The sequence below is a fragment of the Mycobacterium sp. H4Y genome (assembly GCF_000364405.1).
In the GTDB taxonomy this organism is placed as follows: domain Bacteria; phylum Actinomycetota; class Actinomycetes; order Mycobacteriales; family Mycobacteriaceae; genus Mycobacterium; species Mycobacterium intracellulare.
This window is the reverse complement of the sequence record NZ_AKIG01000001.1, coordinates 1-461373: the sequence shown is the minus strand read 5'-3', so window position 1 is coordinate 461373 and position 461373 is coordinate 1. Positions and strand designations below refer to the sequence as shown.

The following is a 461373-nucleotide window of genomic DNA, read 5'->3' as shown; positions in this document are numbered from 1 at the left end:
GTCCTCCAACTCCATCGGAAGGAACATGTGGTGCGTGAATCCGGCCTGGTAGGCGCCGGGCCCGCCCACGTGGACGCCGCCGCGCTCACCGCTGGCCACCGACGTCCCGTCGGGCAGCGTCACCGCGGTGTGGCCACCGTTCCATCCGATGACCAAGGCGTTGGGCGCGGTCCCGTATTGGAACCCACGCGCCAGCAACGCGGCTTCTTCGTTTCCGGTATTAAATCGATCCCCAAAAACTGGCCTATCGGTTGCGGCATTCGCAATCCACGAAGCGAGTCCCGAACAATCGGTCCCGGCGGGAGAATCTCCGCCCGCGATATACGGCGTGCCGGAGACCTGATTGATCAACGACATCAATGTAGCAATAACGACCATGGGCAGCGAGGCTAGCAATAACATATATTGCCAACCAAAATTTGTGGCGCACGTCATTCGCTAAACCAACAATGACCTGTGCCGCAGCTAAAGCACATTTATTACACACGGGTATATTTTTGGCGGCAAATTGCCCGCATTAAGGCGATTCTGTTCAGGGCGATACCCGCGGTCGCGTCGCCCATCAGGCGGGGTCGGGGCCCCGTTCGCTTTGCGCAATCTCGCGGTCAACGTCGGCCTGGTCCCGCTTCGCGCGCGCCTGTGCGCGCTGCACCCCTTCATCGGCGCGCCGCAATCGCGCGCGTTCCTGCTCTTCGCTCGTGCCCTCGCGTTCGTCCGCGCGCTGCTCACGTTCGTCCGCCACCCGCTCGCGCTCGTCGGCAATCTGGTCGCGCTGATCGGCGACCCGGTCCCTTCTGCCGGCCAGAAATTCGCGCTTTCGGAGCTCAGCCTCCCGCCGGACCAGGGCCCTTTCGCGCTCCTCGAGCGCGTCGGCCCCGCATTCCGGCTCCTCGGGCGGATCGGCGCGGTCGTCTGCGGCCACAGTTCACCCTAACGCCGGGAGTGCCGACCGTTGGCGCCGCCAAACGCGCCTGATCAAAGCGGGCCTGGCCCGCGACGGTGCCTGCTCAGATGGGCGTCCATATCCCGTTGTTCCACAGGCCCCAATCGGCGTCAGTCGGGTTCCACATCAGTTGAGCCCCCGGCGCCCACGCGGGTTGAGGTGGCTGCGGCGGCGCCCACGCCGGCGGGGGGCCCCAGGGGCCCCAGCCCGACGGGGCGGTCGGGCCGCCCGGATGTTGCCACTCGTGGCAGCGATTCCAGTCCCAGTCCAAGACGTTGCCCCAGGCCGGGTTCCATGGCTCGCCCGGGCACCAGTGGTCGGTGGGCGCCGGTGCCGCCTGCGCGGCCGGGCCGCCGGCCAGCCCCAACGCGGACAATGCCAACCCGCTGCTCACCAGCACGCGCGCAGCCCGCCGCGGCCACGGTCCCGTTCGCTTGACAGTCGTCATCTCCCCAGGATTTCCCTGGACCGGGATCCGGGCAAGCGATTGGTCGGATTGGCTGAAGTCTTGGAACTCGATCAAACCCCGAACTTGGCGCGTGCCTGGTCGGTGACCGGCGTGAACAAGTTGACGAGGTTTCCGTCGGGATCTCGGAACAGCAGTGCGCGGTTGCCCCAGGGCATGGTCGTCGGGACCGTCACGATCTCGGTGACTCGCTCGCGCAGCCGCTCGTATTCGGCGTCGACGTTCTCGACGAGGAATTCCACGATGGCGCTCCGGTTCGCCGCCGGCTCGGCCGATCCCGCCCCGAACAGCGGCACCGTCTTGTCGCTACCGATGGCCAGCGTGCCGGCCGGGGTCGGAATCTCCGCGAATAACTCGTTGACCCACACGGCCGCGATCTGGGTGACCATCTCGTAGAAACCCACCAGCCGCTTGACGTCGGCGGTGATGATGCGGGTCGATACGAACTTCATGCGGTCCTCCTGCGGGCCCATAGCGTGTGGGTGTCGTGCGCGAAGGATGCTAATCGCCGCCCCCGACAACGACGGCGATCATCGGGTCGGCAGGGTTCTCCTCGCCTGCAATGAAACGCCTGGCACCGTGTTCGCCAGGTCCGGTCGACTCTTTGAGAATGCACGAATTGCCCAGTAGAACGACCAGAGTTGGCGCGGCGTAGGAACTTTCGGCACCCAGGCCAACTCCCAGTGAATCCCATTGATCGGGTCGTCGAAGAACACCGCGTAGTAGCCGGGCCAGTACTGCGGGTACTCCTTCGGCTCGTCGGTGACGGGGATGGCACGTTCGACCAAAAATTCCCGATGGAAGCGGTCGACCTCTGCTCGACTGCGCGCCCACAACGCGATGTGGTTGATGCCGACCGCCTGGTCGGAGTGCGTCAACTTTCCACCGGTGCGGGCGGGCTGGATGCCGATGTAGCTGTGCGGGTTGACATTACGCGTCATGTAATACGTCGACTCGTATTCCATGTTGAGCGACGAGAAGCTGCTGTAGCCGAGCCAGCCGAACAACGCGTCGTAGAACGCGATCGAATCGTCATAGTCCAACACCGCGAACTCGACGTGACAGACGCCTCGCCACCGCATAGTGCCTCCTCGTGGTTGCCGTTCAAGGGGAACTCGACGAAGTCGCCTTACCGACAAACGTCACGGTGATGCGCGACGTGGATGCCACGGACGAGGGGCGGCCGATGCCTTCGAGTCAGTTCCGCCGAGCGCTGCCAGCCGCCGAGCGCTCTCGACACGAATCAGCGTCTCCAATCCGTGATGCAGGAGCGCCACGCTCTCCGTCACGCCGGTCAGTTCGGCCGCCCGGGCTAGCAAGGCATCGTCAAGGGTCACTGTTGTCCTCATCGAGCACCTCCCTGCGCATCATTCGATGCGTGCAATGCGGCCCCAATTCAACCGCGCCTCGGGGCGCAATCGAGCTAATAACCCGTGACACAAGGAGTCGCTCCGGCTGGGATCTCATTTTAGGTTGCGCCTAGACGTTGAACCGGAACTCCACCAAATGACTCACCGATAAACGTCTCGCCTGTGACGCACGTCGACAATCCGAATCACGACCTTGTCGTCGTGGATTTCGTAGATCACCCTGAAATCCCCGCGCCGGGCGGAGAACCTGCCCGCGAGGTCAGCCCGCAGCGCCTTTCCAACCCGTAACGGATTGTGCGCCAGTACGTTCGTGATGAATTCCCAACAGGCAGCCGCTACCTCTTCGGGCAGTTCCTCAGACAGGCTTCTGCGAGCGCGGCGAGTCAGCTCGATCCGGTACGCCGCTATTTCACGATCCCCTTCGCGCGGAGTTCCGCCTCAACCTGGTCGGCGGGGTAGAGCCGCCCAGCGGCGATGTCGGCGTCCGCCTCCCGCAGTGCAGCCATGGCAGCCGCGTCGCCGAGGATGTCCAACGTCTCCATGATCGAGTCGTAGTCGTCGGCACTCAGAAGAACTGCCGCTCGACGTCCTTGCCGGGTGACTTCGACCCGCTGATGCGTGCGCACGGCCTCGTCGACCAACTTTGAGAGGTTGGCTCGAACTTCCGCCAACGGAAGAGTCTCCATGTACAGAATTCTAGCGTTCCTAGATGATCACTGCCGTTCTATCGCGAGTCCTACAACGGCTGACATCAGTCCAAGCTCCCTTCCCATATCGACGCGTGGGCGCTGAGACAGGGCTGACGGCCGCCTTGGCTACTGGTTCGCTTGCCGCTACACGTTGAACCGGAACTCCACCACGTCACCGTCGGCCATGACGTAGTCCTTGCCCTCCATGCGGACCTTGCCGGCCGCCTTGGCCGCCGCCATCGAACCCGCGGCGATCAGGTCGTCGTAGGACACGATCTCGGCCTTGATGAAGCCTTTTTCGAAGTCGGTATGGATCACCCCGGCGGCCTTGGGAGCGGTGTCGCCCTGGTGAATCACCCAGGCGCGCGCCTCTTTTGGGCCCGCCGTCAGGTAGGTCTGCAGCTTGAGTGTGTGAAAACCGGCCCGCGCCAACGCATCCAGCCCCCGCTCGGTTTGCCCGATGGACTCGAGCAGCTCGGCGGCGGACTCGTCGTCGAGCTCCTGCAGCTCGGCCTCGATCTTCGCGTCCAGAAACACCGCGTCGGCGGGGGCGACCATCGCGGACAGCTCGGCCTTGCGGGCATCGTCGGTCAGCACCGACTCGTCGGCGTTGAACACGTACAGAAACGGCTTGGTGGTCATCAGGTTCAGCTCGCGCAGCAGGGACGCGTCGACGCCGGCCGCGAACAGCGTCTTGCCCGAGTTCAGCACCGCCTCCGCGGCGACGGCCGCCTCGTGCACGGGCTTGCGCTCCTTGTTGTTGCGGGCTTCCTTTTCCAGCCGCGGCACGGCCTTTTCCAGGGTCTGCATGTCGGCGAGGATCAGCTCGGTCTCGATCACCTCGATGTCGGAGCGCGGATCGACCTTGCCGTCGACGTGTACGACGTCGTCGTCGGCGAACACCCGCACCACCTGACAGATCGCGTCACACTCGCGGATGTTGGCCAGGAACTTGTTGCCCAGCCCGGCGCCCTCGGACGCGCCCTTCACAATCCCGGCGATGTCGACGAATGTGACCGGCGCCGGCACGATTTTCTCGGAATCGAACATCTCCGCCAGCTTGTCCAGCCGCGGATCGGGCAACGGAACGACGCCCTCGTTGGGTTCGATCGTCGCGAACGGGTAGTTGGCCGCCACCACGTTGTTCCGGGTCAGCGCATTGAACAAAGTGGACTTGCCGACGTTCGGCAGGCCGACTATTCCCAGGCTCAGGCTCACAGGGAGCCAAGTCTAGGGGCACGGCGGCGCGGGCCTCACGCGGCCGATGGTGCGCGAGAATGGGGCACGCCACAGGATCGCTACGAGGTATTTACGAGCCTTTCGGTCCATTCCCGGTACGGTCTACATGTGTCAGCACAGCGGGCTAGTGCGACGGTGGATAGTGCTCACCGTTCGGTCCACCCCAACATCCCAGGCGCTCCCTGGTATGCGGCCCTGCTTATCGCCGTGACCGCGACGGCTATCGGCTACGGAATCGACGCTGGTCACAAGGAACTGACCCACGTCTTCGCGGGCTTCTATATAGCGGGTTGCGTGGCGGCGGTGCTCGCGGTGCGCCAAGACGGCATTTTCACCACCATCATCCAGCCGCCGCTGATCCTGTTCTGCGCGGTGCCCGGTGCCTACTGGCTTTTCCACGACGCCAAGGTCGGCCGCCTCAAAGACCTGCTGATCAATTGCGGCTATCCACTCATCGAGCGCTTCCCGCTCATGCTGGGCACCGCCGGCGCCGTCCTGGCGATCGGGCTGGCCCGCTGGTATTTCGGAAACGCCCAGGGCGCGAAGGCGGCGAGCACCGCGGCCGATTCCGCCGGCGCCACCGGCGTCGACGTCAAGTCCTTCTTCAACAGCATCGGCGCCAAACTGCAGTCGGCGCTGCAGCCCGATGCCGACGACACCAACGAGGCCACCGAGTCGCGCCGCGGCCGCACGTCGGGCTCGTCGGCCAGGACCCGCCGAACGGCGCGTGACGGTCGCTCCGCCACGCGTTCCACGCGCGCCCGCTCCCGCCATGCGCGACCGCCCCTCGACGACGAATCGGTCGAGCGGCCCGAGCGCCCAAGGCGCAGCACCCGTCGGTCGGCCCGCGACTACGACGCCGAACCGCCCCGTCGGTCACGGCGCCGGCCCAGGCCGGAGGGCGACCCGGACTTGCGCGGCCAAGCCCCCCGGGAGCCGCGCCGCGAGCCGCGCACCCGCCGCAATCCCTACGAGCGCCCCTACGACCGGCCCGCGCCCCGCGGCAGCCGTTTCGACGGCTTTGAGCCCTACGGCGACAGGTACGAGGAGAGCCGCGAGCCCTACGAGCCGCGGCGCCGGCGGCCGCCGTCGACCGGGAGCGGCGGCACGCATCACCCCATCTCGCAGGTCCGCTACCGTGGCGGCACCCAGGACCAACCGCGGGAGCCGCACACCGAGCGCCGGAGTCGCTCACGCACACCGGGTCGCGCGCACGGACGGCCCGCGGCGGAATCCTGGGAGTACGACGTCTAACGGCGCGGCCCGGCGTAGCGGGTCACCGCCAGCGGTCCAAGCCCCGTCAGCGGGCTGAGCGGATCTCGCGCGGCAGCGCGAACACGAGGGTCTCCTGCGCGGTGGTGACCGGTTGCACCAGGTCAAAGCCGCACTCGGCGAGCCGCTCGAGCACCCCTTGCACCAAGACCTCGGGAACGGACGCCCCGGACGTGACGCCGACGGTGGTGACGCCCTCGAGCCAGGCCGGGTCGATGTCGTCGGCCCAGTCGACCAGGTGGGCCGCGGCGGCCCCGCCGCCCAACGCCACTTCCACCAGGCGCACCGAGTTCGACGAATTGCGCGACCCGACGACGATCACCAGCTCGCACTCCGGCGCCATCGCCTTGACCGCAACCTGCCGGTTTTGGGTGGCATAGCAGATGTCGTCGCTCGGCGGGTCCTGCAGCTTGGGGAATCGTTGCCGCAGCCGTTCGACGATTTCCATGGTCTCGTCGACCGACAGCGTGGTCTGGGAGAGCCACACCACCTTGTCCTCGTCGCGGACCGTCACGTTGTCCACGGCGGCGACCCCGTCGACCAGCTGCACATGGTCGGGCGCCTCCCCGGCGGTGCCGACGACCTCCTCGTGGCCCTCGTGGCCGATGAGCAGGATGTCGTAGTCGTTGCGGGCGAATCGCCGGGCCTCGTTGTGCACCTTGGTGACCAGGGGGCAGGTGGCGTCGATGGTGTGCAGGTTGCGTTCGGCGGCCGCCGAGTGCACCGAGGGGGCGACGCCGTGCGCGGAGAACACCACGATGGCGCCTTCGGGCACCTCGTCGGTCTCCTCGACGAACACCGCACCGGCCTTTTCCAGCGTGCTGACCACGTGCCGGTTGTGCACGATCTCGTGACGCACATAGACCGGCGGCCCGTGCTTTTCCAGCGCACGCTCCACGGTCTCGACGGCCCTGTCCACGCCCGCGCAGTAACCGCGCGGCTCCGCCAGGAGCACGCGCTTGCGGGTCGGGGGGACGGCGACCGAGCTGGCTGCGCCGGGAATCCCCATGTCGACGGTCGAGGGCATGTCCCCCAGGGTACGTTCTGCCGACACGGGGCTGCCAGCTCGCGGCGGCGGGCTTGGAGTTAGCCGCCGCTTAAGGCAATCTTGGACCCATGGCTACTGCACCGTATGGGGTTCGGCTGCTGGTCGGCGCGGCGACGGTCGCCGTTGAGGAGACCATCAGGCTGCCGAAAACCATCCTGATGTACCCGATGACACTGGCCAGTCAGGCGGCGCACATCGTGATGCGCTTCCAGCAAAACCTCGCCGAGCTGGTGATCAAGGGGGACAGCACCCTCGAGTCGATTTTCCCGCCCAAGGACGAGAAGCCGGAATGGGCGACGTTCGACGAGGACGTGGCCGACGCGATCGACGGGGCTTATGCCACGGTGACCGACGGCGGCGAGGGCGAACGCCGGGCCGAGGGACGGTTCGCGCTGTACTCGGTGGCCGACGCGCACGAAGATGCCAGCGCGCTGACCAAACCCGCCCGCCCATCGAAGAAGCCGGCGGCCGGCGCGTCGGTCTCGCAGCCGGCGGTGGCCACCGAGCTGGACTACTCGGCGCTGACGTTGGCCCAGCTGCGGGCCCGTCTGCAATCGCTGAGCGTGGATGAACTCGAAGACCTGCTGGCCTACGAGCAGGCGACCAAGGGCCGCGCCCCGTTCCAGACGTTGCTCGCCAACAGGATCACCCGCGCGAACGCGAAGTGACCCGAGCCAATACGTCCGAACCGAATTCCGCGGAAAACCCTTTTCCGGTGCGCGCGGTGGCGATCCGGGTGGCCGGCTGGATCGACAAGCTGGGCACCGTCTGGGTGGAGGGTCAGCTCGCCCAGGTCTCGATGCGGCCCGATTCCAAGACCGTGTTCATGGTGCTGCGTGACCCCGCCGCCGACATGTCGCTGAGCGTGACGTGCCCGCGCGACCTGGTGCTGAATGCGCCGGTGAAATTGGCCGAGGGTACGCAGGTGGTGGTGTGCGGCAAGCCCTCGTTCTACACCGGTCGCGGCACATTTTCGTTGCGGCTCAGCGAGATTCGCGCGGTGGGGGTCGGAGAGCTGCTGGCACGCATCGATCGGCTGCGCAGGCTGTTGGACGCCGAAGGGCTCTTCGATCCGCGGCTCAAGCGCCCAATCCCCTTCCTGCCCAACATGATCGGCCTGATCACCGGCCGGGCGAGCGCGGCCGAGCGCGACGTGAGAACGGTGGCGGCGGCCCGCTGGCCTGCGGTGCGTTTCGCGGTGCGCAACACGGCGGTCCAGGGGCCCAGCGCGGTTGCGCAGATCGTCGACGCCCTACGTGAGCTCGACCGCGACGCCGACGTCGACGTCATCGTCCTCGCCCGCGGCGGCGGCAGCGTCGAGGACCTGTTGCCGTTTTCCGACGAGACGCTGTGCCGCGCGATCGCGGCGTGCCGCACCCCGGTGATCAGCGCCGTCGGCCACGAACCCGACAACCCGCTGTGCGATCTGGTCGCCGATCTGCGTGCGGCCACCCCGACAGACGCGGCCAAAAAGGTGGTTCCCGACACCGCGGCCGAACAGCGGCTGATCGACGACCTGCGCCGGCGCAGCGCACAGGCGTTGCGCAACTGGGTATCTCGCGAGCAACGTGACCTGGCCCAGATACGCAGCCGCCCGGTGCTCGCCGAGCCACTGACGGCGCTGAAGGCACGCGCGGAGGAGATTCACCGCGCCCGGTCGGCGATTCGCCGCGACATCACCCGGCTGGCCGCCACTGAAACCGAACGGATCGGCCATCTGAGCGCGCGGCTGGCGACGCTGGGCCCGGCGGCCACATTGGCGCGCGGCTATGCGGTCGTGCAATCGGTCGGTCCCGCCGAGAGCCGGGTGCTGCGTTCGGTCGACGACGCGCCGGCGGGCACCCGCTTGCGGGTGCGGGTGGCCGACGGCGCCGTGGCCGCCGTCAGCGAGGGGCCGGCCGATGGCCCGTAAGAATGACGCCGGGGAGGGCCCCGCCGAGCCGGAGGGGACCGAATCCATTACACCTATTAGTCAGCTGGGCTACGAAGCGTGCCGGGACGAACTGATCGAGGTCGTGCGGCTGCTGGAGCAGGGCGGGCTGGACCTCGATGCGTCGCTGCAGCTATGGGAACGAGGCGAACAGCTGGCCAAACGCTGCGAGGAACATTTAGCTGGCGCCCGCAAGCGGATCGAGGACGCGCTCGCCTCCGGCGACGCCGACGACGCCTGAGACCCGCAACATCGGAGGGCTGCGTTGAAAGATTTTTTCCGAACTGGAACACGTTTCAGTTATGATTTCGCGCATGGGTGATGCATCTCTGACGGCCGAGCTCGGCCGCGTCCTGGTCACCGGGGGGTCCGGATTCGTCGGCGCCAACCTGGTGACCACCCTGCTCGACCGCGGGCATCAGGTCCGCTCGTTTGACCGCGCCCCTTCGCCGCTACCGGAGCATCCCCAGTTGGAGGTGCTGCAGGGAGACATCACCGACACGGCCGTGTGCGCCCGAGCGGTCGACGGCATCGACACGGTGTTTCACACCGCGGCGATCATCGACCTGATGGGCGGCGTGTCGGTGACCGAGGAGTACCGCCAGCGCAGCTTCGGGGTCAACGTCGGGGGCACCGAGAACCTGGTCCGCGCCGGGCAGGCCGCCGGGGTGCAGCGCTTCGTCTACACCTCGTCGAACAGCGTCGTGATGGGTGGCCAGAACATCGCGGGCGGCGACGAGACGCTGCCCTACACCGACCGGTTCAACGATCTGTACACCGAGACCAAAGTGATCGCCGAGCGATTTGTATTGGGCCAGAACAACGTTGACGGCCTCCTGACGTGTGCGATTCGGCCCAGCGGCATCTGGGGCCGCGGCGACCAGACCATGTTCCGCAAGCTGTTCGAGAGCGTGATCGCCGGTCACGTCAAGGTGTTGATCGGCCGCAAATCGGCCCGGTTGGACAACTCCTACGTGCACAACCTGATTCACGGTTTCATCCTGGCGGCCCAGCATCTGGTACCCGGCGGCACCGCACCCGGTCAGGCGTACTTCATCAACGACGCCGAGCCGATCAACATGTTCGAGTTCGCGCGGCCGGTGATCGAGGCCTGCGGCGAGAATTGGCCCCGCGTCCGGGTGAACGGCCTCGTGGTGCGCGCGGCGATGACGGGTTGGCAACGGCTGCATTTCCGGTTTGGGATACCCGCGCCGCTGCTCGAGCCACTGGCCGTCGAGCGGCTGTACCTGGACAACTTCTTCTCGATCGCCAAAGCGTCTCGCGACCTCGGCTATCAACCGCTGTTCACCACGGAGCAGGCGCTGTCGGAATGCCTGCCATACTACGTGGGCATGTTCGAGCAGATGAAGCGAGACGCGTTGACGGCCAAGGCATCCGGTTAGCGAAAGCTCACCATCTCGCTGCCCCAGGCGGCGCGGATGTTCGCGTCGACGTCATGGGCGAGGGTGTCCTTCTTGCCGATGAGCAGGCAGGCACGATCGGTCGCCCGGTAGCGCGGCCATTCCGGCTCACCGGCGGTTCCCGCGGGCGCGCCGTGCGCGGCGAAGTTGATCCATCGGGTGCGCACCCTCTTGGAGACCGCCTTGGCGGTTCTGGTGCCGCCGAGCTTCAGCGTGGGATCCTTGGGCGCACCGAGAGTCCCCCAGACGTAAGGCAATTCGGTGGCGTGCGCGGCCCTGACCGTCAGCAGCTTCAACAACGGGGTGGAGTAGTCGAACCGGTACAGGTAGACCGGTGCCGCGTGGGCGTGTCCCTCGGCCAGCCACACCGAGGGCATCCTGAAGCCGACGTCGGTGGCGATGCTCAAACTCCGCGCCTTGCGCCGCAATCGCGAATACGCCGAGCCGATCTCCTCCTCGGTGGGCAACTGCAAATCGGGTTGCTCGGCGGCGATCTGGTTGAACATCGAGGTGATCGCGCTCGGGGTGATCGGCATCAGCGGCGAGCGCATCAGCCGGAAGAGTGCCGCCTCGTGTTTGTTGGTGCCGATGATCAGCGGGACCGGGTGGGTGCGGCCCTCCTGCGCCAGCTTGACCGGGTAATCGCCCAGCACGTCGCCATCGACGATCGGCACGAACGCCAGCGTTCCCGGGTTGCGCGCCGGCACTTCGTCGAACACCTCTTGCGACGCGGCCAGGATCGCCGCCATCGGCATGTCGACCAACCGCTGCACCTCCGACGGGGCGATGCCCAGTTTGCCGAGGAAGGCTTGGGTGACCCGGTGCGCGCGGTCGCGGTCGTACACCGAGGTGGCCGGCGAGCTTTGCGCGATCGCGCCGGCGAACAGGCCGTCGGCTGCCGGGCTGGCCAGCAGCGTCGTGACGATGCCCGCCCCGGCGGATTCACCGAACAGCGTGACCCGGTGCGGATCGCCGCCGAAGGCGGCGACGTTGTCGCGCACCCACTCCAGCGCCGCGAGCGCGTCGCGCAGCCCGACGTTCGAGTCGAACCGTCGCCCCGCGGTGTCCAACGACGTCAGGTCGAGGAAGCCGAGCACGCCGAGCCGATAGTTGACCGTCACCACGACGACGTCGCCGTGGCTGACCAACCTGCTGCCGTCATAGAGCGTCTGGCTGCTCGATCCCAGGACGTAGGCGCCGCCGTGCAGCCACACCAGGACCGGTTTGGCGTCCCCGGGCCGGGTCTCAGAGGATGCCCAGACGTTGAGCCGCAGGCAGTCCTCGCCCTGCGGTGCGCCCAGATCCAGCGGCATGTTGGGAAAGACCGGCTGCGGGCAGGCCGGCCCGAACACGGTGGCGTCGGCGATCTCGGTCCAGCGCTCGGGCGGTTGCGGCGCCCGAAAACGTAAGTCGCCCACCGGCGCCGCCGCGTAGCGGATGCCCTTCCACGCCTTGACGCGGCCGTCGTCGACGCCGCGGACCGGGCCGTTGCTGGTTTCGACCACCAGGTCGTCGATCGCCATGCGCGTGCACAATCTCCCGAGTGAGCTCAACAGGGTCGTTCGCCATTATCGTCGACGATCAGGCCGACGGTGCCGGCTCACCGCCGCCACCGTGCCGCACATGCGCGCAGATGCCGGTCAGTGCCTCGAACAACAGCCGGTTCAGCCGCTGGATCTGTTCCTCGTCCAGTGCCGAGGGTGCCCACGTCCATGTCGTGTGCAGGCGCTGGCCGGTACCGGTATCCAGGAGGGCGGCGTTGAATTCCACGGTGTGGCCGAGCGGCGTGGGTATCGCCGACGCCGCGGGGATGGTCGCCATGGCGTCCTCGTCGACCCGCCAGAGATGTTCGGACAGAACGGCCGCATCGGCGTCAAACCGCCCGAGGTAGTTGAATTCGATGGTCGGCTCCGAACCAGCCAGTCCCACTTCGGGATTCAAATAGCGCAGGAGACCGTAGGTCAGACCGTCAGGCATGGCGCGAAGCCGTTGCAAAGCGGCCGCGATCAACGGCCCCAGCGCGGCCCCGCCGGCGGCTACGTGCGCCCACGGCAATTCACCCACCGTCAGCGCCACCGGGTACTTACTGGTGAACCATCCCACGGTGCGCGACAGGTCGACGTCGCGCCGCAGTTCTTCGGCGCGGCCGTGACCTTTGACGCTGATACCGATCGGTGCGCCGGCGGCGCCGAGGAATTCGTTCCAGGCCAACCCGAACGCGATCAACAGAACGTCTTGCACCCCAGCGTGAAACGCGACCGACACCTCGCCCAGCAACTGGTGAGTGGTCTCGATATCCAGCGTCGCCAACAGGTGACCAGCGCGGGCGTAGGTGTCGACCGCCGGTCGCACCGCGGGCAACGCGGCGGGCGTCGCCAGCAATTGGCGCCATGCGTCGGCCAGATCCACGACCGCCGGGCTGCGCGCGTGCTCACTCAGTATCGCCGCCCACCGCGCGAACGATGTTCCACCAGTGGGCAATTCGACCGGCTGCCCGTGGTGATGTTGCGCCCATGCAATGTTCAAGTCTTCGAACAGGATTCGCCACGACGGCACATCCACGGACAGGTGGTGAATCATCAACGCCAACTGGCCCGTGTTCGGCACCCACAACGCGGTGAACATCGCCCCGGTCGCCGGATTCAACCGTGACCGCGCGGCCACGAGCGCCTCGTCGGACAGCGCATCCACCGACTGCAGGCAGGCGCGGGCGTCCACGGCCCCTACCTCGGGTACCCACAGCGACCAATCCCCGTTCCCGGTGTCCGCGGCGCGCAGCCGCAGCATGGCGTGGCGGTCCAGCAGGGCTTGCAGCACGACGACGACGTCGGCCTCGGTCACTCCGGCGGGAGCTTGCAGCACCACCGTCTGGTTGTACTCATCGACCGGACCGTCAAAATCGTGTAGCCAGCGCATGATTGGGGTGGCCACCACCGCACCGACGCCCTCGTCGACCTCCGCCGCCTCGCCATCGAGCAAGACGGCCACCTGCGCAAGCCGGGCCACCGTCTGCTCGACGAAGACATCGCGCTGTCGACACGCCACACCGGCCGCGCGCGCCCGGGCCACCACCTGCATCGACAACACGCTGTCCCCGCCCAGGTCGAAGAACGAGTCGTCCACGCCGACCCGATCGACACCGAGGACCTGGGCATAGATGTCGGCCAGGACCTGCTCGACCGCGTCTCCCGGCGCGCGGTAACGGTCGGCGTCCCGGTACTCCGGTGCCGGCAGGGCGCGTGTGTCGAGTTTGCCGTTGACCGTCAGCGGCAGAGCCTGCAGCCCCACGACCGCGGCCGGCACCATATATTCCGGCAATCGATCCGCCAGTTGCGCGCGCACCTTGACCGGATCGGCGGTCCCGGTGACGTAGCCGACCAGGCGCTTGTCGCCGGGACGGTCCTCACGGGCGATCACGGCCGCCTGCTCGACGCCGTCCAGCGCGCCGAGTGCCGCCCTGACCTCGCCCAGCTCGATGCGATATCCGCGGATTTTCACCTGCTCATCCGCGCGGCCCACATACTGCAGCTCACCGTCAGCGTCCCAGCGCACCAGATCGCCCGTGCGATACATACGTTGACCGGGCGCCTGGGCATCGCCGAACGGGCACGCCACGAACCGCGACGCCGTCAACCCGGACCGGCCCCAGTATCCGGAGGCCACTCCCGCACCGGCCACATACAGCTCACCGACGGCGCCCGCCGACACCCGACGCAGGAACTTATCGAGCACGAAGAAGGCGAGATGCTCCAATGGCACGCCGATCGGGCTGACGCTGTTCTCGACGTCGCGGACGGCGAGCTCCCGGAACGAGGCGTGCACCGTCGTCTCGGTGATGCCGTACATGTTGATCATCCGTGGCGACCCCGGATGATTACGGAACCACGACGCAAGGCGTTGCGGTTCAAGCGCTTCGCCGCCGAAGACCACCGTCTGGAGGTTCAGCTGCCCCATCTCGGAGTGCAGCGCGTCGGCGGTCTGCAGCGCGTGGAACGCCGACGGGGTCTGGCTCAAGACGCTGACCTGTTCGCGCACGAGCAGTGCGTGGAATTCTTCCGACGAACGCACGACACCGTCGGGCACGATCAGCAGCCGAGCGCCGTACAGAAGCGGAGCCCAGATTTCCCAGACGGAGTAGTCGAAGGCCAGGGAATGGCATTGCGTCCACACCTGTCCCCGCGCCAGTTCGGCGTCGAGTGACTCGAGGAGCCGGGTCACATTGCGGTGCGTGACGGCCACGCCCTTGGGCATGCCGGTGGTGCCCGAGGTGTAGACGATGTAGGCGAGGTTGTCGGCGGTGGGGGCCGGCAACGCGGCAGCAACTCCGGCGTCGATCGCGGGGTCGTTGATGTCGATGACGGGCACGTCCGAGGTGTCCACCCGCAGACGCAGGTCCGCGGTGGTGATCACGGCGATCGGGGCAGCGTCACCGAGGACCATCCCGAGGCGCGCGTCGGGGTGCGCCGGATCCATCGGCACGTAGGCCGCCCTGGTCTTGATCACGGCCAGGACCGCCACGATCGCCTCGGCGCAGCGCGGCAGCAGCATCGCCACACGCTCGCCGGGGGCGGCGCCGCGGTCAACGAGCAGGTGCGCCAATCGATTAGATGCCGCGTTCAGCTCGCCGTAGGTCATCGAGCGGCTCCCGCACGTGATCGCTACCGCCTCCGCGTCGCGGGCCACCTGCGCCGCGAACAATTGCGGAATCGAGACCGGCGTGCGGGCCGGCTGTGCGAGCACCGCTCGGTTGCCCCATTCGTCGAGCTGGCTGTGTTCATCGGCATCGAGTAGGTCGATCGACAATAACCTCTTGGCCGGTTCGGCCGCCGCGGCCGCCGGTAACGCGCCGCCATCAGATTCCATTTTTACCGTTCACACGCCGAGAGAGCTGCCATAGAGTGCAGCGATATTAGGCACACTGATTTCCTCAGCCCCCTGGACGACATCGTGAAATGGTCCGAATTGTACTCAGAGATAACGTGACCCGTCCCGGTTTCACTCGATTGAAAGTTTGAGATCCGTCATGAGATTTGCGCTGGCAAGCTATGGAACTCGAGGCGATATCGAGCCTGCTGTTGTTATCGGCCGCGAACTGCAGCGCAGAGGGCATGATGTGTGCATCGCAGTCCCGCCCGATTTGGTCGGCTTCGCGCAATCGGCCGGCCTGTCCGCGGTGCCCTACGGGGCGGAGACGAACGCCTGGATGGACGCGTTTCGCACCTTCACCACGACGCTGTTCAGCAGGTTCTGGAGGGTTCGGGACATATCGCGGTCTGGGCTCGAAATCAAGAAGGTCACCGACCAGTCTTGGGCGCACATGAACGAGACATTGAAGTCGTTGGCGGAGGGGGCCGACGTGGTACTCGCCGGGCAGACCTATCAGGAAATCGCCGCCAATGTGGCTGAATACCATGGTCTTCCGTTGGTTACCCTGCACCATGTTCCGATGCGTCCCAACGGCCAGGTTGTGGCGATCTTGCCGGCACCGGCCTCTCGCTTCGCGGTGCGGGCGTTCGACTGGCTGACGTGGCGCCTGAGCAAAAAGCTCGAGGACGCGCAGCGCGGCGAACTCGGCCTGCCGAAGACAACGTCTTCCTCACCGCGACGAATTGCCGCATTGAGAGCCTTGGAAATTCAGGCATACGACGAGGTTGCCTTCCCGGGATTGGCGGCCGAATGGGCGAAATGGCGGCGCCAACGGCCCTTCGTGGGCGCGCTGACGATGGAGTTGGCGACGGGCGCCGACGACGAGGCCGCATCGTGGATTGCCGCGGGAACACCGCCGATTTTCTTCGGCTTCGGCAGCATGCCGGTGGAATCTCCGTCCGACACGATCGAGATGATCAGCGGGGCGTGCGCGCAGTTGGGCGAGCGGGCGTTGATTTGCGCCGGCTGGAGCGACTTCGACGACGTCCCGCATTCCGATCACGTCAAGGTGGTCGGCGCGCTGAATTACGCGTCCATCTTTCCCCTGTGCCGGGCCGCCGTGCACCACGGCGGATCGGGCACCACCGCCGCAAGTCTGCGTGCCGGAATTCCCACCCTGGTCCTGTCCGTGGACGGCAATCAGATCATCTGGGGAGCCCAGGTGAAACGCCGCCTCAAGGTGGGCACCCACCGCCGCCTATCCGCCACCACCCGGGAATCGCTCGTCGCAGACCTGCGCCGAATCTTGGCGCCGGAGTACGCAATCCGAGCTCGCGACCTTGCCGCCCGGATGACGACACCCGCCGAAAGCGTCGCCAAGGCAGCAGATCTCGCCGAGAATTTCGCCAGTTCGAGGCGGTCGGCCTAGCGGACCGCTAGGTGAGCCGCTCGGTGAGGAATTGGACCACGCGTTTACGGGCCTCGTAGGCGGGGTGTCCGTCGATTTCACGGACCTCATCGGTCAGCACCGAATGCGCCGCCTTGCCGAAGCCGTGCTGGTTGGTCGGGCCCGAATCGATGTCGATCACCTCGAACGCGTCCCCGAGGCGCTCCTTGAGCGTCGCGAACCGCTCGCCCGGCGACAGTTTGTCCTCGCTGAATCGTAATCCCATGGCGCACAAGCCGTCGGTGGCGCAGCGGTCGGCCACGGTGGTCAGCTCGGACTCGCTCAGGCCGGGGTCGCGGCGCCGAGCGGCGCCGAGCGGGAACGGCACCGACGGCTGCGACAGTACCGGGGCCAGCACGCTGTCGTCGACCGCGGCGGCCAATGCGAATCCCCCGGTGAAACATTGGCCGATCACGCCGACGCCCTTGCCGGGAGTCGAAGCGTTGAGGTCGCGCGCCAGCGCGCGCAGGAACGCCGACACCGGCCGCTGCTTGTTCAGCGCCAACGCCGCGAATTCCCTTGCCACACAGGCTCGCCCGATGGCGCCGACGAGGTAACCGGCCGTCTTGGCACGGCCCGGCTCGCCGAACAGCGACGGGATGGCGACGGTGAAACCGTTGTCCACCAGGTGATTACCCAAGCCCAGCACGCCGGGATGTATTCCGGGCAGCTCAGGGATCAGCACCACACCGGGGCCGGCGCCCTTGCGGTAGACGTCGTGAGTGTAGCCGCCACCGCTGAACGGCGCCGCCGACCACCCGGACAGATCGGCCTCCGGTGCACCCATGCGAGTCCCCTTCTATCGGCTCGTCGGCAGCGGCGGCTGCGATTGCGTCGCCGAGGCCAGCGTACGAAACTGATCGCTGCTTCCGGCGCCGGTTATCGCGATCTGCGTCGCGCCGCCCGGGCCGCTTAGCCGGGTCGTCCACACGGCTTCGGCGTCCGCGCCGCTTTCGCCGGACCCCTGATAGACGACCCAGTTGGTCCCGCTGACGTCGACCGCCCCGGTGGGATACGCCGACGGATGGATCGAGTTGATCAGCTTGTCCTCGTCGGCGTTGCTCTGGGTCAGGCTCAGATACATGCCGCTCGGGCTGATGTATCCGACCACCGAGATGGGCGCGTTCACGCGTTGACCCGTCGCGGGGTCGGATCGCCCGTTGGGGATGCCGCCGCGGTGCCCGGAGTTGGCCTGCCAGCCGCCGGGCAACTGCGGTTGGCGGATGGGAAAGCCGAGCGTCGCCGCGTCCGCCCGCAGGGCCGCCGCGGCGTCATAGGACGGGATGGGGCCCCTGCGGCTGTCGAGCTGAAACGAACACATGCCCAGCAGCCCGGCCAGCACCACGCAGCCAATGACCAGCGGAATCAGGGACCAGAACATGTCCCGGCCGTCCTGCAGCAGCCGAGGCTTCGCCGGCCTGGGCGCGGGCCCGGCGGCCGGGGCCGGCTCGTCGGCCACAGAGCCGTCCGAGCTGGCATTCAGCGGCGGCTTCTCGGTCATCCCCCGAGTATCCCAGTTCCAGCGGACCGATCCGCTTCTGGGACAATCAGCAACCATGACAGTTGAGGGCGACCGCTCGTCCACCGCCAATGGCCGAGCTCCAGCGCAAGCGCGGCCGCGCGGTGAGGCTCCAGACCGCAACCTGGCCTTGGAACTGGTCCGGGTCACCGAGGCCGGCGCCATGGCGGCCGGACGCTGGGTAGGCCGCGGCGACAAAGAGGGCGGTGACGGCGCGGCCGTCGACGCGATGCGCGAGCTGGTCAACTCGGTGTCGATGCGCGGCGTGGTCGTGATCGGCGAGGGTGAGAAGGACCACGCGCCGATGCTCTACAACGGCGAAGAGGTCGGCAACGGGGACGGCGCGGAGTGCGACTTCGCCGTCGATCCGATCGACGGCACCACACTGATGAGTAAGGGCATGCCCAACGCCATCTCCGTGCTGGCGGTGGCCGACCGCGGCGCGATGTTCGACCCGTCGGCGGTCTTCTACATGAACAAGATCGCCGTCGGCCCCGAGGCGGCGCACGTGCTCGACATCACCGCGCCGATCGCCGAGAACATCAAGGCCGTCGCGAAGGTGAAGGCGTTGTCGGTGCGCGACATGACCGTATGCATTCTCGACCGGCCGCGGCACGCCCAGCTGATCGAGGACGTCCGGGCCACCGGGGCCCGCATCCGGCTGATCACCGACGGCGACGTCGCGGGCGCGATCTCGGCCTGCCGGCCGCACTCGGGCACCGACATGCTGGCCGGGATCGGCGGTACGCCGGAAGGCATCATCGCGGCCGCCGCGATCCGGTGCATGGGTGGCGCCATCCAGGCGCAGCTGGCCCCCACCGACGACGAGGAACGCCAAAAGGCCATCGACGCCGGCTATGACCTCGATCAGATCTTGACCACCGAGGACCTCGTGTCCGGCGAGAACGTCTTCTTCTGCGCCACCGGGGTCACCAACGGCGACCTGCTCAAGGGCGTGCAGTACTACCCCGGCGGCTGCACCACCCAGTCGATCGTCATGCGGTCGAAATCGGGCACCGTCCGCATGATCGAGGCCTACCACCGGCTTTCGAAGCTCAACGAATACTCCGCCATCGACTTCACCGGCGACAGTTCTGCCGCCTATCCCCTGCCCTGACCGCCAGATCGAAGAACGAGGAAGCCAGCACTCTATGGCCACGGATGACACCGAGTACCGCATCGAGCACGACACCATGGGCGAGGTCCGCGTCCCCGCAAAAGCGTTGTGGCGCGCGCAAACCCAGCGCGCGGTCGAGAACTTTCCGATCTCGGGCCGCGGGCTGGAGCGCACCCAGATCCGCGCCCTGGGCCTGCTGAAGGGCGCGTGCGCGCAGGTCAACAAGGACCTCGGGCTGCTGGCCCCGGAGAAGGCCGACGCGATCATCGCCGCGGCCGCCGAAATCGCCGACGGCCGCCACGACGACCAGTTTCCGATCGACGTCTTCCAGACCGGTTCGGGCACCAGCTCCAACATGAACACCAACGAGGTGATCGCCAGCATCGCCGCGGCCAACGGCGTCACGGTGCACCCGAACGACGACGTCAACATGTCGCAGTCGTCGAATGACACCTTCCCCACCGCGACCCACATCGCGGCCACCGAAGCCGCCGTGCGCCACCTCATCCCGGCGCTCGAGGTGCTGCATGACGCGCTGGCGAGCAAGGCCCGCGAATGGCACACTGTGGTCAAGTCGGGCCGCACCCACCTGATGGACGCCGTGCCCGTGACGCTCGGCCAGGAATTCAGCGGGTACGCCCGCCAGATCGAGGCCGGCATCGAGCGGGTGCGCGCCACGCTGCCGCGGCTCGGTGAGTTGGCGATCGGCGGCACCGCGGTGGGCACCGGCCTCAACGCTCCCGACGGCTTCGGCGCCAAGGTCGTCGAAACGTTGGTTGCCTCCACCGGCCTGAGCGAATTGCGCACGGCGGCAAACTCCTTCGAGGCCCAGGCCGCGCGCGACGGCCTCGTCGAGGCGTCCGGTGCGCTGCGCACCATCGCCGTGTCGCTGACCAAGATCGCCAACGACGTCCGCTGGATGGGCTCGGGCCCGCTGACCGGCCTGGCCGAGATTCAGCTGCCCGACCTGCAACCGGGTAGCTCGATCATGCCCGGCAAGGTGAATCCCGTTCTCCCCGAAGCAGTTACGCAGGTGGCCGCGCAGGTGATCGGCAACGACGCCGCGGTCGCGTGGGGCGGCGGCAACGGTGCGTTCGAGCTCAACGTGTACATCCCGATGATGGCCCGCAACATCCTCGAGTCGTTCAAGCTGCTGACCAACGTCTCGAAGCTGTTCGCGGAGCGCTGCATCACCGGCCTGGCGGCCAACGTCGAGCACCTGCGCGAGCTCGCCGAGTCGTCGCCGTCCATCGTGACGCCGCTGAACTCGGCGATCGGATACGAGGAGGCCGCCGCGGTCGCCAAGCAGGCCCTCAAGGAGCGCAAGACGATTCGCCAGACCGTGATCGACCGCGGCCTGATCGGCGACAAGCTGTCGATCGAGGAGCTCGACCGCCGGCTCGACGTGCTGGCCATGGCGAAGGTCAAGCCGGAAGACTAGGCCCGACCGTCACGCGGCGACGGTGTCGATGAGTGTAAGGGTGGTTTTTCCATGACGGCTCCTCCCGGCGGCGGCCCCTACGGCCCTGGGCCTTACGGAAGCAACCCCTATGGGCAGGAACCGAATTGGGGTGGCCAGCCGCCGGCCGGCGGCGCTTACCCGCAGGGTCCTTACCCGCAGGGGGGTCCGTACGGCTACCCGCCGGGCGGTCAGTACCCGTATCCGCCGCCGGGTGGTCCCGCCGTCAATCCGTACCAGGCACCGCAGTATCCCCCGCCGGGACAACCATTTCCGCCCGGCGGGCCCTACCCGCCCGGCCCTCCCCCAGGCGGCTCGAAGCTGCCCTGGCTGATCGTCGCCGGCCTGGTCGCGCTGGCCGTGATCGCGCTGGTGGCCACCCTCGTGGTGATGAAGGGCGGCCACGGCAACAAGCGATCGAGCGCCGCGCCGCCGTCGACGAGCACGTCGGTCTCGCAACCGAAGAATTCGGCACAGAACGCCACGGATTGCACCCCGAACGTGTCCGGCGGTGAGATGCCCCGGGGCGACTCGATCACCGCCGGAAAGCTGTCGTTCCCGGCCAGTGCGGCGCCGTCCGGGTGGACGGTGTTCTCCGATGACCAGGGCCCCAACCTGATCGGCGGACTCGGCGTCGCCCAGGACGTGCCCGGGGCCAATCAGTGGATGATGACGGCCGAGGTCGGCGTCACCAATTTCGTTGCCAGCATGGACCTCACGGCGCAAGCCACCAAACTGATGCAGTGCGTGGTCAACGGGCCCGGCTATGCCAACGCGACACCCACGCTGGGACCGGTCAAGACGTCGTCGATCACCGTGGACGGGACCAAGGCGGTGCGGGCCGACGCCGACGTCACGATCGCCGATCCCACCCGCAACGTCAAGGGCGACTCGGTCAGCATCATCGCGGTCGACACCAAGCCGGTCACCGTGTTCATCGGCAGCACACCCATCGGTGACACCGCGTCGGCGGACCTCGTCGGCAAGATCATCGCCGCGCTGAAGGTCGCGAAATCCTGACGCGGCCCTGGTCCTAGGTGGTCGGCGCCGAGACGTGGGTCGTCTCGGATCGCCCACGCAATACGGTGGAATAGCATTCGGCCCAGTGCCCGCGTTCGGCCTCACCGGCCGCATCGATGGCGGCCGCCGAACACAGGATTCGCCGATCGGACGTCTTGGCGAGGTCGGCCAGCCGCGCGGCCTCGTTGACGGCGTCGCCGATCACGGTGTATTCGTACCGGTTCTCGGCGCCGACGTTGCCGGCGAACACGCGCCCCGCGGAGACGCCGACGCCGAAATCGACTGGCAGCCGGCGCAGTTGAGTGGCCAGCGCCCGGGCCGTCGCCAGCGCTGCGGACGCCGGCTCGCTGGTCGGCAATGGCACCCCGAAGACGGCCAGCGCGGCGTCTCCGGCGAATTTGTTGATCAATCCGTGGTGTTCGTCGACGGCGTTGACGACGATCCGGAAGAAGTCGTTGAGCACCTCGGCGACTTCTTGCGGCGGGCGGCTTTCCGCGAGCTGCGTGGAACCCACCAGGTCGATGAAGAGCACCGCCGCTTCGACCACGTCGCCGGACAGGGAGGCTCCCTCTTCGACGGCGCGCTGCGCGACGTCGGCGCCGACGTGGCGACCGAACAGGTCACGCAGCCGGTCGCGCTCGGCGAGCCCGGCCACCATACGGTTGAAACCCGTTTGCAGCCGCCCGATCTGGGAACGTTCGTAGGCGCCGACGTAGGTTTCCATGCGGCCATGTTCAACCTCCGCCATGGCGTCGACGACCTCCCCGATCGGGTCCGAGATGGACCGCGAGGTCAGGATCATCGTCGGCAGTCCCAACACCAGCGCCGCCAACGACACCACCAGGATCGGCACGTCCAACGATGCCGACTTCTCGATCAGCCACCCGTAGGAGCGCAGAACGACCAGGGACGCGATGACCGCGATGGGAAACGCGCTGCAGAGGAACCACAGCAGAACCAGTCGCGCGTACACGCTCGGCACGGCCAGCCGTGGCTCGGCGCCCAGTGTGGCGGCACGCATGATGGGGCGCAGGGTGCGTTGCGCGAGCAGCATCCCCGTGCCGGCGGCGGCCGACCCGCCGAGCAGCACGCCGAGCACGATGGGTAGCAGAAGCCGGGCCCCGCCACCAAGATTCAGCAGGATGAAGGTCCCGCCGCTCAGCGCCCAGGCCGTCACCAGGATCGCCGACTGGCGCCCGGCGAGCTTCATCACGGCCTCGCGTTGCTGTGGTGTCGGTTCGTCGCCCGGCACGAACCAGCGCAGTGTGGGCGCCAGGCTCAAGGCGCCGGCCACCGAGACGCCGATGATGCCCAGCACGACGAGCAGCGCCACCGGCCCCGTGCTGTGCCGCGCGAAGTCGGCGTTGGCCCCGACGGACGTGTGGCCGCGCAACGGGATCAAGATGGCGGCCGCTTCGACGACCGCCAGCACATACGACAGACTCAAGTCGAGGCCGTAGTGAAACATCCACCGTCGAGCGGACTTTCGTCCTTTCGTCGCGGGCCCGCTCGTCGCGCTAGGCACCGTTGTTCGGCCCGCCGGAATTCTGCCCGGGGATGTCGGTGATCGGGAAGTTGGGCATCGGCTTGGGTGAGGGCGTGTTGGGCAGCGTGGGGATGTCACTGGCGGGAATGTCGCGCAGACCGTTGACGGGTGGCCCGTTCTCCCGGCCACCATAACTGCTGCCGGGCGCGCGTGGTCCCAGCAGTTCGCTGACCGTCACCATCCGGTAGCCGTTAGCCTTGAGCACCGGGATGAACTGATAGACCAGATCGACGGTGCTCGAGTAGGTGTTATGGAACAGCACCACCGAGCCCGGTTTGATGTAGGTCATCAGCATCGATCGCGTCGCCGCCGTGTTCGAGTCGTTGGCCCAATCGAAAGGGATGACGTCCCACAGGATTTCGGCCAGCCCGAATTGACCGGCGGTCTGGCGCACCACCGGGTCGGACAAGCCGCCCGCGGGCCGGTACAACGTCGGCGTGTGGCCGGTCGCGGCGGTGATCGCGTCATTCGCCTTGGAGAACTGCGCGGCGATGTCCTCCCGCGGGATGGTGGTCATGTTGGGGTGTTCCCAGGTGTGGCTGCCGATTTCCATCCCCGCGTCGGCGATGCGTTTGGCCCCCGCCGGGTTGGCGGCCACCTTGTTGCCGATCAGAAAGAAGGTGGCCTTCGCGTCGTTGCCCTTGAGGATCTGCAGCAGCCGCTCGTCGAAGGGACCGGGGCCGTCATCGAAGGTCAACGCGACGCATTTGACGACCGAGCAGGACAGGTCGTCGGCGCGCGTCACGTGACCGGTCAGCCCGCCGATCACCAGCACCGCGACGGCGGCGACGACACCGGCCAGCGTGCGCCCGTAGCGCCAGGCCAAGGTGTCGGGTCGTTTCGCCACGGTAAAAGCGTACTCACCGCGAGACTGCAACCAGCGACACATATCGCGAGTGGAGCTGTCGTGGAATACAGCTTCGCGGCGAAACCGCTCAGTGCGGCCCGGCGATCTCCTCGAGCATCTCGGTGACCAGCGCGGCGATCGGCGAGCGCTCGCTGCGCAACAGGGTGATGTGGGCGAACAGCGGGTGGCCCTTGAGCTTCTCGATCACCGCCGCGACCCCGTCGTGGCGGCCCACCCGCAGGTTGTCGCGCTGGGCGATGTCGTGGGTCAGGACCACCCGCGACCCGGTGCCCAGCCTGGACAGCACGGTCAGCAACACGTTGCGCTCCAGCGACTGCGCCTCGTCGACGATGACGAACGAGTCGTGCAGCGAACGTCCCCGGATGTGGGTCAGCGGCAGCACTTCGAGCATGCCGCGGGACAGCACTTCCTCGAGCACCGCCGGGCTGGCCAGCCCCTCGAGGGTGTCGAACACTGCCTGCGCCCACGGGCCCATCTTTTCGCTCTCGCTGCCGGGCAGGTATCCCAGCTCCTGGCCGCCGACGGCGTACAGCGGACGGAAGACCACCACCTTGCGCTGGGTCCGCCGCTCCAGCACGGCCTCCAGCCCGGCGCACAGCGCCAGCGCCGACTTGCCGGTGCCGGCCTTGCCGCCCAGCGACACGATGCCGACCGACTCGTCGAGCAGCAAGTCCAGCGCGACCCGCTGTTCGGCGGACCGCCCACGCAATCCGAACACCTCGCGATCACCGCGGACCAGCTGAACGCGCTTGTCCGCGTTGACCCTGCCCAGCGCGTGAGAGCTGCCACCGAGCAGCCGAATGCCGGTGTGGCAGGGCAGGTCTCGGGCTTCCGCCAGATCGATCTCGCCGTCGCTGAACAGGGCGTCGATATCCTCGGTGGCGGTTTCGATCTCGCGCATGCCCGACCAGCCGGAGGCCACGACGTCTTGGGCGTGGTATTCGTCGGCGGCCAGCCCTACCGCGGCGGCCTTGACCCGAAGCGGAATGTCCTTGCTGACCAACGTGACTCGTTTGCCTTCGGCGGCCAGGTTGGCGGCGCAACTCAGGATCCGGCAGTCGTTGTTGTCGTTGCGGAAGCCGGCGGGCAGCACCGCCGGGTCGGTGTGGTTGAGTTCGACGTGGAGCGTACCGCCTTGTGTCCCAACGGGAATGGGTTGATCCAGGCGCCCGTGCACAAGCCGAAGATCGTCGAACAGGCGCAACGCCTGGCGGGCGAACCATCCCAGCTCGTGATGGTGGCGTTTGGCCTCCAGCTCGCTGATCACCACCAACGGAACAACCACCTCGTGTTCGGCGAACCGGCTGCACGCCCACGGGTCGGACAGCAGCACGGAAGTGTCGATCACGTAGGTCCGGATATCGGTCACGTAGCGCTCCTCGAGCGGGATGAGCCCGCGCGGACCCGCACAGGCATGTCGACGGGAACCGCAGCACCAGGACCGGGGCCGGTCCTTCCGTTGTGATGACGGGAGGTGCCGCCCTGGCAGCAGAGCATGACGCTGACCATCGGGAACGACGCTACTCCCGTGGCCGCGTGCCCGCTGTGCAGGCGCGCCGACATGACGAGCCGCGACGACGCCCCAAAGGGATCGGCGCGGAGGGGGCCGCGGCTCAGCCGACGATGAATTGCCGCAGCGCGGGCTCGTCCGCGAGCCCCCATGCGGCGATGCGGTCGGAGATCGCCTGACGCAGCTGCTCCGGACCGAAAATGCCTGCCTTTTCGACGTTCTGCACCTTGTCGCGGTACGCGTCGATGTCGGCGCCGGGCACATCCAGGTCGGCGGCACGGGCGGCGATCGCCGCGATCGTCTCGTCGCGGGTGTATCCCAGGCAGTGCTCGACGAGGTTGGAGAAGAACAGTTCGTGCCGCCGCTCGTCGCGGGCGATCCGGTCGATCAGGCCGGCCAGGATGGGCTCCTCGAGCTTGGCGGCCAGGTTCTCGCAGAACACGGCGTGGGTGCGTTCGACGAACGCCATGTGCACCAGGGTCTCCACCTGCGAGTAGGTGTCGGCGCGGTAGCCCTTCATGACGTACTGGACGCGGGCCTCTTCGTTGGCGGTCGGGTCGACCTCACGGGTCACCACCAGGTACTCGCGCAACGCGATGGCGTGCAGGTGCTCCTCGGCGGTCCACCGGCCCAGCCAGCGGCCCCAGTAGTCCTCGAGGATGAAGTGCTCGACCAGCTCGCGGTGGTGCGCGGCCAGGTTGTCCTTGAGCAGCAGCATGATCTCGCAGGCGTCGGTCAGCGGTCTCGGCAACGTCATTGACGACGGGTCCCAGTCGCGCCCACCGAGGAATGCGAAGTTCTCGCCCCGATCGAACGGCACGTAATCGTGGGCGAACCAGAGCTCTTCGGTGGACAGGTGGCGGTCGACGTTCGCTTCGACGACCGGCTCGAGTTCCAGGGTCAGCGCGTTAGCGACGGGTCTTTCGGCCATGAGATAACTGTAACCCGCGTACACAGGTTCATGAAATCGGCGGGGTCGTGTCGGAGCAAGTGGTGATTTTGGTCCTCGAGCCCGACCAGACGGGCGTCAGCGGCCGACCAGCGCCCAGTCTTCGAGGCCGTCGTACAGCGGGAACTCCTGCGCCAGCCGTGTCACGCGCTGGCGCAGCCCCGCCACGTCGGCCGAGCTGCCCGCGGCCAGGGCGGTGGCGATGACGTCGGCGACCTCGCTGAACTCGGCGTCGCCGAAGCCGCGGGTGGCCAGGGCGGGCGTGCCGATCCGCAGCCCCGACGTGACCATCGGCGGCCGCGGGTCGTTGGGCACGGCGTTGCGGTTGACGGTGATGCCGACCTCGTGCAGCAGGTCCTCGGCGGCTTGGCCGTCGAGCGGGGAGTTGCGCAGATCCACCAGCACCAGGTGCACGTCGGTGCCGCCGCTGACCACCGATACGCCGGCCTTGGCGACGTCGGCGGCCAACAGCCGGTCGGCGAGGATGCGCGCGCCCGACAGGGTGCGCTGCTGCCGCTCGACGAATTCGGGGGTGCTCGCGATCTTCAGCGCGACGGCCTTGCCCGCGATGACGTGCATGAGCGGTCCGCCCTGCTGGCCGGGGAACACCGCCGAGTTGATCGCCTTGGCGTACTCCTGCTTGCCGAGGATCATGCCCGAGCGGCCGCCGCCGAGCGTCTTGTGAATGGTCGTCGACACGATGTCGGCGTGCGGCACCGGCGAGGGGTGCAGGCCGGCCGCGACCAAGCCCGCGAAGTGCGCCATGTCCACCCAGAGCTTGGCGTCCACCTCGTCGGCGATCGAGGCGAACGCCGCGAAGTCGAGGATCCGCGGGTAGGCCGACCAACCGGCGATGATGACCTTGGGGCGAAATTCCAGCGCCTTGGCGCGCACCGCGTCCATGTCGACGAGATGCGTCGTCGGGTCGACACCGTAGAAACCGTTCTCGTAGAGCTTGCCGGAGAAGTTCAGCTTCATGCCGTGCGTCAGGTGGCCGCCGTTGGCCAGGTCCAGACCCAGCAGCCGCTCCCCCGGCGTCATCAGCGCGTGCAGGACGGCGGCGTTGGCCTGGGCGCCCGAATGCGGCTGCACATTGGCGAAGTCGGCGCCGAAGAGGGCCTTGGCCCGGTCGCGGGCGATGTTCTCCACGACGTCGACGTACTCGCAGCCGCCGTAGTAGCGGCGCCCCGGCAAGCCCTCGGCGTACTTGTTGGTCAGCACGCTGCCCTGGGCCTGCAGCACCGCGCGCGGGACGAAGTTCTCCGACGCGATCATCTCCAGCATGTCGCGCTGGCGGCCCAGCTCCTGGCCCAGCAGCCCGGCGATGTCGGGATCGACCTCGGCGAGCGGGGCGGACATCACGGAGGTCGTGGCGCGGGCGTCAGGTGCAGCAGTCACGGCGCCAGTCTATCCAGCGCCGACTTTTCGCCAGCCCAGCCGTCGGGCTTTTCGGCGCTCCTGCAACACTTGCACTATGCCGCGGCTTAGCGAGCCGAGCCCTTATGTGGAGTTCGACCGAAAGCAATGGCGTGCGCTTCGTATGTCGACGCCGCTGGCCCTCACCGAGGAGGAACTGGTCGGCCTGCGCGGTCTGGGTGAACAGATCGACTTGCTCGAAGTCGAAGAGGTTTACCTGCCGCTGGCCCGGCTGATTCACCTGCAGGTCGCGGCGCGCCAGCGGTTGTTCGCCGCCACCGCCGAGTTCCTGGGTGAACCTCAGCAAAACCCGGACCGGCCGGTGCCGTTCATCATCGGGGTCGCCGGCAGCGTGGCGGTCGGCAAGTCGACGACCGCCCGTGTGCTGCAGGCGCTCTTGGCGCGCTGGGACCATCATCCCCGGGTGGACCTGGTGACCACCGACGGATTCCTGTACCCCAATGCCGAGCTGGACCGGCGAAACCTGATGCATCGCAAGGGGTTTCCGGAAAGCTACAACCGTCGGGCGCTGATGCGGTTCGTTACGTCGGTCAAGTCGGGCTCGGACTACGCGTGCGCGCCGGTGTATTCGCATTTGAAATACGATGTGATCCCCGGGGCCAAGCACGTGGTGCGGCATCCCGACATCCTGATCCTCGAGGGCCTCAACGTTTTGCAGACCGGTCCGACCCTGATGGTGTCGGACCTGTTCGACTTCGGCGTCTATGTGGACGCGCGGATCGAGGACATCGAGCAGTGGTACATCTCGCGGTTTTTGGCCATGCGCAGCACGGCCTTCGCCGATCCCGAGTCGCACTTCCACCACTACGCGGCGCTCAACGACACCAAGGCCGTCGCCGCCGCCCGCGAGATCTGGCGCTCCATCAACCGGCCCAACCTGGTCGAGAACATCCTGCCCACCCGGCCGCGCGCCACGCTGGTGCTGCGCAAGGACGCCGACCACTCGATCAATCGGCTGCGGCTGCGCAAGCTCTAGGCGCCACTATGCCGTCTCGAGGCGCCGCACTCCCAGGTATTGGAGCGCGGCGAACGCGGCCGCGTAGGCGCCGCTGGCCAGCGTCAGCGCGGCCCCGGTGACGGTCAGCGGCAATGCTTCGGTTGCCACGATCGAGGACAGCGTGAAAAAGATGTTGGCCACGATCACGCCGATGCCGACACCGCGCACGTCCGGCATCGCCCCGAGGCTGAACACCACGAGGCCGTAGATCACGAAGAAGGCCCCCATGGCGTAATTCTCGAAGGACGTCAGGCCGGTCAGCGACGAGAGCGGGTCGGCGAGGAAGGCGATGACCAAGCCGAAGAGTCCCGTCAGGGTGGCGTCGGCGCGCACGGCGAAGCGCAACAGCGAGTCGGTCGCGTCGTAGAGCGGCCGCGTGGTGAGGCCGGATACACCAGAAACAAGCAACATGTGATTACTCCTCGCGATGGCGGTGTTGGCTATTGCCACGGATACAACGACGAGGAGGTTCACCCGGCTATTCCCGTTATCGGGTAAATATTTGACACGCGCCAGTCGGGCGGGATCAGCCGCCCCACGAGTCACAGGCGCAGCGGATTTACTTCCCGTAGCGGCGATGGCGCTGGCTGTAGTCGCGCAGCGCGCGCAGGAAGTCGACGCGGCGGAAGGCGGGCCAGTGCGCCTCGGTGAACCACATCTCCGAGTACGCGCTTTGCCACAGCAGGAAGCCGGAGAGCCGTTGCTCGCCCGAGGTGCGGATCACCAGGTCGGGATCGGGCTGACCGGAGGTGTAGAGATTTTCCGAGATCGCATCGACGGTGACGGTGTCGATCAGCTCTTCGGCGGTCGCGCCGTTGGCGAGTTCCTTGCTCAGCAGCGAACGCACCGCGTCGACGATCTCGCGGCGACCGCCGTAGCCGACGGCGACGTTGACGTGGAAGGGCGCCACGACCGGGGTGGACTCCACCGCCCCGCGCAGCCGGCGGGCCGGTTGCTCGCCGAGCAGCTCGAGGTCGCCGACGGTGCGCACGCTCCAGCGGTTGGCCGGCGCGCAGATCTCCTCGACGACGTCGGTGATGATCTCGATGAGCCCGGCCAGCTCGTCGGGATCGCGCTGCAGGTTCTCCGTGGAAAGCAGGTACACGGTGGTCATCTCGATGCCGGCTTCCTGACACCAGCGCAGCATCTCCGCGATCTTGGCCGCGCCCATCCGGTAGCCGTAGCTCACGTCGTCGTATCCCGCGTCGCGCGCCCACCGGCGGTTCCCGTCGCACAGCACCGCGATGTGGCGGGGCAGTTCCGACTTGGAAGCGGTCAGGCCCTGCCGCAGCCGCATCTCGTAGATCCGATACAGCGGCTCTTTGAGTCGCCGCGGGATGATTTCCACGAACACACACCCTACTGCCAGGCGCAATGGATTCCGGGTTGCGATTTCGGCCGGTCATCCGAGCAGCCGGCCGAGAAGTCGACACTGCGCCGTAACCATCTCTGGCTACTCTGGCTCTTACACCCGCCCATGGCACCGTGGCCACCGGCGTCCCCCGTTGCAGCGACATTCCACAGGAGACATGAGCAGCCAGACCAGCACCGTCCCGCATCCTGAGCGCGAACCCGAGCCGATCGCCCCGGGCAACACCGTCGAGCGACTCGCCGAAGGGGCCGCCAATGTTTTGGGCAAACCCCGGATGCGCGGCTGGATCCACTTCTACTCGGCGTGGCTGGCGATCATCGCCGGCGCCACGCTGGTGTCGGTGTCGTGGGCGGCGTCCTCGCCCCGCGCCGGGCATTCGACGCTGATCTACGCCGCGTGCACGGTGGCGTTGTTCGCGGTCAGCGCGACCTATCACCGGGTGCACTGGAAGTCGGACCTGGCCCGGATTCGCATGAAGCGGCTCGATCATTCGATGATCTTCATCTTCATCGCCGGCAGCTACACGCCGTTCGCGCGGCTGGTCATGCCGCAGGACACCGGCGTGGTGGTGCTGTGCATCGTGTGGGGCGGCGCGCTCGCGGGCATCGCGCTGAAGGTGTGCTGGCCGACGGCGCCGCGCTGGCTGGGCGTACCGCTCTATCTGCTGTTGGGCTGGGTAGCGATCTGGTACGCGCCGACGATCCTGCACCAGGCCGGGGTGGCCGCGATGGTGCTGCTGGCCGTCGGCGGTGTGTTCTACAGCGTCGGTGGCATTTTCTACGGTCTACGCTGGCCCGACCTGTGGCCGCGGACGTTCGGCTATCACGAGTTCTTCCACGCCTTCACCGCGATCGCGGCGATCCTGCATTACATCGCCATGTGGTTCGCCGTGTTCTACACGGAAGAACACGCGTGGCTGCTGGGAGCCTGATGGCCCGGCTAACCCTGGTCGACGTCGTCGTCGGGTGACCAGTACGCCTTCATCGCCGCGATCTTCCCGCTGCCGTCGAAGACCATGACATCGATCGGCTCGATCACCATCCGGTGCTCGCCGGCGGTCACGGTCAACCGGAACTGGAAGGCCGCCTCGTTGCCGGCCACGCGCAGCGTCTTCAGTTCGCATTCGCGCTGCAGGTTGTCGACCGCGGAGTAGAAGCCGTGGATCGCTTGGCGCCCGATGTGCACCTCGCCGCCGACGGGGTCCTCGACCGTGGCGTCGTCGGCGTACAGCTCGACCAAGTCGTCGGCGCTGCCCTTGGCGACCAGCTCGATGTAGCGGTGGACCGTGCTTCTGATCGCTTCGGTCTTGGCGGCATTCGGCATGGGAGGCAGGGTAACCCGGCTTCAGTGGTGATCGCCAGCGCGGCGCAGCCGGGCGCAGCGGGTCACCACCATCGGCTTCAGTGGTGATCGCCAGCGCGGCGCAGCCGGGCGCAGCGGGTCACCACCATCGGCTCAGTGGTGATCGCCAGCGCGGCGCAGCCGGGCGCAGCGGGTCACCACCATCGGCTCAGTGGTGATCGCCAGCGCGGCGCAGCCGGGCGCAGCGGGTCACCACCATCGGCTCAGTGGTGATCGCCAGCGCGGCGCAGCCGGGCGCAGCGGGTCACCACCATCGACCCAGCGGCTGGAAGGCTCAGCGGCTGGAAACAGCCAGGGCGGCGGCCAGTTCGGCCGCGGTGGTCACCGGCAGGTCGCAGACTTGGCCGCGACACACGTAGGCGGCGTCGGCGCCGGCCACTCGGTCGCGGCCCGCCAGCAGCGCAGAGGAATCCACGTCCCCGCCCACGACGACCGCCCCGCCGGGCGCCAGCCGTCGCGCCTCGGCCAGCAGCGGCGACCACGACGGGTCGCAGGCCACCGCGATCTGCAGCGGCCCGCGGACCGCGGCCTCCGCGACGGCCAGCCAATGCCCGGCCGAGCGCGGCGCGCGCTCCAGCAGCACCGAGTGCGCGCGCAGCGCGTCGTCCGCCGCCCGCAGGTACCGCTCGGCGCGCTCCCCGTCGACCACGTGCGCCGCGGTCAGCAGGGCCTCGGTGATCGACGACGCTCCCGACGGGGTCGCCCCGTCCAGCGGGTCGGCGGGCCGCAGCATCAACCGCTCGGCATCGTCGGCGGTGTCGAACCAGCGGCCGGGCTGCTCACGATCGGCGAAGTGCGCCAACGCGGTGTCCAACAGATCGGTCGCCCTTGTCAGCCAGGCCGCCTCGCCCGTCAGCTGGTAGAGCGCCAGCAGCCCGGTGGACAGCATCGCGTGGTCCTCGAGGATGGCGGCGCTGTCACCGACCACGCCGCCGAGACTGGCGCGCCGCAGCCTGCCGTCGACCACGTGCAGGTCGAGCAGCGCCCGCGCGCAGCGGCTTGCGGCGTGGACGAACTCGGGCTCGTCCAACGCCACGCCGGCCTCGGCCAAGGCGGTGATCGCCAGCCCGTTCCAGGACGTGACGATCTTGTCGTCGCGGCCGGGCTGGACCCGGGCGCGCCGGGCGTTCAACAACGCGACCCGCACGCGTTCGGCCCGCTGCGCATCCTCCGGATCGGCGGGGAGCTGCAGCACCGAGGCGCCGTGCTCGAAGGTGCCGGCCGGGGTGACCGCGAAAACCTGTGCGGCCCAAGGACCGTCGTCGGGCCCGAGCGCGTCGTTCAGCTGTTCCGGCGTCCACACATAGGTCGATCCCTCGCGGCCGTCGGCGTCGGCGTCCAGCGATGAGGTGAACATGGCACCGTCGGCGAGGTCGTCGAGCAGGAACCGGGCGGTCTGGTCGGCGATTCGGCGCGCCAGCGGATCGCCGGTACGCCGGGCCCAGTGCGCGTAGGCGCGCAGCAGCAGCGCGTTGTCGTACAGCATCTTCTCGAAATGCGGTACCACCCAAGCGTTGTCGACGCTGTACCGGGCGAAGCCGCCGCCGAGCTGATCGTAGATGCCGCCGCGGGCCATCGCGCTGCCCGCGCGCGACACCGCGTCGAGCGCCGCCGGCGATCCCGTGCGCTCGTAGTTGCGCAGCAGCGCCTCGAGCAGCGCCGAGGGCGGGAATTTGGGCGCACCGCCGAACCCGCCGTGCACGGTGTCCTCGTCGGCGAGCAGCGCGGCGACGGCGTGGTCACACAGGTCGGCCGCCACCGCGGGGCCGCCACGCGCTACACCGGAAGCCATCTTGCGCAGCTCGCCGGCGATGTGGTCGGACGCCTCCTCCACCTCGCCGCGACGCTCCCGCCATGTGGCCGAGACGGCCGAAAGAAGTTGCAGGAAGCTATTTTTCGGATAGTAGGTGCCGCAGAAGAAGGGCCGTCCGTCCGGCGTGAGGAAACAGGTCATCGGCCAGCCGCCCTGCCCGGTGAGGGCCACCGTGGCGTTCATGTACACCGCGTCGATGTCGGGCCGTTCCTCGCGGTCGACCTTGATGCAGACGAATCCCGCGTTCATCGCGGCGGCGACGTCGGCGTCCTCGAACGACTCGTGCGCCATGACGTGACACCAGTGACAGGCCGCGTAGCCGACCGACAGCAGGATCGGCACGTCGCGGGCGGCGGCGTCGGCCAGCGCCTCCGGTGTCCACTGCTGCCAGTGCACCGGATTGTCGGCGTGCTGACGCAGATACGGGCTGGTCGCCAGCCCCAGGGTGTTCGCGGCGGACGAGTCAGCCTGGCTCATCGCCGGATCCCGGGGGTCGCGGCGACCCGTCCGCCTGATCCGGGGCCTGGCCGGCGCCCGGGTCGACCGCGTCGGTGCCCTCGTCCGCGGCCTGGTCCGGCTCGGGATGCTTGGGGTCGAACGACTCCGGCACCTTCTTCAGCTGCCGGTTCATCGAGCGCAGCAAAAACAGCGTGCTGATCAACAACAACACGACGATCAGCAGCCCGACCGGGCTGGCCTTGCCGAAGTCGGGCCCGGTGTGCTGCGGCGCGTTGTCGGCCTGCCAGCCGGGGGCGCTCGCGAGGAGGACGAGGTGATTCACGCGTCCGTCTCGATCCCGGCGAACAGGTCGTCCTCGGGCAGCCGGGCCGGGACCCGCGAGCGGGCCAACTCGAATTCCTCTGTGGGCCAAAGCCGTTGCTGCCATTCGATGGGGGCCGCGAAGAAGTCGTGGTCGGGGTCGATCTGCGTGGTGTGCGCCCGCAGCGCGTCGTCGCGCTGGCTGAAATAGGCCGAGCACTCGACGCGCGTCGTCACCCGGGATTCGAACGGGTCGTGCGCGGCGTCCCAGTGCTCGAGCCACTTCTTGAACGGCGGTTCGTGACCGTGCTTGAGGGCCTCGTCGTGCAACAACTGCATCCGGGCCCGCAGGAAGCCGTGGTTGTAGTACAGCTTGGACACCGTCCACGGTTCGCCGGCGTCCGGGAAGCGCCGATAATCCCCGGCCGCCTCGAAGGCGCCGACCGAAACCTGGTGGCAGCGAATGTGATCGGGATGGGGATAGCCGCCGTTCTCGTCGTACGTCGTCATCACGTGCGGGCGGAACTCGCGTACGACGCGCACCAGCGCCTCGATCGACTCCTCCAGCGGCACCAGCGCGAAACACCCCTCGGGCAGCGGGGGCGGCGGGTCGCCCTTGGGCAGTCCGGAGTCGACGAAGCCGAGCCAGGTGTGCTCCACCCCGAGGATCTCGGCGGCCTTGGCCATCTCGTCGCGGCGGATTTCGGCGATGTGCCCGTGCACCTCGGGCAGATCCATCGCGGGGTTGAGGATGTCGCCGCGCTCACCGCCGGTCAACGTCACCACCAGCACCCGATGCCCCTCGTCGGCGTAGCGGGCCAGGGTGGCCGCGCCCTTGCTGGACTCGTCGTCGGGGTGGGCGTGCACCGCCATCAACCGCAATTCGCTCACGTGCTCCCTTGTCACCTCGGGTGGTCACCCGGTCTGACCCTATAATTCCAGTTCCACATCGTTGCATGCTGTCGGCAGGTGCCCGGCAGCCGACAACCAGGCATAACCAGCCATGACCGATACCCCCACTCCGCGTCCTGAGGCCCGCTACGGGCGTTCCCGGCTGTCGCGCATCCCCCGGCGATGGGTGATCGTCGCGCTGGGTGTGCTGGTCGTCGCGGCCGGCCTGGCCGTGGCCGCCGTCGGCTACCACCGCTTCGGCACCAGTGACGTCAAGGGGACGCTGGCCGGGTACCGGGTGATCGACGAGCAGACGGCGTCGATAACGATCAACGTGACCCGATCGGATCCGTCGCGCCCGGTGGACTGCATCGTGCGGGTCCGCTCCGCCGACGGGAGCGAGACGGGACGACGTGAGCTGCTGGTCCCGCCATCCGACGCGGCCACGGTGCAGGTGACGACGACGGTCAAATCCTCTCAGCCGCCGGCGGTGGCCGACATCTATGGCTGCGGCACCGACGTGCCCGCCTACCTGCGCCCGTCCTGACCGTCGCCATCGACGCCGAACAGCGAAGATGGAGTCATCAGTTGTTCGCGCGGTGGTAACATGGGTGAATGCACGGTTCCGATTGGGACCGTGTTGCTGCATTAGCGGCCGTCAGCAGATCGGCGCCGCAGCACACGGGGATGGAGCCGCACGCTTTCGACGGCGGAGTTAACAGGACTTACGCGAACTCGCGGAACAACATACGAGGAGCACGACGAGATGACGGACACTTCGGTGACCTGGCTGACCCAGGAGTCGCATGACCGACTCAAGGCCGAGCTCGACCAGTTGATCGCGAATCGTCCGGTCATCGCCGCGGAGATCAACGACCGCCGCGAGGAGGGCGACCTGCGCGAAAACGGCGGCTACCACGCCGCCCGCGAAGAGCAGGGCCAGCAGGAGGCCCGGATTCGCCAGCTGCAGGATCTGCTCAACAACGCCAAGGTCGGCGAAGCGCCCAAGCAGTCCGGCGTCGCGCTGCCCGGTTCGGTGGTGAAGGTCTACTACAACGGCGACAAGTCCGACACCGAGACGTTCCTCATCGCCACCCGCCAGGAGGGCGTCAACGACGGCAAGCTCGAGGTGTACTCGCCGAATTCACCGCTGGGCGGCGCCCTGATCGACGCCAAGGTGGGCGAGACCCGCAGCTACGTGGTGCCCAACGGCAACACCGTCGAGGTCACCCTGGTCAGCGCGGAGCCGTACCACTCCTAGCCAGCCGCGTTTAGGCGAGCGCCCGGCCAGCCGGGCGCGATAGCACGTGCGCCCGGCTAGCAGGGCATTCGCGCTCGCGATCGCCACTAGCCCAGGGCCTGCTCCAGATCGGCCAGCAGGTCGGCGACGTCCTCGATGCCGACCGACAGGCGCACCAGATCGTCGGGGACTTCCAATTGCGACCCGGCCGTCGACGCATGCGTCATCGCGCTGGGGTGCTCGATCAGCGACTCGACCCCGCCGAGCGATTCGGCCAGGATGAACACCTTGGTGTTGGCGCACAGATCCCGGGCGGCGTCCCGTCCGCCTTTCATGCGCACCGAGACCATGCCGCCGAACCCGCGCATCTGCCGCGCGGCGACCTCGTGCCCGGGGTGGCTGGGCAGCCCGGGGTACAGCACCGCGCTCACCGCGCGATGGCCCGCGAGGAATTCCGCTACGGCCATGGCGTTTTCGCTGTGCCGCTGCATGCGCAGAACCAGGGTCTTCAGTCCGCGCATCGTCAGGTAGGCGTCGAACGGGCCGGGGACCGCGCCGGCCCCGTTCTGCAGGAAGCCGAACGCGTCGTCGAGTTCCTGGTCGTTGGTGACCAGCGCGCCGCCCACCACGTCGGAATGGCCGCCGATGTATTTGGTGGTGGAGTGCAGCACGATGTCCGCCCCCAGCGTCAGCGGCTGCTGAAGCGCGGGTGAGGCAAAGGTGTTGTCCACCAACACTTTCGCTCGATTTTTTGCGGCCTGCCCGGCCGCTAGCTCGGCAATGGCGGCGATATCGGCGACCGACAGCAACGGGTTGGTCGGGGTTTCCACCCAGATCATCCGGGTGCGCGGCGTGATCGCGGCGGCGACGGCGTCCACCTCGTGCAGCGCGACGGGCGTGTAGTCGACGTTCCACTGGGTGAAGACCTTGTCGATCAGCCGGAACGTGCCGCCGTAGGCGTCATTCGGGATCACGACGTGATCACCCGGCCGCAGCACCGCGCGCAGGGCGCAGTCGGTGGCGGCCATTCCCGAGGCGAAGGCCCGCCCGTAGCTGCCCTCCTCGACGGCGGCCAGCGCGGCCTCCAGCGCGGCGCGGGTCGGGTTGCCGGTGCGCGCGTATTCGAATCCGCCCCGCAATGCGCCGACGCCGTCCTGGGCGAAGGTGCTGCTGGCGTAGATCGGGGCGTTGACCGCTCCGGTCGCCGGGTCCGGCCGGTAGCCGGCGTGAATCGCTTTGGTGGCCAGCCCGGTGAACTCGGGGTGTGGGTTGCCGTCGTCGCTCATCGACGATCAGCCTAGGTGACCGGCGGCCTTTCGGTCCCGTCGATCGGCAGGCACACGGTCGTCATGATCTTGTCCGCCAGCGTCTGACGCTTCGAATCCCACAGCGGGAAAAGGAAACCGATGAAGCAGATGATCGCGTCGACGAAGTGCGCCAGCGCCCGCACCACGGACAGGCCGAAGCCCAGGGGTTGGCCGGTGACCTCGCTGACCACTTTGAATTTCATCACCGATTTGCCGACGCTCGACCCGGTCGTGCCCTGCTGGTAGCCGTAATTCCAGATCAGGTAGAACAGCCCGACGATCGACGCCAACCACTGCGCCACCATGCCCAGGGTCGAATTCTGGGTGGCGCAGTACTGGTTGACGGCGTACTGGGTGACGTCGGTGATGCAGGCCGTCTGCTGCGTGGCGAGCAGGATCGCGGTGCCGATGCCGTGCACGACGACGTACGGGAGGATGTCGATGACGAACGCCAGCGCGCGGGTGAGCCACGGCGTGTACTCCTGCGTCGGCAGGGTCCGGATCGCCGGTCCCGGCGGCGGCGGCGCGTAGCCCCCGGACGACGGCGGCGGTGGCGGGTAGGACCCGCCGGGCGGCGGTGGCGGCGGGGGGTAGGAACCGCCGCCGGGCGCCGACGGAGGCGGCGGGAACTCCTGACCGCCGGACGGCGGCTGTTGCCCACCGGATGGGCCGGGCGACGAGGGGGGCGGCGGGTAGGCGCCGCCGGGCGGCGGTTGATCGGTCATGGGCAACCTTCCACTGCGGAACAGCCGGACATCTCGCTGGATTAGCCGAATTACCGTACCTGAGCGTTTCACGGACGGGCGAGACGCGCATCACCCGCCGAGCGCGGCGAACTACCGGCGTCCGCTCAGTCCACGGGGCGCCTCGGAGAGGAAGCCCAGCAGGTCATAACGGGTGATCACGCCGACCGGTTTGCCCTCTTCGACCACCATCAACGCGTCCCAGTCCCGCAACGCCGTGCCCGCCGCGCTGATCAGCTCGCCCGCGCCGATCATCGGCAGCGGCGGGCTCATGTGCTGGGCGACCGCGTCGGCCAGTTTCGCCCGGCCCTCGAACACCGCCGACAGCAATTCGCGTTCGGAGACGCTGCCGGCGACCTCCCCCGCCATCACCGGCGGCTCGGCGCCGACCACCGGCATCTGGGACACCCCGTACTCGCGCAGGATGCCGATGGCGTCGCGCACCGTCTCCGACGGGTGGGTGTGCACCAGGTCGGGCAGCGCACCGGACTTGCGGCGCAACACGTCGCCGACCCTGGACTGCTCGGTGGACCCGTCGAGCCGGCCGCGCAGGAACCCGTACGACGACATCCAGGCGTCGTTGAAGATCTTCGACATGTAGCCCCGGCCCCCGTCGGGCAGCAGGACCACGACGAGCGCGTCGGGTCCGGCTTGCTCGGCGACGCGCAGCGCGGCGACCACCGCCATCCCGCACGACCCGCCGACCAGCATCGCCTCCTCGCGGGCCAGGCGCCGGGTCATGTCGAACGAGTCGGAGTCGGACACCGCGATGATCTCGTCGGGCACCGTGCGGTCATAGGCCTGCGGCCAGAAGTCCTCGCCGACGCCCTCCACCAGATAGGGCCGGCCGGTGCCGCCCGAATACACCGAGCCCTCGGGGTCGGCGCCGATGATGCGCACGGCCCCGTTCGATATCTGCTTGAGGTAGCGGCCCGCGCCGGTGATCGTGCCGCCGGTGCCGATGCCGGCGACGAAGTGGGTGACCTTGCCGTCGGTGTCGGCCCAGATTTCCGGGCCGGTGGTGGCGTAGTGGCTGGCCGGGCCTTCCGGGTTGGCGTACTGGTCCGGTTTCCACGCGCCCTCGATTTCGGTGACCAGCCGGTCGGAGACGCTGTAGTAGCTGTCCGGGTGGTCGGGGGGCACGGCCGTCGGGCACACGACCACCTCGGCGCCGTACGCGATCAGCACGTTGCGCTTGTCCTCGCTGACCTTGTCCGGGCAGACGAACACACACTTGTACCCGCGGTGCTGGGCGACCAACGCCAGCCCGACGCCGGTGTTGCCCGACGTGGGTTCGACGATCGTGCCGCCGGGCCGCAGCGCTCCGCTGGCTTCGGCGGCGTCGATCATCTTGACCGCGATCCGGTCCTTCGAGCTGCCGCCGGGGTTGAGGTATTCGACCTTGGCCGCCACGATGCCGGCACCGTCGGGAACGACGGAGTTCAGGCGCACCAGCGGCGTGCCGCCGATGAGGTCACTGATGTGCTGCGCGATCCGCATGCGTCACATCGTCTCAGGCGGTTTCGCGCGGCGCGCTACTCGGTGGCCTCGCGGATGTAGTCGCCGATCTGGCGCAGCGAGCGCACGGCCTCCGGCACCATCGGCGCGGCCAGCTGGAAGTCGTGGATCTGGCCGGGCCACACCCGCACCTCGGCCGGGGTGCCGACGGCGGCCAGCCGGCTCGCCGCCAACCGCGCGTCGTGCAGCAACACCTCGGAGCCCGAGACGTGAATCAGCGTGCGCGGCAGGCCCGGCTTGATGTGGTCCAGCGGCTCGTAGATCTCCTCGGCTTTGCCGTCGACCTTGTTCTTTCCGGCCGCGGCGGCAACGAGCTCGGCGAGGGCATCGAAGGCCCCGGCGGAGAACATCGCGTCGGTGTCGATGTTGGGGTGGGCCTGCTTGGGTTCCTTCGCCAGCTGCAGCAGCGGCGAGATCGCCACCAGCGCCGCGGGCTCCTCGCCTTCCTCCTGCAGGCGTTGTGCGAGCGTGAGCGCCAGGTACCCGCCCGCGGAATCGCCCGCCAGCACGATCTGGTCGGCTTGGTAGCCGCGCAGCCGCAGCCATCGGTAGGCGTCGTGGCAATCCTCGATCGCCATGCCCACCGAATTCTTGGGCAGCAGACGGTAATTGACCACCAAGATGGGCGCGTCGGCGAACTTGGAGAGGGCTTCGACGAGCCGGCCGTGCGAGTTTGCCCCGCAGGTCAAAAACGCGCCGCCGTGGAGGTAGACGACCACGCGGCGGCTGCCGTCGGCGGGAAGCACGCCGGGCGCGCGCACCAGTTGCGCCGAGGCGTGCGGCAACTTCACCGTCTCGCGGACGGTGGCCGACGCCGGGATCAGCACCCGGGCGGTGAGGTCGATGAGGCCCCACGGCCACGGCAGGTTGGGGACGTGGCTGCCGACGGTCAGAATCGGTCGGATCGTCAGCCGTGACGTCAGGTTGGCCAATCGCGCAGCAACGCTGGGGCCGGATTCGAGGACCTCGACGGGCGCGCCGTCGCTGATCGCGAACTTGCGCGTCCGGGCGCGACGGGCTTTGAGGACATCATGGGCACGAACGGTGGCCTGAGGCGACCCCGATACCTTGCTAGGTGCGGTCATGCTCAACACTTCCTACGCCGTTGTAGTGCGATACAGCATGTGACGAGGCTGTTGAGCGTCTGGTTCGACCGTTTGCCAAAGCGCTCAGCCATCCCCTTGTTCTCAGCTTGACAGCCATCGCTTAGTGCAACGTATGAAATCTCTGAGTTGATACCAGTTTTGCTTCGCACCGTGATCAGTTCGTTTTTTCGCACCGGCCGCGCAAACTCCGCAGCGGCCCTAAACTTGAGTGCGTGACCATTCGGGTGCCACGCCGGTCGGCGATCGCCCTGGCCACAGCGGGCGCGCTGGCCTCGACAGGAACCGCCTACCTGGGGGCACGCAGTCTGTTGGTCGGCCAGGCGTCCCACGCGCGCACCGTCATCCCCAAGGCGTGGGACATCCCGCCCCGCGCCGACGGCGTGTACACGCGCGGCGGTGGGCCCGTGGAGCGGTGGCGCCGCGGGATGGCGGCCGACCTGCACCTGATGATCTTCGGCGATTCGACCGCCGCCGGATACGGATGCATGAGTGCCGACGAGGTGCCGGGGGTGCGGATCGCGCGCGGCCTGGCCGAGCAGACCGGCAGGCGAATCCGGCTGAGCACCAAGGCCATTGTGGGCGCCACCTCGAAGGGCTTGTGCGGCCAAGTCGACGCCATGTTCGTGGCCGGCCCCCCGCCGGACGTGGCGGTGATCATGGTCGGCGCCAACGACGTCACCGCGCTCAACGGGGTGAGCCAGTCGGCGCAACGGCTGGGGTTGGTCGTCCGCAAGCTGCGCGCCCGGGGCGCCGTGGTGATCGTCGGCACCTGCCCGGATCTGGGCTTCATCAGCGCGATTCCGCAGCCGCTGCGGTCGCTCGCGCACGAGCGTTGCCTGCAACTCGCCCGCGCCCAGACCGCGGCGGTCCGCTCGGCCAGCGGCGTGCCGGTGCCGCTGGCGCAGCTGATGGCGCCGCAGTTCCGGGCCACGCCCGACGCGATGTTCTCCGCCGACGGCTACCACCCGTCGGCGCCCGCCTATGCGCTGGCCGCCGACGCGCTGCTGCTGGCCCTGTGCGACGCGCTCGGCGAGAAGGTGGAGCGCCCGCCGCTGAGTCCGCCGGTGCCGCCGGCGGAGCCGGTCCTGGGGCAGCGCCACACGCGGGCGAGCGTGATGTCGCGGCTGTGGCGGCGCCCGGCACCCGGACCTGCCCCGTCTTCGTGCCCCGAGGTCGGCAGCGACTAGATTTGTCTTCGCCCGTCGGCGTGGGCCCACCGCCCGATGATGAAGCGAGCCAGCCCCATCTGTGGGATCTGCAGGGATCTGAAGGGAACCACCATGCCTGAAGCCGTCATTGTCTCAACTGCTCGCTCGCCGATCGGCCGCGCGATGAAGGGGTCGTTGGTCAACATGCGCCCCGACGACCTGACCGTCCAGATCGTGAAGGCCGCGCTGGACAAGGTCCCCGCCCTGAACCCGCACCAGATCGACGACCTGATCCTGGGCTGCGGGCAGCCCGCCGGTGAATCCGGATACAACCTGGCGCGAGTCATCGCCGTCGAGCTCGGCTTCGACTTCCTGCCGGGCACCACCGTCAACCGGTACTGCTCGTCGTCGCTGCAGACCTCCCGGATGGCGTTCCACGCGATCAAGGCCGGTGAGGGCGACGCGTTCATCTCGGCGGGTGTGGAAACCGTGTCGCGGTTCGCCAAGGGCAGCGCCGACTCGTGGCCGGACACCAAGAACTCGCTGTTCGCCGAGGCCCAGGAGCGCTCGGCCGCCGCGGCCGAAGGTGCCGAGGAGTGGCACGATCCCCGCGCCGACGGCAACCTGCCCGACGTGTACATCGCGATGGGGCAGACCGCCGAGAACGTCGCCTTGCTGACCGGCATCAGCCGCGAAGACCAGGACCACTGGGGAGTGCGCAGCCAGAACCGCGCCGAGGAGGCGATCAAGAGCGGGTTCTTCGAGCGGGAGATCACCCCGGTGACCCTGCCCGACGGCACCACGGTGAGCACCGACGATGGCCCCCGCCCCGGCACCACCTACGAGAAGATCAGCCAGCTCAAGCCGGTGTTCCGGCCCAACGGCACGGTGACCGCGGGCAACGCCTGCCCGCTGAACGACGGCGCGGCCGCGGTGGTGATCACCAGCGACACCAAGGCCAAGGAGCTCGGCCTGACGCCGCTGGCGCGGATCGTGTCCACCGGGGTCAGCGGCCTCTCCCCGGAGATCATGGGCCTGGGCCCGATCGAGGCGACCAAGAAGGCGCTGGCGCGGGCCAAGCTGTCGGTCAGCGACATCGACCTGTTCGAGATCAACGAGGCGTTCGCCGTCCAGGTGCTGGGCTCGGCCCGCGAGCTGGGCATCGACGAGGACAAGCTGAACGTGTCCGGCGGGGCGATCGCGCTGGGCCACCCGTTCGGCATGACCGGTGCCCGCATCGCCACCACGCTGCTCAACAACCTGCAGACGCACGACAAGACGTTCGGCCTGGAGACCATGTGCGTCGGCGGCGGGCAGGGCATGGCGATGGTGATCGAGCGGCTCAGCTGAGCCGCTCGTCGTTGGGTGCGTCCCGGCTTTGCGTGTGAAACCCGGGCTTTGAGTGTGAAGCCTGGGCGGCGACACGCCGAGCCAGCGCACCGCTGGTTCACTCTCGACGCCGGCGCTTCACACTCAACGGCAGTGCACGAGGACCGCAGACAAAAAACCGGCACGCCCATCGGCGTGCCGGTTTTCGTGTGGCAGAGCTAATCGTTTTGTAGATAGCTGAGCAGGCGCAGGATCTCGATGTACAGCCAGACCAGCGTCACGGTCAGGCCCAGCGCGATGCCCCATGCCGCCTTCTCCGGCGCACCGGCGCGGACCATCTGGTCGGCCGCGTCGAAGTCGATCAGGAAGCTGAACGCCGCGATGCCGATGCACACCAGCGAGAAGATGATCGCGAGTGGGCCGCCGCTGCGCAGGCCCAGGCCCGCGCCGCCGCCGACACCGAACATGGCCAGCACGAAGTTGCCGAGCATCAGGGCCAGCACGCCGAACAGGGCGGCGACCACCATGCGGGTGAACTTGGGCGTGACCCGGATGGCGCCGGTCTTGTAGACGACCAGCATGCCGAAGAACACCCCGAAGGTGCCCATGACGGCCTCCCCGATCAACACGCCGGCGTTGGCGTTCGACACCGAGAAGTGGGCGAAGACGAACGAAAGCGCTCCCAGGAACAGACCCTCGAGTACGGCGTAGCTGAGCACGATCGCCGGGCTGTCCTGCTTGCGACCGAAGGTCGCGACCAGCACCAGGCCCAGGCCGCCGAGCGCGCCGATCAGGGTCAGCGGCATCGCCAGCGCGAGGTTCGAGACCACCAAGAAGTAGGAGACGACGGCGGAGGCCGCCAGCACGGCCAGCGTGATGCCGGTCTTGGTGACGACGTCGTCGATGGTCAGGGGGCGCGAAGGCCGGGCCTCCTGGTACGGGGCCTGGTAGGGAGCCGCATAGGGGTCGGCCTGGTAGCCCTGCATCGGGGCCGCGCCAGTGCCGAATTGCGCGTATCCGCCCCTCTGCTTAGGCAGCGAACGAAATACCGGGTTGCTTGTCTCCCGCACCGTCGGATCCTCTCTTATTGGCTTCGAGCTGTGCGAACACCATCTCAACGATCAGCGGTCCACCCAGGTTCCCAGCCGAGCTGGGCATTTTGCGGAGTTCTCGAGCCTTGGAAGGCTTAAGCCGTTGTCGTCGCGTTAAACATAACCCTTACCCGCGCATACCGCGCCGGTCGTGACGATCTAGATTTCTTCCTCGAGGCTGGACCGGCGCGAGGGAGGCTAAGGCGTGACCGACGGATCCGATGAGGTTCTCACCGAGGTTGACGGAAGCGTCGGCTTGATCACGCTCAACCGGCCCAAGGCGATCAACTCGCTGAACCAACGGATGGTGGACGATCTGACCGCCATCCTCACCCGCTGGGCCGGCGACGTGGCGGTGCGCGCGGTGGTGCTCTCCGGCGCCGGTGAACGCGGACTGTGCGCGGGCGGCGACGTGGTCTCGATCTACCACAGCGCGCGCAAGGACGGGGCGGAGGCGCGACGCTTCTGGCGCGACGAATATCTGCTCAACGCCCAGATCGCCGACTTCGCCAAGCCATACGTCGCGGTGATGGACGGCATCGTGATGGGTGGCGGTGTGGGCGTCAGCGCGCACGCGAACACCCGGGTGGTGACCGACACCTCCAAGATCGCCATGCCCGAGGTCGGAATCGGCTTCATCCCCGACGTCGGCGGGGTTTACCTGCTGTCGCGCGCGCCCGGCGGCCTGGGCCTGCACGCCGCGCTGACCGGGGCGCCGTTCTCGGGAGCCGACGCCATCGCCATGGGCTTCGCCGACCACTACGTGCCGCACGCCGACATCGAGGCGTTCCGTCGGGCGATCGTCGGGGACGGCGTCGAGAACGCGCTCGCCAAATACACCGTCGAACCGCCACCGAGTGAACTTGCCGCACAACGCGATTGGATCGACGACTGCTTCGCGCGCGACACGGTCGAGGACATCGTCGCGGCCCTCGCGGGCCACGGCGCGGGCCCGGCGAACGACGCCGCCAACCTGATCGCCACCCGCTCCCCCATCGCGTTATCGGTGACGCTGGAGGCGGTACGCCGCGCGGCCGAACTGGAAACGCTCAAAGACGTTCTCGTTCAGGACTATCGGGTGTCCTCGGCGTCGCTGCGCTCACACGACCTGGTCGAGGGAATTCGCGCGCAGCTGATCGACAAGGATCGCGATCCCAAGTGGTCGCCGGCGCAGCTGGCCGCCGTCACGGCGGCCGATGTCGAGGCGTATTTCACCCCGGTCGACGACGACCTGAGTTTCTAGAAAGGCGGCCCAGATGACAGACACGCAGTACGAGACCATCCTCGTCGAGCGCGAGGAGCGCGTCGGCATCATCACGCTGAACCGGCCGAAGGCCCTCAACGCGCTGAACACCCAGGTGATGAACGAGGTCACCAGTGCGGCAGCGGATTTCGACGACGACCCCGGCATCGGCGCGATCATCATCACCGGCTCGGCCAAAGCGTTCGCCGCCGGCGCCGACATCAAGGAGATGGCCGAGCTGACGTTCGCCGACGCCTTCGGCGCCGACTTCTTCGCCCCCTGGGGCAGACTCGCCGAGGTCCGCACCCCGACGATCGCCGCGGTGGCCGGGCACGCGCTCGGTGGCGGCTGCGAGCTGGCCATGATGTGCGACGTGCTGATCGCCGCCGACACAGCGAAATTCGGCCAGCCCGAGATCAAACTCGGTGTGCTGCCCGGCATGGGCGGCTCGCAGCGCCTGACCCGCGCCATCGGCAAGGCCAAGGCAATGGACCTCATCCTGACCGGGCGCACCATCGACGCCGCGGAGGCCGAACGGAGCGGGCTGGTTTCGCGCGTGGTGCCCGCCGACGACCTACTGACCGAGGCGAAGAAAGTCGCGACCACCATTTCGCAGATGTCGCGGTCGGCGTCGCGGATGGCCAAAGAGGCCGTCAACCGCGCGTTCGAATCCACGCTGGCCGAGGGGCTGCTCTACGAACGCCGACTGTTTCACTCCACTTTCGCGACCGAGGACCAATCCGAGGGGATGGCGGCCTTCGTCGAGAAGCGCGCGCCGAACTTCACCCACCGCTAGGACGCACCATGAGCGAACCCGGCTCCGCGACCAACGTCGACACCGGCGACAAGCCGGCGGACGACGTCGAGGAATCCGCGGTCGCCGTTTCACAGGCCCCGCCCGCCCCGCGGGCCGGGCGCGCCGCCCCCACCCTGCCGTGGACCGAAAAGCCTTGGTGGGTGCGGCATTACACATTCACCGGTACCACGGTCGGCCTGGTCTTCATCTGGCTTTCGCTGACGCCCTCGCTGCTGCCGCGCGGCCCGTTGTTCCAGGGACTCGTCAGCGGGCTCTCCGGCGCCATCGGCTATGGGCTGGGCGTCTTTTCGGTCTGGTTGGTGCGGTTCATGCGGGAAAAGGATCACAGCCCGCCGCCGGCACGCTGGGCCTGGAAGGTGCTGATCCCGATCGGTGTGGTCGGCCAGGTACTGATGGCGATCTGGTTCCACGTGTGGCAGGACGACGTGCGCGACCTGATGGGCGTGCCACATTTGGAGTGGTACGACTACCCGCTGTCGGGAGTCCTCTCGCTGGTGGTGCTGTTCACGGTGGTCGAAATCGGCCAGTTCACCCGCTGGTTGGTCCGCTTCCTGGTCGGTCAGGTCGACCGGTTCGTGCCGTTTCGGCTCTCGGCGACCATCGTGGTCGTCACGCTGGCGGTCCTGACCGTCACCGTGCTCAACGGCGTCGTGCTCAAGTTCGCCATGCGCACCATGAACGACACCTTCGCCTCGGCCAACAACGAGATGAACCCCGACAGCGCGCCGCCGAAGACCGCGCTGCGCTCCGGCGGACCGGAGTCGCTGGTGTCGTGGGAATCCCTTGGCCACCAAGGGCGCGTCTTCGTCGAGGGCGGTCCCAAGGTCGGCGATCTGACCGCGTTCAACGACGCCCCGGCGACCGAACCGATCCGGGCGTATGCGGGCCTGAACTCCGCCGACGGCATCACCGCGACCGCCGAACTCGCCGCGCGCGAGCTGCAGCGCACGGGCGGGCTGCGGCGCGCGGTCGTCGCGGTCGCGACCACCACCGGCACCGGCTGGATCAACGAGGCGGAGGCCACCGCGCTCGAGTACATGTACAACGGCAACACCGCGATCGTCAGCATGCAGTATTCGTTCCTGCCGAGCTGGCTGTCGTTTTTGGTGGACAAGGAGAACGCCCGGCACGCCGGCCAGGCGCTGTTCGAGGCCGTCGACCGGCTGATCCGCCAGATGCCGGAAGCCCAACGCCCCAAGCTGGTCGTGTTCGGTGAGAGCCTCGGCTCGTTCGGCGGCGAGGCGTCGTTCATGAGCCTGAACAACGTGCTCGCCCGCACCGACGGCGCCCTGTTCAGCGGGCCGACGTTCCAGAACACCATCTGGACCGACCTCACCACGACACGCGACCCCGGGTCCCCCGAATGGCTGCCGATCTACGACGACGGCCGCTACGTCCGCTTCGTGGCCCGCGCGGGCAACCTGGCGCGCCCGAAGGATCCGTGGGATCACCCGCGGGTGGTCTATCTGCAGCACGCCTCGGACCCGATCGCCTGGTGGACCCCGGACCTGGTGTTCAGCAAGCCCGACTGGTTGCGGGAGCGGCGCGGCTATGACGTGTTGCCGCAGACGCGCTGGATCCCGGTCGTCACCTTCCTTCAGGTGTCGGCGGACATGGCCGTCGCGGTGGACGTCCCCGACGGGCACGGTCACCGTTACGTCGCCGACGTCGCCGACGGCTGGGCGGCGGTGATGTCGCCGCCCGGGTGGACACCGGAGAAGACGGCCCGGCTGCGGCCGCTCCTGCACGCCGAAGGCTAGCCGGGTGGGCCGGGAACCGGTGTCCGGGATTCAGAAGCGGCGCGGTAGACGCCAGGGCGAGCCGGTATCGCGCGACGCGGTCCTTCGCGCGGCGAAGCGGCAGTTCGCCGCCCATGGCTACGACAAGACGACGCTGCGCGCGATCGCCGACGATGCGCGAGTTGATCCTTCGATGGTTCTCTATCTCTTCGGCTCGAAGGCGGCATTGTTTCGCGAATCGCTGAAGCTGGTGCTGCCCGCTGACCTGCTGACGACCGAGATCGCACGCAACGACGACGATCTGGGCTGCCGCGTAGTGCGGGCCTACCTGGGTATCTGGGAGCAGCCCGACACGGCCTCGAGCATGGCGTCGATGGTGCGGTCGGCGACGTCGAACGGCGACGCCAACGACGCGTTTCGCGGATTCCTGCACGACTACCTGCTCACCGCGGTGTCCAGCGCTTTGGGCGGTGGAGATGAGGCGCGGCTGCGCGCAACGCTGGCCGCGACCAACCTCGTCGGCACCGGAATGCTGCGCTACGTCATGCGGGTGCCTCCGCTGTCGTCGCTCGGGGTCGACGAGGTGGTCGGGTTGGTGGGGCCGGCGGTGCATCGGTTCTTGACCGCACCCGCCGACGAGCTGGGGCTGGACCCGACGTCGCAATCAGCCGACGGTTAGCGATTAATTCAATCGTTATTGAAATTTGCTCGTAGGCCCGCTAGAGTTCTGCGCCGGGGGGCCGACGAACGGAGTCCTCATGTCACGTCTAGCCGCGAAACTCGTCGTTGCGGCGGTCCTCGCACTCACCGCCGTCACCGCGGCCGCGTGCGTTCCCAGTGCCGAATCACCCGTCGGGGTTGCAGTTAACTAGCGGCTAGATCCAGCGGCGGGCGCCGGCGGCCGTGTCGGCCAACGGGGCGTCGGACGCACCGCCGGCCAGCTGGGTGAGCACGCCCGCGCCGGCCAACGCGTGATACCCGCCGATGACGTCGGTGGCGCGGTGCAGGCCGATGTCCAGCAGCGCGGCCGCAGCCAGGCTGGACGTGTAGCCCTCCGAGCACAGGATCACCCATTCGACGTCGTCACCGACGGCTTCGGGCAGTTTGGCGTCGCTGGTGGGGTCGCAGCGCCACTCCAGGACGTTGCGTTCGATCACCAGCGCCCCGGGCACCTCCCCCTCGCGGAACCGCTGGGCCTGGGGCCGGATGTCGACGAGCACCGCGCCGCGCCGCAGCGCGTCGGGCACTTCGGTGGCGGGCAGGCGGCGATACCGGCGCCGGGCGGACCTCAAGACGACGTCGATGCGGCTCACGGCGATCCTTCCGGCTGGTCGGTCAGTTCGGTGCGTTGCCGGCGCAACGTGTTGCGGTCGGTGATGTCGTAGTACGACATGGCGGTCAGGGGCGGCGAGTACGCGTGCACGCTCAGGGTCGGCTGCGCCGGCCCGGCGCTCGCACCCGGCAACCCCGTGACCGGCACGGTGACCGGCCGCGGCGCCCAGACCACGTCGTGCACCCAGCCCAGCGGGAACCCGGCCTGGTCGCCGGCGTCGAGCCGACGGCGCCGCAAAGCCCTTCCGTCCCAACGGTATTCATTGAGCGAGCCGGAAACGACGGTCAACGCACCCAGCGAGCCGCCGTGGTCGTGCAGCTCGGTCGGATGGCCGGGCACCCAGCTGATCAGCCAGACGTCGAGTTCCTCGTCGCCGTGGATGCGGGTGAACCAGCGCTGCGACTCCGGGATGCCGCCCTCGGGCAGCAGGTGGTCGCAGCGCCCGCTGAGCACGTCGTCGGCGGCCTGGTCGGTCGCGTGCAACAGGTCGGGCACCCGCAGCGGGGTCGGGCCCGCGGACGGGGACGAGAGGGTTCGTGGGCGCGTGACCGCGGCGGTGACGGGCGCTGCCCCGGCAAGGGACAAAGTCATGGGGGGAACTCCAGAGCGAAAGAGGATCGAACGGGCGGCGGCGTGTTACGGCCGACAACACTCGCAAAATCCGAAGCGCTCCATCACGGCAGCCAGTGTTGCATAGATTGAGACCGTGCGCTGGCGCGGTGGTCGACCCCGGCGGCGGGGCGCGGCGGTTGCCGCGGCCCCTGTAGTGGGCGTCCTGCTGGCGGTCGCGGGCTGCTCGCAGGGCGGCCAGCACGGCCCACCGGCCCCCTCGTCGGCGCCGCAATCGGACAGCGCCGGCGGCCCGGGCTCGGTGCCGGCGGGCGCCATCGGCGTGTCCCCCGGCGGCGTGACCACCAGGGTCGACGTCCCCGCACACTCGACCGAGGAGGAGTACTACCAGGCCTGTCACGCCGCAAAAGTGTGGATGGATGGCCAGCCCAGGACCGGCGCGTCGCTGTTCGAGCCCTATCTGGCCATGCTGCAGGCGTCGCCGTCGGGCACCGCGGGCAGCTGGAACGCCCCCTGGTCGAAGCTGACCCCGGCCCGGCAGGCCGCCGTGATCGTCGCCGCGCGGGCGGCGGCCAACGACGAGTGCGGGTAGCGCCGCGCGCGGGCGCCCTCCCCCGCGGAGTAATTACGATCACGGCTGAAAAAAGTCCGCGCGCGGCCCGCTGAGGACCCCCCCCCGCGCAAAATGGTGGGGTGCCTGACGAACTTTCGCGTCGCTCGGCACCGACTCGGGTGGCACTGGCGCTCGGCAGCGGTGGCGCCCGCGGCTACGCGCACATCGGGGTGATCGAGGCGCTGCGCGAACGCGGTTATGACGTCGTCGGCGTCTCCGGCTCGTCGATGGGCGCGCTGGTCGGCGGCCTGCACGCGGCCGGGCGGCTCGACGAGTTCTCCGAGTGGGCGAAGTCCCTGACCCAGCGCACCATCCTGCGGCTGCTGGACCCGTCGATCAGCGCGGCCGGCGTGATGCGAGCCGGAAAGATCCTGGACGCGGTGCGCGACATCCTGGGCCCGGTCGCCATCGAAGACCTGCGGATCCCGTACACCGCGGTGGCGACCGACCTGCTGGCGGGAAAGTCGGTGTGGTTTCAGCGCGGCCCCCTCGACGAGGCGATCCGGGCGTCGATCGCCATCCCGGGGGTGATCGCGCCGCACGCGGTCGACGGGAGGCTGTTGGCCGACGGCGGCATCCTGGACCCGCTGCCGATGGCCCCGCTGTCGGCCGTCAACGCCGACCTGACCATCGCGGTGAACCTGTCCGGCAGCGAGGCGATCACCACCCGGGAAGCGGAGCCGGGGGCCACCGCCGAATGGTTGACCCGCATGCTGCGCAGCACCTCCGCGCTGCTCGACACGGCCGCCGCCCGCTCGTTGCTCGACCGGCCGACCGCCCGGGCGGTACTGAGCAGGCTGGGCGGGCCGGGCGGCGAGCCGGATGACTGGTCGGACAACCCCGACGAAGAGCCGTCACCGGCCGACGCTGTCGCCGGCGAGCTGGCCGCCGCGGTGTCCGACGTGCCGAAGTTGGGCAGCTTCGAGGTGATGAACCGGACGATCGACATCGCGCAGGCCGCCCTGGCGCGTCACACGCTGGCGGTCTACCCGCCCGACCTGCTCATCGAGGTTCCGCGGTCGACGTGTCGGGCCCTGGAATTTCACCGGGCGGTGGAGGTGATCGCCACCGGCCGAGCGCTCGCGGATGACGCCCTGGACACGCTGGAAGCCGGGCGCGACGACGCCGCCCCGCCCGCGATCGATCGCTAAAGGTTTTGTGCGGCAACCAAATCCGTCACAAGCCCAGGAACCGGGCGAGGGCCGCGGCTTCGCGGCGACCCTGCTCGCGCCCGGCCAGGGCCGAGGGGATGCGGCAGCCCGGATCCAAGGCGTTGGGCCCGAAGGCGGCCAGCGAATCGGCGTCGGCGAACACCGCGAACGCCGCGCCGGGAAACGATGAGACCTCGGCGGCGGGCCCGGCGCCGAACGGCGACGGCACGTCGATGCCCGAGGGCACCAGCACCACCGCGACGTCACAGTCGGCGGCCACCACGAGGTTGACCGAGCTGGCCACCCCGCCGTCCATGTAGTGGCGGTCCGCGATCGCCACCGGCGGCCACGCCCCGGGCACCGCGCAGCTGGCCGCCACGGCATCGACGAGGTCGACGCCCGATTCGCGGTCGAAGACGGTCAGTTCTCCGGTGGCGACGTCGATGGCGGTGAGCCGCACCGCGCGCTCGGGCCACTCGTGCGACGGCAGGCGCTGCGCGATCACCTGGCGGCGCACCGGCGCGGGAACGGTTTCGGTCGCCAGGGCCACGGCCCCGATCCGCTGCATTTGTTGGCGGGTCTTGTCCAGCGGCTCCTCGTACGGCGCGGCCAGGGCGGTCAGGAACAGTTCGGTGATGGTGTCGACGTCGACGCCGGAGTCGATTTCGGCCGACGACTCGGAGACTTGCCGGTCGAACAGCTCGTCCAGCGTGTGGCCGCTGCCGAGCTGCGCGGCGACGGCCGAGCCCGCCGACGTCCCCACCAGCACGTCCGATTCGATCAACAGCCGGGCCGCGGCCGGCGACTCGTCGGCGATGCCCCGCAGAACACCTGTCTCCCAGGCGATTCCCGCGATCCCGCCACCCGCCAGCACCAGGGCGCGTTTGTTCGTCACGCTCACCAACTCTGCCAAACGTCCTCAGACCAGCCGCCGGGTGCTCGGCAGGGCGTGTTGCGAGTCCTCCACCGGCGTGCGCAGGTCCTCGCGGCGCAACAGCTGGTTGGGCGGGTCGGGCAGCACCAGGCTGCGGGTGAAGCGCAACCCGGCGTCGACGTGAATCAGCTCGCCGGGCTCGAGAAGGCGCCAGCGCGGGTCGGCGTCCATGCGTTCGGTGGCGAACACCACCGACGGCCGCGTGCACAGGTGCTCGGAGCGCGCGTGAATTCGTATGGTGTGCAAGTCGAATTCGGGGTCTTGGGACGCCACACCGTCGGATCGATCCAAGACGTAGAGCTCGTGGGTTTGCGGGTAACGCAGCGCCCACATGTCGGTGGCCGTGCTCAGCAGCACGTTGACCGCGTAGATCGGAACGTGCTCGGCGAGCCATCGCATGGCGTCGACGAGCCCCGCGGTGATGTCGCCGCCGCGGGCCCGGATCGAGCCGGTGATCAAGCCGAACACGCGCTCGGAGTCGGTGTCGCCCAATACCAAATCGGCGGTACCGATCTCGCGCAGCCGCTCGTCGATGATGTCCAGCCCTTCGAGGACGCCGTTGTGCGCGAAGATCCGGTCGTCCTGCATAAACGGGTGGGTGTTGCGGATGTCGAGCGAGCCGGTGGTGGCGTAGCGGACGTGGGCGATGACGGTGGTGCCGGTCAACCGGTGCGCCTCGGTCGCGAATGCGGCGTCCTGCCAGGCCGCTATCGGCTCCTTGTAGAGGTGCGGCGCGGCGTGCTCGTCGAAGATGCCCAGGCCGGTGCCGTCCGGGTTTCGCCGGCTCTGTTCGGACAGGCTGTCCGGCGCGTCCAGCAGCCAGAAGGTCGCGGTGCACGCGTGCGTCCCGGCGTGCAGGCCAAAGAGTCGGCACATGCCTTCACACCGTAACGGTTCGCGGCTCTCACTTCGTCAGCAAGCCCGACAGGTTGGCCAGCGCGCGCCGCGCGTAGCCCTTCCACATCCTGCCCAGCAGCGGGACCGCCCAGGCCGTGCGCGGCGACTTCGGGTGGATGTCCCAGCGCCAGGTGATCTCGGTTCCGGCGGCCGCCGGTGTGAAAATCCATTCGCCCACAACGTGATCGACCAGCAACGCCATCGGGCCGGTGACCTCGCAGAGCCGATAGCCGAACGAGCGCGGCGGGTCGACACTGGTCAGCTCCTCGCGCATGGTGGCGCCGCCGGCCAGGTGCACGATGCGGGTCTGCCCCGCCGCGTCCCAGGCGCCGGTCTGCTCGCGCACGTCGCGGATCGGCGGGAACGGGCCGTACCAGCGGTTGAACAGCGTGGGCAGTGGCATCGGCAGCGTCCGGCCGAACGCGTCGTGCACCGCGACCGGTGTGACGACGGATTGGTCGACGACGAGTGAATGTGTCACTGCCTCAAGCCTTTCCGGTCTCGTTGCGGCGTCGATCAGTCGCGGGCTTCGGCCACCTGGTAGCCGTCTTCGGCGTAGCGCGAGCGAATGGCTTTCTTGTCGTACTTGCCGACGCTGGTGCGGGGGATCTCGTCGACGAACGTCCACCGTTCGGGCAGCCACCACCGAGCGACCTTGTCCGCGAGGAAGTTTCGCAGCTGCCCCGGGCTGACCGACGCGCCCTCCTTGGCCACGATCACCGCGAGTGGGCGTTCCTCCCAGCGTTCGTCGGGGACGCCGACCACCGCGGCCTCGACCACCTCGGGGTGGCCGATGAGGACGTTCTCCAGCTCCACCGAGGAGATCCATTCCCCGCCGGATTTGATGACGTCCTTGGCCCGGTCGGTCAGCGTGACGAAACCGCGGCCGTCGATGCGGCCCACGTCGCCGGTGCGCAGCCAGCCGGAGTCGAACTTCGACTCGTCGTGGCCCAGGTAGTAGGAGCCGGCGATCCACGGGCCGCGGACCTCCACCTCCCCCACGGCGACGCCGTCGTTGGGCAGCACCTGGCCGTCGTCGTCGACGATCCGCATCTCCACCCCGCAGACCGGTTGGCCCTGGGTTCCGCGGAAGGCCCAGTGCTGGTCCTCGGGGGTGCCCGGCGGTGGCCAGGCCATGGTCGCCAGCGGCGACGTCTCCGTCATGCCCCACAGCTGCCGGATCTGCACGTCGTGCTTTTCCTCGAAGGTGCGCATCAGCGAGACCGGGACGGCCGAGCCGCCGCAGACCACCAGCCGCAGCGACGACAGGTCGTGGTCGGGGTCGTCCTCGAGGTGGTGCAGGACGGCGTTCCAGATCGTCGGCACCGCGCCGGTCACGGTGGGGCGCAGGTCTTCTACCATGCCGACCACCGATGCCGGGTCGAGGTGGCGATCCGGCAGCACCAAGTCGGCGCCGGCCATCAGCGCCGCGTACGGCAGTCCCCAGGCGTTGGCGTGGAACATCGGCACGATCGCCAGCACGCTGTCGACGGCCCCGACGCCGATGCCGTTCGTGGTGCACGCCGCCATGGTGTGCAGGTAACTCGAACGATGGCTGTACACCACGCCTTTCGGGTTGCCGGTGGTCCCGCTGGTGTAGCACATCGCCGCCGCGGATTTCTCGTCGATGTGCGGCCAGTCGAATTCGGTCGGCTCCGCGGCGATGGCGTCGGCGTAGTCCAGCACGGTCTTGCCCGATTCCCGCAGCGGTTCGGTGTCGCCCTCGCCGACGGCGATCACGGTGTGCACGGTCTCGAGGCGGGGCAGCACCGGGGCGAGCACGTTGATCAGGGAGGCGTCGACCAGCACCACCTGGTCTTCGGCTTCGTTGGCGACGTAGGCGATCTGTTCGGGGAACAGGCGGATGTTGAGGGTGTGCAGTACGGCGCCCATCGAGGGCACCGCCAGGTACGCCGTCAGGTGCTCGGAGTTGTTCCACATGAACGTCGCGACCCGTTGGTCACCGGTCACCCCGAGCCGGCGCAACGCATTCGCCAGCTGGGCGGCCCGGCAGCCCAGTTCCCGATAGCTCGTCGTGCGGTAGCCGTCCCCGGTGGCGGTGGTGACGGTGCGATCCCCGTGAACGCGGCAGCCATGGCGCATGATCGCGGTGATCGTCAACGGATAGTCCTGCATCGTGCCGTCCATCGATGTACCGCCTCACTCTCCGCGCGGCACCGTCCGTGCCAAGCCGCCGACCGCTTCCCACCCTAAGCCCGAATTCGGCGATCGTGGCAGACATCACCCGAGCCGGTGGCCGGGGACGTGGATCCCGTTCGGCCGGTACGGCTTTGGGGTGGCTCCTTCCGCGTCCTGGGCGGTTTCCGACGCCCGCCTCCATTGAGTGTGCGTCCCGGGATTTGAGGGTGAACGCTGGGCGGCGACACGCCGACGATCCCCGGCCCAGGATTCACACTCGAGGGCGAGGATTCACACACTCCGGGCGCCGCGCCGTCCCGCAATGCAGCCGGCTAGGCCAGCGCCGGCTCCCACTGGGGCACATCGAACAGCCAGCCCGCGGTCGCGTCCGGGTGATCCGCGTCGCCGCTGTGTGGCGTCTGGCCCGAGTCGATGCGCGCCGCGGTGAGCACTCCGGAGTAGTCGGCGACGTACAGGTGGCTGCCGTCGGGGCTTTCCAGCACGCAGGACGGGTTCTTGGTCACCGTGACCTCGCCGAGGACGTCGAGCGCGCGCATGCCCAGCACCGTGACGCGGTCGTCGCTGACCAGGTAGGCCCGCTCGCCGTCGCGGCTAAGCGTCATCCGCGCCAGCGGCCCGGTGATCTCGTTGATCTTGTGCGTCTTGACGAGTTTGTTCGCGCGGGTGTCGATGACGTCGAGCACCGAGCCCACGACCGGGCCGCAACTGGCGACGTATGCCGTGGCGCCGTCGCTGCTCAGCGCCACATCGCGGACGGGCAGACCGAGCTCGATCGTGCCGACCACGCGCGAGCGGCCGCCCACCCGGCCGCCATCGGATCGGGTGCGGGTTTCGACGACGGCAAGGCTGCCGCCGTTCGGCCCGTTGACCCCGACGTAGAGGCGCCGGCCGTCGGCGCTGGCCCGCACGCATGCGGTGGTCGTGCCGGGTGCGGTGGCCAGTTCGATCACCTCGAGTTCGCCCGTGGTGGTGTCCAGGACCGTCACGTCGGCGCCGCGAACGGCGTTTCGGCTCGCGTACAGGTGCTTTCCGTCGGCGCTCACCGTCAGGTCGCTCACGCTGTGCGCGATCGGGTGCGTCGCGATCCGCCAGTTCGTGACGACGTCGATGACTTCGATGGCGTCGTAGGCGGCGGTGGCGGTGCTGACGTAGGCGTAGTTCGCGTCCGCGCTGCTCATGGCGACGGCGGACGGTTCGCTGAGGCCGGCGAGGGTGCTCGAGACCCGAAGGGTGTGGGCGTCGATGACCGTTACCGCGTCGCGGGCATAGTTCGTGACGAGCAGCCGGCGACCGTCGCCGCTGAGGTCCATGTCGCTGATCGGGCCGTGGTGCACCGGGACTCGAACCACCGCGGTGTCGTCGACCGAGAACCCGGCCGCCGTTGGGTCGTATGCATCACTCACGCTGGTACCGCCTTTGCTGTGTTCGTCGGCCCTGGTGGCCAAGTGGCGCCGCCGCACACACGCGACGATTTGGCCTCCGGATCCACCGGCTTTCAGCACCGAAAGGCGCTGACGAGACTGGTTTTCGGTAGTCTACTGACCAAAATTCGCCTTAAAGCAGTTCAAAATGCTCGACGTTAGCTACGTCACTCCGCGCACTCAGGTTCTGCTCAGACTTTCAATCACGCTGTATCGCAATCGCTTACCCGTAGCGAAACGCATGCAAACCCTCTTCCGGCGGATTTTGCCTACACCGCTAACGATTCGCGTTTCCGCTCGACCGAGGCTTTAGTAAGGAATTCTCAGGATTTGCCGTCAGCGAGGCGAATATCACATCGCCGCCATTCGGCCGCCGCCGCTAGCTGAACTGCGTCTGCGGCCGCGCCAATGGGGCCCCGTCGACGACGATGTCGACCTTTTCGTTGTAGAAGGCGATCAGGCCGGCGATCTGACCGACCGCAGGCAGCGGATAGTGGTAGGTCCACGCCAGGTCCTCGTGCACGATGTCACCCACTCGCACCGACCAATATCCCGACGTCGTTCCCTTGTACGGGCACAACGTCTGCGTGATGCTGGGTTGCAGATGCTCGAAGACGACGTCGGTGGGGTCGATGTAATACCTTGTGGGCAAGCCTGTTTCGAACAGCAACACGGGACATTTGGTGTCCGCCAAGGTGATTCCGTCGAGCTCCACCCGGACATGGCGGTGCGAGCGCAGGGCGTCGACACGCGAATAGGGGTTGCGCGGGTGACCGTAGATCGGCTCGTCCTCTTCGAACCACCGCAATGGATTCCATTCGAACCGCACGGTGCCCGCCAGCGGGCTGTCGCTGTCGGCGTCGAATACCCGCGCGGCGGACGCATGCGTCTGGCCGCCGGCCACCAGGGTGTGCAGCCGCGATGGGCCGAATTGCACTGTCTGCGCGTGGTTCTCGTCGCGCAGGAACTCGGTGCGGACGTCGGCCAGCGGAATGTAGTACTGCGGGTAATAGGGGACCTCCCACACGTAGCGGGCGGCGGTGGTGTCGAAGACCAGCGCGTCGCCGAGAAAGCCACGGACCCGCCGGGGTGCGGGCTCGATCCTGCCCCGGGCGGCGGCCATTTGCGGATAGTCGGTCATGGTCGGTCGTATCCGGGCGTGTGGTGAATCCACACGATGCCCTCCGTCGGGCTGGGCGCGTTCATCACGACTCCTTGTGGGGTTCAGTGCCGCTTGTCGCGCACCTTGTACGTCGACGGCCACGACTTGCGGGACTCGTCTCCGGTCAACGGGGTTCCCATCCCGCCGACCTTGACGGCGTAGGCCTCCTTGCCCGGGCCCACCTCTCGGTTGGCGTGTTCCTGGGCGAGGAAGTACAGCTCGTCGATCGTGGCCTCGTCGTAGGCGACGAAGGAGGTTTCCCGCGCCACATCGTCGATCCCGACCAGCATCCGGTCGGGCAGCAGCCGCGAGGCCACCGCGGCCAGGCCCAGCAGCCCGAAGGGGATGATCCAGTAGCAGAGGAAGGACAGCGGGGTCTTGGTGTCCAGGATCAGGGCGTTCGTCGCGGGTCGTTGCACGATCGACGGGATCGCCGAGGACACCGTCATGGCGGCGAACGTCGCGACCCAGACCCAGCCGAGGACCTGGACGACGCGGCCGAACAGCTCGGTTTTGGCGACGTCGGGCGCGTGCTCCGCGGCGGCGAACTCGGCCACGAACGGCTTGCCGACCAGCATCCCGACCAGCGTCACCACCAAGATCCCGGCGTTGCTCAGCGTCAGTAGCCACCGCTCGAGGAACGACTGACTAAGCGTGAAAGTCAGCACGGCGAGGATCAAAAGCGCTGCGACAGAAGCGAAGTCAAAGAACTGCCACCGCCTGCCCGTCGCGCCGCCCAGGCCCAGGCCGGCGGCGGCGACCGCCAGCGCGACCAGTACCGCAGCGGCGAAGGGAACGTTTCCGACAAGGACCCAATACACGATCCACGGCGCGAGACCGAACAGCATGCCCATGCTGGGTCAGTGTATGAGTGACGGTTCGCTCCGGCGTGGGCAGGCCCAAAACGTTGGTCCGACGCTGAACCACGTCGACCGGGTGCTAATCCGACGACGTGTGCAGCGCCATCGCCAGGAAATCGAGGCGCCACAGCGACTGGAACAGCTGGTGCCCGAACTCGCGCACCCGCGTGCCGTCCTCCCGGCTGCCCTGGGCCACCGCATCGACGATTTCCCGTATGGTGCGCCGCCCGTCGACGTGCCGGACAAAGGGCAACTGGGCCGCGGTGAGTGTCAGCTTCGCGCCGGGTAGGTGAATCTCGTCGCCAGACAGCAGGCATGCCGTCCGCGGCAGGGGGACGTAATCGAGGGACGACGCCGTCGAGAAGTCGATCGCATAGTCCCGTGTCGAACGTTCGGGGCGGCAGGCGAGGAAGAAGTGGGTGGCATTGGCCGGCTGCAGGCGTTCCATCACCGACCACAGCGTGGCGTCGGGCAACCGGTTCAACAGCGACTGAAACGGACCCGTCTGCGCAGAGAGGCCGTCGTGGGGGTAATACGGCGAATTGCGCAGCCAACCCTGGAACGTCAGCCCGGCGGCGCCGACCAACTCCAGGCATTCCTCGACGGTGTAGCTGCGTTGGCGGGCGTGCAAGAAGGTGTCGACCAGCGCGCCGTCGGACATCAGGTCACGCGCGCCGTGCAGGTAGGGACGGACGGGATGGTCGGGCGGCAGCGCCGCAACCGCCTCCTTGACCAGCTGAACCGACGCGTCGTCCTGCGACAGGCCGAGGTCGCGAAACGCCGATTCGAGCAGCTCCACGCCGAACCGGCCGTATTTGGCGTAGAGCATGACCCCCAGGGCGCCGTCTCTGCGCAGGCATCCACCGAGCGCGCTGAGCCCGGCCAACGGATCCGCCAGGTGGTGCAAGACGCCGGTGGAGACGATGAGGTCGAAGTCGCGGGACAGCGCCGAGACCTCTTCGATGGCCAGCAAATGCAGTTCCAGGTTGGTCAGCTGATGCTTGTCCTTCAGGTACCGCTGGTGATCCAACGCGGCCCGGCTGACGTCGATCGCGACGACCCTGGCGGCGCGGTTCATGAAGGCGAAAACGGCCGCCTGGAACGTGCCGCAACCCGCGATGAGGATGTCGAGGTCCGGCTTGTATGCGCGGTTCGGCCACAACACGCGATGCGCATAGAAGGGATCGAACCAATCCCAATGGTTCTTGGTCCACGCCTCGAGATCGGTTACCGGGGGCGGATATTCCCACCGATCGTATTGGCGGGAGACGCCGTCAGCCCGCGGATCCTCGGACACCTTCGCGCTGGCTCCTTCGCGGTGGCGGCTCGCACAACGGTCTCGAGCAACTTACCGCGAGTGGGCTGTTCAGGGGCGGGTCGCCGTTGCGTCCCAGCCCTCGAGGTACGTGGACACGTCCTCGATGTCGTCGGCGCTTCTGCCGAGAATGCTTTTGACGGCCTTGCCGTGCACGTAGATCGTCACGGCCTGCGCGCTGGCCTTGTCGTCCTTGTTGAAGCGACTGACCAGCCACCGTTTGATGCTGTCGGAGATATCGGCCAGCAACAGCGACAGGAATTGGGTTGTGACGCCGGCGAGGATGTAAATGCTGACCGACTCCGGCGTGTGAACGGCGAACTTGCCGGGATCGGGCATTCGGAGGGTGACGTTGCGCCCTTCGCTGGCCAGCTCACTGCGCAGTGCGTCAACGTCTTGCCGGGAGCCCGGATCGAAAGCCGTACGAATCGTTGGTCTGAGCAATACCGCCGGCTGTCCATCCATCCCTGGACACTAGCGGTAAACCCGCACCGGCGCCGCGAGGCGGTGAATGCGGGCGTGGCGTCCACACGCGCGTGCGTGTTCGGACGCGTTTCGCGGTGCCCCCAGTCGGACTCGAACCGACACTTGACGGATTTTAAGTCCGCTGCCTCTGCCAATTGGGCTATGGGGGCCCGGCGGCGAATCTAGCGCGTGAAACCCGAACACGGGGCATCGCATCCCGGCCGGTATTTGCCAGACGTCCAACATGCGGGGGCCGTGTCCATCGATTAGGATCCGCGCGCCGCGCGCGATTTCTCCCTTTTCGCGCCCGCGATCAGATGACGTCCCGATGTCGTCCGACAGGGTCTTGTTAAAACTGCCGCCCTTGTCGTTAAGAAGCCGTAAACGACTGTAACCCCAGCTCATTGGGTGGGGAATGTGGAGTTGTGGCTCGCTAGCGTTACGCCAACGCACAGCGGCCGTTACGTGAACACACAGCGATCCACACCGGGGGTCGGCTCGTTCAGCATAGGAGCAACAGATGTCGTTTCTGACAACACAGACCGAGGAAATGCTAGCCGCGGAGACGTTGCTGTCCGGAATCAACAGCAACCTGGCGGCGCAAAACGCGGGCGCCGCGTCGGCGACGACCGTCATCGCTCCCGCCGCCGCCGACCCGGTGTCGGCCCAGCAGGCGGCGATCTTCTCGGCGTACGGCACCCAGTACCAGGCGATCGCCGCCGAGGCGCAGGCGCAGCTGGAAAAGTACTCGCAGACCCTGGGCATCAGCTCCAACAGTTACGGCGACACCGAGGCGGTCAACGCCAGCCAGGCCGCCGTTCAGGCTTTGGACGCCGCGGATTCCGGCACCGGCGCTGCCACGGGTTCCAACCCGATCGACATCCTTGCCTGGCTCCTGGGCTTCAACGGCCAGTCCAGCGGCGGCCTCGGCGGCATGTTCGGCCTGTCGAGCAACGGCGCCAACATCGGAAACATCGGCTTCGGAAACTGGGCGTCGGCCACGTCGAACCTCCTCGGCCTCGCCGGTGGCGGCCTGCTGGACACGTCCGGCGACGCCGCCGGTGCGGCCGCCGCGGCGGACCTGGCCACCTCGACCACGCCGGCCGGCGCCGGGGTGAGCGGCGTGGCGGGCGTGGGCGCGATGCCCGCCGCCGCGATGGGCCAGGCGACCATGGTCAACAAGCTCTCGGTGCCGCCGAGCTGGGCCGGTTCCACCCCGGTGGCCGGCTCGAGCGCCGCGCCGCTGCAGACCGTCGGCTGGACCGCCGCCGCGCCGCAGACCGGTGCCGGCACGGTGGTGCCCGGCATGCCCGGAGTGGGTGCGATGGGGCGCAACAGCGCCGGCTTCGGCGCGCCGCGCTACGGCGTCAAGCCGATCGTCATGCCGAAACCGGCGGCCGTCTAGGCGATCACGGCCACTCGTCAGACATCGAATCCGAACAGACAAGGAGCGGGAAACCCAGATGGTTCTTGACTTTTCAGCGATGCCCCCGGAGATCACCTCCTCGCTCATGTACGCGGGTGCGGGCTCGGCTCCGCTCATGGCCGCCGCGACGGCGTACGCCAACCTGGCCGCCGAGGTGAGCGCCACCGCCACGCAGTGGGAGTCGATCATCTCGCTTTTGACCACCGAACAGTGGACCGGCGGTGGGTCGGCCGCGGCGGCGGCCGCCGCCCAGCCCATCGTGTCCTACCTGACGGAGACGGCGACCACCCTCGAGCAGGCGAGCGCGCAGGCCACCGCGTCGGCGGCTGCCTACGAGGCGGCGTTCGCCGCGACGGTGCCCCCGCCGGTGATCGCGGCCAATCGGACGTTGCTGGCCACACTCGTCGCGACGAACTTCCTGGGCGTCAATTCGGCCGCGATCGCCGCGACCGAAGCGCAGTACGCCGAGATGTGGGTGCAAGACGCCACCATGATGGCCACCTATCAGGCCGCCTCGGCGGCAGCCGGGGTCCTCACCCCGGTGACGCCGCTGACGTCGACCACCGACCCGGCGCGAGCCGCGGCCGTGGACAACGGCGCGGTCGCCTTCGACGCGGCGAACAGCACGTCGCAGACGGCCGGCCTGGACCTGTCGTCGCTCATCACGTCGCCAACGAGCAGTGGCGGCCTGCTGCAGTCCATCGACAACTTGATGGGCACCCCGTCCTTCCTCAACGCCACCAACGGCGCCGTCAACACCGCGGCCTGGTGGGTGTGTGCCACGATCCCGAACGCGGTGTCGCTGGGGCACACGCTGGGATCGGTGCCGTCGATTCCGTTCTCGCTGGCCGACTCCGTCGCGCCGGCGGCGGGGGCGGCCGCCATCACGCCCGGCACGACGGTGGGCTCGGTGTCGGGCGCGGGCGCATCGGCGGCGCTGGGCGAGGCCTCCACCGTGGGCCGCCTCTCGGTGCCGGCCGGCTGGAACGCGGCCGCCCCGGCGTCGTCGTTGGCGTCGGCCACCGCTCCGCTCGAGGGTTCGGGCTGGACGGCCGCGGCCGAAGCGGAGGGCGTCACCGCGATGCCCGGCATGCCGGGCATGGCGGCGGCGGCCAAGGGCGCCGGCGCCTACGGCACCGGACCCCGGTACGGCTTCAAGCCGATCGTCATGCCCAAGCAGGTTGTCGTCTGAGGAGGGACGCTGATACGGGAATCAAGGGGGTACATGTCGCCCGTTTGAGGCGAACAATTAACCGGCAGGCCGTAATCTAGTTGAACCGCGGCCACCGCCGCATCAATTTCCATTGTTAAGACTTCGGCCGACTGAAGCTATCAAGATAGGAGACAGCCGAGATGGCAACACGTTTTATGACCGACCCGCACGAGATGCGGGCGATGGCGGGCCGTTTCGAGGTCCACGCCCAGACCGTCGAGGACGAGGCTCGCAAGATGTGGGCGTCGTCGATGAACATCGCGGGCGCGGGCTGGAGCGGCCAGGCGCAGGCGACGTCGTATGACACCATGGGCCAGGTCAACCAGGCCTTCCGCAACATCGTCAACATGCTCCACGGAGTGCGCGACGGGCTGATCCGCGACGCGAACAACTACGAGCAGCAAGAGCAGGCCTCGCAGCAGATCCTCAGCAGCTAGCCCAGAACTGCTGCTGCCCAACACTTTTAAGGAGCCATGTAATGAGCATTAACTACCAGTTCGGCGACGTAGACGCCCACGGCGCCCTGATCCGCGCCCAGGCCGCGTCCTTGGAGGCCGAGCACCAGGCCATCATTCGCGATGTGCTTGCTGCCGGCGACTTTTGGGGCGGTGCCGGTTCGGTCGCGTGCCAGGAGTTCATCACCCAGTTGGGTCGTAACTTCCAGGTGATCTACGAGCAGGCCAACTCCCACGGACAGAAGGTTCAGTCCGCGGGCAACAACATGGCCAGCACCGACAGCGCCGTCGGGTCCAGCTGGGCCTGACGCCTCGTCTCTTGAAAACGGGGCCGCGCACCGACCGGTGCGCGGCCCCGTTTCGCGTCTTCCGTCCACTCGACGAAACCCGCTCGGGCGCCGTCGTTTTGGAAGACCAACGCCCGTAACGCCGCAATGCACAGCGCCTTTCGAAAGCGTCGTAAGGCGCGCCTACATTTGAGAATTCTATGAACTCCGTGACAATCCGGTGTGTGACCGGCCAGAATTGAAGGAATATGACCGCAACGGCCGGATACTCAGGCTCGCAGCGGCCCCGCCAAGCCATCCTGGGGCAGCTGCCGCGGATCAACCGTGCCGATGGCTCACCGATCAGGGTTTTGCTGGTCGACGACGAGCCGGCGCTGACCAATCTGGTGAAGATGGCCCTGCACTACGAGGGCTGGGTGGTCGATATCGCCCACAACGGGCGCGAGGCCATGGCCAAGTTCGAGAGGGTCAGCCCCGACGTGCTCGTCCTCGACATCATGCTTCCCGACGTCGACGGGTTGCGGATCCTCGAACGGGTGCGCCAATCCGACGTCTACACCCCGACGCTTTTCCTGACCGCGCGCGACTCGGTCATGGACCGGGTGACCGGCCTGACCGCGGGCGCCGACGACTACATGACCAAACCGTTCAGCCTGGAGGAATTGGTCGCCCGGCTGCGCGGGTTGCTCCGCCGCTCCGGCCAGCCGCCCACGCCGACGGCCGAAACCCTCATCGTCGGCGACCTGCGGGTCGACACCGCCAGCCGGGAAGTCACCCGCGGTGACACCGCGGTGTCGCTTTCCTCCACCGAGTTCGAGTTGCTGCGCTTCCTCATGCGCAACCCGCGGCGCGCGCTGAGCCGCACCGAGATCCTGGACCGGGTGTGGAACTACGACTTCGCGGGGCGCACCAGCATCGTGGATCTCTACATCTCGTACCTGAGGAAAAAGATCGACTCCGGCCGGGAGCCGATGATTCACACGGTCCGCGGCGTGGGGTACATGCTCCGGCCGGCGGAATGACCGAAGACAAGGCCGCGACATCCGGGATCTTTCCCCGGTGGTTTCCCTCGTCGCTGCGCCGCCAGCTGCTGTTGGGCGTGCTGGCCGTGGTCAGCGTGGTGCTGGTGACCGTCGGCATCGTTTCCGTGCTCAGCCTGCGCGGCTATGTCAACGCCATGAGCGACGCCGACATCGCCGAGTCCCTTGACGCGTTCAGCCACCAGTACACGAAATACCGCAACGGCGAACACACTTCGACGCATCCGGGCACACCGCCGATCGGACAGGCGATGCTGGAATTCACCGGACAGACGCCGGGCAACCTGATCGCCGTGCTGCGCAACGGCGTGGTGATCGGGTCGGCGGTCTTCTCCGAAGGCGAACCGAAACCCGCGCCCGCCGACGTCATCAGCGCGCTGGAAGGGCAGACGTGGTCCGGCGGCCCACCCCGGACCGAAATACTGGGCAGGCTCGGGTCTTATCGCCTCGACAGCACCGTGGACGGCTCCGACGTGCTCGTGGTCGGGATGTCGCAGAACCTCGCCGACCGGATCATCGCGCGCAAGCAGATCACCACGATCGCGCTGACCGCCGGGGCGCTGGCCCTTACCGCGGCTCTGACCGGGTGGGTCGTCGGGTACACGCTTCGCCCGCTGCGCCGGCTCGGCGCGATCGCGGCCAACGTCGCCGCCATGCCGCTCGCCGACGACGACCACCGCATCAGCATCCGGGTCCAACCGCAGGACACCGACCCGCAAAACGAGGTCGGGATCGTCGGCCACACGCTGAACCGCTTGCTGGACAACGTCGACGGCGCGCTGGCGCATCGGGTCGAATCCGATTTGCGGATGCGGCAATTCATCAGCGACGCCAGCCACGAGCTGCGCACACCTTTGGCGGCGATTCAGGGCTACGCCGAACTCACCCGCCAGGACAGTTCGGAGCTGCCGCCGACCACCGAATACGCGCTGGCCCGCATCGAATCCGAGGCCCGGCGGATGGCGTTGCTCGTCGACGAGTTGCTGCTGCTTTCCCGGCTGGGTGAAGGGCAAGATCTGCAGTCCGAGGACGTCGACCTGGCCGCGGTGGCCAACAACGCGGTCAACGACGCGACGGTGGCAGCGCTGACCCGCCACTGGGTCAAAGACCTGCCCGACCATCCGGTCTGGGTGCGGGGCGACCACGCCCGGCTGCACCAGTTGGTCAGCAACCTGCTGGGCAACGCCCGGGTGCACACACCGCCCGGGGTGACGGTGACGACCGGAATCACCTGCCACCGTGACGGTCCCGAACCGCCGTTCGTGGAATTGACCGTCACCGACGACGGGCCCGGCATCGATGAAGAGCTGCTGCCCAGGCTGTTCGAACGGTTCGTCCGCGCAGACAAATCGAGATCCGACGGCTCGGGTCACGGACTGGGCCTGCCGATCGTCAGTTCGATCGTCAAGGCCCATCATGGTTCGGTCACCGTCGAATCCACGGAGGACGAGACGGTTTTCCGGGTAAAGCTCCCCCTGATCGACGGGCCGCCACGGGGCGTTAATAAACCGTAAAGGTGCACGGTAGCCCCGTTAGGAAACCGTCAACCACACACCCTCACCGCACGCCACCCGGTTAGTTTCAATCGGACGTTGGCCCGCGGCTGTCGCGCGACGGTGGGGCTACTCGGGGTCCCTTGCGTATGCGCGTGATTGGCGCGGAACGGAGACGAGATGGGCGTGGCGGTGTACGTCGTGCTGACCGTGGCGGTGTTCGCCGCACTCGGCGTGGCTCAGAAGCTGGTCGAGCGGCTATGAACTACCAAAACACGGTCGGCTTGGTGCTTTCCGTCCTCGTTGCGCTCTACGTCGGGGGCGCCCTGCTGTTCCCCGAGAGGTTCTGAGTGAGCACGACAACGGCCGGGATCGTTTTCCTCGTTGTCCTCGTCGCGGCGGTGGCGGTTGTCCACGTGCCCTTCGGGGACTACATGTTTCGCGTGTACGCCGCGGAGAAGGATTCGTCTGTCGAGCGGATGATCTATCGGCTGATCGGCGTCGACGCGCGCTCGGAACAGACCTGGGGGGCCTATGCCCGAAGCGTACTGGCGTTCTCGTCGATCAGCATTCTGTTCTTGTTCGTCTTCCAACTCGTCCAGGGCAAGTTGCCGCTGCACCTGCATGACCCGGCCACCAAGCTGACGCCCTCGCTGGCGTGGAACACCGCGGTCAGCTTCGTCACCAACACCAACTGGCAGGCCTACTCCGGCGAGACGACACAGGGACATCTCGTGCAGATGGCCGGCCTGGCGGTGCAGAACTTCGTGTCCGCCGCCGTCGGGATGGCGGTCGCCGTGGCGCTGGTGCGCGGGTTCGCCCGCACCCGCACCGGCGAGCTCGGCAACTTCTGGGTCGACCTGGTGCGCGGGACGCTGCGGATCCTGTTGCCCGTCGCCATCGTCAGCGCGATCCTGCTGATCGCCGGTGGGGCGATCCAGAACTTCCACCTGCACGACCAGGTGGTCACCACCGTCGGCGGCGCCCAGCAGACCATCACCGGCGGACCGGTGGCCAGCCAGGAGGTCATCAAGGAACTCGGCACCAACGGTGGCGGCTTCTACAACGCGAATTCCGCGCACCCGTTTGAGAACCCGACCGGCTGGACCAACTGGCTGGAGATCTTCCTCATCCTGGTGATCGGGTTCTCACTGCCCCGCACGTTCGGGCGCATGGTCGGTAACACCAAGCAGGGCTACGCGATTGCGGCCGTGATGGCGACGCTGTACATGATCAGCACCACCTTCATGCTGTGGTTCCAGACGCAGCACCACGGCACGGTGCCGACGGCCGTCGGCGCGGCGACGGAGGGGGTCGAGCAGCGCTTCGGCGTCGCCGACTCGGGGGTGTTCGCCGCTGCGACAACGCTCACGTCCACCGGCGCAGTCGATTCCGCGCACGACTCGCTGACCAGCCTGGGCGGCATGATCACGATGTTCAACATGCAGCTGGGTGAGGTCGCGCCCGGCGGCACCGGCTCCGGCCTGTACGGCATTCTGGTGCTGGCGGTGATCACGGTGTTCGTCGCCGGCCTGATGGTCGGACGCACCCCCGAATACCTCGGCAAGAAGATCACCCCGCGCGAGATCAAGCTTGCCGCAAGCTATTTCCTCGTCACTCCGCTGATTGTCCTGACCGGCACCGCGATCGCGATGGCGTTGCCCGGCCAACGCGCCGGCATGCTCAATAGCGGACCGCACGGACTCTCCGAAATCCTCTACGCGTTCACCTCGGCGGCCAACAACAACGGGTCGGCCTTCGCCGGGCTGAGCGCCAACACCGACTGGTACAACACCGCTCTCGGCCTGGCCATGGCCTTCGGCCGGTTCCTGCCCATCGTGCTCGTGCTGGCGCTGGCCGGATCGCTGGCCCGGCAAGGCAGCACACCGGTCTCGGCGGGCACCTTGCCCACGCACCGGCCGCAGTTCGTGGGCATGGTCGCGGGCGTCACGTTGATCATCGTTGCCCTGACGTTCTTGCCCATGCTCGCGCTCGGGCCCCTCGCCGAAGGGATTCACTGATGACCGCCACCGCGATCCAGCCGGCCGAGCAGACGCGACCGGCGGCGTCCACCGGCAGAAAACGGGTGCAGGGCGGCCTGCTCGACCCGAGGATGCTGTGGCGCTCGACCCCGGACGCGCTGCGAAAACTCAACCCCCGCACCCTGTGGCGCAACCCGGTGATGTTCATCGTCGAAATCGGCGCCGCCTGGAGCACCGTCCTGGCGGTCGCCGCGCCGAGCTGGTTCGCGTGGCTGGCCGTGATCTGGTTGTGGCTGACCGTGCTGTTCGCCAATCTCGCCGAAGCGGTCGCCGAGGGGCGGGGCAAGGCCCAGGCCGAAACGCTGCGCCGAGCCAAAACGCAAACCGTCGCCCGGCGGCTCAAGGACTGGGTACCGGGGGCCGCCGCGGTCGAGGAAGCCGTCGCCGCGGCGCAACTGCGGCAGGGCGACATCGTCGTGGTCGAGGCCGGCCAGGCGATCCCCGGCGACGGTGACGTGGTGGAAGGCATTGCCTCCGTGGACGAATCGGCCATCACGGGCGAGTCGGCGCCGGTGATCCGGGAGTCCGGCGGCGACCGATCGGCGGTCACCGGCGGCACCACCGTGCTGAGCGACCGGATCGTCGTCAAGATCACCCAGAAGCCCGGCGAGAGCTTCATCGACCGGATGATCGCGCTCGTCGAGGGCGCCAACCGGCAGAAGACCCCGAACGAGATCGCGCTGAACATCCTGCTGGCCGCGTTGACGATCATCTTCGTCTTCGCCGTCGTGACCTTGCAGCCGCTGGCCATCTACTCCAAGGCGAACAACCCCGGCGTCCCGGATAGCCAGGCGCTGGACGCCGGCGGCGTGACCGGGATCGTGATGGTGTCGCTGCTGGTGTGCCTGATCCCGACCACCATCGGCGCGCTGCTGTCGGCCATCGGCATCGCCGGCATGGACCGGCTGGTGCAGCGCAACGTGCTCGCCATGTCCGGGCGGGCGGTGGAGGCCGCCGGCGACGTCAACACCCTGCTGCTGGACAAGACGGGCACCATCACGCTGGGCAACCGGCAGGCCGCCGCCTTCATCCCCCTCGACGGAGTGTCGCCCGAACAACTGGCCGACGCCGCGCAATTGTCCAGCCTCGCCGACGAAACACCCGAGGGCCGTTCGGTTGTCGTGTTCGCCAAGCAGCACTTCGGACTGCGTGCCCGCACACCGGGCGAGCTGGCACAGGCCCACTGGGTCGCCTTCTCCGCCACCACCCGGATGTCGGGCGCCGATCTCGATGGGGTCGACGGCACCCAGCTGCGCAAGGGCGCCGCCAGCTCGGTCGCGGAATGGGTGCGCGGCCACGGGGGCGACGTCCCCGCGCAGCTCGGCGAGATCGTCGACGGCGTCTCCGCCGGCGGTGGCACGCCGTTGGTCGTCGGGGAATGCGTCGACGGGCACGCGAGGGTGCTCGGTGTCATCCACCTCAAAGACGTCGTCAAGCAGGGCATGCGGGATCGGTTCGACGAGATGCGCCGGATGGGCATCCGGACGGTGATGATCACCGGCGATAACCCGTTGACCGCCAAGGCGATTGCCGACGAGGCCGGGGTCGACGACTTCCTGGCCGAGGCCACCCCGGAGGACAAGCTCGCGTTGATCAAGCGCGAGCAGGCCGGCGGCAAACTGGTGGCGATGACCGGCGACGGCACCAACGACGCGCCCGCCTTGGCGCAGGCCGACGTGGGCGTGGCGATGAACACCGGCACGTCGGCCGCCAAAGAGGCCGGCAACATGGTCGACCTCGACTCCGATCCCACCAAGCTCATCGAGATCGTGGAGATCGGCAAGCAGCTGCTGATCACCCGCGGGGCGCTGACGACCTTTTCGATCGCCAACGACATCGCGAAGTACTTCGCGATCATCCCGGCGATGTTCGTCGCGCTGTTCCCCGGCCTGGACCTGATCAACGTGATGCGGCTGCACAGCCCGCAATCGGCGATCCTGTCCGCGGTCGTCTTCAACGCGATCGTCATCGTGTTGCTGATCCCGCTCTCGCTGCGCGGTGTGCGGTACACGCCGAGCAGCGCGTCAAAACTGTTGAGCCGCAACCTGTATGTCTACGGTCTGGGCGGCATCGTCGCCCCGTTCGCCGGAATCAAGGCGATCGACCTGATCGTCCAATTCATCCCCGGGATGTCCTGATATGACGAATTTCGTCCGCCTGCACTGGGCGGCACTGCGTGCGCTGCTGGTGCTGACCGCGATCACCGGTCTGGCCTATCCCCTGTTCGTCTGGGCCGTCGCGCAGCTTCCGGGATTGCGGGAGCACGCCGAGGGGTCCATCCTCACCGCGGACGGTAAGCCGGTGGGCAGCAGGTTGATCGGCCAGTCCTTCACCGACTCCGGCGGCAACCCGTTGCCGCAATACTTCCAGAGCCGACCCTCGGCGGCCGGCGCCGGTTACGACCCGACCTCGTCGGGCGGCAGCAACCTGGGGCCGGAAAGCATCGTCGACGCGCCCGGCAAGCCGAGCCTGCTGACGCAGGTGTGTGCGCGCAGTGCCGCGCTGGGCAGGCTGGAGGGTGTCGACGGGTCGCGGCCGTTCTGCACCGGCGGCGGTGTGGGTGCGGTGCTGTCGGTGATCGGCCCGCGCGACGCGCGTGGAAACGTCATGCACCCGACCCGGGTGGTCAGCGTCAACGAGCCGTGCGGCTCGACGCCGGCGCCGTTCCTGACCCTCTACCAGGAGGTGCGCGTCGAATGCGCCCAAACCGGAGAGGACTACTCGATCGGACAGACCGTGCCCGTTCGCGGCGCCGCGCCCGCCAGCCCGGCCGTGCCGGCCGACGCGGTCACCGCCGGCGGCAGCGGCCTCGATCCGAACATCTCGACGGCCTACGCCGACATCCAAGTGGCGCGGGTCGCCCACGCCCGCCGTGTCAGCCCGGAACAGATCCGTGCGGTGGTGGCGGAGAACCGGAGCGGCCGCGCGCTGGGGTTTTTCGGTGAGCCGTGCGTCAATGTGCTGCAACTCAACCTGCAACTCGACCACCGGTATCCCGTCACGAGTTAGCGCCAAGGGGGATGATGGTTGGCGTGAGTGACGTCAACCTCCACGGCCGCCAACCCAGGCGGGGGGAGCTACGCATCTACCTCGGTGCCGCTCCGGGCGTGGGTAAGACGTATTCGATGCTGGGCGAGGCGCATCGGCGGCTGGAGCGGGGCACCGATCTGGTGGCGGGCGTGGTGGAAACCCATGGGCGTGCGAAAACCGCTGAGCTGCTTGAGGGCATCGAGATCATTCCGCCGCGCTATATCGAGTATCGCGGCGGCCGCTTCCCCGAGCTTGACGTGCCGGCCGTGCTGGCGCGCCGCCCGCAGGTCGTCCTCGTCGACGAACTCGCGCACACCAACGCGCCGGGCAGCAAGAACCCCAAGCGATGGCAGGACGTCGAGGAGTTGCTCGACGCCGGGATCACGGTGATCTCCACGGTCAACGTGCAGCACCTGGAAAGCCTCAACGACGTCGTCGCCCAGATCACCGGGATCGAGCAGAAGGAGACCGTCCCGGACCTGATCGTGCGGCAGGCCGCACAGGTCGAACTCATCGATATCACGCCAGAGGCGTTGCGGCGCAGGTTGTCTCATGGAAATGTTTACGCTCCCGATCGCATCGATGCGGCGTTGTCGAACTACTTTCGTCGCGGAAACCTCACCGCGCTAAGGGAACTGGCGCTGCTATGGCTCGCCGACCAGGTCGATACGGCGCTGGCAAAATACCGGGCCGAGAACAAGATCACCGACATGTGGGAGGCCCGCGAGCGGGTTGTCGTCGCGGTCACCGGTGGGCCCGAATCCGAGACGTTGGTGCGACGGGCGTCCCGGATCGCGTCGAAGTCCACCGCCGAGCTCATGGTGGTCCACGTCGTCCGCGGCGACGGCCTGGCCGGCCTGTCGGAATCCCGGATGGCCAAGATCCGCGAGTTGGCGACCAGCCTGGACGCTTCGCTGCACACCGTCGTCGGCGACGACGTGCCCACCGCCCTACTCGAGTTCGCGCGCGAGATGAACGCCACGCAGCTGGTGATCGGCACCTCGCGGCGGTCGCGCTGGGCGCGCCTGTTCGAGGAGGGCATCGGCCCGAGGATCGTCGAGCTGTCCGGCAAGATCGACGTGCATCTGGTCACCCACGAGGAGGCCAAGCGCGGATTTCGCACGGCCTCGCTCGCGCCGCGCGAACGAAGGGTGACGTCGTGGCTGGCGGCGCTCATCGTGCCGTCGATCATCTGCGCGATCACCGTCACGGCGCTGGATCCCTACCTGGACACCGGCGGCGAGAGCGCCTTGTTCTTTGTGGGGGTGCTGCTGGTCGGGTTGTTCGGAGGCGTTGCGCCCGCGGCGCTTTCGGCGATGCTGTCCGGGCTGCTGCTCAACTACTTTTTGATTGCCCCGCGGCACAGCTTCACCATCGCCGAACCCAACAGCGCCATCACCGAATTGGTGCTGCTGCTGATCGCGGTCGCGGTGGCGGTGCTGGTCGATTTCGCGGCCAAACGCACCCGGGAAGCCCGCCGCGCGTCGCAGGAGGCCGAGCTGCTGACCCTGTTCGCCGGTTCGGTGCTGCGCGGCGCCGACCTCGAAACGCTGCTCGAACGGGTGCGTGAGACGTACGCCCAGCGCGCGGTCGCGATGTTGCGCGGGGCCGGCGAGGAAGCGCGCGGCGGCACCACGAGCGACGTCGTCGCCTGTGTGGGCAGGGATCCCTGCGTCACCGTCGATTCCGCGGACACCGCGATCGAGGTCGGTGACGACGAATTCTGGATGCTGCTGGCGGGCCGAAAGCTCTCGGCGCGGGACCGGCGGGTGCTGTCCGCGGTGGCCAGGCAGGCGGCCGGTTTGATCAGGCAGCGCGAACTCGCCGAGGAGGCCAGCCGAACCGAGGCGGTCGTGCGGGCCGACGAACTGCGGCGCTCGCTGCTGTCCGCGGTCAGCCATGACCTGCGCACGCCGCTGGCGGCGGCCAAGGTCGCGGTGTCCAGCCTGCGCGCCGAGGACGTCGCCTTCTCCGCCACCGACACCGCGGAGTTGCTGGCGACGATCGAGGAGTCCATCGACCAACTCACCGCGCTGGTCGGCAACCTGCTCGATTCCTCGCGGCTGGCCGCTGGGGTGATCCACCCCGAGCTGAGCCGGGTGTACCTCGAGGAAACCGTGCAACGCGCGCTGGTCAGCATCGGCAAGGGCGCCACCGGCTATTTCCGGTCCGCCATCGACCGCGTCAAGGTGGACGTGGGCGACGCCATGGTGATGGCCGACGCCGGGCTGCTGGAGCGCGTGCTGGCCAACCTGATCGACAACGCGCTGCGCTACGCGCCCCACTGCCTGGTCCGGGTCAACGCCGGGCGGGTGGGCGATCGGGTGCTGATCAACGTCATCGACGAGGGCCCCGGAATCCCCCACGGGGCCGAGGAACAGATCTTCGAAGCGTTTCAGCGGCTCGGCGATCACGACAACACCACCGGCGTCGGTCTGGGGATGTCGGTGGCGCGGGGCTTCGTCGAGGCGATGGGCGGGACCATAACGGCCACCGACACTCCGGGAGGCGGGCTGACCGTGATCGTGGAAATGGCTGCGCCGTGACGCGCGCCGGCGACGATGCAGAGCGCAGCGATGAGGAGGAGCGGCGCATATGACCCGCGTATTGGTGATCGACGACGAGCCGCATATCCTGCGCGCGCTGCGCATCAACCTGTCCGTGCGGGGCTATGAGGTGGTCACCGCGTCGAGCGGCGCGGGCGCGCTGCGCGCCGCCGCCGAGCACAAGCCCGACGTAGTGATCCTCGACCTCGGCCTGCCCGACATCTCCGGGATCGACGTCCTGGCGGGTCTGCGCGGGTGGCTCACCGCACCGGTGATCGTGTTGTCCGCGCGCACCGACTCGTCGGACAAAGTGGAGGCGCTCGACGCCGGCGCCGACGACTATGTCACCAAACCCTTTGGGATGGACGAGTTCCTGGCCCGGCTGCGCGCGGCGGTCCGCCGTAACACCGCAGCATCCGAAGTCGAGCAGCCGGTGATCGAAACAGAGTCGTTCACGGTCGATTTGGCCGCCAAGAAGGTCAGCAAGAACGGCGGCGAGGTCCACCTCACCCCCACCGAGTGGGGAATGCTCGAGGTACTCGTGCGCAATCGCGGCAAGTTGGTCGGCCGCGAGGAGCTCCTCAAGGAGGTGTGGGGCCCGGCGTATGCCACCGAAACCCATTACCTACGGGTGTATCTCGCGCAGCTGCGCCGCAAGCTCGAAGACGACCCGTCGAACCCCAAACACCTGCTGACCGAGTCGGGCATGGGCTACCGCTTCGAGGTATGACGCCCGCGGTCGTCGACATAGTCCCATCCGCCACACGCGTCCCTCCGGAGCAGGACATGTCAATTGCCCACCTCCGAGCGACAACCCGCGGCCTCGCGCAACGCCAGCACGCGCTGATGAATTCGATGCTCGGTGCTGCGCGGCAGGTAGCCGGGGCCGTACCTTCCTCGCCCTAGTCGCCGTACCCGCCCACGACCGATCTCCCACCGCAGCGCGTCCGAAATCGCCTTCGACGGCCTGCCGTGCACCGAGAAGCGGTGCCAGTTCAAGGCTTCGATCAATTCGTCGATGGTTGCCGGCCCGTGAACGGCCAGCTGCATCGTGAGCACGTAACGCAGCTCGATGCCTTTGAGTGCATGGTTCATTCCGGGACGGTCGCACAGGGGTACGACACCGCCGAAGTTGTCGCTCGGAGGTGGGCAATTGACATGTCCTCCTCCGGAGGGGCGCATGTGGCGGGTGTGACTAAACCCGGCCTATTCGGCGATCGACAGCACGATGCCGTCCAAAATGTCGTGCTCGCTCACCGTCAACTCCTCGATACCCGCACGGGCGCGCAACTCGCGGGCCAACTCCTCCACCACAATCGCACCACCGCCGATCACGTCGGCCCGCCCCTCGTGCATCGGCGGCAGCGCAGCGCGCTCGGAGCGCGTCATCCCGATCAGCCGTTCACACACCGCCAACAGATCCGCACCGGCGACGCGTGAAAGATGAATGGCCGCAGAGTCATACGCCGGCAAGTCGTGCGCCAGCGCGGACAGGGTGGTCATCGTCCCGGCCAATCCGACCCACGTCCGCGCGCCCTCGACGGGCACCACGCCCAGCGCGACCTCGAGCCGCTCGCGCACCACCTGCCGGGCCGCCGCCACTTCCGCGGGCGTCGGCGGGTCCGAATGCAGGCAACGCTCGGTCAGCCGGACGCAGCCGATGTCGGCCGAGTAGCTGGCCACCACCGCCTCGCCCCCCCCGACGATTTCGGTGGAGCCCCCACCGAGGTCGACGACGACGAAAGGTCCGGCCCCACCGTCCAATTCGCCGACCGCGCCGCGGAACGACAGCTCGGCCTCCTCGGCGCCGCTGATGACCTCGGCCACCGCACCGGGCAGCACCGCGCCCAACACGTCGGCCGTCATCGCGAAGAAGTCGTCGCGGTTGGCGACATCGCGGGCCGCCGAGGTCGCCACCATCCGCACGCGCTCCACCCCATGCGTTTTCAGCAGCGCGGCGTAGTCCGCCAACGCGGCCCGGGTGCGGGCTATGGCCTCGGCCGCGAACTCGCCGGTCGCGTCGACACCCTGGCCGAGCCGCACGATCCGCGTCTCCCGATGCACGTCACGCAGCCGCCCCGACCCTTCAACATCGGCGATCAACAAGCGAATTGAGTTGGTACCGCAGTCGATTCCCGCGAGCCTGCCGTTCACCATTGGCCCTCCACCAAGATGCCCGCCATCGCGGGCTCGCCGGCCAGCATCGCCAGCGCCTCGTCGCCGAACGGATTCACGCCCGGCCCCTTGGCCAGCGAATGCGCGATCAGCACGTGCAGACACTTGACCCGGTCGGGCATCCCGCCGCCGGTGAAGGTCGTCCCCAACGATTCGATCGCGTCACGCTCGGCCAGATAGGACTCGTGCGCGCGCCGGTACGCGGCCGCCAGGTCCTCGTCGCGGCCCAGCCGCTCGGTCATCTCGCGCATCAATCCCGTCGTCTCGAGCCTGCTCGCCGCCGCCGTCAGCGCCGGATGTGTCAGGTAGTACAGCGTCGGAAACGGCGTTCCGTCAGGCAATTTCGGCGCGGTCTTCACCACGCCGGGTTCGCCGTTGGGACACCGGTAGGCGATTTCGAGCACCCCGCGCGGCTCCCGCCCGAGCTGGCGGGCCACCGCGTCCAGGTCGGCACGATCAACCACCGGGACCGGGGGAATTCGGCGCGGACGGACCCGGTTCGGCCGGCGGGGCCGGGGCTTCGGCGGGCGGCGGCGCGGGAGGCGGCGCGGCCGGCGGCAGGTGCGGGGCGTCGGCGATGGTGTGCCACAGCGACGTGTACCACGGGTCGTTGTTGACCGGTTTCGCCGACGGGGACCCCGGCTGGGTCGGCTCGGCCGCCGACGGGGGAAGCTGAACCTGGAACGGGATGTCGCCGGGCTTTACGAAGCCGAGCCGCTCGCGGGCCTGCGCCGCAATGTAGGCCGGGTCACCGAGTTTGGTCTTTCGCTGCTCCAAATCCGCGATCTGACGGCGCAGCGCCGCCTCGCTGGCGGCCAGCTGATTCATCTCGGTGCGCTGCGCGAAATAGGTGCGCACCGGTCCGGCGATCGTCAGCGTCAGCACGCAGATCACCGCGGCCAGCACCGCCGCGCGTCGCGCGGTGAAACCGAGCCGTTGCTCGGAGCGCTGCTCAACCGATTCGGCGGCCTGCCGGGCGATGGGTTCGACGACATGCTCTTGCTGCGCGGTGTTGCGGCCGCCGTGGTTGGCCGTGGGCGATGTCCGCGCGGACGGCTTCGACGACGGCTTGGCCGACCGAGGGCGCCGAACCGAAGCGCCGGCCTTCCCCGGACGCGATGCCGGGGAACGCCGCTTCGGATCCGGCTTGCTGGGCAAGCTATTTGGCCTCCGGCGGCGTATACCGCGGGAAGGCGAGATCGCCGGCGTAGCGGGCGGCATCGCCGAGCGCCTCCTCGATCCGCAGCAGCTGGTTGTATTTGGCGACGCGCTCGCTGCGGGCGGGCGCACCGGTCTTGATCTGCCCGCTGCCGACGGCCACCGCCAGGTCGGCGATCGTGGTGTCCTCGGTCTCGCCGCTGCGATGGCTCATCATCGTGCGGTAGCCGCTGTGATGGGCCAGCGCGACGGCGTCGAGCGTCTCGGTCAGCGTGCCGATCTGATTCACCTTGACCAGCAACGCGTTTGCCACACCCTTGTCGATACCCTCTTCCAGGCGTTCGGGATTGGTGACGAAGATGTCGTCGCCGACGATCTGCAGCCGGTCACCGATGGCCGCGGTCAGGGTCGCCCAGCCATCCCAATCGTCTTCCGACAGTGGGTCTTCGATGGACACCAGCGGATAAGACCCGAGCAGCCCGGCGTAGAACTCCGTCATCTGCTCCGCGGTGCGGGTGCTGCCCTCGAATTTGTAACCCGTCCCGTCGGTGAAGAACTCGGTGGCCGCCGCGTCGAGGGCCAGCGCCACGTCGGCGCCGAGTTTGAAGCCGGCCGAGTCGATGGCCCGGCTGATCAGGTCCAGTGCCGCGGTGGTGCCCGCCACGTCGGGGGCGAAGCCGCCCTCGTCGCCCAGGCCCGTGCTCAAGCCCTCCTTCTTGAGCACCGATTTCAGCGAGTGATACACCTCGGCGCCCCAGCGCAGCGCCTCGGCGAAGCTGGGCGCGCCGATCGGCGCCACCATGAACTCCTGGATGTCGACGGCGGTGTCGGCGTGCGCGCCGCCGTTGAGAATGTTCATCATCGGCACCGGCAGGATGTGCGCGTTCGGGCCGCCGAGGTAGCGGAAAAGCGGCAACTCGGCGGAATCGGCGGCCGCCTTGGCCACGGCCAGCGACACACCCAGGATCGCGTTGCCGCCCAGCCTCGACTTGTCGGGCGTGCCGTCCAGGTCCAGCAGCGCCTGGTCGACCAGCCGCTGATCGTCGGCGTTGAGGCCGATCACCGCCGGGCCGATCTCGTCCAGCACGGCCTGCACGGCCTTCTGCACACCCTTGCCGGCGTAGCGCTCGCCACCGTCGCGCAACTCGACGGCCTCGTGCTCACCCGTCGACGCGCCCGACGGCACCGCCGCGCGGGCAAAGGTCCCGTCGATCAGGGCAATCTCGACCTCGACTGTCGGGTTGCCGCGGGAATCGAGGATCTCGCGGGCCCCGACCTGCTCGATAATCGGCACTGGGGTTCTCCTTGTTCGCGTAAGGCCTGGGTCAGCGATACATCCTGCTATAGCGGGTGACCTTTCGCGTAAGCGGTCGCCCAATCCCGGACCGCCCGGGCGTAGACCCCGGAATTGTTGTAGGCCCGCAGCGCGGTGATCCAGCCCCGCGGCGTCGCGAGATCCTTTCCGCGCCAACACAGGTAGCCCGCCGCGGCGAGCGCCGCGTCGTCGATGTTGTCGGGGCTGACGCGGCCGTCGTTGTGAGCGTCGACACCATAGAGCCGCCACGTCTCGGGGATGAACTGCATCGGCCCCATGGCACGCGTCACGCCGTCGCCGTCGGTGAGGTCCTCGTCGGTGTCGACGATGCGCAGCGTCCCGCCGCTGCCGTCGAGCCGGACACCGCGGATCGGCGGGCTGACGTCCCCGTTGGGGGCCAGCGTGGCGCCGCGGTAGGTGCCGTGGTGGCTCTCGACCTGTCCGATGCCCGCCAGCGTGGTCCAGGCGATGTGGCACTTCGGGTTCTCGACTTCGGCGACCCGGGCCGCGTACGCGTAGGCCTCGAGCGCGATCAGCGGGATCTCCAAGGCCGCCGACCGTGGTTGGGCCCAGTCGCGCAACTGTTCCGCGGGCCGACCGCTGGCGTGCGTGTCCACCGGCGGCACCGGGTCGCCCGCGGGGGGCGGCACGCCGTCGGGGATGAACAGGCTGAGTTGCCACGTGCAACTGGAGGCCAGAACGATCGCGGTCGCGCCGATCACGGCGGCCGCGCGCATCCAACGCCTCGGCGACACCATGCTTTCCTGAGCTCCCCTAAACTCGCCTGCACCAACTTCCGCCACACCATCGTCCCATGCGTTCGGGGACTGCTCGGTCGCGTCGGGCCTCGGCGCACCGGCGTCGTGCCGGGTTCAGCTAATTACCGATTAGCTGCTGGCCGCCTTGGCTAGCGCGGTCAGACCAACGCCGACCACGGGGATTCGCAACCTCATCCGCGATATTACCGACGGGCCGAGGACAAATCCGGCAAACACCGCGGCGATCGCTCTCTCCGATGACGGCGGGCGGGAAATATCCGTGGCGCGCCCGCCCGCGAGGCGTCGTCGCGCGCTCAGGCCTCGTCGGCAACGGCGTCGGTGGCGGCCTCCTTGGGGGCCGAGTCACCCGTCGGCCAGTGCTCGCGCCACTCCTTTTCGGAGACTTCACCGAGCGGGGCCACGTCGAACTCGTCGGGGACGTCTCCCCCGCGGCGCGCCGTGGCGATCGCCCGTTCCGCACCACGAACCGTGTCGACGAAGTCCAGAACCGCTGTGCGCAGAGCGCTTTCGGCATCGACATCGGCCGACACGCGGATCGAGGTGATTTCGTCGGGGATCAGGTCGGCGGGCACACCGGCTTTGCCGGCGCGCTGAATCACCTTCTGGGCGAGCGCCAGCGCGGGCTGCCCCGTGTGCACATCGTCCATCACCGATTTGCGCGGCTTTTCGGACGCCTTGCGCTCTTCCCACTGGGCCAACTGCTCTTCGAGCGAAATCGATTGCCCGGCAAGCACTCCCGGGACCCGATTGCCCAGTTTGCGCATCAGGGCGCCGGCGACGTCATCGATGGTGAAGGCGGACTGCGGCGCCTCCTCGGCGATGCGGGCGTGGAAGAGGACTTGCAGCAGCACGTCGCCGAGCTCGTCGCGCAGCGCATCGGCGTTGCCGCTGCCCACCGCGTCCAGCAGCTCGTAGGTTTCCTCCAACAAAAACCTGCGCAGCGAATCGTGGGTTTGCTCACTCTCCCAGGGCCCGGCGGTGCGCAGTTTGTCCATCATGGCCACGGCGTCGACCAGCCGTTCGCCGCGCGGCGTCTCGGGCGCCGAGATCAGCCGGGCCCCGGCCGCCAGGCGGGCGGTCACGGCCGGGTGGTCGGGGTCGGACGACAGCAGCACCGGCGCGTCCGCACCGGAGTGCACCGGACGCGCCGCCGACAACGACCAGGGCACCGCGACGGGCATCTCCTCGGTGTACTGCACCTCACCGGCGAGATGCTCGATGGCTTCGATGGGGACCAGCGACGGGCGGCGGGGGTCGAACAACACGACGATCATTACCGCCCCTCACTCGTCATCGATGCAGGCAGTTCACTCGTTATACCAATATCCGTCTGAGCTTTGCCCTGCAGTGCGGTCACCAGGTTTGCCACCATCTGCACCAGCTCGACGTCGCGCAGCCGCGGCGCGCCCACCCCGCCGGCGCGCGGGATGGGGACCTGCACGGTGGAGGTCGTGGCGCGGTAACTCGCCGCCGGATACATCCGCTTGAGCCGCACCTGCGCCGAATCCGGCAGCGTCATCGGCGAGAGCCGCACGGTGGCCGCCGACGGCGCCGACACCTCGGTGATGCCCGCGGCGCGGCACAGCAGCCGCAGCCGGGCCACCGCCACCAGCCGCAGGGCCGGCTCGGGCAGCGCTCCGTAACGGTCGACGAGTTCCTCCACGACCGCGTCGATCTCGCCGTCGGAGGCCGCCGCGGCCAGCCGGCGGTACGCCTCGAGCCGCAGCCGGTCGCTGGCGATGTAGTCCGGCGGCAGGTGCGCATCGACCGGCAGGTCGATGCGCACGTCCTTCGGCTCCTCGGCCGTCGTGACGGTGTGGCCGTCGGCGGCCGCGCGGTAGGCCTCCACGGCCTCGCCCACCAGGCGGACGTACAGGTCGAAGCCGACGCCGGCGACGTGCCCGGACTGCTCGACGCCCAACACGTTTCCGGCGCCGCGGATCTCGAGGTCCTTCATCGCGACCGCCATGCCAGCGCCGAGCTCGTTGTTCTGCGCGATGGTGGCCAGCCGGTCGTAGGCGGTCTCCGTCAGCGGCGCATGCGGCGGATACAGGAAGTAGGCGTAGCCGCGCTCCCGGCTGCGGCCGACCCGGCCGCGCAGCTGGTGCAGCTGCGACAGGCCGAAGGTGTCGGCGCGCTCGACAATCAGCGTGTTGGCGTTGGAGATGTCCAGCCCGGTCTCCACGATCGTGGTGCACACCAGGATGTCGTATTCGCGGTTCCAGAACCCCTGCACCGTGCGTTCCAGCCGTTCTTCGGGCATCTGCCCGTGCGCGACGACCACCCGCGCCTCGGGCACCAGCTCCCGGATCTTCGCCGCCGTCCGGTCGATGGAGCTGACCCGGTTGTGCACGTAGAAGACCTGCCCGTCGCGCAGCAGCTCGCGCCGCAAGGCGGCCGCGACCTGCTTGTCGTCGTGCGGGCCGACGTAGGTCAGCACCGGGTAGCGCTCCTCGGGCGGGGTCAGGATCGTCGACATCTCGCGGATCCCGGCCAGGCTCATCTCCAGCGTGCGCGGGATCGGGGTGGCGCTCATGGTCAGCACGTCGACGTGGGTGCGCAGCGACTTGATGTGCTCCTTGTGCTCGACGCCGAACCGCTGCTCCTCGTCGACGACCACGAGGCCGAGGTCCTTCCAGCGCACCCCCGTCTGCAACAGCCGGTGCGTGCCGATCACCACGTCCACCGACCCGTCGGCCAGGCCCTCGATCACGGCCTTGGACTCGGCGGGGTCGGTGAACCGGGACAGGCCCTTGACGGTCACCGGGAACCCGGTCATCCGGTCGGTGAAGGTCTGCAGGTGCTGGTCTGCCAGCAGCGTGGTGGGCACCAGCACGGCCACCTGCTTGCCGTCCTGGACCGCCTTGAACGCCGCCCGCACCGCGATCTCGGTCTTGCCGTAGCCCACGTCGCCACAGATCACCCGGTCCATGGGGATCGGCTTTTCCATGTCCCCCTTGACCTCGGTGATCGCGGTCAGCTGGTCGACCGTCTCGGTGTACCCGAACGCGTCTTCCATCTCGGCCTGCCACGGGGTGTCCGGGCCGAACGCGTGCCCGGGGCTGGCCTGTCGCTTGGCGTACAGGGACACCAGCTCGCCGGCGATCTCGCGCACCGCGCGGCGCGCCTTGGTCTTGGTGTTGACCCAGTCGCTGCCCCCGAGCTTGCTCAGCGCCGGCGCCTGCCCGCCGACGTACCGCGACAGCTGATCCAGCGAATCCATTGGGACATAAAGCTTGTCTGTATTTTTGGCCGCGCCACCACGGTTCTTGCTGGACGCGTACTCCAGCACCAAATACTCGCGCCGGGCGCCGCCGACGGTGCGCTCGACCATCTCCACGAACCGGCCGATGCCGTGCTGATCGTGCACGACGAGATCACCGGCGGTCAGCGCCAACGGGTCAACGGTGTTGCGCCGCTTGGCCGCCAGGCGCTTGCCCTCGACGGCGGCGACCCGGCTGCCGGTGAGGTCGGTCTCGGTGATCACCACCAGCGTGGCGCCGGGGATGATGACGCCGTCGTGCAGCGGGCCCTTGAGCACGCCGACTATCCCCTTTTTCGGCCGAACTTGGCCTGCGGCCCCGGATTCCAGCATGGCGGCGGGCGTGTCGCATTCGGCCAGCCGTTCCACCACGCGGTGCGCGGTGCCGGCGCCCGGGGCGACGACGACGGCGTAGCCGCCGGTGCTGACGTGCGCGCGCAGCATCGCGAAGATGCCGTCGATGTCGTGCTGATGGCCGCGCGCCGAGGGCGCCGCCCGGATGTCCAGCTCGACGGCCGACTCGTCGGACAACTGGCTCAACGTCCACCACGGATGCCCGCCCTTGGCGGCCGCGGCCCGCACGTCGTCCAGCTCGGCGAATCCCGATCCGCCGAATTGCGCGACGTCGACGGGGGCGTCCGTGCCCATGGCGGCCGCCGACCACGAGGCTTCGAGGAATTCGCTGCCGGTCTTGATCAGGTCGGCGGCGCGGGTGCGGATCTTCTCGGGGTCGCACAACAGGATCGGGGTGCCCTGCGCCAGTTGGTCGGTCAGCAGCACGTGCTCGCCGGGCCGCAGCACGGGCAGCAGGGCCTCCATGCCGTCGACCGCGATGCCCTCGGCGAGCTTGGCCAGCATGTCGGTGACGCTGCCGGTGATCGCGGGCTCGGTCGCCGGGTGCCGCGCGGACAGCTCGGCGGCCCGTTGCCGCACCTCCACCGTGAGCAGCAGCTCGCGGCAGGGCACCGCGATCAGGGTGTCGACCTCGATCTCCGGGATCGAACGCTGATCGGCGACGGAGAACATCCGCATCTCGCTGACCTCGTCACCCCAGAACTCGATGCGCACCGGGTGCTCGGCCGTCGGCGGGAAGACGTCGAGAATCCCGCCGCGCACGGCGAACTCGCCGCGCCGGCCCACCATGTCGACCCGGGTGTAGGCCAGCTCGACCAGCCGGGCGATCACGTCCTCGAATTCGACTTCCGCACCGACGCTCAACGTGACCGGCTCGATCAGGCCGAGCTGCGGTGTCATCGGCTGCAGCAGCGAGCGGGCCGCGGTGACCACGACCTGAAGGGGAGGGCCCAGCCGCGCGTCGTCGGGGTGGGCCAGGCGGCGCAGCACGGTCAGCCGGGCGCCGACGGTGTCGACGCCCGGCGAGAGGCGCTCGTGCGGCAGCGTCTCCCAGGACGGGAAGACCGCGACGGCATCGCCGAAGACGCCGCGCAGTTCAGCGGTCAGGTCGTCGGCTTCGCGCCCGGTCGCGGTGACTACCAGCAAAGGACCCAACCGCGCCAGCGCGCTGGCCACGAACAACCGTGCGCTGGCTGGACCCACCAGGTGCAGCTCGGCCGGCGACGCGGCCGCGCTGTCGATCAGCTGCTGGAAGGTCGGCGCGGTGAGCGCCAATTCAACGAGCCCCGCGATCGGGGTTTCTGGGCGAGCAGCCCCCGGTGCGGTCATGATGGATTCCATTCTAGGGCGGCTTGCCCGGCTCCTTCCTCCCGCCGACGCGGCGCTCGCCGTCGCCGGGCGGGGGGACCGCCGGACACGCCGATCCGCGTCAATATCGGGCTCGGCGTCGTCAAGGGATCGTCAAGAAAGCTCTACGCGTGCGCCCGCGGGCGCACGTTGGATTCATGACATTGCTGGACATTCTGCCGTCGCTCGGCCACGCGGCTCCGCCGCGCTTCGACCCGGCGATCTGGCCGCTGACCGCCCATCCCGACGAGGAGGGCAGGCTGTGCGTCGGCGGTGTGGCGCTGGCCGATATCGCCGACGAATTCAACACCCCGGCCTACGTGATCGACGAAGCCGACTTCCGGCATCGCGCCCGCCGCTATCGCAAGACGCTAGGCGGCGCTGGGAACACAGTGGTCGTCTACGCCGGCAAGTCGCTGCTGACCACCGCGGTGGCCCGCTGGGCCCGCGACGAGGGCCTCGGCGTCGACGTCTGCTCGGCCGGTGAACTGGCCACGGCCCTGGCCGGCGGCGTGGACCCGGCCCGCATCGTCATGCACGGCAACGCGAAATCGCCCGACGAGCTGCGCGACGCCGTGGGCGCCGGGGTGGGGCGCATCGTGGTGGACTCCTGCATGGAGATCGCCTACCTCGCCGGGCTGGCGCGGCGGCGCCAGCGGGTGCTCATCCGGGTGACGCCCGACATAGACATCCACGGGCACCGCGCCGTCACCACCGGCGTCAGCGACCAGAAGTTCGGCTTCACGCTCGCCGGCGACCACGCCGCCGACGCCGTGGCCCGCGTGCTGGCGCACCCCATGCTCGACCTGGTCGGCCTGCACTGCCACATCGGCTCGCAGGTCAGCGACGCCGCCCTGTACGGCGAGGCCATTCGGCGGATGATCGCCGCAATGGCCGACATCCGGGCCCGGCACGGCGTCATCCTCACCGAGCTGAACATCGGTGGCGGACATGCGATCCCATACGTCCCCGGCGACCGCGAGCTGGATCTCGACGAGCTGGCCGCGGCGATCGAGGACGCCCTCGACGAGGCCTGCGCCGCCGAGCAGTTCCCCCGCCCGCAGATCGTGGTGGAACCGGGCCGGGCCATCAGCGGCCGCGCCGGCGTGACCCTGTATCGGGTGCGCTCGGTGAAGACGCAATGCGGCGGTCGCACCTTCGTCGCCGTCGACGGCGGCATGAGCGACAACCCGCGGGTGGCGCTGTACGGCGCGCAGTACGCCGTCGCGCTGGCCAACCGGCATCCGCTGGGGCTCAAGCAAACCGTCACCGTGGCCGGCCGGCACTGTGAATCGGGCGACGAGATCGCCCGCGACATCGAGTTGCCGGCGGATCTGCGCCCCGGCGACCTGCTGGCCGTGGCGTGCACCGGCGCCTACCACCACAGCATGGCGTCCAACTACAACATGGTCGGCAGGCCGTCGCTGGTGGCCGTCAAGGATGGCCGGGCCCGCGAACTGGTTCGCCGCGAGACCGTCGCCGACCTGATGGCGCGTGACTGCGGGTAGCCCGTCGCGGTCTACTCGTCGGGCGTAACGCCACGGCGAAAATTCCGACCGATTATCGCCGTGCCGTTACGCGCGCGAAGCGGTCTACTCGTCCTGCAGGCGGGGGTCGGCCTCCAGCCCGATCAGCCCGTTCCACATGAGGTTGACCAGGTGCGCGGCCACCACTTCCTTCTTGGGCTCGCGGGTGTCGAGCCACCACTGCGCGGTCATGGACACCGAGCCCACCAGCGCCTGGGCGTAGAGAGGAGCCAGGCCCGGATCCAGGCCGCGACGGGAGAAATCACCGGCCAGGATGGAGCTGACCTGGTTGACGGCGTCGTTGAGCAGGCTCGAGTAGGTGCCCGAGCTGATCGCGGCCGGCGAGTCGCGGATCATGATCCGGAAGCCGTCGGTGCGCTCTTCGACGTAGGTGAGCAGGGCAAGGGCGACCCGCTCGACCCGCACCCGGGAGCGGTTGTTGGTCAGCGACGAGGTGATGCCGTCCAGCAGCGCCGACATCTCCCGGTCGACGACCACGGCATAGAGGCCCTCTTTGCCCCCGAAATGCTCGTAGACGACCGGCTTGGACACGTTGGCCCGCAGCGCGATCTCCTCGATCGAGGTGCCTTCATACCCGCGCTCGGCGAACAGCGAACGCGCGATGCCGATGAGTTGTTGGCGGCGTTCGGTGCCGGTCATCCGCGCGCGCGGCGCCCGCACCTCTTTGTCGGGTCCTTTTTGCGTTTGGGGGTCCAGCACGGCCACGTCAATCAGCGTATCGGGCGGTGGGCGGTTCGGTGGGCCGCAAGCGCCCCGCATCGTCATCCGACTAAGCCGACTAAAGTCTTCTTGGCGATCCGTCGTGGTGTAATCGGCAGCACCTCTGATTTTGGTTCAGATAGTTCAGGTTCGAGTCCTGGCGACGGAGCTTCCTCCGAATCGGGCGCGGGTCTCCCGCGGCTCGATTTTTTGCCTTCACCGCAGATGAGGTGACACGCTTGACGGCGTGTCGGCGCTTCCGCGCGCAGCCCGCGCGGGACGAACCCGAAAAGGAGGGTTGATGTCGTCTCCTGGTGATACCGCGGTCGTGGTGCTCGCGGCCGGGCCCGGCACCCGGATGCGGTCGGACACCCCGAAGGTGCTGCACACCATCGGCGGGCGCAGCATGCTGTCCCACCTCCTGCACGCGATCGCCAAGGTGGCGCCGCAGCACCTGGCCGTGGTGCTGGGCCACGATCACGAGCGCATCGCCCCGCTCGTCGCCGACTGGGCCGACGCCCTCGGACGCCCCATCGACGTGGCCCTGCAGGACCGGCCGCGGGGCACCGGCGACGCCGTCCTGTGCGGCCTGTCCGCGCTGCCCGAGGACTACGCCGGGGTGGTCGTCGTCACCTCGGGCGACACCCCGCTGCTGGACGCCGACACCCTCGCCGACCTCATCGCCGCCCATAGCGCGGCGCCGGCCGCGGCCACGGTGCTGACCACGACGTTGAGCGACCCCAGCGGCTACGGCCGCATCCTGCGCACCCAGGACAACCAGGTCACGGCGATCGTGGAGCACGCCGACGCCACCGAATCCCAGCGCGAGATCCGCGAGGTCAACGCCGGCGTCTACGCCTTCGACATCGCGGCGTTGCGCTCGGCGCTGAACCGGTTGAGCTCCAACAACGCCCAGCAGGAGCTGTATCTGACCGACGTCATCGCCATCCTGCGCGGCGACGGCCTGGCGATCCACGCCCGCCACGTCGACGACAGCGCGCTGGTGGCCGGCGTCAACAACCGGGTCCAGCTCGCGCAGCTGGGCGCCGAGCTCAACCGGCGCATCGTCGCCGCCCACCAGATGGCCGGCGTCACCATCGTCGACCCGGCCACCACCTGGATCGACGTCGACGTGACGATCGGCCGCGACACCGTGATCCACCCCGGGACTCAGCTGCTGGGCCGCACCCAGGTCGGCGGGCACTGCGTCGTTGGCCCGGACACCACCCTGACCGACGTCAGCGTCGGCGACGGCGCCTCGGTGGTGCGGACCCACGGCACCTCGTCGTCCATCGGCGCCGGGGCCACCGTCGGCCCGTTCACCTACCTGCGGCCCGGCACCGTGCTGGGCGACGACGGCAAGCTGGGCGCGTTCGTCGAGACCAAGAACTCCACCATCGGCACCGGCTCCAAAGTGCCGCACCTGACCTATGTCGGGGACGCCGACATCGGCGAGCACAGCAACATCGGCGCGTCCAGCGTGTTCGTCAACTACGACGGCGAATCCAAGCGGCGGACCACCATCGGTTCGCACGTCCGCACCGGGTCGGACACCATGTTCGTGGCTCCGGTGACGGTCGGCGACGGCGCCTACACCGGCGCGGGCACCGTGGTGCGCAACGACGTCCCGCCGGGAACGCTGGCGGTCTCCGCAGGTCCGCAACGCAACATCGAGGGCTGGGTGCACCGCAAGCGCCCCGGCAGCGCCGCCGCGCAAGCGGCCGAGGCCGCCGAAAAGGCCACCGGCCAGCCGCCCGCCGCAGAAACCGAACAGACATCGTGACGTCGGTAGCTGGCAACCCGGCCACATTTCCGTACGATTCGCTTCGTACGATGGGCACTTCCATTGGGATCCGAACGGCAAGGGCAGCACGGTGAGCCACGACTGGACCGATAACCGCAAAAATTTGATGCTCTTCTCCGGTCGGGCGCACCCCGAGCTGGCCGAGCAGGTGGCCAAGGAGCTCGACGTCCACGTCACCGCGCAGACCGCGCGCGAGTTCGCCAACGGCGAGATCTTCGTCCGGTTCCACGAATCGGTCCGCGGGTGCGACGCCTTCGTGTTGCAGTCGGCGCCGGCGCCGGTGAACAACTGGCTGATGGAACAGCTCATCATGATCGACGCGCTCAAGCGGGGCAGCGCCAAGCGGATCACCGCCGTCATGCCGTTCTACCCCTACGCCCGCCAAGACAAGAAGCACCGCGGCCGCGAACCGATCTCGGCGCGCCTGGTCGCCGACCTGCTCAAGACCGCCGGCGCCGACCGGATCGTGACCGTCGACCTGCACACCGATCAGATCCAGGGCTTCTTCGACGGGCCCGTCGATCACATGCGCGGGCAGAACCTGCTCACCGGCTACATCCGGGACAACTACCCCGACGGCAACATGGTGGTCGTCTCCCCCGACTCCGGCCGGGTGCGCATCGCCGAAAAATGGGCCGACGCCCTGGGCGGTGTCCCGCTGGCGTTCATCCACAAGACCCGCGACCCGCGGGTGCCCAACCAGGTGGTGTCCAACCGCGTCGTCGGTGAGGTGGCGGGACGCACCTGCGTTTTGATCGACGACATGATCGACACGGGTGGCACCATCGCCGGCGCGGTCAAGCTGCTGCACGACGACGGCGCGGCCGACGTGGTGATCGCCGCGACGCACGGTGTGCTCTCCGACCCGGCGGCCGAGCGGCTGGCCGGCTGCGGCGCCCGGGAGGTGATCGTGACGAACACCTTGCCGATCGGTGAGGAGAAGCGTTTCCCGCAGCTGACGGTCCTGTCCATCGCGCCACTGCTGGCCAGCACCATCCGTGCTGTGTTCGAAAACGGCTCGGTCACAGGGCTGTTCGACGGGGACGCCTAAATGGCCGACACCGTCATCTACCACAACCCCCGCTGCAGCACCTCCCGCAAGACACTGGACCTGTTGCGCGACAGCGGCCTTGAGCCCGAAGTCGTCGAGTACCTGAAGAACCCACCGTCGCGTGCCGAGCTGGTGAAGATGATTCGCGACGCCGGCATCGACGTGCGTACGGCGGTGCGCAAGCGTGAATCGCTGTATGAGGAGCTCAATCTCGCCGACGCGACCGATGAACAATTGCTCGACGCCATGGTCGAACACCCGATCCTGATCGAACGGCCCTTCGTCGTCACGACGAAGGGCACTCGGCTGGCCCGCCCGATCGACGCGGTCCGCGAGATTCTGTGAATCGGTTCGGCAGCTGCGCGGCCGGTGCCGCGATAGTTGCACTGGCCGTGTCGGCCGCCGGGTGCGCCCCGAAAGCTCCTGACTATCAATCGATCTTGTCGAAGACGCCGACGACCTCTACCACCACCCCGACGGCAAAGCCGGTCCCCCTGTCGCAGTATCTGCAAAGCATCGGGGTTACCGGCCAACCCGTGGCACCGGGATCCGTTCCCGGCCTGACGATCTCGATCCCGACGCCGCAGGGCTGGGCGCCGTTCACCAGTCCCAACATCACACCGCAAACCTTGATCATCTCCAAGGGCGGTAAATTTCCGACGGCGCGGCTGGTGGTCTTCCAGCTGAACGGGGATTTCGACCCGGCCGAAGTCATCAAGCACGGCAACGACGATGCGCACCTATTCGAGAACTTCAAGCAGCTGGACGCCTCGGGCGCGCCGTACAACGGCTTCCCGTCGTCGATGATCCAGGGCAGCTACGACCTCGACGGTATGCGGCTACACAGCTGGAACCGAATCGTCATCCCCACCGGGCCGCCGCCGGACCGCAAGCGCTACCTGGTGCAGCTGACCATCACCAGCATGGCCAACCAGGCCGCCGCGGAGTCGACGGACATCGACGCGATCATCCGCGGATTCGTCGTCGCGGCGAAATAGATTCAGGAGCGACGGCCCGCTTCCTGCACCAACTGGACCCGGGATGTCAGGCCGAGCTTCGAGTAGACGTGGGTGAGGTGCGTCTGAACGGTGCGCGGCGAGATGAAAAGCCGCGCGCCGATGTCCTTGTTGCCCAGTCCTTCACGGACCAGGCGTACAACATCGTTTTCCATGGGCGTCAGCGATTCCCAGCCGCTACTCGGGCGTTTGCGTTCGCCATGCCCGCGTTGCGCGTAGGCGATCGCCTCTTTGGTGGACAGTGCGGCGCCCTCGTCCCATGCGGCGTCAAAGACATTCTGCCCCAATCCTTCTCGTATGGCCGCTACCGCCGAGTCGTAGCCCTCCTGATACAACGCAAAGCGGGCATGACCCATGCGCTCGCGGATCGCGGCGGACGCGCCGAGCAGGCGGGCCCCGTATGAATGGGTGCCGACGTCGGCCGCCAATCGGACGAGGCATTCCAACGCGTCGGCCACCCGCAGATATCCCTGGGTGCGGGCGGCGATCACGAGGGCTTCGTGTGCGTCGCGCTCGGCCTGGTCGAGATCGCCCTGGGCTAACGCGATGTGCGCCCGCACCGTTCGCGCACCCATTTGGTGCCAACCCGGGACCACCGCGACGGTGTCATCGACCCAACGGCGGGCGGCGGCGACGTCACCGCATGCCAGCGCGGCCTCAGCCATCGGATTGAAACACCTCGCGTAGAGCTCGCGCGCCGGAACCGTATGCCGCCACGCCTCTTCGGCGGCCTGCCGTGCGCCCGCGGCATCGCCGGTAATCAGGGCCGCATACGCAAACATCGCATACATGGTGTCTCCGTAGAGTCCACCCATGGCCTCGGCGGCATTGAGTGCGGATTGCGCAGACGTTAGCAGGGTGGCCGCCCGCCCCTGGAAGGCGAGCACCTGTCCATAGCCCACTTGACCGAAGACCGTCATCGGGAGATCGCGGGCAGCCTCTGCTTCCTCGGCCAACGCATGCAGGACCTCTTGCGCCTCGGTGAGATTGCCCTGCATGCACAGCGCCAGGCCCAACCACGTCCGACAGTTCCGGGAGAAGAACCGATCGCCGAGCGCGTCAGCAAGGTCACGTCCTTCTTCCGCCGCCGCCCGCATCGGAATAGGTTCACCTGCATAGCAATTCGTCACCGCCAGATAGGCAAGAGTCTGACACAGACTCCACCGATCATCGATCGCACGAACCAGGTCGATGGCCTCGTCAACGTAGGATTCGAGTTTGTCGACCTCGTAGAGTGCCAACGCGCCCCGCCCCACCAGGGCCAGGGCGAGCAACGCCGGGACGTCGAGCTCACGAGCGATCGCCAACGCCTCGCGGGAACGGTCCACATCCCCGCGGGCCCCCGCCCACGCGCACAGCACACCGTGATAGGCGACCCCGCGCACCCAGGCCGCGGGCGTGACGTGCGATCGCGTTTCGTCGGTCAATAGCGCGTCGAACCCCGCCAGTCCTTCCCGGAACCGCCCGCAGCGGATCCAGACCTGCTGTACCGCGGACACCAGCTCCAGCGCAATCTCCGGCTCGGATTTCTCCAGGCTCCAGCTGTAGGCGGCTCGCAGGTTGTCGATTTCGCTTTGCGCCCAATTCAACAGCGCCTCAAGGCCGCTCAACCCATGTGACTCTAAGTCAATGGCCCTGGCCGTGTAGTAGTCGCGGTGGCGCGTGCGAACCTCGTCGGCCTCACCGGACTCACCAAGCTTTTCCTGGGCGTACTGGCGCACCGTCTCCAGCAAGCGGTAGCGCATCCCGTCGGCGGTGTCGTCGGCGACGACGAGAGATTTGTCGACCAGCAAGCTCAATTGATCCAGCAGCTGGTAGCTTTCGACATCGCTGTCGGCGCCGACGGCTTGGGCAGCATCCAGGTCGAAACCGCCGGCGAACGCGGCCAGCCGCCGAAACAGCACCTGCTCCGGTTCCGTCAGTAGCGCGTGCGACCAATCCACCGAGGCTCGCAGCGTCTGCTGGCGGCGCACCGCGGTGCGCGCACCCCCGGTGAGCAACCGGAACCGGTCATGCAGGCTGTCCACGATCTGATGCAACGACAGCGCCCGAACCCGCGCGGCGGCGAGCTCGATCGCCAATGGCATGCCGTCCAGACGCTCGCAGATCTGCTCGAGCAGTGCCCGGTTTTCCTCTGTCACAACGAATTCGGGGCGAGCACGCCGCGCCCGGTCGATGAACAATTCGATGGCCTCGTCGGCAAGGGACAACGACGGAACCCGCCAGCTCAACTCCCCGGGCAAGCCCAGCGGCTCGCGGCTGGTGGCCAGGATCGTCAATCGTGGGCAGGCCGCCAGCAATTCGACGACCATCGCGCCGCACGCGTCAAGCAGGTGCTCACAATTGTCGAGCAACAGCAATACCTTCTTGTCGCCGAAGAACCGAACGAGCAGATCCATGGTGGAGCGGCCCGGTTGATCGGGCAGTCCGAGCGTGCGGGCCACGGTCACCGGCGCCACTTCGGGGATGGTGATCGGCGCGAGGTCGACGTACCAGACCCCATCGGAGAAGTCCGCGGCCACTCGTGCGCCGCTTTCGACGGCCAGCCTGGTCTTTCCCGCGCCGCCGGCTCCGGTCAGCGTCACCAGCCGGTTGGCGGTGACGATGTCCCGCAACTCGCCCAGTTGCGCTTGGCGGCCGACAAAGCTCGTCAACTGGGCGGGAAGGTTCTGCGCCACAACAGCTGTGCGGACGCGCAGCGGCGGGAACTCGTTGCGCAGATCGGGATGACACACCTGCACGACCCGTTCGGGACGCGGGAGGTCTCGCAAGGGATGGCTGCCCAGATCGGCCAGCCAGACGTCCTCGGGAAGGCGGTCGACGACCAGCGATTCGGTCACCCCCGACAACACCGTCTGACCACCATGCGCCAAGTCGCGTAGCCGCGCGGTGCGATTGATCGTCGGGCCGGCGTAGTTGGCGTCGTCGCGCAGCTGGATCTCGCCGGTGTGGATTCCGATGCGCAGCCGGATCGGGGCCAGCGGGGCCCGCTGCAACTCCACCGCACAGGCCACCGCGTCGGACGCCCGCGCGAAGGCGGCCACAAAGCTGTCGCCCTCACCCTGTTCGAGCGGGCGCACCCCGTCGTGCGAGGCGATCGCCTCGTTCACCGTCTTGTTCAGCTGGACCAGCGCGGCCGTCATCTCCTCGGGCCGCGTTTCCCACAGCCGCGTCGAGCCCTCGACATCGGCCAGCAGCAACGTCACCGTTCCGGTCGGCAGCAACTCGACCACGCCCAAATCGTCCCAGGTTAGCGACGGTATTTCCGCATGTTGGCTCATGTTAGTCAGCATCGCCTCCGCCGACTAGGCAAAACATCGGCCAATACGCGCAGATCGCCTTCGCGCGGCGCGCGGATCTACGACCCTCGGGCCGTAGATCTACGCGCCAGGGCGGATGGTCTCGGCCGCGCGGCGCCGGATAGTCGACTGCCATGACCACTCTCATCAGCGGATGCCCGAACGTTTTCGACGCCGGCCTTCCCGTCATCGCCTACGACCACCTCACCGACCCCGACGCGGCGCACCGCGTCATCGACGACGCCCGCGAGCTCTCCCCGATCGCGGTCGGCCCCCACGGACCGGAGGTGTTGAGTTACGAGCTGGTCCGGACGGTGTTGCGTGACAGCCGATTCGTCACCGCGCACGGCCTCGGGCTCGGCCTGCAAGGCGTTACCTCCGGCCCGCTGTGGGACAGGGCCATCAGCAACATCCTCGGACTCGACGGCGCCGCGCATCACCGGCTGCGCCGCCTGGTGTCGAAGGCCTTCGCACCGCGGGGCGCGGAGCGGCTGCGCGCCCTCGTCATCGAGATCATCGACGGCCTGGTCGACCCGCTCACCAACGCGGGGCACTGCGACGTCGTCGCCGACATCGCTCGCCGCTACCCGACGCCGGTCATCTGCGCGTTGCTGGGTGCGCCGCCGGAGGATTGGCACCTGTTCAGCGACTGGACCGATGACATCAAGAAGATCTTCGATTGGAACGTCGCCGAAGACGGTCCGGCGATCCTGGCCGCATGGGATCAACTCGACGCCTACCTCGAGGAGTTGATCGCGCGGCGGCGCGCGTCGCTGTCCGACGACCTGATCTCGGAGCTCATCCGGACCGAAGATGATGGAGACCGGCTCACCCACGACGAACTGCTCATGCTGTGCGCGACGCTGCTCGGCGCCGGTACCGACACCACCCGCAACCAGCTCGCCGCGGCGGTGCAGGTGTTGGCCGACCAGCCCGACCAGTGGGCGCTGCTCGCCCAGCACCCCGAGCTGGCCGCCAACGCGGTTCACGAGCTGATGCGTTACTACCCAATCGTTTTCGGCACCATCCGGGAAACCGTCGAAGGCGTCGAGCTGGCCGGGGTGTGCATTCCCGCCGGCACCCTGGTGCTCGCCAATACCGCCGCGGCCAATCGCGACGCGAGCGTGTACGACCGGCCCGACCGCGTCGACATCACGCGTGAAGACCCGCCGGCGATGCTCACCTTCGGTGGCGGCGTGCACTTTTGCCTCGGCGCCCACCTCGCGCGCCTCGAATTGACCGAGGCGCTGCGGGTGATCACCCGACGCATGCCCACCCCCCGCCGCACCGGACCCGCACCGTGGAAAGCCATCAGCGGCATCACCGGACCGACGACCCTGCCGCTGGCCTCCGATGTCGGTACTGTTCAGCCATGACGAACTGGACCGCCGCAGACCTTCCGTCGTTCGCCGAACGAACCGTCATCATCACCGGCGCCAACAGCGGGTTGGGCGCCGTGACCGCACGCGAACTGGCGCGCCGCGGGGCCACGATCGTCATGGCCGTGCGCGACATCCGCAAGGGCGAGACCGCCGCCCGGACCATGGCCGGCCGGGTCGAGGTGCGTGAACTCGACCTGCAGGACCTGTCGTCGGTGCGCCGGTTCGCCGACGGGGTGGGCACGGCCGACGTGCTGATCAACAACGCCGGCATCATGGCGGCCCCGTTCTCCTTGACCGTCGACGGCTTCGAGAGCCAGATCGGCACCAACCACCTGGGCCATTTCGCGCTCACGAACCTGCTGCTGCCCAAGCTGAGCGACCGGGTGGTGACCGTGTCGTCGATGGCGCACTGGCCGGGACGCATCAGGCTCGACGACCTGAACTGGCAGGCGCGCCGGTACTCGCCGTGGCTGGCCTACAGCCAGTCCAAGCTCGCCAACCTGCTGTTCACCAGTGAGTTGCAGCGACGCCTGGCCGCGGCCGGATCCCCGCTGCGCGCGATCGCGGTCCATCCCGGCTACTCGCACACCAACCTGCAGGGCGCCTCCGGCCGCAAGTTGGGTGACGCGCTGATGTCGGCCGCGACCCGGGTGGTCGCCACCGACGCCGATTTTGGCGCGCGGCAAACGCTGTACGCGGCGTCACAGGATTTGCCCGGTGACACCTTCGTCGGCCCGCGATTCGGCTATCTGGGCCGCACCCAACCGGTGGGGCGTAGCCGGCGGGCCAAGGACGCGGCCACCGCCGCCGAACTGTGGGCGCTGTCCGAGCAGCTCACGAAGACGCAGTTCCCCCTCTGAAGTCCCCCCCTGCAGTCACATGGGCCACGCTGGCCCCAGGTGTCCTGGCCGAGGGGGTGGGCCTTTTGCCCACCTCCGAGCGACAACCGCGGGCGCCCGCCGCACCTCGCCTCGCCTTCCGCGCGGCGCCCCTTTGTCGCTCGGAGGTGGGCACTTGCAACATCTCCCGGAAGAGCGACGGGAGTGACAGAAGTGACAAGCGTGGCGTCCGCGGCCCGACCACGCGCTCCGCGCCGGGCGCCGAGACCACGCCCGCGCCGAATTTCCCCTCTGAGGTGCACATGCGCTAACCTGACCGGGCGTCACGGCGAGGGTGGCTGGCTGGCCAGCACCGTTATCGACGGAGACCGACGATCTGTCGTGACCCTGGCCGTGCCCCGAACCACAGAGCACACACAGGAGCGACACGATGGCTGCCAAAACCCTCAACCAGCTCAAGGTCACGGTGCGCGCCGAGACCGGCAAGGGTGCGTCCCGGCGAGCACGCCGCGACGGCAAGATCCCGGCCGTCCTCTACGGCCACGGCGCCGACCCTCAGCACCTAGAACTGCCCGGCCATGACTTTGCGGCCGTGTTGCGGCACGCCGGCACGAACGCGGTGCTGACCCTCGACATCGAGGGCAAGGAGCAGCTGGCGCTGACCAAGTCGCTCGACATTCACCCCATCCGCCGCACCATTCAGCACGCCGACCTGTTGGTCGTGCGGCGCGGCGAGAAGGTCGTCGTCGAGGTCCGCGTCGTCATCGAGGGCGACGCCGCGCCCGGCACGCTGGTGACCCAGGAAACCAGCACCATCGAGGTCGAGGCCGACGCCATGTCGATCCCCGAGCAGCTGACGGTGTCGGTCGAGGACACCGAGCCCGGCACCCAGTTCACCGCCGGACAGATCTCCCTGCCCAAGGGTGTCAACCTGATCTCCGACCCGGAAATGCTTGTGGTCAACGTGGTTAACGCGCCGACGGCCGAGGAGCTGGCCGAAGAGGGCGCGGGCGAGGTCACCGAGGAGGCCGCGCCGGCCGAGGGCGAAGCCGAAGAGGCCGGCGAAGAAGAGGCCTCCGAAGCCGAGTCCGAGTAGGCGGATCGCAACATGGCCGAGCCGTTGCTGGTCGTCGGCCTGGGCAATCCCGGAGACAACTACGCCCGCACCCGACACAATGTCGGGTTCATGGTTGCCGACCTGCTCGCGGCGCGGATGGGTTCGAAGTTCAAGGCGCACAAGCGTTCCGGCGCCGAAATCGTCAGCGGCCGCCTCGTCGGGCACTCGGTGGTCGTGGCCAAGCCGCGCTGCTACATGAACGAATCCGGCCGCCAGGTCGGCCCGCTGGCGAAGTTCTACTCGGTGACGCCGGGCGACATCATCGTCATCCACGACGATCTCGACTTGGACTTTGGCCGCATCCGGCTCAAGATCGGCGGCGGCGAAGGCGGCCACAACGGGCTGCGTTCGTTGGCTAACGCCCTGGGCAGCAAAGACTTTCAACGGGTCCGCATCGGCATCGGCCGTCCGCCGGGACGCAAAGACCCGGCGGCGTTCGTGCTGGAAAACTTCAATGCCGCCGAGCGCACCGAAGTCCCCACGATCTGCGAACAGGCCGCGGACGCAACCGAATTGCTGATCGAACTGGGGTTAGAGCCCGCGCAGAACCGCGTCCACGCCTGGTAAGGGCAAAACCCTAGGTGACCAGGGTGACCGAGTTGGATCGGCGCAACTTGCCCGACGGCGTCTTCGGAATGGTCCCGGGACCGAGCACCACCACGTTGCGCGGCCGCACGTCGACCTCCGCCACCACCTCGCGGGCGACCTGGTGCTCGATGCGACGCACCTCGGCCTGGTCCTGAAAAGCGTTGGACTCCACGGCCACGGCGAACGTCTCGCGGGAGTGGCCGGCGTCCAGGCGCACCGCGACGGCGCAGCCGGGCCGCACCCCCTCGACGCGGCAGGCGGCGCGCTCGATGTCGGTCGGATAGATGTTGCGGCCGGCCATGATGATGACGTCCTTGACGCGGCCGCACACCACCACGTGGCCCTCTTCGGTCAGGTAGCCGAGGTCGCCGGTGTCATACCAGCCGTTCTCGTCCTGGGCCGAGATGAAGCCGCCCATGGTCAGGTAGCCGGGCGTCAGCGACTCGCCGCGCAGCTCGATCACGCCGACCCCGCGGGGCGGCATCACATCGCCGTTCTCGTCGATGATGCGCGCCTCGAGATCCTGCAGCAGCGGGCCGAGCGTGGCCAGCCTGCGGGTGTTGCCCTTGGTGGCGGGCACGGCACGACGCAGGGCGGCCAGCAGGTCGGCGTCGACCTCGTCGACGACCAGACCGGCGTTGCACTCCGAGAACGACACGGCCAGCGTGGTTTCGGCCATGCCGTAGGCCGGCAGGATCGCCGACGCATTCAGGCCGAACGGCTTGCCGGCATCGAGCAGGTCCTCGACGTCGGCGGGTTCGACGGGCTCGGCGCCGGACAGCGCGAAGCGCAGCGTCGACAGGTCGAAATCGCCGGGCTTGGCCTGCCGGCGCAGCCGCTTGGCCAGCAGCGCGTAGGCGAAGTTGGGCGCCGCGGTCATGGTGCCCTTGTACTTGTCGATGAGCTTGGCCCACAGCAGCGTGTCGCGCAGGAAGTCCATCGGGGTGACCTTGACCAGCTCGGCGCCGAAGTACATCGGGATGGTGAGGAAGCCGACCATGCCCATGTCGTGGAAGCAGGGCAGCCAGCTCACCATGACGTCCTTGTCGACGTCGTACTGGGCGCCGATGAACATCGCCTCGGCGTTGGAGTAGATGTTGCGGTGGGTGATCTGCACCGCCTTGGGGGAACCGGTCGAGCCGGACGTCAGCTGCATCAGCGCCAGCGCGTCCTCGCCGACCTCGACGGGGTCGATCGGCTCCGCGGTGAGCAGGTCGGCCACCGTGACGACCTTGATGCCCTTCTCCTCGAGCACCGGGATGGCCACCAGGAACGGCTCCGACACGACGACGGCCTTCGCCTCGATCATGCCGATGACGTTCATGGTGTCCTCAGCCCACACGGCCAGGTCGGTGCGCGGTGTGGGCTGGTGCAGCATGGTCAGGCTGGCGCCGCGCATCCACAGGCCCTGAGCCGTCGGCGCGATCTCCACCGGGAAGCCGGCGAGCACGCCGACCGCGTCGCCGGGCCCGATGCCCGCGGCGGCCAGGCCGCCCGCGATACGACGCGCGCGCTCGTGGACCTCGCCCCAGGTGTGGCGGACCGGTTCGTGAGGTTCACCGGTAACCATGCCCGTCGTCACGGACCGGGCATTGCGGTACATCTTCTCGGTAAACCTGCTCACAAAAACCTCCTCGGTTCCAGCCCTCGTCCCAACGCCCGAAATCTCATATTCCGCCCGCTGGGTAACACTTCGCCGCAAGCACGCAAACACGGTTGGGCGGCGGTTAGGTCTCGGATCGGTGATGCGCCCCCGCCCGCCGCACCAGGGCGACGGGCGGTCGCCCGGCAAGCGTGAAACAGGCCCGACAAACCTTGTCGGGCCGTATGCATTAATCGCCCGCCGGCGCGCCCGGCGGACGATGGAATTAAGTGATCTTGCTCAACGCTTCCCGTCACCGCGCATTATCTTAAGCTCCTCTTAGGGAAGCGCAAAACCAATGCGCAAAATGGGAAAATATTCACACCTCGGTGGGCGCGGGGACCACCCGCGCCCCGACCACCGGCCCGCTGGCGACCCGCACCGTGCGGCACACCCCCGCTCCGGACACCTCGGTGCCGACATCGACCGCCGCGGCGGCCGAGGGGCACAAGAAGGCACACGTCGGGCCCGAGCCGGAGACGATGCCCGCCAGCGCGCCGGCGTCCACGCCGGCCCGCAACGTGCGCCGCAGACCGGGATTCAGGCTCACCGCGGCCGCCTGCATCTCGTTGCCCAGCAGCGGGGCGAGCTGCTCGGCATCGCCGGCGGCCAGGGCGGCCAGCACCGGCCCGGGCGCGGGCAGCCGCGGCGGATCCCCCGCCTCCCGGAGCCGGTCCAGTTCGGTGAAGACCGCCGGCGTGAGCAGCTCGCTGTCGGCGAACGCCAAAACCCAGTGGAAGGTGTTGCGCGACAACACCGTCGCCAGCTCCTCACCCCGCCCGGTGCCCAACGCGGTGCCGCCGTGCAGCGCGAACGGCACGTCGCTGCCCAGCCGCGCGGCGAGCATGCGCAGGTCGCGGCGGGGCACGTTGAGTTCCCACAGGGAGTTCATGGCGACCAGCACCGCCGCCGCGTCGGCGCTGCCGCCGGCCATGCCGCCGGCCACCGGTATCGACTTGTCGATCATGATCGACACGTCCGGTGCCCGGCCGACGTGTTCGGCCATCAGTTCCGCCGCCTGCCAGGCGAGGTTGCGTTCATCGGTGGGTAGTTTGTCGGCGCCCTCGCCGACGATCTGGAGTGAGAGCACATCGGCATTGCGCACGGTCACCTCGTCGAGCAGCGAGACGGCCTGGAATATCGTCGTCAGCTCGTGATAGCCGTCCTCGCGGCGGTCACCGACCGCCAGGTAGAGGTTGACTTTTCCGGGCACCCGAACGGTGACCGACCCGGTGGGCACCCAAGCCGCAGCGGTATTGCCGTCAGACGCGGACACCGCAGCAGACTATCGCTGCGACCGGCCGACCACGTAGCGGCGCCCGGACTTTCGGCGTTCAGCCGGCCGAGGTGGTGTGGGGGCTCGTCGCGGCGGCGCTGTGGGAGCGATCGGCGGAGCGCTGCAACAACCGCACGAAGTCGTCGATGGAGAGCGTCTCGCCGCGGCGCGCGGGATCGATGCTGGCGGCCAGCAACCGATCCGCCGACTCGTTGCCCGAGCCGGCCCAGTCCAGGAACGCGTTGCGACAGGTCTTGCGGCGCTGAGCGAAGGCGATGTCCACCAGCTCGAACACCTGACGCCGGACCGCGTCGGCGGTGGGCCACGGCGAGGTCGCGTACCGGTCGATGCGAACCAGTCCGGAGTAGACGCGGGGAATCGGCCAGAACACGGTCGGCGAGACCGTGCCGCAACGGCGAACCGTGCCGAAGAAGCGAACCTTCACGCTGGGCACGCCGTACTCCTTGCCGCCGGGTTCGGCGGCAAGGCGTTCGGCGACCTCGGCCTGCACCATGACCGTTACGACCCGAATGGACGGGAACTCGGCGAGCAGGTGCAACAGCGCCGGGACCGCGACGTTGTAGGGCAGGTTCGCGACCACGGCGGTCGGCTGGACGTCCAGTTCGTCACGGCGAAGGGTCAAGACATCGCGGTTGAGCACGCTCAGGCGCTGGATTTCGCTGTGCGAGTGTTCGGCGACGGTGTCCGGCAATCGTTCGGCCAGCACCGGATCGATTTCGACGGCGGTGACGGGGGCGCCCCGGTCCAGCAGTGCGAGCGTCAACGAACCGAGGCCGGGGCCCACTTCCAGGACGTGGTCGGACCGACCGATCCCGGAGGTCGATACCACTCGGCGCACCGTGTTGGCGTCGTGGACGAAATTCTGGCCGAGCGATTTCCGTGGCCGAAACTCAAGTTCTTTGGCCAGCCGCCTGATCTCCGTGCGCCCGAGTAGCCGGATGGTCAGCGCGCACCAGCTCTTCCGCTGCACACTGGCCACGCACCCCAACCCTGGCGCTCTCGGGTCACCTCGGCGACGGTGATCTGCTCCTCGCGGGTGGCGAGGTCGGCGCGGGCGGCGAACCGCAACCCGCCGTTGCGCTCCCACGTGCCCTGGTCGAACTGCACACCGCCGTAATACCCGTTGCCGGTGTTGATCGCCCAGTTTCCGCCGGCCTCACAACCGGCGATCGCATCCCAGATGGAGCCGTCGCTGATCGGCGGCACCTCGGTGCCGGGCTTGGTGCCGACTCGCACCACCGATTCGCGGGCGGGCGTGATCACCGTGTTGGCGATCGGCAGGCGGCCGGTCTCGACCCCGTTGACGGTGGCCACCGAGAAGGTGACGTCCTGAGTGCCGGGGCTGCCCGGGTCCTCGACCACCTGGCGGCTCATGTTCATTTCCGGATCTTCGATCCGGCGCGCGTTGGGCGGCAACGGGATCCGCTCGGTGACCTGCTGGATCCGGTTGCGGGTCACCTGGACTTCCATTCCGTCGACGATCGGCGTCGTCGCGGCGGGCACCACCTGGTCGCTCTCGAGCAGCGGCGCGCCGGCGGCGCTGAGCAGACCGGCGACGTTCGGGGCCGCCAGATGTACCGTGCGCACGGCGCCGCCGTCGTTGATGCGGACCGTCTTCGCGCTGACGACAGGCAGCGCCATCCCGGCCAGCGGGACGCGGCTACCGCGGTTGGCCGCGGCGGGGGCGGTGTCGGTCATCGCCAACTGGGCCAGCGCCTCGTCGACGGTGGACGCCGTGGTCCACACCTGCTTGGTGTCATGGCCGTCCAGCGAGATCTGCAACGGGCGGCTGCGCCGGAGCACGATCTTGCCGGCGTCGTGAACCGCGACATCGGCGGCGGGGTACAAATCGTCACGGTCGTCGATGACGAAGCCGTTCTCCTCGACGACGTCGATGACCCGCGACTTCATGGTCTTCACCTGCATGGCGACACCGTCGACGGTCAACGTCACCGTCTTGCACACCGAGATCGCATATCCGCCCGCGAATGCCAGGACTACCAGCAGCCCTCCGACCACGAGACGCAACATCGGCGAAGGATTCTGATGAAGTTTTGTCAATACACTCAACGCGCGCTACCCAACCCTCAGCAACCACTCATTTAGCAGCAGGTCATAAATTAAGGGCCCGCAGGCCCATACCGTTCGATCACAAGACGGTAACGAACTGGCCAATGTTGGGCAACTCTGGCGCGGCTGCGACACGGCGTGTCAACGGAATCGCCAGGTCAGTCGCCTCAATCGGCGGCCAATCCGTACACCCGTCGAGCGTTACTCGTCGTGACGTGAGCCAGCTCCTCGGGGCGACGATCCACCAGTTCGGCGATCGCCCGAACAGTATAAGGAAGGCAATACGGCTCATTGGCCGCCCCTCGGTAAGGATGCGGTGTCAAAAAAGGGGCATCGGTTTCCACCAGCAGCTGCTCCGGCGGAATCAACGGGACGGCCTCGCGCAGGGCGCGCGCGTTGCGGAAGCTGGCGGTGCCCGACAGACTCAGCAGCCATCCGGCGTCCACGCAGCGCCGCGCCATGGCGGCGTCCGAGGAAAAGCAGTGGAAGATCACGACGTCCGGGGCGCCCTCGGCGGCGAGCACGTCGAGCACCTCGGCGTCGGCCTCCCGATTGTGGATCATCAGCGGTTTGCCGCACCGCTTCGCCAGATCGATGTGCCAGGCGAAGGCCTCCCGCTGCACGGCGGGCTCGGCACAGCCGTCCAGCCGCCCGGGCCAATACATGTCCATGCCGGTCTCGCCGACCGCCACCACCCGGGGGTGGGCCACCAGGCGCTCGATCTCGGCGCGGGCGGCCTCGGTGAGCGCGTCGGCGCGGGTCGGGTGCAAGGCCGCTGCGGCATAAACCCGCCGGTCCCATTCGGCGGCGCGGGTGACCCAGCCCGCCGACTCCAGGTCGTCGGCGATGGTGACGACCGCACCGACCCCGACCGCCGCCGCGCGGTCGACGATGGCCCGCACTCCCTCGGCGTCGGTGGCGCCGCACGCGTCGAGGTGGGTGTGCGCATCCACGAGCGGGCTCAAGGGCTCGGGAGCCGGGGGCGGCTGGCGTTTGGAACTCACGCGCACACAATAGGGTGAACTGCGATGAGGCCGTATTACGTCACCACCGCAATCACCTATCCGAACGGCGATCCGCACATCGGGCACGCGTACGAATACGTCGCGACCGACGCGATCGCCCGGTTCAAGCGGCTTGACGGGTTCGACGTGCGGTTTCTGACCGGCACCGACGAGCACGGCCTCAAGATGGTGGAGACGGCGGCCGCCGAGGGCATCGGCACGGCCGAGCTGGCCCGCCGCAATTCGGATATGTTCCAGCGCCTGCAGGAGCGGTTGAACATCTCCTTCGACCGCTTCATTCGGACCACCGACCCCGACCACCACGAGGCGTCCAAAGAGATCTGGCGCCGGATGGCCGCCGCCGGCGACATCTACCTGGACACCTACTCGGGCTGGTACTCGGTGCGCGACGAACGGTTTTTCGTCGAATCGGAAACCAGACTCCTCGACGACGGGACCCGGGTGGCGGTGGAAACCGGCGCCCCGGTGACCTGGACCGAGGAACAGACCTACTTCTTCCGGCTCTCGGCGTATGCCGACAAGCTGCTGGCCCACTACGAGGCGAACCCGGACTTCATCGCGCCCGAGGTGCGCCGCAACGAGGTCGTCAGTTTCGTGGCGGGCGGCTTGCGCGACCTGTCCATCTCGCGCACCTCGTTCGACTGGGGCGTGCAGGTGCCCGAGCATCCCGACCACGTGATGTACGTCTGGGTCGACGCGCTGACCAACTACCTGACCGGGGTGGGCTACCCGGACACCGACTCGGAGATGTTCCGCCGCTACTGGCCGGCCGACCTGCACATGATCGGCAAGGACATCATCCGGTTTCACACCGTGTACTGGCCGGCGTTTCTGATGTCGGCCGGAATCGAGTTGCCGCGAAGGGTTTTCGCGCACGGCTTCCTGCTCAACCGCGGCGAGAAGATGAGCAAGTCGGTGGGCAACGTCGTCGACCCGGTCGCCCTGATCGAGGAGTTCGGCGTGGACCAGGTGCGTTATTTCCTGTTGCGGGAGGTCCCGTTCGGCCAGGACGGCAGCTTCAGCGAAGAGGCCATCATCACCCGGATCAACACCGACCTGGCCAACGAACTGGGCAACCTGGCCCAGCGGTCGCTGTCGATGATCGCCAAGAACCTGGGCGGCGTGCTGCCCGAACCCGGTGAGTTCACCGCCGCCGACACCGAACTGCTGGCGACGGCCGACGGCCTGTTGGAGCGGCTGCGGGCCAGCTTCGAATCACAGGCGATGCACCTGGCGCTGGAAGCGATCTGGCTGATGCTCGGCGAGGCCAACAGATACTTTTCGGCGCAGCAGCCGTGGGTCTTGCGCAAGAGCGAGTCGGAGGCCGATCAGCAGCGGTTCCGCACGGTCTTGTACGTCACCTGCGAGGCGGTTCGCATCGCGGCGCTGCTGGTTCAGCCCGTCATGCCCGAATCGGCCGGCACGCTGCTGGATCTGCTGGGGCAGGCGCCAGACCAGCGAACGTTTGCCGCCCTCGACGCGCGGCTGACTCCCGGCACGGCGCTGCCGCCCCCGACGGGCGTGTTCCCCCGCTACCAGAACGACTAGGCGAGGCGAACGCGAACGGTGACGCGCCCCTTGGCGTCCCGGTGTGCGATCGCATGTCCGGCCCGTTCGGCGCCGTCGAGCGTCAGCGACATCGGGGCGCCGTCGCCGACAAAGTTGCGCCACCACGTCTTGGCTTCGGGCATGTTGGCGGCGATCTCGATATCGTCGCCGCGGCGGCGGTAGGCCACCGGAATCGAAAACGTGCGCCCGGAACGTCGACCCGTGTAGGTGACGAGCGTGATGCTGCGCCTGAGGCCGGCGCCGAAGCGCGGCGAGGCCGCCATGGCCGCGACCGGTTTGTTCAACACTGGTGCCGCGCGCATCAACAGCCGTCCGATGTTCTTGCCCATCGTCATTGTCTCGATATCCCTTCGGAGTTCAGATCACTAGCGCCAGGCACAATCCGGCGACCGCCAGGCCCTGCAGGGTGGCCCTGATTGTGATCAGCTTGTCCCAGTTACGTTGCAGCGCTCGAACATTCGTCGACAGCTCGGGCCGATCGACCGCGGCGATGAGTTGGTGGTTGATCGGCGCGCTCACTCGTAGGTAGAGCAACAGCCAAACCAGCAGCATGCCGACGGAGGCGCCGGCGGCACCGGCTTGCGTCCAGTGGCCGGACACCGCGGCGAATACCGCACTGAGCGCCGCGGCCACCAGGCCGAGGACCCCGGGCACCGGCATCCGGCGGTCTCCATAGCGATGGATGTTGCCCATCACCGCGAGCATGGCTCGGTCGTCGACGCGGGCCAGCGCGGGCCGCTGCACCACCGCGCAGAACACGTCGGTGCCGTAGACCACCGCGGTACCCAGCACCGCGATGACCGCGAACAGCGTGGCGATCATGATGCGCACTCCTCGTCTGCAGGTGTTAGCGATGCTAACCCTATGAGGGGATCGTGTCAATAGCGGCGCTAACTTCCATATCGGCGCTAGCATTAGTGGATGGCCATCGAAGACCGCCGGGCACGCGAACGCGCCGCCCGGCGCCGGCTGATCACCGCCACCGCGCGCAAGCTGGCCGAGGAAGAGGGTTGGGACGCCGTCACCACCCGGCGGCTGTCCGCCGAGATCGAATACAGCCAGCCGGTGCTCTACAAACACTTCTCGGGCATGGAGGACATCACCGCATCGGTGGCGGTCGAGGGTTTCGGCGAACTCGCGGACGCGCTGCGCACCGCGCGCCGCGGCGCCACCGACGGCCGGGACGCCCTGGCGCGGGTCGCCCAGGCCTTCGTCGCGTTCGCTCGTGACAACCCCGCGCTCTTCGATGCGATGTTCACCCGCGCGACAACGCTGCCGTTCGCCGCCGCGGAAACGCCCGCCGAGCTGACGGCGGCCTTCGCCGAGCTGCGCACCGCGGTGGACATGGTCGCGGGCACCCGGGACGCCGACACGCTGACGGAGGTGCTGTGGGCGGCCCTGCACGGGCTGGTCACCCTCGACCGCAGCGGCCGGTTACGTCCGAACCACCACGGCGCCCGACTCGAGATCCTGATCAGCGGGTTCTGCGACGCCGCCTCCCCGGCGACGTGAGCGTTCAAAGAGCCGAACAATTCGGTTGCGGATCAAGCGACTTCAACCACGCCGCCGAATCCCTTTCGGGGAAAGCCCCCAACATATCCTCTGCTATAGCCCATAATCGGGCTGTGGAACGACGCCAGAACCGGCAACAGAGCCAATCGCCGATGACGACCTTGAAGGAGCTGCCCGCACTGGTGGTGCTGGAGCGGATCCCGGTTCCGGTGCTGGCCATCGGCGACGACGGCAGTATCTTGTTCGCCAACACCGCGTTTGCCGACATGATGGGTTACGAGCCGGAGGAAACGCTGTCGCTGCGTTTCGAACAGATCTTCCATCAGGCCCCGGCGTCGGAATCGCTGCTGGCGACCGTCCATGCTCTCGCGAACATGGTCGTCGAGCTGGCACACAAGGACGGCTCGGTCGTGCGCGCCATGATGAGCAAGTCCGCGGTGCGACGGGTGGATGACCAGTTCGCCCTCGCCGCGTTCCAGGACCTCACCGAGCAGCTCTGGGAGGAAGCGCGCTAGCGGGTGCCCTCAGCGGCGCGAAGCGGAGTCAATCGCTATCGGCGCGGCAGAGTCAAACGCTATCGGCGCCGCCATGATTCGCGCCTGACGCGCCACAGGATCACCCCTGCCCCGACGATGGCCACGGCGACCCAACCCGCGCCGAACCACCATAGCCAGTCGAGATCCGAATGGCTTCCGGATCCCGCGGCGGCCGCGCCGGCGGGCAATGGCGGATGATCGACGGTCACCGGGTCTTGTCCGGGTACCGACACCACCGCAACGCCTTTGAGTCGCTGCCAGTGCTTGTTGTCGTCGCCCTTGAGCCACCGGATCAGCTCGTCAAGCTGTCCGGGCGCCCCGTTGGACGTCGCGATCAGCAGTGTGCGCCCGCGGTTGAAAACCGTTTGGAGAGAGGCGAATCGCAGCATCGGGTCCAGCGTGAGCTTGGTGGGCTTGTCGCCGGACCCGACCGCGTTGACGGTGATCGGCCCGCTGGGCCCGGCGGCCACGGGGAGCGTCACGTCGGACTGATTCCAGCCGTCGGCGGAAATCAGCAAGGCGGGATTCGAGGAATCCACCGCTTGCTTGACGCCGGTGACGGTGGTGTCGATCGGTAACGCGCTTATTCGCTGCAGACCCACCAGGATGTCGAGCGCGCGCACCGTGTCGATCAACGAGTGCTCCGCGATGCCCACCTGCACGCGGGGCATCAGTGTCTGCGGCACCGACTGAAGGCCGTCCGGGGTCGGCGGCGCGGCGCCACTGCTCTGAATGGTGCTGTCGCCGTTGATGTTCAACGTCAATAACTGGTTGCCCGGCCCGGCGGTGTAAAAGTCGCCGCAATGCCCGACGTTGCTCGCGACGTCGAGCACCAATTCGATGTTGGTGTAGCGCTGCAACAGCCGATCCGGCACGTCGATCCAGCGGTCGATGCTGCCCTGCCCATCGGTGGGCCAGTGATCGATGGTCTCGGGACCGATCGTGACCGCAATCCGGCCGGCGATGTTGTTCGGCGTCGGCGTATAGGAACCCAGCAGATGCACGCGCACCCCGCGGATCGACCTGCCAAATCGGGTCTGGTCCACTCCGATCGACACCCGCGGCTGCAGGGAAGTCGCGTTGATGAAGGGGCGCCCCAGTTCGCGGAGCGTGGCGGCGTCCGCGGGTAGTTGCACCTTGGGCTTCAGCGATTCCACCGCGGCCCTGGAGGAAAACGCCAGCTCCGATAGGTCGCTGAACAGCACGGCCGTGTTCGATTCGTCCGTTTGGCCCAGCGGCCCGGAGACGAGAAGCCACGGCACACCGGTCGCGCCCTGCAGCGAAAGGCCGTTATCCGGGCCCTCTTTGACGACGACCTGGCGTTCCAGCGGCGCCGGCGGCGTCGGCGGAGCCGCCTGTCCTTCCTGTAGCGGGACCACGACGATCTCGGGAGCCTGTTTGCCGTAATGCGACGCCGTGGAGGTGGCCAGTCGGATTGCCGTGTCGGACTCGGCAGTTGACGGCGATTGCGGCAGATAGATGGTCAGCTTTCGCAGCACCGGCGGCAAGAAATGAGCCACGGTGGTGGGCGGCAGCTCGGCCCCGGTGTAGGTGACCGTTCCGTTGGCGAGCCGAAGCGGGCTCTCCGGGTACAAGCAAAATCCGTCCAGCGGCACCAGGTACGTACGCACCGTCACGCTCAGAAAGTTGTCGATGACCTCCGCTCCGGTGAGCGGAATGACGATCGGCGCTTGATCGGTGGTCGGTAGGTTCACCCGAGCGATGGTGCGATCGCCTTGCGTCACGGTGATCAACCCCGACCGCAGGTTGATCGGCAGTTCGACGGTCGCGTTCAGAGCTGTCGGGGTCAGCCCGTGCAGCACCGGCAGAGTCAGCGGCACGTTGTTGGTCAGGCCCCAGAACTCCAGGGTGGAGGAAGACCCAAGGTCCGCCAGCGTCAGCGTCGTCGTCGAGTCCGTGGCGGTGACCGGATCGGCGGGTGTACCCCACGACGCCGCCGGAGCATTTATCACCAGGAAACCGACGACACCGGCGAGTGCAATTGCACGGCCGAGAGCTTTCCGGAACATCACCGGAACAGTATGCATTGTTGAAAGCGCTTCAACCCCAATAACGGAAACGCCGTTTCGGCGAACGCGAAAACATGTCCCGCAACGGCTCTCGCCTAAAGCTAATCGGCTTCGGTTGCCCCGGCGGCGTCGTCGTCCGAAGCGCCGGCGGCGGTATGGCGCATCACTTCGCGACGCAGAAATTGCTGGAAATAGGGCAGCGACGCGTCCGCGACAACGCCGGGCAGCAAGAGTTCCCAGAGCTGATGCAACCGCGCGAAGGGGTCACCGGTGACGTCCCCGATCCTGCCGTGGCTGGATATCGCGGTCGCGATCAACCGCGTCCCGGATATGGCGCCCACGATCGACGCGCTGAGCACGTCGGGGTCGATGTCGCTCCGAAGGTCGCCTTCCTTGGCCGCGCGGCGCGCCTCCTGGGCCGTCTCCAGCACCAAGTTGGCGTAGAAGCGCGAGGCGGCCCCGTTGAATCCGCTTAACGCCGTGGCCAATTGCGCGGCCGCCCGGGCCATTTTGTCGGAGCCCAACACGTCGACGATCGTGAATGAGCCGTGCACAATGTTTTCCAGCCCCGGCGACGACGACTTGCAGACATTTCGGTACGCGCTGAGGATCGCGTCGGACCCTTCCTCGATGATGTTCGACGCCAACGATTCTTTCGAATCAAAGTGGTGATAGAGGGCGCCTTTGGTCATGCCCGTCCGCTCGATGATCGTGCTCCATCCGGCGGCCGCATACCCGACCTCGCCGAACACTTCGATCGCGGCGTCGAGGATTTTTTGCCGAGTGGCTTCAGACCGAACCTGGCGCGGCATCGCCGCTGCACCTCCGCAGTCTCGCCGGATCCGCAGATCGCTCGCCGTCGTTTTTACTGCGCGTCGTCATCGGTGGAACTGGTGTTGATGGCGAGCGTCGCACGCCGCCTGAGGAATTGGCGGAAGTAATCGATTCGGTCCGGTTGAAGTATCCCGGTGAGCAGCAAGGACCAGCACTTTTCCAAGTCGCCCAGGAACCGTTCCGGGTCGTCCAGGTTGCTGGTCTTTCGCAGTCCCATGTGCAGGGACACCATCATGCGGCCGATGTCCTGCGGGTCGCAATGTTCATGGATGTCGCCCTCGGCCATGGCCTGTTCGGCGACTTTGCCCAGGTTTCTGATCCAGCGGTCGAACAGCTTTTCCTGCATCCCGTCGGGCAGGCCGACCGACTCCATCAGGTTCAGTCCCGACCTGACGAGGTCCATCTTGATGTCGCGGACGGCGATCAGATACGAGAAGTCGATGAGCGTCTCGAGGCCCGAGAGCCCGCGCGTCAGCAGGTCACGCACGCCGGCCGCGCCGTCCTCGACCTGGCTTTCGATGATGGCGACCGCCAACGCGTGCTTCGACTTGAAGTGGAAATACATTGCGCCCTTGGTCAGTTCGGCCTCGGCGAGAATGTCGTCGAGCCCGACGTCGTGGTAGGGCCTACGGGCGAACTGGTGCGACGCGGCCCGCAGAATCTGTTGCCGGGTCGCGTCGGCGCGTCCGTCAGTCGAATGTGTCGTCATCGCAATCGAGAAATCAGTTCTTCGAGGCCAGGATCGCGCGGCAAGCCGTGGCACCGAGGCTGACGCCGCGGGCGGCATCGCCCGCCCTTGCGTCGACCGACGCCTTGCTCAAGCAGGGCACACACACCTCGGTTCTTCACAGATTGGGAGCCAACACGCGCCCGCGTCGCTCAAGATTTCTAGCCCACTTCTGAGGTTAGCAGTCATACGGCTGTCCCGGTTGACGCTCCTGTAAATACTTGAGGTTTATGTCACAGCGTGTTGTCAAACCTATAGTATGTTTTATACGCTATTGTGCGTACGTCAGTCTGATTTGACCCGCGGACCGTCTCGACCGTCCGTATCGCACGAAGGAGAACGCACATGCCCCCTCTCACCACGCCTTATTCGGGCCGCGTGGTGGGAGGGGGCATGGACGCCGCGCCCACGCCCTCGTCGGCCCTGGGCCCCAACAGCGTGCGCGACCGGGGACTTACGGCCTTTAGCGAGGGACCAATGACCCATAGCCCTCGAACGGGCCTATTTCCATACTTGAGGTATGTACTTGGCGGCTTTATTGGTCTCAGAGCATGCGACGTGAGCGCTTTCGCCGGATCCGCGACGCGATCCGCTGACGGGAGGGCCGTCAAGTGATCGATTTCGGAGCGCTTCCCCCGGAGGTCAACTCCGCGCGGATGTACGCCGGTCCCGGCCCCTTCTCGCTGATGACCGCGGCGGTGGCCTGGGACGCTTTGGCCGCCGAACTGCACGCCGCGGCGAGTTGCTACCGCTCGGTGATCGCCGGGTTGACCACCGGGCGCTGGCTGGGCCCGTCGTCGCTGACCATGGCGTCGGCGTACGCGCCATACATGGCGTGGATGGCCGGCGCCGGAGCGCGAGCCGCGGAGACGGCCGGTCAAGCCAGGCTCGCCGTGGAGGTTTTCGAGGCCGCCTTCGCGATGACCGTCCCGCCGCCCGCGGTCGCGGCCAACCGGGCGCAGCTCGCGACGCTTGTCGCGACCAACTTCTTCGGGCAGAACACCGCGGCCATCGCGGCCACCGAGGCCGAATACGGCGAGATGTGGGCGCAGGACGCCGCGGCGATGTATGCGTACGCCGCGGGTTCGGCGGCCGCGTGCGAGGTGACACCGTTCACCCCGGCGCCGAACGTGACCAACGAGAGTGGGGTGGCCCAGCAGGCCGCCGCGGTCGGGAAGGCCACCTCGGAGACGGAGCAGGCGAACCTGGCGAATGTGGTGTCCAAGGTGCCCAACTCGCTGCACCAGCTGTCCTCGCCGATGAAAACCGGGACCACCCTCCTCAGCGACGTCGCCACCGATACCAGTTCTGGCGCCGGGGATGCCATTACCGGCGCTGGGGCCGGCGCGGGCGACGCGGCCAATTCGTCGATCATGACGGGCCTCGCGTCGGGCATCCCCGGCGCCATCCCCAGCGCATTCTCGGCGGCGGCGACCCCCCTGTACGGCATGTCCTCCATCCTCGGCATCGCCCAGACCGCGCAGGGCTTGGCAAAAGCCGCCGGCGACGGCGTCATGGCCGCTGCCTCGGGAGCGGCGAGTGCGGCCAGTTCGGGTGCCGGAGCGCTCGGATCGATCGGATCGCTCGGATCCGGCATCTTCGGCAGCCTCGGCAAGGCGGCCATGCTGGGTCCGTTGGCGGTGCCGGCGAGCTGGACCAGCGTGATTCCCGCCGCCCACAGCGCCGTGTCGGCGCTGCCCGCGATCAACCTCGCGGGCGCCAACGTGCCGCCCAGCGTGATGGGCTCGCTGCCCCGCCTCGCGGCCGCCTCGGGCAAGAACCTCGGGCCCCGATACGGCGTGATCCCGACCGTGATGACCCGCCCGCTGTCCGCCGGATACGCGTAGGCCATGTCATGAGCGGACAGGTTTTTTTAAAAGGCCCGGTGCAGGAGAAGGAGCGGTAAGTGAAGTACACGCCCACCAAGGTCGCCGGGGTGACAATCATCGACTTCGAACTCAACCACGACCATCGCGGGTTCTCCTCACGTTCGTTCTCCGCCCGCGACTTCGCCAACCATGGGCTGGATTTCGAAGTCGCGCAGACGAATATCTACTTCAACTACACCCGCGGCACCGTGCGTGGCCTGTACCGCCGGGTGCCGCCGCACGCCGAGGCGAAACTGGTCCGTTGCACGCGCGGTGCCATCGCCGCCGTCGCGGTCGACGTCCGCCCCGACTCGCTGACCTACGGCGACCACGTGATGGTGCAGTTGAGCGCCGACGACCAACGCACGCTGTTCTTGCCCCCGTATGTCGCTTATGGCTTCCAGACGCAGGTCGACGACACCGAGGTCACCTTTCACGTCAGCGGCCAGTACGCGATGGCCGACGAGCAGGGGATCCGCTGGGACGACCCCGAATTCGGAATCTCGTGGCCGATACCGGTCACCGTCATCTCCGAGCAAGACGCGAGCTGGCCCTCGCGCAAATCCAGATTGGCACCAGTCGAACAGGTGGCATCATGCGTCAGTCGGTGATCGTTCCCAACACGGTGGATGTCGTGGCGCCCAGCTGGCGGCAGCTCAAGGCCTGGCCGGCGGGCACGACGGCGTCGCACCTCGGCGAGGCCGCGGGTCCGCCCGTGATCGCCCCCGCCGCGGCTCCGGCTGCTGCGAATACCGCACAGCGCTGGCAGGACCGCTACTCGCAGGGTCTGCGCATCAGTGACTCGGTGATCGTCTTCGCGTCGGTGCTGCTCGCCCAGTACGTCCGCTTCGGGGAGATCGCGAACACCTCGGGTTACTCGGACCCGACCATGACGCTGTTCTCCTTCCTGTTCGCGGCGCTGTGGCTGTCGGCCCTCGCGGTATTCCAAACGCGCTCAACGCGAATCATCGGCGCGGGGATCGAGGAGTACCGCCGGATCGGCACCGCGTCCTTCTGGACGTTCGGGATCATCGCCATGGTGACGTTGCTCGCCAAGGTCGATCTGGCCCGCGGCTATCTGGCGATCGCGCTTCCCGTCGGCACCGTGGGATTGCTGGCCAGCCGCAGCGTGTGGCGAAAGCACATCTGCCACAAGCGCGTCCAGGGCGAGTGCCAGACCCGCGTCTTGGCGATCGGAGACCGGCAATCGGTCACGCACCTCGCGCACGAACTGGACCGTAACCCGGTGGCCGGGTGCGTCGTGGTCGGCGTCTGCATCCCCGGTTACGGGCCGGCGCGCGGCAACACCCTGACGATCGGCGGCCGCCAGGTCCCGATCCTGGGCGACCAAACCCAGGTGGCGACGGCGATCGACAGCTGCGGCGCGGACACCGTCGCGGTGACCCAAACGGATCACTTTGGGATGCACGGGATCAGGGAACTGCTGTGGCAGCTGGAGACCCGCGACGTCGACCTGGTGGTGTCGCCCGGCGTCATGGACGTCACCGAGGCTCGGTTGACCCTGCGCCTGACCGGCGGGCTGCCGCTGCTGCATGTCGACAAGCCGCAATACGAAGGGGCGCACCGCTTTCAGAAGCAGGCCTTCGACTTCGTGTTCTCGCTGGCGGCGCTGGTCGCCACAGCACCGGTGCTCGTCGCCGCTGCCATCGCCATCAAACTGACCAGCAAGGGCCCCGTCTTCTACCCGTCGGAACGCATCGGCACCGACGGAAAGCCCTTTACGATGCTGAAGTTCCGCACGATGGTCGACGGGGCGGACACTCAGCTCGAGCACCTGCTGGCCGTCAACGAGGGCGCCGGCGGCATGCTGTTCAAGATGCGCCAGGACCCCCGGGTCACCCCCATTGGCAGAATTCTCCGCCGGTACAGCATCGATGAGCTCCCGCAATTCATCAACGTCCTCAGGGGGGACATGAGCGTCGTCGGGCCCCGGCCCCCGTTGCGCCGCGAAGTCGACAACTACGACGGCGAGGTCAAGAGGCGCTTGCTGGTGAAGCCGGGCGTCAGCGGGCTGTGGCAGGTGAGCGGCCGGTCGGACCTGTCCTGGGACGAGTCGGTGCGCCTGGATCTGTCCTACGTCGACAACTGGTCGATGTCGGGTGATCTGATGATCGTCGCCAAGACGGTGAAAGCAGTCCTGACAAGCCACGGAGCCTACTAGGCTCGCGAGCCATGACCGAGCCGACGGCACCCGCCGCGGTGGTGCCCACGGTGCCGCTCGCGCGGATGGCTCACGCGTTCTCGATCCAGCTGATCTGCCGGGCGCTGGGGATGCTCGCGTCCGTGGTTTCGGTGGCGATGACCGCCCGCTATCTGGGTCCCGGACGCTACGGCCAGCTCACCATCGCGGTGGCGTTCGTCGCGATGTGGACCAGCTTCGCCGATCTGGGCATCGCCACCGTCATCGTGCGGCGGGTGACCTCCGGGCGCGGCGAACTCGAACGCCTGGTGCGCATCAACAGCGGCCTGGCCCTTCTCTACTGCGGTCCCCTCGCGGTGCTGGCGGCCGGGTCGGGGCTGCTCATCTATCACGACACCCAGGTGCGGGTGATGCTCGTCGTGCTGGCGGGCGGGCTGCTGCTGCAGACCATGACGACACGGTTCGAACCGGTATTCCTTGCCACCGTCCGGTTCTCCGCGGTGGCCATCTCCGACGTCGCCGCCCGGGTGAGCACGCTGGCCATGGTCGCCGGGCTGGTCGCGGCGCACTCGGACGTCATCTGGTTCGCGGTCGCACAGCTGATCCCACCGGCGGTGCAGCTACTGATCCAGGGCGCCGCCGCGATGCGGCACATCTCGGTACGGCCACTGTTCGCCCCGCGGGAAGCCGCCGACCTGTTACGGGAAAGCTTGCCGCTGATCGGATTTATGATCGTCGGGCTCCTGTACTGCCGCGCCGATGGCGTGATCCTGTCCCTGCTGAGCACCCACTCCGAGGTGGGCGTGTACGGGCTGGCCCTGACGATCTCGTTCAACACGATCGTGGTCTCGCTGATCTTCCACAAGTCGACGCTGGCGACGGCCACCGAGCTGTTCTCGCGCGACGTCGCGGCGTTCGCCCGATTTCTGCGCCGCAGCGTCGAATTGATGTACTTCGTGGCGATTCCGATCGCCGTTGTGGGCGTGCTGCTGGCCGGGCCGCTGATCGGGTTGTTCGGCAAGAGCGCGTTCATCGAACGCGGGACGCCCACACTGGCGTTGCTGTTCGTCGCCGCGGCCCTGCGGTTCGTCGGGGGCACCCTGGGCCAGGGGTTGGTGGCTTCCCATCATCAACAGGTCCTGCTGTGGCTGACGGTGGCGACCCTCGCGCTCAACGTCGCGCTCAACCTCGCCCTGGCGGGGCGCTTCGGCGCCGTCGGACCCGGCGTGGCGCTGGTGTGCACGGAACTGTTCAACATGACGATCTCCAGCTGGTGGCTGCGCCGACGCTGCGGCTACCGCACCCCCGTGACGTTCGTGCTGCGCTTGCTGATTCCGACGGGGACGAGCGTGGTTGTGACACTGCTGCTTTCGGGTCACCACGTAATCCTGGTACTGACCGCCGCAGCCGCCGCCTACCTGGCCACCAGCGCGACCTTCGGCCCGATCAGCTGGTCGACCCTGACCTCTCTACGGGCCACGCTGCGCGAGGAGCAGCCGACGGCATGACCCGTGAAACGGACCGGGCATATCTGAAGCGCCCAGTCGGCGACACCGCCGGCCTGCCGCCCACGCGCTCGCTGGCCGTGCTGATCGTGAGCGAATCCGGCCGGCAGCCCCTCGAGGTCTGCCTCGACAGCGTCGCCGAGCATTTACCCGAGCTGCCGGTTCACGTCTACGACCGCAGCGGCTCGGGGCATGCGGAACTCGCCGCGAAATACCCTGCGGTCCGGTGGTTTTCGGGCCAGGCGAACGTCGGTTTCGCCGCGGCCTGCAACACGCTGGTGGAGCACATGCCCGCCGATACGGACCTCCTGCTGCTGGACCCCCATGCCCGCCTGCTGGGGCCGCTGAATCGGACCCGGGAGTTACTTCGTCGGCCCAGGGTGGCGGCGGTTTCGCCGCTCGCACGCGACGCCGCCGCGCCGGACCGGGCGCCGTGGGACGTCGCCGCCCGACGCCACACCGTCAGCCGCGAGCTGCGCGCGGCGGGCGGGCGTCCCGGCCCGCACCGTCGCACGACGCCCGCACGGCGGTACTCTTGCCAGCCTCCCGAATCGCGAACCATCGACGGCGATTTGGCTCCGGTCTGCCTGGCGATCAGCAGAGCGGCCTGGAACACCGTCGGCTCCTTCGACGAGGAGTACTTCGGCTACGGCGAGGCGGCCGACTGGCAGGCCCGGGCCCGCGCCGCCGGCTGGCGCATCCTGCTCGCCGACGAGCTCGGCGTCGAGCGCCGCGACCCGGTGAGCGACGAGGTCGACGAGGGCCCCCGACAGCGCCGCGATCGGGACCTGGCGCGAACCAACACCGCGCTGTTGCTCGAACATCACAACAGCGTTCACCGCGCGGACGTATACCTGGCCGGCACAGCCGCCTTGCAGCGGTTACGGCGGGGCAAACGCGCGCGCCGGCAAACCGGCCTGCCGTCGATAGTCATCGTCACCAACCGCCTGGTCTACGGGGGCGCCGAGCGGCAAAAGGCGCTCTTGGCAACGGAATTGGACCGCCGCGGTTACGCGGTCACTGTCGTCTGCGTGCAGCGGTTCGGCCCGCTGATCGCCGAAATTCCGGACACGGTGCGGGTGATCCGCCAGCCGTGGTGGGCGCCGATGGTCGACATGGCCGAGGGCCCGGCGGTGCTGATCACCGGCGACACCAATACCGAGGTGGGATTCGGCACGTTGTGGCGCGCGGCCGGCCGGAGCCGTCGATGGCTGGTCGCACCGCACGTCCCTCCCGAGGAGGACCGGCCGATCTACTCGCGGCCACTGACCGCGGCGATGTGCCGCGCGGACGGATTCATCGTTTTGGCACAACGCCATTGGGACATGCTGGCCAAACAGCATCGGCTTCGGGGACGGTACTTCGTCGCGCCCAACGGCGTCGCCGACCTCGGGGAGCCGAGCCCCCGGCAGCGCGGCGCCGGCCGACCGCTACACCTGGTCATGCTCTCGCGCATCGTCGAGCACAAGAACCCGCATCTGCTGATCGAGGCGCTGAGCGGCCTCGCTGAGATGCCCTGGCGATTGTCGATTTTCGGCGACGGGCCCGATCGAGAGAGGCTGCAGGCACGCACACCCGCCGGGTTGGGCGATCGCGTCGAGTGGCGGGGATGGTCGGCCGGGCCGGGCCCCGGGCTGGCCGACGCGGACCTGCTGTGTGTTCCCAGCCGCTCCGAGGCCTTCCCGGTGGTGATCCTCGAGGCGATGGCCAGGGCGGTGCCGGTCGCGGCGTCGGCGGTTTGCGCTGTCCCGGAAATGTTGGATTTCGGAGGGGCGGGGTTCCTGGTCGAGCCCGTCTCCGCGTCGGGGTGGCGAGAACACCTGGCCCGGATCATGGCGGAGCCCGACGCGCTGCCGTCGGTCGGACGACGCGGCTATGAGCGCATGCGCAAGCATTACACGGTGGAGGCGATGGCCGACGCGTACCTGGGCGCGATCGGGGCTGTGCTGTGAATTCGCCTCGGGTGCTGTGGCTTTCGCCGTGGACGCGACCGGCGGTTCGGGTGCAAGCCGAGGCGCTGCTGCGCCACGGTGCCGACGTGCTGTTGGTCACCTCCGATCAGCATCCGGAGTCGGACGCCGCGCGCGATTACGAGTTGGTGCTCGATCCGCGCTTTCGCACGGCCGCGACCTGGCTGCCGACCCTGAAAGCCTGGCGCCGCGTCCGCCGCTTCCGGCCCGACATCGTGATCGCCGAACTGGTGCGGGATCCGCGCTGGATCGCGTTGGCCGGGCGAGCCCCGCGCATTCAGGTGGTACACGACGATCGGCCGCACGGCCCCGACGAACTGACGCCGGCCTACGAGCGCGCCGTGTTCGACCGCTGGGCCGCGCGCTCGGCAGCCACCATCACCTACAGCGACTATGTCGCGGCCGCGGTGTCCGCGCGCCGCGATGTCGCCGGTACGCCGGTGCATGTCGTGCCGCTGGCCAGCGACCTCGATCTCGACCGCGTTCCGCCGTTCGTGGGGCCCGAACGGCGCCGCGATTTCGTCATGTTCGGCCGGCTCAACCCGTACAAGAACGTCGATGTCGTGCTGGCGGCCTGGCAGCGGCATGTGGTCGGCGGCGGCTGGCGAGGCGACAACCTGGTGCTCGTCGGCGACGGGCCGCTGGACGCCGAAGCGCTGCCCAAACACACGCTCTGGCGCAACGGCAGCTTCCGCTACGCCGATGTCATCCCCACGCTGGCCGCCGCCAAAGGGTCGCTCGCCCACTATCGGCGCGCCTCACAGAGTGGCGTGCAGTCGCTCTCGATGCAGCTGGGCGTCATGCCGATCGTGTCGACCGCCGGCGCGTTGCCCGAATACCAGCCGCCGGGTGTGGCCCCGATCGGGGTCGACGACGTCGCCGGGCTCGCCGCCGCTTTCGACCTCCTGGCCGATCCGGTGACCGCGGCCCGCCTGGGGGCCGACGCGGCGCGCCACTACGCGCACCGATGCGCGGTTGACCTTGTCGCCGTGCGCATTTTGGACGTCATCGCCCAGGTGCTGGATCGCCGGCGGTGACGTGAGGCTCAGGCCAGGCCCCGCCAGAACGTCTCCAGCCACCCGGTGAGTTCGCGGGCCCGGCCCAGCGCATCGGGTGGCGCCGATCGGGACCGCGTCGCCGCGATGGCCGCCGGGAGCTCCTCTGTTTCCCGGACCACGGTCGCCAGCCCGGCACCCGCCATCTTCTCGGCGAACGGCAACTGGTGCTCATCGACGTGCTCCCCGCGCGACGAGCGACGCGGCACCAGCACGGGATGTTTCCCTTGCTCGACGCACAGCAGCGTCGATCCGGCGCCCGCGTGGGTCACGGCGACAGAGGCCCGCCGGATGTGCGTGCAGACGTCCCCGAAGGACAGGAAGCGCTCGAACGCGGCGTGGCGCGGCTCGAATTTGCAGGTGCCGAGCTGTACGAAAAAGTCCTCCCCCACCGCGTCGGTGCTCGCCAGCTCGTCCACCGCGCGCGCCAGCCGGTCGAAGGGATGGACCTCCATCCCCATGATCACGAAGATCACACGATCCTCCCGTGATACTCGGTGCGGGGAATCCGGTCGGCCAACTCGGGCCACTGCACCAGAAAGCGGGAGGCGAACGGCTTCACCATGCGGGCGGTGAGCGAGAGTTCGGTGATGCGGGTGATGGATTCGACGAACACGGTGGGAATCCGCAGCAGCCAGGCCAGCCACAGGAAGGGTGCGGCCACGCCCGATCCGGTCGTCAAGATCATGGCGGGGCGGTGGCGGATCAAAAGGCGTAGGGCCAGCACCAGATTGCGCAGCAGGTTGGGCACGTTACGGACCGTCGGGTGCGCGGCCCAGTACACCTCGCGCTCGTCGCGCAACAGGTAACGGGCGTCGGCGGTCCCGAAACTCACCCAAAACCGATCCTTGTCCTGCCAGAACTCGCGCAGGCAGAACATCTCGTAGATGTGCCCACCGGAGGACGCGATGAGGAGCAGCCGACCCATGTCTCCCCTCGGTTGAGGCGCACCGATCTTCTGGCGGCGGCGCGGCGATCCCGATGTCAAAGACTAACTCCCGTCGTGGCCGCGGCCGGGTTGCGACGGCAAACAGATCGAGCGGATTTCGCGATGATGCGTTGACCGGGTGCTAACGTCCACCTTGTTGGCGGGCCGTACACGTTGCCGATGCGGCACTCGGAGTGAGTAGAGGCGCGGACCATGATTCGAACGGCCATAGTCGGCCTGGGCAAGATGGGTCTTTCGCACCTCGCGATCCTTCGCACGCACCCGGACCTCGACGTGGTCGGCGTGTGTGACTCCGCCGGCTATCTACGCGACATCCTGGCCAAATACACCGGTCTGGACTGCTACGACGATTTCGATCGGATGCTGGCGCAGACGAAGGCGGACGCGGTTGTCGTCGCCGTTCCGTCGCGGCTGCACGCGCCGATGGTCGAAAAGGCCCTTGCCCGAGGCACACACGTCTTCTGCGAGAAACCGTTCGTCCTCGATGTCCGCGACGGCGAGCGCCTGGTGGCGCTCGCCGAGAGCAATCGGCTCGTCACGCAGGTCGGCTATCACTGCCGCTTCATCGGCGCCTTCCAAGAGGCGGCACGAATCGTCGCGGCGGGGGCTCTCGGGCAGGTACACCACGTGCGTGCCGAGGCATACGGCCCCGTCGTCCTTCGACAGAAGGGAAGCACGTGGCGCGGCGTCAAAGCCGAAGGCGGTGGCGCCCTCTACGACTACGCCTGCCACGCCATCGATTTGATGAACTTCATCGCCGGCGTGCCCCTAGCGGTCGACGGAGTCGTCCGCCACAGCGTTTTCTCGCGCGACGTCGACGACGAGGTCTACTGCACGATGCGCTACGGCAACGGCGCCAGCGGCCAACTGTGCGTGAACTGGAGCGACGAGAGCTTTCGCAAGATGTCGACGAAGGTTTCGGTGTGGGGAACCAACGGCCGCGTCGTCGCCGATCGGCAGGAATGCCAGATCTATCTCCGCGAGACGCACCCCGAGGTCCCCGACCTGGGGGCGGGATGGACGATCCGGTACACGACCGATCTCACCGACGAGGTCTGGTATTACCTTCGGGGTGAAGAGTATTCGGCGCAGATCGACTATTTCGCGCAGAGCATCAAGAACAACCGGTTGAACGGCGAGAACACTTTTCGCTCGGCGCTCGACGTCGATCGTGTGGTCGACATGATCACCGGCGCCGGAGCCGGCGCGGCCCCCCTGCCCCAGGCGGCCGCGAATGGCTCCCCGCGCGGCTCGCGGCGCCGCGAGATCGTCGCGCGCATCAGAAAACTCACGTCGCCGAGGGCATCATGACCATGGACCGTGTGCTGTTCGGCGACAACCAGTTCTTCGGCGTCAACCACATGTCCGAGGAGAAAGCGCGCGCCCAGGCGATACGCTTTCAGCACCTACCGCCCGTGCTGGCGACGCTGGACGCCGCGTACCAGGAAGGCATCCGTACGTTCGTGTGCACGACGCACGACCGGGTCGGCGAAATCTGCGATCATTTCCGCGCCAACCGGACCCGATACCCCGACTACGTCTTCTACCCGTGCATGCCGTACGCGCACAAGTACGCCAACGCCGTGACCGAGTTCGGGATGCTGGAGGCGCTGCGCAGGTTCCTGCCCGACGATGGGGCCGTCAAGTCGATGTTCAAGGGCGGTGTCGCCCTCGCGGGCAAGGACATCGAGCCGATCATGCAGCTATTGGTCGACGCGGAGATGAAGATGTTCGCCGAACTGTCCACGCCCGTCATCTTCATTCAAAACGTCGTCACCGACTTGCTTCTCGGCCTGGGCATGGACGAGGGGTTCCGGTTTTTCTCCGACCACGTCAGGCTCAAGTATGGCGCCGAGCCGGGCTTCATCACCATGAATCTCCCGCGCCTCCTCGACGCCCTCGACGGCCAGGGAATCGAGAATCCCATCGTGTGCGCCAATTTCAACAAGATCGGCTTCCGGATGTGTGGCGGAATCGAGCTCTACGAGAGGACAATCCGCGAGCGCCGCTGCCGTCTGATCGCGATGTCGGTGCTCGCCTCGGGCGCGATCCCGCCCCGCGAGGCCATCGATTACGTCTGCGGCCAGCCGCAGATCCATTCGATCGTCTTCGGCGCATCCAGCCGTGCGAACATTCGGCAGACGAAGTCGCTGATCGACGAGCTGTGGCAGGTCCCGACGTGATCCCCGGACCCCGGTTAGCTCGAATCCGTTGAAGAGCAGGTGATTCGGGCTTTCGCCAGACGCTCCGCGAGCCGCACGCCCAGCGCGATCCCGAGAAGCGTCGGGTTGGCCTGGCTCGATGTCGGCAACACCGAGGTGCTCGCGACGTAGAGTCCGCGAACCCCATGGACTTGCAGGTGTGGATCTACGACGCCGCCTTCCGGCGATGTCGACATCCGGGTGGTTCCCGCCTGGTGGTAGCCGGTCCGCTTCTTCATGTACGCACGGACCGCGGCCTCGACATCGTCGGTCAGCCACTCCACGTATCCCACGCCGTGGCGGCGAAGGTGGTCATCGATGGCGGCGACGGCCTTGCGCACGCTTGCGTAATCGGCGTCGGAGAAGTGCATGCTGGTGCGAATCCTCCTCATGCCGAGGGCGTCTCGTTCGTCAATCAGCTCGACCCGGCTCTCCCAGTGCGGAAGGTGCTCGCCGTGGTACTGCAGCAGGTAGCGATTGTCGGCGCTCTTCACGAAGAAGCCGGGCGCCTTGCGGCCCCGGCGGAGGAACCGTGCGTAGCAGAAGGCGACGGCGAACCGGAGGGTACCGAACAGGTCTCGCGCGACGTTGCCCAGATGCGCAAGGATTCGTGGCGAACCGTCGGTCTTGGTGTGGGCCTCACGGATCGCCTCGGCGAGCAGGAATCGTCCGATCGGCGAGATCAGTGTCAGGTACACCCCGGACAGGATCCCGCTTCCGTGACTCGGGTCGCTGATCGGCGGATTCACCAAGAAGATTGCGGCGTTTGGCATTTCGTTCTGGTGCAGCAGCTGCGGGTCGAAGGTGAAGCGCCGGCGAACATACACCCCCTCCCCGTCCCGCTCGTATCCGTGGATGACCTCATCGGTGGTGAATTGCACGCGCGCGACCCGGGCCTCGACGTGCGCCATGTACCAGCGTCCCAGGTGCCCGCCCGCGTTCCCCAGCCCCCCGGGGTGATGGCGATCCGACGCCAGCAGCAGGCGGGTGGCCTCCAAACCGCCGGTCGCGATGACGTAGTCCGTCGCGACCACTCGCCCCGCACCGCCGTTCAAGGACTTGACGACCAGGTGGTCGACGGTGTCGCCGGCCGCCGTCGTCACGATCTCGGTGCAGGTGAGGCCGGTCCACAGCGTGAGATGGGGCGAGTCTCGCAACGCCGCCCGGTAGCGGCGCCCGAAACGGGTTGGTAGCGCCCAGCGCTCGAGGTCGGTCGTGCGCACGTCGCCGTCGGGGAGCCCCGCGACCAAGTCGCGCTCCGCGATCTCGGGGATCTCGCGCGCATTGAACGCCGCCCGGCCGCATACCGCCCAGTCGCAGGCGCGTTGAAGGTAGGGCTCGACGTCGTCGTATCCGATGGGCCACGGCGCCTGCGCTGTGATGGGCCGGTCCTCGAAATCGATGGGGTCGAACTCGAGGCAGCGTCCCCCCCAGAGCGCCGAGGTTCCACCGACCTGCCGGCGGACCGTCAGCTCGCTACGCGAATGGAAGTAGTCGTCGTGCCGGGAATCGAACCTCGACAGCGCTTGGGCCGCACGGTCGTTGCGTTCGAGGCCGCTTTCGACGAGGACCACCTGCACGCCCGCCCCGGCGAGTTCCAGCGCGGTCGCGATGCCGATCGGGCCGGCCCCGACGACCACCACATCCGTTTCGATCGTCATGCCGTGGGCGAAGTCCTCCATGTCGCGAATCACGCGGCCGCACCCTCTCGGAACTCCTTGACGAGAGCGAGGAACCGCGCCACGGTCTCTGCGTCGGGTGGCGACGAGACCGCGTCGGCGGCTTCGGTGACCCGCTGCGGCCTGGTGGTGCTGTAAAGGATTGCGCGGCAGCCCGTTGCGGTGATCGACGAGGCGAGAATCAGCCGGGCCAGCACTCCGGGGGCCAGCGGGTCGGCCTGCAGGGCTTCGCGCCAGCGGCTTGCCATTCCGGGGTCGGCAAGCAAGGCGCCCGAGAGCTTGCGGTGCGGCCGCTCGAGTACGCCGAATGCGATATCGGCCGGTCTCGGCGAAGGATCGAGCACGTCGCTGCGGAGTTGGCTGACTGCCCGCGGCCCGAATGCGCGGACGAAGTCCAGCTCGAGCCCCTCGTCCTGCGAGACGCCCCAGGCGCGAATCTTTCCCTGTTGGCGCGCCCGCTCAAAGAATTCGCGAAGTTCGTCGCCCGCAACGGTGTCCTGAGGCCTCGGCGCGTGGACGAAGAGGATGTCGACATGGTCGACGCCGAGCGCCGCCAGGCTCTCGTCGAGGCTGCGTCTCGCGACGGCCGCGTCGTACACCCGGCCGCCCGCCGACGGGGCCTGCTGCCGCTTGACGATACGGCGCAGCGCGGGAGCCTTTTTCAGCAGCGCCCGGGTCGGGGCCTGGAATCGGCCGAGCCGCCGCGCCGCGCCCCCGACATCGATGCCGAACTTGGTGGCGATGGTCACGCTGTCGCGGTCGACCGTGCGCAAAAAGGCCCCGAGCTCCGCCTCCGCCATTCCCAGCCCGTACATCCGCGCGGTGTCGAAGTGGGTGATGCCGCTGTCCACGGCGCCGGCGAGCACGGCCATCCGTTCCTTCTTCGACGGCGACTGCATCAGTGCGCCGCATCCGAAACCGATTGCGCTGACCACCAATCGCGGTCCCTGAAGTTCAACCCGTCGCAATGTCGCAGCCCAGGTAGATACGGCGGAGTTCGGCGTCGATGACGTCGGGGCTCCGTGTCGCCGCGACGTGCGCTTGACCCCGCAGCCCGTCACGCTCGGCCAGCTCGGGGTCGCGCAGGTACCGGCCGATCGCGTTGGCCAACGCGGGCACATCGCCGACCGGGACCAGCATGCCCGGGTCGGGGGCGATCTCCGCCGTCCCACCGACGGGCGTCGCCACGAACGGCCGCGCGCCGGCCAGGGCCTCGGTCAGGATCATCGGCATGCCCTCCGCAAACGACGGGAGCACCACCACCCGGACCGAGCGGAGCAGCCCACGGACCGCGTCGGGGTGCATCGAACCTTCGACGGTCAGCCGCTCCGTCTCCGGCGGGGCATAGTCGTCGATGGGACCGATTATCCGACAACGGCCTTCGATGCCCTCGGCGAGAAGAAGCCGCCAGGCCGCCACAAGTCTGTCGACACCTTTTCGAAGCCCAACGGTGCCCGCGAACAGCGCCACGGGCGGCGTGGAGGCCGCCCCGGGCGCATCACGGTCGACCACGATCGGGTTCGGCACCACGGCGGTCCGCACCGTCGGCGCCACCTCGGCGACCGCGGCGCGCGCTTCCTCCGACAACAGGATCACATGGTCCGCCCGCTTCAACGTCGCACCCACGAAGCGGGGGCGCGACCTGGCGAACTCGGGAAAGTCGGGGCCATGGAGGGTGACGATCACCCGGAAACCCTTGGCCCTGGCCAAGCGGATCAACGGTCCTTCGCGCAGCCAGGCCCCGCCGTTGGAGATATGGAAGTGCACGATGGTGCCACGAGGGGACCGGGCCAGTGAAATCCCCGCGCGTGCGGTGAGAAACAGGTTCCTCAGATGGCGGTCCCCGTTCCACGTCGACAGGACCCGGATGTCGTCGGCGCCGATCTTGTTGTCGCGCAACACCCGGATCACGGACTGGGTCCCGCCGATGCTGTACATGTCGGGCCCCACGTGTGTCACTGAGATCATGTCGGCCTGGCTCGTCTACGGGAAAGTAACCGCGCCGACAGTGGCATCGAGGGGCGGGTCGGGCGTGGCGGCCGGCGCCGGATTGTCCTCGGTCCGGCTGCCCTCCGCGCCCCGGCGCCGCAACCCGGCGTAGCCCATCGCCGCCCCCAGCGCCATGCCCAGGCCCAAGGCGTCCATCGGCATCTCCGGCAACGGCCACACGGCGGATATCGCCAACAGGCCCGCGGCGACCGCCGCACTGATTTTCGCGGGCGCCGGGGCGCACCGCAGCGCGAGGATCACCGGCGTGAGCGCGAACAGCACGAACGCGGCCATCCCCACCGCCCCGGCCTTGGCCAGCCACCACAGGTAGAAGTTGTGGGAGTAGGCGGGATAGAGGTACCGATGGAATTCGTCGTCGCCGGTCGGCGGCTGGTACACGTAGCCCAGGCCGTGCCCGAACAACGGGGCCTGGGCGATGGTCTCCTTGAGGAGGTTGATTTCCCGCAGTCGTTCCAGCGCCGAATCGTCGACCGCGAGCGCGCTCGACGTAACCCCGCCCAGCACCCGCTGATTGAACGCAACGTACTGATCGGCCAGCCACGCCCCGGTCTTCGAACGCTGCAGCAAGAACAGCGACCCGGGCACGGCCACCGCGACGACGGCCAGGCCGACCGTGGCGGCCACGACCGCCCGCCGCACGGCCGCCCAACTCAGGCTGCCCAGCAATGCGACCGCGGCCGCCACCCCCATGGAGATCAGCGTGTTGCGGGAGAAGGACAGCAGCGAAATGCTCAGCGCCGGAAGGCCCAACGCGAGATACGCCCTGGGCCTGACACGTCCGACGATCGGGGCGGCGACCAGTGCGCTCAGCACCGCGGTGGCCGGCGTCTGGGTGGACAGGATGATGCGCACGGCCTGACCGGCACCCGTCGTCCCCTCCAGGCTTTCCGCCCGACCGGCCAACCGGATGGCGTACAGCGAGCTGATGATCGCCATCGCCGCCGAAAACCACAGGATCACGATCATCACCCGGATCGACCATCGGACGTGTCCGCTGTAGACGACGAACATCGCAAGGACGAAGCCGATCGCCATCTCGATCATGGTGGTCGCTTCACGGGTCACCGTGAGGTCGGGGTTTCCCGTGGCGAATCCGGTGGCCGTGGACCACAGCACCGCCGCCACCAGGATCCCGGGCAGCACGAAGTCGGACGACCGCGGTTTCGCGGTGGGGATCAGGTAGCAGATCGCGAGGATGGCCGCCAGGTGGTACGCGTAAATCGTCAGCGGGCCAAAGACTTTCCCCACGTGTAAGCCTTCGGGCAGTGCCGCGAACGCACCGAACAGCGTAACCCCCACCATCCCTTCGGGTTTCACCCAGTACACGACCACGCAGAACAACGCGGCGGTCAGCAGCACACCCTCGGTGGTCCGGCGAACCGAGAGCACGCCGAACGCGAAGCATCCGAACACGAAGATCGCCAGCAGGGCTCCATCCACGGCCAGGCGGTGACGGGCCCGCAGGTACGGGATCACGCCGGCCTGCTGACCTTTGACCGGTAGGCGCGGTCGGCGGCCCTGATGTGCAGCGACTGGCGGGCGTCGGTCAACACCGTGCCGACCACCTGTGCGCCGGCCGCGCGCAGGGCGGTCAACGCGTCCTTGAGTTCGTCCGCGGTCGTGCGCTTCGCCCGAACCACCAGCACGGTGGCGGGGACGGCACCGGCCAGCAGGCCGGTGTCGGCGGTCGCCAGCACCGGCGGACCGTCGATGACGATGCGGTCAAACCGTGAGGACAATTCCTGCACCACCCGGTCGATCACTTCCGGCAGGTACGCGCTGGGGGGCAGACTCTCGCGCCGGGCGGACCGCGACGCGAGGATGTGCAGCTTCGAAATCGGCGTCGGCTTCACCACCTGGGCGGCCGCGGCGGGGTCGGCGAGCGCGTTGGCCAGCCCCTCCCCCGATTCGACCCTGAGCAGACCGGCGATCACGTGCCGGCGGCTGTCGCCCTCGACCAGCAACGCGTCTTCGCCCATCTCGGCGAGCGCGAGCGCCAGGTTCATCGCCGTCGTCGTCGTTCCCTCGCCACCGAACGGGCCCGCCACCAACACCTGACGGGCGTTGGGTCCCATCGCCCTGAGCAGCCGGGTGCGCATGCCGCGCACCGCGTCGTCGAATGCGGTGTCGGTGCCGAACCGCGGAGTCCCGCCGCGCTTTCCCGGCAGTTCCGCCAAGGTCGGCAGGCCCGAGAGTTCCTCGAGCTTGGCGCGGGTGCGCACGGTGCGGTCGCCGGCCTCGCGGGTCAGTGCCACCGCGATGGCCAACAGCACACCGGCGATGAAGCCGATCGCCATGTTTCGCAGCGGCACCGGCGACACCGGAATCTTCGGAACGCGGGGCGGCTCGACCATCGTCGCCCGCGCCAAGGGCCACGGCTTGCCAGTCGGTCCCGCCGATGCCGGCACGTCGGACGGTTGACCCGATGGCGGCGGCGTCGTCTCGACCACCTCGGGTCGCGGTCCCGCGGTGACCGGCGTGGCCACGCCGTTCGACGCCGGGTTCGGGGCAAGCGTCGGCAGCATCGCGCTGAACTGACCGGCCATGGCGCCCGCCAGCGCGGCGGCGCGCGCCGGGTCGGTGTCTTTGACGCTGATCGTGAACAGCACCGATTTCGGGGTGTATTTCACTTGGGTTTGGCTCAGCAGATCATCGGCGCGCATGGGAAGTTGGAGCTGACGGATGGCGCGCTCGGCCACGATGTGTCCACCGGCGATTTGCGCGTACGACGACAGCCGTTCCTGGGCGGCCTGCGTGCCGCTGTACACCTCGTTGAGGTCGGTCGCACCGGAAAACGAGATGAGGACCGTGGCCGACGACTGGTAGTGCTTGGTCTGCAATGCGGTCACGAACGCGGCGCCGACGGTACACGCCAGCAGCGCGGTCAAGGCGAGTTTCCAGTGCGCGCCGAGAATCCGGACGAAGGTACGGAAATCCATCGGCTATTAACCTTTCTAAAAGCCTTCGGCGGGAAGAAAACTCTGCGGTTTCGTCCTACCAGCCGCGCATACCACTGCAGATTATGCAGCATCATCAGGCGGGCATTGGCGGAATCGCGGTCCCGCTGCCCCGGTTGATTTACCGCGTAATTGGCGACGCGGCGCCCGCCGTCATCGTCACGCGGCGTGAGTCAACGCGTCGCGGGACAGATTCAACGTCGCGATCGGATAGCATCCGGTGCCGTCGCGCCCGTCGCGCGCGAGCCGCATGGGCGGATAGTTCACCACGTGGTTCGCGCCCGGCTTGTGCTGTTGCCAATCGACCGAGGCACACAACGTGTAGTGCCCTGGCGCCAAGCCCGCCAAGTCGATGTGAATGGACTCCGTCGTCGACGCCGGCAACGGCTCCTTGCTGGAGCCGTCCCCGGATGGGCTTTGGACCAGGGTTTTCAGCGCCACGGTCGCGGGAAGCGTGCGGACCACGGCCCCCGAGAAATCGACGAGCCGGTAGCCCGGGACCCAGTTTTCGGTCGCGGCGGCCGCGCCGTAATTGGTCCACGCGACAGCCAGGGTCGCCTTGCCGTCTTTCACCGATTGCGATTCCTGCCGCGCCTCCACCGAATACCGGTAGCCTGCGGCGACGTTTGCCCGCGCCCACAGCAAGTACAGCGCCGGGTCCATCGGTGTCGACGAATCCACAGCCGGGAAGTTGAAACTCGATGTCATCGACACGTGGTACTTGACGACGTCCTGCAGGCCTTTTTCGTAGTAGGTCCGCGGATCGGTTTTCTCGGGCAGCTGGCACCATTCGGTGATCATCGGCGCCGACGCCAGCCGGTTCCTCAGCGCTCCGACCAGCGGGTCCTTGGACTGCACATAGTGGGAACCATCCCTTTCCGCCCACGCGGGCAGCGGATCCTGTACGCCCAGGCAGTCCGCGCGGATGCCCACCGGCGCGGACAGTTTCTTCGTCACGTCGTCGGCGATCAACTGGCGCACGATCTCCGGGTTCAGTGCGGTTGTCACCAATTGCGTGTGGGGAAAAGCGTTTACGGTCGCCGCGACCAGCTGCCGAATGGACTCGGCGGTGATGTTCTGGTCACGAAACTGGCTGTAATACCCCAGCTTCGCGACGCTCTCGTCGGGTGCGGGGCCCGGCGCGCCGAGTGTGTCACGCAGATACGAGATGTGGTTCTCGCTGAAATCGCCGTAGCCGGAGAATTCGAAGACGCTCAGCCGCTCGTCGCCGTCGTAACGGCGGCCCAACGCGGCCAACAGCTGGCCGAACGCGTTCAGGTAGTTCGGATCATTCCAGTTCGGAACGACCTGCGTGACGCCGGGCATCCACCAATATCGTTGCGGACCGGAGTAGTTGGTGGCCGCGGCGCGCATCCAGTCGGGCATCGCGATGTTGGTGTTGTTCGGATAGACGGTGTCGCAACACGAGTTGTAGGCGACCACGCGAAGCGTCAGGCGCATGTTTCGACCGGCCAATTTCGTCAGGGCGTCATCGATCACGGTGAAATCGAATTTGCGATCGTCGGGAGCGTCCGGCGGCAGTGTGCTCGGATCGGTGGGCTGCAACTGGCGCCAGGGGACACGCAAACTGGCGTCGTAGGACGCCGGCCACGCCGGGTAGCGCCGCTGCGCCGGATTGCCCTGCGGGAACAGCGGTTGCAGGAGATCTTCGTACTGGCCGCGCAGGGGGTTCGGCACGTCCTGCACGGACAACGGTATGGCCGGACTGCTGATCAGGGCGAGCGGATCAAGGTCGCTGCGGCCGTCACATCCGTCGAGCACCAACGTCACGCACACGGTGACGACAAGGAGAATGTTCCTAATTGTCCGGACCATGATTGCTCGCGCTAAACCGTGTCCGACAAATGCATCTACTGCTACCTCTCTGGCGGTCGCGACTAGTCACATGCGCGGGATATCAAGGGTGACAACAGGGTACAGCCCGGGCCCGTGACAGATGGCTGAAATCGGGGCGCCCGGTGAAAAGCCCGCCGGCTTGGCGGGGCCTCCCGGCGCGCTTTGGCCATTGTCAAATCGCCGCGTCGACTAAGCTGGGGCTCCGCAAATCGGACAGGAGTCACAGCAGATGTCGGTCGCACGCTCGGCCAAAACTTGGCTCGCGCCGGCGGCAAAAAAACTCGCACCGCGCCTGTTCTGGCGGCGGAAGTTTCGAATCCTGCACCGCTTGGGGCAGAGCCGCGCGGACATCCAGCTGGTGGCGTCATTGTGCGATCCGAACCGGATCTCCCTGGACATCGGAGCGGACCTCGGCGAATTCACGATTGCGATGGCGGCGTCCTCGCGCTCGGTGACCGCGTTCGAGCCCCGGCCGGCGCAGGCCCGCGATCTGGCAGCGATGTTCGCCGCCGTCGGCGCCCCCGTCCGGGTGGAGGCGGTGGCGCTGTCCGACCGGCCCGGCACGATCGCCATGCGGGTGGTCGAATCCGAGCCGGGCCGAAGCACAATCGACACCGACAACGAACTCACCGACGTCAATGGGGATGACATTCGCCGCATCGACGTGCCGGTCAAGCGGCTCGACGACCTGCATCTTGACGACATCGGCCTGATCAAGATCGACGTCGAGGGCCACGAACTCGCAGTGTTACGGGGCGCCACGCAGACGCTCACCCGCAATCGGCCGGCGATTGTGGTGGAAGCCGAGGAACGCCATCACGCCGACGCCGTCGCCGAGATCACGGCGTTGCTGGCCGGTCTCGGTTACGCGGGTCACTTCGATCTCGGTGGCGCTCGTCGGCCCATCGCCGAGTTCGATCCGGCACAGCATCAGGACCCGGCCAACGTCGGCAGGCGGGAGGACGGCTGGGCCGCCCACGGCACCTACGTCAACAACTTCGTCTTCTTGCCCACCGAAGGCTGAGCGGCCTCCGCGATCGTCGCCGCTACGTCGAGCCCAGCGACGATGACTCGCGGTCGGCGAGAAACGGCATCGGCATCCAGCGCGCGGACAGCAGCGCTTCCATCGCGTCGCCGGGCAGGGGACGCGACAGCAGGAAGCCTTGCGCGCGGTGGCAGCCGTGTTGCATCAAAGTCAGTGCGGCAGCGGGGGTTTCGACGCCTTCGGCGACCACTTCCAGCCCGAACGCCTCGGCGAGCCCGATGATGGCGCGGACGATGGCCAGGTCGCCGGCGTCGGTGCCGACATCGCGCACGAACCCGGCGTCGATCTTGAGCATGTCGACCGGCAGGGATTTCAGGTGGGACAGAACGGCATAGCCGGTGCCGAAGTCGTCGATGGCGACCTGCACGCCGACTTCCTTGAGCTCCGACAAGGTTTTTCGCGTGGTGTCGATGTCGTGCACCACGGCGCGTTCGGTGATCTCGAGGCACACCGATGCGGCATCGATTCCGAACTCGCCGATCGTGTCGGCGACGCTTTCGACGAAGCCGCGACTGATCAGCTGGATGGGCGACACGTTGATGCGCAGCATGGCGCCGTGCCCGACCCCATTGGCGCGCCACTGGCTGAACTCGGCGCAGGCGCTGCGCATCACCCACCCGCCCAGCTCCGCGGCGAGGTTGGTGGATTCGGCCACCCCGATGAACGAGTCGGGCAGCAGCAGACCCCAGACCGGGTGCCGCCAGCGCACCAGGGCCTCCGCGCCCACGATGGCCCCGGTCCACAAGTCGACCTCGGGCAGGTAATGCAGGAGCAGGCCTTCGCTGTCGATGTCGCCCTGCAGGTGCAACTCGATGTCGTTGCGGAAGGCCCGCTTGAGCGACATGTCGTCGGTGGACACCGCCGTCTGATTGCCGCCGGCACGCTTGGCCGTCAGCACCGCCTCGTCCGCCCGGCGGAGCAGATCGGCGCAGTTGTCCGCCCCGGGCGTGCCCACCGCCAGCCCGATGCTGACGGTCCGGCTGACCACGTGGCCACCGATGGTCAGGCGATCGCACAGCATCGTCGACAGGCGACGCGCGAACGCCTCGGCGACCTCCGGCGACATCGGCTCGTCCGGGATGACGACGAACTCGTCGCCGCCGAGCCGGGCGATCATGCTCGGCGTTCCCGCGCACTCCTCGATGCGCTGCGCGAAGACGCGGATGAACCAGTCGCCCGCGCTGTGGCCGAGGTAGTCGTTGATCGGCTTGAGCCGGTCGAGATCGAGGTAGAACACCGCGACGGGTCCGGGGCTGCCGGGCGCGAGGCGTCCGGACAGGTGCGCGACCAGCGCCCGCCGGTTGTACACACCGGTCAGGTCGTCGTGCTCGGCGAGGTAGCGGAGCCGCTCTTCGGCGGCGATGCGCGCTTGAAGCTGGGCAAACAGCGCGGCGACCGCCTCGAGCGTGTTGATCTCCTCCTGCTTCCACCTGCGGGCACCGAACTTCACGAAGCCGAGCACGCCGGTGCACGCGTCGCTGGACATCAGCGGCGCGGCCGCCACCGACGGCGACGCCGTCGCCTTGCCCGGCCTCAGCGCGCGGCGGACCCACCCGGCGGACCGATCCGGACGGGTCACCACCGGCTTGCGGTCGCGCTCACACTGAGCGAGCACCGACTCGACGCCGTCCAACTGCAACGCCGCCACCAGATCCGGATCCGGGCTGTCGGTTCGTCGCGGCCATTCGGCGACCAACGTCGACGCCGCGGCATCGTTGTCGTGGTGGCGCAGGAAGCTGGCGTCCACATCGAACTGCTCGACGAGCCGCGCGAGTACCTTTTCGCTGACCGAGGTCGCGGTGGGCGCCGTGGCCTCCATCAGCGCGGTGGCGACGGAGGTGACCACCAGGTTCAGGCTGCGCGGCACGGAATCCTCCGATACGGGGCACTATCCCGTCTGGGTCCCGAAGTCAAAATATGTCCGAGAACGGTATCACGCACGGCCCCGCCCATCCGGGGTTACGAAAAGCTCGCAGCCAACGAAGCAGCGCCGCGGCCGGACGATGTCACTGGCCGTTTGCCGAGGCCGAGTCGCTCGGGATGTCAAGCGTGGCAATCGGGTACAGCCCCGAGCCGTCGCGGCCGTCCCGGGCCAGGGCCATGGGTGCGTAATTGACGACGTGCGAGGCGCCCGGCTTGTGTTGCCGCCATTCGACGGACGCCCGCAGCGTGTAGTGGCCGGGCGCCAGGCCCGTCACGTCGACGTGGACCGACTCGCTCGACGATTCGGGAACCGGCTCCTCGCGCGATTGGCTGGTCTCGTCATGGACCAGCTTCGCCAGGTTCACCGTCGCCGGCAGGCTGCGAACCACCGCCCCCGAGAAGTCGACCAGCTTGTAACCGGGCTCCCAGTGCTCGGTGGCCGCCGCCGAACCGTAGTTGGTCCAGGCCACCGAGATCGTCGCCACCTTGCCCTGGATCGACTGCGATCCCGGCTGCGCCTCGACCGAGTACCGGTATCCCGCGGAGGTATTGGCCTTGCCCCACAGCAAAAACAGCTTGGGATCCATCGCCGAGGCAGCATCCCGGTCGGGGAAGTCGGCACTCGAGGTCATCGACACGTGGTACCTGATGACGTCGTGCAGCCCCTTCTCGTAGTACGACCGGGGGTCGGCGCCGCTGGGCAACCGGCACCACTGGCTGATCACCAGGGCCGAGGTGAGCCGCTGCTTGATCGCGTTGACGACGGCGTCGTTGGAGCGCACGTAGTGCGAGTCGCTGGCGTCGGCCCATTCCGGCAACGGCGCCTGCACCCCCAGGCAGTCCGCGCGGATGCCGACGGGCGCGGCCAGTTTCTTCGTCACGTCGTCGGCGAACAATTCGCGGACGATCTCCGGATTCTGGGGGGCCACCACCAATTGCGTGTGCGGGAAGGCATTCGTGTTCGCCGCGACCAACTGCGCGATGGAGGCCTTGGTGATGCTCTGGTCGCGGAACTGGCTGTAATAGCCCAGCTTTGCCACGCTGTCGTCCGGCGCGGGCCCAGGCGCGCTCAGCGAATCGCGCAGATACGCGACGTGGTTCTCGCCGAAGTCGCCGTAACCGGAGAATTCGAACACGGACAGGCGCTCGTCGCCGTCATAGCGACGGCCGAGGGCGGCCAGCAGTTGACTGATCCCGTTGAGGTAGTCGGGGTCGTTGAAATTCGGCACCACCTGGGTGACCCCCGCGGCCGAACTCTTCGCCGGCGCGGGATAACTGGCGGCGTACGGCCGCACCCAGTCCGGGATCGCGATGTTCGTGTTGTCGGAAGAGGTGTCGTTGCAACAGGATTTGTAGACGAATACGCCAAGGACCAGGCGCATGTTCCGGGCCCCGAGCTTGTTCAGCGCGTCGTCGATCGCGCTGAAATCGAACTTGCGGTCGTCGGGCGCGTCGGGGGGCAGTGTGCGCGGATCGACCGGCTGCAACTGCCGCCACGAGACACGCAGGCTGGCGTCATACGACGCGGGCCAGGAGGAGTACCGCTGCTGCGCCGAATTGCCTTGCGGGAAAAGCGGATTCAGCATTTCCTCGTACTGGCCGCGCAGCGGGTTCGGGATCTCCTGCGCGCTGGGTGGGATGGCCGGGCTGACCATCGCGGACAGCGGCCCGGGGTCGCTTTTACCGCCGCACGCGCTCAACACCAGCGCCGCGCACACGACAGCGGCAAGCGCGCGCGTCCTCCATGAGTACAACATCGTCACCGCGTCAGATCGCACCCGACGACACGTCCGACGGCGAGGGCCCGCGGCCGCTCGCGCAGATGGTCGTCGTCAAGGTTGCTTCTCCCAATACACACCGATGGCGCGTGCAAGTGGCCCCATATTTCGCGGTTTGTCTGGTGCGTGTATCCGACCGGGGCGGGCCACGAATTGGCGTAGCGCAGCGTATCACGCGCGTTCCGGCGACGCTCCGCCGCAGTTCAGCGGGGGTGCGGTCCGTTGGCGGCGCCCTTCCGCCCGCCGGCGCGCAGTGAGACGGGTCACAATAGCGGTGTCGATGTCACGCTCGGCCGGTCTGCGGTGTCTCAAGGGCACAGGTCCTCACGAACAGGTAGGAGATAGCCATGACCGAGGTGGCGCCTCAGAGAACTCATGTCGTCGTCGTCGGCGGCGGATACGCCGGGACGCTCGCGGCCAACCATTTGCGGCAGCGCCCGGACATCGACATCACGCTGGTGAACCCCCGGCCGGTCTTCGTGGAGCGCATCCGGTTGCATCAGCTGGTCGCCGACACCGGCGCCGCGACCGCCGATTACGCGACGCTGCTGGGCGACGGGATAGAGCTGATCGTCGACACGGTCGACGGCATCGACGCCCCGGGCCGGCGCCTGCTGCTGGGCTCGGGATTCGAGCTGGACTACGACTACCTGGTCTACGCCGTCGGCAGCACCGGCGCGACGCCTTCGACGGTGCCGGGCTTCGCCGAGTTCGCCCACTCGGTCGCCGACCTGGAGAGCGCGCAGCGACTGCACTACGCGCTCACCGACCTGCCGCTGCCCGCACCCGTCACCGTGGTCGGCGGCGGGCTCACGGGCATCGAGGTGGCCTCCGAGCTCGCCGAGCGACGACGCCCGGTCACCCTGGTCTGCGCCCCCGTTCTCGGCCCGTCGCTGAGCAAGCGGGGCCGGCGCTCGGTGGCCAAGCGGCTGCGCCGCCTCGGTGTCACCGTGCTGGAATCCGTCGCCGTGGCCGAGGTGCGCTGGGATGAGGTGGTGCTCAACGACGGCACCGTGTTGCCCAGCGCGGCCACCGTGTGGACGGCCGGATTCACCGTGCCCGATCTGGCCGCGCGCAGCGGGCTGCGCACCGACCCGATGGGCCGGCTGCTCACCGACGAAACGCTGACCAGCATCGACGACGACCGCATCGTCGCCGCCGGTGACGCAGCCGCGCCGTCCGGTCAGCCGTTGCGGATGAGTTGCCAGGCCGCCGGACCCATGGGCGCCCAGGCCGCCAACACCGTGCTCAGCCGCATCGCCGGGGACGCGCCCGCGGCGCTGAACCAGGCGTTCGTCGGACAGTGCATCAGCCTCGGTCGCGCGCACGCCACCTTCCAGCTGGCGCGCACCGACGACACCCCGGTGAACCTGTACCTCGGTGGCCGGGCCGCGGCTTCGCTCAAGGAGACGATCTGCAAGGCCACGCTGTGGGCGATCCGCCGCGAGGCCGCCAAACCCGGCTCGTATTTCTGGCTCAAGGGCGGCAAGCGGCCCGCGCAGTCACCGACCGGCGAGCGGGTCGCGCTGCGATGACACGCGCACCGACCGGCAGCGAGCACGCCGAACGCTTCACCCTGCTGCGGCCGCTGCTGTTCACCATCGCCTACGAGATGCTGGGCTCGGCGACCGAGGCCGACGACGTGCTGCAGGACAGTTATCTGCGGTGGTCGGCCGTCGACTTGGCGACGGTGCGCGACACCAAGTCCTACCTGGCCCAGCTGGTCACCCGGCAGGCGCTCAACGCGCTGCGGGCCGACGCCCGCCGGCGCGAGGAGTACGTGGGCCCGTGGCTGCCCGAGCCGCTGCTCCTCGAAGACCAGGATCCGTCCGCGGATGTCGTTCTCGCAGAGTCGATTTCGATGGCGATGCTGGTCCTGTTGGAGACGCTGAGTCCCGACGAGCGGGCCGTGTTCGTGCTGCGCGAGGTGTTCGGCTTCGACTACGGCGAGATCGCCCAGGCGGTGGGCAAGCCGGCGCCCACGGTGCGACAGGTGGCGCACCGGGCCCGTGAACACGTGCGGGCCCGGCGCAAGCGGTTCGAGGCGGCCGACCCGGAGCGCACCGCGGAGATCACCGCCCAGTTCCTGGCCGCGGCGGCGGGGGGCGACGTGGAAGCGCTGATGACCATGCTGGCCCCGGACGCCACCTGGACAGCCGACAGCGGCGGCGTGGTGAGCGCCGCCCGACGGCCGGTGGTCGGCGCCGACAAGGTGGCCCGGGCGATCGCCGGGCTGATGCGTCGGGCCGCGGAGATGGCCGCGCTGCGGGTGGAGACGGTGACATGCAACGGCGCGCCGGCGGTGCTGCTCTACCTGGGCGATCAGCTCGAAGGGGTGATCACGGTGGAGATCGCCGACGACAAGATCACGAACTTCTACGTCATGCGCAACCCGCGCAAACTGGCGGCGCTGGCCACCGCTCGCGACATCAGCCGCGGCTGAGCGGCACACTGGGTCGGTGCGCATCGACCGGCTCGGCGATCTCGGCGCCGCACCCCAGGTGCTGCGCGCCCTCGGTGACGCCACGACCCGATTGGGTCTCCCGCCCCCGGCCGCGCTGACCGGCGAGTGGTTCGGGGCCCTGGCGGTGATCGCGCCGAGCGTGTCGCTGGGGCCGGTGGCTGTCGACGGCGTGTTCGCCGTCGACGCCCCGCGGACTCCCGAGCAGCACGCGGTGGGCGGCGGGTGGATCGGGTACCTGTCGTACCCCGACCCCGGCGCCGACGCGCATCCGAACCGGATCCCCGAGGCCGCGGGCGGCTGGACGGACTGCGTGCTGCGCCGCGACCGCGACGGGCGCTGGTGGTACGAAAGCCTCTCCGGCGCGCCGATGCCGGGCTGGCTCGCCGCCGCGCTGGCCGCGCCTGCGCCACCGCCGCGCGAGAGCCGGATCGACTGGGGCATCGCCGACCGGTCCGCGCACCGCGACGGGGTGCTCGCCTGCCTGGAAGCCATCCGCGCCGGCGAGGTCTACCAGGCGTGCGTGTGCACCCAATTCACCGGCACGGTCGCCGGTTTCCCGCTGGACTTCTTCGTCGATGGCGTCGCCCGCACCTCCCCGGCCCGGGCGGCCTACGTCGCGGGTGCGTGGGGCGCGGTGGCGTCGCTGTCGCCGGAGCTCTTCCTACGCCGGCGCGGGACGGCCGTCATGTCCAGCCCGATCAAGGGCACCTTGCCGCTGGACGCCTGGCCGTCGGCGCTGCGCGCCTCTGCCAAGGAGGTGGCCGAAAACATCATGATCGTCGACCTGGTCCGCAACGATCTCGGCCGCGTGGCGGTCGTCGGCTCGGTGACGGTCCCGGAGCTGTTGGTGGTGCGGCGCGCGCCGGGCGTGTGGCACCTGGTGTCCACGGTGGCCGCCCAGGTTCCGGTCGAATTGCCGACGTCGGCGCTGCTGGACGCCACCTTTCCGCCGGCCTCGGTCACCGGGACACCCAAACAGCGTGCCCGCCAACTGCTTTCGCAATGGGAACCGCACCGCCGCGGAATCTATTGCGGAACAATCGGGTTGGCCTCCCCCGTAGCCGGCTGCGAACTCAACGTCGCGATCCGCACCGTCGAATTCGACGCCGCGGGAGGGGCCGTGCTGGGTGTGGGTGGCGGGATCACCGCCGATTCCGACCCCGACGCCGAGTGGGCCGAATGCCTGCACAAGGCCTCGCCCATCGTAGGGCTGCCGTCGATCGCGGCCGCCGGCCCCGCCGGCTTGTCCTGATGGCGGCGACCCGCTGCGCCCGGCTTCGCCGCGCTTGCGACCGCCACGGCCGCTAAACCCGGCGAGCCCGCAGCACCGCGTCGTAGAGCTGGCGGGACCGCACCTCGGGATACGCGGCCGCCACCTCGCCGCAGGCGTCCTTGACGCGAGCACCGCCCGCGACCAGCTCCTCGACCTCGACGACCAGCGACGGCAGATCGGCGCGCGGCGTCGCGCCGGCCAGCACCACGGTGATCTCGCCGAGCACACCGTCGGCCGCCCACTTCGCCAACTCGTCGAGCGATCCGCGCACCACCTCTTCGTGCACCTTGGTCAGTTCCCGGCAGACCGCGGCCCGCCGCGCGCCGCCGAGCCGCTCGACCGCGTCCTGCAAACAGGCGGACAACCGGCGCGGCGACTCGAAGAACACACAGGTGCGTCGCTCGTCGGCCAGCGAATCCAGCCAGGTGCGTCGGGCCGCCTTCTTGCGCGGCGCGAACCCCTCGAAGCAGAATTTGTCCGCCGGCAGGCCGGACACGGCCAGCGCGGTGGTCACCGCCGAGGGTCCCGGCAGGCATCCCACCGGCAGGCCGGCTTCCACGCACGCCGTCACCAGCCGGAAGCCGGGGTCGTTGATCAGCGGCATCCCGGCGTCGCTGACCACCAGCACGGTCGCGCCCGCCCTGATCGCCTCGAGCACCGGGTCCACCCGGGTGGCCTCGACCCGGTCGAACATGCTGATCACCCGGCCGGTGATCTTCACCTCGAGGGCGGCGGCCAACGTCCGGACCCTGCGGGTGTCCTCGGCGGCCACCACGTCGGCCGTGGCCAGCGCGTCCAGGAGGCGGGGCGAGGCGTCCGAGGGCTGACCCAAGGGGGTCGCGCCCAGCAACAGGCGGCCGGTGGTCATGGTCGACAGCCTACGATCGACACCGATGACTGCCCCGCCCCGCGAATCCCCCTTGAACGCCCAGGGTGTCGAAAAGGAGCGCGTGGTCCCGGTCGTCAGCCCGGGCCCGCGGGTTCCGGTGGCCGATTTCGGTCCGACCGATCACGTCCGCGGCTGGGTGGTGACCGGCGTGATCACCGTGGCGGCCGCGGTGACCCGCTTCCTGAACCTGGGCTCGCCCACCGATGCCGGCACGCCGGTCTTCGACGAGAAGCACTACGCCCCGCAGGCTTGGCAGGCGCTGCACAACCACGGGGTGGAGGACAATCCGGGGTTCGGTCTGGTTGTCCACCCGCCGGTGGGCAAGCAGCTCATCGCGATCGGCGAGGCGATCTTCGGCTACAGCGGCGTCGGCTGGCGGTTCACCGGCGCATTGCTCGGCGTGGTCATGGTCGCGCTGGTGATGCGGATCGTCCGGCGGATCAGCCGGTCGACGCTGGTCGGCGCGATCGCCGGGGTGCTGGTCATCTGCGACGGCGTCAGCTTCGTCGCCTCGCGGACCGCGCTGCTCGACGGCATTCTGACGTTTTTCGTGGTCGCCGCGTTCGGCGCGTTGATCGTCGACCGCGACGAGGTGCGGCAACGAATGCACGTCGCGCTGCTGCAGGGCCGCAATGCCGACACGGTGTGGGGCCCACGCCTGGGTGTGCGGTGGTGGCGCTTCGGCGCCGGGGTGCTGCTCGGATTGGCATGCGGCACAAAGTGGTCGGGCCTGTACTTCGTGGTGTTTTTCGGCGTGATGTCGCTCGCGTTCGACGTGGCCGCGCGCCGCCAGTACCAGGTCGACCGGCCCTGGATGGGGACGCTGCCACGCGACCTCATCCCCACCGGCTATGCGCTGGGCCTGATTCCGGTGCTGGTGTACCTGGCCAGCTACGCCCCGTGGTTCGCCTCCGAGACGGCCATCGATCGGCACGAGGTGGGCCAGACGATCGGCCCGCATTCGTTGATCCCGCTACCCGATGCGATCCGGTCGCTGTGGCACTACTCGGCCAAGGCTTTTCAATTCCACGCGAGCCTGACGAATGCGGCGGGCAACTATCACCCGTGGGAATCGAAACCGTGGAGCTGGCCGATGTCGTTGCGGCCGGTGCTCTATGCGATCGACGAGCAGAACGTGCCGGGCTGTGGCGCGCAGTCCTGCGTCAAGGCCGAGATGCTGGTGGGTACGCCGGCCATGTGGTGGGTGGCGGTGCCGGTGTTGATTTTCGCGCTGTGGCGCATGCTGGTGCGCCGCGATTGGCGTTACGCCGCTGTGCTGGTGGGCTATTGCGCGGGCTGGCTGCCGTGGTTCGCCAACATCGATCGGCAGATGTACTTCTTCTACGCGGCGACGATGGCGCCGTTTTTGGTGATGGCCATCGCGCTGATTTGCGGCGACATCCTCTACACCCCGGGGGCGCCCGCCCGGGGGCCCGGGGTGAACTCGGAGCGACGCACGCTGGGGTTGATCGCCGTCTGCGCCTATGTGGCGTTGGTGGTGACCAACTTCGCCTGGCTGTTCCCGGTGCTCACCGGTCTGCCGATTTCGCAGCAGACGTGGAACATGGAGATCTGGCTGCCCAGCTGGCGTTAGTACCGCGAGCAGACGCAAAAGCACCTAAAATTCCGGCGTGTCGGGTGCTTTTGTGTCTGCTCGCGGTGTTGCGCTTCAGACCGCATCGCGGCTCACGGGGCACGACATGCAGCGCGGCCCGCCGCGGCCGGTGCCCAATTCGGATCCCGCGATGGTCAGCACTTCGATGCCGGCGTCCTGCAGGCGAATGTTGGTCTGCGCGTTGCGTTCGTAGGCGACGACGACGCCGGGCGCCAGGGCCAGCGTGTTGTTGCCGTCATCCCATTGCTCGCGTTCGGCGATGACGGGATCCAGACCGGTGTCGATGACCCGCAGCTTGTCGATCTCCATCGCCTTGGCCGCGCCCTCCAGGAAGGGAACCTCGTCGCTGATGGCGACCCCGTCGGGGGTGCGCTGGATGGTGAACGCCGACAGCGTGTCGACGATGTTGGCGTACATCACCACCGTGTCCGTGTCGACCATCGTGCACACCGTGTCCAGATGCATCTGCGCGCGCCGCTGCGCAATCGGCACTGCGAGCACCGTGTGCGCGAGATCGTCGTCAAACAGGCTGCGGGCCAACGCTTCCGCGCCGGCGGGGGTGGTGCGCTCCCCCACGCCGACCGCGACCACGCCGGGCGCGAGCAGCAGCACGTCACCACCCTCGACGGGCGCGGTACGCGACTCGTAGGCGCGTCGCACCCCGGTGAACCGCGGGTGATGGGCATAGATGAGATCGGTCAACGACGCCTCGCGGACCCGGGCCCGCAGCGCCAGCGTCGGGATCACCACCCGCGGGCCGATCCAGATCGACGAGTCCCGGGTGAACACCAGGTTGGGCAGCGGTTCGATGACGAAATCGCCGCCGTGGTGCATGCGCAGCACCAACGACACGTCGGTGCGGGTGTCCGCGGGCAACTCGTTGAACGTCATGCCCGCCATCAGGACCTGCGCCAGTCGGGCGGGCTCCAGTCCCCGCAGGTACGCCGAAAGCTCTTGCGCCAGTGGCACTCCGAGCCTCCGCGCGTCCACGGCGGCCGCCACGCCCTGCATCCGCGCGGCCCCGCTGTGCGTCAGCGCTTCGGTGAGCAGGTCCGACAGCAACAGCACTTCGACCCCGCGGGAACGCAGCACCTCGGCGAACTGGTCGTGCTCGTCCTGCGCGCGGGCCACCCACGGGAGGCCGTCGAACAGCAGCTGGTCGACGTTGCGCGGGTTGAGGCGGAGCAACTCGGCGCCCGGGCGGTGCACGATGACCGTGCGCAGCGCGCCGACCTCGGACTTGGTGCCCAGCTCAACCTCACCCACGACTCAACCGTAGCGGCGGCGGGGGCCGGACGGGCGCGTCACACGCCCGTCGCGCGGCCCACCCGCCATCGAACGGATGTGCGATAAACTGGGTCGCGTGGAGGTTGCGGTTCAAGGCTCCCTGTTCCAGCACACCGAGCGCCGACAGCTCGGTGACGGCGCGTTCATCGAAATCCGCGCCGGCTGGCTGACCGACGCGGACGACCTGCTGGACGCCTTGTTGTCGACGGTGCCGTGGCGCGAGGAACGCCGCCAGATGTACGACCGGGTGGTCGACGTCCCTCGGCTGGTCAGCTTCCACGACCTCACGGTCGACGATCCGCCGCACCCGATGCTGACGCGGCTGCGGCGGCGGCTCAACGACATCTACGCCGGCGAGCTCGGTGAGCCGTTCACCACGGTGGGGCTGTGCTGCTACCGCGACGGCTCCGACAGCGTGGCCTGGCACGGCGACACGATCGGCCGGAGCAGTTCCGAGGACACCATGGTGGCGATCGTCAGCCTGGGCGCCACCCGCGCGTTCGCGATGCGGCGCCGCGGCGGGGGCCCGTCGCTGCGGCTGCCGCAGGCGCACGGAGATCTGCTGGTGATGGGCGGGTCATGCCAGCGGACGTGGGAGCACGCCGTGCCCAAGACGGCGGCACCGGTCGGTCCTCGGGTGAGCATCCAGTTCCGGCCGCGCGGCGTGCGTTGAAGGTTTAGGCACGCACCGACGCCACCGCTTTGACGAGCAGGTCGCGCGCGCGTTGGGTGTCGACCGGCGCGACGGGCTGATCGGGAATCACCAGCGGGTTGGCGATGACGATCACCTGGTAGTCGCCGAATGAGGCCGAATAGTCGAACAACTCGCCGGTGCGTGGCCCGCCCGGGGTCAGCGCCTGCATGACGCGATGCACGCCCAGCGTGCGGGTGCTGTCGATCTGCGGTGCCTCGACCACCTGGACGCCCCCGCGCAGCTGCGGGCCGGCGAAGGTCACCTTTTGGCAGTCTTTCCCGGGATCGTTGAGGGGCAACGCTTTTGAGGTCTCCAGCGCGATCACCACGAACCGGTTGCCGCGGCCCTCGGCGGTGACCGCGGACATGTTGCCCTGCAGGTCCGCCGGCATGTCCGGCCCGGCCGCCACTTTCGCGCAGTTCGCCGGGTCGAACGTCAATCCGTCGGGCAGTTTTCGGCCGGCCAGCAGCTTGGGATCGATTCCCCGTTCGCTGATGTCGCTGACCTTGAAATCGGGTCCGAAGCTGGACTTGACGTCGGCGACCTTGTTGATGTCGACCTTCGCCTCGGGAGTGACCGATGAGCACCCGGCCAGGACGCAGGCGGCCGCGAGCGCGAGCAACATCTTGGACATCGTGGCCAATCTACCCAAGCGGATAGTTCAGCTGCGCAACGTGGACACCGTTTTGGCGAGCAGATCCGCGGCGAATCGCGGTGGCAGGACCGGAAGCGCTGAACCTGGATCGGTGGTCAGCGTGGTGAACGCGTAAAAGTCGCCCAGATACGCGGTGAATGTGTAGACGCGGGAATCTATTTCGGTGCCCGACTCGACCGATGACCTGACGTCGGCGACCATGCCGATGGTCTGGACACCATCGACGTGCGGCGCATCGGTGAGGTGGACGTGTGCCCCGGTGTTCCCGGCGGTCTCCGACCAGTGGGCACACGCGGTGAGCAGGTCCTCCGGGAAATCCACCGGTCCCGGCAAAGCCACCACCACCGCGTTGACGATGCCGCCGCTCCCCGAGCCCGACACGCCCTGCGCCGATTGGTCGCGCCCGTTCCCTGGGTCGGCGAGCGTCCCGCATTTGGCGGGCTTGGGGTGTGGGTCGTCGCCCAGGCCCCAGATCACCCTCGGCGAGGCGGCGCTGGGGATTCCGGTGCTCACCTCGTAACCGGGCGGCATGTCGCGAATGATCCGTTTGATGTTGGCGGGGTTGACGGCGGCGGTGTTGCTCGGCGGCGATTTCGCCGGAACCGCCGGCGGTTTGGGCGCGGGTTGATGAGCGCACCCGGCGACGGCCAGCGTGAGCGCGGTAGTCAGCGCCGGGCCAATCCCGAACGGCCGCATGAGGCGTTGATAGCACAGGACGCCGCCGTAGCGGCGCCCCCACGCCAGCGCCGGTCTCAGCCGACCGCCTCGATCACCTGCCGGGCCACGCGCCTGATCTGCTCGGCCTCGTCGGGGCCGAACGGCAGGTGACGCGGGTGCGGCACGTCGATCACGGTGGTGATCACACCGATGTCTTCACGCTGCCACACGGCGCTGTAGCGGTCCATGATCGCGCGCATCGGCCCATTGTCGGAAAGCATTCGCGCGGAAAACCTTTCGACACCGTCGACGTCGGCGGCGATGGACAGTGCGCTGATCAAATAGGTGCCGATGCCCCGGCCCTGATAGGCGTCGGCGACGGTGAACGCGATCTCGGCGACCGTCGGGTCGTTTTCGTCGCGGACGAACCGCGCGTCGGCCACCGGGTCGCTGCCGTCGGTGACCACCCACACGAAGTGGTCGACGTAGTCGACCTCCGACAGGTAGTGCATCAACGCAGGCGTGGGAAGACGCGGGGTCATGAAGCGCCGATACAGCGTGTCACCGGAGAAGTAGATGTGTCCGTGCACGGTGCGCTCGCTGTCGCCGGGCAGCACCGGGCGCAGCAACAGGAGCGTGCCGTCGCGCACGCGAATCGGGATCGGCGTGATGAATGCGGCGAGCCGCTGGCGCGCGGTGCGCAACAGCCGCGGCGTGATGCCCGGGATGTGCACCATGCTGGCGAAGGATCTGGTGTCACCGACCCATCCGGTCAGCGGTTCGGCGGCGCTGACCGTCGCGGTCCGGGGAATGTCGCGCAGCAGGGCGATCTCGCCGACGATCATGCCGGGGGACGCATGCTCGACGATCACCACGCCGTCGTCACCGACGTGTTTGATCTCGGCGGTACCCGAGGAGATCAGCAGGAACGACACGGCTTGCTCCCCCTGGCGCATCAGCACCTCGCCGGCCGTGGCGCGCAGGGGCTGCAGGCGGCCCGCCAACGGCGCAAGGTCTTCGGGGGGACATCCCTTGAAGATGTCCATCGTCGCCAGCTCGTCCACCCGGGCGCCGGTCAGTCCGGCCACCGCTACCGACCGCCGCCCGCAGCATCGCGACACCGCTGTGCGCGTCGCGATGGTGCCATGACCTGCCCCGCCTGCTTGCCGTCGTCTGGTGCGCCAGGCCCGAGCCTCCTGGACGCGGTCGGATGTTGCCCAGGTTATGAGCAGGTTGCGGCCGCGGCAAGGATGCCGGCGTCTCATGAGCCGAAACTAGTGCGCGGCCCGGGCGGCCAGGATGAGCTCGACCGCGGCGGCGAGGTCGTCCACCACGATGTCGGCGTCAGGGGACGGCTCGCCGCCGGAGCGGAGCAGGATGGTCGCCGCTCCCGCCGCCCGGCCCGCCCTCATGTCGATGTCGCTGTCGCCGATCATCACCGATGCGGTCAGATCGATGCCGTGTTCGGCCGCGGCGCGCAACAACATGCCGGTGCCGGGTTTGCGGCAGTCGCAACTGTTCGCCGCGTGCGGGCAATGATAGGCGGCGTCGATCCGGGCGCCTTCGTCCGCGAGCAGTTGTTGCAGACGGTTCTGGACGGCAGTGAAATGTGTTGGAACGGAAGCGGGTTCGGAGAGCCACCGCTGGTTGGTCACCAGCACGGTCCGCAGTCCCGCGGCGTTCAGGGCGGCCAGCGCCGCGGCGGCGCCCGGCAGCAGCACCAGGTCCCCGGGTGACCGGATGTACTCACCCTCGGCCGCCTTGACGTTGATGGTGCCGTCTCGGTCCAGAAAGACGGTGCGCACATTGCGCAGATCGGCTACCGCCATCGTCGACGTCAGGACGGCCCGGGAAACAGTGCCGCCTCGACCATTTCGCAAATGGAATGGCCCAGGTGCAGGCATGCCTCCTGAACCCGGGCCGTGTCCTCGCTGGGAACCCGGATGCAGATTTTCGCCACATCGGCCACCTTGCCGCCGAGTGCGCCCGTGAGCGTGACGGTCGTCATTCCCGCCTGGCCGGCGACCTCGAGCGCGCGAACGACGTTGGGAGAGTTGCCCGACGTGGTCAGCCCGATCACCACGTCCCCGGAGCGCCCGGTGGCGAGAACCTGGCGGGCGAACACCTCGTCGTAGGAGTAGTCGTTGGAGATCGCCGTGATCGCGGCCGTCGCGTCGGGTAGGCTGATCGCCGCCAGACCGGGACGGTCAAAGGCGTAGCGCCCCATGAGTTCTGCCGCCAGGTGCCCAGCGTCTTGCGCCGATCCCCCGTTGCCGAAGAAGATCACCTTCCCCCCGGCGCGCAGCGAGTCGATGATCGCGCGCGCGACCTCGACGGTCTGCGCGGCGACATCGCCCTGCTGCATCTGTTGCTTGACCGCGATCGTGTCGGCCAAGCGCTGCTGAACCAGCCGCACGCTCGGCGAGACCGCGTCCGAGCCGCTCATGCCAGCCATGTCGTCAATCCCTTGCTCTCGAACGCGAATTCGGTGACGTTGGCCTCCGCGCCCTCGAGCGCTTCGATGAGCCGGTGCTTCTTGGCGAAGTCACAGAACAACAGGATGTATCCCCCACCGCCGGCCCCGGTGAGCTTGCCGCCCAGCGCCCCGTTCTTCAGGGCCAGCTCGTATAGGTCGTCGATACGCTCGTTGGTGATGTAGGGCGACATGCGCTTCTTCTGGGTCCACGCCTCGCCCAGCAGCACACCGAAGTCGTTCAGCTTGCCTGTCAGCAACGCCGCTTTCATCGCGACCGCCAAGTCCTTCTGGGCCCGCAGGCCCTCCAGCGTGTCATCCGAACCTGTTGTGGCGCGGCGGGTTTGGTCCTCGATCACCCGCGCCGAGTCGCGGGTGATGCCCGTGTAGCACAGCAGCAGGCTGAGCTCGAGCTCGAAGGCGGTCTCGTCGCGGATTCGCAGCGGATTGACGATCACGCGGTCGGTGAACTCGATGAAGTTGAAGCCGCCGAACGTCGCGGCGTACATGTCCTGCATGCCGCCCGCGATGCCCAGGTCGTCGCGTTCGATGGCACACGCCAGTTGGGCCGTCTCGTATTCGCCCATGGGCACCCGGTAGTGCTCGGCGAGCAGGCCGGTGAGCGCGACCATCATCGTCGACGACGAGCCCAGCCCCGATCCCGGCGGGGCGCTGGAGCGCAGTACCAGGTCGTAGCCGTCCGTGCCGTCGCGGCCGAACCGGCGCACCGCGGCCTTGATCAGATCGAGGCTGCCGTCGTAGAGAATCTCGCTGTCGAGCGTCATCTCGTGCGTGGTCTTGAAGTCCACCGACTCGATGCTGACCCGGCGGTCGGTGCGCGGGGTAAGGGATCCCTGGGCGTAGCGGTCGATGGTCGCCGACAGGACGCAGCCGCCTTCGGTCGTCGGGAACGGGGGCACGTCGGTGCCGCCGCCGGCGAACGAGATCCGCAACGGCGCTCGCGCGCGGATTCGTGGACGCGTCATGGGGATTCTCTGTCGAGCGGATCGCCCAGCTGCGAGACCACGCGTGCCACGTGCCAACCCCATCGTTCTGCGTCCGGAAGCGCCGCCAGACTAACAGGCTGACCAGCACGATTGTCGGGTTTTCGCCCGACTGCTCTAAGCCCGGCTCAGGCGATCTGCTGGCTTGGCTGCAGCACGAAATCGACGATGATGGCGGCCATATCGTCGATGGCGCGGCGCGGGATGACCTCATAGCCGTGGGTGCTCAGCGTGGGCAGGCACAGCAGGCCGGCGCGCGCAGTCTGCCCGGTGGCCTTGGCGTGCGACGCGTCGGATTCGAATGCGCCCAGCGCGGCCGGCTGTGGGGACAACCCCTGGTCGGTGGCGATTTTCAGCAGCCGGTCGGCGACCTCCTTGTCGTAAATGCACAACGCGTCGCTGTAGCCGACGATCGGGCCGCCACTGACCGTGGTGTTGTATTCGACTTCGGTGGGGCCGACTTCCAGGGCGAGCGTGAGGTGGCCGGGCAGCGTCGCGCTGGCGTAGGTGCCCCCCACCCCGCCGATCTCCTCGTTGGTGGTGAAGACCAGGTAGACGTCGTCGGCCGGGCGTTGGTCGCGCTCGCGCAACAGGCGGGCGGCGTTCAGCAGCGCGGTCACCGCGGCGCGGTCGTCGAGGAAGTAGGCGCCGACGTAGTCTCCGATCTCGACCACGGATCGCTTGCTGCGGTCGACGCACACCCGGGTGCCGGCGTGCACGCCCGCCGCGGCCAGCTCCTCGGTGCTGCGGCCGGTGAAGACGTACACGTGATGCCAGTCCAGTGCGCGGTCGCCCTTGTCGGGCTTGGTCTCCCAGATCCGCGAGCTTTCCTGGGTGGTGTGCTCGGAGCCGAGAGCCAGTACGGCGGTGAGGGTTTCGTTGTCGCCGAGCACCGCGACCGGGCCGAGTCCGAAGTTGCCCGGGTACATCGTTCCCAGCTGCGTCAAATGCAGCGTGCCGTCGGATTCCACGCGTTTGACGATCATCGACAGCTCGTCCATGTGTGCCATCACCCGGGTCGCGGTGCCGGGGATGGCCTGTGTGCGCTGGCGGTGGTCGGGCGCCCCGGTGTTATTGGCCGACGCATTGGCGGCGACGTAGCCGATCAGGTTTCCGGCGTCGTCGGTCCACATGTCGTCGACGAGGGGTTGCAGTTCGCGGGCGATGACGGCGCGGACCTCGTCCTCCTGCCCGCACGGCCCATAGGTCCACAGGAGTTCTTGCAGCAGGTGGTCGGTGGCATCGCGGTCGGGGTGCGCCATGGGATCCTCTTCCGTCATCGGGTTCAGAGGACCAGTACCCGCGATGTCCTGCGGCTACGCCAACGCCGTCAGGGGTTCCGATGCCTGGTTCAGCTCACGGCGTCCGGGTCTGCCAACGAAACAAGGAGGTGCGACGGCGTCGGCCCGCCCTGATGCAGTTGGTAGCGCCCGCCGGCCAAGGCTCGGCGAGCCGGCTTGCTGGGCACCAGATGCGGAAAGTCATAGGTGGTGATCGTCAGGCGCAGCCGGTGGCCCGCGGCGATCAGCGCGGCCGTCGGAAAGATTTCGATGTCGTAGCGGGTGAGCTCGCCGGGCACGACGGGCTGCGCGGCCGCTCGGGTGCTGAGGTGCTGCGGGCGCAGAACGGTGCCGTCGGGCAGGTACCAGGTGCGGTCGGGATCCAGCTTCCGGTGCGAACCGAGTAGCGCGCCCTGGGTCAGCGGACGGCTGGCACCGTCGGGGGCGACGGCATCAAGGTGGGCGACCCACACCGTCTCGGTGGTGGTGGCCGTCGCGTGGATGGTCAGCGCGATCGGTCCGGCCACCAGCTTCGCGTGCCCGAATGGCTCGGTGGTGTAGGACAGCGCGCCGCGCTGCAGGCGCCGGTTGTCCTGGTCGTAGCGGATGGTGCGGCCGCGTTGGGAGAACAGAAAGCTGCTCAGCCCCAGCGACCACTGCTCCAGGCTGCGGCCCGACAGGGGTCCGCGCGGGACATAGGTCAGCGGCGCAACAGTGGTGTGGGGCGAGGCATCCGAACTCAGCCGGCCCGCGTCGGACAGGTAGAAACGAGTGGGCGTCGCCTCGGCGAGCGGATAGTCGTCGGCGCGATACCAGTTCGAGCTTCCGATCGCCTGGAACGTCAGCGGCTTCCCCGCAATCGCCGCGCGCGCATCGTCTTTGAGCCAGTGCTCGAACCAGCGCAACTGCAGCGCCTGAAGGTGCAGCCCGCCGTGGTCCGACACGTGATACCACGGGCCCATCATCAATCGGATCCGGTCCGAGACGGGTTGGCCGGGTTCCATCGGTGCGTCGTCGGGCCGGCCGGCGGCCGCGTTCTGCAGCGCGGCGTAGTTCAGGGGCGCCCCGCGCTGAAACGCGTCGTGCCATCCGCCGACGAGGAAGGTCGCGACGCCGTTGGCGGCGATCTTGGACAGGACCAGCCCCGGACTCATCGCGTCCCAAAACGGGCCGTCATAGGCGGTCTCGCCGCCGGCGACAACCTCGGCGATCAGTGGCCGGAAGTAGCGCCGCTGATCGCGTCCGCGCTGGCGAACCGCGGCGAGACCGCCCGAGCGCGGCCGCTCGTGACCGCCGCGGGCGAGCCACTCCAGCGTCGGATTGACCACGTTGAGCAGCGTGTAGACCGACCCGTATCCGCGGACCGCGTGCAGGTGCGGCACGCCGCCCATGGTGGCGGCGTCGCGATAGAAATCGCGGGCCGCCATCACCGGGAAGATCGCCTTCAGGGGCGAGTCCGGGCCGACGGCGGCCGCGGTGAAGAGTTGGTTGATCGCCAGGTAGGACAGCCCCACCATGCCGACGCGGCCGTCGGCGTTGGGCAGCGTGGTCGCCCACTGCACCAACTCCACGCCGTCCTGCGTCTGCCGGTCGCCGCACATCTCGAACGAACCGCCCGACGAACCGGTGCCGCGGACGTCGACCATCACCTCGATGTAGCCGCGCTTGATGAGGTAGGGCGCCGCGCCGCCGCCGATTTGTGCGGCCGGCGGCGGGGCTTTCTTGCCGTAGGGCGTGATCGACAGCAAGACGGGAAACGGGCCTTCGGCGGCCTGCCCCGTCTCGGGCACCGTCGGGTAGTGGATGTCGGCGCGCAGTTCGACGCCGTCGCTCATCGGCACGGCGACGTTGTGTCGCACGCCCACGCCGTAGGTCGCCGGGGGCGGCGTCCACTCCGGCGCGAACGGCGATGGACTGGTCTTGCGGACGCGTCGCGCAGGTTTGCGCCTGGATCGCAGAGTCGTCCTTGATCTCACCATCGGTAGAGCTCCCCCTGAGGCCCCGCGGCGCCATCGCCGCGAATCATCAGCGAATTTAGAGCACCGTCCTCAGCGGAACTGAGGGGGTGTCACGATGGCGCGGCCGCTTCCGCCGGTCGTCGGACGCAGCGGTCCAGCGACCCCGCCGATTGCCTTCGACGCCTAACGGTTTCGGCGGCCTCGCGATGCGGATCGGCCACTGATTTCGCAAGGCGCTCGCAGGCGGCGACCGGCGACTCGCGCTGACAGATCGCCGATTCCACCCGTGACCCCAGCTTGTCATTGCCATAAACAGTCCCGCGGCCTCTGACTTCGTCCGAGGCGGGGCCCGCTGAAAACCACGGGCCCCCAGCCGATTTCGTCATACCGCCTCGTCCTGGGCGTCGGACACGAAATGGGTGACGCTCGGATGCAGATGTCGCAACAGCTCCTCACCGGAGAACTGCATGCGCTCGGCCTCATCCAGGAAAGCAGACTGTGCGGCCGAGGATTCGTAGACCAATCCCGCGCCTTTCGCTACGCTCGGCTCGCGCACCGCCTTGCGCTTCTTCAAACGCATCAGCTCGGGATGCATCTTCTTCCGCTGTGCGGGAGGGACCAGCGCACCGCGGTTGAAGGGCCTCATACCAAGCTTGTCCGCGACCTCCCGGACCTGACAAGTCTTCAGCCGGTAGCGCCAAGCGATTTGCGAAATCGTGAACCACCCCCGTGGCATCCGCCAGATCCAGCCCGCCACGGTAACCACCGTCAACACAACCGCCAGGGTCGCTTCAGGGCGGAACAGCTTCCCGGAGAACTTGATCGTCACGATCCCGACTACCAGCATGACGACGAGAGCTGACACGAAAAAAATCTGAGCCGGACTCACCCCGCCCCCTTGCTTCCACCGCGAGTACGTCCAACGGTCTCAGACCCGGCTGGCGGTGAAACCGCGACACGCCGAAGCGTGCCGAGTGGCGGTTTCGTGGACATGCGTTTGACTGAGTTATTCGAGCACTACGGTGGTTCCGCGACCCGGCACCTGGGTGATCGACCGGCGGTGTATCGGCTCGGATTTAGCGTCGACGGGGCGCACCCGCATGGTGGTGAACATCGCGCCGAGCACAATCCGCATCTCGCATTCGGCGAAAGTCGCTCCAAGGCAACGGCGCACGCCTCCTCCGAATGGAATCCACGTGTACGTTCCCGCGCGGTTGTCGAGAAACCGCTCGGGACGAAACTGTTTCGGGTCGGGGTAGATGTCGGGACGGCGGTGCATGAGATAGATCGAGGGCGCGACCTTGACGCCGGCGGGCAGTGAAAACCCGTCGACCTCCATGGGTTCGGTGAGTCGTCTGCTCACCAGGGCGAGCACGGGCCGCATCCGGAGTGTCTCCTTCACCACGGCATCGACGTACCTCTGGCCGTCGTCGGCGTGCGCCTCTTCGATAAGGCGCGAATGCGCGTCCGGGTGACGGATGATCCGCTCGACCGCCCACGCCAGTCCCGATGCCGTTGTTTCGTGGCCTGCCAATAGCAACGTGATGAGTTCGTCGCGAATCTCTTGATCGCTCATCGGATTACCGTCTTCGTGCCTGGCCTTCAACAGCATCGAGAGGACGTCGGTGCGGGTATCGAGGTCGGCTTGCCGACGGCGCGTGGCGATCTCTTCATGAAGCAGGCGATCTACGTCGGCCAGCAACTTGTGAGTGAGCGCAGTCCTCATCTTCTGGGGCCCTACGAGCAAGAGGAAAAATTGCGCCGCGCCGTTGGTTGTGAGAACGAGCGTCCGCTGTAGCGCCTGGCGCAACCGGTCCATGCTCTGCCCGCGCTCGAGTCCGAACACAAGGTGCAGGATGACTTCGAGCGTCAACGCTTGCATCCGGGGATGCAGCCGCACCGGCACACCGCGGGGCCAGCGGGCAATCTCGGCCTCGGCAATGGCGCTCATCGTGCTCATGTAGCTCTGCAACTGATTGCCGCGAAACGCGGGCATGAGGAGTCGACGCTGTTCTCTGTGTGCGTCGCGGTCGAGCAGTAGCACCGAGTTCTGGCCCACCACGGGCTGCAGGATGCGGTTTGCTTCCCCGGCGAGCACCAATTCGGGAGGCGAGGTGAAGATCTGCCGCACCGCATCGGGATGCGAGACCATCACGATCGGTCCCTCGCCGACCAGCTTCATGGTGAACGTGTCGCCGTATCGGGCGGCGGCGCGGTCCATGAACTCCCATGGACGAGCGATCCATTCAGCAGTTTGTACTGCCACCGGTGCTCGAGGACCGGGTGGCAGCGTGTCGGCAGCCATCGATCACCCCCGACGGGGACGGCGCGTGCTAGGTAGCTTGGGCAACTTTATGTGCTGAGGCTGCCGGCCACCAGAGACTCGCCGACGGCATGCCTCTGCGGCGCGAGCGGCGCCTCGAAACGCGTAATACGCCTATCGCACTGGTCTGACCACTTGACGTCTGGCCAATGGCTCCGGCATGGTGGGGGCATGGCCCTGCGCCCCGTGACCCGACAGTCGATACCCGACCACGTCTTCGAGCAGATCATGTCCGACGTGCTCAGTGGCGAACTCGCGCCCGGGGAGCTGCTGCCCAGTGAGCGAAGACTCGCGGAGGTGCTGGGGGTGTCCCGGCCGGTGGTTCGCGAGGCGCTCAAGCGCCTCACCGCTGCCGGCCTGGTCGAGGTTCGGCAGGGTGACGCCACCACCGTGCGGGACTACAAGCGTCACGCGGGCCTGGACCTGTTGCCCCAGTTGCTGCTTCGCGGTGGGGATCGTGGCGACGAGCTGGACGTGGCGGTCGTGCGCAGCATTCTGGAGACCCGGCTGCACAACGGTCCCAAAGTCGCCGAACTGGCCGCCGAACGGGGCGGCCCGCAGGCGGCCGGCGTGCTCGAGGCCGCCGTGGACGCGCTCGCCGCCGAAGAGGATCCGACGGAACGTCAACGCGCGGCGCTGACGTTCTGGGACCACGTCGTCGACGCCGCGGACTCCATCGTGTTCCGGCTGATGTTCAACACCCTGCGGGCCACCTACGAACCCGCACTCCCGGCGCTCGACACCGCGATGGCCGCCGAGGTCAATCGCCCGGAGCTGTACCGCCAAGTGGCACAGGCGATCACCGCCGGCGATCCGGTCGGGGCCAAACGTGCCGCGACCGAACTCCTCGAGCCGGCCACCCGCGGCCTGCTCACCGCCCTATCCAGCCTGGATGACGAGCAATGAGAACACCCGTACGCAGCAACCTCACCCTGTCCGCGGCGGGCCGGGAGTTTTGGCGCCACCCTTCTCCCTGGGGCCTCGCACTGACGTTCGCCGGGGCGCTGACGGCCCGGATCGTCGTCGGTGACTGGCGGCTCACCGACGTCGTGCTGCCGGCGCTCATGATCGCGGCCTTCCCGGTCTTCGAGTGGATCATCCACGTCGCCATCCTGCACTGGCGGCCGCGCAGTGTCGGTCGCTTCGTCGTGGACCCCTTGCTGGCGCGCAAACATCGCGAACATCACTGCGAGCCGCGGAAAGTCGAGCTCATCTTCATCCCGTGGCAGACGTTGCCCTGGGTGATCCCGACGGCCGTCGCCGTAGCGTTCGTGGCCTTTCCTCGGCTCGGCCTCGGGCTGACGTACCTGGTCGTCTTGACCGCCGTCGGGCTGGCCTACGAGTGGACGCATTACCTCATCCACACCGACTACAAGCCCAAAAGCAGTGTGTATCGGTCGGTTTGGCGTAACCATCGACGGCATCACTTCAAAAACGAACACTACTGGTTCACCGTCACCACCACCGGAACCGCCGACCGGCTGCTCGGCACGTACCCGGACCAGTCGACGGTACCGACCTCCCCGACAGCCAAGAATCTGCACGGTGTGAGTGCGAGCTCGACCAACGCTGCGGCATCCGGACGGTTTGTACCTCGATAACGAAAACTATTGCTGAATCTACTGATCAACCACTGTGTACCGGACGGTGGTCAAAACGACTGCACGCGCCCCTCTGACCTAGTTCTGTCTTAATCGGACTGGCAGCATTGAACCCGGGCCCACTTTGCCCCGGTCGGACGTAGTCTGAATTTCAATGTGCTGCATCGTCTTTCGTGGGCTTCACCTGCGCAAGGGCGCTACCGGTTGATCACGCGTGATACCGCTACCTTGTCGTCAAGTTTTCGCGTGGTGCGTGCAATTACCTGACCGGCGAAGTCAAGCAACTCCTCAAGGGTGGGGAACATTGCGAAGGCATCCACGATCGCCTCGTCGGCGCCTGACTCGGCGAGGCGCTCGAGCTTGTCGGCAACGAAGTCAACGGGCGTGCCCGGTTCGAGGTTGATCCGCATGGCCGTCTTCAGCGCGTCAGGATCGCGGCCGGCGTCCTGGGCCGCGCCGCGCGCGATCGACCACAGGTGGTCGGTGACCTCGTCCTGCAGCCCCTCGACCCCGAGCCAGCCGGTGCCGCTGCGGCCGACCCGGCGCATCGCGGCCTCGCTGGCACCGCCGATCCAGATGGGTGGACCGCCGGCCTGGACCGGGCGCAGTTCGGCATGGACCGGCGGAAGCGAGAAGAACTCGCTTTCCCAGGACACCGGGGTGGTCGTCCACCATTGGTGCAGAAACGCCAGCAGATCATCGAGCATCCGCCCGCGCCGGTGCCAGTCCGCGCCGCGGGCGATGTCGTGTTCGTCCTTCATCCACCCGACCCCCACGCCTACGTCAAGACGGCCGTCGCTGAGCACGTCGAGCGTGGTCAGCAGTCGGGCCAGGTGCACCGGCTCGTAGTAGAACGTGCTGAGCGTGCTGGAGTTCAGCCGCACCCGGCTGGTCGCCGTCGCGGCAACGGTCCACAGCAGCACCGGATCGAGGTACCGGGTCATCTGGGGCGGGTACGGCTGCTCTTTGCCCGGGTAGGTGCTGTGCATATCGACCGGCGTGACCAGGCGATCGCCGACCCACAGCGTGTCGTAGCCAAGGTCCTCGAGTCCGCGGCAGAACGCGCTCAAGCCAACGGCGCTGCTGACAGCGGGCCCGACGATGGGAAGTGCGAAACCAAGTTTCATTGGGATTCCTTTCGGTGATCCATCAACCATTGTTTGGGCTCCCGGCGCCCCGGTCCGTCCACGGCTCGGACCGGGGCGGTGCGCCTCAGGCGGGAACGGTGGCGCCGAGGGCAAAGTTGAAATTCCCCACGCCGTGGCGGGCGAGGCCCATCACGACCAGGCCCATTCCTTCCAGCCAGTGCGCCATGTGCAACGCGCCGACGTCCAGCGGGCGCAGGTCGAGGCTCTCGATGAACGCCGCCACGTCCGCCTTGGCGCGCACGTCGTCGCCGGCGAGGAAGACGTCGAGCGGCCGGCCCTGGCCCAGGACAACGCCGAAGATGGTGTTGAACGCCTTCACCACGCTGGCGCTGGCCGGCGCGGCCTTGGCAACTTGCTGCGCGACCGAGGTGCCATCGGGGATGGCCAGCCCGTCGGCCGCGGCATTGAAGGGGTTGCTGATGTCGACGATGACCTTGCCAGCGAGGGCGTCTCCGTATTGGGCGACGACCGGAACGACATGGGCGTACAAGAGGGCGACGATGACGATGTCCCCGGCCGGAACGGCGCCGAACTCGCCGGTCGTGGCGTTGCGGCCGAGCGTCTTGGCCAGGTCAGCTGCCTTGGACTGATCGCGGCCGATGACCTCGACGGTGTTGCCACCGGCTACCGCCAGCTCGCCGATGGCTCGGGCCATGTTCCCGGTGCCGATGATGCTGATGCTGCTCATGAGGTGAGTCCTGTCTCGAATAGATGAACGAAAAGGTTGATGTGTCTACCTTAAGGGAGGTTTGATGACGCGTCAACCAAATCGGGGTAGCATGAGTGGCTAATGGATGCGAACTGGCTGAACCCCCGTGAAGACCGCGCCTGGCGGGCGTTCCAGCACGCGCATCATCAGCTCGACGTGCACCTGAACCGGGGGCTGCAGGAAATGGGCCTGTCGGGGGCCGACTACCAGATCTTGGCGGTGCTCTCGGAGCACGACCGGGACCGCATGCCCGCCCGCGACCTGTGCAACACACTGGGCTGGGAAAAGAGCCGTGTCTCCCACCAGGTGCGACGCATGGAGAAGGGCGGGCTGATCTGTCGTGAGCCCAACCCCGACGACGCCCGGAGCACCATGGTCTGCCTGCTGCCGGCTGGCCGCGCCGCGATCGAGAAGGCGGCGCCCCGGCACGTGGAGGACGTCCGCCGGAACTTCATCGAACTGCTTACCCCTGCTGAGCTCGACATGCTCGCCGCCCTCAACGAACGAGTCCTGCGCCACCTGACCAAAGACGACTCTCCAGCTGACGACGAGCCCTCGTAGGTGAGACGGCGGCGTCGCATACTTGGTGCCGCGATCGAATCCGCTGCGTACTCACTGCGCGCCGGACACCGTTCGGTGAACGCAAATAACCGGGAAATGCGCTGTTACGTGCTCAAACTTTGTGGAGCTAAGGGGAATCGAACCCCTGACCTACTCGATGCGAACGAGTCGCGCTACCAACTGCGCCATAGCCCCTGACCGCTAGCAGGCTACCAGCCGCGGCACCAACCGCCGAAACGCGAGCACTACTCGCCGACGGCGCGCGGCAAGTCCCGGGGCCACCCGTAGGTCCGCATCGCCATCGCGTAGTCCAGGTGCTCGAAGACCGGGTCCTCGTCGTCGATTTCCAGCACCACCGCGCCCGGGCGGCGCAGCCGCGACGGGACCACGTCGTACTCCCGGTCGTAGGCGTTCTCGACGCCGAGGCGCGCCCGCGCCATCCGCTGCGCCCGGCGGCGGCGCACCTTCTCCTCGATGCGCGTCTGGCGGCGCAGATAACCCAGGTACAGCAGGGTGATGCCGATCGCGCTGCCGCACACCCACCAGGCGCTCGGCGAGATCTTGAACGCCGCGGTGGCCGAGCCGATCAGGACGAGGGCCAGCACCATCAAGACCTTCTTGCGGAACGCGTACTTGCGGGCGCTGACCGCGGCGGCCGTCTTGGCGTCGAGCCGGCGCCGGCGGGCAGCGCTGCGCGGCGTCGGGGCCGGAACGTCGTCGTCGTCGGCGTCTTCGGCGGGGGGCTCCAATCCGGACGAGTCCTCGACGTACTCGTAGCGGTCCTCGTCGTCGTGCTTGGCGACGGCCTCGGTGTCGACGTCGTCCTCGGCCGGTTCCTCGCCGAGGTCCTCGGCCGCAGAATCGCTGGCCCCCACCGGAAGCGCGGCCGAATCCTCGACGACATCGACGTCGAGGTAGTCGGGCTCGGCGGGCTCGGCCAGGGCCATCTTCATGACCACCGGGCGCCGGCGGCTCAGCTCGTCGGTGTCGGCGTCGTCGTCCGTTTCGCGGTCGTGGTCGTCGTCCTCGGCAAGGTCGTGCTCCTCGTCGAGGTCGGTGTCGGCCGAGTCTTCCGGCGGTTGCCAGTCGGGATCGCTGCGGTGACCGGCGGCCGGACCGCTGCGCTTGATCAGCCGGGAGTTGGCCCCGCCGTTGAGGACTCGCGTCGCCAACGCCACGTCGCTGGTGCGGCGCACCGCGTCGCGTTTGCTGACGAGCATCGGCACCAAGACAAACAGCCACAGCACCACGAGCGATATCCACAACAATGACTGCGGGATGCTTGGCATGATGACCTGCTCTCTGTGGTTCTCATCCCCCGCGAAGCCCATCGGTGGCCACCGCGGCCGGGTCATGACGACCAGGACAATTACACACCTGTAATTTGCTTCCCACAAGCACCACGAGTCACTCGTGTCGCGCCAGTCCCAAATCGGCGAAAATCCGGTCACGGTCGGAGCGTCGCCGGCCGTCCCAATTAATAGGTGGCGGTCAGACCCAGCTGGCGTTACCGGCGCGGACCAGCGCCGATGCCACCGATCCGGTGACCTCTTCGACGGTGATGGCCATCAACAGGTGATCGCGCCACGCCTTGTCGACTTCCAGGTAGCGCTGCAACACGCCCTCCTGGCGGAACCCCACCTTTGCCAGCACGGCCCGGCTCGCGGCGTTTTCCGGGCGGACGGTGGCCTCCACCCGGTGCAGCATCACCGGCCCGAAGCAGTGATCGAGCCCCAGAGCCAGGGCCGCGGTCGCCACCCCGCCGCCGGTGGCCGACCGCGGCACCCAGTAGCCGATCCACGCCGACCGCAACGCGCCGTGGGTGACGTTGCCGATGGTCAGCTGGCCGCAGAACTGCCCGTCGAGTTCGATGACGTAGGGCAGCATCCGTCCCTGGCGCGCCTCCGCCCGCAGGCCGGAGCACAGCGCCGGCCACGCGGCCACGGCATGCCGGGCCGTCCAATCACCCTCGGCGCTGGGCTCCCACGGCTCCAGATGCGCGCGATCGCTCAGCCGGATCCGGCTCCACTGCGCGCCATCGCGCAGCCGCACCGCCCGCAGGCGGACCACGCCCGCCGGAACCCGAAGCGGCCCAACGCTCATGGGCCAACCCGGATGACGGGAATTGGAGCGCAAGAGGTTCACCGTGGACGCAGTCGTTCCGCTCAGCCGCGCTGAGCCAAGAAGGCGACGTCGACGATCTCGCCGGTCCGAATCTGCTCGGCGCCGCTGGGCACCACCACCAGACAGTTGGCTTCGGCGAGGGTGGCCAGCAGGTGCGACGACGCGCCCGGGGCGCCGCCGAGCGCCTGCACCAGATACTCCCCACTCTCCTGGTCGCGCATCAGCTGGCCGCGCAGGTAACCCTTGCGCCCGGCCACCGACGTGATGGGCGACAGCGTGCGAGCCTGCACGATGCGGCGCATCGGCTGGCGCTTGCCCAGCGACAGCCGGATCAGCGGGCGCACCATCACCTCGAAAACCACCAGCGCGCTCACCGGATTGGCCGGCAACAGGAACGTCGGGACGCCCTCGCGGCCCAGCTGACCAAAGCCCTGGACGGAGCCGGGATGCATCGCGACCCGGACGACCTCGAGCTCGCCGAGCTCGGAGAGCACCGAACGCACCACTTCGGCCGCCGCACCGCCAACGCCCCCGGCGATGACGATGACCTCGGCGCGATTGATCTGCCCCTCGACGATGTCGCGAAGCTCCTTGGCGCCGCCGCCGACGATCCCGACGCGGTTGACCTCGGCACCGGCGTCGCGGGCCGCGGCCGCAAGCGCGTAGGAGTTGACGTCGTAAACCTGGCCGTTCCCCGGGGTGCGGGAAATGTCGACCAGTTCCCCACCCAGCGCCATGATCGTGACCCGCGGCCGGGGATGAACCAGCACCCGTTCGCGGCCGACCGCGGCCAGCAGCCCGACCTGGGCCGCGCCGATGACCGTTCCGGCGCGCACCGCAACGTCACCGGGCTGGACGTCGTCGCCGGCGCGGCGCACGTAGGCGCCCGACGGCGCCCCGCGGTAGATCCGCACGCGCGACGTCCCGCCGTCGGTCCACCGCATCGGCAGGACCGCGTCGGCCAGGGTGGGCAGCGGGGCCCCGGTCTGCACGCGGACGGCCTGGCGTGGCTGCAAGCGGCTGGGCGTGCGCGTACCCGCCTCGACCGTGCCCATCACCGGCAGCACCAGCCCGTCGCGCCCGTCGCTCTCAGGTGAGTCGTCGACGGGCTCGGGCAGGCTGTCGTGGCCCACCTCGCCGACGCCGAGGACGTCGACGCTGCGCACCGCGTAGCCGTCGATCGCGGCCTGATCGAAACCGGGCATCGGGCGTTCGGTCACCACCTCCTCGGCGCACATCAATCCCTGCGCCTCGGCGATCGCCACACGTATCGGCCGCGGGGCCACCGCGGCAGCCGTGATCCGAGCCTGCTGCTCTTCCACCGAACGCACAGCGCGCCTCTCTGCCCTCGCTGCCTGACGGGCGGCCCGCCGGCCGGGTTACCGCCGGGCTACTGCTCGGCCAGGCCCAATCGCGCCACCAACCATTGCCGCAAATCCGGGCCGTAGTCGTCACGATCCAATGCAAAGTCAACCGCAGCCTTGAGGTAGCCGCCAGGATTTCCCAAGTCGTGTCGAGATCCGCGGTGCACGACCACATGCACCGGGTGGCCCTCCGCGATCAGCAGGGCGATGCCGTCGGTGAGTTGCACTTCGCCACCGGCCCCGCGCTCGGTGCGGCGCAACGCGTCAAAGATGGCGCGGTCGAGCACATATCGGCCCGCCGCGGCGAACAGCGACGGCGCGTCCTCGGCCTTGGGCTTCTCGACCATGCTCTTGACCCGGAGCACGTCGGGGTTCTCATCGTCGGGCACCGGCTCGACGTCGAAAACGCCGTAGGCGCTGATCTCTTCGGGGGTGACCTCGATCGCGCACAACACGGTGCCGCCGTGGTGGGCACGCACCTTCGACATCGTGCCCAGCACGCCGGTCGGCAACACCAGGTCGTCCGGCAGCAGCACAGCGATCGCGTCCTCGTCGTCGGACAGCCGCGATTCCACGCACCCGATCGCGTGGCCGAGCCCCAGCGGTTCGCTCTGCACCACGGACTCGACCTTGATCAGTCGCGGCGCGCGGCGGACCTTGTCGAGCATCGCGGTTTTGCCGCGCTCCTCCAGCGTGCTTTCCAGTACGAGGTCTTCGACGAAATGCGCGACGACGCCGTCCTTGCCCTCGGAGGTGATGATCACCAGCCGCTCGGCACCGGCTTCGGCCGCCTCGGCGGCCACCAGCTCTATGCCCGGGGTATCGACCACCGGTAGCAGTTCCTTGGGAACCGTTTTGGTTGCCGGCAAGAAGCGGGTACCGAGACCGGCGGCGGGCACAACAGCCGTGCGTGGCACCACCACGTTTGGGCATGACATCGTTCACACGATAACCCGCATCCGCTTTGCCGAGTCGATGTGGCGCGGGCAAAGTCCTGGCTGTCATGGTTGACGCATGGCAACCACGGGCAAGGCCGCGTTGCGCGAACAGCTACTCGCGGCCCGGCGCCGCGTTGCCGACGACGTTCGGGCCGCCGAGGCGGACCTACTGCGGGAAAAGTTGGAAGCCCCGGAAAGCATTGTGGCCAGCGACAGCACGGTCTGCGCCTATGTGCCGGTGGGCACCGAGCCGGGGTCGATTGAGCTGCTGGACATGTTGCTGCGCCGCGCCGGCCGGGTGCTGCTGCCGGTTGCGCGTACCACCGCCGACAACACGCCGCTGCCGCTGTCGTGGGGCGAATACCGGCCCGGCACCCTGACCACCGGCCGGTGGGGATTGCTCGAGCCCCCGCAGCCGTGGCTGCCGGCGGCGGCCCTGGCGGAGGCCGCCCTGGTGCTGGTGCCGGCGCTGGCCGTCGACCGCGCCGGCGTGCGGCTGGGCCGGGGGCGGGGGTTCTACGACCGCTCGCTGGGCGGCCGTGACCCCCACGCGCCGCTGGTGGCGCTCGTCCGCGACGCGGAATTGCTGGACGAGATCCCGGCCGGTCCGCACGACGTCCCGATGACCCACGCGCTCACGCCGCAACGAGGGCTGATCGCCCTCGATTCGCACTGACATGTCGGGAATGAGACATGTCACGTGGCGGTTCTAGCACTTGAGACGCTAGAGTGCTAACCAGGTTTGCAATCATCCGGAGGTTTTCGTGCCGACTTACAGCTATCAATGCACCGAGTGCGACGATCGCTTCGACATCGTGCAGGCCTTCACCGACGATGCGCTGACCACGTGCAAACGCTGCTCCGGTCGGCTTCGCAAGCGCTTCAACTCCGTCGGAGTGGTGTTCAAGGGCAGCGGCTTCTACCGCACCGACAGCCGCGAGTCCGGCAAGAAGTCGAGCGCCTCCACCAACGGCTCCTCGTCGAGCGACTCGGGTTCGAGCTCGGGTTCCAGCGAGAAGTCCGGTTCCAATGACAAGTCCGCCTCGAGCGAGAAGTCGAGCAGCAGCTCCACACCCTCCCCCGCCGCCGCGGCCACCAACTGAGCGTTATCCACACGCGCGTCGCTGACCGGCGACCCGGGCACCGCGTTGCGCCTACCGTTGCCCCGTGGGCGAATCATCGCTGAACCCAAGCGTATTGAGCCGGCTGTCGCTGTGGTTGCGACCGGACTGGACCCGCACCGTGCTGGCGCGCCGCGTCGCGGCGGGCGGGCTGGTCGTGCTGGCCGGCATCGCGACGCTGCGCTCCAATCCCGCCGGTGACTACACGCAGGTGGTGGTCGCCGACCACGACCTGCGCCCCGGCAACGCGTTGACCGCCGCCGACGTCCGAATCGAAAAGCGTTTGGCCTCAACAGTTCCCGACGGGGCTCGCGCCGACGTGGGCGCGGTGGTGGGTTCGACGCTGGCCGGCCCGGCCAGGCGTGGCGAGGTGCTCACCGACGTCCGGTTACTGGGCAACCGGCTGGCCGAGGCGGCGATCGGGTCGAAGGCGGGACCGGGGGCCCGCATCGTGCCGCTGCATCTGGCGGACGGCGCGTTGATCGACCTCGTCCGCGCCGGGGATGTGGTCGACGTGTTGGCGGCGCCGGCGACCGGCGCGCCGGAAACCGCCCATGCCGCCCCCAGGGTGGTGGCGACCGACGCCGTCGTGGTCCTCGTGTCGGCCAAGGAAAAGCTCCAGTCCGCCGATGCCGACCGCGTAGTGTTGGTTGCGCTGCCGGCTCGTGTGGCGAACACGGTGGCGGGCTCGGCGTTGGGCCAGACGGTGACGCTTACCTTGCACTGAGCGGGTCGCCCCAGCCTCGCATCCGTATTCGCTGGATCAGGCCGTCTGGAGGCTGGCACAGTACTTGCACTTGCGCGCGGCCTCCGGGATGTCGGACTTGCACTCCGCGCATGCCTTGGTGGCCGGCTCCTCCACGAACACGGTGACGCCGCGGCGGGCCTGGATGTGCTTGTACGGCACCACGATCATGAAGTACACGGCCGTCATGAAGACGACGAAGTAGATGATCGCCGAGATGAACGATCCGATGTCGAGGAAGGTCGCCTTGTTCCCCGCATCGCCGAGCTGCCAACCCAATCCGAATTTCGTACCGGGCTGCACGGCGGCGACCAGCGGGTTGATCACGCTGTCGGTGAAGGCCTTGACGAGGTTGGAGAAGGCCAGGGCTACGACCAGACCGATGGCCACGGTGATCACGTCACCGCGCATCACGAAACTCTTGAATCCCTTTATCATGCGCACACCTCCCGTAGCGCCGACTATCGGGGCAGCGCGCTGCCGCCCGGAGAAAACGCTATGCCAGGTTGTGCGCTATCACACATTTCCCGAACGATTAGTCACCAAAGGTTGACCGCGTCGTGATGTCTTTACACGCGAGCCGCTGCTCAACGGTGGTGCGGGGGCACGTTCTCCCGCAACCACTGCTCGTGCTCGTACGCGTTGGAATCGAGCCCGTCCGTTGACTCCTGGGTTCGTGAAACGAATTCGGCCTCGAAACCGGAAGGTCTTGTCACCGCCGGACCGACCCCAGGACCGCGAATCAGATCTCGAGGCTCGACAGCTGCCCAATGATCTGGGCCGCCAACGGATTAAGAGTCGCCATTCCGTCGCGCACCGCATAGCGGGAGCCGGCCAGGTTGACCACCAACGTACTGCCGGAGACCCCGGCCAGACCGCGGGACAAACCGGCGTCGATGATGCCCGCCGACAGCCCCGAGCCGCGGATCGCCTCCGCGATACCGAGGATCTCGCGATCGAGGATCTCGCGGGTGGCCTCCGGGGTGACGTCGCGTGGGGTGACACCCGTGCCGCCGACCGAGACGACCAGATCCACCCCGCCGATCACGGCGGTGTTCAGCGCATTGCGGATCTCGACCTCGTCGGCGGCGACCGCCACCACACCGTCGACGACGAATCCCGCCTCGGTCAGCAGCTCGGTGACCAACGGGCCGCTGTGGTCCTCGTCTCCGTGCGCGGTGCGGTCGTCGACCACCACGACCAGAGCCCGGCCAACTACCAATTCCGCCCCCGTTTCCATGGGTGCAACCGTATATCCGAGCTCCGACAACCCCGTCGTCGAGGGTTCGTCCACTCTCACTACTGGTCCGCCTTCCCGAGAGTCACCGGCAAAGTCCGGCTCCCGCCGCCGGCGGGGTCGGAGAACGTCAGCGAAATCTTGTCGCCGGGCGCCTTGGAGCGCACCGCGGCCACCAACGCGTCTGCGCTGTTGATCGGGCGGTCGTCGACCTTGGTGACGACCACGTTCTTCGGCACGCCCGCGGCGGCGGCGGCGCCGCCCGCGACGACGTCGACGACCTTGGCGCCCGGGGTGCCCTTGTCGCTGGTCACCTGGACGCCGAGCGAGGCGTGCGACGCCTTGCCCGTGGCGATCAACTCGTCGGCGATGCGTTTGGCCTGGTCGACGGGGATCGCGAAGCCCAGCCCGATCGAGCCGCTCTGGGCGTCCGGCGATTCGCCGCCGAGGGTGGCGATCGCGGAGTTGACGCCCACCAGCTGGCCGCTCATGTTGACCAACGCGCCGCCGGAGTTACCGGGGTTGATCGCGGCATCGGTCTGAATGGCGTCCAGCACGGTGTTTTGGTTGCCCGACTCACCCGTCGTGGACACCGGCCGGTTGAGCGCGCTGACGATCCCGGTGGTCACCGTGCCCGACAGACCCAACGGCGACCCGATCGCCACCACCGGCTGACCGACGTGCAGATCCGACGAGGAGCCCAGGGAGATGGGCGTGAGTCCGGACATGCCCTGCACGCGAATCACGGCGATGTCGCTGGTGGGATCGGTGCCGACGACGGTGAACGGGGCGGTACGACCGTCGGAGAAGGTCACCGTGGTTTTCGGTGTGGGTCCGCCGGGTCCGCCCGGCGCGACGGGAGGCACCGGGGCCCCGGGGAGACCCGCAGGAGGCTTGGGCGATCCCGCCGCGGCCGCGACGACGTGGTTGTTGGTGAGGATCAGCCCGTCGGTCGACAGGACGATCCCGGAGCCTTCTTCGGACTGCCTTCCGATATCGGTCTCGAGCATCACGACGCTGGGCACGACCTTGGAGGCCACCTGTTCGACGCTGCCCGGTGGCATGTTCGCGGCCGGGACGCTGGGCGCCGCCCCCACGACCCGCCCGCCGCCGTTGCCCGAGGCGTGGTCGCCGAGCTCGATCGCCGTCGCCGCCGCGCCGCCGATACCGGCCGACACCACCGCGATGGCCAACGCCCCGGCGGTCAAAAGCCCTGCGCGAGAACGCTTTCGCGGTTCCGGTGCGGCCGGCATACCGGGCAGCATGCCGGGCATCGGACCCGTGCCGGGGATCCGGCCAGGGCCGGTGTTGCCGAACGGTTCGTAGGGCGGACGGAACTGGCTCGTCTGCGACGGCTGCGACCGATAGCGCCAGTCGAACTGCTGGTTGTACGGCTGCTGCTGTCCCTGGGCATAGCCCGAGGACCCCGCGTGGCTCGGGACGGACGCAGTCTGATTCGGCGCGGGAGGGTATCCCGGCTGCTGCGGCGGTGGCGAATACCTCGGGTCATTCGTCATGTCGCTAAGTCGCTCTTCCTCTATCTCAGTGTTTCGGCAAGTCGACGGCTGGGTTCAACAGTAGCCGCAGACCTACCTTGCCCGCGCGGACTGAGAGTCCACTGAGATAACGTTCGCCGATTCCCCAGAGTTCGCCTCGTCGCCGGCCGCCGGCCCGCCCGCCTCGGTCGCGGCGTCTACCTGGCCGGCCTCCGGCTCGGTCGCGGAGTATGTCGCCGGCAGCAGTGGCCGTCCGGGCAGCAGCACATAGAAGGAGGTACCCGGGGGCTGGCCGCCCGGGACGGTGTCCTCGACGCGCAGCAAGCCGCCGTGGTTGAGCACGACCTTCTTGACGATCGCCAGACCGAGGCCGGAGCCGGGCATGGCCCGTGCCGTCGTCGAACGATAGAACCGCTCGAACACCAGCCGGCGCTCTTGCGGTGGAATCCCGGGTCCGTGGTCGGCGACCACCAGCTCGGCGTGCGACGGGTCGAGTTGCCGCATGGTGACGCCGACGTGACCGCCCGGCGGGCTCCACTTGGCCGCGTTGTCCAACAGGTTCAGGACCGCGCGCGACAGGCCGGCGGCGTCGCCGTACATCTGCCACGGCGTCACGTCGACGTCGAAGTGAATGTCGTTGCGGCGCCGCCTGACTCGCTCCAGGCTGCGGTCGACCACGTCGGACATGTCGACCGGCTCGTGCACCACCTGGCCGGCGTCGTCGCGGGTGAGGTCCACCAAATCGCCTACCAGCGTGGACAATTCCTCGATCTGAGCGACCACGTCGGCGCGCAGGTCGACCATCTCCTGTTCGGGTAGCCGCGGCGCTCCGGGTTCCATCGACGCCATCAGCAGCTCGACGTTGGTCCGCAGCGACGTCAGCGGGGTGCGCAGTTCATGCCCGGCGTCGGTGACCAGCCGCGCCTGCCGTTCCCGCGATTCGGCCAACGCCCGCAGCATCAGGTTGAACGACTCGGTGAGCCGGGCCAATTCGTCGCTGCCGAACACGGGGATGGGTCGCAGGTCGTCGGTGCGCGCGACGCGTTCGGCCGCTTCGGTCAGGCGGCCCACCGGGCGCAGGCCGGCCCGGGTGACCATGCCGCCCGCGACCGCGGCGACGGCCACCCCGACCCCGCCGACGATCAGCAGCACCCAGCGCAGTTTGTTCATCACCGCCTCGGTCGGCTTGAGGCTCTTGGAGATCAGCAGCGAGGTGCCGTTCTGCAGATGGACGGCGAGGATCCGCTGATCGCCGGCGGTGCGCCGCGACATGAACAGATCGCCGTGGATGACCGCCTTCTCCGCCGGACCAACCGGCAGGGTCTGACCGGGCTGCTGGGCGGTGTAGATGGCGTGGCCCGGGTTCACCAAAATCGCGTTGACGTCCGAATAGGCGGTGCCTTCGATCGCCTTGCCGGGGTCGGCGGCCAGGGAACCGCTGGCGATCAGCAGCTGGGCCCGGCTTTGCAGTTGGTTGTCGATGTCGCTGTAGAGCGCGGCCGAAATCACGGCGTAGACGGCGAACGCCATCAGCACCACGACCATGGCGACCATCGACATCGCCAGCAGCATGACCCGCCACCGCAACGACAGCGACGGGGTCGCGCGCAGCGGTGGGCGCATGGGTGGGCGCGGAGGCCGGGGGAACTTGATCATCGTGGGGATTGCATCGTCACGGCGGTGTCTCCCGCAGGACGTAACCCACCCCGCGCACGGTGTGGATCAGCCGGGACTCACCGTCGGCTTCGGTTTTGCGGCGCAGATAGCCCACGTAGACCTCCAGCGCATTGCCCGAGGTGGGGAAGTCGAACCCCCATACCTCCTCGAGGATGCGGCTGCGGGTGAGCACGCGGCGGGGATTGGCGATCAGCATTTCGAGCAACGCGAATTCGGTGCGCGTCAGGCTGATCCGGCGCTCCCCGCGGGTGACCTCGCGGGTCACCGGGTCCAGGGTGAGGTCGGAGAACTTCATCGCCACCGATTCGGCCTCGTCCTCCGGCTTGGTCCGGCGCAGCAGCGCACGCATCCGGGCCAACAGTTCTTCCAGGGCGAACGGCTTGGGCAGGTAGTCGTCGGCGCCGGCGTCCAGGCCGGCGACCCGCTCGGAGACCGAATCGCGCGCCGTGAGCACCAGGATCGGCAGGTCATCCCCGGTGCTGCGGAGCTGTCGGCACACCTCGAGGCCATCCAGCCTCGGCATCATCACATCCAGGACGAGCGCATCGGGGCGATCGCTTGCGATCAGTTCGAGAGCTTCGACCCCGTCATGGGCCAACTCGACCGAGTAGCCGTTGAAGGACAACGACCTACGCAGCGACTCGCGCACGGCGCGATCGTCGTCGACGACCAGTATTCGCACGGCCCCTAGTTTCGTCCCACCGCCTGAGACTGACCTGAGAGGCGCGCCGGTGAGGTTCTAGCGGCGGTCGCAAGTGCGGCGAAGCCGGGCGCAGCGGGCCGCCGCCATCAGGTCAGCGGCGGGCCGCCGCCATCGGGTCAGCGGCGGTCGAGGTCGATCAGGCCGAGGCGGGCGGCCTTGAGCAGCCTGCGCGGCACTCTGTGCCGCTGACCTGCGACCGTGACACCGACGAGTTCGGTCTTCTCGGCCTTCCACTGCGCGCGCCGGCTACGGGTGTTCGCGCGCGACATTCTGCGCTTGGGTACGGCCATGGTCGGGCCTGACTCCTCAATGTGGCTTGCGGTTCGGCATGTCGCGCGGCGTGGGCCGGGAGGCCGAACGGGCGACGATCGGGTATCAGGATAGTCGCTGGTCCGCTCGTCGCCAAAACCGACGCCCGCCGCCCCGGATCGCACCCTGCGCTAGCACGGCCCTGGCGCACCCGCCCCGAAGTGGGATCCTTGACGTGACACCCGCGGTACCCGATAACCTACCGGTTGGTTGGTTGGGTCTCACCGGTGAATCCCTGAATGGAGGACGGGCATGGCCTCTGCTTCCGGCGCTTGCGTCCGGATCGCGAACTGCTCCGGGTTCTACGGCGACCGGCTGTCGGCCATGCGCGAAATGCTCACCGGTGGCGAGGTCGACTACCTCACCGGCGACTACCTGGCCGAACTCACCATGCTCATCCTGGGCCGGGACCGGATGAAGCACCCCGAGCGCGGCTACGCCAAGACCTTCCTGACGCAACTCGAGGACTGCCTGGGCGAGGCCCGCGACCGCGGGGTCCGCATCGTGGCCAACGCAGGCGGCCTCAACCCGGCCGGGCTTGCCGACGCGATCCGCGCGCTGGCCGAGCGCCTGGGTATCGACGCCCGGATCGCGCACGTGGAAGGCGACGACCTGTTGCCCCGCGCCGCCGAACTGGGCCTGGGCAGCCCGCTGACCGCGAACGCCTACCTGGGCGCCTGGGGCATCGTCGACTGCCTGGCCGGCGGCGCCGACGTCGTCGTCACCGGCCGGGTCACCGACGCGTCGGTGATCGTCGGGGCGGCCGCCGCGCATTTCGGCTGGCATCGCACCGACTACGACCAGCTCGCCGGCGCCATGGTCGCCGGCCACGTCATCGAATGCGGGGTCCAGGCCACCGGCGGCAACTACGCGTTCTTCACCGAAATCGCCGACCTCACCCACGCCGGTTTTCCCCTGGCCGAGGTCTATGCCGACGGATCCTCGGTGATCACCAAGCACCCCGGCAGCGGCGGTTTGGTCAGCGTCGACACCGTCACCGCCCAGCTGCTGTACGAGATCACCGGGGCGCGCTACGCCAACCCCGACGTCACCGCCCGGATGGACACCGTTGAGCTCGCGCCCGACGGTCCGGACCGGGTGCGCATCAGCGGCGTGCGCGGCGAAGCCCCGCCGCCCACCTACAAGGTGTCGCTGAACAGCATCGGCGGGTTTCGCAACTCGATGACCTTCGTGCTCACCGGCCTGGACATCGAGGCCAAGGCGGAGCTGGTGCGCCGGCAACTCGACGCCGCGCTCACCGTCAAGCCCGCCGAACTGCAGTGGACCCTGGCCCGCACCGACCACGCCGACGCCGACACCGAGGAGGCCGCCAGCGCGCTGCTGCACTGCGTCGTGCGCGACCCCGATCCCGTTAATGTCGGACGCCAATTCTCTTCGGCCGCAGTGGAGTTGGCGCTAGCCAGCTATCCGGGCTTCCACGTGACCGCACCGCCGGGCGACGGCCAGGTCTACGGCGTGTTCACCCCCGGCTACGTCGACGCCGACCAGGTGCCGCACGTCGCGGTGCACGCCGACGGGACGCGCATCGATATCCCCTGCGCCACCGATACTTTGGTGTTGGCTCCGGCCGATCCCCCGCCGCTGCCCGAGCCGCTTCCGGATGGCCTGCTGCGCAGGGCGCCACTCGGCCGCATCGCCGGTGCCCGCAGCGGCGACAAGGGCGGCTCCGCCAACGTCGGTGTGTGGGTCCGCACCGACGAGCAATGGCGGTGGCTGGCCCACACGTTGACCGTCGAACGGCTCAAGGAGCTACTCCCCGAGGCGGCGGACTTCGATGTCACCCGCCACGTGTTGCCGAATCTGCGGGCGGTCAACTTCGTCATCGACGGCATCCTCGGCCAGGGCGTCGCCTACCAAGCCCGATTCGATCCTCAAGCCAAGGGGTTGGGCGAATGGCTGCGCGGCCGCCACCTCGACATCCCGGAGAGTCTGTTGTCATGAATCTTTGGACCACACCCGAGCGTGAGCAGCTACGAAAGACGGTGCGCTCCTTCGCGGAACGCGAGATCCTGCCCCACGTCGACGAGTGGGAACGCAGCGGCGAGCTGCCGCGCGAATTGCACCGCAGCGCCGGGGCCGCCGGGCTGCTGGGCGCGGGCTTCCCCGAATCGGTCGGCGGCGGGGGAGGCGACGGCGCCGACGCGGTCGTCATCTGCGAAGAGATGCATCAGGCCGGAGCCCCGGGGGGCGTGTTCGCGTCGCTGTTCACCTGTGGCATCGCGGTGCCGCACATGATCGCCTCCGGCGACGAGCGGCTCATCGAGGAGTTCGTCCGGCCGACGCTGGCGGGCGAGAAGATCGGTTCGCTGGCCATCACCGAACCGGGCGGCGGTTCCGACGTCGGCCACCTGCGGACCTCCGCCGAGCGCGACGGTGATCACTACATCGTCAACGGCGCCAAGACCTACATCACCTCCGGCGTGCGCGCCGACTACGTCGTCACCGCGGTGCGCACCGGAGGCCCTGGCGCGGCGGGGGTTTCGTTGCTGGTGGTCGAAAAAGGCACGCCCGGCTTCGAGGTGAGCCGCAAGCTTGACAAGATGGGCTGGCGATCCTCGGACACCGCCGAGCTGTCCTACACCGACGTCCGGGTGCCGGCGGCCAACCTGGTCGGCGCCGAGAACAGCGGGTTCGCCCAGATCGCGCAGGCCTTCGTCGCCGAGCGAATCGGCCTTGCCGCACAAGCATATTCGAGCGCCCAGCGGTGCCTGGACCTGACCGTGCAATGGTGCCGCGACCGCGAGACGTTCGGCCGCCCGCTGATCTCGCGGCAGTCGGTGCAGAACACGCTGGCCGAGATGGCCCGCCGCATCGACGTGGCCCGCGTCTACTCGCGCCACGTGGTGGAACGCCAGCTCGCCGGCGAGACGAATCTGATCCCGCAGGTGTGTTTCGCCAAAAACACCGCCGTCGAGGCCGGCGAATGGGTGGCAAACCAGGCCGTCCAGCTGTTCGGCGGCATGGGCTATATGGCCGAATCCGAGGTCGAGCGCCAATACCGGGACATGAGGATCCTGGGGATCGGCGGCGGCACCACCGAAATCCTGACCGCACTGTCCGCCAAACTCCTGGGGTTCCAGTCATGATCGCAGCGATGAGGAGGAGTGGCGCCAGATGAGCACGCTGCAATCCACACTCAACCACGACGACGCCGTGTTCACCGAGGCCGCGTCGGCGGCGATCGCGAAACTCGACGAGATCGACGCCGAGCTGGCCAATGCGCTGGCGGGCGGCGGACCCAAATACGTTGAGCGGCACCACGAACGTGGCAAACTGACTGCGCGTGAGCGCATCGAGTTGCTCGTCGACGCGGATTCGCCGTTCCTGGAGCTCAGCCCACTGGCCGCCTGGGGCAGCGCCTTCAAGGTCGGCGCCAGTACCGTCACCGGCATCGGTGTGGTCGAGGGCGTCGAATGCATGATCGTCGCCAACGACCCGACGGTCAAAGGCGGCACCAGCAACCCATGGACCCTGAAGAAGATCCTGCGGGCCAACCAGATCGCCTTCGAGAACCGACTTCCGGTGATTTCGCTGGTGGAATCCGGCGGCGCGGACCTGCCCACCCAGAAGGAGATCTTCATCCCCGGCGGGCGGATGTTCCGCGACCTGACCAGGCTTTCGGCGGCCGGGATCCCCACCATCGCTTTGGTATTCGGTAACTCCACCGCGGGCGGCGCCTACGTCCCGGGGATGTCCGATCACGTGGTGATGATCAAGGAACGCTCCAAGGTGTTCCTCGCCGGTCCCCCACTGGTGAAGATGGCCACCGGCGAGGAGTCCGACGACGAATCGCTGGGCGGCGCCGAAATGCACGCCCGGATCTCGGGTTTGGCCGACTACTTCGCGGTCGACGAACTCGACGCCATCCGCATCGGCCGCCGCATCGTCGCCCGGCTGAATTGGACCAAGCAGGGCCCGAAACCCAAGCCGATCACCGAGCCGTTGTTCGACACCGAGGAGCTCATCGGCATCGTCCCCGCGGATCTGCGCATCCCATTCGATCCCCGCGAAGTGATCGCCCGGATCGTCGACGGATCCGAATTCGACGAATTCAAACCGCTGTACGGCTCCTCACTGGTGACGGGCTGGGCCCAGTTGCACGGCTACCCGATCGGGATCCTGGCCAACGCGCGCGGCGTGCTGTTCAGTGAGGAGTCGCAAAAGGCCACGCAGTTCATCCAGCTGGCCAACCGCTCCAACACGCCACTGCTGTTCCTGCACAACACCACCGGCTACATGGTGGGCAAGGACTACGAGGAGGGCGGGATGATCAAGCACGGCTCGATGATGATCAACGCCGTGTCCAATTCGACCGTCCCGCACATCTCGTTGCTGATCGGCGCGTCCTACGGCGCGGGCCACTACGGTATGTGCGGCCGCGCGTACGATCCGCGGTTCCTGTTCGCCTGGCCGACGTCGAAGTCCGCGGTGATGGGCGGCGCCCAGCTCTCGGGGGTGCTGTCGATCGTGGCCCGCGCGGCCGCGGAAGCCCGCGGCCAGCAGGTCGACGAGAAGGCCGACGCGGCGATGCGGGCCGCGGTCGAGGGCCAGATCGAGGCGGAGTCGCTGCCGCTGGTGCTGTCCGGGATGCTCTACGACGACGGGGTGATCGACCCACGGGACACCCGGACCGTGCTGGGAATCTGTTTGTCCGCCATCGCCAATGGCCCGATCAAGGGGACGTCGAACTTCGGCGTCTTCCGGATGTGAGCCCCATGATTACTCGAGTTCTGGTTGCCAACCGCGGCGAGATCGCGCGCCGGGTGTTCGCCACGTGCCGCCGGCTGGGCCTGGGCACCGTCGCCGTCTACACCGACCCGGACGCCGGCGCGCCGCACGTCGCCGAGGCCGACGCCCGGGTGCGGCTGCCCAAGACCAACGACTATCTCAACGCCGAGGCCATCATCGCCGCGGCCCGCGCCGCCGGCGCCGACGCGATCCACCCCGGCTACGGGTTCCTCTCGGAGAACACCGATTTCGCGGCCGCCGTCCAGCACGCCGGACTGACCTGGATCGGCCCGCCGGTGGACGCGGTGCGGGCAATGGGCTCCAAGATCGAGGCCAAGAAGCTGATGGCCTCCGCCGGCGTGCCCGTTCTCGACGAGCTCGATCCCGACACAGTCACCCAGGCGCAGCTGCCGGTGCTGGTCAAGGCCTCCGCGGGCGGGGGCGGGCGGGGCATGCGGGTGGTACGCGAATTGTCCGCCCTGCCAGCAGAAGTCGAGGCGGCGCGCCGCGAAGCGCAGTCCGCGTTCGGCGATCCGACGGTGTTCTGCGAGCGCTACCTGCCCACCGGCCACCACATCGAGGTTCAGGTCATGGCCGACACCCACGGCACGGTGTGGGCCGTCGGGGAACGCGAGTGCTCGATTCAGCGCCGCCACCAGAAGATCATCGAGGAGGCCCCCTCCCCGCTGGTGGAGCGCACCCCGGGCATGCGCGCCAAGCTGTTCGACGCGGCGCGACTGGCCGCCGGCGCGATCGGCTACACCGGGGCTGGGACGGTGGAGTTCCTGGCCGACGACGATGGCGAGTTCTACTTCCTGGAGATGAACACCCGGCTGCAGGTCGAGCACCCGGTCACCGAAGAGACGACCGGGCTCGACCTGGTGGAGCTGCAGCTCGCGGTGGCCGACGGAGCCCGCCTCGACGCCGAACCTCCTGCCGCCCAGGGTCATTCGATCGAGGCCAGGCTCTACGCGGAGGATCCCGCACGCGAGTGGCAGCCCCAGGCCGGTGTGGTGCGCGCGTTCGAGGTGCCCTCCGTGCGAGCCGAGTTCGGCTCGCTGGGACAACGGACCGGCATCCGGCTGGATTCGGGGATCGCCGACGGATTCACGGTGTCGATCCACTACGACCCGATGCTGGCCAAGGTCATCTCCTACGCCCCGACACGCCGCCAGGCGGCGCTGGTTCTCGCCGACGCGCTGACGCGCGCCCGGGTGCACGGGCTGCGCACCAACCGCGACCTGCTGGTGAATGTGTTACGGCATCCAGCGTTCCTCGACGGCGCCACCGACACAGCGTTTTTCGACACGCACGGCCTGGCCGAACTATCGGCGCCGCTGGGTGACGCCGCAGCGGTTCGTCTGTCGGCGATCGCCGCCGCCCTCGCCGACGCCGCGCGCAACCGAGCGCTCGCCCCGGTGTTGGGTGCCATCCCCAGCGGCTGGCGAAACCTGCGGTCGGGTTATCAGGTCAAGACCTACGGTGACGATGACGGCAACGAACACCGCATTCAATACCGGTTCGACAGAACCCGGTTGGTCCTGCCCGACGATCCTTCGGTGCAATTGGTGTCGGCCACGGCGAAAGCTGTGGTATTGAGGACGGACGGCGTCGACCACCACTTCTCGGTGCGGCGCTACGACCCCAGCGATTCCGACGTCTACGTCGACTCCGCGCGCGGACCGGTGCACCTGATCGCGCTGCCGCGCTTCCCCGAGCCCGGTTCGACCGTCGAAAAGGGATCGCTGGTCGCCCCCATGCCCGGCAACGTCATCCGACTCGGCGCTGCGATCGGCGACACCGTCACCGCCGGTCAACCACTGATCTGGTTGGAAGCCATGAAGATGGAACACACCATCACAGCACCGGTCGACGGCGTTCTCGCCGAACTCGACGTCAAGACCGGTCAGCAAGTCGAAGTGGGCGCCGTACTGGCAAGAGTCGAAGCGCCGCAATCAGAAGGAGATCCCCAGTGACCGACAGCAGCTTCATCGAGAACGAGGAGCGTCAGGCCCTGCGCAAGGCGGTGGCTGAATGGGCGTCCAACTACGGCAGCGAGTACTACCTGAAGAAGGCGCGCGCCCACGAGCACACCGACGAATTATGGTCGGAGGCAGGAAAACTCGGCTTCCTGGGCGTGAATCTGCCCGAGGAGTACGGCGGTGGCGGCGCCGGAATGTACGAGCTGTCGCTGGTGATGGAGGAGATGGCCGCCGCCGGTAGCGCGTTGCTGCTCATGGTGGTCTCGCCCGCCATCAACGGCACCATCATCAGCAAGTTCGGCACCGAGGAGCAGAAGAAGCGCTGGCTCCCCGGTATCGCCGACGGGACACTGACCATGGCGTTCGCCATCACCGAGCCCGACGCCGGATCCAACTCGCACAAGATCACCACCACGGCCCGCCGCGACGGCAGCGACTGGGTCCTCAAGGGCCAGAAGGTGTTCATCTCCGGCATCGACCAGGCGCAGGCCGTGCTCGTGGTGGCCCGCACCGAGGAGGCCAAAACGGGCAAGCTGCGCCCCGCGCTGTTCGTGGTGCCCACCGATGCGCCCGGCTTCACCTACACGCCCATCGAAATGGAATTGATCAGCCCCGAACGCCAATTCCAGGTCTTCCTCGACGATGTCCGGTTGCCCAGCGACGCACTCGTCGGCGCCGAAGATGCCGCCATCGCACAGCTTTTCGCCGGCCTGAACCCCGAACGCATCATGGGCGCGGCCAGCTCGGTCGGGATGGGGCGGTTCGCGCTGGACCGGGCCGCCGAGTACGTCAAGACCCGCCAGGTGTGGGGAACCCCGATCGGCTCGCACCAAGGGCTGTCACATCCGTTGGCGCAGTGCCACATCGAGGTCGAACTCGCCAAGCTGATGATGCAGAAGGCCGCGACCCTGTATGACTCCGGCAACGACATGGCTGCGGCCGAGGCCGCGAACATGGCCAAATACGCTGCGGCCGAAGCTGCTACCCGGTCGGTGGACCAGGCCGTGCAGTCGATGGGCGGCAACGGGCTCACCAAGGAATACGGTGTGGGCGCCATGCTGACTTCGGCCCGGCTTGGCCGCATCGCCCCGGTCAGCCGCGAGATGGTGCTGAACTTCGTCGCGCAGACGTCACTGGGCCTGCCGCGAAGCTACTAAATGGACACCCTCGTCGAATACGCCGGACCCGCCGACACGGGCGGGCCGTACGCGCGGCTGACGCTGAACTCACCGCACAACCGCAACGCGCTGTCGACCACGCTGGTCGCCCAGTTGCACCAGGGGCTGCGCGACGCCTCGTCGGATCCGGCCGTGCGCGCGGTGGTGCTGGGCCACGCCGGGGGCACCTTCTGCGCCGGCGCGGACCTGAGCGAGGGCGGCGGCGCAGCCGGGCGAAGCGGGTCGCCACCCCCTGCCTATGACATGGCCGTCGCCCGGGCCCGGGAGATGACCGCTTTGATGCGGGCCATCGTCGCCTCGCCACTGCCGGTGATCGCCGCCATCAACGGCCATGTCCGGGCCGGCGGCTTCGGCCTCGTGGGTGCCTGCGATATCGCGGTCGCCGGGCCGCGCAGCACGTTCGCGCTGACCGAGGCGCGCATCGGCGTCGCCCCGGCGATCATCTCGTTGACTCTGCTGCCGAAATTGTCGCCGCGCGCCGCGGCGCGCTACTACCTGACCGGCGAAACATTCGACGCCGACGCGGCGGCGGAAATCGGGCTGATCACCATGGCCGCCGAGGACGTCGACGCCGCGGCCGAGAAACTGGTCGCCGATGTGGGCCGTGGGTCACCGCAGGGGCTCGCGGCTTCCAAGGCGCTGACGACGGCCGCTGTGTTGGAAGGGTTCGACCGTGACGCCGAACGGCTCGCCGAGGAATCGGCGCGGCTCTTCGTGTCCGACGAGGCCCGCGAAGGCATGTTGGCGTTCCTGGAGAAGCGGCCACCCCGCTGGACGAGTTAGCCAACGACAAGTTAGCCAGATGTCTAAGAGTGGTCCGGCCAAATCGGCCGGCGGTCCGGCCCGAGCCGATGCAAGGTTGCAGTTTAGCCAATCCTCTTGCAGCAAAACCTGGACGTCGTAGGCTCGTGGGTGATGAGCAACTCAACGCAACGGGATGCGGAGGACACGCGCGACCAGCCGTCGCGCGCGGCCGATACCGATCGCATACAGACTGCGCAGTTGCTGGCGTACGCGGCCGAGCAGGGCCGCCTGCAGCTCAACGACTACGAAGACCGTTTGACCAGGGCCTATGCCGCGACGACGTATGAGGAACTGGACCGGTTGAGGGCCGATCTGCCCGGCGCCCCGATCAGCCCGCGCCGCGGCGGCAAACCCAATCCGGCGCCGTCGACGCTACTGCTGGCGTTGATGAGTGGCTTCGAGCGGCGCGGCCGATGGAACGTGCCGAAGAAGCTGACCACCTTCACCCTGTGGGGCAGCGGGGTGGTCGATCTGCGCTACGCCGACTTCACCTCGACCGAGGTTGACATCCACGCGATGTCGATTATGGGCGTGCAGAACATTTTGCTGCCGCCCGAAGTCAACGTGGAGGTGCACGGCCGCGGGGTGATGGGAAACTTCGACCGCGGCGTCCACGGCCAGGGCACTCCCGGGGCACCGACGGTCCACATTCGCGGCTTCTCGCTGTGGGGAGCCGTCGGGATCGCGCGTAAGGCCCGCAGGCCCCGCGGCGGGTAGCCGCTTCCCAGCGACGGAGCCTCAGCGGGGCACGTAGTCGAAGGTGTCAGGGTTGGGTCCGTTGCGTCCCGACTCACCCTTGTTCAGCGCTGAGATCGCGTCCATGTCGGAATCGTCCAGTTCGAAGTCGAACAGCTCGAAGTTGGATTTGACCCGTGCCGGTGTCACCGATTTGGGGAAGACGATGTCGCCGCGCTGAATGTGCCAGCGCAACACGACCTGTGCGGGCGTTTTGTCGCGGGACCCGGCGATGCGGTTGATCACCGGATCGTCGAGCACCTTGCCCTGGGCGATGGGTGCCCACGCCTCCGTGGCGATGCCGTGCTCGCGTCCGTACGCCCTCACCTCGTCGTTGCCGAAGTATGGATGAACCTCGATCTGGTTGACCGACGGCACGGTGTCGGTTTCGTCGGCGAGCCGATTCAAATGTGCGACTTGGAAATTCGACACGCCGATGCTGCGCGCGCGTCCGTCCCGCGCGAACTCTTCGAAGACCTTCCACGTCGAGACGAAGTCGCCGTCGTAGAGCGTGGGCAGCGGCCAGTGGATGAGAAACAGGTCGACGTAGTCCGAATCGAGCGCCTTCAGCGTTTGGTCGAAGGCGCGGCGCGCGTCATCGGGCTTGTGAAAGCCGTTGTTGAGCTTGCTGGTGATGAAGACCTCGCCGCGCTCAAGGCCGGCGTCGCGGATGCCTTGGCGGACTTCCTTTTCATTTCCGTACATTTCGGCGGTGTCGATGTGCCGGTATCCGATGTCGAGCGCCGTCTTGACCGCCGCGGCCGTCTCGTCGGGCTTGATCTGGAACACCCCGAAACCGAGCTGCGGGATCTCGACACCGTCGTTGAGTTCGATCGTGGGAACCTTGCTCACGGGATTTCTCCTTTTATGGTCTATCGACGGCGGCGGGAACGTAGGTAGTCGCCGACCACCGCCGCTCCCAGCCCGTCGAGATCGGGCACCACGACGCGTCCCTCGACGCGCCGGGCGACCTGGTCAATGAAGCGCGCCAGGCCGGGATCGCTGCCCAGCCGGAAGATCGTGATTTGCGCACCGAGGCGCGCCATTTCATCGAAGCCGCGCACGGTGTGGGCGATGGTCCGCGGGTGCGGCGGGTAGTCGAAGAAGACCGTCGTGCCATCACCGTCGAAGTCCTCCAGGTGGGCGGTCGGCTCGCCGTCGGTCACCACCAGCACGACGGGCTGGGCATTGGGGTGGCGGCGCAGATGACGCCCCGCCAGCGCCAACGCGTGATGCAGGTTGGTCCCCTGCTCGTAGACACCTTCCAGGCCGGTGAGTTCGGCGGCGGTCACCGTCCGGGCGTAGCGGCCAAAGGCGATGATCTGCAAGGCATCCGAGCGAAAACGCGTGCACACCAAGTGGTTGAGCGCCAGCGCTGTCTGCTTCATCGGCAGCCAGCGGTTCTCCATCACCATGGAAAACGACGTGTCGACCAGCAGCGCGACCGCGGCCTGCGTGCGGGTCTCGGTCTCGGAGACCTCGACGTCGTCGACGGAGATCTTCAACCGCGCGTCCGGCCCATCGAGGGTGGCCGTTCCCGCCTGCCGCAGCACGGCATTGGTCAGCGTGCGCGAAATGTTCCACGGTTCGGTGTCACCGAACTGCCAGGGCCGGGTGGCGCCCGTGAGCTCGCCGGCCGCACCCGCCCGCCGATGATCACGCTCACCGCGCCGCCCGGAAAGTTGTTGCGCCACATCGCGTAGCGCCGTCTCGCCGAGCCTGCGCATCGCCTTCGGCGACAGCCGCCACTGGCCGTCGGAACCGCGGTCCAGGAAGCCCTGATTCACCAGCGCACGTTCCAATTCGGCGAGCGTGCGGGCATCGACGGCCGCCTCGTCGCCGAGCTGGCGTGCCAGCGCGTCGAGGTCGACGTCATCCATGGTGGCGCCGGGATAGCTTTGCGAGAGCTGCTCGGCCAGTTGCTCGAGCTCGGCGATGTCGGACAGCGCCTGGGTGCCCTCACCCATCCCGAACGGGTTGTCACCGGAGAACTGTTCGGATCCGGTCCAGTCCTCCCCGGGCCGCGCCGCCTGCAGGTGCGCATCGAGCCGACTCAGCGACTCCATCAGGGCCGGTGAGCCGAATGCCTGCTGCGCCAAGGCATCCAGCTCCGCGCGCTGCTCGGCGCTGAGGCTGTTGCGGAAGCGCTGCGCGGCGGCGGCCCGCTTGGCCAGCGAGTCCAGCAGCTCGTCGACGTTGCGCGGGTTCTCCGGGAAGAACTCGCCGTGGGAGTCCATGAAGTTTTCGAAGTCTTCCTGGGTGTCCTCGCCGCGCGCGTGCTTGTCCAGCAGGTCGTTGAGGTCGTTCAGCATGTCGTTGACGCGCTGGCGGTCCTCGTCGGTGGCCCCCTGAAGCGCCTGCTTCATGCCCGCGAAGCGCTGGTCGAGCATCTCGCGGCCGAGCAGATCCTTGATCTGGTCGTACTTTTCGCGCGCCTCGCCGCTGCGCCAGTTGTACTCGGAAAGCTCCTGGACGGCCTTGGCCGGCGACGCCGGTAGCGCGTCCAGTTGGAGTTCGCCGAAGCGGGCGTCGTCGTCGAGCGCGCGGGCCAGCTCCTTGCGTTCGGCCAGCACCGCCTCGTCCAGCAGTTTCTTGATCTCCTGCAGCGTGCCGTCCAAGTTGTTGCGCCGCAACAACTCCCGTCGCCGTCGGTTGGCCTCGGCCGCCAGCCGGTCCGCGCCCGGCATGTTCTTGGTGCCGCGGCGCAGCAGCTCGGAGAGCGCGCGTCGCGGCGAGGTACCGGCCATGACGTCCTGGCCGATCTGTTCGAGCGCCTCGCGCAGATCCACCGGCGGAGCCAGCGGGTCGGGCCCGCCGGTGTACGCCGAGTACCGCGATGAGTGCCCTCTATTAGCCATAGACGGTTTGCCCCTCCTCGGACACCTTGTCGATGCGCTTGGCCAGATACAAAGCCTCGAGCGCCAGCTCGAGCGCGGCGGCGCGTTCGCCCTCCGACCGCGCGCCCAGCTTGTCCGCGATCTTGTCCACCACCGGCAGGCGCGGGACGGCGGCCAGCACGTCCTTTGCCGACACCCGCTCGCCCGTCGTCACCGCGGACCCGCCCTCGACCGCCGACACCAGCGATCCGACGTCGATGCCGCCCAGCACCCGCGACGCGGTGTCCGCGGTCGCGCGGCGCAGCAGGTGTTCGAGCACCGCCTGTTCGCGGCCTTCCTCGCCGGACTCGAATTCCAGCTTGCCGCGCAGGACGTCGATCACGGTGCCCAGATCGACCACCCGTGCCACCGGGTCCGTCTCCCCCAGGATCGCGCCGCGATGGCGGGCGGCGGCCGCGACGGTCTCGGCGGCGGCGATGGCGAACCGCGCCGACACCCCCGAGCGTTGGTCGACGGAATTCGACTCCCGCAGGTAGCGGGCGAACCGGGCGATGATCTGCATGAGGTAGTCGGGCACCTGCGCCGACAGGTGCGCCTCCTGCGCGATCACCCCGACTTCCGCGTCGAGCTCGAGCGGATAGTGGGTCCGGATCTCCGCGCCGAAGCGGTCCTTGAGCGGGGTGATGATGCGCCCGCGGTTGGTGTAGTCCTCGGGGTTGGCGCTGGCGACCACCAACACGTCCAGCGGCAGGCGCAGCGTGTAGCCGCGGACCTGGATGTCGCGCTCCTCCATCACGTTGAGCATCGACACCTGGATGCGCTCGGCGAGGTCGGGAAGTTCGTTGACCGCGACGATGCCGCGGTGCGCGCGCGGAATCAGCCCGTAGGCGATGGTCTCGGGGTCCCCCAGGCTGCGGCCCTCGGCGACCTTGATCGGGTCGATGTCGCCAACCAGGTCGGCGACGCTGGTGTCGGGCGTGGCGAGCTTTTCGGTGTAGCGCTCGCTGCGGTGCTTCCACTCCACCGGCAGGTCGTCGCCCAGGGTGGCGGCCTTGCGGATCGACTCCGGCGTGATCGGCGAGAACGGATGCTCCCCCAGTTCGGCCCCGGCGATCACCGGCGTCCACTCATCGAGCAACCCGACCAGCGCACGCAGCAGCCGGGTTTTGCCCTGGCCGCGCTCGCCGAGCAGCACGAAGTCGTGACCCGCGATCAAAGCCCGCTCGAGCTGGGGCAAGACGGTGTCGTCGAATCCCAGAATGCCAGGCCAGATGGCTGCGCTGTCCGGCCCGTCGGCCAGTGCGGTCAGCAGATTTTCGCGGATTTCCTGCTTGACTCCCCGTTCACGGTGACCGGCGGCGCGCAGTTCGCCGACGGTGCGGGGCAGGTTGCTCGGTGACGTCACCACTCCACGCTACGACGATGCCGCCGATGGGACACTATGCCCTCCCCCAAGTACGCGGGTGCCGGGCAGGCTGATCGACTGCCCGGCACCCGGTCGGAGATCCCGAGCGCAGCGCGATGCTGCACCCGAACACCGCTCAGCTGTAGCTGACGACGGCCTGCGCGTCACCCGGCTTCCACGTGATCGTGCCGTGCTCGAAAGTCGACTTCTTCATGCCATCGGGGGTGTCGACCTCGTCACTGGTCGGATACCCGAGCTTGCCCTGCGAACCGCCGAGCTCATTCCACTTGTCGCGGATCAAGCCCCACACCACGTAGGCCTGCGTCTTGTTGACGATGACGCCGCCATCGAATTGCTGGTAGGTGCCACCGTCGGGATTCGTTTGCTGATTATCCTTCGGGGCCCCTAAGTCCTTGCGCGCCTTGTCGTCGAGGGACTGGTACTTCGCCAAAATTGGTCCCTGAACGGTGTACGGCGTGCCGTTTGCGCCCGGAATCTGCGTCGTGCTGCCTGGCGCACTCGGAGTCGTTGCTGCTGATGTTCCCGCGGCGGCTGAGCTCGAGGTTGCGGCCGACGAAGCGGGTGTAGTTGTTGAACTGCCGGCTTCACCCGATTTATTTGCCGAGCATCCTGCGCCGACGAGTGCGACACTCGCAATCGCGACGGAAATTGTGGCCGTTCGTATTGCGTTCGCGCGCATATCAATTCCTCTCGAATTGTGTTCGCCCCGCTATTGCCGACCCAAAGTGATGCTATTTCCATTCGCGACCATAGAGCAAGGACTGGGATCGACAATTGCCGATCTTCAGTGGGCGAAGTGGCGCGCCCCAGTGAGATACAGCGTGATGCCGGCGTTGGCCGCGGCCGCGGTCACCTCGTCGTCGCGCACCGATCCGCCCGGATGCACGATGGCCTTCACCCCGGCAGCGGTCAGCGTCTCGAGTCCGTCGGGGAAGGGGAAGAACGCGTCCGAGGCCGCGACCGCGCCGCGCACCCGATCCCCGCCGCGTTCGACGGCCAGCCGCGCGGCGTCGACGCGGTTCACCTGACCCATGCCGACGCCGATGGTGGCGCCACCGGCGGCGATCACGATCGCATTCGATTTGACGGCGCGGCATACCCGCCAGGCAAAAGCCAGGTCCGCCAGCGTTTCCGGGTCGGCGGGGTCCCCCGTCGCAAGGGTCCAATTCGCCGGGTTGTCCCCGTGGGCGTCGAGTTCGTCGCGCTGCTGCACCAACAGCCCGCCACTGACGGGCCGCAGTTCGGTGCCGCCGGTGAGCGGCTCGGAGGCGACCAGCACCCGGATGTTCTTCTTGCGGGTCAGGATGTCCAGGGCGGCCGGATCGTAGGCGGGCGCGATGATGACTTCGGTGAAAATCGTGCTGACGTATTCGGCCATCTCGACGCTGACTTCGGTGTTGGCCGCGATGACCCCGCCGAATGCGCTCAGCGGATCGCATTCGTGGGCCTTGCGATGGGCGTCCGCCACCGAGGCCGACGAAATCGCGATTCCACATGGGTTGGCGTGCTTGATGATTGCCACGCATGTCTCTTCGTGGTCGAAGGCGGCCCGCCATGCCGCGTCCGCGTCGGTGAAGTTGTTGTAGGACATCTCTTTTCCGTGCAGCTGCTCGGCCTGGGCCAGCCCGGGCCACGCGCTCGGGTCGTTGTAGAGCGCGGCCTGCTGGTGCGGGTTCTCGCCGTAGCGCAGCATCGCCGAGCGGCGCCAGCTGCGGCCCAGCCACTTCGGGAAGGCGGTCGCTGGATGTTCGGGGGCCAGCGTCGACTCCATCCAACTCGCCACCGCGATGTCGTATTCGGCGGTGTGCTGAAACGCCAGCGCCGCCAGTCTTTTGCGCTCGGCGAGCGTAAACCCGCCCTGCCGGACCGCGGCCAGCACGCCGTCATAGCCCTGCGGGTCGGTGATCACCGCCACGCTGGGATGGTTCTTCGCGGCGGCCCGCACCATCGACGGTCCCCCGATGTCGATCTGTTCGACGCAATCGTCGATGCTCGCGCCGGAGTCCACCGTCTCGCTGAACGGGTACAGGTTGACGACGACGAGTTCGAAGGCCGCGATGCCGAGCTGTTCGAGCGCCTCGGCGTGCTCGGGTTTGCGCAGATCCGCCAGCAGGCCCGCGTGCACGCGCGGGTGCAGGGTCTTGACGCGGCCGTCGAGCACTTCGGGGAACCCGGTCAGTTCCTCGACCCGGGTCACCGGAATGCCTTTTTCGGCAATGTTCTTCGCGGTGGATCCCGTGGAGACGATCTCGACGCCCGCCGCGGCCAGCCCCCGGGCCAGGTCGATGAGCCCGGTCTTGTCGTACACGCTGATCAAGGCGCGGCGGATCGGCCTTTTGGCGTTCTCCCGCCAGTCGTCGGTGCTCATCCGTTGTCGCCTTTCATCCGATCGTCGCTTTTCTCCCGACCAGGGTCAGCCCGCCGGTTGCGATCGCGGCCACCACGTCCGCGAGCAGCTTGCGTTCGGTGACCTTGATGCGTTCATGCAAAGTCTCTTCGTTGTCGCCGTCGAGCACGGGAACGGATTGCTGCGCCAGGATCGGCCCGGTGTCCGTCCCGGCGTCCACCAGGTGCACCGTACAGCCTGTGATTTTCACGCCGTAGGCCAACGCGTCGGCCACCCCATGCGCGCCCGGGAACGCCGGCAGCAGCGCCGGATGCGTGTTGATGACGCGTCCGTAGAACCGTGAAAGGAATTGTGGTCCAAGGATTTTCATGAATCCCGCGGACACCACTAGGTCGGGCGAGTGAGCGGCGGTGGCCTCGGTGATAGCGGTGTCCCAGGCGTCGCGGTCGGGGTGGTCGCCGAGCCGGACGGTGAAGGTGGGCAGGGACGCGGCCGCGGCGATCTCGGTGGCCAGGCAGTCGCGGTCGGCGCCGACGGCGACGATCCGGGCAGGATAGTCCGCGACCGCGGCGGCGATCAGGGAGTTCAGCAGCGATCCGGTGCCCGAGGCCAGTACCACTACCCGCGCCGACGCGTTGGGGGGCACATGGAGGGCTTCGACCACATCGGCGAGCCTAGTCGGGCGACGATGCGCGCCCTTACGGGCGCGCTGAGGAGCCCGACGATCGGCACAGCGGGCGACGATGCGCGCCCTTACGGGCGCGCTGAGGAGCCCGACGATCGGCACAGCGGGCGACGATGCGCGCCCTCACGGGCGCGCTCAGGAGCCCGATGGCGGCGGCATGCGTTTGACGATCAAGCTGGCCAATAGGGCAATTGCCCACCTCCGAGCGACAACCGTCCGACGCCCGCGATTTCCCACGGCCGTTGTCGCTCGGAGGTGGGCAATTTGCCTATTGCTCCGGATCGCGTTCGGCAGCGGTAGGTCCCGGCTCGCCCTCCGCCGCGGGAGACCCCGCCTCGCCCTCCGCGGCGGGAGACCCCGGCTCGCCCTCCGCGGCATCGCCCTCCACCGCGGGAGACCCCGGCTCGCCTTCCCCGGCATCGCCCTCCACCGCCGGAGTCCCCGGCTCACCCTCCCCCGGATCACCCGCGGGACCCTCGAAGACGTCCTCCTCCGCCACCCGATCGTCGAAAACATCGGTGAAATCGGCCGGCTCTTCGGCCGGTGCGGCGGACGCGGGTTTGGCCCGCAACCGCCTGGGTCGGGGCCTGATCCCCCCACTCAGCACCACGGTGATCCCGCCGATCACCGTGAACCAGAAGAAGACACCGAGCAGCAACGCGCCCTGGTCGACGCCGACATGGCCGAAGTTACCCAGCTGGCCGCTCCCGGCGTACGCGAGCAGCGACATCACCAAAGCCCCGGCGGCCGAGGCGACCAACAGCTTGACCATCGCCGCGGCCGGCGGCAGCGCACGCCGGGCGCACTGCTGTCCCACCGCCACGCCCGACGACGCACCGATGATGAGCAGCGCAACCCATACCGGCCCCAGCGGCGGCCTGGGCACCGCCGCCAACACCGGCAAGGCCGGAATATCGCCACCGAACACGGTGAACGAGCTGAACGTCGCGAAACCGATGTGGGCGCTGGAGCCGACGGCGACCGCCGCGGTGCCCACAATCACGTTGGGCGCGTACAGCATTGACAGCAGGGTGAGGCTGAACTCGCCGAAGATCGAATCGGTGATGCCGTAGAGCTCCTGCATGGTCGCCCAGTGCACGACGAGCGACCCGGCCGTCACGAACCCGGAGAGCCCGAGCAACGCCAGCAGGCCGGCGGACGCGGCGCGCAGCGAATCGCCCAGCCAATAGGGCAACGACGACACCGCCAGCACGCGTGGCCCGACCCGGGACCACACCCCGATTCCCGCGCCGGCTGCGTGGACCACGAGCACGCTGAGGAACGCCCGCAGCGCGCTCGGGGTTTGCAGCTCGGTGATCACCGACGACGCGTCGTGGATGACGGCGAGGGCGATGGCCGTCATCAGCAAGGGTCCGCCCAGCGCCGACCCCACCACCCAGCGAACGACCAGCCACGACGAGTGCGGCGAGGTGGCCCGCGCCGTGCTGCGCGCGGTGGCCCAGACCATGAGCAGCACCGGCAGCAGCGGCATCACACCGAGTTCGCGGCCACCGATGGAGATCGGCACCTGGTGCACGCCGAGCCACATGCTGGCGATGGCACCCAGGGCGCCGGTCATGTCGCTGTTGGCGATCAGCAGTTGGATGAGCGTGACCGCGGCGATGATGACCAACGCCACCACGGCCGGGGCGAACGCGACCCTGACGAGGTCACGCGCCTGGCGAGCGCCCGCTGCCCGGTTGTCCTCTAGCCGTGTCACTCTTGGGCACGTCCCCGACTAGGCGCGACAGCGCACGGTTAAGCGGGCGCTGGGCCAGACGGTGAGGACGGCGACTGCTGCTCCTGGCCGAAGGATTGACCGCCGGATTGCTCGGAGTAGTTGGTGGGTGAACCGGCGTCCGATCCGCCGCCGACGTTCGGCGGCGGGCTGAAGCTGGGGAAGCCGGTGGGGGGCGTCGACGAGCCCTGGTGCTGCGCGGACGGCTGCGAGCCCGACTGCGGCGAAGGCTGGGCGCCGAAACCGCCGGTCGGTGCGCCGCCCTGGGTCGGCGCACCGCTGGCCCCATAACCGCCGTATTGCGATCCGTATCCCTGCTGGCCGCCGTGCTGCTGGCCGCCCGGCTGACCGTAGTAGGGCTGCTGGCCGTACTGCCCGTATTGCCCGTACTGGCCGTACTGCGAGTAGGGGTCGTACTTGGGGCGCGGCGTCGGCGCCGTGATCACGCCGGAGTCCAGCAACACGACGACGACTGCGGCGATCGCCTGCAGCACGATGGCCGCCACCAGGGGCCACATCGCCCAGCCGATGGCGAAACCGGCGGGCAGGTTGATCGTCTCGGTGATGGCCAGCAGCGCTCCCAGCACCGCGATGACCGCGACAACGCCCACGTAGCTCTTGGCTTTCGGGAGCAGGCTCAGGCCGGCGAGCAGCGCGGCCAGCAGGGCAACCACGACCGCGGTACCGGCATCGCCGGCCCGGCCACCGATGCCCGGCCCGAGGTCGGCGCTGATGGTGAACGTGGGCCCGAAGTTCAGGAGGTAAGCCACCAAGCCGAGCACCACCACCGCAATGTTCAGATACAGCGGCAGCTTGCTCTTGCCGTCGTCTTCTTTGGCGAACGAGGGTGTGGCGCCTGCATACGTGCCGCCGGACTGCGGCGGTGGGTATCCGGGGCTACCGGGAGAGTAGGTCATTGCTCCTCCTGTTGCTACCAGTGCCTTTAAGTGCCGAGCGGGCGCCGCGGTGGCGATGCGACGCTGTGCTTGCAGGCGCGTCACCGCATTGCGACGCGGTCGATCACCCACGCTAGCGCACGTGCGGGAACCGGTGGCGCCGCCACTGTCTTGGGCGGCGAGGCCCCCGGCGGCCCTCCGGCGAGACGGTCGGTATCACCGGAGCTTGCTCAGCACAGGTAGAACACGTTCTAATTCTCTGCATGGATTACGGGCTTGTGCTTTTTACCAGCGACCGCGGCATCTCTCCGGCGACGGCCGCGAAGCTTGCCGATGACCACGGCTTTCAAACCTTCTACGTGCCAGAACACACTCATATCCCGATCAAGCGAGAGGCCGCGCACCCGACGACCGGCGACGCGTCGCTGCCCGACGACCGCTACATGCGCACGCTGGACCCATGGGTGAGCCTGGGCGCCGCCTGTGCCGTCACGTCGCGGGTGCGACTGTCGACCGCGGTGGCGCTGCCGGTCGAACACGACCCGATCACGCTGGCGAAAAGCATTGCCACCCTTGACCATCTCTCCGGCGGACGGGTCAGCCTAGGCGTCGGATTCGGTTGGAACACCGACGAACTCGCCGACCACAACGTGCCGCCCGGGCGCCGGCGCACCATGCTGCGCGAGTACCTCGAAGCGATGCGGGCGCTGTGGACCGAGGAGGAAGCCTCCTACGACGGCGAATTCGTCAAGTTCGGGCCCAGCTGGGCCTGGCCCAAGCCGGTGCAGTCGCACATCCCCGTGCTGGTGGGCGCCGCGGGCACCGAAAAGAACTTCAAGTGGATCGCGCGCAGCGCCGACGGCTGGATCACCACCCCACGCGACTTCGACATCGACGAACCGGTCAAGCTGCTACAGGACACCTGGGCGGCCGCGGGCCGCGACGGCGCCCCGCAGATCGTGGCACTGGACTTCAAGCCCGTCCCCGAAAAGCTCGCCAAGTGGAGCGAGCTGGGCGTGACCGAGGTGCTGTTCGGGCTGCCGGACAAGCCCGAGGCCGAGGTCGCCGCCTACGTCGAACGGCTCGCCGGCAAACTAGCGGCTCTCGTGTAGCTGCGGTCAGGCCAGCGTGGCCCGGTTGTCCTTGTCCGTCGACCGCACCACGATCGAAGCCCCCAGCGGCTCGCCGTCGCTGAGTAACCCGACCAGATCGGGGTCCTCGCTCAGGGCCAGGAAGCGGCTGCCGTCGTCGTCGAGGCGGCCGATGATGAGGCCGGTGCGCACCGGCCAGTCGTAGCGCACGGTGTAGGTCTCGATGGTCGCGCGACCGTCGGCCTTGATGGTCACCGCCATCTTGGGGCGGGCCGCGACCTCGGCGCGCGGTGCGGCGCTGTTGTCGGGCTTCCAATTCACCGGCGTGGTCGAGTACACCCCGACGGAGTACTTGCTCATGATCCCGCCGTTGGCGGCGACCAGGCCGAATTGCCCTGGCAGATCCCGCATTTCGCTGACCGTTTCGGCGATGCCGTGCAGTGAGTAGTTGTTGCCCGGTCCGCCGAAGTACGGCAGGCCGCCGGTGAGTGTGAGCCCCCGCGGATCGTCGGTGGCCAGCTGAGTCCCGTCGCAGAAGTTGAACACCGGCACCGGGAAGCAGCTGTAGAGGTCGAAGGTCGAGACGTCGTCGATGCCGACACCGGCCACGGCGAGCGCTTCCTGGACCGCCAGCACCGAGGCCGAGTTGTAGGTCAGATCGAGGCGGTCGAGCAGTGGCTGGTCCACCATGTCGGCGTGGCCGTGCAGGAACACCCAGCGCTCCTCGGGCACGCCGAGCCGGCGGGCGGCGGCCACCGACATCAGCAGCGCGGCGGCGCCCTGATTGACCTGATCGCGGGCCACCAGCAGCCGCGGGTACGGATCGCAGATCATCCGGTTGGACTCGGTGACGGTGATGAGCTCGTCGACGCTGCGCTCCACCGGGGAAGACGCGAACGGGTTCTTTGCCGCCACCTTGGTGAACGGGGCGAACAGCTCGCCCATTTCGCGCCGGTAGTCGGCGACGCTCAATCCCAGCCGGGCGCGGCGCGCGTTCTCCAGCAGTCCGTACTGGGCCGGCGCTCCGATCAGCCCATGCGCGACGGTGTAGTCGTCGAACAGGCCGTCGTATCCGAACCCGCGGTCCTCGAGGGAACCCTCGACCGTGTCGGAATGATCCGGCTTATCCCGGTCGGCGAAATACCGGATGCTGGACGTGTTTTCGGAGCCGAAGATCATCACGACCTGCGCCTCCCCCGAGGCGATGACACCGGCGAACTCGGTGACCAGATGCTGGGGGCCCTGGCCGCCGATGGGCTCGAGGATCGCGCGTGCCGGCGCGGCGCCGATGCGCTGGGCCACCGACCGCGGGTAGTTGTTGGACTTGCCCATCGGCGCGGGGGTGCGCCCGGAGATCTCGAACTGCCGGAGGGCGGCGACGGTGTCGATGGCCGCGGCGACGGCGGTGACGTCGGCCCCGGTGTCATGTAGTGCGGCCTGCGCCGCTGCCGTCGCCAACTCCACCGACGACATTCCGCGGTAGCCGGAGTCCTCGATGCGCTCGGTGAACTGCCCCACGCCGACGATGACGGGCGTGTTCGGGTCGAGATTCATAGACCCACTATCTACCGTGTGCCGGGCCCCGGCCAAATCCGGGGCCCCCTCGCGGCATCGGCCAGGCACGGCCCCCTACAGGTTCTGCAGGATCTCCCGGGCGAGCGCCGCGGTCTCCGACGGGGTCTTGCCGACCTTGACGCCGGCGGCCTCCAGCGCTTCCTTCTTGGCGGCCGCGGTGCCCGACGAGCCGGACACAATGGCGCCCGCGTGGCCCATCGTCTTGCCTTCCGGCGCAGTGAATCCCGCGACGTAGCCGACGACCGGCTTGGACACGTTCGCCTTGATGTAGTCGGCGGCGCGCTCCTCGGCATCGCCGCCGATCTCGCCGATCATCACGATGACCTTGGTGTCGGGGTCCTTCTCGAACGCCTCGATGGCGTCGATGTGGGTGGTGCCGATCACCGGGTCACCACCGATGCCGATCGAGGTGGAAAAGCCGAAATCGCGCAGCTCGTACATCATCTGGTAGGTCAGGGTGCCCGACTTGGACACCAGGCCGACCGGACCGGGGCCGCTGATGTTGGCGGGGGTGATGCCGGCCAGCGCCTCGCCCGGGGTGATGATGCCGGGGCAGTTCGGCCCGATGATGCGGGTCTTCTGCCCCTTGTCGACGTTGTAGGCCCACGCATAGGCGCTGTCCTGCACCGGAATTCCCTCGGTGATGACGACCAGCAGCGGGATCTCGGCGTCGATGGCCTCGATGATCGCGTCCTTGGCGAATTTCGGCGGGACGAAGACGACCGACACGTTGGCGCCGGTCTCCTTCATCGCTTCGGCGACGGTGCCGAACACCGGCAGCTCGACGTCCCTGCCGACGGGGTCCACGTGCGAGACGGTGGTGCCGGCCTTGCGGGCGTTCACGCCGCCCACCACCTGGGTGCCGGCCTTCATCATCAGCGCGGTGTGCTTGGTGCCCTCGCCACCGGTGATGCCCTGGACGATGACCTTGGAGTCTTTGTTCAAAAAGATCGACATGGCTTGGGTCCCTTACTTGTGCGCCAGCTCGGCGGCTTTGTCGGCACCGGCGTCCATGGTCTCGGCCTGGATCACCAGCGGGTGGTTGGCTTGGGCCAGGATGCGCCGGCCTTCGTCGACGTTGTTGCCGTCGAGCCGGACCACGAGCGGCTTGTTCGCCTCGTCGCCGAGCATATTCAGCGCGGTCACGATCCCGTTGGCAACGGCGTCGCAGGAGGTGATGCCACCGAACACGTTCACGAAGACGCTCTTGACCTGCTTGTCGTTCAGGATGACGTCCAGGCCGGCGGCCATCACCTCTGCCGACGCGCCACCACCGATGTCCAGGAAGTTGGCCGGCTTGACCCCGCCGTGCTTCTCGCCCGCGTAGGCGACGACGTCCAGCGTGGACATCACCAGGCCCGCGCCGTTTCCGATGATGCCGACCGAGCCGTCCAGCTTGACGTAGTTGAGGTCGTGCTCCTTGGCCTTGAGCTCCAGCGGGTCCGTGGCGTCGCGGTCCTCGAACTCGGCGTGGCCGGGCTGACGGAAGTCGGCGTTGGCGTCGAGGGTGACCTTGCCGTCCAGCGCCAGGATCTGGTCTTTGGGGTCGCGCACCAGCGGGTTGACCTCGACCAGGGTGGCGTCCTCGGCGACGAAGACCTCCCACAGCTTGTTGATGGTGACGGCGGCGGCGTCCAGCACCTCGGCGGGCAGGTGGCCCTGCTCGGCGATGGAGCGCGCGGTCGCCAGGTCGACGCCCTTGACGGCGTCCACCGGAACCTTGGCCAGCCGCTCGGGCTTGGTCGCGGCGACCTCCTCGATTTCCATGCCGCCCTCGACCGAGCACATGGCCAGGTAGGTGCGGTTGGCGCGGTCGAGCAGGAAGGAGATGTAGTACTCCTCGGCGATGTCGCTGGCCTCGGCGACCAGCAGCTTCTTGACGACGTGTCCCTTGATGTCGAGACCGAGGATGTTCTTCGCGTGCTCGTAGGCGTCGTCGGGCGTCGCCGCGTACTTGACGCCGCCGGCCTTGCCGCGCCCGCCGACCTTCACCTGCGCCTTGACCATCACCGGACGGCCGATCTCGGTGGCGATCTCGCGGGCGCCCTCGGCGGTGTCGGTCACGCGTCCCGGCGTAGTCGGTACGTTGTGCTTGGCGAACAATTCTTTTGCTTGATACTCGAAAAGGTCCATGGACTCTCTGTCTTCGCTCGACTCAACTGCTAGGCCTCTTGGTGGGCGGTGCCGCAGCCGGCAACTCGCACGGACGAACTGTATCCACCCTCGAAATGGCTTTGACCGCCGCGTCCGCCGATGTGGCACAGCTCACGGGACATGGATAGACGGTCCGCGTGATCCAAATCACAATTCCGGCCGGATTGTGCGACGAGGTTGCCAGTCCCGCGCGTCAGCGGATACCTTCCTAGGGTCCAGATAACGTTATGGTCACGATACGAGGACATTTCAGGTTGCCCCAGCACCGTTTTGCCACGCCCGCTGCCGTAACAACAGGCATCTTGAGGGTGAGTCGCGCGGCAGGCGCCCGGTCGGCGGAGCCCCATCGCACCGAAGTCACGGAGATCCTTCCGCTCGACGGCTTCGACTTCGATGACCTTGATTTCAGCGATTCCTATGACGACGTCGGCGATCACGCCGGACTGGACTTCAGCAACGACTCGACGTTCGACAACGAAGCGCAGGTCCTGCTGGCGCCGGAGCTCGACGACCTTCACGAGGTCGACGACCTGAGGCCTCGGTGGCTGGCCGCGCCCGCCACCGAGGTGTTGCCGCGGGTCCCCGTCGAGCCCCACACCGAGCGCCGCATCGATCACGCGCGCGCCACCGACGTCGTCGGCGCCGCCCGCCGCGGGGGGCAGCACCGCAAGCAACCCACCAGCGCGGCCCGCGGTCGCCTGCTGATCTCGGCGATGGCCGCCGGCGCCGCCGCCGCGGCCGCCCACACGGCCACCAGCCACGCCGACACCCCCAAGACCGAGGCGGTGCTGACCGCCAACGCGTCCGCGCTCACCGGCGGGTCGGGCAGCAACACCGTCCGCGGCCCCCAGGTGATCGCGGTGGAGCCCGCGGCCACCGCGGCACTGCACAACCAGGAACTCGCCCGGGGTGTGGCCTTCGCCAACGACCGCGCTCACCGCGAGGCGCGCTTGCAGCAACCGCTCTACGTGATGCCGACCAAGGGCATCTTCACCTCCAACTTCGGTTACCGCTGGGGCGTGCTGCACGCCGGCATCGACCTGGCCAACTCGATCGGTACGCCGATCCTGGCCGTGTCCGACGGCGTCGTCATCGAAGCCGGCCCGGCCGGCGGTTACGGGATGCTGGTCAAGCTGCGGCACGCCGACGGCACGGTCACGCTCTACGGTCACATCAACACCGCCCTCGTCAGCGTCGGCGAACGCGTGATGGCCGGCGATCAGATCGCCACCATGGGCAACCGGGGCAATTCGACCGGCCCGCACCTGCATTTCGAGGTCCTGCAGGGCGGCACCGAGCGGATCGATCCGGTGCCGTGGCTGGCTAAGCGTGGTCTTATGGTCGGCAACTACGCTGGTTGAGGTGACCGCGCCGAACGAACAACCTTCCGGTCCGCCTCCGTCCGAGCCCACTGCGGAGCCCTCATCTCCCTCCGATTCACGGACGCGGATCATCCGCCGCGCGCCGACCGGACCGATCCCCACCACGCCGGACTCCCCGACCAGTCAGTTCGTTCCGCCGCCCCCGACGTACCGCGGCCCGCGTGCGGGACGGACGGGTTATGCGGGAGTGCCGGCCCTGGAACCCAGCGATCGCACGGCTGTCGCCGCCTGCGCGGTCAGCATTCTCAGCGGATGGGCCACGTCGGTGGTGGCCACCGATCTGATCGCCGGCTGGTGGCGCACCGATCGCCTGTTCTGCATCGCGGTGGCGTTTCTCGCCCTGGTGTTCGGCGCCACCACGGTGACGGGTGTGATCGCGCTGCTGCAGCGCCGACCGGTCAGCCGCTACCTCCTGTTGGCCGGCGCGCTCGTCGCGTTCCTCACCTATATCGGCGTGTTCATCGCCGGCGCCCGTGTGGCGTGGGTCGTGCACCTGCTGCCGCTGTTGCCGATCTCCACGGCGGTGCTGGTGATGCTGCCGCAAACCAAACGCTGGCTGGACGCCTGACCTTCGCCGAACGTGTTCTGGCGGCGAAGATTTCGCTGATTTCTCGCCCTGGGTGCACGTTCGACGCGCCGTAGTCTCGCCCGGTTAGAGCTTGCTGATCGGGGCGTGGTTGTGCATCAGCTTGACCCGTCCCGAGCTGCCGAAGTCGATCAGCGACATCGCCGATTCGCCGACGCCGGAAACTTCTTCGACCCGCCCGAGGCCATACTTGTCGTGGGTCACCCGGTCGCCGGGTTCGAGCACCAGCAGCGGTCGTTTGCTCATCCCGGAACGAGTGGGCGCCGCGCGCGGCGGGCCGAATCGTCCGGCGCCGCTCACCGGCGCGCTGAACGACGGCGCCGGCGCGGTGCGGCGCCAATCGATCAGTTCTTGCGGAATCTCCCGCAAGAAACGGGATTCCGGGTTGAGCATGGGCTGCCCCCAGGAGGAGCGGACGATGGCCCTGCTCAGGTACAGCCGCCGGCGGGCCCGGGTGATGCCCACGTAGGCCAGCCGCCGCTCCTCGGACAGTTCGGTCGGGTCGTCCAATGACCGCATGTGGGGGAACATCCCGTCCTCCCACCCGGTGACGAACACCACCGGAAACTCGAGGCCTTTCGCGGTGTGCAGGGTCATCAGCGTGACCATGCCGGCGCCGTCCTCGGGGATTTCGTCGCTGTCGGAAACCAGCGACACCCTTTCCAAGAACTCCGCCAGCACACCGGTATCCGGCACGTCCTCGTCTTCGGGCGTGTGCAGCGACTCGTCCAGCGCGTCGGCGTTCGCCCGGTCGGTACTGAATTCGTGTGCGACACTGACGAGTTCGTTGAGGTTGTCCAACCGCGCCAGTTCCTGGGGATCGCTGGAGGATTCCAGCTCCCTGCGGTACCCGGTGCGTTCGAGCACAGACTCGACGAGATCCCCGAGATCGTCATCCAGGCGGCCGCGCAGCTCGTCGAGAAGCTCGACGAAACCCGCGATCGCCTTCTCCGCGCGGGAATTCAGCATCGGCACTTTGCCTTCGGCCGCGGCGACGAGTGCGTCGGCGAAGCTGGCCCCGGTGTTCTCGGCGTACACCGCCACGCAAGCCTCGGCGCGATCTCCGATGCCCCGTCGCGGGGTATTGAGGATGCGCCGCATGCTGACCGCATCCCCGGGGTTGTCCAGCACCCGCAGATAGGCGACAATGTCGCGAATCTCCTTGCGCTCGTAAAACCGCACTCCCCCAACGACTTTGTACGGAATCCCGGCGCGGATGAAGACCTCTTCCAACGACCGCGACGAGTTGTTGGTGCGATAGAAGACGGCGACGTCGTTGTAGGTGATCTCGCCCTTGTCGGCGAGTGCGTCGATCTCCTCGGCGACGAATCTGGCCTCGTCGTGCTCGTTGTCGGCGACGTAGCCGACGATCAATTCGCCGGCGCCTTCGGCGGTCCACAGGCGTTTGTCCCGGCGCCCGGAATTGCGGGCGATCACGGAGTTGGCCGCCGACAAAATGTTCTGCGTCGACCGGTAATTCTGTTCCAGCAGAATGGTTGTCGCGTCGGGGTAGTCGCGTTCGAAGTCCTCGATGTTGCGGATGGTGGCGCCGCGGAACGCATAGATCGACTGGTCGGCGTCGCCGACCACGCACAACTCGGCGGGCGGCACATCGTCGGACGATGCCGGTGCTTCTGTGCCGCCGCGGCCCACCAGTTCCCGCACCAGCACGTACTGGGCGTGGTTGGTGTCCTGGTACTCGTCGACGAGCACATGCCGGAACCGCCGCCGGTAATGCTGGGCGATCTGCGGGAAAGCCCGCAACACCGCCACGGTTTCCCCGATCAGGTCGTCGAAGTCCAGCGCGTTCGCCGCCCGCAGCCGGCGCTGATACTCGCCGTAGACGCTCGCCACCGTGCGCGACAACTCGTCGGAATCGTCGGTCAGCTTGGAGACCGCGTCGGCGGGGTCGATCAGCTCGTTCTTCAGGTTGGAGATGGCGTTGGCCAACAGCCGCGGCGAGTAGCGCTTGATGTCGAGGCCCATGTCGCGCCCGATCATCTGCAACAGCCGCCGCGAATCGTCGGCGTCGTAGATCGAAAAGTTGGAGTTGAGGCCTTCGATCAGGGACGCCTGGTTGCGCAGGATGCGCACGCAGGTCGAGTGAAAGGTGGACACCCACATGGCGCGGGCCCGGTTACCGACCAGCCGCACCACCCGCTCCCGCATCTCGGCCGCGGCCTTGTTGGTGAAGGTGATCGCCAGCACCTGGCCGACCCCCACGCCGCGGGCCGCGATCAGGTAGGCGATGCGACGCGTCAACACCGCGGTCTTGCCCGAACCCGCCCCGGCGACGATCAGCAGCGGGGAGCCCTCGTGCACCACCGCCTGGCGCTGTTGCGGGTTGAGCCCCTCGAGCAGTTGATCGGCTTCCGAGGCCGGCTTGGTATCTGTTGCGTGCACACTCATGTCAGTCCAAACTTACCGCCGCCCAGTGACACAAAGCGCCCAGGCATCAAACCAGGCTAGTGGCTCGGCCGGCCTGGATCGCGCCCCGCGGGCCACCGGAGAATGGGCGTGTCGGAACGCATTCTTCGACCCCGTTCTCGTGCCGGTGCCGTAATTGCACCCAAGTCCAAAAAGCGCAGCTTAAACATGTTTTTTTGCGCGCCCACCGTTTTTAATGGCACACTCATTTCGTGCTCAATGTGCAGTGTCGACGACGCTCCTCGACCCCGGAGTGGCGCCGCCGATTTCCCTACGGGTGCCGGTCCGCGGTGCCCGTGGTCTAACTGCTTCCGCAGAGCCCCGGACCCGCCTTCGGCGCCCGGGGCTCGTCTTCAGTGAGGCCCGATGCTGCATGAGTCCAGAACCCACACATCACGACGAAGGCGCGGAGGCAACAGGGATGAACATCGAGACGGTGGAGACCCAAGGGGCCACCGACATCGACGACCTACGTCTCGAGATCGATCGGCTGGACGCCGAGATCCTCGCCGCGGTCAAACGGCGCACCGAGGTATCACAAGCGATCGGCAAGGCCCGGATGGCCTCCGGCGGGACGCGACTTGTCCACAGCCGCGAGATGAAGGTCATCGAGCGCTACAGCGAGCTCGGCCCCGACGGCAAGGACCTGGCGATACTGTTGCTGCGGCTGGGCAGGGGCCGGCTCGGTCACTGAGCCCGGCGCTCGCCCCCACATCTGGCTCCTTCACGTCAGAGCCCATAGGGTCGAAGCATGACGGCCCGCGTCGGCGACGATGCAGAGCGAAGCGATGAAGAGGAGCGACGCCATTGACCCGCGTCGGCGACGATGCAGAGCGAAGCGATGAAGAGGAGCGACGCCAATGACTTCCCTGCACACCCTCCCCGACATCACCGCCACCCCCGTGTGGGACGCCCTCCGCAGGCACCATGAACGCATCGGCGCCACCCATCTGCGCCAGTTCTTCGACGAGGACCCCGACCGCGGCCGCGAGCTGACCGTCTCGGTCGGCGACCTCTACATCGACTACAGCAAGCATCGGATCACGCGAGAAACGCTGCGGCTCTTGGTCGATCTGGCCCGCACCGCCAACCTCGAACAGCGCCGCGACCAGATGTTCGCCGGTGTCCACATCAACACCTCGGAGGATCGGGCGGTGCTGCACACCGCGCTGCGGCTACCCCGGGACGCCGAACTGACCGTCGACGGTCAAAACGTCGTCGAGGACGTGCATGCCGTGCTGGACCGGATGGGCGACTTCACCGACCGGTTGCGCAGCGGTGAATGGACCGGAGCGACCGGCAAACGGATCAGCACCGTGGTCAACATCGGCATCGGCGGATCGGACCTCGGCCCGGTGATGGTCTACCAGGCCCTGCGCCACTACGCGGATGCGGGCATCTCGGCGCGCTTCGTCTCCAACGTCGACCCCGCCGACCTGATCGCCACCCTGGCCGACTTGGACCCCGCCACAACGCTTTTCATTGTGGCATCGAAGACGTTCTCGACTCTGGAAACCCTGACCAACGCCACCGCAGCGCGCCGCTGGGTCACCGACGCCCTCGGCGACGCCGCGGTGGCCCAGCACTTTGTGGCCGTCTCCACCAACAAGCGCCTCGTCGACGACTTCGGGATCAACACCGACAACATGTTCGGGTTCTGGGATTGGGTCGGCGGCCGCTACTCGGTGGATTCGGCGATCGGCCTGTCGGTGATGGCCGCCATCGGCCGGGAAGCGTTCGCGGACTTCCTGTCCGGATTCCACATCGTCGACCGGCATTTCAAGACCGCCCCGCTGGAGTCCAATGCTCCTGTGCTACTTGGCCTTATCGGCCTGTGGTATTCCAACTTCATGGGCGCGCAGTCGCGCGCGGTGCTGCCGTACTCCAACGACTTGGCGCGGTTCGCGGCCTACCTGCAGCAGCTGACCATGGAGTCCAACGGCAAGTCGACCCGCGCGGACGGCAGCCCGGTCACCACCGACACCGGTGAAATCTTTTGGGGCGAACCGGGAACCAACGGCCAGCACGCTTTCTATCAGTTGCTGCATCAGGGCACCCGGTTGGTGCCGGCCGACTTCATCGGTTTCAGCCAACCCATCGACGACCTGCCCACCGCCGAGGGCGACGGCAGCATGCACGACCTGTTGATGAGCAACTTCTTCGCGCAGACCCAGGTGCTGGCCTTCGGCAAGACCGCCGAGGAGATCGCCGCCGAAGGCACGCCCGCCGATATCGTGCCGCACAAGGTGATGCCGGGGAACCGGCCGTCGACCTCGATCCTGGCCGACCGGCTCACCCCGTCGGTGCTGGGCCAGCTGATCGCGCTCTACGAGCATCAGGTTTTCACCGAGGGCGTCATCTGGGGAATCGACTCGTTCGACCAGTGGGGCGTGGAGCTGGGCAAAACTCAGGCCAAAGCCCTGCTGCCGGTGCTCACCGCGGACGCCTCCCCGGCGCCGCAATCGGACAGCTCGACCGATGCCCTGGTCCGCCGCTACCGCAGCGAACGAGGCCGGACCAGCTGATCGGTCCTCAGGCGAACATCTTGGTCAGCTGAGGCGGCAGCACCCGCATCAGCTGCACCAGCGGCGCCCACGGCCACCACGGCACCGCCGCCCGCCCGGGCTCCCGCTCCATGGCGGCGACGAGCGCGTTGACGCCAGTTTCGTTGTCCACCATCAACATTGTGCTGTTCGACTTGGCCGTCATCTCCGACTCGATGTAGCCGGGTTCGATGACCGACACCTTGACGGGCCCCTTGGCGTATTCGGCGCGCAACGATTCGCCCAGCGAGCTCAGGCCGGCCTTGCTGGCCGCGTACGCGGCCTTGACGCCCGGCACGCCCTTGTTGCCGAGCACCGACGAAATCAGCACCAGGTGGCCCGAACCGTTCTTGTTGAACATCTCCAGCGCGGTCTCGATCTGCACCAGCGCGGCCACCAGGTTGGTCTCGAGGGTCGCCTTGTTGGCCCACAGCTTGCCGGAGCCGAGTTTGGCGCCCTTGCCGATGCCGGCGTTGACGATGATGCGGTCGATGCCGCCCAGCTCGTCGCTGAGTTCGGCGAACACTTTGGGGACGGCCTCGTGGTCGTTGACGTCCAGCGCGGCGACGGCGATCGTCACGCCCGGATACTTCTGCGTCAGCTCGGCTTTGAGCTCCTCGAGCCGGTCGGTGCGACGCGCGCACAGGGCGAGGTCGCGGCCCTTGGCGGCGAAGGCGCGCGCCATGCCGGCGCCCAGCCCGGAGCTGGCGCCGGTGATGAGGATCTTCTGGCGAGTCATCGGGGCAGCATATCGACAGGTGTCAAGTCCCGGACGGGCGACTACTTCAGCAAACGCGACATCCGCCGGTCGGCCAGGACCTTGCCTCCGGTCTGACACGTCGGACAATATTGAAAAGACTTGTCCGCGAACGACACTTCACGCACGGTGTCCCCGCACACCGGGCAGGGCAGGCCCGTGCGGGCGTGCACGCGCAATCCGGAGCGCTTCTCGCCCTTGAGCGTGGCCGCGCCCTGGCCGACGGATCGGCTCACCGCGTCGGTGAGCACGGTGATCATGGCGTCGTGCAGCGCGGCGAGCTGCTTCTCGGACAGCTTGCCGGCGGTGGCGAACGGCGAGATCTTCGCGACGTGCAAGATCTCGTCGCTGTAGGCGTTGCCGATACCGGCGATCACCTTCTGGTCGGTGATGACGGTCTTGATCCGCCCGGTGTTGCCCGCCAGAATGCGGGCCAGGTCGTCGGGGCCGAGGTCCAGCGCGTCCGGCCCGAGGGAGGCGATCTGTGGGATCTGCTGCGGGTCGCTTACCAGCCACACCGCCAGCCGCTTCTGGGTGCCGGCCTCGGTGAGGTCGAAGCCGGGCGCCTCACCGGGCGTGCCCAGGTGCACGCGCAGCGCGATCGGGCCCTTGCCGGGGCGCAGCGGCGCCGCGGCCAGCTTGTCGGACCACCGCAACCAGCCCGCCCGGGACAAGTGGGCGACCAGGTAGAGGTCGTCCGTCCGCAGCCCCAGGTATTTGCCCCAGCGGTCGGCGCCGACCACGGTCTGGCCGTGCAGCGCGTTGATCGGCGGGTCGAAGGTCTTCAGGACGGACAGGGCGGCGATGTCGACACGGCCGACCGTCAGGCCCACGGCGTTGCGCCGTAGATGATCGGCCAGCGCTTCGATCTCGGGCAGTTCGGGCACGGTTTCAGTCTGCCGGTCGGAGCAAATAGGTGTCCATGATCCAGCCGTGCCGGGCGCGCGCCTCGGCCCGCTGCGAAACGATGCGGGGTCCCACTTCGCCGACCGTGCCGGCGATGAGCAGTTCGTCGTCGGTGCCCAGGTAGGCGCCCCACCAGATGCGGGTGTTAGGCGGGCACGTCTGGAACGAGCAGTCCGCGTCGAGCATCACGACCGCATCGCCGGCCAATCCGTGCGCGCGCAGCTGCCGGCCGGTGGTGATCAGGACGGGTTCGCCGACCCCGTTGAGCGGGATGCGATGCCGGGCGGTCAGCGCCTGGATGGCGGTGATGCCGGGGATCACGTCGAACGTGAAATCGACCTGCGCGGCAACAGCGTCGAGGATGCGCAAGGTGCTGTCGTAGAGCGACGGGTCGCCCCAGGCCAAGAATGCGCCGACGCCGTGCGGACCCAGCTCGGCCGAGATGGCGTCGGCCCAGATCTGCGCGCGCGCGGCATGCCACTCCGCGACGGCGTCGCGGTACTCGGCGTGATCTGCGCGCCTGGGGTCGGCCAGCTCGACGAACCGGTAGCCCGGTTCGCGGATGAACCGGGCGCAGATCTCGCGTCGCAGCGCCACCAGGTCGCTTTTCTGGTCGCCCTTGTCCATCGCGAAAAACACCTGCGTGTCGTTGAGCGCCTCGATCGCTTGCACGGTCACATAGTCGGGATCGCCGGCGCCAATGCCGATGACGTGGATGTGCCGGCCCAATGAACCCTCCTGACTCGCGTCGCTGCTCAACCACATTGCCGAATCGATACCGAATAGGCCTAGTCGGGACCTGAAGTACCCAGTACCATGGGTACCGTCTAAGCACCCAATGGAGGGACGCCAGGGATGACCACGTCGCTGAAGCCAGGTGGGCCGAGCCGTGAAGAGTTCTCCGAGCGCTTGCTGAAGGGCTCGGTCAAAAAGTCCTATGAGCCCGTCGTCGACATCGACTGGGACGCTCCGCTCGACCCGGACAAGTTCTATCTGCCGCCGCGGTTGGTGTCGCTGTACGGCACCCCGATGTGGGACGAGATGACCCGCGAACAGCAGATCGAGTTGTCCCGCCAGGAACTGGTCAACACCCTCTCGGCCGGGATCTGGTTCGAGAACATGCTCAACCAGTCGTTGCTGCGCACGATCCTGCACGAAGACCCGACCAGTAACTCGACGCATTACAAGCTGACCGAACTGGGCGACGAGACACGTCACATGGTCATGTTCGGCAAGGCCATCGAGCGCGTCGGCGCAAAACCGGTGCGCCCCCGGATGTTTCACCGGATGATCATCAACATGCTTCCGCTGGCGTTTCAGCGCGGGTCGATGCTGTGGGTGGCCGCCCTGATCGGCGAGGAGATCTTCGACTCGCTGCAGCGACAGATGATGGACGACCCCGAGCTGCAGCCAATCATTCAGCGGCTCATGCGTATTCACGTGACCGAAGAGGCGCGTCACATCCAATTCGCGCGCGATGGCGCGCGCAAACGCGTCGCCGAAATGCCCCGGTTCAACCGCTGGTTCATGGCCAACATCAACGGGCTGGGCGGCTACTTCTTCAACTATCTGTTCAGCAACCCGGTCCCTTATGCGCGAACGGGTCTCGACCCGCAGCGGGCCCGAAAGACCGCGCGCACCAGCCCGCATCGCCGTGACGTTCAGGTCGCCGGCTTCGCTCCACTGGCGGCGTTTCTCACCGAGGTAGGCCTGATGGGCCGCTTCGCGCGCCGCGGCTGGAAGCGCAGCAGGTTTCTGTGACGGCTTCGCGTCCCGGCGGCGAATCACGTTGCCACACGGCCATTGTCGGCGCGGGGGTCGGCGGTCAGAGCGCCTGTGATGCGTTGTCGGGCGCCGGCTTCACCGACCTGGTCCTGCTCGACCGGCCCGGCCAGGGCGTCCTCCGGTCGCGGTTCGACGACGCCTCCGACACTTGGCTGTTGACCACGGCCCGTGGCGAGATCGTGCGGGCCGATGTCGTCGTCGCCGCGGGTGAAGACGTCTACGTTCCCTGGGTGCCGCACCTTGCCGGGCGTGACGAGTTTCGCGGCGAGTCGTTTCACGCGGCGGCGTGGGAGCCGGCGTTTGACCCGTCCGGCAAGCGCATCGCGGTCATCGGCACCGATGCCGCTGCCGGCTACCACCTCGGCCGGCTGGTCGAAGCCGCGGCATCCGTCACCGTCTTTGCCCGCGCACCCCGCCGTGTGGTCACCGAGGTACCGCTGTGGTCTACCCGCGTCGCGCGCTGGCTGCGCCGCCACACCCGCCCGAGCGCGTCGCGGCCGTCGGTGGTGATCGCTTCGTCGGCGGTCGAGACGGTGACCCCGTTGGGGGTGCGCACCGGCGATGGTGTCCACCACAGCGTCGACGCCATCGTCTACGGCACCGGATTCTCGATCGCCGATCACGTCGCCGACGAGACGCTGACCGGCGCGGGAGGGCTGCGGATCCGAGAGGCCTGGCACGACGGCATGGAGCCGTTTTGCGGGGTGGCGGTGCGCGGGTTCCCCAACTACTTCTTCATCACCGGTCCCGACCCGGACGCGCAAGCCCGCTACATCGTGGAGTGCCTGAAGCTCATGCAGCGCACCGGCAGCCGCCGCATCGAGGTGCGCGCCAGCAGCCAGCATGTCTTCAACGAACGCGCCCAGCTGCGACCGATCGAGCCGCCACCGGCGGCGTCCGCCTTCGACCTATCGGCCAGCGCGCCTGCCGGCGACGACGCCTACGACGGCACCGCCATGCTGGAGATCGCCGGAAGCCGTCATCCGGTACGGGTCCGGCTCACCGGCCATCTGGACCCGATCGACGGTCGCTACCACTGGCAGGGAACCGTGTTCGGTTCGCCGTCCGACGACCTCAAGCAGGCGCGGACGGCCACGCTGACGGTGGGTGAGCGCAGTGCGCCGGCGCGCATCGTCGAACGGACACCCTGGGGCACGCACTCGGTTGCGGGCGTGGGCGCTCCCCCCTACGCGCTGAGCATTGGGTGAACGGGCACCGCGGCTGCTGACGGAGGCCAGCGCATTTCTGCAGGAAACGACCTGTTTTCAGGCCATACCAGAAAGTTTGGCCGCGCCCCCTATGTGGTAATCCCGTGGAACAGCGCGTGTTGGGCAATGAACTCCATTGTGCGTGCGGGGCGGTGCGGATCGACGCCGCGACGGGCACGGAGGGGGGCGCATGATTCATTCGATGCGGGGCTGCGGCATGAGTCCGGGGGGATCGGGATCGCGGCCTGCCGCTTTTCGGTGCAACGAAGCGAGCTCGCCGCGAACTAGACTTTTGCCGCTGAGGGCGGATACTCAAGCAGTCGGCCCGGCAGAACACACAAGGAGCGGGAAATGAAACCGGACGTCCCGATCGAGCTGGGATGAGCCCGGTGGCTGAGTCGGCCAGCTCACTGGCCGTCGCGACGCGAACGGATGATTCGATCGCCGTTCTGACCGTCGACGGCGTGCTTGACGCCGCCAATTCCACCGCACTGCGCGACCGCCTCATCAAGGCGACATCCGACGCGGCTTCCGCCGTCATCCTCGACGTCTCCGGCCTCAAGCTGAACGCCGAACCGGCATGGTCGACCTTTATGGGCGCCTACTGGCAGATCGGCAGCGCGGCCCACGTTCCGATCGTCTTCGTCTGCAGCAATCGGGCGACCCGCGAGGCGATTACGCGCAGCGGGATCGCGCACTTCATGCCGGTGTATTCGAGCCAGAAGGCGGCGATGAAGTCACTCGGGCAGAACGGCCGTCGTGCCGTGCGGCGCGCCGACGCGCAGCTGCCCGCCGACCTGACCAGCCTGCGCGAGTCGCGGCGGCTGGTCCGCGAGTGGCTCACCACGTGGTCGCAGGCCAAGCTCATCCCCGTCGCGTTGGTGGTCGTCAACGTGTTCGTGGAGAACGTGCTGGAACACACCGCCGGCGTCCCGGTGATGCGGCTCGAGGCGCAGGGCACCACGGCGACCATCGCGGTCTCCGATGCCAGCAACACGCCCGCCGTGCGGCTTCCGTCGCCGGCGAAGGGCATCGACGTCTCCGGCCTGGCGATCGTCGACGCGTTGTCCCGCACGTGGGGCAGCACGCCGACGGGGTCCGGCAAGACGGTGTGGGCGGTCATCGGCCCCGAGAACCAGCTCTGACTCGTTCCAACCAGTTCTAGCCACACCCATCTGGCGGTTGTGCTGAAACTAGAACACGTTCTAATGTCGTGGGACGACCCCTTCAGGAAGGCAGATGACGTGCGGTTTACCTACGCAGAGGCGATGACTGACTTTCGGTTCTACGTCCCGCTGGCCAAGGCGGCCGAGGCGGCCGGCTACGACGCCATGACGATCGCCGACAGCATCGCCTACCCGTTCGAATCCGACTCGAAGTACCCCTACACCCCGGACGGCAACCGCGAGTTCCTGGACGGTAAGGAGTTCATCGAAACCTTCGTGCTGACATCGGCATTGGGGGCGGTCACCTCGAAGCTGCGGTTCAATTTCTTCGTCCTCAAGCTGCCCATCCGGCCACCGGCGTTGGTGGCCAAGCAAATTGGGTCGCTCGCCGCGATGACCGACAATCGGGTGGGTTTCGGTGTGGGCACCAGCCCGTGGCCCGAGGACTACGAACTGCTGGGAGTCCCGTTCGCCAAGCGCGGCAAGCGGATGGACGAATGCATCGAGATCATCCAGGGTCTCACCTCCGGTGAGTACTTCGAATTTCACGGCGAGTTCTACGACATTCCCAAGACCAAGATGACGCCCGCGCCCACCAAGCCCGTCCCGATCCTGATCGGCGGTCACGCCGACGCGGCGCTGCGGCGCGCGGCCCGCCTGGACGGCTGGATGCACGGCGGCGGTGACCCCGAAGAACTCGACCAGCTGCTCGCCAAGCTCAAGCGTTTCCGCGAAGAAGCCGGCAAGACCGGGCCTTTCGAGATCCACGTCATCTCCGCCGACGCCTACACCCCCGACGGCATCAAGCGGCTTGAGGACAAGGGCGTCACCGACGTCATCGTCGGCTTCCGCATCCCCTACATCAAGGGCAAGGACACCGAGCCGCTGGAGAACAAGATCCGCAACCTGGAGATGTTCGCCGAGAACGTGATCGCGAAGACCTGACTCTCACAGCGGATCCCACCTGGGCGCGCGCTTCTCCTGGTGAGCCTTAGCGGCCTCAACCGGGTTGTTGGTGAAACCGCTGAGGACCTGGGTGCGGTTCTCGATCTCGATGGCATGGCGGAGGCTGGGCGCGTCCAGCGCGGCATTGAGCCCAATCTTGGTCTGCCACACGCCATAAGCGTTGTTCTCGGCGATCGAGCGGGCTAGCCTCAGCGCGGCGGGCATCAGGTCGTCGGGCGCGACCACCTCATGCACCAGCTTGATGCGATAGGCCTCGGCCGCGTCGATGATGCGGCCGGTGAGCATGAGTTCGCGTGCCACGCCGGCGCCGACGATCTTCGGCAGCAGGTAGCTGGTGCCCATGTCCATCGACGAGAAGCCGGCCTTGATGAACACCGAACCGAACCGGGCCTGATCCGAGGCGACCCGGATGTCGCTGACCAACGTGAACGCCAGGCCGCCCCCGACGGCGACACCGTTGACCGCCGCGATCACCGGGATGTCCAGCTCGTAGATCCGGGTGTACAGGTTGGCCAGCCGGACCTGAGCGTCGTAGGTGACCTTGAACGCCGGGGTGGTCGGCTTGTTCTGCGTCCACGGCTGCCCGGTGCCGCTCAAATCCGCACCGGCGCAAAATCCCCGCCCGGCACCCGTCAGGATCGCCACCCTGAACTCGCCCGCGCTGAGCGCGTCCAACGCGTCGTCGACGCCGTCGATCAACGACCCATCGATCGCGTTGAGGCGTTCGGGCCGGTTCAGGGTGATGCAGGCGATGTTGTCCTCGAGGGTTTCCAGGTTCACTGAAGGCATACCGAGACCGTAGGCGACCGATCGGGCATACCGTGGTTGGGCCACACATCGAAGGAGCAGCCATGGCACGAAGCGAGGGCGACACCTGGGACCTGGCCAACAGCGTGGGCGCCACCGCCACCATGGTGGCCGCGGCCCGGGCGGCCGCCACCAGGCGGCCGCAACCGGTCATCACCGATGAATTCGCCGAGCCGCTGGTGCGCGCCGCCGGCCTGGACCTGTTCACCAAGCTGGCGACCGGCGAACTCGATTCCTCCGACATCGAAGAGGGGGTCGGGTTTTCGCGGTTCGTCGACACCTTCGCCGCCCGGGCGCTGTTTTACGACGACTATTTCGCCGCGGCCGGGCAGGCCGGCCTGCGCCAGGTCGTGATCGTGGCGTCGGGGCTGGATTCCCGCGCCTACCGGCTGCCGTGGCCCGCGGGGACCACGGTGTACGAGATCGATCAGCCGGAGGTGATCGCGTTCAAGACCGCCACGCTGGCCGAGATCGGCGCGGCCCCAACCGCCGAGCTGCGCACCGTGGGTGTCGATCTGCGCGAGGATTGGCCGGCGGCCCTGCAGGCGTCGGGCTTTGACCCGAGCAAGCCGACGGCGTGGCTGGCCGAGGGAGTGCTGATCGGATTCCTTCCGCCCGACGCCGAGGTGCGGCTGCTGGATGCCATCATTCCGCTGTCCAGCGAGGGCAGCCGGTTCGCCGCCGATTTCGGGGCCGTGGCCGGCACGTCGCCGGAGGCGCTGGAGAAATCCCGGCTCATGGCCGAGGGGTGGCGACGGCAGGGGCTCGACCTGGACATCACCGCGTTGACCTATCCGGGGGAGCACACCGACGTGGCCGCGCATCTGCGGGCCAACGGATGGGAGACCACCGAATTCCGGCTCTCCGACCTGTTTTCGGCGGCGGGCCTGCCGGACTTGGGGGAAGCCGAGCACCAGGCGCCCGCCGCCACGATCAGCTTGGTCCGCGCGGTGCGGACCTGAAGCGTCACACAGCCCGTTTGGCCAGCCACTCAGCCTGCATCACGAGCAGGCCCATGACCTCCAATTGCGGTGTCTGCGGGTCGAGTTCGCGGTAGCGCTGATAGACGTTGACGACGACGCGCTCGGCGTCCAGCCAGGACGCGTACTCACCGAGATCAATGGTGTCGGCGGCCTCCGCCCACGACAGCCCCTTGTGGTAGGCGGCCTCGGCCTGTTCGGCGACATGCATGAGATAGCCACGCACAGCACGGATCCCATCCGGATCGGTGACCGGGCCGTGGCCGGGTACCACCGTCGGCGCGTCCAGCGCGATCATCGCGTCACAGGCGGCGACCCAGTTGGCGATCGGGCCGGCCCACACGATGGGCGTGCAGCCGATGAACAACAGGTCGCCGCCGAACAACACCCCCGCGTCCGGTACATGCACCACCGAGTCGGCGGCGGTGTGCGCGGGACCCAGATTCAGCACATCGATGCGCCGCCCACCTACCTCGACGGCAAGGTTGCGCTCGAACGTCTGATCCGCATTGCGCAGCTTGATGTTGCTGAAGTCGAAGTGCCCGAAGCGTTCTCGTGTGTACGGCGTGGCGACCGGCCCGAGGTTGGCGGTCTGCGCCATGGCGAGCATCTCCGGGGCCATCCCATGTTCGATTTCCTCGGCGGTGCCGCGCGCGGCGATGATGCGCACCGAGGGATCGAGCAGTTGGTTGCCGTGTGTGTGGTCCCCGTTGGAGTGCGTGATCACCGCGTCGGTGATCGGCGCGGACGCGGTGAGCGGCCGCATCGCGGTGAGCATTTCGCGGGTCAACGCCAGGTCGAACAAGGTGTCCACCAGCAGCGACGCCCCGTCGCCGGCGATCAGCCCGGCGTTGCTCCATCCGTAGCCGCCGTCGGGCAGGGTCCAGGCCCACACCCGGCCGCCGACCTCGTGCAGCCCGCGGGTGTAGGGCACCCGCGCGCGGGCCGGGTTGACTCGCGGCGGGGCGGGAGCGGCGTCCGGATTCGGCCGCACCGCCAGCGGGTGCGGGGCACCGCTGGCCCGCACGGTTTGCCGGGTCTCTCCCAGCCCTTCGACCTGGAGCGTGACGATGTCGCCGTCGTGCAGCCAGCCCGGAAACGATTCCAGGGCCGCCGGATTGAGGTGCTCGACCAGCGTGCAGGTCGGCACGGTCCCGGAGCCGATGACGTCGCCGGGCGAGAGGGTGACGCCGCGCGAGGCATAGGAGATGACCTCGCCGAAGGTCCAGTCCATCTGGGCGGTCGACCCGGAACCGATGACGACGTCGTTGACCAGGGCGGTGACCCGCAGGTCCAATCTGCCCGGATAGGAGGGGTGGCGATACGGTTCGAGCTCGTCGGGGGTCACCAGGTACGGGCCCAACGTGACCCCGCTGTCTTTGCCCTTGCCTTGCCCGATCCCCAGTTGGCTCTCCATCTGCTGCAGATCGCGGGCGGACCAGTCGTTGAAGATGGTGTAGCCGATGATCGCCTGCTCCGCCTCTTCGACCGTGAGATCTTTGCCCCCGGTCCCGATCACGGCAGCGATCTCCAATTCGAAGTCCTGCCACGCGCTTCCGGGCGCCGTGGGGGCGTCGTCGTACGGACCCAAAACGGTTGCCGGGCAGGCGAAGTAGAAGGCCGGTATGCGGTACCAGGAGTCGCCGAGGGTGCGCCCGGCGCCCAGCGCGGCCTGGCAGTTGCGCATGTGGTCGAGGAAGCACAGGGAATCACGGATGGACGGCGGGCGTGGAATCGGCGCCAGCAATCGCACCTCCGCCAGCGGTGCCACCGCCGCCGGGGATCGCTGCGCATCCTGCCCCGCCTGCCGCAATCCCTCGGAACCGCGGGCGACGAGATCGAGCAGCGTCACGCCCGGTGGCATCGCATAGATCGTGTCGCCCGAGACCACGCCGACGTGTTCTGCGCCCGAAACATCTTGATAGGTAACCCATTTCACTCGCGCACCACCTCACTCGCCTCCTTGTCCGGTCGTAGTCCGCGCCAACTCGATTGGCGTAACCGGTCATCCGGGGTCCACTCGCTGTAGCGCACCTCCCCGACCAGCTCCGGCCGCACATACGTCACGCCGCGCGCTTCGCTCCTGGGAAGCGGTGGGTCAAAGGGGGATTCGTCGGTGTGCAGCGGTGCCAGCGTCTTCTTCAAGTTTGCCAGGTCGCGGTCGGTGAACCCGGTGCCGACGCGCCCGGCGAAGTGCAGTCCGCCCGCGGTTGGGATACCCATCAGCAGTGAGCCGATGCCGCTGCTGCGTCCGCCTTCCCCGGCTTTCCAACCGCCGATGACGACTTCCTGGGTGTTCCAGTGCTTGTCCTTGATCCACGACGACGAGCGGCGGCCCGGCTGATAGGTGGAGTCGCGCTTCTTGGCGATCACCCCCTCCCAACCGCGCTCCGCGGAGTGCTCCAGCGCCTCCCTGCCGTCGCCGGGCAGTAGGTCGGGGACGATGAGCCTGCTGCCGGCGGCCAACATTTCCAGCAGTTTTCGCCGATCCCGGTAGCGGGCCCGCAGCAACGAGCGGCCGTCGAGGTAGAGCAGGTCGAACGCCCAGAATTCGACCCGTGAGCCCCGTCCACGGTTTTGCATCTCGTGAAAGTTGGGCACCCCGGAGGAGTCCAGGACGACGGCCTCCCCGTCGAGCACCACGTGATGGTCGGCGAGATCGTCTGCCAGCCAACGCAGTTCGCGGTATTCCTGGGTGACTTCGCGACCGCGTCGCGACCGCACCCGAAAGGCACCGTGGTCGGCCTCGATCAGAAGCCGGTAACCGTCCCATTTGCCCTCGAACGCCCACTGACCTGCCTTCAGGGCCGTCACCGAACCGTGGGTGGCCAGCATGGGTGCGATGGTGTCGAACTCGAAGACCTTCTGGTCCTTCATCCGATGTGCCAACCACTGGTCGCCATTGGTTTGAATCAGCGCGTAGCGTCCGGAGATCTTGCTGCCGTGCAGGTTGACGATGACCTCGTCGTCAAGGAACTTTTCGGCGTCGTAGGTTCCGGAGTCCCAGATGATCACCTTGCCCGCGCCGTATTCGCCCTTGGGGATGACGCCTTCGAACCCGCCGTATTCCAGCGGATGGTCCTCGGTGTGGACCGCCAGGTGGTTCACCGACGTGGTTTCGGGCAGGTTTTTGGGCACCGCCCAGGACACCAGCACGCCGTCGCGCTCCAGCCGGAAGTCGTAGTGCAGGCGTCGCGCGTGGTGTTCCTGGATGACGAAGGTATTTCCTTGGCCGACAGCGGGTTTCGCCGCCGGAACCGGCTCGGGGGTTTTCGACGCGTCGCGCATGCTGCGGTACTTGGTCAACCGATCCGGCACCGGAGCGTCCTCGTCCAGCTCTGCAAGCAGGTCGCCGTCGCGCGCGACCCGGGACAGCACTTCGTCATACCGCAGCTGGCGCAGCGACGGGTCGTCGAGTTCGTCCCAGGTGCGCGGCGCCGCGACGGTGGGATGTTCGCGTCCGCGCAGGGAATACGGTGCGATGGTCGTCTTGGAGCCGTTGTTCTGGCTCCAGTCCAAAAAGATCTTCCCCGCCCGCAGGCTCTTGGTCATGGTCGACGTGACAAGCTTGGGCATCGTCTTTTCCAGCTGTTGCGCAACGCGTTTGGCTAACACCGTGGCGCCTTTGCTGCTCACCGGCTCGTCGAGCGGCGCATACAGATGCAGTCCCTTGCTGCCGCTGGTGAGCGGGAAGGTTCTCAGCCCGATCCCGGCGATCAGGTCGCGCACGGCGCGCGCCACCTTGGACATCTGCGCCATCGTCACGCCTTCGCCGGGGTCGAGGTCGAACACCAATCGCGTCGCCGGCCCGGGCTTGAGTTCTTCGGCCCGGCTGCGGGTCCACTCGGCGACGAACCGCCACTGCGGAACGTGAACCTCCAACGCCGCCTGTTGGGCGATCCAGGCCAGGCCGGTGGGGTCGTCGATGATCGGATAGGTCGTCGTTCCGGATCGATGGGTCACGCTGGCGCGCGGCAGCCAGTCGGGTGCCGACGCGGCGAGTTGCTTCTCGAAGAAGGATTCCTGTTCGACGCCGTTGGGCCAGCGTTTGCGCGTGGCCGGACGCCCGGCGATGTGCGGGATCATCACCTCGGCGATCCGCGTGTAGTAGTCGAAGATGTCGCTCTTGGTGGTTCCGGTGGCGGGATACAGCACTTTTTCGGCGTTGGTCAGCTTGACCCGTGGCCCCGCCGTCGGACTCATACTCTGAGTCTATGGGCGGCGCGCTGGTCATCGGTGAAGCGCTGATCGACAGGGTCGAACGGCGCGGCGCCGTCGAGCACGTCGGCGGCAGCCCCCTCAACGTCGCGGTCGGGCTGGCCCGGCTGGGTCGTCACGTCGACTTCTTGACCCATATCGCGGACGACGAATCCGGCCAGCGCATCGCCGCGGACCTGAAATCCTCTGGTGTGCAACTCGTTCCGGGAAGTGTCTCGGCCGAACGCACGCCGGCCGCGGTCGCGACGATCGCCGACGACGGCTCGGCCGCTTACACATTCGATCTGCAATGGCGGCTTTCCGGTACGCCCGAGGTGGCACCGCCGCTGCTGGTGCACACCGGGTCGATCGCCGCCGTGCGCGAACCGGGGTGCCTGGCGGTCGCCGCGCTGCTCGAGGCTTACCGCGTCTCGGCCACCGTGAGCTTCGATCCCAACGTGCGACCGTCGCTGATTCCCGACCGTGACGCCGCGCAGGCCCGCATCGCACACCTGGTCGAGCGCAGCGACATCGTCAAGCGCGTTGACTCATCAGAAATGCGCGCGAATGGGTGCTTCGTTGACTCATCAGAAATGCGCGCGTGGACGGCGCGCCTGCCTGATCGGTCAGCAATGACTTCGGTAGGCCCAGGTGATGGGGCTGACATTGGGCGAGCGCAGAGCAGTGACGCAGGCAGCGGCGATCCGTTACCAGCAGGCCGGTAAGCGCGGGAAGAGCCGGATTCTCGATGAGTTGTGTGCCAACACCGGCTGGCATCGCAACCATGCCCGTAAGGCGCTTAAAGCCGCGCTGGTGCCCACGATCGTCGCCGCGCGTCCTGTCCGGCCGGTGACGTATGGACCTGAGGTCATCGCCGCATTGACGGTCTGCTGGACCGTACTCGGAATGCCCGCCGGCAAACGGCTCGCCCCCATGCTCGCAGAGCTGGTGGCCGTGTTGCGTCACTTCCGGGAGCTGGTCATCAGTGATGAGACCGCGGCGTTGTTGGTCTCGATGTCGGCGGCCACCATCGATCGCCGCCTGGCCGATGAGCGAGCCAAATACACGATCAAAGGACGTGTGGGCACCAAGCCGGGATCGCTGCTCAAAAGCCAGATCCCGGTGCGCACCTGGGCCGAATGGGACGACGCTGTGCCCGGCTTCGTCGAGATCGACACGGTCTTCCACGACGGCGGCAACCGCGGTGGAGGCCATGCCTTCACACTGACGGTCACCGACATCGCCACCGGCTGGACCGAGAGCCGCTCACTGCCCGACAGGGCGGCCAAACACGTACTGGCCGCCCTCAATCACATCGCCGCCGCGATGCCGTTCCCGATCGTCGGCGTGGACTGCGACAACGGCTCGGAATTCATCAACGACGACCTGCTGACATGGTGTCAAAACCGCTGCATCACTTTCACCCGGTCACGACCGGGCAACAAGAACGACGGCTGCCACGTCGAGCNGAAAAACTGGGCAGTGGTACGCACAGTGGTCGGCTACTACCGCTACGACACCGCATCAGAACTGTTGCTACTCAACGAAATCTGGCATCTGCAGACGAAGCTGACCAACTACTTCCACCCCCAGCAGAAACTGATCTCCAAAGTCCGCACAGGAGCCAAGGTGTCCCGCAAACACGACAAGGCCCAGACCCCGTTTCACCGCGCGATCAATCACCCGAGCATGGCTGTGGAACGCATTGTCGCGCTCAAGCGGACCCACTCGCTGATCAATCCGGCCGCCACCCAACGCCAGATTCAGGCGTTGACCGCCCAGCTCTTCACCCTGGCCACCAGCAAAGCCCCAGCCGGCACCCCCGCTCCCATCACCAAGCGCGCACGCTCACGTGAGGCAACGAACCACCCTTTCGCGCGCATCTTGACATGAGGCAACAAGCAAGGTCAGTGACGAGGACTTGAAGTGGATCGATCCCGACCGCGAGCCGCAGCGCACGGCCCGGGGTGGCTGGCGTCGGGACCCGCGATCGTCGTCCTGACGCTGGGCGCCCGGGGCGCCGTGGCGTTCTGCGCGGCCGGCGATGTCCGGGTGGCGGCCAGGCCGGTCCGGGTGGTCGACACCGTCGGTGCCGGCGACGCCTTCATGGCCGGTTTGCTCGATGCGCTGTGGGAATTGGGTCTGTTGGGCGCCGACCGCCGCGCCGCCCTGAGCCGGGTCGGGCTCGACGCGCTCACGGCGGCACTACAAGCCGCCAGCCTGGCGTCGGCGGTGACGGTCTCGCGGTCCGGCGCCGACCTCCCCGATCGCGCCGCGCTGCGGGCCCAAGCAAACCGTCGCCGCTAGTGTCTTCGAGCGCGGCCCTTTCGCTCGCGGATGTAACGCCACGGCGAAAATTCGAGGCTCAAAGTCAAGTGGCTAATGCATTTTTGTTAGGCGGCTTGGTCGAGGAGGGCGGCCAGGCGTTGGGCGGGGGTGTCGAGGTCAAGGGTTGGGCGCGGTCGTCGGTTGAGGGTGTCTTGGATGCGTTTGAGGTCTGCTGGGGTGTAACCGCTGAGGTCGCTGCCCTTTTCGAACCAGAAGCGCAGGAGGCGGTTGGTGTTTTCGTTGGTGCCGCGTTGCCAGGGCGAGTGCGGATTGCAGAAATAGACCGGGGTGTTGAGTTGCAGGTGAATGTCGCGCCAGCGGGCCATTTCGCTGCCACGGTCCCAGGTGATTGATCGACGAAGGTGTTCGGGTAACTGGCGCATCGCTTCGATCATCGCGCCGGCCACCGTCTCGGCGGTGTGATCGCCGGGCAAATGCAGCAGCATCGTAAAGCGGGTGGACCGCTCGACCAGGGTGCCGATGGCGCTGTTGGGGCCGACGATCAGATCACCTTCCCAGTGGCCGGGCACCGCGCGGTCGGCGGCCTCGGCGGGCCGGTCGCTGATGGTGAACACATCGTGGAATTTCCCCCGCCGTTCGGTGTGGTCCCGGGATTTGCGGGCCGCGCGTTTCGTCGACAAACGCTTACTCAGGTCGGCGCGCAGTTGACCACGAGTTTGGACGTAGAGGCACTGGTAGATGGTTTCGTGGCTCACCCGTGCCAGCCTGTCATCGGGGTGATCGCGCGCCAAGACATCGGCGATCAGTTTGGGACTCCATCCCTGATCCATCCAGTCCTCTATGGCCTCGCATAGCGCGCGGTCTTGGAGTTTGAATGCTTTGGGACGCTTGGCTTTCTTGGCGGCGCGGGCATGGGCAAGACCAGCGTGGTAATCCCCGTCGGGATTGCGATTGCGTTTGAGCTCACGGGAGATGACGCTGGCGTCGCGGTCGAGCTCGTCGGCGATCTCGACCTGGGTGAGGCCCTTGTCCAGACCCCGCATAATCACCAGGCGTTCATCGAAACTGAGCCGGTGTCCCCGCGCGCCCGGCCGGGTCAGATCACCTGGTTCGGCAAGGCCGGTATCAGAGCCCGTACCACTTCGTAATTGCATTGATCCAGCGTCATGCCACCAGCTCCATCCGGTCTGGATCGACACACCGACCTGACGGCCGGCTTCACGCAATGATTCCCCTGCACACACCCGATCAAAGAACTCTCGCCGCATCGAACGCGGATAAGCAACTGACACCTGCAACCTCCTCAAACGTGGAAATTGCATTGACCGTATGAATCTGCCGAGGACAATCTCGCCGTGGCGTTACGGGCGCGGGCTTTTGAACAGCGGCGCGGCGGCGGGGGTGCTGTTAGGCAGCGAACAGTGTGGGCATACTGACTTACATGCGCTCCATCTGGAAGGGTTCCATCGCGTTCGGGCTGGTGAACGTCCCGGTCAAGGTGTACAGCGCCACCCAGGACCACGACATCAAGTTCCACCAGGTGCACGCCAAGGACAACGGCCGCATCCGATACCAGCGCGTGTGCGAGGTGGACGGCGAAGTCGTCGAATACCGTGACATCGCCCGGGCCTACGAATCCGATGACGGCCAGATGGTCATCATCACCGACGACGACATCGCCACGCTGCCCGAGGAACGCAGCCGCGAGATCGAAGTGCTGGAGTTCGTGCCGGCCAGCGATGTGGATCCGATGCTGTTCGACCGCAGCTATTTTTTGGAGCCCGACTCCAAATCGTCGAAATCCTATGTGCTGCTGGCCAAGACGCTTGCGGAGACGGACCGGATGGCGATCGTGCACTTCACGCTGCGCAACAAGACCCGGCTGGCGGCGTTGCGGGTCAAGGACTTCGGCAAGCGCGACGTGATGGTCATCCATACGTTGTTGTGGCCCGACGAGATTCGTGATCCGGACTTCCCGATCCTCGACAAGAAGGTTGAGGTCAAACCCGCCGAGCTCAAAATGGCGGGGCAGGTGGTTGATTCGATGGCCGAGGAGTTCAACCCCGACCGCTACCACGACGACTACCAGGAGCAGCTGCACGAGCTGGTCCAAGCCAAACTCGAAGGCGGAGAGGCGTTTACCACCGAGGAGCAGCCCAAGGAGCTGGATGAGACCGAAGACGTCTCCGATCTGCTGGCCAAGCTGGAGGCCAGCGTGAAGGCGCGCTCCGGTGGAGGCAACGGCAAGGCAGCGGAGAAAAAGGCGCTCGCGAAAAAGAGCGCAGCGAAGAAGACCGCCGCCAAGAAGGCACCCGCGAAAAAGACCGCCGCCAAGAAGACTCCGGCCAAGAAAGCGGCCTCGAAGTCCTGACCCGACGCGCCTCGGTCAGCGTTTGCGGGTCGCCAGAAATCGGGTGGCCGCGGCGACGACGTTGATCACGGCGACCATGATGATGAGCGTCAGCGCCGCACCCCAGATCCGCAGGAATCCGGCGTGTTCGGGGTTGGTGAGCTCGGTGTAGATCAGCAGCGGCAGCGAGGCCATGTTGCCGTGGAAGATGTCGAAGTTGATCGACCTGCTGTAGCCGACCAGCACCAGCACCGGCGCGGTTTCGCCGATCACCCGCGCGATGGACAACAAGATGCCCGAGACGATGCCGGGCATCGCGATCGGAAAGACGATCGAAACGATGGTCTTCCATTTCGGCACACCCAGCGCGTAGCTGGCCTCGCGCAGGTCGTCGGGCACCAGCCGCAGCATTTCCTCGGCGGAGCGCACCACCACCGGCAGCATCAGCAAGACCAGCGCGAGCGACACCGCAAAAGAGCTCTGCTGGAAGCCCAGGGTGGCGATCCAGAGGCTGAAGATGAACAGGGCCGCGACGATCGAGGGGACCCCGGCCAGCACGTCGACCATGAAGGTGGTCAGCCGCACCAGGCGGCCAGAACCGTATTCGACGAGGAAGACCGCGGTCATCAGGCCCAGCGGCACGGCCAGCACGGCGGCCACCCCGGCCTGCACCAGCGTCCCGTACAGCGCGTGATAGACGCCGCCGAGGAACTGTTCGGGCAGCACGCCGCGCAGCGAGTGGGTCCACCACCCCGACCGGGTCACGGCGTACCAGCCCCGTGCGACCACGATCGACAGCACCCAGAACAGCGGCACCAGCGCGATGAGGAACGAGGTGAGAAAGAAGATCGTCGCGGCGCCGTTGGTGATCCGCCGCCGGAAGCTGAGCGGCCTGAACACCTCGGCCTTGACCGGCCGGTCGAGCGCGTCAACTGTCACGAGCGCCGCTCCTCCTCATCGCGTCGCTCTGCATCGTCGCGGCGCGAGTCATGAGCGCCGCTTCTCCTCATCGCTTCGCTCTGCATCGTCGCGGCGCGCGTCATCCGTTGACCTTGCCGCCAGCGATCGCGCGGGCCAGCGCGTTGACGATAAACGTCAGCACGAACAGGGCGAATCCCGCCGAAATGTACGCCCCGGTGGGCAGCGGTGCGCTGAACTCCGCGGCCGCCGACGCGATCTTGGAGGCAAACGTGTAGCCACCGTCGAACAGCGACCAATTCCCCGGGCGGGCGGCCGAACGCAGAATGATCAGCACAGCCACGGTCTCGCCCAGCGCGCGTCCCAACCCCAGCATCGAGGCGGCGATGACGCCGCTGCGGCCGAACGGCAGCACGGTCATCCGCACCACCTCCCACTTGGTGGCGCCCAGCGCCTGCGCCGCTTCCATCTGGATGTGGGGGGTCTGCCGAAACACCTCGCGCGAGACCGACGTGACGATCGGCAGGATCATCACCGAGAGCACGACGCCGGCGGTGAAGATGGTGCCGCCGCCGGCCAACGACACGTTGCCCTGTTTGAACAGGAAAAACCATCCGAGGTGCCGATTGAGAAACGCCGCGACCGGCTCGAGCCGGGGGGCCAGGACGAAGATTCCCCAGAGCCCGAAGATGATCGACGGCACCGCGGCCAGCAGGTCCACCACCGCGCCGAACGGGCGCCCCAGCCGCTTCGGCGCGTATTGGGTGAGGAACACGGCGATACCGACCGCGATGGGCACGGACAGCACCAGCGCGGTGAGCGAACTGAGCACCGTGACCATGAGCAGGTCACGGATGCCGAAGGCCAGGTTGTGGGGGTTGCTGGTGCTGAACTCGGCGCTGGTGAAGAAGTTTGCGTGATTGACGCGCAACGACGGCAGGGCGCGCAGCAACAGGAACACCGCGATCAACAGGATGGCGACCACGATCGTGGAACCAGCGGCCGCGGCGACCAGCTTGAAGATCCGGTCGCCCCGCCGCGACACGCGTGCATTCAGCGCCGTTGATGCCGGTTTTTCCGCGGTCGACGGGCTGGTTGCTGTTCCTCGTGTCACGACCACCTCAGGTTATGTGATGGCGTTGATCGAAGAAGACAGCCTCGCCTTGAACGCGTCGGGGATCGGAATGTAGCCATTGTCGGCCAGGCCATTTTGCCCGGCGCCGATGGTGCTTTGCAGGAATCCCTTCACCGCCGCACCGACCCCGGAGTCGGGGTACTTCGAGCACACGATCTCGTAGGTCGCCAGCACGATCGGGTAGGAACCGGCCTGCTTGGGTTTGTAGAACGACAGCGTGTCGAGCACCAGGTCGTTGCCCTGGCCGGAGATTTTGGCCCCAGCAATCGTCTTGCCCACCGATTCGGCGCTGATCGACACCGCGTCCGGGCCGGCCGAGGTGATGATCTTGGCCATGTTCAGTTTCTGTGCCTGGGCAAACGACCATTCGTTATAGGTGATGGATCCTTCGGTGGCCTTGATCGCCGCCGACGTGCCGTCGTTGCCCTTGGCTCCCTCACCGACGCCGCCCTTGAAGGTCTTTCCGGCGCCCTTGCCCCATGCTCCGTCCGCGGCGGCGTCGAGATATTTCTGGAAATTGTCGGTGGTGCCGGACTCGTCGTTGCGGAAGACGACGTGAATCGGCACGTCGGGCAATGTGGCACCGGGGTTGAGGGCCTGAATCGCGGGGTCGTTCCACGTTGTGATCGAGCCGTTGAAGATTTTGGCGGCCGTGGGGCCGTCGAGGCTGAGCGAGTTCAGGCCCGTCACGTTGTAGGTGATGGCGATCGGGCCGAAAACGACCGGCAGATTCCAGGCCGGCGAACCGCACCGCTGCTGCGCGGCGGCGTATTCGTTGGTCGCCAGCGGCGAGTCAGAACCACCGAAATCCGTTTGGTTGCCGTTAAATTCGCTGATTCCCGCACCGGATCCGTTGGCCGTGTAGTTCAGCGTCTGGCCGGGGCAGGCCTGCTCGAACGCGTTGACAAAGCGGGTCATCGCGTTGGCCTGGGCCGTCGACCCGCTGGCCTTGAGGGCCTTCTTCCCGCCACAATTCACCTTGCCCGACGACGAGCCGGTCGGCGCACTGGCGCCGGACCCGTTGTTGTCGCTGCCGCACCCCGACAACGCCAGCGCAGTAACGCTCAAGGCACTCAGCACGGCGCCAAATCGGTTGAGTTTCAATTCGCTTCCTCACGGTAGGGATGAAACATGGTCGCGGCCGGTCAGTTAACCGTAGCGCGCCGACCAGCCGGTATCGCGGCCACGAACGTAACAGTAACAATTGAACGTTGAGCAAACTTTTCGGCGATCACCGCTGAACGCGTCGGCGGGGGGTCGCGACGTCGGCCGCAGCACACCGCGACGTCGCCTGGCCGGTGTTCGTCAGCAAAGGCCCCACCCGGCCCTCCGAGGGGCCGCCGACTGGTTGCTGACATCACGCGATGGCGTTGATCGCATCCGACAGCCGGGACTTGAACGACTCCGGCACCGGGATATACCCGTTGTCCACCAAGCCATTCTGGCCGGCACCGATGGTGCTTTGCAGGAACGCCTTTACGGCCGCGCCGACCTGCGGGTCGGGATACTTCGAACACACAATCTCGTAGGTCGCCAACACGATCGGGTAGGAACCGGGCCGGGTCGGCTTGTAGAACGAGAAGGTGTCCACCACCAAGTCGTTGCCCTGCCCGGTGAGGGTGGCACCGGAGATCGTTTTCCCGACCGATCCGGCGCTGATGCCCACCGCCTCGGGCCCGGCCGAGGTGACGATCCTGGCCATCGTCAGCTTCTGCGCCAGACCGAACGACCATTCGTTGTAGGTGACCGATCCTTCGGTCGCCCGGACGGCCGCCGACGTACCGCCGTTGCCGTCGGCGCCCTGCCCGACCCCACCGTGGAACGTCTTGCCGATGCCCTTGTCCCACACGCCGTCGGACGCGGAGTCCAGGTATTTCTGGAAATTGTCGGTGGTGCCGGACTCGTCGCCGCGGAACACGACACGGATGGGCTCGGCGGGCAGCGCGGTACCCGGGTTCAGCGCTGCGATCGCCGGGTCGTCCCAGGCAGTGATGGCGCCCTTGAAGATTTTGGCGGCGGTGGGCCCGTCGAGGATCAGCGAGCTGACGCCCCTGACGTTGTAGGTGATCGCGATCGGGCCGAAGACCACGGGCAGATTCCACGCCGGCGAACCGCATCGGGTCCGCGCCGCGAAGTATTCGATCGGGGCCAACGGTGAATCCGAACCCGCGAAATCGATTTGGTTTCCGGTGAATTGGCCGATTCCCGCGCCGGAGCCATTGGGTGTGTAATTCAGCGTCTGACCGGGGCAAGCGTGCTCGAAGGCGCCGGAGAATCGGGTCATCGCGTTGGCCTGGGCGCTCGAGCCCGCCGCCGTCAGGGCCTGCTTGCCGCCGCAATTGACCACGCCCGACACGCCCGCCCCGCTTCCCCGGGCCGTGCTGTCGTGGAATCCGCATCCCGACAACACCAGCGCAGCGGCTGTCAGGACGCCCAGCACAGCACCAAAACGGTTGCGTCCCAAGTCTCTTCCTCACAGTAAGGACCACAAAGATCGGCGTCACCGAGCTAACCGCACCAAGGTGAACGACGGGCAAATGGTCTGGCAACGCGCGCAACGTCACCGACACCGGGCCGCCGCCCCGACGGCCGCATCGGAAGCCCCCCGGATAGAAAAATAGAACTTGTTCTAGAAATGCCTTATCCGCGCCGCCGCGGCTTGCTACCGTGTCGCCTGACACCGAAACGAAGAGAGGCCGCCATGATCCTTGACAGGTTCCGTCTCGACGACAAAGTCGCCGTCATCACCGGTGCAGGCCGTGGCCTCGGGGCGGCCATCGCGCTGGCGTTCGCCGAGGCAGGCGCCGACGTCCTCATCGCCTCGCGAACTGAATCCCGACTAGAGGCCGTCGCCGAACAGGTCCGCGCCGCCGGGCGCCGCGCCCACGTCGTGGCCGCCGACCTGGCGCATCCGGAATCCACCGCCGAGCTGGCCGGCCAGGCCGTCGAGGCATTCGGGAAACTAGACATCGTCGTCAACAACGTCGGGGGATCCATGCCCAACACGTTGTTGACGACCTCGACGAAGGATCTCAAAGACGCCTTCACCTTCAACGTCGGCACCGCCCACGCGCTCACACTGGCTGCGGTGCCGTTGATGCTCGAGCACTCCGGCGGCGGCAGCATCATCAACATCACCTCGACCATGGGCCGGCTGGCCGGACGTGGCTTCGCGGCCTACGGCACCGCCAAGGCCGCGCTGTCCCATTACACCCGGCTGACCGCCCTGGACCTGTGCCCACGGATTCGGGTCAACGCGATCGCGCCGGGATCGATCCTCACCTCCGCGCTGGACGTGGTTGCCTCCAACGACGAGCTGCGGTCGCCGATGGAGAAGGCCACCCCGATGCGCCGGCTGGGCGATCCGGTCGACATTGCCGCTGCGGCAGTCTATTTGGCGTCTCCCGCCGGCAACTTCCTGACCGGCAAGACCCTCGAGGTCGACGGCGGCCTCACCTTCCCCAATCTCGACATCCCCGTCCCGGACCTGTGACCCACGACCGCTAAGGAGCACGTCATGCCCATCCCCGTCGTCCAACTGGGCACCGGCAACGTCGGTATCCACGCGCTGCGCGCGCTCATCACCAATCCGGAGTTCGACCTGAAAGGCGTGTGGGTGTCGTCCGACGCCAAGGCGGGCAAGGACGCCGCCGAGCTCGCCGGGCTTGCGGAGGCGACGGGGGTGCTCGCCAGCACCGACCTGGACGCCGTGCTCGCCACCGGGCCGCAGTGCGCGGTGTACAACGCGCTGGCCGACAACCGGTTGCCCGAGGCGCTCGAGGATTACCGGCGCGTGCTGGCGGCCGGGATCAATATCGTCGGCAGCGGCCCCGTCTTCTTGCAGTATCCGTGGCAGGTGATCCCCGAGGAGCTGATCAAGCCGCTGGAAGACGCAGCGCGCGAAGGCAATTCAAGCCTCTACGTCAACGGCATCGACCCGGGCTTCGCCAACGACCTGCTGCCCCTGGCGCTGGCCGGCACCTGCCAGAGCATCCAGCAGATCCGGTGCATGGAGATCGTCGACTACGCCACCTATGACAGTGCGGCGGTCATGTTCGACGTCGTGGGATTCGGCAAGCCACTCGACGAAATTCCCATGTTGCTGCAGCCCGGTGTGCTCAGCCTGGCGTGGGGCTCGGTGATCCGGCAAATGGCGGCGGGCCTTGGCATTTCGCTCGACGAGGTCACCCAGTCGCACGTGCGCGTACCCGCCCCGGAGGACTTCGACATCGCCTCGGGCCATATCGCCAAGGGCACCGCCGCGGCGCTGCGCTTCGAGGTGTTCGGCATGGTCAACGGCGATCCCGTCGTCGTCCTCGAACACGTCACCCGGCTGCGCGAGGACCTGTGCCCGGACTGGCCGCAACCCGCACAGGAGGGTGGCTCCTACCGCATCGAGGTCACCGGCGAGCCGTCGTACGCCATGGACATCTGCCTGAGCAGCCGCAAGGGCGATCACAACCACGCCGGGCTGGTGGCCACCGCGATGCGAGTCGTCAACGCGATTCCCGCGGTGGTGGCCGCCGATCCGGGAATCGTCACCACGCTCGACTTGCCGCTGATCACCGGCAAGGGGCTCTACCGTCCGGCCTGAGCCTGGACGGCACGAAACACCGCGGCCGCTGGGCAGCCCGACGGGATGTTCGACTAACCTCACTTTCTTATTCGGTGAAGTGAATCGAGGTCACGTTGGCGCAGCGCACCCAGGGCTCGCTCAAGGGCAACTGGTATCTGCTCGGGCCCGCGTTCGTCGCCGCGATCGCCTACGTCGACCCCGGAAACGTCGCGGCCAACGTCAGCGCCGGCTCACAGTACGGCTACCTGCTGTTGTGGGTGATCGTCGCGGCCAACGTCCTCGCGGGCCTGGTGCAGTACCTGTCGGCCAAGCTCGGGCTGGTCACCGGGCGATCGTTGCCGGCCGCTCTGGGCAAGCGGATGAGCAGCCCACTGCGGCTGGTGTATTGGGCGCAGGCCGAACTCGTGGCGATCGCCACCGACGCCGCCGAAGTCGTCGGCGGGGCCATCGCCCTACACATCCTGTTCGGCTTGCCGCTGATGGTCGGCGGGCTCATCACCGGCGTGGTGGCCTTGCTGTTGCTGGGCATTCAGGATCGGCGCGGACAGATCATCTTCGAGCGGGTCATCACCGGCTTGCTGCTGGTCATCGCGATCGGGTTCGCGGCGAGCTTCTTCGTCAAGACCGCGCCGCCCCACGACGTGCTGGGCGGCCTGGTGCCGAGGTTCCGCGGCACCGAGAGTGTGCTGCTGGCCGCCGCGATCCTGGGGGCCACCGTGATGCCGCATGCGGTGTACATGCATTCGGGTCTGGTGCTAGACCGGCACGGGCATCCCGACCATGGGTCGCATCGCCGCCTGCTGCTGCGGATCACCCGCTGGGACGTCGTCCTGGCGATGGCGGTGGCCGGCACGGTGAACGCCGCCATGCTGCTGGTCGCCGCGATCAACCTGCAGGACCGCAACGTGAGCGCCTCCATCGAGGGCGCCTATTCCGCCATCCACAACACGCTGGGGGCGACCATCGCGGTGCTGTTCGCGATCGGTCTCCTCGCGTCCGGGCTGGCGTCCTCGTCGGTGGGCGCCTACGCCGGCGCCATGATCATGCAGGGGCTGCTGCACCGGTCGATCCCGATGGTGGCGCGCCGCCTGATCACCCTGTGCCCCGCCCTGGTGATCCTGGCGGTCGGGTTCGACCCCACCCGCGCGTTGGTGCTGTCCCAGGTGGTGCTGTCGTTCGGCATTCCGTTTGCGGTGCTGCCTCTGATCAAGCTGACGAGCAACCGCGAGCTGATGGGCGACGACGCCAACCACCGCATCACGACGATTCTTGGCTGGGGCGTCGGCATATTGATTAGTCTGCTTAACATGGTGCTCGTCTGGCTGACGGTGACCGGCTGAATGCCGGCCCTGCGTCATCTGTACTTCGCATACGGCTCGAACCTATGCGTACGGCAGATGGCGCGCCGCTGTCCCGACGCCGCCGATCCGCGCCCCGCGGTCCTCGCCGACCACGACTGGCTGATCAACCAGCGAGGCGTGGCCACCGTCGAGCCGTTGGCCGGAAACCAGGTGCATGGGGTGCTCTGGCAGATCTCCGACGGCGACCTGGCGACCTTGGACAGCGCCGAGGGTGTGCCGGTGCGCTACCGGCGCGACCGGCTGACCGTGCACACCGACGACGGGCCGTCACCGGCCTGGGTCTACATCGACCACCGGGTGACGCCGGGCCCTCCCCGCCCGGGCTACCTGCCCACCATCATCGACGGTGCCGCGCAGCACGGGCTGCCCCCACGCTGGCTCGAGTTCTTGCGCCGCTGGGATCCGGCCGGCTGGCCGCGCCCGAAATCGTCGGCGGCGTGCGGGCCTGGGCCGCAGTCGTTTTCGGCGTTGCTGAGCGAGCCCGGGGTGGCCGAGAGCTGCCAATTGCGTTCGCGTTTCGGATTTTTGGCGATCCACGGCGGCGGACTGGAAGAGATGACCGACGTGATCGCCGAGCGCGCCGCCGAGGCCGCCGGTGCGTCCGTCTATGTGGTGCGTCATCCCGACCACTACCCGCATCACCTGCCGTCGGCCCTGTTCGATCCGGCCGAGTCGCCACGGCTCGCCGCTTTCCTCGACCATGTCGACGTCGCGGTGTCGCTGCACGGCTATGGCCGCGACGGGCGCAGCACACAGCTGCTGGCCGGTGGTCGCAACCGGGAGCTGGCTGCCCATTTGGCCCGCCACATCCGGCTGACCGGCTATCAGGTCATCACCGACCTCGACGACGTGCCACCGGAATTGCGCGGGCTGCACCCGCGGAACCCGGTGAACCGGGTGCGTCAGGGCGGAACCCAGCTGGAGCTCTCGGCGCGGGTCCGCGGGATCAGCCCGCGCAGCCCGCTGCCCGGCGATGACGGTTTGTCGTCGGTCACCAGCGTGCTGATCCAAGGGCTGGCCGAGGCCGCTCGTCGTTGGTCTATGTCGTCGGATCGCTAAAACGGAGGTTGTTGGTGGCCAAGGATTTTCGCTTCGGAATGAGCATGCGGTTCTTTAAGTCCCGCGAGGCGCTGCTCGACAAGGCCAAGCGGGCTGAAGACGCCGGTTTCGACATTCTTTGTGTGCCGGACCATTTGGGCGCGGCGGCGCCCTTCCCGACGCTGACCGCGGTCGCGATGGTCACCACCACGCTGAAGCTGAGCATGTATGTGCTCAACTCCGCCTTCTACAAGCCGGCCCTGCTCAGCCGGGACATGCAGGCCCTCGATCTGCTCAGCGACGGCCGCCTCGAAATCGGGCTGGGCACCGGCTACGTCCGCGAAGAGTTCGAAGCCGCCGAGATCCCCTATCCCAGCGCCGGTGCCCGCGTCGACTACCTCGAACACATGACGAAGTACCTGAAGGAACACCACCCGTCGACGCCGCTCATCATCGCCGGCAACGGCGACCGGGTGCTGACCATCGCCGCCCGCAACGCCGACATCATCGGCCTGACCGGCTCCAAGGTGCGCGCGGTCGAGGACCCGTTCGCCGAACGTGTCGATTTCGTCCGCAACGCCGCGGGGGATCGCTTCGACGCCCTGGAGCTGAATCTGGCGATCACGGCGATGCCGCGGGTCGGCGAGACCGAGCCGGACCTGAAGCTGACCCGCAGCTACGCGCCGGACCTGTCCGATGAGGAGATCCTGTCCCAGCCCTCGGTGCTCAGCGGTTCCCCCCGCGAAATCGCCGAGACGTTGATCGCGTACCGCGACAAGTACGGTGTCTCATCCTTCACCGTGCAGGACAACAACATCGAGAACTTCTCGAAGGTGATCGCCGAACTGCGCTGACGCCGTGGCCCTCGGCTTTTGATCCAGCCCGGTAAGCTCAGGCCGTCCGCCCTCGTAGCTCAGGGGATAGAGCACGGCTCTCCTAAAGCCGGTGTCGCAGGTTCGAATCCTGCCGGGGGCACTTTTGTTGTATGACGTCGGTTGATGCATGTCGTTTCGCCTTCGGGTGATGCTTGACGGTGTTTCGGCTGATGCTTGACAGCTACTTCGGCTGATCCTTGACACTGAGTTGAGTGTGGCTGAGCAGCGGTATCAGGCCGTGTTGTTTCAGTAGACGGTGGGCAATTCTGCCCCCGCTGCGGATATGACAAAAAGTCGGGTGAATCGCTATTCGCAGTTCATCCAAATAAACTGTTGCGGTTATGGGGCAAGATGCATTGCAGGTCGTCCCCGCCGAGCTAGAAGCCACAGCCGGCAAATGGGAAGCGGTCAGCTCGCAACTCGTTGGCGCGCCACCGGCGCCAGGGCAACCATTCCAGGCCACCACGGCGGCCGTGAATAGTCTCAACGCGGCGATCGGTGTTGCCGCAGCGGCCTTTTCAGTGCGGACGCAGGCGACAGTGGGCGGGATGACCACCGCCACCGGTAAATACATCAGCCAAGAGGCCACGTCGGCGGGCGACATGGATGCCATCACGGGGGTGACGGTGGTCTAGATGCCAGCAACCCTGTCACAAATCCAGGCGTGGAGCACCGAGCACCTCATCGACGCGGCCGCCTACTGGACACAAACCGCCGACCGCTGGGAAGACGCATTTCTGACGATGCGCAACCAGGCACATTCCATCACCTGGCACGGCGCTGGCGGCGACGCGCTGCGGGAACGCACCGGATCCGATCTATCCGTCGTCAGCGACAAAGCTGACCAACTACGGCAAGCGGCTGGAATAGCCCGCAATGGCGCCAGTGACATTAGCGCCGCCCAGCGACGAGTCCTGTATGGCGTCGAAGATGCGCAGAATGCGGGGTTCACTGTCGGAGAAGACTTGTCGGTCACCGACACTCGCAGCACTCCCCCAGCAGAACGGGCCACGCGCCATGCTAAAGCCCAAGCATTCGCCGTTGACATCCGTTCGCGGGCCGAACAACTCGAGGGCGCGGAGGTTAAGGTCGCGGGCCAACTCACTGCTGCTGCCGGAACTGTTGGGGACGTTGGCTTCGCTCAATCCTCGAGCTACAACGGCGGGCAGCAGTCGCCCACTAATGGCGACGGCCAGAACGGACGCGGTGCCCTAGCCGTTGCCAATGGCCAGCACGGCGGGGTTCATCTTGTGGACTTCAAGCAGGACGGCAGCCCGGAACCGTCTCCGGTGCCGCAACCCACCCCATCTCAAGGACAGCCGCAGATCGGGCCATTCCCCGTGCCGCCACAAGTGGCCGCTGCCGCACCGAAGACACCGGCGCCCGCCACACCATCCGTACCCGCACCCGCACCTAGTGTGGCGGGACCAAGCTTCGGCCAATGCGTAGGAGGGCAGGTGAAAGCCAACGTCGGTAAGGACATGATCAAAGACGGGTTCAAGAGCGGCGCCATCAAGGCCGGTATCGGAGCAGCGTTCGGGGCGGGTCTCACTCCCGAACTCGCCGGCGCTGGTGCACTGCCTGGCGCGGTGCTCGGCTTCGTCGGCGGCTTCGCGCAGGGCTTGCTGGAAGCCCCTGTAGAGGCGACCGCCAAAGGCGCGCTGGAGTGCAGCGAAGCCGTACCTGGTTGGCTGAAGCCATGATCAACGCAAAGCGGATCCTGCTTTACCTGCCGCTGTACCTCGTGTGGGCGGTTACCATCGATGTCCTGTTCGATAGGGCCAGCCCCGCCAGTAGCAAGTCTGTACCAGCATGGATGACAGTTGGCTTCATCGTGTCGGCCGTCGTCGTGGCCGGCTTGGTGCTTTGGTACTTGTCCAGACGCGCAGCCGGCAAGGTGCCACAGCAGCGCCAGCACGTCTACACTGCCTTGCTCGTCGCAATCGTCGTGTCGGGCTTCGTAGATGATGCGCTCAAAGGTGTCGCGTGGCTGCTCCTGGGCGGTCATCCCTGGTGGGTGCTTGTGCCGATTTACACACTTGGCTATGCGGCGTGCTGGGCGGTCCTCGTGCTCATGGTGAACTGGCTCGAACACCGAGCAGACGACCGCAGCGGGTCATCCCGCGCGTGAGAATTAACCCCGTTTACGGCCCGACGTTCTACACAGGTCTGACCGTTCTTTTCCTAACCCTTTTCGTGCTGAGCGCCTCCACCCACGGCACAACGCTGGGTCTGATCAGTACAGGAGGTCTCGCCGCGGTAATGGGCTACAACGCCTACCGGACCTGGTCCCGCAAGCGCCGCATGAACCATGCAATAACGCTACGGCGCAATGTCGGTCGACGGACTTGGCGTTCATCTCTCGACCACCCCGTTCATAAGCTCCTTCTCCCTAGCCCCACGTTGCCCGCGGCGGTGTGACCTTGGACTTGTCGGCCGAGGACAAGTGCACCGCGTGGACACCCGGCTTCTTCGACAGCTGATCCAAAAGGCTTTCCAGGTGCGCCTTGTCGGTGTGCCAGTGCTGAACCGACTCCGGCGCCTCCTGCAGTTCCGCCAGGACCGTCTTCAGTTTGTCCGGGGTCTTGTCGTCGTTGTCCGACGAGCGGCGGCCCAGCCCCCGGGTGGGGCTTGCGGCGACCGCGCGGGGCACAGCGCCACCCAGCGCTCCACCGGCCAGGCCCGCCAGGCCCATCTGACCGAGGGCACCGGCGCCGGCCTCGACCGTCGGCGCGGCACCCGCGCTGGTGTACTCCAACACGGTGGCGGCCAGCTTGACCGCGGGACTGGCGACGGCCCAGCTCGGCGGTACCGACAACGCCCCCGCCAGACCCGCATTGCCGAGACCTGCGGTCACCGCAGACGCGCCAACGGCTCCTACGGCCGGGGTGCTCGAACCCAGCGAAGCGAACAGCGGCCCTTCGAGTTCGACGGCGGTGTCACCCCACGTCCGTGCCGTTGCCACCAGGCCCAAACTGAGGCTCAGCAACGTGTCGTTGACCGGGCGGATGCCTTTGGTGACGAACTCGATGTTCGCGGCGATCTTCGCCAACGGCGTGGAATTCAGGTTGTTCAACCATGTCGCCAATGACGACGGATCGGCCGCCGGCAGTGCGGAAGGCGATGCGAAGCTTTGCAGCGTTCGCGGGGTCGACGACATCAGCTGCGCCAAGGCCGACTGCGCGTTGGCAGGCGCCGTACCGGCGGCTTGGGCGACCGCGCCTGATTGGCCGGCTCCTCCCGCTGGGTTGGTGGTTTGCGGTGGCGCGTTGAAGGGCTTCAATTGCGCAGCGATCGCCGAAGATCCGGCGTAGCCGTACATCGCGGCGGCGTCTTGCGCCCACATCTGTGCGTACTCCGCCTCGGTGGCCGCGATCGCGGCGGTGTTCTGCCCGAGAAGGTTCGTCGCCACCAGCGACGCCAGCCGGCCGCGGTTCTCCGCGATCGCCACCGGGGGCACCGTCGCGGTGAATGCGGCCTCGTACGCCGCCGCGGCCGCTCTGGCTCGCGAGGCGGCCTGTTCGGCTTGAGCGGCGGTCGTGCTCATCCACGCCGCATACGGCGCGGCCGCACCGGCCATGGTCAGCGAGGACGGCCCCTGCCAACCGCTGGTCAAGTTCGAGATCACCGACTCATACGACGTCGCCGCAGAGTGCAGTTGGGCGGCCAACCCATCCCATGCCGACGCCGCGGCCAACATTGAGCCTGCGCCTTCACCGGCGTACATTCGACCAGAGTTGATCTCCGGCGGAAATGCTCCGAAATCCATTGTCACTCCTTGCTCTTCGCGATAAGTAGTGCGTGCTATTCCTGCGGGTCGTCCGCGTTGATGACGATGATCGTGGCCGTGGTCGCGACGCGCCCGAAACCGCCGCCGATGCCCGTTGCCCGCGCGGAGCCACCGCCGGTGGCGGCCATGGCGCGCCCGGCCAGACCCGACGCGGCCATGCTGGAGAACAGCGATCCCTCTCCCTCGGCCGCGAGGGCCGAAGGAGCGCCGGCAAAGGCGGTTTGTGGAATCACCGTGGCGACCGGCCGGATCTCCGGGGCGGCCGCCGCCCATCCCGGCGGCACCGACAAGCGCCCGACGACGCCGGCACGACCGATGCCCGGCGACATTCCGGTTCCAGCGGCTCCTCTCGGCGAGCTCACCATTTGCGTCCCCGAATTGACCTCGCCGCCCAACCGCCCCAGCGCCGACCGGTCCCGGTCCAGCCTTTGCCGGGCACTGTTCACATTCGCCACGTTTTGGGGCACCAGGTAGTTTTCGACGCCCAGCAGATACGGGCTGCCCCCGATGCCGAACAATGACACCGGACCCAACGGGCCCGTAAGCGCCGAGTCGAATGCCGACAGCAGCGATGGTGGATCGGCGGCGGCAGGCGTTGTCAGGGTCTGCAACGATTGGGGCGCGGCCGACATCAGCTGCGGGAGAGTCGATTCCGTGTTCATCGCGACCGAGCCGCCGGTGGCCTGCGCGACGGCGGCGGCCTGTCCCGCGGCCCCGGCCGGATTGGTGCTACGCGGCGGCGGGGCGAATGGCGTCACCTGCGCGGCGGCCGCCGAGGCACCGGCGTAGCCGTACATCGCCGCGGCATCCTGGGCCCACATCTCGGCGTACTGGGCCTCGGTGGCCATGATCGCCGGGGTGTTCTGACCCAGAAAATTGGTCGCGATCAGCGCCATCAACTGCGCCCGATTGGCCGCGATGACCGGTGGCGGCACCGTCGCGAGGAACGCCGCCTCGTACCCGACCACCGCCGCCCTCGCCTGGTTGGCGGTCTGCTCGGCCTGGGCGGCGGTCGCACTCATCCATGCCGCATACGGTGCCGCCGCGGCGGCCATCATGCTCGACGAAGGACCGCGCCACCCGGCGGTCAGGTTCGAGATCACCGACTCGTAAGACGCTGCGGCGGCGTGCAACTGGGCTGCGATTCCGTCCCAGGCCGCGGCGGCGGCCAGCATCGGCCCCGCCCCGGGGCCAGAGTACATTCGACCGGAGTTGACCTCCGGCGGCATCACTCCGAAATCCATTGCTATACCTCATAACTCGGTGCGCGACACCCGAGGGCGACGTGAGTCGACCGCTGCATCGCCTGAATGATTTGATGAACTTCTGTAACCGCGCCCTATCGACGCACGACTCGGCCGGATCGTGAGAGCGGTTATCCGCTGCGGCCCCGGCGATGTGCCGTTATCGTTGTAGCGCAGGGTGATTCAACGACGGGAACATGCATCCCACGGCAGAGCTGACATGCCTAGTACCGATGCCGCGACCAGATACGTTGCCGCGGTGTGAACTTGCTAGCTGGACACCGGTGTGCGCATCATCGGCGTGACGAAGCGACGCCGACCGTCGTCGACATGACGGTCAAAGCCGAAGGCTAGGAACCCCGGTTGCGCCACGGGCGGTGCCGCCGACGCTGCAGATAGGACTCGACGCGGCGGTTGTGCGTATTGGCGATGATTTCAATTGCGCGCCAGCTGTCTTGGCGTGTTTGCTCACGGGCGATCGAGGCGAGGCACAGCCGCACCCGCCCGAGCGGGCGGCCAGCCAAGGGGGTAAAACTGCGCGGGGCGATCGGACAAGCGCTCACCGCCGTCGATGACGGCGAACCCTCATCGACAGATCTCATCGCGGTGCTCCTGCTGCGTATCAGATAAATGACAGACCACGATCGTACTTATCCCGGTCAGGCCGTGTCCAGTTTGAGTTCACGCCATACCAGCAGGTCGGCGCCCGTCCGCACCTCCGCAAACCCGCTCACGATCCCCCACCGGAGCGGCACCCCGAAATGCCCAGAGCAAATGCAATCAAGTCCCACAAACCGCCGGAATGCGGACTACCATCGATACCGTGCGCGTAAGGGAAGACACGTAGCGACCGTCGCTTCGTTGGGGCATAGCACTTGCCGGGCCTGCGATGCGGAAGCTAGTCGCCACACAGATGGCCGTTGGGGCTTTAATGCTCAGCGGGGCGATCGCCCACGCTGAGGACCAGCCGCCACCGCCTCCTCCGGCCCCTTCGTTCTACGCACCGAAGTGCCTGAGTTTCGACCCCAATCCGCCGGCGCACTGGAACTACCTGCCGTGCGGATGGACAACGGATGGCAAGCGGTGGATTCCGCTGCCTCCGTAGCCGATACCGCGTGACCTCGCCCCGCGAAATCCCCTCAGCCGCTGACTAACTGGCCTTGAGGTGTCCGCCTCCCCGGCAGCTAACGCCGCAGACGCCCGCATCCCCCCGGGCGTCTGCGAGCGAAAGCGCCTGGTCAATCGGGAGCCCGCTGCAATCCAAACCGTTGACCACCAGGCCCAGACTGATGGCGCCGTCCGCGCGGGCGCTTTCGATGCACACCTCGATGTCTCGGAGCCCCGGCCTGCCCACGGTCCAGTAGTCCGGGCGGTGGCCGTCGAACACCGTGTGATCGTCCGCGCCGTCACCGTTGTCCCGCAGTTCGCCCGCCGATGAGGCAGGCACGTCGTCGGGTAACGCGGCCGCGGCGAGAGGAGTGAGCGGATCAGCAAGACCGCAACAGTTGTCGTGATACTCCAAGGCGATCATCATCGCCCTCCTCTCACTAGACCATCGTATCTTCGACGGCGACGTTTCCTACGGCAACACGGTGTGCATCAGCATCACGTCGTACGCCGACCACAGCGACAGGTTGAAGTACAGGTCCCGTCCCGACGACCAGGGATGGATCATCGGCGCATAGATGCCGCCGGGCATCTGGAACGAGGACACCAGCGGTTGCGGGGGACTCCACGGCCCCTGCGGCGCCGGCGCGGTCCGTGCGATGACGTCGTTGCTGCCGCCGTCGGTGTAGAGCACCAGGTACTGCTTGAGGTAACTGTTGTACTGGGCCGACATTTCGCCCACCGGCGCCGGGAAGATCGGCGTCGCCGCACCCGGATTGTTCGGGACCCAACGACCGCCCTCGTCGCCGTTCCAGTACTGGTACTTGGTCAGGTCGGGCAACTGGTTCGGTGGAACCCGCGACAGGAAGGCCGCGCCGCCGCGACCCGACGGCGTCCCGAACTGGTAGATGTAGCCGTCCTTGCCCTTCAAGAAGGCGCCCATCTGGAAGTTCTCGTTTCCAGGCGTAAACCCGGCTCCCGGAATGGCATCCGCGGACGCCGTGCGGATCGTGGTGGGGAAGATCCCCCAGTTCTGGCCGTTGTCGTTGGACCGCGCGATCGCCGAATAGTTCGTTGTCCATTCGCCGTCACGGCCCCACTGGCGGATGGACATGTAGCTCATGTACTGGGTTCTGCCCATCGACATCGCCCCGGTCGGAATGATTCCCGTCTCGTGCGCGGCCTTGTGGATGGTGTTGACGACCTGTTTGGAGAGCCCGGGCGCCCACACCGGCGAGCCGGAATACTTGTCGTTCGGCACGCCGTCGGCGATGTGGATTCCCTTGGACAGATCGCGATCGTTGCTGCGGAACAGGGTGTTGTAGCGCCACTGCTGGCCGTGCACCTTGCAGTAGCCGAAGGTGTCACCGAAGGCCATCAGCACCTGGCGGTTGACGGGATCGCCGTTGTCCCAGGCAATCCCGAGGTCGGTGCCGGAGATGCCGAAACGTTGCAGCGTTTTGTTGGGGCCGTCCGGCCCGGTGACCCAGTCGACGAGGGACGTCGGGGCGCCCGCGATCGACGGAGGCGGCGGGCCCGGCTCGGGTTGCGGCTGCGGCACCGGGGCGGCGTTCGGCCGTAGCGGATTGGCGTTCGGCATTTGCGGGACCGCGGGCGCGGGCGGGTTGGGAGCCGGCGGCAGGACCTCGGCTTGCTGTTGCAGCGGCGCGGAGGGTCCGGGTCCCGGCGTCGGCCCCTCGGCTCGCGGATGGACCGGCGCGGAGTAGCGCTGCCCCGGCGTCGCCGGCTTGAGCAACGACGAGATCAGCGGACCCAGCCTCGGCAGCGGCGCCTGGTCATTCGTGTGACTGGGCCTGCGCCCAGTCGGCGGCTGCACGACCGGCTGAGGCGCGGGCATCGCCGGCTGCGCGGCGGGAGGGTCGACGTTTGCCTCGGGGGCACCACACGGCGTGGCGTGGGCGGTAGGCGCGGGCCCCACCACGAGGACGAATCCGACAGCGGCCGCCGACGCCATCGATAGCGACACACTTCGAAGAATCGCCGACATGTAACACCTTTCGAGGGGTAGGACACCGCGCTGACGTCCGTAGTTGGCTCATGTGACGATAGTGATCTGCGGGGCATATGTGACCAACGATGAGCCGATAGGTATGCATCCGTGACCGTGTCGCAACGCGGCAGTCGCCGCCCCGACTTCCCTCGCGTGGCATTAGCTGGAAGCAACATGCAAGCTGTTAATCGGCGTTTCTGATTTTGCCAACGCTGCCACTGGCTGGGTCGGGTGTCGACCCGGAAGATGTCACGATGGACCGCAGACCGACCCGCCCCGGGGGGTGAGCCCGCCCCGGGCCTTTCACCCGGTCGCCAAGAGCCGGTCGCGTCCGCACAAGTGGCCGCCGGCCCCCGCGGGGTCGTCGCCGGCCGGGGGTTGACGTCGCGGCTACTTTGCTGGGACGGCCGCAAAACGAACGGCCGACGGGTGCGCATATCGGCTTACACCGCAGCCTCGTGCGACGCCACGATGCGGGGTGGCCGCTTCGCGGTGGGACTGGCCGCACGACGGCGCAACCCCACCACATCGCCGCAGCTCAGACTTCCGGCCGACCGCCTGCCCGAGTGCCCCGCGCGCACCCGGAAAAGGTGAATCGACGTTAACCGGACCCGGCGCCGTCGGCGGCCCGGCATCAACGAGACGTCAAATAGATTGAGGCCGCATGTTTGTCGGCACCGCTGGGGGGCAATGATCCAACAGTAGGCGAGTGCGTCGGCCGGCCTTCGCGCCCGCCTAGGTCCCGTCGGTTCAGCCCGAGAGCCGACGGGGCCGCCCTCTTTGGACCAGCCAGGGACCCGCGCCGGCCCGCCGATAGGCCTCAACAACCGCCCCGCCCGGGAGTACCGTCGGCGTATGGATCGCTCCTCCGGTGTGTGGATTCTCGGCGGTTACCAAAGCGATTTTGCTCGCAACCTCACCAGGGAAGGCCACGACTTCGCCGCGCTGACCGCCGAGGTCGTCGACGCGACGCTGGCAACGGCCAAGCTGGACGCGGCCGGCATCGAAGTGGTGCACGTCGGCAACGCCTTCGGCGAGATGTTCGCCCGGCAGGGCCACCTCGGGGCGATGCCCGCCACGGTCTGCGACGGCCTCTGGGACACCCCGGCGTCGCGCCACGAAGCCGCCTGCGCCTCCGGCAGCGTGGCGGCGCTGGCGGCGATGGCCGATCTACGGTCGGGCGCCTACGACACCGCGCTGGTGGTGGGCATCGAGCTCGAGAAAACGGTCCCGGGCGACACCGCCGCGCAGCATCTGGGGGCCGCGGCATGGACCGGTCACGAGGGGGCCGACGCGCGCTACCTGTGGCCGTCCATGTTCGCCCGGGTGGCCGACGAGTACGACCGCCGGTACGGACTGGACGACGCGCACCTGCGGGCCATCGCCCAGCTCAACTTCGCCAACGCCCGCCGCAACCCCAACGCCCAGACCCGCGGGTGGACCGTCCCCGATCCCATCACCGACGACGACGACGCCAACCCGATCACCGAGGGCCGGCTGCGACGCTTCGACTGCAGCCAAATGACCGACGGCGGCGCGGGATTGGTGCTCGTCAACGACGCCTACCTGCGCAACCACCCCGACGCGCGCCCGATCGGCCGGATCGAGGGCTGGGGTCATCGCACCGTCGGGCTGGGGCTGCAGCAGAAACTGGACCGTGCCGGCGACGATCTCTACGTGTTGCCGCATGTGCGGGCGGCGGTGCTCGACGCGCTGCGCCGGGCGGGGCGCGGCCTCGACGACATCGACGGGTTCGAGGTGCACGACTGCTTCACTCCCAGCGAGTACTTGGCCATCGACCACATCGGGTTGACCGGCCCGGGCGAGTCATGGAAGGCGATCGAAAACGGCGAGATCGAGATCGGGGGGAGGCTGCCGATCAATCCCAGCGGCGGGTTGATCGGTGGCGGGCATCCGGTGGGCGCCTCCGGGGTGCGGATGCTGCTCGACGCGGCCAAGCAGGTCAGCGGCGCCGCCGGCGACTATCAGGTCGACGGTGCGCAAACCTTCGGGACCCTCAATTTCGGCGGCAGCACCGCCACCACCGTGAGTTTCGTTGTCAGCAAAGGCGGTTGAGATGGACTTGCCAAAAGATATAGCGATCGTCGGCAAGTTCCTGTCCACCCTTCCCGAGGACGACGACCACCCCTACCGGACGGGCCCGTGGCGTCCCCAGACCACCGAGTGGGACGCCGACGACCTGGCCGCGGTCGAGGGTGAGATCCCGGGCGACCTGGACGGCGTCTATCTGCGCAACACCGAGAACCCGCTGCACCCCGCGTTCAAGACCTATCACCCCTTCGACGGCGACGGCATGCTGCACGTGGTCGGCTTCCGCGACGGAAAGGCCTTCTACCGCAACCGTTTTATCCGCACCGACGGATTCCTGGCCGAGAACGAGGCCGGCGGGCCGCTGTGGCCGGGGCTGGCCGAGCCCGTGCAACTGGCGCAGCAAGGCTGGGGCGCGCGAACGCGGATGAAGGACGCGTCGAGCACCGACGTCATCGTGCATCGCGGCGTCGCGCTGAGCAGTTTCTACCAGTGCGGCGACCTGTACCGAATCGACCCGTATTCGGGTGACACGCTCGGCAAGGAGTCCTGGAACGGGCGCTTCCCGACCGCGTGGGGCGTGTCCGCACACCCCAAGGTAGACAACGCAACCGGTGAACTGCTGTTCTTCAACTACAGCAAGCAAGACCCGTACATGCATTACGGTGTCGTCGACGAGCGCAACGAACTGACTCACTACGTCGACATCCCGCTGCCCGGTCCGCGCCTCCCCCACGACATGGCGTTCACCGAAAACTACGCCATTCTCAACGATTTCCCGTTGTTCTGGGATCCTCAGCTGCTCGAGCACGACGTGCACCTGCCGCGCTTCCACCCCGACATCCCGTCGCGGTTCGCGGTGATCCCGCGCCGCGGCGGGACCGAGGACATTCGCTGGTTCGAGGCCGACCCCACGTTCGTGCTGCACTTCACCAACGCCTACGAGGATGGCGACGAGATCGTGCTCGACGGCTTCTTCGAAGGCGACCCGTCCCCGCTCGATACCGGTGGAACCAAGTGGGACAAACTGTTCCGCTTCTTAGCCCTGGATCGCCTGCAGGCACGCCTGCACCGGTGGCGTTTCAACCTGGTCACCGGCGAGGTGCGCGAAGAGCGGCTCTTCGAATCCGTCACCGAGTTCGGCACCATCAACCCCGGCTACGCGGCCGCCGACTACCGCTACGTCTATGCGGCCACGGGCAAGCCGGGTTGGTTCCTGTTCGACGGCCTGGTCAAACACGACCTGCGCACCGGAACCGAGGAGCGGTTCTCGTTCGGGGACGGCGTCTACGGCAGCGAGACCGCGATGGCACCGCGCGTCGGCGGCACCGGCGAAGACGACGGCTACCTGATCACGCTCACCACCGATATGAATACCGACGCCTCGTATTGCCTCGTGTTCGACGCCACCCGCCCCGGCGACGGGCCGGTGTGCAAACTCCCACTGCCGGAACGGATTTCCAGCGGCACCCACTCGACCTGGGCGCCCGGCTCCGAGCTGCGCCGCTGGGACACCGCCGAGTCCGCCGCGGACGCGATCGGACTGTGATGAGCACCGACCAGCACAAGCACCACCGCACGACGCACTGGCCGCCGCAGTTGGCCCCCATCGGCGGCATCCGCTTCGCGCGCCGCTCCTCGCACTTCGCGGAAACGGTGCGGTTCTACCGCGACCTCGTCGGCCTGCCGCTCTACGAGACGTTCGAGGACAGCTACGGCAGCAACGGCGCGATCTTCGGGCTCCCCAGCTGGAACCTCACCATGGAGATCGTGCAGGCCGCCGACGACGTCGCGGTGGACCCCCATGAACAGCTCTGTCTTTATTTTCCGAACCCCCAAGCACAACGAGCCGCACTCGCGCGCCTGCACGACGCGGGCGTCGAACCCGTCGACCAGCACCCGTACTGGGCGGCCACGGGCGCGATCACCTATCGGGATCCCGACGGGCGCGAGATCGTATTCGCGCCCTTCGTGTTCGGCGTCAACGAGCCCGACACCAGCGCCGCTTCGGGGAAGCACGAGTTCCCGTCGGCGTGAGGGCTCAGCGCCGCGGCCGTCCCGAGGCCAACGCCGAGATCACCGCCACGATCGAGCACGCTGCGGCGCACACCGCGCCGCCCGCACCGACGTAGAGGCCGTATTCGGCCGACACCGGCGGGTTGACGTTGAGCTTGTAGTACCACACCGTCAGCGCCACGATCAACAGCGAAATCAGCAGCGCCGCAACCGAAGCGAGCTTCACCGACAATCCTCGGCCCATCATTGCGCCGGCCACCAGCAGGGTCGAGGCCAGCAGCACGATGAGCTGGCCGGCGCCGAACCCCGGGGGCAGTTCCAAGTTGCCGTGGGCGCCTCCGATGGCGTTGGCCCAGCCCCCGCCGTTGACCGCCGTCCTCAGCCACGGCAGCCACGCGCTGGCCGAAACCACCACGGCGAAAAACGCCACCAGCCAACCGGGGCGCAGTCGGCGAGTCATGGTAGCGAGGTTAACCGACTCCGCCGCCGGTCCGCGGCACCGAGCGTCGTCCTAGCGTGGCGGCGCTCGTCGGCTAGGCCTGCAGCGATGACAGGTTGAACGGGGCGCCCGTCGGATCGGTCGCGGCGGCCAGCCGTCCATACGGGGTGTCCTCGGCGTCGCGCACCACAGCGCCGCCGTTGTCGACGATCACTCGCAGGGTCTTGTCGACGTCCTCGGCGCCGAAGAAGGTCACCCAGTTCGACGGGACGGCCTCGGGTAGCAGCGAGGCGCCGTCCATCACGCCGAGCAATTGCTCGTCGCCGAACCACGCTGTGGTGTAGCGGAATTCGTCGGTATCGGACTCGGATTCGGTACGCCAGCCGAGGACGTCGCGGTAGAAGTCGAGGGCCGCACCGTAGTCGCGGGTGGTCAGCTGATGCCAGACGGGGGCGCCGGCCGCTCCGATGATCTCGAAACCGCGGTGCTGCAGCGGCTGCCACAAACCGAACGTCGCGCCGGCGGGGTCGGTCGCCAGGCCCATATGGCCCTTGGCGGGCACCTCCATCGCCATGCAGACCGAACCGCCCGCCCCGGTCACCGCGGCCAGCGTGGTCTGGATGTCGGCGGTGTGGAAATAGGTAACCCAGCGGTCCGGCGCCTCGGCCCCGGCCCGGTTGGCCATGATCCCGGCGACGGGGTGGCCGCCCTTGGCTGCGTTGACATATCCGCCGTACTCGGGCCCGGCGGATTCGAACGTCCAGCCGAAGACCGTGCCGTAGAAATCCTGGGCGCGGGCGACGTCGGACGTGGTCAGATCGATCCAGCATGGGGCGCCCAGCGGGGCGCTGTCACGAATAGGCATGGTGACCTCCTGATGATGTGTCCCCGGAAGAAAGGGGGTTCACACTATCGACCGCGCCCGAGGCGAAAACTCATCGGCGGGCGATCAGCGATGCCCGTTGCTGCTCGGATCGGGCCGGGTGAACACCGTCACGAAGTTCTCCAGCGACTGGTCGATATCGCCGCGCAGTGCGGCGGCGACGATCATGCCGATGGGGCCGAACAGTGCGGGGCCACCGAGGTGCACGTCGAAACTGACGAGGGAGCCGTCCCCTTTGGGCTGGATCTTGGCCATCAGCTTGACCTTGACCCCGCCGACTCCGTCGCCGTTGAGCGTCATGCCCTCGGGTGGCTTGTAGCGCACGACCGTCCATTTGATCCGGTTGGGCATGCCCTTGACCTCGACAATCGACTCGACGACCGAGCCCTTCTCGATCTCGTCGGGCAATGCGCTGCGCCACACCCGGTGGATGGTCAGCCAATCCTTGTACCGGGACAGGTCGGAGGCGTGCTGCCAGGCCACCTCGGGCGGCAGCGGGACATCGATGGATCCGGAAAGCTTGGCCATGGCTCAGTTCTGCTGGTCGCCCGTGTCCGCGGCGCCGGCCGCCTTCTTCGCCTGCTCCTGCACCTGGTGAATGGTGTCGGAGTATTTGCCCTGCGTCTTTTCGTCGACGAACTCGCCTGCCTTGTCGATGGCCGTCTCGACCTTGTCGGCGTTCTGCCACAACAGATCCTTGGCCTTGTCCAGGAATCCCATGTGCCCTCCCTTTTTCCGGCATCGTACTTGCCCGGTGAAACCGGCCGGCGCCGAGTTCGCTGTGCTCAGCGCCACAGCCGCGGCTGCACGCCCAGCATCCTGGCGCGGATCCACCACATGGCCTCGACCGCGGCTACGCCCAGCAGACCGATCCCCAGCGCGGTCGCGGTCACCGTGACATTGGACGGATCCAGCAGGAACTGCTTGCGGGCCAGGGGGAGGCTGAAGATCACCACATACGCCAGGCCCGAGACGATTACGAGCGCCACCCGCCACCACTGGTAGGGCCGTGCGACCACCGCGAGCACCCACAGGGCCGTCATGAGCAAGGTGATCAGGGCCGCGGTCGACGCCTGATCCTGTTGCTGGAAGCCGGCGTGCCGGCCAGGGTAGGCGGCCAGGTACGACGCGAAGGTCGCGGTGCCGACGATCAGCCCGGACGGCAGCGCCGAGCTCAGCACCCGGCGCACGAAACCGGGCTCGGCGCGCTCGATGTTGGGCGCCAGGGACAGGATGAACGACGGTATTCCGATGGTGAACCACGCCGCGATGGTGACGTGGATCGGCTGGAACGGATACAGCAACGGATCGGCTTTCAACGCTTTGGAAAACAGGCATTCGATGCCCACCAACAACGCCAGCAGCACCGAGTACACCGTCTTGGTCAGGAACAGGTTGGCGACCCGCTCGATGTTGCCGATCACGCGTCGGCCCTCGCCGACCACGTACGGTAGCGTGGCAAACCTGTTGTCCAGCAGGACGATCTGTGCGACGGCACGGGAAGCCGGGCTGCCGGCCCCCATCGCGACGCCGATATCGGCGTCCTTGAGGGCCAGGACGTCGTTGACGCCGTCGCCGGTCATCGCGACCGTGTGCCCGCGCGATTGCAGGGCGTGTACGACGGCGCGCTTCTGATCGGGACGCACCCGGCCGAAGGTGGTGTGGGTGTCCAGCGCGTCGGCCAATTGCGCGGGGTCCGAGGGGAGTTGGCGCGCATCCATCGTCTCGCCGCGCAACCCGAGCTTGTCGGCGACGGCGCCGACAGAAACGGCGTTGTCCCCGGACAACACCTTGACCGAAACACCCTGATCGGCAAAGTATTCCAGCGTCTCGTGGGCGTCAGGTCGGACCTTCTGTTCGAGCACCACCAGCGCGACCGGGGTGACGTCCCCCGGTGCGCTGGGGTGGTCGACGGCCACGTCGGCGGCGCCCACCAGCAGGACCCGCAAGCCCTGCGACCCGATCCGCTCGGCCTGTTCGGCCGCCGCCGACGCCGGCTCGAGCAACACGTCGGGCGCCCCCATCACCCAGTCGCCGTGCCCTTCGAAGGACACCCCGCTCCACTTGGTGGCGGACTTGAAAGGTGCTGTCGCCGTGGCGGTCCAGCCCGGCGACTCGTGATAGGTCTCGGCGATCGCGCGCACGCTCGCGTTGGGTCGCGGGTCGGCGGCGGCCAACGCCGCCAGCACGTCGCCGATCCGATCGCGGTGCGCGTCCTCGTCGAGCTCGTCCACCCGGGCGACCCGCATGCCGCTTTCGGTCAGGGTGCCCGTCTTGTCGGCGCAGACCACGTCGACCCGCGCGAGCCCCTCGATGGCGGGCAGCTCCTGCACCAGGCAGCGGCGCTGGCCCAGCCGGACCACCCCGACCGCGAACGCGACCGACGTCAGCAGCACCAGCCCTTCGGGCACCATCGGCACCAGGGCGCCCACCGTCCGCAGCACGGACTCCTGCCAGCCCGCGTGCGTGGTGAACAGCTGGGTGTAGATCGTCAGCAGGCCGGCCGGCACCAGAAGGTAGGTGATGAACTGCAGGATGCGGTTGATGCCGTTGCGCAGTTCGGATTTCACCAACGTGAACTTGCTGGCTTCCTCGGCGAGTTTGGCCGCGTAGGCGTCCGGGCCGACCTTGGTGGCCCGGTAGGCGCCGGCGCCCGCAACGACGAAACTGCCCGACATCACCGCGTCGCCGACGGCCTTGGCGATCGGGTCGGCCTCACCGGTCAGCAGCGACTCGTCGACCTCCAGGTTCGCCTCTTCGATGATCTCTCCGTCGACGACGACCTGATCGCCGGGCCCGAGCTCGATGATGTCGTCGAGCACCACCTCCTCGGGCGGGACCGCACGCGTCCCGGATCGCCTGCGCACCACGGGTTTCGCCTGACCCACGATCGCGAGCTTGTCCAGCGTCTGCTTGGCCCGGATCTCCTGGACCATGCCGACGACGCTGTTGGCGATGATCAACAGTCCGAACATCCCGTTGATCAGCGAGCCGGTCGCCAGCACGATCAGCAGCAACACTCCCAGGATCGCGTTGATCCGGGTGAACACGTTGGCCCGCACGATATCGGTGATGCTGCGCGTCGCCCGTTTCCGCACGGCGTTGCTCTGGCCGTCGGAGACCCGCTGCGCCACCTCGGCGTCGGTCAGGCCGGTGATCAGTGAGGAGCTCATCGGGTGAAGGTCCCCAGCTTCTCGGTGTCGTAGTACTCCAGATTCAGGGTGTCGTTGGAGAAGACCGCTTTGGAAATCGTTCCGGGTGGGGCGTTTTCGTCGGTCAGCGGGAAGGTGAAGGTGTCGCCGTCCCAATGGGTGAGGGCGACCGTGTGGTTTTTCGGGCCCATCGCCAAGTGCAGGGCGCCGTCGTGTTCGGTCACGACGGCCGGGCCCCAGTAGTCGCTGGCGTACACGCCTGCATAGTCGCGAAGCGGCTTGGCCGGGGCGGGATTGGGTGGGGGCTGCTTGCCGACCAGCGAGCCCACCGGATTGTTCAGCCAGCCGATCGCCTTCTGGTACAAGGGACCCCAGTCCTCGCGGATCTGGCCGTATTGGACGAGGTCCATGAATTCGGCGGTCAGGGTTTCCGGGATGCCGTAGGGCGCGCCGTTGGTCAGCGCGATGATGCCCACGTCTTCCGAGGGCATCACCACGAAGTTCGTCGCCGCCCCCAAAGCGAAAGCGCCGGAATGGCTGTATTCGGTGCGGCCCGAGGAATCGACCGACGCGTTGAAGCCGTATCCGTAGAACCCGGTGCGCGCCTTGGGCGTCGTCGCGGGTGTCGACACCGTCTGCGGACTGATGGCCGGCAACAGGTCTTCAGGCGCGGCGATCCGCCGCCCGTCGTGAGTCCCGTTGCCCAGCAACATCATCAGCCAACGGGCCATGTCGTTGACCGATGAGCTGACGCCGCCCGCGGGTGACTGGGGATCGGGATCACGCTGGAAGCGGGCCTCCCACTTGTCGGCGACCTTGACGTGGTTGACCGCGTGGTTGGGCCGGGCGAGGAAGTCGGCGAAGCGTGAGCTCGTCGACGTCATTTTTAGCGGGCGGTAGAGCGCCTCGTCGGACAGGTCCTCCCATGACTTGCCGGCCGCGGCCGCCACGGCCTCCGCGCCGGCGGTGATCCCATAGTTGGTGTAGGCGTAGCTGATCCGGAAGGGTGCCAGCGGCAGATACCTGAGTCGCTCGAGGGTCTGACGACGGTCGTAGCCCAGGTCTTCGAGTTTGTCGCCCGCGTGATCGGGCAGCCCGGAGCGATGCGAATACACGTCGGCGACGGTCACATGGCTACTGACATAGGGATCGCCGAGCGTGAACCAGGGCAACTTGGCGGCCACTGGGGTGTCCCAGGCGACGACGTGATCGCTGACCTCGTGCGCGATCACCGTCGCGCCAACCGATTTGGACACCGAGGCCAGCTGGAAGACGGTGTCGGCGTCCACCTTGTTACCTTGCCCCTCGCCCTTGCTCACATCCTTGACACCGAAGCCCTTGGCGTACAACACTTTCCCGCCGTGGACAACGGCGACCGCCATTCCCGGCACGCCGGTGTTCTTCATCAGGTCGCCGACCAGGCCGTCGATCTTGGCGACGGCATCGTCGATGCGGCCGGCAGGAATCGCCACGCCGGCCACTTGGTTGGGCGGGACGTCAGACAGTGTGGACGGGGCCCCGGCGGTCGGCTGCGCGGAGCCGCATCCCGTCAATCCGAGCAGCACCGAGATGGCAGCGACTGCGCGTTTGGTCATGGCGCACTCTAACGCGGTGGGGTTGCCGGACTCCGGAATCAGAGCTGCCACCACGGGTTCGATTTCACCGGGGCCGCGAGATCAATGCGCTGGCCCGGCACCGGAACCGCCACGTTCACCTGCTCGGGCTCCGCGGCGGCGAGCAGCCGCTCGACCGGTTCGGCCCACGGGTGCGGGGCCAACCGGAAGGTGCCCCAGTGGATCGGCACCAACAGCCCCCCGTCGGTGACGTCCAGGTGCGCCCGCAGCGCCTCCTCGGGGTTCATGTGCACGTCGGGCCACGCCGTGTTGTACGCCCCGATGGGCAGCAGGGTCAGGTCGAACGGTCCGTGGTCGGCGCCGATCTGCGCGAAGCTCTTCGTGTACCCGGTGTCGCCGCCGAAGTACGCGCGATGGGTCGGCCCGCGAAAGACCCACGACGCCCACAGCGTCGTGTTGCGATCCAGGAAGCGCCCCGAAAAATGCCGCGCCGGCACGCACACCACGGTGAGCTCGTCGACCGTCGCGCTCTGGTGCCAATCGAGCTCGACGACGCGGTGCTCGGGTATCCCCCACCTGCGCAGGTGGGCGCCGACACCGAGCGGAACGAAGAACGGGGACCGCTGCGTGCGGGCCAACGCCCGAATCGTGTCGATGTCGAGGTGGTCGTAGTGATCGTGGCTGATCACCACCGCGTCGACGGCGGGCAACCCCTCGAGTTGAATCGGCGGCGGGTGCAGCCGCTGCGGCCCGACGACGTCCGACGGCGAACACCGGTCGCTCCACACCGGATCGGTGAGCACCCGGTAGCCGTCGATTTCCACCAGCGCCGTGGAGTGGCCGAACCAGCTGACGGCCAGCCCGCTCGGATCCGCGCGGAAGACCCCGGGGGCCGTCAGCGGGATCGGCCCGCGCGGCCGGCTTCCACCTCGGTTGCCCACCAGCTCCCACGCGATGAGCCGCAGTTGCTCGCGGTCCATCTTGGTTTCCGAGGCGGGCTCGAGGTTGACGAAGACGCCGTCGCGACAGTTCGGGGACCCCGCGGTCGCCGCGGCGATCGATGCGGGGTGGGCGCCGAGGGCGTCCGGCGCGCCGTGCAGCGCGCGCAGCAGCCAACCCCCGCCCGCCAGCGACGCCGTGCCGGCGATCAGCCGTAGCGTCCCCCGCATGGCTCGTCAGGCCCCCTGGAACTTCGGTGGCCGCTTCTCGATGCGCGCGACCTGGGCCTCGATGACGTCCTGGCTGCCCCACGCCTTGTCGAAAAGCTCCTTGTGCACCGGGCCGGCCTCCTCGATGGCGCCGTCGTCATTGAGCACCCGCTTGGCGTGCTGGATCGCCAGCGGGGCCAGGCCGGCGATCTCGGCGGCCCAGGCCTGGGCGTCGGACAGCGTCCCGATGCGGTTGGCCATCCCGGTCTGCAGGGCCACGTCGGCCGTCAGCTTTTCGGCGGCCAGCAGCATCGCGCGGGCCCGGCCGTGACCGACCAGTGAAGCCAGGCGCCGGATGCTCCAGTTGTCAAGGGCCAGACCATATTTCGATGTGGGGAATTGGAAGAAGGCGTCCGGCGCGACGACCCGGAGATCGCATTGCATGGCCAGCTGCAGGCCCGCGCCGATGGCGGGGCCGTTGATGGCGCCGATCACCGGGATGAGGGTGGCGTCCAAGACCCTGTGCAGCTCGATGAGGCGGTCGGGATAGTCGGCGGCGAAGGCGTCACCGCTCAGGTCCGCGCCGGCGCAGAACACCGCGCCCTGCCCGGTCAGCACGATCGCCCGGGTGGAGCCGTCGCCCGCCTTCAGCACCGCCTCGCGCAGCTCCTCGACGAGCTGGGAATTCAAGGCGTTGCGGCGCTCGGGGCGCTGCAACTCGATGGTCAAAACCGCTTCGGCCTGGCTGACACCGATCATGGCAGCCACCCTATATAGCCTCATATAGCCTCGTCACGTGAGTCGTATCACGGCTGGTCAACTACGCGACGCGGTCCTGGACGAGAATTCCTTCATCCGCTGGGACAGCGAGCCGCTCGCCGTGCCGGCCAGCGCCGCCTATGCGCGAGAGCTGGCCGATGCCCGCGCCGCGACGGGCCTGGACGAATCGGTGCTGACCGGCGAAGGGCGCATCTTCGGGCGCCGGGTCGCGGTGGTGGTCTGCGAATTCGGCTTTCTGGGTGGCTCGATCGGGGTGGCCGCCGCCGAACGGATCACCACGGCGGTGCAGCGGGCGACCGCCGAGGGGCTGCCGCTACTGGCCTCGCCGAGCTCCGGCGGCACCCGCATGCAAGAGGGCACGGTCGCGTTCCTGCAGATGGTGAAGATCGCCGCGGCCGTCCGGCTGCACACCCGGGCTCACCTGCCCTACCTGGTCTATCTGCGCAATCCGACCACCGGTGGGGTCTTCGCGTCGTGGGGCTCGCTGGGCCACGTCACGCTCGCCGAACCGGGCGCGTTGATCGGCTTCCTCGGACCTCGCGTGTACCAGCTGCTCTACGGCGAACCGTTCCCCGAGGGCGTCCAGACCGCGGAGAACCTGCAGCGGCACGGCGTGATCGACGACGTCATCCCGCTCGACGAGCTGCGCCCGACGCTGGACCGCGCGATGACCGTCATCGCCGACCCGCCCGGGCCGCTGCCCACGCCGCCACCACCCGAACCGGCACCCGACGTCGCGGCGTGGGATTCGGTGGTGGCATCGCGGCGTCCGGACCGGCCGGGCGTCGGACTTCTGTTGCGGCACGGCGCAACCGACCAGGTGCTGTTGTCGGGGACCGGCCGGGGAGAGGCGGCGACGACGCTGTTGGCGCTGGCCCGATTCGCCGGTCAGCCGGTGGTGGTGCTCGGCCAGCGGCGGATAGCGGGCGGCAGGGCGAGCACCGTGGGCCCCGCGTCGTTGCGCGAGGCCCGGCGCGGCATGGCGCTGGCCGCCGAGTTGCGCCTGCCGCTGGTGCTGGTGATCGACACGGCGGGGCCGGCGCTGTCGGCCGACGCCGAACAGGGCGGGCTCGCCGGGCAGATCGCCCAGTGCCTGGCCGAGCTGGTGACCCTGGACACCCCGACGGTCTCCGTGCTGCTGGGCCAGGGCAGCGGCGGGCCGGCGCTGGCGATGGTGCCGGCCGATCGGGTGTTGGCCGCGCTGCACGGCTGGCTGGCGCCGCTACCGCCGGAAGGCGCGAGCGCGATCGTCTTCCGCGACACCGATCACGCCGCCGAACTTGCCGCCGCACAAGGCATTCGGTCGACCGACCTGTTGGCGTCCGGGATCGTCGACGTCGTCGTCGCGGAACATCCCGATGCCGCCGACGAGCCCGTCGAGTTCTCGCGGCGACTGTCACGCGCCATCGCGGCCGAGGTGCAGGCGCTGCGCGGGATACCCGCCTCCGAGCGGCTGGCCGCCCGGCTGCAGCGCTACCGCAACATCGGTCTGCCCTGAAACGCTGGCGCCTTCGCCGCGACACGTAACTCAGACACAAGAATCGCCGACGCGCGCGTGCGTGGTTTATGTCTGGCCAACCCAACAGCGACACGTCGCGTCTTACGCGCATGGACGGACCCATCGTCGGCAGCGAGGCCCTGCGACAGCGCAAACTGACCCGGTATCAGCTGAGGACCGAGTTTCGCGCGATCTATCCCGACATCTACCTGGCGCGTCACGTGGCGCCCTCGCTCCGAATGCGGTCGGAAGCGGCGTGGCTATGGACGCGGCGACGCGGTGTGCTCGCTGGGCTGGCCGCGGCGGCGCTGCACGGCGCGAATTGGATCGACGAGGACGAACCGGTCGAATTGATCTGGAGTAATCAACACGCCCCTATGGGCATAGTGACCCGCAATCAGCGGTTGCGAGACAATGAAATCACGTGTGTCGCAGGGCTTCCGGTGACCACGGTTGCGCGGACGGCATTTGACTTGAGCTGTCGTCTCCCCACCGGAGAAGCGGTGGCCCGCCTCGACGCGCTGATGCGCGCCACGCCCTTTTCCGTCGAGGATGTTTTGCTGGTGACCAAGGGACACCCGCGTGCTCGCGGCCTTCGGCGGCTACGGGAGGCACTTCCCTTGGTCGATCCAGGCGCGGCATCGCCCAAGGAAACCTGGCTGCGCTTGCTGATCGTCAACGCGGGGCTGCCCACTCCCGAGACTCAGATACCGGTGGTCATGCATTACCGGACCGTGGCACTGCTCGACATGGGCTGGGAGCGGTTCAAGGTAGCGGTCGAATACGACGGGGACCAACACCGCACCATGCGGCGCCAATATGTGCGGGATCTCCGGCGACTCAGCGCGTTGCAGGATTGCGGGTGGATCGTTATCAGGGTCATTGTCGAGGACCGACCAGAAGCCGTTATCGGAAAAATTCGCGAGGCGCTGCACCGCCGCGGATACCGCGACACGTAACTCAGACACCAGAATCGCCGACGCGCGCGTGCCTGGTTTATGTCTGGCCGTGACGCGGACCGGCCGAGGCGAAGCGCGCCTAGCCCCGCGACGGTGGTGCCTCCCGCATCCATAGGCGGCAATCAGGCAAGATGGGCGGCATGGACACAGGAGCTAGCTCACCTCGGGTCTTGGTCGTCGACGACGACTCCGATGTGCTCGCGTCGCTGGAACGTGGCCTGCGCCTGTCCGGGTTCGAGGTGTCGACCGCGGTCGACGGCGCCGAGGCGTTGCGCAGCGCCACCGAAACGCGGCCGGACGCGATCGTGCTCGACATCAACATGCCGGTGCTGGACGGGGTCAGCGTCGTCACCGCGCTGCGCGCCATGGACAACGACGTCCCGGTCTGCGTGCTCTCCGCCCGCAGCTCGGTCGACGACCGGGTGGCGGGCCTGGAGGCCGGCGCCGACGATTACCTGGTCAAACCGTTCGTGCTGGCCGAGCTGGTCGCGCGGGTCAAAGCGCTGCTGCGCCGCCGCGGCGCCACCGCCACCTCCTCGTCGGAGACCATCACGGTGGGACCGCTGGAAGTCGACATCCCCGGCCGGCGGGCTCGCGTCAACGGCGTCGACGTCGACCTGACCAAGCGGGAATTCGACCTGCTGGCGGTGCTGGCCGAACACAAGACCGCGGTCCTGTCCCGTGCGCAGCTACTCGAGCTGGTATGGGGCTATGACTTTGCCGCCGACACCAACGTCGTCGACGTCTTCATCGGATACCTGCGCCGCAAGCTCGAGGCCCACGGCGGGCCCCGGCTGCTGCACACCGTGCGCGGAGTGGGATTCGTGCTGCGCATGCAGTAACCCGGTCGAGCGGCCATGAACTTCCTGTCCCGGATCCTGACCCGTACGCCGTCGCTACGGGCCCGGGTCGCGGTCGCGACGGCGATCGGCACCGCGATCGTGGTGGTGATCGCGGGGGCGGTCGTGTGGTTCGGCATCACCAGCGCCTGGAAGGAGCGGCTGGACCGCCGCCTGGACGAGGCGGCCGGTTTCGCCATCCCCTTCCTGCCCCGGGGCCTCGACGACATCCCGCGCGCACCCCACGACCAGGACACCGTGATCACCGTCCGGCGCGACGGCCAGGTCAAGTCCAACTCGGACGTCACACTGCCGCCGCTGGAGGTGGGGTATGCAGACACCTACATCAACGGGGTGCGCTATCGCGTCCGAACCTTGGAGGTCGCCACGCCGCAGCCGGCGACGGTGGCAGTGGGCGCGACGTACTACGACACGATCGCCCAGACCAACAACCTGCATCGCCGGGTGATCCTGATCTGTGCGCTGTCGATCGGCGCGGCGGCGGTGTTCGCTTGGCTCCTGGCGGCTTTCGCGGTGCGGCCGTTCAAACGCCTGGCCCAGCAAGCCCGTTCGATCGACGCCGACGAACGGCCGCAAGTGGCGGTGCGCGGTGCCACCGAGGCGGTCGAGATCGCCGAGGCCATGCGGGGCATGCTGCAGCGCATCTGGACCGAGCAGGACCGGACCAAGGATGCGCTCGCGTCTGCGCGCGACTTCGCCGCCGTGTCCTCGCACGAGCTGCGCACCCCCCTGACCGCGATGCGCACCAACCTCGAAGTGCTCTCCACCCTGGACATGCCGGACGAACAACGCAAAGAGGTGCTGGGCGACGTCATCCGCACGCAGTCGCGCATCGAGGCCACGCTGACCGCCCTCGAGCGCCTGGCCCAGGGCGAGCTGTCGACGTCCGACGATCACGTGCCGGTCGACATCACCGAGCTGCTCGACCGCGCCGCCCACGACGCCACCCGCGTCTACCCCGGGGTCGACGTCTCACTGGTGCCCTCGCCCACCTGCATCATCGTCGGGCTGCCGGCCGGCTTGCGCCTCGCGGTCGACAACGCGATCGCCAATGCCGTCAAGCATGGCGGCGCCACCCGCGTCGAGCTGTCGGCGGTCAGCTCCCGCGCCGGCGTGGAGATCGCCATCGACGACAACGGGCGCGGCGTCCCGGAGGACGAGCGCCAGGTGGTGTTCGCGCGGTTCTCCCGCGGATCGACGGCCTCGCATTCCGGGTCGGGCCTGGGATTGGCCTTGGTAGCCCAGCAGGCCGAGCTGCACGGCGGGACTGCCGAGCTGGAAAGCAGCCCGCTGGGCGGTGCGCGGCTGGTGCTGCGACTACCCGGACCCAGTTAGCCGCGGGCCGTCGGCGGCTATCCGCCCCCTCCCGAGTCGGGCAGACTGGAGCGATGGCCAACGGCAGCAAACCCACCGACAACGACACCCTGGCACACATCCGCGAACTGGTCGCCGAAGAAAAAGCGCTGCGGGCCCAACTGCAGCGCGGTGACATCGACACGTCGGAGGAACATGACCGCCTTCGGCGCATGGAGATCGAACTCGACCAGTGCTGGGATCTGCTGCGGCAGCGCCGGGCGCTCCGCGAGAGCGGCGGCGACCCGCGCGAGGCGGAGGTGCGGCCGCCCGACGAGGTCGAGGGCTACCTGAGCTGAGCGGCCACGCGGACGCCGACGACGCGGTGGACGTCGCCGTCGTCGGGGGCGGGCACAACGGCCTCGTCGCGGCGGCCTACCTCGCGCGGGCCGGCCTGCGGGTGCGCCTGCTGGAACGGCTGGAACAGACCGGCGGGGCCGCGATCTCGGCGCAACCCTTCGACGGGGTCGGCGTCCGGCTGTCGCGCTACTCCTATCTGGTCAGCCTGCTACCGAGCCGCATCGTCGAGGACCTGGGCGCCGGGATTCGGCTGGCCCGGCGTCCCTATTCGTCGTACACGCCCGACCCCGCCACCGGCGGCCGCAGCGGGCTGCTGATCGGGGCGCCCGGTAACACCTTCGCCGCCATCGGCGCGGCCGACGACGCCCAGGGCTTCGCGGACTTCTACCAGCGCTGCCGGCTGGTGACCGAGCGGCTGTGGCCGACGCTGCTCGAACCGCTGCGCAGCCGCGAGCAGGCCCGCCGCCACGTACTGGAAAGCAACGACCGCCGCGCGGCGGCCGCCTGGGAAGCCCTGATCGAGGAACCGGTCGGCGAGGCCATCACCGACGCGGTGGGCAACGACCTGGTTCGCGGGGTGATGGCCACGGACGCCCTCATCGGCACCTTCGCGCGCCTCGACGATGAGTCGTTGACGCAGAACGTCTGCTTCCTGTACCACGTGCTCGGCGGCGGCACCGGGGACTGGGACGTCCCGATCGGCGGGATGGGCGCGCTGACCACCGCCCTGGCCGCGGCCGCCGTCGGCCACGGTGCCGAAATTATCAGCGGCGCAGAGGTTTACGCGCTCGACCCGAGCGGCGAAGTGCGCTATCGCAGCGGCGGCCATGAGCGCCGGGTCCGGGCCCGGTTCGTCCTCGCCGGCGTCACGCCCACCGTGCTGGCCGGGCTGCTCGGCGACGAACCGCCACCGGCGGACGGCGGCGCGCAGGTCAAGGTGAACATGGTGCTGCGGCGCCTGCCCCGCCTACGCGACCGGGGCGTCACACCCGACCAGGCCTTCGCCGGCACGTTCCACGTCAACGAGACCTGGACGCAACTGGATACGGCCTATACCCAGGCGGCCGCGGGGCAACCGCCGAATCCCCTGCCGTGCGAAGCGTATTGCCACTCCCTGACCGATCCCAGCATCCTGTCCGATGACCAGCGCCGCTCGGGCGCCCAGACGATGACGGTGTTCGGCCTGCACACCCCGCACGCGCTGTTCGGCGACGCCGACCCGGACGCGCTGCGCGATCGGCTCACCGACAAGGTGCTGGGATCGCTGAATGCTGTTCTGGCCGAACCGATTCAAGAACTGCTGCTGCACGATGCGCAGGGGCGCCCGTGCATCGAGACGACGACCACATCAGATCTCGAGCGCACCCTCGGCATGAGCGGCGGCAACATTTTCCACGGCGGGCTGTCGTGGCCGTTCGCCGATGACGACGATCCGCTGGACACCCCGGCGAGGCAGTGGGGCGTGGCCACCGCTCACGAACGAATCATGTTGTGCGGCTCGGGCGCTCGCCGCGGTGGGGCGGTGTCGGGCATCGGCGGGCACAACGCGGCGATGGCAGTGCTCGCCTCCCTCGCGACCAGGCAGAGAATCGCGTAAATCCCGCCGCCCGCAGGCGATTCTGCGTCTGCTCGGCAGGAAACTAGCGCGCGTCGATCGTCGCGTAGTCGCGCTCGGTGTAGCCGGTGTAGATCTGGCGCGGACGGCCGATCTTGCTGTCGCCCTCGTCGTGCATCTCACGCCAGTGCGCGATCCAGCCGGGCATCCGGCCCAGCGCGAACAGCACGGTGAACATCCGGGTCGGGAACCCGAGGGCGCGGTAGATCAGGCCGGTGTAGAAGTCGACGTTGGGGTACAGCTTGCGTTCGACGAAGTAGTCGTCGGTCAGCGCCGCCTCTTCGAGCTCCTTGGCGATGCTGAGCAGGTCGTCGTCGCCGCCGAGCTTGGCCAGGATCTTGTCCGCCTGCTCCTTGACGATGCGGGCCCGCGGGTCGTAGTTCTTGTAGACGCGGTGGCCGAAGCCCATCAGCTTGACGCCGGCCTCGCGGTTCTTCACCTTGCGGACGAATTCACTGACGTTGTCGTCGCTTTCGCGAATCTGCTCGAGCATCTCGAGGACCGCCTGGTTGGCGCCGCCGTGCAGCGGGCCCCACAGCGCGTTGATCCCACCGGAAACGGAGGTGAACAGGTTCGCCTGCGACGACCCGACCAGCCGCACCGTCGACGTCGAGCAGTTCTGTTCGTGGTCGGCGTGCAGGATGAGCAGCATGTCCAGCGCCCGGATGATCTCGGGGTCCGCCTGGTACGGCTCGGCCGGTAGGCCGAACGTCATGCGCAGGAAGTTCTCCACCAGGGTCAGCGAGTTGTCCGGGTAGAGGAACGGCTGACCGACCGACTTCTTGTATGCGTAGGCGGCGATGGTCGGCAGCTTGGCCAACAGCCGGATGGTGGACAACTCGACCTGCTCGTTGTCGGTCGGGTCGAGGGAATCCGGGTAGTACGCCGAGAGCGCGTTGACCGCGCTGGACAGCACCGGCATCGGGTGGGCGTTGCGCGGAAATCCGTCGAAGAACCGCTTCAGGTCCTCGTGCAGCATGGTGTGCAGCTGAATCCGCTTGGTGAACTCGGCCAGCTGCTCCTTGCTGGGCAGCTCACCGTAGATCAGGAGGTAGCTCACCTCGATGAAGGTCGACTTCTCGGCCAGTTGCTCGATCGGGTAGCCGCGGTAACGCAGGATTCCGGCGTCGCCGTCGATGTAGGTGATGGAGCTCTTGCACGACGCGGTGTTGACGAAGCCGTTGTCGAACGTGGTGTAGCCGGTCTTGGACAACAGCGAGCCCAGCGCGATGCCGTCGGCGCCTTCGGTGGCGCTGACGATCTCCAGGTCGGTCTCACCGCCCGGGTACTTCAGAGTGGCGGTGTCGTCGGTGTCGGCCACGAGAACCCCTTCGTGCTTCCGGCTGATATGGCTGCCCCTGACTTGGTGCTTACAGCTGAAGGTAGTCGTTATCGCGACGAGGCGCCCGTCCGGGGTCGGGTCTGGGAACCTTCCTTAAGCTTTCATCAGGTAGCGCGGTGACGATCCCGCCGGTTCGTGACTTTCGCCACTGCGCGCCCGGCGGTCGGCGACGCGTGGCGCGCGGATCCGCCGTGGCGCGGACCACAACAGGTACGGCGCACCGCCGTTGTCCCGGAAAGCGGCGCCCATCACCCCGCCGTGGACATCGGTCCGGCCAACCCGAAGACGTGAGCGGCGTTGTCGTGTAACACCTTTCGCAGCCACACATCGTCGATACCGGGCAGCCGGGTGAGGACCTCGACCGCGTCGACGTAGCCGTACGGGATGTTGGGAAAGTCGCTCCCGAAAAGTATGCGGTCGGCGAGATCACGGAGGCGTCCGTACTCGGCGGGCGGGAAGGGCATGGCCTCCTCGACGAACGGGGTGAACGCCATCGTGGTGTCGAGCCGCACGTCGTCGTAGCGCTCTGCCAGGTCGAGGAAGTCCGTGTACTCGGGCATGCCCAGGTGGGCGATGATCAACCGCAGGTGCGGATGGCGGGCGAGCAGTGCCGCGACGGGCCCGACGCCGGTGTGTTCGCCGGGGACGGGACCCGAGCCGCAGTGGATGATGACGGGGATCGCGGCGTCTTCGATGACGCCCCAGGCGCCATCGAGCAGCGGGTCGGTGGGGCTGTAGCGGCCGACCTGAATGTGGGCCTTGAATACGCGGGCGCCGGACGCGATGGCCTGACCGACGTAGTCCTCGACGCCGGGTTCGGGGTACAGCGTCGCGGTGTGCAGGCAGTCGGGCGTCGTCGCCGCGAACGATCGGCCCCACTGGTTCAACCAGGCCGCCATGTGCGGCTTGTGCGGATAGATCAGCGCCGTGAACGCCCGGACCCCAAAGCCACGGAGGGTTCGCAGTCGCTGTTGTTCGTCGCTGCGGTAGGCGATCGGCCAATGCCGTCCCACCAGCGGGCCGGCGTCATCGAAGTACCGCCACACCTTGTCCATCACGGATTTGGGCATGAAGTGCGTGTGCACGTCGACGATGCCGGGCAGCCCGAGCGCCGTCCAGATCCGACGTACCGAATCCGTTTCGTCCATCGCCAGCCAAGTTAGCCCCCGCGCGGGCGCGCTACGGCTGGAGGCGCTCGATGCGATCGCCGCTGACCCGGATACGGTTATGCAACCGGTTTTCCCGTCCCTGCCAGAACTCGACCACCTCGGGCGCGATGAGATAGCCGCCCCAGCCCGGCGGCACCGGAACCTGCTCGCGGTCCGCGAAGCGCGCGGTCACCTCCTCCAGCTGGCCCAGCAGGGCCGCCCGCGAGGCGATCGGTTGCGACTGGTGCGAGGCCCAGGCGCCCAGCTGTGATCCGCGCGGCCGTTTCGACCAGTACTCCTGGGTCGCCTCCGCAGTGACCTTGCTCACCGGGCCGCGGACGTGGACCTGGCGGCCGAGCTGGTACCAGGGAAACGTGACCGCGGCGTACGGCGTCGCGGCCAGATCGTCGCCCTTGGCCGAGTCATAGTTGGTGAAAAAGGTGATCCCGGTCTCGTCGACGCCCTTGCACAGCACCGATCGGCTCGCCGGCCGCCCGTCGGCGGTGACGGTGGCCAGCACCATCGCGTTGGGCTCGGCGACACCCGATCGCTCGGCGTCGTCGATCCATTTGCGCAACAACGAAACCCAACCATCGCCGAGCCAGTCCGCGTCGAGATCGGGACTGCCGTCCTTCTCCGCCGATCCGTATTCCACACGCATTCTTTGCAGGTGCTCTTTTCCTGGCTCGGGGTCCCGTCGTGCCATCGCGTCAACGCTACCGGCGCTTGCTACCGGCCGGTAGCGTCGGCCCGAGCGGGGGGTGCGAGAATTTTCGGCATGACTGTGGTCCCCGAAGACTTTGTCCCCGGCCTCGAAGGCGTGGTCGCCTTCACCACCGAAATCGCCGAGCCGGATAAAGACGGCGGCGCGCTGCGCTACCGCGGTGTCGATATCGAAGACCTGGTGGGTCAGCAGGTCACCTTCGGCGACGTTTGGGCGTTGCTGGTCGACGGCAAGTTCGGCCACGGGCTGCCGCCCGCCGAGCCGTTCCCGCTGCCCATCCACACCGGCGACGTGCGCGTCGACGTGCAGGCCGGCCTGGCGATGCTCGCCCCGATCTGGGGGTACAAGCCGCTGCTGGACACCGATGACGCCACCGCCCGCAACCAGCTGGCCCGGGCGTCCGTCATGGCGCTGTCCTACGTTGCCCAGTCCGCGCGCGGCATCTATCAGCCCGCGGTGCCGCAGCGGGTGATCGACGAATGCGAAACGGTCACTGCCCGTTTCATGACGCGCTGGCAGGGCGAGCCGGACCCGCGCCACGTCGAAGCGATTGACGCCTACTGGGTTTCGGCCGCCGAGCACGGGATGAACGCCTCGACGTTCACCGCGCGCGTGATCGCCTCCACCGGCGCCGACGTGGCGGCGGCGCTGTCCGGGGCGATCGGCGCGATGAGCGGTCCCCTGCACGGGGGCGCGCCGGCGCGGGTGCTGCCGATGATCGAAGAGGTCGAGCGCACCGGCGACGCGCGCGGCCTGGTGAAGAAGATCTTGGACAGCGGCGACAAGCTGATGGGATTCGGGCACCGGGTGTACCGCGCCGAGGACCCGCGGGCGCGGGTGCTGCGCGCCACCGCCGAGCGGCTGGGCGCACCGCGCCACGAGGTTGCCGTGGCGCTGGAGCAGGCCGCGCTGGCCGAGCTGCGGGAGCGGCGTCCGGACCGGGCCATCGAGACCAACGTCGAGTTCTGGGCCGCGGTCATCCTGGACTTCGCCCGGGTGCCGGCCAACATGATGCCGGCGATGTTCACCTGCGGACGCACCGCCGGGTGGTGCGCCCACATTCTCGAGCAGAAGCGGCTGGGCAAGCTGGTCCGGCCGTCGGCCATCTATGTGGGCCCCGCCCCGCGCAGCCCGGAATCCGTCGAGGGTTGGGACCGCAGCCTCACCAACGCCTGAGGCCTCCTGGTTGTCGGTGCCCGGCGATCTAATGGTTGCTGTCGCGCGATGACTTTGCGTCGCCGACGCAGTCATACGTCGTGAGCCTGTCCGCGGTGGGCAGGCGACGGAACCGACAGCAAGGAGAACCAGGATGGCGATCAACATCGAACCCGCACTGTCGCCCCACCTCGTGGTCGACGATGCCGCCGCGGCAATCGACTTCTACGTCAACGCTTTTGGGGCTGAGGAGATCGGGCGCGTGCCGCGTTCGGACGGCAAACTGGTGCACGCCGCGCTGCGCATCAACGGCTTCACGGTGATGCTCAACGACGACTTCCCGGAGGTGTGTGGCGGCAAGTCGATGACACCGACCTCGCTGGGCGGCACCCCGGTGACGATCCACCTCACCGTCGCCGACGTCGACGCCAGCTTCCAGCGGGCGCTGGACGCCGGTGCCACCGTGGTGGCCCCGTTGGAGGACCAGTTCTGGGGCGACCGCTACGGCGTGGTCGCCGACCCATTCGGCCACCACTGGTCGCTGGGGCAGCCGGTCCGCGAGGTCAGCATGGAAGAGATCACCGCGGCGATGTCCGGGCAGGGCGCCGGCTAGCCGAGCAGCCGGTCCAAGAGCCGGCGTCGCGGTGGCGGCGCCGGCTCGGCGGTCGCGGCGGCCGCGAGCATCGCGGCGACGTCGGTGAACTTGTTGCGGGGCCGGCCGTCACCGCTGCCGCGCGCGATTTCGGCGGCGTCGATGGCACGCCATCCCGCGGCGTCGACGGCCTCGGGCCGACGGGAGCGCACCAGGGCGGCCAGCGCCTCGGGCTTGGCCGCCGGTTCGGTCAGCTTGCCGGCGTTGAAATCGGCCACCAGGGCCTGCACGGTCTCAAACGAGCACGACTTGTTGGTCCCGATGAACCCGCTCGGTCCCCGCTTGATCCAGCCCGCGACGTACGCGCCGGGCACGGGTGCGCGCGAGGCGGGATCGACGACGCGCCCGCCGTCGTTGGGCACCACGGCCGACGATTCGTCATAGGGAAGCCCACGAATCTGCTTGCCGCGGTAGCCGATCGACGTCAGCACCAGGCCCGTGTTCAGGCGGCGCGCCTCATCGGTGCCGGTGACCGAGAACTCCAGACCGGAGACACGCTGCTCCCCCAGCACACGGGTCGGGGTGAGCCGGTATGCCAGCCTGATCCGCGGGCGTGCCGCCGGCGCCGAATCGTCGCCGAGCGTGCTCAGGATTTCCAGCTTGTTTTTCGTCAAGGGATCCGACGCCGTCGCCAGGTCGGCCGCGACCAGTTCGTGGTCGGCCGCGCTGAGGACGACCTCGGAGCTGCCCGTGAGCCCGATCAGCTCGGGCAACGTGAACGCCGACTGGGCCGGGCCGCGCCGGGCGGCGATCACCACCTCACGCACCGCCGAGCCGCGCAGCGCCGCCAAGGCGTGGTCGGCGATGTCGGTGCGGGCCAGGTCGTCGGGGTCCGCGGTGAGCACCCGGGCGACGTCGAGGGCGACGTTCCCGTTGCCGATGATTACCACCCGCTCGTGGCCGAGATCGACTGGCAGGTCGGCGAAGTCGGGATGACCGTTGATCCAGGCCACCAATTCGGTCGCGGTCCCGGTGCCGGCCAAACCCATGCCCTCGATGTCCAGGCGACGGTCGTCGGGCGCACCCACGGCGTACAGCACGGCGTGGTGGTGAGCCAGCAGGTCGTCATGGCTGAGGTGTTCGCCGATCTCGACGTTGAGATAGAAGCGGAAGCGCTCGTGGCCGGCGACCCGCTCGAAGAGGCGGGTGACCCGCTTGGTGTTCTGGTGATCGGGCGCCACCCCGGCCCGCACCAACCCGTACGGGGTGGGCAACTTCTCAAAGACGTTGACGCGCACGCCGTGCTGGGTGAGTAGCTCGTCGGCGGCATACATCGCCGCCGGACCCGATCCGACGATGGCCACGGTCAGCGGCCGGCGGCGGGCCCGCACTTCGGCGGCCGGGATGACCGGCGCCAGCTTCGACGTCGGCGGAAGCTTCTCACCCTCGGGCCGTTTCGGGTAGAACGACGCGTTGATTTCGACGAAGGGCAGCTGCTTGGTGTCCAACCGGGTGTCGGGCGCGATGGCCCCGACCGGGCACGCGCTCACGCAGGCGCCGCAGTCCACGCAGGCCGCCGGATCGATGTAGAGCATCTCCGAGGTGGCGAAGCCGGGCTCGTCCGGCGTGGGGTGAATGCAATTCACCGGACACGCGAAAACACAGGACCCGTCGTTGCAGCACGACTGGGTAATAACGTGCGGCATGAAACCTACAGACCGGACTCGTTACGCGGCCGGGACCGAGGCCAGGTGCTGGCGCTGCGGCTCGCTGCGGTAGCGCGACGGCTTGCCGTTGATCTTGCACAACCGCCACATCAGCCGCGCCGAGCGCGTCTCCATCAGGCCGGTGTCATAGGCCAGCATTCGCACGTCACCGAACATGTCGCTGAGCCACTTACGCGATTCCGGCGACCGGAAGAACAGTTCCTTCTTGACCTCGCGCGGGATGTCGAACTCCTGCCAGAAAGCCTTGGGCGGCACCACAATCGCGCGGCAGAGCACCTTCATGGTCAGCGGCAGGTACAACGCGGTCCAGAACCGCTGCCTCTTGGTCAATTCCGGCACCCGCTTGCGCAGGAACTCGTGGGCGAACGAGATGTGGCGCGCTTCCTCGGCGACGTGGATCGCCATCACCCGTTCCATGATCGGGTGCAGGGACTTGCCTTCGCGCAGCACATTTTTCTGTGTGTGGTCGATGGGCTCCTCGCCGGCGAGCACGCCGATGAAGAACGCCACCGGCAGCGGCCCCGCCACCAGCGGAACCAACGGCGACAGCCACTTGAGCATCCGCGGCATGCCCGGGACGTCGGCGCCTATCCGGTTCACCATCTCCTGGAACATCATGGTGTGGTTGCATTCTTCGACCGACTCGTGCAGGCAGTACCGGTATTCGGGCGAGCCGTTGGGCACCCAGAACGTGTAGTTCATCAGGCCGCGGATCAGGATGGATTCGAAGTGCAGTCCCACCTTGGCCACGTTGGCCTGTCGCCACATCCCGATCTTGATCTTGCGCTCGTCGGACTGCGCCAAGTACCAGGGATGACGGCCCAGCGGGTCGGTCTCCGGCAGGATCCACCGAGGGTCGTTCTCGGTGACAGCGAATTCCGGTGAGTCCCAATCGATGTCGGTGTACGGGTTGAAGTTGCGCCGCACCGACCCCTCGGACAGTGTGGCAAGCATGTTGACGTAGTCAACGTCGTCGCGCACTTCCATGTTGCGGCGCCAACGCCGGACCAATCGCGTCCTAGCCATAACCTAGGCCTCCTCAATGAGGTTTACATTTGGACGTGCTATGTCCAGACAGTACCGGAGGTACCGGATATTTCCTAGACCCGTCCGAGGCACTGTGACCTGACCAGTGGTCATCGAATTCGTATGCCCTGGATCACAACGGAGGAAACGTCGGAGGCCCCCCGAGCAGGCGTTTTGCGTTGACGGCCCGGTCCGACGGTCGGCCCGCCGCAACGGCCCGCCAGGGTGGCTCACTACCCTGATGAGCATGGCTGACCAGCTCGCAGATTCCCTTCAAATTCCCGACGCCATCAAGCCCCGCGACGGCCGCTTCGGGTGCGGCCCGTCCAAGGTCCGGCCCGAGCAACTGCAGGCGCTGACCACGACGGCGGCGCCGCTGTTCGGGACCTCGCACCGGCAGGCGCCGGTCAAGAATCTGGTGGGCCGACTGCGGTGGGGGCTCGCTCAGCTGTTCTCGGTGCCGGACGGCTACGAGGTCATTCTGGGCAACGGGGGGGCGACGGCGTTCTGGGACGCCGCGGCGTTCGGCCTGATCGACAAGCGCTCGCTGCACTTGTCCTATGGGGAATTCAGCTCGAAGTTCGCCTCCGCGGTGGCCAAGAACCCCTTCGTCGGCGACCCCGTCGTCATCAAGTCGGATTCGGGCAGCGCCCCCGAACCCCAGAGCGATCCGTCGGTGGACGTGATCGCGTGGGCCCACAACGAGACCTCGACCGGGGTCGCGGTGCCCGTGCGCCGACCCACCGACTCCGGTGACGCGCTGGTCGTCATCGACGCGACGTCCGGGGCCGGCGGCCTGCCCGTCGACATCGCCGAGACCGACGCCTACTACTTTTCGCCGCAGAAGAACTTCGCCAGCGACGGCGGGCTGTGGCTGGCCGTCATGAGCCCCGCCGCGCTGGCCCGCGTCGAGTCCGTCGCCGCTTCGGGCCGCTGGGTGCCCGACTTCCTGTCGCTGCCCATCGCGGTGGAGAACAGCCTGAAGGACCAGACCTACAACACCCCCGCGGTCGGCACCCTGGCGCTGATGGCCGAGCAGGTCGACTGGATGCTGGGCAACGGCGGGCTGGACTGGGCCGTCAAGCGCACGGCGGACTCCTCGGGACGGCTGTACTCGTGGGCACAGGAGCGGCCCTACACCACCCCGTTCGTCAGCGACCCGAAGCTGCGCTCGCAGGTGGTGGGCACCATCGACTTCGCCGACGACGTCGACGCCGCGGCCGTGGCGAAGGTCCTGCGGGCAAACGGCATCGTCGACACCGAGCCCTACCGCAAGCTCGGCCGCAACCAGCTGCGGGTCGGGATGTTCCCGGCCGTGGATCCCGACGACGTCAGCGCCCTCACCGAGTGCGTCGACTGGGTCGTCGAGCGGCTCTAGTCGCGCGCCCTTGAACAGCCGGTAATCGGCGCGCCGCCGCCCAGCGTGTCAGCACAGATGATGGGCGGTTGCTGGACTAAAGTGCGCCGTGACGGGTCCGTCGCTGATCTGCACGGAGCCTGCGAGGAGATAGCCATGCGGGAACTCAAAGTGGTTGGGCTCGATGCCGACAGCAAATATGTCATCTGCGAGAGCGATGATCCCGCGGAGCAGTTCAAGCTGGCGGCCGACGACCGCCTGCGGGCCGTTCTGCGCGATGCGGCCCAGCACCCCGAGCAGCCGCAGCTCGAGATCGAAGTCACCAACATGCTCAGCCCCAAAGAAATTCAGGCCAAGATCCGCGCCGGCGCGTCCGTCGAGCAGGTCGCCGCGGCGTCGGGGTCGGACGTGTCGCGGATCCGCCGCTTTGCCCACCCGGTGCTGTTGGAACGGTTCCGGGCCGCGGAGCTGGCAACCGCCGCCCATCCCATGCTGGCCGACGGTCCCGCCGTGCTGACCCTGCTGGAGACCGTCAGCACCGCCTTGGTGACGCGGGGCCTCGATCACGACAAACTCAGCTGGGACGCCTGGCGCAACGAAGACAACCGGTGGACGGTCCAGCTCGCGTGGAAGGTCGGCCGTTCGGACAACCTCGCGCATTTCTGCTTCACGCCCGGCGCCCACGGCGGGACCGTCACCGCCATCGACGACGCGGCCAGCGCGTTGATCGACCCGACCTTCGAGCGTCCGCTGCGGCCGGTGGCGCGGGTGGCCCACGTCGACTTCGAAGAGCCCGCGAAGATGCCCGTCGCGCAGGAGCCGGCCCCGGAGCCGGAAGAAAAACCCGTGCACACGCGCCGGGGCAAGCCGGTCATCCCGGCGTGGGAGGACGTGCTGCTCGGCGTGCGCTCGGGAGGGCAGCGCTAGCCCGCTAGGCGCGGCCCGCTTCGCCCGGCTGCGCCGCGCTCGCGATCACCACTAGGCGCGGCCCGCGGCCGCCAGGGCGAGAAGCGCGACCCACGCTCCCGTCACGCCGACTCCGGCGCCGAGCACGAACCAGCGCAGGACCGGGGTGCGCCGCCACCCCCACAGGGTCGGCGCCAGTCCCCCCGCGGCCACGATGTTGAGCCCGACGGCCAGCAGCAGGTGCACGCGAACCAAGCCCAGAGTGAGCACGACGATCGCCGCGGCGGTGACCGCCGCGACGAACGCGGCCACCGTCAAACCCGTTGCCCAGGGCACGGACTCGTCCTTCATCAGCCGAAGCCTAGCCTGACCGTTCATCGCCGCCTCTCGTCACCGAGCGCTCGTAGAACGCCAGTGCAGCCGCGGTCGCGACGTTGAGCGAGTCGGTTCCGCGCGACATCGGAACGCGCACCCGCACATCGCTGCACCGCAAGGTGGCCGGCGTCAGCCCGGGTCCCTCGGCGCCCACCAGCACCGCGACGCGTTCGCCCCGCGCGGCCGTGATCGCCTCGGCCAGCGGGCACGCCGACTCGTGCGGGGTCATAGCCAGCAGCCGAAACCCGTTCTCCTTCAACGTCATCAGCTCGGCCGGCCAACAGGTTGCGCGCGCATACGGCACCAGCAGCGCGTGTCCCATCGACACCCGGACGGCGCGGCGGTACAACGGGTCGGCGCACCCACTGCCGAATACCACGGCGTCGACGCCGAGCCCGGCCGCGTTGCGGAAAATCGAGCCCAGGTTCTCGTGATCGTTGACCCCTTCGAGCACGGCGACGGTGCGGGCGCCGGCGATCACCTCGGCCACGCTGGGCTCCCCCACCCGCCGGGCGGCCGCCAGCACGCCGCGATTGAGGTGGAAGCCGACCACGCGCGCCATGACGTCGGCGGACGTCCGGTAGAAGGGGACGGCGCTGCCGGCGAGGTCGTCTTTGAGCTCGGTGAGCCGGCGGTCGGTGCCGAGCAGGGCATGCGGGTGGAACCGGGACGCGAGCATGCGCTGAACCACCAGCACGCCTTCGGCGATCACCAGCCCCTTGCCCGACGGCAGGTCGGGACGGCGATCGACACTGTTCAGGTCCCGGAAGTCGTCGAGCCTCGGGTCATCGGGATCCTCGACGTCCTGGACGTTGCCGGCATCGGCGCTCACGGGCTTTCGTCGACCAGCGCCAACATCAAATCGGCGGCGCTGCGCAGGATGTCGCGCTGCTCGGTGTCCAGCGTCGACAGCCGCTTGGCCAGCCATTCCTGACGGGCGCGACGATTGGCCTTGACCAACTCGGCCCCGGATTCGGACACCGAGACGAGCACCTGCCGGCCGTCGACGGGATGCGGCACGCGGTCCACCAAACCCATCTCGGCCAGCGACGCGATCACCCGCGTCATCGACGGCGGCCGAACCCGTTCGCGAATCGCCAGGGCGCCCGGCGTCATCGGACCTTCGTTGGCCAGCATCGCCAGCGCCGACAGCTGCGACAGTGACACCGGCGACGACGGGTTGCGGAACCGCAGCTGGCGGGCCAGCCGCATGACAGCCAGTGACAGGTCGCTGGCGAGCCGCGCATCGCTGTCAGGCATGGCGCGAGGTTACACGCAAGCCTGAGAAACCGGGACACCAACCGGCTCTTGATTCGTTCCGCCAAATGCCGCGGAATTTCATCGAAGCGCTTAGTTTCGGCAAGTAGGTGAGCGCCCGGCGGGGACCGGCGGCGGGCTATGTTATTCGCGATGTCCGCCGAACCTGATCACCACCGCGCACCGCCGCCGCTGCCGGCGGTACTGGTGCACGCGTGGGCGTTCATCGCGCTCGGGGCGCTGGGTTGGGTCGCCGCGGCGGCCGCGGCGTTCCTGGTGCCCGCCCTGACGAGCTGGCGCCCGGTGACGCTGGCCGGTCTGGGCGTGGGGCTGCTCGGTACGACCATTTTCCTGCTCCAACTCGCGGCGGCACGCCGCGGCGCCCGCGGCGCCCAGGCCGGACTCGAAAACTACCTCGACGAAAAATGATTCGCTGACCCATTGGAGGAGCGATGGTAGCCCCGCTATTGCAAGCGCACGTCGACATCAACGCACCGGTTGCCAAAGTGTGGGAATTGATTTCCGACCTTCGGCGAATGCCGGAGTGGAGTCCGCAGTGCCGCTGGATGAAGCCGTTCGGCCCGCTGCGTCAGGGCACGCGCACCCTGAACCTCAACCGCCGCAACCGGATGTTCTGGCCGACCACCTGCACGGTGGTCGAGATCGTCCCGGACCGCAAACTCGCGTTCCGCGTCGACACCAACAACACAATCTGGAGCTATGAGCTCGAACCGGCCGGCGAGGGCACCCGGGTGATCGAGAGCCGCCACGCCGAAAACGGTGTCACCGCGTTTTCGAACCTGTCGGTCAAAGCGCTCTTCGGCGGCACCGACAACTTCGAACACGAATTGCTCGACGGCATGAACGCCTCGCTGGCGCGCATCAAGGCCGCCGCAGAAAAGGGCTAGTCCAGCGACTCGCTCTGGGGCTCGGGTGCGGACTGCTGCTCGGATTCGGCAGTCTCGGTCTCGGACTGCGCCTCCGGCGCTCGGATCACCGACTCCGGCTGGGCTTCCGACGTCTCCTGCGTCGGCTCGGCCGCCTCCTCCGTGGTCTCGGTCGTCTCTTCCGTCGGCTCGAACGGCGCGGTCGGCTCGACCGGCGCCTGGGTGACGTCCAGCAGGCCATCGTCGTAGGGCTCGTACGCGGGGGACCCGGTGCCCGCGGGCGCCGGGGTGTCCGAGTGCGCACCGCAGCCATACTGCTTGTCGACGATGTGCCCGTCGGCCGACAGCTCGTTGCCGCACACGCCGAACATCGCGCCGAGGGATCCCGATAGCGGCAGGAAGAAGCCGCAGTCGCGGCAAACGCGCTTGGTGGATCGTGCCATCGGCGAGTCGGGGCCGTAATCGCCGGTGTGCCAGCGTTCGGCCGCTGCCGCGCGGCCCTCGCCGCTCATCACCCAGCGACGGCCCAGCCCGATCTCGGCGGCGGTCTCGTCGACCTGCGGGTCGCCGCTGGCGGTGTAGCCGGGAACCAGGCGGGGATCGTCGGCGGCGGGCGCCAACAAATCCCCGGGACTGAGGTCCCCGGGGCGCACCCGGTGTTCCCACGGCACCCATTCCGGCGCCAGCAAAGCCGTCGGCCCCGGGACCAGCACCACCTCGCTGACGGTGGCGTGATCGGCGCCGGGATAGGCGGCCACGACCACGGCCCACTGCCACCCCTGGTAGCCGGGTAGGTGCGCCAGGAACCGGTGGGTGGCGGTGTTGGGGTCTTCGTAGCCGACGCCCAGGTAGTCGCCGACCATCTCCGGTCCGCTGAACTCCGCAACAGCCGCCCTGGCCTGGTCGGCCGCGCCCGTGAGCACCGCCGCCAGCCCTTCGGGCCACTCGTCCACGGTCGCCACGGAGGATCCTTCGGTGGGTCTGGTCACGTTGTCTTCTGTCTGCATTGCGGTTCCAATACTAGGTTGACGAGCCACGCCCCGTTACCTGCAGACGCATGTCGCCGGCATAGGGGAGAATCGGGGAGTGTCTGGGCGGCGGCAACACGATCCGGGCCGGGTGGCCTCCAAGCCAGGCCGCCGGGCCCCTAATGGCGTGGCCGCACAACATCCGGGCGCGGCCAACTACCCCGCCGGCGACGGTGCGCAGCGCCGAACGCGCCGCCCGCCGCCGATGCCGAGCGCCAACCGCTATCTGCCCCCGCTGGGCCAGCAGACGGAGCCGGACCGTGGCAGCAGCGCGCCCCCTCGCGGGCCGTCTTCGGGCGAGCGGATCACCGTCACCCGCGCCGCGGCGCTGCGCAGCCGCGAGATGGGTTCGCGGATGTATTGGATGGTGCAGCGCGCGGCGACGGCCGACGGCGCCGACAAGTCCGGCCTGACGGCGCTGACGTGGCCCACGGTGGCCAACTTCGCGGTCGACGCCGCGATGGCCGTCGCGCTGGCCAACACGTTGTTCTTCGCCGCGGCGACCGGGGAGAGCAAGGGCCGCGTCGCGCTGTATCTGCTGATCACCATCGCGCCGTTCGCGGTGATCGCGCCCCTCATCGGTCCGGCGCTGGACCGGCTGCAGCACGGCCGCCGCGTCGCGCTCGCCGCGTCGTTCGCCCTGCGCACGGCGTTGGCGCTGGTGCTGATCCTGAACTACGACGGCGCCAGCGGGAGCTACCCGTCGATGGTGCTGTACCCGTGCGCGCTGGCCATGATGGTGTTCTCGAAGTCGTTCAGCGTGCTGCGCAGCGCGGTGACGCCCAGGGTGATGCCGCCGACCATCGACCTGGTGCGGGTCAACTCGCGGCTGACCATGTTCGGTCTACTGGGCGGCACCATCGCCGGGGGCGCCATCGCCGGGGGCGTCGAATTCGTCTGTACCCACCTGTTCAAGCTGCCCGGCGCATTGTTCGTCGTCGTGGCCGTCACCGTCGCCGGGGCGTCGCTGTCCATGCGGATTCCGCGCTGGGTCGAGGTGACCGCCGGGGAGGTGCCCGCCACCTTGAGCTACCGCCACGACAGCGAACCCCTGCGCCGAAGCTGGCACAGGGAGGTCAGCGGGGCACTTCGGCAACCGTTGGGCCGCAACATCATTACTTCGCTGTGGGGTAACTGCACCATCAAGGTCATGGTGGGGTTTCTGTTCTTGTATCCGGCATTCGTCGCCAAGGCGCATGACGCCAGCGGGTGGGCGCAGGTCGCCATACTCGGGGTGATCGGCGCAGCGGCCGGCATCGGCAACTTCGTCGGCAACTTCACCAGCGCGCGCCTGAAACTGGGCCGGCCCGCCGTGCTGGTGGTGCGCTGCACGCTGGCGGTGAGCGCGGTCGCATTGGCGGCCTCGGTGGGCGGCAACCTGGTGCTGGCCGCGATCGCCACGCTGGTGACGTCGGGGGCCAGCGCGATCGCAAAGGCGTCCCTGGACGCCTCGTTGCAGAACGATCTGCCCGAGGAATCCCGGGCATCGGGGTTCGGGCGCTCGGAGTCGACGCTGCAGTTGGCCTGGGTCCTCGGCGGCGCCGTGGGTGTGTTGGTGTACACCGAACTGTGGGTCGGTTTCACCGCGGTCACTGCGCTGCTCATCCTGGGCCTGGCGCAGACGCTCGTCAGCTTCCGCGGCAACTCGCTGATTCCCGGCCTGGGAGGTAATAGGCCCATCATGGTCGAGCAGGAGGGCGCGCGTCGCCGTGTCGGCAGCCCGGCGGTGGTCGCCGAGTGAAACCCCGAATCAACCGCGGCATGTCCGTGTTGCTGGCCTGCCTGATGGCCCTGCTTTGTGTGGGCGTCGGGGTCGGCACCTGGCTGCTGGTGGGCCGCTCCGGTCCGCAACGCCCGGAGATCAGTGCGTACTCACATGGACACCTGACCCGGGTGGGGCCCTACCTCTATTGCAACGTGCTCAACCTCGAAGACTGTGCGACGCCGCAGGCCCAGGGCGAGCTACAGGTCAGCGAGCGGTATCCGATTCAGCTCTCGGTGCCCGATGCCATCTATCGGGCGCCGTGGCGCCTGGTGCAGGTGTATGAGGATCCAACGAACAGCACCAGCACCATCTTTCGGCCGGGCACCCGACTCGCCGTGACCATTCCGCCGGTGGACCCGCATCGCGGTCGGCTCGCCGGGATCGTCGTGCAGTTACTGACTTTGGCGCTGGACCCGGCCGGCGAGCTCCGCGATGTCCCGCACGCGGAATGGTCTGTGCGGCTCGTCTTTTAGGTCTTTTCCGTCGAACGTCGACTTGTTGCGACGACGCGCCGCGAATTCCCGCCACAACCCCACGTTCGACACCCTCCGCGCCCAACGTTCGACACCCTTCGCGCCCACGTTTGACACCCTCCGCGCCCAGCGTCGCCACCCTTCGCGCCCAACGCTCGCCACCCTCCGCGCCCAGCGTCGACTTGTTGCGACGACACGCCGCAAATTCCCGCCACAACCCCACGTTCGACCAGACGTGTCGGTGCCGACCGGCACCGTGTCCCCATGGAAATCCCGGACTGGCCATTTCGAGGCACCGACGCACTGGCCGCTGGAGTTATTACTCGGCACCGATTGCGAACCGAATTCGAGATGGTTCATCGCAACGTCTACATCCGCCGTGGACAAATGTTGACGCCGGTGACCCGAGCGGTCGCCGCCTGGCTGTGGTCTGGAAGGACCGCAACGCTGGCGGGGCTATCCGCGGCGGCGCTACACCGCACCAAGTGGATCGACGACTGGCTGCCGGCCGAGCTCAACCGTGCCGGCCGCGACAAAGCACGGGGCATCATCGTGCACAGCGACACCTTGGACGACGACGAAATATGCACGCGCGACGGGATGCGCCTGACCACGCCGGCGCGCACGGCGTTCGACCTTGGTAGGCGAAAGGGCTTGACCACAGCGGTGATTCGGCTCGATGCCCTCATGCATGCAACAGACTTGAAGCCAGCCGACGTCGAACTGCTGGCCGACCGCCATCGTGGCGCCCGCGGCCTGGTGCAGTTGCGAACTGCTCTGACCATGGTCGACGGGGGCGCTGAATCGCCGTACGAGACGAGGACCCGGTTACTACTCGCCGGCAGCGGATTGCCGCGGCCACAAACCCAGATCGAAGTGCTCAACGAATGGGGCGCGGTGCTGGCGCGCATCGATATGGGCTGGGAGGAATGGAAGGCCGGTGTGGAATTCGACGGCGCGCATCACTGGACCGACCCGGCGCAGCGGGCCCGAGACATCGATCGCCTGGCAGAACTCGAAGCCCAGGGCTGGTCAATCATCCGGGTGAGCGCCGAGATGCTGCGGTACCGGCCGTACGTCGTCGTGGAGCGCGCCCGCGGCGCTTTGGTCGCGGCGGGTTGCCCGGTCTCAGCCGCCGAGCGTGGACTTGTTGGGCCAAAACGCCGTGATTTCCCGCCACAACTCCACGTTCGGCGGTAGGGGTGGGCCACGCTCGGCGGTAGGGGGTGGGCCACGCTCGGCGGTAGAGGGTGGGTCACGTTCGGCGGTAGGGGGTGGGTCACGCACCGTGGCCGGGCGGTACCCGTTCGCCTTCGACGGGCGGACCCGGGGGCGTCCCCTCCCCGAAGGGCTTGCCGCCCAAGCTCTCTCGCCCGTGCGGCGATAGCCACCCGGACAGGTCGGGACCCTTGGGCACGATGCGGGTCGGGTTGATGTCGGCGTGGACGATGTAGTAGTGCTGCTTGATCTGGACGAAGTCGACGGTGTCCCCGAAACCCGGCGTCTGGAACAGGTCGCGCGCGTAAGCCCACAGCACCGGCATCTCGCTCAATTTGCTGCGATTGCACTTGAAATGCCCGTGATACACCGGGTCGAAGCGGGCCAACGTGGTGAACAACCGCACGTCGGCCTCGGTGATGGTGTCGCCCACCAGATAGCGCTGGCGACCCAGCCGATCGCTCACCCAGTCCAGCGCGGCGAACAGCCGGTCGTAGGCGGACTCGTAGGCCTCCTGCGAGCCGGCGAAGCCGCACCGGTACACGCCGTTGTTGATTTCGGTGTAGACCCGCTTGTTGACCTCGTCGATCTCCGCACGCAGCCGCTCGGGGTAGAGCTCGGGCGCGCCATCGCGATGGTAGGCCGACCACTCCGTCGACAGGTCCAACGTCATCTGCGCGAAGTCGTTGGTGACCACCGCCCCTGTCGGCACGTCGACGATCGCGGGAACCGTGATGCCCTTGGGGTAATCGGAGAACCGCTTGAAGTAGGCGTCCTGCAGCCGCGGGATCTTCAAGACCGGGTCCACACCACCGGGATCGAGATCGAACGTCCAACTGCGCTCGTCATGCGTGGGGCCGCAAAAGCCAATGGAGAGAACGCCTTCGAGGCCCAACAACCGGCGGACGATGATGGCGCGGTTGGCCCACGGGCACGCGCGCGCCACGACGAGCCGGTACCGGTCGGGCTCGACCGGGTAGCCGTCACGACCATCGGCGGTGATGCGGGTGGTGATGTAGTCGGTGTCGCGATTGAACTCGCCTTCTTGGGCGATGTAGGAAGCCATGTGTTCCATCGTGGCTCAACGCGGGCTCGTTGCCGAACGGTCGCCGGATGAGAACCGCCGGGCCAGATTGGCCTCGGTCGACTCACCCTCTTCCCAGTGGGCGATCCACGGCCCGGTGCCCTCGGACTGATCGATGATCCCGGCCTCGAGCCAGCCGTACCGGCCCTGCAGCAGGTTGCGCGTCAGCTGCACATCGCTTGCGTCGGTGTTGTCCCACAACCCGCGAAACAGCGCCTCCACCCGCAGGGTCGCCTGGGCGCAGAACGCCTCGGCCAGCTCGTAGGCCTGTTGCCCCACCACCGGATCGGCGGCGCGTTGCGACTCCGCGTGCACGCACGCCGCGGACATCGCGAACAGCTCGGCACCGATGTCCACGACGCGCCCGAGGAACCCCTGCCGCTGCTCCAGCTTGGCCTGCCAGCGCGCCATGCCATAGAAGGTGTTTCGGGCGAGCTTGCGGCTGGAGCGTTCGATGAACCGCAGGTGCGCCGCCAGCGGACCGAACTCGTGGTAGGCCCGCGGCCGCTGTCCTTCACCGAACACCAACTGCGGCAACCATTTTGCATAGAATCCGCTCGCACCGACCGCCGCGGCGGCCTTCTGCCGCAACCCCGTGTCGGGCTTGGCGAGGTCGCCGGCCGCGGCAAGGTGCGCGTCGACCGCCTCGCGCGCGATGAGCAACCGCATGATCTCGCTGGAACCCTCGAAGATGCGGTTGATCCGCAGGTCCCGCAACGCCTGCTCGACGGGCACGGCGCGTTCGCCGCGTGCGGCCAGAGACTCCGCGGTCTCGTAGCCCCGACCGCCCCGGATCTGCATGACCTCGTCGGCGATCACGCAGGCCATCTCGCTGGACCACAGCTTGGCCAACGCCGCCTCGATCCGGATGTCGTTGCGCCCTTCGTCGGCCATCTGCGCGGACAGCTCGAGCACGGCGTCGAGCGCATAGACGGTCGCGGCGATGAACGAGAGCTTGCGGGCCACCGCTTCGTGCTCGGCCAGCGGCTTGCCCCACTGCACACGCTCGCCGGACCATTCGCGCGCGATCTTCAACGCCCACTTCGACGAGCCCGTCGCGCTCGCGGGGATCGACAACCGTCCGGCGTTGAGCGTGGTCAACGCGATCTTCAAACCGTCTCCCTCGGAGCCGATCAGGTTTTCGCGCGGGACCCGAACGCGGTGCAGCCGGGTCACGCCGTTTTCGATGCCGCGCAGGCCCATGAACTTGTTGCGCCGCTCCACGGTGATTCCGGGCGAATCGGCCTCGACGACGAAGGCGCTGATGCCGCCGCGGCGCCCTTCGCTCTTCGGCACCCGCGCCATGATCACCAGCAGTTCGGCGACCACGCCGTTGGTAGTCCACAACTTGACGCCGTCGAGTTCGTAGGCCTGCCCGTCGTCGATGGGGGTCGCCGTCGACGCCAATCGGGCGGGATCGGAGCCGACGTCGGGTTCGGTCAGCAAAAACGCCGATATGGCGCCGGCGGCACAGCGCGGCAAAAACTTCTTTTTCTGCTCGGGGGTCCCGGCGAGTTTGAGCGGCTCGGGCACCCCGATGGATTGATGGGCCGACAACAGTGCGCCGAGACTGGGATGAACGCTCGTCACCATCATCAGCGCCCGGTTGTAGGCGACCTGCGACATCCCCAGGCCGCCGTATTCGGTGGGAATCTTCATCCCGAAGCAGCCCAGGTCGGCCAAACCCTTCACGTACTCGTCGGGAATTTGGGCGTCGCGTTCGATGACGCTGCCATCGACGGTCTCCAGGAATTCGCGCACGCTGTCGAGAAACGCGCGGGTGCGGGTCTCGTCGGCTTCCGTGGGAGTGGGGAACGGGTGTATCAGCTCCAGCGGAAAACGACCGAGAAATAGTTCTTTCGCGAAGGACGGTTTATCCCAACCTGTTTCGCGAGACTCCTCGGCGAGCGCTCTCGCCTGTTCCTCGGTGACCTGCGCTTGCTGTGCCATCGCAGCCTCCTTGCTAGACGACCGTCATGGGGTGTGGAGTACCCCATCTGCGGCTCGCCACCGAGCCTTCGCCTGCGAATTGGCTGCGTTGCGCGCGTTAGGCGTCGAGCTCGCGCGCCACGGCCTTGACGACCTCGGACACCCGGCGCGCGGTCTTGCGGTCCGGGTAGCGACCCTTGCGCAGCTCGGGCTGCACGGTGCTCTCCAGCAGCGTGATCATGTCCTCGACCATGCCGTGCAGTTCGTCGGGGTTGTGCTTGTGTTCGGCGGGCGCGTCGCGCCGCGCCTTGGTCAGGCTGGGCGGCGGCTCAATCAGCTTGAGGCTCAACGCCTGCGGTCCGCGCCGTCCCGAAGCGATACCGAATTCCACCCGCTGGCCCGCCTTGAGCCCCTCGACCCCAGCGGGCAGCGCCGACGAGCGGACGTAGACGTCTTCGCCGTCCTCTTGCGACAGGAAGCCGAAGCCCTTGTCAGCGTCGTACCACTTAACCTTGCCGGTCGGCACTGGTCTCACCTGCTTGTCTTACGGATCAATAGAAATAGGCAACACAATAAGCGTCCCGCCTGCGCAGGACGCCGTATTAAGAGTCTGATCCTACTCGGATGCGGCCCTAACGAGCACCCCCGTTATTGGTCACTCGGTACGCTTGGTATTACCCGCGGAGGTGATATGCGCCTGATCCTGAACATCATCTGGCTTCTGTTCGGCGGCCTATGGATGGCCGCCGGATACCTCGTCGCGGCGCTCGTCAGCTTTCTGCTGATCATCACCATCCCGTTCGGCGTCGCGTCGCTGCGCATCGCCTCGTACGCGCTGTGGCCGTTCGGCCGCACGATCGTCGACAAGCCGACCTCGGGGTCGGGCGCCTTGATCGGAAACATCATCTGGGTGGTGCTGTTCGGGCTCTGGCTCGCGATCGGTCATCTGGTCAGTGCGGTGACGATGGCGCTGACGATCGTCGGCATTCCGCTGGCGCTGGCCAATCTCAAACTGATTCCGGTGTCGCTGATGCCGCTGGGCAAGGAGATCGTTCCCGTCGACTCGCCGGTTCATTACGCGCCGCCGGTGGCCGCATGACCCTGACGGCGTTGGGTTTCCCGACCGTGCGGAGCCGCCCTGACGGCCCGGCCGGTGGCCGTGCCGATGCCGGGACGGCGCCGTCCGCGGGCCCACTGGTGGACACCTACGGGCGGGTCGCCACGGATCTGCGGATCTCGCTCACCGATCGCTGCAACCTGCGCTGCACCTACTGCATGCCCGCTGAGGGCCTGGACTGGCTGCCGGGCGAGCAACTGCTGACTGCCGGCGAGCTGGCCAGACTGATGGACATCGCGGTCACCCGGCTGGGGGTCACCAGCGTCCGGTTCACCGGTGGTGAGCCGTTGCTGGCGCGTCACCTCGAGGACGTCATCGCCGCGGCGGCCGGGCTACGACCCCGCCCCGAGATCTCCCTGACGACAAACGGCGTCGGGCTGGCACGGCGGGCCGCCGGGCTCGCCCGGGCGGGCCTGGATCGCGTCAACGTCTCGCTGGACAGCGTGGATCGGCAGCATTTCGCGGCCATCACCCGCCGTGATCGGCTCGACGACGTGCTGGCCGGGCTGGCCGCCGCCCACGAGGCCGGCCTGGCGCCGGTGAAGGTGAACGCCGTGCTCGACCCCGCGACGGGACGCGAGGACGTGGTGGACCTGTTGCGGTTCTGCCTCGAGCACGGTTACCAGTTGCGTGTCATCGAGCAGATGCCGCTCGACGCCGGGCACCAATGGCGGCGCGACGCGGCGTTGAGCGCCGAGGACGTGCTGGCCGCGCTGCGCCCGCATTTCCGGCTGCGCCCGGACCCGGCGCCGCGGGGATCCGCTCCCGCCGAGCTGTGGCTGGTCGACGAGGGCCCCGGCACGCCGGCCGGCAAGGTGGGTGTCATCGCGTCGGTCTCGCACGCGTTTTGCTCGACGTGTGACCGCACCCGGTTGACGGCCGACGGGCAGATCCGCAGCTGCCTGTTCGCCAAGGAAGAGACGGACCTTCGGGCGCTGCTGCGCAACGGCGCACCCGACGAGGCGATCGAGGCGGCGTGGCGTACCGCGATGTGGGGCAAGCCCGCCGGCCACGGCATCAACGACCCGAACTTCATCCAGCCCGACCGCCCGATGAGCGCGATCGGTGGCTAGCCCCATGGGGCAGTCCCCCGCCCAGGAGACCGGCATTTCAGTGACGGTGCGCTACTTCGCGGCCGCCCAGGCGGCCGCAGGCGTCGAAGCCGAGACGCTGGTGGTGCGCCCCGGCACCACGGTCGGCGAGTTGGTCGAGCGGCTGGCCGCGCACGGATCACGCCTTGCCACCGTCTTGAGCCGATGCTCGTACCTTTGCGACGGGGTCGCCGTGCGCGACGAGACCACCGCGTTGCGATCCGGTGACACGATCGATGTCTTGCCGCCATTTTCCGGCGGCTGAAACTGTGAAACATCTCACATAACGGAACGATAACGGCGCGGTCACGCTCCAATCTCGAGTGTAATGACCTGCGCAAACACCGTGTGTTGCTGCGGTTTTCGCAGATGACCGAGAGCGAAACGCCAGGTTTCGCGACACGTGACGAGACCAACAGAAACCGTTACGGTCTCCGAAGGCTCGCCAGCCATCCCGATTGGCGGACCTCCCCTCCCTATCGCGCCGAGCTCCATCCAATAGGCGGGGGCCACCAACTCATGGATGGAGACGGGGGACCCACCGGTCCACCGTGATCGGACTGGGGCCGTTCGCGGCCCCTAGGGGTGAAGCCGGCGTCGTCCTCGACGGCCGCGCCGGCCGGGTGGCCTCTCCAACCCGAACCCGACAGCTGACCTCGCAGGCGCGTGACGAGAGAGGAATACATCGGCGCGCATGAGCGGACGTCACCGTAAGCCCACCGCATCCAGTGTCAACGTCGCCAAGATCGCCTTTACCGGCGCAGTGCTCGGTGGCGGCAGTATCGCCCTAGCCGGCCAGGCGGCCGCGGCCACCGACGGCGAATGGGACCAGGTAGCCCGTTGCGAGTCCGGCGGCAACTGGGCCATCAATACCGGCAACGGCTACCACGGCGGGGTGCAATTCAGCGCCAGCACGTGGTCCTCGCACGGTGGCGGCCAATACGCCCCGTCGGCCGAGCTTGCGACCAAGGAACAGCAGATCGCCGTCGCCGAGCGGGTGCTGGCGACCCAGGGTCGCGGCGCGTGGCCCGTCTGCGGCGGCCCGCTGTCGGGTCCCAGCCCGCGCGAAGTGCCCGCCCCGGCCGGCCTGGACGCCCCGCTGGATGCGCCCGGCGTCAACGGCGCCCCGGCGCCCGACGCTCCACCGCAGGACGCCCCGCCGCCCGCTCCAGTACAGCTGGCCTCCTTCGACCGTCCGGCACCGCCGGAGGCTCCGCCCGCAGACCTGCCGGCGCCCCCTGAGGAGCTGCCGCCCGCTCCCCCCGCGGACGCCGCTCCCCCCGCGGACGCCGCTCCCCCGGCCGATCTGCCCCCCGCCCCGCCCGCCGACGCGATGCCGCCCGTACCCGTAGCGGACGCGGACTTCCACGGTTTCGTCCCGGTCGGCATGCCGGAGGTCGCCTCCGACGCCAGCTACACCCAGCAGCTGTGGGAAGCGATTCGGGCACAGGATGTTCAGGGGAACGACGCGCTGGACGCCCTGGCGCAGCCGTCGCCCAACGCCTGAGGCTCTAGCGCCACCAGATTCCCCGCACGCCCCGAAAACCCTCCTGTTCGGGGCGTGTTGGGCACGGCGCACCAACTCCCGGACTCAGCTGGCCACGGCATCAGGCCGAGCCCACCCACTCCTCGGTGCCGTCGGCGAAGAACTGGTGCTTCCACACCGGTAGCCGCGCCTTGATGGTGTCGACGAGTCGCGCACAGGTGGTGAACGCCGCCTGGCGATGGTCGGCGGCGACGGCCGCGACCAATGCCGCCTCTCCGATGTGCAGCACACCGACGCGGTGGCTGGCGGCGACGGCGCGGACACCGCTGGACTGCGCCGCCACATCGGCCACCACGTCGGCCATGACCTGGGCGGCCGAGGGGTGCGCCGAGTACTCCAGCCGCACCACCCGGCGCCCCACGTCGTGGTCGCGGATCATGCCGACGAACCCGACGATGGCCCCCGCCGACTGATGGCCCACCAGCTCTTCGTGCTCAGCCAGAAGAATCGGCTGCTCGGTCATGGCTGCGCGCACGACCAGCGTCATCGCTGATGGTCTTTACCGGCGAGTTGATCGAGCGCGTGGTCGAGCACGTCGGCGAGCACCCCGAGCCCGTCGCGCACCCCACCGGGTGAACCCGGCAGGTTGACGATCAGGGTGCGTCCGGCCACCCCGCACACGCTGCGGGACAACACCGACGTCGGCACCTTGGGCAGGCCCGACTGGCGGATCGCCTCTGCCAGGCCGGGGATGAGGTAATCGATGACGGCCACGGTCTGGTCCGGGGTGCTGTCAGTGGGTGAGATGCCGGTGCCGCCGGAGGTGAGGATGACGTCGACGTCGTCATCGATCGCGTTGCGCAGCGCATCACCGACCGGCGAACCGTCGGCGACCACCTCCGGCTCCCCGGCCGAAAAGCCCCGCTGGGTCAGCCATTCGGTGATGATCGGCCCGCATCGGTCTTCGTACTGTCCGGCCGACGCCCGGGTCGAGGCGATGATGACGCGGGCCGATCGGGTGCTCATGACCGCGTCCACATTCCGGTTTTGCCGCCTTCCTTGCGCAGGACTCGAATGTCATCGATCCGCGCGGCCGGGTCGACCGCTTTGATCATGTCGTAGAGCGTCAGGGCCGCGACGCTGACGGCGCTCAGCGCTTCCATCTCCACCCCCGTGCGATCGGTGCTGCGCACCGTCGCGGTGATCTCGATGTCCGACTCCGCCACGTCGAAGTCGATGTCGACCCCGGTCAGCGCCAGCTGATGGCAGAGCGGGATGAGCTCGCTGGTGCGCTTCGCTGCTTGGATACCCGCTACCCGGGCGGTGGCAAGCGCGTCGCCTTTGGGCAGGCCCCCGGTCGAGATCAGCTCCACCACGTGTGCCGACGTGCGCAGGGCGCCCGCGGCGACGGCGGTCCGCTTGGTGGCTACCTTCTCGCTGACGTCGACCATGTGCGCCGCCCCCTGGTCGTCCACGTGTGACAGCGCACCCGAGCGGGATTCTCCCGACGCCCAGGTCGCCGAGGCTTTCGAGGCCTCAGAGGCCCTAGCCATGGAAAGACCTACCGATTGACGACGGTGACCGGGTGCAGGTAGGGCAGCTCGGTGGAGGGCAGCGGGAACGTCAGCTCGCCGAAGGGCGACAGCGCACCCGTCCGGTCGGTGACGAGTTCACTGACCGCGTGGTCGTCGGGGTCCGTCGTCGGCCAGCCGTTGTCGACATATTTGGTTTTGCGAGCTTTGCCCTCAGCAGTGTCAGCCACGAGGTCCATTCTGACAGGTGACCCAGGAGCGCGTGGCGCAAGACCGTAGGTTCGCGCCGCCCCTTCGCGGTCTGCTCGGCATCCACGACCTGCTTTACGCTGGTCAGCGATGACCGACAACACCCCGGATATCCCGCTGGGGTCGTGGCTGGCCGAGTTGTCCGATGAGCGCCTGATCCGGCTGCTGGAATTGCGGCCGGACCTCGCCCAGCCCCCGCCCGGCAGCATCGCCGCACTGGCGGCCCGAGCCCAGGCCCGCCAGTCGATCAAGGCCGCCACCGACGACCTCGACTTCCTGCGGCTGGCGGTGCTTGACGCGCTGCTGGTGCTGCAGGCCGACGCGGAACCGGTGCCGACCGCGAAGCTGCTGGCGCTGATCGGTGATCGCGCCCCCGAAGGCGACGTCCTCGACGCGGTCGACGACCTCCGGCAACGCGTCCTGGTCTGGGGCGAGACCGCGCTGCGGGTCGCCCCGGACGCCGGGACGGGAATGCCGTGGCATCCGGGGCAGGTCATGCTCGAGGACACCTCGCGCGACGCCGAGCAGATCGCGGCCCTGATCGACGACCTCGACCGGGCGCAGCTCGAGGTGCTGGAGAAACTTCTCGAAGGCTCCCCGATGGGCCGCACCCGCGACGCGGCGCCGGGCGCGGCGGCGGACCGCCCGGTGCCCCAGCTGCTGGCCATGGGCCTGTTGCGGCGCATCGACGCCGAGACCGTGATCCTGCCCCGCCACGTGGGACAGGTGCTGCGCGGCGAGCGGCCAGGCCCCATGCAACTGACCGCGCCGGACCCGGTGGTGTCGACCACCACCGCCGACGACGTCGACGCGACGGCCGCCGGAGCCGCCATCGACCTGCTGCGGGAGCTCGACGTTCTGCTCGAAACGCTTTCCGCCGCACCGGTTTCCGAGTTGCGCAGCGGGGGCTTGGGAGTCCGGGACGTTAAGCGGCTGAGCAAGGTGACCGGGATCGACGAGTCACGGCTGGGTTTGATCCTCGAAGTCGCCGCCGCGGCCGGGTTGATCGCCAGCGGCATGCCTGACCCCGAACCGGCCGCCGGCGAGGCACCGTACTGGGCGCCGACGGTCGCCACCGATCGGTTCGCCGCGCTGTCCGCCGCCGAGCGTTGGCACCTGTTGGCCAGCAGTTGGCTCGACCTGCCCAGCCGGCCGGCGCTGATCGGCACGCGCGGCCCCGACGCCAAACCCTATGGGGCCCTTACCGATGCGCTGTATTCGACGGCCGCGCCGCTGGATCGCCGCCTGTTGCTCAGCATGCTGTCCGGGCTCCCGTCCGGGGCCGGCGTCGACGCGGCGGAAGCATCGGCCGCGCTGATCTGGCGGCGTCCGCGCTGGGCGAAGCGGTTACAGCCGGGGCCCGTCGGGGATCTGCTCGCCGAAAGCCACGCCATGGGGCTGGTGGGGCGCGGGGCGATCAGCACGCCCGGCCGGGCGCTGCTGGACGAGGACAACGATCCGCAGGCCGCGATCGACGCCATGACCAGGGCGCTGCCCGAACCGGTCGATCACTTCCTGGTGCAGGCGGACCTGACGGTCGTCGTGCCGGGTCCGCTGCAGCGCGACCTGGCGGAGCAACTCGCCACCGTGGCCACCGTCGAATCGGCGGGCACGGCGATGGTGTACCGCGTCAGCGAGCAGTCGATCCGTCATGCGCTCGACGTCGGCAAGACCCGCGACTGGATGCATGCCCTGTTCACCAAGCACTCCAAAACGCCAGTGCCCCAAGGGCTTACCTATCTCATCGACGACGTCGCGCGCAGGCACGGGCAGCTGCGGATCGGCATGGCCGCGTCGTTCGTGCGGTGCGAGGATCCGGCGCTGCTGGCCCAGGCCGTGGCCGCACCCGCGACCGAAGAGGTGCAGCTGCGCGCCCTGACCCCCACGGTGGCGGTGTCGCCGGCGCCGATCGGCGAGGTGCTCGCCGCGCTGCGGGCCGCGGGCTTCGCCCCGGCGGCCGAAGACTCGACCGGCGCCATCGTCGACGTCCGGCCCCGGGGCGCCCGGGTGGCCACACCGCAACAACGCCGTCCGTATCGCCCGCTGCGCCGTCCCAACAGCGACAACCTCCACGCGGTGGTCGCGGTGCTGCGCAAGGTCACCGCCGCACCGTTCGGCAACGTTCGCGTCGATCCGGCGGCCACCATGACGCTGTTGCAGCGCGCCGCCCGGGAACAAGACACCCTGGTGATCGGTTATCTAGACGCGGCCGGCGTGGCCACCCAGCGCGTCGTGTCGCCGATCACCGTCCGGGGCGGTCAGCTGGTGGCCTTTGATTCGGCATCGGGCAGGCTGCGCGACTTCGCCATCCACCGCATCACGTCGGTGGTGTCGGGCTCGGGCCGATAATGGACGGCATGCCGGAGCTTATGCAGGGCGAAGCGATGAGGAGTGGCGCTATCTATGTCTGACGGACCGTTGATCGTGCAGTCAGACAAGACGGTGCTGCTCGAGGTGGAGCACGAACAGGCCGGCGCGGCGCGGGCCGCGATCGCGCCGTTCGCCGAGCTGGAACGCGCACCCGAGCACGTGCACACCTACCGCATCACACCGCTGGCACTGTGGAACGCCCGCGCCGCCGGGCACGACGCCGAACAGGTCGTCGACGCGCTGGTCTCCTTCTCCCGCTACGCGGTGCCGCAGCCGCTGCTGGTCGACATCGTCGACACCATGGCCCGCTACGGCCGCTTACAGCTGGTGAAAAACCCGGCGCACGGCCTGACGCTGGTGAGCCTGGACCGCGCGGTGCTCGAGGAAGTGCTGCGCAACAAGAAGATCGCCCCGATGCTCGGCGCCCGGATCGACGACGACACGGTCATCGTTCACCCCAGCGAGCGCGGCCGGGTCAAGCAAATGCTACTCAAGATCGGTTGGCCCGCAGAGGATCTCGCCGGCTACGTCGACGGCGAGGCGCATCCGATCAGCCTGGCCCAGGACGGCTGGCACCTGCGCGACTACCAGCAGATGGCCACCGACTCGTTCTGGTCGGGTGGCTCCGGCGTGGTGGTGCTTCCCTGTGGCGCCGGCAAGACGTTGGTGGGGGCCGCCGCGATGGCGAAAGCCGGTGCGACAACGCTGATTTTGGTCACCAACATCGTCGCGGCGCGGCAGTGGAAGCGTGAGCTGATCGCCCGCACCTCGCTCACCGAGGACGAGATCGGCGAATACTCCGGTGAGCGCAAGGAAATTCGGCCGGTGACCATCTCGACCTACCAGATGATCACTCGCCGCACCAAGGGCGAGTACCGCCACCTCGAGCTCTTCGACAGCCGCGACTGGGGGCTGATCATCTACGACGAGGTCCACTTGTTGCCGGCGCCGGTGTTTCGGATGACCGCCGATCTGCAATCCAAGCGGCGCCTGGGGCTGACCGCCACGCTGGTCCGCGAGGACGGCCGCGAGGGTGACGTGTTCTCCCTGATCGGCCCGAAACGCTATGACGCGCCGTGGAAGGACATCGAGGCGCAGGGGTGGATCGCGCCGGCGGAGTGCGTCGAGGTGCGGGTCACCATGACCGACAACGAGCGGATGATGTACGCCACCGCCGAGCCCGAAGAGCGTTACAAGCTGTGCTCGACGGTGCACACCAAAATCGCTGTGGTCAAATCGATTCTGGCGAGGCATCCGGGTGAGCAGACCCTGGTGATCGGCGCGTACCTCGATCAGCTCGACGAGCTGGGCGCCGAGCTGGGCGCCCCGGTGATCCAGGGCTCCACGCGGACCAAGGAACGCGAGGAGCTGTTCGACGGCTTCCGCCGCGGCGAGGTGAACACGCTGGTGGTGTCCAAGGTCGCCAACTTCTCCATCGACTTGCCGGAAGCCGCGGTGGCCGTGCAGGTTTCGGGAACCTTCGGCTCGCGCCAGGAAGAGGCGCAGCGGCTGGGCCGGTTGCTGCGGCCCAAGGCCGACGGCGGCGGCGCCATCTTCTATTCCGTGGTGGCGCGCGACAGCCTGGACGCCGAATACGCCGCGCACCGGCAGCGTTTCCTGGCCGAGCAGGGTTACGGCTACATCATCCGCGACGCCGACGACCTGCTGGGTCCGGCCATCTAGGAGCGAACGCAAAAGCCCCCGAAACTCCGTTGTTTCGGGGGCTTTTGTGTCTGGCGGCGCTACCGAGACAGGATGGTCGCCGAGGCGGTGCCGGGCGCGCCGTACACCTGGGCCAGGCCGACGCGCGGATCGCCGGGGACCTGACGCTCCCCCGCCTCGCCGCGCAACTGGCGCACCAGTTCGTGCATCTGCCGCAGCCCCGACGCGCCGATCGGCTCGCCGTTGGCGATCAGCCCGCCGTCGGTGTTGACGGGAATCGAGCCGTGGATCTCGGTGGCGCCGTCGGCCAGCAGCTTCTCCTGTTCGCCGTCCGCGCACAATCCGGTCTCGGCCATGTGGATCACCTCGGCGCCGGCGTCGGTGTCCTGCAACTGCGCGACGTCGACGTCTTCGGGTCCGATGCCGGCCGCCTCGTAGGCGGCCTTGGCCGCGTACACGGTCGGTGACGCGTCCTCGTCCAGCGGCGCCGACGTGGCGTGCACCTCGTAGGCGCCGAAGCGCCGGGTCCGAATCTCGCAGGCGCGCACATAGACCGGCTTGTCGGTGAATTTCTGGGCCATGTCGGCGCGACACATGATGACCGCGGCCGCCCCCTCATCGGGCGCGCAGAACATGTACTGCGTCAACGGGTAGTTCAGCGCGGGCGAGGCGAGGATCTCCTCGACGGAGATCTCCTTGCGCCGGAAGGCATTCGGGTTCAGCGCACCGTTGCGGAAGTTCTTGTTGGCCACCCGCGCCAGCGTCTCCTGGGAGATGTTGTGGTCGTGGATGTACTTGTTGGCCTTCATGCCGAAGAACTTGGTGGTGACGAACTGCCCGTTGTTGGCGTACCACTGGGGCAGCGCCAGCTTGGCGGGGTCGTCGGTGAACGCACCGCGCGGATGCTTGTCGAGGCCGATGGCAATGCCGATGTCGTACTTGCCCAACCGGATGGTGTCGGCGGTCTGCTGGATGGCGCTGGCCGCGGTGGCGCATGCGTTGAACACGTTGGTGAACGTGATGCCGGTCAGGCCGACCAGGCGGGTCACGGCGTCGGGGTTGGAGACCTCGTAGCTGCCGCCGAACCCGAATTGGATGTCTTTCCAGTCCACTCCGGCGTCTTTGAGTGCGAGCTGGACGGCCTCGGCGCCCATCTGCATCGCCGTCTTTTCGAACCTACCGAACGGGTGCAGGCCCACGCCGATGATCGCGACGTCGTTGGTCATCTCGATCCTCCTGACTCAGGCGACGGGCTGGAACGCGAAGGTGATGATTTCGGCGCCCTCGTCATCGGTGGCGAACGGCACCATGGTGAGTTCGACTTTCTGGCCGAACTTCAACTTGGCCGGGTCGTTCTCGGTCAGGCGGCCTTCGACGCGGATCACATCACCGAGCTGGACCAGTCCCACTCCGAAGGGCACGAAGTCCTTACCGGCGGGGCCGATGTAGGGGGCTCCAGGGGGAAAGCCCTGGGTCGTCCACGCCACCAGCGTTCCGCGTCGGGGCAACAGCACGTCGGACATCTCGCCACCGCTGCAGCGCGGGCACCACTGCTGCACCGGGAAGGTGGTCGCCTCGCAGCTGCCGCATCGGCTGCCGATGAGCTGCGGGCTCTCATCGGGCCAGGTAGAGATCTCGGGGGCAAGTGCCTTCTGCATCGGGGGGTCCTCCAGGAACGTCGACAATCCGCCAACAGAACTCACTGAACCGTATAACAGCTTTCCGAAAAGTGGAAACCTCATTCTCGCCTCCACGCAATGGGCGAGGACTGGCGTCGGGCGCGGGGAAGATATGTTGGCGCCATGACGGTCACCGTGATACTCGAGCTCAGGTTCAAGCCCGACGAGGTCGCCGCGGGGCGCGAGCTGATGGGCCGGGCGCTGCAGGACACCCGCGCGTTCGACGGCAACGTCCGCACCGACGTGCTCGTCGACGAAGACGATGAAGCGCACTGGTTGATTTACGAAATCTGGGAGACGGTCGAGCACGACGAGGCTTACCGCGCGTTCCGCGCGGGCGAGGGCAAGCTGACGCAGCTTCCCCCGCTGCTGGCCGCGCCCCCGGCCAAGACCAGGTACCTCACCAGCGACGTGTAACTCGCGCCGGCCGATCAGCCCGCGCCGGCGCGGTGGGTATTCGGGCTCACCCCGTAGGCGCGTTTGAAGGCGGTACTCAACGCGAACGGGGTGGCGTAGCCGACCTCTCGGGCGACGGCGGCGATGGTCGCCTGGCTGGACCGCAGCAGATCGGCGGCCAACGCAAGCCGCCAACCGGTCAGGAAAGCGATCGGCGGCTCACCCACCTGCTCGGTGAACCGGCGGGCGAACGCTGCGCGTGACGCGCCAACTGCCGCAGCGAGATTCGCGACGGTCCAGGGGTGCGCGGGGTTGCTGTAGATCAGCTTCAAGGCGGGCCCCACCAGCGCGTCGTGTTCGGCGTGCCACCAGGCGGGCGCGTTGACGTCGTTGTCGAACCAGATGCGCAGCACCCCGATGAGCAGCAAGTCGAGCACCCGATCCAGATACGCCTCTTGGCCGGGGCCGCCACGGCCGGCCTCGCTGGCCAACAGTGGAACCAGCGGACTGTCCCATTCGTCCGCGCGCAACACCAGCACGGCGGGCAGCGCGTCGAGCAACCGGGCGCTGACCTCGCTGCGTCCCTCGTACGCGCAGACGATGGAGCGCGTCGCACCCGAGGGACTGTTACCCCATGTCCGCACGCCCAACGACATTTCGAAGTGCAAGTCGTCCCCGGTCTGCGTGGTGCACCGTTGACCCGGATGGATCACCGCCATCGGGGCGGTCCCCGGGTCGTCCGCGAAGACGTAATGCTGGGTGCCGCGGGTGAGCGCGACGTCCCCGGGTCGTAGCCAATCGGTGCCGGTGTCGTCGCCGACGATGACGGCGCTGCCATGCGTCTGGCAGATGATCGCCAGCGGCGCGTCGTCCTGGATGCGCAGCGACCACGGCGGGTCCATCATCATGCGCAACACAAATGCCCCGCGCGCCCGAACGCCGTCGAGCAATCCCACCACGGCGTCCACAACCGGATCGTAGACGGGCGCATATGTAATCGGGACGGATAACGATGGATGGTCTCAGCCGGCCCGCGGTTGACTTCACGCCATGAACGCAAGTCCGGTTGTCATCCTGACCTCCATCGCCACGATCGTCGGCGCCGCCGCCGGCGGAATGATGTACGTGTTCTCCACATTCGTGATGCGCGGCCTGAATGGCATCGATTCGCGCGAGGCGATTGCCGCGATGCGCGGTATCAACGTCGCCGCGAATTCCAGTCCCGCGTTTCTGCTCGCGTATTTTGGTGCGGCGATCCTCGCCTTGGCGGTCGGCGTCGTCGCGGTGACGCAGTTGCGCCAACCCGGCAGCTGGTGGCTGTTGGCGGGAGCGGTTTTCGCGATCCTCGCCGCGATCATCACGGTGGTGTTCAACGTGCCGCTGAACAACCGTCTCGACGGCGTAGACCCGGTGGGGCTGTCGGCCGCCGACGCCGCGCGCGAATGGCAGGCGTACTTCTCCACGTGGACGGCATGGAACCATGTCCGCACCGTCACCGCGTTCCTCGGCGCCGCACTGATGCTGGTCGGGCTGCGCTGCCGCTAGCTCAGTGCGGGAATGACCTCTTGTTCGAACAGCTCGATGCCGGAACGGTCGTAGGCGGCCTCGGGGAAATAGCAGATGGCGTAGTCGCATCCGAGGTCTCGGAGCTTGGTCAGACGCTCGACGACCTGTTCCGGCGTGCCGGTGGCCGAGTCCGGCCCGCTGGTACCGGCGATCATCGCGTCCGCGGCGGCCTCCCCGACGTAATCGGCCATGCGGCCGCGGACCCGTTGCAGCCGGTCTTTGACGTCGGCCTCCGACGGGCCGACGACGGCGTTGACGTTGACCGAACGCACGATGGCGTCGAAGTCGGTGCCCACTTCGCGGCAGTGCCCGGCCAGCACCTGCGACTTGTGGGCGAACGCGGCCGGCTCGGGCGTGAAGTTGGTGTACTGCGCGTACTGGGCGGCGATACGCAAGGTCACCTTCTCGCCGCCGCCGGCGATCCACAGCGGAATCCCGTTGTCCTGCAGTGGCTTAGGGGCGACGATCGCGCCGTCCACCTGGTAGTGCTTGCCGTCGAAGCTGACCTTGCCGTCGCGCCAGGCGTCCCGCATGATCTGGACGCCTTCGTCGAGGCGACCCAACCGGACGCCCGCCGACGGGAATCCGTAACCGTAAGCGCGCCATTCATGTTCGTACCAGCCGCCGCCGATCCCCATCTGAATCCGGCCACCGGAGATGATGTCGGCCGTCGCGGCCACCTTGGCGAGGTAGACCGGGTTGCGGTAGCTCATGGCCGTGCACATCTGGCCGAGCTTGATGCGCGACGTGGTGGCCGCGTACGCGGCCATGAGCGACCACGCTTCGTGGGTGGCTTCCCCGGTGGGCACCGGGACGGTGTGGAAGTGGTCGTAGACCCACAACGAGTCCCACCGGCCGCGGTCCGCGTGATCGGCGAGATCGCGCATCACCGCCCAGTGTTTGTCGGGTTCGATGCCGACCAGATCCATCCGCCAGCCTTGTGGAATGAAGAGACCGAAGCGCATACCAACGGACTTTAGCCCCGCCACTATTCAGCCATTCAGCGCGTCGAGCGCGGCCGCGACCGACTTCTCGCGCAGTTCCTCCTGCGGCGCGTCGACGAACTGCACACAGCAGTCCTGCAAGCCGCCGAACGCGACGACCGCGCGGGTGGACTGTGCGAGGGTCGGCGTCTCCCCGAACACCAGGCGCGCCAACCGCTCTCGCCACGCCAGCACGGTGTCGATGAGGTCCAGGTCGATCAGCGTCGACAACTCGGTCAGCAACAGCACCAGGTCCCGGCGGTGCCGGTAGTGGAAATCGAAATAGCCCTCCAACAACTCACGAACATCGACGGCGCCGCGGCCCTCGTGGTCGGCGACGAACCGCTCACCCTCGTCGATCAGCGGCACCAGGATGCTGCGCACCAGGTCCTCGCGTGACGGAAAGTGGTAGTACAGCGCGGGTTTGGTGATGCCCAGCTGGTTGGCGATGTCCTGCAGGCTGGTGCGCTGCACGCCGCGCTGCAAAAACAGCTCGCGAGCGACCTCCTGAATCCGCTCGCGCGTGTCTGACCGGGGCCTGCTCACCCGGCCGAGTTTATCTGACTTACCGATCGGTAAGTGGGATGTTATGCTTACCGAACGTTAAGTAAGTGCGGGAGGTGGATCGTGCGGATACTCATTTCCGGCGCCAGCGTCGCCGGCCCGGTGCTGGCGTACTGGCTGTCCCGCTACGGCTTCGACGTCACCGTCGTCGAGCGCGCCCCGACGCTGCGCAAAACCGGCGGCCACGCCGTCGACTTGTTCCGTCCGGCGATGGAGATCTCGGCGAAGATGGGCGTCCTGCCGCGCATCGAGGCCCTGGCCACCGGAACCACCCGCCTGGCGTTGTACCGGGAGGGCCGGCCGCGCGCCGCCAACATCGATCTCACCAAGATCTACGCCGCCAGCTCCGACCGGCACGTGGAGATCATGCGCGACGACCTCAGCGAGATCTACTACGACGCCGCCCGCGACGACGTCGAGTACCTGTTCGCCGACTCGATCACCGAGATCGAGCACGACGGCACCGTGACGTTCGAGCGCTCCGAGGCGCGCAGCTTCGACGTCATCGTCGGCGCCGACGGCCTGCACTCCAACGTTCGGCGCCTGACCTTCGGCGAGGAAGCCGGCCTGACGCGCTTCCTCGGGGGATACCTGTCGGTGCTGTCGGCGCCCAAGGCGCTGGTGCGGGCCGGCGAGATGGTCGGCCACGTCGGCGTCGGCCGCTTCGCCGGTATCTACACGGCGGACCACCTGGATGACGCGCGGGTGGTGTTTCTGTTTCGCCGCCGGGAAGAACCCGACTACGACCACCGCGATGTGTTGCGGCAGAAGGAGTTACTGCGCGACGCGTTCACCGGGATGCATGACCAGGTGGACGGCTGGCTGGCCGAAATCGAGCGCACGCCCACCTTCTACTTCGACTCCATCACCCAGCTCCGCACGGACAGGTGGTCGCGCCGCCGCGTCACCCTGGTCGGCGACGCCGGATACTGCCCCGGACCGGCGGTGGGCGGCAGCACCAGCCTCGCCGTCCTCGGCGCCTACGTGCTGGCCGGAGAACTCGCCCGCGCCGACGGCGACCACCTGCGCGCCTTCGCCGCCTACGAACTGCAGATGCGCGAACCGGTGCATCGCAGCCGGTCCTTCGCCCGCGGCGCGGCCAAGGGCATCATCCCCGGTTCGCGCGCCGGAGTCTGGGCGTTAACCCGTGGAGCCCAACTGATCTCGGCGATGCCGGGGTCGCTGTCCCGGTCGCTGGCCAAGCTGAACACCAAGGGCGTCCGCATGCACGACTCGATGCCGGTCCCCGACTACGCCGGAACCGACGTCTGACAGCATGTCCAGTAGGCCGCGGACTCGAGCGGCCGCGCGCGCATGCCACGAAGGGAAGGCCTCGGATGGAACTGACCGGTGTTGGGATCTGGAGCAGTCAGCTGCGCTACGGCGACCCGGCCGAATCCGCCGACGCCGCAGCCGAACTCGATGAACTCGGCTTCCCCGCGCTGTGGATTCCCGACGTCGGCGGACCGGTGTTCGACGCGGTGGGCCGTCTGCTCGCCGCGACCCGGCGGACGGTGATCGCCACCGGCATCCTGAATCTATGGATGCATGCGCCCGGCGACGTCGCCGAATCCTTCGCGACGCTGACCACCGAGCACGGGGACCGCTTCCTGCTGGGAATCGGCGTCAGCCACGCACCGCTGATCGACGCCGGCCAGCCCGGGCGCTACCGCAAACCGCTCGCGGCCACGGAGTCGTTTCTGGACGGGTTGGATGCCGCGCCGCGGCCGGTTCCCACCGAGCGCCGGGTTCTTGCCGCGCTCGGACCGAAGATGCTGAAGCTGTCCGCGAGCCGCGCCGCGGGCGCCCATCCCTACCTGGTCACCCCCGACCACACCGCTTCTGCCCGTTCGACTTTGGGCCAGGGCCCCCTGCTCCTGCCGGAGCAGACGGTCATCCTGACCGACAGCGCCGACGAGGCGCGTCAAATCGGAACCGAGTGGCTGCGGTCCTATTTGGCGTTGCCCAACTACGCGAACAACCTGCTGCGCAGCGGCTTCTCCGAAGACGATGTGGCGCAGGTGAGCGATCGACTCTTCAACGCGATCATCGCCTGGGGTGACGAAGACGCCATCATGGGCAGGGTCGCCGAACATCGTTCCGCCGGCGCCGATCACGTCTGCGTCCAGGTGCTGCGGGCCGATCCGAGGGCCTTCCCGCGCAAGGAATGGCGCCGAATCGCCGCCGCCTGCCGATAGCAGGTGATCCGCCGCGCGGCATAGGGTGAGCTATGGCTTCCAAACAGATGCTGTTTCGGATCTTCTACCGCATCGGTTTCACCCCGTGGGACGGCCATCCGCTCGCCCAGAGCGTGCGAGACCTCGTCGAGGGGACGGCCGACGCCGCCGCGCTTGCCGCCGGGTCCGCCATCGAACTCGGATGCGGTACCGGTGACTGCTCGATCTACCTCGCCCAACACGGCTGGCGCGTCACCGCGGTGGATTTCGTGGCCAAACCCCTGGAGCGAGCGCGGGCCAAGGCCGCCAAGGCCGGCGCGTCCGTCAACTTCGTCCAGGCCGACGTCACCCAGCTGAGCCAGGCCGGAATCGGCGCGAACTTCGAGCTGATCGTCGACAACGCCTGCCTGCACAACATGAGCGACGCCGATCGCGACGCCTACGTCCGCGAGGTCAGGGCCGTGGCGGCCCCGCATGCCCGGCTGCTGATCATCGCGTTCGTGCCAGGCGGCCGCGTCGGGGTGCGCGGCATCGACCACGCCGAGATGGAACGGCGCTTCACTCCCCACTGGACGTTGCTGTCCGCGGGCGCGGAACGCGAACTGGACCGCGCCGAGAAGACCCCGGCTCGCTACTACCTGTTCCAGCGGCGCACCTGACCGGCGAGCAGACGCAGAATCGCACGCGCAATCCCCGCGCAGTGCGATTCCGCGTCTGCTCGCGGCAGGACTTAACTCAGTGACTTCGGCGGCAGGAACCGCTCGCCGTACTTGGCCGCCAGTTCCTTGGCGCGGGCCACGAACGCGTCCTTGCCCGTGCCGCCGGCACCGGAGTAACCGACGATGAACTGCGCGCTACCACCGGTGTACGGCGGGAAGCCGATGCCCATGATCGAGCCGATGTTGGCGTCGGCGGTCGAGGTCAGCACGCCCTCGTCCAGACACTTCTGCGTCTCGAGCGCCTCGGCGAACAGCATGCGATCGATCATGTCCTGCAACGGAATCTCCGCGCTGCCCGACTTGAACGTCTCGGCCAGGCCGGGCCACAGGCGGGTCCGCTTGCCGTCCACGTACTCGTAGAAGCCGGCGCCCTTCAAGCGGCTGGGCCGTCCGATCTCGATCATCTTCTCCACGACGGCCTCGGCCGGGTGCGGCTCGTAGGTGCCGCCCGCGTCCTCGACGCCCTTGCGGGTGGCCGCGGCGATCTTGTGCATCAGCTCCAGGTTGAGCTCGTCGGACAGCTGCAGCGGCGGCGCCGGGTAGCCGGCCTGCGAACCGGCGTGCTCGATGCTGGCCGGGGCCACGCCCTCGCCGAGCATCGCCAGCGCCTCGTTCACGAACGTGCCGATCACGCGGCTGGTGAAAAACCCGCGGCTGTCGTTGACCACGATCGGCGTCTTGCCGATCGCCAGCGTGTAGTCGAACACCCGGGCCAGGGCCTCGTCGGAAGTCTTCTCGCCCTTGATGATTTCCACCAGCGGCATCTTGTCGACCGGCGAGAAGAAGTGGATTCCGATGAAGTCCTCCTGCCGCTTGACGCCGGTCGCCAGACCGGTGATCGGCAGGGTCGAGGTGTTCGACCCGAGCAGCGCGTTGGGTTCGACGATGTCCTCGATCTCCTGGAACACCTTGTGCTTGAGTTCCTGGTTCTCGAACACCGCCTCGATCACGAAGTCGACGCCCGCCAGCTCGGCGGGGTCGGCAGTCGGCGTGATGCGGTCCAGCAGCGCCTTGCTCTTCTCCTCGGTGGTCTTGCCACGCTGAAGTGCCTTGGCCTCAAGCTTTTCCGAGTAACCCTTGCCCTTCTGGGCGGCCTCGATGTCGACGTCCTTAAGCACCACGTCGAAGCCGGCCTTGGCCGACACGTAGGCGATGCCGGCGCCCATCATGCCCGCGCCCAGCACACCGATCTTGTTGATCTTGACCGGCTCGATGCCGTCGGGGCGCGAACCGCCGCCGTTGATGTGCTGCAGGTCGAAGAAGAACGCCTGGATCATGTTCTTGGCGACCTGGCCGGTGACCAGCTGGGTGAAGTAACGGCTTTCGATGCGGCTGGCCGTGTCGAAGTCCACCTGCGCGCCCTCGACGGCCGCGTCCAGGATGGCCCGCGGCGCCGGCATCGGGGCGCCCTTCAGTTGCTTCTTCAGCAGCGCCGGGAACGACGGCAGGATGCCCGCCAGCGCGGGGCTGGACGGGGTGCCGCCGGGCATCTTGTAACCTTTTTTGTCCCAAGGCTGTTCGTGCGAATCGGGGTTGGCCTTGATCCACGCCTTGGCGGCGGGCACCAGTTCGTCGACCGAGCCGACGAGCTCGTCGACCAGGCCGATCTCCTTGGCTTTCGCCGGCTTGAAGCGGGTGCCCTGGCTCAACACCTCCATGAATGCCTTCTGGATGCCGAACATCCGCACGGTGCGGGTCACCCCGCCGCCGCCCGGCAGCAGGCCCAGCGTCACCTCGGGCAGACCCAGGACGCTGCCCTTGACGTCGGCGGCGATCCGGTGGTGGCAGGCCAGCGCGATCTCCAGGCCGCCGCCCAGCGCGGCGCCGTTGATGGCGGCCACCACCGGCTTGCCCAGGGTCTCCAGCGCGCGCAGGTCGCGCTTGACCGACTCGACGGTGTCGAACGCCTCGCCGGCATTCTCGGGGCCGAGGTTGATCATGCCCTTGAGGTCACCGCCCGCGAAGAAGGTCTTCTTCGCGCTGGTGATCACCACGCCGGTGATCGAATCCTTCTCGGCGGCAAGGCGTTCGACGGCGTTGTGCATGGACTCGCTGTAGTGCTCGTTCATCACGTTGGCCGACCCGGTGGGGTCGTCAAGCGTCAGGGTGACGATGCCGTCGGCGTCCTTATCCCACGCAATGGTGTTCTCTGCCATGGTCTTAAACCCTCTCGATGATGGTGGCGACACCCATGCCGCCGCCGATGCACAGCGTGATCAGGGCGCGACGCGCGTTGCGGCGCTCGAGCTCGTCGACCATGGTGCCGGTGATCATGGCGCCGGTGGCGCCCAGCGGGTGGCCCATCGCGATGGCGCCGCCGTTGACGTTGAGCTTCTCGTCGGGAATGTTGAGGTCCTTCTGGAACTTCAGCACCACCGACGCGAACGCCTCGTTGAGCTCGAACAGGTCGATGTCGTCGATCGTCAGGCCCGCGCGGTCGAGCACCTTGCGCGTGGCGGGCGTCGGGCCGGTCAGCATGATGACCGGGTCGGAGCCGCTGGTGGCGGTGGCCACGATGCGGGCCCGCGGCGTCAGGCCCTGCGACTTGCCGGCCGCCTCCGAACCGACCAGCACCAGCGCGGCGCCGTCGACGATGCCCGAGCTGTTGCCACCGGTGTGGACGTGGTTGATCTTCTCGACCCAGTGGTACTTGGTGAGCGCGACGTCGTCGAAGCCGCCCATCTCGCCGATGCCGTCGAACGCGGTCTTGAGCTTGCCCAGGCCCTCGAGCGTGGTGTCGGGCCGCATGTGCTCGTCGTGGTCGAGGATGACCAGGCCGTTCTGGTCGCGCACCGGCACGACCGACTTGGCGAAGTAGCCGCCCGACCACGCCGCGGCGGCCTTCTGCTGGCTGCGCAGCGCGTAGGCGTCGACGTCCTCGCGGGAGAAGCCCTCGATGGTGGCGATCAAGTCGGCGCCGATGCCCTGCGGCACGAAGCCGATCTGGTAGTTGGTCTCGGGGTCGGTCGCCCAGGCGCCGCCGTCGGAGCCCATCGGGACGCGGCTCATCGACTCGACGCCGCCGGCCAGCACCAGGTCGTCCCAGCCGGAACGAACCTTCTGAGCGGCGGTGTTGACGGCCTCCAGACCGGAGGCGCAGAACCGGTTGAGCTGCACACCCCCGGTGGTCTCGGGCAGGCCCGCGGCCAGCACTGCGGTGCGGGCGATGTCGCCGCCCTGGTCGCCGACCGGGGACACGACGCCGAGGATCATGTCGCTGATCAGGTTCTCGTCCAGGTCGGGGTAGCGCCGGCGCAGCTCGTCGACCAGGCCCACGACCAGGTTGAGCGGCTTTACCTCGTTGAGCGAGCCGTTGCGCTGCTTGCCCCGCGGTGTGCGGATGGCCTCATAAATGAAAGCTTCTTCGGACATGACGACTTCCTTGTTCGCGAATAGGGTTCGAATCCCGTCTTCAAGACTAGGTCCCGCACCACACTAACAGCAGGCCCGGCCAACCTGTTGGTTGAGCAGGTTGGCGCTGGTCAGAGCCTCGAGAGTGACGCGACAGTCACGTTCGGCGCCGAACGTGACTGTACAGTCACGCTGGGCGCAGGAAGTTAAGCTCGACGACCATGACGGTCTCGCGACTGCGCCCGTACGCGACCACGGTGTTCGCCGAGATGTCGGCGCTGGCCGCGCGGATCGGAGCGGTGAACCTCGGCCAGGGGTTTCCCGACGAGGACGGGCCGCCGGCCATGCTGAAGGCCGCCCAGGAGGCCATCGCCGACGGCGTCAACCAGTACCCGCCCGGGATCGGCATCGCGCCGCTGCGACACGCGATCGCCGCCCAGCGCCACCGCCAGTACGGCATCGAGTACGACCCCGACACCGAGGTGCTGGTGACGGTCGGGGCGACCGAGGCCATCGCCTCGGCGGTGATCGGCCTGGTCGAACCCGGCTCGGAGGTCCTGCTCATCGAGCCGTTCTACGACTCCTACTCGCCCGTGGTGGCGATGGCCTCCGCGCGGCGGGTCGCCGTGCCGCTGGTCCCCCACGGTCGCGGCTTCGCCCTGGACGCCGACGCGCTGCGCCGGGCGGTGACGCCCCGGACCCGCGCGCTGATCGTCAACTCGCCGCACAATCCGACCGGCACGGTGCTCAGCGCGGCCGAGCTGGCCACCATCGCCGAGATCGCCGTCGCGGCCGACCTGTTGGTGATCACCGATGAGGTGTACGAACACCTCGTGTTCGACGGGCGCCAGCACGTGCCGCTGGCCGCCTTGCACGGCATGGCCGAGCGGACCATCACCATCTCCAGCGCGGCCAAGATGTTCAACTGCACCGGCTGGAAGATCGGATGGGCTTGCGGCCCAGCGCAACTCATCGCCGGGATGCGCGCGGCCAAACAGTATCTGAGCTATGTCGGCGGCGCGCCGTTCCAGCCGGCCGTGGCCTTGGCGCTCGAGCAGGAGGGCGCCTGGGTGGACGACCTGCGCGCCACGTTGCAGGCCAGGCGCGATCGGCTGGCCGCCGGGCTGATCGACGTCGGGTTCGAGGTGCACGACAGCGCCGGCACGTACTTCTTGTGCGCCGATCCCCGCCCGCTGGGCTACGACGACAGCGCCGCGTTCTGCGCGGCGCTACCCGAAAAGGTGGGGGTCGCCGCCATCCCGATGTCGGCCTTCTGCGACCCGGACACGGCACGCGGGCCGGCCGACGTGTGGAATCACTTGGTGCGCTTCACCTTCTGTAAACGCGACGACACCCTGGACGAGGCGATCAAGCGACTGGCCGCACTGCGCGACGCTACCTAGCCGGGCCGAAGCCCCGAGGCCCCATCACCCGCTTGCGCAGGCCCTCCAGCGCGGAGTGCAGGATCTTCTTGCGGGCCCGCGCGACCCAGAACTCCGGCAGCGGGGCCCACGGTTCGACGGTGATGGTGAACCGCACCCTGGTCCGGTCGTCGCCCAGCCGGCTCAGGTTGTACTCCCCGTGCTGGCCGTGTTGCTGGGCCGTCTTGTGCGCGTCCCACACCATCCAGTCGGGCCCCCAGTGGTATTCGAGCAGTTCGGTGTCGTGGATGCCGGTCACCGCGATCGTGACCTTCACGTGGTGCGGTCGTCCGTCGGGGTGCTTGTCGATGACCTCGACCCGCTTGTGCACCGACGACCATGAGGGCACCGCGTCCATATCGGCGAGCGCCTCCATGATGACCTCCGGAGGCGCATCGATCACGATTTCCGACGATGCTTGTACAGCCACTGCTAACAAGTTAACTACAGCGCCGCGGCCGGCGAGGGCCGAAAACCACAGTCGCCGGCTATTCGGGCTCGGCGGGACGGGTGCCGCGCATCACCATTTCGCGCAATCCCTTTTCCGCCCCGTCGAGGGCGCTTTCGCTGGCCCGCCGGACGATGAACGCGGGCATGGGCCGGCCCGGTTCGACGGTGATGTCGAAGCGCACTCGGGTCTGGCCGATGCCTTCGGGTTTGAGGTTGTATTCGACGTGCTGACCGTGCTGCTGGGAGGTTCCTTTGGCGTCGTAGCAGACCCAGTCCGGGCCCCAGTGATATTCCAGGATCTCCTTGTCGACGAGCCCCAGGATCTTGATGGTGGTCTTGACGTGGTGGGGCCGGCCGTCGGGATACCGGTCGATCACCTCGATGTTCTTGTGCAGCGGTGACCAGGACGAGAGGACGCCGACATCTGTCAGCGCCTCCATGACCACTTCTGGCGGCGCGTTGACGACAAATTCGCGTGATGCTTTTACGGCCACTGGGATCAAATTTAGCAACGCCGGCCCGGGCATGGATCGGTTCGTCGTAATCGATGGCCTACCAGTTGATTTCGTCAAGCGATGTCGTCGCCGCCGGGGGTCGCTCGACCGGCCCGGTGGGTGTTCGCGAAAAGCGCGGGGCGGGTGCGGCCTGGTCGACGCCGTGGGCGGTGATGACGGTGGACCGCGTCCGCAGGTGGTCGTCGGTCGCGGCTTCGGTCCATGTCAGCACCGGGGTGACGCACGCATCGGTGCCGGCGAACGTGCGCGCCCATTCGTCGCGGGTTCGGCTCGCGAACCGTTTCGTGAAGATCTCGCGCATCCGTGGGTAGGAATCCTTGTCGAGCTGGCCGGGCACGTCCTCGGGTGACAGGCCGAGCCCGGCGAGTAACGCCGCGAAGAATTGCGGCTCGATGGCGCCGACGGCCACGTATCCGCCGTCGGCGGTCTCGTAGCAACCGTAGAACGGGGCGCCGCCGTCGAGCAGGAAGGATTCGCGTCGGTCGCGCAGTGCGCCAGTGGACTTCATCGTCCACATCATCTGGGCCAACAGACTCACCCCGTCGACCATCGCCGCGTCGATGACCTGACCCTTGCCCGACCGTTCCCGTTCGTAGAGGGCGACGGCGATGCCGAACGCCACCAGCATCGAGCCGCCACCGAAGTCGGCGACCAGGTTCAGCGGCGGAATCGGCGGACGGTCGGCGTAGCCGAGCGCCGAGAGCGCGCCGGTCTGCGACAGGTAGTTGATGTCGTGACCCGCCGTGCGCGCCAGCGGCCCGTCCTGCCCCCAGCCGGTGATCCGCGCGAAGATCAGGCGCGGATTGGCCGCCGCGCAGTCGTCGGGACCGATTCCGAGTCGCTCGCACGTGCCGGGGCGAAAGCAGTCCAGCAACACGTCGGCCTTGGCGGCCAGCTCGAGCAGGGCCTGCGGTTGCGTCTTGACGTCGAGGTCGACGATCCGCTTGCCGCGATGCAACAAGTCCCGGCCCTCGGCCGGCATTTCGAGGCCGCCCGACGGCCGCCGCACCCGCACCACGTCGGCGCCCAGGTCCGCCAGCAGCATTCCCGCGTGCGGCCCCGGTCCGATGCCGCCGAGTTCGATCACCCGCACCCCGGCCAGCGGGCCGCCGCCCACCGTGACTACTTGCCCTTCTTGACCGTGAGCACCCGCTCGCGCAGGGCCTTGGTGGCGGAGTCGATCGTCCCCTTCACGGCACGCTTCAGCACGAAGCCGGGCAGCGGCACGTTCGGGTCCGCCAGCAGCTCGAACTTCACCAGGGTCTTGTCGCCCTGCGGTATCAGGGTGTACTTCCCGTCCTGCGCCTTCTGCTGCGAGGAACTCACCAGCGTCCAACTCACGGCGTTGTCCGCCCAGGTGTAGGCGACCACCTGTTCGTCGGTGATCCCGGCGACCTTGACCCTCATCCTGACTTGGCGGGGTCGCCCGTCGTCGCCGGTCTCGAGGACCTCCGCGCTCTGGTGCGGTTCCGACCATTCGGGCATCGATTCGAAATCGGCGATGACGTCCAGAATCTCCTCGGGACTGGCTTCGATCACGATGTCGCGGGATTCTTCGAGTGCCATGGCCCGCACGATACTGGCCCGGCGTCCCGCCCGGAATGGATTCGGCCGAGCGTACCGTCGTGCCTGTGACTGATGCCGCGACCGATCCCGCTTACACCGTCGGTGACTACCTGTTGGACCGTCTCGCCGAACTCGGCGTCTCCGAGATCTTCGGCGTTCCCGGTGATTACAACCTGGAGTTCCTCGACCACATCATCGCCCACCCCAGCCTGCGCTGGGTCGGCAACGCCAACGAGCTGAACGCCGGCTACGCCGCCGACGGGTATGGACGGCTGCGCGGAATGTCGGCGTTGGTAACGACATTCGGCGTCGGTGAGCTGTCCGCGGCCAACGCGATCGCGGGCAGCTACGCCGAGCAGGTGCCCGTCGTGCACATCGTCGGCGGCCCGTCCAAGGACGCGCAGGGCACCCGCCGGGCGCTGCACCACTCCCTCGGCGACGGGGACTTCGAACACTTCTTCCGGGTCAGCCGCGAAATCACCTGTGCCCAGGCCAATCTCATGCCCGCAACGGCCCGCCGGGAGATCGACCGGGTGCTGTGCGAGGTGCGCGAGCAGAAGCGACCCGGATACATCCTGCTGTCCACCGACGTGGCCCGCTTCCCCACCGAGCCGCCCGAAGCTCCGCTGCCCCGCTACAGCGGCGGCACCAGCCCGCGCGCGCTGGCGATGTTCGTCGAGGCCGCGACCGAGCTCATCGGCGGCCACCGGTTGACCGTCCTCGCCGACTTGCTGGTCCACCGCCTGCAGGCGATCAAAGAACTCGAGGCGTTGTTGGCCGCGGACGTCGTGCCGCACGCCACGCTGATGTGGGGGAAGAGCCTGCTCGACGAAAGCTCACCGAATTTCCTGGGGATCTACGCGGGATCGGCCAGCGCGCCGGCGGTGCGCACTGCGATCGAAGAGGCGCCCGTGTTGGTCACCGCCGGAGTGGTGTTCACCGACATGGTGAGCGGCTTCTTCAGCCAGCGGATCGACCCGGCCCGGACCATCGACGTCGGGCAATACCAAAGCAGCGTCGCCGGAGAAGTCTTCGCGCCGTTGGAGATGGGCGCCGCGCTCGAGGCGCTGGCCACCATCCTGGTCCGGCGCGGGACCGCGTCGCCACCGGTGGCGTCGCCGCCGGCCGCGCCACTCCCGCCGCCCCCGCCCCGCGATCAACCCCTGACCCAGAAAATGCTGTGGGATCGGCTTTGCCGGGCCCTCACACCGGGCAACGTGGTGCTCGCCGACCAGGGCACCTCCTTCTACGGCATGGCCGATCACCGGCTGCCGCACGGTGTCACCTTCATCGGCCAACCTCTTTGGGGCTCAATCGGTTACACGTTGCCGGCCGCGCTGGGGGCCGCCGTCGCGCATCCGGACCGCCGCACGGTGTTGCTGATCGGGGACGGCGCCGCGCAACTGACCGTCCAGGAGCTCGGCACCTTCTCGCGCGAGGGGCTCTCCCCCGTCATCGTGGTGGTCAACAACGACGGCTACACCGTCGAGCGCGCCATCCACGGCGAGACGGCGCCCTACAACGACATCGTCAGTTGGAAGTGGACGGACGTCCCGCACGCGCTGGGCGTCACCGACCACCTGGCGTTTTCGGTCCAGACCTACGGGGAGCTCGACGACGCGCTGACCGCCGCCGCCGAACACAAAGACCGCATGGTTTTCGTCGAGGTGGTGCTGCCGCGGCTCGAGATTCCCCACCTGCTGGTCGAACTCGTGCAACCGACGTCACCGGACGGCAGTCCGCGCCGCTGAAGTTCTAGCGCGGATTGGGCGTCCGCTCCGGGGACGATGACCGCAGGATGGCTTGCACCGTCCGCCGGCAGCGACCGCAGTCGGTGCCCGCTCCGCACGCCTGGGCGACTTCGTTGGTGGTCGACGCCCCGCACTCGACGGCCTCGGTCACGGTCTGGCTGGTGACCCCGTTACACAGGCACACGAACACCAGCTAACCTCAGTCCGCCTCGATGCGCATCATGTCGGAGAACCGGCCGACGAACAGCGGGGGGTAGGCGCCGACGCCCGCTCCCGACATCCACTGCGCCGCGGCGTCGGGGTGATCGATCCACTCCCGCGCGCGTTCTTCGTCGGGGAACTCCTGCAGGATCAGCACCTCGTGATCATCGTCGAAAGCCTGGAACACCCAGGTCTTTCGGATGCCGGCCGTGGTGAACCTGTCGATCGCAGTGCTGACTTCGGAGGTCAGCAGGGTCACGTCGTTGACGGACGCGATGGCGGCCACCACGACGCCCGGCGCCGCCGGGGTTTGCGGCGGCTGGGCGATGAACCGGTCGATGATCTCGCCGGCGAACACCGCGGGGATGTCGTCGACACCGGCTTCGTCGAACCAATCGAAGAAGACCCGCGAGCGCAGCAGCTCGACGATCGGCTCGCGGCTGTGGACCCCGATCATCACCAGGACCCGGCCGTAGTCGTGGGTCGAGGTGTAGACGAGCACGTGGTGCGCGCCGATGTCGGCCAAGGCCGCCTTGTTGCGTTCCAGCAGCGGCCATACTCGCGACGGATCCGGGACGCGGTAGTCCGACGCGATCACCATCGAATGAATATCGCCGTTATTCATCGAAGTTGGTCCTTCATCACTTTCCCCGTCGCGTTGAGTGGGAGTGAATCAAGGAACTGTACCGCGCGCGGCACCTTGAACCCGGCCATGCGGTCGCGGCACCAGGCGATCAATTCGTCGGCGCTGACCTCACCCTTGCGGACCACGAACGCCTTGCCCACCTGGCCCATCCGTTCGTCGGGGATACCGATGACGGCGGCCTGCGCGACGGCGGGGTGGTTGAGCAGGAAACCCTCGATCTCGGCGGGATAGGCGTTGAAGCCGCCGACGATGAACATGTCCTTCTTGCGGCCGACGATGCGCAGCCGCCCGGCGTCGTCGAAACTTCCCAGGTCCCCGGTGTGCAGCCACCCCTCGGCGTCGATCGCCTGGGCCGTGGCGGCCGGGTCGTCGAGGTAGCCCTGCATGACGCCGTAACCGCGGACCACCACTTCGCCGTCATCGGCGATGCGCACCTCGACTCCGTCGCAGGGCAGGCCGGCGGTGGTGGCGACATCCTCGAAGGAATCCCCTGGCCGCGACAGCGTCACGTTGCCGGCCTCGGTGAGTCCGTAGCCGGTCATCAACGTCTCGAACGGCAGTTCGCCGTGGATGCGACGGACGAGTTCGACCGGGATGTCGGCGGCGCCGGTCACCGCGGCCCGCAGCGTCGACAGCTTGGACTTGTCGCCGACGCCCAGCAATGAGTGGTATAGGGTCGGCGGCCCCGGAAGCATCGTGATGCGTTCGCGGTCAATGAGTTCCACCACGGTGTCGATGTCGAAGACCGCGACCGGCAGCATCGTCGCGCCGCGCAGGAAGGACGTCACCAGCCCCGCCTTCAGGCCGAACGTGTGGAAGTACGGGTTGATCTGCAGGTAGCGATCGCCCTCGCGCAGATCCGCAAGCGTCGCCCACTCCTCGTACATCCGCAGCGTTTGGCCGTGGTTCAGCATCGCGCCCTTGGGGCGCCCCGTCGTGCCCGACGTGAAGATGATGTCCGAGGTATCGGTGCCGCTCACCGGTCGCTCGAATGGTGAACCGCTGGACAGGAAGTCGGACTTCAGGTCGATGACCGGCACGCCGGCGGGCGCGGTGTAATCCTGGTCCAGGAAGCCCTTCTGGACCAGGACGGCCTTCACCTTGCTGCGGACGATGATGTCGCCGGCTTCTTCGGTCTTGAACCGGGTGTTGACCGGGACGAGCACGCCACCCGCGGTGAGCAACCCGAACGCCGCGATGATCCACTCGGCCGAATTGGGCGCCCAGATCGCGACCCGGTCACCCTTATCGACGCCGAGGTCGGCGAAGGCGCCTGCGGCGCAACGGATCCGCTCGACCACCTGCGTGAAAGTCAAGCGCAGCGGACCGTCGACGACTGCTTCCGCATCGCCGAAACGGTCCGCCGCGCTCAAGACCATCTCGGGGATGGTCTGCCAGCTTGGCCGGTCTGTCACACCGTGACGAGTCGACCGAGGTTGCCGCCCATGATCTTGGCCTGGTCGTCAACGGACAGGTGCGACAGCGCGTTGACGTAGAAGGTCGGCTCCGCCAGCCCCTCCGGGTGCGGCCAGTCCGAGCCGTACAGCACCTGGTCCACGCCGACGAGGTTGATCAGATCGTCGATGCCGTCCTCGAAGAACGGGCTCACGTGGATGCGGTTCTTGACCATCTCGACCGGGTCACTCGGGAACGCCTCCGGGGCCTTGCGGAAGACCTCGGTCAGCCCGTCCAGCAACGGGGTCATCCACTTCGAGCCGGCCTCGACGATCGCGACCTTCAGCTTCGGGTGGCGGTAGAGAGCGCCGTGGATCACCCACGAGCCCACCGCGTCCTGGATCGGCCGCCATTCGTTGAGGATGCCCATCGCATTGGTTTGGAACGGCAGCATTTCCTGTTCGGCGCCGTCCCACTCGGAGGTGTAGCGGGAGTAGCCACTGTCGCTGGAGTGCATGCCGACCAGCACGTCGTGCTCGACGACCCGCTCCCAGAACGGATCGAATTCGGGCGTCGCGAACGACCGGGGGCCGCGGAATCCGGGGACCGGAGCCGGGCGGATCAGGATGCAGCGGGCGCCGCGCTTGACCGCCCACTCCAGCTCCTCGATCGCCTTCTCGACGATCGGCAGCGTGATGACCGGGGTCGTGAAAATGCGGTTCTGGTAGTTGAAGCCCCAGACGTCGTCGAGCCACTCGTTCAGCGCGTGGACCAGGACGTGGATGGCGACCGGGTCGTCGCGCAGCCGCTCCTCGAGCAGGCTGGCCAGCGTCGGGAACATCAGGGTGCGGTCCAGGCCCAGCTCGTTCATCTTCTCCAGGCGCGGGCCGGGCTCGAAGAACGCCGGGATCGCGCGCATCGGCTCGCCGAACAGCTCGCGCTTGCTCTTGCCGTCCGGGTTGCCGTACTTGAAGTACTCCTCCCAGGCGCCCGGCCGGGCGACGACCTCGAAGGTCGGGTTGGGAATGTAGTTGCTGATGTGGCCGCGGATCGCGATCTTCGTCCGCCCGTTGACCTGCACGTACTGGACGTAGTCCTTGTACGCCTTGGGCAGGTACTTGGTCAGCGCCTCCGGCGGCTCGTACAGATGGTTATCCGCGTCAAAGATTGGAAACGGGACGTCTTCCCGGTGCGACAACTGGCCCATGAAATCCTCCTTCTTGATTTGTGAGAATACTATTCTCTACAGGCGCCTAATCGCAACGTGGCCCCGGCGAGCCCCTGTTCGACGTGGTCAGCACGACACGAAGATCTTGTAGGTGGCGTCGGCCGGTTCACCGGGCTTGTCGGTTCTGTAACCGTTGGCGGTGCCGGAGACGGTGAACTTGTCGCCCGTCATGCTCATGTCCGCGCTGCCGCCATCGCCCCGCGAGTACATGCCGCTGAAGCCACCCAGGTTTTGGATGTGTACAGACTCGACTGTCGCAGGTTGCGCGCTCTCGTCGATGATGAGTTTGGCTCCGGCGAAATTGCCGCCGATTTCGATCGTCCGACTCCACTCCCGCTGGCTGCACTTCACGATGTGGAAGTTCCGGTTGTTACCGTTCACGGTGACTGACGCCGTGCTGGCGATTTGGTTTGATGGCCGCGACGTGCACGCGCCAACCAAAGCAACGATCAGGACCGCCGCGGCGGCCACGATTCGATTCCGCATCGAGTCACCTCCATCCTCACTGACGAAAGTTCTTAGCCTGCAGCGATGATGTTATTCTCGCGAAAAGAGAATGCCAATATCGGGTTCCTGTCGAGGAGCGATTACACACATGGTGGACCTGGAGATCGACGACGGGTTGGCGGTGGTCACCATCGACCGCCCACACGCGCGCAACGCCATCGGTCTGGACACCATGGACCAGTTGGAGAAGGCGCTCGATGCGGCGGCCGGCGCGCAGGCGCTGGTGATCAAGGGCGCCGGAGACAAAGCCTTCGTCTCCGGCGGCGATCTCAAGGAATTGAGCGCGTTGCGGACCGAGGAGGACGCCGCGGCCATGGCCCGGCGGATGCGGTCCATCTGTGATGAGCTGGCGGATTTCCCCGGTCCCGTCATCGCCGCCCTCAATGGCCACGCGTTCGGCGGCGGCGCCGAAGTCGCCGTCGCCGCCGACATCCGGGTGGCCGCCGACGACATCAAGATCGCCTTCAACCAGGTGCAGCTCGAGATCATGCCCGCCTGGGGCGGAGCCGAGCGGCTGGCCGCGCTGGTCGGCAAGAGCAAGGCGCTGCTGTTGGCCGGCTCGGGAACCGCCCTCACCGCACTCGACGCCGAACGCATCGGCTTGGTGGATCAGGTCGTGCCCCGCGACGTGTTCGACTCGCCCGACCAAGGGTGGCGAGCCGTCGCACGCTCGCTGGCGCGCCTGCCGGCGACCGAGATAAAGCGGGTAATCCGCGGAGTTTCCCCCGAGGAGGCGATAGCATCCTTCGCACGGTTATGGGTTGCCGACCCGCACTGGCAGGCCGCAGAACGGGTGATGAGCCGCAACGCCAAACCGCGCCCGGCAGCCGGAGGAGCGTCATGACCACGATGAAGACAGTGATGGGCGTCGGCTCCATCGTGTCGTTGGCTTCTCTATTGGCGGCGGCCGGTCTGCTGGTGGGAAGCGGACGGGCACATGCCGATAACCCGGTCATGCATCACGTCAGATACACCGTCAGCGCGCAGAATCCGATCTATACCAGCATCTATTACCTGGACCATCAGCCGGAAAAGTTTTCCGACTACAGCCACAATCCCTACTCGTTCACACCACACGTCGACATCGACCTAGCCCCGGGCAAGCCGTGGAGTTTCGATCTGGACATGTCGGACCCCGACCATTACGCGATGGTCGTGGCGAGCACGGGCACGGAGCCCGGCACGCCGGGACTTCACTGTGATCTGGCGGTAGACGGCGCCGTCGTCGTATCCAAGGACGGCCCCAAGGGTGTGCTCTGCTCGCTGCGGAACTGGTGAACCAGCCAGGTCTCCGGCACGCACTCGATCGGCTGCGGTTCGCCTTCCAGGCGGCGCAAGTAGTTCTCCACCAACTCCACCGTCTCGGCATGGCCGGCGGACATACCGATCGCCTGCTCGAGCACCAGAAAGCGCGACAGGCTGCTCATCAGCACCGTCCACACCACCGGAGCGATCTCGATGTCCTGGCCCTCGTCTTGAATCCTGGAGCCGTAGCGCTCCAGCGCCGTCGCCACCGCTTGGCGCTGCTCTTCACGAAAACGCTCTGCGTAGTAAGCGATTTCGGCCCGCATGTCCTTACGGTGATTGGCCAGTGCTATGAATTCCATGGAAATCCGCGTGAACGCGGGATCGGTGCCGAAGCGCCACAGCGCCCACAGCGGCTGCGGCAACTGAAGCATTCGCGCGTGCGCCTCGAGCGCCTCTTCGGCCCGGCGCCGAAAGACTTCCAGGAACAGCTCTTCCATGGTGCGGAAGTAGTAGTGCACCAGTTGAGGCTTGAGCCCGGCCTTGTTCGCCAGCCGCCGCGACGTCACCGCGGCATAGCCCTCTTCGAGCATCAGCTGTTCGGCGGCATCGAGCAACAAGACGCGGTTTTTCGCGTCCGGCGCCCCGATTCTGCGGGCCGATGTCATGTCCCTGCTCCGTACTGTGTGCCATCCCGTGCCGACCACACGGATCGTATCGTGGCGCGGCGTTGCGACCTTGACCCTGACATTACCGCCATGCTAAGCAGGTGCTCAGCACATTTTCGATCTCGAAATCGGGCGGCGGTAGCGATGTGCCGCCGAACACGACCGGTAAACCCAGCCCAGGGAGACGCAAATCCGATGAGCACCTTCGACTCGATCGACTTCTTCACCGATCCGTCACTGGTCCCAGATCCGCACCCGTACTTCGACTACCTGCGCAGTCAAAACCCGGTGCTGCGGCTGCCGCACTACGGCGTCGTAGCCGTCACCGGCTACGACGAAGCCTGCGAGATCTACAAAGACCCGGATACCTTCTCCAACATCGTCGCCCTTGGTGGGCCCTTCCCGCCGTTACCGTTCACGCCCGAAGGCGACGACATCAGCCCCCAGATCGATGCGCACCGCAGCTCCTTTCCGATGAACGAACACATGGTCACCATGGATCCGCCGGATCACACCAAGGCCCGGTCGGTGCTCGCCAAGCTGCTGACCCCGAGCCGGCTGAAGCAGAACGAGGAGTTCATGTGGCGCCTCGCCGACCGTCAGCTCGACGAGTTCCTCGGCCTCGGTGAGTGCGAGTTCATCGCCGAATATTCGAAGCCGTTCGCCACCTTGGTGATCGCCGACCTGCTCGGCGTACCGGAAGAGGACCACAAGGAGTTCCGTAAGGTCTTGGGCGCCGATCGCCCCGAGGCGCGCGTGGGCGCCCTGGACCACGAGTCGGTGGGCATCAACCCGCTCGAGTGGCTCGACGACAAGTTCTGTAACTACATCGAGGATCGGCGCCGCGAGCCCCGCGGCGACGTGCTGACGTTCCTGGCGGAAGCGAAGTACCCGGACGGCTCGACGCCCCCGGTGATCGAGGTCGTCCGCTCGGCGACCTTCCTTTTCGCCGCCGGACAGGAGACGACGGCGAAGCTGCTCAGCGCCGCTCTACAGGTTCTGGGCGACCGGCCTGACATCCAGCAAGAGTTGCGTGACGACCGCAGCCTGATTCCCGGGTTCATCGAGGAATCGCTACGGATGGACAGCCCCGTCAAGAGCGACTCGCGGCTGGCCCGCAAGGCGACCACCATCGGCGGTGTCGACATCCCCGCGGGCACAGTGGTGATGATCCTGCCGGGCGCCGCCAACCGCGACCCGCGCCGGTTCGAGAACCCACACGAGTTCGACCTGCGCCGCAAGAACGTTCGCGAACACATGGCGTTCGCCCGCGGCGTGCACTCGTGCCCCGGCGGCCCCCTGGCCCGCGTCGAGGGTCGCGTGTCGATCGAGCGGATCCTGGATCGCATGCCGCACATCGAAATCAACGAGGCCCACCACGGGCCGGCCACCGAGCGTCGTTACACCTACGAGCCGACGTACATCCTGCGGGGCCTGAGCGAACTGCACCTGACGTTCACCACAGCGGACGCGATCGCGCCGGTGGCTTAGGGCTTTTCGCCCGCGGGCGCTACCGGACCTGCATCCCGACGAAGTAACAGGCGAGCAAGACGACGGCGATCAACACCACCCACGCGTCGGTGAGTCGGCACAGCAGGACCGGAGCGTCTCGCACCTCCATGAACTCGCGAAAGATGATGCGCACCTTGACCAGTGCGATGACGATGACGCTCGACGTGACGACAGCGCTGGATTTCAGCGCGCCGTCGACGGAGTGGTCTATCCCCAGATAGGCCAGCGTCAGCGCGGCCAAGATCGTCCAGACAACCAGCAATCTCTTGTTGAATCTGATTCCGATCACCTCACCACGTAGAGCAGCGCAAAGATCAGCACCCAGAGGAAATCGACGGTGTGCCAATAGGTTGCGCAGGTTTCGACGAGTTCCTGGGAGCGGCGCGCCGGACTCCGGAGTTGGTAGACGATGATGCCGAGGACGACGAAGCCGATCAGCAGGTGGACGAAGTGGATCCCGGTGAGGAAGAAATAGAACATGAAGAAGTCGTTGCGCTCTATGCCGTTTCCGGCGTGAACCAACCGGGCCCACTCGAACGCCTTGAAAAACAGGAACACGACGGCGAATGCCGCCGTGATGAAGACATCCCTGAGAGCCGCCCCATAGGCGCCCGCGCGGGCCGACTGAACACAGCGCGCCACCGACCACGAGCTGAGTAGCAGAACCAAGGTGTTGAGAACCCCGACGCGCAGGTCGAGGTGAGCCTGCGACTGCAGGAAAAGCTCGGGATTGCGTCCCCGTGAGAACAAGTAGAAGCCGAAATACCCTGTGAAAACCAGGGTCTCGAACAATACGAACGCCCACATGTCGGGCTGGCCCGGCACGGCCCTGACGCGTCCGCGCTTGTCGGCGAGGTCGGTCACTGCGCAACCGCCTTCTTCCGCGGCAGGTCCGGCAGCTCCCCGGTCCCGAAGTCTTCGCGCCGGATCATCTGAAACAGCATGACAATGAACGTGACTTGGTAGATGCCGAACACGACCATGTCCAGCCACCAAGCGATCTCGCCATCCCACGCGAACACGCCACGCCGGAAGATCCAACAGGGCGCCACGACCACCTCGGTCAGCGCGTTGCACAGGTTGAGATAGCCAAACCACTTAGGGAATACGCGATTCTTGTCGAGCAGGATCGCCACCATCCAGATCAGCGAACCGATCAGGAACACTCCCATCGTCCCGTCGAAGGACAAGAAGGCGAAGTCATACAGCCATCCGAGGATTTGGGGGTCGCGGTCCGGCCGCAGCGTGCCGACCATCAGCGCGACGTTGAGCAGGATCATGCCGGGAACCGCGCTGAGCGAGTAGATGATCAGATACGAATACCCGAACGCGCGGCTGACCGACATGCGCCGCATCGAATACGCGATGAGCGCGTTGTTGACCGCGATCATGCCGCTGATGGCGAAGATGACACCGAAGCCGACGGGTATGCCCAGGTGACGTTCGGAGAACCAATGCACCTGCGTCGCGAGATCCCAGGTCGGCTCCGGCGGGGGCTGGACCTGTGCCACGATGAAGAACATCGGGAAGAACAGACTGTAGAAAACCATCAGCGTCCCCCATGCCAACCACAGTTCTCGCCTGGGGTCGCGCGTCAGGTGCCAGGCGATTCGCTGGTGCAAGGGGCCCGCGGGCGGAGTTGCCGGCGACGTCGACGGTGTGATCACCGCGCTCATGTGGTGACCAATTCATCTGGGCGCCCGCGGGTCTCGGCACGCTCGCGGTAGATCGCCTGTCCCAATACGACGCCCATAACGACGATCCAGACCGCGATGGCAACGTTCTTCACCCAGAACGACAGGAAGCCGTCCCAGGCCAGCGGTCCGGTCAATGAGACGCCGACGAATGCCGCGGGCACCAGGGCGCCGGCGACGAGAAGGTTGAAGTAGGCCACCCAACGGGGAAATACCGGTCGGGCCTGATCGTCGAAAAAGATTGCCAGCGCCAGGATTACGCTTTGGCCGATCAGGAACGGGACCACGATGGTGAAGGTGATCCAGCCGAAATCGTTGAGCAGCTGAGTCAGCCCCGGGCTGCGCTCCGGACGAAACGCGGCCAGCAGCCAGCAGACGTTGGCGACCAGAAACAGCGTCGGACCGCCCGCGGCGCAGCCCAGCATCGCGTAGGAGAAGATCGGCGTCCGGTGTGCCATCCGGCGGATCTGCAGCACGATCAGCGCCAGGATCGGGACCAGGCACACGCCGAACCAGTTGAACACGATCATGCTGTAACGGATCTGGGGAATATGCCCCGGATCGCGGTAGAAGGCGGCCACCTGCTCCGCCGGCATCGTGGGTGACATCGGCGGGTTGAAACCCGGGAACAGGAAGAAGGAGGCGATCCACAGGATCAGCGCCGCCGGCAATGTCCAGAGCAGGATCAGCTCGCCATCGGTCCGCCGCGAGATGGTTCGCGCAGATTGGCTACCGCCTGCATCGTTCCCGCCGACGTCGGACATCGGTACTCCTTCCCCACACGAACTCGCCGCCGAAACTCGGCTAGTGAGCGAAGCTAGCCGATCGGCTAGCCAGGGTCAATAGCGTCGTCTAGTCTCGGTGCGTGGGAACAGCACGCCAGCCGGTCGCCGGTGAGCAATTCTGGCTGATCGCGCACAGCCCGGCCCGGACGCGGGTACTCGACGCCGCGCTGGAGCTGATCGCCACACACGGTGTCAGCGGTACCTCCCTGCAGATGATCGCCGACGCCGTCGGGATCACGAAAGCCGCTGTCTATCACCAATTCCGGACCAAAGAGCAGATCGTCATCGCCGTCACCGAGCGCGAACTCGGCCGGCTCGAGCCGGCCCTCGAGGAGGCCGAGGCATACGACGACGGCCCTCAGGCCCGGGATGCGTTGCTGGTACGCGTGGTTGAGATGGCCGTTCGCGATCGCCGGTTGGTGCGCACGCTGCAATTCGATCCCGTCGTCGTCCGGTTGCTGGCCGAGCACAAGCCATTTCAACTTTTCATGGACCGTCTGTACCGGGTGCTGCTCAGCGATGCGGGACTGGACGGGAGGATCGAGGCCGCCATGTTCTCCGCCGCCCTCAGCACCGCGGTCATGCATCCGCTGGTTGCCGACATCGACGACGAGACGTTGCTGGATCGGGTCACCGATTTGAGCCGGCGCCTGCTCGGCTTGCCCCGGCAAGCTCCGGAGTGACTGCTACGTGTCGGCGCGCACCCAGCTCGATATGCCGTCGTGAGCAATGCAGATGAGGAACAGGCCGTCGGGCGCCTGCGCGACGTAGTTCAGATAGTTCTGGCAGTCGGCGTTTTCGTCCTTGACCCCCGCCATCGGCGGTGAGCGGAACCATCGAGGCTGGTATCGCCTCGGCGAGCCGCAGAACATCAGCCGTCCGGGCTCCGAGGCGAAGGAAACGTATCCGTCGGCTACACCGAAGGCGTAGTAAGTGGTGTTGTCACACGGCGCACCGAGAACCTGGTGGGGCATGATGCCCGGGGTGCAGGCGGGGTAGTCGCAGACAGACGGCCCGGCCGAGGCTGGCGGCGCGGCCACCACGCCGGCGCCGAGCAACGCGGCAACCAGAGCCACGATTGATCGCACCCGATTACTCTGCCACACCTGAAAAGAAAATTCTCCTGGTTGGAGAAGATCACTGGGACCGACCGGTGGTCGGCGCTGGGCCACCCCGAACGCCGCTGCGCGCCGTTCTCGGCGAGCGAGTATTTCCGCATGTGAGGACCACGAACGCGACCGTCCGACGCCGGCGTTGAGCCCAGGTCGGAGTGATAAGCTGCTTCTCCGTGCACGATCCGGAGGGGCCCGACGCCGACGATTGTGGTGACCCGAGGGATGTGACCGATCCCGGCGAACCACAGTCAAGCGCAGGCACCGGCGGCGGCAACGTAGCGGCCGCGTCGGACGACCCAGAAGACGAAGTTGCCAAGGCTGAAGCGCGCGCCGAGGCGGCTCGGCAGCGACTCTTGAGGCTGCGCGGGACAGCCGAAACCGGGGGCGCGGACGACGACGCACAGGATGTCGAGCAGGGCCCCACGAAGCGGAAACGGCTGCGGTTGCGGGGCCGCGGGCGACCACGGTGGCTGCGGCGCCCGGGACGGAAGGCAATAGTTGTCACCGTCGGCAGCGCACTCGCCTCCGCCTCCCTTGCCGCGACCGGCTACATGCTGTGGCAGCACCACATCGCGGTGCACAATCGCCAACTCGCCGCGGAGTTCAGTGCAGCCGCCCGGCAAGGGATCACGGCTTTCATGTCAATTGACCCCGCTCATGCCAAGGAGGATGTCCAGCGCTCGATCGATGCCTCGACGGGCGATCAGAAGGACCAGCTATCCGTGCTGTCGCCCCTGATGGTCAACAAGGCCGAGGAGACCAAGGTCGGCACCAAAGTCACCGTCGAAGCCGTCGCCGTCCAGTCATTGAGCGACAATTCGGGAGTCGTGCTGGTCGCGGCGAAGACCACTCCCACTGGGCCGGATAACGCCAGACCGCCGCCGGCCTTGTTCCGGCTCAGCGTCAACATGGACCGCGACGGCGGCCAACTCAAGATGTCGAAAATCGAATTCTTGCGATGACTGTCGAGCATGGCTCGTCATCCGACGACACCGAAAAGATCGACGGAGTCCAGACTTCGTCCGCCGAGGAGAACGACGGGCCGCCCGCTGCCGAGGAACCGGCGCGCGTGGGCCGGCTGGCGGCGATCAGGCGCCGAGCCCGCCCGTATCTGGCACGGTGGCGTTCGATCGCCGGGACGGCGTTGGTGGTTGCCGCCGTGGGGATCGCCGCCGGCGTGTACTTCATCGTGTACCGGCCGGACCAGCAGGTCGGTGACGCGGCGGCGGGCCGGGCAATCCAGGCGGCGTCAGACGGTGCGGTGGCGGCGCTGTCGTATTCCTACGACCATTTGAACCGCGATTTCGACAACGCGAAATCACATCTCACCGGCGACTTTCTGGCCTATTACAGCAAATTCGCCGACGAGGCCGTCGCGCCGATGGCGCAGAAAGGACAACTTACGGCGAGCGCCAAGGTGATTCGGGCCGCAGTGTCGGAATTGCATCCCAATTCGGCCGTCGTGCTGGTTTTCGTCGACCAGACCACGGCAAGCGTGCACAAGAAGGATCCGGAAAAGACGCAGAGCAGCATCTTGGTGACGCTGACGAAAGTGAACGGTTCCTGGTTGATCGCGAAATTCGACCCGTCCGGATGAGCGCTGCAGATCTTGTCCCAACCATTACCTGGCAGGCCGAAGCGGTGTAACGTCATCGCTCGAGGACGCCGCAACCGACGGCGAAAAGGTGCCATAGGCACCCTCGGATTACGCGCTTCGAGGAGCACCTGATGCGTTCAGTCAAAACACTCACCACCGCAATGCTGGTGGCTGCCACCGCATTCGGCGGTGTGAGCACCGCATCGACAGCCCAGGCGGTAACCAAGGAAGACGTGGCCCTCAACGGGACCTACCGCGCCACGTCCATTGGCGATTGGGCCCAGAGAAACGATCAGTACTTCGGCGAACCGACGGTCTACCAAGTTTGGACCATCAACTCGTCGTGCGACACCACCCTGGACTGCCATGGCACGGTGACGAGCGACCAGGGATGGAGCGCAGCCCTGTATATGAATGACGGGGAGATGTGGAAGGTGAGACGCGAGGTGCCGAACTGGGAGCGGTGCGAAGACGGTACCGCGTTCCCCGGACAGCAGACCTTCTTTTTCTACCCGGTGAACGACAACGGTGGGTTTCAAATCGGATCGCGGGTCTTTTCGGGCAAAGACAAGACCGTCGGTCCGAGCGGTGCCTGCGGGCAAAACCAGTGGCTCGATATCACGATGCCGTTGCGGCTGGACCAGCTCTCCTGATCGGGCGACCGTAGCGTCATCGCCCCGCCCCTCGGGCAGCTACGACTCAGGGCGAATTCAGGTGGGAAGCATGTCCTTCCACGTCTTGGGCACTTTCGGAGCGACGAGATCCGACTGCTGATACAACTTCCCGTCGGGACCGACATAACGACCGGTGCGCGGATCGTACTTCGCCACCGCGACCGAGGGCGCGTGCTTAGATGCGTTGGCCCCGAACGAGCTTGGCGCAGCCTGGGGCCCTCCGCCGGCCGTGTCGGCCGGTGCGGGATCGGCCTGCCCGGGTGCGGGGGGCGCGGGCGCGGGGGGAAAGAGCGGGGCTAAAGGCAGCGCCGGAGCTGGCGGCGCGGCGGGCGGCGGGGGAAGCTCCCCTGCCACAGGAACGTCGAGTGGCGCTATGGGCGGAAGGTCCGCCGACATTCTCGACATCGGCGCCAGCGCTGGTCCCGACGACGGCAACGGGGGGACAGCGGCCCCCACCGTGCCCGGCGGCGGATTTTCTCCCCGGGGCCCCGCAGGCGCGCCGCGCGGCACCGCCCCGGGCGGCAGCGGCGTTCCCTCGACCGGGCCGAAGATCCTGTCATTGGTGGTGATCCGGTCATCGGGCGGCACACCCTGGGCAATCAGGTTGGGATCCAGCGGGTAGGGACCGAGCGTGTGCTGGCGCATCGCCAGCGGCATGTACGGCTTGTCGCTGTTACAGATTTCGACGGTCGGCGCGCGCTTACCCGGATGCCCCATGCAGGGATAGTTGCGGGCACCGCGAACCGCGATCGGTGAGTCCTGCGGGAGTTTGCAATACAACCCGTCCGGCGTGTCGATGTCGGTCAGGTCGTCCGGGGATCGCCAGGTGTTGGGCGGCATGAAGCCGACCGTACAAATGGGCGGGTCGTCGACCGTGGCCGCGAAGTCGCCGTACGCCCTACCGTCGGGATGGTTTTCACCCGAAGCGGCCTGCTCGATGGCGACACCCGACGGCAGCAACACCAGCAGCTGCTCGATCGAGGGGTGGTAGGTGACGCCGATCTGGCCGATGGTGGTCAGGTTGGCAAGCAACACCGGCAGCGTCGGTTTGATTTGCTCGAGAAGCCGGGACGCCTCATTCGCGGCGTCGGGCCCCTTCTCCAGGATGGTGCGGAAGTGAGAATCGTTGTTCACCAACGTATCCGAGATGCCGGCGAAGCTGTGTGCCCACGTTCTGATCGAATCGGTGGTGCGCGCCTGGGTATCCAGCAGCGGTCCGGTGTCTTCGGTCAGCGCCCGGGTGCGATCGACGACGCCGTTGGCGTCGCGGGACAGCGTCTTCGAGGAATCGATCAGTGACCCCAGGTCATAACCGGAACCGTTGAAACCCTGGAAGGACTCGTCCAGCAGTTGGCCGAGCTTGGTCTTCGGAATGCTTTGGACCAAGGCGTTGACCTGCTCGAGCATCGGGGCGACCGGTTGCGGAATCGTCGTGTCGCGCACGGCGATAACCGACCCGTCGTGCAGATAAGGCGGCGAATTCGTCTTGGGCCGCAGGTCCACATACTGCTCACCCACCGCGGAGACACTGAGCACCGACGCGGTCAGGTCCGCCGGGACCTTCGGTGAAGTGCTAAGCGACAGCGTCGCTTTCGCGCCGGTCGGCGTCAAACCCACCGAGGTAACCTTGCCGAGCTGGATCCCGCGGTAGGTCACGTTGGAAAACCGGTACAGACCGCCGGTGGCGGGCAGCTCCAGGGTCACCGTCATCCGGCCGATGCCCAGCAGCGTCGGCGCTTGGATGTAGAAGAGGACCATCGCGATCACGCCGATGGTTCCGGCGATCAGGAAAACCGCCAGCTGGATCCGAACGAAGCGCGTCAGCATCTATCCACCCGCTCCCGTTCCAGGCGCCTCTGCGGGCGCCGGCGATTGACCAAGACCCGCGTCAGGCACCGGGGCCGCACCCGGCGCCGGACCAGGCAGCGGCGCCGCATTCGGCGGCGGACCGGGCAACGGCGCCGCATTCGGCGGCGGACCGGGCAGCGGCGCCGCAGCCGGCGGGGGCCCAGGCAGCGGGCCGTAAGCCGACGAAGGCCCGGGCACCGCACCCGGCGGTGCTGGCGGCAGCGGCAGCGCGTTGGGAACGACCCACGGTGGCCTCAGCGGGTTATGCAACGGATCGAGCGTGTAATTCAGGCGATACGGGTCCCCGGGCACCGGTGGAATGGGCATGTCCAGCTGCCCCCAGTGGGTTCCGAGGAACAATCCCTTCTTCAGCCGCGGAATCGTCAGGTCGAAATCGAAATGCAGGTTGAAGAAGTCCCCGCGGACCGCTCGGTCGACGAAGTTTTGGGTGAACGGGAACACGAACGAGGCCGCGATGGCCGCGCCGAAGTCCGGTCCGACGTCGGCGAGCGCCTTGATGGTCGGCTCCAGGTTTTTGAGGTTAGCGACCAGGTCAGCCTGGGAGTCGTTGACCAGCCTGGTGGCGGTGTTGCTGAACACGCGAAGATGGTCCAGGGCGGCCGTCAGACGCGGCCGCTCCTTGACCAACACCTCGAGCGCCGGCGGTATCTTGCGCAGCGCATCGGTGATGACGTCGCGTTGGTCGGCGAATGTGCCGGCAAGCCGATTCAGCGCCTGGATGGAGGCGACGAGGTCGTCGCGCTGGTCGTCCAGCGTGCCCACGAACGTATCCAGGCGGGTGATCAGATCGCGCACCGCACCCTCGCGCCCGGACAGGGCGGCCGAGAAGTTGTGGATGACCTCGCCGATCTGTCCCAATCCACCACCGTTGACGACCGCGCCCAACGACGACAGCGTCTGCTCCGTCGACGGGTAGGCCGAGGACCGGCTGAGCGGGATGGTGGCGCCCGGCTGCAGCCGTCCGCTGCCCTGCTGGCCGGGCGGAGTGTTGAGCTCCACATGCATCGAGCCCAGCAGGCTGGTCTGGCCGACGGTGGCCACCACGTTGGCCGGGACCACCACATCGCGCTTGACCGAGATCTCGACGTCGGCGTGCCAGCCCTGCACCCTCATCGCACCGACACTGCCGACCACGACGTCGTCGATCATCACCGGCGAATTCGACTCCATCGTACCGACATTCGGGAGTTCGACGTGGTAGATATTGGCCCCGGGTCCGCGTCCGACCGCACCGGGCAGCGGTAGTGAATTGAGGCCGTGGAACGCGCATCCCGTTGCCGTCACCGCCACGCAACAGCCCGTGGCGAAGACCCGCTTAGCCGCAACCCGCGCGCTCATTGTTGTGGCCCTCCGTCCGGCAGCAGCATGCCCGACACGCTCGGCGCCGGCGGTGGTGGCACCGGTGTCGACGGCGGCGGCAGCAGCGGCATCGCCGCGCCCGGTATCCGCTCCGGTGGCACCGCCCCCGGCGGTCCCACCGGATCACCCGGCAGGCCGGTGTAGGCCGACACCTCGGGCGGGACCTCGGGCGCTGCGGGCTTCGGGCCCTCGCCGCCGGGCGCCAGGCGCGGTTCGGTGTAGAGGACCTTGGACGGGTCGACCGACTTCTGTATGAACGGGTTGAGGGGAATGGGCGAGTTATTCCAGCTGGTCTGCCGCAACCCGGGACCGAGGAACAGGGAGCACAGCTTGCCCGATTCGACCGCGGTGATGTTCTCGACGGCGCCGATTTGCGTGCAGCCCGACACGCCCAGCAGAACCTGACCGCCCCACGTGGGATTCGCCATGTTCATCAGCCCGAATCCTCCGACGATGGTTCCGGTGTCGGCGTTGTAGTCGTTGAAGAAGTTTCCGAACGCGTTCGGGGCCGCGTGCAGAATGTTTTCCAGTGCCATGTGGTGATCGACCAGGTTCTGCGTGACATCGGCCAACCGGGCGATCTGTTCGCTGGTCTGGTTGCGGGTACCGGCGATGAATCGCCGCACCTCGCCGACCGCCGTGGACAGATCGGTCAGCGCCGCGTCCAGGTCGGATTTGCTGTCGTTGACCACGCTGGTGAGCGTGGCCAGGCGACCATTGAACTGCTCGATCTGCACGTTGCTGTCGCGCAACGCGCCGACGAAGGTCTGCAGGTTTTTGATGATGTCGACGATGTTGCCGCTGCCGTTGGCGAGGATCCGGCCCACCCCTGACAGTTGACCGAGCGTCTGCCGCAGCTTGTCGCCGTTGCCGTCGAGCGCGTTCGCGGCGCTGTCGATGAACCGGCCCACCGACGTGCCCGATACCCCGCTCTTGGGCCCCAAATCCGTTGCCAGCCGCATCAACTGGGTTTTGACCTCGTCCCATTCCACCGGAACCGCGGTGCGCTCAACGGGAATCACCGCCCCGTCGCGCATGACCGGCCCACTGTCGCGATAGGCCGGCGAGAGCTGGACATAGCGGGCGGCCACCAGATTCGGGGCGACGATGACCGCCTTCGCGTCCGCCGGAATCGGCACGTCGCGGTCGACCTTGAAGACCATCTTGGCCTGGGTGCCCTGCGGCTGAATGGATTTGATGCTGCCGACTTTGACGCCCGATACCCGCACCTCATCATGGGGATAGATCGCGGTGGCGGTGGTGAAATAGGCGGTGATCGTTCGTGGCCCGAAGAATGTATTACGGACCACCATGGCGGCACCGGCAATGATCAGCCCGACCAGCACGACCGCCGTCACGACAGTCAGCCGGTTGCGCGGAATCCGGGACATCCGGGAGGTCACTGTGATCCTCCGATCCGTCCGCCCAACGTGCAGCCAGGGCACTGTGGAATGAGGTTGTACGGCCAGGGGGTCAGGGCCCGAGGTACCGGTGACGGGAAGCCGGGACCCTTTGAAGTATCAAAGGTGCGGAATCCCCAGAGGTAGTCGAACAACTCCTGGAAGAGTTGCGGAACAAGGAAGTTCGGGGTGAACGCCTGGTAGGCGTACATACCGGAGATTGCCTCACCGACGGTGATCTGGAATTTGGCGAGGCCCGGCAGCGCTTTGCCGATGTTGTCGCGGTTCTTCTCCAGGACGCCGGTCACCCGGTTCAGCCTCTCCAGCGTTGGCGCCAATGTGGCTTCGTTGTCATGCACCAACGCCGTCAGCTGCTTGGCCACCACCGAGGTGTTGGCCAGCAGGTCCACGATCTCCTGCCGGCGTGCGACCAGCACTTGGAGCAGGGAATCGGAGTTGAGGATGAGCTTGTTGACCTGCATGCTGCGTTCCGAAAGTATCCCGGTGACGTCGCCGGCGCTCTTGAACAACTCGCCCAGGTTTTTGTTGCGGCTATTGAGGGTTCGCGATAGCCGGGTGAGCGCGTCGAAGGCCGGCCCCATCTGGGGTGCGATCTGGTCGAGCGTCGCCGCCAGCGTGTCCAACGACTGATTCAGCGCCGCGGTGTTGGTGCCGGCCGTGTCCGACGTCAGGTCACTGACCGCTTCGGTCAGCGAGTAGGGCGAAGACGTGCGCGAGACGGGTATCAGAGCCATCGGGTGCATCGTGCCGCTGCCGGCGGACTCCACCGTCAGCATCCGCTCGCCCAACAGCGTGCCGGTGCGGATGTGCGCGGAAGTCTCGGAGCCGAGCAGGATGTTGCCCTTCATCGCGAACGTCACCAGAGCGTCGCCATGGCTGAGCTTCACATCCGACACGGAGCCGACCTTCATCCCCGACACGACAACGGGGTTGCCCACCGCCAGGCCGCCGGCTTCGGTGAACAGCGCCTGGTAGCGCACCATCGTCGCCCATTGGACGAATCGGTCGGGTGACAGGCCCACGAGGATGACCATCACCGCCAGGACGACGCCGATGAGTCCGGGCTTGACCAGCCCAGCTCCGCGATACTTGAGCATTAGGGTTCCGTGCACCTTCCTGCATCTGACCTGAAGATGTTGGCGCGCACGGTCTTACCTGAAAGATCCGTGCCGCGGAGCCCGAACTGGCAGAGGTAGTACGGGACGGTGGCGCCGTTCACGCCGAGTCGGACCAGCTTGCGGTAGTTCTTCGGTGCCCTTTGCAGGGCCGCGTCGAGGCGGTCCCTGTCGCCGTCGAGTATCGGCGCCAGCCGGTTCAACTGGGCAATGGTGCCGGACAGCGGCGGGCGGGCCTGCGCCAGCAGATCCGCCAGCGAGGCGGTTCCCTTGTCCAGGGCGTCAATGGCGGATCCGATGGTGTCGCGGTCACTCGACAGGCCGCTGACAAGCTGCTCGAGGCGATCGATCGCGCCGGAGAACTGTTTGCCGTCCTTGGCAACCGTGCCGATCACGATGTTGAGGTTGTCGATCAGCTGCTGCACGGTTTGGTCGTTGTCGGCCAAGGCATTTGAAAAAGACGTCGTCCTGGCGAACAGCGACTCGAGCGTCCCGCCCTGGCCCTGGAACACCTGCAACAACCCCGAGGTCAGCTCGTTGACATCGCGCGCGTTCAGGCCCTGGGTGACGGGTTTCAGCCCACCGAGCAGCAGATCGAGGTCAAGCGCCGGCGCGGTACGGCTGACCGGAATCTGCGCGCCGGGCGGCAGCCGCTTGGGCGAGCCCGGACCGTCGACGAGTTCGAGGTAGCGATCGCCCACCAGGTTGAGGTAGCGGACCGCAACCCTGCTGCCCTCGGTGAGGACGACGTTGCGGTCGGCGTCGAAGTTCACCACAACCTTCTTGTCCGGTTGCAGCGAAACACTATTGACCGTGCCCACCCGGATGCCGGCGACCCGCACCGACTGGCCCGGTTTGAGGCGTGAGACGTCGGTGAACACCGCCGAGTACTTGGTCGTCGCACCCGTCCGGTACTGGCCGAAGATGAAGAACAGGAAGGCGGTGAGCATCGCCATCACGACCGCGAAAATCGTGAACTTGACCAGCGTTGCGCGCGTTCTCATCCGGGCTGTCCGATCTGCGCGGAGTTGCGTGGCGGTCCGGCGATCGGTCCGTACAACAGCTGCTTGAGGAGATCGGAGTTGATCAACAGCTGGGGGTTTCCGTAGTTCACGGGGTTCGCGCCGGTATCGGCAATCAGCTGCGGTGGGGCCGTATTGAACGGCAGCTTCGGCAGACCCACGCACTGCGGGCCGCCCGTCGCCGCAACCTTGGGCAGGTTCGTCGGGTACCGGTAGCGCTCGGCGCCCCACGTGAGACTCGCCGAGATGTTGATGCTCGGCTCCGACAACGGCGCGTTGTGCGACATCACCGCGAGCCCGGCGAAGGCGCAGTTGAGCGCCGGTGCGTACTCATTGGTCAGGTCGGTGGTCGGCACCAGCAGATGCAGCACATTTGTCAGTGGTTGGCGGTTCGTCGACAAGACGTCGTTGCCGATGTCGGCCAAGCCGATCGCGCTGATCAGCAACGCGTCCAGGTTGTGCTGCTCGTCGACGAGCGTCTTGCTGATCCGGGTCGCGTTGGCGGCGGTCTTCACCAGGTCGGGTGCCGCGTCGGCATAGGCGTTGGACACCGCCGGCAAGACCGCGAGGTCGTGCCGGAACGCGGGCAGGCTCGGCTCCAGCCTGGCCAGGAACGAATCCAGGTCGCTCAGCGACTGGCCGAGCTGCGGACCCCGCCCGCTGAACGCCTGCGCCAGCGCACCGAGCGACTCGTTGAGCTTCGGCGGATCGATGTGGCTCAGGACCGACACCAGTTGTTGGAACACCGTGTTGATTTCGACCATGACGTGCTGGCCCTGTAGCGTCTGGCCGCTGTGCAACCGCTGCGCCGAGGGCTGGTCGGGCTCTACCAGCAGGACTGACTTGGCACCGAACACCGTCGATGACGCGATGTCGACGAGCACGTTGCCGGGGATGAAGTGCAACTGCGACGGATCCATCGCCAAATGAATGGCCGCTTCTCCATTGGCCAGGGGTTCGATCGAGGCGACCTTGCCCACCTGCACGCCGCGCATCTTGACCTTGGCGTCGGGGTTCATGACGAGGCCGGCCCGTTTCGAGATCACCGTCACCGGCACGGTTTCGGTGAAGGAGCCCTGGAACAGACCCACCGCCACGGCGAAGATCAGACCGATGATGAGAACGGTGGCCAGCCCGAGCAGGGGCGGCAAATAACTCCGTCCGGCCGGCGGCCGCGCATGGCCGGTGCGCGCCGGTCGGCCGGCGACCGCGCCGCGACCCGCTGGCACACTCTGCGTCATTACCGTTCCACCTCCTCTGCTAACCGGACAGGTTGAAGTTGCCGTTCGTACCGTAAATAGAGAGCGAGACCAACAGCGTTACCGACACCACGACGATGAGCGAGGTGCGCACCGCGTTGCCGGTCGCGTTGCCGACACCGGCCGGCCCGCCCGAAGCGAAATAGCCGTAGTAGGTGTGGATGAGCAGGATCGTGAGCGCCATCAAGATGGCCTGCAGGAACGACCACAGCAGGTCGATCGGGTTTAGGAACGTGTTGAAGTAGTGCTGGTACAAGCCCTGCGACTGCCCGAGCAAGAACGTCGTGGTGAACTGACTGGCCACGAACGACAGGATCACGGCGATGCTGTACAGCGGGGTGATCGCCATCATTCCCGCCAGGATCCTGGTGCTGACCAAGTAGGCGACCGGCCGAATCGCCATGCTCTCCAAGGCATCGACCTCTTCGTTGATCCGCATCGCACCCAGCTGAGCGGTCACGCCGGCGCCGAAGGTGGCCGCCAAGCCGATCCCGGCGACCACCGGTGCCGCGATACGCACGTTGATGAATGCGGCCAAGAAGCCCGTCAGCGCCTCGATGCCGATATTGCCCAGCGAGGTGTAACCCTGAATGGCCAGCGTGCCGCCCGCCGCGAGCGTCAGGAAGCCGACGATCACCACGGTTCCGCCGATCATCGCCAAAGTGCCCGCGCCCATGCTGATCTCGGCAACCAGTCGAACGACTTCGCGGGTGTAACGGGTGGCCGCGAAGGGGACTCCGGCGAGCGCCTTACCGTAGAACAGGCTGTGGTCACCGATCCGCCCGAAGAAGGCGACCGGCCTCTCGAACTGCCGGGTCAGTCGCGGGTATACGGCCCTCAATGCCATCGCAGCCCTACTTCGCCGTCATCTTGATGCCGATCGCGGTGACCACCACGTTGACGACGAACAGCGACATGAAGGCATAGACCACGGTTTCGTTCACCGCGTTGCCCACGGCCTTGGCGCCACCGCCGGTGATCGACAGGCCCCGATAGCAGGCGACCAAGCCGGCGATGAGGCCGAAAAGCGCTGCCTTGATGCAGGAGATGACCACCTCCGGCACGCCGGTGAGCAACGTGATACCCGCGGCGAACGCGCCGGGATTGACGTCTTGCACGAAGACCGAAAAGACGTAGCCGCCAAGGACGCCGATGATGACGACGAGGCTGTTCAGCAAGAACGCGACCAACCCGGACGCCAGCATCCGCGGTGTCACCAGCCGCTGGATCGGGTTGATGCCCAGCACTTCCATCGCGTCGATTTCTTCACGGATCGTCCGCGACCCCAGGTCCGCACACATGGCCGTGGCGCCCGCGCCGGCCACGATCAACACCGTGACGAGCGGTCCGAGCTGGGTGACGGCGCCGAACGCCGCGCCCGCTCCGGACAGGTCCGCGGCGCCGAGCTCGCGCAACAGGATGTTCAGCGTGAAGCTGACGAGGACGGTGAACGGGATCGCTACTAACAGGGTGGGAGCCAACGACACCCGCGCGACGAACCAGGACTGCTCCAAGAACTCGCGCCACTGGAACGGCCGGCGGAACAGGAACTTGACCGCATCGGCCGACATCGCGAACAAGGCTCCGACGGCATGCATCGGCCCCGTGAAGTCGAACTTGAGCTTGAGCGCGGGCAATCCCGCCGACCAGTGGTCAGCTCCCTTGGTTGCCATCGGCGGCAGCCCCTTCCCAAGCTACGAGACCGACAGTCTTGTTGTGGCGCAACGAGTGCGGTACATTCGACAGAATTGACAGCTGTAAAGGCGCGCTGACGAGGGCGAAATGCTCAGCGGGCAGCCATGTTCCGGCGTCCGTCTGCGATGCGACAGTTGCGAGTCGGCTCACCACAGACCTCCGTTCCGTCGCGTGAAATGGCGCCGCAAAACGAGGGGCTCCACGTCTTGAAGCGTCCGGCGATTATGACTCATGCCGCGCCCAGGCGGAGCGAAAAATGCATAACCGTTATCGCACATCTCGCGGCCGGTGCAGTGAGGCAAGGTATCTGCGTCCCAACGGAAGCGACGGTCGGCTCAAGCATGTCAGGGCTGCTCCAGTCCTAGGTGACGGCGCCGGCCGTCTTGAGTTCGATGATCCGGTCCCAGTCGAGGCCGAGTTCCATCAAGATCTCGTCGGTCTGCTCTGCGAATCCGGGGGCCGGCCCGGTCTGTGGCGCTGCGACGTCGAACTGTACCGGGTTGGACACCAGCTCGAGTTCACCCGCCTTGACCATGTACTCGTTCGAGCGGATCTGCGCATCGTCGGCCGCCTGCAGGGTGTCCTGCACGGGTGCCCACGGCCCGGAGAGCGTGGCGAAGCGCTCGCTCCATTCGGCCAACGTCCGGGTGGCGATGGCCTTGGTCAACAACTCCACCGCGTCGGCCGTGTTGGCGGCGATGTTCTCCACCGTGTCGAAGCGCGGGTCGTCGGCCAGTTCCGGCAGGTCGACATGGCGGCACACGTCGGCCCAGAACTTGGTCGGCTGCATCATCACGAACGAGATGTAGCGGCCGTCGGATGTCGTGTACAGCCCCACCAACGGATTGTTGGGGGCGCCGTGCACGCCGGGCGGCGGCGATTCCAGCCGCTGGTTCAGATGCCTTGTCAGTGCGACCGTGTGGCCCAGCGACCACAGGCCGCTGCCCAGCAGCGACACGTCGACGACGGACGGTTCGCCGGTGCGCTCACGCTTGAGCAGCGCCGCCGCGATGCCACCGGCGAGGTTGGTCCCCGAGATGGTGTCGCCGTACGCCGGTCCCGGCGGCGCGATCATGCCCGGCATGCCGGCAGGGGTAATGGTGGCGGCGGTTCCGGCCCGGCACCAGAAGGCGGTCATGTCGTAGCCGCCCTTGGTGGACTCTTCGCCGCGCGGGCCGAACGCGCTCCCGCGCGCGTAGACGATCTTGGGGTTGATCGCCCGGATGTCGTCGACGTCGATGCCGAACTTGCGCCGGTGGTCGGGCAGGAAGCTGGTCAGGAAGACATCGGCGCGACGGGCCAGCTCGTAGAGCACTTCCTTGCCCTCGGGCACCGACATGTCCAGCCCGATGCTGCGCTTGCCGCGGTTGGCGTGCTCGATGTTGGGGTTGGGATCGCCCTCGACGCGCAGCATCCCGGTCTGCCGCAGCCCGCGCTGGGGATCACCGGTCACCGCGTGCTCGACCTTGACCACGTCGGCACCCCATTCGGCGAGCACCGCGCCCGCCGACGGAACGAACCCGTACATGGCGACTTCAAGGACGCGGATGCCTTCGAGCGGGCTCATGCGCCGGCTCCTTTCGCTGAGACGGCTGGCACGGCAAAGGTCTTGCTCTCCAGGAATTCCTCGAGCCCGGCCGCCCCCATCTCGCGACCCACGCCGGACTGCTTGAAACCCCCGAAGGGGGTGTCGGCACCGAAGTAGTTCCCGCCGTTGATGGAGAAGGATCCGGTCCGGATACGCCGCGCCACCGCGAGCGCGCGGTCCTGATCGCGGCTGAACACCGCACCGGCCAGGCCGTAGATCGAGTTGTTCGCGATGCGCACGGCATCGTCATCGTCGTCGAACGCGATCACCACGAGCACCGGGCCGAAGACCTCGTCCTGCGCGATCTCGCTGTCGGGGTCGACGTTGGTCAACAGCGTCGGCGCATAGAAGTAGCCGGGATCCAATCGCTTGCCGCCGGTGACCAGGGTTGCCCCGGCGGCCACGGCGCGCTGCACCATGCCGTCAACCTTTTCCCGCTGTTGCTCGTTGATCAGCGGGCCCATATAAGTAGTCGGGTCGGCCGGGTCGCCGTGTCGCACCTTGGCGAAATTCTGCGCGATCAGTTCGACGATTTCGTCGTGGTGCGACTTGGGCACCAACAGCCGGGACGTGAGCGCACAACCCTGGCCGGCGTGGGTGACCATGCTGAACGCCGCGAACAGGGCGGCGTTGGCGAAGTCGGCGTCGTCCAGCATGATGGCCGCCGACTTACCGCCGAGCTCCAGGAACACGCGCTTGACGGTGTCGCTCGCGGCGGCCATGATCTTGCGCCCGACCGCGGTCGAACCGGTGAAGGTGATGACGTCGACGTCCGGGCTGGTGGTCAGCGCGACTCCCGACGCGGGATCCGACGAACTGAGCACGTTCACCACCCCGGCGGGAATGTCGGTGTGGTTGGCGATGAGCTCGCCGAGCGCCAGGGTGACCAGGGGTGTGTCCGGCGCGCCCTTGAGCACGACGGTGCATCCGGCGGCCAGCGCCGGCGCGAGCTTCGCCAGTGCAAGCTGATTCGGATAGTTGTAGGCGATGATGGCGCCGACCACGCCGGCGGCTTCCTTCTCCACCCAGCGGTGGTGGCGCATGCCCCGCACCTCTCGTTCGCCGAGGTCTTCGGAGAACTCATAGGTGCTCAGCAGGTCCGCGTAGAAGCGCACGATGCCGATCGGCTCGTCGAGCTGAGCACCCTGGGTCAGCGCGCGGGTGGCGCCGACCTCGGCGATGGTGAGCTCACGTAACTCGTTGGCGTGCTCGACGAGCGCCCGGTGCAACTGATCGAGGCAGCGGATCCGCAGCTCGACATCGGTGGGCCAGCTGGTGGTGTCGAACGCACGCCGGGCCGCCGCGATGGCTGTTTGCGCCTCGGCGCCGCCGGCGTCCGGCGCATGCCCGATGACGGCACCCGTTGCGGGATTGATCGAGGGGAATGTCCTGTCGGTGCTGACCAGCCGGCCGTCGATCAACAGACGACGGTCGGCGTGGGACTCGGGCGCGGCATCCGCGGTGGTCACTGGGGTTCCAGTGCCGGGCTCTGCCGTGTCCTGGGCAGGCATTACGTACCCCCTGGTGTGGTGGCGATCACGATAATTTCATTCTCTTCCCCGGCGAATCTTACATTCGAATCTCGATAATTCAAGAAAGTCTCAGGAATGAGATCGACGTGCTGACCAGGGCCTCAACTGGCCGTACGCTGTCGGCCTGGGCCTCTCCGCGCAGGCCGGACGCGGTGTTGGGCGCGTGTTGCACGGCGGTTCGCGCGGAGAGTAAGGTTCTCATAATTGTAAGGGAGATTCTTTGTGACTGAAATGGCCCCCTTCGGAGCAGAGGCCTCAACATGAAGACTGCGGTAGTCACCGGTGGCGGGTCCGGCATCGGTCTCGCCGTCGCGCAACGCCTGCGCGCCGACGGTTTGAACGTCGCCTCGATTGATCTGCGTCCTTCGGAAGCTGACTTCGCATTCACCGCCGACGTCACCGACCGGTCGCAAGTCGATGCCGCGCTGTCGGCCGTCCGCGCCCAACTCGGACCGGTGACGGTTCTGGTCAACGCCGCCGGGCTCGACGGGTTCAAAAAGTTCAACAACATCAGCTTCGATGACTGGCACCGCGTGATCGACGTCAACCTCAACGGCGTCTTCCATACCGTCCAGGCGGTGCTGCCCGACATGGTCGAGGCGGGGTGGGGTCGCATCGTCAACATCTCGTCGTCGAGCACGCATTCGGGTGCTCCCTATATGAGTCACTACGTGGCGGCCAAGTCGGCGGTCAACGGCCTGACGAAGTCGCTCGCACTCGAGTACGGGCCCAAGGGCATCACGGTCAACGCGGTGCCGCCGGGCTTCATCGACACCCCGATGCTGCGCGCGGCCGAGAAGAACGGATTCCTCGGCGACATCGACGAGACCATCGCGCGGACACCGGTACGCCGGATGGGCACCCCCGAGGACATCGCGGCGGCGTGCGCGTTTCTGGTGTCCGAGGAAGCCGGCTACATCACCGGTCAGATCTTGGGCGTCAACGGCGGTCGAAACACCTGAGCGGTGGCGATTCGTCATCGGTGCCCGGCAACCAGTGTGAGAGGAGAAAGCCCATGAAGGTCTGGGTGGATTCAGAACGGTGCCAGGGCCACACCCTGTGCGCGATGATCGCTCCGGAATCATTCCAGCTCAGCGACATTGACGGCAGTTCGTCGGCTATCGACGAGGTGGTGCCCGCCGATCGCGAGGACCAGGTGCGTGAAGCCGCGCAGTCCTGTCCGGAGCAGGCCATCATGATCACCGACGACGCCTGAGCCGGCACGGTCCTCAGCCAGCGAACACGTAGGGAGACAGAGCGTTGAGTGTCGACGACGTCGTCAACGACAGCGACCGCAAGAAGAACCGGTACCACTTCGACCGGCATTCCTCGGAGTACCGGTCGAAGTTCAAGGCGATCACCGAAGAGATGCACGCCAAGTGCCCCATGGCCTGGACGGAAACCTATGGCGGGCACTGGGTTGCGGCCGGCAGCCACGAGGTCTTCGAGCTCGCCCGCTGCCCCGTCGTCTCCAACGATCACGACATCCATGGCGAACGCCGCGGCTACAAAGGCATCTCGATCCCCACGGCCAGCCGGGTCAGCGCGGTGCGCGGCGGGATCCTGGAGATGGACGACCCCGAGCACCGCACCTACCGAACCGTGCTCAACCCATACCTGTCACCGGCGGCGATCAAGCGCTGGGAACCGTTCATCGACGACGTGACGCGCGCCTGCCTCGACGAGAAGATCGAGAGCGGCCGCATCGACTTCGTCGACGACCTGGCCAATATCGTGCCCGCCGTCTTCACGCTGGCAATGCTGGGCATCCCGCTGAAGAAGTGGAACATGTACAGCGAGCCGGTACACGCCGCGGTGTACACGCCCGAGCACTCCCCCGACATCGAGCGCGTCACCGCGATGCACCGCGAGATGGGGCTCGACATGGTCAACAACATGATCGAGATCCGCGCAAATCCGCGGCCGGGAATCGTGAACGGCCTACTCGAGATGCGCATCGACGGCGAGCCGGCCCCGGAACTGGAAATCCTCGGGAACCTGGGCCTGGTCATCGGCGGCGGCTTCGACACCACGACCGCCCTGACCGCCCATTCGCTGGAATGGCTTTCGGAACACCCGGAGCAACGGCAGTTGCTCAGCAACGAGCGCAAGACCCTGCTCGACCCCGCGACCGAAGAGTTCCTGCGCTACTTCACCCCGGCGCCCGGGGATGGCAGGACCTTTGCCGACGACACCGAGCTCGACGGCACGCAGTTCAAAGAGGGTGAGCGGCTGTGGATCTCGTGGGCGATGGCCAACCGCGACCCCTCGGTCTTCCACGACCCGGACCAGATCATCCTCGACCGCAAGGGAAACCGGCACTTCAGCTTCGGCCTTGGCGTCCACCGGTGCATCGGCTCGAACGTGGCACGTACCGTGTTCAAATCCATGCTGACCGCGGTCCTCGACCGGATGCCCGACTATCAGTGCGATCCGGAGGGCACCGTCCACTACGAGACCATCGGTGTCATCCAGGGCATGCGTAAACTGCCGGCCACCTTCACGCCCGGCCGCAAGGTCGGCGCGGGCCTGGACGAGACGCTGGAGAAGCTGCAACGCATCTGCGACGAGCAAGAACTCGCCCGGCCGATCACCGAGCGTAAGGAAGCTGCGGTCATCGACTGAGCTCTCACAATTTCTACGAGTGGGCCTGTTCAGCGTGATCGCGCCCTATATTTGGGGCAATTGCGTGTGCAGAGATGGGAGACGCAACGGTGAAGACTTTCGCACTGAGCCTTGCGCTTGCCACGGCCGCGCTGACTGTCACGCCGACCGCCCACGCGGACATGCTGTATGCCAACTACCGGGTGGACACGAACCGGGATCCCGGCCACAGCTGGATTTGGTCGATCAGCCCGTGCGTCCAGCCAACACCGGGATGCTTGCAGGTGTACGCAACTCCGCAGCCCAACGGGCAAGCGGCGCCGTGGAGGGGAGAGGCCCGCTTGACCAACGGCCGCTACACCATGGCCGCTGACGACCCCTTCGGTGTGCGCTGCGTGGTCCAGTTCTTTCCCTCGCACGACGTCTACTCGTGGGATCCGGTGACGCTGGCGGGTCAGGTCGACTCGACGTTCGACACCGGCTGCGGCGGCGGACCGGGGGGCGCCAACAGTTGGCCGTTCTCGCTCGTGCGATGGTAGCCGCGTGAGACGTACAGGAGTCGGTCGATCATGACGGCGACGGGCAGTAGGCACGATGGCTGACGAGAAGAAGGCTCCGGTGGATTCGGCCACCTCGAAGGCCGACGTGCAGGCGTTGCTCGAGGAGGCCGAGGCCGAGGCCGCCGAAGCCGAGGCGCTGGCCGCCGCGGCCCGCGCCCGCGCTCGCGCCGCCCGCCTCCGGCGCGAAGCGCTGGCTCAGACCGAGACCGAGACAGCGACCGCGGCCACAACCGAGCCCGAGACCGCCCAAGAGGCGCCGGCCGCCGAGCAGGACGGAACCGACACCGCCGAGCCGGAGACCGACGACGACGTCACCGGAACCGTCGAGGCAACCGGCACCGAAGCAGCCGAGAACGACGGCGAAGCCTCCGACGAAACCGCCGAAGGGACAGAAGCGCAAGCCAAGTCGGCCCGCTCCCGGCGGCGCCTGCGGCTGCCCTCGTGGTCCGTGGTGTGGAAGGCGGCGGTCATCCTGCTCATCTGCGCCTTCCTCGGCGCCAGCGGATACATGGTGTGGAACCACAATGAAACGATCGAGCGCAACCACCGCGCCGCGAACATTCTCGCGGGAGCCCGACAAGGTGTCGTCAACCTGACTTCCATGGACTTCAACAAGGCCAAGGAGGACGTCCAACGGGTGATCGACAGCTCGACCGGCCCGTTCCGGGACGACTTCCAAGCGCGCGCAAAGGATTTCACGACCGTCGTCGAACAGTCCAAAGTGGTCACGCAGGGAAGCGTGAACGCGGCGGCCGTACAAACGATCAACGGGGATTTTGCGTTGGTTCTCGTCGCGGCCACCTCGCACGTCACCAACGCCGCGGGCGCCAAGGACGCACCACGCAATTGGCGGCTCAAGGTGACCGTCAAAAACGACGGCGGGCAATACAAGATGTCCAACGTGGAGTTCATTCCGTGAGCGAGGACCAGCCCGGCATCGACACAGCCGTCGACACTGCCGACGACTCTGTCGACCACGACTCTGTCGACCAAACCGACCGCGACGAAAGTAGCGCTCCACCTGCGCGCCGCAGGGTGAAAGTCGTTCCCGTGGTTCTGATTGTGCTGCTGCTGCTTTCCGGCGGCACGGCGACCTGGCTGTACTTCAAGCAGTACCGGCCCGACAAACAGACCGATGCCAGCGTCGCGAGCGCGGTCGCCAATGCGGCGTCCGACGGAACCGTCGCGTTGCTGTCGTACTCGCCGGAGTCGCTCGACAAGGACTTCGCCAATGCCAAGACCCACCTGTCCGGGGACTTCTTGTCGTACTACAACCAGTTCACCGAACAGATCGTCGCGCCGGCAGCCAAGCAGAAGTCGCTGAAAACCAACGCCCGGGTGTTGGGGGCCGCGGTTCAGGAATTGCACCCGAATTCGGCGGTCGTGCTGGTGCTGGTCGACCAGAGCACCACGAGCAAGGACACTCCCGACCCCGCGATGGCTTCCAGCAGCGTGCTGGTGAGTTTGACCCGAGTCAACGGCGCCTGGCTGATCACCAAGTTCGATCCGGTCTAGGCCGTATCAGCTAGTTCGACCGTTGCATGTGAACCCACGGCTTTCACTGTGAGCTGAGGGCGCCGACACGCGGCTTGGGCTCAAGGGGTGATTGCAACACTTCGTAGTTAGGGGTGTTGATGTCGGGTGAGCCGCAGCTGTTGTCGGTGCAACGTCGGTTTTGGGAGTTGATCGCAGCGGGGGTGTCTTCGGAGGATGCCGGGGTTGCGGTCGGCGTGTCGGCGACGTGCGGTAGCAAGTGGTTTCGCAGGTTTGGTGGTGTGAATCCACGATGGGTTGCCCCTCAGGGGCAGAAGCGGCCGCGGTTGTCGATTGATGAGCGTGAACAGATCATGATCGGTACCGCGCAGGGTGAGTCGATCCGCTCGATGGCGGCCCGGTTGGGTCGGGCCCCCTCGACGGTGATGCGCGAGATCGCCCACAACGGCGTGATGCGCGGGCATGTTGGCCGTTATCGTGCCCGGTATCGCTTCGGGGCTCGCCGGGCCGGCTGGGACGCAAAATCGGGGTATTCGGCGCGGATTGCTCAGCTGCGCAGTGAGCAGCGCGCGCGGCGTCCCAAGACCGGCAAGCTGGGGCGTTGCCCGGCGCTGCGCACCGAGGTGCAAGCGTGGTTGGTCAAGAAGTTCAGCCCCGAACAGATTGCTGGGGAGTTGGCCAGGACTTACCCTGATCGCCCGGAGATGCAGGTGTCCCACGAAACCATCTATAAAGCGCTCTATGTGCAAGGACGCGGGGAATTACGCCGCGAGTTGACCAAGTGTCTGCGGACCGGGCGTGCCCTGCGCAAGCCTCGCCACCGGTCCCGTGCGGGCAGCGGCCGCATTCCGGGCGGGCTTGGTCAACATCAGTGAGCGCCCCGCCGAGGCTGCTGACCGTGCGGTGCCAGGGCACTGGGAAGGCGATCTGATCATCGGCAAAAACCAGCGCTCCCAGATCGGCACGTTGGTCGAGCGTTCCACGGGATTCGTGCAACTTTTGCATCTGCCCACTCGACGAGATCCTGAGACTGTGGCCGAGGTGATGGTCACGACCATCCAGGCCTTGCCCGAGACGTTGCGCAAGACGCTGACCTGGGACCAAGGCAGCGAGATGGCTGCTCATGCCCGTATCAGCGTCGATGCCGGCATCGACATCTACTTCTGCGATCCACATTCACCCTGGCAGCGCGGCAGCAACGAGAACACCAACGGCCTATTGCGCCAATACTTCCCGAAAGGCACCGACCTATCCGTGCACTCCGCGGACTACCTGGCAGAAGTCGCCGCCGAACTCAACGAACGACCCCGAAAACGATTCGACTGGGACAACCCCACCAACCGCCTCAACCAACTACTACAGTCACCGCCAACAGAAACCACTGTTGCAACCAAACCTTGAAACCGCCCCGGCGGCGGCCGCCATGGATTCACACTCGACGCCGTGGATTCACATTCGACGCAGCGAGCCTGCGCCGCCGGGCTCCGGCCGCCAGGACTGTGCCCAAGGATTCACCAAGGATGGGACTGTCCGATAAACGGTGGATCTGATCCTGGCATTGGTTAGTTGCCAGTCGGAGTGATCCGGCCGTTGAAGGTGATCGCGAACGCGTTGAGTGCGGGCTTCCACCTCATTGCCCATCGTGCCTTACCGCGGCCGGTGGGGTCTAGGGATCGGGTCACCAGGTAGAGGCACTTGAGCGCGGCCTGTTCGGTCGGGAAGTGCCCGCGGGCCCGAATCGCCCGCCGGTAGCGGGCATTCAGTGATTCCACCGCATTCGTGCTGCAGATGACGCGGCGGATCTCGACGTCGTAATCCAGGAACGGCACGAACTCGCTCCAGGCGTTCTCCCACAACCGGATGATCGCCGGGTACTGGGCGCCCCATTTGGCGGTGAACTCGACGAAGCGTTCCTTGGCCGCGGCCTCGGTCGGAGCGGTGTAGACCGGCCGGATGTCCTTGGCGATCTGGTCCCAGTACTTGCGCGACGCGTAACGAAAAGTGTTGCGCAACAGATGGATCACGCATGTTTGGATCACCGCACGATCCCATACCGTGTTGACCGCCTCCGGCAGTCCTTTGAGCCCGTCGCAGACCACGATGCACACATCGCCAACACCGCGGTTCTTGATCTCGGTGAGCACGGCCAGCCAAAACTTCGCGCCCTCGCCACCGTCGCCGGCCCACAACCCGAGGATGTCGCGTTCCCCGGCGCAGGTCACCCCGACGGCCACGTAGATGGGCCGGTTGGTGACCTGCCCGTCGCGGATCTTGACGTGGATAGCGTCGATGAACACCACCGGATACACCGACTCCAGCGGCCGGTTGCACCACTCGGTCATCTCACCGACGACCTTGTCGGTGATGCGGGAAATGGTGTCCTTCGACACGCTGGCGCCGTAGACATCGGCGAAGTGGGCGGCCACCTCGCCGGTGGTCAATCCCTTTGCGGTGAGCGACAACACGATCTCGTCAATGCCGGTGAGCCGGCGTTGACGTTTCTTGACGATCTGCGGGTCGAAGCTGCTGTCGGTGTCGCGCGGGACCTCGATTTCCACCGGCCCGATCTCGGTGAGCACCGTCTTGGCACGGGTACCGTTGCGGGAGTTGCCGCTCCCGCGCCCGGCCGGGTCATGCTTGTCATAACCCAAGTGCTCGGTCATCTCCGCATCCAATGCAGTCTCGAGCACGTTCTTGGTCAACTGGTTGAGCAACCCATTCGGGCCGACCAGCTCGACGCCCTGTTCCTTGGCCTGAGCCAGCAGTTGCTCAGCCAGCTGCCGTTGATCCACCTCGTTCGCCACGGGATCGAGTGTTTCTGACATCGTCAGTCCTTCCCGCCAAGCTCACGCCCGGCGTGTCAGACCAGGATCAGATCCACCGTTATTCAGACAGTCCCCCAAGGATCCGCCGTGTCGCCTGCCAGGGTGATGGGACCACCGTTTTGCCATGAGTATGGGACCGGGTTTCTCCGGTCGCGGGCCGTGTGGTTGATGGTGACCGATGATGGGGCTGCCGGTCAACCCGACGGAGTCGGATGGGCCGGCTTTCCGGGTCGGGGTTTTTGGCGTTGTCGGTACGACTCGCCTTCGACAACGAGTTCGTAGGCGGCTGATTGCAGCCGATCCATCGCTGACTGGGCCAGCAGTGGGTCGGCCATCATGGTCAGGATCTCGGGGGGTTCGCGGTTGCTGGTGATGATGGTGGAGGCGGTGCGGTGGCGTTCAACGATGAGCTCGTAGAAGTCGCTGGTTTCGGTGGCCTCGAGTCGGTGCAGCGCCAGGTCGTCGATGATGAGCAACTCGACGCGGTGCAGTTTGCGCATCTCGTCTTCGTAGCTGCCGTCTAGGCGGGCGCCGCGCAGGCGTTTGAACAGTTTGTCGGCGCGTTCGGTGTGCACGCTGTGATGGCGTCGGACTGCGATGTGTCCTAATGCGTTGGCCAGGAACGTTTTTCCCACGCCGACCGGCCCCATGACGAGTACGTTGTAGGCGTCGGCGAGGAACCGCAGCGACGTCAGCTCGGCCCACAGCTGTCGGTCGTAGGTGACCGCCGCGGTGTCGTCCCAGCCCTGTAGCTGCATCTGCGGGTCCAGATGGGCGGCCTTGGCGCGCAGTTGCGCGGATTTGCGGTCGCGGCGGGCGACCTCGTCGGCCAGCAACATCTCCAGGAAATCGTGATGGGGCAGCCGGTTGGATCGGGCCAGCGCGAGTCGTTCCGGGAGGGTGTCGAGCAGCTGGCCGAGTTTGAGCCGGCGCATCAGCGCTTTGAGCTCTGCGGAGACCTCGATCGGCTTGACCGCCGGCGTGGTGTCGGGACGGGCGGGGCTCATGATGGCCTCCGCACCGCGAAATCGGTTGTGTCGCGCACGAACCGCGACGCCGTCGGCGGCGTCGGGATCAGTGGCAGCTGCGCGCCGGCACCGCGGGTGAGCATGCGCTCGATCAGTCCGACATCGATGACTTCGGCGTCTAGCGCGCGCCGACAGGCGTTATCGACAGCGCCCGCGTCGTGGCGGCGCACCAGCGAAAGCAGCCGGTAGACCTGGCGCATCTTGGTCCATGGCAGTGGATGCTCCAGCACCGCGGCGGCATATGCGCCGACATGCTGTCCGTGCGCGGATGCTTTGCGCTGCAACGCGTTAAAGTCCCGCATCGCATAGACCGACACCTCGGCAGGCAGGTCGGCGGGATCGGTGTGCCGGCGGCCCGGCGGCATGACCGGGTGGACCTTGATCAGCTCACCGCGCCAATACAGTTTGACCGTGTGAGCGTCTACACGAGCATCCAAGCGGCGCCCGATGAGCTCGCCGGGAACGCTGTAGAGCGCCTTGGCGACAGCCACGTGCCGGTCCGGGGCGACTTTGGGGTGGGTCCAGGACGGGATGTCGAACACCTCATCCGGTAGCGGCTTGAGCTTGGGTAGCTCCTCGGCGGCGAACACCTCGGCGGGACGGCATCGGGTGGTGCCGTGCACCCGCATCCCCGCCACTTCCGCACACCACTGCTCGGCCCGTGCTTTGCAGTCGTCGATTCCCCGAAAGTCTTCTCCGGCAAAGAAATTCACCTGCGTATAATGAACAGCCCGCTCGACGCGCGGCTTATCCTGCGGGCTGCGGATCCGGGCGGGATCGACGACGAACCCCCGGGCCTGGGCGTACTCGCGGAACGCGTCATTGAGTTTCGCATCGACGGCATCGGCCTTATCGACGATGGCCTTCATGTTGTCCGGGATCACCACCGCGAACACGCCGCCGAAGAACACCCAGGCGGCTTCGAACCCAGCGATTACGTCGGCCAGGGTTTGGCGGTAGGTCGGCCAGACAAACATGTGCCGCGAATACACCGCGGTGAAGATCAACCCGTGCACCACCCGCCGTCGGCCATCGGCCGCATCGGTGAGCATGCCCAGCCGGCCGAAGTCGACCTGCACCTCGGCTCCGGGTTCACAGTCGGCCACCGGCACCGTGGCTCGTCGTCGGCCGAACTCCAATTCCGTTACCGCATACCGGTGCAACGTCCGATACGACACCACCACACCACGCCGGCCCAACAGCGTATGCACCTTCGTCAGGGTCAAGCCCCGCTTCAACCACGCCTTGATCTGCTCGTGCTCGGCGCCGATGACTTCCCACGCCTCGCTCCTGCCGTTAGGCCGACTCGGCCGCACCCCGGCCATCACCGCCGCCAGCAGCTCATCGGTCAGCTGGCACACATCACCGTCGCGATCAACGCCACACGCACGGGCCCGGTCCACATACCGACGCACCGTCTTGCGATCGGTACCCGACAGCCGGGTCACCTCCCGCAACCCTCGACCCTCCAGCCACAACCGCAGGATCTCTCTGATTTCGATCACCGACACCTCCCGGTAGCTCATTCGGCCAATACAGCGGCCGAGCGACCGGAAGCCCCGAAGCCACGCCGGGGTGGTCCCATAACTGGCAAAACGGCCAGCCAGGTGGTCCCATCAGTGGCAAGCAGGTGGTCCCATGCTCATGGCAAAACCGGCGCCGAGCTGGTCCCTTCTAGCTGGCAGCCGACATCCGCCGAGGCCGGCAGTCGATCCTTTTCTAATGCCGCTCAATCGCCGGCACCCGGGAGGAGGAATCGCCATGTCGCTACTGGGCAACCACATATCTCTGATGCACGGTTGGGTCCCGATCACGGCCCAGATCGTCACCCCGCTCACCCTGGCGGTTGCCACCGGCTGGCGATCGCGTCGTTGGCGCCTGCTCTGGCTGCCCGCCGCTGCCGTCACCGGGGTCGGCACGGCGCTCGGGACGCGCCGCTGCATCAGCGCGGCGGCACCGGACGCGCTATACGTCTGGATCGCGTTGGTCGGTGTGGCCATGGCGGTGCTGATCCTGGGCTGGCGCGGTGCGCGGTGGTGGCGGCGCGGACTATCCATCCTGGCCGTGCCGCTGTGCCTGCTCTGCTCGCTGCTCGTGCTCAACCAATGGGTCGGTTACTTCCAGACCGTCCAGAGCGCGTGGAATCAGTTCACCTCGGTTCCGCTGCCCGACCAGGTCGACAAGGCCACGGTCACCACGCTGGCGGCGAAGGGCTCCAAGCCGCCGCACGGCAGCCTGGTGCCGGTCGTGATCCCCGAAGACGCTTCGCAATTCAAGCACCGAGAAGAACTCGTCTACCTGCCGCCGGCCTGGTTCGCCAGCTACCCGCCGCCGCAGTTGCCGACGGTGATGATGATCGGCGGCATGGTCAACACGCCCGCCGACTGGGTGCGCGCCGGCGGCGCCGTGGACGCCGTCGACGCCTTCGCCGCCGCGCACGGCGGCAACGCGCCGGTGCTGGTGTTCGTCGACCCGGGCGGCGCGTTCGACAACGACACCGAATGCGTCAACGGAAGCCACGGCAACGCGGCCGATCACCTGACCAAAGACGTTGTGCCCTACCTGGTCTCGAACTTCGGTGTCAGCCCCGACCCGTCCCGCTGGGGCGTTGTCGGCTGGTCGATGGGCGGAACCTGCGCGGTGGACCTGACCGTCATGCACCCCAACATGTTCAGCTCGTTCGTCGACATCGAAGGCGACCTGACCCCCAACACCGGGACCAAGGAGCAAACCATCGCCAACCTGTTCGACGGCGATGCCGACGCGTGGGCGAGATTCGACCCGACCACGGTGATCAACCGCCACGGACGCTACACCGGGGTATCCGGTTGGTTCGCCATCTCGTCGGGTGATTCACCGCGCCGCGACGTCACCACCGTGGACACCGCCGCGATGGCCGTCGCCGGTCGCGCCGCCGCCGCCGACCCGGGCAACCAGGCCGCGGCCGCCTCGTCCCTGTGCGGGCTGGGCCGGGCCAACGGCATCGACTGCGCGGTGGTGGCCCAGACCGGAAAGCACGACTGGCCGACCGCCGGCATGGCGTTCTCCACCGCGCTGCCGTGGCTGGCCGGCCAGCTGCACACCCCGGGTGTGAGTCGGATCGCCTTGCCCAGCAATGGCTCTCAGCAAGCCCTGTGACCGCGCTAGCCGCGCGGCAGGCCGAGTACCCGCTGGGCGATGATGTTGCGCTGGATCTCCGACGTGCCGCCGGCGATGGTCCCGGAGAAGCTGCGGGCGTAGCGCTCGAACCAGCTGGCGAAGTAGTGGTCGAGGTTCATGTGCGCGTACGGGCCCGTCAGCCCCGGGTGCACCAGTCCGTCGGATCCCGCGGACGTCAGCGCCAGTTCCATGCCACGCAACTCGGCCTCGGAGCCGAGCAGCTTGAGCACCGAGATCGCGGCCACATCATCTTCGCCACGCGCGGCGCGCGCCAGAGCCGCCGAACCCAGCAGCCGTAGGGCCTGCTTGTCCATGATGGTGCTGGCGTATTGGTCACGCTCGACGTCGGTGCTCGGATGGAAATCGGCGATCATGTTCTCCAGGCGATCGGCGAAACCCAGCCACATCATCGTGCGTTCATGGCCCAGCGAGCCGTTGGCCACCCGCCACCCCTGGTCGAGCTCCCCGACCAGGTTCTCGGCCGGCACCCGAACGTCGGTGAAGAACACCTCGTTGAAATCGAGATCGTCGGCACCGCAGATCGACGGGAACGGCCGGCGCACCAGCCCCGGGGTATCGGTGGGGATGATGAGCGCGCTGATTCCCTTGTGCTTGGGGACATCCGGGTTGGTCCGCACGAACGTCAGCAGGACGTCGGCGTCGTGGGCCCCCGAGGTCCACACCTTCTGGCCATTGACCACGAAGTGACCGCCGTCCAGCACCGCGCGCGTGCGCAGCGACGCCAGGTCGGAACCCGCGCTCGGTTCGCTCATGCCGAGCGAAGCGGTGATCTCGGCCCGCAAAATCGGCACCGCCCAACGCCGCTTCTGCTCGTCGCTGCCGAACGACAACAGCGATGCCCCAACAATATTCACGCCCTGCGGGTTGAAGCTGTGGTAGATCCGGCGACGGCTGAGTTCCTCGAGGTAGACGAACTGCTGAATCACCGTGGCGTTGCGCCCGCCGAATTCCGGCGGCTGGCTGGGCAGCAGCCAGCCGTTGTCGAACAACAGCCGCTGCCAGTCGCGGGCCCACTGCGGCATGTGTGAGACCGACCGGGGGCGTTCGAGCGTTTCGCTTGCGGGAGGCAGGTTTTCATCAAGGAACGCCGAGAACTCCGCCCGGAACTCCTCGACGTCGGAATCAAAAGTCAGCTGCACGGTATTCCTCCGCGATCCGCGCCCGGTGCTCCGCCGCGCCGCCGAGCATCAACTCGCCCGCCTTGGCTCGTTTCAGCGCGAACTGCAGGTCGTTCTCCCACGTGAATCCCATTGCGCCATGCAGTTGTAGGCCGTGCCGGAACACCAGCGACTGGCATTCGCCGGCCGATGCCTTGGCCATCGCGGCCGCCAGCCGGCGGCGCGGATCGTCGGCCGCGATCGTCAACGCGGCGAAGTAGGCCAGCGCGCGCGCCCGTTGCACGGCGACGTGCATGTCGGCGGCCTTGTGCTGCACGGCCTGGAACGAGCCGATCGCCACGCCGAACTGCTGGCGGCTACTCACGTGCTCGAGCACCAGGTCGAGGATGCGTTGGCAGGCGCCGACCATCGTGATCGCCATGCCGGTCAGCGCGAAATGGTGTGCGCGTTCCGCGTCGACGGTCAGCCGGTCACTGTCGGGCACCCGAACATCGGCGAACGACAGGTCGGCGACGTGTAGTACGGGATCGAACACCGCCGCGCGCCGAGCCGACACCTGACCGGACGCGACCAGGAACACCCCGGCGTCGGTCACCACCGCCAGCCGATCCGCGCGATCTCCGTCGAGCACGTGCCGCGCGGTGCCTTCCAGGACCCAGCCCTCGGCGTCGCGGTGCGCGGCGACCCCGCTATAGACCGCGGTGCCCGACTGGTGTGGGCCGAAGCGGTCCGCGGCGAGCGGCGCGAACTGGCTCATCGTCGCCAGGTAAGGGGTGGGGTCGGTGGCGTGGCCGAGCTGCTCGAGCACGATGGCCAACTCGACGGCGCTGTCCGCATCGCTGAGCTCGGTCCAGCCCTGGTCTACATACGATTTCCACAACGGGCTCGGGTCGACGCCCTCTTCGGCCACGCTGCGCACCAACGACGGCGGGCACTGCTTCGCGACGGCGTCGCGCACCGTGTCCTGCCACAGTCGCTGGTCAGCATCGAACTCCAACAGCATCCGCGCCGCCTCTCGTCGTGACTGTCACGGCGAGAATACCATTCTCGGTTGCGGAAGTAATAATCTCTGAATCCGGGCATGGGGTATCAAACAGGCCATCCCGCCGCTCGCCCGGTTCGCCGGGCCAATGGCTTCGAGCGCCCAGCTAGCCGGGGGCTCGAGCACCGTCGAGGACGCCGTTGGCGGCTTGGTCCCAGCGGTCGAGGTTGACAAATTCGGCCAGCGGACGCCGGCGCAGCGGGCCATGTTTGCCCTTCGGCCACCCCACCACGATGTGGCCGGCGATCATCCAGCCCTCGGGTACCCCGACGGCCTCCCGCAGCAGCTGCTCACCGCCGTACGAGGCCCAGCTGGTCAGGCAGGCACCCAGGCCCTGGGCCCTGGCGGCCAGCAGGAAGTTCTGCATGGCGGGAAAGATCGAACCGCCGAGCAGCAGTTCGGACGCCGTCGGATAATGCGCCTGGGCGAACAGGACCGAGGTAAATTCACCGGCGCGGTCGTGCAATTCGTATGTCGCACGGTAGGTGCGGGCTCGACGGCTGTTGTCGTCGTCGGCGGGCCGGTTCATACCGTAGACCGGCTCGATCACTTCCAGCGCGTGGGCCGCGGCCTTGGCCACCACCGCCCGCTGCTCGGGCGATCGCAGCACCACGAATCGCCAGCCTTGCGCGTTGGCGCCCGAGGGGGCCCACCTGGCCGCCTCGAGACACCGCGCCAGGGTCGCATCGTCCACCGGCTCGTCGGTGAAGCGCCGGATGGTCCGGGCCGTCGACATCACTTCCCAGATGTCAGCGCTTGCTCCGGTCACTGCTTCTCCTCTACGTCCAGAGTCGCCCAGGTCCGCACCGTCAGTTCGTATTCCTTGCGGCGCAAGACTTTTGGTTACCGCGACGTTCCAGCACCCGTCCGGCGGCAATGAAAACAGAAAGTGGACAGCTTCATTAGAACCTCGACTGTAGACCCCGCCGAGCGGCCACGGTGCAAGACTGCGCTCAGGCAATCGGAACCTCGCCAGCGACTACATCGAGGGCCGCTGCCCCGAATTGAAGGGAGACGTGCATTGGATCGCGAAACCTACCAGCGGGGGCTTGACATCCGCTCCGAGGTGCTGGGCGAGGAGTATGTCAACCGCGCGTTGGCCAACGCGGACGACTTCACCGGGCCCCTGCAAGACCTCGTCACCGAGTACTGCTGGGGTGCCGTCTGGGGCCGCGAGGAACTCCCGCGCAAGACCCGCAGCATGCTCAACCTGGCGATGATCTCGGTGCTCAACCGGCCCAACGAATTACGCACACACATCAAGGCGGCGCTGACCAACGGTGTCACCCGTGAGGAAATCCGCGAGGTCTTCCTGCAGGTGGCCATCTACGCCGGCGTGCCGGCCGCCGTCGACAGCTTTCGCATCGCGGGTGAGGCGTTCGGCGAACTGGACCGGGACAGTGGCGACCGCTAGCGCGGCGGAGCCGGGCGCCGGGGGCACCTCCCGCTTGCGGGGGCCGGGTCGCCACCATCGGGGTAAGGGACCCAACATGAAGATCGGGTTCATCGGACTCGGAAATATGGGCCTTCCCATGGCATCCCGCCTCCTCCGGGAAAATCACGACGTCGTCGCCTTCGACACGAGCGGCGAGGCACTCGAGCGCGTCGTCGCCCTTGGCGCCCGCCCGGCGTCGTCGGCCAAGGAGGTCGCCGACCGCGCCGAAACGGTGCTGGCCAGCCTGCCCACCCCGGGTGCGTCGCTGGAGGTGGCGACCGGCCCGGCGGGCGTGATCGAGGGGGCGCGGGTGCGGCGCTACGTCGACTTGTCCACTGTCGGTAGCCAAATGGCGGTGCAGATCCACGCGATGCTGGCCCGGCGCGACATCGTGGCGATGGACAGCCCGGTCAGCGGCGGTGTCAGCGGGGCCGAGAAAGGGACGTTGGCGCTCATGGTTTCGGGCCCGCGCGACGAATTCGACCTCGTGCGAACCGCGCTCGAAGCGCTCGGCCGGCCGATGTATGTCGGCGACAAGCCCGGCGCGGCGCAGACGATGAAGCTGGCGAACAACATCTTGGCGGCCAACGTCTTGGCCGCCACCGCGGAAGTCGTCGTGATGGGCGTCAAGGCCGGCCTCGACCCCGCCGTGATGATCGAGGTGCTCAACGCGGGATCGGGTGCGACGAGCGCGAGCCGCGACAAGTTCCCCCGCGCGATCCTGCCGCGCACCTTCGATTACGGCTTCGCCACCGGGCTGATGCTCAAGGACGTGCGGCTCTACCTCGATGAAGCGCGGGCGCTTGGCGTTCCCGCCGAGGTCGCCGAGACGATCGGTCGGCTGTGGGAGGCCCTTGCCCGCGACGAGGGGCCCGAATCCGACTTCACGACGGTGATCAAACCCTTCGAGCGGGCCGCGGGCGTGACGGTGGGCGGGGCATCGGACTAGCCCATCGCCCCGGCCGCCGCGGCGACGAGCCCGCGATCGCGTCCCTCCCCACCTCGGAGAATGGTATTATCCGCAGAGAAGAACCATACTTGCTCCAACAACCACAAAACGCGCGCCACCAGCGACGATGAATAAACGAAATGCTTACCGGAAACCCGTTGATGGACCACCGAACGAAATGTTAGATTGGCTATCATCTGACCTCGCGCGGCCGGCTTTCGCCGCCGCAGCCGAAGGGTGGCTCTCGTGATCACACACGCCGACGGAACCAGCACCCCGTTGATCGACGCCAGCGTGCACATCTTCTTCCCGTCCAACAAGGCCCTGCGCAAGACCCTGCGCGAGCCGTTCAAGAGCCGCGGCTTCCCCGATTACGAGATGGACTGGTACGGCGCCCCAGGCGGTGAGTACGCGCCCAACACCGAGGGCCCGGACCGCCAGTACCCGGGTTCGGACCCGGATTTCGTTGCCAATGAACTGTTTTCGAAGCGCGGCGTCGATGTGGCGGTGCTGCACCCGATGGCGCGCGGCATCATGCCGGACCGGCACCTGGGCAGCGCCCTGCACGCCGCGCACAACGAGATGATGGTGTCGAACTGGCTGGAGTCCAGCCAGTTCGGCGAGCGGTTCCGCGGCACCATCCGGGTGAACCCCGACGACATCCCCGGCGCGCTGCGCGAGATCGAGCGGTGGCGTGCGCACCCGCGGGTGGTCCAGATCGGCGTCCCGCTGCAATCCCGCGAGCTGTACGGCAAACCGCAGTTCTGGCCGATCTGGGAGGCCGCCGTCGACGCCGGACTACCCGTCGCCGCGCACATCGAGGTCGGGTCGGGCATCGCATTCCCGCCGACGCCGAACGGCAACACCCGCACCTACGAGCAGTACGTCAGCTTCATGGCGCTGAACTACCTGTATCACCTGATGAACATGATCGCCGAGGGTGTGTTCGAGCGGTTCGACGGCCTCAAGTTCGTCTGGGGCGACGGCGCCGCCGACTTCATCACGCCGTTCATCTGGCGGATGGACACCTTCGGCCGTCCGCACCTGGAGCAGACGCCGTGGGCACCGCGGATTCCCAGCGACTACCTGCCCGGTCACGTGTTCTTCGTTCAGGGCAGTCTCGACGGCCCCGGCGACGTCGAGTTCGCCGGCGAATGGTTTGACTTCACCGGTAAGGACGACATGGTGATGTTCGGCTCGAGTTATCCACACTGGCAATGCGGCGATGTCAGCAAACTGCCCAGCGCGTTGTCGGCCGAACAGCGCGAGAAGCTGTGCTGGCGCAACGCGGCGCGGCTCTACGGCATAGACATTCCCGCCGGGGTGGGCGCACAGTAGAAGTATCGCGAAAACTGAGGAGAGCCAGATGACGTTGACCCATTCGCAGGAGCGGGTTCCCGCTACCGAGCGCATAGCCGTCCGCTGCGTCGACTCGGATGTCCACCCGGCCCCCAAGCGCGGAGAGCTACTCCCGTACATTCCCGAGCCGTGGCGCAGCAAGTACTTCCTCACTCGCACGGTTGGTGAGCAGATCTACTACGACGCACCCGACTACGCGCACTCCTACGCCATGCGGGTGGACTCCTTCCCCGCCAATGGCGAGTTCCCTTGCAGCGACCCGGAGTTGGCCTTCCGTCAGCTGATCATGGAGGCCGGCTCCGACATCGCAATCCTGGAGCCCGCGGCCTACCCGGCGCGCATTCCCGAAGCGCAGCATGCGATGTCGGCCGCGCTGAACGACTGGCAGGCCAATCACTGGCTGGACAGCCACAACAACTGGCACGAACGGTGGCGCGGGTCGATCTGCCTCGCCATCGAGGAGCCGGAAGAGTCGGTCCGCGAGATCGAGCGCTGGGCCGGGCACCCCTTCATGGCGCAGATCCTGATCAAGGCCGAGCCGCGGCCGTCCTGGGGCCACCCGAAGTACGACCCGATCTGGGCGGCCGCCACGAAGAACGACATCACCGTGAGCTGCCACCTGTCGCGCAGCCAGTTCGACGAGCTGCCGATCCCGCCGGTGGGATTCCCCAGCTACAACCACGACTTCATGGTGACCTACTCCCTGCTGGCGGCCAACCAGGTGATGAGCCTGATCTTCGACGGCGTCTTTGACCGGTTCCCGACGCTGCGGATCGTGTTCGTCGAGCACGCCTTCAGCTGGATCCTGCCGCTGATGTGGCGGATGGACGCGATCTACGATGCCCGCAAGTCGTGGCTCGACATCAAGCGCAAGCCGTCCGAATACGTCAAGGACCACATCAAGTTCACCACCCAGCCGCTGGATTATCCCGAGGACAAGACTGAGCTGACCCGCGCGCTGGAGTGGATGGAGTGCGAAAAGATCCTGCTGTTCTCCTCGGACTACCCGCACTGGACGTTCGATGACCCGCGCTGGTTGGTCAAGCACCTGCCCAAGCACGCCCGCGACGCGGTGATGTACAAGAACGGCATCGCGACCTATCACCTGCCCGAGACCGTGCCGGTCCTCGAGGGTCAGACCCGGGTGCTTTGAATTGACGACCCAAGAGGAAGGGGCAACCACCAGGCGCCCCGAGCCCCGACTCGCCCAGGGTCGCGAACATGTAGTCGCCACCGTGGACGAAATCCCGCCGGGCACACACAAACTGGTACCGATCGGACGTCACGGTGTCGGTGTCTACAACGTCAACGGCACCTTCTACGCCATCGCGAATTACTGCCCCCACCAAGGCGGGCCGCTGTGTTCGGGACGTGCCCGAGGACGCACGATCGTCGACGAGACCGCGCCCGGTGACTCGGTCATGGTGCGCGACCTGGAATACATCTACTGCCCGTGGCACCAATGGGGTTTCGAGCTGGCGACCGGCACCACCGCGGTCAAGCCGGAGTGGAGCATCCGCACCTATCCGGTGCGCGTCGTCGGCAAAGACGTTTTGGTACAGGCCTAACAACAGGAGAATCGGGTGCCTTCTATCGAGATCAACGGGGGAAATGTCGTCTACGAAATCCTCGGTGACTCGGGCGATCTCATTGCCCTGACGCCGGGCGGCCGGTTCAGCAAGGAGATCCCCGGCCTGCGCCCGCTGGCCGACGCGCTGGCCGCGGGCGGCTATCGGGTGCTGCTGTGGGACCGCCCCAACTGCGGCGCCTCGGACGTGCAGTTCTACGGGCAGAGCGAGTCCCACATGCGCGCCGAGACGCTGCACAAGCTGGTGACCGGCCTGGGCTTCGATCGCTGCATTCTCGCCGGAGGCTCTGGCGGGGCGAGGGATTCGATGCTCACCACGATGCTCTACCCCGAGATGGTCACCAAGCTCGTGGTGTGGAACATCGTCGGCGGCATCTACGGCACCTTCGTGCTCGGTTCCTTCTACATCGTTCCCAGCATCCTCGCGGTGCGCGGCACCGGCATGGACGGCGTGGTGAAGGTGGCCGAATGGCGGGAGCGCATCGAGGAGAACCCGGACAACAAGCAGCGATTCCTCGACTTCGACAAAGACGAATTCCTCAAGGTGATGCTGCGCTGGCTCAACGCGTTCGTTTCCAAGCCGGGGCAGACGATTCCCGGCGTCGAGGATGAGATGTTCGACCGGATCAAGGTGCCCACCTTGATCATTCGCGGCGGCGAGAACGACATGGATCACCCCAAGCGGACGTCGCTGGAGGTCAGTTGCTTGATCAAGGGGTCAAAGCTCATTGATCCGCCCTGGCCCGAGGACGCCTGGGAGCGCGCGTCCGAAGACCGCGCCGCCGGCAGGGTGCAGCATTTCAACATGTTCGACACGTGGGTGCAGGCGGCGCCCGCGATCCTGGAATTCCTGGGCTCGTAATGTCCCTACGTCGTCTTTTGTGGTTCCTACCGGGTGCGAATGTGGACCTCGCAATTGAGCGACGCCTCCAGCGCCGTGTGCACACGGCTTTCCGGAATCCGTTCGAGGTCTTTCTCCCGAAGCGTCACGTGCACGATGTCGAAGCCGTCGTCGCCCGGGGTTCGCTCGATGTCGCCGGTCAGCCCGAAGGCGGACAGCACCCCGTGTGCGTCGTCGTTGGTGCCCCGGCTGACGAAGGTGATCACACCCGGGCGTGGGGTGGTGCCGAAAGCTTTGGCGCACAGTCCGATTGCGGTGTTCTGCGCGGCGCCGCTGTCTTCGGCCGCGATGAGCAATTCGACCTCGCGGCGGCGCACCGGCATGGTGGCGAGGTCGTTTTTGACCACGTCGGCGCCGGCCGCGGCCGCGAGCTCGTGGAGAGCTGCCATGCCGTCACGTAGTTGTGCGGGCGTGAGCCCGCTTTCCGGGTCGACGTTGACACGCACCACGGCAGTTCGCATGTGTGCAAGCCTAACTAAGACGATGGCAGGCCAGCTTTGAACACCACCCAGTCCGCAACCACCACCGCCGTCCCCGCCGGGTGCTCGCCGCGGCTGCTGTCCGAGCAGGCCGGCCGGGAAGACCTGGCCGCCTACCGGCAGGCCGGCGGCTATCACCCGATGACCGACACCGACGCGTTGCTGAGCGAGGTGGAGGCCAGCGGACTGGTCGGCCGGGGCGGCGCGGCGTTCCCGCTTGCGGTGAAACTGCGGACGGTGCGCGAGAACGGACGCCTGATGGCGGACACCGGTGGCCCCGTCGTGGTCGCGAACGGCGAAGAGGGAGAACCGGCGTCGATCAAGGACCGCTGGCTGCTGCGCAACCGTCCGCACCTGGTCTTGGACGGGCTGCGGTTGGCCGCAACGATTGTTGCCGCCGACCGCGCCTACCTCTATGTGTCGGACGCGGAGTCGGCGCACAGCGTCGAGACCGCGCTGGGCGAACTGGGCCCCGACACGCTCGGCGTGCCGATCACCATGCTGACCGTGCCGGCCGGCTACGTGGCCGGCGAGGAGACCGCGGCCGTCCGCGCGATCAATGGCGGCCCGGCCAAGCCAACGGACAAGCCGCCCCGCCCATTCGAGGCGGGCGTCGACGACCGGCCGACCTTGGTGAGCAACGTCGAGACCTTGGCCAACCTGCCTTACCTGCAGCGGCATGGCTCGGCGGCGTTCCGCGCGCAGGGCACGCCGCTGTCGCCGGGTACCTTCCTGGCCACCATCACCGGGGCCGGGCGACCGCCGGTCCTCTACGAGCTTCCCCACGGCCTGCCGTTCACCGAATTGCTTGCCGTGCACGGCGTTCCGGCCGACCAAGTGCGCGGCGCATTGATGGGCGGCTACTTCGCCGGCCTGCTCAACCGCTCTGTGCTGGAGACGACGCTGGACCACGAGACGATGCGACGGGTCGGCAGCGGGCTGGGCTGCGGCGCGATCTCGGTCATCACGGACGACTGCCCCGTCGCCGTGGCGGCGTCGGTGCTGGCCTATTTCGACCGCGAGAACGCCGGACAGTGCGGCTCGTGCTTCAACGGGACGGCGGCGATGGCCGCGGCGGCCGGTGCCCTGCGTGACGGCGCCGCAACCCCAGAAGACGTCGAGCGGCTGCGACGCTGGTCGGTGGTGCTGCGCGGGCGCGGGGCCTGCGCGACCCTGGATGCCGCCACCAATGTGGCCGCCAGCCTGCTCGATCAGTTCCCGGACGAAGTCGGCGCGCACGTCGACGGCGCGTGCCCGGACTGCGCCCGCGGCGCGTTCCACGCCGGGCGCCCCTACGAGGCGGAAGCTGTGAGGCACGCATGAAAATCCGTCTGGACCGCACCATTTGCGACGGCTTCGGCATCTGCGCCAAACACGCGCCGGGATACTTCTCGCTGGACGACTGGGGGTATGCATCCCTGATCGGCGATGGCACGGTCGCGGAAGCGGACCGCGATGCGGTCATGCGGGCGCTGCTGGACTGCCCCGTGCACGCGATCACCGAGATCGGTCAGCGCACCGCTCGCGCCCCCCAGCCGCCACTCGCCGATGCCGAGGATCCGGCGGAGAATCTCAAAACCGAAGAGAACGAAGCCGAATGGGGATTCACCCGTTGACCTTCTCCGGGCGTGAATCTTAACGACCATGCAACTCACCTTTGACGCCGACGTTGAAACCTTCCGCGCGGAATTCGTCGCCTTTCTCGACGAACATCTGCCGGTGGAGGCCCAGGCCGCGGAGCGCCCCTCGTCGACCTCGCATGTGCCCGAGTGGTCGCGCCGCTGGCAGCGGCTCCAGTTCGACCACGGGTGGCTGCTGCCCGGAAACCCACCGGAATTCGGCGGCCGCAACGCCGACATCCTCCAGCAGTTCGTGCACCGCGAAGAACTCTCGCGGCGCCGGATCTATCACTGCTTCAACCCCCAAGGCGTGGGCATCATCGCCGCGTCGCTGCTGTCCTTCGGGACCGAGGAGCAAAAGCAGCGCTGGGCCGTCCCGATTCTGCGGGCCGACAAGACCGCCTCACTGGGAATGAGTGAACCCGGCGCCGGCTCCGACCTGGCCGGGCTGCGGACGAAGGCCGAGTTGGTGGGCGATCACTTCGTGGTCAACGGCCAGAAGGTATGGACGTCGGGCGCCCATGACGCCGACGTCATCCTGACCTTCGTTCGCACCGACCCAGATGCGCCGCGGCACAAGGGGATCAGTGCCCTGCTCATCCCGACCGAAACCCCCGGGGTTCAGCGCCGCCCCTTCGCCTCGGTCTATGACCCCGACGAGCTCGACTTCAACGAGGTGTTCTTCAACGACGTCCGGGTGCCCGCGGACAACCTGGTCGGCCCGCGGGGCGGCGGATGGCGGGTCGCCAACGGGTCGCTCGGCCACGAACGCACCCTGATGTGGATGGCGTTCGCGAACCGGCTCGAGCAACTGCTCGAGGACTACCGGCCGGCCGACGAGCTGAACGCAGACCACTACGCCACCATTGTGATGGACTACTACGCGCTGCGGCTGCTCGGTTCGGCGGCACTGGGGCGCGCGGCCCGCGGCGACGTCGACGTCGCCGCCTTGTCGGTGCTGAAGGTCTTCGGTTCGGAGGCCGAGCAGAGCGCGCTGCGGCACGCGCTGGACGCGGCCGGCGCCGACGGGTTGCGCGCCAAGGGGCTGACGGCCCCGTACAACCCTTACGCCCCCGACCTTTTCACCGCCGGCTGGTTCGCCCGCTACATCAGCAGCTACGCGGGCACCATCGCCGGTGGCACGTCGGAGATTCAGCGCAACATCATCGCCCAGCGGGTCCTCGGCCTGCCGGCGCGCTGATCACAACTCCGGACACAGCGACGACAGGAAGTCCTGGGTCCGGCGCCGCGAGTCGGCCCGCTCGCCAACATCTTTGCCCAGCGGCACAATTCGCGCCGCCAGGTCGGTCACGCCCGCGTCACGGTAGCGGGACAACCGGGCGAGGATGGCCTGTTCATCGCCGGCCGCCATGGTGTCGCCGACGTCCTCGGCGTCGCCGTGTTCCAGCAGCCGCACGTAGTTCGGCGAGAAATCCGCGTGTCCGAGCACCTCGCTGGCGTAGGCGCGGGCATCGCCGACCTCGTTGGCCGAGCACAGGGCGACGGGAACACCGGCGACGATTCGTGGCGCCTGCCGCCCGGCCCCGGTCGCCGCCGAGGTGATGCGCGGGACGACGTGGTCCGCGATCGCGCGCTCGTCGGCCATCCACAAGATGGTGCCGCCGGCCCGCTCGCCCGCGAGCCGCAGCATCGCCGGTCCCAGCGCCGACAACAAGATGGGCACGCCGTAGGCGTCCGTGACATCCACCGGCGAATGGACGCAATAGCTTTCGTTGTCGACGTCGACGGTGCCGGGTCCCCCGAACGACGCGTTCAGCACGTCGAGGTAGTCGCCCATCAGGCGCGCCGGGCGGTCGTAGGCCAGCCCCAGTTGACCGTTGACGATCCAATGATGTGACGGACCGATGCCGAGCGTGAACCGCCCGCCGCACGCGATCTGCGTCGTCAAGGCTTGCTGCGCCATGATCATCGGGTGGCGAGTCTGGATCGGCACGACCGCGGTCCCGATCTCGATGCGAGCGGTCGCCTGCCCGATCAGCGTCACGGCGGTCATCGCGTCGAGGTAGCCGGGAACCTGGGGAATCCAAAAGGCGGTGAAGCCGGCGCTTTCGGCGCCCGTCCCGTCGTCGATCAGCCCGGCCAGCCGGTCGGCACGCGCGCGCTCCTTGTCGGAGCCGACCATCAAACCGATGCGCATGCGACCCTCGACTCTCGCTGTCTAGGGGACATATCGATCCCATTCGTAGGGCACCACCGCGAAAAACGGTGCGGCGAACAAGGGTTCGACGCGGTCATCGGCCCAGCGGTCGGTCAGCACCGGTCGCATCCGCTCCGCGGTGTCGATCGGGTCGTCATCCAGGAAGCAGTACGTGATCGACTGATTGCCCTGAGCGCTGGCCAGTTTGGCGTCGACCCGGCGCGAGAGCGCGGACCAGACACCGGTGACGCCGTCGACGTCGAGCAGCGGGTCCGGCGATGCCGATCCGCGTTCGACCAACAGGTACACACCCCGCGCGGGCAACCAGGGCAGGACGTCCGACCCGGCCTTGATCCCGGGTGCCGCCGCCTTGTGCTGGACGTCGTACACGCCGCGCTCCACCGGTGGCAGCAAGGCAAGCTTGCGGCCGGCGTTGCCGAGCGCGGTGGACAATTCGTTGAAATCGTGCAGGCCGGCGACGTCGGCGAAGAAGTAGGTCATCACGTGGTCGACCGCGCTCAACGGCCCCTCGGTGAGCGCGCGTGCGGAGCGGCAGGCCGGCGTGGACACCAGGCGCAACGAGGCGCGCACCGCGGCCAGCCGGTGTTGTTCCGGGCGGTGGTCGAGGGTGTGCCAGCGCAGGTATTCGGCGTCCTTGCCCTCGGGGTGCCGGGTCGCCATGGACACGAACAGGGTGCTGATCCCGCCATTACCCGTGGCAAGGATTTCGGTGACCTCGTCCGAGGGTGTGCCGGGTAGATGCATCGCGTTCGTCCTCACCGTCGCGTCGAATCGTGCTGGGGCAGCGCTATTTCGGGATGACGGGCCGCAATCATGCGGCGGAAGCCCTCGCGCCACGGCACCTTCGTGCGGCCGAGCACCTCGTGCATGTGGGTGACGTCCGGCCACAGCGGCGTGTGCGCGTCGGGCGTGTATTCGAAGGTGGGCTCGACACCGATCAGCTCACCCATGAACGTGCAATAGTCCTCGACGCTGACCGTTTCGCTGCCGGCCCAGTTCACCACGACCGGCGGGGTCGCGGCCACTTCCATGGCGCGGATGCCGAGTTCCACGTAGTCGTCCTCATAGATCGGGTTGTAGTTGTTCGGCTTGTCGGGATGCAGTCGAATGGGCTTGCCCGCCAGCATCGCATCGAGGCGGTCGGCGGGCGCCCCGCCCTGCGGCCCGTACGTCGAACAGATCCGGATGATGGTCAGCGGAATGCGAAAATGCCGGGCGATCCATCTGCAAACCGCCTCCGCCGCAACCTTGGAGAAGCTGTAGTTCGCGCGCAGCGGCACCCCCGGCGGGTCGGCCTCCGTCAAGGGGCGCTGTCCCTGGTACGCGTAGATCGACCCGGTCGAGCACAACACGAAGCCTTTGGCGGCGCGGCAGTGGTAGAGCAATTCGCCCGACATCTGCGCATTGGTTTCGACGCAGCGGCCCCAGTCTTCTGCGCCGGGGTCGACCGCCGCGTGAAAGACGTAGCTGAAATCCTCGGGGAGACTGGAGAACTCGCCGGCGCCGACGTCCAGCGCGATGGGTTTGACGCCGGCCTCGACGAGTTTTTCCCGCGCCGTCGCATCTTTCAGGCGCGCGGCGCCCCACACCTCGTTTCCCGCTGCCGCCAGGGCGCGCGCGATGGGAAACGCGATCTTGCCCGTCGCCCCGGTGATCAGGATCTTCTCCGCTTCGAGCAACCAGGCCTCCCAATGTTAAGTACTTGATATCGCGCTTGGAGCATAGCGTCCGACGCAATAAGCTGAAACCCGCCAACGTCGGAAAGGCCCCAATAGGAGGCCCACCATGCAGTGGTTTGTTCGTCGTTTGACCGCCGGCATCGCGGCCGCCGTCGCGGCGATGGCGGTCGGGATGTTCGCCACCCCGGCGATCGGCTCCGCGGAGTGCGATCGCAACATGTCGTGGAATCGGACGACCGAAGAGTGCAAACCGCCGCCGCCACTGCCGGACTGGTACACCGCTCCGCCGGAATACGCGCCGTCGTTTGCGGCGCAGGACGTGCCGCCGCCTCCTCCGCCGCGGCCATGGTGGTCACCGAACGAACCGATGTGGAATGCCGGTTTCCACCAATGGGGTACCTATTTCACCGGCACCTGGGTGCCGTACTGACGGCGCTCGCACGGCAGGAGCGGTCTAGATCGTGCCTGCTCGCAAGTGATAACGTGATTCTCCGATTCGTATAACGGCCCTACCGAATTGGCCGTGCGACGCACCGGAGGTGACGTGTCAGCAGCACCCGGCCGCCCATTGCCCCTGGTCACGCCCGAGAACGAGTTCTTCTGGACCTCGGGCGCAGACGGAAAGCTCCGGCTGCAGGAATGCAAGAGCTGCGAAGCGCTGATCCACCCACCGGCGCCGGTGTGCCGATACTGCCGCTCGTTGGATGTGGGGGTCCGCGCGGTCTCGGGCAGGGCGAGCCTCGCCGGATTCACCATCAACGAACGATTCAGCCTGCCCGGCTTGCCGGCGCCATACGTGGTCGCCCAGGTCGCCATCGCTGAAGACCCGCGGGTTCGCCTGACCACCAACATCGTGGAGTTCGATCCCGACAAGCTCGAACTCGGCCAGCAGGTCGAGGTTGTCTTCGAACACGTCGAGGACGTGTGGTTCCCGCTGTTTCGGCCCGTGCCCGACGCCGAGCCCGCCGCCCCGCCCACCGACGAGATCGCACCCGAGCGCTTCGGTGAGCACGTCCGGCCCATGCTCACCACGGAGAAGTTCGAAGACAAGGTCGCGCTGACCGGGATCGGCATGTCGCCGATCGGGCGTCGGCTGATGCAGCTGCCGCTGGCGCTGACCGTGCAGGCGTGCGAGGCGGCGATCGCCGACGCGGGCCTGACGTACGCCGACATCGACGGCCTGTCCACCTACCCCGGCGGGATCAATGTCGCCGGCTTTGGGGAGGGCGGCGTCACCGCTCTCGAAGCCGCGCTGGGCATTCGGCCGACATGGCACAACGGCGCCATGGAAACGTTCGGACCCGGCGGGTCGGTGATCGCCGCGATGCTCGCGGTCGCCTGCGGGTTGGCGCGTCACGTGCTGTGTTTCCGGACGCTGTGGGAAGCCACCCACGGCGAGCTGATGAAGCAGGGCAAGATCGCCCCGTCCATGGGCCGAATGTCGGGCTGGCAGATGCCATTCGGCGCAACCTCGGCGGCGCACACCCTGGCGATGAACGCGCAGCGGCACTTTCACCGTTACGGCACCACCAAGGAGACGCTGGGCTGGATCGCGTTGAACCAGCGCGCCAACGCCGAACTCAACCCGACCGCGATCTACCGCTCTCCGATGACGATGGAGGACTACCTCGAGGCGAGGCCGATCACCACGCCCTTCGGCCTCTACGACTGCGACGTGCCCTGCGACGGCGCGATCGCCGTCATCGTCTCCGCCGCTGACGCCGCCCGCGACCTGGCCAAGCCGCCCGTGCTGGTGGAGGCGGTGGGAACCCAGATCATCGAGCGAATCGACTGGGACCAAAGCACTCTCACCCACGAGCCGCAGGTACTGGGTCAGGCGGCGCACATGTGGACGCGGACCTCGCTGCGACCCGCCGACGTGGACGTCGCCGAGCTGTATGACGGATTCACCATGAACTGCCTGTCCTGGATCGAGGGGCTCGGATTCTGCGGAATCGGTGAAGCCAAGGAATTCCTGGACGGCGGCAAGAACATCGCGCGCGACGGCCAGCTTCCGCTCAACACGCACGGCGGCCAGCTTTCGCACGGCCGCACCCACGGCATGGGACTCATGCACGAGGCGATCACCCAGCTGCGCGGAGAGGCCGGCGATCGCCAGGTCGCCGGTGCCCGCGTCGGCGTCGTCAGCAGCGGCGGCCTCACTCCCAGCGGCGTGATTTTGCTGCGGTCCGGCACGTGAACACTCCCCGCCCTCGACTCGTCATCGTCGACGGGGTGCCGATGTCGGCCATCGTCGCCGAGGCCGCCGACCCGAAGGCCGTGATCGTGGCCATCCACGGCGGCGGCACCACCGCCGTCTACTTCGATTGCCCCGGCCACCCGTTGTCCTCACTGTTACGCAGCGGCGCCGCAGCGGGATTCACCGTCGTCGCGCTCGACCGGCCCGGCTATGGCAGCTCGGCCCCCTATCCGGAGGCGATGGCGCGGCCCGAGCAACGAGTCGACCTCGCATACGGGGCGGTAAATCGCATCCTCGGACAGAAGCCGCGCGGCGCCGGGCTGTTTCTGATGGGCCATTCGGGCGGCTGCGAACTCGTCATGCGGATGGCGGCCGACGGGCGCGGCGCGGATCTGCTCGGCATCGAATTGGCCGGGACCGGCCGACACTATCACCCCGCGGCCCGCGACATCCTGAAGACGGCGACGCGCGAACGTCGTCCCGCGGGACTGCGTGAGCTGTTGTGGCAACCCGAAAGCCTTTATCCGCCCGAGGTTCTCAACGGCGCGACGGTCTCCCCGACCGCCCCGTCCTACGAGGACCAGATGGTATCGAACTGGGCGCGCCAGGATTTCCCGGCGCTCGCCCCCGCCATACGCGTGCCGGTGCGGTTCAGCATCGCCGAGCACGAAAAGGTCTGGCAGAACGACGTTTCGGCGATGGACGAGATCGCGGAGCTGTTCTCCGCAACACCGCGGTTCAGCGTTCATCGGCAACCCGATGCGGGACACAACATCAGCCTCGGGCACACGGCGCCCGCATACCACGCCACGGTTCTGGCGTTCGCGGACGAATGCATAAGGGCCCGGTCGGATTCGTCCGACTCGCCGAACGTGACAGCACAGTCACCGTCGGGCCCGAACGTGACTGAGGTGTCACGCTCGGCCGATGACGAACCCGATTTGGAGGCCGGTTGATGCGCGTCGGGTTCATCGGGTTGGGCAGTCAGGGCGGGCCCATGGCGCGGCGCATCGCCGAGGGCGGCTACGCCACCACGCTGTGGGCGCGCCGGCCCGCGACGCTCGAGGCGTTCGCCGACACCCCGGCCCAGATCGCCGGTACGCCGGCCGAACTCGCCGCGGCCAGTGACCTGGTCTGCCTCTGTGTCGTCGGCGACGCCGACATCGACGAGCTCACCGGCGGCGAAGGCGGATTGCTCTCGGCGATGAAGCCGGGCGGCATCATCGCGGTGCACAGCACGGTGCACCCCAAGACGTGTCGCGAGCTGGCGAAGCGGGCTGGGGCGGTCGGTGTGTCGATAGTCGACGCGCCGGTGAGCGGGGGCGGCGGAGCGGCGGCGGAAGGCCGCCTGCTGGTGATGGCCGGCGGTGACACCGAGGCCGTCGAGCGCTGCCGCCCGGTCTTCGAAACCTATGCCGATCCGGTGGTTCATCTCGGCGAGCTGGGTTCGGGGCAGACCACCAAGCTGCTCAACAACTTGCTGTTCACCGCCAACCTCGCCACGGCGGCCACCGCCCTGTCGCTGGCGGACGCGCTGGGTGTCACCCCGGAGCGTCTCACCGAGGTCGTCTCCCGCAGCAGTGGAAACAGCTTTGCGCTCAATGCCCTTGGCGGCATCGGCGGGCTGGATCGGCTGGCCGGTGTCGCCGGGGGGCTGCTGCAGAAGGACGTCCGGCTGGTCGTCGACCTTGCCGACCAGGCCGGGGCCGACGGCGGCGCCGTGCTCGCGGCGGCCGATGCGGCGCTGACGCTGATGGAGCACCCCCGTTGAGGGTCGGATTCGTCGGCGCGGGGCGGATGGGTGGCCCCATGGTCGGTCGTCTGGTCGCGGCCGGTCACGACGTCCACGCCCTGGGCCGCACCGCCGAAAAGCGCCGCGAGCTCGAGCAACTGGGCGCGCGCGTCGTCGCGGACGCCGCCGACGCCGCGCACGCCGACGTGGTGGTGCTCTGCGTGTTCACCGACGAACAGGTGCGCCGGGTGTGCCTGGACGGCGGATTGCTACCGGCCATGCCGCCGGGATCGACGCTGGTGGTGCACACCACCGCCAGCCCCAACACCATCGAGGCCATCGCCGCGCGCGCCGATCATCTCGACGTCGTCGACGCCGCGGTCAGCGGTGGCCCGCACGACATCGCGGCCGGCCGGCTCACGCTGTTCGTGGGCGGGGCCAAACCAGCGGTGGACCGGGTACGACCGCTGCTGGGTTGCTACGGCGATCCGGTTCTGCACGTCGGGCCCGCCGGCGCCGGCCAGAAGGTGAAACTGGTCAACAACGCCCTCTTCGCCGCACAGATCGGGGTGCTCGCGGAGGCCATCCGGCTGGGCGAACGCCTCGGCGTGCCCGAATCGACGTTGCTGAGCGCCCTGGGCCGTGGCAGCGCGACCAGTCGCGTGCTGGACCTCGTCGCGGCGGGCGGGTCCGTCGCGTCGTTCATCGAGGTAACCGGCGGCTTCGTCGGCAAGGACGTGGCCGTGGTCCGCGATATCGCGGCGGAACTGGGCAGCGACCTGGGCGCGCTGGATCACGTCATCACGGCGATCGACACCGCGAAGTTGGTTTGAGATGCCAGCGTTTTGGTCTTTCCGGTTCGTCACGAAGGTATTACCGTTAGCGTTACAGTCGGGGACTCCGCTGTAAAGGTTTCAGCCCGACCTCGCCGCTGAGGAGGATTCAGTGACAAAACCGAAAGTCGTCTTCGATCCATACTCCGAGGACTACTTCAACAACCCGTTCGACATCTATCGGCGGATGCGCGAAGACGCGCCCCTGTATTACGACGAAAAAGAGGACTTCTACGCGCTGACCCGCCATGAGGACGTGGCGGCCGCGTTCAAAGACTTCGAGACGTACTCGTCGGCGCGCGGCTGCGACCTGGCGATGGTGCGGCGGGGCATTGCCCCCGAGCAGAAGTCGATCATCTTCATGGATCCACCCGAGCACCGCCACATGCGCAGCCTGCTCAACAAGGCGTTCACCCCCCGGGCGATCCAATCGCAGCGCGAGACGATCATCGAGGTGATCGACAAGTACCTGGGCGCGGTCGATCCCGACAACTTCGACGTCGTGCAGGACTTCTCCGGTCCGTTCCCGGTGGAGGTCATCACCCGGATGGCCGGTGTGCCCGAGGAATACCGCCAGCAGGTCCGGCACTGGATCGACACCAGCCTGCACCACGAGCCGGGCCAGATCGAGGTCAGCGAGGCCGGGGTGCAGGCCAACATCGACACGGCAATGTACTACTTCAGTCTGGTCCAGGAACGGCGCCAGGAGCCGCAGGACGACATGATCAGCCGGCTGATCGCCGCGGAGATCCCCGGCGAAGACGGCCAGCTGCGCAAGCTCGACGACATCGAGATCTGCGGATTCGCAACCCTTCTGGGCGGAGCGGGCGCCGAGACCGTCACCAAACTGATGGGCAACGCCGCGGTGATCTTCGCCAATCACCCCGACCAGTGGCAGAAGCTGCAGGAGGACCGGGACAAGATCCCCGGGGCGGTCGAAGAACTCCTGCGCTACGAGGGGCCGGTGCAATACAACGTCCGCTACACCCTCAAAGAGGCCCACGTCAGCGGCGGCGTCATTCCGGCGGGCAAACCCGTGTTCCTGTGCGGCGCCGCGGCCAACCGCGACCCGGATGCCTTCACCAACGCCGACACGTTCGACATCGAGCGCGACCACACCGAGGCGCAGCACCTCGGACTCGGGTACGGGATCCACAGCTGCCTGGGCGCCGCGTTGGCCCGCCTGGAGAGCAGGATCGCGCTGGAGCGGCTGCTCGACTTCATGCCGCGCTACGAGGTCAATTTGGCGGGGTGCAAACGGGTGACCATGCAAAACGTGGCGGGCTGGAAGAACGTGCCCGTCAAGGTGCTTCGTTAAAGGGGGCCACGATGACGAAGAAGATCGAAGTCGACTGGGGACTCTGCGAGAGCAACGGTGTCTGCATGGGCATCAACCCGGACATCTTCGAGCTCGGCGACGACGACATGCTGACCGTCCACCAAGAGGAAGTCACCCCGGAGAACGAGGCGGACGTGCGCGAGGCCGTCCGTCAATGCCCTCGGCAGGCAATCTCCATCGTCGGTGAGTAGCGATCAGAATCCGGAGAGGATGACCGCGTTGCAGTCGGCGGCCTGCCGGCGCAGCTTCGCCGCCTTTTGGTAGCCCTCGGATTCGTACCAGGCCCGGGCGGCATCCACCGATTCGAATTCCAGGACGACGGTCTGGTCGCCGTGCCAGTCGCCCTCGATGACTTTCGGCGCGGTGTCCACCGCGAGAATGGTGGCGCCGCTCATCGCCGATCCGGCCGCCTGGGCGTACGCCTTCATGCCCTCCGGGTCCTTGATCGCCTCGGTCAGGATGACATAACCTTTTGCCACGCCGAATCTCCTTGCCTGCCTGTGGATTAGTTACTTCTCGCTGATCGCCTGCTCGGGACAACACTGGATGGCTTCCCGGGCGTCGGCCTCCAATTCCGTTGGGACGTCGGAATCTATCGCTTCGGCGTAGCCGTCGTCGGTCAGGCTGAACACGTCGGGACACAGCGTCAGGCACATCCCGTGACCGCGACACCGCTGATCGTCCACCCAGACCTTCATGCGAGCGTGAACTCCAGGTGCAGTTCGGTCAGACCGCGCAGGATATACGTCGGAACATATTGGTAGCGACGGTTATTCGCCGGGCCGTGCTTGTCCTCGTTGATCCTGATGTCGGTCGTGCGGTCGAGCAGCCGCTCGAGCGCCACCCGCGTTTCGGCGCGCGCCAGCGGCGCGCCGGGACAGCTGTGAATTCCGCGGCCGAAGGAGATGTGCTGCCTGGCGTTCTTGCGGGCCGGGTCGAAGGTGGCGGGATCCTCGAAGCGGCGCGGGTCGCGGTTGGCGGCCGCCTGCACGATCATCACGGTGCTACCCGCGGGCAGGTCGACGCCTCCGACAGTGGCGGGCACCCGGTTCATCCGGAAGTCGCCCTTGACCGGGCTCTCGTGGCGCAGGGACTCTTCGATGAAGTTGGGGATCAGGCTGCGGTCCTTGCGCAGCTGCGCCTGGATGTCGGGGCGTTCCCCCAGGGTCTGCAGGGCCGCACCGAGCAGCCGCACGGTGGTCTCCTGGCCCGCCGAGAAGACGTTGCTGGCGACGCGCGCGACGTCTTCGACCTCCGGGATGGAGCCGTCGGGGTAGGTCGCGGTGGCCAGGCCGGTCAGCACGTCGTCGCGGGGCTCGCGGCGACGGTCGCGGACGTAGTCGGAGAACAGGCCGTAGAGGAATTCGAGCGGGCTGTGGGCCAGCGATTCCTTGCCGGTGCCGCCGACGCCGCCACCCGAGTGCTCTCGGATGCCCTTGACGAATTTGTCGCGGTCTTCCATGGGCACGCCCAGCAGGTCGGCGATCACCAGCAGCGTGAAGGGGCCGGCGAAGCCCTTGATCCATTCGCCGTGACCGGGCGCCAGGAACTCGTCGAGCGCCTGGTCGGCGAGCGCCCACATCGCGTCCTCGTTCTCCTTGAGGCGCTTGGGGGTGATCAGCCGCATCAGCAGGGAGCGGTGGTTGGTGTGGGTCGGCGGGTCGAGCGTGGGCAGCTGGTCGCTGAAGGGCAGTTCGTCGCGGTGCCGCTCGATGAGCTCGGTGACGTCGTCGCCCTCGAGCGGCACCGGAAAGCCGGGGAACGGCCCGGTCACGGAGATGCACGACGACCACGTCTCGGCGTCGTTGAGCACCGCGCACGCCTCGTCCCAGCCGGTGATCATCGTGACGTCGTGATGGCTTTCCCGCGTGACGGGGCACCGCTGGCGCAGCGCCTCGTAGTAGGGGTACGGGTCCGCGATGAGCTCGCTGCCGCGGAAGAAGTCCAACTCGGAGAATTCCTTCGTCATCTCCTGCTCCTTGAATCTCGGCTAGTGAGAACGTCCCTCTCGCAGATGAGCATTACATTTCCATAGGGCGCGGTGGTCGTCAACGCGGGGTCCCGTCCGCGCGCCGAGACGGGCGGCACGTCGAGCCGTCGTGCGGGCCCCGGCACGCCGAATCAGCTGGCGGGCACCAGATCGGCGGCGACCGACGGCCACGCCAAAAGACCGCTCCGAAAGGTCTCGACGTGCCCCACGGGAAGCTGCGGGGCACCCGCGGCATTCGACGCGGCCGCCAGGGCCTGCGCCTTGAACGTCTGGGCGGCCATGCTCAGCTGGTGTTGCACCAGTCCGACGCTTTCGTCGAGTTCGGACGGCCAGTTCTCCCCCCACAGCGTGACCTCGGTGACGCCGTGATCGAGGGCCTGCAGCACGCCCTGACGCACCCGCGGATCGCAGCCGAACAGGTCGGCCGCGGCGGCCAGGGCCTGCGGTCGGGGACGCGACTGCACCGACGTCAGGGCGTCCTCGAGGTCGAGCACCCGGGCGCCGACGATCTGCAAGGGCCGGACGTCGGGGTGGTCCGCGACCAGCACGGTGACGTCCCATCCCGCCATCGACCGGTCGAAGATCCAGCCGCCGGCGAAGCGCACCACGTCGATGACGGTGGCGGCGACGACGTCGAGCCGGTATCTCATGGCGTCGCGGGTTTCTTCGTGGGCGCGAAGTCCCGCGCCAGTGTCTCGGCGTACTGCTTGAACACCTCGGGGAGCGGTATCGAAGGATCGAGCAACCATGTGGTTTCCATTCCGTGGACGAAGGCGAGGATTTCCACTGCCTTGACGGCGGGGTCGATGTCGTCGCGGTACCGGCCATCGGCCTGACCGCGACGGATGAGATCGGCGACGATGTCGGTCGCGGCGCGGTGCCGGGCCAGCATCCGGTCGTGCAGCGGCGCCTCGGGGAGGATGTTCTCCACCAGGAGCACCGTGAAGGTGCCCACCAGCTCGGGGGCGCGGTGGAACCGGTCGGCGACCTGGGTGATCTGGTCGAACAGGTCGCCGGTTCGGTCGGCGTGGGTGTCGTCGTCGAGGTCGCGCGCATCGAGCACGGCGTGCAGCAGCTGCTCCTTCGATTCGAAGTGATGCAGCAGGCCCGCGGGGGTCACCCCGGCCTCGCCGGCGATCTGCGCGAGCGTCGTGCTGCGCCAGCCGTTACGGGTCAGGAGGCGTTGGGCGACGTCGAGGATCCGCTGTTTGCGGTCCTCCCCCTTGGCGAGAAGCGTGTCGTAGCGCCGTGCGACGGCCAACTGGACTCCCTGGAGCAAACGGGTGCGATTGGCGGCTGAACCAACCTAGTGAACACACAGTAGGTTAGTTGGGCCGCTGTGACAAGGGTCACCGGGGTGTCTTTTTCGTGAGCCGGGTCGCCGCTAGCGGACGAGCTCGACCAGCGTCGCGTTGGCGGTCCCGCCGCCCTCGCACATGGTCTGCAGCCCGTACCGAATCCCGTTGTCGCGCATGTGATGCGTCATGCGGGTCATCAGCACGGCTCCCGAAGCGCCCAGCGGGTGCCCCAGCGCGATCGCGCCGCCCAGCGGATTCATCCGGGCTGGGTCCGCCCCGGTTTCCGCCAGCCACGCCAGCGGGACCGGCGCGAACGCCTCGTTGACCTCGAACACACCGACGTCGGACAGCGCGACGCCGGCCTTGCTCAGCACCTTCTCGGTCGCGGGAATGGGGCCGGTGAGCATGAGCACCGGGTCCGCCCCGGTGACCGCGCCCGCCACGTACCGCACAATCGGGGTCAGACCCAGTTCGACGGCCATCTCGGCGGTGGTCACCAGCAACGCGGCCGCACCGTCGGAGATCTGCGAGGAATTGCCGGCATGGATCACGCCGTCCTCGGTGAAGGCCGGCTTGAGCGCGGCGAGCTTCTCCGCGCTGCTTCCGCGCCGCACCCCCTCGTCGGCGGCCACGACGTTGTTCTCGGCGCCGTCGACGAACACCGGCACGATCTGGTCGGTGAACGCGCCGCCGTCCTGGGCCGCGGCCGCCCGCTCGTGGGACTCGGCGCTGTACTCGTCGAGGCGGGTGCGGGAGAAGCCCCACTTTTTGGCGATCATCTCCGCCGAGAGGCCTTGGTTGAAGGAGAAATCGTCATAGCGGGCAAGCACTTTCGGGCCATAAGGCATGCCCGAGGCGCGCGCCGAGCCGAGGGGGACGCGGCTCATGACCTCGACACCGCCGGCCACCACGACATCCTGCTGGCCCGACATCACCGCCTGCACGGCGAAGTCCAGCGCCTGCTGGCTGGAGCCGCAGGCGCGGTTGACGGTGGTCCCGGGGATGCTTTCCGGCCAGCCGGCGGCCAGCACCGCGTAGCGGCCGATGTTGCTGGACTGGTCGCCCACCTGGGAGACACAGCCCCACACCACGTCGTCGATGATCTCGGGCCCGATGCCGGTGCGTTCGGCGAGTTCGTTGAGGACGATCGCGGACAGGTCGGCGGCGTGCATGCCCGCAAGTGCGCCGTTACGCTTCCCGACCGGGGTGCGCACGGCCTCGACGATGACTGTTTCACGCATATCTCTACTCCGATTGTTTCTCGCCCGAATCCGGTTCCACCCCGGATTTTGTTAGGGCCCATCGACCAGTAAACGACGGCTCCCGCCGCTGCGCGAAAGCGGCATAGGCCGCCGCGGTGTCCGCGGTGGCGAAGTTGACTCCCTGCGCGCGGGCCTCGCTGGCCAGCGCGTCGCGCAAGGTGCGGTCGGCGCCCTCGTTCAGCAGCGCCTTGGTGTGGGCGAGCGCGATCGGGGGGCCGGCGGCCAGCCGATCGGCGAGATCCGTGACGAAGGCGTCGATCTCCGCGGCCGACACCACCCAGGTCACCAGGTTCAGCGCGCACGCCTCCTCGGCATCGATCGTGTCCGCGAGCAATGCGAGGCGCTTCGCCTGTTGCAGGCCAACGATTTTGGGCAGCAGCCAGGAGCCACCGAGGTCGATCGACAGACCACGCTTCGAAAAGATCTGACAGAACGTCGATTCCGGGGTCGCGACCACCAGGTCGCAGCCCAGCGCGAGATTCCAACCGGCCCCGACGGCCACACCGGTCACCTTGGCGATCGTCGGAATCGATAGCTCGTGCAACGCCAGCGCCACGTCGGTCAGGCGCTGCAACTTGTATTTCGGATGGATGTCATCGGGCACCGAGATGTCGGCCCCCGAGCAGAAGCTGCCCCCGGAACCGGTGAGCACGAGCGTGCGCACGCCAGGATCGTGACCGGCGGCGTCGAGCGCGTCGCGCAGGGCGACCCACAATTGCGGGTTGATCGCGTTCTTGCGCCGTGGCCGGTTGAGGGTGAGTGTGCGCACGCCGTCGCGGTCTTGCGACAGCAACAACGGTTCGTCGTTCGTGGTCATCGGTGTCGAACGCGCGTCACATCACCACGCCGCCGTCAACCGGCGGCAGCCGACCGGCATCAGTAGCTCCTCGGCAGCTTCAAAACGTTGGCTCCCAGGAAATTCAGGATCATCTCCTGGCTGACCGGCGCGATCTTCATCAGCCGGGCCTCACGGAAGTAGCGGGTGATGTGGTACTCCTCGGCGTAACCCATGCCGCCGTGGGTTTGCAGCGCGCGGTCCGCGGCGGTGAAGCCGGCATCGGCGCACAGGTACTTGGCCGTATTGGCCTCGCGCCCACAGGGTTTGCCGTTGTCGTACAGCCAGGTGGCCTTGCGCAGCATCAGCTCGGCGGCATCGAGCCGGGCCAGGGAATCGGCGAGCGGGAACTGCAGGCCCTGGTTCATCCCGATCGGCCGGCCGAAGACCTCGCGCTCGTTGCCGTATTTCACCGCCTTCTCGAGCGCCACCCGGCCGATACCGAGGGCCTCGGCGGCGATCAGCATCCGCTCCGGGTTCAAGCCATCGAGGATGTACTGAAATCCCTTGCCCTCCTCACCCACCCGGTCCTCGACCGGCACCTCGAGGTTGTCGATGAACAGCTCGTTGGAGCTGACGGCGTTGCGGCCCATCTTGCGGATCGGACGGATGTCGACCCGGCTCCGGTCGAGGTCGGTGAGGAACAGCGTCATCCCGTCGGTCTTCTTGGTGACCTCGTCATAGCTTTGGGTCCGGGTCAGCAACAGGATCTTGTCGGATTCCATCGCTTTGGAGATCCACACCTTGCGACCGTTGACGATATAGCGATCGCCATCGCGCTTGGCGAACGTGGTGATGCGGGAAGTATCAAGCCCCGCACCGGGTTCGGTCACGCCGAAGCACACGTGTACCTCTCCGGTCGCGACCGCGGGCAGCGTCCGGGCCTTGAGGTCATCGGAGCCGTGCACCACCACGGGCTGCATGCCGAAGATGGACAGGTGGATCGAGCTGGCGGCGTTCATGGCGCCGCCGGACTTGGCGACTTCCTCGAGCAGGATGGTCGCTTCGGTGATCCCGAGGCCGTGGCCGCCGTATTCGGTGGGGATGGTCATTCCCAGCCAGCCGCCATCGGCGATGGCGCGGTAGAACTCGGTCGGGAATTCGTGCGCCTGGTCCTTTTCCATCCAGTACTGGTCGTCGAACTTGCGCGCCAACTCCGCGACCGACCGACGGATCAGTTCCTGGTCCTCGGTCAATTCAAAGTTCATTCCACCCACTGGTGGCACTCCTCGTCCTCAGCGCGAGAAGACGCAGAATCGCACGAATTCCGCCCGAACAGTGCGATTCTGCGTCCGCTCGCCAGGTCAGTCCTTGTTGCCGGAAAGGGCTTTGGCGTTGGCCGCGAAATCCGCGAAGGACGAGCCGCCTCGGCTGTCCTTATCGTGGCCCTGGGCCTTGATTGACACGTCGTGCCCCTCGGCGGCTTTGCGCAACGCACCGACGGTCGCCTGCTCCCGCGAAATGTGGGTGAACGGGTCGAACGAGTACCAGCGCATGGCGTTCTCGTAGGTCATCTTGTTGATCTCGTCGTCGGGAACGTTGTTGAGGGACAAGACATCCCACAGCTCTTCGGGCGCACCCGGCCACATCGAGTCGCTGTGCGGGTAGTCGGCCTCCCAGCAGATGTTGTCGATGCCGATCATGTTGCGCAGCGCCACGCCGACCTTGTCGCTGATGAAGCAGGTCAGGAAGTGGTCGCGGAACACCTCGCTGGGCAGCTTGCCCTTGAAGTCCTGGTGCGTCCAGGCGGAGTGCATCTCGAAGGTGCGGTCCGCGCGCTCCAGGAAGTAGGGAATCCAGCCCGTTCCGCCCTCGGACAGCGCGATCTTGAGGTCCGGGTATTCCTTGATCGGCCTGGACCACAGCAGGTCGGCGGCGGCCTGCACGATGTTCATCGGCTGCAGCGTGATCATCACGTCCATCGGCGCGTCCGGCGCGGTGATGGCCAGCCGCCCTGAGGAACCGATGTGCACGTTCATCACGGTGTCCGTGTCCACCAAGGCTTTCCACAGGGGGTTCCAGTATTCGTCATGGAAGCTGGGATAGCCCATCGCGGCGGGGTTCTCGGTGAAGGTCAGCGCGTGCACACCCTTCTTGGACACCCGGCGCACCTCGGCGGCGCACGCCTCGGCGTCCCAGATGACCGGTATCGCCATCGGGATGAACCGCGCCGGGTAGGCGCCGCACCACTCGTCGATGTGCCAGTCGTTGTAGGCCTGCACCAGCGCGATCGAGAAGTCGTTGTCGTCGGTGGCGAACAGGCGCCCGGCAAAGCCGGGGAACGACGGGAAGCAGATCGAGGCCAGGATGCCGCCGGCGTTCATGTCTTTGACGCGCTCGTCCACGTTGTAACAACCCGGCCGGATCTCGTCGAGCCCGGTCGGCTCGATGCCGTACTCCTCCTTAGGCCGGCCGGCCACCGCGTTGAGGGCCACGTTGGGGATGACGGTGTCGCGGAACTTCCACATGTCCGAGCCGTCGGCGTTGTGCACCAGCCGGGGCGCATCGTCCTGGTACTTCTTTGACAGATGATTCTTGAACATGTCGGGCGGCTCGACCGTGTGGTCGTCGACGCTGATCAGGATCATGTCCTCTTTGTTCATGGCCGTCCCTTCCGTCGGTTCCACCGAGTCGATCACGGACTCGGCGAATCGCTGTCCCGTGCCAAGATCACTAAAATGAAAACTATCTTCTCGCCAGGCGAGAATCAACATCCATCGGTTGCTGAGCCGGCCCGCACCCGCCTGACCAGCGACCGAAGGAAGGGGCGAATTCCCCGCCGCCGACCGGCGATGCCATGAGGTAGGACCCGGCCTGACATCGCGGCGGGCCGCGCCGCCCGTTGTTCGGTACGGCGGCCACCCCGACCACCGCGTAGACCGGGCGATGACCGCACCTGTACTCGAGCGACACGCCGGCATTGACCGGGCGCACGTTTCGTGCCAGTCTGTTAGTTGCAAATGAGAATACGATTCTCTTTCACCGAGAGGACACTGCTAATGCGCTTGCGGCCGCTCCCCGCCGATCAGTGGGACGAGGCTACCCAGCAGGCACTCTCGGCCATGCGTGAAGCGGACACCAACAACGCGCTGTCGACGCTGGCGCACCACCCGGCGCTGGCCAAGGCGTTTCTTCGCTTCAATGTGCACCTGCTGACGTCGTCCACGCTGCCGCCTCGCATCCGCGAACTGGCCATCCTGCGGGTGGCCCATCGCCGGCACTCTGCCTACGAGTGGTCCCACCACGTCCGCATGGCCAAGGAAGAAGGCATCACCGAGGACCAGATCGCGGCGGTGCAGCGTGCGGAGGGACTCGACGCCTTCGACCAAGCCGTGATCACCGGGGTCGACGAGCTCGACGAGAAATCGGAATTGTCCGACCACACGTGGGCGGCGTTGGGCGAGCGCCTCAACGACCAGCAACGCATGGACTTCGTCTTCACGGTCGGCTGCTATGCGCTGCTGGCCATGGCCTTCAACACGTTCGGCGTCCAGCCCGAACACGCCGCCACAGCCGCTAACAACGTCGAATAAGAGGAGTAAGAACGTTGCCGCACTTCCCCAAGCCAGCCGCCGGCAGCTGGACAGAAAACTACCCCGAACTGGGCACCGAACCGGTCGACTACACCGACTCGATTGATCCCGCATTCTTCGAAGCCGAGCGCGATGCGGTCTTCCGGCGGATGTGGCTCAACGTCGGAAGGGTCAACCGGCTCCCCCGCACCGGCAGCTACTTCACCAGGGAACTGCCGGCGGCCGGCAAGGGGACGTCGGTGATCATCGTCAAGACCAAGGACGGGTCGGTCAAGGCCTACCACAACGTCTGCCGCCACCGCGGAAACAAGCTGGTGTGGAACGACTTTCCCAACGAGGAGACCTCCGGCACCTGCCGGCAGTTCACCTGCAAATACCACGCCTGGCGCTACAACCTCGACGGTGACCTGACCTTCATCCAGCAGGAAGAAGAGTTCTTCAACGTCGACAAGGGCGACTACGGGCTGGCACCCGTCCGCTGCGAGGTATGGGAAGGCTTCATCTTCATCAACTTCGATGACAACGCGGCGCCGCTCACCGACTACCTCGGGCCGCTGGCCAAGAGCATCGAGGGCTACCCCTTCGGCGAGATGACCGAGGCCTACTCCTACCGGGCCGAGGTCGGCAGCAACTGGAAGCTCTTCATCGACGCGTTCGTCGAGTTCTACCACGCGCCGATCCTGCACCAGGGGCAGTACACCAAGGAAGAAGCCGCCAAGATCCAAAAGTTCGGCTACGAGGCGCTGCACTACGAGGTGGCCGGCCCGCACAGCCTGCAGTCGACCTGGGGTGGCCAGGCGCCGCCCCCGGACATGTCCATGGTCAAGCCCATGGACCAGGTGTTGCGCAGCGGATTGTTCGGCCCCTGGGACAAGCCCGAGATCATCGAAAAGCTCGAGCTGCCTCCGGGTGTCAACGTCAAGCGGGTGCCGCAGTGGGGCATCGACTCGTGGCTCTTCTACCCGAACTTCATGCTGCTGATCTGGGAGCCCGGCTGGTACCTGACCTATCACTACTGGCCCACCGCGGTGGACAAGCACATCTTCGAGTCCACGCTGTATTTCGTCCCGCCGCGCAATGCGCGGGAGCGTCTGGCCCAGGAGTTGGCCGCGGTGACGTTCAAGGAGTATGCGCTGCAGGACGCCAACACCCTGGAAGCGACCCAGACCATGATCGGCACCCGGGCCGTCAAGGAGTTCCTGCTGTGCGACCAGGAAGTCCTGATCCGCCATCTGCACCACACGACCGCCAACTACGTCAAGGAGTACCAGCGCAATGGCGCTACCGTCTGAATTCGCCGCCCTCGAGCCATATTTGGACTGGGACCTGGCCACCGAGCCCGAGCGCTACGCCAAGCGGCTGGCCTCGACGATGCCGGAGATGCAGGAGTTCTACGATGCTGCGTTCCCGTTGCTGAACGACGTGATCGCGTACTGCGACAAATATCCGCTGGACGACCTGCCGGACGACGCAAAGACCCTGATGCACCTGATGCAATCGTTGGTGATGGTGTCGTTCCCGATCGAGGCGTGGAAGCAGCCCCGCGTCCCGGACAGCGGCGCGGCGTGGGTTGAGGTGCTTCGGGAGCCGGTGATCTGACGTTGTCCGACGCTCTTCGCGCAAGCGGCTCACCGCAGCTGACCCTCAAGGCCGCCGGGCTCCTCGACGTTGACAGCGGCGAGATCCTTCGGCCCGGCATCGTGCGGATCGAGGGTGACCGGATCGTCGGTGTGGGGGGCGAGCCGGAAGGCGAGCTCATCGATCTCGGCGACCAGATACTGCTGCCCGGGTTGATGGACATGGAGGTCAACCTCTTGATGGGCGGGCGCGGCGAGACGCCCGGGCTGTCCCAAGTGCAGGACGACCCCCCGACGCGGGTGCTGCGCGCGGTCGGCAACGCCCGGCGCACGCTGCGCGCCGGGTTCACCACCGTGCGCAACCTCGGCCTGTTCGTCAAGACCGGCGGATACCTGCTGGATGTCGCGCTGGGCAAGGCGATTGACGCGGGCTGGATCGAGGGGCCCCGAATCGTCCCGGCCGGTCACGCGATCACGCCCACCGGCGGGCACCTGGACCCGACGATGTTCGCCGCGTTCATGCCGGGCGCACTCGAGCTGACGGTCGAAGAGGGCATCGCCAACGGCATCGACGAGATCCGCAAGGCGGTGCGGTACCAGATCAAGCACGGCGCCGAATTGATCAAGGTGTGCGTTTCGGGCGGCGTGATGTCATTGACCGGCGAGGCCGGCGCACAACACTATTCGGACGAGGAACTGCGCGCGATCGTCGACGAGGCGCACCGGCGCGGGCTGCGCGTCGCCGCGCACACGCACGGGGCGGAAGCGGTCAAGCACGCGGTCGCGTGCGGTATCGACTGCATCGAGCACGGCTTCCTCATGGACGACGAGGCCATCCAGATGCTGGTCGACAACGACCGGTTCCTGGTGACCACCCGCAGGCTCGCCGAGGCGATGGACGTGTCCCGCGCCCCGAAGGAGTTGCAGGACAAGGCCGCCGAGATGTTCCCGAAGGCGAAGACGTCGGTCAAGGCCGCCTACGAGGCCGGCGTGAAGATCGCGGTCGGCACGGACGCCCCGGCGATACCCCACGGCAAGAACGCCGACGAACTCGTCACGCTGGTGGAGTGGGGCTTGCCGCCCTTGGCGGTGCTGCGCGCGGCCACCACCACCGCGGCCGAGCTCATCGACAAGACCGACCGGGGGCGCCTCGCGACGGGCCAGCTCGCCGATATCATCGCGGTGCCGGGAAACCCGTTGGAAGACATCACCGTTACCCGCAACGTCAGCTTCGTGATGAAAGGTGGCAAGGTCTATGTCGACCCCCGGTCAGCCTGAAAGCGGGCCAACCAGAACCGACGACCTCGTCGAGATCCAGCAACTGCTCGGCCGCTACGCGGTGACCATCACCCAGCAGGACATCGACGGGCTGGTCGCGGTCTTCACCCCGGACGGAACCTACAGCGCGTTCGGCGAAACCTACAGCCTGAGCCGCTTCCCGGAACTGGTGGCCGCGGCCCCAAAGGGCTTGTTTCTCACCGGGACTGCGGTGGTCGACCTCGACGGTGACGCGGCCAGCGGGACCCAGCCGCTGTGCTTCATCGACCACTCCAGCCACGACATGCGGATCGGCTACTATCGCGACACCTATGTGCGGACCGCCGACGGGTGGCGCCTCAAGACCCGCGCGATGACGTTCATCCGCCGCAGCGGTGTGCACGATTCCGGGCGCCCGCACGCCATCGGGCGCCCCGCCGGTGACTCGGCGGCCCAGCCGACGACCTAAGGAGCCAAGCGATCGACGGTGCGGTGAATGTCGAGCAGTTCCGGGCGGACCTGCGCGCGTGGCTCGACGACAACGATCTGACACCCGGGCCCGACCACTCGCTGCGGGGCCACATGCAGCAGTTCGCCCGGGTCAGTCGCGCGCTCTACGACGCCGATTGGATGCGCTACGGCTGGCCGGAGGACGTCGGCGGATTGGGCGGTCCGGCGGTGCTGCGCGCGGTCGTCGGCGAAGAAGTGGTGGGCCGTCGGCTGGCCGAACCCGGCCCGTACTCGATGCTCGAAGTGCTGGCACCCACCATGATCGACTACGCGCCCCCGGAGCTCGCCGCGGAGATGGTGCCGCGGCTGCTGAGCGGCGAAGAGCAATGGTGCCAGGGCTTTTCCGAACCGGGATCCGGCAGTGACCTCGCGTCGCTGACCACTCGCGCGACCCAGCAGGGCGACAACTGGGTCGTCAACGGGCAAAAGGTGTGGACCAGCTTCGCGCAGTTCTCGACGCGGTGCGTCCTGCTCACCCGCACCGCGCCGGGCCACGACGGCATCACCGCCTTCTTCGTCGACCTCGACACCCCCGGCATCACCATCCGGCCACTGCGCACCATGCACGGCGTCGACGAATTCTGCGAGGTGTACTACGACGACGTGGTGATTCCGGCGAGCAGGATGCTCGGCCGGCCTGGGGACGGCTGGCGGCTCGCCATGGACCTGCTGCCCTATGAGCGTTCCTCCTGCTTCTGGCAGCGAATCGCTTACCTCTACTCCCGGTTCGACGACCTGATCGCCGAAGCGTCCGAGATCGGTGAGCCCGACGAATCCGCGCTGGGCGCAGCCTATCTGGCGCTGCACACCCTGCGCTGCCGTTCGCGCGCCACCCAGCACCGGATGCGCGACGGGGCCCGCCTGGGCCCGGACACCTCCATCGACAAGGTGTTGTTGGCCGCCGCCGAGCAGCGCCTCTACGACACCGTCCATGACCTGTTGCCGGGGAAGCTCGAACTCGAAGACACACCGTGGCGTTCGGAGTACCTGTACTCGCGCGCGGCGACGATCTATGGCGGTACCGCCGAGATCCAGCGCAATATCATCGCCCGCCGATTGCTCGACCTCGGGAAGGAGTGACCGTGACGCCTTCGCCGAACACCGAGTCAGACCCCGAATCGCTGCGTCTGCTGGCCGACGCGTTGCGGACGACGATGGGCGCCGCCTCCGGAGCCAAGCTCGACGCCGCACTGACCGACCTCGGCTGGCGCGACATGCTCGACGAAATGCCCGACGCCGCAATACCGTTGGTCTTCAAGATGCTCGGCGAGACCGGCTCGCACGCGCCCGTGCTCAACGATGTGCTGCTGTGCGCGGCCGGTGATGCGCCCGGGGGCGCGCTTCCGCTGCCGTTCGCCGGCGGGTCCTGGGTGCTGTGGGAGCGTCGCGACGAGTCCGACGCGGCGATCGACGAGCTGCTTCCCATACACCCTGTGCCGCAAGGCGATCCATTGCCATCGGCCGCGCTGCACGCGGGATGGCGCGCCCTTGGCTGGTGGCTGGTCGGCACCAGCCGCGCCATGCTCTCGCTGGCCCGTCAACATGCCCTGGACCGCGTTCAGTTCGGTCGCCACATCAGCTCCTTCCAGGCGATCCGACACCGTCTGGCCGAGACGCTGGTGGCCATCGAGGGCGCCGAGGCGACGCTGCAGGCCGCCACCGGGTGCGACGACGAGGGGCTAGCCGCACTGCTGGCCAAAGCCGCGGCCGGCCAGGCGGCGCTGACCGCAGCACGGCACTGCCAGCAGGTGCTCGGCGGTGTCGGATTCACCGCCGAACACCCGCTGCACCACCACATCAAGCGCTCGCTCATTCTCGACGGACTGCTGGGAAGCGCGCGAGAACTGACTCGCGATGCCGGAAGAGCTTTGGTGACAACGGGATACGCCCCACGGCTTGCCCAGCTGTGACGGATCGGCCCGCGCGATGACGATCGGCGGGCCTCTTCTCGGCGGCGTCCACGTAGACTCGTCCCGACACCACAAGGATGGGACGCAATGAGTCACCCCGACGCACCGCGCAACGAGGCCGGCGTCGCCTCGCTGCTGCTGGGCCTGGTCGGGCTCATCACGTGTTGGATGATGCTCGGGGTGCCGTTCGGTATCGCGGCGGTGGTGACGGGCGACGTCGCCCGGCGGCGCGTCGCCCGCGGGGAGGCGAACAATCCCCGAACCGCGTTGGCGGGAATGGTTTTAGGCGTGATCGCGATACTGGTCGGTCTCGTCGCCATCGGCTATTACGCCAGGCTGGACGTCGCCAGGCACTGAGGCGCGGATCAATTCCGCGGCAGCCCGAGCACGCGTTCGGCGATGATGTTGCGCTGAATTTCCGAGGTGCCGCCGGCGATGGTCGCGGCGAACGTGCGCGCGTACCGGTCGAACCAGGCGCCGTAGTGGCTGTCCAGGTTGAGTGGGGCGAACGGGGCGGTGACCCCGTGCAACGCCAGTCCCTCCCCGCCCTTGGCGCCCAGCGCGTCTTCGCAGGCGCGTTGCATTGCCTCCGATCCCAGCAGTTTGAGCACCGACTGGGCCGGCACGTCCTCTTCGCCGCGCGCGGCTTTGGCCAGCGTCGCCGACCCGAGCAGTCGCATCGCGTAGAAATCCATCACCAGCGTCGCGTAGCGATCCCGCTGGACGGGCCCCGCGGGCCTGGACTCGACGGTCAGCGCGTGCAACATGTCTGCGTAATCCAGCCACAGCATCGCGCGTTCGTGACCGAGCGAACCGGTCGCCACGCGCCAGCCCGCGTCGAGCTCCCCCACCAGGTTCTCGGCCGGCACCCGCGCGTCGGTGAAGAAGACCTCGTTGAAGTCGACGTCTTCGATGTCGCCCATCGACGCGAATGGACGGCGGACCACACCGGGGGTGTCGGTCGGAATCAGTAACGCGCTGATGCCCTTGTGCTTTGGGGCGCCCGGATCGGTGCGCACGAACGTCAACAGCACGTCGGCGTGATGGGCGCCCGATGTCCACACCTTCTGCCCGTTGACGACGAAGTGGTCGCCGTCAAGCACCGCACGGGTTTTCAGCGACGCGAGGTCGGATCCCGCGCCCGGTTCGCTCATGCCCAGTGACGCGGTGATCTCCGCCCGCAGGATCGGCACCGCCCAGCGCTGCTTCTGTTCGGGGGTGCCGAACGTCAACAACGACGCCGCGATGATGCCCACGCCCTGCGGGTTGAAGCTTTGATAGATCCGCCGTCGTGACAACTCTTCTTGGTACACGTATTGCTGCAGCAGCGTCGCGTTGCGCCCGCCGAACTCGGGCGGGTTGCCGGGCAGTAGCCATCCGCTGTCGAACAGCAGGCGTTGCCAACGGCGGGCCCACGTAGGGATGTCCGAACTCGACCGCGGCCGGTCGAGTGCCTCGGCCTCGGAAGGCAGATGTTCATCGAGGAACGCGATGAATTCGGCGCGGAACGCCTCCACGTCGGCGTCAAACGTCAGCTGCACGGCACTTCCCGAAATGGTCCTGAGCGCAATCGCGCCGCCGGTAGATCACGCTTTCCGCCAGCGGCGCGGTTCACTCTTGCGATTACGCTTCCATACACACGTCTAAGAGAATAGTATTCTCGTGGTAAGAAAGTTACAATCTCCGACACGTGATCCGTGAGGGGGTCGAGCGCAGCGATGTCACGGCGTTCTCCGGTAGAGTCCAACCATGTTCTCCCAGCGCGGCAATCACCTGAGTCGGCCGTGACCAGTCCCAGCGAAGAGCCGGCCTGGAAGCAACGCGCTGTCGAGCGGTCCATCAAGACGGCGAAACTGCGTGCGGCGCAACGTGTTCAGCGCTTCCTCGACGCCGCCCAGGCCATCATCATCGAAAAGGGCAGCACCGACTTTACCGTCCAGGAGGTCGTCGACCGCTCCCGCCAGTCGCTGCGCAGCTTCTACCTGCAGTTCGACGGCAAGCACGAGCTGTTGCTGGCGCTGTTCGAAGACGCGCTGAGCCGCTCGGCCGACCAGATCCGCGCCGCCACGGAAAGCCACACGGATCCGCTGGAGCGGCTGCAGGTCGCCGTGCAACTGCTGTACGAGGCCTCGCGCCCGGATCCGACCGCCAAGCGCCCGCTGTTCACCGACTTTGCTCCGCGGCTGCTGGTGACGCATCCGGCCGAGGTCAAGGTCGCGCATGCTCCGCTCCTGGCGTTGCTGACGGAACTGATGGACGCGGCTCACGATGCCGGCAAGTTGCGTAACACCATCAATCCCAAGCGCGTGGCCGCCATGACCATGCAGACGGTGATGTTCATCGCGCAGTCCAGCGGCGGCCCCGACGACGCGACGACCCACCCCATCACCGCAGAAGAGGTATGGGACTTCTGCTCGCGCGGTTTCGTCGCGTAGCACGCCCCCACGGGCCGTAATCTTCCTCACTCCGGAGCTGAGCAGATAGCGCACGCCGTTTGCCCGTGAGAATGAGATTCTCTAATATCTAGAACCACAAATGGCCGAAACGGATTCGCCATTGACACCCGTGTTGGCCGAATGACAGAGTTCAAAAGCGGCAAGACCCACGATCCGGGGACGCGATTGTTCTCCGCGCAGGCGAGCCGATCAGATCAAGTCAGGAGTTGAGGTAGCCATGACCGGACGTGTTGAGGGCAAAGTCGCCTTGGTCACCGGAGCGGCGCGCGGTCAGGGCCGCAGCCATGCGGTGCGATTGGCGGAGGAGGGCGCCGACATCATCGCCGTCGACATCTGCAAGCCCATCCGCGAGGGCGTGCTGGACACCGCGATCCCGGCGTCGACGCCCGAGGACCTCGCCGAGACCGCCGACCTGGTCAAGGGGCACAACCGCAGGATCTTCACGGCCGAAGTCGACGTGCGCGACTACGACGCGCTCAAGGCGGCGGTCGACAGCGGCGTCGAGCAACTCGGCCGGCTCGACATCATCGTGGCCAACGCCGGAATCGGCAACGGCGGAGAGACTTTGGACAAGACCAGCGAAGAAGACTGGACCGAGATGATCGACATCAACCTGGCCGGGGTGTGGAAAACCGTGAAAGCCGGTGTGCCCCATCTTCTGGCCGGCGGTCGCGGCGGATCCATCATCCTGACCAGCTCGGTCGGCGGCCTCAAGGCCTATCCCCACACCGGCCACTACGTCGCGGCCAAGCACGGCGTCGTCGGGCTCATGCGCGCCTTCGGAGTTGAGTTGGGACAGCACATGATTCGCGTCAACTCCGTGCACCCCACGCACGTCAAAACGCCCATGCTGCACAACGAGGGCACGTTCAAGATGTTCCGGCCGGACCTGGAGAACCCGGGCCCCGACGACATGGCGCCGATCTGTCAGCTGTTCCACACGCTGCCGATCCCGTGGGTCGAGCCGATCGACATCAGCAACGCGGTGCTGTTCTTCGCCTCGGACGAGGCGCGCTACATCACCGGTGCTACCCTGCCGATCGACGCGGGTAGCTGCCTGAAATAGAGTTCCGTCCCATGGACGGCTTTCTGTCTGGCTTCGACGGCCGAGGGGCCGTGGTCACCGGCGGCGCCAGCGGCATCGGCTTGGCCACGGCCACCGAATTCGCCCGCCGCGGCGCCCGCCTGGTGCTCTCCGACGTCGATCAACCCGCGCTGGAACAGGCGGTGAATCGGCTGCGCGGCGAGGGTTTCGACGCACACGGAGTGGTCTGCGACGTCCGGAATCTCGACGAGATGGTTCACCTCGCCGACGAAGCCTTCCGGTTGCTCGGCAGCGTCGACGTCGTTTTCAGCAATGCCGGCATCGTCGTCGCGGGGCCGATCGGCCAGATGAACCACGACGACTGGCGCTGGGTGATCGACATCGACCTATGGGGATCGATCCATGCCGTCGAGGCCTTCGTGCCCAGGTTGATCGAACAGGGCAGCGGCGGGCACATCGCCTTCACCGCGTCCTTCGCCGGGTTGGTGCCCAACGCCGGTCTCGGGACGTACGGCGTCGCCAAATACGGTGTCGTCGGCCTCGCCGAGACACTGGCGCGTGAGGTCAAGGGCAATGGCATTGGCGTATCGGTGTTGTGCCCGATGGTCGTGGAAACCAAGCTGGTCTCCAATTCCGAGCGAATCCGCGGCGCGGACTACGGGCTGTCGGCCAGTCCCGAGGCGGCGTTCGGGACGTTGCCCACCCAGGACGAGAGCGTCGGCGCCGACGATGTCGCGCGGCTGACCGCCGATGCGATCCTGGCCAACCGGCTGTACATCCTGCCGCACGCGGCGGCCCGGGCGTCCATCCGCCGCAGGTTCGAGCGCATCGACCGGACCTTCGACGAACAGGCCGCCGAGGGCTGGACGCACTAGGTCAAATGGCCCGACTTCTCAGCGGCCTGTTCCAGGCCGCATCGTCGTCGCGCTAGGTCGGCGGGCCCAGCCGGTAGTCGCCGGTCCGGGGGTCGTGATACCACCCGCTGGAGGCCTGGGTGCCGCCGTCGATGTGCAGCGTCTGGCCGGTCAGATAGGCCGCCATGTCGGAGGCCAGAAATACTGCCGCGCTGGCGATTTCGTCGACATGGCCGGGTCGGCCCAGCGGCACCATGTCGCGCATGGCGCTCGTCGCGGCCTCGCCGCCGAGCTGCGCGAGGCCTTCGGTGAGCGTGATGTCGGGGGCTATCGCGTTGACCCGGATCCCGTGCGGCGCCAATTCCAGCGCCGCGGTCTTGGTGTAGTTGATGACGCCGGCCTTGGCGGCCGCGTAGGCGGCGTAGCCCGGCGCCGCCCGCACGCCCTCGATCGAGGTCAGCGAGACGATGCTGCCGGGCAGGCCCTCGGACACCATCTTCCGGGCGACGCGCTGGCTGCACAGCAGCACGTGGCGCAGGTTGGCGCGATAGAGCGCGTCCCAACCGTTTTCGCTCGTTTCCAGCAACGGCGAGGAGAACACGCCGCCGGCGTTGTTCACCAGGATCGTCGGCGTGCCGAGTTCCGCGATGGTGCGTTCCAGCGCGGCATCCACCTGGCCGCCGTCTCGGACATCGGTGACGATCCCCAGGGCGCCGATGGATTCGGCTGCCTGTGCGCAGGTTTGGGCGTCGCGCTCCCAGATCGCCACCCGGGCGCCGAAGGCCGTCATTCCGGCCGCGATGCCGCGGCCGATGCCCGCGCCCCCGCCGGTCACCACCGCGACGCGGCCGGTCAGCAGGATGTTCGAGGGGTCGATCGCCATCGTCGATCAGCCGTGCATCGCCGGCGCGCGGCCGATGACACCGTCGGATTCCAGGGCGGCGATCTCGGCGTCGGACAACCCGAGCCCGGCCAGCAGCTCGCGGTTGTGCTGCCCGAGCAGCGGCGCGTGCTCGGTGTGGAACTTGTCGGGCCCGGCTGAGCATCTCATCGGCACGGTGCTGAGCCTAGCCGCACCGTTGACCGGGTGGTCGACCTCTTCGAAGAAGCCGCGGAACGCCAACTGCTCCAGCTCGGTTTGACGATGCGGTTGCATGACCTTGGCCACCGGCACTCCGGCGTCCCAGAGGGTTGCGACGATCTCGTCGCGGCTGCGCCGTTGGCACCAGGCTGCGAGTTGTTCGTCGATCAGATCGTGGTGCTCACTGCGGCCGGCGTGCGTCGTCAGCCCGGGATCGGTTGCCCAGGAGGGTGATCCGATTGCGCGACACAGCTTCACCCACTGATCGTCGGTGGCCACGGCGATGGCGACCCAGCTGTCGAGCCGGCCGAATTCGTCGATATCCGCGCTGAGGTAGAGGTTCTGCGGTGCGGCCGCCGGTCCACGGTTGCCGGCGCGCTCGAGCAGCGCCCCGTACGCCGAGTACTCGATGACCTGCTCGGCCGAGATGCTCAGGGCCGCGTCGACCATTGCCGCTTCGACGAACACGCCCTCACCGGTTCGGCGGCGATGCTCCAGCGCCAGTAGCAGGGCGTTGGCCGCGTGCACACCGGCATTGGGGTCGCCGATCGAATACGGGTCATAGGGTGTGCGGTCGGGGTAGCCGGTGAGCCAACTGACTCCGGCGGCGGCTTCGATGACGTAGGCGAAGGCGGGATTGTCACGCCATGGCCCTTCGAGGCCGAAGCCGGGCATCCGCACCATCACCACGTCGGGCCGAATCGATTGAACGGTGGCGAAATCCAGCCCGATCTGGTCCAGCACCCGGGGGGTGAAGTTTTCCACGACGACGTCGCAGGTGGCGATGAGCCGGCGCAGCAACTCCCTGCCGCGCGGGCTCTGCAGGTCCAGCGTCAGACCCTTCTTGTTGGTGTTCAGCGCCTCGAAGATCGGCGACTTCTCCCACCATTGCTCCTCGGTGGCCGGCACGCCGGCGATCAGCCGCGTGCCGTCCGGCCGTCGCGTCGATTCGACGTGGATGACCTCGGCGCCGAGCATCGCCATAAGGTGCGTGGCGCAGGGTCCCGCCCAGAATGTCGTCATGTCCAGCACTCGGATACCGCTGAGTGGCAGCGCTTTTGCTCCGCCCGTCGGCGCGGGGCGGGCGGGGAGGTTCGCGGCCCGGTAATGCTCGGTGTGCGCCCCCAACCGCGGCGCCGGACGCGGTCCGCGCAACTGCGCCGGCCGCATCCGGTAGGGGTGCCCCGGCTGCTGGTAGCCGTCGCGCGGATTGCGGACGAACGAACCGCGTTCCACGAACTGATCGAACGACGTGACGTTGGCGCCGTTGGCTACCGGCGCGTTGGGAATACGGAACGCCGAAGCGAGTTCCCGGATTTCGGCGACCGTGGTGTGGGCCAGCCAGTCGAAGAGCTCCTCGGCGTGGATGTTGGCCTGCTCCGTGATCGACAGCGGCGATTCCTCGTCGATCCACTCCGGGTGGCCCACCATCGCGCACAAGTCGAACCACTGCTGCGCGGTCCCGCAGCCGAGGTCCACCAGTCCGTCTTTCGCCTGAGCCACGCCCGGAATCGTCGGCCGTCGCATGTCCCGCCACGGCCGCCCGAGCACCTCGAAGTACGACACCGGGTAATAGGTGAGGCACAGGATCTGCGTCTCGAGCATCGACAGGTCCAGCAGTTCACCTGGCCCACCGTCGAAGCGGCGCCATCGCGACGCCAGGGTGGCCGCGCTCGCGTAGGCTCCGGCCAGGTACTCGCCGACCTGACCGCCGACGAAGACGGGCGGGCGTTCCTGCTCGCCGCGGCCGAGCCCGACGATTCCTCCCGACCACGCCTGCAGCGTGAATTCCGTTGCGGCGCGGTCACGCCAGGGGCCTTCCAGCCCGAACGGCGTGATCGCCGTGACGGTCAGGTGCGGGTGCCGCCGGTGGATGGCGCGCGGCGCAAAGGCCGGGTGCTCGGCCACGGCCGAACCGGCGGACCAGACCACCGCGTCCGCGGAGGCCAGGAGCCGGTTCACCAGCTCGGCGTCGTCCTCGTCGGAGGGGTCGGCGATGACGCTGTGTTTTGCACCGGCCAGGAAGCCGAACAACGCGCCGTCGTCGCCGGGCGCGATGGGCGCGCCCGAGGCAGACCATTTGCGCAGCGGATCTCCTTGCAGCGGCTCGACTTTCACGACATCGGCGCCACCGTCGCAGAGCAACTTGGTGCAGTAGGCGCCCGCTATGCCGGTGGACAGATCGATCACCGTATAGCCGGTCAGTGGCGGTTCGACCCGGGATGGCGTCACGAGTTCTTTTTCTTCGCTTTGGCTTTTTTGCGGGCTTTCTTGCTCAGGCGCCACTCGGCGGGAAACTTGCCGTCGTTGTCTTTGACCGCATCACCCAGCCCCTGTTCCATGGCGTCAGCGAGCGTCAGCTCGTCACCGACATCCGGGCGAACCATGGCGCCCATCGACTCGAAGACACCGCTGAGCATGCTGCCCAGATACTCGCCCTGGAACTGCTTCATGATCTCGAAGAACACCTTCTGCATGAAGACGGTGTCGGCGGGGCGGTTGCGGGCGCAGGCCAAGGCGTACTTCTCGACCTCCGCCTCGAGTTGGTCCCTGGGCACCACGCTGTTGAGGAAGTTGCAGTCGTACATCTCGGCGGCGGTGAAAGCCCGTCCGGTGAACACCATTTCCTGGAATTTGCGGATGCCCATGGTCTGCGCCCACCACCACATGCGGGGGCCCCAGCCGTAATACCGGAACGACGGATGTCCGAACAGGGCGTCGTCGCTGGCGATCACCAGGTCCGCGTCGGCGGCCTGGTAGAAGTGCCAGCCGTAGCAGTAGCCCTTGGCTTCGAGGATGCTGATCTTCTTGAAATCCTGCAGGCCGCGGATGCCGGAATTCGGATTGGCATACCACTGACCGAGCGTGGCGCCGTTGCGAAACGAGCCCTCCGGCGGGTGCCTGACCTCCTGGGCACCGATCCGGTATTCGGCGAGCCGCGGCCCTTGGTCGGCCGCGGCACGGACCCGCATCACCTCGACCAGGTCCGCACCCGAGCCGAGGTCGTCGCCGGCTCCGCGGACCACCAGGACCTTGACGTCGTCGTCAATGCTGGCGCGGTGCAACAGATCCGCGTAGCGCAGGCGCGCGGCGATCGTCGGCGCGTTGAGGTAATCCGGGCGGTCGAACGTGATCGTGGCGATCCGCGTCTCGGCGTCTTTGTCGTACCGGATGATCTCGTCGGCCGGTGGCTCTGCGGGATCGGTCATGGCTAGGGCTGCCAGAACGGGCTGGCGGTGAGCACTTCCGGACCGTCGGCGGTGATCAGGACCGCTTCTCGCCCGAATACCGCGCCGACTCCTTCTTCCCAGACATAACCCGTCACGGCGAGCACCATCCCCGGTTCCAGACGTTCGCCGGCCGCGGTGGCGGGCAGATGCTTGGAGACGACGGGTGGGTCGAACCCCATGCCCAGGCCACGGGCGACCGGCATCGGTGGGTCCGGCTCCCCCGCGGCGTGGTACGCGGCCATCAGCTCGGCCGCGCCGGCGCCGGGCCGACAGGCCCCGATCAGCCTGTCCCACAGGCTGTCCCAGCGCCGATACAGGGCCGCGGCGCCGCCGGGAACCTGCTTCTTGCCGGCCGGCCAGGTGCGTCCCACCTCGCCGACGTACCCGCCGGCCAGGACTCCCGCGGAGAACGCCACCAGATCGCCGTCCTCGATGCGGCCTTGAACACGGTCACCGCCGTCGGCGCGCCGCCACGGGTGCGTGCGCGAGGTCGCCCACGCGACGTCTTGATTCGACGGCGTGCTCACGCCGCCGGCCGCCGAGGCCTCCAACACGACGCCGGCCAGCGCTTGTTCGCTCACCCCGGGCCGCAATTCCGCGACTGCGGCCGCCAGGGCCGATTCGGCCACCGCGACGGACTCCCGCACCGCGGCGATCTCTTCCGCCGTCTTGACGCGGCGTGCCGCCCGCATAGCGAGCTCGCCATCGATCAGCTGGGCGTTGGGGAATGCGGTCGGCAGCAGCTGCGCGAAAACCGGTGAGAGCGCGTCGGTTCCGACCCGCCTCGCATCGGCCGCCCCGTCGATGCGCTGCAGCGCCGACATGGTGTTCACCGGGTTCCACGAGATGCCGTAGAGGTTCTCGTGGGGGATGTCGTCGGGCACGCCCTCGTCCCACGTGCTGAGGAGGTGCACGGCACCGGTCTCCCGCACCACCACACAGGTCGGACCGAACGGCCGGGTGCCGGCGACCCAAAGCTGCGGCGCGCCGGTGACGTAACGGACATTGGCTTGCCGGCCGAGGACCAGGACATCGAGGTCGTGCGCGGCCATCTGGTCGAGCGCCCGCTGGCGACGCCCCGAGCGCAGCGCGCGGTCGTCGGGCAGGACTTCAGTTCCCATAGGGGTCATAGGGGTAGTCGGTCAAACGGATCCAGCCTTCCTCGGTGATCACCAGGACCTCTTCGCTGCGGTAGCCGCCGGTGCCGTCCTCCCACACCACGGGCTCCAAAACCAGCACCATCCCGGATTGAAGAACGAAATTCTCGTCGAACTCCTGGCCGAGATCCGTTCCGATCATCGGCATTTCGGCGGCATTGACGCCGATGCCGTGGCCCAGGTAGAAGTGTGGCAGCCAGGGCTTGGTGCCGCCGTTGGCCTTGATCGCGGCCCGGCCGAGGTCCGCCGCGGTGGCGCCGGCCTTGGCGACACCCAGGACGGCGGTCATGATCTCGAACCAGGTGTCGAACTGCGCCTGTTGGCGCGGGGAGGGGTCCCGCCCGACGATCCAGGTACGTCCGAAGTCCGAGCAGTAGCCCTGGTAGGTGATGCTGACGTCGGTCCACAGCACGTCGCCCTCGGCCAGCTCGCGCTCGGTGCTCAGCAGCGGCAACGCCAGGTCGCCGTGCGTGGTCCACACGCCCTCGGCCTTGCTGGGCGGCATCACCTGCCAGATCGGTTCGAGCATGCTGGCCGTGGCGCCCAGCTCGAAGGCGCGTCGCAAAAAGCTTGCCGACAAATCGATCTGGCGTATCCCGGGCGCCAGCTGCTTCTGCACCTCGACCATGGCCTCGTCGGTGATCCGGATGGCGGTGCGCATGCACGACAGTTCGTCCGGGGTCTTGACCGACTTGGCCGCGCTGACGACGGCCGCGGCGTCGACCGGGGCCCCGTTCGGGAACAGGACGTTCGCGGCGCGCGACATCGCCCCCGTGCATTCGTCGACAGCGACCACCGATTTGGCCGGGATCAGCTCGGCGAGTGTCCGCGCGAAATGGGTCACGCCCTCGTCGAATTCGAGATAGACCGGCCCGTGCAGGTGGTCGGCGGGCAGATCCGACTCCTGTGCGGCCCCCTCCCGGAACGGGAGGAACAGGTGCGGCCATTCGTCGTCGGCGAGCACCACGGCCACCGGGCGCTCGACATAGGACAGTCCGGCGTCGCCCAGTGGCCAACTTGCGCCGGTGGCGTAGACGACGGCGTTGTTGCCGAGCAGGATCATCGCGTCGACGCCGCGTTCGGTCATCGCCGACCGCAGCCGCGCTCCCGTCTCGCGGCGCAGGCGCGCCAGGTCGGGTGTTTCCGGAATCACCAGTCCGTTGCCGCTGCTGGTGCCCAGGTCTGCGATCGTCTTCACTACAGGCCCAAGAACGTTGTGATGTTGTCGCTGACGATCTTCTTCGCGTTCGCCGGACCGACGGCGTCGACAACGGCCTTCAGCGACTTCTCCGAGTAGCCATAGGTGCTTTCGTTGTGCGGGTAGTCGCTGGACCACATCACCCTGTCCACCCCGATCTGGTCGATCAGCTGCAGGCCCAGGGGATCGACCATGAACGACGCGCTCATATGGGTGTCCCAGTAGTAGCGCACATCGTGCTGCAGCGGCCGGTTGAACATGTGCTGATAGGACGCGACCAGGTGTTCGGCGTCCTGCAAAGCCCATGGCACCCAGGCGATTCCGCCCTCGAACCAGCCGATCCGCAGCCCGGGATGATCGTCGAGAATTCCGGTGAAGAGATACTTGGCGAACTGCTCGCGGAAGCCGTCGACGTTGATCATCATGCCGACCACCACGCTGTTGAACTGACACGGGGTCTTCGGCGGGGTCTCGCCGATGTGGTGGGTCACCGGCAGGCCGGCGGCCTCGATCTCGTCCCAGACCGGTTTCATCGCGGTACTGCCGTAGTCGATGATGTTGCCCTCGTCGTCCTTGCCCGGGTTGAGCGGCAATAGGAACGTCTTGAGTCCCAGGGACTTCAGCTCGTCGAGGGTCTTGCGGGTCCCCCGAGGGTCCCACCAGTTGATCAGGCCCGCCCCGTAGAAGTGGCCGCCGGAGCGCTCCTGCAACTCAGCGATGTATTCGTTGTAGATGCGGAAGGCAAGCTCGCGAAGTTGCTTGTCCGGGTAGTGGAACAGCGCCAGCACCGCGTTGGGAAAAGCCAGTTCCTTCTCGACTCCGTCGTCGTGCAATTCCTGAATCCGGGCCTCGATGTTGGTGCTGGCGGCGCCGGGCAGGTCGTCGTACTGCATCAGGACCGCGCTGAAATCACCCGGCAGGAACGACTGCCCCTTGCGGCCGACCTGGTAGGCGCCCTCCTCGTACCAGATCCGCGGCGCCTTGTCCTTCAGGTCTTCCGGGAAGCGTTGGTAGAAGATGTCATCGGCGAGCGAGATGTGGTTGTCGGCCGAGAAGACCACGGTCCCGGCGGGCAGGCCCACATCGCTGCCGGCGGCGTGGCCGCGCCGGTCCTTCGGAGCGCCATAGCCTCCGGGCGGGTAGAGCGTGCTTGCTTGAGTCGTCATCGTTGACCCTCCATTCGGATCCGCTGTTGTCGGCAGTTCTTTCAAAGGCAGCGAGCTGGCTACCAGGTCACCGGCAGTTCGTAGACGCCGTAGGCGAGGCGGTCATGCTTGAACGGGACTTCTTCGATCGGCACGGCCAGCGCCATGGTCGGGACGCGGCGCAGCAGGGTCTGGAACACGATCTGCAGTTCCGCCCGCGCCAACTGCTGGCCCACGCACTGGTGGCGGCCGTAGCCGAAGGCCACATTGCGATCGGCTCCCGAGCGGTGCAGGTACAGGCGATCGGGTTCGGCGAAGGCCTGCGCATCCCAGTTGGCCGGTGCCAGGTCGATGATGATGCCCTCGTTGGCACGAATGGTCTCGCCACCGATATGAATGTCTTCCACGGCGACGCGGCGCTGTCCGTTTTGGATGATGCTGAGGTAGCGCAGCAATTCCTCCACCGCGTTGGCGAGAATCTTCGGATCCTCGGCATCGCGGATGACGGCGGCCTGGTCCGGATTCTCCAGCAGCGCAAGCACTCCGAGCCCGATCATGTTCGCGGTCGTCTCGTGCCCGGCGATCAGCAATCCGGTGCCCAGCTGCGCGGCTTCCTTGACGCTGAGCTCGCCGGCCTTGACCCGCTCGGCGAGGTCGGAAACCGCGTCTTCCGCAGGGTTTTCCATCTTGGCTTCCACCAGCTGAGCCAGGTACTTGTGCAGGCTCATCGCGCCCTTCATGGTGTCCTCGGCGGCGGCAAAGCGCGCGAGGCCGACGTTGGCGTGGTGCTGGAACATCTCGGCGTCCTCGTAAGGCACGCCCAGCAATTGGCTGATCACCAGCGACGGAACCGGAAGCGCAATGGCGGCAACGACATCCGCGGGCTGCGGGCCGGCCAGCATCGTGTCGATGTGGTCGTCGGTGATCTGCTGGATCGTCGGGCGCAGACCCTCCACCCGCCGGAACGTGAAGGGCTTGGAGAGCATCCGCCGGAACCGGGTGTGCTCCTCGCCGTCGGAGGTGAACACCGACCGGGGCCGCTTGTGCACGGTCGACAACATGCCTTCGTTCCAGTGCGGGAAGCCGGGCACCCGGTCGTCGACGCTGACCCGCGAATCCGAGAACAGCTCGCGCACTTGCTCGTAGCCGGTGATGAGCCACGGCGTACTGCCATCCCAGATCCGCACCCGAGACAGCGGCCGGGACTCGGCCAGCGCCATCACGTCCGGCGGCGGGGCGAACGGGCAGCGCGGCTCCCTGGCCATCGGATAGTCCGGAATGTCGGCGGTCTGCTCTGTGGTGGCACTCGTCAGAATGTCTGACATCTCTATTCCTCGATGTGGATGGCCAGGGCGGGACAGGCGGCCGCCGCCCGCCTCGCACCTTCGGCCTGGTCGGCCGCAGGACTGGGATTGAGTAGGACGACCACGCCGTCGTCGTCACGCTGGTCGAACACCTCGGGCGCATTCATGACGCAGTTCCCGGACGAGGCGCAAACATCTTGGTCAACAGTCACTTTCATTTCAAACCACCTCACTCGTACGCCGTCACGGGCGCCAGCCACAGGCCCACGATCGCGTCGATGAGCCCGGACGCCGCAGCGCGCCAGGAACGATGGGACGTCAACGTTCCCGCGACAAGCGCGCGTTCACGGTCGGCGCAGGTGTGCATCAACAGGTTTCGGGCCATGATGTTGCGTTCGAAGTGCACCTCGGCCGGCAGCTCGGGCAGACACCGGTTGATGCCGTCGACGACCTGAACCAGCGAGGGCGAGCTGAGCGCGCCCTTGACGATGATGTTGTAGTAGGCGGGGTCGGTCATCGCCTGCGCCGCGAACCGCGCGTACCACGTCGGATTTCCGAGCTCCTCGAGGTGATCGGTGAGCGGGCGCACCAGGCAGGCCACCCAGTTGCGCAGTTCGGCGTCCCGGCCGTCGGCGGCGCCGGAGGCCAACAGCTCGTCGACCATCCGCTCGCGGAGCTGTTCGACGGGTCCGCGGTGCTTGTGCTCGATCGCGCGCACCAGGTCGGCCTTGGTGCCGAAGTGGTAGCCGACCGCGGCGTTGTTGCCCTGGCCGGCAGCCTCGCTGACTTGTCGGTTGGACACCGCGAACATGCCGTGCTCGGCGTAGAGCCGCTCGGCGGCCACCAAGATCGCCTCTTGAGTGGAGCTGGCCCGCTCGGTGCGCACGGTCCGGCCGACGGTGGTCATCGGCCCAGTCAACCCGCCGCAGGCCGTTAAGTCAAGCGCTTGATTTAATCCGCAGCCGACCTCGGAGCGGGACGCCGCCGACACAAGCGGCCCGGGCGCGGGCTTACGGTCGCGTGTCCGAGTTTGGCCCCGCGTGTTGCGGGTATTGCAGCTTCGCAGCGTCCTTCAGTCAGCAGGGACGGTTCTGCTTCTCGACAGACGGGACGGTGCCGCCAGGGCGCGCGGCTGCCCCTACAGATTTTGAGAAGGGGCCTTGAGTTTGTTGCGCGTAGCTTCGGTGCCGGCGTCGCACGTCTACGTCCGCCACCTCGGCAATCCGTACTCGGATTGTGTTGTGCGCCTGGATGATCCGGCGCCGGCGGATGGCCGCACCGTGCCGGGAGGCTGGTGGCCGCCGCTGATGTTGGAGCCGGGCTGGGTCAGCGACAACCACTCACGATTCGACGTGTTCCACATCCACTTCGGGTTCGACGCCATCACTCCGGAGGATTTGGCCGGAGTCGTCGAAGAGCTCAAAAAGCACAACAAGCCGCTGGTGTACACGGTGCACGATCTGCGCAATCCACATCACCCGGAACCCGAGGCCCACGCCGCCCAGCAGGACGTCCTGATTTCCGCCGCCGACGAGCTGATAACGTTGACGCCCGGTGCCGCACAGCTGATTTGGCGAAACTGGGGGCGGCGGGCCCGCGTGTTGCCGCACCCGCACGTGCTCGAAAAGGAGTGGATCGAGAGGCCCCGCGCCCGCGGCGAGCGATTCGTCGTCGGCCTGCACGCCAAGAGTTTGCGCGCCAACATGGACCCGTTGCCCGTCGTGGACGCGCTCGCGGCGATCGTGTCGTCCCTGCCCGACGCGATCCTGCAGGTCGACGTCCACGACGAGATCTTCGATCCCGACAATCACTGGTTCGCACCGTCGACCGGCGCGGCACTGCTGGCCTACGACTCCCACGAGCATGTGCAGGTCCGGGTGCACCCGTACTTCTCGGACGACGAATTCTGGGATTATCTCGCTTCGCTGACGGTGTCCGTACTGCCCTACCGGTTCGGCACCCATTCGGGCTGGCTCGAGGCGAGCTACGATCTCGGAACCGCCGTGGTGGCGCCCAGCTGCGGCTTCTATCACCAGCAACGCCCGTGCGGTGTTTTCGGTTTCGGTGACCAGGGCTTGGATCCCGTGTCGCTGTGCGGTGCGATCCACCGGGCACACGCGCGTTGGGCCGCCGGCTGCCCCGCCCCCCGGGCGGACTGGGTGGCGCGGCTCGCCGAAAGGCGAGAGCTCGCCGCGGCGCATCGTGCCATCTACGCGAGCGTCCTGCGATGACGGAGCCACTGCGCGTGGCGCTGATCGCCTCGACCCGCCATCCGATTCGCCAACCGTTCGCCGGGGGCCTCGAAGCGCACGTCTGCCACCTGACCCGCGCGCTCGCATCCCGCGGCTATCGGGTGTCGCTGTTCGCCGCGGCGGGTTCGGATCCCGGTTTGAACTGTCAGACGCTCGACGTGCGCCCGTTGCATCTGTCGGACGCGGCGCGCCGCGACGTGTCGATGCCCCCGGCAGATTTCATGGCCGATCATCACGCGTACCTATCGTTGATGTTGTGGTTGGCGGGGCCCGGGAGCCAACAGTTCGACATCATCCACAACCACAGCCTGCATTACCTTCCGGTGGCGATGGCCTCGGCGTTGTCCACCCCGATGCTCACCACGGTGCACACGCCGCCGACGCCCTGGCTCGAGTCGGCGATCGGTGCCGCCACCGGGCAGGGGACCCGCTTTGCGGCGGTCTCCCGACACACCGCTGCGGCGTGGCGAGGCCTCACCGGAGATATCACCGTGATTCCCAACGGCATTCATACGGGCCAGTGGCCCCTCGGCCCGGGTGGGCCGTCTTTGGTGTGGTTTGGCCGGATCACCCCGGAGAAGGCACCCCATCTGGCGATCGCCGCGGCCCAACGGGCGCGCAGACCGTTGGTCCTCGCCGGTCCGATCTCCGACCAGCAGTACTTTCTCCGCCACATTGAGCCCCACCTTCGGGGAGACGTCCGGTATGCGGGCCATCTGGACCAGCGGCGACTGGCCCACGTGGTCAACCACGCCGCAGCGGCGCTTGTCACCCCGACCTGGGACGAGCCGTACGGCCTTGTCGTCGCCGAAGCGATGTCGTGCGGCACCCCCGTCGTAGCGTTCGCGCTCGGTGGCATCCCCGAACTCATCAGCGCGGCGTCGGGGCGACTCATCGTCGCCGGTGACGTCGCCGCCATGGCGGACGCCATCGGCACGGTGCTCGCGCTACCGCGAAAGCGGGTGCGCGAGCACGCCATTCGCCAGTGTTCGGCCGAAGCGATGGTGACCGCCTACACCAATGTGTACCGAGAAATGATCGACGACTTCGCGGGCAGGCAACATGATCGGGTACTACATTCACCACCACGGGTTCGGGCATCTGGCGCGGGCCATGAGCGTCTGCGCACGGATGCGCCGCCCGGTGACAGCCATGACATCGCTGGATGTGCCGGAGCCCCACCCGTTTTCGGAGGTCATGAGGTTACCGCGCGATGACGAGGGACCGCAGCCACGCGAGGCCACCGCACACGGCGCGCTGCATTGGGCGCCCCACCACGACCCCGGGCTGAGCGCCCGGATGAACCAGATCGCGGAGTGGGTGTCCGACGCGCGGCCCGAGGCCGTCGTTGTCGACGTATCGGTGGAAGTGGCGCTGTTCATCCGGTTGCTCGGCGTACCGGTGATCGTCGTGGCGTTGCCCGGCAGCCGCGTGGACGCCCCGCACGTGCTGGTGCATCGCCTCGCCGATCACATCGTGGCGGCCTGGCCGCGCGCGTTCTGTGTGCCGTCATGGCTGCGGCAGTGGGAGGACAAGACCAGCTACGTCGGTGGCATCAGCCGCTTCGAGGGCCGCGATCGTCGCGGCGGCGAGCCCGAGTCATCGGCACGGCCGTTGAACGAGACGCGCGTCGTCGTATTGGGCGGGGCCGGCGGCGCATTCGGAACCTCGCTGCAGGACTGTGCCGCAGCGGATTCGGTCCGGTCATGGACGACGCTCGGCGGCAAGGCCGGTGCGTGGAAACATGACCCGTGGCCCGAGATCCGCGGGGCGGATGTCGTCGTCACCCACGCGGGTCAGAGCTGCATTGCTGATGTCGCCGCGGCGAGACGTCCCGCTTTGGTCCTCCCGCAGTCGCGGCCCTTCGATGAGCAACACGCGACGGCCCGGATGCTCAAGCGCCACCAGCTTGCGGTGGTCACGCACGGCATGCCCGACCCACGGGCGTGGCCGGCGCTGCTGACCGCCACCATGGCGACCGATCCGCGACGGTGGCGACGGTGGGAAGTGGATGGGGCGGCCGACCGTGCCGCCGAAGCCATCGAGTCGACGGCCCGCCGTTGTAGGCAAGGCACGTAGTGCGCACCGCCGTCATCACCGTCGTGCACGGCAGGGGCGACCACCTGCGGCGGCAGCTCGAAGGCCTCGCCAGCAGCACACTGCGGGCGGACCTGCACATCGTGGTGGCGCTCGGTGACCCCACCGTCGCCGCCCTGGTAAGCGAGCTGAAGGCGCCGGCGCTGGTGGTTGAGTGCGAGGCCGCCCGCCCGTTGCCGGTGGCGATGGGACGCAACGTGGGAGCGGCCGCGGCGATACGAAATGCCGCCGAGCTCTTGGTTTTTCTCGACGTCGATTGCATTCCCGGCGCGGAGTTGCTCGACCGCTACCACGGAGTCGCAGGCAGATCCGAACACGCGGACGCGATCCTGAATGGCCCGGTCACGTATTTGCCACCACCCGGGCCGGGCGGCTACGTGATCTCCGAGGTGCGGTCGAATCCCGACCCGCATCGTGCTCGGCCCGCACCGCGGGACGGCGCCGTCCTCTCCACGACGGACTATGCGCTGTTCTGGTCGCTGTCTTTCGCGGTGAAAGTCCCTACGTGGCAGCGGATCGGGGGATTCTGCGAGCGGTACCGCGGCTACGGCGGAGAGGACACGGACTTCGCGCAATGCGCGGCGGCACGCCAAGTTCCGATGCGCTGGGTCGGCGGGGCCCACGCATTCCACCAGCACCATGCGGTCGCCGATCCCCCCGTCGACCACCTCGAGGACATACTGCGCAACGCCGAGATCTTCTATGGGCGTTGGGGCTGGTGGCCGATGGAGGGCTGGCTGTCCTCCTTCGCGGACCAAGGCCTGATCCGTCGCGACGCCGACGGACGTCCCCGCCCTATCCCCCACCCTTCTTGGGCCGAATGACCTTGCCCGCCACCGTTCCGCCGTCGACGGGCAACACGGTCCCGGTGACGTAGCGCGACCGGTCGGTCGCGAAATACAGCGCGGCCTCGGCGACGTCATCGGGCGTGCCGTCGCGCTTCAGCGGGCGGTCATCGCGCATCCCCTGGCGAATCCGCGCCTCGAACTGCTCGAGCTGTTCGGGGTCCATGCCGGCCGCCGACTTCCCCAAGATCGGCGTGGGGATGCTGCCCGGCGCGATGGCGTTGACCCGAATCTCGTGGTACGCCAACTCGATTGCCGCGGACTTGGTGAACTGGATGACCGCCGCCTTGGACGCGCGGTAGATCATCACGCCGCCGCCGGCCTGGATCCCGCCGATCGAGGTGATGTTGATGATGGATCCGCCGCCATGTTCGGCCATGTGCCGCGCGGCATCTCGGGTGCCCGCCATGACGCCCAGCACGTTGACCCCCATCACCCGATGGAAATCGGTCAGGTCGTCGTCGAGCAACTTCCGCAGGGGGCTCGAGATTCCGGCGTTGTTGACCATCACGTGCAGGCCACCGAACTTCGCGACGGCAGCGGAGACCAGCGCGCCGACCTGTTCGGGGTCGGAGACATCCGTCGGCCGGAAGAGGGCATTGTCGCCCAGCGACGCCGCCAGCGCCTCGCCCCGGTCGGCCTCGACGTCGGCGATGACGACGCGTGCGCCCTCGGCCGCAAACCGCTCCACGAGGCCCCGGCCGATGCCGGACGCGCCGCCGGTGACGATGGCGACCTTGCCATCAAGTTCGTTAACCACCTGACGAGTTAATCGGGGCCCTCAGCGTTAAGTCAAGCAGTTGATTTAAGACTGTGCGGGCCGGGTGCTCGTCGCCCCGGCGACGCGCGCCATCGGTAAGGTCGTACAGCAAATCCTTCGGACGCGGCGGTGTGGGTGAAAGTTCAGCAGGCGCAACCTTTGCGCGGCCGGAGCGCGGAATGCGCGGCGCTCGAACGCCTGGTGTCGGACGCCCGCGCGGGCCAAAGCCGGGTCCTGGTATTGCGGGGGGAAGCGGGCATCGGCAAGACCGCATTGTTGGACTTCGTTTCCGAGCGCGCTTCAGGATTTCGCGTGGCGCGGGTGGCGGGCGTGGAGTCCGAGATGGAGCTCCCGTTCGCCGCGCTGCAGCAACTCTGTGTGCCGCTGCTCGACTTCTCCGACCGCTTACCGGCTCCGCAACGCGACGCCCTGGAGATCGCCTTCGGGCGAAGCGCCGGACGGGCACCGGAGCGCTTCCTGGTCGGGTTGGCGGTGCTCAGTTTGATCGGCGCGGCGACGGAGTCGCAGCCCTTGATCGTCCTGGTCGACGATGCGCAGTGGATTGACCGTATCTCGGCCCAGACGTTGGCGTTCGTCGCCCGCCGCCTGATCGCCGAGCCGGCGGCGATGGTCTTCGCGATGCGCGACGGTGCCGTGGCGTTGGACACCGACGAGCTGAGCGGGCTGCCCGAATTGACGCTCGGCGGGCTCGAACCGGGCGACGCCCGGGCGTTGCTGGATTCGGTCATCCTCGGCCGGCTGGACGACCAGGTGCGCGATCGCATCGTGGCGGAAACGCGAGGCAATCCGTTGGCTCTGCTGGAGCTGCCGCGGGGCCTGACCGGCGCGGAGCTGGCGGGCGGCTTCCAGCGCCCGGAGGTGCGACCGCTGGCGGGACAGATCGAGCAGACATTCCTGCGGCGGATCCGCTCGCTTCCCGACCACACCCAGCGCCTGTTGACGACCGCCGCCGCGGAGCCGGTGGGCGACGCCGCGCTATTGCTGCGCGCCGCCGAGCATTTGGGCCTTCCGCCGGACGCGGCGGCCGATGCGGAAGCGGCCGGGTTGATCGACGTGGGGACCCGGGTGCGGTTCCGCCATCCCCTGGTGCGCTCGGCCGCATACCGCACGGCGGACCTGATCGAGCGCCGACGGATCCATCGCGCGCTGGCCGAGGCGACCGACAGGCGGAGTGACCCCGACCGCCGCGCATGGCATCTGGCCATCGCGGCCCACGGCCCGGACGAATCCGTTGCCGCCGCGCTGGAGCGCTCCGCCGACCGCGCCCAGGCCCGGGGCGGCGTCGCCGCCGCGGCCGCCTTCTTGGAACGGGCGACCCAATTGAGCGCCGAGCCGTCCCGCCGGGGAACGCGGGCGCTCGCGGCCGCTCAGGCCAAACGCGACGCGGCCGCCTTCGACGCGGCGGACGAGCTGATCACGGTCGCCGAGGGCGCGTCGCTGGACGAGTTGCAGCAGGCCCGTGCCGCCCGGTTGCGCGCGCAGATCGTCTTCGCCCGAAGCCGCAGCGGTGCCGCCGACGCGCCAACGGTCTCCGACGCCGCCATCGGTTTGCTCGATGCCGCCCGCGGGCTGGAGAGACTTGACGACGCGCATTCCCGCGAAACGTACCTAGAAGCCTTGGGGGCGGCGATGTTCGGCGGCCGTCTCTGCCCGCACGGCGGCATTCACCTGGTCGCCGAAGCGGCCCGCGCCGCGCCGCCCGGGCCGCAACCCGCGCGTCCGGTCGACCTTCTGCTGGACGGCATCGCGTTGCGGGCCACGGCCGGGCAAGTCCCGAGCGTGACGGCGCTGCGCGACGCGCTGGCCCGCATCCAGGACGAAGCAGAGCGGGGCGACGATGTGCTGCACTGGTTCTGGCAAGCCTTTCCCGTCGTCCAGGAATCTGCCGTCCACGAGCTATGGGACGACGAGGTATGGCACCGTCTGGCCACCCACGCCGTTCGGCTCGCGCGCGGTGCGGGCGCACTCGCCGTGTTACCGCACGCCCTCGTCTACCGCGCCGGAGTGCACGTGCAGGCGGGCGAATTCGCGACGGCGTCTCAACTCATCGAGGAGGCCAAGGCGATCTCGGCCGCCACCGGTTATGTCCCGGTCAAATACCACTCGGTGCTGTTGGCCGCGTGGCGCGGCAACGAGGACGTCGCGACCGCCCTGATCGAGCAGGCCGCCGCGGACGGGATGGCAAGGGGCGAAGGGCGAGTCGTCGGATTGACCGGGTATTGCGGCGCCGTCCTCTACAACGGCCTGTGCCGCTACGACGATGCCTTCGCGGCGGCCCGCACGGCATGCGAATACGAGGACCTGGGCCTGTTCGGGTGGTGCCTGATCGAACTCGTCGAAGCCGCCGCGCGAAGCGGCCAAACCGACGCGGCCCGCGACGCCCTGCGCCAACTGGAAGTCCGGGCGCTCAGCGCCCGAACAGATTGGGCCGACGGGGTTTTCCTTCGGTCCAAGGCGCTGCTGGCCGCCGACCGCGACGCGGAGGCCTGCCACCTCGAGGCGATCGACAAGCTCGCGCGGACGCGCATCGCCGTCCAGCTGGCCCGCGCGCACCTGTCCTACGGGGAGTGGCTGCGCCGTTGCAACCGCCGGATCGACGCGCGCTCCCAGTTGGGTACCGCCCACGAGATGTTCACCCGGATGGGTGCCGACGCGTTCGCCGCGCGAGCCCGCCGCGAGCTGCTGGCCACCGGCGAGAAAGTGAACAAGCGGTCCGGGAAAACGGGAAACGCATCCGGCGGCGAGCTGACGGCGCAGGAGGCCCAGATCGCCCGGCTGGCCGGTGAGGGCCTGACCAACCCCGAGATCGCCGCGCAATTGTTCATCAGCAGCCACACCGTCGAATGGCACCTGCGCAAGGTGTTCGCCAAGCTCGGCATCACCTCCCGCCGGCAACTGCGCGGCTTGGCCAAGGAGTTTGGCCCCCTGAGTTCGGCATGACTACGGACTTTCCAGGGTTCCCCCGGACCAGCGCGCGGGCCATGCTGAAGAGGCCAGTTCGTCGGGAAGCGTGAAAGGCGTGGTCATGAAGGTTTTGGTAATCGGTGGCAGTGGGTTGATCGGATCACAGGTTGTCACCCTGCTCACCGAGCAGGGACACGAAGCCGTCCCGGCGTCACCGAGCACGGGCGTCAACACGGTTACCGGTGAGGGGGTCGCCGAGGCGGTCGCCGGTGTCCAGGCGGTGGTGGACGTCTCCAACTCGCCGTCGTGGGCAGATGACGACGTGCTGAACTTCTTCACCACCTCCACCCGCAACCTTCTCGAGGCGGAGCGGGCCGCGGGCGTGCAGCACCACGTCGCGCTCTCGATCGTGGGAGCCGACCGCGCGGCCGCCAGCGGCTACATGCGGGCCAAGATCGCTCAGGAAAAGGTGATCGTGGAATCCGGAGCCCCCTACACCATCGTGCGGGCCACTCAGTTCTTCGAATTCGTTGCGGGCATTGCGGATTCGATGACCGAGGGTGACACGGTCCGGGCGCCGCATGGGGCGTTCCAGCCGATCGCCGCCGCGGATGTGGCCACGGCCGTCGCCCGCGCCGCGATCGGTGAGCCGGTCAACGGGGTGATCAACATCGCCGGACCCGAAAAGCAGGGCATGGACGACTTCATCCGGACCCGGTTCGCCGCGACCGGCGATGCCCGCGGCGTGGTGACCGATCCGGATGCGCAGTATTACGGCGCGGTGCTCGACGAGCGCATGATCGTTCCCGTCGAGGGCGAAGAAGTGACCATCTACCCCACCCGGTTCGGCGACTGGCTGGCCTCGCAGGCGCCCAGCAACGCCGAGTAACGGCTGGAGGAGGCGGTCCGATGGAGCTGATGGACCACACCGCGGTGATCACCGGCGGGACGGCGGGCATTGGACTGGAATCGGCTCGGCTGTTCGCCAGCGAAGGCGCCACCGTCATCGTCTCAGGCCGCGATCCGGCCAGGGGTGCGCACGCGGTGGAGGTCATCGGCCCGAAGGCACGGTTCATCCAGACCGATATGGCCGATATCGATTCGGTGAATTCGCTTGTGCAGCAGTGCGGTGAGGTCGACATCATCGTCAACAACGCCGGCAGCTTTCCGTCGGCGTTGACGGTGGAGCAGGGGATGTCGGCGTTCGAGACGATGTTCGACACGAACGTGCGCGGCGCGTACTTCCTGGTTGCCGGCCTGGTCCCGGGAATGCTCAACCGCGGCCGCGGCAGCATCGTCAACATCACGACCATGGCCGCCTTCAAGGGGATTCCCGGTGCGTCCGGCTACAGCGCCTCCAAGGCCGCGGTGGAATCGCTCACCCGCACCTGGGCCGCCGAATTCGGAGGGGCCGGGGTGCGGGTGAACAGCGTGGCGCCGGGGCCCACTCGCACCCCCGGGGTGGCGGCGGAATGGGGTGACGTCAACGAGGAGCTCGGGCGGGCACTGCCACTGGGGCGCACCGCCTTCCCGTCCGAGATCGCCGAAGCGGTCCTCTTCCTGAGCTCCCCTCGCTCCAGCTTCATCACCGGCTCGACCCTGCACGTCGACGGCGGCGGCGCCGCGGTTTGACCGCCGCGGCGGTCAACGTCGAGTTGTTGCGGACTTTTCGCCGGCGTTCGCTCTACGGTGGGTAGTTGCGCAACGACGAGGAGCATTCATTGCCCGGGCAACCCACCAGTGACGTAACCTTCGACCGAACCCGGCTCACCAGGCGCGGTTTCATGGCCGCGGGCATCGCCGGCGGGTTGGCGCTGACGGCGTGCAGCCAAACCAAACCCGAACCGTCGGGCAGTGCCCGGATGGCCGCCGCCGTCGATGCGGCCGAGGCCGCCCGGCCGCACAGCGGCCGGACCGTCACCGCCACCCTGACGTCCCAGCAGGTGCAGATCGACCTGGGCGGACCGGTCGTCCGCACGCTAGCCTTCGGCGATTCCATCCCCGGCCCGGTGCTCCGCGCCAGCATCGGTGACCAAGTCGTGGTGACGGTGAAAAACCGGCTCGATCATCCGACGTCGGTGCATTGGCACGGGATCGCCGTGCGCAACGACATGGACGGCGCCGAGCCCGCCACGCCCAACATCGCGGCCGGCCACGACTTCACTTACCGGTTCTCCGTGCCCAACTCGGGCACCTACTGGGCACATCCGCACACCGGCCTGGACGAGGACACCGGGCTGTACCTGCCGGTCATCGTGGACGACCCGACCGAGGGCAATTACGACGCCGAATGGATTGTCGTCCTCGACGATTGGACCGACGGCGTCGGCAAGAGCCCCCAGCAGCTCTACGCCGAACTGAGCAACCCGAACAAGTCGCCCATGCCCGCCACATCCGAGACGACCCCGACCACCACGCCGGCGAGCGAAGCGAGTACGACCGAGACCAGCCCGACGACTTCGACGAGCCCGGCGCCCGGCGGGCCCGGGCCCACGGCGGGAAGTGCCGGCAGCAGCGACCTCCTCGGTGGCGACGCCGGAGACATCACCTACCCCCACTACCTGATCAACGGCCGAATTCCCGCCTCCCCCATGACGTTCAACGCGAAGCCTGGCCAGCGGATACGGATCCGCTTCATCAACGCCGCCTCCGACACCACCTTCCGGGTCGCGCTGGCCGGCCATTCGATGACGGTGACCCACACCGACGGCTACCCCGTGGTGCCCGCTGCGGTCGACGCCCTGCTCATCGGCATGGCCGAACGCTACGACGTCCTTGTGACCGCCGCGGACGGTGTCTTCCCACTGGTCGCCGTCGCGGAGGGCAAAAACGCTCTGGCGCGGGCATTGCTGGCCACGGGGGCGGGCAGCGCGCCCGACCCGCAACTGCAGCCCGGCGAACTCACCAAGCGCGTGGGCACCGTCGAAATGTTCACCGCCACAACACCGGTCAACCTTGGGCGCCCCGACCCGAACCTCAATCTCCCGGTCGTGCTGGGCGGCAACATGATGCAGTACAACTGGACGATCAACGGGCAGCCCTTCGGCAAGACGAGCCCGCTGCGCGTGCAACAGGGCCAGCGGCCCACCATCACCTTCGACAACACCACGACGATGTACCACCCGATTCACCTGCACGGGCACACATTCCAGGTGATCAAGCCCGACGGCAGCCCGGGCGCCCGCAAGGACACCGTCATCGTGCTGCCCAAACAGAAGCTCGCCGCCGTTCTCGTTGCCGATAACCCCGGCACGTGGCTGATGCACTGCCACAACACCTATCACCAGGTCGCCGGGATGGAGACGCGCCTGGACTACGTCTTCTGACGATTCAGAGGCTGCCCAAGAATTCGGTCAGCAACCGGTTGACTACTGACGATTGCTCGATCTGCGGGCAGTGCCCGGCGTCGTCGACCACCACCGAACGGGCTCCGTCGATCTGCTTGGCGATCTGGGCCGCCCAGCCGCTGGGCAGGAGCTTGTCGTCGCCGCCCTCGACGACAAGCGTTGGCACGCCGATGCGTTCGTAGGCCCGCACGCTGGACGGGGCGGAGGACGGCGTGGCGCCGGGGCGGCGGAACCTGGCCGCGGCGATGGCCTCCCATGCCCCCGGCGCGGTGCTCGACTCGTGACGGCGCCGCACGTAGTCCTCGTCGTCGGCATAGGCGGGGTCGGAAAACAGGGCTTCGACGATGCGGCGCATGGCCGGCAACGTGGCGTCATAGTTCTGCAGCGCCTCGAAATGCTGGTTCTGCTGGATTTCGCCGCCGCCGCAGATGATCACCAGGCTCCGGACCGGCAGCAGCGGCGTCTCCGACGTGCTGTCGGTGAGCAGGTTGATGGCGCCCATCGAATTGCCGACGAAATGCGCCGAGCCGACGCCGAGCGATTCGCAAAACCGGGCGACGTGCCGGATCCGCATGCCGCGCCCGTCGACGAAGTCGATCACCTTGGCCGAACTTCCGTACCCCAGCATGTCCGGGGCCAGCACCCGGTAGCGTGCGGCGAGCGCGGAAATGTTGCGTTCCCAACCGAGTTCAGCACTCGCGCCGAACTCACCGCCGTGCAGGAGCACCACCGGCTCGCCCTCGCCGGCTTCCAGGTAACCGGTGGAAAGGCCGTCCACCGACAAGGTTTTGCGCTGAACGTCCATCATTTGATCGCGATCGGGTTGACCGGCGATCCTACTGCCCCAACGACTCTCAGCGGCGGGGCGACGAGCTGGAATTCGTAGACGCCATCGGCGGCGCAGTCCTCGGCCAGCGCGGTGAGATCCCAGTACTCGCCGAACATCATTCCCATGTCGCGCAGGCAGAGCAGATGCAGGGGCAGGAACACGCCCTCTACTCCCGAGACCAGGTCCTCGACCTGGAGGTTGTCGGCCGCGACCGCGGCGACCTCGTGGTCGTGCAGCCACGAGGCGCAACTCCAGTCCAGTCCGGAGAAGGGTTCGGTCTTGTCCCCGGTCTGCGCGAACCTCGTCCACCAGCCGGTCCGGATCAGCACGATGTCACCGCGTTCGATCCGCACGCCCTGCGCGCGCGCGGCATCGTCTAATTCTTCGGGTGTGATCGGATTCCCCTGCTCGAGAAAGACTTCCGCATTCCGGTGGCGGACCAGATCCAGCAGCACGCCTCGCGAAGTAATGCCCTTGCCGTCGACCTTGTCTATTCCGCAATGCACGGCTCCCATGCTGGTCACCGAATCCGCTCGGAAGCCGTTGTAGAGCTGCTCGTCGTAGTAGACGTGCGACAGCGCGTCCCACTGACTTGCCGCCTGTAGCGGCATGATGATCAGGTCGTCGTTGAAGCGGAACGGATTGTCGTCGCCCAGGTAACTGCTGAGCTGTTGGGCTATCGGGTTGCTCGCCCACCCCGGCCCGTACCGGGCCAGCGTCTTCGCGTCTCCGCCATCGATGGTCATGATATGGACCGGGTTGTGCCGATATTCGAAGGCGCCCTGCGGTCCTGACGCACCGAAGTCCACACCGAGTGGAAAGACCCTGCCGCGCCGGACCAGGCTTGCGGCCTGGGCGATCTTTTCGGAAGTGATGAAGTTCAGCGTGCCGAGCTCGTCGTCGTCACCCCAGCGGCCCCAGTTGCTGACATCGCGCGCAGCCCGGCGAAAGTCGGTCACACTGGCCACGAAGCACGCCCTTCCTCGAGTTCACGAGCTATCGCGGCGCCCAGGTTTCCGCCGTCTACCCATACAACCTGACCCGAAATATAACTGGCCGCACGGCTATTCAGGAAGAGCAGCACCGCCGCCTGCTCCGCCGGTTCGGACACGCGTCCCAGCGGCTTGGGGATGTCGTCGAGGAAGCCCTGGCCGTATGCCGTACGAAGCTGGTCCAGGATCGGTGTCTCGGTGACCCCCGGCCCGGTGCAGTTGATACGGATCCCCCTGCCGCCCAGCGGCGTTGCGCTGCGCATGGTGTACAGGATGATGGCCTCCTTGGACAGTTGGTAGCCGTTGCCCAGCGCTTCGCGGTGTCGATCGCACCAGTCGATCCCCTCCTGCATGGTCGCCGTGTCGAGCAATGGCGCCACCTCGCGCAGGTGCTCACGGTAGGCGGCCGCCGCGAGCGAGGACACGCTGACGATGGACGACCCTGCGGTCATCTTCGGGATGAGCGCCTCGGTGAGATGGCGTAACCCCAAGAAGTTGATCGTGACGATCAACGGCGGGTTGCCCACACCCGAAGAGACGCCGGCGATGTTGAACAGCGCATCGACCGGCCCGTCGATGGACGCCACCGCGCGATCGATCGATGCCGGATCGGCCAGGTCGACCTCGTGGAAACCGCCGATCCCGAAGTCGGGCCGGCGCTTATCCAGCCCGACGACGTCGGCCCCCAGATCGCTGAGCTGACGCACCACGTATTCCCCGATGCCCGAGGCGCATCCGGCCACCACCGCCCGGCGGCCGTCGTAGCGCCACAGCTCGTCGATTGCTCCCAAGGCTCGCCCCGACATCCTGGTAGAACTCAGGCTCTACTTCTTCTGCTGGTCCTTCGCCCGCTGCGCCGCCTGCACGCGGCCTTCGTTGATCTCCGCCATGGCTTCGGGGATCTCGCTGGCGGTGAACTTACCGCCGCGTCCGGTGGGCAGTCCACCGAACGAGTAATCCTCATCGAACTGCGGTGCGGTCGATTTCGGCCGACGCGCCTCCACCTTTTCGATGACGGGCTCGAGCCGCTTCGCCTTTTCCGCCACGGCCTTCGCATCGCGCTCGATGAATTCGGGGAGCACCTCCTTGCCCATCAACTCGATGGATTCCATGGTGCCCTCGTGGCTGCGCGGGTTGAGCAGCAGGATGATCTCGTCGACGCCGCTTTCTTCGTAGCCGCGCAGGAATTCGCGCACCGTGGCGGGAGACCCGATCGCGCCGCGGCCCGGCCCGTATGCCAGCGTCGGATCCTTGTCGACCTCTTCGAGATACCGCTGCCATACTCCGGTCCGCCCGGGTGTGTGCACCCCGGTCATGTAGTAGTGCATGATGCCGAACGAGAAGAACCCGCCGCCCTGCCCGAGCCGCTGCAACGCCTGCTCGTCGGTCTTGGCCACCATCATCGACAGGTCACCGCCGATGGCGAGGATGTTCGGGTTGATCCGCGGGGTCACCGGGACGCCGTTCTCTTCGAATTCCTTGTAGTAGCCGTTGACCCGCTCGGTCAGCGGGCCGGGCCCGGTGTAGGCGAAACTCAAGGCGCCGATGGCCTTTTGGGCCGCCATCTGCACGCTGGCCGGGCGTGTACAGGCGACCCAGACCGGCGGATGCGGCTTTTGCAGCGGCTTGGGCACGACGTTGCGCGCCGGCATCTGGACGTGCTCGCCGTGGAAGCCGGTGAACGGCTCCTCGATCATGCAGCGGATCGAGACCTCGAGGGCCTCCTCCCACTGGGCGCGCTTATCGGCGGGGTCGATGTTGAATCCGCCGAGTTCGCCGACCGACGACGATTCCCCGGTGCCGAACTCGACGCGGCCGTTGGAGAGCAGGTCAAGGGTGGCGATGCGCTCGGCGACCCGGGCGGGGTGGTTGACCACGGGCGGCAGGTGCATGATGCCGAAGCCGAGGCGAATGTTCTTGGTGCGCTGGCTGGCCGCGGCCAGGAAGATCTCCGGTGCCGTCGAGTGGCAGTACTCCTCGAGGAAGTGGTGCTCGGTCAGCCACACGGTGGAGAAGCCCGCCTTGTCGGCGGCCTCGACCTCGTCGAGGCAGTCCTGCATCATGATGTGCTCGTCGTCGGGCGCCCAGGGCCGCGGCAGGGCGAATTCGTAGAACAGCGAGATTTTCATTGCTACCTCCTATGAGTATTAACGGCTCGATTGGCTGCCTGTGCCGCAACGTGTTTCGCCGCGACATAGCCGAAGGTCATCGCGGGGCCGATGGTCGCGCCGGCGCCGGCGTAGCTGCGGCCCATCACCGGCGCGGAGGCGTTGCCCACCGCGTAGAGCCCGGGCACCACGGTGTCATCGGTCCGCAGGACGCGGGCGTGCTCGTCGGTGCGCAGGCCGCCGGAAGTCCCGAGGTCACCGAGGACGATCCGGAACGCGTAGTACGGCGGATCGCCCAGCGGATGCAAGTTCGGGTTCGGCAACGTGTGATCGCCGTAGTAGTTGTCGTACACGCTGTCGCCGCGGTTGAAGTCGTCGTCGTGGCCGTTTCGGGCGAGTTCGTTGAAGCGCCCGGCGGTTTCGGCGAGCTGGCCCGCGGGCACGCCGATCTTGGCCGCCATTTCTTCCCACGTCATGGCCTGCTTCACCACACCCGATTCCAGCCAGGCCGGAGGAATCTTGCGCCCGGTCGGTACGGGCGCGAACGGGATCTTCGGTATCGGCAGATGTCCGCCGACGACGTAGCGGTTGAACGATCGGTGGTCGGTGATCAGCCAGCACGGGATGTGGGTGACGCCGGATCTCTGGCCCTCGATCATGGCGTGGCCGAAATCCATGTACGGAGCCGCTTCGTTGATGAACCGTTTGCCGGCGCCGTTGACGATGAACTGCGCGGGCATCATCCGTTCGTTGAGCATGAATTGCATGCGGCCGTCCGGCCATTGGATCGCAGGGAACCACCAGGCTTCGTCGAGCAGGTCCGTGGCGGCGCCGACCTTTTGCGCCGCGCGGATACCGTCGCCCATCGCCGCCGGGTTGCCGAAGCTCCAGTCATGGTCCACCTCGGGCAGCAGCTCCTTGCGCCAGCCGAGGTCGTGGTCGAACCCACCCGACGCCAGGATCACACCCAGCCGCGCGCCGATCCGCTTTGACTTGCCTCCGGTTTCCACCACCGCGCCGGTCACCGCTCCGTCGGCGTCGGTGAGCAGCTCGACCATCGGGGAGTCCAGCCACAGCGGGATGCCGCGTTCCCTGAGCGCCAGCCGGAGCCGGGCCGCCAGTGACTGCCCGATCGCCGCCATCCGCTCGCCGAACACCCTGGCCCTCACCATCCTCGCGATCAGCTTGAGCAACACGGCTTTGCCGGCCCAGGATTGACGGATCCGGTAGAAGGTGCGCAACTCCTTGGGGCCCAACCAGATTCCTCTGGGCGCCAGCGCCAGCGGCTGAAGCAGCCGCTGCTCGTCGTCGCCCAGCGTGCGCAGGTCGATCGGCGGCACGTTGATGGTGCTGCCGAGTTCGGAGCCGCCCGGGAGCTCGGGGTAGTAGTCGGCATACCCGGGCTTCCAGACGAATTCGAACCAGCCGGACAGTTGCTCCAGGAATTGGAGCATCTGCGGTGCCGTCTCGACGTATTGGCGAATGCGCGCCTCGCTGACCAGGCCGTCGGTGATCAGCTTGAGGTATCCCACCACGCCCTCGGGCTCGGGCGCGTAGCCCTCCCTGCGCTGGGCGGGCGCGCCCGGAACCCAGATGCCGCCGCCCGACAACGCGGTCGAACCGCCGAAGTGGGAGGACTTTTCGACCACCAGGGCGTCGAGCCCGGAGGCCTGGGCGGTCAGGGCGGCCGTCATGCCTCCCCCGCCCGACCCGACGATGAGTACGTCGACAACGTGATCGAAATCGTCCACTGCGTCCGTCATTTCGGAAGTGCCGTTCTGATGGCGAAACCGGCGATCAGCTCGGGGGCGGGCTTGTAAAAGCGTCCCGTGGTTTCGTAGGGTCCCGCGGCCTCCAGCGCCGCGAAAGCCGCTACCCAGGTGCGGATTTCCTGCGCGGAGCTGCCGCCCTCATGGGCCACGAACGCGTTCGACCACTGATCCAGTTCGCTGAGCCATCCGCCGTCGATGATCTCCAGGAATCGGTGGTCCCACGCCGGGTTGAGGGGTTGCAGGTCACTGTCGCCGGCGGCGAAGCTCTTGGCCGCATCGACGACGGCCGCCTGCCGTGCCTGGCGCTGCTCGGAGGTCATCGGTCGCCCGTGCACGATGCGCTCCAGCACGGGTGGGCCCGCGGTGGCCAGCGTCGGCACGGGCGGACTGTGGGAGAGCCCACCCGAGCCCAGCACCAGGACGCGCTTGTCCAGGGTGGCGAGATAGCCACCGACGGCGGCGCCGAGCGCTCGGCAACGGTGCATCGGGCCCAGCGGCACCCCGATCGCGTTGACGAAGATCGGGATCACGGGACGCGAGATGGCGTCGCCGAACAGCTTTTCGAGCGGCTGGACCGTGCCGTGATCCACGTCCATGCTGGCCGACACCGCGATGTCGACACCCGCGTCGAGGATGGCCCGTGCGCAGTCGCCGGCGAGGTCCTCCGGCACGTCCAGTGGGCCGGCGTGGGTGCCGTAGTCCCCGACTCCGGTGGCGCTCATGCCAATACAGAACGGCGGCATCACCTTGTAGAAGAACCCGTTGTAGTGATCCGGCGAAAAGGTGACGACGAGTTCGGGATCGAAATCCTCGACAAATCCTCGCGCCTCGGCGATCGCGCCCTCGATGTCGTCAAGCAGGTCCCGCGACGGCCCCGGAAGACTCAGGAGCGGGCTGTGCGACATACAGCACAGAGCCAGTGCCACTTTGCAAATCACCCCCTTGCGGCGTCAGGGTCAGCGCGTCAAGGAGCGCGGCGCTCAGGTCGGGAGTGCGCTGAGCGATGCAGGCGCCCGCGATGCATCGGTCGGGGCGCAGGAACAACACCGAATCGGAATGGGTGTCGAACCACGCTTTGAGGTCACCACGCCGATCGCCGACGATCACGACGTCGGGGTCATCGTGCCCGGTCCAGTGCAACTGCGTCACCGGCCGCAGCGCAAAGAAGCGCGCGCCCAGCGCTTTCCAGCTTGCGAAGGCGGCTTCGCCGAGGAGTGTGCGGGGGTTGTTGTTCCAGCACAGCACCGCGAACCAGGTGCCCAGCACGTCGTCGAGCAGCACGTCCTGCCGGTCTCGGGTGTCGACTCGCGGCTGGATGAACAGCGTCCCGACCGGCGAATCACTGCGGCCAGACTCGGCGTGCACGACGGCGCCGTGCTCGTAGCGCGGCATGGGCTTGAACCGCATTTCCAGCACATATCGCTTGAGCGACGGCACGATTGACGCCGACCGCACGAGCAGGTCGCGCGCGCCGGCCACCCGTCGGTTGGTCGGCGAGATCACGCGGCCCACCATGGTGGACAGGTCGATCATCGCGCGCGCATGCTTGCGGCGCTCCACGTCGTAGGTGTCCAGCAGCTTGTCGTCAGCGCGGCCGCTCACCACCGCCGCGAGCTTCCAGCCCAGGTTGGCGGCGTCGCGAATCCCGCTGTTGTAGCCCTGCCCCTGCCACACCGGCATCAAGTGCGCGGCGTCGCCGGCCAGCAGCAGCCGGCCCCGGCGGAAAGCGCCGGCGATCCGCGAGTGGTGCGTGTAGACGCGGCGCCGGATCACGTCGACCCGGTCGGGGTGGGGCACCATCCGGGCCAGCATCTGTTGCAGGAAGGCCGGGTCTTCCGCCTGTTCGTCGGTCTCGTCGGCGTGAATCATGAACTCGAAGCGGCGAATACCGTGGGCGATCGAGATCGAGGCGTACGGGCGCTCGGGGTCGGCGCCGACCTCGCTGTTGGGGTGCCCGAGCGGGTCGTTGGCGATGTCGACCACCAGCCACCGCGTCGAGGACGTCGTCCCGTCGAACGACACCCCCATCACGCGGCGGGTCATGCTGCGACCGCCGTCGCACCCGACGACGTACCGTGCCCGCAGTCTCGTTGTGTCGCCGTTGTTCTCGACGCCGCCGCCGAGCTCGACGGTGACCCCGTCGGCGTCTTCCCGGCAGCCCGCCATCGGGCTGCCCCACCGGACCTGGACGTGGTCGAATCGGTCCAGGCCGGCCAGCAGCTCGGCATCGACGAGCGGTTGCACGAACCCATTTCGCTTCGGCCAACCGAAACGCGCGTCGGGCGGGGCCATTTCGGCAAGCACGCGGCGCTTGGCGTCCATGAAGCGCAGGATCTGGTTGGGCACCGTGTGCGGCAGCACCCGGTCGGCAAGGCCGATCGACTGGAAGGTGCGCAGCGCCTCGTCGTCGAGACCGACCCCGCGCGGGTAGTCGATGAGGGTGTCCCGCTCTTCGACCACCACCGCGCGGATCCCTTGCAGGCCAAGGATGTTGGCCAGAGTCAGCCCGACCGGGCCCGCCCCGACGACGAGGACGTCGGTCTCGGTGTCAGGTGTCTCTTGCCCCGGAGTCGCCATCAGCGACCCAGCAGGAAATCGAGATGCAGGCGGTTGAAGGTCTTGGCGTCCTCGTACTGCGGCCAGTGACCGCATCCGGGCATCACCTCGAAGCGCGCGCCGGGGATCATCGACGCGATGCGCCGGCCTTCGCTGACGTCGGCGGTAGGGTCGTCGCTGGTCCACAGCACCAGCGTCGGGGCGATGATCGAGCCGTACTCGGCCGGACCGAGGATGTTGCGTGCCCGAATCTCGGGATCCTGCAACGCCATGATGTCGCGCATGGCGGAGACGAATCCCGGTTGGCGATAGACGCGTTGGCGGCTGGCGACCAGGTCGTCGTAGTCCTGGGACTTGTCGGCCATCAACCATTTGATCCGCGCCTGCACCGTTTCCCAGGTGGGGTCCTCGGCGGCCGCCATGGACAGGGTGATGATCCGCTGCATCACGGCGGGGTCGGCCTGCGAGCCGCCAGCGGTGTTGAGCACCAGGCGGTCGACCACGTCGGGGTGGTCGACGGCGGCGCGCGCGGCCACCCAGCCGCCCAGGGATTCGCCGCTGATGCACGCCCGATCGACACCGATGGTGCGCAGCACGGCCATCAGGTGCTCGACGTAGTGGTGGACCTCCAGTGGGTGGCCCGGCTTGTCGGTGTAGCCGTGACCCAGCATGTCGATCGACCAGGTCCAGAAATGATCCGCATGGGCGGCCAGGTTGCGCACGTAGGCCTCGGCGTGACCGCCGGATCCGTGCAGCAGAATCAGCACCGGCTTGCCGGGGTCCCCGGCCCGCAGGTAGCGGGTCCGTATTCCTCCGGCGTCGAGGTAGCCCTGCTCAAACGCGACGCCCTGGAGATCGCTCCAGATGCTCTCGAACTCCGCCACGGTCCTGTCCGACCTCCAGATCGGGGAAATCTCGTTCTCGTTTTCGACGTACTTCGTGTGCTAATATCGCACACTAATGTGCGTTATATATAGAGCTTCGCTCTCGCTGGAAGGTCTGTCAAGGCTGTGACTGGTTCCGGTACCGGGTCGCAAACCCTGGCCAGGGGCCTCACCGCCCTGCAGATGGTGGCCGATTCCCCCGCCGGGCTCACCGTGCAGCAGCTCGCCGATCAGGTCGGGGTGCACCGCACGATCGCCTACCGGTTGCTGACGACGCTGGCGGAGTTTCGGCTGGTGGCCAAAGGTGAGGACGGGCGTTACCGCCCCGCGGCCGGTCTCGCCGTGCTGGGCGCGTCGTTCGACCGCAACGTGCGCCAGCTGAGTCTGCCGACGTTGCGCGCGCTGGCCGACGACCTCGGCACGACGGTGTCGTTGCTCATCGCCGAGGGCGACCAGCAGGTGGCGATCGCGGTCATCGTGCCCAGCCACGTCGCCTACCAGCTCTCCTTTCACGAGGGCAGTCGGTACCCGCTCGACCGCGGCGCCGCCGGGATCGCCTTGCTCGCGTGCATGCCACCGCGCCCGGGCGAGCGGGAGCTGGTGGCGCGGGCGCGCGAGCGCGGATGGGTGACGACCTACGGCGAGATCGAACCGAATACCTACGGGCTGGCCGTGGGGGTGCGCCGCCCGGCGCCGTCCCCACCGACGTGCATCAACCTCATCTCGCACCGAGAAGACGTGGTGATGCGCGGGAAAGACGCGGTCGTCAAAGCCGCCAAGGAGTTGTCGGAGCTACTGAGCTAGCCGTTGAGCTGAAGGGATAGCAGTCCATGTCATGGGACCACGAGATCGACGTCGTCGTGCTCGGCAGTGGCGGCGCGGGGCTCACCGCCGCACTGACCGCGGTCGTGGCGGGCGCGTCGGTGGAGGTTTACGAAAAGGCCGCGACGGTCGGCGGGACCACCGCCGTGTCGGGCGGCATCGTGTGGATCCCCGCCCATAACCGTTCTCCCGACGGCGAATTGACGCCCGCCGACGCGTTGCAATACCTGCGCGCCCAGTCGCTCGGCTCGATGGACGACGAGCTGGTCGAGACGTTCGTGCGCACGGGTCCGGCGATGCTCGACTTCATCGAGGCGCACAGCGGCCTGCAGTTCGAGATCGCGACCGGCTTCCCCGACTATCGGCCGGAGTTGCCGGGCGGACAACCGACGGGCGGCCGATCGCTGAGCGCGGCCCCGTTCGATCTCGCGCAGCTGGGCGAATGGGCAACGCGGATCACGTCTTTCCCGGCCGACTGGTCCAACGTGGGTTTCGATGCCGAGACCAGGGCACGCCTGCACGCGGCGATCGACGAACGGACCGGCCACCTGTGTGTCGCCGGCACGGCGCTGATCGCGGGTCTGCTGAAGGGCCTGCTGGATGCCGGGGTGACCCCCCATACCAATGCGCGGGCCGAGGAACTCATTGCCGACGGTTCAGAGGTGACCGGGGTGCGCGTCGCCCTGCCGGAACGGACGATCAGAGTTCGCGCGCGACGCGGGGTCATCCTGGGCACCGGCGGCTTCGAGTGGGATCCGGCTCTGACACAAGCCTTTCTGCGCGGCCCCATGCACGGCGCGGTCTCTCCACCCAACAACACCGGCGACGGGCTGCGCATGGCCATGGCCCACGGGGCCGACCTGGCCAACATGGGCGAGGCGTGGTGGGTGCCGATCGTCCAGATCCCGGGCGACACCATCGAAGGCAAGCCACGCAGCCGCAGCGTGCGTCTGGAAAGAACGCGACCGCGCAGCATCATCGTCAATTCCGCGGGGCAGCGCTTCGTCAACGAAGCGTGCGACTACAACTCGATGGCCGGCGCGTTCCATTATCTGGATCCTCGCGGCGGGTACGTCAACGATCGCGGATGGATGGTGTTCGACTCGGTTCATCTGCAGCGCTACGGATTTCTTGGTGTGGAGCCGGGACAGCCCGTCCCGGATTGGTTCTGCGAGTCGGCGGACCTGGCCGAGTTGGCCGCCAAGACCGGCATCGACCCCGGTGGATTGGCTCGCACCGTCGAGAGCTGGAACCGTCACGTGGCCGACGGGGAAGACCCCGACTTCGGGCGTGGTTCCAGCGCCTACGACGGCTACTGGGGTGACGACAGCGCGACGACGCAGGCCGGCAAGACGCTGGGACCGATCGACACCGCCCCGTACTACGCGGTGCCGGTGAGCATCGGTGCGATGGGCACCAAGGGTGGCCCGCGCACCGATCACGACGCCCGCGTCCTGCACGTCGGTGGCGAGCCGATACCGGGGCTTTTCGCCGCCGGCAACGCGATGGGCGGAGTGACCGGGCGAGCCTACGGGGGCGCGGGCGGAACACTGAGTCCGGCAATGGTTTTCGGCTACCGTGCGGGTCACGCGGCCGCGACCGGAAAGTCCGTCGACCTTAAATAGCGTTTTGGCGCCGAAAGTGGGCTCTAGGTACGAAAGCCGCCGCGGGTTCGTTCACAAGCCCCACGCTCGGCGTTACTGGGGGATCGCTCGTCGTAGCCCAGCTCGTCGCTGACCATGCTGCGCGGCGCGTTTACGGGCGGCCGCGGACAACAGTTGTGTCACGAGCGGATGAGGTTCCTCGACGGTGGAGCGACTCTGCGGAACGAACAACGTGGCGATGTAGTACGGGTGGTCCGCTAACTCCAGGACGCGAGCTTCCTCGTGGTCGTCGACTCCGGTGACGCGCAATCCGGCTGCTTCCAGCGCTGGTCGATAGGTTTCATTCAATCCGAAGTTGCAATAGTAATTTTCATAAATCCGTCGCTTCCCATAGCACTGCGCAGCCAGTGATCCAGGCTGGAGGTTGACCGGCATGGTTCGGCCCGCCAGGGAACACGTCAATGAAGAGATGAACAACACCGATCCGTACGGATCGTATTCGGCGTGCTCCGCATCTTTGAAGCCGAGGACATTGCGGGCAAATTCAAGAACGATGTGCTGGTATCCGCCACAGGTACCCAACGTTGGCACATGGTTTTCGCGCCCAAAACGTAAAGCAGCAAGGGCTCCGCGCAAACTGCGGTATGGACTACCGGGAGCACACCACAGCGCATCGGCGGCAACGATCGGCCGGAGGTCGGCTTCCAGCGATTCGGTTGCCAGCCATGTAATCGAGGCGTGCAGACCCAGCAATGTCGCTGAGTGGCTTATCGCCCTGTTGGTCGCGATATGAGGACCATAGGAACTGTCGAAGTCGCCAACCACCGTAATGCTTAACGGCTCGGTCATTGGGGCTCTTTCGTTCGAAGGCCCTCCCAGCGTGGCAGCTTGCCTCGCTACACACCAATCCTTTTTGGTACGAGATTCGAAACGTAACCCACGGTGATGCTGGCGCAATCGGCCCTACCTGCGTCATCCTGAGCTGATGGTGGCCTACGACCGGATCGGTGCTACCTATCGCAGCACCCGCCGGCCCGACCCGCGGATCGCTTCGCAGGTGCGCGACGCGCTCGCCACGATGGGCACCGTCGTCAACGTCGGGGCGGGAACCGGTTCATACGAGCCGGGCCAGACCGTCGCCGCGATCGAGCCCAGCATGGTGATGATCGCCCAGCGCCCTCCCGGCTCGGCTCAGTGTGTCCAGGCCGTGGCGGAGGCATTGCCCCTGCGGGACAAGTGCGTTGACGCCGCAATGGCGTTGTTGACCGTGCATCATTGGGGCGATCTCTCCGCCGGGATCGCCGAGCTGCGCCGGGTCAGCCGCCACCGAATCGTGATATTCACCTGGGATCAAGCAGTGATCGACGACTTCTGGTTGCTGCGTGAGTATCTGCCCGACGCCGCTCGCATCAATAAGGCGCTGCACGTACCGATTGAACGACTGGTGGAGCTGCTGGGCAGCGCGCAGGTGCACACCGTACCGATACCGCATGACTGCACCGACGGATTCGGCGCCGCCTTTTGGCGCCGGCCCGAGGCCTACCTCGACGCCACCGTCCGCGCCGGCATCTCGATGCTGGCCTACGCCGATGAAGGCGCCTTGGCCGACGGGCTGGGCCGGCTCGCGGCCGACCTGCGCTCGAGACGATGGCAACGACGACACGCGGAACTCCTTGAACAACAACAGCTCGACGCCGGCTACCGCCTGCTCATCAGCGATTGCGGCTAAGGATCAATAGGAGAGCCTCGGCGGTGCTAGCGGCGGCGATAGCGCAAGCCAAACAGATTTCATGCCAACCAGACTGGTGCCCGCGTGACTGGTGTGACCGACGAAGCGGGTCCACCGGATGGCGCGAGCGCCGTCAGTCCTTCAGCGGCACTTCGACGCAGACGTGCGTGCCCACCGGGACATCGAAAAAGACCGTTGCTCCCCCGGCGGCCTCCACCCTGGCGCGGTGTGACGCCAGGCCGATGTGCCCCTCCCCCAGGCGATGCGTGACGGTCTCGGGGCTGAACCCGACGCCGTCGTCGACCACATGCAAAACGCAGGTCCCATCGGTGATCCCGAGCCTGACCGACGCGTTGCGCGCCGCGGAATGTCGCACGACGTTGGACAGCAACTCACGCACCATCGCGAACACCACGGGATCGATGGCATTGCGCGCCGAATAGTCGATGTCCGTGGCGATCTCGATGCCCGAACGCTCGGCGGTGAACTCCGCAAGCTGCTGGACCGCGGCGCCGAGCCCGACCTGCTCGAGAACCGCCGGATGGAGCTCAAACGTGGCCTGCCGCAACCGTTCCGAGGCCTGCTGCAGTCCGGCCGATGCCCGCACGATGCGCTCATCGCCCGGGAATGCGGTATCCAGTTCGTCCAGCTCTTGGCGCACCGCCAGGATGTCTTGCAGCGGTCCGTCGTGAATGAACTCCGAGATCCGGCGCGCCGCCTCGTCCGAGGCGGTCATCGTCTGGGCAAGCAGTTCCTCCCGTAAGGCGCTCAGCCCGGCCACCGAGCGCGTATGCCGCTCCTCGATCCGCACCACCAGGAAGGCCGCGCAGCACAGGAACGCATAGAGCAGGAACCGAAATCCCGCCTCCGGCAATCGGACCGCGCTCGTCATCACCGGATCTTGCAGCACGGCGATCGCGAACCCGAGCATGGAGAAGATGAGCACCACCGCCGCGCGGCGCGAAGAGACATCGAGCCCCAGCAGGACCGGCAACATGGCCATGATCAGCAGCGGGTAGACCCCGTCGGTGGACAGCAGCTGAAAGACCGTCAGCGCGACGATGTCGATGACGGTGAACGCGAACGGCTCCAGTCGCCCGATCGCTACCAATCGGCCCATCCCGATCCATCGCCGGAAAGGCGCGAAGGCCAACGCCGCGGCGCAGGCCGCGACGCACGCGTACAGGACGATCAGCACGGTTTCTTGCGGCCACTCGTGCCGGTCGGTGCCGATGATCATGGCCGCGACCATCAGTCCCACGACACCGATCCGAAGCACCGAGCCGATTCGATACGAGCGCAATTGATGAATCGTGCGCACCCGTTCCAGTTCCGCGTCACCGGCCCCTGCCACCCGATCACCGTACTCATCAAGGCACGCCGCCTCGGGGCAAACTGAAAAATGACTCATCGGCCGACACAGAAAAGGCGAACGCCGTTGCTTGGCAAACCGCTACACTGTCGGCCATGGTTGGCGCGACTGCCCCCGAAACGGTGCGGGTGGTCGTGGCCGATGACCATCCGCTCTTTCGTGAGGGCGTGGTGCGCGCACTGTCGTCGAGCGGCTCGGTCAACGTCGTCGCCGAGGCGGAAGACGGCTCTGCGGCACTGGAATTGATCAAGGTGCACGAACCCGACGTCGCGCTGCTCGACTACCGGATGCCGGGCATGGACGGCGCGCAAGTGGCGGCGGCAGTGCGAACCCAGGGTTTGGCCACCCGAGTGTTGCTGATCTCGGCGCACGACGAGTCGGCGATCGTGTATCAGGCGCTGCAGCCGGGGGGCCGCCGGGTTCGTGCTGAAGGACTCGACGCGCGGCGAGATCGTCAAAGCCGTCCTCGACTGCGCGCAGGGCCGCGACGTCGTGGCCCCCGCACTCGTCGGCGGCCTCGCCGCGGAAATCCGCCAGCGCGCGGAACCGTCGGCGCCCGTGCTGAGTGCGCGAGAGCGCGAGGTGCTCAACCGAATCGCGCGCGGTCAAAGCATCCCGACGATCGCGGGCGAGCTCTACGTGGCCCCGTCGACGGTCAAAACGCATGTGCAGCGCCTCTACGAGAAGCTCGGCGTCAGCGATCGCGCGGCCGCGGTCGCCGAGGCGATGCGACAAGGTCTGCTCAACTAGCCGCCGACCAGGGGTTTGGCGCCCGCTCAGCCTCGGCCCCCACCAACGCTTTTGCGGACGCGATCGCCTCGGCCACCAGGTGGCGGGCGCCGCGTTCCACCTCGTAGAGCCGGTCGGCGTCGACGCCCTCGGCAATCAGCTGCCGTCGCGCAAACACCAGCGGATCCATCGCCACGGGGTGGTTGGTCCGGTAGGTGATCGCCTCGACGAGGGTGGGCCCGCCGCCGGCACTCGCTCGTTGCACCGCTTCGGCGACCGAGGCGCTCACGGCGACGACGTCCCTGCCGTCGACCGACCGCATGGGCATCCCGTCGGTCTCATAGGCGCGGCGGCGCGCATCGGGCCCGCCACGGATGTTCTCCACGACGAACACCACCGGCAGCCGCCAGGTCACGGCGATCTTTGCGGCCGTGGTGAATTCGACGGAGTGCGCGTCACGACCGCCGACGACACACAGCGTGACCTTGCCTTCGCCGGTCATCCGCTGCGCATTGGCGTCGCCGAGGGCGAACAGGGTCGATTGCCCCAGAACGCTTTCGTTGGCCAGCGCTTGCTTCCAATCGGCAGGGCCGGGTTTGCGCGACGCGCCGCGGGCTTTGCCGATCGTCTCGGCGATGACCGGACCCAGTGGCAGGGCCAGGCCGACGTGCTGGGCGTGCCGGATATGCGGCGCGGTGGCATTGACGATGTCACCGGGGCGAAGCGCCGCAGCCGTGCCGACGGCCACCGCCTCTTGCCCGAATTCCATCCGCACGGCCTCGTCGACCAGGCCGTCGCCGCGTGCCTCTTCCAGCGCCATGTCGAGCAGCCGCAAGACCCACATCCGGCGATACGGCTCCAGCCGGTCGTCGTGCCCAGACACTGTCGGCAGCGCAGCTGTGTGAGTCATGTGCCGGACCTCCTCCGTCTCAAGCGATCTGCTCGACGCTCAACGTAGGACGGTCGCGCGCGGCATACCTCCGCCGATCGGTCCGCAAAGGTGATGAATGCCCGTTCCCCCGATTGGGGGACAAACGGGTCGTCAGTCCGCCTGAGGTGTGCGCGGCGCGAGCAGCCGGTCGGCCGCCGTGTAGGGGTCCTGATCGCCGTCGACGACGGCCTCGGCGAGCCGGTCGAGGTCAGGTTGGGTCCGCAGCCGGGTCTGGGCCAGCGACAGGATCTGTGCACGGGCGCGGGCCAGCCGGCGGGCGCGGCTGTCGGTGCGGCGGTGGTCCTCGATGACGCCCATGAGCTCGTCGATGCCCTCGCCCTTGGCGGCGATCAACGACACGATCGGGGCGCTGGTCTCGGCCCGAAGGTCTCGGACCGTCTGCTTGGCGCCGTCCCGGTCCGCCTTGTTGACCGCCACGATGTCGGCGACCTCCAGCACCCCGGCCTTGGCGGCCTGGACGGCGTCGCCCGCACCGGGATTGAGAATGACGACGGTCGGGTCGGCGACGGCGGCGATCTCGATCTCGGACTGCCCCACCCCGACGGTCTCGAGCAGGACGACGTCGTAGCCGATCGCCCCCACCAGGCGGATGGCCGCCGGAACCGCGGCCGCCAGCCCGCCGAGATGGCCCCGGGTCGCCACCGAGCGGATGAGGACGTCGGAGTCGTTGATATGCGCGGCCATTCGAATGCGATCCCCCAGGAGCGCGCCGCCGCTGAACGGGGACGACGGGTCCACGGCCAGCACCGCCACCCGGCAACCCCGCGCGCGGTAGGCGCCGACCAGGGCGGCGACCGTCGTCGACTTGCCCGCGCCCGGCGGCCCGGTGATGCCGATGACGGGCCCCACGCGCTCGGGCGCGGGGCCGATCGCCGCCAGGACCTCGTCGCGCTGCTCCCCCTCGACGAGGCTGAGCAGCCGTCCCGCCGCGCGGGGAGATCCGTTGCGCGCGCGGTCGATCAGCTCAGCGATGATCATGTACGCATTATGGAGCCGCGACCTCGATCACCGTCGCCGAGCCCATCCCGCCGCCGGCGCACATCGCCGCGACGCCGATCCCGCCGCCGCGGCGGCGCAATTCGTGCACCAGTGTGACGAGCATCCGGGCTCCGGTCGCCGCGACGGGATGCCCCAGCGAGCAGCCACTGCCGCTGACGTTGACCTTTTCGGGGTCAAGGTCGAGGAGCTTGATGGTGGCCACGCACATCGCCGCGAAGGCCTCGTTGATTTCAAACAGGTTCACGTCTGCGACCGAAAGGCCAGCGCGGCCAAGAGCTTTCGGGATCGCCTCGACCGGCGCCAAACCGGTGATCGCCGGGTCGACGCCGACCGACGCCCAGGACCGGATGGTGGCCAGCGCCGGCAGCCCGAGTCGGTCGCTGGCGATCGTCAACGCCGCGGCTCCGTCGTTGGCGCCGCAGGCGTTGCCCGCGGTGATGGAAAAGCCCTCGATTTCGGGGTGCAGCGGCTTGAGCGCGGCCAGCTTCTCCATGCTGGTGTCGCGTCGCGGGTGTTCGTCGACCGAGAACAACCCGTGTGGGGTGTCGATGGGGACGATCTCCTCTTTGAAGCGGCCTTCGTCGATGGCGGCGATGGCGTTGCGGTGCGAGCGCAGCGCCCAGGCGTCCATCTCCTCGCGGGTCACGCCGGCCTTGACGGCGGCGTTCCAGCCGACGGTGATCGACATGTCCATGTTGGGCGCGTCGGGGCGGTCCGGGTGGGTCGGCGGGAACCAGTCGACCCAGTCGCCGTCCACCTGCATCCGGGACCGCGGCGACGTGGATGCCGAGTTCACGCCGCCGGCGATGACGAGTTGGTCCATTCCCGCGCGCACGCTCGCCGCCGCGCTCTGCACGGCCGCCTGGCCCGCCGCGCAGTGGCGATTGTTGGCCAAGCCGGGCACCTGGGTCAGGCCCGCGGTGAGGGCCGCGTGGCGCGCCAGCACACCGCCGCCGTAGAGGCCTTCGCCCAGGATCACGTCGTCGACCTGCGCCGGGTCGAGATCCGCTGCCGCTTCGGTGACGACGTGGTGCGCCAGATCGAACGCGCTGGTGTCGCGCAGGGTCCCCTTGCGGGCCGTGCCGATGGGGGTGCGCAGGGCGGACACGATGACGGCTTCAGGCACGGGTCTTCTCCAGTTCGGCCGGTGGGTGCGCGGCGGTGAAAGCCACGCGCGCAATCACGAGAATACTATTCTCTCAACACGAGAGTACGCGTTGCAACAAGCGGCCGAAGACCGATCAGTTGGTGCGGTCGGACCATCCCGGCGGGAGGCGGTCGGGGCCGGTGTCGATGACGCTCTCGTCGTCGGTTCCGACGTATTCGAACAGGGTGATGTAGGCGAATTCGGGGACTTCGTAGATCGGGTAGGTCGGGCCTTGATCTCGGTAGGCCCGCATCTCATCAAGGTGTTCGTTCTGGTAACAGACAGTGCGCTCGCCGTGCACGCGGATCCACTGGGGGAAGAAGATGACGCCGTGGATGCGCCGCTTGGACGGCAGAACGTTGACCGCCACACAGGTTCCGGTGGGTTCGGTCCAGGAGATCTTGAAACTGTCGTCGTCGAGCTGGACGAGGTTGACCTCCTGGCCCTTGACCCAGCGGCCACCGACATGCCCGGAGTGGATGCGGTAGTCGATTGTGGTGGCGTTCTTGACGTACATCTCGTACTGCCATCCGTTGGCGTAGGTGTAGATGAAGCGGTGCCCGACGATTCCCGAAAAGTCTTGCGGTGGAATCGGGTTTGCGACGCTGGTCATTGCCGTTCCTCCTGTGTGGGTCTCGGCCGTGCTGGCTGCCACGGTGACGATCCTGCCAGGGACGCCGCGCCGCTCATACAGCAGGTTTACACCGATGCGCCCGCCTGCGTGAGCGGCGGTCCTGCGGAAAGCGCGCAGGTCTGCGATGGTGGATAAATGGTTGAGGGAACGATCGCGGTCCCGGGCGGCGAAGTGTGGTTCGAACGGACCGACGGCGGCGCGGGTCTGCCGCTGCTCGTCATACACGGCGGCCCCGGCCTACCGCACGGCTACCTGCGGTCGCTGGGACGCTTGGCCACGCAGCGCGAAGTCATCTTCTGGGATCAGCTGGGTTGCGGGAAATCCAAATGCCCGCCCAACCACAAGCTTTGGACGATGGATCGCTCGGTGGCCGAGGTGGACGCCATAGTGCGGGCTCTGGGGCTGGACCGTTTCCATCTCTTCGGCAATTCCTGGGGTGGGATGCTGGCCCAGCAGTACATGCTCGACGCGACGCCCTCGGGCGTCGCCAGCCTCACCATCTCGAACAGCATCGCGTCCATTCCGGAGTTCGCGAAGATGGTGGCGCGCTTGAAGTCCGAGCTGGATCCGGCCACCCAGGCGGCCATCGACCGGCATGAAGCCGCCGGCACCACCTATGCGCCCGAATACCAGGCCGCGATACGCACCTGGAACGAAACCTACCTTTGCCGGGTGCGACCCTGGCCACGTGAGCTCGAGGACGCGTTCAGAGGCATGGGTGCGGAAATCTTCGAGACGATGTTCGGCCCCAGCGATTTTCACATCGTCGGGACGATCCGGGATTGGGACGTGTTCGAGCGCCTGCCCGAAATCTCCTCGCCCACAATGCTGCTCGCGGGCCGCTACGACGAATGCGCGCCGGAACACATGTTTGCGATGCACCAGCGCATAGCGGGATCCCGGTTCGAGCTGTTCGAGTCGAGCGCCCACATGCCGTTCATCGAAGAGCCGGACAGGTTCGACGCGGTGATGCGTGACTTCCTGCGCCGCCACGACGCCTGAGGCCACCGCGGGCCGACAGCCTCAGTTTTTCTTGGCCGCGTTGAATTTCGCGACGTTGGCCCGGAAGTCCTCGGTGACAAAGGACTGGCTCTCGGCCGATAGCGCGTAGTCCAGGCTGGCCAGCACGGCGCGCTCCAGGTGGATGTTGAGCACCCGCTTGGTGCTCTCCACCGCCTGCTGGGGCAGTTCCAGAATCTTTTTCGCACAGGCGATAGCCTCCGAGACCGGGTCGGCCACCACGTGGTTGGCCAGCCCGAGTTCGACGGCGCGCGGCGCCTTGATGCGGGTTCCGGTCAGCGCGAACTCCTTGGCCAGCAGCAGGCTGATGTGCAGCGGCCAGGTCAGCGGGCCGCCGTCGGCGGCCACCAGCCCCACCTGCACGTGCGGGTCGGCCAGATAGGCATCCTCGGCGATGTACACGATGTCGCTGAGCGCGACCAGGCTGCAGCCCAGCCCGACGGCCGGGCCATTGACGGCCGCCACCACGGGAATTCGGCACCGTGCCATGCCCAGCACGATCTCGCGCCCGTCCCGGATGGTTTTCGCGCGCAGCTCGGCGTCGTTCGCCAGCTCTTCCAGGTACGTGAAATCGCCGCCGGCCGAGAATGCCCTGCCGGCGCCGGTGATGACCGCGGCGCGGGCGGTGGGGTCGTCGGTCAACCGCTGCCACAGCCGCGCGAGCCCGACGTGCAGGTTGTCGTTGACCGAGTTGAGCGACTCCGGCCGGTTGAGGGTGATGATGCGCAGCGCGCCGTCGGCCTGGACATCGATTTCGGTAGGCATGTCGTACACGTCAGACTCCTTCGATGATCGTGACCCGCTTCACCCGGGCTTCGCCCGCGTTCGCGATCACTCCTACAATCCCAAGATTCGTGAGGCGATGATGTTCTTCTGTATTTGTGATGTCCCGCCCATGACGCTCTGCGCCCGGCTGTACAGGTAGGCGCTGAGCAGATCGGGATCACGCGTGCCCGCGACGGCCAGGGCGGCGTGCCCGACGGATTGTTCCACCCAGGTCATCAGCAGCTTGTCCAGCGAGCCTTCCGAGCCGTGCGAAACCCCGTCGAGCTGTTCGGACAACCGCCGCCGCACGTGATGGGTCAGCATGTCCGACTGGACCGCGGCCCACGCCAGCTCCTCGGGCACATCACCGTCGTTCCGCGACAACAACTCTCGGACGAGCTTGCCGTAGCGGGCGGCGTATCCCAGTGTGGAGGGCTCGCGTTCGTGCCCGACGACGGTCATGGCCACCGCCCAGCCGTCCCCGGGAGCACCGACCATCCGGTCCGCCGGGACCGTGGCATCGTCGAAGAACACCTGGCCGAATTCGTTGGTCACGCCGTTGATCATCTGCAGCGGGCGCTGTTGCACGCCAGGCTGTTTCATCTCCAGGACGAACGCCGACAGGCCGCGGTGACGCTTGGCCGCGGGATCGGTGCGCGCGAGCAGCAGGCACCAGTCGGCCACGTCGGAATAGCTGGTCCAGATCTTGTGCCCGTTCACCACGTACTTGTCGCCCTCGAGGCGGGCGGTGGTGGTCAGCGAGGCCAGATCCGAACCGGCGCCCGGCTCGCTGAAGCCCTGGCACCACCGCTCGCTGCCGTTGATGATGCCGGGCAGGAAGCGCTTGCGCACCTCGTCGTTGGCGTGCTCGCCGATGCCGTACACCAGATAGCCGACGCTGGGCCGCGGCGGTGCGCCCGCACGCACCAGCTCCTCGTCGACGATGACGTCGTAGACCGGCGCCAGGTCCTGCCCGCCCCACTCGCGGGGCCAGGACAGGCCGAAAAAGCCGTTGTCGTACAGGGCGCGATGCCAGTCGGCCATGCGCGCCCAATACTCGTCCCCGGTGCCGGAGAACTCCTTGGCGTGCGCGGAAAGCCAGGTGCGCAGCCGCTCTCGGAAGGCGGCCTCGTCGGGTGAGTCACGAAAGTCCAAGATCGATCTCCTTCAACGCGACCGGCCACAGCTCGGTCGAGGTCAGGGCGCGGCGCAGGTAGACGTGCGCCACGCATTCCCAGGTGTTGCCGATGCCGCCGTGCACCTGAATGGCCGTCTCACAGACGGTTCGGGTGGCGCGCGCGCAATAGACCTTGGCGATCTGGGCGGCCCGAATGGCTTCGGCGGGTGCCAACTCGTCGACGGCCCACGCGGCGTGGCGCAACACGCTGACCGAACCTTCAATCAGCGCAAGGCTTTCGGCCAGCAGATGCGCGATGGCTTGGTACGACCCGATCTGCTTGCCGTATTGTTCGCGGATCTTGGCGTAGTCGCAGGCGACGGCGTGCGCGCCGCGCGCGACGCCGACCAGGTCCGCCGTCGTCGTGACCAGAGCCAGTGCCCGCCACTGCTCGGCAACCTCAGGGGACACCTCGCCCAGCGCCACCGGCGAACCCACGATCGTCGCCTCGGCCCGCGTGAGGTCGACGCCATCGGTCAACGCCTGCACATCGACGGCCGAGACCGCGCCGCCCGAGAGCGCTAACGCACGCCGCGCGCCGCGAGCGTCGATCACCCGATCGTCGACCGCGACCGTTGTCCCCGAGGCGTCTTCCCCGATGTGACGGCCGAGATCGTCGGCAAGCACCGGGCCGAGAAACGGCGTGTCAACCAGACGACGCCCCAATTCCTCTGCCACGATGGCCACTTCGACGCCCGAGGCCCCATCGGAGCGCAACGAGCGCCAGCCCGTGGACTCGATCTGCTTGTCCAGGCGCGTGATTCGGTTCTGGTCGTCGAGATCCTGGACCGTTGCCGGTCCCAGATCGTCGGCCAGCTTGGCGGCGGCGTCGCGCAATTGCTGTTGTTCAGTTGTCAGACGTACATCCATGGCGCTCCTTCAGCACTCGGCGCAGCACCTTGCCCGAGGGCAGGCGGGGAATTTCAGGCACAAACACCACTCGGCCCAGATGTTTATAGGACGCCAACTTCTCGTCCACCAGGGCGGTCAGCTGGGACGCGTCGACGGGCGCGGACGTCGCGACCGCGGCGACGATCGCCTCGCCGTTGGTTCCGTCGGGAATCCCGAACACCGCACAGTCTTTCACCGCCGGATGACCGTGCAACACCGCCTCGATCTCGGCGGGGGCGACCTGGAAGCCGCGGACTTTGATCATCTCCTTGAGGCGGTCGGAGATCCGCAGCCAGCCGCCGGTATCCAGCCACCCGACGTCTCCGGTCCGATACCAGCCATCCCGGATCGCCTCGCCGGTCGCTTCGGCCGGCAGGTAGCCGGCCATGAGCGACGCCGACCGGGCCTGAATCTCACCGACCTCACCGGGGCCGACCGGCTCGCCCGTCTCTAGCGAGACGACCCGCAGGTCCACACCGGGTACCGCGCGACCGACGGTGTCGAGTCGCGCGTCCTCGATCGGATTACAGGCGATGACAGGCAATTCCGTGGTCCCGTAGGCCGGAAGCCAGCTCACGCCGGTGCGCCGGGTCACGGTCTGCGCGACGTTGGCGTTGACCGGTGTGGCTCCCCACATGATGTAGCGCAGCGACGACAGGTCATAGGATTCCAGGCCAGGGTGCGAGGCGATGGCGAGCGCGATGGGTGCGACCGCCATTTCCACTGTGATGCGGTCACTTTCGATGTGGTGCAGCACCCGGTCGATGTCGAACCGGCGGTGCAGCCGCACGCAGGCGCCCGTCTCCCACGCGGTCAGCAGGTTCAGCAGCCCGAGGATGTGTGACGGTGGCGTGGCAACTTGGATCCGGTCATGGTGCGTCAGTTGCAGCGCGTGGCGCCAGTGCCGCACGGCCTCGTCCAGCGAGGCGTGGGTGTGGCGGACGGCCTTGGGCAGGCCGGTGGTGCCGGAGCTGAACACCAGCGCCGCGTCGGCCTCAGCCGGCGGCGCAGGACCGGTGGCCAGGTCGGCCGGTGGGACGGGCTCGTCCAGGTGCAGCATCGGCATCAGGCCGGCCAGCACGGGGTGGTCGCCGACGGCGTGCGCGGGACCCGTCAGCGCGAGCGCGTGGTCGACCTCGTCGCGTTTCCAGGCCGGGCTGATGAGGACGGCCGTGGCGGCCAGCCGCCAGATCGCGAGCACCACGGCGAGGAACTCCGGCCGGTTGGACGCCATGACCGCGACCCGCTGACCTGCTGTGACGCCGTCTTTCGCCAGGGCCGCGGCCCATCCGTCGGCCAACGCGTGGAGTTCGGGCGCGCTGAATCGCCGTTCCTCGAACACGAGCGCCGCCGGCTCGGTCACGTCCCGTCCTTCCCTGACAGACCGGGCTGACCCGACATCCATACAAGTCTTGAGAAGATGCTATCGCTTCGTGAGAATAGTATTCTCTATACTGAAGAATGCAAGTACGGAAGGGGGCGGTCTACGTGACGGTCACCCGGATCATCGAGGAGACCCCACGGGTGACAGATCCGGCCACAAACGGCTCCGGCGCCGGAACCGTGACGATTCATCTCGACCGCAAAAAGGTCTCGGTGCCCAGGGTGCCGGGCGAGACGCTCCTGGAGACCGCGCGGCGCGCCGGGCTGGAGCCGCCATTCAGTTGCGAGGCCGGCAACTGCGGGACGTGCATGGCCAAGCTCGAAGAGGGGCACGCCACCATGCGGGTCAACGACGCTCTCGAACCCGACGAGGTCGAAGAGGGCTACATTCTGACGTGCCAGGGCGTTCCGGATACGGACTCGATCACGGTGCGCTACGAGTAGCAGCCAGGAGAGATTGCGATGGCCAAGGGCATCATCCTCGTGGAAAGTCGGCCCAGCTCGCCCGACCGGGAAGACGAGTACAACACCTGGTACGACGAGGTGCACCTGGGTGAGCTGGTGGCGCTGGACGGATTCGTCTCGGCACGTCGACTGCGACCCGTCGACGGCGACGGCCCCTACATGGCCATCTACGAGATCGAAGGCGACGATCTGCAGGCAATCCTGGACAACATGATCGCCAACGGGCCGCAGCTGCACATGTCCGACGCCCTGCAGCTGGACCCGCCGCCGATTCCACGACTGCTCGAAACCACCACCGAGTGCAGCGGCTGACCGAGCTCGCGTCGCGCACACATGAGGAGCCCATTGATGAAGGCCGATGACCTGATCCTGGTGAGCATTGACGACCACGTGGTCGAACCGCCGGACATGTTCCTGCGCCACGTGCCCGCCAAGTACCGGGACGAGGCACCGATCGTCGTGACCGATGACAAGGGCGTCGACCAGTGGATGTACCAGGGCCGGCCACAGGGCGTGAGCGGACTCAACGCCGTGGTGTCGTGGCCTGCCGAGGAGTGGGGCCGCGACCCCGCCGGCTTCGCCGAGATGCGTCCGGGCGTCTACGACGTCCACGAGCGCGTCCGTGACATGAACCGCAACGGCATCCTCGCGTCGATGTGCTTCCCGACGTTCACCGGCTTTTCGGCCCGGCACCTCAACATGACGCGCGAGGACGTCACCTTAGTGATGGTGTCGGCCTACAACGACTGGCACATCGACGAATGGGCCGGCTCCTACCCGGACCGGTTCATCCCCATCGCGATCCTGCCGACCTGGACTCCAGAGGGCATGTGCGCCGAGATCCGTAGGGTCGCCGCGAAGGGCTGCCGAGCGGTCACCATGCCGGAATTGCCGCATCTGGAAGGACTTCCGAGCTACCACGACGAGGACTACTGGGGGCCGGTGTTTCGCACGTTGTCCGAGGAGAACGTGGTGATGTGTCTGCACATCGGCACCGGCTTCGGGGCGATCAGCATGGCGCCCGACGCCCCGATCGACAACATGATCATCCTGGCCACCCAGGTCTCGGCGATGTGCGCCCAGGACCTGCTGTGGGGCCCGGCGATGCGCAACTACCCCGACCTGAAATTCGCCTTCTCCGAAGGCGGTATCGGCTGGATCCCCTTCTACCTCGACCGCAGCGACCGCCACTACACCAACCAGAAGTGGCTACGCCGCGACTTCGGCGACAAGCTGCCCAGCGACGTCTTCCGCGAGCATTCGCTGGCCTGCTACGTCACCGACAAGACGTCGCTGAAGCTGCGCCATGAGATCGGCATCGACATCATCGCCTGGGAGTGCGACTACCCGCACTCGGACTGCTTCTGGCCCGACGCGCCCGAGCAGGTGCTGGCCGAACTGAACGCCGCCGGCGCCGACTACTCCGACATCGACAAGATCACCTGGGCCAACGCCTGCCGGTTCTTCGGCTGGGACCCGTTCGCCCGCACGCCCCGCGAGCAGGCGACCGTCAAGGCCCTGCGCGCCAAGGCAACCGACGTGGATGTGTCGATCCGGTCGCGTGCCGAGTGGGCGCGGCGCTATCAGGAAAAGCAGCTGGCGACGTCCTGACGCCGAACGTCGACTTGTTGGGCGAAATCGCCGATTTCTGCGCCACAACTCGACGCTCGGGGCATCGTCAGCCCGTTGGCGGGTTGACGAACCACACGTTCTCCTCGCGCAGGCTGCGGCTGCGCCAACCGTCGTCGGTGCGCGTCAGCTCGTGGTGGTAGTAGCCGCCGCAGTAGCTCAACTCCGCCATGCCCGGCAACTGCATGGGGTTGTAGAACATGGCGCGCACCGTCGCGGAATCGCCGTGCAGCGCCAGGATTTCCACGTTGGTGATGTAGTGCATCGACATCGGGATCGCGCCGAAGCCCTGCTCCAGCCATGCGGCCACCTCGTCGGCGGGCCCGCCGCCGCGCCCGCCGACGAGTAGTCGATATGCGCGTCGTCGGTGAAGACCGAGCGGTACAGCTGCCAATCCTTGGCATCAACGGCGCGGGCGTATCTGTTGAGTAGCGCGGCGATTTCGAGTTCGTCGGCGACCCGCTGTAGATCCATCGTTGCACCTCATATCCCTTTGCGTCCAACGTCGACTTGTTGCGCGAAATCGGCAATTCTGGCGCCATAACTCGACGTTCGGCGGACGGACCAGCCTTGCGGCAGTTCCACTCCCTCAAAACTTTTGAGCATCTCGGGCCGCGGCGGCGTCATCTGGAGATAAACGTCTATGTGGCGGATGCGGTCATCATCGGTGAACTCATAGACGGTCAGCGAATTGACCACGCTACGGAATTCGCCCACCTCGCTCCGTTCCTCGAGTTCGAGAAACACGCGGCCGCCGGCCTCGGTGATGTGCTTGAAAGAACACTCCCATTCCGACGATGTCGCCCAATTGGTGAGGAATTCGACATAGTCCGGCCACTTCATCACCTCTTTGAACGCACCGATTCGCTCGAATTCGCCCACGGCGACCAGCTCGGCCAGCGGTCTCCAACTGTCCGCCGAGAAGCCCGGTTTCTTCGCTTGGCCGACGAGGCGCTTCGTGGTGGCGCCGTATTGCAGCACCACGTGCGATCGGCCAGTGTACGAGTCGATGACATCCTCGACCGTTGGCAAGGCATTCACGCCCGCACCCCGGCCTTTCGCAGGTAACGTCGCAGGATCCCGATGCGCCCCATGAGAATTCCCCTTTCACCAGCGAGACGTAGCCAGCGCCTTTGCGTCCAACGTCGACTTGTTGCGCGAAATTGCCGATCCTGGCGCAACTACTCGACGCTCGGCAGTTCCGGCGGTGGACGGTACTCGGGTTCGTAGCCGGAGACGTGAATCGGGCTGCCCACCAGACGGAAATCACCCGCTGTCACAACCACTTCCGGGGTGGCCTCGAGGGCCTCGGGCAGGGTCCTGACGGCCGCGGCCGGAACCCCGAGCGGGCGCAGCCGGCGTTCCCACCCGGCCGCGCTGTCGGTCGCCAGCATCGCCGTGACGACGGCGAGTACTTCGTCGCGGCGGGCGACCCGCTCGGCCATCGTCTCGAAACCACCGATGCCTGCCTCCGCGGCGAACGACTTCCAGAACCCGTCATGGGTGATGAACAGCGCCAGATAGCCATCCGCGGTCGGAAACAGCTGAGCCGGAACGTAATACGAGTGCGCCCCGTGGGGGCGCCGCTGCGGCTCCACCCCACTGTTGAGGTAGGCGGAGGCGTGGTAGTTGAGCTGCGACAGCATGACGTCGCGCAGCGACACGTCCACCTGCCCGCCGGTGCCGGAGATGATCTTGGCCAGCAGCCCCAGTGCCGCCGACATTCCGGTGGAGTTGTCGGCCGACGAGTAGCCGGGCAGCGTCGGCGGACCGTCGGGGTCACCGGTCAGCGCCGCGGTGCCGACGCCAGCCTGCACCACGTAGTCGAACGCGGGGTCGTCGCCGCCGTACAGGCCGAAGCCGGTGATCGCCACGCAGACGATCCGCTCGTTGTGCCGTCGCAGCTGCTCGTAGGTGAGGCCCAGCCGGCGGATGGCGGAGGGTTTCAGGTTCACCAGCAGCGCGTGGGACTCGCCGACCAGGTCGCCCAGGCGCTGTTGTCCCGCATCCGAATTCAAATCCAGGCAGATGCTGGACTTGTTCCGATTGAGGCTGGCGAAGTACGTGGCGCCGACGCTGCGGGAGATCTCGCCGCCGGCGGGCTCGATCTTGGTGACCTCGGCGCCGAGGTCGGCGAGCAGCATGGTGGCATACGGGCCGGCCAGCATCGTGCCGACCTCGAGGATGCGGATCCCCGCCAGTGGCCCGGTATTGCTGGGAGTCAACGCAATTCCGCGGCGAGCGAGGCGATCATTTCGCGGGTGCGACGCTTGGACGCGACCAGCTCGTCCCGGTTGTCGCCGATGGGCAGCAGCCGCACCGAGAGATCGGTTACGCCCGCGTCGGCGAATCGGCGCATCCGGGCGAGAATCTGTTCGGAGTCGCCGGCCGCGCACAGGTCGCCGACGTCGCGGGCATCGCCCCGGTCGAGCAGGCGCTGGTAGTTGGGTGACACCTCGGCCTCCCCCAAGATCCGGTTGGCGCGCTCCTTGGCCTCCTCGACTTGCGAAGGCGCACACAGGCATACCGGTATGCCCGCGACGATCCGCGGCGCGGGTCGCCCGGCATCGGCGGCGGCCTTGGTGATCTTCGGCGCGATGTGGTCACCGATCGCGCGCTCGTCGGCCATCCACAACACGGTGCCGTCGGCGAGTTCACCGGCGAGCTGCAGCATCACCGGGCCGAGCGCGGCGACCAGCACCGGCATCGGGGTATCGGCCCCGATCGCCAGCGGGTTGTGCACGGTGAACGAATCGTTCTCGATATCCACCGGGCCCGGGCCGGCGACAGCGGCGTTGAGCACCTGCAGGTAATCGCGGGTATAGGCGGCCGGCTTCTCGTAGGGCAGGCCGAGCATGTCGCGGATGATCCAGTGGTGCGACGGCCCGACACCGAGAGCCAGCCGCCCGCCCGCCACCGCGTGCGTCGAAAGCGCTTGGCGGGCAAGCGCGATCGGATGCTGGGCCTGCAGCGGCACCACCGCGGTGCCCAGTTCGATGCGCGAGCTGTGCGCGGCCATCAGCGACACCATGGTCAGGCAGTCGAAGTCGTTGGGCACCTGCGGCATCCACGCGGTGTCCAGACCCGCGGATTCGGCCCATTCGATATCGGAGGCCAGCTTGTGCACCTTGCGGGCCATGTCGCCACGCTCGGCACCGATCATTACTCCGACGCGCACTGTTCCTCTTTTTCTTCCGAAGCGGGCTCGGGGGTCCCGGTCAGCGCGCGGATGTCGCGCACCAGGTTGTCCAGCGGTGTCCCGGTGGGGAATACGGCCGCGGCCCCGGCGGAGAGCAGTTTGGGGACGTCGGCGTGCGGGATGGTCCCGCCGACGACGACCGAGATGTCGGCGGCGTCGGCGGCGCGCAGCGCCTCGACGGTGCGCGCGGTGAGCGCCAGGTGCGCACCGGACAGGATGCTCAGGCCGACCACGGCGACGTCTTCCTGCACCGCGATCGAGGCGATGTCCTCGATACGCTGGCGGATGCCGGTGTAGATGACCTCGAATCCGGCGTCGCGCAGGGTGCGGGCGACGATCTTGGCGCCGCGGTCGTGTCCGTCCAGGCCGGGTTTGGCAACGAGAACGCGAACGGCCACTTAGAACACCACCGGCTGCTGGAACTCGCCCCACACTGCTTTGAGCGCGGAGACCATCTCCCCAACCGTGCAGTAGGCGTTGGCACAGTCGATCAACTTGTGCATCAGGTTGTCGTCTCCTTCGGCGGAACGCGACAGGGCGGCGAGGCTGGATTTCACTGCGGCCGAATCCCTTTCGGATTTTACCTTGGAGAGCCGCTTGAGCTGAAGATCACGCCCTTCGGCGTCGAGCTCATAGGTGACGACATCGTGTTCCGGTTCCTCGGTCACGAAGCGGTTGACGCCGACGACCGGGCGGTCGCCGGATTCGATGTCCTGGTGGATCTTGAACGCCTCGTCGGCGATCAGGCCCTGTAGGTAACCGTCCTCGATGGCATGGACCATTCCTCCGTGCCGCTCGAGGTCGGACATGATCTCGATGATGCGCTCCTCGGTCGCGTCGGTCAGCGCCTCCACGAAGTACGAGCCGCCCAGCGGGTCGGCCACACTGGCCACGCCGGTTTCGTGCGCGAGGATCTGCTGGGTGCGCAACGCCAGCGTGGTGGTCTCCTCGGTGGGCAGCGCGAATGGTTCGTCCCAGGCGGCCGTGAACATCGACTGGACGCCGCCCAATACGGCGGCCATGGCCTCGTAGGCCACCCGGACGATGTTGTTGTGGGCCTGCGGGGCATACAGCGACGCCCCGCCGCAGACGCAGCCGAAGCGGAACATCGCCGCCTTGTCCTTCGTCGCCCCGTAGCGCTCCCGCACGATCGTCGCCCAACGCCGCCGTCCCGCACGGTATTTGGCGATCTCTTCGAAGAAATCCCCGTGGGTGTAGAAGAAGAACGAGATCTGCGGCGCGAACTGGTCGATCGTCATGCGGCCGCGTTCCACCACCGTGTCGCAGTAGGTGACGCCGTCGGCCAGGGTGAACGCCATCTCCTGCACGGCGTTGGCCCCGGCGTCGCGGAAATGCGCACCGGCGACCGAGATTGCGTTGAACCTGGGCACCTCGGCGGCGCAGAACTCGATGGTGTCCGCGATCAACCGCAAAGACGGCTCCGGCGGCCAGATCCAGGTCCCGCGCGAGGCGTACTCCTTGAGGATGTCGTTCTGGATGGTCCCGGTGAGCTTGGCGCGCGGGATCCCTTTTTTCTCGGCCGCGGCGACGTAGAAGGCCAGCAGGATCGCCGCCGTGCCGTTGATGGTCATGCTGGTGCTGAGCTTGTCCAGCGGGATGCCGTCGAACAGGATCTCGAAGTCGGCCAGGGTATCCACCGCGACGCCGACCCGGCCGACCTCCTCACCGAACTCGGGGTCGTCGGAGTCGTATCCGCACTGCGTCGGCAGGTCGAGCGCCACCGACAACCCGGTCCCGCCCTGATCCAGCAGGTAGCGGTACCGGCGATTGGACTCCTCGGCGGTGCCGAATCCCGAATATTGGCGGAAGGTCCACAGCTTGCCGCGGTAGCCCGACGCGAAGTTGCCGCGAGTGAAGGGGAACTCCCCGGGCTGGGGAGGCTCCGCGCCTCTATCCGCCGGCCCATATACGGGCTGCAGCGGGATGCCGGAGGGAGTGTGGGCCGTATTATCCATCGGTGAATAACGTACTTGCAAAAAAAGAGAATGCCAATACCATACGCTTGACCTGGTCAAAGGAGACGAATGGCTGACAACGTGCTCACCGATCGCACGGTGGTGATCTCCGGCGGGAGCCGCGGGATCGGGCTCGCGATTGGAATCGCCGCCGCCAGGCGGGGTGCCAATGTGGTGCTGCTGGCCAAGACCGACACACCCCATCCGCGCCTGCCCGGGACGGTGCACACCGCGGCGGCCGACGTCGAGGCCGCCGGCGGGAAGGCGCTGGCCGTCGTGGGCGACGTGCGCCGCGAAGAGGACGTGCAGCGCGTGGTCGACGCGGCCGTGCAGCGGTTCGGCGGCATCGACATCTGCGTCAACAACGCCAGCGCCATCGCCACCGACCCGACGGCCGTGCTGTCGGCCAAGAAATACGACCTGATGCAGGAGATCAACCTGCGCGGCACCTTCCTGCTGACCAAGGCGTGCGTGCCCCATCTAAAGAAATCGGCCAACCCGCACGTGCTGACCATCTCGCCACCGATCAACATGAACCCCCGCTGGCTGGGCGCCCACCCGGCCTACACGCTGTCCAAGTACGGGATGACGCTGCTGTCGCTGGGCTGGGCGGCCGAGTTCGCGGACGACGGGATCGGCGTGAACTGCCTGTGGCCGGAGACCTACATCGCCACCGCGGCGGTCACCAACATCGCCGATGGCGACCGGCTGGCCGCGTCGTCGCGCAGCCCGGAGATCATGGGCGACGCCGCCGTCGAGATCGTCTCTCGACCCGCCCGGCAAGCCACGGGCGAATGCCACGTCGACGCCGAGGTGCTGCGATCGGCCGGGGTTGCGGATCTGTCCCGATACGGCGGCGGCGAGCAGCCGATCCCGGACCTATTCCTGGACTGAATACCTAAGCACGGCAGAGGATTTCGCCGTGCGGGATGGCGATCCAGCCGTCTTCGGCGACGGCCCATTCTCGCCAGGCGGCGGAGATCTCCTCGAGCTGCGCCGGGGTGGCCAGCTCGAGGCTCACCAGGTCGCTGGCCACGGTCGAATGAAGGATCCGGTCGGCCCACATGCCGCCCCACCATTCGCGCGTCTCGGGTGTGGCGTAGCACCACAGGCTGCCGGTGGGTGTGATGTCGTCGAATCCCGCCTGCTGTGCCCAGGACAGCAGCCGCCGGCCCGCGTCGGGCTCGCCGCGGTTGGCGCGGGCGACGCGTTGGTAGAGCTCGCGCCACAACTCGAGGGCGGGTAGCTGCGGGTACCAGATGAACCCCGCATAGTCGGCGTCGCGGACCGCCACGATTCCGCCCGGCGCGCACACTCGCCGCATCTCACGCAGGGCGCGCACCGGGTCGGCCACGTGCTGTAGCACCTGATGGGCGTGGACGACATCGAACGTGCCGTCGGCAAAGTCGAGGTCGTGCACGTCGGCGGTGCCGAACGAGACGTTGGACAGGTTGCGTTGCCGGGCTTCGGTGCGGGACAACCCCAGGACGTCGGCGACTTGGTCGACGGCGGTGACGGGTCCGGGTGCGACGCGCTCGGCGAGGTCAGCGGTGATGGTGCCGGGACCGCAGCCGATGTCCAGCACCGACAGGCCCGGCTTCAAATGGGGCAGCAGGTAGGCCGCCGAGTCTTCGGCGGTGCGGCGGCGGTGGCTGCGCAGCACCGACTCGTGGTGGCCGTGCGTATAACTGGCCCGCTCGTTCATCTCGCCAGCGTACGGCGACAAGCCACATGATGATACATGTGTCTCGGTATATGAGACGGCTAGTCGACGGGGACGCTGAGAATCGGGAGGTCGACACCCGCGCCCGGACCGTCGAAATGCCACCATTCGCCCGAGTACACCTTCAGGCCGCCATAGTTCATGGCGTTGCGCAGCGCGGCCCGATTCGCCCTCGCGTCGGCGCTGATGCCCTGGGTGTTGAACGCCGTTGCCCGAGAGGTGAAGTCGTCGAAGTCGGTGCCCATGTCGGCCAGGCACAGCCCACCCGCGTGTAGTCCCGACGTGCATGGCTGTTGCGGCGTCGTGAACGTCACGTCGACCGAGCGTCCCGACTCATGGCTGCGCGCATATTGGCCAGGTCGTGCCACCCAGGCCGGGTTGGGGACCAGGCTGAACATCTTGACCTGGACGTCGTGCGGCCGATAGCAGTCCCAGAAGACCAGGAGGTGGCCCTGCGGTCGCAGCGCGCCGGCCGCGGCGGCGAGTCCGGGCGCCATCGATTGGTGCACAAGGCATCTGGCGTCGGACGGATACAGCTGCGTGTGGGTGAAGTTGTTAGTCGTCGCGTAGCGCAGATCGAGCACGGCGTCGGGAACGACGGTGCGGACGTCGACGAAGCCGGCCGCCCGCGCGGCGTCGCCGACCGGCGGCACGTCGGGGCCCGCCGAGGCGCGAGGGGTATCCCAGGCCGGGCCGCATCCCAGGACGAGCGCGAAAGCGGCCAGCCTGAGCACCCCTGCGCGACGCATTGGGCCATTGTCCCGGTTGATCGGTCCGCGTCGGGTTATCTGGCCGTCGGGGCGCGCCTCATTCGCGTTCTGCCGTCGCGACGGCGAGCCAGTCGTCGTCCGCGAGCCGGCTTGCGCGCGCCGGGTCGTAGCGGCGCAACAGCGCGGGCACGGTCGCGTGGTCGCGCAGCTCGAATCCGTGCGCTGCCAATGTGGCGGTCAGGTCGGCCTCGGTGAAGTCGCTGCGATACGGTTCGCCGCGCCGGGCCACCATCCGGGTGATCCGGCCCGCGCTCTTCCACGGGGTGTCGGCGGTGACGACGCCCGCGGCGATGTGGTCCAGGACGAGGCGACTCCCCGGGGTGCAGAGGCCGGCGAGGTCGGCGAGGGTCGCGTCGATGGCGCCGCGGGTCAGGTAGGGAGTGACGCCGAGCCACACCACGAGGGCGGGCTGGTTGGGGTCGAAGCCGGCGGCCAGTAGTGCTTCGCGCAGCGCGTCCCGTTCCAAATCGCAGGCGACCCAATGGATTCGGCAGCTGTGCCGCGGCGCCAACAGCCGCTCGACGACCGGGCGCTTGTGCGCTTGAGTGGTTGGCGCGTCGACCTCGAAGATCGTCACCGGGGTCCCCGCGCGGCGAAGGCTGGTGGTGTCGAAGCCCGCGCCCAGCAGCACGAGTTGGCCGATCCCCGCGGCGATCGCAGCCTCACATGCGTCGTCGACGTAGCGCACCCGAAGCGCGATGTGGGCGTGCAGGCCTCCCCACAGGTGGTCAAATATCCGAAGAGCGGCGTCGGCGGCGCACCGATGAACCAACATGGCGCGCAATGCGGGGTGTTTGACGAAATGTCGGGAGTACGTGTCCTCCACGAGCCGCCGCCCCGGTGGCCGCAGCGTTTCCGCAGCGCGTTGAAACGCATTGACTTCGGCGGTCCAACTCGCCGCGCGATCGAGGCGCCGAGCGCCCACATCAACCATCGTCTCCCCTTTGCACCAAACACCCGGTGTTGACGCTATCCACCCCACCGGCCCATCGGTAAGGTCCAATTCGATGCCGAATTCGTGGACCAGTCGCGATACCGGAGTGGACCTGCACCTCGAACTTCCCCCGGGTCGGGGCCGGCGTGCGGCGCTCGAAGCCGCTCTGCGACAAGCCATCCGGGGTGGACGCCTCGCCGCGGGCGAGGCGCTGCCGTCCTCGCGTGCCCTCGCCACACAGCTCGGGCTTGCCCGCGGCACCGTCGTCGAGGTCTACACGCAACTGGCGGCCGAGGGATACCTCCGGACCCGTCCAGGCGCGGCCACCCAGGTGGCGGGCGGACCGCACGTTCAGGCACCGATCGAATCGATGCGGGTTACCCAGCGCTACGCGGCCGATTTTCGCCTCGGCCGCCCGGACCTCAGCATGTTCCCGCGCGCCGAATGGTTACGCGCGTTGCGCCGAGTCCTCGAGGCCACCCCCCACGCCGAACTGGGGCCGGCGGACCCGCGCGGGTCACCACGCTTGCGCGCGGCGCTGGCCAACTACCTGGGTCGAGTGCGGGGGGTGCTCACCACCGGCGAGCACATCGTCGTCTGCAGCGGGTTCACCCAGGGGCTCCGCCTGGTGTGCGAGGCGCTGGCCAACGGCGGAGCCCGGTCGATCGCGCTCGAGAATCCCTGCCTGCCCGACCATCGCGCGACGGTGGCGGCGAGCGGGCTCACCGTCGAGCCCCTCGACGTCGACCACGGGGGTGCGCGGCCCGAGGGATTCAATACGGCCGTCGCCGCGGCGGTGCTCACCCCGGCACACCAGGCTCCGCTCGGGGCGACGCTCGACGCCAACCGGCGCACCGAGTTCGCGCACATCGCCGCGACCCGGGGCGCGTATCTGACCGAGGACGACTACGACGGGGAATTTCGTTACGACCGGCACCCCGTGGGCGCGCTGCAGGGCCTGGCGCCCGAACACGTCGTCTACGCCGGCAGCGCCAGCAAGAGCCTGGCGCCCGGCCTCCGCCTCGGCTGGCTCGCGTTACCCGCCGCGTTGGTCGACGGGGTGGTCGAAGCCAAGCGCCGCGCCGATCGCGGAACCGACGTGCTCGCGCAGCTGACATTCGCGGAGTTGATCGAATCCGGAGCGCTCGACCGGCACATCCGGCGGATGCGGCGGCGTTACCGCAACCGCCGCGACGCCCTCGTCGTTACCCTCGGCCGCTGCGCCCCCGGGATGCCGGTGTTGGGCATCTCGGCCGGCCTGCACGCCGTTGTCGCGCTGCCCGAGGGCATTTCGGAGGCCGAGGTGTTGAGCGCGGCGCGCGGACGCGACATCGCCCTCACCGGGCTGACCCGGTTCTGGCACGGCACGGGCCGCCGCAGAGACGGAATCATCATCGGGTACGGGACACCGCCCGAACACGAATACACCACCGCCCTGGCCCGTTTGGGAGAGTTGATGTCCGCCGTCTCGGGCGTCAGTCGGCCGGGATGAAGTCGATGTGCAACTCCGTCAGGCCGCGCAGCAGGAACGTCGGCTCGTAGTGGTACTGACGGCCACTGGGCGATCCGTGCTTGGCCTCGCTGATCCTGAATTTGCGCGTGCGGTCCAGGAGGCGGTTGATGGTGATCTGTCCCTCCACCCGCGCCAGCGGCGCGCCCGCGCACGTGTGAATGCCGCGACCGAATGCGATGTGCTCGCGCACGTTCTTCCGATCGGGCCGGAACTCGTTGGGATTGTCGAACTTTCGCGGATCGCGGTTGGCCGCACCCAGACAGAGCATGAGGACGGTGCCAGCCGGGATGTGCACCCCGCCCAGGGTGGTGGTCTTCCGTGCCAGCCGGAAGTCCACCTTGGTGGGGCTCTGCATGCGCAGTGCCTCCTCGATGAACGTGCCGATCAAGCTTCGATCTGAACGCAGCCGCTCTTGCAGCTCGGGGTCGTCGCCGAGGACCTGCACCGCCGAGCTGAGCAGTTTGGTCACGGTCTCCTGCCCGGCCGCGAACAGGAACGTCGCCGGCCGGACGACCTCCAACAGCGGCGGGACCGAGCCGTCGGGGTACGTGGCGGTGGCCAGGCCGGTCAGCACGTCTTCGCGGGGTTGCCGTCGCCGGTCGGTGATGTAGGCGCTGAACAGGTCGTCGAGGTACTGCAATGGGTTGCTGCCCACCGGTTCGTGATCCAGCGCGCCCACTCGGGCGCCCGGCGCGTTGCCGGCCCCGAGATTGCGGCGGATCTCCGGGCGGTCCTCGTCGGGAACCCCGAGCAGATCGGCGATCGCCAGGGTGGCGAACGGCTTCGCGTACTCGCTGAGGAACTCGCAGTGGCCGTTGGCGATGAACTCGTCGAATTGCCGGTCGGCCAATTGCCAGATGTAGTCCTTGTTTTCCTGCAGACGGCGCGGGGTCAGCAGCCGGCCGAGTAGTGAGCGCGCCTTGTCGTGCTCGGGCGGGTCCATGACGACCATGTGCTCGAAGATCGGGAACTCGTGGCGATGCGCCTCGATCTGCTCACTGATGTCGTCGCCTTCCGGGGTGAACGGCAACGGCGGGAACGGACCACCGATCGCGTTGACCGCGGAAAACGAATCGACGTCTTTGAAGGCCGCCTGCACCTCCTGGTAGCCGGTGACGGCCACGACCCCGTAGTGCGGTTCGCGGAACACCGGTCCCTGGTTGCGCAGGTAATCCCAGTAGTCATAGGGGTCTTGCGCGACGTCGGCGTCGGTGAAGTAGTCGACGTTGGCGAGATCGGTCATGAGTCCAATTCCTTTTCCTGGCACCGGAAAGCGCAGTGCATCACGCTGATGTGTCGCCGGCGACGGCGCTGATGGCCTGGCGCGGACAGGCGGCCACGGCCGCCTCCACGCTGTGGCGCAACGCTTCAGCCGGTTGCTCGTCGCAGGTCGCGACGTCGTCACCCAGCTCGAAAACCTCGGGGGCAATCTCCACGCAGAGGGCATGCGCCTCACACAGGCGCGGATCCACCCGCACATGCATGCGAGCCGTCGTCACCGGCCCTCCAATCCCTTGTTTGCCGCTCCACAAACTGATCGATCGACCAAATTGTTAGGATGCGGTATGCCTACCACGGATCGCGCGGGCCGGTCAAGCAAAGCCGGCGCACCCAACCGCGCGGCGGCGCGCCAACCCAAGCGGAACCCCGACGCCGGCGCGCGCAGCAAGCTGATCGAGGCCACCGCCCGCATCATGCGCGAGGAAGGCTATGCCGCGGCCACCTCCCGGCGGGTCGCCGCCGAGGCCGGCGTCAAGCAGGCACTGGTCTATTACTACTTCCCCACGATGGACGACCTGTTCGTCGAGGTGCTGCGCGCCGGTGCCGAGACCGCGCTGACGCGCATGCGCGCCCTGCTATCCGAGGACGACCCGCTGCGAGCGCTGTGGGCGATGAACAGCGACACGGCGGTGACCGCACTCAACGCCGAGTTCATGGCATTGGCCAACCACCGCAAGGCAATTGGCGCCGAACTCAAGGCCTACGCCGAGCGCGTTCGTGACATCGAGACCGCGGCCGTCACCATGGTGCTACGCGCCAACGGAGTCGATCTCGAGGAATATCCCCCGGTCGCGATCTCGATGCTGATCGCGCAGGTGGCCCGCAGCCTGTGCAACGAGAGCGCCGTCGGCGTCACCCAGGGACACGACGAGCTGCGCGCGTTCGCCGAACGCCAGATGAGCCTGCTGACGGCGCCCGCGGCCGCGTCCACGCCCGGCCGCTAGCACCGGCCGGCGCCACCGCAGCGGCGACAGGACCGTTTCCGCATCCCGGCCACCGAGCGGGCGGTCGGGCACACGTCTGTTGACACTGCGCACGAATGATGCCAACCTTCCTGATCGATCGACAAAGAATTGTCGGCCACGTCTAGGTGAGGTGCAGTCATGGGTGGAAGAGTTGAGGGCAAGGTCGCGTTCATCACCGGGGCGGCTCGCGGCCAGGGCCGCAGCCACGCGGTGCGCCTGGCGCAGGAAGGTGCCGACATCATCGCGGTCGACATCTGCACGCCGATCAGTAGCAGCAGCGAGATCCCGCCGTCGACGCCCGATGACCTGGCCGAGACGGCCGACCTCATCAAGGGCCTGAACCGCCGCATCGTGACCGCCGAGGTCGACGTTCGCGATTACGACGCGCTGAAAGCGGCGGTGGACAGCGGCGTCGAGCAGCTGGGCCGGTTGGACATCATCTGCGCCAACGCCGGAATCGGCAACGGCGGCCAGACTTTGGACAAAACCAGCGAAGACGACTGGCGCGACATGATCGACGTCAACCTTTCCGGCGTCTGGAAAACCGTCAAAGCCGGTGTGCCGCACCTGATTTCCCAGGGTCAGGGCGGCTCGATCATTCTGACCAGTTCGGTCGGGGGCCTCAAGGCCTACCCGCACACCGGTCACTACATCGCCGCCAAGCACGGCGTGGTCGGCCTGATGCGCACCTTCGCCGTCGAACTCGGCGAGCACTTCATCCGGGTGAACTCGGTGCACCCCACCAACGTGAACACGCCCATGTTCATGAACGAGGGGACGATGAAGCTGTTCCGGCCCGACCTGAAGAATCCCGGCCCGGATGACCTCAAGGTGGCCGCGCAGTTCATGCACGTGCTGCCGGTCGGCTGGGTCGAGCCGGTGGACATCAGCAACGCGGTGCTGTTCCTGGCTTCCGACGAATCGCGTTACATCACAGGTCTTCCGGTCACCGTCGACGCCGGGAGCATGCTCAAGTAGGGGCTTCGCCCATCAATGGCGGCCGAGCCCGCCGTAGTCGTCGACCGCCCGCCAGCAGCGCCCACTGCGCTCTGCTGGCGCTTGGCGACCGTCCATGCAGCCGACGGGTCAAATGATTGATGGTGATCACCATCGTGGTGGCCAGGGGCGGGATCGAACCGCCGACCTTCCGCTTTTCAGGCGGTGGTGCGGCCTACACCGATGTGTTTCAGCCGGTCAGACCGGATGTGCGACCGGTATTCGGACGTGTCAGATCAGTCGGTCTGGCTCGCTGGCCCCATCTTGGCCCCATGGAACCAGCTTCCCGACTAAGCCCGGACGCCCGTCGCTCATGGTTGGCGAACGTGTTTACGCCTTTAGATGGGTCTGACCCTAGCGTGTACCTCAACGGCCTAACGTACATCACTATATCAGTGAGGTACTGGCTTTTATTGAGGTATGGTGGTAGTCATGGCGCACCAGGACAGGGCGGTCAGCGCGCTGGAAGGCGTGCTTCATACCGCGCTGCGCGCGCGTAGCGCTGAAGGTCCGAACCGGGATCTGATCGTGACGCTGGACAATAAGGATCTTCGGGTCCGCTGGCTAACGGTCGGCTGGCCGCAGCAGGTCGAAGCGGCCCTGCACGATAAGCCCAGGCCGGACGTGATCGCCGCGCCGCGGATGTCACCGGGAGCGCGCGCTGTCGCCATGAAAGCCGGCATCGGCTGGGTCGATGAATCCGGTGCAGCTGACATCGTCATCAGGGATTCCTCGGGGACGACGATCATCATCGACACAAAGGGCAAGCCCCCGGTGCCCCTGGACTCGCGCATCGGGTGGAGGCCAGCCACGCTCGCCGTTTGCGAGGCCATCCTCTCGGGACAGGCAAGCCCGACCGCGAACTCGGTTATAGACGCCACCGGGATATCAATGGGCAGCGCGGTGACTGCGCTGAAATTCCTCGAGAAGGACGGGCATCTGGTCAGCTCGGCTGCGCGTGGTCCCAGTGCGGCGCGGCGCGTCGCGGATCGCGACGAGTTTCTCGACGCTTACGCGACGGCGGCCGAGCGGCTGCGCTCCGCGATTTCCATCCGCGTCGGTGTGCTGTGGCGAGATCCCGCCGCCGGGGCGATCCAGACCGGTCAGCTCTTGGAAGCTGCTGATATAGATTGGGCTGCCACAAGCGCACTTTCGGCGAGCATACTTGCGCCGATGCAGACCGAGGTAGCGCCCTTGGAGATCTATGTGGCGGGCAAGACGTGGAGTGATGTTCGCCGAGCCGCGTCGGCCGCTGGCCTCCAAGAGATGGATGGTGGCCGCCTGGTGCTGCGCCCGTTCCCCACACCGGCCGGTGCGAAACTCACCGAGACGATCGCCGACGGCTTTCGCTCGGTGCTGTGGCCTCGCGCGTACGCCGACCTCCGAATCAGTGGGGTGCGCGGCGAAGACGCGGCCGAGCACTTGCGTGAGGAGATGACGACACTATGAATGCCGACGTAGGACAGGTTCGGACCGCCGCGGCCAGGCGAGCAGCTGAACTCGCACTGGTGCGCGTGGTGCATCACTACGGGGGACGCCCAGAATTCGTGCTTCTCGGGGGATTGGTGCCCGCCCTGCTGTGCTCGAACTCGTCGAAGCGTCACGCGGGGACGTCCGATGTCGACGTTCAGGTCAACCTGGAAATTGCCGGTGGCTCAGTTCAAGCGGCGCGCTTGGAAGAGGCGTTGCTCAATGCGGGGTTTGAGCCTGATGACGAACGGGTGTGGCGATGGGAGCTAAACGACCCCGAGGGCGTGCGCGCTACGATCAAGTTCGAGCTGCTGGCTGATCTCGACGATGAGCCGAACAACGCGACTGTCGAGTTCACCGGCTGCAAACAGCTCGGGGCAGCGAACCTGCGCGGAACTGGATACGCCGCAAGAGACGTCGTGATTCAGAAGATCCAGGCAATCGACCACGGGACGCGGCGCGAGGCTGAAATCAAGGTCACCGGATTGGCCGGTTTCCTCCTCGCGAAGGTGGCTGCGGCTCACGGCCGCCGCAAAGAAAAGGACTGGTACGACATCGCATTCGTGTTATTGCACAACAACCACGGGGACGCTACCGCAGCGGCTGAACGCGTCTTGGAGGTTTTTGGTCTGCCGACAGGAGAGGTGCGCACCCAATTGCTAGACCTGCAAGCGAATTTCGCCGATTCGTCCGCCCAGGGCTCTCTCGCGTACGTCAAGCAGTTCATCGAGAACCACCCCGACGAAGACGCTGAGACCGTGGCGACCGACGGTCAGCTCGCGATCGCGGCATTCACTCAGCGCCTGCTGCGCTGACCCGCTGATCAAAGTGTCGTCCCAGGAACGGTACAAGGTCGGGGCAAAGTTGCGAAAGTCGCGAACAGCACCTGACTCACAGTCGCGTAGAGCGCTCACCGCGATTGGCCTCTGCACCGTACGTCGGCGTGTCGGATACGGACCTGCGGATCGTGGCCAACGCGAGCGAAAGCACTACCGAACTACGACTGCCGTCAATTTACCCAGGCTGTGTGCGGGCTCCCGATTGCGCAGGAGGCTTCGGCCACTTGAGGATTCGGATGCTGACTGACTGGTAGTCGGGGTTGTCGGGATCCGCCGTGCTCATGAGGTCGGCGACAGCCATCCCGTTTCCCGCGGTGTGGGGGCCGAATTGGCGGTAGTCGAAGCCCTCGGTATCGAAGTAGGTGAACTCAGGTCCCCCAGTCCCGCCAATGATGTTGCTATCGACTTTCGTCATGATCCTGCCGCCGTTGAGGTGCGCCAAGATCCGCTCACCGAAGGTTGTGCGGGGAATCGTGACGGCCATCGCGTCGGTACCAACCCTGGAGTTTGTCTTGGCGATGCTGCGCTGCACCGCGACCATCAGCTTAACCGCGTAGGTCACACCTTCGGGTTTCGGCTTCCGAAGCGCGCGCGGTACACGTTGGATCAGCATCTGATGCTGCCACTTCTCGGTTAATCCAGCTCCGGTGATCCGGTAACCCACAGCCCTCCCCTGTAGCCTGCTAACTCGCTTGACGGTGAAATTCGTGGGGTCCCCGGGCATGGGGCCGCCAGCCTCAAAGTTGGCGATCTCGGCGACCAACGGGTCGGTGCGGCCGTCGAAACCCGCGACCAGGATGCCGAGCCGCTTATCGGGCCATGCCTTGGGCAGCTTGCCGACCCGTTCCGAAGCGACGCGGGCTAGCGCCGCAACTCCATCTTCGAATAGGCCGTAATCACAAATCGTTTCGGCAATCCATTCCGACGTCGACCTCCTCTGCGCGCGATCAATCCGGGCAAGGCCGGTGAAGCCGATCGAGAAGTTGAAGTTCCAGCAGACGAGCTTCGTGTACTGGTCATCGACCAGCATGCCAGTGGCGGCATTCGTTAACCGACGATCAGCGACCTGGATGATCAGGTCGTCGGTGATCAGGGTCTGGATGAGCGTCACCCCGACACCCGGGCGATCCTGATTTGGCGGATTTCGCGCCGTAGGGCAAGGTCGCAGCCGATGGTGCGGTCATCCCACATGTCGGCAACACTATTCGCCGACACCGACAAGTTCGGTGATCATGCCAGCCCAGCCGTCGCGGCGGCCATTTTTCTATACAGCGTTGGGCCTCGAGCGGGAAGGTACTCATAAACCCGGCGGCATCTCGTCGTCCGGGGCAGGTGATGCCGGTGGGCCTCTCAGCCGTCGATGTCGCTACCCTCGCGGAGCTGCTGCGAAGGAGCCAGTCCGGGAAATGACAGCGGGTCGACCACAGCATCTACAAGCCGCACCGGTTCCCGGTCCCTTATCAGTGACGCCTTACCGTGCCTGCAAAACGCCTTCGTTTTTGGGCGCCGCCGTTCCGTACACTTCCAGCAGACGGGGATTTCAAGCTGCGCTAGTGCTCGACGATCATCGGGCCGCCCTCGACGTAGTCCGCCTGGCGCAGATGCGCGGCGATTTCGCGGAGCGCCTTGGCGTAGCCTCTCTGGAACTCTGCACCTGAGGTTGTCGCGTCCGCGTCGAGCCGGTCGGCCCATCCTGCGATGCTGCGCGCTATGCGCAGATGGTTGATGTACAGCGCGGGCTGCTCGCTGAGGACCCTGTTGATTTTCTTCGGGTCGTAGGTAGCGAGGTTGCTGTCGTCGAAGTTGAAAATGTCAGGTGCGGGCACGGGTTCGAGCGTAGGCGGTCTTTCGAGCCGCTATCAACGTTGCAGAGATGATTTCCGCCAGGGTGGTATGCCTGTCTGGCCGTACAGTGCTCGCTGTAGGCGGCCGAGCGCCGGTGGCGGCGTCTCCGTGTGGTACTCGCGATACACATTGAAGGCCACCATGACGTTGCCCATGAACTTGCTGTCGTCGTCGAGGCCCCTCATTCCCTCATCGAGGTATTCGTGGATTTCTTCGCCGGTCGCTCCTTCGGCGAGGCGCTTGTTGATCTCGCGGTACATCATCAGCGCCCATGAGGCACTAATTCGTGCGCGGTGTCTGTGGAACCAGAGTTCGCGGAATGCTCTGAGTTCAGGCGTGACGTCGACGTCGGTGAAGTAGGTGGAGGAGCCGGCGGGGATCTTCCAGGCCGAACGCCGCTTCGATCGTGTGGCCCATTTGCGGCCTACCGCGTGGGCTGATCCGCGCACGGAGATGGCGCCGGTGCCGTGGTTGTGGGCGGCGAGAGTTGGCCACAGGTAGAGCTCCGCAGTGACATGGCCGCCGGGCTCGAGGCGGATGGGGTTCGACAGGTCGAGCTTCAGATCCTTCGGATCGGTTTCTTTCTGAAGAAACTGCCAGGGCTGGAGTGTTGAGCGCCGTCGCCTTGGGGTCCAGCGATAGCGGCGCCGGACCTCGTAGGAGATGTTCTCGACCGAGACCGCTGTGCGGCCAACGTTGGTGACTCTTATTCGGCCATACTCGATGCCGAACGAAGACATGCGGTCCATCCCGGATCGGGCGATGTCTGTGAAGGCGGGCCGTCCACGTGCCATTGTGCTCCACGTTTGTCGCCCGCCCTCATCGGCGTAGCAGAACACCAGCTGGACCTTGAGCCGCGCTCCGGAGAGCTTGTAGAGTGCGAGATTGGCCAGGAAACCGAGGAGCGCGACTGCTGCGCTGCAAATCGAGACGATGAGCGCGGCGACGGACGTGCCGCTACTGGGATCAAGCACAGAGTCCGAGCCTACGTCGCGGGAGGGTATTCGCCGTACAGCCACGCTCGTCGCGTGCTCGCACCCATTCGTGTTGTTGGTCGGCGCGCACCGCGGCAGCCGCCTTCTCCGCTTCGTCCGCGTCGAGCGCCGCCTGCTGGGGCACCAACATCCCCAACGTCTACTTCCATGCCGCAGCCGCGGCAGTCAGCAGCGCGATTAGACACGAGAACTTGGCCAGGAATGCCGGTCCGCGGCGGTGTGGAATTCGAGTCACCCGAACACTATTCGGCACGGGAGCGGGAGTACGCATCGATCACGAAGGGGCTACGTAGGGCAGGCGCGCCGGTCACTCTGAAAACGGTGACTCCGAAAACGGTGCTGCGTAAGATGCGCAGGGGTGTAGCGTGATTCAAGGCTGCCGTTTTCCCGGAGGGTGAGGCGGGTTGGCTCAAGAAGAAGTCGTTGATGACACCGTTGCGTTGAATCCGGTCGTACCGAGCCAGGCTATCCTCGCGGTAGTCTTCCATGTGCGTCGGTATCGTCGCACCCATTAACAGTGCTTTCAACGCCTCATTGAGGCACCGGTACGCCAGCGTCTGCGCAAAAATCGATACCGATTGGCAACCGGCTTCTGAGACAGGCCCTCCGTGAATCGCACAGTTGCGCAACCGCTTCAGTCGACGCAGCTGGCGGTCGAACGTCTCGCCTTCTGCATCTAGGTGCCTGGACATCGAAGTCGGAGTTTCCAGTATGCTTTCGAGCTCTCCCAGTCCTCTCGCTAGCCTGTGGTCGGCGTCGGCATAGATCTTGTGCAGTTCGACGACATGGCCAGCCGCCGCGACGCGGTCGTATGCCGTGTGCGGTCCCATAGAACTCTCTATCGCGGAACGAATTTGGTTGATGCGCTGCCTCAGGGCAGCATCTGGCTTGATGTCATTCACGCACCACTTGATTGCGAGTATTGAGAAGTTATTTATGAAATGAATTACACGACTGCGACTTTGGGCCTTCTTGAAGTAGTCAGACACGAAGTCGGACCAGTACGTCTTCCCACCGGTTGTCCAGGTGTTCATGTGCTCAATAGCGCGCACCGCGGCCATGACCGTAGCCTGAGGACCTTCGCGTACCGCCAGCGACAACGTCCTGTCCATCGCAATGACATCCTCAAGATCATGGAGAGAGCCCGCATCAAGCGTCCGCTTGTTCGGCGCCATCTGCTCGACGTCGTAGCCGAAGCGATCGTGATCCGGGTAGTACATGTCCGGAATGTCTTCCTTTGGGCCCCAATCAAGGAGGGTAGAAGGACTTCTGCCGACAAAGAGAATCGCTCCGTTCATGGTCTGCCAAGAGCCCTTCTCGGTTCGGTTTGCCACCTTGAGCGCCTCAACGAGCGACCTGGCTCGGGATTCTGCTGCGTGGATCTCAATGTTAGGCAATACGACTCGCGCATACGCCTGGCGCCAGTCTGACTCCCAGGCCTGGTCGCCTTTGCGCAATGGGGCCGCCTCGGCTGGGGGGAGGTTGAGCAGCTCCACCGGCGAGACCTTGAAATTGCCAGCCGTTGACGGATCTCCGATCGCAGAAGTTAGAAATGCAGCGTTGTAGAACGTGACTTGGCCATGGCTAACCTCATTCTGCGGCAACGTCGCAGGTTCGAGTCGTAACCAGACGATGCAGTCGGCGCGTTCAGGCTCGCGAGTGAGAACGTTGCCACAAAGCTGCAATCGTCGCCAAAGCGGTTCCTTGCTTTTGTCTTTGGTGAGTGTCGGAGCATGCTGGACCCCAGCCTCCGTGTCGAGCTCCTCCTGGACCCTGTCGAAGGAGTTCCCAACGAGGCCGCGCAAGTCTGCGAATAGGCCGAACGGCCCAAATACATCTAGGTTTCTGCGCTGGGCAATTGCGGCAAGCGTGTCCCGGCGGAATGCTATCTGGTCCACGGGACGCTTCACATTGTCAGCGGACGTCCAAAGGTCGTGCCATGCAGCGAGAATAGCTCCATGGGAGGCTAATTCGACGCTGAGCTGTTCGAGGCCTAGACGGATAGCTTCGCGCACATTGACGTCGAGAGTAAAGTGAACTTCTACTTTTGTCGTAGGCGGATGGGGGATCAACTTCTCCAGGCGTGAAGTGACCGATTGAGCGATGCCATCAGAGACGTTGTGCGGTAGTAGCTTTCGTAGGAAGGTCGCGATGGGCGATGCTGGCGTTGCGGGAGGAGTCGACGTTATGAGCATTGGAAACAGTAGTTCGATCTGAGCCGTAATCGTCTCGACATGCCTGGTCAACTTTGGTCCCGTCTCTTTGACGCTGGCGCTGAAGTCAGCCATCACCTGTTTCCAGTCGGCATACTGCTGTGATACGAACTGACGGCTATCGGTTATCCAGTCGGTGAGGTCTGCCGATGCGGCCGGCAACGTCATGGTGGCACCCGTGCTTGTGATCGGTTTGTCGTACTGAAGCTGCAGATTGAGTTCGTCGACTAACAGGCGCTCATTCGTCATCTTAAAGTTCGCCATGATTCACACCTCATCGCCCAGGCAACGCGGACGGCCTTAGTTCGAGGTTGTCGCGGTCTGGTGCTTCAACCGTGCCAGCCCTCTTCTTGCCTTCGCCGATACTCGTCCTCGAGATAGCTGTCGATTTCGTATTGCTCGCGCGCGTCGATTTCTTCCTGCGTGGCCTCGAGAGTGATGTCACGAACATCGTCCATACCCTCAAGATCGAGTAAGTCGGCAGGTAGTGCCAAACGGCATACCCCGCAAGCAAATTGGCGGGCCTCGATAGTCACATCGACGAGGTGCCAGGCATCATGACCGATGTCGTCAGTTTCAGTGTACATCGTGCCCCGGTGTGTCACACCGTAGCCGAGCCATCCGTTGTATCCGCACGCTGGACATTCACGTCGCTCAGGATCGTAGTCTGGTGCGCTACTCATGGCCGGATCGTCGATCCCGGGGTCTCGGTCGGCGAGTTCTAGGAGTGCGTCGTCGCTGAAGCCCATCTGTGTTAGACGATCGAAGATGCGCCTGGCGGCGGCTTTAAGCTCTTCTAGCGCAAGCATTCTAGCCTGCTGCACCTCTTTGAGTCTCTCGTCGACCTGAGCGAGCAAGTCTGCGCCCCAGAAGGTGGCTCGGTCGAGAGTGGCGTCATGGGCCGCGATGACTCCGAGAATTTCCTCGTTCAACCGGGTCATGATCGTGAGCGCTTCATTGAACGCCGTGTTATCGACCTGACCGCTATGCAGCGCGAGATTTCTTACGGTGAGCACCTTTTGGTCCGCTTGAGGGTTGAAGTTCACTGAATGTGAGTGCTTCAAGATCAGCAAACAGTCCCCAACCAGTTTCGTCTTCGCTTCGTGCGCCGACATACCCGGCACCTGCACGCCCGAGTACATCAGGAGAGTCCTGGGATCCTTTTCAGCGATCAGCGTCGGTGAGATTAGTGTGAGTGCCGCCTTCGCCAACAGTTCAACGGAGGTGCCTATCGAGGCGGCTCGGTCGAGCTGATCGAGCGGTTCCTCAGCGGCGGCCAGCGCGCGTCGGGCGTGCATAGCCGCCACGGTGAACAAATGCTTCGGGAGATCCTCATGGGCTAGCCCGCGCCCGATGCCGGGCCATATCGTCCGTGTCGGCGACGGTGATGACGCTACTGGTGTTGACTGCGGTGCCGGTGGCGTCGTCACTGTGCACCCCGAGACCAAGAAAGTCGCTCGTCGAGTAGCCCATTTACGCTCGTAGGTTCACCGCCGTGCTCGCGGACCGACCAGCGCAACGCCTTCGACAGCCGGCGTTCCTCATCGATCGCGTCGAGATCATGCATAGCCGCTAAGCCTAACGGTGTCAGCGTGTTGGGTGTCGGAAATATTCGGGCGCACCGCGCGCCACTGAGGAAACCCAAAGTTTGATGCTCTGCATGAGCGGCCCTGACCGTGAGGCCGCGCCGAGCTGCGGCACGGTCGTGAAGAGCAACCACGACGGTTTCGTGCGTGCAGAGCAGGCATCGTCAGCGACTTCTACTGCGACGAGGCTGAACCGCCCGACTACTGCTGGGTCTGGATCGAGTGCAAAGGATGGGCCGGAGTCCCAGGGATTCGTCCGGCATACGCCTTCCCGGTGGTGTAGCACATCTGATCAGCGGGGCGAAATGCGCCGCGGCACACAGCTTGTCGGTACCCGCGCGCAGCCTCGAGCCGGTGATGACCAACATCGCCGAACTCGCGGCCTGCGGGGGTTTCCTGGAAGTCGCGGTGGCCGGCCAGATCAGTCACTGCGGCCAGCAATAGTTCAACGAGTCGGTGGCCTCTGCTCAAAACCGCTACCTGACTAGGAGATTCGCCTGGGACAAGCCACCGCGGGGCATCGATCGCGGAATTGATGGCCGCGACCCTCAGCCACTGGGCGCTGTTGGCGTTCCACCCACCTGGAAGCCCCAGGGAAACCGCTTCCGCCGCTTGCGGTCGGCGGCGGCCGATCACGAACCGGGACCGCCGGGACATCATGCGGGTGCCGTTCTAGAACATCGCGGTGACCACCGCGAAAATAGTTTGCGCCGTCCCTCCTTTACGGAGGATCATTGTCGACGTTCAGCCATGCGCAAGAGGGGATGGGGCTGTTGCCCACTGCCTACGGAGTCCGCGCCGGCGTCGTCTGGCCCAGCGATCTGGCCCTGCCGTCCAGGCCGCCAGCTCTCGTGTACCTGGACACATTCGCCTACATCAACCTGGCGAAAGTCGCGGTGGGGACCGCTCCACCCGGCTACAAGGACCTCTTCGCGGCCTGTCGGCAGGCGCTGGCCGACGGCCGCGCGATGTTCCCGCTGTCGTCGACGCACGTCCTGGAGATCTACAAAATCGCCAGCGTCGCGCAGCGCCGGGACGTCGTAGCGGTGATGGAGGAATTGTCCGAGTTCAACTTCCTCCTCGGACGCCCCCAGATCATGGAGCTCGAGTTCGAAGCCGCGCTCAACGATCTGCCGACCATGACGATCGCCCCGCAGGGCCACATCCCGCTTGTCGGAACGCACATGCTGCATGCATTCGGCAAGAAGGGCGGCATCGTCTTCGACGGAACCACCGCAGAGGAAGCATCGTGGTGGGCCGAAAAGATCTGTCACGACATGGGTATAGACACAGGCGCTGACCCAATGGCGAGCCTGAATCGGTGGGCGATGCGCCAGTTGGTCACCGGACCCGACGACCACGATGACCCCGCCCTGCTCCGGGCCGGATACAGCCTCGACGGCTGGCGCGACATGCTCAAGCAGCGGGCCAAGCGGGAGAACGACCTCGTCAGCAAGCTGGATGCGGATCCAGCGCTTCGGCAGACTAAGTTGCGCGACGTGATCAACGCCAACGAGCTGTACGTCGAGCTCGGACACCTGGTCGACCGGGCCCAGACAGCCACGGGACTGGCGCTGTCCCAGATTCTCGAGATCCAGGATCCCCCGAAGTCTGAATGCCTCGCCAAGATAAGGAATTTCAACGACGGGATGCCCTCAACCCGCGTCGCCGCGTCGGTAAAGGAGCGATACCACAGCGATCGTCGCCACGCATGGACGACGAACGACCTTCAGGACATCGACGCCCTCGCGATCGCGATGCCCTATTGCGATGCGGCCTTCATCGATAAGGCCGCCCGAAACCAGCTGGTGAGCAGCCGCGAGCTCAAGTTCTTCGAGACTTTCCTTCCTCGGCGCCCAGGGGATCTGATGGACTGGCTTGCCGGTCTGCCGACGCCGTAGGCGGCTAGCACTCGCGCCAATGTGAGTAGAAAGCCGCTGTGCCGCTTGGCCTTCTAGCGTTTGATGCCTGACCTATCCCACTCCGCGTCCACCCCGGACCCCTCGATACATCAGGCGCTGGCCGAGTCCAACAATCCTTGGCGTTCACCCGCGCAGTATCTTGAGGCGCTCCGCGCAGCCAATGCCCACGAAGATGCACGGGCCGACCGGTGACAAGAATCAACTGCGATGCTCCGGAGGGCCCGGTAGGCAGTCGATACGTCACTGTGACGCTTATGTACGGTCAATCCTGCTGTGTGGCATCATGTTTCGCGAAATTAGATAGATATCCTATTGTTATTCGATCACGAGCTACCGCTTCCGGCATCGCCCATTCACTGCGGGGCTTGCAAGCAAACTCTCCCACTACCGAGCCGTTTTCATTGCTAGGCAACATTGTTAGCGATCGCAATGCTGTCAACCACGCGGCCGGGAAGGTCGTTGCGGATTCTCCGGCCCTCGGCTGTGGAAAGAAAACTCGTGAGCAAATCGGGACGTTCCGGGGCGCCGAGTGGTACCGGTTCGAGGCGACGCCAGCCCCGAGCTGACACCGTTTTGACGGCAGTCAAGTAGGTGCGCTCATTCATACGGCCAAGAGTGCGCGCTCGCATCAGCAGTGCTGCGAGGGACACCTGCCAGCACTGCTTGAGAGCGAACAGTCGTGGCCAATCGACGGTTGTTGGTAGTTGATCGCGAATCTCATTGGCGGGCATCAGAAAAGCCGCGGCGAACTGATGTGCCTGGGTCTCGACTTGCTTCATGCCCCAGATCTGTTCACCGTGCATGACGAGGTGGCCAAGCTCGTGGGAGCCATCAAAACGGGATCGCGCCCGATCAGCCTTGTCGCTACCCAGCACCACCACCGGATGATCGGGAAAAGGCAGCGAAAATGCATCGACGTCGGCGCTGTCGAGCGGAAGCCGTGTGACGACGATGCCATGCGCTTCCAGAAGTCGCACCACGTCATCAATGGGACCGCGTGGCAGATCCCATGAAATGCGAACGCGGTGCGCGATGGCTTCAATGTCCTCGATCGGAGCATCTAGGGCCGTTACCCGAAGCTTGGGAACGTCGAGCGATGGAAATCTGCCGGCTGCTGCCGCGGCGGTGGCCAGATCATGCGCGACATGGGCGACAGCACGTGCCCGGCGACGATCCGTCACGTTGGTACGGCGTAGCGCCCTGAAAAAGCCTTCGTGTGTTTCGGCGAGAGGGCGAGCGAAGAATCCCACCGGCACGGCCAAGGCGGCACCCAGTGCACCAAGGGTTTCCGGGCTGGGCCGAGTTGCCCCACTCTCGAACTGGCTAATCGCCGCCGGGGACAAGCCGACCTTGGTAGCTAACTGGTTCTGACTGAGTCCGATCAGCTCGCGGCCGACGCGGAGCCGGATCGGTTCGAACGTCGATGCATCCATTAGTCCTGCACTTCACTGCGTGAAGGCTACTGAGCCTCGCATGAGTACATCCTAGCTGCAGGTTCGTCGCGATTCGCGGATTCGCCCTCAGAACTCGATACAGAATAATATGTGCTAAAATTAAGTGCAGGATATACCAAGCGCCCTGGGGAGGCAGCATTGACGACACCGATGCCTGACCCCCCGATGACCCCTGGCCGCTTCCAGATCCTGTCGCTGGATGGTGGAGGCCTGCGCGGCATGTACACGGCCGCGGTGCTGGCGCGCCTTGAAGAGGACCTCGGGATCCGCATCGTTGACCACTTCGATCTGATCGCCGGAACCTCCACGGGTGGCATCATCGCGCTGGGCTTGGGCCTGGGTATGACACCGCGCGACATCCTGGAGTTCTACGTCGCACATGGTCCACGGATCTTCCGGGACCGGACCCGGCTGCGGTCGCTGAGACGGATTTCGCGCACGAAATACTCCGCCGCGCCGCTGCGCGCCGCCCTTGGAGAGGTTCTCGGCGATCGCCTGTTCGGGCACAGCACGAAGCGATTGCTCATCACTTCGTACGACATCGGTGTCGATGACGTCCATCTGTTCCGCACGCCACATTTGACAACGCTGGTCCGCGACTGGCGTGAGAAGGCCGTCGATGTCGCCATGGCCACCACGGCTGCCCCTACGTACTTCCCCGGCAAGGCGCTCGCCGGCGCGCGGCTGATCGACGGCGGTATCTGGGCGAATAACCCATCCATGGTGGCTCTCACTGAGGCCATTGGCCCGCTCGGCTTACCCCTTGAGGCTGTGCGCATCTTCAGCGTGGGCACGACGACCGACCTGCCCCACCGCAGCCGGCGGCTCGACCGAGGCGGACTCATCCCGTGGGCCCTCGACGCCGTCGATGTACTCATGCGTGCCCAAAGCGACTGCGCCACCAAGCAGATCCGCCACTTCCTGGGACAGGATCATGTACTGCGGGTCAACTCCACCGTGCCGACCGGGCTCGTCAAGCTCGATTCGGTCGACGCGGACGGCCTAATTGGCCGAGCCGGACACGAAAGCCGCCTCACATCACCGGAATTCACCCGAACCTTCGCCGACCACGCAGCCCCCCAATACATCCCGTACCACTCCCCCAAGGAGAAATAAACATGGACACCATGGAACAGATGCTGTCGATGCTGCTCAGCGGCGCCGTCGAAACCCTCGACATACCACCGCATCTCCAGGCCCTCGCCATCGCCAGCTATGAAGAGGTCGGGAACTGGCTGGCCGAGCATGGCGAACACCGCTGCCGGGTATACCCGCAAGGCTCATTCCGCCTCGGCACAGTCGTGCGGCCGCACAGCCTCACCGGCGACTTCGACATCGACCTGGTCTTCTTGATGCTCCTCGCGAAGGAAGCCACCACCCAGGCGCGCCTCAAACAAGACGTCGGCGACCTCCTACACAGCTACCTGGACTGGAAAGAACGCAACGGGCACCCTGGCGGGCTGAAGACCTGCGAATCCCGACGGCGCTGCTGGACACTCGATGACCCCGTCAACGGGTTCCACCTCGACGTCCTGCCCGCAATCCCCGATCTCGAGTACCTGCCCACCGGCATCCTGCTGACCGACAAAGAGCTGTTCCACTGGCAGCACAGCGACCCGATCGGCTACGCCAACTGGTTCCGGAGACGGTCACAGGAGCTGCAGAACAAGGTGATCACCGCAGCAGCCCAACGCGGCGTCGACGTGGAGGACGTCCCCATCTGGGAATTCCGCACCACCTTGCAGCGCGTCGTACAGGTCCTCAAGTGGCACTGCATGCTCTACTTTGCCGACGATCCCGACAACCGTCCTCCCTCGATCCTCATCACTACACTGGCCGCCAAGGCCTACCGCGGGGAAACGGACCTATTCACTGCCACACGTAACGCGCTGGCCGGCATGAACCGCTACATCGAGGACCGCAACGGCGTCAACTGGGTCGCCAACCCCGCCCACGAGGAAGAAAACTTCGTCGACAAATGGAAGGAGTACCCGGAACGCCGAAAGGCGTATTACGCCTGGCAACGCGACCTCGCCGACACCCTGGACGACGCACTGAGCCTGCGGGGCAAGGGATTGCAGACCGTCGCCTCCCAGCTCGCGCAGAGCTTCGGCGCTGAGCCCATACGGCAGTCGACCCTGAAATACGGCCAGCGGATGCGCGGCCACACCACAAACCGATCACTCCGCCTCGGCACCACCGGACTGCTGGCACCCAGTGCGACGGGGATCGCCGTCCCTCCCCACAACTTCTATGGCCAGCACCCCGACCCGAGCCATTAACCTGGCGCAACACCTCGTCGCTGTACGATTAGCAATCCCCGACGCCCGCGGACGGATCAAGCGCGGTCAACTCGACTGCATCGTGCCGATCCAGCCCACCCCGGCGAGCCAAACCTACAGTGCACGAATGCAATACACGCACTGGACACCGCCCCACGTCCATATCGTAGAACCGACTCTCGCACTCCATCCCGGCGCGACCCACCTGCCCCACGTCTATTCGGGCAACGAACTCTGCCTCTACTTTCCTGGCGAATGGCAGCACGGCATGCTCCTCGCTACCACTATCGTGCCATGGACAGCCGAATGGCTACTCCACTATGAAATCTGGCTTGCCACAGGCGAATGGACCGGTGGCGGTTACCATCCCACCCGAGCCGACAGAGCAAGCCGATTCGGGTAAACGCCCACCGAGCTATAGCATCGAAAACGTCAAGAGTTCCTCGCGATTCTCTGCGCGCTGGCGGTCTGTCGTGGGCGCCGGTCAGGCGTCCGTCTTCTCCCATTTTGCGAAGACTTCGCCGTTCGTTCGCTTCAAGCGAATCGGAACCTTGACCGGTTTGACGGCGAGGCCGGGATGGGGTTCAGGTGCCCGCCGAGTCAATTGTGTGACAACAGCTTGCCCGGTGCTCACGAAGTAGGTGGGTCGAGCGCCGTGGATATGTGGGCGCATTTCGCCCCAAGGGTCGATTGCGACCCAGAAGGGCATTCGATGCGTGGCTTGAACCCAACTGCTGACCGGATCTCCGTCCAGGTAAAACTCGGGCCGTCCGCGAGTGGTTTGCCTGAGCCCGAGGAGAATTTGGATGTACGTGTAGAAGTCGCGCTCCTGATTGGTGTTGATCGTGCCGACGAGTTCCCAGTGTTCGCCTGGGGATTGGCCGTCATACTCGATTCGCGCGAAAGTGGTCGACACCCACACCTGCGGAGTAGTCATGTCACCATTCTGCCGGGTGAGTGAGCGATTAATCCGGCAAGTCCAGTTAGATATGGATCATGGAATACCGCTGTTATCCATGAAAAACAGCTCCACAACGGATGACCAACGCCTATTCCAGGTTTGAGCCGTTGTCCGTCACGTAATTCCCTGGCACTGGCCGGATCTCGGCTCAGCCTGAATCTCGGCACGATTCAACCGAGCACAATTCTGCCCAGTCTGGATCTGCGCCATAGCGTGGCTTGAACGAGTTCTCGCGGCGGCGCCGCGCGGCGGAGGCGACGAGGAGCAGCAGCAGCCCGCAGAGGCACGCCGTCGCGGCAAACGGGCGCGGTGTATCGGTGCCGGACGCTCACGTTGGCATCCACCACACCAATGGGGTCCCCACACATCGCTTTCAGGCAGGGCCAGCGCCGACCTCAAACCGTTGCTGCAGGGCGATGGGCCATGCGGGAATCACGGTGACCGCCGACACCTGCGCCGACGGGCAATTCGACAGCATTGCCGTGCGTCTGACTCGCTGGTTGACCTTCCGCCAGACGGCAACCAGGTCGTGCGGCCCCAACCTGGCCCCATTTGGCCCCATAGAAGGACCGCATGGCCGCCCCGCCGGCGCCACGTTCATACTCTTATACGCTTCTCACCTGCGTAAACAATCCGGTGGCCAGGGGCGGGATCGAACCGCCGACCTTCCGCTTTTCAGGCGGAGTTCTGGCCTACACCAATGTGTTTCAGCCGGTCAGACCAGAAGCGCAACCGGCATTCGGACGTGTTGGATCAGTCGGTCTGGCTCGTTGGCCCCATGTTGGCCCCATGAGATAACCCAATCTGCGTGGCAAGCCGATCGGGTTACTTGGTCGGTAGAAGCGGACTTGGGCGAAGTCTTAGTGCGATGGTTTTCGCTTACCGAACAGAGCGCGGCGGTCCCGGCGGATCTCATAGAGACGCCAACTGAACTATCGACCGCAACTGAAAGGCTGGATGCAGTCCAATTTGCTTGCGTGTGGTCCGATGGGCACCACCGCGCGCATCCCAATCTAGAGCAGTTTCACCGGCGCTGGCTCAAGCACTAGGCCCCACGGCGTGGTGACGTTGAGGAGCGGTTCGGGCGGCGGGTCGGTGAGCGCGATGGGGTCTCCGGCCAAGCTCGCGGTGCCGCGCCCCTCGAAGAGTGCGACGCAAGCGTTGCCGTCCAGGCGGGACGGGAACCGGACGGCGCCGGCGCCTCGGTCAAAAAGGTCCGCGGCGATCGTCTGCGTGATGGCGCGGCGACTGGTGGTGATCTCGCGCAGATCGAGGTGCTGCAGGTCGTGCTCGAGCAGCAGTTCGACGTGGCGATCCTCGATCTCCTGGCGTGTGGGCACGTCGGTGAGATCGATCAAGGGGCCATCGAGCTTCAGGACTGTGGGAACGAGGGCGTGCTGTATGCGCCACTGCGCAGTGACCGGCTTCTCAGTGAAGTCTTGGGCAGCCTCAGGTCCGTAGCGCTCAACATGGCGGCGCAGCGCGCCGAGGTTCGGCCGGAAGTCGGCTAGCACCTCGCGAAGACACGTTTCCGCCAAGTCAGCACAATAGAGCGTGCGGAACCGGCGGTAGACGTCGTCGAAACGGTGACTGAACTGGTACAGCTCCAGCGGAGTGAAGCCGAGCGGGTCAGCGTAATAGCCGACCCGCCACAGGGTTCGCCCCTGCTCGGGCGCCGCGATCACGACTGGAAGCTGGCGACCTGCCGTGCAGCCCGGACAACCATCGCGAACTCCGCGGTGTCGACCGCCGCACCGAGCACCTCGATCGGCGCGCGATCGTCCAAGCGCGTGTTGGTGCCAAACAGCCACGCCCGCGCCGTCTTGTCGTCGTAAGCATCGACGAGCATCCTGACGACCTTGTAGCCCTCACGTAACCGGCGCTCGGTCGCGCCGTGAGGTTCCGGGCCGCCCTTGCGCGCGTAGCGGCCGATTTGCTTGGCGTCAGCCAAGCCCGCCATCGCCGCCGCGACGCGCTGGCCGACGGCCTCTTGCAGATACGCGGCGATCTCGCGGATCGAAAGCGTCGCTGCCTCATCATCAAGCCGCTGCGCCGCAGAGACGGTCAAGACTGGCATATCGCACCTCCACGTTGATCTACCTGAGACGCTACCACATAAACACCTGAGAACACACCCTGAAGCTACACCTGATAGCCACCAGGCCTGGCCTACGGTTCGCGGTTGGAGCCGTTGAATCAGCATGTTCGCGCAAAAATGCCGCCAACGACGCCGCTCACTGGCCACGATTCGACCTCTAAGGTATGAGCTAACCGGTCACCGTCTCCTCCAGTGCGCACGGTCTCATAGCTGCACGTCAGCGAGGTTCAGCCGTTCCCGCTGTGACGCTCCGTCCCTCTTGTTCGCATCGGTTCCACCGTGTTCTGTGGCCAAATCCGTGGCCATTCCAACAGCCATAAGTGGGCCCATGCGCAACCCGCGGCGCGAGCCGTCGCGGGTGACACGATTACAGATAAGCCGCGAACGTCACCACGAGAAGATCGGCGAGCGCGTCCGAGCCACCTAGGCGTAGAGACTCATCCACCGTGCGATGGTCGGCTCCATGCGCTCGGGCACGAGCGAATCCGCGTCCCGTTGATCCCGCCGTACGTTCCTGTCGGGGTCGCTGAGCAACCAGATGGTTCGCGCCGATGTCTCCATCGCCGAACGGCATAGTTGCATTATGGACGACGCGTAGAGGTTCCTCGTCGTCGTCCGTTGATCTACGAGCAACGCGGCCGCGTACAGGTTCTCCGTGGCGCTCATCATCGGAATCAAACACTCCTCGGTGACCGCTGTCCGTTATAACCGGATCTGGGGCATTCTCAATGAAGGCGAGGTCAACGCACTATCTGAACGATATCGTGATAGCATCGCTCTGTGGCGCAGATTCTCATCCGTCAACTTGAGGACGACACCAAGGCCAAATTGCAGCGACTAGCCCGTCAACACGGTCGCAGCACCGAGGAGGAGGTGCGCGAGATCTTACGGAACGCAGTCCGGCACGTCGATAATCCGCCTGGGCGGCTCGGGTCTCGTATCGCGTCACGCTTCAAAGGCGTGGGCCTGACCGAGGACATACCCGAACTGCGGGGACAGCCCGTCCAGCCGGCACAGTTCAACGAATCATGATCGTGCTGGACACCAATGTGCTCTCCGCGTTGATGCGGGACACACCCGATCCGGCCGTCGTGGAATGGCTCGATAATCAGCCCACCGAATCAATCTGGACGACATCGGTAACAGTATTCGAGATACGCACTGGAATTGAACTTTTGACGCCAAGCCGCCGACGCAAGCGGCTCGACGAGATCTTTTCTCAACTCCTCGACGAAGACCTTGATGGTCGTGTGCAATCCTTCGACCTGACGGCTGCGTTTGCCGCTGGGACCATCGCCGCCACCCAACAACGAGGTGGGCGTGCGGTGGAAATTCGTGATGTGCAGATCGCCGGCATCGCCGCGTCCCGGCACGCAACTGTGGCTACCCGCAATACTCGCCACTTCGACGGAACGGGCGTCGACCTGGTCAACCCCTGGGACTGACGTCGTGCCCCAGATTCATTGAGAATGCCCCAGATCCAGTGATAACGGACAACCGCCGCATCCCCCGCCGGCACTAAGGGATACGCCTCCTTAAAAGCGGCGTCGTCGCCGACAAACGGGCTCCCCGGCTCAGGATGGTGCGGGTGCAGTCCCCACTGCCGCAATTCCGCGCACGCTTGGCACGGTTGCCGATGCGGTCCAGCACGCCGTTCGTCGCCAAATTGACCAGTGCTTCTATCATCTGCTGATCCGGCTGCATAACGAGTCTCCTATTACAACACCAAACACGCCCTGGCTGCGCGGTACGTTCACAATGCACCTGTCCAACGACAAGTCCGGGGTGTTCAAGGGCGCGCCGGCCATTGAGTAACAATTGCGACGTTGCATTTCGTAAGGCGGACGCCCGCGTTGGAGTCTGGGACCTAAGGGGACAATCGGCTTCCCACGCAGCGACTTCCACGTCAGGCAGCGGATTATCGAAGGTGTCGGAAACTGAGAGATTCTGTAGCTGGCCGAATTGACGCGGTGTGTTTGTTGAAGCTTGCATATCGGGCGGCGGTGGCTCGTCCCAAGCCTTCGCCATCAACGTCGGATCGTCGAGGTCTCGGCAAGCGTCGGCTGCTCGGCGGAGCTGTTCCGCTGTCATCCGTTCTGCAGGCTTGTGCCGCGGTGCCTTATCGGACATTGGTGACCCTGAAGATCTCTGATCGTAAGCGGATGGGCGTAGGTTGAACTCTATCTTGGTGGTCAATTCGTCACGGTGCCAGTTCTCCCCAGTTGCGTCCAGCAGAGTGGTGTACGAGCCGGTGATGACCGGCGTGTCGTAGCCGGATGAATGAAGGTCATCGCGTGATTCTTCGAGGGACCGACCAAAGTCACTCGAGCAAAGGAATCAACGCGATGACCATTGCCCACGATATCGACCTGTCTGCCGTGCTGGCCGAACGACTCACCACCACGCACCCTGATGTGCTGCGCGAGTTGTTGGCCGCCTTCATTCACGCCCTGATGGGCGCCGAAGCCGACGCGGTGTGCGGTGCCGGCTACGGCCAGCGCAGCAGCGAGCGCACCAATTCCCGCAACGGGTATCGGCACCGCGAGTTTGACACCCGCGCAGGCACATTGGATCTGGCGATTCCCAAGCTAAGGCAAGGTTCGTACTTCCCGGACTGGCTGCTGGAACGGCGCAAACGCGCCGAGCGG

General features: G+C 67.3%; 437 protein-coding genes, 6 tRNA genes, 10 pseudogenes and 1 riboswitch. Of the genes and pseudogenes, 200 read left to right on the top strand and 253 right to left on the bottom strand.

Features of this window, described 5'->3' with window-relative positions:
• Positions 1-6: 6 nt before the first annotated feature.
• The 9 genes and pseudogenes from W7U_RS02215 to ychF all read right to left on the bottom strand — a co-directional run.
• A pseudogene (locus W7U_RS02215) lies at positions 7-435 on the bottom strand (hypothetical protein); the annotation flags it as partial.
• Positions 436-562: 127 nt separating this feature from the next.
• Positions 563-922, bottom strand: a complete 360-nt coding sequence (locus W7U_RS26375; protein ID WP_170320555.1) for a hypothetical protein — start codon at positions 920-922, stop codon at positions 563-565.
• An 85-nt stretch (positions 923-1007) separates the two neighbouring features.
• Entirely contained in the window at positions 1008-1391 is a 384-nt protein-coding gene (locus tag W7U_RS25175; protein ID WP_170320554.1) for a hypothetical protein, read from the bottom strand.
• A gap of 71 nt (positions 1392-1462) precedes the next feature.
• Positions 1463-1861: a VOC family protein gene (locus tag W7U_RS02205; protein ID WP_008254385.1), complete on the bottom strand. Its 399-nt coding sequence runs from the start codon at positions 1859-1861 to the stop codon at positions 1463-1465.
• Between the two features lie 78 nt (positions 1862-1939).
• The gene (locus W7U_RS02200; protein WP_008254384.1) at positions 1940-2491 is read right to left on the bottom strand and encodes a VOC family protein; all 552 of its coding nucleotides are present in this window, start codon (positions 2489-2491) and stop codon (positions 1940-1942) included.
• A 60-nt stretch (positions 2492-2551) separates the two neighbouring features.
• On the bottom strand, positions 2552-2758 hold the full coding sequence (locus W7U_RS25170) for a type II toxin-antitoxin system VapB family antitoxin (protein WP_008254383.1): 207 nt from the start codon (positions 2756-2758) through the stop codon (positions 2552-2554).
• A 162-nt stretch (positions 2759-2920) separates the two neighbouring features.
• Positions 2921-3082, bottom strand: a complete 162-nt coding sequence (locus W7U_RS26655) for a type II toxin-antitoxin system RelE/ParE family toxin (protein ID WP_332479044.1) — start codon at positions 3080-3082, stop codon at positions 2921-2923.
• Positions 3083-3183: 101 nt separating this feature from the next.
• Entirely contained in the window at positions 3184-3465 is a 282-nt protein-coding gene (locus tag W7U_RS02195) for a type II toxin-antitoxin system Phd/YefM family antitoxin (protein WP_008254382.1), read from the bottom strand.
• A 147-nt stretch (positions 3466-3612) separates the two neighbouring features.
• The gene (ychF, locus tag W7U_RS02190) at positions 3613-4686 is read right to left on the bottom strand and encodes a redox-regulated ATPase YchF (RefSeq protein ID WP_008254380.1); all 1074 of its coding nucleotides are present in this window, start codon (positions 4684-4686) and stop codon (positions 3613-3615) included.
• Between the two features lie 129 nt (positions 4687-4815).
• Between ychF and W7U_RS02185 the strand changes: the two genes are divergently transcribed.
• The gene (locus W7U_RS02185) at positions 4816-5961 is read left to right on the top strand and encodes a DUF6542 domain-containing protein (protein WP_193375016.1); all 1146 of its coding nucleotides are present in this window, start codon (positions 4816-4818) and stop codon (positions 5959-5961) included.
• Positions 5962-6007: 46 nt separating this feature from the next.
• On the opposite strand, the gene W7U_RS02180 is transcribed toward W7U_RS02185, so the two are convergent.
• Complete coding sequence (locus tag W7U_RS02180) at positions 6008-7006, bottom strand: 4-hydroxy-3-methylbut-2-enyl diphosphate reductase (RefSeq protein ID WP_008254378.1); 999 nt, start codon at positions 7004-7006, stop codon at positions 6008-6010.
• Positions 7007-7095: 89 nt separating this feature from the next.
• On the opposite strand from W7U_RS02180, the gene W7U_RS02175 reads away from it, so the two are divergent.
• The 4 genes from W7U_RS02175 (at position 7096) to W7U_RS02160 (ending at position 10360) form a co-directional block, all read left to right on the top strand.
• Positions 7096-7695 carry a lipid droplet-associated protein gene (locus W7U_RS02175; RefSeq protein WP_008254377.1) on the top strand — a complete coding sequence of 200 codons (600 nt, stop codon included), beginning with the start codon at positions 7096-7098 and terminating at the stop codon, positions 7693-7695.
• Positions 7692-8939, top strand: a complete 1248-nt coding sequence (xseA, locus tag W7U_RS02170) for an exodeoxyribonuclease VII large subunit (protein WP_009953445.1) — start codon at positions 7692-7694, stop codon at positions 8937-8939. The genes W7U_RS02175 and xseA overlap by 4 nt, the downstream gene beginning before the upstream one ends.
• On the top strand, positions 8929-9198 hold the full coding sequence (locus tag W7U_RS02165) for an exodeoxyribonuclease VII small subunit (protein WP_008254374.1): 270 nt from the start codon (positions 8929-8931) through the stop codon (positions 9196-9198). Before xseA ends, W7U_RS02165 begins: the two co-directional genes overlap by 11 nt.
• A 61-nt stretch (positions 9199-9259) precedes the next feature.
• A complete protein-coding gene (locus W7U_RS02160; RefSeq protein ID WP_036428590.1) occupies positions 9260-10360 on the top strand; it encodes an NAD-dependent epimerase/dehydratase family protein in 1101 nt (366 codons plus the stop codon).
• Here W7U_RS02160 and W7U_RS02155 read toward each other — a convergent pair.
• Positions 10357-11901 carry a carboxylesterase/lipase family protein gene (locus W7U_RS02155; RefSeq protein ID WP_008254370.1) on the bottom strand — a complete coding sequence of 515 codons (1545 nt, stop codon included), beginning with the start codon at positions 11899-11901 and terminating at the stop codon, positions 10357-10359. The genes W7U_RS02160 and W7U_RS02155 overlap by 4 nt on opposite strands.
• Before the next feature lie 58 nt (positions 11902-11959).
• A complete protein-coding gene (locus tag W7U_RS02150; protein ID WP_332479042.1) occupies positions 11960-15181 on the bottom strand; it encodes an amino acid adenylation domain-containing protein in 3222 nt (1073 codons plus the stop codon).
• A gap of 220 nt (positions 15182-15401) precedes the next feature.
• Between W7U_RS02150 and W7U_RS02145 the strand changes: the two genes are divergently transcribed.
• Positions 15402-16673, top strand: a complete 1272-nt coding sequence (locus W7U_RS02145) for a glycosyltransferase (RefSeq protein ID WP_014381969.1) — start codon at positions 15402-15404, stop codon at positions 16671-16673.
• Between the two features lie 7 nt (positions 16674-16680).
• Here W7U_RS02145 and W7U_RS02140 read toward each other — a convergent pair whose 3' ends face one another.
• On the bottom strand, positions 16681-17478 hold the full coding sequence (locus W7U_RS02140) for a dienelactone hydrolase family protein (RefSeq protein ID WP_008254365.1): 798 nt from the start codon (positions 17476-17478) through the stop codon (positions 16681-16683).
• A gap of 12 nt (positions 17479-17490) precedes the next feature.
• The gene (locus tag W7U_RS02135; protein ID WP_008254364.1) at positions 17491-18192 is read right to left on the bottom strand and encodes a DUF4245 domain-containing protein; all 702 of its coding nucleotides are present in this window, start codon (positions 18190-18192) and stop codon (positions 17491-17493) included.
• A gap of 55 nt (positions 18193-18247) precedes the next feature.
• On the opposite strand from W7U_RS02135, the gene glpX reads away from it, so the two are divergent.
• From glpX to W7U_RS02120, 3 genes are read left to right on the top strand one after another with little or no spacing between them, the layout of a single operon-like run.
• Positions 18248-19327, top strand: coding sequence for a class II fructose-bisphosphatase (glpX, locus tag W7U_RS02130; protein ID WP_026071430.1), 1080 nt, complete (start codon positions 18248-18250; stop codon positions 19325-19327).
• 34 nt (positions 19328-19361) lie between these two features.
• The gene (locus W7U_RS02125) at positions 19362-20768 is read left to right on the top strand and encodes a class II fumarate hydratase (protein WP_008254358.1); all 1407 of its coding nucleotides are present in this window, start codon (positions 19362-19364) and stop codon (positions 20766-20768) included.
• Positions 20769-20819: 51 nt separating this feature from the next.
• Positions 20820-21806: a hypothetical protein gene (locus tag W7U_RS02120; protein ID WP_014379382.1), complete on the top strand. Its 987-nt coding sequence runs from the start codon at positions 20820-20822 to the stop codon at positions 21804-21806.
• Between the two features lie 13 nt (positions 21807-21819).
• Here W7U_RS02120 and W7U_RS02115 read toward each other — a convergent pair whose 3' ends face one another.
• The 5 genes from W7U_RS02115 to glyA form a co-directional block, all read right to left on the bottom strand.
• Complete coding sequence (locus W7U_RS02115) at positions 21820-23274, bottom strand: adenylate/guanylate cyclase domain-containing protein (protein ID WP_008254355.1); 1455 nt, start codon at positions 23272-23274, stop codon at positions 21820-21822.
• Between the two features lie 49 nt (positions 23275-23323).
• Complete coding sequence (locus W7U_RS02110) at positions 23324-24199, bottom strand: polysaccharide deacetylase family protein (RefSeq protein WP_008254353.1); 876 nt, start codon at positions 24197-24199, stop codon at positions 23324-23326.
• A gap of 88 nt (positions 24200-24287) precedes the next feature.
• Entirely contained in the window at positions 24288-25589 is a 1302-nt protein-coding gene (locus tag W7U_RS02105; protein WP_008254341.1) for a PhoH family protein, read from the bottom strand.
• Positions 25590-25833: 244 nt separating this feature from the next.
• Complete coding sequence (locus W7U_RS02100) at positions 25834-26661, bottom strand: acyl-ACP desaturase (protein WP_008254339.1); 828 nt, start codon at positions 26659-26661, stop codon at positions 25834-25836.
• 96 nt (positions 26662-26757) lie between these two features.
• Entirely contained in the window at positions 26758-28038 is a 1281-nt protein-coding gene (gene glyA, locus W7U_RS02095; protein WP_008254337.1) for a serine hydroxymethyltransferase, read from the bottom strand.
• A gap of 115 nt (positions 28039-28153) precedes the next feature.
• Between glyA and coaA the strand changes: the two genes are divergently transcribed.
• Complete coding sequence (gene coaA, locus W7U_RS02090) at positions 28154-29092, top strand: type I pantothenate kinase (protein ID WP_008254336.1); 939 nt, start codon at positions 28154-28156, stop codon at positions 29090-29092.
• 6 nt (positions 29093-29098) lie between these two features.
• Here coaA and W7U_RS02085 read toward each other — a convergent pair whose 3' ends face one another.
• Positions 29099-29524 carry a hypothetical protein gene (locus tag W7U_RS02085; RefSeq protein WP_008254335.1) on the bottom strand — a complete coding sequence of 142 codons (426 nt, stop codon included), beginning with the start codon at positions 29522-29524 and terminating at the stop codon, positions 29099-29101.
• A 148-nt stretch (positions 29525-29672) separates the two neighbouring features.
• Positions 29673-30461 carry a (2Z,6E)-farnesyl diphosphate synthase gene (locus tag W7U_RS02080; protein WP_008254334.1) on the bottom strand — a complete coding sequence of 263 codons (789 nt, stop codon included), beginning with the start codon at positions 30459-30461 and terminating at the stop codon, positions 29673-29675.
• Between the two features lie 181 nt (positions 30462-30642).
• Here W7U_RS02080 and W7U_RS02075 point away from each other — a divergent pair, with 181 nt between their 5' ends.
• On the top strand, positions 30643-31416 hold the full coding sequence (locus tag W7U_RS02075; protein ID WP_008254333.1) for a hemolysin III family protein: 774 nt from the start codon (positions 30643-30645) through the stop codon (positions 31414-31416).
• Between the two features lie 8 nt (positions 31417-31424).
• On the opposite strand, the gene W7U_RS02070 is transcribed toward W7U_RS02075, so the two are convergent.
• The 4 genes from W7U_RS02070 to mca form a co-directional block, all read right to left on the bottom strand.
• Positions 31425-31808, bottom strand: a complete 384-nt coding sequence (locus tag W7U_RS02070; protein WP_008254332.1) for a nuclear transport factor 2 family protein — start codon at positions 31806-31808, stop codon at positions 31425-31427.
• 313 nt (positions 31809-32121) lie between these two features.
• On the bottom strand, positions 32122-34137 hold the full coding sequence (locus W7U_RS02065; RefSeq protein ID WP_008254331.1) for a thioredoxin domain-containing protein: 2016 nt from the start codon (positions 34135-34137) through the stop codon (positions 32122-32124).
• Positions 34124-34441: a hypothetical protein gene (locus W7U_RS02060; RefSeq protein WP_008254329.1), complete on the bottom strand. Its 318-nt coding sequence runs from the start codon at positions 34439-34441 to the stop codon at positions 34124-34126. The genes W7U_RS02065 and W7U_RS02060 overlap by 14 nt, the downstream gene beginning before the upstream one ends.
• The gene (mca, locus tag W7U_RS02055; protein WP_008254328.1) at positions 34438-35310 is read right to left on the bottom strand and encodes a mycothiol conjugate amidase Mca; all 873 of its coding nucleotides are present in this window, start codon (positions 35308-35310) and stop codon (positions 34438-34440) included. The genes W7U_RS02060 and mca overlap by 4 nt, the downstream gene beginning before the upstream one ends.
• Positions 35311-35422: 112 nt before the next feature.
• On the opposite strand from mca, the gene W7U_RS02050 reads away from it, so the two are divergent.
• Positions 35423-35857: a DUF4307 domain-containing protein gene (locus tag W7U_RS02050; RefSeq protein ID WP_008254327.1), complete on the top strand. Its 435-nt coding sequence runs from the start codon at positions 35423-35425 to the stop codon at positions 35855-35857.
• Between the two features lie 219 nt (positions 35858-36076).
• Positions 36077-36571: a transcription elongation factor GreA gene (gene greA / locus W7U_RS02045; protein WP_007168983.1), complete on the top strand. Its 495-nt coding sequence runs from the start codon at positions 36077-36079 to the stop codon at positions 36569-36571.
• An 86-nt stretch (positions 36572-36657) separates the two neighbouring features.
• Here greA and W7U_RS02040 read toward each other — a convergent pair whose 3' ends face one another.
• From W7U_RS02040 to W7U_RS02025, 4 genes are all read right to left on the bottom strand, one after another.
• On the bottom strand, positions 36658-37836 hold the full coding sequence (locus W7U_RS02040; protein ID WP_008254321.1) for a cystathionine gamma-synthase: 1179 nt from the start codon (positions 37834-37836) through the stop codon (positions 36658-36660).
• A gap of 11 nt (positions 37837-37847) precedes the next feature.
• A complete protein-coding gene (locus W7U_RS02035; protein WP_008254318.1) occupies positions 37848-38582 on the bottom strand; it encodes an RDD family protein in 735 nt (244 codons plus the stop codon).
• Between the two features lie 111 nt (positions 38583-38693).
• A complete protein-coding gene (locus tag W7U_RS02030; RefSeq protein WP_008254315.1) occupies positions 38694-40100 on the bottom strand; it encodes a cystathionine beta-synthase in 1407 nt (468 codons plus the stop codon).
• 35 nt (positions 40101-40135) lie between these two features.
• On the bottom strand, positions 40136-41203 hold the full coding sequence (locus W7U_RS02025) for an alpha/beta hydrolase (RefSeq protein WP_008254313.1): 1068 nt from the start codon (positions 41201-41203) through the stop codon (positions 40136-40138).
• 245 nt (positions 41204-41448) lie between these two features.
• Here W7U_RS02025 and W7U_RS02020 point away from each other — a divergent pair, with 245 nt between their 5' ends.
• The gene (locus W7U_RS02020; RefSeq protein WP_085976477.1) at positions 41449-42411 is read left to right on the top strand and encodes an SGNH/GDSL hydrolase family protein; all 963 of its coding nucleotides are present in this window, start codon (positions 41449-41451) and stop codon (positions 42409-42411) included.
• Between the two features lie 93 nt (positions 42412-42504).
• Positions 42505-43722 (top strand): acetyl-CoA C-acetyltransferase, encoded by a 1218-nt coding sequence (locus W7U_RS02015; RefSeq protein ID WP_008254309.1) that lies wholly within the window; start codon positions 42505-42507, stop codon positions 43720-43722.
• Positions 43723-43919: 197 nt separating this feature from the next.
• Here the strand turns inward: W7U_RS02015 and W7U_RS02010 are convergent, their stop codons facing one another.
• A complete protein-coding gene (locus W7U_RS02010; protein ID WP_026071427.1) occupies positions 43920-44771 on the bottom strand; it encodes a Bax inhibitor-1/YccA family protein in 852 nt (283 codons plus the stop codon).
• Between the two features lie 226 nt (positions 44772-44997).
• Between W7U_RS02010 and W7U_RS02005 the strand changes: the two genes are divergently transcribed.
• The 4 genes from W7U_RS02005 to W7U_RS01990 are packed head-to-tail and all read left to right on the top strand — an operon-like array spanning position 44998 to position 49270.
• A complete protein-coding gene (locus W7U_RS02005; RefSeq protein WP_008254290.1) occupies positions 44998-46035 on the top strand; it encodes an enoyl-CoA hydratase/isomerase family protein in 1038 nt (345 codons plus the stop codon).
• A gap of 13 nt (positions 46036-46048) precedes the next feature.
• Positions 46049-46831 (top strand): enoyl-CoA hydratase, encoded by a 783-nt coding sequence (locus W7U_RS02000; RefSeq protein ID WP_008254287.1) that lies wholly within the window; start codon positions 46049-46051, stop codon positions 46829-46831.
• 8 nt (positions 46832-46839) lie between these two features.
• On the top strand, positions 46840-48612 hold the full coding sequence (locus tag W7U_RS01995) for an alpha/beta-hydrolase family protein (RefSeq protein WP_008254285.1): 1773 nt from the start codon (positions 46840-46842) through the stop codon (positions 48610-48612).
• A 4-nt stretch (positions 48613-48616) separates the two neighbouring features.
• Positions 48617-49270: a TetR family transcriptional regulator gene (locus W7U_RS01990; RefSeq protein ID WP_008254283.1), complete on the top strand. Its 654-nt coding sequence runs from the start codon at positions 48617-48619 to the stop codon at positions 49268-49270.
• Positions 49271-49466: 196 nt separating this feature from the next.
• Here the strand turns inward: W7U_RS01990 and W7U_RS01985 are convergent, their stop codons facing one another.
• Positions 49467-49904, bottom strand: coding sequence for a rhodanese-like domain-containing protein (locus W7U_RS01985; RefSeq protein ID WP_008254281.1), 438 nt, complete (start codon positions 49902-49904; stop codon positions 49467-49469).
• Complete coding sequence (locus tag W7U_RS01980) at positions 49901-50515, bottom strand: cysteine dioxygenase (protein WP_008254278.1); 615 nt, start codon at positions 50513-50515, stop codon at positions 49901-49903. The genes W7U_RS01985 and W7U_RS01980 overlap by 4 nt, the downstream gene beginning before the upstream one ends.
• 175 nt (positions 50516-50690) lie before the next feature.
• Between W7U_RS01980 and W7U_RS01975 the strand changes: the two genes are divergently transcribed.
• On the top strand, positions 50691-51086 hold the full coding sequence (locus W7U_RS01975; RefSeq protein WP_008254276.1) for a lipoprotein LpqV: 396 nt from the start codon (positions 50691-50693) through the stop codon (positions 51084-51086).
• A gap of 101 nt (positions 51087-51187) precedes the next feature.
• The gene (locus W7U_RS01970; RefSeq protein WP_170320553.1) at positions 51188-52258 is read left to right on the top strand and encodes a patatin-like phospholipase family protein; all 1071 of its coding nucleotides are present in this window, start codon (positions 51188-51190) and stop codon (positions 52256-52258) included.
• A gap of 25 nt (positions 52259-52283) precedes the next feature.
• Here the strand turns inward: W7U_RS01970 and W7U_RS01965 are convergent, their stop codons facing one another.
• From W7U_RS01965 to W7U_RS01920, 10 genes are all read right to left on the bottom strand, one after another.
• A complete protein-coding gene (locus W7U_RS01965; protein ID WP_008254267.1) occupies positions 52284-53153 on the bottom strand; it encodes a patatin-like phospholipase family protein in 870 nt (289 codons plus the stop codon).
• Between the two features lie 24 nt (positions 53154-53177).
• Positions 53178-54068, bottom strand: coding sequence for a class II glutamine amidotransferase (locus tag W7U_RS01960; protein ID WP_008254266.1), 891 nt, complete (start codon positions 54066-54068; stop codon positions 53178-53180).
• Positions 54069-54096: 28 nt separating this feature from the next.
• A complete protein-coding gene (locus W7U_RS01955) occupies positions 54097-54570 on the bottom strand; it encodes an SRPBCC family protein (RefSeq protein WP_008254265.1) in 474 nt (157 codons plus the stop codon).
• 35 nt (positions 54571-54605) lie between these two features.
• Positions 54606-56237, bottom strand: coding sequence for a fatty acid--CoA ligase (locus W7U_RS01950; protein ID WP_008254264.1), 1632 nt, complete (start codon positions 56235-56237; stop codon positions 54606-54608).
• A 323-nt stretch (positions 56238-56560) separates the two neighbouring features.
• Positions 56561-57652: a YncE family protein gene (locus W7U_RS01945; protein WP_232525820.1), complete on the bottom strand. Its 1092-nt coding sequence runs from the start codon at positions 57650-57652 to the stop codon at positions 56561-56563.
• Between the two features lie 397 nt (positions 57653-58049).
• Positions 58050-58811: a DUF427 domain-containing protein gene (locus tag W7U_RS01940; RefSeq protein WP_008254262.1), complete on the bottom strand. Its 762-nt coding sequence runs from the start codon at positions 58809-58811 to the stop codon at positions 58050-58052.
• Between the two features lie 83 nt (positions 58812-58894).
• Positions 58895-59686, bottom strand: coding sequence for a hypothetical protein (locus W7U_RS01935; RefSeq protein WP_008254261.1), 792 nt, complete (start codon positions 59684-59686; stop codon positions 58895-58897).
• 85 nt (positions 59687-59771) lie between these two features.
• On the bottom strand, positions 59772-60989 hold the full coding sequence (locus W7U_RS01930; RefSeq protein ID WP_008254260.1) for a class I SAM-dependent methyltransferase: 1218 nt from the start codon (positions 60987-60989) through the stop codon (positions 59772-59774).
• A 69-nt stretch (positions 60990-61058) separates the two neighbouring features.
• Positions 61059-61472 carry a hypothetical protein gene (locus W7U_RS01925; protein ID WP_232525819.1) on the bottom strand — a complete coding sequence of 138 codons (414 nt, stop codon included), beginning with the start codon at positions 61470-61472 and terminating at the stop codon, positions 61059-61061.
• A gap of 96 nt (positions 61473-61568) precedes the next feature.
• A tRNA-Leu gene (locus W7U_RS01920) sits at positions 61569-61642 on the bottom strand.
• Between the two features lie 350 nt (positions 61643-61992).
• Between W7U_RS01920 and W7U_RS01915 the strand changes: the two genes are divergently transcribed.
• The 13 genes from W7U_RS01915 (at position 61993) to W7U_RS01855 (ending at position 75734) form a co-directional block, all read left to right on the top strand.
• Positions 61993-62877, top strand: coding sequence for a PE domain-containing protein (locus W7U_RS01915; RefSeq protein ID WP_008254258.1), 885 nt, complete (start codon positions 61993-61995; stop codon positions 62875-62877).
• Positions 62878-62935: 58 nt separating this feature from the next.
• Complete coding sequence (locus W7U_RS01910) at positions 62936-64090, top strand: PPE family protein (RefSeq protein WP_008254257.1); 1155 nt, start codon at positions 62936-62938, stop codon at positions 64088-64090.
• A 161-nt stretch (positions 64091-64251) separates the two neighbouring features.
• Positions 64252-64548, top strand: a complete 297-nt coding sequence (locus W7U_RS01905; RefSeq protein WP_003874404.1) for a WXG100 family type VII secretion target — start codon at positions 64252-64254, stop codon at positions 64546-64548.
• A 41-nt stretch (positions 64549-64589) separates the two neighbouring features.
• On the top strand, positions 64590-64874 hold the full coding sequence (locus W7U_RS01900; RefSeq protein WP_008254256.1) for a WXG100 family type VII secretion target: 285 nt from the start codon (positions 64590-64592) through the stop codon (positions 64872-64874).
• A 227-nt stretch (positions 64875-65101) separates the two neighbouring features.
• Complete coding sequence (locus W7U_RS01895) at positions 65102-65875, top strand: response regulator transcription factor (RefSeq protein WP_008254249.1); 774 nt, start codon at positions 65102-65104, stop codon at positions 65873-65875.
• On the top strand, positions 65872-67407 hold the full coding sequence (locus tag W7U_RS01890; RefSeq protein WP_008254248.1) for a HAMP domain-containing sensor histidine kinase: 1536 nt from the start codon (positions 65872-65874) through the stop codon (positions 67405-67407). Before W7U_RS01895 ends, W7U_RS01890 begins: the two co-directional genes overlap by 4 nt.
• A 159-nt stretch (positions 67408-67566) precedes the next feature.
• Positions 67567-67650: a hypothetical protein gene (locus tag W7U_RS01885; RefSeq protein ID WP_008254247.1), complete on the top strand. Its 84-nt coding sequence runs from the start codon at positions 67567-67569 to the stop codon at positions 67648-67650.
• Entirely contained in the window at positions 67647-67736 is a 90-nt protein-coding gene (locus tag W7U_RS01880) for a potassium-transporting ATPase subunit F (RefSeq protein WP_036428576.1), read from the top strand. The genes W7U_RS01885 and W7U_RS01880 overlap by 4 nt, the downstream gene beginning before the upstream one ends.
• A complete protein-coding gene (kdpA, locus tag W7U_RS01875; RefSeq protein ID WP_008254246.1) occupies positions 67737-69407 on the top strand; it encodes a potassium-transporting ATPase subunit KdpA in 1671 nt (556 codons plus the stop codon).
• Positions 69407-71566, top strand: a complete 2160-nt coding sequence (gene kdpB / locus W7U_RS01870; RefSeq protein WP_008254245.1) for a potassium-transporting ATPase subunit KdpB — start codon at positions 69407-69409, stop codon at positions 71564-71566. The genes kdpA and kdpB overlap by 1 nt, the downstream gene beginning before the upstream one ends.
• Position 71567: 1 nt before the next feature.
• Complete coding sequence (locus W7U_RS01865) at positions 71568-72437, top strand: potassium-transporting ATPase subunit C (RefSeq protein ID WP_008254244.1); 870 nt, start codon at positions 71568-71570, stop codon at positions 72435-72437.
• 11 nt (positions 72438-72448) lie between these two features.
• Complete coding sequence (locus tag W7U_RS01860) at positions 72449-75004, top strand: sensor histidine kinase KdpD (RefSeq protein WP_036428573.1); 2556 nt, start codon at positions 72449-72451, stop codon at positions 75002-75004.
• A gap of 49 nt (positions 75005-75053) precedes the next feature.
• Positions 75054-75734, top strand: coding sequence for a response regulator (locus tag W7U_RS01855; RefSeq protein WP_008254234.1), 681 nt, complete (start codon positions 75054-75056; stop codon positions 75732-75734).
• A gap of 59 nt (positions 75735-75793) precedes the next feature.
• On the opposite strand, the gene W7U_RS01850 is transcribed toward W7U_RS01855, so the two are convergent.
• From W7U_RS01850 to mfd, 8 genes are all read right to left on the bottom strand, one after another.
• Entirely contained in the window at positions 75794-76099 is a 306-nt protein-coding gene (locus W7U_RS01850; protein ID WP_008254232.1) for a hypothetical protein, read from the bottom strand.
• A 111-nt stretch (positions 76100-76210) separates the two neighbouring features.
• Positions 76211-77161, bottom strand: a complete 951-nt coding sequence (locus W7U_RS01845; protein WP_008254229.1) for a Ppx/GppA phosphatase family protein — start codon at positions 77159-77161, stop codon at positions 76211-76213.
• The gene (locus W7U_RS01840; protein WP_008254226.1) at positions 77155-77643 is read right to left on the bottom strand and encodes a DUF501 domain-containing protein; all 489 of its coding nucleotides are present in this window, start codon (positions 77641-77643) and stop codon (positions 77155-77157) included. The genes W7U_RS01845 and W7U_RS01840 overlap by 7 nt, the downstream gene beginning before the upstream one ends.
• On the bottom strand, positions 77636-78337 hold the full coding sequence (locus tag W7U_RS01835) for a septum formation initiator family protein (protein ID WP_008254224.1): 702 nt from the start codon (positions 78335-78337) through the stop codon (positions 77636-77638). Before W7U_RS01835 ends, W7U_RS01840 begins: the two co-directional genes overlap by 8 nt.
• Position 78338: 1 nt before the next feature.
• Positions 78339-79631, bottom strand: coding sequence for a phosphopyruvate hydratase (eno, locus tag W7U_RS01830; protein WP_008254221.1), 1293 nt, complete (start codon positions 79629-79631; stop codon positions 78339-78341).
• A gap of 47 nt (positions 79632-79678) precedes the next feature.
• Complete coding sequence (locus W7U_RS01825) at positions 79679-80407, bottom strand: lytic murein transglycosylase (RefSeq protein WP_008254220.1); 729 nt, start codon at positions 80405-80407, stop codon at positions 79679-79681.
• Between the two features lie 317 nt (positions 80408-80724).
• Positions 80725-81705, bottom strand: coding sequence for a nucleoside triphosphate pyrophosphohydrolase (locus tag W7U_RS01820; protein WP_008254218.1), 981 nt, complete (start codon positions 81703-81705; stop codon positions 80725-80727).
• Positions 81705-85376, bottom strand: coding sequence for a transcription-repair coupling factor (gene mfd, locus W7U_RS01815; protein WP_168160310.1), 3672 nt, complete (start codon positions 85374-85376; stop codon positions 81705-81707). The genes W7U_RS01820 and mfd overlap by 1 nt, the downstream gene beginning before the upstream one ends.
• A gap of 176 nt (positions 85377-85552) precedes the next feature.
• On the opposite strand from mfd, the gene lysA reads away from it, so the two are divergent.
• Positions 85553-86902 carry a diaminopimelate decarboxylase gene (lysA, locus tag W7U_RS01810; RefSeq protein WP_008254214.1) on the top strand — a complete coding sequence of 450 codons (1350 nt, stop codon included), beginning with the start codon at positions 85553-85555 and terminating at the stop codon, positions 86900-86902.
• An 84-nt stretch (positions 86903-86986) separates the two neighbouring features.
• Here lysA and W7U_RS01805 read toward each other — a convergent pair whose 3' ends face one another.
• Positions 86987-87580, bottom strand: a complete 594-nt coding sequence (locus W7U_RS01805; protein ID WP_008254212.1) for a TetR/AcrR family transcriptional regulator — start codon at positions 87578-87580, stop codon at positions 86987-86989.
• Positions 87581-87737: 157 nt separating this feature from the next.
• Here W7U_RS01805 and W7U_RS01800 point away from each other — a divergent pair.
• From W7U_RS01800 to W7U_RS01780, 5 genes are all read left to right on the top strand, one after another.
• A tRNA-Gln gene (locus W7U_RS01800) sits at positions 87738-87809 on the top strand.
• A gap of 132 nt (positions 87810-87941) precedes the next feature.
• The gene (gene glmU, locus W7U_RS01795) at positions 87942-89423 is read left to right on the top strand and encodes a bifunctional UDP-N-acetylglucosamine diphosphorylase/glucosamine-1-phosphate N-acetyltransferase GlmU (RefSeq protein ID WP_008254210.1); all 1482 of its coding nucleotides are present in this window, start codon (positions 87942-87944) and stop codon (positions 89421-89423) included.
• A gap of 91 nt (positions 89424-89514) precedes the next feature.
• Positions 89515-90495, top strand: a complete 981-nt coding sequence (locus W7U_RS01790; protein WP_008254209.1) for a ribose-phosphate diphosphokinase — start codon at positions 89515-89517, stop codon at positions 90493-90495.
• A complete protein-coding gene (arsC, locus tag W7U_RS01785; RefSeq protein WP_008254208.1) occupies positions 90496-90840 on the top strand; it encodes an arsenate reductase (glutaredoxin) in 345 nt (114 codons plus the stop codon).
• Complete coding sequence (locus tag W7U_RS01780; RefSeq protein ID WP_008254207.1) at positions 90837-91493, top strand: LpqN/LpqT family lipoprotein; 657 nt, start codon at positions 90837-90839, stop codon at positions 91491-91493. Before arsC ends, W7U_RS01780 begins: the two co-directional genes overlap by 4 nt.
• Before the next feature lie 2 nt (positions 91494-91495).
• Here W7U_RS01780 and W7U_RS01775 read toward each other — a convergent pair whose 3' ends face one another.
• A complete protein-coding gene (locus W7U_RS01775) occupies positions 91496-94792 on the bottom strand; it encodes a LuxR C-terminal-related transcriptional regulator (protein ID WP_081490149.1) in 3297 nt (1098 codons plus the stop codon).
• 152 nt (positions 94793-94944) lie between these two features.
• On the opposite strand from W7U_RS01775, the gene W7U_RS01770 reads away from it, so the two are divergent.
• From W7U_RS01770 to pth, 4 genes are all read left to right on the top strand, one after another.
• Entirely contained in the window at positions 94945-96186 is a 1242-nt protein-coding gene (locus tag W7U_RS01770) for a cytochrome P450 (RefSeq protein ID WP_008254204.1), read from the top strand.
• A complete protein-coding gene (locus tag W7U_RS01765) occupies positions 96183-97052 on the top strand; it encodes an oxidoreductase (RefSeq protein WP_008254202.1) in 870 nt (289 codons plus the stop codon). Before W7U_RS01770 ends, W7U_RS01765 begins: the two co-directional genes overlap by 4 nt.
• A gap of 409 nt (positions 97053-97461) precedes the next feature.
• Positions 97462-98127, top strand: coding sequence for a 50S ribosomal protein L25/general stress protein Ctc (locus W7U_RS01760; protein ID WP_008254200.1), 666 nt, complete (start codon positions 97462-97464; stop codon positions 98125-98127).
• Between the two features lie 12 nt (positions 98128-98139).
• Positions 98140-98715, top strand: a complete 576-nt coding sequence (gene pth / locus W7U_RS01755) for an aminoacyl-tRNA hydrolase (RefSeq protein WP_008254198.1) — start codon at positions 98140-98142, stop codon at positions 98713-98715.
• Positions 98716-98725: 10 nt separating this feature from the next.
• Here the strand turns inward: pth and W7U_RS01750 are convergent, their stop codons facing one another.
• From W7U_RS01750 to W7U_RS01730, 5 genes are all read right to left on the bottom strand, one after another.
• Positions 98726-100360 carry a fatty acyl-AMP ligase gene (locus W7U_RS01750; RefSeq protein WP_008254197.1) on the bottom strand — a complete coding sequence of 545 codons (1635 nt, stop codon included), beginning with the start codon at positions 100358-100360 and terminating at the stop codon, positions 98726-98728.
• Positions 100361-100697: 337 nt separating this feature from the next.
• Positions 100698-101654 carry a 4-(cytidine 5'-diphospho)-2-C-methyl-D-erythritol kinase gene (locus W7U_RS01745; RefSeq protein WP_044059200.1) on the bottom strand — a complete coding sequence of 319 codons (957 nt, stop codon included), beginning with the start codon at positions 101652-101654 and terminating at the stop codon, positions 100698-100700.
• 58 nt (positions 101655-101712) lie between these two features.
• Entirely contained in the window at positions 101713-102654 is a 942-nt protein-coding gene (gene rsmA / locus W7U_RS01740; RefSeq protein WP_036428565.1) for a 16S rRNA (adenine(1518)-N(6)/adenine(1519)-N(6))-dimethyltransferase RsmA, read from the bottom strand.
• Positions 102618-103745: a resuscitation-promoting factor gene (locus W7U_RS01735; RefSeq protein WP_008254190.1), complete on the bottom strand. Its 1128-nt coding sequence runs from the start codon at positions 103743-103745 to the stop codon at positions 102618-102620. Before W7U_RS01735 ends, rsmA begins: the two co-directional genes overlap by 37 nt.
• Positions 103746-103912: 167 nt before the next feature.
• Entirely contained in the window at positions 103913-104755 is an 843-nt protein-coding gene (locus W7U_RS01730) for a TatD family hydrolase (protein WP_080587983.1), read from the bottom strand.
• 18 nt (positions 104756-104773) lie between these two features.
• On the opposite strand from W7U_RS01730, the gene metG reads away from it, so the two are divergent.
• The gene (gene metG / locus W7U_RS01725; RefSeq protein WP_008254187.1) at positions 104774-106318 is read left to right on the top strand and encodes a methionine--tRNA ligase; all 1545 of its coding nucleotides are present in this window, start codon (positions 104774-104776) and stop codon (positions 106316-106318) included.
• Here metG and W7U_RS01720 read toward each other — a convergent pair.
• Both W7U_RS01720 and W7U_RS01715 read right to left on the bottom strand, forming a co-directional pair.
• Positions 106315-106674: a nitroreductase/quinone reductase family protein gene (locus tag W7U_RS01720; RefSeq protein ID WP_036428561.1), complete on the bottom strand. Its 360-nt coding sequence runs from the start codon at positions 106672-106674 to the stop codon at positions 106315-106317. The genes metG and W7U_RS01720 overlap by 4 nt on opposite strands.
• A 22-nt stretch (positions 106675-106696) precedes the next feature.
• Positions 106697-107170: a DUF1772 domain-containing protein gene (locus tag W7U_RS01715; RefSeq protein WP_008254182.1), complete on the bottom strand. Its 474-nt coding sequence runs from the start codon at positions 107168-107170 to the stop codon at positions 106697-106699.
• A 90-nt stretch (positions 107171-107260) separates the two neighbouring features.
• On the opposite strand from W7U_RS01715, the gene W7U_RS01710 reads away from it, so the two are divergent.
• Positions 107261-107851: a TetR/AcrR family transcriptional regulator gene (locus W7U_RS01710; RefSeq protein ID WP_008254179.1), complete on the top strand. Its 591-nt coding sequence runs from the start codon at positions 107261-107263 to the stop codon at positions 107849-107851.
• 152 nt (positions 107852-108003) lie between these two features.
• A complete protein-coding gene (locus W7U_RS01705; RefSeq protein ID WP_008254177.1) occupies positions 108004-108366 on the top strand; it encodes a PAS domain-containing protein in 363 nt (120 codons plus the stop codon).
• Positions 108367-108425: 59 nt separating this feature from the next.
• Here the strand turns inward: W7U_RS01705 and W7U_RS01700 are convergent, their stop codons facing one another.
• From W7U_RS01700 to W7U_RS01690, 3 genes are all read right to left on the bottom strand, one after another.
• Positions 108426-110435 (bottom strand): hypothetical protein, encoded by a 2010-nt coding sequence (locus tag W7U_RS01700; protein WP_036428558.1) that lies wholly within the window; start codon positions 110433-110435, stop codon positions 108426-108428.
• Between the two features lie 83 nt (positions 110436-110518).
• The gene (locus tag W7U_RS01695; RefSeq protein ID WP_008254173.1) at positions 110519-111229 is read right to left on the bottom strand and encodes a TetR/AcrR family transcriptional regulator; all 711 of its coding nucleotides are present in this window, start codon (positions 111227-111229) and stop codon (positions 110519-110521) included.
• 53 nt (positions 111230-111282) lie between these two features.
• Positions 111283-111960: a TetR/AcrR family transcriptional regulator gene (locus tag W7U_RS01690; protein WP_008254172.1), complete on the bottom strand. Its 678-nt coding sequence runs from the start codon at positions 111958-111960 to the stop codon at positions 111283-111285.
• Positions 111961-112589: 629 nt separating this feature from the next.
• On the opposite strand from W7U_RS01690, the gene W7U_RS01685 reads away from it, so the two are divergent.
• From W7U_RS01685 to W7U_RS01660, 6 genes are read left to right on the top strand one after another with little or no spacing between them, the layout of a single operon-like run.
• Entirely contained in the window at positions 112590-113825 is a 1236-nt protein-coding gene (locus W7U_RS01685; protein ID WP_008254171.1) for a PPE family protein, read from the top strand.
• A 59-nt stretch (positions 113826-113884) separates the two neighbouring features.
• Positions 113885-114457: a dTDP-4-dehydrorhamnose 3,5-epimerase family protein gene (locus tag W7U_RS01680; RefSeq protein WP_008254170.1), complete on the top strand. Its 573-nt coding sequence runs from the start codon at positions 113885-113887 to the stop codon at positions 114455-114457.
• Positions 114442-116028 carry a sugar transferase gene (locus W7U_RS01675; RefSeq protein WP_008254169.1) on the top strand — a complete coding sequence of 529 codons (1587 nt, stop codon included), beginning with the start codon at positions 114442-114444 and terminating at the stop codon, positions 116026-116028. Before W7U_RS01680 ends, W7U_RS01675 begins: the two co-directional genes overlap by 16 nt.
• An 11-nt stretch (positions 116029-116039) precedes the next feature.
• Positions 116040-117515, top strand: a complete 1476-nt coding sequence (locus W7U_RS01670; RefSeq protein WP_008254168.1) for a flippase — start codon at positions 116040-116042, stop codon at positions 117513-117515.
• Positions 117512-119464, top strand: coding sequence for a glycosyltransferase (locus W7U_RS01665; protein WP_008254166.1), 1953 nt, complete (start codon positions 117512-117514; stop codon positions 119462-119464). Before W7U_RS01670 ends, W7U_RS01665 begins: the two co-directional genes overlap by 4 nt.
• Positions 119465-119475: 11 nt before the next feature.
• Entirely contained in the window at positions 119476-120519 is a 1044-nt protein-coding gene (locus W7U_RS01660; RefSeq protein WP_014711048.1) for a glycosyltransferase family 4 protein, read from the top strand.
• Positions 120520-120527: 8 nt separating this feature from the next.
• On the opposite strand, the gene W7U_RS01655 is transcribed toward W7U_RS01660, so the two are convergent.
• Together W7U_RS01655 and W7U_RS01650 are read right to left on the bottom strand one after the other, a co-directional pair.
• Positions 120528-121013 (bottom strand): glycosyltransferase, encoded by a 486-nt coding sequence (locus W7U_RS01655; RefSeq protein ID WP_008254162.1) that lies wholly within the window; start codon positions 121011-121013, stop codon positions 120528-120530.
• Positions 121010-121465 carry a polysaccharide biosynthesis protein gene (locus W7U_RS01650; protein ID WP_008254160.1) on the bottom strand — a complete coding sequence of 152 codons (456 nt, stop codon included), beginning with the start codon at positions 121463-121465 and terminating at the stop codon, positions 121010-121012. Before W7U_RS01650 ends, W7U_RS01655 begins: the two co-directional genes overlap by 4 nt.
• 213 nt (positions 121466-121678) lie before the next feature.
• On the opposite strand from W7U_RS01650, the gene W7U_RS01645 reads away from it, so the two are divergent.
• Entirely contained in the window at positions 121679-122797 is a 1119-nt protein-coding gene (locus W7U_RS01645; protein WP_008254151.1) for a Gfo/Idh/MocA family oxidoreductase, read from the top strand.
• A complete protein-coding gene (locus W7U_RS01640) occupies positions 122794-123669 on the top strand; it encodes a hypothetical protein (RefSeq protein WP_008254150.1) in 876 nt (291 codons plus the stop codon). Before W7U_RS01645 ends, W7U_RS01640 begins: the two co-directional genes overlap by 4 nt.
• Before the next feature lie 14 nt (positions 123670-123683).
• Here W7U_RS01640 and W7U_RS01635 read toward each other — a convergent pair whose 3' ends face one another.
• From W7U_RS01635 to W7U_RS01610, 6 genes are all read right to left on the bottom strand, one after another.
• Positions 123684-125381, bottom strand: coding sequence for a GMC family oxidoreductase (locus W7U_RS01635; RefSeq protein ID WP_008254148.1), 1698 nt, complete (start codon positions 125379-125381; stop codon positions 123684-123686).
• Positions 125378-126304, bottom strand: coding sequence for an aldo/keto reductase (locus W7U_RS01630; protein WP_008254146.1), 927 nt, complete (start codon positions 126302-126304; stop codon positions 125378-125380). Before W7U_RS01630 ends, W7U_RS01635 begins: the two co-directional genes overlap by 4 nt.
• Positions 126305-126320: 16 nt before the next feature.
• The gene (locus tag W7U_RS01625; RefSeq protein WP_008254144.1) at positions 126321-127334 is read right to left on the bottom strand and encodes a glycosyltransferase family 4 protein; all 1014 of its coding nucleotides are present in this window, start codon (positions 127332-127334) and stop codon (positions 126321-126323) included.
• A gap of 15 nt (positions 127335-127349) precedes the next feature.
• On the bottom strand, positions 127350-128852 hold the full coding sequence (locus W7U_RS01620; protein ID WP_008254142.1) for an O-antigen ligase family protein: 1503 nt from the start codon (positions 128850-128852) through the stop codon (positions 127350-127352).
• Positions 128849-130315 (bottom strand): polysaccharide biosynthesis tyrosine autokinase, encoded by a 1467-nt coding sequence (locus W7U_RS01615; protein ID WP_008254140.1) that lies wholly within the window; start codon positions 130313-130315, stop codon positions 128849-128851. Before W7U_RS01615 ends, W7U_RS01620 begins: the two co-directional genes overlap by 4 nt.
• Before the next feature lie 177 nt (positions 130316-130492).
• Complete coding sequence (locus W7U_RS01610) at positions 130493-132169, bottom strand: hypothetical protein (RefSeq protein ID WP_050989367.1); 1677 nt, start codon at positions 132167-132169, stop codon at positions 130493-130495.
• A 250-nt stretch (positions 132170-132419) separates the two neighbouring features.
• Here W7U_RS01610 and W7U_RS01605 point away from each other — a divergent pair, with 250 nt between their 5' ends.
• Entirely contained in the window at positions 132420-133214 is a 795-nt protein-coding gene (locus W7U_RS01605) for an FkbM family methyltransferase (protein WP_008254136.1), read from the top strand.
• Between the two features lie 22 nt (positions 133215-133236).
• Here the strand turns inward: W7U_RS01605 and W7U_RS01600 are convergent, their stop codons facing one another.
• Both W7U_RS01600 and W7U_RS01595 read right to left on the bottom strand, forming a co-directional pair.
• Positions 133237-135102: a sensor domain-containing phosphodiesterase gene (locus tag W7U_RS01600; RefSeq protein ID WP_008254134.1), complete on the bottom strand. Its 1866-nt coding sequence runs from the start codon at positions 135100-135102 to the stop codon at positions 133237-133239.
• A gap of 139 nt (positions 135103-135241) precedes the next feature.
• Positions 135242-136915, bottom strand: a complete 1674-nt coding sequence (locus W7U_RS01595) for a hypothetical protein (RefSeq protein ID WP_008254133.1) — start codon at positions 136913-136915, stop codon at positions 135242-135244.
• Positions 136916-137283: 368 nt separating this feature from the next.
• On the opposite strand from W7U_RS01595, the gene W7U_RS01590 reads away from it, so the two are divergent.
• The 3 genes from W7U_RS01590 to W7U_RS01580 are packed head-to-tail and all read left to right on the top strand — an operon-like array spanning position 137284 to position 140652.
• Complete coding sequence (locus tag W7U_RS01590; protein ID WP_008254131.1) at positions 137284-138471, top strand: FAD-dependent oxidoreductase; 1188 nt, start codon at positions 137284-137286, stop codon at positions 138469-138471.
• Positions 138468-139379, top strand: coding sequence for an RNA polymerase sigma-70 factor (locus W7U_RS01585; protein WP_008254130.1), 912 nt, complete (start codon positions 138468-138470; stop codon positions 139377-139379). The genes W7U_RS01590 and W7U_RS01585 overlap by 4 nt, the downstream gene beginning before the upstream one ends.
• Positions 139380-139395: 16 nt before the next feature.
• A complete protein-coding gene (locus tag W7U_RS01580) occupies positions 139396-140652 on the top strand; it encodes an aminodeoxychorismate synthase component I (protein ID WP_008254129.1) in 1257 nt (418 codons plus the stop codon).
• A gap of 52 nt (positions 140653-140704) precedes the next feature.
• Here W7U_RS01580 and rsmI read toward each other — a convergent pair whose 3' ends face one another.
• Positions 140705-141541: a 16S rRNA (cytidine(1402)-2'-O)-methyltransferase gene (rsmI, locus tag W7U_RS01575; RefSeq protein ID WP_008254128.1), complete on the bottom strand. Its 837-nt coding sequence runs from the start codon at positions 141539-141541 to the stop codon at positions 140705-140707.
• 82 nt (positions 141542-141623) lie between these two features.
• Here rsmI and W7U_RS01570 point away from each other — a divergent pair, with 82 nt between their 5' ends.
• Positions 141624-143156, top strand: coding sequence for a dolichyl-phosphate-mannose--protein mannosyltransferase (locus W7U_RS01570; protein ID WP_008254127.1), 1533 nt, complete (start codon positions 141624-141626; stop codon positions 143154-143156).
• 75 nt (positions 143157-143231) lie between these two features.
• Here the strand turns inward: W7U_RS01570 and arcA are convergent, their stop codons facing one another.
• Positions 143232-144443, bottom strand: coding sequence for an arginine deiminase (gene arcA / locus W7U_RS01565; protein WP_008254126.1), 1212 nt, complete (start codon positions 144441-144443; stop codon positions 143232-143234).
• A gap of 97 nt (positions 144444-144540) precedes the next feature.
• Here arcA and W7U_RS01560 point away from each other — a divergent pair, with 97 nt between their 5' ends.
• Positions 144541-145137 carry an alpha-ketoglutarate-dependent dioxygenase AlkB gene (locus tag W7U_RS01560; RefSeq protein ID WP_009954975.1) on the top strand — a complete coding sequence of 199 codons (597 nt, stop codon included), beginning with the start codon at positions 144541-144543 and terminating at the stop codon, positions 145135-145137.
• Positions 145138-145141: 4 nt separating this feature from the next.
• On the opposite strand, the gene W7U_RS01555 is transcribed toward W7U_RS01560, so the two are convergent.
• From W7U_RS01555 to W7U_RS01510, 10 genes are all read right to left on the bottom strand, one after another.
• Positions 145142-145792 (bottom strand): DUF5642 family protein, encoded by a 651-nt coding sequence (locus tag W7U_RS01555; RefSeq protein ID WP_008254124.1) that lies wholly within the window; start codon positions 145790-145792, stop codon positions 145142-145144.
• Between the two features lie 27 nt (positions 145793-145819).
• Positions 145820-146509: a DUF5642 family protein gene (locus tag W7U_RS01550; protein WP_008254123.1), complete on the bottom strand. Its 690-nt coding sequence runs from the start codon at positions 146507-146509 to the stop codon at positions 145820-145822.
• A gap of 56 nt (positions 146510-146565) precedes the next feature.
• On the bottom strand, positions 146566-147516 hold the full coding sequence (locus tag W7U_RS01545) for a GNAT family N-acetyltransferase (RefSeq protein ID WP_085976476.1): 951 nt from the start codon (positions 147514-147516) through the stop codon (positions 146566-146568).
• Positions 147517-147744: 228 nt separating this feature from the next.
• Positions 147745-148299: an HAD-IIIA family hydrolase gene (locus W7U_RS01540; protein WP_008254121.1), complete on the bottom strand. Its 555-nt coding sequence runs from the start codon at positions 148297-148299 to the stop codon at positions 147745-147747.
• Between the two features lie 8 nt (positions 148300-148307).
• Entirely contained in the window at positions 148308-148925 is a 618-nt protein-coding gene (locus W7U_RS01535; RefSeq protein ID WP_170320552.1) for an SIS domain-containing protein, read from the bottom strand.
• Positions 148913-149929 (bottom strand): GHMP kinase, encoded by a 1017-nt coding sequence (locus W7U_RS01530; RefSeq protein ID WP_008254119.1) that lies wholly within the window; start codon positions 149927-149929, stop codon positions 148913-148915. Before W7U_RS01530 ends, W7U_RS01535 begins: the two co-directional genes overlap by 13 nt.
• A gap of 146 nt (positions 149930-150075) precedes the next feature.
• Positions 150076-151209: a M28 family peptidase gene (locus W7U_RS01525; protein ID WP_008254118.1), complete on the bottom strand. Its 1134-nt coding sequence runs from the start codon at positions 151207-151209 to the stop codon at positions 150076-150078.
• A gap of 89 nt (positions 151210-151298) precedes the next feature.
• Positions 151299-153092, bottom strand: coding sequence for a CocE/NonD family hydrolase (locus W7U_RS01520; protein ID WP_008254117.1), 1794 nt, complete (start codon positions 153090-153092; stop codon positions 151299-151301).
• A 475-nt stretch (positions 153093-153567) separates the two neighbouring features.
• Positions 153568-154050, bottom strand: a complete 483-nt coding sequence (locus W7U_RS01515) for a hypothetical protein (protein ID WP_014383927.1) — start codon at positions 154048-154050, stop codon at positions 153568-153570.
• Between the two features lie 141 nt (positions 154051-154191).
• Complete coding sequence (locus tag W7U_RS01510; protein ID WP_081490068.1) at positions 154192-155490, bottom strand: cytochrome P450; 1299 nt, start codon at positions 155488-155490, stop codon at positions 154192-154194.
• Between the two features lie 189 nt (positions 155491-155679).
• On the opposite strand from W7U_RS01510, the gene W7U_RS01505 reads away from it, so the two are divergent.
• Positions 155680-156414 (top strand): GntR family transcriptional regulator, encoded by a 735-nt coding sequence (locus W7U_RS01505; protein WP_008254112.1) that lies wholly within the window; start codon positions 155680-155682, stop codon positions 156412-156414.
• A complete protein-coding gene (locus W7U_RS01500) occupies positions 156411-157109 on the top strand; it encodes a sterol desaturase family protein (RefSeq protein ID WP_008254110.1) in 699 nt (232 codons plus the stop codon). Before W7U_RS01505 ends, W7U_RS01500 begins: the two co-directional genes overlap by 4 nt.
• Positions 157110-157306: 197 nt before the next feature.
• Here the strand turns inward: W7U_RS01500 and W7U_RS01495 are convergent, their stop codons facing one another.
• Together W7U_RS01495 and W7U_RS01490 are read right to left on the bottom strand one after the other, a co-directional pair.
• Complete coding sequence (locus tag W7U_RS01495; protein WP_008254108.1) at positions 157307-158236, bottom strand: TIGR03619 family F420-dependent LLM class oxidoreductase; 930 nt, start codon at positions 158234-158236, stop codon at positions 157307-157309.
• Positions 158237-158321: 85 nt separating this feature from the next.
• Positions 158322-158945, bottom strand: a complete 624-nt coding sequence (locus tag W7U_RS01490) for an NAD(P)-binding domain-containing protein (protein ID WP_008254104.1) — start codon at positions 158943-158945, stop codon at positions 158322-158324.
• Positions 158946-159047: 102 nt separating this feature from the next.
• Here W7U_RS01490 and W7U_RS01485 point away from each other — a divergent pair, with 102 nt between their 5' ends.
• Entirely contained in the window at positions 159048-159527 is a 480-nt protein-coding gene (locus tag W7U_RS01485) for a MarR family winged helix-turn-helix transcriptional regulator (protein ID WP_008254102.1), read from the top strand.
• Between the two features lie 122 nt (positions 159528-159649).
• Here W7U_RS01485 and W7U_RS01480 read toward each other — a convergent pair.
• From W7U_RS01480 to W7U_RS01460, 5 genes are all read right to left on the bottom strand, one after another.
• Positions 159650-159722: transfer RNA gene (locus tag W7U_RS01480), tRNA-Ala, on the bottom strand.
• A gap of 50 nt (positions 159723-159772) precedes the next feature.
• Positions 159773-160816 carry a gephyrin-like molybdotransferase receptor GlpR gene (glpR, locus tag W7U_RS01475; RefSeq protein ID WP_050989408.1) on the bottom strand — a complete coding sequence of 348 codons (1044 nt, stop codon included), beginning with the start codon at positions 160814-160816 and terminating at the stop codon, positions 159773-159775.
• Positions 160817-161018: 202 nt separating this feature from the next.
• A complete protein-coding gene (locus W7U_RS01470; RefSeq protein WP_179300127.1) occupies positions 161019-161672 on the bottom strand; it encodes a GNAT family protein in 654 nt (217 codons plus the stop codon).
• Positions 161673-161692: 20 nt separating this feature from the next.
• On the bottom strand, positions 161693-162982 hold the full coding sequence (glp, locus tag W7U_RS01465; RefSeq protein WP_008254095.1) for a gephyrin-like molybdotransferase Glp: 1290 nt from the start codon (positions 162980-162982) through the stop codon (positions 161693-161695).
• A 59-nt stretch (positions 162983-163041) separates the two neighbouring features.
• Positions 163042-163953: a UTP--glucose-1-phosphate uridylyltransferase gene (locus W7U_RS01460; RefSeq protein WP_008254094.1), complete on the bottom strand. Its 912-nt coding sequence runs from the start codon at positions 163951-163953 to the stop codon at positions 163042-163044.
• A gap of 76 nt (positions 163954-164029) precedes the next feature.
• Here W7U_RS01460 and W7U_RS01455 point away from each other — a divergent pair, with 76 nt between their 5' ends.
• The 3 genes from W7U_RS01455 to W7U_RS01445 all read left to right on the top strand — a co-directional run bounded on the left by W7U_RS01455 (position 164030) and on the right by W7U_RS01445 (position 165801).
• The gene (locus W7U_RS01455; protein WP_008254092.1) at positions 164030-164629 is read left to right on the top strand and encodes a 5-formyltetrahydrofolate cyclo-ligase; all 600 of its coding nucleotides are present in this window, start codon (positions 164030-164032) and stop codon (positions 164627-164629) included.
• 88 nt (positions 164630-164717) lie between these two features.
• Positions 164718-165056 carry an FmdB family zinc ribbon protein gene (locus W7U_RS01450; protein WP_008254090.1) on the top strand — a complete coding sequence of 113 codons (339 nt, stop codon included), beginning with the start codon at positions 164718-164720 and terminating at the stop codon, positions 165054-165056.
• Positions 165057-165120: 64 nt separating this feature from the next.
• Positions 165121-165801 carry an SAF domain-containing protein gene (locus W7U_RS01445; RefSeq protein WP_008254088.1) on the top strand — a complete coding sequence of 227 codons (681 nt, stop codon included), beginning with the start codon at positions 165121-165123 and terminating at the stop codon, positions 165799-165801.
• Between the two features lie 36 nt (positions 165802-165837).
• Here the strand turns inward: W7U_RS01445 and W7U_RS01440 are convergent, their stop codons facing one another.
• From W7U_RS01440 to rpmF, 6 genes are all read right to left on the bottom strand, one after another.
• Entirely contained in the window at positions 165838-166257 is a 420-nt protein-coding gene (locus tag W7U_RS01440; protein WP_008254074.1) for an MscL family protein, read from the bottom strand.
• Positions 166258-166561: 304 nt separating this feature from the next.
• Positions 166562-167059, bottom strand: a complete 498-nt coding sequence (locus W7U_RS01435) for a MogA/MoaB family molybdenum cofactor biosynthesis protein (RefSeq protein WP_008254072.1) — start codon at positions 167057-167059, stop codon at positions 166562-166564.
• Between the two features lie 59 nt (positions 167060-167118).
• The gene (locus W7U_RS01430; protein WP_008254070.1) at positions 167119-168573 is read right to left on the bottom strand and encodes a trypsin-like peptidase domain-containing protein; all 1455 of its coding nucleotides are present in this window, start codon (positions 168571-168573) and stop codon (positions 167119-167121) included.
• 72 nt (positions 168574-168645) lie between these two features.
• Positions 168646-170208, bottom strand: a complete 1563-nt coding sequence (locus W7U_RS01425) for a HAMP domain-containing sensor histidine kinase (RefSeq protein ID WP_008254067.1) — start codon at positions 170206-170208, stop codon at positions 168646-168648.
• 16 nt (positions 170209-170224) lie between these two features.
• Positions 170225-170911, bottom strand: a complete 687-nt coding sequence (gene mprA, locus W7U_RS01420; protein ID WP_008254065.1) for a two-component system response regulator MprA — start codon at positions 170909-170911, stop codon at positions 170225-170227.
• 137 nt (positions 170912-171048) lie between these two features.
• The gene (rpmF, locus tag W7U_RS01415) at positions 171049-171222 is read right to left on the bottom strand and encodes a 50S ribosomal protein L32 (protein WP_008254062.1); all 174 of its coding nucleotides are present in this window, start codon (positions 171220-171222) and stop codon (positions 171049-171051) included.
• 271 nt (positions 171223-171493) lie between these two features.
• Here rpmF and W7U_RS01410 point away from each other — a divergent pair, with 271 nt between their 5' ends.
• From W7U_RS01410 to W7U_RS01380, 7 genes are all read left to right on the top strand, one after another.
• Positions 171494-173203 (top strand): acyclic terpene utilization AtuA family protein, encoded by a 1710-nt coding sequence (locus tag W7U_RS01410; protein ID WP_008254060.1) that lies wholly within the window; start codon positions 171494-171496, stop codon positions 173201-173203.
• Positions 173200-174348, top strand: coding sequence for an acyl-CoA dehydrogenase family protein (locus W7U_RS01405; protein ID WP_008254058.1), 1149 nt, complete (start codon positions 173200-173202; stop codon positions 174346-174348). Before W7U_RS01410 ends, W7U_RS01405 begins: the two co-directional genes overlap by 4 nt.
• Positions 174349-174376: 28 nt before the next feature.
• The gene (locus tag W7U_RS01400; RefSeq protein ID WP_008254056.1) at positions 174377-175972 is read left to right on the top strand and encodes an acyl-CoA carboxylase subunit beta; all 1596 of its coding nucleotides are present in this window, start codon (positions 174377-174379) and stop codon (positions 175970-175972) included.
• 5 nt (positions 175973-175977) lie between these two features.
• The gene (locus W7U_RS01395) at positions 175978-177966 is read left to right on the top strand and encodes a biotin carboxylase N-terminal domain-containing protein (protein ID WP_008254049.1); all 1989 of its coding nucleotides are present in this window, start codon (positions 175978-175980) and stop codon (positions 177964-177966) included.
• Complete coding sequence (locus W7U_RS01390; RefSeq protein WP_008254047.1) at positions 177963-179129, top strand: acyl-CoA dehydrogenase; 1167 nt, start codon at positions 177963-177965, stop codon at positions 179127-179129. The genes W7U_RS01395 and W7U_RS01390 overlap by 4 nt, the downstream gene beginning before the upstream one ends.
• Positions 179130-179933 (top strand): enoyl-CoA hydratase family protein, encoded by an 804-nt coding sequence (locus tag W7U_RS01385; protein WP_008254044.1) that lies wholly within the window; start codon positions 179130-179132, stop codon positions 179931-179933.
• 132 nt (positions 179934-180065) lie between these two features.
• Positions 180066-180671, top strand: a complete 606-nt coding sequence (locus W7U_RS01380) for a DUF1707 domain-containing protein (RefSeq protein ID WP_008254042.1) — start codon at positions 180066-180068, stop codon at positions 180669-180671.
• Between the two features lie 21 nt (positions 180672-180692).
• Here the strand turns inward: W7U_RS01380 and W7U_RS01375 are convergent, their stop codons facing one another.
• The 8 genes from W7U_RS01375 to W7U_RS01340 all read right to left on the bottom strand — a co-directional run bounded on the left by W7U_RS01375 (position 180693) and on the right by W7U_RS01340 (position 190639).
• The gene (locus W7U_RS01375) at positions 180693-181541 is read right to left on the bottom strand and encodes an aldo/keto reductase (protein ID WP_008254041.1); all 849 of its coding nucleotides are present in this window, start codon (positions 181539-181541) and stop codon (positions 180693-180695) included.
• 20 nt (positions 181542-181561) lie between these two features.
• A complete protein-coding gene (locus tag W7U_RS01370; RefSeq protein ID WP_026071411.1) occupies positions 181562-183547 on the bottom strand; it encodes a VWA domain-containing protein in 1986 nt (661 codons plus the stop codon).
• Positions 183540-184934 carry an ATP-binding protein gene (locus W7U_RS01365; RefSeq protein WP_008254031.1) on the bottom strand — a complete coding sequence of 465 codons (1395 nt, stop codon included), beginning with the start codon at positions 184932-184934 and terminating at the stop codon, positions 183540-183542. Before W7U_RS01365 ends, W7U_RS01370 begins: the two co-directional genes overlap by 8 nt.
• A 133-nt stretch (positions 184935-185067) precedes the next feature.
• Positions 185068-185631: a hypothetical protein gene (locus W7U_RS26370; RefSeq protein WP_026071410.1), complete on the bottom strand. Its 564-nt coding sequence runs from the start codon at positions 185629-185631 to the stop codon at positions 185068-185070.
• Between the two features lie 105 nt (positions 185632-185736).
• Complete coding sequence (gene purH, locus W7U_RS01355; protein ID WP_008254027.1) at positions 185737-187320, bottom strand: bifunctional phosphoribosylaminoimidazolecarboxamide formyltransferase/IMP cyclohydrolase; 1584 nt, start codon at positions 187318-187320, stop codon at positions 185737-185739.
• 13 nt (positions 187321-187333) lie between these two features.
• Positions 187334-187963, bottom strand: a complete 630-nt coding sequence (gene purN / locus W7U_RS01350; protein WP_008254024.1) for a phosphoribosylglycinamide formyltransferase — start codon at positions 187961-187963, stop codon at positions 187334-187336.
• Between the two features lie 289 nt (positions 187964-188252).
• Positions 188253-189704: a DUF6350 family protein gene (locus W7U_RS01345; RefSeq protein WP_232518746.1), complete on the bottom strand. Its 1452-nt coding sequence runs from the start codon at positions 189702-189704 to the stop codon at positions 188253-188255.
• 38 nt (positions 189705-189742) lie between these two features.
• Entirely contained in the window at positions 189743-190639 is an 897-nt protein-coding gene (locus tag W7U_RS01340; protein WP_008254020.1) for a DUF5336 domain-containing protein, read from the bottom strand.
• 242 nt (positions 190640-190881) lie between these two features.
• Between W7U_RS01340 and W7U_RS01335 the strand changes: the two genes are divergently transcribed.
• Positions 190882-191730 carry an LLM class F420-dependent oxidoreductase gene (locus W7U_RS01335; protein ID WP_008254017.1) on the top strand — a complete coding sequence of 283 codons (849 nt, stop codon included), beginning with the start codon at positions 190882-190884 and terminating at the stop codon, positions 191728-191730.
• A 6-nt stretch (positions 191731-191736) separates the two neighbouring features.
• Here the strand turns inward: W7U_RS01335 and W7U_RS01330 are convergent, their stop codons facing one another.
• The 3 genes from W7U_RS01330 to sucC form a co-directional block, all read right to left on the bottom strand.
• Positions 191737-193263 (bottom strand): acetyl-CoA acetyltransferase, encoded by a 1527-nt coding sequence (locus tag W7U_RS01330; protein WP_008254015.1) that lies wholly within the window; start codon positions 193261-193263, stop codon positions 191737-191739.
• A gap of 75 nt (positions 193264-193338) precedes the next feature.
• Entirely contained in the window at positions 193339-194241 is a 903-nt protein-coding gene (gene sucD / locus W7U_RS01325; protein ID WP_008254012.1) for a succinate--CoA ligase subunit alpha, read from the bottom strand.
• Positions 194242-194253: 12 nt separating this feature from the next.
• Positions 194254-195417, bottom strand: coding sequence for an ADP-forming succinate--CoA ligase subunit beta (gene sucC / locus W7U_RS01320; RefSeq protein ID WP_008254009.1), 1164 nt, complete (start codon positions 195415-195417; stop codon positions 194254-194256).
• Positions 195418-195746: 329 nt separating this feature from the next.
• On the opposite strand from sucC, the gene W7U_RS01315 reads away from it, so the two are divergent.
• Positions 195747-196799, top strand: coding sequence for a M23 family metallopeptidase (locus tag W7U_RS01315; protein ID WP_008254007.1), 1053 nt, complete (start codon positions 195747-195749; stop codon positions 196797-196799).
• Position 196800: 1 nt separating this feature from the next.
• On the top strand, positions 196801-197388 hold the full coding sequence (locus tag W7U_RS26365; protein ID WP_170320551.1) for a hypothetical protein: 588 nt from the start codon (positions 196801-196803) through the stop codon (positions 197386-197388).
• A gap of 84 nt (positions 197389-197472) precedes the next feature.
• On the opposite strand, the gene pcrA is transcribed toward W7U_RS26365, so the two are convergent.
• The gene (gene pcrA / locus W7U_RS01305; RefSeq protein WP_008254003.1) at positions 197473-199815 is read right to left on the bottom strand and encodes a DNA helicase PcrA; all 2343 of its coding nucleotides are present in this window, start codon (positions 199813-199815) and stop codon (positions 197473-197475) included.
• A 391-nt stretch (positions 199816-200206) separates the two neighbouring features.
• On the opposite strand from pcrA, the gene W7U_RS01300 reads away from it, so the two are divergent.
• Positions 200207-200527 (top strand): chorismate mutase, encoded by a 321-nt coding sequence (locus W7U_RS01300; protein WP_080587981.1) that lies wholly within the window; start codon positions 200207-200209, stop codon positions 200525-200527.
• Positions 200528-200693: 166 nt separating this feature from the next.
• A complete protein-coding gene (gene pgi / locus W7U_RS01295) occupies positions 200694-202358 on the top strand; it encodes a glucose-6-phosphate isomerase (RefSeq protein WP_008253999.1) in 1665 nt (554 codons plus the stop codon).
• A gap of 7 nt (positions 202359-202365) precedes the next feature.
• Here pgi and W7U_RS01290 read toward each other — a convergent pair whose 3' ends face one another.
• The 4 genes and pseudogenes from W7U_RS01290 to cobF form a co-directional block, all read right to left on the bottom strand.
• Positions 202366-203115 carry an SDR family oxidoreductase gene (locus tag W7U_RS01290; protein WP_008253997.1) on the bottom strand — a complete coding sequence of 250 codons (750 nt, stop codon included), beginning with the start codon at positions 203113-203115 and terminating at the stop codon, positions 202366-202368.
• Positions 203116-203156: 41 nt separating this feature from the next.
• Positions 203157-203624: a zinc finger domain-containing protein gene (locus W7U_RS26645; RefSeq protein WP_232065649.1), complete on the bottom strand. Its 468-nt coding sequence runs from the start codon at positions 203622-203624 to the stop codon at positions 203157-203159.
• Between the two features lie 153 nt (positions 203625-203777).
• Positions 203778-204020: pseudogene (locus W7U_RS26880) on the bottom strand (DNA-formamidopyrimidine glycosylase family protein); the annotation flags it as partial.
• Positions 204021-204024: 4 nt separating this feature from the next.
• Positions 204025-204768: a precorrin-6A synthase (deacetylating) gene (gene cobF, locus W7U_RS01280; RefSeq protein ID WP_008253994.1), complete on the bottom strand. Its 744-nt coding sequence runs from the start codon at positions 204766-204768 to the stop codon at positions 204025-204027.
• Positions 204769-204894: 126 nt separating this feature from the next.
• Between cobF and W7U_RS01275 the strand changes: the two genes are divergently transcribed.
• The 4 genes from W7U_RS01275 (at position 204895) to W7U_RS01260 (ending at position 209143) form a co-directional block, all read left to right on the top strand.
• Positions 204895-205800: a diiron oxygenase gene (locus W7U_RS01275; protein ID WP_008253992.1), complete on the top strand. Its 906-nt coding sequence runs from the start codon at positions 204895-204897 to the stop codon at positions 205798-205800.
• A 254-nt stretch (positions 205801-206054) separates the two neighbouring features.
• Positions 206055-207032, top strand: a complete 978-nt coding sequence (locus W7U_RS01270) for a DUF4873 domain-containing protein (RefSeq protein WP_232525873.1) — start codon at positions 206055-206057, stop codon at positions 207030-207032.
• A gap of 380 nt (positions 207033-207412) precedes the next feature.
• On the top strand, positions 207413-208177 hold the full coding sequence (locus W7U_RS01265) for an STAS domain-containing protein (protein WP_008253988.1): 765 nt from the start codon (positions 207413-207415) through the stop codon (positions 208175-208177).
• 99 nt (positions 208178-208276) lie between these two features.
• Positions 208277-209143, top strand: a complete 867-nt coding sequence (locus W7U_RS01260; RefSeq protein ID WP_008253985.1) for an LLM class flavin-dependent oxidoreductase — start codon at positions 208277-208279, stop codon at positions 209141-209143.
• Positions 209144-209146: 3 nt separating this feature from the next.
• Here the strand turns inward: W7U_RS01260 and W7U_RS01255 are convergent, their stop codons facing one another.
• The gene (locus W7U_RS01255) at positions 209147-209944 is read right to left on the bottom strand and encodes an enoyl-CoA hydratase/isomerase family protein (RefSeq protein WP_008253983.1); all 798 of its coding nucleotides are present in this window, start codon (positions 209942-209944) and stop codon (positions 209147-209149) included.
• Between the two features lie 71 nt (positions 209945-210015).
• Between W7U_RS01255 and W7U_RS01250 the strand changes: the two genes are divergently transcribed.
• On the top strand, positions 210016-210933 hold the full coding sequence (locus W7U_RS01250; RefSeq protein WP_008253980.1) for a class I SAM-dependent methyltransferase: 918 nt from the start codon (positions 210016-210018) through the stop codon (positions 210931-210933).
• Between the two features lie 4 nt (positions 210934-210937).
• On the opposite strand, the gene W7U_RS01245 is transcribed toward W7U_RS01250, so the two are convergent.
• A complete protein-coding gene (locus tag W7U_RS01245) occupies positions 210938-212890 on the bottom strand; it encodes a fumarylacetoacetate hydrolase family protein (protein ID WP_008253979.1) in 1953 nt (650 codons plus the stop codon).
• A complete protein-coding gene (locus tag W7U_RS01240; RefSeq protein WP_008253977.1) occupies positions 212887-215154 on the bottom strand; it encodes an ATP-dependent DNA ligase in 2268 nt (755 codons plus the stop codon). The genes W7U_RS01245 and W7U_RS01240 overlap by 4 nt, the downstream gene beginning before the upstream one ends.
• Positions 215155-215165: 11 nt before the next feature.
• Between W7U_RS01240 and W7U_RS01235 the strand changes: the two are divergent.
• The 3 genes and pseudogenes from W7U_RS01235 to W7U_RS01225 form a co-directional block, all read left to right on the top strand.
• A pseudogene (locus W7U_RS01235) lies at positions 215166-215708 on the top strand (PfkB family carbohydrate kinase); the annotation flags it as partial.
• Positions 215709-215802: 94 nt separating this feature from the next.
• Positions 215803-217041, top strand: coding sequence for a DDE-type integrase/transposase/recombinase (locus tag W7U_RS01230; RefSeq protein ID WP_036428539.1), 1239 nt, complete (start codon positions 215803-215805; stop codon positions 217039-217041).
• A 10-nt stretch (positions 217042-217051) separates the two neighbouring features.
• Positions 217052-217455 (top strand): annotated as a pseudogene (locus tag W7U_RS01225) (PfkB family carbohydrate kinase); the annotation flags it as partial.
• A gap of 86 nt (positions 217456-217541) precedes the next feature.
• Here the strand turns inward: W7U_RS01225 and W7U_RS01220 are convergent.
• A complete protein-coding gene (locus W7U_RS01220) occupies positions 217542-218759 on the bottom strand; it encodes an IS30 family transposase (protein ID WP_020821705.1) in 1218 nt (405 codons plus the stop codon).
• Between the two features lie 119 nt (positions 218760-218878).
• Here W7U_RS01220 and W7U_RS01215 point away from each other — a divergent pair, with 119 nt between their 5' ends.
• The gene (locus W7U_RS01215) at positions 218879-219808 is read left to right on the top strand and encodes a Ku protein (protein ID WP_008253954.1); all 930 of its coding nucleotides are present in this window, start codon (positions 218879-218881) and stop codon (positions 219806-219808) included.
• A gap of 15 nt (positions 219809-219823) precedes the next feature.
• Here W7U_RS01215 and pstA read toward each other — a convergent pair whose 3' ends face one another.
• The 4 genes from pstA to pstS (W7U_RS01195) form a co-directional block, all read right to left on the bottom strand.
• Positions 219824-220726, bottom strand: coding sequence for a phosphate ABC transporter permease PstA (gene pstA / locus W7U_RS01210; RefSeq protein ID WP_008253952.1), 903 nt, complete (start codon positions 220724-220726; stop codon positions 219824-219826).
• Between the two features lie 100 nt (positions 220727-220826).
• Complete coding sequence (pstC, locus tag W7U_RS01205; protein ID WP_014379265.1) at positions 220827-221825, bottom strand: phosphate ABC transporter permease subunit PstC; 999 nt, start codon at positions 221823-221825, stop codon at positions 220827-220829.
• Between the two features lie 6 nt (positions 221826-221831).
• Positions 221832-222944 (bottom strand): phosphate ABC transporter substrate-binding protein PstS, encoded by a 1113-nt coding sequence (gene pstS / locus W7U_RS01200; RefSeq protein ID WP_008253946.1) that lies wholly within the window; start codon positions 222942-222944, stop codon positions 221832-221834.
• A 253-nt stretch (positions 222945-223197) separates the two neighbouring features.
• Positions 223198-224304, bottom strand: coding sequence for a phosphate ABC transporter substrate-binding protein PstS (gene pstS / locus W7U_RS01195; protein WP_085976428.1), 1107 nt, complete (start codon positions 224302-224304; stop codon positions 223198-223200).
• 237 nt (positions 224305-224541) lie between these two features.
• Between pstS (W7U_RS01195) and W7U_RS01190 the strand changes: the two genes are divergently transcribed.
• The 10 genes and pseudogenes from W7U_RS01190 to W7U_RS26960 form a co-directional block, all read left to right on the top strand.
• Positions 224542-225333 (top strand): SDR family oxidoreductase, encoded by a 792-nt coding sequence (locus W7U_RS01190; RefSeq protein WP_008253943.1) that lies wholly within the window; start codon positions 224542-224544, stop codon positions 225331-225333.
• Between the two features lie 24 nt (positions 225334-225357).
• Positions 225358-226434 (top strand): dihydrodipicolinate reductase N-terminus domain-containing protein, encoded by a 1077-nt coding sequence (locus tag W7U_RS01185; RefSeq protein WP_008253941.1) that lies wholly within the window; start codon positions 225358-225360, stop codon positions 226432-226434.
• Positions 226435-226529: 95 nt separating this feature from the next.
• A complete protein-coding gene (locus W7U_RS01180; RefSeq protein WP_008253939.1) occupies positions 226530-227756 on the top strand; it encodes an Nramp family divalent metal transporter in 1227 nt (408 codons plus the stop codon).
• The gene (locus tag W7U_RS01175; RefSeq protein ID WP_008253936.1) at positions 227757-228836 is read left to right on the top strand and encodes a poly-gamma-glutamate hydrolase family protein; all 1080 of its coding nucleotides are present in this window, start codon (positions 227757-227759) and stop codon (positions 228834-228836) included.
• Positions 228837-228844: 8 nt separating this feature from the next.
• Entirely contained in the window at positions 228845-229669 is an 825-nt protein-coding gene (locus tag W7U_RS01170) for an LLM class F420-dependent oxidoreductase (RefSeq protein WP_009953038.1), read from the top strand.
• 48 nt (positions 229670-229717) lie between these two features.
• A tRNA-Arg gene (locus W7U_RS01165) sits at positions 229718-229790 on the top strand.
• A gap of 241 nt (positions 229791-230031) precedes the next feature.
• Complete coding sequence (locus tag W7U_RS01160) at positions 230032-230325, top strand: hypothetical protein (RefSeq protein WP_008253933.1); 294 nt, start codon at positions 230032-230034, stop codon at positions 230323-230325.
• Positions 230326-231393 (top strand): hypothetical protein, encoded by a 1068-nt coding sequence (locus W7U_RS01155; protein WP_036428533.1) that lies wholly within the window; start codon positions 230326-230328, stop codon positions 231391-231393. It begins immediately after the preceding gene.
• Entirely contained in the window at positions 231390-231821 is a 432-nt protein-coding gene (locus tag W7U_RS01150) for a hypothetical protein (protein ID WP_008253927.1), read from the top strand. The genes W7U_RS01155 and W7U_RS01150 overlap by 4 nt, the downstream gene beginning before the upstream one ends.
• Positions 231818-232000: pseudogene (locus W7U_RS26960) on the top strand (hypothetical protein); the annotation flags it as partial. The gene W7U_RS01150 and the pseudogene W7U_RS26960, both read left to right, overlap by 4 nt.
• Before the next feature lie 82 nt (positions 232001-232082).
• Here the strand turns inward: W7U_RS26960 and W7U_RS01145 are convergent.
• The 3 genes from W7U_RS01145 to W7U_RS26040 all read right to left on the bottom strand — a co-directional run bounded on the left by W7U_RS01145 (position 232083) and on the right by W7U_RS26040 (position 235326).
• Complete coding sequence (locus W7U_RS01145) at positions 232083-233459, bottom strand: PPE family protein (protein WP_036428531.1); 1377 nt, start codon at positions 233457-233459, stop codon at positions 232083-232085.
• Between the two features lie 35 nt (positions 233460-233494).
• On the bottom strand, positions 233495-234724 hold the full coding sequence (locus W7U_RS01140; RefSeq protein WP_008253923.1) for a PPE family protein: 1230 nt from the start codon (positions 234722-234724) through the stop codon (positions 233495-233497).
• 350 nt (positions 234725-235074) lie between these two features.
• A complete protein-coding gene (locus W7U_RS26040) occupies positions 235075-235326 on the bottom strand; it encodes a hypothetical protein (RefSeq protein ID WP_136244168.1) in 252 nt (83 codons plus the stop codon).
• A gap of 287 nt (positions 235327-235613) precedes the next feature.
• Here W7U_RS26040 and W7U_RS26955 point away from each other — a divergent pair, with 287 nt between their 5' ends.
• Complete coding sequence (locus W7U_RS26955) at positions 235614-235829, top strand: hypothetical protein (RefSeq protein WP_080587915.1); 216 nt, start codon at positions 235614-235616, stop codon at positions 235827-235829.
• Between the two features lie 45 nt (positions 235830-235874).
• Here W7U_RS26955 and W7U_RS01135 read toward each other — a convergent pair whose 3' ends face one another.
• Positions 235875-236255 (bottom strand): hypothetical protein, encoded by a 381-nt coding sequence (locus W7U_RS01135; RefSeq protein ID WP_036429140.1) that lies wholly within the window; start codon positions 236253-236255, stop codon positions 235875-235877.
• A 48-nt stretch (positions 236256-236303) separates the two neighbouring features.
• Complete coding sequence (locus tag W7U_RS01130; RefSeq protein WP_036428525.1) at positions 236304-237839, bottom strand: DUF4185 domain-containing protein; 1536 nt, start codon at positions 237837-237839, stop codon at positions 236304-236306.
• An 858-nt stretch (positions 237840-238697) separates the two neighbouring features.
• Between W7U_RS01130 and W7U_RS01125 the strand changes: the two genes are divergently transcribed.
• The 3 genes from W7U_RS01125 to W7U_RS01115 are packed head-to-tail and all read left to right on the top strand — an operon-like array spanning position 238698 to position 241928.
• Positions 238698-239918: an acetyl-CoA acetyltransferase gene (locus W7U_RS01125; protein ID WP_036428523.1), complete on the top strand. Its 1221-nt coding sequence runs from the start codon at positions 238698-238700 to the stop codon at positions 239916-239918.
• Between the two features lies 1 nt (position 239919).
• Entirely contained in the window at positions 239920-241440 is a 1521-nt protein-coding gene (locus W7U_RS01120) for a carotenoid oxygenase family protein (protein ID WP_008253916.1), read from the top strand.
• Positions 241440-241928 (top strand): VOC family protein, encoded by a 489-nt coding sequence (locus W7U_RS01115; RefSeq protein WP_008253915.1) that lies wholly within the window; start codon positions 241440-241442, stop codon positions 241926-241928. Before W7U_RS01120 ends, W7U_RS01115 begins: the two co-directional genes overlap by 1 nt.
• Before the next feature lie 4 nt (positions 241929-241932).
• Here the strand turns inward: W7U_RS01115 and W7U_RS01110 are convergent, their stop codons facing one another.
• The 8 genes from W7U_RS01110 to W7U_RS01075 form a co-directional block, all read right to left on the bottom strand.
• Positions 241933-242367 (bottom strand): hypothetical protein, encoded by a 435-nt coding sequence (locus W7U_RS01110; RefSeq protein ID WP_008253914.1) that lies wholly within the window; start codon positions 242365-242367, stop codon positions 241933-241935.
• Positions 242368-242440: 73 nt separating this feature from the next.
• On the bottom strand, positions 242441-243211 hold the full coding sequence (locus tag W7U_RS01105; RefSeq protein WP_008253913.1) for a VOC family protein: 771 nt from the start codon (positions 243209-243211) through the stop codon (positions 242441-242443).
• Between the two features lie 84 nt (positions 243212-243295).
• The gene (locus W7U_RS01100; RefSeq protein ID WP_008253911.1) at positions 243296-243757 is read right to left on the bottom strand and encodes an SRPBCC family protein; all 462 of its coding nucleotides are present in this window, start codon (positions 243755-243757) and stop codon (positions 243296-243298) included.
• 3 nt (positions 243758-243760) lie between these two features.
• A complete protein-coding gene (locus tag W7U_RS01095; protein WP_008253910.1) occupies positions 243761-243949 on the bottom strand; it encodes an antitoxin in 189 nt (62 codons plus the stop codon).
• Positions 243950-244014: 65 nt separating this feature from the next.
• Positions 244015-246402, bottom strand: a complete 2388-nt coding sequence (locus tag W7U_RS01090; protein WP_008253909.1) for a cation-translocating P-type ATPase — start codon at positions 246400-246402, stop codon at positions 244015-244017.
• Positions 246399-247976, bottom strand: a complete 1578-nt coding sequence (locus tag W7U_RS01085) for a serine hydrolase (protein ID WP_008253908.1) — start codon at positions 247974-247976, stop codon at positions 246399-246401. The genes W7U_RS01090 and W7U_RS01085 overlap by 4 nt, the downstream gene beginning before the upstream one ends.
• A gap of 38 nt (positions 247977-248014) precedes the next feature.
• Positions 248015-249124, bottom strand: coding sequence for an MBL fold metallo-hydrolase (locus tag W7U_RS01080; protein ID WP_008253907.1), 1110 nt, complete (start codon positions 249122-249124; stop codon positions 248015-248017).
• Between the two features lie 6 nt (positions 249125-249130).
• A complete protein-coding gene (locus W7U_RS01075; protein ID WP_008253905.1) occupies positions 249131-249862 on the bottom strand; it encodes an enoyl-CoA hydratase in 732 nt (243 codons plus the stop codon).
• Between the two features lie 37 nt (positions 249863-249899).
• On the opposite strand from W7U_RS01075, the gene W7U_RS01070 reads away from it, so the two are divergent.
• The 6 genes from W7U_RS01070 (at position 249900) to W7U_RS01045 (ending at position 256450) form a co-directional block, all read left to right on the top strand.
• Complete coding sequence (locus tag W7U_RS01070) at positions 249900-251381, top strand: carboxyl transferase domain-containing protein (protein WP_008253903.1); 1482 nt, start codon at positions 249900-249902, stop codon at positions 251379-251381.
• 110 nt (positions 251382-251491) lie between these two features.
• Entirely contained in the window at positions 251492-252340 is an 849-nt protein-coding gene (locus W7U_RS01065; RefSeq protein WP_008253901.1) for a DUF559 domain-containing protein, read from the top strand.
• A gap of 131 nt (positions 252341-252471) precedes the next feature.
• Positions 252472-253182 (top strand): two-component system response regulator PrrA, encoded by a 711-nt coding sequence (gene prrA, locus W7U_RS01060; RefSeq protein ID WP_008253900.1) that lies wholly within the window; start codon positions 252472-252474, stop codon positions 253180-253182.
• Between the two features lie 15 nt (positions 253183-253197).
• Positions 253198-254535, top strand: a complete 1338-nt coding sequence (locus W7U_RS01055) for a HAMP domain-containing sensor histidine kinase (protein ID WP_008253899.1) — start codon at positions 253198-253200, stop codon at positions 254533-254535.
• A 53-nt stretch (positions 254536-254588) separates the two neighbouring features.
• Positions 254589-254852 carry a DUF2630 family protein gene (locus W7U_RS01050; RefSeq protein ID WP_008253898.1) on the top strand — a complete coding sequence of 88 codons (264 nt, stop codon included), beginning with the start codon at positions 254589-254591 and terminating at the stop codon, positions 254850-254852.
• Between the two features lie 26 nt (positions 254853-254878).
• Positions 254879-256450: an NAD(P)/FAD-dependent oxidoreductase gene (locus tag W7U_RS01045; protein WP_008253897.1), complete on the top strand. Its 1572-nt coding sequence runs from the start codon at positions 254879-254881 to the stop codon at positions 256448-256450.
• A 43-nt stretch (positions 256451-256493) separates the two neighbouring features.
• Here the strand turns inward: W7U_RS01045 and W7U_RS01040 are convergent, their stop codons facing one another.
• The 3 genes from W7U_RS01040 to pdxH all read right to left on the bottom strand — a co-directional run bounded on the left by W7U_RS01040 (position 256494) and on the right by pdxH (position 259619).
• Positions 256494-257789, bottom strand: coding sequence for a citrate synthase (locus W7U_RS01040; protein WP_008253896.1), 1296 nt, complete (start codon positions 257787-257789; stop codon positions 256494-256496).
• A 269-nt stretch (positions 257790-258058) separates the two neighbouring features.
• Positions 258059-258958 (bottom strand): amidohydrolase family protein, encoded by a 900-nt coding sequence (locus W7U_RS01035; protein ID WP_008253894.1) that lies wholly within the window; start codon positions 258956-258958, stop codon positions 258059-258061.
• Positions 258959-258989: 31 nt separating this feature from the next.
• On the bottom strand, positions 258990-259619 hold the full coding sequence (gene pdxH, locus W7U_RS01030) for a pyridoxamine 5'-phosphate oxidase (RefSeq protein WP_008253893.1): 630 nt from the start codon (positions 259617-259619) through the stop codon (positions 258990-258992).
• A gap of 117 nt (positions 259620-259736) precedes the next feature.
• Here pdxH and W7U_RS01025 point away from each other — a divergent pair, with 117 nt between their 5' ends.
• Together W7U_RS01025 and W7U_RS01020 are read left to right on the top strand one after the other, a co-directional pair.
• Complete coding sequence (locus tag W7U_RS01025) at positions 259737-260858, top strand: citrate synthase 2 (RefSeq protein ID WP_008253892.1); 1122 nt, start codon at positions 259737-259739, stop codon at positions 260856-260858.
• Positions 260859-260991: 133 nt separating this feature from the next.
• Positions 260992-261450: a VOC family protein gene (locus tag W7U_RS01020; RefSeq protein ID WP_008253889.1), complete on the top strand. Its 459-nt coding sequence runs from the start codon at positions 260992-260994 to the stop codon at positions 261448-261450.
• On the opposite strand, the gene W7U_RS01015 is transcribed toward W7U_RS01020, so the two are convergent.
• Together W7U_RS01015 and W7U_RS01010 are read right to left on the bottom strand one after the other, a co-directional pair.
• Complete coding sequence (locus W7U_RS01015) at positions 261447-263135, bottom strand: FAD-dependent oxidoreductase (RefSeq protein WP_008253887.1); 1689 nt, start codon at positions 263133-263135, stop codon at positions 261447-261449. The two genes, W7U_RS01020 and W7U_RS01015, sit on opposite strands and share 4 nt — an antisense overlap.
• A gap of 21 nt (positions 263136-263156) precedes the next feature.
• On the bottom strand, positions 263157-264182 hold the full coding sequence (locus tag W7U_RS01010) for a diiron oxygenase (RefSeq protein ID WP_014711028.1): 1026 nt from the start codon (positions 264180-264182) through the stop codon (positions 263157-263159).
• 247 nt (positions 264183-264429) lie between these two features.
• Between W7U_RS01010 and serC the strand changes: the two genes are divergently transcribed.
• The gene (serC, locus tag W7U_RS01005; RefSeq protein WP_008253883.1) at positions 264430-265560 is read left to right on the top strand and encodes a phosphoserine transaminase; all 1131 of its coding nucleotides are present in this window, start codon (positions 264430-264432) and stop codon (positions 265558-265560) included.
• A gap of 135 nt (positions 265561-265695) precedes the next feature.
• On the top strand, positions 265696-266466 hold the full coding sequence (sepH, locus tag W7U_RS01000; RefSeq protein ID WP_008253881.1) for a septation protein SepH: 771 nt from the start codon (positions 265696-265698) through the stop codon (positions 266464-266466).
• Between the two features lie 51 nt (positions 266467-266517).
• Here sepH and W7U_RS00995 read toward each other — a convergent pair whose 3' ends face one another.
• The 3 genes from W7U_RS00995 to W7U_RS00985 are packed head-to-tail and all read right to left on the bottom strand — an operon-like array spanning position 266518 to position 268080.
• A complete protein-coding gene (locus tag W7U_RS00995) occupies positions 266518-266796 on the bottom strand; it encodes a DUF2537 domain-containing protein (protein ID WP_008253878.1) in 279 nt (92 codons plus the stop codon).
• 10 nt (positions 266797-266806) lie between these two features.
• Positions 266807-267652, bottom strand: coding sequence for an RNA methyltransferase (locus W7U_RS00990; RefSeq protein ID WP_008253875.1), 846 nt, complete (start codon positions 267650-267652; stop codon positions 266807-266809).
• Complete coding sequence (locus W7U_RS00985; RefSeq protein ID WP_008253872.1) at positions 267649-268080, bottom strand: MarR family transcriptional regulator; 432 nt, start codon at positions 268078-268080, stop codon at positions 267649-267651. Before W7U_RS00985 ends, W7U_RS00990 begins: the two co-directional genes overlap by 4 nt.
• A 150-nt stretch (positions 268081-268230) precedes the next feature.
• On the opposite strand from W7U_RS00985, the gene W7U_RS00980 reads away from it, so the two are divergent.
• Together W7U_RS00980 and W7U_RS00975 are read left to right on the top strand one after the other, a co-directional pair.
• Complete coding sequence (locus tag W7U_RS00980) at positions 268231-268506, top strand: DUF2530 domain-containing protein (RefSeq protein ID WP_008253869.1); 276 nt, start codon at positions 268231-268233, stop codon at positions 268504-268506.
• A 23-nt stretch (positions 268507-268529) separates the two neighbouring features.
• On the top strand, positions 268530-268985 hold the full coding sequence (locus W7U_RS00975) for an SRPBCC family protein (protein ID WP_008253866.1): 456 nt from the start codon (positions 268530-268532) through the stop codon (positions 268983-268985).
• 203 nt (positions 268986-269188) lie between these two features.
• On the opposite strand, the pseudogene W7U_RS00970 reads toward W7U_RS00975, so the two are convergent.
• A pseudogene (locus W7U_RS00970) lies at positions 269189-269953 on the bottom strand (DUF3027 domain-containing protein); the annotation flags it as partial.
• Between the two features lie 130 nt (positions 269954-270083).
• Between W7U_RS00970 and W7U_RS00965 the strand changes: the two are divergent.
• The 3 genes from W7U_RS00965 (at position 270084) to W7U_RS00955 (ending at position 273430) form a co-directional block, all read left to right on the top strand.
• The gene (locus W7U_RS00965; RefSeq protein WP_036428514.1) at positions 270084-271733 is read left to right on the top strand and encodes an MFS transporter; all 1650 of its coding nucleotides are present in this window, start codon (positions 270084-270086) and stop codon (positions 271731-271733) included.
• Complete coding sequence (locus W7U_RS00960) at positions 271730-272230, top strand: DUF2771 domain-containing protein (protein ID WP_008253860.1); 501 nt, start codon at positions 271730-271732, stop codon at positions 272228-272230. The genes W7U_RS00965 and W7U_RS00960 overlap by 4 nt, the downstream gene beginning before the upstream one ends.
• Positions 272231-272494: 264 nt before the next feature.
• The gene (locus tag W7U_RS00955; protein WP_014379234.1) at positions 272495-273430 is read left to right on the top strand and encodes a hypothetical protein; all 936 of its coding nucleotides are present in this window, start codon (positions 272495-272497) and stop codon (positions 273428-273430) included.
• A 79-nt stretch (positions 273431-273509) separates the two neighbouring features.
• Here W7U_RS00955 and W7U_RS00950 read toward each other — a convergent pair whose 3' ends face one another.
• The 3 genes from W7U_RS00950 to W7U_RS00940 all read right to left on the bottom strand — a co-directional run bounded on the left by W7U_RS00950 (position 273510) and on the right by W7U_RS00940 (position 276987).
• Positions 273510-274514, bottom strand: a complete 1005-nt coding sequence (locus W7U_RS00950; RefSeq protein ID WP_036429138.1) for a glutathione S-transferase C-terminal domain-containing protein — start codon at positions 274512-274514, stop codon at positions 273510-273512.
• A gap of 15 nt (positions 274515-274529) precedes the next feature.
• Positions 274530-276482, bottom strand: coding sequence for an acyl-CoA dehydrogenase family protein (locus tag W7U_RS00945; RefSeq protein ID WP_008253854.1), 1953 nt, complete (start codon positions 276480-276482; stop codon positions 274530-274532).
• Positions 276483-276579: 97 nt separating this feature from the next.
• A complete protein-coding gene (locus W7U_RS00940; protein ID WP_008253852.1) occupies positions 276580-276987 on the bottom strand; it encodes a cold-shock protein in 408 nt (135 codons plus the stop codon).
• A 165-nt stretch (positions 276988-277152) separates the two neighbouring features.
• Here W7U_RS00940 and W7U_RS00935 point away from each other — a divergent pair, with 165 nt between their 5' ends.
• The 4 genes from W7U_RS00935 to W7U_RS00920 all read left to right on the top strand — a co-directional run bounded on the left by W7U_RS00935 (position 277153) and on the right by W7U_RS00920 (position 280176).
• Entirely contained in the window at positions 277153-277560 is a 408-nt protein-coding gene (locus tag W7U_RS00935; RefSeq protein WP_008253850.1) for a YccF domain-containing protein, read from the top strand.
• Positions 277557-278651, top strand: a complete 1095-nt coding sequence (gene moaA, locus W7U_RS00930; protein WP_008253848.1) for a GTP 3',8-cyclase MoaA — start codon at positions 277557-277559, stop codon at positions 278649-278651. Before W7U_RS00935 ends, moaA begins: the two co-directional genes overlap by 4 nt.
• A gap of 4 nt (positions 278652-278655) precedes the next feature.
• Entirely contained in the window at positions 278656-278934 is a 279-nt protein-coding gene (locus W7U_RS00925; RefSeq protein WP_008253846.1) for a MoaD/ThiS family protein, read from the top strand.
• A gap of 207 nt (positions 278935-279141) precedes the next feature.
• Positions 279142-279350, top strand: a riboswitch (cyclic di-AMP (ydaO/yuaA leader).
• A 13-nt stretch (positions 279351-279363) separates the two neighbouring features.
• A complete protein-coding gene (locus W7U_RS00920) occupies positions 279364-280176 on the top strand; it encodes a transglycosylase family protein (protein WP_008253844.1) in 813 nt (270 codons plus the stop codon).
• Between the two features lie 100 nt (positions 280177-280276).
• Here the strand turns inward: W7U_RS00920 and W7U_RS00915 are convergent, their stop codons facing one another.
• The 4 genes from W7U_RS00915 to W7U_RS00900 are packed head-to-tail and all read right to left on the bottom strand — an operon-like array spanning position 280277 to position 281917.
• The gene (locus tag W7U_RS00915; protein ID WP_008253842.1) at positions 280277-280702 is read right to left on the bottom strand and encodes a molybdenum cofactor biosynthesis protein MoaE; all 426 of its coding nucleotides are present in this window, start codon (positions 280700-280702) and stop codon (positions 280277-280279) included.
• Positions 280699-281181, bottom strand: a complete 483-nt coding sequence (locus W7U_RS00910; RefSeq protein ID WP_008253838.1) for a MogA/MoaB family molybdenum cofactor biosynthesis protein — start codon at positions 281179-281181, stop codon at positions 280699-280701. The genes W7U_RS00915 and W7U_RS00910 overlap by 4 nt, the downstream gene beginning before the upstream one ends.
• Entirely contained in the window at positions 281178-281708 is a 531-nt protein-coding gene (gene moaC, locus W7U_RS00905; protein ID WP_026071397.1) for a cyclic pyranopterin monophosphate synthase MoaC, read from the bottom strand. The genes W7U_RS00910 and moaC overlap by 4 nt, the downstream gene beginning before the upstream one ends.
• Before the next feature lie 8 nt (positions 281709-281716).
• Entirely contained in the window at positions 281717-281917 is a 201-nt protein-coding gene (locus W7U_RS00900) for a hypothetical protein (RefSeq protein WP_008253834.1), read from the bottom strand.
• A gap of 109 nt (positions 281918-282026) precedes the next feature.
• Between W7U_RS00900 and W7U_RS00895 the strand changes: the two genes are divergently transcribed.
• Positions 282027-284285, top strand: coding sequence for a helicase-associated domain-containing protein (locus W7U_RS00895; protein WP_008253833.1), 2259 nt, complete (start codon positions 282027-282029; stop codon positions 284283-284285).
• Between the two features lie 54 nt (positions 284286-284339).
• Entirely contained in the window at positions 284340-285989 is a 1650-nt protein-coding gene (locus W7U_RS00890; RefSeq protein ID WP_036428504.1) for a DNA repair helicase XPB, read from the top strand.
• 59 nt (positions 285990-286048) lie between these two features.
• On the opposite strand, the gene W7U_RS00885 is transcribed toward W7U_RS00890, so the two are convergent.
• Both W7U_RS00885 and W7U_RS00880 read right to left on the bottom strand, forming a co-directional pair.
• On the bottom strand, positions 286049-287194 hold the full coding sequence (locus W7U_RS00885; RefSeq protein ID WP_008253828.1) for a thiolase family protein: 1146 nt from the start codon (positions 287192-287194) through the stop codon (positions 286049-286051).
• A 15-nt stretch (positions 287195-287209) separates the two neighbouring features.
• Positions 287210-287626, bottom strand: a complete 417-nt coding sequence (locus tag W7U_RS00880) for an OB-fold domain-containing protein (protein WP_008253826.1) — start codon at positions 287624-287626, stop codon at positions 287210-287212.
• A 144-nt stretch (positions 287627-287770) separates the two neighbouring features.
• Here W7U_RS00880 and W7U_RS00875 point away from each other — a divergent pair, with 144 nt between their 5' ends.
• The gene (locus tag W7U_RS00875; protein WP_008253825.1) at positions 287771-288064 is read left to right on the top strand and encodes an antibiotic biosynthesis monooxygenase; all 294 of its coding nucleotides are present in this window, start codon (positions 287771-287773) and stop codon (positions 288062-288064) included.
• Positions 288065-288078: 14 nt separating this feature from the next.
• Here W7U_RS00875 and W7U_RS00870 read toward each other — a convergent pair whose 3' ends face one another.
• The gene (locus tag W7U_RS00870; RefSeq protein WP_008253824.1) at positions 288079-289011 is read right to left on the bottom strand and encodes an AraC family transcriptional regulator; all 933 of its coding nucleotides are present in this window, start codon (positions 289009-289011) and stop codon (positions 288079-288081) included.
• Positions 289012-289093: 82 nt separating this feature from the next.
• Here W7U_RS00870 and W7U_RS00865 point away from each other — a divergent pair, with 82 nt between their 5' ends.
• Positions 289094-289588: an anthrone oxygenase family protein gene (locus W7U_RS00865; protein ID WP_008253823.1), complete on the top strand. Its 495-nt coding sequence runs from the start codon at positions 289094-289096 to the stop codon at positions 289586-289588.
• Here W7U_RS00865 and W7U_RS00860 read toward each other — a convergent pair.
• Both W7U_RS00860 and W7U_RS00855 read right to left on the bottom strand, forming a co-directional pair.
• A complete protein-coding gene (locus W7U_RS00860; protein ID WP_008253821.1) occupies positions 289585-290574 on the bottom strand; it encodes an LLM class F420-dependent oxidoreductase in 990 nt (329 codons plus the stop codon). The two genes, W7U_RS00865 and W7U_RS00860, sit on opposite strands and share 4 nt — an antisense overlap.
• A 27-nt stretch (positions 290575-290601) precedes the next feature.
• Entirely contained in the window at positions 290602-291138 is a 537-nt protein-coding gene (locus W7U_RS00855) for a TetR/AcrR family transcriptional regulator (RefSeq protein WP_008253820.1), read from the bottom strand.
• 81 nt (positions 291139-291219) lie between these two features.
• On the opposite strand from W7U_RS00855, the gene W7U_RS00850 reads away from it, so the two are divergent.
• From W7U_RS00850 to W7U_RS00840, 3 genes are all read left to right on the top strand, one after another.
• Positions 291220-292428: an FAD-dependent monooxygenase gene (locus W7U_RS00850; protein WP_008253819.1), complete on the top strand. Its 1209-nt coding sequence runs from the start codon at positions 291220-291222 to the stop codon at positions 292426-292428.
• A 65-nt stretch (positions 292429-292493) separates the two neighbouring features.
• Entirely contained in the window at positions 292494-293354 is an 861-nt protein-coding gene (locus tag W7U_RS00845; protein WP_008253818.1) for an LLM class F420-dependent oxidoreductase, read from the top strand.
• Positions 293355-293386: 32 nt separating this feature from the next.
• The gene (locus W7U_RS00840; RefSeq protein WP_008253817.1) at positions 293387-293992 is read left to right on the top strand and encodes a class I SAM-dependent methyltransferase; all 606 of its coding nucleotides are present in this window, start codon (positions 293387-293389) and stop codon (positions 293990-293992) included.
• Between the two features lie 71 nt (positions 293993-294063).
• On the opposite strand, the gene W7U_RS00835 is transcribed toward W7U_RS00840, so the two are convergent.
• Positions 294064-296208 carry a 3-hydroxyacyl-CoA dehydrogenase NAD-binding domain-containing protein gene (locus W7U_RS00835; protein WP_008253816.1) on the bottom strand — a complete coding sequence of 715 codons (2145 nt, stop codon included), beginning with the start codon at positions 296206-296208 and terminating at the stop codon, positions 294064-294066.
• A 4-nt stretch (positions 296209-296212) separates the two neighbouring features.
• Positions 296213-297424, bottom strand: coding sequence for an acetyl-CoA C-acetyltransferase (locus W7U_RS00830; protein WP_008253815.1), 1212 nt, complete (start codon positions 297422-297424; stop codon positions 296213-296215).
• Positions 297425-297624: 200 nt separating this feature from the next.
• On the opposite strand from W7U_RS00830, the gene W7U_RS00825 reads away from it, so the two are divergent.
• The gene (locus W7U_RS00825) at positions 297625-298806 is read left to right on the top strand and encodes a pyridoxal phosphate-dependent aminotransferase (protein ID WP_008253813.1); all 1182 of its coding nucleotides are present in this window, start codon (positions 297625-297627) and stop codon (positions 298804-298806) included.
• Here the strand turns inward: W7U_RS00825 and W7U_RS00820 are convergent.
• The 4 genes from W7U_RS00820 to W7U_RS00805 are packed head-to-tail and all read right to left on the bottom strand — an operon-like array spanning position 298799 to position 301355.
• Complete coding sequence (locus W7U_RS00820; RefSeq protein ID WP_026071396.1) at positions 298799-299254, bottom strand: SRPBCC family protein; 456 nt, start codon at positions 299252-299254, stop codon at positions 298799-298801. The genes W7U_RS00825 and W7U_RS00820 overlap by 8 nt on opposite strands.
• 58 nt (positions 299255-299312) lie before the next feature.
• The gene (locus W7U_RS00815) at positions 299313-299768 is read right to left on the bottom strand and encodes an SRPBCC family protein (RefSeq protein WP_072501213.1); all 456 of its coding nucleotides are present in this window, start codon (positions 299766-299768) and stop codon (positions 299313-299315) included.
• Between the two features lie 58 nt (positions 299769-299826).
• A complete protein-coding gene (locus W7U_RS00810) occupies positions 299827-300906 on the bottom strand; it encodes a CaiB/BaiF CoA-transferase family protein (RefSeq protein ID WP_008253806.1) in 1080 nt (359 codons plus the stop codon).
• Positions 300907-300911: 5 nt separating this feature from the next.
• A complete protein-coding gene (locus W7U_RS00805) occupies positions 300912-301355 on the bottom strand; it encodes an SRPBCC family protein (protein ID WP_008253798.1) in 444 nt (147 codons plus the stop codon).
• Positions 301356-301390: 35 nt separating this feature from the next.
• Here W7U_RS00805 and W7U_RS00800 point away from each other — a divergent pair, with 35 nt between their 5' ends.
• On the top strand, positions 301391-303106 hold the full coding sequence (locus W7U_RS00800; RefSeq protein WP_008253796.1) for an alpha-keto acid decarboxylase family protein: 1716 nt from the start codon (positions 301391-301393) through the stop codon (positions 303104-303106).
• A 4-nt stretch (positions 303107-303110) separates the two neighbouring features.
• Here the strand turns inward: W7U_RS00800 and W7U_RS00795 are convergent, their stop codons facing one another.
• The 5 genes from W7U_RS00795 to W7U_RS00775 all read right to left on the bottom strand — a co-directional run bounded on the left by W7U_RS00795 (position 303111) and on the right by W7U_RS00775 (position 307062).
• Positions 303111-303296 carry a (2Fe-2S)-binding protein gene (locus W7U_RS00795; protein WP_008253794.1) on the bottom strand — a complete coding sequence of 62 codons (186 nt, stop codon included), beginning with the start codon at positions 303294-303296 and terminating at the stop codon, positions 303111-303113.
• A gap of 9 nt (positions 303297-303305) precedes the next feature.
• Positions 303306-303932 carry a hypothetical protein gene (locus W7U_RS00790; RefSeq protein ID WP_008253790.1) on the bottom strand — a complete coding sequence of 209 codons (627 nt, stop codon included), beginning with the start codon at positions 303930-303932 and terminating at the stop codon, positions 303306-303308.
• The gene (locus W7U_RS00785) at positions 303929-305332 is read right to left on the bottom strand and encodes a FadD3 family acyl-CoA ligase (protein WP_036429133.1); all 1404 of its coding nucleotides are present in this window, start codon (positions 305330-305332) and stop codon (positions 303929-303931) included. Before W7U_RS00785 ends, W7U_RS00790 begins: the two co-directional genes overlap by 4 nt.
• Positions 305333-305364: 32 nt before the next feature.
• Positions 305365-306555 carry an amidohydrolase family protein gene (locus W7U_RS00780; protein ID WP_008253785.1) on the bottom strand — a complete coding sequence of 397 codons (1191 nt, stop codon included), beginning with the start codon at positions 306553-306555 and terminating at the stop codon, positions 305365-305367.
• A gap of 87 nt (positions 306556-306642) precedes the next feature.
• A complete protein-coding gene (locus W7U_RS00775; protein WP_008253783.1) occupies positions 306643-307062 on the bottom strand; it encodes a lipoprotein LpqH in 420 nt (139 codons plus the stop codon).
• Positions 307063-307171: 109 nt separating this feature from the next.
• Here W7U_RS00775 and W7U_RS00770 point away from each other — a divergent pair, with 109 nt between their 5' ends.
• On the top strand, positions 307172-307927 hold the full coding sequence (locus W7U_RS00770) for an enoyl-CoA hydratase/isomerase family protein (RefSeq protein WP_008253781.1): 756 nt from the start codon (positions 307172-307174) through the stop codon (positions 307925-307927).
• A gap of 68 nt (positions 307928-307995) precedes the next feature.
• Positions 307996-308361 (top strand): hypothetical protein, encoded by a 366-nt coding sequence (locus W7U_RS25125; protein ID WP_076108115.1) that lies wholly within the window; start codon positions 307996-307998, stop codon positions 308359-308361.
• Here W7U_RS25125 and W7U_RS00765 read toward each other — a convergent pair.
• Positions 308277-308996 carry a TetR/AcrR family transcriptional regulator gene (locus tag W7U_RS00765; RefSeq protein WP_008253777.1) on the bottom strand — a complete coding sequence of 240 codons (720 nt, stop codon included), beginning with the start codon at positions 308994-308996 and terminating at the stop codon, positions 308277-308279. The two genes, W7U_RS25125 and W7U_RS00765, sit on opposite strands and share 85 nt — an antisense overlap.
• 195 nt (positions 308997-309191) lie before the next feature.
• Here W7U_RS00765 and W7U_RS00760 point away from each other — a divergent pair, with 195 nt between their 5' ends.
• Positions 309192-310487 carry a cytochrome P450 gene (locus tag W7U_RS00760; RefSeq protein ID WP_008253775.1) on the top strand — a complete coding sequence of 432 codons (1296 nt, stop codon included), beginning with the start codon at positions 309192-309194 and terminating at the stop codon, positions 310485-310487.
• Positions 310488-310506: 19 nt separating this feature from the next.
• On the opposite strand, the gene W7U_RS00755 is transcribed toward W7U_RS00760, so the two are convergent.
• The 4 genes from W7U_RS00755 to W7U_RS00740 are packed head-to-tail and all read right to left on the bottom strand — an operon-like array spanning position 310507 to position 312966.
• The gene (locus W7U_RS00755; protein WP_036429131.1) at positions 310507-310794 is read right to left on the bottom strand and encodes a cytochrome C oxidase subunit IV family protein; all 288 of its coding nucleotides are present in this window, start codon (positions 310792-310794) and stop codon (positions 310507-310509) included.
• Entirely contained in the window at positions 310794-311372 is a 579-nt protein-coding gene (locus W7U_RS00750) for a cytochrome c oxidase subunit 3 family protein (RefSeq protein ID WP_008253773.1), read from the bottom strand. Before W7U_RS00750 ends, W7U_RS00755 begins: the two co-directional genes overlap by 1 nt.
• Positions 311369-312184: a hypothetical protein gene (locus tag W7U_RS00745; protein WP_008253772.1), complete on the bottom strand. Its 816-nt coding sequence runs from the start codon at positions 312182-312184 to the stop codon at positions 311369-311371. Before W7U_RS00745 ends, W7U_RS00750 begins: the two co-directional genes overlap by 4 nt.
• Positions 312181-312966 carry a hypothetical protein gene (locus W7U_RS00740; RefSeq protein ID WP_008253770.1) on the bottom strand — a complete coding sequence of 262 codons (786 nt, stop codon included), beginning with the start codon at positions 312964-312966 and terminating at the stop codon, positions 312181-312183. The genes W7U_RS00745 and W7U_RS00740 overlap by 4 nt, the downstream gene beginning before the upstream one ends.
• A gap of 101 nt (positions 312967-313067) precedes the next feature.
• Here W7U_RS00740 and W7U_RS00735 point away from each other — a divergent pair, with 101 nt between their 5' ends.
• Entirely contained in the window at positions 313068-313670 is a 603-nt protein-coding gene (locus W7U_RS00735) for a TetR/AcrR family transcriptional regulator (protein ID WP_008253766.1), read from the top strand.
• 3 nt (positions 313671-313673) lie between these two features.
• Here W7U_RS00735 and W7U_RS00730 read toward each other — a convergent pair whose 3' ends face one another.
• Entirely contained in the window at positions 313674-314063 is a 390-nt protein-coding gene (locus tag W7U_RS00730; RefSeq protein ID WP_036428500.1) for a hypothetical protein, read from the bottom strand.
• A gap of 212 nt (positions 314064-314275) precedes the next feature.
• Here W7U_RS00730 and W7U_RS00725 point away from each other — a divergent pair, with 212 nt between their 5' ends.
• From W7U_RS00725 to W7U_RS00715, 3 genes are all read left to right on the top strand, one after another.
• The gene (locus W7U_RS00725; RefSeq protein ID WP_036428497.1) at positions 314276-315064 is read left to right on the top strand and encodes a hypothetical protein; all 789 of its coding nucleotides are present in this window, start codon (positions 314276-314278) and stop codon (positions 315062-315064) included.
• Entirely contained in the window at positions 315061-315699 is a 639-nt protein-coding gene (locus tag W7U_RS00720; protein WP_008253763.1) for a hypothetical protein, read from the top strand. The genes W7U_RS00725 and W7U_RS00720 overlap by 4 nt, the downstream gene beginning before the upstream one ends.
• Positions 315700-315830: 131 nt before the next feature.
• A complete protein-coding gene (locus W7U_RS00715; RefSeq protein ID WP_008253762.1) occupies positions 315831-316352 on the top strand; it encodes a hypothetical protein in 522 nt (173 codons plus the stop codon).
• Positions 316353-316409: 57 nt separating this feature from the next.
• Here W7U_RS00715 and W7U_RS00710 read toward each other — a convergent pair whose 3' ends face one another.
• From W7U_RS00710 to W7U_RS00665, 10 genes are all read right to left on the bottom strand, one after another.
• A complete protein-coding gene (locus tag W7U_RS00710; RefSeq protein WP_008253761.1) occupies positions 316410-318200 on the bottom strand; it encodes an MlaD family protein in 1791 nt (596 codons plus the stop codon).
• A complete protein-coding gene (locus W7U_RS00705) occupies positions 318201-319580 on the bottom strand; it encodes an MCE family protein (RefSeq protein WP_036428494.1) in 1380 nt (459 codons plus the stop codon).
• The gene (locus tag W7U_RS00700; protein ID WP_008253759.1) at positions 319577-320992 is read right to left on the bottom strand and encodes an MCE family protein; all 1416 of its coding nucleotides are present in this window, start codon (positions 320990-320992) and stop codon (positions 319577-319579) included. The genes W7U_RS00705 and W7U_RS00700 overlap by 4 nt, the downstream gene beginning before the upstream one ends.
• Positions 320993-321000: 8 nt before the next feature.
• Positions 321001-322119, bottom strand: coding sequence for an MCE family protein (locus tag W7U_RS00695; RefSeq protein WP_008253758.1), 1119 nt, complete (start codon positions 322117-322119; stop codon positions 321001-321003).
• Entirely contained in the window at positions 322119-323141 is a 1023-nt protein-coding gene (locus W7U_RS00690) for an MCE family protein (protein ID WP_008253756.1), read from the bottom strand. Before W7U_RS00690 ends, W7U_RS00695 begins: the two co-directional genes overlap by 1 nt.
• On the bottom strand, positions 323138-324400 hold the full coding sequence (locus tag W7U_RS00685) for an MCE family protein (RefSeq protein ID WP_008253754.1): 1263 nt from the start codon (positions 324398-324400) through the stop codon (positions 323138-323140). Before W7U_RS00685 ends, W7U_RS00690 begins: the two co-directional genes overlap by 4 nt.
• A 19-nt stretch (positions 324401-324419) precedes the next feature.
• Positions 324420-325265, bottom strand: coding sequence for an ABC transporter permease (locus tag W7U_RS00680; RefSeq protein WP_008253752.1), 846 nt, complete (start codon positions 325263-325265; stop codon positions 324420-324422).
• A 7-nt stretch (positions 325266-325272) separates the two neighbouring features.
• Positions 325273-326091, bottom strand: coding sequence for an ABC transporter permease (locus tag W7U_RS00675; RefSeq protein ID WP_008253750.1), 819 nt, complete (start codon positions 326089-326091; stop codon positions 325273-325275).
• Positions 326092-326474: 383 nt separating this feature from the next.
• A complete protein-coding gene (locus W7U_RS00670) occupies positions 326475-327680 on the bottom strand; it encodes a CoA transferase (protein ID WP_008253748.1) in 1206 nt (401 codons plus the stop codon).
• Positions 327677-329122 (bottom strand): aldehyde dehydrogenase family protein, encoded by a 1446-nt coding sequence (locus W7U_RS00665; RefSeq protein ID WP_085976841.1) that lies wholly within the window; start codon positions 329120-329122, stop codon positions 327677-327679. Before W7U_RS00665 ends, W7U_RS00670 begins: the two co-directional genes overlap by 4 nt.
• A 371-nt stretch (positions 329123-329493) precedes the next feature.
• On the opposite strand from W7U_RS00665, the gene W7U_RS00660 reads away from it, so the two are divergent.
• The 7 genes and pseudogenes from W7U_RS00660 (at position 329494) to W7U_RS00630 (ending at position 335292) form a co-directional block, all read left to right on the top strand.
• Entirely contained in the window at positions 329494-330195 is a 702-nt protein-coding gene (locus W7U_RS00660; RefSeq protein WP_008253745.1) for an SDR family NAD(P)-dependent oxidoreductase, read from the top strand.
• A gap of 53 nt (positions 330196-330248) precedes the next feature.
• A complete protein-coding gene (locus W7U_RS00655; RefSeq protein ID WP_008253744.1) occupies positions 330249-330449 on the top strand; it encodes a ferredoxin in 201 nt (66 codons plus the stop codon).
• A 44-nt stretch (positions 330450-330493) separates the two neighbouring features.
• Entirely contained in the window at positions 330494-331858 is a 1365-nt protein-coding gene (locus W7U_RS00650; RefSeq protein WP_008253742.1) for a cytochrome P450, read from the top strand.
• Between the two features lie 74 nt (positions 331859-331932).
• On the top strand, positions 331933-332376 hold the full coding sequence (locus W7U_RS00645; protein WP_051070672.1) for a hypothetical protein: 444 nt from the start codon (positions 331933-331935) through the stop codon (positions 332374-332376).
• Between the two features lie 55 nt (positions 332377-332431).
• On the top strand, positions 332432-333316 hold the full coding sequence (locus W7U_RS00640) for a hypothetical protein (protein WP_008253738.1): 885 nt from the start codon (positions 332432-332434) through the stop codon (positions 333314-333316).
• Positions 333313-333912, top strand: coding sequence for a hypothetical protein (locus tag W7U_RS00635; RefSeq protein WP_008253736.1), 600 nt, complete (start codon positions 333313-333315; stop codon positions 333910-333912). Before W7U_RS00640 ends, W7U_RS00635 begins: the two co-directional genes overlap by 4 nt.
• Positions 333913-334031: 119 nt before the next feature.
• Positions 334032-335292, top strand: a pseudogene (locus tag W7U_RS00630) (IS30 family transposase).
• 161 nt (positions 335293-335453) lie between these two features.
• Here W7U_RS00630 and W7U_RS00625 read toward each other — a convergent pair.
• The 3 genes from W7U_RS00625 to istA form a co-directional block, all read right to left on the bottom strand.
• Positions 335454-336716 (bottom strand): IS256 family transposase, encoded by a 1263-nt coding sequence (locus tag W7U_RS00625; protein ID WP_008253729.1) that lies wholly within the window; start codon positions 336714-336716, stop codon positions 335454-335456.
• A gap of 194 nt (positions 336717-336910) precedes the next feature.
• Positions 336911-337723, bottom strand: coding sequence for an ATP-binding protein (locus W7U_RS00620; protein WP_008253727.1), 813 nt, complete (start codon positions 337721-337723; stop codon positions 336911-336913).
• Positions 337720-339270, bottom strand: a complete 1551-nt coding sequence (gene istA, locus W7U_RS00615; protein ID WP_036428486.1) for an IS21 family transposase — start codon at positions 339268-339270, stop codon at positions 337720-337722. Before istA ends, W7U_RS00620 begins: the two co-directional genes overlap by 4 nt.
• 235 nt (positions 339271-339505) lie before the next feature.
• Between istA and W7U_RS00610 the strand changes: the two genes are divergently transcribed.
• Positions 339506-340882, top strand: coding sequence for an alpha/beta hydrolase-fold protein (locus W7U_RS00610; RefSeq protein ID WP_008253723.1), 1377 nt, complete (start codon positions 339506-339508; stop codon positions 340880-340882).
• 5 nt (positions 340883-340887) lie between these two features.
• Here W7U_RS00610 and W7U_RS00605 read toward each other — a convergent pair whose 3' ends face one another.
• From W7U_RS00605 to W7U_RS00595, 3 genes are all read right to left on the bottom strand, one after another.
• Entirely contained in the window at positions 340888-342063 is a 1176-nt protein-coding gene (locus tag W7U_RS00605; RefSeq protein ID WP_008253722.1) for an acyl-CoA dehydrogenase family protein, read from the bottom strand.
• Positions 342047-343045, bottom strand: coding sequence for an acyl-CoA dehydrogenase family protein (locus tag W7U_RS00600; RefSeq protein ID WP_008253720.1), 999 nt, complete (start codon positions 343043-343045; stop codon positions 342047-342049). The genes W7U_RS00605 and W7U_RS00600 overlap by 17 nt, the downstream gene beginning before the upstream one ends.
• Before the next feature lie 145 nt (positions 343046-343190).
• A complete protein-coding gene (locus tag W7U_RS00595) occupies positions 343191-343820 on the bottom strand; it encodes a nitroreductase family protein (RefSeq protein WP_051070671.1) in 630 nt (209 codons plus the stop codon).
• Between the two features lie 285 nt (positions 343821-344105).
• Here W7U_RS00595 and W7U_RS00590 point away from each other — a divergent pair, with 285 nt between their 5' ends.
• The 6 genes from W7U_RS00590 to W7U_RS00565 all read left to right on the top strand — a co-directional run bounded on the left by W7U_RS00590 (position 344106) and on the right by W7U_RS00565 (position 349277).
• Positions 344106-344498: a carboxymuconolactone decarboxylase family protein gene (locus W7U_RS00590; RefSeq protein WP_008253716.1), complete on the top strand. Its 393-nt coding sequence runs from the start codon at positions 344106-344108 to the stop codon at positions 344496-344498.
• Between the two features lie 76 nt (positions 344499-344574).
• A complete protein-coding gene (locus tag W7U_RS00585; RefSeq protein WP_008253715.1) occupies positions 344575-345468 on the top strand; it encodes an NAD(P)-dependent oxidoreductase in 894 nt (297 codons plus the stop codon).
• Positions 345469-345714: 246 nt separating this feature from the next.
• A complete protein-coding gene (locus tag W7U_RS00580) occupies positions 345715-346806 on the top strand; it encodes an amidohydrolase family protein (protein ID WP_008253713.1) in 1092 nt (363 codons plus the stop codon).
• 28 nt (positions 346807-346834) lie between these two features.
• Positions 346835-347980, top strand: coding sequence for an amidohydrolase family protein (locus tag W7U_RS00575; protein WP_008253711.1), 1146 nt, complete (start codon positions 346835-346837; stop codon positions 347978-347980).
• A 1-nt stretch (position 347981) separates the two neighbouring features.
• Positions 347982-348395 (top strand): Rieske (2Fe-2S) protein, encoded by a 414-nt coding sequence (locus tag W7U_RS00570; RefSeq protein ID WP_026071476.1) that lies wholly within the window; start codon positions 347982-347984, stop codon positions 348393-348395.
• A 15-nt stretch (positions 348396-348410) separates the two neighbouring features.
• Positions 348411-349277, top strand: a complete 867-nt coding sequence (locus W7U_RS00565) for an alpha/beta hydrolase (RefSeq protein WP_008253707.1) — start codon at positions 348411-348413, stop codon at positions 349275-349277.
• Between the two features lie 26 nt (positions 349278-349303).
• Here the strand turns inward: W7U_RS00565 and W7U_RS00560 are convergent, their stop codons facing one another.
• A complete protein-coding gene (locus W7U_RS00560) occupies positions 349304-349777 on the bottom strand; it encodes a hypothetical protein (protein WP_008253705.1) in 474 nt (157 codons plus the stop codon).
• 36 nt (positions 349778-349813) lie between these two features.
• Between W7U_RS00560 and W7U_RS00555 the strand changes: the two genes are divergently transcribed.
• From W7U_RS00555 to W7U_RS00545, 3 genes are read left to right on the top strand one after another with little or no spacing between them, the layout of a single operon-like run.
• Positions 349814-351118: an NADH-ubiquinone oxidoreductase-F iron-sulfur binding region domain-containing protein gene (locus tag W7U_RS00555; RefSeq protein WP_008253703.1), complete on the top strand. Its 1305-nt coding sequence runs from the start codon at positions 349814-349816 to the stop codon at positions 351116-351118.
• Positions 351115-351411, top strand: coding sequence for a ferredoxin (locus W7U_RS00550; RefSeq protein ID WP_008253702.1), 297 nt, complete (start codon positions 351115-351117; stop codon positions 351409-351411). The genes W7U_RS00555 and W7U_RS00550 overlap by 4 nt, the downstream gene beginning before the upstream one ends.
• Positions 351412-351439: 28 nt before the next feature.
• Positions 351440-352615, top strand: coding sequence for an acyl-CoA dehydrogenase family protein (locus W7U_RS00545; protein ID WP_008253700.1), 1176 nt, complete (start codon positions 351440-351442; stop codon positions 352613-352615).
• On the opposite strand, the gene W7U_RS00540 is transcribed toward W7U_RS00545, so the two are convergent.
• From W7U_RS00540 to W7U_RS00530, 3 genes are read right to left on the bottom strand one after another with little or no spacing between them, the layout of a single operon-like run.
• Positions 352616-353572: an LLM class F420-dependent oxidoreductase gene (locus tag W7U_RS00540; protein ID WP_008253698.1), complete on the bottom strand. Its 957-nt coding sequence runs from the start codon at positions 353570-353572 to the stop codon at positions 352616-352618.
• Positions 353573-353593: 21 nt separating this feature from the next.
• Complete coding sequence (locus W7U_RS00535; RefSeq protein WP_008253697.1) at positions 353594-354337, bottom strand: hypothetical protein; 744 nt, start codon at positions 354335-354337, stop codon at positions 353594-353596.
• A gap of 11 nt (positions 354338-354348) precedes the next feature.
• The gene (locus tag W7U_RS00530; protein WP_008253696.1) at positions 354349-355272 is read right to left on the bottom strand and encodes an NAD(P)-dependent oxidoreductase; all 924 of its coding nucleotides are present in this window, start codon (positions 355270-355272) and stop codon (positions 354349-354351) included.
• Between the two features lie 106 nt (positions 355273-355378).
• Between W7U_RS00530 and W7U_RS00525 the strand changes: the two genes are divergently transcribed.
• From W7U_RS00525 to W7U_RS00495, 7 genes are all read left to right on the top strand, one after another.
• Entirely contained in the window at positions 355379-355702 is a 324-nt protein-coding gene (locus W7U_RS00525; protein ID WP_008253695.1) for a hypothetical protein, read from the top strand.
• Between the two features lie 114 nt (positions 355703-355816).
• Positions 355817-357472: an OB-fold domain-containing protein gene (locus W7U_RS00520; RefSeq protein WP_008253691.1), complete on the top strand. Its 1656-nt coding sequence runs from the start codon at positions 355817-355819 to the stop codon at positions 357470-357472.
• A gap of 41 nt (positions 357473-357513) precedes the next feature.
• The gene (locus tag W7U_RS00515; protein WP_008253690.1) at positions 357514-358428 is read left to right on the top strand and encodes an alpha/beta hydrolase; all 915 of its coding nucleotides are present in this window, start codon (positions 357514-357516) and stop codon (positions 358426-358428) included.
• Entirely contained in the window at positions 358428-359243 is an 816-nt protein-coding gene (locus W7U_RS00510) for an NAD(P)-dependent oxidoreductase (RefSeq protein ID WP_008253689.1), read from the top strand. The genes W7U_RS00515 and W7U_RS00510 overlap by 1 nt, the downstream gene beginning before the upstream one ends.
• Positions 359240-360037, top strand: coding sequence for an NAD(P)-dependent oxidoreductase (locus W7U_RS00505; protein WP_081490064.1), 798 nt, complete (start codon positions 359240-359242; stop codon positions 360035-360037). Before W7U_RS00510 ends, W7U_RS00505 begins: the two co-directional genes overlap by 4 nt.
• Positions 360038-360149: 112 nt before the next feature.
• Positions 360150-361355: a cytochrome P450 gene (locus tag W7U_RS00500; protein ID WP_008253682.1), complete on the top strand. Its 1206-nt coding sequence runs from the start codon at positions 360150-360152 to the stop codon at positions 361353-361355.
• Between the two features lie 11 nt (positions 361356-361366).
• The gene (locus W7U_RS00495; protein WP_007777398.1) at positions 361367-361567 is read left to right on the top strand and encodes a ferredoxin; all 201 of its coding nucleotides are present in this window, start codon (positions 361367-361369) and stop codon (positions 361565-361567) included.
• A 3-nt stretch (positions 361568-361570) separates the two neighbouring features.
• Here W7U_RS00495 and W7U_RS00490 read toward each other — a convergent pair whose 3' ends face one another.
• The 9 genes from W7U_RS00490 to W7U_RS00450 all read right to left on the bottom strand — a co-directional run bounded on the left by W7U_RS00490 (position 361571) and on the right by W7U_RS00450 (position 369364).
• Positions 361571-361855, bottom strand: a complete 285-nt coding sequence (locus W7U_RS00490) for a DUF1330 domain-containing protein (RefSeq protein ID WP_008253681.1) — start codon at positions 361853-361855, stop codon at positions 361571-361573.
• A 30-nt stretch (positions 361856-361885) separates the two neighbouring features.
• On the bottom strand, positions 361886-362074 hold the full coding sequence (locus W7U_RS00485) for a ferredoxin (RefSeq protein ID WP_008253680.1): 189 nt from the start codon (positions 362072-362074) through the stop codon (positions 361886-361888).
• The gene (locus W7U_RS00480; RefSeq protein WP_008253679.1) at positions 362071-363345 is read right to left on the bottom strand and encodes a cytochrome P450; all 1275 of its coding nucleotides are present in this window, start codon (positions 363343-363345) and stop codon (positions 362071-362073) included. The genes W7U_RS00485 and W7U_RS00480 overlap by 4 nt, the downstream gene beginning before the upstream one ends.
• 152 nt (positions 363346-363497) lie before the next feature.
• A complete protein-coding gene (locus W7U_RS00475; RefSeq protein WP_008253678.1) occupies positions 363498-364016 on the bottom strand; it encodes a hypothetical protein in 519 nt (172 codons plus the stop codon).
• Complete coding sequence (locus W7U_RS00470; RefSeq protein WP_008253677.1) at positions 364013-364627, bottom strand: TetR/AcrR family transcriptional regulator; 615 nt, start codon at positions 364625-364627, stop codon at positions 364013-364015. Before W7U_RS00470 ends, W7U_RS00475 begins: the two co-directional genes overlap by 4 nt.
• 123 nt (positions 364628-364750) lie before the next feature.
• Positions 364751-365905, bottom strand: a complete 1155-nt coding sequence (locus W7U_RS00465) for a thiolase family protein (RefSeq protein ID WP_008253676.1) — start codon at positions 365903-365905, stop codon at positions 364751-364753.
• Positions 365906-365909: 4 nt separating this feature from the next.
• Positions 365910-366743: an enoyl-CoA hydratase-related protein gene (locus W7U_RS00460; protein WP_008253671.1), complete on the bottom strand. Its 834-nt coding sequence runs from the start codon at positions 366741-366743 to the stop codon at positions 365910-365912.
• Positions 366744-366802: 59 nt separating this feature from the next.
• Complete coding sequence (locus W7U_RS00455) at positions 366803-367969, bottom strand: acyl-CoA dehydrogenase family protein (protein WP_008253669.1); 1167 nt, start codon at positions 367967-367969, stop codon at positions 366803-366805.
• Between the two features lie 96 nt (positions 367970-368065).
• Positions 368066-369364 (bottom strand): amidohydrolase family protein, encoded by a 1299-nt coding sequence (locus W7U_RS00450; protein WP_008253666.1) that lies wholly within the window; start codon positions 369362-369364, stop codon positions 368066-368068.
• 396 nt (positions 369365-369760) lie between these two features.
• Here W7U_RS00450 and W7U_RS00445 point away from each other — a divergent pair, with 396 nt between their 5' ends.
• The 8 genes from W7U_RS00445 to W7U_RS00410 all read left to right on the top strand — a co-directional run bounded on the left by W7U_RS00445 (position 369761) and on the right by W7U_RS00410 (position 375905).
• The gene (locus W7U_RS00445) at positions 369761-370294 is read left to right on the top strand and encodes a carboxymuconolactone decarboxylase family protein (RefSeq protein ID WP_008253662.1); all 534 of its coding nucleotides are present in this window, start codon (positions 369761-369763) and stop codon (positions 370292-370294) included.
• A gap of 14 nt (positions 370295-370308) precedes the next feature.
• Entirely contained in the window at positions 370309-371586 is a 1278-nt protein-coding gene (locus W7U_RS00440; RefSeq protein WP_008253661.1) for an aromatic ring-hydroxylating dioxygenase subunit alpha, read from the top strand.
• Positions 371570-371893, top strand: coding sequence for a hypothetical protein (locus tag W7U_RS00435; protein WP_008253660.1), 324 nt, complete (start codon positions 371570-371572; stop codon positions 371891-371893). Before W7U_RS00440 ends, W7U_RS00435 begins: the two co-directional genes overlap by 17 nt.
• A 2-nt stretch (positions 371894-371895) precedes the next feature.
• Entirely contained in the window at positions 371896-373149 is a 1254-nt protein-coding gene (locus tag W7U_RS00430; protein ID WP_008253659.1) for an amidohydrolase family protein, read from the top strand.
• Positions 373127-373597, top strand: coding sequence for a nuclear transport factor 2 family protein (locus W7U_RS00425; protein WP_008253658.1), 471 nt, complete (start codon positions 373127-373129; stop codon positions 373595-373597). The genes W7U_RS00430 and W7U_RS00425 overlap by 23 nt, the downstream gene beginning before the upstream one ends.
• Positions 373598-373620: 23 nt before the next feature.
• Positions 373621-374718: an acyl-CoA dehydrogenase family protein gene (locus W7U_RS00420; protein ID WP_008253657.1), complete on the top strand. Its 1098-nt coding sequence runs from the start codon at positions 373621-373623 to the stop codon at positions 374716-374718.
• Entirely contained in the window at positions 374715-375548 is an 834-nt protein-coding gene (locus W7U_RS00415; protein WP_008253656.1) for an acyl-CoA dehydrogenase family protein, read from the top strand. The genes W7U_RS00420 and W7U_RS00415 overlap by 4 nt, the downstream gene beginning before the upstream one ends.
• Positions 375549-375635: 87 nt before the next feature.
• A complete protein-coding gene (locus tag W7U_RS00410; protein ID WP_008253654.1) occupies positions 375636-375905 on the top strand; it encodes a DUF4190 domain-containing protein in 270 nt (89 codons plus the stop codon).
• Positions 375906-375913: 8 nt separating this feature from the next.
• On the opposite strand, the gene W7U_RS00405 is transcribed toward W7U_RS00410, so the two are convergent.
• Positions 375914-377089, bottom strand: coding sequence for an acyl-CoA dehydrogenase family protein (locus tag W7U_RS00405; protein ID WP_008253653.1), 1176 nt, complete (start codon positions 377087-377089; stop codon positions 375914-375916).
• Positions 377090-377332: 243 nt separating this feature from the next.
• Here W7U_RS00405 and W7U_RS00400 point away from each other — a divergent pair, with 243 nt between their 5' ends.
• The 3 genes from W7U_RS00400 (at position 377333) to W7U_RS00390 (ending at position 379924) form a co-directional block, all read left to right on the top strand.
• Positions 377333-377983: a TetR/AcrR family transcriptional regulator gene (locus tag W7U_RS00400; protein ID WP_008253652.1), complete on the top strand. Its 651-nt coding sequence runs from the start codon at positions 377333-377335 to the stop codon at positions 377981-377983.
• A gap of 238 nt (positions 377984-378221) precedes the next feature.
• Complete coding sequence (locus W7U_RS00395) at positions 378222-379070, top strand: mycofactocin-coupled SDR family oxidoreductase (RefSeq protein ID WP_008253651.1); 849 nt, start codon at positions 378222-378224, stop codon at positions 379068-379070.
• A gap of 23 nt (positions 379071-379093) precedes the next feature.
• Positions 379094-379924, top strand: a complete 831-nt coding sequence (locus tag W7U_RS00390) for an SDR family NAD(P)-dependent oxidoreductase (protein ID WP_085976840.1) — start codon at positions 379094-379096, stop codon at positions 379922-379924.
• A 52-nt stretch (positions 379925-379976) separates the two neighbouring features.
• Here the strand turns inward: W7U_RS00390 and W7U_RS00385 are convergent, their stop codons facing one another.
• The 9 genes from W7U_RS00385 to W7U_RS00345 form a co-directional block, all read right to left on the bottom strand.
• Positions 379977-380786 carry an SDR family oxidoreductase gene (locus W7U_RS00385; protein ID WP_008253649.1) on the bottom strand — a complete coding sequence of 270 codons (810 nt, stop codon included), beginning with the start codon at positions 380784-380786 and terminating at the stop codon, positions 379977-379979.
• 6 nt (positions 380787-380792) lie between these two features.
• A complete protein-coding gene (locus W7U_RS00380) occupies positions 380793-383216 on the bottom strand; it encodes a CoA transferase (RefSeq protein WP_008253647.1) in 2424 nt (807 codons plus the stop codon).
• Entirely contained in the window at positions 383213-384193 is a 981-nt protein-coding gene (locus W7U_RS00375) for an enoyl-CoA hydratase/isomerase family protein (protein WP_008253643.1), read from the bottom strand. The genes W7U_RS00380 and W7U_RS00375 overlap by 4 nt, the downstream gene beginning before the upstream one ends.
• 2 nt (positions 384194-384195) lie before the next feature.
• Complete coding sequence (locus W7U_RS00370; protein WP_008253641.1) at positions 384196-385335, bottom strand: M24 family metallopeptidase; 1140 nt, start codon at positions 385333-385335, stop codon at positions 384196-384198.
• Positions 385325-386569 carry a M24 family metallopeptidase gene (locus W7U_RS00365; protein ID WP_008253639.1) on the bottom strand — a complete coding sequence of 415 codons (1245 nt, stop codon included), beginning with the start codon at positions 386567-386569 and terminating at the stop codon, positions 385325-385327. Before W7U_RS00365 ends, W7U_RS00370 begins: the two co-directional genes overlap by 11 nt.
• Positions 386569-387630, bottom strand: a complete 1062-nt coding sequence (locus W7U_RS00360; protein WP_170320577.1) for an amidohydrolase family protein — start codon at positions 387628-387630, stop codon at positions 386569-386571. The genes W7U_RS00365 and W7U_RS00360 overlap by 1 nt, the downstream gene beginning before the upstream one ends.
• A gap of 164 nt (positions 387631-387794) precedes the next feature.
• Positions 387795-389039 carry a cytochrome P450 gene (locus W7U_RS00355; protein WP_008253636.1) on the bottom strand — a complete coding sequence of 415 codons (1245 nt, stop codon included), beginning with the start codon at positions 389037-389039 and terminating at the stop codon, positions 387795-387797.
• A 2-nt stretch (positions 389040-389041) separates the two neighbouring features.
• Positions 389042-389236, bottom strand: a complete 195-nt coding sequence (locus W7U_RS00350; RefSeq protein WP_008253634.1) for a ferredoxin — start codon at positions 389234-389236, stop codon at positions 389042-389044.
• A gap of 11 nt (positions 389237-389247) precedes the next feature.
• Positions 389248-389925, bottom strand: coding sequence for a TetR family transcriptional regulator (locus tag W7U_RS00345; RefSeq protein ID WP_008253633.1), 678 nt, complete (start codon positions 389923-389925; stop codon positions 389248-389250).
• Between the two features lie 277 nt (positions 389926-390202).
• Between W7U_RS00345 and W7U_RS00340 the strand changes: the two genes are divergently transcribed.
• Genes W7U_RS00340 through W7U_RS00325 form a run of 4 tightly spaced genes read left to right on the top strand, consistent with a single transcriptional unit; the run spans position 390203 to position 394191 of the window.
• Positions 390203-391249 (top strand): glycosyltransferase, encoded by a 1047-nt coding sequence (locus W7U_RS00340; RefSeq protein ID WP_008253631.1) that lies wholly within the window; start codon positions 390203-390205, stop codon positions 391247-391249.
• Entirely contained in the window at positions 391246-392487 is a 1242-nt protein-coding gene (locus tag W7U_RS00335; protein ID WP_014710971.1) for a glycosyltransferase, read from the top strand. The genes W7U_RS00340 and W7U_RS00335 overlap by 4 nt, the downstream gene beginning before the upstream one ends.
• Positions 392468-393349, top strand: a complete 882-nt coding sequence (locus W7U_RS00330; RefSeq protein ID WP_008253627.1) for a glycosyltransferase — start codon at positions 392468-392470, stop codon at positions 393347-393349. The genes W7U_RS00335 and W7U_RS00330 overlap by 20 nt, the downstream gene beginning before the upstream one ends.
• On the top strand, positions 393349-394191 hold the full coding sequence (locus W7U_RS00325) for a galactosyltransferase-related protein (protein ID WP_008253625.1): 843 nt from the start codon (positions 393349-393351) through the stop codon (positions 394189-394191). The genes W7U_RS00330 and W7U_RS00325 overlap by 1 nt, the downstream gene beginning before the upstream one ends.
• Here W7U_RS00325 and W7U_RS00320 read toward each other — a convergent pair.
• Entirely contained in the window at positions 394163-394972 is an 810-nt protein-coding gene (locus W7U_RS00320; RefSeq protein WP_008253624.1) for an SDR family oxidoreductase, read from the bottom strand. The two genes, W7U_RS00325 and W7U_RS00320, sit on opposite strands and share 29 nt — an antisense overlap.
• A 201-nt stretch (positions 394973-395173) precedes the next feature.
• Between W7U_RS00320 and W7U_RS00315 the strand changes: the two genes are divergently transcribed.
• The 4 genes from W7U_RS00315 (at position 395174) to W7U_RS00300 (ending at position 401223) form a co-directional block, all read left to right on the top strand.
• Positions 395174-397933 carry a LuxR family transcriptional regulator gene (locus tag W7U_RS00315; protein WP_036429125.1) on the top strand — a complete coding sequence of 920 codons (2760 nt, stop codon included), beginning with the start codon at positions 395174-395176 and terminating at the stop codon, positions 397931-397933.
• A gap of 85 nt (positions 397934-398018) precedes the next feature.
• The gene (locus W7U_RS00310; RefSeq protein ID WP_036428467.1) at positions 398019-398786 is read left to right on the top strand and encodes an SDR family oxidoreductase; all 768 of its coding nucleotides are present in this window, start codon (positions 398019-398021) and stop codon (positions 398784-398786) included.
• 20 nt (positions 398787-398806) lie between these two features.
• A complete protein-coding gene (locus tag W7U_RS00305) occupies positions 398807-399529 on the top strand; it encodes an SDR family oxidoreductase (RefSeq protein ID WP_008253618.1) in 723 nt (240 codons plus the stop codon).
• 152 nt (positions 399530-399681) lie between these two features.
• On the top strand, positions 399682-401223 hold the full coding sequence (locus W7U_RS00300) for a multicopper oxidase family protein (RefSeq protein WP_232518778.1): 1542 nt from the start codon (positions 399682-399684) through the stop codon (positions 401221-401223).
• 4 nt (positions 401224-401227) lie between these two features.
• Here W7U_RS00300 and W7U_RS00295 read toward each other — a convergent pair whose 3' ends face one another.
• The 8 genes from W7U_RS00295 to W7U_RS00260 are packed head-to-tail and all read right to left on the bottom strand — an operon-like array spanning position 401228 to position 410385.
• Positions 401228-402049, bottom strand: a complete 822-nt coding sequence (locus tag W7U_RS00295; protein ID WP_008253616.1) for an alpha/beta fold hydrolase — start codon at positions 402047-402049, stop codon at positions 401228-401230.
• Positions 402049-403041, bottom strand: coding sequence for a cyclase family protein (locus W7U_RS00290; RefSeq protein ID WP_008253615.1), 993 nt, complete (start codon positions 403039-403041; stop codon positions 402049-402051). The genes W7U_RS00295 and W7U_RS00290 overlap by 1 nt, the downstream gene beginning before the upstream one ends.
• On the bottom strand, positions 403029-403856 hold the full coding sequence (locus tag W7U_RS00285; RefSeq protein WP_008253614.1) for a coniferyl-alcohol dehydrogenase: 828 nt from the start codon (positions 403854-403856) through the stop codon (positions 403029-403031). The genes W7U_RS00290 and W7U_RS00285 overlap by 13 nt, the downstream gene beginning before the upstream one ends.
• 33 nt (positions 403857-403889) lie before the next feature.
• The gene (locus W7U_RS00280) at positions 403890-405194 is read right to left on the bottom strand and encodes an LLM class flavin-dependent oxidoreductase (protein WP_008253613.1); all 1305 of its coding nucleotides are present in this window, start codon (positions 405192-405194) and stop codon (positions 403890-403892) included.
• Positions 405195-405196: 2 nt separating this feature from the next.
• Positions 405197-406924, bottom strand: coding sequence for an FAD-binding protein (locus W7U_RS00275; protein WP_008253612.1), 1728 nt, complete (start codon positions 406922-406924; stop codon positions 405197-405199).
• 8 nt (positions 406925-406932) lie between these two features.
• Positions 406933-407850, bottom strand: coding sequence for a 3-carboxyethylcatechol 2,3-dioxygenase (locus W7U_RS00270; RefSeq protein WP_008253611.1), 918 nt, complete (start codon positions 407848-407850; stop codon positions 406933-406935).
• A complete protein-coding gene (locus W7U_RS00265; protein WP_008253610.1) occupies positions 407798-409522 on the bottom strand; it encodes a bifunctional 3-(3-hydroxy-phenyl)propionate/3-hydroxycinnamic acid hydroxylase in 1725 nt (574 codons plus the stop codon). The genes W7U_RS00270 and W7U_RS00265 overlap by 53 nt, the downstream gene beginning before the upstream one ends.
• Positions 409522-410385 (bottom strand): alpha/beta hydrolase, encoded by an 864-nt coding sequence (locus W7U_RS00260; protein WP_008253609.1) that lies wholly within the window; start codon positions 410383-410385, stop codon positions 409522-409524. Before W7U_RS00260 ends, W7U_RS00265 begins: the two co-directional genes overlap by 1 nt.
• Before the next feature lie 126 nt (positions 410386-410511).
• On the opposite strand from W7U_RS00260, the gene W7U_RS00255 reads away from it, so the two are divergent.
• Both W7U_RS00255 and W7U_RS00250 read left to right on the top strand, forming a co-directional pair.
• Positions 410512-411189, top strand: coding sequence for a helix-turn-helix domain-containing protein (locus W7U_RS00255; RefSeq protein WP_008253608.1), 678 nt, complete (start codon positions 410512-410514; stop codon positions 411187-411189).
• A 26-nt stretch (positions 411190-411215) separates the two neighbouring features.
• Complete coding sequence (locus tag W7U_RS00250; protein ID WP_008253607.1) at positions 411216-412832, top strand: FAD-dependent oxidoreductase; 1617 nt, start codon at positions 411216-411218, stop codon at positions 412830-412832.
• Positions 412833-412904: 72 nt separating this feature from the next.
• Here the strand turns inward: W7U_RS00250 and W7U_RS25120 are convergent, their stop codons facing one another.
• Positions 412905-413660, bottom strand: coding sequence for a CTP synthase (locus W7U_RS25120; protein ID WP_014710968.1), 756 nt, complete (start codon positions 413658-413660; stop codon positions 412905-412907).
• 136 nt (positions 413661-413796) lie between these two features.
• Here W7U_RS25120 and W7U_RS00245 point away from each other — a divergent pair, with 136 nt between their 5' ends.
• Positions 413797-414540, top strand: coding sequence for a methyltransferase domain-containing protein (locus tag W7U_RS00245; protein ID WP_008253604.1), 744 nt, complete (start codon positions 413797-413799; stop codon positions 414538-414540).
• Positions 414541-414673: 133 nt separating this feature from the next.
• On the opposite strand, the gene W7U_RS00240 is transcribed toward W7U_RS00245, so the two are convergent.
• The gene (locus W7U_RS00240) at positions 414674-415894 is read right to left on the bottom strand and encodes an ATP-binding protein (RefSeq protein WP_014383830.1); all 1221 of its coding nucleotides are present in this window, start codon (positions 415892-415894) and stop codon (positions 414674-414676) included.
• 113 nt (positions 415895-416007) lie between these two features.
• Between W7U_RS00240 and W7U_RS00235 the strand changes: the two are divergent.
• A pseudogene (locus W7U_RS00235) lies at positions 416008-416662 on the top strand (response regulator transcription factor).
• Here W7U_RS00235 and W7U_RS00230 read toward each other — a convergent pair.
• The 4 genes from W7U_RS00230 to W7U_RS00215 all read right to left on the bottom strand — a co-directional run bounded on the left by W7U_RS00230 (position 416655) and on the right by W7U_RS00215 (position 420352).
• Positions 416655-417551, bottom strand: a complete 897-nt coding sequence (locus W7U_RS00230; protein ID WP_071196526.1) for a thiamine pyrophosphate-dependent enzyme — start codon at positions 417549-417551, stop codon at positions 416655-416657. The pseudogene W7U_RS00235 and the gene W7U_RS00230 sit on opposite strands and share 8 nt — an antisense overlap.
• Before the next feature lie 132 nt (positions 417552-417683).
• The gene (gene meaB / locus W7U_RS00225) at positions 417684-418571 is read right to left on the bottom strand and encodes a methylmalonyl Co-A mutase-associated GTPase MeaB (protein ID WP_008253597.1); all 888 of its coding nucleotides are present in this window, start codon (positions 418569-418571) and stop codon (positions 417684-417686) included.
• A gap of 7 nt (positions 418572-418578) precedes the next feature.
• Complete coding sequence (locus W7U_RS00220) at positions 418579-419718, bottom strand: thiolase family protein (protein WP_008253595.1); 1140 nt, start codon at positions 419716-419718, stop codon at positions 418579-418581.
• Positions 419719-419833: 115 nt separating this feature from the next.
• Positions 419834-420352, bottom strand: coding sequence for a phenolic acid decarboxylase (locus W7U_RS00215; protein ID WP_008253587.1), 519 nt, complete (start codon positions 420350-420352; stop codon positions 419834-419836).
• Between the two features lie 156 nt (positions 420353-420508).
• On the opposite strand from W7U_RS00215, the gene W7U_RS00210 reads away from it, so the two are divergent.
• Positions 420509-421375, top strand: coding sequence for a proline iminopeptidase-family hydrolase (locus W7U_RS00210; protein WP_008253579.1), 867 nt, complete (start codon positions 420509-420511; stop codon positions 421373-421375).
• A 21-nt stretch (positions 421376-421396) separates the two neighbouring features.
• On the opposite strand, the gene W7U_RS00205 is transcribed toward W7U_RS00210, so the two are convergent.
• The 4 genes from W7U_RS00205 to W7U_RS00190 all read right to left on the bottom strand — a co-directional run bounded on the left by W7U_RS00205 (position 421397) and on the right by W7U_RS00190 (position 425589).
• Positions 421397-422167, bottom strand: a complete 771-nt coding sequence (locus W7U_RS00205; RefSeq protein WP_008253578.1) for an enoyl-CoA hydratase/isomerase family protein — start codon at positions 422165-422167, stop codon at positions 421397-421399.
• Between the two features lie 63 nt (positions 422168-422230).
• Positions 422231-423313, bottom strand: coding sequence for an acyl-CoA dehydrogenase family protein (locus W7U_RS00200; RefSeq protein WP_008253577.1), 1083 nt, complete (start codon positions 423311-423313; stop codon positions 422231-422233).
• Positions 423300-424205, bottom strand: coding sequence for an acyl-CoA dehydrogenase family protein (locus W7U_RS00195; protein WP_008253576.1), 906 nt, complete (start codon positions 424203-424205; stop codon positions 423300-423302). Before W7U_RS00195 ends, W7U_RS00200 begins: the two co-directional genes overlap by 14 nt.
• Positions 424183-425589 (bottom strand): class I adenylate-forming enzyme family protein, encoded by a 1407-nt coding sequence (locus W7U_RS00190; protein ID WP_008253575.1) that lies wholly within the window; start codon positions 425587-425589, stop codon positions 424183-424185. The genes W7U_RS00195 and W7U_RS00190 overlap by 23 nt, the downstream gene beginning before the upstream one ends.
• 125 nt (positions 425590-425714) lie before the next feature.
• On the opposite strand from W7U_RS00190, the gene W7U_RS00185 reads away from it, so the two are divergent.
• Genes W7U_RS00185 through W7U_RS00175 form a run of 3 tightly spaced genes read left to right on the top strand, consistent with a single transcriptional unit; the run spans position 425715 to position 427685 of the window.
• Positions 425715-426053 carry a 2Fe-2S iron-sulfur cluster-binding protein gene (locus tag W7U_RS00185; RefSeq protein WP_014379137.1) on the top strand — a complete coding sequence of 113 codons (339 nt, stop codon included), beginning with the start codon at positions 425715-425717 and terminating at the stop codon, positions 426051-426053.
• Positions 426054-426071: 18 nt separating this feature from the next.
• A complete protein-coding gene (locus W7U_RS00180) occupies positions 426072-426386 on the top strand; it encodes a DUF4286 family protein (RefSeq protein WP_008253567.1) in 315 nt (104 codons plus the stop codon).
• Positions 426387-426422: 36 nt separating this feature from the next.
• Positions 426423-427685 (top strand): amidohydrolase family protein, encoded by a 1263-nt coding sequence (locus tag W7U_RS00175; protein ID WP_008253565.1) that lies wholly within the window; start codon positions 426423-426425, stop codon positions 427683-427685.
• A 67-nt stretch (positions 427686-427752) separates the two neighbouring features.
• Here the strand turns inward: W7U_RS00175 and W7U_RS00170 are convergent.
• The 6 genes and pseudogenes from W7U_RS00170 to W7U_RS00145 form a co-directional block, all read right to left on the bottom strand.
• A pseudogene (locus W7U_RS00170) lies at positions 427753-428177 on the bottom strand (nuclear transport factor 2 family protein).
• Between the two features lie 93 nt (positions 428178-428270).
• Positions 428271-428744, bottom strand: a pseudogene (locus tag W7U_RS00165) (hypothetical protein); the annotation flags it as partial.
• 140 nt (positions 428745-428884) lie between these two features.
• Positions 428885-429928: a CoA transferase gene (locus W7U_RS00160; RefSeq protein ID WP_014710953.1), complete on the bottom strand. Its 1044-nt coding sequence runs from the start codon at positions 429926-429928 to the stop codon at positions 428885-428887.
• Positions 429925-430881, bottom strand: coding sequence for an LLM class F420-dependent oxidoreductase (locus W7U_RS00155; RefSeq protein ID WP_008253561.1), 957 nt, complete (start codon positions 430879-430881; stop codon positions 429925-429927). Before W7U_RS00155 ends, W7U_RS00160 begins: the two co-directional genes overlap by 4 nt.
• Positions 430866-431300, bottom strand: a complete 435-nt coding sequence (locus tag W7U_RS00150; RefSeq protein WP_008253559.1) for a cobalamin B12-binding domain-containing protein — start codon at positions 431298-431300, stop codon at positions 430866-430868. Before W7U_RS00150 ends, W7U_RS00155 begins: the two co-directional genes overlap by 16 nt.
• Complete coding sequence (locus tag W7U_RS00145; RefSeq protein ID WP_008253553.1) at positions 431301-432878, bottom strand: methylmalonyl-CoA mutase family protein; 1578 nt, start codon at positions 432876-432878, stop codon at positions 431301-431303.
• A gap of 69 nt (positions 432879-432947) precedes the next feature.
• On the opposite strand from W7U_RS00145, the gene W7U_RS00140 reads away from it, so the two are divergent.
• Entirely contained in the window at positions 432948-433772 is an 825-nt protein-coding gene (locus W7U_RS00140; RefSeq protein ID WP_008253541.1) for an NAD(P)-dependent oxidoreductase, read from the top strand.
• 4 nt (positions 433773-433776) lie between these two features.
• On the opposite strand, the gene W7U_RS00135 is transcribed toward W7U_RS00140, so the two are convergent.
• From W7U_RS00135 to W7U_RS00125, 3 genes are read right to left on the bottom strand one after another with little or no spacing between them, the layout of a single operon-like run.
• Positions 433777-434583: a methyltransferase domain-containing protein gene (locus W7U_RS00135; protein ID WP_008253539.1), complete on the bottom strand. Its 807-nt coding sequence runs from the start codon at positions 434581-434583 to the stop codon at positions 433777-433779.
• 59 nt (positions 434584-434642) lie between these two features.
• The gene (locus tag W7U_RS00130; RefSeq protein WP_036428444.1) at positions 434643-435350 is read right to left on the bottom strand and encodes a M15 family metallopeptidase; all 708 of its coding nucleotides are present in this window, start codon (positions 435348-435350) and stop codon (positions 434643-434645) included.
• A 58-nt stretch (positions 435351-435408) separates the two neighbouring features.
• Positions 435409-436296, bottom strand: a complete 888-nt coding sequence (locus W7U_RS00125) for an SAM-dependent methyltransferase (protein WP_008253536.1) — start codon at positions 436294-436296, stop codon at positions 435409-435411.
• 115 nt (positions 436297-436411) lie between these two features.
• Between W7U_RS00125 and W7U_RS00120 the strand changes: the two genes are divergently transcribed.
• Positions 436412-437797 (top strand): PLP-dependent aminotransferase family protein, encoded by a 1386-nt coding sequence (locus W7U_RS00120; protein WP_008253534.1) that lies wholly within the window; start codon positions 436412-436414, stop codon positions 437795-437797.
• Here W7U_RS00120 and W7U_RS00115 read toward each other — a convergent pair.
• Entirely contained in the window at positions 437781-439061 is a 1281-nt protein-coding gene (locus W7U_RS00115) for a cytochrome P450 (RefSeq protein WP_008253531.1), read from the bottom strand. The two genes, W7U_RS00120 and W7U_RS00115, sit on opposite strands and share 17 nt — an antisense overlap.
• A 40-nt stretch (positions 439062-439101) precedes the next feature.
• The gene (locus W7U_RS00110; protein WP_008253529.1) at positions 439102-439302 is read right to left on the bottom strand and encodes a ferredoxin; all 201 of its coding nucleotides are present in this window, start codon (positions 439300-439302) and stop codon (positions 439102-439104) included.
• A 186-nt stretch (positions 439303-439488) separates the two neighbouring features.
• Here W7U_RS00110 and W7U_RS00105 point away from each other — a divergent pair, with 186 nt between their 5' ends.
• Together W7U_RS00105 and W7U_RS00100 are read left to right on the top strand one after the other, a co-directional pair.
• Complete coding sequence (locus W7U_RS00105) at positions 439489-440043, top strand: TetR/AcrR family transcriptional regulator (RefSeq protein ID WP_085976839.1); 555 nt, start codon at positions 439489-439491, stop codon at positions 440041-440043.
• Between the two features lie 159 nt (positions 440044-440202).
• Positions 440203-441042, top strand: a complete 840-nt coding sequence (locus W7U_RS00100) for a mycofactocin-coupled SDR family oxidoreductase (protein WP_008253525.1) — start codon at positions 440203-440205, stop codon at positions 441040-441042.
• Between the two features lie 135 nt (positions 441043-441177).
• On the opposite strand, the gene W7U_RS00095 is transcribed toward W7U_RS00100, so the two are convergent.
• Positions 441178-441242 (bottom strand) — tRNA-Phe (locus W7U_RS00095).
• Positions 441243-441492: 250 nt separating this feature from the next.
• Between W7U_RS00095 and W7U_RS00090 the strand changes: the two genes are divergently transcribed.
• Positions 441493-442509 carry a hypothetical protein gene (locus W7U_RS00090; protein WP_036429123.1) on the top strand — a complete coding sequence of 339 codons (1017 nt, stop codon included), beginning with the start codon at positions 441493-441495 and terminating at the stop codon, positions 442507-442509.
• Complete coding sequence (locus tag W7U_RS00085) at positions 442506-443345, top strand: nucleotidyl transferase AbiEii/AbiGii toxin family protein (protein ID WP_069433435.1); 840 nt, start codon at positions 442506-442508, stop codon at positions 443343-443345. The genes W7U_RS00090 and W7U_RS00085 overlap by 4 nt, the downstream gene beginning before the upstream one ends.
• Before the next feature lie 199 nt (positions 443346-443544).
• On the opposite strand, the gene W7U_RS00080 is transcribed toward W7U_RS00085, so the two are convergent.
• From W7U_RS00080 to W7U_RS00060, 5 genes are all read right to left on the bottom strand, one after another.
• Positions 443545-444480 (bottom strand): hypothetical protein, encoded by a 936-nt coding sequence (locus W7U_RS00080; RefSeq protein ID WP_008253501.1) that lies wholly within the window; start codon positions 444478-444480, stop codon positions 443545-443547.
• Between the two features lie 439 nt (positions 444481-444919).
• Positions 444920-445195, bottom strand: coding sequence for a hypothetical protein (locus W7U_RS00075; RefSeq protein WP_008253499.1), 276 nt, complete (start codon positions 445193-445195; stop codon positions 444920-444922).
• A gap of 33 nt (positions 445196-445228) precedes the next feature.
• Positions 445229-446188: a hypothetical protein gene (locus tag W7U_RS00070; protein WP_008253498.1), complete on the bottom strand. Its 960-nt coding sequence runs from the start codon at positions 446186-446188 to the stop codon at positions 445229-445231.
• Positions 446189-446451: 263 nt separating this feature from the next.
• The gene (locus tag W7U_RS00065; protein ID WP_008253497.1) at positions 446452-448686 is read right to left on the bottom strand and encodes a hypothetical protein; all 2235 of its coding nucleotides are present in this window, start codon (positions 448684-448686) and stop codon (positions 446452-446454) included.
• A 65-nt stretch (positions 448687-448751) separates the two neighbouring features.
• The gene (locus W7U_RS00060; RefSeq protein ID WP_008253496.1) at positions 448752-449738 is read right to left on the bottom strand and encodes a hypothetical protein; all 987 of its coding nucleotides are present in this window, start codon (positions 449736-449738) and stop codon (positions 448752-448754) included.
• A gap of 1004 nt (positions 449739-450742) precedes the next feature.
• On the opposite strand from W7U_RS00060, the gene W7U_RS00055 reads away from it, so the two are divergent.
• On the top strand, positions 450743-451909 hold the full coding sequence (locus W7U_RS00055; RefSeq protein ID WP_136244620.1) for a hypothetical protein: 1167 nt from the start codon (positions 450743-450745) through the stop codon (positions 451907-451909).
• Positions 451910-452334: 425 nt separating this feature from the next.
• Here the strand turns inward: W7U_RS00055 and W7U_RS25115 are convergent, their stop codons facing one another.
• Positions 452335-453363, bottom strand: a complete 1029-nt coding sequence (locus W7U_RS25115) for an XRE family transcriptional regulator (protein WP_008253494.1) — start codon at positions 453361-453363, stop codon at positions 452335-452337.
• Between the two features lie 159 nt (positions 453364-453522).
• On the opposite strand from W7U_RS25115, the gene W7U_RS00045 reads away from it, so the two are divergent.
• Positions 453523-454500 (top strand): CBASS cGAMP-activated phospholipase, encoded by a 978-nt coding sequence (locus W7U_RS00045; protein ID WP_151458148.1) that lies wholly within the window; start codon positions 453523-453525, stop codon positions 454498-454500.
• Positions 454501-454502: 2 nt separating this feature from the next.
• Complete coding sequence (locus W7U_RS00040; protein WP_008253492.1) at positions 454503-455666, top strand: nucleotidyltransferase; 1164 nt, start codon at positions 454503-454505, stop codon at positions 455664-455666.
• A 484-nt stretch (positions 455667-456150) separates the two neighbouring features.
• Here W7U_RS00040 and W7U_RS00035 read toward each other — a convergent pair whose 3' ends face one another.
• The 4 genes from W7U_RS00035 to W7U_RS00025 all read right to left on the bottom strand — a co-directional run bounded on the left by W7U_RS00035 (position 456151) and on the right by W7U_RS00025 (position 458704).
• Positions 456151-456603 carry a hypothetical protein gene (locus W7U_RS00035; RefSeq protein WP_036428428.1) on the bottom strand — a complete coding sequence of 151 codons (453 nt, stop codon included), beginning with the start codon at positions 456601-456603 and terminating at the stop codon, positions 456151-456153.
• A gap of 661 nt (positions 456604-457264) precedes the next feature.
• Positions 457265-457323 (bottom strand) — tRNA-OTHER (locus W7U_RS26360).
• A gap of 317 nt (positions 457324-457640) precedes the next feature.
• Complete coding sequence (locus W7U_RS00030; protein WP_007168496.1) at positions 457641-458312, bottom strand: RES family NAD+ phosphorylase; 672 nt, start codon at positions 458310-458312, stop codon at positions 457641-457643.
• Positions 458309-458704: a hypothetical protein gene (locus tag W7U_RS00025; protein ID WP_007168495.1), complete on the bottom strand. Its 396-nt coding sequence runs from the start codon at positions 458702-458704 to the stop codon at positions 458309-458311. Before W7U_RS00025 ends, W7U_RS00030 begins: the two co-directional genes overlap by 4 nt.
• 801 nt (positions 458705-459505) lie before the next feature.
• Between W7U_RS00025 and W7U_RS00015 the strand changes: the two genes are divergently transcribed.
• Together W7U_RS00015 and W7U_RS00010 are read left to right on the top strand one after the other, a co-directional pair.
• Positions 459506-459757, top strand: coding sequence for a ribbon-helix-helix protein, CopG family (locus W7U_RS00015; RefSeq protein ID WP_007168493.1), 252 nt, complete (start codon positions 459506-459508; stop codon positions 459755-459757).
• On the top strand, positions 459754-460170 hold the full coding sequence (locus W7U_RS00010) for a type II toxin-antitoxin system VapC family toxin (protein ID WP_007168492.1): 417 nt from the start codon (positions 459754-459756) through the stop codon (positions 460168-460170). The genes W7U_RS00015 and W7U_RS00010 overlap by 4 nt, the downstream gene beginning before the upstream one ends.
• Before the next feature lie 73 nt (positions 460171-460243).
• On the opposite strand, the gene W7U_RS26035 is transcribed toward W7U_RS00010, so the two are convergent.
• Positions 460244-460429: a hypothetical protein gene (locus tag W7U_RS26035; protein WP_132160383.1), complete on the bottom strand. Its 186-nt coding sequence runs from the start codon at positions 460427-460429 to the stop codon at positions 460244-460246.
• A 641-nt stretch (positions 460430-461070) separates the two neighbouring features.
• Here W7U_RS26035 and W7U_RS00005 point away from each other — a divergent pair.
• Positions 461071-461373 (top strand): IS256 family transposase (locus W7U_RS00005; protein ID WP_008253483.1); only part of this gene is annotated, 303 nt, incomplete at its 3' end.

Excerpts from the sequence above, each read along its gene's own strand:
- W7U_RS01950 (WP_008254264.1), bottom strand. The coding sequence starts at position 56,237 with ATGGACGGCACGATGCAGGACTATCCGTTGACGATCACCGCGATCATG.
- W7U_RS01705 (WP_008254177.1), top strand. The coding sequence starts at position 108,004 with ATGACGACCTTGAAGGAGCTGCCCGCACTGGTGGTGCTGGAGCGGATC.
- W7U_RS00610 (WP_008253723.1), top strand. The coding sequence starts at position 339,506 with ATGTCGCTACTGGGCAACCACATATCTCTGATGCACGGTTGGGTCCCG.
- istA (WP_036428486.1), bottom strand. The coding sequence starts at position 339,270 with ATGAGCTACCGGGAGGTGTCGGTGATCGAAATCAGAGAGATCCTGCGG.
- W7U_RS01505 (WP_008254112.1), top strand. The coding sequence starts at position 155,680 with ATGGCCCTGCGCCCCGTGACCCGACAGTCGATACCCGACCACGTCTTC.
- W7U_RS01125 (WP_036428523.1), top strand. The coding sequence starts at position 238,698 with ATGGATCGCTCCTCCGGTGTGTGGATTCTCGGCGGTTACCAAAGCGAT.
- W7U_RS01175 (WP_008253936.1), top strand. The coding sequence starts at position 227,757 with ATGCCGGCCCTGCGTCATCTGTACTTCGCATACGGCTCGAACCTATGC.
- W7U_RS00455 (WP_008253669.1), bottom strand. The coding sequence starts at position 367,969 with ATGAACTTTGAATTGACCGAGGACCAGGAACTGATCCGTCGGTCGGTC.
- W7U_RS02155 (WP_008254370.1), bottom strand. The coding sequence starts at position 11,901 with ATGGCGATCGACGACCTGGTGGTCGAAACCAGCAACGGCCCGGTCCGC.
- W7U_RS00620 (WP_008253727.1), bottom strand. The coding sequence starts at position 337,723 with ATGAGCCCCGCCCGTCCCGACACCACGCCGGCGGTCAAGCCGATCGAG.
- W7U_RS00485 (WP_008253680.1), bottom strand. The coding sequence starts at position 362,074 with ATGAAGGTCTGGGTGGACGATCAGCGGTGTCGCGGTCACGGGATGTGC.
- W7U_RS02050 (WP_008254327.1), top strand. The coding sequence starts at position 35,423 with ATGACCGATACCCCCACTCCGCGTCCTGAGGCCCGCTACGGGCGTTCC.
- kdpB (WP_008254245.1), top strand. The coding sequence starts at position 69,407 with ATGACCGCCACCGCGATCCAGCCGGCCGAGCAGACGCGACCGGCGGCG.
- sucC (WP_008254009.1), bottom strand. The coding sequence starts at position 195,417 with ATGGACCTTTTCGAGTATCAAGCAAAAGAATTGTTCGCCAAGCACAAC.
- W7U_RS00765 (WP_008253777.1), bottom strand. The coding sequence starts at position 308,996 with ATGACATCGGCCCGCAGAATCGGGGCGCCGGACGCGAAAAACCGCGTC.
- W7U_RS01015 (WP_008253887.1), bottom strand. The coding sequence starts at position 263,135 with ATGCCGCACGTTATTACCCAGTCGTGCTGCAACGACGGGTCCTGTGTT.
- W7U_RS26040 (WP_136244168.1), bottom strand. The coding sequence starts at position 235,326 with ATGAGATCTGTCGATGAGGGTTCGCCGTCATCGACGGCGGTGAGCGCT.
- W7U_RS00775 (WP_008253783.1), bottom strand. The coding sequence starts at position 307,062 with ATGCGGAATCGAATCGTGGCCGCCGCGGCGGTCCTGATCGTTGCTTTG.
- W7U_RS00515 (WP_008253690.1), top strand. The coding sequence starts at position 357,514 with ATGTCGGCCATCGTCGCCGAGGCCGCCGACCCGAAGGCCGTGATCGTG.
- W7U_RS00475 (WP_008253678.1), bottom strand. The coding sequence starts at position 364,016 with ATGAGATACCGGCTCGACGTCGTCGCCGCCACCGTCATCGACGTGGTG.
- W7U_RS00140 (WP_008253541.1), top strand. The coding sequence starts at position 432,948 with ATGGCTGACAACGTGCTCACCGATCGCACGGTGGTGATCTCCGGCGGG.
- W7U_RS00860 (WP_008253821.1), bottom strand. The coding sequence starts at position 290,574 with ATGCGCTTCGGTCTCTTCATTCCACAAGGCTGGCGGATGGATCTGGTC.
- W7U_RS00010 (WP_007168492.1), top strand. The coding sequence starts at position 459,754 with ATGATCGTGCTGGACACCAATGTGCTCTCCGCGTTGATGCGGGACACA.
- W7U_RS01765 (WP_008254202.1), top strand. The coding sequence starts at position 96,183 with ATGACGAACTGGACCGCCGCAGACCTTCCGTCGTTCGCCGAACGAACC.
- W7U_RS01770 (WP_008254204.1), top strand. The coding sequence starts at position 94,945 with ATGACCACTCTCATCAGCGGATGCCCGAACGTTTTCGACGCCGGCCTT.
- greA (WP_007168983.1), top strand. The coding sequence starts at position 36,077 with ATGACGGACACTTCGGTGACCTGGCTGACCCAGGAGTCGCATGACCGA.
- W7U_RS01275 (WP_008253992.1), top strand. The coding sequence starts at position 204,895 with ATGACCACGTCGCTGAAGCCAGGTGGGCCGAGCCGTGAAGAGTTCTCC.
- W7U_RS00670 (WP_008253748.1), bottom strand. The coding sequence starts at position 327,680 with ATGAGCCCGCTCGAAGGCATCCGCGTCCTTGAAGTCGCCATGTACGGG.
- W7U_RS00535 (WP_008253697.1), bottom strand. The coding sequence starts at position 354,337 with ATGCATCTACCCGGCACACCCTCGGACGAGGTCACCGAAATCCTTGCC.
- W7U_RS02205 (WP_008254385.1), bottom strand. The coding sequence starts at position 1,861 with ATGAAGTTCGTATCGACCCGCATCATCACCGCCGACGTCAAGCGGCTG.
- W7U_RS00385 (WP_008253649.1), bottom strand. The coding sequence starts at position 380,786 with ATGGCGATCGACCCCTCGAACATCCTGCTGACCGGCCGCGTCGCGGTG.
- W7U_RS01850 (WP_008254232.1), bottom strand. The coding sequence starts at position 76,099 with ATGAACCATGCACTCAAAGGCATCGAGCTGCGTTACGTGCTCACGATG.
- W7U_RS00640 (WP_008253738.1), top strand. The coding sequence starts at position 332,432 with ATGGCTGACGAGAAGAAGGCTCCGGTGGATTCGGCCACCTCGAAGGCC.
- W7U_RS02175 (WP_008254377.1), top strand. The coding sequence starts at position 7,096 with ATGGCTACTGCACCGTATGGGGTTCGGCTGCTGGTCGGCGCGGCGACG.
- W7U_RS00180 (WP_008253567.1), top strand. The coding sequence starts at position 426,072 with ATGGCCAAGGGCATCATCCTCGTGGAAAGTCGGCCCAGCTCGCCCGAC.
- W7U_RS02065 (WP_008254331.1), bottom strand. The coding sequence starts at position 34,137 with ATGAGCCAGGCTGACTCGTCCGCCGCGAACACCCTGGGGCTGGCGACC.
- W7U_RS00720 (WP_008253763.1), top strand. The coding sequence starts at position 315,061 with ATGACTGTCGAGCATGGCTCGTCATCCGACGACACCGAAAAGATCGAC.
- W7U_RS01855 (WP_008254234.1), top strand. The coding sequence starts at position 75,054 with ATGACCCGCGTATTGGTGATCGACGACGAGCCGCATATCCTGCGCGCG.
- pth (WP_008254198.1), top strand. The coding sequence starts at position 98,140 with ATGGCCGAGCCGTTGCTGGTCGTCGGCCTGGGCAATCCCGGAGACAAC.
- W7U_RS01640 (WP_008254150.1), top strand. The coding sequence starts at position 122,794 with ATGACCATGGACCGTGTGCTGTTCGGCGACAACCAGTTCTTCGGCGTC.
- W7U_RS00305 (WP_008253618.1), top strand. The coding sequence starts at position 398,807 with ATGGAGCTGATGGACCACACCGCGGTGATCACCGGCGGGACGGCGGGC.
- W7U_RS00770 (WP_008253781.1), top strand. The coding sequence starts at position 307,172 with ATGGTGGACCTGGAGATCGACGACGGGTTGGCGGTGGTCACCATCGAC.
- W7U_RS01105 (WP_008253913.1), bottom strand. The coding sequence starts at position 243,211 with ATGCCTATTCGTGACAGCGCCCCGCTGGGCGCCCCATGCTGGATCGAT.
- W7U_RS00985 (WP_008253872.1), bottom strand. The coding sequence starts at position 268,080 with ATGCCTGACAGCGATGCGCGGCTCGCCAGCGACCTGTCACTGGCTGTC.
- W7U_RS00560 (WP_008253705.1), bottom strand. The coding sequence starts at position 349,777 with ATGCGAACTGCCGTGGTGCGTGTCAACGTCGACCCGGAAAGCGGGCTC.
- W7U_RS01720 (WP_036428561.1), bottom strand. The coding sequence starts at position 106,674 with ATGACGATGGGCAAGAACATCGGACGGCTGTTGATGCGCGCGGCACCA.
- coaA (WP_008254336.1), top strand. The coding sequence starts at position 28,154 with ATGCCGCGGCTTAGCGAGCCGAGCCCTTATGTGGAGTTCGACCGAAAG.
- lysA (WP_008254214.1), top strand. The coding sequence starts at position 85,553 with ATGACATTGCTGGACATTCTGCCGTCGCTCGGCCACGCGGCTCCGCCG.
- W7U_RS00790 (WP_008253790.1), bottom strand. The coding sequence starts at position 303,932 with ATGAATAACGGCGATATTCATTCGATGGTGATCGCGTCGGACTACCGC.
- W7U_RS01330 (WP_008254015.1), bottom strand. The coding sequence starts at position 193,263 with ATGAATCTCGACCCGAACACGCCCGTCATCGTCGGCGTGGGGCAGTTC.
- W7U_RS00660 (WP_008253745.1), top strand. The coding sequence starts at position 329,494 with ATGAAGACTGCGGTAGTCACCGGTGGCGGGTCCGGCATCGGTCTCGCC.
- W7U_RS01395 (WP_008254049.1), top strand. The coding sequence starts at position 175,978 with ATGATTACTCGAGTTCTGGTTGCCAACCGCGGCGAGATCGCGCGCCGG.
- W7U_RS01865 (WP_008254244.1), top strand. The coding sequence starts at position 71,568 with ATGACGAATTTCGTCCGCCTGCACTGGGCGGCACTGCGTGCGCTGCTG.
- W7U_RS00445 (WP_008253662.1), top strand. The coding sequence starts at position 369,761 with ATGCGCTTGCGGCCGCTCCCCGCCGATCAGTGGGACGAGGCTACCCAG.
- W7U_RS01605 (WP_008254136.1), top strand. The coding sequence starts at position 132,420 with ATGTCGGTCGCACGCTCGGCCAAAACTTGGCTCGCGCCGGCGGCAAAA.
- rsmI (WP_008254128.1), bottom strand. The coding sequence starts at position 141,541 with ATGACCACCGGCCGCCTGTTGCTGGGCGCGACCCCCTTGGGTCAGCCC.
- W7U_RS01595 (WP_008254133.1), bottom strand. The coding sequence starts at position 136,915 with ATGTTGTACTCATGGAGGACGCGCGCGCTTGCCGCTGTCGTGTGCGCG.
- W7U_RS01150 (WP_008253927.1), top strand. The coding sequence starts at position 231,390 with ATGATCAACGCAAAGCGGATCCTGCTTTACCTGCCGCTGTACCTCGTG.
- W7U_RS00270 (WP_008253611.1), bottom strand. The coding sequence starts at position 407,850 with ATGTCGCACAGCCCGCTCCTGAGTCTTCCGGGGCCGTCGCGGGACCTG.
- W7U_RS01710 (WP_008254179.1), top strand. The coding sequence starts at position 107,261 with ATGGCCATCGAAGACCGCCGGGCACGCGAACGCGCCGCCCGGCGCCGG.
- meaB (WP_008253597.1), bottom strand. The coding sequence starts at position 418,571 with ATGATCATCGCTGAGCTGATCGACCGCGCGCGCAACGGATCTCCCCGC.
- W7U_RS00460 (WP_008253671.1), bottom strand. The coding sequence starts at position 366,743 with ATGACCACGAACGACGAACCGTTGTTGCTGTCGCAAGACCGCGACGGC.
- W7U_RS01085 (WP_008253908.1), bottom strand. The coding sequence starts at position 247,976 with ATGACCAAACGCGCAGTCGCTGCCATCTCGGTGCTGCTCGGATTGACG.
- W7U_RS01145 (WP_036428531.1), bottom strand. The coding sequence starts at position 233,459 with ATGGATTTCGGAGCATTTCCGCCGGAGATCAACTCTGGTCGAATGTAC.
- W7U_RS01075 (WP_008253905.1), bottom strand. The coding sequence starts at position 249,862 with ATGATCGGTGTCAGCCAGGCCGAAGCGGTTTTGACCATCGAGTTGCAG.
- W7U_RS00265 (WP_008253610.1), bottom strand. The coding sequence starts at position 409,522 with ATGGCGACTCCGGGGCAAGAGACACCTGACACCGAGACCGACGTCCTC.
- W7U_RS00595 (WP_051070671.1), bottom strand. The coding sequence starts at position 343,820 with ATGTCGACGGCCCGGACCATCCGGCGCTTCACCGACGAGCCGGTGGAC.
- W7U_RS00950 (WP_036429138.1), bottom strand. The coding sequence starts at position 274,514 with ATGGCTTCCTACATCGCCCAAGAAGGCGAGTTCAATCGCGACACCGAC.
- W7U_RS01410 (WP_008254060.1), top strand. The coding sequence starts at position 171,494 with ATGGCCTCTGCTTCCGGCGCTTGCGTCCGGATCGCGAACTGCTCCGGG.
- W7U_RS01455 (WP_008254092.1), top strand. The coding sequence starts at position 164,030 with ATGGCAACCACGGGCAAGGCCGCGTTGCGCGAACAGCTACTCGCGGCC.
- W7U_RS01080 (WP_008253907.1), bottom strand. The coding sequence starts at position 249,124 with ATGCGGGGGACGCTACGGCTGATCGCCGGCACGGCGTCGCTGGCGGGC.
- W7U_RS01615 (WP_008254140.1), bottom strand. The coding sequence starts at position 130,315 with ATGGATTTCCGTACCTTCGTCCGGATTCTCGGCGCGCACTGGAAACTC.
- W7U_RS00145 (WP_008253553.1), bottom strand. The coding sequence starts at position 432,878 with ATGGATAATACGGCCCACACTCCCTCCGGCATCCCGCTGCAGCCCGTA.
- W7U_RS00715 (WP_008253762.1), top strand. The coding sequence starts at position 315,831 with ATGCGTTCAGTCAAAACACTCACCACCGCAATGCTGGTGGCTGCCACC.
- W7U_RS02140 (WP_008254365.1), bottom strand. The coding sequence starts at position 17,478 with ATGGGTGCACCGGAGGCCGATCTGTCCGGGTGGTCGGCGGCGCCGTTC.
- W7U_RS01675 (WP_008254169.1), top strand. The coding sequence starts at position 114,442 with ATGCGTCAGTCGGTGATCGTTCCCAACACGGTGGATGTCGTGGCGCCC.
- W7U_RS00375 (WP_008253643.1), bottom strand. The coding sequence starts at position 384,193 with ATGACCGATCCCGCAGAGCCACCGGCCGACGAGATCATCCGGTACGAC.
- W7U_RS00195 (WP_008253576.1), bottom strand. The coding sequence starts at position 424,205 with ATGGATGTACGTCTGACAACTGAACAACAGCAATTGCGCGACGCCGCC.
- W7U_RS02160 (WP_036428590.1), top strand. The coding sequence starts at position 9,260 with ATGATTTCGCGCATGGGTGATGCATCTCTGACGGCCGAGCTCGGCCGC.
- serC (WP_008253883.1), top strand. The coding sequence starts at position 264,430 with ATGGCTGACCAGCTCGCAGATTCCCTTCAAATTCCCGACGCCATCAAG.
- W7U_RS01530 (WP_008254119.1), bottom strand. The coding sequence starts at position 149,929 with ATGACGCGTCCACGAATCCGCGCGCGAGCGCCGTTGCGGATCTCGTTC.
- W7U_RS25115 (WP_008253494.1), bottom strand. The coding sequence starts at position 453,363 with ATGGATGCATCGACGTTCGAACCGATCCGGCTCCGCGTCGGCCGCGAG.
- pcrA (WP_008254003.1), bottom strand. The coding sequence starts at position 199,815 with ATGAGTGTGCACGCAACAGATACCAAGCCGGCCTCGGAAGCCGATCAA.
- W7U_RS02200 (WP_008254384.1), bottom strand. The coding sequence starts at position 2,491 with ATGCGGTGGCGAGGCGTCTGTCACGTCGAGTTCGCGGTGTTGGACTAT.
- W7U_RS00865 (WP_008253823.1), top strand. The coding sequence starts at position 289,094 with ATGAACGCAAGTCCGGTTGTCATCCTGACCTCCATCGCCACGATCGTC.
- W7U_RS00910 (WP_008253838.1), bottom strand. The coding sequence starts at position 281,181 with ATGAGCACCCGATCGGCCCGCGTCATCATCGCCTCGACCCGGGCGTCG.
- W7U_RS02075 (WP_008254333.1), top strand. The coding sequence starts at position 30,643 with ATGAGCAGCCAGACCAGCACCGTCCCGCATCCTGAGCGCGAACCCGAG.
- W7U_RS02180 (WP_008254378.1), bottom strand. The coding sequence starts at position 7,006 with ATGCCCTCGACCGTCGACATGGGGATTCCCGGCGCAGCCAGCTCGGTC.
- W7U_RS01430 (WP_008254070.1), bottom strand. The coding sequence starts at position 168,573 with ATGACGAATGACCCGAGGTATTCGCCACCGCCGCAGCAGCCGGGATAC.
- W7U_RS00880 (WP_008253826.1), bottom strand. The coding sequence starts at position 287,626 with ATGCAGAAGGCACTTGCCCCCGAGATCTCTACCTGGCCCGATGAGAGC.
- W7U_RS01460 (WP_008254094.1), bottom strand. The coding sequence starts at position 163,953 with ATGTCATGCCCAAACGTGGTGGTGCCACGCACGGCTGTTGTGCCCGCC.
- W7U_RS01670 (WP_008254168.1), top strand. The coding sequence starts at position 116,040 with ATGACCGAGCCGACGGCACCCGCCGCGGTGGTGCCCACGGTGCCGCTC.
- W7U_RS01885 (WP_008254247.1), top strand. The coding sequence starts at position 67,567 with ATGGGCGTGGCGGTGTACGTCGTGCTGACCGTGGCGGTGTTCGCCGCA.
- W7U_RS01760 (WP_008254200.1), top strand. The coding sequence starts at position 97,462 with ATGGCTGCCAAAACCCTCAACCAGCTCAAGGTCACGGTGCGCGCCGAG.
- W7U_RS02085 (WP_008254335.1), bottom strand. The coding sequence starts at position 29,524 with ATGTTGCTTGTTTCTGGTGTATCCGGCCTCACCACGCGGCCGCTCTAC.
- W7U_RS00690 (WP_008253756.1), bottom strand. The coding sequence starts at position 323,141 with ATGAGAACGCGCGCAACGCTGGTCAAGTTCACGATTTTCGCGGTCGTG.
- W7U_RS00925 (WP_008253846.1), top strand. The coding sequence starts at position 278,656 with ATGGGGCAGTCCCCCGCCCAGGAGACCGGCATTTCAGTGACGGTGCGC.
- W7U_RS26955 (WP_080587915.1), top strand. The coding sequence starts at position 235,614 with ATGCGGAAGCTAGTCGCCACACAGATGGCCGTTGGGGCTTTAATGCTC.
- W7U_RS02145 (WP_014381969.1), top strand. The coding sequence starts at position 15,402 with ATGAGATTTGCGCTGGCAAGCTATGGAACTCGAGGCGATATCGAGCCT.
- W7U_RS01385 (WP_008254044.1), top strand. The coding sequence starts at position 179,130 with ATGGACACCCTCGTCGAATACGCCGGACCCGCCGACACGGGCGGGCCG.
- W7U_RS00740 (WP_008253770.1), bottom strand. The coding sequence starts at position 312,966 with ATGTCCGACGTCGGCGGGAACGATGCAGGCGGTAGCCAATCTGCGCGA.
- W7U_RS00480 (WP_008253679.1), bottom strand. The coding sequence starts at position 363,345 with ATGACGAAGGAATTCTCCGAGTTGGACTTCTTCCGCGGCAGCGAGCTC.
- W7U_RS01035 (WP_008253894.1), bottom strand. The coding sequence starts at position 258,958 with ATGGACGAAACGGATTCGGTACGTCGGATCTGGACGGCGCTCGGGCTG.
- W7U_RS01880 (WP_036428576.1), top strand. The coding sequence starts at position 67,647 with ATGAACTACCAAAACACGGTCGGCTTGGTGCTTTCCGTCCTCGTTGCG.
- W7U_RS02000 (WP_008254287.1), top strand. The coding sequence starts at position 46,049 with ATGACAGACACGCAGTACGAGACCATCCTCGTCGAGCGCGAGGAGCGC.
- W7U_RS01890 (WP_008254248.1), top strand. The coding sequence starts at position 65,872 with ATGACCGAAGACAAGGCCGCGACATCCGGGATCTTTCCCCGGTGGTTT.
- W7U_RS00935 (WP_008253850.1), top strand. The coding sequence starts at position 277,153 with ATGCGCCTGATCCTGAACATCATCTGGCTTCTGTTCGGCGGCCTATGG.
- W7U_RS00980 (WP_008253869.1), top strand. The coding sequence starts at position 268,231 with ATGTCCGCCGAACCTGATCACCACCGCGCACCGCCGCCGCTGCCGGCG.
- W7U_RS00875 (WP_008253825.1), top strand. The coding sequence starts at position 287,771 with ATGACGGTCACCGTGATACTCGAGCTCAGGTTCAAGCCCGACGAGGTC.
- sepH (WP_008253881.1), top strand. The coding sequence starts at position 265,696 with ATGCGGGAACTCAAAGTGGTTGGGCTCGATGCCGACAGCAAATATGTC.
- W7U_RS01130 (WP_036428525.1), bottom strand. The coding sequence starts at position 237,839 with ATGTCGGCGATTCTTCGAAGTGTGTCGCTATCGATGGCGTCGGCGGCC.
- W7U_RS01065 (WP_008253901.1), top strand. The coding sequence starts at position 251,492 with ATGGACGGACCCATCGTCGGCAGCGAGGCCCTGCGACAGCGCAAACTG.
- W7U_RS01155 (WP_036428533.1), top strand. The coding sequence starts at position 230,326 with ATGCCAGCAACCCTGTCACAAATCCAGGCGTGGAGCACCGAGCACCTC.
- W7U_RS02070 (WP_008254332.1), bottom strand. The coding sequence starts at position 31,808 with ATGCCGAATGCCGCCAAGACCGAAGCGATCAGAAGCACGGTCCACCGC.
- W7U_RS01335 (WP_008254017.1), top strand. The coding sequence starts at position 190,882 with ATGGATTACGGGCTTGTGCTTTTTACCAGCGACCGCGGCATCTCTCCG.
- W7U_RS01690 (WP_008254172.1), bottom strand. The coding sequence starts at position 111,960 with ATGACGACACATTCGACTGACGGACGCGCCGACGCGACCCGGCAACAG.
- W7U_RS01695 (WP_008254173.1), bottom strand. The coding sequence starts at position 111,229 with ATGCCGCGCCAGGTTCGGTCTGAAGCCACTCGGCAAAAAATCCTCGAC.
- W7U_RS01485 (WP_008254102.1), top strand. The coding sequence starts at position 159,048 with ATGGATGCGAACTGGCTGAACCCCCGTGAAGACCGCGCCTGGCGGGCG.
- W7U_RS00885 (WP_008253828.1), bottom strand. The coding sequence starts at position 287,194 with ATGACCAACGACGTCGCGATCATCGGCGTGGGCCTGCACCCGTTCGGT.
- W7U_RS00545 (WP_008253700.1), top strand. The coding sequence starts at position 351,440 with ATGCAACTCACCTTTGACGCCGACGTTGAAACCTTCCGCGCGGAATTC.
- W7U_RS00540 (WP_008253698.1), bottom strand. The coding sequence starts at position 353,572 with ATGCGCATCGGTTTGATGGTCGGCTCCGACAAGGAGCGCGCGCGTGCC.
- W7U_RS01510 (WP_081490068.1), bottom strand. The coding sequence starts at position 155,490 with ATGGCTGCCGACACGCTGCCACCCGGTCCTCGAGCACCGGTGGCAGTA.
- prrA (WP_008253900.1), top strand. The coding sequence starts at position 252,472 with ATGGGCGGCATGGACACAGGAGCTAGCTCACCTCGGGTCTTGGTCGTC.
- W7U_RS00245 (WP_008253604.1), top strand. The coding sequence starts at position 413,797 with ATGGTGGCCTACGACCGGATCGGTGCTACCTATCGCAGCACCCGCCGG.
- W7U_RS02195 (WP_008254382.1), bottom strand. The coding sequence starts at position 3,465 with ATGGAGACTCTTCCGTTGGCGGAAGTTCGAGCCAACCTCTCAAAGTTG.
- W7U_RS02040 (WP_008254321.1), bottom strand. The coding sequence starts at position 37,836 with ATGAGCGACGACGGCAACCCACACCCCGAGTTCACCGGGCTGGCCACC.
- W7U_RS00435 (WP_008253660.1), top strand. The coding sequence starts at position 371,570 with ATGGCGCTACCGTCTGAATTCGCCGCCCTCGAGCCATATTTGGACTGG.
- W7U_RS01300 (WP_080587981.1), top strand. The coding sequence starts at position 200,207 with ATGAGTCCAGAACCCACACATCACGACGAAGGCGCGGAGGCAACAGGG.
- W7U_RS25175 (WP_170320554.1), bottom strand. The coding sequence starts at position 1,391 with ATGACGACTGTCAAGCGAACGGGACCGTGGCCGCGGCGGGCTGCGCGC.
- W7U_RS00110 (WP_008253529.1), bottom strand. The coding sequence starts at position 439,302 with ATGCATGTGCGGGTGGATCCGCGCCTGTGTGAGGCGCATGCCCTCTGC.
- W7U_RS01820 (WP_008254218.1), bottom strand. The coding sequence starts at position 81,705 with ATGATCGTCGTGTTGTTCGACCCCCGCCGCCCGTCGCTGGTCCCCATC.
- W7U_RS01960 (WP_008254266.1), bottom strand. The coding sequence starts at position 54,068 with ATGTGCCGACTCTTTGGCCTGCACGCCGGGACGCACGCGTGCACCGCG.
- W7U_RS00065 (WP_008253497.1), bottom strand. The coding sequence starts at position 448,686 with ATGGCGAACTTTAAGATGACGAATGAGCGCCTGTTAGTCGACGAACTC.
- W7U_RS00355 (WP_008253636.1), bottom strand. The coding sequence starts at position 389,039 with ATGTCAGACATTCTGACGAGTGCCACCACAGAGCAGACCGCCGACATT.
- W7U_RS00215 (WP_008253587.1), bottom strand. The coding sequence starts at position 420,352 with ATGACCAGCGTCGCAAACCCGATTCCACCGCAAGACTTTTCGGGAATC.
- W7U_RS01700 (WP_036428558.1), bottom strand. The coding sequence starts at position 110,435 with ATGCATACTGTTCCGGTGATGTTCCGGAAAGCTCTCGGCCGTGCAATT.
- W7U_RS00675 (WP_008253750.1), bottom strand. The coding sequence starts at position 326,091 with ATGGCAACCAAGGGAGCTGACCACTGGTCGGCGGGATTGCCCGCGCTC.
- W7U_RS01775 (WP_081490149.1), bottom strand. The coding sequence starts at position 94,792 with ATGAGCCAACATGCGGAAATACCGTCGCTAACCTGGGACGATTTGGGC.
- W7U_RS25120 (WP_014710968.1), bottom strand. The coding sequence starts at position 413,660 with ATGACCGAGCCGTTAAGCATTACGGTGGTTGGCGACTTCGACAGTTCC.
- W7U_RS01190 (WP_008253943.1), top strand. The coding sequence starts at position 224,542 with ATGATCCTTGACAGGTTCCGTCTCGACGACAAAGTCGCCGTCATCACC.
- W7U_RS02100 (WP_008254339.1), bottom strand. The coding sequence starts at position 26,661 with ATGGCCGAAAGACCCGTCGCTAACGCGCTGACCCTGGAACTCGAGCCG.
- W7U_RS01845 (WP_008254229.1), bottom strand. The coding sequence starts at position 77,161 with ATGGTGAACGGCAGGCTCGCGGGAATCGACTGCGGTACCAACTCAATT.
- W7U_RS01115 (WP_008253915.1), top strand. The coding sequence starts at position 241,440 with ATGAGCACCGACCAGCACAAGCACCACCGCACGACGCACTGGCCGCCG.
- W7U_RS01860 (WP_036428573.1), top strand. The coding sequence starts at position 72,449 with ATGATGGTTGGCGTGAGTGACGTCAACCTCCACGGCCGCCAACCCAGG.
- W7U_RS01900 (WP_008254256.1), top strand. The coding sequence starts at position 64,590 with ATGAGCATTAACTACCAGTTCGGCGACGTAGACGCCCACGGCGCCCTG.
- W7U_RS01915 (WP_008254258.1), top strand. The coding sequence starts at position 61,993 with ATGTCGTTTCTGACAACACAGACCGAGGAAATGCTAGCCGCGGAGACG.
- W7U_RS00465 (WP_008253676.1), bottom strand. The coding sequence starts at position 365,905 with ATGCGTGAAACAGTCATCGTCGAGGCCGTGCGCACCCCGGTCGGGAAG.
- W7U_RS00625 (WP_008253729.1), bottom strand. The coding sequence starts at position 336,716 with ATGTCAGAAACACTCGATCCCGTGGCGAACGAGGTGGATCAACGGCAG.
- W7U_RS00780 (WP_008253785.1), bottom strand. The coding sequence starts at position 306,555 with ATGGGCCAGTTGTCGCACCGGGAAGACGTCCCGTTTCCAATCTTTGAC.
- W7U_RS00310 (WP_036428467.1), top strand. The coding sequence starts at position 398,019 with ATGAAGGTTTTGGTAATCGGTGGCAGTGGGTTGATCGGATCACAGGTT.
- W7U_RS00695 (WP_008253758.1), bottom strand. The coding sequence starts at position 322,119 with ATGCTCAAGTATCGCGGAGCTGGGCTGGTCAAGCCCGGACTCATCGGC.
- pgi (WP_008253999.1), top strand. The coding sequence starts at position 200,694 with ATGACTTCCCTGCACACCCTCCCCGACATCACCGCCACCCCCGTGTGG.
- W7U_RS01240 (WP_008253977.1), bottom strand. The coding sequence starts at position 215,154 with ATGAGTCCGACGGCGGGGCCACGGGTCAAGCTGACCAACGCCGAAAAA.
- sucD (WP_008254012.1), bottom strand. The coding sequence starts at position 194,241 with ATGTCGATCTTTTTGAACAAAGACTCCAAGGTCATCGTCCAGGGCATC.
- W7U_RS01185 (WP_008253941.1), top strand. The coding sequence starts at position 225,358 with ATGCCCATCCCCGTCGTCCAACTGGGCACCGGCAACGTCGGTATCCAC.
- W7U_RS00250 (WP_008253607.1), top strand. The coding sequence starts at position 411,216 with ATGTCATGGGACCACGAGATCGACGTCGTCGTGCTCGGCAGTGGCGGC.
- W7U_RS01400 (WP_008254056.1), top strand. The coding sequence starts at position 174,377 with ATGAGCACGCTGCAATCCACACTCAACCACGACGACGCCGTGTTCACC.
- W7U_RS00890 (WP_036428504.1), top strand. The coding sequence starts at position 284,340 with ATGTCTGACGGACCGTTGATCGTGCAGTCAGACAAGACGGTGCTGCTC.
- mfd (WP_168160310.1), bottom strand. The coding sequence starts at position 85,376 with ATGACCGCACCGGGGGCTGCTCGCCCAGAAACCCCGATCGCGGGGCTC.
- W7U_RS00090 (WP_036429123.1), top strand. The coding sequence starts at position 441,493 with ATGGCGCACCAGGACAGGGCGGTCAGCGCGCTGGAAGGCGTGCTTCAT.
- W7U_RS00955 (WP_014379234.1), top strand. The coding sequence starts at position 272,495 with ATGGAAATCCCGGACTGGCCATTTCGAGGCACCGACGCACTGGCCGCT.
- arsC (WP_008254208.1), top strand. The coding sequence starts at position 90,496 with ATGGCCGACACCGTCATCTACCACAACCCCCGCTGCAGCACCTCCCGC.
- W7U_RS00825 (WP_008253813.1), top strand. The coding sequence starts at position 297,625 with ATGACGGTCTCGCGACTGCGCCCGTACGCGACCACGGTGTTCGCCGAG.
- W7U_RS01555 (WP_008254124.1), bottom strand. The coding sequence starts at position 145,792 with ATGTCCAAGATGTTGCTCGCGCTCGCGGCCGCCTGCGTCCTGGCCGGG.
- W7U_RS00655 (WP_008253744.1), top strand. The coding sequence starts at position 330,249 with ATGAAGGTCTGGGTGGATTCAGAACGGTGCCAGGGCCACACCCTGTGC.
- purH (WP_008254027.1), bottom strand. The coding sequence starts at position 187,320 with ATGAGCACCGACGACTGGCGGGAGAACGCCAAAAGGCCGATCCGCCGC.
- W7U_RS01090 (WP_008253909.1), bottom strand. The coding sequence starts at position 246,402 with ATGAGCTCCTCACTGATCACCGGCCTGACCGACGCCGAGGTGGCGCAG.
- W7U_RS01980 (WP_008254278.1), bottom strand. The coding sequence starts at position 50,515 with ATGACTTTGTCCCTTGCCGGGGCAGCGCCCGTCACCGCCGCGGTCACG.
- W7U_RS00330 (WP_008253627.1), top strand. The coding sequence starts at position 392,468 with ATGAGGTTACCGCGCGATGACGAGGGACCGCAGCCACGCGAGGCCACC.
- W7U_RS01805 (WP_008254212.1), bottom strand. The coding sequence starts at position 87,580 with ATGACCGGCACCGAACGCCGCCAACAACTCATCGGCATCGCGCGTTCG.
- W7U_RS01265 (WP_008253988.1), top strand. The coding sequence starts at position 207,413 with ATGAGCCCGGTGGCTGAGTCGGCCAGCTCACTGGCCGTCGCGACGCGA.
- W7U_RS00760 (WP_008253775.1), top strand. The coding sequence starts at position 309,192 with ATGAGCACCTTCGACTCGATCGACTTCTTCACCGATCCGTCACTGGTC.
- W7U_RS00800 (WP_008253796.1), top strand. The coding sequence starts at position 301,391 with ATGGATTCGGCCGAGCGTACCGTCGTGCCTGTGACTGATGCCGCGACC.
- W7U_RS01535 (WP_170320552.1), bottom strand. The coding sequence starts at position 148,925 with ATGGCTGGCATGAGCGGCTCGGACGCGGTCTCGCCGAGCGTGCGGCTG.
- W7U_RS01905 (WP_003874404.1), top strand. The coding sequence starts at position 64,252 with ATGGCAACACGTTTTATGACCGACCCGCACGAGATGCGGGCGATGGCG.
- W7U_RS00345 (WP_008253633.1), bottom strand. The coding sequence starts at position 389,925 with ATGACCACCGTCGGCCGGACCGTGCGCACCGAGCGGGCCAGCTCCACT.
- W7U_RS01545 (WP_085976476.1), bottom strand. The coding sequence starts at position 147,516 with ATGGACATCTTCAAGGGATGTCCCCCCGAAGACCTTGCGCCGTTGGCG.
- W7U_RS02125 (WP_008254358.1), top strand. The coding sequence starts at position 19,362 with ATGGCCACGGATGACACCGAGTACCGCATCGAGCACGACACCATGGGC.
- glpR (WP_050989408.1), bottom strand. The coding sequence starts at position 160,816 with ATGCCAAGCATCCCGCAGTCATTGTTGTGGATATCGCTCGTGGTGCTG.
- W7U_RS01290 (WP_008253997.1), bottom strand. The coding sequence starts at position 203,115 with ATGACTCGCCAGAAGATCCTCATCACCGGCGCCAGCTCCGGGCTGGGC.
- W7U_RS00130 (WP_036428444.1), bottom strand. The coding sequence starts at position 435,350 with ATGCGTCGCGCAGGGGTGCTCAGGCTGGCCGCTTTCGCGCTCGTCCTG.
- W7U_RS00175 (WP_008253565.1), top strand. The coding sequence starts at position 426,423 with ATGAAGGCCGATGACCTGATCCTGGTGAGCATTGACGACCACGTGGTC.
- W7U_RS00920 (WP_008253844.1), top strand. The coding sequence starts at position 279,364 with ATGAGCGGACGTCACCGTAAGCCCACCGCATCCAGTGTCAACGTCGCC.
- W7U_RS02035 (WP_008254318.1), bottom strand. The coding sequence starts at position 38,582 with ATGACCGATCAACCGCCGCCCGGCGGCGCCTACCCGCCGCCCCCCTCG.
- W7U_RS26370 (WP_026071410.1), bottom strand. The coding sequence starts at position 185,631 with ATGCGCGCGAACGCAATACGAACGGCCACAATTTCCGTCGCGATTGCG.
- W7U_RS00710 (WP_008253761.1), bottom strand. The coding sequence starts at position 318,200 with ATGCTGACGCGCTTCGTTCGGATCCAGCTGGCGGTTTTCCTGATCGCC.
- W7U_RS00645 (WP_051070672.1), top strand. The coding sequence starts at position 331,933 with ATGGGAGACGCAACGGTGAAGACTTTCGCACTGAGCCTTGCGCTTGCC.
- W7U_RS00600 (WP_008253720.1), bottom strand. The coding sequence starts at position 343,045 with ATGCTGTTGGAGTTCGATGCTGACCAGCGACTGTGGCAGGACACGGTG.
- W7U_RS02165 (WP_008254374.1), top strand. The coding sequence starts at position 8,929 with ATGGCCCGTAAGAATGACGCCGGGGAGGGCCCCGCCGAGCCGGAGGGG.
- W7U_RS01110 (WP_008253914.1), bottom strand. The coding sequence starts at position 242,367 with ATGACTCGCCGACTGCGCCCCGGTTGGCTGGTGGCGTTTTTCGCCGTG.
- W7U_RS02030 (WP_008254315.1), bottom strand. The coding sequence starts at position 40,100 with ATGCGGATCGCGCAGCACATCAGTGACCTCATCGGCGGCACGCCGCTG.
- W7U_RS01140 (WP_008253923.1), bottom strand. The coding sequence starts at position 234,724 with ATGGATTTCGGAGTGATGCCGCCGGAGGTCAACTCCGGTCGAATGTAC.
- W7U_RS01010 (WP_014711028.1), bottom strand. The coding sequence starts at position 264,182 with ATGGCTAGGACGCGATTGGTCCGGCGTTGGCGCCGCAACATGGAAGTG.
- W7U_RS00300 (WP_232518778.1), top strand. The coding sequence starts at position 399,682 with ATGGCCGCGGGCATCGCCGGCGGGTTGGCGCTGACGGCGTGCAGCCAA.
- W7U_RS00685 (WP_008253754.1), bottom strand. The coding sequence starts at position 324,400 with ATGACGCAGAGTGTGCCAGCGGGTCGCGGCGCGGTCGCCGGCCGACCG.
- W7U_RS00705 (WP_036428494.1), bottom strand. The coding sequence starts at position 319,580 with ATGAGCGCGCGGGTTGCGGCTAAGCGGGTCTTCGCCACGGGCTGTTGC.
- W7U_RS01435 (WP_008254072.1), bottom strand. The coding sequence starts at position 167,059 with ATGGAAACGGGGGCGGAATTGGTAGTTGGCCGGGCTCTGGTCGTGGTG.
- W7U_RS02025 (WP_008254313.1), bottom strand. The coding sequence starts at position 41,203 with ATGACCGCACCTAGCAAGGTATCGGGGTCGCCTCAGGCCACCGTTCGT.
- W7U_RS00100 (WP_008253525.1), top strand. The coding sequence starts at position 440,203 with ATGGGTGGAAGAGTTGAGGGCAAGGTCGCGTTCATCACCGGGGCGGCT.
- W7U_RS25170 (WP_008254383.1), bottom strand. The coding sequence starts at position 2,758 with ATGAGGACAACAGTGACCCTTGACGATGCCTTGCTAGCCCGGGCGGCC.
- W7U_RS00840 (WP_008253817.1), top strand. The coding sequence starts at position 293,387 with ATGGCTTCCAAACAGATGCTGTTTCGGATCTTCTACCGCATCGGTTTC.
- W7U_RS01405 (WP_008254058.1), top strand. The coding sequence starts at position 173,200 with ATGAATCTTTGGACCACACCCGAGCGTGAGCAGCTACGAAAGACGGTG.
- W7U_RS01020 (WP_008253889.1), top strand. The coding sequence starts at position 260,992 with ATGGCGATCAACATCGAACCCGCACTGTCGCCCCACCTCGTGGTCGAC.
- W7U_RS01495 (WP_008254108.1), bottom strand. The coding sequence starts at position 158,236 with ATGAAACTTGGTTTCGCACTTCCCATCGTCGGGCCCGCTGTCAGCAGC.
- W7U_RS00680 (WP_008253752.1), bottom strand. The coding sequence starts at position 325,265 with ATGGCATTGAGGGCCGTATACCCGCGACTGACCCGGCAGTTCGAGAGG.
- metG (WP_008254187.1), top strand. The coding sequence starts at position 104,774 with ATGAGGCCGTATTACGTCACCACCGCAATCACCTATCCGAACGGCGAT.
- W7U_RS26035 (WP_132160383.1), bottom strand. The coding sequence starts at position 460,429 with ATGCAGCCGGATCAGCAGATGATAGAAGCACTGGTCAATTTGGCGACG.
- W7U_RS00085 (WP_069433435.1), top strand. The coding sequence starts at position 442,506 with ATGAATGCCGACGTAGGACAGGTTCGGACCGCCGCGGCCAGGCGAGCA.
- W7U_RS01590 (WP_008254131.1), top strand. The coding sequence starts at position 137,284 with ATGACCGAGGTGGCGCCTCAGAGAACTCATGTCGTCGTCGTCGGCGGC.
- W7U_RS00280 (WP_008253613.1), bottom strand. The coding sequence starts at position 405,194 with ATGAAAATCTCGCTGTTCTACGAATTCGCCCTGCCGCGGCCCTGGGCG.
- W7U_RS00835 (WP_008253816.1), bottom strand. The coding sequence starts at position 296,208 with ATGGCAGAGAACACCATTGCGTGGGATAAGGACGCCGACGGCATCGTC.
- W7U_RS00895 (WP_008253833.1), top strand. The coding sequence starts at position 282,027 with ATGACCGACAACACCCCGGATATCCCGCTGGGGTCGTGGCTGGCCGAG.
- W7U_RS00785 (WP_036429133.1), bottom strand. The coding sequence starts at position 305,332 with ATGGTCTTGAGCGCGGCGGACCGTTTCGGCGATGCGGAAGCAGTCGTC.
- W7U_RS01585 (WP_008254130.1), top strand. The coding sequence starts at position 138,468 with ATGACACGCGCACCGACCGGCAGCGAGCACGCCGAACGCTTCACCCTG.
- W7U_RS00585 (WP_008253715.1), top strand. The coding sequence starts at position 344,575 with ATGAAGATCGGGTTCATCGGACTCGGAAATATGGGCCTTCCCATGGCA.
- W7U_RS00525 (WP_008253695.1), top strand. The coding sequence starts at position 355,379 with ATGCAGTGGTTTGTTCGTCGTTTGACCGCCGGCATCGCGGCCGCCGTC.
- glmU (WP_008254210.1), top strand. The coding sequence starts at position 87,942 with ATGTCGTCTCCTGGTGATACCGCGGTCGTGGTGCTCGCGGCCGGGCCC.
- W7U_RS01250 (WP_008253980.1), top strand. The coding sequence starts at position 210,016 with ATGGCACGAAGCGAGGGCGACACCTGGGACCTGGCCAACAGCGTGGGC.
- W7U_RS01370 (WP_026071411.1), bottom strand. The coding sequence starts at position 183,547 with ATGGCTAATAGAGGGCACTCATCGCGGTACTCGGCGTACACCGGCGGG.
- W7U_RS00040 (WP_008253492.1), top strand. The coding sequence starts at position 454,503 with ATGGACACCATGGAACAGATGCTGTCGATGCTGCTCAGCGGCGCCGTC.
- W7U_RS00945 (WP_008253854.1), bottom strand. The coding sequence starts at position 276,482 with ATGGCACAGCAAGCGCAGGTCACCGAGGAACAGGCGAGAGCGCTCGCC.
- W7U_RS00550 (WP_008253702.1), top strand. The coding sequence starts at position 351,115 with ATGAAAATCCGTCTGGACCGCACCATTTGCGACGGCTTCGGCATCTGC.
- W7U_RS00975 (WP_008253866.1), top strand. The coding sequence starts at position 268,530 with ATGGTAGCCCCGCTATTGCAAGCGCACGTCGACATCAACGCACCGGTT.
- W7U_RS01340 (WP_008254020.1), bottom strand. The coding sequence starts at position 190,639 with ATGACCTACTCTCCCGGTAGCCCCGGATACCCACCGCCGCAGTCCGGC.
- W7U_RS02015 (WP_008254309.1), top strand. The coding sequence starts at position 42,505 with ATGCCTGAAGCCGTCATTGTCTCAACTGCTCGCTCGCCGATCGGCCGC.
- glyA (WP_008254337.1), bottom strand. The coding sequence starts at position 28,038 with ATGTCCGCCCCGCTCGCCGAGGTCGATCCCGACATCGCCGGGCTGCTG.
- W7U_RS01525 (WP_008254118.1), bottom strand. The coding sequence starts at position 151,209 with ATGGCGCACCCCGACCGCGATGCCACCGACCACCTGCTGCAAGAACTC.
- W7U_RS00805 (WP_008253798.1), bottom strand. The coding sequence starts at position 301,355 with ATGGCACTCGAAGAATCCCGCGACATCGTGATCGAAGCCAGTCCCGAG.
- W7U_RS01380 (WP_008254042.1), top strand. The coding sequence starts at position 180,066 with ATGAGCAACTCAACGCAACGGGATGCGGAGGACACGCGCGACCAGCCG.
- W7U_RS01500 (WP_008254110.1), top strand. The coding sequence starts at position 156,411 with ATGAGAACACCCGTACGCAGCAACCTCACCCTGTCCGCGGCGGGCCGG.
- W7U_RS00425 (WP_008253658.1), top strand. The coding sequence starts at position 373,127 with ATGTCGACCCCCGGTCAGCCTGAAAGCGGGCCAACCAGAACCGACGAC.
- moaA (WP_008253848.1), top strand. The coding sequence starts at position 277,557 with ATGACCCTGACGGCGTTGGGTTTCCCGACCGTGCGGAGCCGCCCTGAC.
- W7U_RS01910 (WP_008254257.1), top strand. The coding sequence starts at position 62,936 with ATGGTTCTTGACTTTTCAGCGATGCCCCCGGAGATCACCTCCTCGCTC.
- W7U_RS01425 (WP_008254067.1), bottom strand. The coding sequence starts at position 170,208 with ATGATCAAGTTCCCCCGGCCTCCGCGCCCACCCATGCGCCCACCGCTG.
- W7U_RS01160 (WP_008253933.1), top strand. The coding sequence starts at position 230,032 with ATGGGGCAAGATGCATTGCAGGTCGTCCCCGCCGAGCTAGAAGCCACA.
- W7U_RS01650 (WP_008254160.1), bottom strand. The coding sequence starts at position 121,465 with ATGGGTCGGCTGCTCCTCATCGCGTCCTCCGGTGGGCACATCTACGAG.
- W7U_RS01100 (WP_008253911.1), bottom strand. The coding sequence starts at position 243,757 with ATGGCCAAGCTTTCCGGATCCATCGATGTCCCGCTGCCGCCCGAGGTG.
- W7U_RS02115 (WP_008254355.1), bottom strand. The coding sequence starts at position 23,274 with ATGTTTCACTACGGCCTCGACTTGAGTCTGTCGTATGTGCTGGCGGTC.
- W7U_RS01665 (WP_008254166.1), top strand. The coding sequence starts at position 117,512 with ATGACCCGTGAAACGGACCGGGCATATCTGAAGCGCCCAGTCGGCGAC.
- W7U_RS01935 (WP_008254261.1), bottom strand. The coding sequence starts at position 59,686 with ATGGGCATGCTGTTCGGTCTCGCGCCGTGGATCGTGTATTGGGTCCTT.
- W7U_RS00995 (WP_008253878.1), bottom strand. The coding sequence starts at position 266,796 with ATGAAGGACGAGTCCGTGCCCTGGGCAACGGGTTTGACGGTGGCCGCG.
- W7U_RS01550 (WP_008254123.1), bottom strand. The coding sequence starts at position 146,509 with ATGCGGCCGTTCGGGATTGGCCCGGCGCTGACTACCGCGCTCACGCTG.
- W7U_RS01490 (WP_008254104.1), bottom strand. The coding sequence starts at position 158,945 with ATGAGCAGCATCAGCATCATCGGCACCGGGAACATGGCCCGAGCCATC.
- W7U_RS01925 (WP_232525819.1), bottom strand. The coding sequence starts at position 61,472 with ATGGATGGACAGCCGGCGGTATTGCTCAGACCAACGATTCGTACGGCT.
- W7U_RS00115 (WP_008253531.1), bottom strand. The coding sequence starts at position 439,061 with ATGACCGATCTCGCCAACGTCGACTACTTCACCGACGCCGACGTCGCG.
- W7U_RS00295 (WP_008253616.1), bottom strand. The coding sequence starts at position 402,049 with ATGGACGTTCAGCGCAAAACCTTGTCGGTGGACGGCCTTTCCACCGGT.
- W7U_RS01940 (WP_008254262.1), bottom strand. The coding sequence starts at position 58,811 with ATGACCGACTATCCGCAAATGGCCGCCGCCCGGGGCAGGATCGAGCCC.
- W7U_RS01610 (WP_050989367.1), bottom strand. The coding sequence starts at position 132,169 with ATGGTCCGGACAATTAGGAACATTCTCCTTGTCGTCACCGTGTGCGTG.
- W7U_RS01220 (WP_020821705.1), bottom strand. The coding sequence starts at position 218,759 with ATGCAATTTCCACGTTTGAGGAGGTTGCAGGTGTCAGTTGCTTATCCG.
- W7U_RS00575 (WP_008253711.1), top strand. The coding sequence starts at position 346,835 with ATGACGTTGACCCATTCGCAGGAGCGGGTTCCCGCTACCGAGCGCATA.
- W7U_RS00135 (WP_008253539.1), bottom strand. The coding sequence starts at position 434,583 with ATGAACGAGCGGGCCAGTTATACGCACGGCCACCACGAGTCGGTGCTG.
- rpmF (WP_008254062.1), bottom strand. The coding sequence starts at position 171,222 with ATGGCCGTACCCAAGCGCAGAATGTCGCGCGCGAACACCCGTAGCCGG.
- W7U_RS02135 (WP_008254364.1), bottom strand. The coding sequence starts at position 18,192 with ATGACCGAGAAGCCGCCGCTGAATGCCAGCTCGGACGGCTCTGTGGCC.
- W7U_RS01095 (WP_008253910.1), bottom strand. The coding sequence starts at position 243,949 with ATGGGATTCCTGGACAAGGCCAAGGATCTGTTGTGGCAGAACGCCGAC.
- W7U_RS00035 (WP_036428428.1), bottom strand. The coding sequence starts at position 456,603 with ATGACTACTCCGCAGGTGTGGGTGTCGACCACTTTCGCGCGAATCGAG.
- W7U_RS01120 (WP_008253916.1), top strand. The coding sequence starts at position 239,920 with ATGGACTTGCCAAAAGATATAGCGATCGTCGGCAAGTTCCTGTCCACC.
- W7U_RS00335 (WP_014710971.1), top strand. The coding sequence starts at position 391,246 with ATGACGGAGCCACTGCGCGTGGCGCTGATCGCCTCGACCCGCCATCCG.
- W7U_RS00025 (WP_007168495.1), bottom strand. The coding sequence starts at position 458,704 with ATGCCAGTCTTGACCGTCTCTGCGGCGCAGCGGCTTGATGATGAGGCA.
- W7U_RS02120 (WP_014379382.1), top strand. The coding sequence starts at position 20,820 with ATGACGGCTCCTCCCGGCGGCGGCCCCTACGGCCCTGGGCCTTACGGA.
- W7U_RS00700 (WP_008253759.1), bottom strand. The coding sequence starts at position 320,992 with ATGTCCCGGATTCCGCGCAACCGGCTGACTGTCGTGACGGCGGTCGTG.
- W7U_RS00450 (WP_008253666.1), bottom strand. The coding sequence starts at position 369,364 with ATGAACAAAGAGGACATGATCCTGATCAGCGTCGACGACCACACGGTC.
- W7U_RS00370 (WP_008253641.1), bottom strand. The coding sequence starts at position 385,335 with ATGGGAACTGAAGTCCTGCCCGACGACCGCGCGCTGCGCTCGGGGCGT.
- W7U_RS01645 (WP_008254151.1), top strand. The coding sequence starts at position 121,679 with ATGATTCGAACGGCCATAGTCGGCCTGGGCAAGATGGGTCTTTCGCAC.
- W7U_RS00510 (WP_008253689.1), top strand. The coding sequence starts at position 358,428 with ATGCGCGTCGGGTTCATCGGGTTGGGCAGTCAGGGCGGGCCCATGGCG.
- W7U_RS00845 (WP_008253818.1), top strand. The coding sequence starts at position 292,494 with ATGGAACTGACCGGTGTTGGGATCTGGAGCAGTCAGCTGCGCTACGGC.
- W7U_RS01050 (WP_008253898.1), top strand. The coding sequence starts at position 254,589 with ATGGCCAACGGCAGCAAACCCACCGACAACGACACCCTGGCACACATC.
- W7U_RS00495 (WP_007777398.1), top strand. The coding sequence starts at position 361,367 with ATGACGAAGAAGATCGAAGTCGACTGGGGACTCTGCGAGAGCAACGGT.
- W7U_RS01025 (WP_008253892.1), top strand. The coding sequence starts at position 259,737 with ATGACTGTGGTCCCCGAAGACTTTGTCCCCGGCCTCGAAGGCGTGGTC.
- W7U_RS00395 (WP_008253651.1), top strand. The coding sequence starts at position 378,222 with ATGACCGGACGTGTTGAGGGCAAAGTCGCCTTGGTCACCGGAGCGGCG.
- W7U_RS01895 (WP_008254249.1), top strand. The coding sequence starts at position 65,102 with ATGACCGCAACGGCCGGATACTCAGGCTCGCAGCGGCCCCGCCAAGCC.
- W7U_RS01215 (WP_008253954.1), top strand. The coding sequence starts at position 218,879 with ATGCGCTCCATCTGGAAGGGTTCCATCGCGTTCGGGCTGGTGAACGTC.
- W7U_RS00915 (WP_008253842.1), bottom strand. The coding sequence starts at position 280,702 with ATGACGCTGGTCGTGCGCGCAGCCATGACCGAGCAGCCGATTCTTCTG.
- W7U_RS01135 (WP_036429140.1), bottom strand. The coding sequence starts at position 236,255 with ATGATCGCCTTGGAGTATCACGACAACTGTTGCGGTCTTGCTGATCCG.
- W7U_RS00210 (WP_008253579.1), top strand. The coding sequence starts at position 420,509 with ATGGTTGAGGGAACGATCGCGGTCCCGGGCGGCGAAGTGTGGTTCGAA.
- W7U_RS00410 (WP_008253654.1), top strand. The coding sequence starts at position 375,636 with ATGAGTCACCCCGACGCACCGCGCAACGAGGCCGGCGTCGCCTCGCTG.
- glpX (WP_026071430.1), top strand. The coding sequence starts at position 18,248 with ATGACAGTTGAGGGCGACCGCTCGTCCACCGCCAATGGCCGAGCTCCA.
- W7U_RS01055 (WP_008253899.1), top strand. The coding sequence starts at position 253,198 with ATGAACTTCCTGTCCCGGATCCTGACCCGTACGCCGTCGCTACGGGCC.
- W7U_RS01625 (WP_008254144.1), bottom strand. The coding sequence starts at position 127,334 with ATGATCTCAGTGACACACGTGGGGCCCGACATGTACAGCATCGGCGGG.
- pdxH (WP_008253893.1), bottom strand. The coding sequence starts at position 259,619 with ATGCGTGTGGAATACGGATCGGCGGAGAAGGACGGCAGTCCCGATCTC.
- moaC (WP_026071397.1), bottom strand. The coding sequence starts at position 281,708 with ATGGCTAGGGCCTCTGAGGCCTCGAAAGCCTCGGCGACCTGGGCGTCG.
- W7U_RS00350 (WP_008253634.1), bottom strand. The coding sequence starts at position 389,236 with ATGAAAGTGACTGTTGACCAAGATGTTTGCGCCTCGTCCGGGAACTGC.
- W7U_RS00230 (WP_071196526.1), bottom strand. The coding sequence starts at position 417,551 with ATGACTCACACAGCTGCGCTGCCGACAGTGTCTGGGCACGACGACCGG.
- W7U_RS00830 (WP_008253815.1), bottom strand. The coding sequence starts at position 297,424 with ATGTCCGAAGAAGCTTTCATTTATGAGGCCATCCGCACACCGCGGGGC.
- W7U_RS01440 (WP_008254074.1), bottom strand. The coding sequence starts at position 166,257 with ATGATAAAGGGATTCAAGAGTTTCGTGATGCGCGGTGACGTGATCACC.
- W7U_RS01540 (WP_008254121.1), bottom strand. The coding sequence starts at position 148,299 with ATGGCGGTAGCCGATCTGCGCAATGTGCGCACCGTCTTTCTGGACCGA.
- W7U_RS01995 (WP_008254285.1), top strand. The coding sequence starts at position 46,840 with ATGAGCGAACCCGGCTCCGCGACCAACGTCGACACCGGCGACAAGCCG.
- W7U_RS00745 (WP_008253772.1), bottom strand. The coding sequence starts at position 312,184 with ATGAGCGCGGTGATCACACCGTCGACGTCGCCGGCAACTCCGCCCGCG.